We start from the raw sequence: 448,726 nt of genomic DNA on the forward strand, positions 1-448,726 counted from the left end.
ATCAAGGAGTGAAGCCCGGCGTTCGGGCCCTCGGGGTCGCCGAGTCCTACGAACGGGACCAGTCGGTCCTCGGCGGGGCCGTGGTCACCCCCTCGCGGACCGTCGACGGCTTTGCCTTCGAAACGTGTCGGGTCGGCGGACTGGACGCCACCGACGCGGTGATCGAACTGTACTCAACACTCGACCGCGAGGACGTTCAGTACCTCTTTCTCGCCGGCATCGCCCCGGCCTGGTACAACATTTTCGACCTGCGGGCGATCTATCGTGCGGTCGATCGGCCCGTCCTCTCGGTCTCCTTCGAGGCGAGTTCCGGGCTCGAACCGGCCCTCCGGGCGGCCTTCGAGGGGTCCGAACTGGCACGCCGTCTCGACCGCTACCGGGCCCAACCGGAGCGAGTGGCGGTGACGGTGAACGACGATACCCGCTATGTCCGGAGCGTCGGCCTCTCGGACGCCCCCGAGACCGTCGTGAACGCGTTCACGCCAACTGGGGGCCGACCCGAACCGCTCCGGGTGGCTCGACTCGCGGCCCGGGGCGCGGATCGATTCCTCAGCGAGGAATTGCTCGGCGGGACCGACGAATCCGGGCGTTGATTGGGCCGTCGATCGAGGACTTCGTATGAGCGAACAGGGAACGATCGATGTCACCGATTGCAAACGATGTGCGGACCTGGTCGAGTCCCGGTCCCAGATCGTCAACGGTGTCGGGCCGTCGGATGCGGATCTCCTCTTCGTCGGCGAGGCACCGGGCGAGCAGGAGGACAGCGAAGGCGAGCCATTCGTCGGCCGCAGCGGTGAGATCCTCGATTCGGTCCTGGCGGAGTACGGGCTCGACCGGGAGATAGTCCGGATCACGAACGCCGTCAAGTGCCGGCCGCCGGAGAATCGGGACCCGACAGCGACCGAACTGGCGAACTGCCGGTCCCACCTGGAGCGGGAGATCGCGGGCGTAGATCCGAGAGCGATCGTCACCCTCGGGAAAGTGCCCAGCGAACACCTCCTGGGACGCTCGGTCGCCGTGACGAACGAGGCCGGGACGGTCGAGTCGATCCCGATCGACGGAACGGCCTACCGGGTCCTTATCGGGCTCCACCCTGCGGCGACGCTGTACGATCCCAGCACACGGGAGACCTTCGAGGCGGTCATCGCCGACGCGGCCGAGCTCGCGGTCGGGTTGCGGTAATGGAAAGGGTCTAATCCGTGACCCCCGCACACACGGGTATGGATACACCCACGGGAGGCCAGACCCCGGCGGCCGACATCGTGGTGCTCGATTACGGCCTGGGGAACCTGCGCAGCGTGACCCGCGGCCTGGAGCGAGCGGGTGCGACAGTTCGGATCGTCGACGACCCCGAGGCCATCCAGTCGGCTGATGGCGTCATCCTTCCCGGCGTCGGTGCCTTCGGCGACGGGATGGAGAACGCCGGCCCGTTCCGGGAGGCACTGCTGGAGGCAGCCGAGGCTGGACAGCCAATTCTGGGTATCTGTCTGGGGATGCAGATGTTGTTGACGACGAGCGAGGAGGCCGACCGGGCGGGACAGGGAGACGTGACGGGCCTGGATCTGGTGCCCGGCCGGAACGTGAAGTTCCGGGGCGACCTGAAGATCCCGCACATGGGCTGGAACGAACTCGACGTGAAACAATCTCACCCCGTAATCGAGGGCATCGACGGCGGGTACGCCTACTTCGTGCACTCCTACTATGGGGTCCCGGAGGACACGGATTCGATTCTCGTGACAAGCGAGTACGGCGTGGAGTTCCCGGCGGTCATCGCAAACGAGGCCGGAAACGTCATCGGGACCCAGTTCCACCCGGAGAAAAGCGGCGAGATCGGATTGCGACTGTTGAAGAACTTCGTGGCCTTCGCGGCCGACGCCTAGACGAACTCCCGGACGTCGGCGTACCACATGTCGTGGTGATCGACGGCGTCGATCCGTTCGGCGATCGCCACCGCGATCGCGTGCCAGCAGAGTTCAGCGGGATCCTCCTCGTCCAGGTTGTACGTGGCGTCCTCGCAGGTACACCCGTCGTCCTCGACGATGTACTCGTCGCCGTGGCCAACGACGACCGTGAAGTCCCGGTAGGCCTTCACCCGTGACTCCGTGACCGCCTCGATGGCCCGCTTGCCGCGGTCCCCGTGGGCGTCGAGAATCGCGCTCGTGATCTCGGGGGTGAGCTCGCCGGTCTCGGCGAGGGCCGCCCGCCAGTCGGCTGGCGAATCCACACCGGCCATTCGACCCCGGGAGTGAAAGGCTGTCTGTTTGCCCCGGGCGGCTTTTCACGGTGTCGCCCGGAATCGGGGTATGAACCGAACCGAGGGCCAGGTCACCGTCGCGGTCCCCGAGCAACCCGACGCGGGCCGGTCCGACGCCGTCTTCTTCAACACCGATCAGGAGCTGAACCGGGATATCACGATTGCGGCCCTCACCGCCTACCGTGAGCGGGAGCCCCGCGTGGCCACCTACCTCGACGCGACGGCTGCCAGCGGGATCCGCGGGGTCCGGGCGGCGGCCGCCGGGTGGGACGTCTCGCTTGCGGACGTGGATCCCGACGCCGTCGATCTGGCTCGTGAGAACCTGGCCACGAACGACCTGGACGGGACTGTCTACCACCGCGACGCGAACGCGTTGCTCCACGACCAGGGAACACTCTTCGACGTGGTGGATCTGGACCCGTTTGGCTCGCCAATCCCGTTTGCTGATGCGGCCTTCGCGAACGCTCGCAACCTGGTCGCGGTCACCGCGACCGACACTGCACCGCTCTGTGGCGCGCACTTCGAGAGCGGGGTCCGTCGCTACAGTGCGGTTCCACGAAACACCGAGTATCACGCCGAAATGGGCCTACGCATCCTCCTGGGGGCGCTTGCTCGCACCGCCGCTCGCTACGACGTCGGTGTCACCCCGATCCTGAGCCACGTCTCCGATCACTACGTCCGGACCTACCTCGAACTGTCCCATCGGGCGACGGATGCGAACGCGGCGATCGACGAACTCGGCTTCGTCCATCACTGCCGGAATTGCGGCGCTCGTGAGACCGAATCGGGACTCGTCTCACACCCGCCAGAGGCCTGTGCTTACTGCGGGAGTGATTCGGTCGTGACCGCGGGGCCGCTCTGGCTCGGGCCGACCCACGAGGAGGAGTTCGTCGCGTCGACCGCCGCGGCCCTCGACGAGTCGATGGGGACGGCGACACGGGCCGAGCGGTTGCTCGACCGCCTGCAGGGCGAACTTGCCACCCCGACCCACTACGACCAGCACGGACTCTACCGCCGCTGGAACGAACCGGCGATCGGGATGGACGAGTTCCTGGAGACGCTGCGGGCGGCCGGCCACGCCGCCTCCCGGACCCACTACGGCGGGACGACGTTCAAGACCGACGCGACACTCGCCGAAATCGAGGCGGCCTTCGGGATGGCCTGATCGGTTGGGTATTTGAGACTGGCTCGCGAACGGTGGGCCATGGACCGTTCCGTGCTCTGGACCGTCCCGATAGCCGTCGTTCGGGAGGTGCAGCGGAGTCAGGCGACCTTTCTCGCTGCGGCCATTGCCTATTACGGGTTCGTCTCGATCATCCCGCTGGCGCTTCTGGGACTCGCCGTCGTCCAGACGTTCGGCGGACCGAGCCTCGAAACGGCACTTCAGGGGGCCGATCAGTTCCTCTCGCCGGCCGCCGTCGAGGTCATCGAGGGATCGCTCGCAGACAGCCACGGGAGTGGTGGGGCCAGTGCCGCCAGCCTGTTGATCCTGGCGTGGTCGGCCAGCAAGATCTTCAGGGGACTGGACGTGGCCTTCTCAGCGGTCGATGGCGTGGCCGTCGAGAAGTCACTCCCGGGACGGCTTCTCAACGCGGCGATCGTGTTTCTCTCGATTTCCGTCGCTCTCGCGGCATCGGCACTGCTGGGGGTCGTCATCCCCTACATCGAGTGGATCCCGTTTGCCGGGGTCCTGAGTCAGCTCAGTCTCCCCGGCGTGTTGACGATTGCTTTCTTCCCGATGTTCTACCGGTTCCCCGACATCGATATTCGTCCGCGGCAGGCACTGCCGGGGACGATCTTCGCGGCGATCGGCTGGGCGCTTCTGGCGACTGGCTTTTCGATTTACGCCACCTACGCCGGGAACTTCCAGCTCTACGGGGTCCTGGGGGCTGGACTCCTGCTTGTCTCCTGGCTGTATCTCGGCGGGATTATTATCATGGTGGGGGCAGTAGTGAACGTCGTGTTGGTCGGAGGACCCCCCGGTGACCGGGACGGAGCGACAGCAGAGACGGACAGCGAGCGGACCGAACCGGCCCCGGATATCGGCGAACTCGCCCGGGAGGTCGAGGGACTCCGGGCGGATCTCGACGAGAAGACGATGAGCCGGTCGGCGATCGAATCGGAGCTGAAAGCCTACGTCCGCAAGCGCCAGCGAAAGGGCAAGGCCACGGGTTGGGGGCCGTACCTCGTCTTGCTCTACGGGACGGCGATGACCCTGGGAGCGTTCTACTGGCTGCAGGGTGGCTGGGCCATTCTCGCGATGATCGTCGTGTGGCTCTCCACGCTGGGACTCTACGTGCAACTGGTGCTGTTCGGAATGGGTATCCAGGCCGCGAGCGTCCCCGGACGACTGCTCGAGGTCCTTCGGAACGCCCGCTCATGAGGGACCTCGGCGTAACCGAGGCGCTGGTCGCCCAGGTTCCGGAGCCGGTCGTCCCGCTGCTGGTGGTGCTCACCGCCTTCGGCGGCCCGAAACTGCTGGCTATCGCCTCGATCGGTGGCTCGGTGGGCGGGGTCTGGAGCGGTCGGATCGCCCCGGATACGGCCCGGCAATTTCTGGTGGCCGTGGCACTCGCCCTCTCGGCATCGATCCTGCTGAAGTACGGCTTTGGGCTGGGGCGACCGCCTGATACGCTGATGCTCGTTCCCGAGGACGGCTACGGGTTCCCGAGCGGGCACGCGACGGCGACGGCTGGGGTCGCGACCGCGCTGGTGGGCGTGGCCCGGTGGGAGGGCTACGGGCCCCACCTATTGGCCGCCCTCGCCGTGGGCATCATCGCCGCGACCCGGCTGCTGCTCGGAGTGCACTATCTCCCGGACGTACTCGCGGGGATTGCGGTGGGGGTGATCGTCGCAACGGCCGGACTTCGGGCCGCCCAGTTGCGCCCGCGGCGGACCCTCGCTGGAACTGCCGGCGTCGTCGCGGTCTCGCTTGCGGTCTGGGCGCTCTTCTAGTCGGTGAGCTGATCGACGAAGTCGACCCAGCGGCGGGTCCCGTCCACGTACTCCTCGTGGCTCTTTGCCTCCAGATCCGTCTCGGCGAGGTTCCCCAGGGCGATGATCGCCCGGTCCAGCCCGAGGATGTCCTGGACGAGGTTCGTCGCCTCCTGTTCGGTGAGCGATTCGGTTTCCAGCCGCTTTCGACGCTTTTCTCGCTCCGTCGAGAGGGTCTTTCGGACCGTCCGTACCGCTTCGCGGCGATCGGGCGGGATCGCGCCCTGTGATTTGGTCTCCAGAACGAAGTCCCGCAGGTCGAAGGGTTCGCCGTCGATACTGGTCGTCTCGGGAATGCGCTGGCCGATGGTGGCCGTCTGCCGGGAGATCCGTCCCAAAAGCTCCTGGCGACGGTCGTCGTCGATCTCCTCCGCTGAGTCACCCATTAGAAACCCGTAGGGCTCCGAGTCAGGCAGGTGTTTCGGTCCTCAGAACTTCTCGAGGTACCGGTCCAGTTCCCACTCGGAGACTGCGAGGTTGTACTCCTGGAACTCCTGGCGCTTTGCCTCGATGAACTTCTCGGTGACGTGTTCGCCCAGGGCCTCCTGGACGACCTCGTCTTCCTCCAGGGCGTCGACGGCCTGCCCGAGGTTCTCGGGGAGGGTCTCGATACCGTACTCCTCGCGTTTCTCCTCGTCGAACTTGTAGATGTTCTCCCGAACCGGGTCCGGGGCCGCTGTCTCCTTCTCCATCCCGTCGAGGCCGGCGTGGAGCATCACGGCGATGGCCAGGTAGGGGTTCGCAGCGGGGTCCGGCGACCGCAGTTCGATGCGGGAGGCCGCGGGGTGGCGGGCCGCGGGGATGCGCACCAGTGCGGTGCGGTTGACGCCACTCCAGGCGATGTAGACCGGGGCCTCGTAGCCCGGCACCAGGCGCTTGTATGAGTTCACGGTCGGGTTGGCGATGGCCGTGATCGCCGGGGCGTGTTCGAGGATGCCCCCGAGGAAGTGCTTTGCCTGCTCGGAGAGGCCGAACTCGTCGTCGCCGTCGTGGAAGATGTTCTCGCCGTCCTCGGTGAAAAGCGAGAGGTGTGTGTGCATGCCGCTGCCGTTGACCTTCGCGATGGGCTTTGGCATGAACGTCGCGTGGTAGTCGTGGAGTTCGGCGGTGGCCCGTACGACCGACCGGAAGGTCGCGATGTTGTCCGCGGTCGTCAGGGCATCGTCGTACTTGAAGTCGATCTCGTGTTGCCCGGCGGCGACCTCGTGGTGGCTCGCCTCGGTCTCGAAGCCCATCTCCTCCAGGTTGAAGATGATCTCCCGGCGCAGATCGGAGGCCAGGTCCTTCGGGCCCAGATCGAAGTACCCGCCAGCGTCGTGGGTCGTCGTGGTCGCGCGGCCGTTGCCGTTCTTCTCGAAGATGAAGAACTCGGGCTCGGGACCGACGTTGAGCGTATAGCCCATATCCTCGGCGCGGGCGATAGCGCGCTTGAGGACCGTCCGCGGGTCGCCGACGAAGGGCTCGCCGGTCGTGGCGTCGATGACGTCACAGATCAGGCGGGCCGCCTCGCCGCTCTTCTCGTCCCGCCAGGGGATGACCGCGAAGGTATCGGGGTCCGGCTCCAGGCGCATGTCCGACTCCTGGATGCGGACAAAGCCCTCGATCGAGGAGCCGTCGAAGTAGATCCCCTCGGTCAGGGCCTTCTCGGCCTGGCTTGCGGGGATCGAGACGTGTTTGACCGTCCCCATAATGTCGGTGAACTGCAGCCGCAGGAACTGAATGTTCTCCTGTTCGATCCGGTCCAGCACCGCCTGTTCGGCCTCCGTGATCCCGCCGTCGGGGTGAGATGCGCCAGTTGTCATTTGTTTCGACATCCAAGTCCAATACGTGAGGTTTTATAGCCCTATCGGTTGACTCAATTGCCTATTTTGGGATGATTTTTGGACAAACGTAAACTCATAAGGCGCTTCAGTTCCAATCAGGGTTCATGACCTACGAAAACCTCGATGCGGAACTGATCAACGAACTGCTCGCGGACGGTCGGGCCAGCCTGCGGAGCGTCGGCGAGTCCCTGGGTGTCTCGGTGACCACGGTCTCGAATCACTTACAGAGCCTGGAGGCGGCGGGGACGATCAAGGGTTTCGTTCCGGTGGTCGATTATGACACGCTCGGATACGACGTGACCGCAATCCTGCAGCTGAAAGTCGAGGGCGAGGCGATTCCGGAGATCACCGACCGGTTGAAGGCCGTCGACCGGATGATCACCGTCTATGAGGTGACCGGCGAGTTCGACATCATCGCGGTCGGCAAGTTCGAGGACACCGACTCGATGGACGAGATCATCAAGGAACTACTCGTCGAGCCGGCGATCAAGGAGAGCAATACCAGCGTGGTGCTGGCCGCACCGGTCGAGTGTGACCAGTTCGAGCTTCCGGTCGCGGAAGAGTAGGACTTCATCAGCCTAGCTGGCAGGTTTTCTCACCGACCAGATTGGGCTAGTTTATACTTGGAAACTAGCAATCAGCTATGAAACCTAACTTATTTCGAACAAATCTTTACCGTCGAAAGCAGAAAATTGCGGGTTTGGATGGAGTCCAGTCCCGAACGGTTCGACTGAATAGGGGGTGCGTTATTCTCCGCGAGCACTGAGTGCTCGCGGCCGCGCCCGCGGACTACCGCGCGGCCGCAGGCCGCGCGACAGGAGCAGGCGCGTTTTAGTGTGCTCAAAAAGCGGAGCTTTTTGGGATCCAGCAGGAGCTGCGCTCCTGCGCGACAGGTTTTGCCGAGGGGCGCCGAAGGCGCCCCGCAGAGCAAAACGTGTTCTTAGCTCACGGGCTGACGCCCGCTCGCTCGTTCGGAGAGACTCGCTTCGCTCGCCTCTCCCGACTCACGGGCAAACCGCGCCCGTTCGTCAGTTCGGAGCGGTCTTCGACCGCTCCTACATCGCGCCGCCCATGCCACCCATACCGCCCATGCCGCCCATACCGCCGCCCATGCCACCAGCGCCACCGTCGTCCTCGCCTTCGGTGGAGAGGTCGCCGGCGGAGATGATGTCGTCGATCTTCAGGACGAGGTTGGCGGCCTCGGAGGCGGAGCTCAGGGCCTGTTCCTTCGAGTGTGCGGGCTCGACGATGCCAGCCTCGAAGGTGTCCTCGATGTCGCCGGTGAAGACGTTCAGGCCGGCGCGCTGGTCGCCGCCCTCGTGGGCGGCTCGCATCTCGACCAGCGTGTCGATGGAGTCCAGGCCGGCGTTGCTCGCCAGCACGCGCGGGACGAGTTCCAGGGCGTCGGCGAAGGCCTCGACGGCCAGGGCCTCGCGACCCTCGACGCCGTCAGCGAAGTTCCGGACGCGGTCGGCCAGTTCGACCTCGATCGCGCCGCCACCGGGGAGCACGCGACCGTCGGTCAGCGCCTGGGAGGCGACGTCCAGCGCGTCGGTGACGCTGCGCTCGACCTCGTCGACGACGTGGTCGGTTGCGCCGCGGAGCAGGAGCGTGACGCCGTGGGCGCCGTCACCGCTGCCCTCGACGTAGAACATCTCGTCGGCCTCGTCCCGGGTGACCGAACCCGAGCCCAGGTCGGCCGCGGTGACCGAATCCAGATCGGTCACGATCGAGGCGCCGAGGACGTCCTGCAGGAACTCGATGTCGCTCTTGCGGGTCCGCCGGACCGCGAGGATGCCCTCCTTCGCGAGGAAGTGCTGGGCCATGTCGTCGATGCCCTTCTGACAGAAGACGACGTCGGCACCGGCCTCGGCGATCTGGTCGACTTTCTCCTGCAGCTGAGCCTCCTCCTTCTCCAGGAACTGCTGGAGCTGATCGGGGCTGTCGACCGACACGGTCGTGTCGGTCTCGGTCTCCTCGACCTCGATGGCCTCGTTAAGGAGCAGGACCGACGCGTCCTCGACCTCCGTCGGCATGTTGTCGTGGACGGGGTCCTTGTCGACGACGGCCCCGGAGAGCAGTTCGCTCTCGCCGATCTGTCGCCCGGTCTGGGTCTCGATCTCGACGTCGTTCAGGTCGACGACGGTGGAGCCGTCCTCGGCCTCGATGGCGACGGTCTGGAGCGCACGGTAGAGCAGATCCGAGAGAAGCTCCTTGTCGAGTTCGGTGCCCTTGCCGGTCATGGAGGTCTCGGCGACGCTGCGCACGAGATCCTCGTCGTCGGGGTCCACGGAGATCGCGACCTCATCGACCTCGGCGCGGGCCCGCTCGGCGGCCATATTGTAGCCCTTGATCACGGCAGTCGCGTGGATGTCCTGGTCGAGCAGCTCCTCGGCCTCCTTGAGGAGTTCGCCTGCGACGGCGACGGCGGTCGTGGTGCCGTCTCCGGCCTCGTCCTCCTGGGTCTCGGCGACCTCGACGATCATCTCGGCGGTGGGGTCGTCGATATCCATCTCCTGCAGGATGGTGACCCCGTCGTTTGTCACCGTGACGTCACCCATCGAGGAGACGAGCATCTTGTCCATCCCTTTCGGCCCGAGTGTCGTGCGTACCGAGTCCGCGACGGCGCGGGCGGCCGAGATGTTGTGCTCCTGTGCGTCCTTGTCCTTCATCCGCTGGGCGTCGTCCCCCATGATGATCATGGGCTGGCCCTGCATTCGTCGCTCTGCCATAGTCACGCGGCGATTGTTTGTCCTTCTATAAAAGGGTTCGGTATCGGGGTCGCCATACTCGATTTCGGCCCGCCCGTGACGAACGCATCGAACCGCGATTTTGGGGCCTCGAAGCCGTTACCGGTCGCTCCTGGCTCGTGGTGGGAACGTGAAAACGCCGGGACTGGGATTTGAACCCAGAACCCCAAAGGGGACACGCTTTCCAGGCGTGCGCTTTGCCATTCGGCCATCCCGGCCCGCTCTCCCCTAGTTGGGTCCCCGAATTAAACCTGTCTGTTTTGTGCCAGCCGTCCTTCCACCACGTAGCCGAGCCAGGCACTCACCGCGAAGACCGCGAGTGCGATCGGGAGCAACTTCGGCAGGCCCATTCCCAGTTCGATCGGGCCGAACAACCGCGTGGTCTGGGCGAGCACCAGGAACGTGAGCGCCCCGGCCGCCCCCCAGAGCAGACTCGCTCGGGTTCGAGGGTCCATCCGGCCGAGTTACTGGGCGGCGATGACTTCGATCTCGATTTTCGCGCCCTTGGGTACCTCGGCGACCTCGAAGGCACTGCGGGCCGGCGGGTTGTCCCGGAAGTACTCCGCGTAGGCCGAGTTCATTGCGTCGAACTCGTCGATGTCGTCCATCAGGACGGTGACTTTGAGCACGTCCTGCATCGTCAGACCCTCCTCGTCGAGGATGGCCTTGACGTTCTCCAGGGCCTGGCGGGTCTGGACCTCGATGGGCTCGTCCTCGAGCAGTTCCCCCTCGGCGGTCATGGGGAGTTGTCCGGCGGTGAAAACGAGGTCGCCGTTGGTCGTCGCCTGGCTATACGCACCGACTGCGGCCGGCGCTTCTGCTGTCTCGATGACGCGCTTCATGTTCTTCCACTCGCGGTGCGGGGCCTTAAAGCCAGGCAAAACCGGCCACCCTTCACGTTCGCACTTCGACCTGGAACCCGGCGTCCCGAAGCTTCGAGATGATCTCTTCGACGTGTTCGTGCCCACGGGTCTCCAGGTCCATCTCGATCTCCGTGGCGTCGATCGCGAAGGACTGGCGGGCCCGATCGTGGTTGATCTCGTAGATGTTGGCCTGGGCGTTCGTCACGATGTTGAGGAAGTCCCGGAGTGCCCCCGGCCGGTCTTTCATGACCGTCCGGAGCTTCACGAAGCGGCCGCGGTCGACCAGCCCGCGTTCGAGGACCGTCGTGAGCAGGTTCAGGTCGATGTTCCCGCCGCTGAGCACGGTCACGATCGTCTCGTCGTCCTCGATGTCGAACTTCTCGCCCAGCAGGGCCGCGATCGGCACCGCGCCGGCCCCCTCGACCAGGGTCTTCACCCGTTCGAGGAGCAGCACCATCGCGGAGGCGGTTTCGCTGTCGTCGACGGTCACGATCTCGTCGACCCGGTCGTCGATGATCGGGAGGGTGGTCTCGCCCACGGCCCCCGTCGCGATGCCATCCGCGATCGTGTCCACGGAGTCGAGTTCCTCGGTCGCGCCCTTGTCGAGGGAGTTCGCCACCGTCGCGGCCCCCTCGGCCTGCACGCCGATGACCCGGGTGTCTGGCTTTCGGGCCTTGATTGCGGTCGCGATGCCGCCGATCAGGCCGCCGCCCCCGATCGGAACGACGACGGTGTCGACCTCGGGGCAGTCCTCGACGATCTCCAGGCCGATCGTCCCCTGGCCGGCCTGGACGGCCTGATCGTCGTACGCGTGCACGTAGGTGCGATCGGAGTCCTCGGCCAGTTCGTGGGCCCGCTCCTGGGCGTCCGCGTAGTCCTGGCCGTAGAGTTCGATCTCCGCGCCGTAGCTCTCGGTCGCGTTGACCTTCGAGATCGGCGCGAACTCGGGCATGACGATCAACGCCTCGACCCCGCTGTGTTTCGCAGCGAGGGCCACGCCCTGGGCGTGGTTGCCCGCGCTCGCAGTGATGACCCCGCCTTCTCGCTCTTCCTCGGTGAGACTCCGGATTCGGTTTGTCGCACCGCGGATCTTGAACGAGCCGGTTCGCTGGGTGTTCTCCAACTTCAGCCGCACGTCAGCGCCCGTCATCCGGGAGAAGGTCCGCTGGGACTCGAGACTGGTCCGCAGGGCCACGTCATCGACGCGGTCCCGGGCCGCCTCGACATCGGATAGGCTGAGCATATCCCGCCTAAGCCACAGGGGTTGTTAACGGTTTGTGATGGGTCAGGATATGGGACGGACCGAGCGTTGGCACTCGGAAGATGAAAGGAAGGGGGGAACGGAGGGGAGGTGTGACCCGCATTTGGGTTATTGTCCCGGAGTGTCTTAATTCATTCCCATGCGTGGTGAAAGTGAAACGGGCCCGAATTCGGGTGTTTGAGCCGTTCTATCTCGATTGTCTGACTTCTGTCACGCGATCGCGCGGTCGCCCCGACTACCGCTCCTCGATCGGGACGAACTCGCGGCGATCGGGCCCGATGTAGCGCCCCCGGGGCCGGATGAGCTTGTTGTCCTCCTGGTACTCCAGGACGTGCCCGATCCAGCCGGTGCTCCGGCTCATCGCGAAGATGGCCGTGAACATGTCCAGTGGAATCCCGAGCTGGTAGTAGATCGCGCCCGAGTAGAAATCGACGTTCGGGGCGACCCCCTTCTCCGGGAGGCCGACCTCCTCGGTGAGATGGGTCTCTAGATCCTCCAGGTATTCGAGCCAGTGGCAGTCCTCGGTCCGGTTCGAGAGCCGCCGCAGCTCGGATTCGAGGATCTTCGCCCGCGGATCTCGTACGTTGTAGACCCGGTGACCCCAGCCCGGGATGCGCTCGCCGGAGTCCAAAAGCTCCTTGATCCACTCCGTCGCGGTCAACGGGCCCTCGTCGATCTCCAGGAGGGCCTCCATGACGTCCTGGTTGGCCCCGCCGTGGAGTGGGCCCGAGAGTGCGGCGACCGCCGCCGTGACGCTGTTGTACACGTCAGCCAGGGTCGAGCCGACGACCATCGCGGTGAAAGTCGAGGCGTTGAGCCCGTGGTCGGCGTGCAGGGTCAGCGCCTTGTCGAAGATCTCGGCGTCGACCGGGTCAGGTTCGGTGCCATGCAGCATGTAGAGGAAGTTCGCTGCCAGTCCCAGGTCCTCGCGGGGCTCGACGGGCTCTTTGCCCCGCCGGAGCCGATCGAAGGCCGCGAGCACGGTCGGGAACTTCGCGGAGATCCGCCGGCCCATGTGCCGGGCCGCCTCCAGATCAGTCGGGTCACTACCGGTGGCGGGGTCCTCGGCCGAGAGCATGGAGACCGAGGAGCGCAGCGCCGAGATGGGCCGCTCGCCGGAGTCGGCCAACAGCTGGAGCAGGTCGATGATTCCCGGTTTCACGGCTCGGGCCTCTCGCATTTCGGCTTCGAAATCCGCCAGTTCTGTGGCGGTCGGCAGGTCTTCGTTCCAGAGGAGGTAGAGTACTTCCTCGTATGTTGCCTCCTCGGCCAGCGCTTCGATCGGATAGCCCCGGTAGTAGAGTTTCCCTGCGTCGCCGTCGATGTCGCTGAGGGCGGACTCCGCGACCAGGACTCCTTCGAGGCCCTTCTTGAGCTCGGTTGTCATGGATGTCGTTACCTTCCGGGGTATGGCACAGGATGGGGTATATCTTTCGTGATCGACTCGTTTGGGGGCAGACAAACGTCCGAATTGTGGTCGTTTGGACTCAATTTTTGAACGTACGTCTAATCGAGATGGAAGTTTTGCCGCGGATCGTCCCGTATCCTTTTTGCCCGGTGGCCTGAACTGTCGGGCATGGTCGGCCGCGTCGAGTACGAACCCGCGAGCGTGAAAGACCTCCTCGTGGAGATGAAAGACACCGCCGAACTCCTCATCGATCTCTCCTATTCCGCAGTCCTGCATCACAGCGAGGCGATCGCAGAGGAAGTGCTGGCACTCGAGGAACGGATGGACGTGTTGCAGATCCGGGCCCGCATGAGTCTCATGCTCGCGGCTCGCAACCCCGAAGACGCCGAGTCCCTCGCCCCAGTTCTGGGAATCACGGGGGCCGCAGAGAAGATCAGCGACGCGGCGGGGGACATCGCGAAGGTGGTCCTCGATGATATTGGACTCCCGGAGAACATGCGGGCCTCCCTGCCCGTCGCGATCGAGACTCTGGTTCGGACCAATGTCGTCGAATCCTCGCCGTACGCGGGGCACACGCTCGCGGGCCTCAACCTGGAGACCGAAACTGGGGTCCGGGTGATTGCCATCCGCCGGGGTGGCGATTGGGTGCTCAATCCGTCCCGGGAGACCCGGCTGGAAGCCGGCGACGTACTCCTGCTCCGCGGCCCGGAGGCGGGCATCGCCGAAGTCGTCGAGACCGCTTCAGGCGAGTCCTACACGGCCCCCGATATTCCGGACGTGGCGGACGCGGACCTCGATCGGGCGGTCAACTCCCTGGTCCTGATGAAGAACATGAGCGAGTTGGCCGTCGACCTGGCCTACGGTAGTGTCCTTTACGACAGCGTGCCGCTGGCCGAGGAAGTGATCGAACTGGAGGCCGAGGTCGACGCACTGAAGTCCCGCTTCGAGGCCTGGACGCTTCGAGCGGCCGCCCAGTCCGCCGACCCGGTCTCGCTGCGGGGGCTGGTTCACATCGCCCAGAGCACGGAGATCATCAGCGACGCGGCCCTGGAGATCAGCGAGGGAGTCATTCGGGGGCTCGACTCTCACGTCGTCGTCCAGGAGGCCGTCGAGGAGTCCGACGAGGTCCTCACCCGGACCACCGTCGAGGCCGGGAGCGAACTGGACGGGACGACTCTCGGCGAGCGCGCGGTCAAGACCGAGACCGGCATGCGGGTGATCGCCGTGCGACGACCGAGTGACGGCAGCGACGACTGGGAGATCCAGCCGGGCCCGGAGACGGCCATTCGGGCGGGCGATGTCCTGTTGGCCAAAGGGACCCGGAGTGGGGCGGACAACCTCGCGGCGTTGACGGCCGCGTGACCGGACCGAACGCTACAAGGGCTCCCCGGACGCCGTTCGTACCAATGCAATCGCTGGGTACGGCACAGGCGGCCCCGGGGGAGATGGACACCGGCCGACTGGTCGTCGGCGAGGCCCGCGACGGATCGGAAGTCGGGCTCCCCGTCGCCGTCATCAACGGTGCCAGTTCGGGGAAGACGCTCTACCTGCAGGCTGTCAGCGACGGCGACGAACTCAACGGGCTCGGGGTGCTCACTCGCTTGCTCCCGCACCTCGATCCGGCCGAGATCGCGGGGACGATCACCGTCGTCGCCATCGCGAACGTCTATGGCTTCCGGGTGGCCGAACACCGCAACCCCATCGACGACACGAAGCTGAACCGGGCCTATCCCGGAGATCCGGACGGGAGTTCCTCGGAGCGTATCGCCCACGCCACCTTCCAGGCCGCGACCGACGCGGACCTGGTCGTCGATCTCCATCAGGGTTCGACGAGCCAGATGATCGACGAGACGCGGGTGCGGTGTGGTCGCCACCACCGCCAGCACGACGCCTGCCTGGAGCTCGCCCAGGTGTTCGACGCGGGCCACGTCCTCGACCAGAAAGGGCCGGAGGGCCAACTCGCCCGGGCCGCCCCGGACGCCGGCGTCCCGGCCATCGACCCCGAACTCGGCGGGACCGTCGGCTGGGACGAGTCGAGCATCGAGGTTGGGGTGCGCGGGGTCCGGCGGGTCCTCGAGCACTACGGCTTTCTCCCGGGAGATGCGGCCCCGAAAGACCAGACCCGTGCGACCGGTTTCGACCGCTACGGGTCGCCCGTCGGGGGGCTGGTCCACCTCCAGCAGGAGCTGGGGACGCCGGTTCAGCCCGGTGATCCGCTGTTCACGGTGACCGACCCCCTCGGGACGGAGAAGGCCCGGGTCCACGCCGAGAATTCGGGGATCTTCTGGCGGGCCCGTCGTCTCCCGCAGGCGGCCACTGGCGAGTACGTCTGCTCGGTGGGGACGGGGATCGAACGCTAATGGCCCCTGGACTGGTTTGCCCGGCCTGTGGCCGCCAGTACGATCCTGGTCCGGACGAGCCCTGGCGCTGTGACTGTGGCGCGCCGCTGGAAATCGATGTGACGCCGGCGTTTCCGGATGATCCGCCCGCGTTCGATCGGGACCAGGGGCTCTGGGCGTTTCACTCACTGCTCCCCGTCGAGCGGGCGGTGAGTCTCGGCGAGGGATTCACGCCCCTCGTTGAGGCCCCGGACTGGAACGTAGATTTCAAACTGGAGTATGTCTCCCCCTCGGGAAGTTTCAAGGATCGCGGCGCGACGACGACACTCTCGCGGGCGGCCGCCCTGGGCGTCGAGCGGATCGTCGAGGACTCCTCCGGGAACGCGGGAGCGGCCATCGCCCTGTACGCGGCCCGGGCCGGGATCGACGCCGAGATCTACGTCCCCGAGGGCGTGAAACCCGCGAAGCGGGCAGCCATCGCTGGCACGGGGGCGACGGTCGTGGAAATCCCCGGGGATCGAGCGGCCGTCAGCGAGGCTGCCAGATCGGCCGTCGAGTCCGGGACGGGCTGGTACGCGAGCCACGCCTGGAACCCGGCCTTTTTCGCCGGGACGGCCACGACGGCCTCCGAGATCGTCGCCCAGCGGGGCGGGTCGGCCCCGGACGCGGTCGTCGCCCCGATCGGGCACGGCACGCTCTTTCTCGGCCTGTTTCGCGGATTCGAGGCGATGCACGCGGCTGGCTGGATCGACCAGCGCCCGCGACTGCTGGGCGTGCAGGCTGCGGGGGTCGCCCCGATCGCGAAGGACGCTTCGGGGGCCAGAAACGACTTCGCAGATGGCATTCAGATCGCCGAGCCGGCCCGAAAAGCGGAGATCGAGCGGGCCATCGAGGCGACCGACGGGGACGCGATCGCCGTCGGCGAAGCCGAGACTCGGGCCGCCTGGAAGGCCCTTCACCGCGCTGGCTTTCACGTGGAACCGACGAGTGCAGTGGCCGTCGCTGGGCTCGAAACGTACCGCGAACGTGACCTCGACCCGGCCGCCGAAGTCGTGGTGCCACTGACCGGGAGCGGACTGAAAACGAACCCCGACGCGTAACTATCGCATCTCTGTGAGATCGACGAAGGCCCCCTCCTCGGCGGTGATCCACCGAGTCAGCAGGTCGTCCTCGTCACAGATCGAGGGGAAGAGTGTACACTCCGCGCCCTGCGAGTAGTCCTCGATCCGATGGGCGAGGTCCCCACTCTCCCTGTCCCCCTCGTACGCGCCGGAGTGATGGGACATACCATAGTATACGTGGGCCGGGGATATGTAAGTACACGTTACACTATCACATAAATGCGTTTCGAGGGCGGAATCCTCGCGTCGTCATGACCGCTCTCTCCGTCGCCATCGTCGGGTTGGGTCGGGAGTCGGACGATCGTCGGACGGCCTTTATATGGTGCCCTCAGCGCTCGGGATGTGTCGGCGCGTCGAACCCACCTCGCACGAGTGGTTTCGCGATGTGGCGGCGCGCACACGGGGGTACCTCGTACCAGCCCCGCGAGAGGTCCCGCTCGATCAAAGCGAGTTCCTTCGAGTCGGTACTGGTGTTGCAGTCCCGACACCGGTAGCCCTGGTCCGCGCCGGCACTCTCCATCCGTCGCCCACAGTCCGGGCAGGTCGGCGTCACCGCCCGCTGCCTGATGAGGTCCCGGACGGCGAACTTCTCGAGTTTGAGCGTTCCGTCCGTTACCTCGCCGGCGACGGTGATCCGGTCGCCGACCCGCAGCGCCCGGACGCGGTCCCGGAACCGTTTCGTGGGCTCGAAGGCCACACAGGGGAGCCGATCGGTGCCGTCCGCGATCGCGGTGAAGACGTGGCCGCCGGCCCGGGTCTCCGGGGACTCGATGACCCGGCCAGTCACTCGATAGGCCCGGCCGTCCTCGATGCCCCCGATCGCGGCGTCCCGCAGGTGGCTGTCGGTCCCCTGGTTCGTCTCGAAGAGGGCCTGCGCGTGGACCGGTTCGCTCTCGATCCCGGCGGCCAGGGCGGCGACCGCGTTGGGTTCGTCCCCGCGGATGCCGTACAGGATCGGCCCCGGCGCGTTGGGCACACAGACTGGCTCACCCTCGCCCCGGTCGACGGTGTCCCAGGCGGTCGGGTAGAACTGGTCGGCCGCGTCGAAGACCGAGTCGATCTCGATCGACCGCTCGGTTCCCCAGCGCCCGGGGTCGCGGTAGGCGATGTACTCGTAGGTCCAGCCCTCGAAGGCGGCACTGACACCGATCGCGGCCAGCGCACCGATCGTGCCCCGGGCTTGCTTCCAGCCGGCGTGGCTGTAGCCCGCGGCCTCGATACGGTCGATGGCCGTCTCGCGATCGAGCACCTCGCGGATGGCCCGACGACCGAACTGCTGTACTGCCTGATCGATTGGCTCCTCGGCGACGACGACCCCCGGGTGCGTGCGCTCGTCTTCGAGTTCCGCGAGTCCGTCGATGACCTCGCGGGCCGTCGCCAGCGCGAGGTCGGGAGCCGCGTCGGTGTGGATGGCCAGCGCGGCGTTCCCCCGGGTCTTGTGCTCGACTGCCGGGTTGAGCCGGATCAGCCGAAGCCGATCGATCCTGGCCCCGGCCCGGCGAAGCCGCTGGGCGACCCGCGTGGCGACGTAGGTCGTACACATCCCCCGTTCGCGGGAGTCGGTGTCGTCGAGTCCGAGGACCGTCACGCCCGGCGCTTGGGGGTCGATCGGCTTAAGCGGTCCGCGACTTGCTTGTTTGTGGTCCACCCCCGAAATCGCCCGCGTCCGGCGGTCCTGCGCCCGCAACGCATTTAGGGAACGAGTTCCCTACCTTTCCGTAATGACTCGATCGGCGCTCATCGACAACATCACCGCGATGCTATCCGACGCGGGGTTCACGGTGAGCGACCGGTGCTCGACGCGCCCGAAGAGCTTCGATCTGGCTGCGAGACGCGACGAGGACCTCCTCCTGGTGAAGATCCTGGGGAACATCGACGCCTTTGATGGACCGACCGGTCGGGAGATGCGCCGTCTGGGCACGTATCTCCGTGGAACCCCGATGGTCATCGGCCTGCGGACCCGCGACGAGGACCTCGATCCCGGGGTTGTCTACTTCAGACACGGCGTGCCCGTGCTCAACCCCGACACCGCGATGGACCTGTTCGTGCACGGGGTGCCGCCGCTGATCTACGCCGCCCCGGGTGGGCTCTACGTGAACATCGACGGGGACATTCTGGCCGACGAGCGCGAGGAGCGTGGCTGGAGTCTGGGACGACTGGCGACCGAACTGGGCGTCTCCCGACGGACCGTCTCCAAGTACGAGGACGGCATGAACGCGAGCGTGGAGGTCGCCGCCCAACTGGAGGACCTCTTCGAGCAGGAGCTCACCAGCCCCGTCTCCGTGCTCGACGGTGCCGAGGACATCCGCGACGCCGAACCCACCCCGGAGGACCCGGACGTCGACCCCGAGGACCGTCCCATCGTCGCGATGCTCACCCGGGTCGGGTTCGACGTTCACCCCACCGTTCGCGCCCCGTTCAAGGCCGTGAGCGAGGATCGGGATGGCACGGCCCCGGTGCTGACCGGCCACTCGAAGTTCACCGAGGCGGCGGTCAAGCGCGCCCGGATCATGGGCTCGCTGCGACAGGTCATCCACACGCGATCGGTCTACTTCGTCGACGAGGCCGACTCCGAATCGATCGAGGGCACCGCGATCATCGAGCGAGATGAAGCCGAAAAAGTCGATGACGCGACGGAGTTCCGGGACCTGATCGCGGCCCGTGGCGGTTCGCCCGAGCCGTAGCTAGCTGGTTCTTTTCGTTCGAAAATGGGGGCGGCCAGGGGTTGAGGGGAGAGGAAGGCCACGCCCCATACCCGGCACAGCGCCTGCCATACCAGGTATTCCGCCAATCTCTGTGCAGGGGGTATAATAGTTTCTACTTTCCGACACGCTATAGACGGTTCCCGAGGCACCATGAACGCGAACCCGGCCCCACGAGCGGGCCGACCCCTCAGGTGTCGGTTTCGGCGGCCTCGTCCGGGTCGAACTCCAATGCCACCGAGTTGATGCAGTAACGCTGGCCGGTCGGCTCCGGGCCGTCGTCGAAGACGTGGCCCAGATGCCCGCCACAGGTGCCACAGCGGACTTCGATCCGCTCCATGCCGTGGCTGGTGTCCACTTCCGTCTCGATTCGGCCCGCGGCGGCCACGTCGTAGAAACTCGGCCACCCGGAGTTCGAGTCGAACTTGTGCTCGCTCTCGAAGAGCACGGTGTCACACCCGGCACACCGGAAGACACCTGGCTCGTCGACATCGAGGAGGTCGCCGCTGAACTTCGGCTCGGTGCCCTGTTCCCGGAGGATCTGGTACTCGGCGTCGGTCAGGACCTCGCGCCACTCGGCTTCGGTGCGCTCTTCCGGTGGTGTCTCAGGGGTATCCATGGCTGTGATGAGGGGCTGCCCGAGGAAGTACCTGCGGCTCGGGCGGTCTCTCGCCGCTTTACGCTAACTCACGTTCAAAACCCGCCGCTGGTCTCAGACCGCCCCGAAGTCGACCAACCGCCTGGCGTGGTCGGCCTTCGCGAGCAGCACTTCCCGGAGTTCCGGCGGGTGTTCGACGTTCGCCGATTCGAGGATGGACTCGGGCACGGCGAGGGCCCCTTCCGGAATCGTGCGGTCCGGATGCACGGCGAAGTGACTGTTCTCGAGCTTCATGACCAGCGGGCGATCGAGTCGCTCGACCCCGTCACCCGTTGCGTAGAGTTCTCGATTGACGCTCTCGTGCTGGGCTTCGTGCAGGACGGCCTCCGTGCCCGGTGCCGGCTCCACGTAGAGCCGACCGAGGTAATACCCGCTCGAGAACGGTGCGAACATGCGTGTTATCATCTGGCATGCTCGGCCATAAGTCCGTCGCCGGGTGGCACAGACATGCTTTTCCCCGCCGATCCCCGAAATCGGGTATATGGACTCCGGGGCGCTCCTTGATCTGCTCGGCAACGAGAACCGCCGGCGGATCCTGCGGCTCCTCGCTCGCAAGCCCAGTTACGTCACGGAGATCAGCGAGTATCTCGACGTGAGTCCGAAAGCGGTCATCGACCACCTGCGCCGCCTGGACGAGGCGGGCCTGGTCGAGAGCCACGTGGATGAGCGCCGTCGGAAGTACTTCCACATCGCCCAGAACCTCCGCCTGGAGGTCCAGGTCTCGCCCTACGATTTCGCGGCGAAAAGCGCCTATCCGGCCAGCGCGGATCTGGATCTGGGCCGGTGTTCACACCTTCAGGTCCTGACCGAATTCGACGAGGCCACGGACGTGGGTACGCTGGCCACGAGCCTCGACGATCTCCGGGCGCTCGAACGCGAACTCTCCATGGCCCAGCGGTGGGTCCAGGGCCGACTCACGGAGGTCCAGGCCGAACTCACCCAGACGATCGACGGGGAGAACGGCGGCCATCTCAACGCGGAAGTGCTCGGTGCGCTGGCCGGCGGCAAGCGGTCCACGGTGGGGCTCGCCCGCGAGGTCGAGATCCCCGAACAGCTGGTCGAGACGGTGCTCTCGCGGCTGGCAAGCGAGGGCGTCGTCGAGCAGGTGGGTCGGAAGTGGCAGATCCGCCGCGACCGGGAGTAGGTGCTTTCAAGGGTCGAGCCCGATTACGCCCGTTCATGAACCCAGGGGACCGCGTCCGCGTCAAGCGGGCAGGACAGGACCACGAGGGTATCGTGATGCCCTCCTCGACGGCGACACATCTCGTCGTCAAACTGGAGAGCGGGTACAACGTCGGTGTGGATCGGGCGGCAGCCACGGTCGAGGTCCTCGAAGCTGACGTCTATGACGTCGCCGAGTCGGACACCGAGGAGACCTCCACCGTCGAGTTCGACGCGGACCTGCCGACGATCTCACTTTTGACCACCGGCGGGACCATCGCCTCGACGGTCGACTATCGGACCGGGGCGGTCACCGCGCAGTTCGACGCCGAGGACGTGCTCCGGGCCGTCCCCGAACTGGCGGGCATGGCGAACTACCGCGGCCGGGTCGTGCGCAACATCCTCTCGGAGAACATGACGCCGGGGGTCTGGCAGGACCTGGCGGCCGAAATCGAGGCCGAAATCGAGGCCGGGGCCGACGGCATCGTCGTGATGCACGGCACGGACACCATGCAGTATACGGCCAGCGCGATCTCCTTCATGCTCGATACCCCCGTGCCGATCGTCTTCACCGGGAGCCAGCGCTCGGCCGACCGGCCCTCCTCTGACAACGTGGTCAACGTCGTCGGGGCGGTCCAGGCGGCCAAGGCAGACGCCGCGGAGGTCATGATCGCGATGCACGCTACCGAATCGGACGACCGGGTCGCGCTCCACCGGGGGACCCGCGCCCGGAAGAATCACACCTCCCGCCGGGACGCCTTCGAGACGGTGGGTGGTGAGCCACTGGGACACGTGGACTACGAGACCGGCGAGGTAACCTTCGACGGCCCCTATCGCAAGCGGGGCGAGCAGGAGCTTTCGGTCACAAGCGCACTCGAAACCGAGGTCGAACTCGTGAAGTTCACCCCGGGGATGGATCAGACCTGCCTGTCGATGGTCCGCGAGAAGGAGGGCGTGGTGATCGAGGGCACGGGGCTGGGCCACGTCCACACCGACATGATCGAGCAGATCGACGAGCTAACCGACCGAGGGACGACCGTCGTCATGACCAGTCAGTGTCTCGAAGGCCGGGTCTGTGACCGGGTGTACGACACCGGTCGGGACCTCCTGGAGGCGGGGGTCATCGAGGGCGAGGACATGCTCCCGGGAACGGCCCTCGTGAAGCTCATGTGGGTCCTCGCGAACCGGGCCGACGTGGAAAGTGCGATGCAGACCTCGCTTGCGGGCGAACTGACCGACCGATCGGTCCCCTGGATATGAGGATTCGCCCCGCCCGCGAGACGGACCAGGACGCCATCGCGGCGTTCACCCAGGACACCTGGGAGCAGTACGAGGGCGGGGATTACATCAACCACATTTTCCCGAAGTGGGCCACTCAGACGAGGCCGGACCAGCAGACCTTCGTCGCCGAAGCGGATGGCACGCCGATCGGCCTGATTCGCGCGGTCCTGCTCTCCGATCACGAGGCCTGGTTTCAGGGGCTGCGCGTCGATCCGGCCCATCGTGGCTCCGGGGTGGGCGAGGCCCTGACCGACCGGGCCTTCGAGTGGGCGCGTGAGGCCGGCGCGACCGTCGGCCGGGCGATGGTGTTCTCCTGGAACGTGATGGGCCTGGGGCTTACCCGGGCCGCGGGCTTCGATTCGGGCGTGGAGTTCCGGTGGGGCCACCCGGAACCAGATCCCGCGGCCGAGGTCGAGGGCACGGTCCGTCGGGAGCCGAAGGCGGCCTGGACCTACTGGCAACACGCCCCGGAGCGGGACACGCTCGACGGCCTGGGGCTGGACAGCGAGGTCCCGTGGGCGCTCTCGGAAGCGACTCTCGACGATTTCCAGTCGGCTCGGGCGGCCGAATCGGTGCTTTCGATCGACCGTGAGGGGGTCGTCGCCACGACCTATCGGGCCCGTGTAATCGAGCGTGAGGCGGGCGATCAGTCACGGACCTGGGCGGAGTACGGTCTCGCGGCCTGGGAGGACCTGACTGCCGCTGCGGATCTCTTTGCTGCGATCTCGCGTGACGCAGCGATGGCCGGAGCCGACCGGGTTCGTGTGTTGCTTCCCGAGACGCCTCGCGTGGTCGGGGACGCCGCGGCTCACCGGATCGAACTGGCCGACAATCCCGATTTCGTGGTTCGGGTCGATCTGACCGGGCCAACTACCCGCCGCTGACCGGCGGGAACAGCGCGAGTTCGTCCCCCGACTCGACCTGGGTCCCGAGCCCCGACTCACGGTCGGCCACGGACTCGCCGTTCAGCAACAGGTTGACGTGATCGGCCACCTCGCCGTCGGCCAGCACGCGGTCCCGGAGCGCCGGATGGGACTCGAAGAGTGCCTCGAGGGCGTCCTCGACGGTCGGTTCGGGGGCCGGATCGACGGCGACCCGCTTCTCGCCGGCCGTCTCGGCGAGGTCGGCAAAGAGCTTCCACTCCATACCCGGCGTTCGGGCCGGCCGGCAAAGAGCCTTTCAGTCGGCCAGGGACGCCGCCGCGGACAGTGCGAGGCCGATGGCTCGCTCGACGTTGTCCTTTGCTTTTGGCGGGAGTTCTTCTTCGCCCTCGCCCTTCTGGCTCCCGGAGACGAGATTACCGTCGACGGTACAGATCGCGCCGGCGTCCATCCCTTTGCGCCGGGCGAGCGTGAAGATCGCCGCGGCCTCCATCTCGACGGCCAGCAGGCCGGCGGCCTCCCAGTCGGCGACGACGGCGTCGGTTTCGGCGTAGAACGCGTCGTCGGTCGCGATCGGGCCGACGTGGACGGCCTCGTCGTTTGCCTCGGCGGCCTCGACCAGGGCCGAGACCACGTCATAATCCGGGACGGCGGGGTTCGCGACACTCTCGTAGCGCTTCGAGGTTCCCTCGTCCTTGGTGGCCCCGGTCGCGACGACCATGTCGCCGATCTCCATGTCGGCCTGGAGGGCCCCGGTGGTGCCGACCCGGATCACCGTCTCGACGCCCACGCGTTCGAGTTCCTCGACGGCGATGGCCGCGGAGGGCGAGCCGATTCCGGTCGAGACGATGGTCAGGTCGACGCCCTCGTAGGTGGCGTTGACGACCTTGTACTCGCGATTTTGTGCCACGGTCGTCGCGTCGGTACACTGGGCGGCGATGCGATCGACGCGGCCCGGGTCACCCGGGAGCAGCGCGATCTCGTTTACGTCCCCGGCAGCGACCTGGATGTGTGGCTGGTTGCCCATACCGGTGCATACCGCGGCGGGTCGAAAAGCCCGCTGGTGTGAGTTAGTCAGCCCGCTCGGCGAGGAAGGCCGCGAGTGCAGCCCGACTGGGTGCCGACCGGGCCCCGGCCGCCTGGACCGTGAGCGCGCCGCTTCCGTTCGCGACCGCGAGCGCCCGCTCGTAATCGGGTTCGGCTCCGCTCGATGGCTGCTCGAAGGACTCCCCGCCGACGGTGGCGGCCAGGAACCCGGCCGCGAAGGCGTCCCCCGCTCCGGTGGTGTCGACGGCCTCGACGTCATACCCTGGATGATGGTGGGCCTCACGTCCCGTGTACACACTCGCGCCGTCCGCGCCGCGCTTGACGACGATGACCCGGTCGGGGCTGGCCGCCCGCTCGATCGGGGGCCCGGACGCGGCGGGAAACACGGCGGTTGCCTCCCGCTCGTTGAGGAGGAGGACGTCCACCTGGTCCAGGAGTGGCTCGAAGGCCCGCTGTTCGATCCGCCGGCCGGGATCGAAGCTCACCGTGAGGCCGGCCGCGTTCGCGACTTCGATGAGCGCCGCTGCCGTATCCGGACGCTGGCCGGTGAGATGAACGTGATCGGCCCCCTCGACCATCGCCGACTCGACGGCCTCGGGCCCGATGGCCTCGTTCACGCCGTCGTTGGCCAGCACCATGACCTCGCCGGCTTCGTCCACGACGATGTACTTGACCGTCGTCTCGCCCTCGACGGTGACCACACCGTCGGTGTCCACTCCCTGGGTTCTGAGCTCGCGGGTCGCCATCCGGCCGTGTTGGTCGGTGCCAACACTCCCGATCAGGCCGGCCGCCAGGTCGAAGCCGGCGAGCGCACTGGCGACGTTGGCCGCGCTGCCGCCCCCGGCCCGGTGCTGCTCGGTGATCTGGGCCTCCCCATCAGGGTCCGGGAGCGCCGTCACCCGCAGGGTGACATCCCAGTTGAGGTGCCCGGCGGCGATGATCCGACCCATATCTGCCCCTGGGCCCCGCTGGGTGTTAAACCCCGGCGGGCCCGGCGACGGCGAAGAGAATCAGGTTGTGTGTTGCGGGCCCCAGTCCGACGGCCGTGATCACCAGGAGTAGCCCGTTCCCCAGTGGCGGGTCATCCCGGACCAGATCGGCGATGAACCAGACGACGGCGACGCCCAGCGCGATCTTCACCAGGGCGAACACCCAGCCAGTGCCGAGGTACGGCGCGGTCGGGAGCGCGGCCCCGAGTTCGATGAGCGCCGCCGAGAGGGGGGTCTGCTCGCCGAACTGCAACACGTCGATTCCGATCGTCGTGGAGATGCCATCCAGGACGTGCGCGAAGACTGCCACCCCACCGGCCGGTCCGAGGATGGCCGTCGTTTCCGGCTGGAACTGGCCCAGCGCGTACCAGATGAGAAGCGCCACCAGGCCGGCGAGCACCGCGCCGACGAGCGACCATCCGGGCCTGAACGAGCCAGCCTCCAGCGCGACGGCGATGGCAACGCCGATGGGCAACACCGAGAGGGCCACACCGGCGCCGGCCAGCCAGCGGTCGGTGGCCTCGAACCGACTCGCGAGCGCCCAGACCACGCCGGCGAGCACCGCTGTCGAGACATAGACCGTCGGCGAACTGAAAAGCGGGGCGAGCGCGGCCGGGACGGCCCCGATCTGATAGCAGACGTAAAGCGCCGACCCCAGCACCATCCACGGCGCGAGCGCCAGCACGGTGCGGGTCTGCAGTGCCACGTTCCGGCGGTACAGCCAGGCGCTCACCACCAGCAACGCGGCCGCCAGCCCCACCAGATAGGGGAGCGGTGGCAGCGTCGACCCGGTCGGTAGCAACATACTCTCACTCGCCCGCCCGGGGCCGAAAGCGTTGTCCTTGGCCGGTCGGGGTCTCAGTTCGGCTCCGCCCAGGGCTCCTCGTCCACGTCACCGTAGAGTTCCCGCATGAGCGAGACGATGCTCTCGGGCGGGTACTGGCCCCGCTCGGTGATGATCGCGTCGACGTGCCGGGGCGGCGTGACGTCGAAGGCCGGGTTCTTTACGGTGATCTCCCCGATTTTCTCGCGGTCCGCCTGGGAGATGACCTCGCTCTCCTCGCGCATCTCGATCTCGACTGTATGGCCCGTGAGCGTGCCGGGATGGAGCTTGATTGTCTGGGCTGCGACCACGATGGGCGTGCCCCGATCGCGGGCGCTGACTGCCAGCCCGCTCGTTCCGATCTTGTTGATCACCGAACCATCCGCGGCGATGCTGTCGGCTCCGACGAGGACGTGATCGACGTCGTTGAGATAGCGATGGGCGGCGCTGTCGACGATCAACGTCACCGGGACGCCGAGTTCGCGGAGCCGCTGGGCCGTGATGTGCCCCTGGTTTCGCGGGCGTGTCTCCTTCACGATGGCTTCGATGTCTTTCCCGGCTTCGACGGCGTGTTCCACCGTCGCCAGCGCGTCGGTGGAGTGACAGTGGGTCATGATGACGTCACCGTCCCGCAGCCGGTTCGCGCCGATTCGGCCCAGCCGCTCCTGGGCGTGTTCGAGGTCCGCACGGAACTTTTGTGTCCGGGTCAGGACGGTGTCCCGAAGCTCCTCGACGGTCGATCCCTCGAGGTCCTGGAGGACGAATCGCAGCGCGTTCGGGAGGCTCACCGCCGTCGGGCGTGTCTGATAGAGGGTCCGGGCGGCCGCCCGGAGTTCGGCCTCGAAGGCCTCGGGGTCGGTGGCCTCGCTCGCCGCGGCCTGACTCCCCAGGGCCGCCGCGGCCGCCCCGGCGATGGTGGCCGCCCCACGGATCTCCATGGTCTCGATGGCCTCGGCGGTCTCCTCGACCTCCTCGATGGGCATAGGTCCCATTGACGGGCACGGGCCAAAAAATCGCCCCCGGATCGGACCGATAACTACAGCATCGCGTGTCAAGTATGTAAGGTATGGACACTCGTCGCATCATCCTCGTCGCGGTTCTGCTCCTCGCCCTGCTGGCAGCTCTCTTCGCGTTCGCGGACTTCCGGGTGCTGGAATCCGAGACGACAGCGGACTCCTCGGTCGGGACGAGCCAGCTCGGTGATGCGGCTGCGCCGGTCGAGCGCCCAGTTCAACTCGTCGTCCTGGGCGAGAACCCACACGCCTCGATGCTGCGTGGTGACCTCGCTGCCGACCTCTCGACGCGGTTCCAGTCGATCGAGCAGGCTCCAGAGCCGACCGTCGACTGGAACGGCTCGCTTCTGGTCGTCGAACTTCGCGAACGTTCGGTTCAGTACAACCCTGTTGCGCCCAGCGGTCGCGTGACCGCCAGCTTTGCCTTCGTCGGGTCGGGGAACGTGACCCTCGCGACCGGCCTGGCGACCGAGGAGTCCGCACTGGTCGTCACGAACGCCGATTCGTACGTCGTTCACGGCGAGGTGACCGTGGTCGATCGAAGCCGCGGGCTCGTCACCCGGCCAGCCTACCGTGCGCACCTGCAGGCAGCCCTGGCCGAGGAACTCGCGACGGCCCTCGGTCGGGCTCGCGGGATGCCCTGAGTGAGGGTCCTTTTTGCCTGTGCCACCCGTTCGGGCGGCCATGAAGCAGGACGAACTCGCGGGGCACATCGATCATACGGTTCTCGGCCCGGAGACGACCATGGCCGACGTGCGCCAGGTGATCGAGGAAGCCGAAGCGTGGGGCATGAACGTCTGTATTCCGCCGTGTTACGTGGCCGAAGCCCGTGATCTGGCCGAAGCGGAGACGACCATCGCCACCGTGATCGGGTTCCCACACGGCCAGCACGACCCGGCGATCAAACGCGAGGAGGCAGTCCGGGCCGTCGAGGCGGGCGCTGACGAACTCGACGTGGTCCTCAACGTCGGTCGACTGCAAGCGGGCGAAACTGATGCCGTCAGGGATGAACTCGCCGCAATCGTCGAGGCCGTCTCCGTCCCAGTCAAGGTCATCGTCGAGGCGCCGCTGCTCTCCGAGGCGGAGAAACACGCCGCCGGCGAGGCCGCCGTGGCCGCCGGCGTGGACTTCCTGAAGACCGCGACCGGCTTTGGGGGCGGTGGGGCCACAGTCGAAGACGTCGAACTGCTGGCCGAATACCGACCAGTGAAGGCCAGCGGCGGCATCGGGAGCTACGAGGCGGCGATGGCGATGCTCGAGGCCGGGGCCGAGCGCATCGGGGCGAGTTCGGGAGTCGAGATTCTCTCGGGCGCGCCCGAGTAGCCGTCCAATCGGCCCCAAGCGCGACGCTTTTCCGGGTTCGGGACAACCCTGAGTCGATGGCCCGGTACTACATCGAGACCTACGGGTGCACGGCCAACCGGGGCGAGAGCCGCCACATCGAGCGGCGGCTCCGTGACGGCGGGCACCGGCCGGTCGAGTCACCCGAGGCCGCCGATGTGGTGATCCTCAACACCTGCACCGTGATCGAGACCACGGAGAACAACATGCTCCGCCGGGCCACCGAACTCGATTCTGGAACGGATCTCATCGTCACCGGCTGTATGGCGCTGGCCCAGGAGACGGCCTTCGAGGATGCCGGCGTGGACGCCCAGGTGCTTGGCTGGGACGAGGTGCCCCAGGCGGTCGGCAACGGGGAGTGTCCGACTGTCACCCCAGATACCGAACCGATTTTAGATGGTGTAATCGGTATTCTGCCCCTCGCACGTGGCTGTATGAGCGACTGCTCGTACTGCATCACCAAGGCCGCGACCGGGCGCATCGACTCGCCGCCGGTCGAGCGAAACCTCGACCGGGCCCGCGAACTGCTCGACGCGGGGGCCCAGGAGATCCGGATCACCGGCCAGGACACGGGCGTCTACGGCCTCGATCAGGGCGAGCGATGGCTCCCGGAGTTGCTCCGTGGACTGTGTGATCTCGACGGGGACTTCCGGGTCCGGATCGGGATGGCAAACCCCTGGGGGATCTACCCGGTCCGGGAGGAGATCGCCACGCTGCTCGCGGAGTGCCCGAAACTCTACAACTTCCTCCACCTGCCGGTCCAGTCGGGCTCGGATTCCGTCCTCGACGCAATGCGTCGCCAGCACTCAGTCGCGGAGTTCCGCGAGATCGTCAACACCCTCGATCGGACCCTCGATGAGTGGACGCTGGCGACGGATTTCGTCGTCGGCTTCCCCACGGAGACCGAGGCCGACCACCAGGAGAGCGTGGATCTCCTGGAGGCTGTCGAACCCGAGACCATCAACGTCACCCGCTTCTCGAAGCGCCCGGGGACCGACGCGGCCGAGATAAAGGGACTCGGCGGCACGGTCAAGAAGGAGCGCTCGAAGGACCTCTCGGCACGCAAGGAGGCGATCGTCGGGGCGGTCCACGAGGACCTGCTGGGCACCCGACGTGAGGTCATGGCCGTCGAACCGGGCACGGGGGACTCGATTCAGGCCTACGACGACGCCTACCACCGGATCGTCGTCCCGGGCGAACTGGCCGGGGACCGCTCACTCGGCGAGCGATTCGAGGTTACGATCACGGATCACAACACCTTCTACGCCTTCGGCGAGCCGGTTTAGAACCACTCCCTGGCCTTGATCCGGGCGGTTAGCTCCAGGCTCTTCTTGACTCCCGCTCGCAGTAGCCCGGCCGAGGACGCCCGCCCCTCCCCGGATTCGTAATCGAGCCCTCTGACGACGACCACCGGGGTTCGCTCGTCGCTCTGCCCGAACAGGAGTGCCGACCCCGCGGTGAGTTCGCTCGCGACTCGATCCATCCCGCCCGGCTTCGGCTGGCCGTGGAGGTCCGCGTGGCCGTAGTTCCGGTCGATGGCCTCGATTCCCGAGACCCCGATCGCCAGGTCCATCGACCCCGGGCCGACGATCTCCGAGTCGGCCAGGATCACGGCCACTTCGGTGTCGGTCCGCTCGGCGATCGCCTCCCGAATTCGCCGGGCGCTCGCGTCCGGGTCTTTCGGGAGTCGGGCCATCGTCCCTGGCGGCGTGTTCGACCAGTCGATGCCGGCGTTCGAACAGAGCCGACCGTTTCGCTCGGTCAGGAGCGCGGCGGGCATCTTCTTCAGCGCGGCGTGACCCGATCCGTCATCGGCGGTGTGATCCATGAGGTGCTCCTCGGCGATCTCGCTCACCGGAACCGCACCCAGGACCGCACTTTCCTCGTAGATCAGGGCCACTTCGCGGGGGTCGAGGCCGGTGGCGGCCGCAACCCGGCGCGCCCGGTCGTCGACTGTGACCGAATCGGCCTCGACGAGTCGCTCGTTTGCGATCGAGACGACCTTCGAGGTACAGACGACGACGTCGCCGTCTTCAAGCGGGAACTCCGTAGCCGTGGTTTCGAGGATCCGCTCGATCAGATCGTCGCCGGGCTCGACGAGCCCAATGTCGAGTCCGTGAAACGTCAGTTCCGCCATACGCTGTAGTCACGGGCCGATCACAATAGGTGTGTCCCGCTCACTCGCGCACGGCGCTCGCGATCGCCGCCAGTTCGGCCTTCCTGAACGACCGATCGAACGACTCCGCCCCCAGTTCGAGGGCCTTGGCGATCCGATTCCGCATCTCCGCTTTCGGCGGGAGTCGGCCAGTGTCGACCGGCGCTCCGACGGCCGCACAGATGGCCGCGAGTGCCTCTTTGGTGAATCCCGTCGATTCGATCCGCTCGTGTCGGCCGACGGCGACCCGGATCTCGTTTCGCAGTTCGTGAACCGTGGGCATACGTCACCCAGACTCGCCGTGGGGAAGAGTGTTCCCGACTAGCGGCCGAAAAATAGCGGGGCGACGAACAGCACGATCGGGACGAGCACCCAGATCCGGCCGGCGAGCACGTCGTACTGTGCGAGTGTGGTTCCCACCGGCTCGCCAGCGAGAAAGCCAACGAGAAACTCGAAGCCGATCGTCAACAGGGTCCAGAGCCCGCCGATGAGCAACAACTCAGCCTGGGTGTGTGATATTTCTGTCCAGCCGAAGTACCAGGCCGCGACCAGACCAATTACGGCCACGAGCAGGAGCGTGCTGAGGACGTGGGCCGGATACGTACCCAGTCGCGGGACGAGGACGATTTCCCTGAATCCGCCGTTGAGTACCGCGAGTACGGCCATAACTGCCCAGACGGCGAGCGGCCAGTAGAGGGCCGCTGGCCGGATCGACTGGGTGCCGGTGCTGGTGAGTGCCAGTTCGCTCATCCGTCAATATTCGCCCGCAAGGGCAAAACCGTTATCGGCAGTTTTCGGGGCCGTAGAACCGCAAGATGGTCGTTCAGAGCTCGACGGCCTGGCCGGGTCCGGGGACTGTCGCGTCCGGAAGCGTCCCGAAAGCCTCGTGGACGCGTTCGTAGGTGTCATCGACGGCCTCGACGATCATCTTCGTGTCCGCGATGACCGGCATGAAGTTGGTGTCCCCACGCCATCGGGGCACGACGTGGGCGTGGACGTGGTCGTTGATCGACCCGCCAGCGGCCCCATCCCCGAGGTTGTATCCCGTGTTGAACCCGCTGGGTGAGAGGGCCCGATCCAGCGCTTCGAGTGTCTGCTGGAGGAGGCGACTGTGTCCCAGCAGAGTGTCGTCGTCCAGAGCCCGGTACTCGCCGGTGTGCTCGTAGGGAACCACCATCGCGTGACCGGGGTTGTAGGGGTAGTTGTTCAGGATGACGAAGGCCTGGTCGTTGCGGGCGAGGATGCGGCTGTCCCGGTCGGTGTCTCGCTCGGGCAACACACAGAAGGGACAGCCCTCGATCTCGTCTTCGGCCGGGTTCCGCTCGACCCAGTCGATCCGCCAGGGCGAGAAGATAGTGTCCATACCGGGGGATGGCCCGGGGCGGAGGTAACTGTTGGGTCAGTCTGTGGTGAGCTCGACGCCGTCCTCGGTGACGATCATCGTGTGCTCGGCCTGGCTGATCTTCGTGCCGTCCGGGCCCTTCAGCACCGGATAGCTCTCCAGGACGTTCTGCTGGGTCAGCCGGTTCAGCGTCATGTCGGTCCGGGCCCCCTCGAACCACCGGGCCGCGAAGGGCAACCGGTCGTAGCGCTCGACGATCTCCCCGAGCAGCTCCCGGGCCCGGCGGTTTCGCACCGACCGCTCTTGTCGCAGCGAGTAGATCTCGGTCTTCTGGCCCTCCGAGACGGTCCCGCCGCCGTCGGTGGCGAAGGGCTCGATCGCGATCACGTCCCCGACTTCGAGTTCGACGCCGGTGTCGACCCCCCGGTTGGGAATGGTCGGGTTCGTGTGGGCGTCGTACTCCGCGAGCCCGTGGCCGCTCAGGTTCACGACCGGGTTGTAGCCATACGCCTCGATGACGTCCTGGATCTCGGCCCCGATCTCGCCGGTGTGTACGCCCGGCCCGGCGACCTCGATCGCCGCGTCGAGTGCCTCCTCAGCCGCCTCGATTAGGTCCGTGTGATCGCCCAGATCCACGCTGATGGCCGCGTCGGCGATCCAGCCGTCGACGTGCACGCCCACGTCCAGACAGACCAGTTCGCCCTCGTGGAACTCGCTCTCGTCGTCCCGACCCGGGGAGGCGTGTGAGGCCTCCTCGTCGATGCTGATGTTCGCCGGGAAGGCCGGCTCGGCCCCGGCGGCCTCGATCTGTGCCTCGGCGAACTCGGCGACGTCCAGGTGGCTGGCACCGGGCTCGACTTTCTCGGCGGCAGCGTCGAGTGTCTCCCGGAGGATATCCCCGGCCTCCCGGTACTTCTCGAAGCGCTCGGCGGAGAGGTCCACGTCTTCCATGGCCCCGGATTCAGCCGACAGGGAGAAAGCGCTTGTGGGTCAGTCGGCTCGCCAGGCGGTCTGCATCGCGGCTGAATTGAACGCCCTCCCCCGGTCGCCCGAGGGGTCGAGCACGATCAGTCCGGCGGTCGAGCCCGTCAGCTCCTCGAACGCTGCGAGTGCGCGCTCGGCTGCGGTGGCCGGGTCGGCACCGGACTCGACCAGGTCGACGGCCAGCCGGGAGAGTGTGACCTGAGCGATGTCCTCGCCGGCCCCAGTGGCGCTCGCGGCGGCCCGTTCGCTCGCGTAGAAGCCGCTGCCGACCTGGGGGACATCACCAACTCGCCCCGCAAGCGCGAACCAGCGGCCGCCGGTCGAGGTCCCGACCGCGATGGCGTCGCCGTCGGTGGCAACTGCTCCAATCGTGTCGTGGCCGCCGAACTGCTCGCGAACCCAGTCCAGCTGGGCGCGCGGGCCGCCCTCGGGTGGCGAGGCGTCGGCCCAGCGTTCTCGCGAGCGCTCGGTCCAGAGGTCGGCCTCGGTCTCGATCCCGAACTCGGCGGCCAGGGCGCTGGCCCGGTCCCCGGCGACCATGACGTGTGGTGTCTCCGCGAGAACGATTCGGGCGACGCTCGCGGCGTGCTGAACGCCGGGCATGGCGGCCGCCGCGCCGATCTGCCCCTCGCCGGTCATCAGGCCGGCGTCGGTCCGGATCACTCCGTCGCTCTGGACGGCGCTTCCCACGCCGGCGTTGAAGCGGGGGTCGTCCTCCAGTCGCCGGAGCGTGGTTTCCACCGCGTCGAGCGGGCGTTCGGCCGTGACGCCAGTCTCGACGGCCGAATCGAGGGCTGCCTGGCGCGCCGCTGGTTCCGCCGGGGTGTGTCCCGCGCCCCCGTGTGCGAGGACTTTCATACCGTGTCCTCGGCCCCCGGCGGCGAAAATTGCGCGGTTCCGGGGAAGGGCAGTCCTTTTGGCCCGCCCCCCTCTCCGGTCGCCTATGAGCTACGATCACGTGGACGTGCCCGCGGACGGCGAGCGGGTGACCTACGACGCGGACGCTGACGAACTTGACGTGCCGGACAACCCCATCGTGCCGATCCTCTACGGTGACGGTATTGGAGTGGATGTGGCCCCCGCCGCAAAGCAGGTCCTTCAGGCCGCTGCGGAGGCGACGGGCCGACACGTCGAGTGGATGCGCGTCTATGCCGGCGAGACCGCTCGCGAGATGTACGACGAGAACCTCCCCGCGGAGACCGTCGAGGCGATCCGGGAGTTTAGGGTCGCGCTGAAAGGCCCGCTTACGACGCCGGTCGGCGCTGGCTTCCGCAGTCTGAACGTCGCCCTGCGCCAAAAACTGGACCTCTATGCGAACGTCCGCCCGACCTACTACCTCGAAGGGGTCCCCTCCCCGGTGAAGGCCCCCGAGCAGATGGACATGGTGACCTTCCGGGAGAACACCGAGGACGTCTATGCCGGCATCGAGTGGGAGGCCGGCACCCCCGAAGTCGAGCAGGTCCGGACCTTCCTCGAGGAGGAGATGGGTGCTGCGGGCATCCACGAGGGCCCGGTCGGGATCGGCATCAAGCCGATCACCGAGTTCAACACCAAGCGGCTGGTCCGGGAGGCCATCGATTATGCCCTGGCAAACGACCGGGATTCGGTCACGCTGGTCCACAAGGGCAACATCATGAAGTACACCGAGGGCCAGTTCCGCGACTGGGGCTATGAGGTCGCCGAGGAGGAGTACGGCGAGGAGGTCATCACCGAGGACACGCTCTGGGAGGAGCGGGACGGCGAGCAGCCCGAAGACGCCCTCGTGGTCAACGACCGTATCGCGGACAACATGCTCCAGCAACTGCTCACCCGGACCGAGGACTACGACGTGCTCGCGATGCCCAACCTGAACGGCGATTATCTCTCTGATGCCGCCGGGGCCCAGATCGGCGGCCTGGGCATCGCCCCGGGCGCGAACTTCGGTGAGGGGCGGGTCCTCGCGGAACCGGTCCACGGCTCCGCGCCCAAGTACGCCGGCCAGGACAAGGTCAACCCGGCCGCGATGATCCTCTCGGGACGGCTCCTCTTCGAGTACCTCGGCTGGGAGGACGCGGCATCCCTGATCGGCGAGGCCGTCGAGCAAACCATCGCCTCGAAGTACGTCACCTACGACCTCCACCGCCAGATCGAGGGCGGCGAGAAGGCAAGCACCAGCGAGTTCGCCCAGCGGGTCGCGGCGACGATCGACGAGTTGGCCTGATCAGGCCCAGTCGGGATCGGTCCGTGGCGGGCTGAACACGTCGATGCCCTCGACGACGGTGTCGCCTCGGTTTTCGACGCCGTGTGGTTCCACGCTCGCAAGACTGTAGGAGTCTCCCTCACTCACGACGATTTCCTCGCCCTCGATCAGGAAGGTTAGCTCCCCGGCCACGAGGTAGCCGACCTGTTCGTGGGGATGGCTGTGCTCCGGGACGGTCGCGCCCGGTTCGATCTGAAAGTGCTGGACGCTCATGCGCTCGCCAGCGGCAAGCAGTGTCAGCTGAACGCCATCGACCGGTTCGGCGGTCTCGACTGTGTTGCGGGAGACGTGATCCATACCGGCCCAACGTGGGTGGCTCCCTTAGTTACCGTCGATCAGTTCGAGGATCCGCTCGCGATAGTCGGCGAGCGCGGGGTCGGTTCGGTCCCGGGGGCGGGCCACGTCGACGGTGACGGTTTCACGAATGTGGCCCGGATCCGTCCCCATCACGACCACCCGGTCGCCCAGGTAGACCGCCTCGCCGATGTCGTGGGTGACAAAGAGGACCGTCCGCCCCGTCCGACCCCAGACTGACAACAGGTCGTCCTGGAGATCCCGGCTGGTGTGGGCGTCGACACTCCCGAACGGTTCGTCCATCAACAGTACGGGCGGTTGCACGGCGAGGGCTCGGGCCAGCCCGACTCGCTGTTTCATCCCGCCGGAGAGTTCCGTCGGGTAGGCCCCGCCGGCGTCCCCGAGACCCACCGATTTCAGCTGTTCGGCCGCCCGCTGTCGTATCTCCGCCTCGGTGTGATCTGTCTCCCGCAGGCCGAAGGCGACGTTCTCCCGGGCGGAGAGCCAGGGGAAGAGCCGGGGCTCCTGGAAGACGACGGGTCGCTCCGGGGCTGGCCCGGGGACGTCCGTGCCATCGACCTGAACGCGGCCCGCAGTCGGGGCCTCTAGCCCCGCAACCAGCCGGATCAGCGTGGTCTTGCCACAGCCGGAGGGCCCGACGACCGTCAGTAACTCTCCCGGCTCGACTGTGAGTGACACGTCAGCCACTGCAGTCGTATAGCCGCCATCTGTAGTCTGGTAGGTCTTCTCGACGCGGTCGAAGCGGATCGTTCCGGGGCTGGGGTGATTTGCGGTCATTGTCGCCACGCGAGTGCCCGCCCCTCCAGGCTTCGAACCGCCCAGTCCGAGAGGAGAAAGACCGCGCTGATGACCAGCATGTAGGCGATGCTCCGCGGCATGGCGAGGTTGTTGGCGCTCGTGATGATCTCGTAGCCGACTCCCGGCGCACCGAAGAGTTCGGCCGCGATCACCATCATCCAGCTCTGCCCCACGCTCGTCCGGAGCCCGGTGAAGAGGGCGGGGGTGGCATCGGGGAGGACGACCCGCTTGAGCAGCCGCCAGTCCGAGTCCACGCCCAGCGTCGTGGCGGCCTCCATCAGCTCCGTCGAGGCGTCTTCCACGCCGCTGTAGGCGTTGTAGAAGGCGATCCAGAACGCCCCGATGAAGACGATAAAGGCCGCCCCCAGATGGCCGAAGCCGAACCACATGATGGCAAAGACGATCCAGGCCAGCGGCGGGATGGGCCGCAACACCCGGATGACGGGGGCCGACGCGTCGTCGAAGACCTGATTCCAGCCGGCAGCCACGCCCACGCCGCTCCCGGCGAGCACGCCGAGAACGACCCCCGGGACGTAATGGAGCAGGCTCTGCCCGAGATAGACGAATGCGGCCCCACTGGCGAGTTCGGTCACGAGCGCCTGGCCGACCTCGACCGGCGTCGGGAGCAGGTAGGCCGGCTGGGGCTGGGCCACGAGCCACCAGAAGCCGAGGAAGAGGATGGTCCCACCGACGCCTCGGCGGAGCCGGGAACCGCCGAGCCACGCGTGGCTCCCTGACCACCCGGCGTCGATCCCCTCGGTCCGGTCGAGGTCGAAGTCGACTGCCATGTCAGTTCGAAACCGCGTCGTAGACCTCCAGATCGAAGGCTGTGGCAAAGCCAACGTCGGAGTCGAGCAGTCCCTCCGAACGCATGTAGTCCGCGAAGACGCCGGTCCCGGCCTCGATCTCCCGCGGGTCGGAGACGTAGGTGGAGGCCGCGGAGTCGATGGCCTGGCGGGCGGTCGCCGTCGAGAGGGAGTCCCCGATCGCCGCGCTCGCGGCGGCCGCTGCCTCGGCTGGCTGGTCGTTGATCAACTCGGTCGCCTGGACGTGTGCCCTGGTGACGTCCCGGGCCAGGGCCGGCCGTTCCGCGAGGAGTTCATCGCGGACGACCATGATACCGCCCGGCAACTCGGGGAGGAAGGACTCGGGCTCGGCGAGGTACTCGACCGCGGCGTCTTCGGTTGCGAGTCGAGTCAGCGTCGGTTCGTCGAGTGCCGTCCCGGCGGCGTTCCCCGAGAGCAGCGAGCGTCGAATGGCCTTGATACCGGCCATGGTCTGGATATCGATGACATCCCGGGAGAGCCCGAGTTCCTCGAAGAGCCAGTAGGTCGTGACGAGGTTGCCCATGCCGCCCGCGGGGCCCGTGGTGAACTGGACGGGCTCGCCCCGTTCCTCGCTACGCTGTCGGAACGCGTCTGCCCCCTCGCTTTCAAACTGGTCCGCGAAGGTGGGTTCGCCGACGAGAACGAAGCCGTTCTTGTGATTCGCGGCGACACCGGTCGCCGGGACTCCCTTCTCGATCATCTTGAGGGTCTGGGTGACCCCGAAAAAGCCGACGTCGAGGTCGCCGTCGGCAAAAGCGGACACGATCGACGCGTCCGTCCCCGCGAAGTTCGTCGGCTCGACGGCTGCATCGAGTTCCGAGAGCGTGCCCGTCTCGCTCATCACGAGGTACTGCAGGGCCGCGAACTTCGGCTTGTACCCGATGGAGAGGGTTGGCTGTGTCTCCCTGCCGCCGGAACACCCGGCCAGGCCCGCCAGCGAACTCGTTACGAGGGCCGTGCCGGCCGTACGCAGAAACGTCCGCCGGTCGAGTCGAGTCGGTTCCCGGCCCTCGACGGCTTCGGCCCGTCCCCCAGCCCCGCCTTTTCGGTCTGCTGGCTCCATCCTTGCTCGTCGCTACCGGGAGGAGGGTGTAAACAATTACGATTGAGATACACCAATTTCAGTTGTTGTACACGACTATCGCGGGGCGCGAACCGCCAGCACCGAGAGGTCGGAAAAGGGCGTGTCCTCGGGGCCGTCACCGCCGGCGTGTTCGGCCAGTTCCCCCAGCGTGAGTCTCGTCACCGACTCGCTCTCGTGGGTGAGTTCTTCCAGGACGAGCGTGTCGAGTTCGGGATCCGCGCCCGAATCGAGCAGGTCGGCGGCGATGTCCCCGGGCATCACGTCGTACGGTCTGGGCAGCACCAGCAGGTTGCGCTCGCCGACGACCGCCCGCAGGCGCTGAAGGCCTGGCTCGATGTCCCCGGACTTGTGCAGCGTGACGAATCGGGTGTCCTCCATGGGCGTCCGGGCCCGACTCGCCGCTACCTGAATCGCCGAGATGCCCGGGACGACCTGGACCGATCGGTCGACCGCGTTTTCGACTTTCCCGAGGAACTGATACCCCGAGTGGTTCGGATCGCCCATGAGTACCGCCACTCCCTGGGCCCCTTCGGCGACTCGATCGCCGAAAGCTGCGAGGGCTTCGGCCTCGTCTTTGTATCCACAGGTCAGCAACTCCGCGTCGGTGAGTTCGGCGACCATCTCGACGACCGTTCCGAAGCCGACGACCACGTCCGCCTGGGCGATCGCGTCCCGGCCACGTTTCGTGAGGAAGTCGGTGTTCCCAGGCCCGATCCCGACCGCGATCACCGGGTTCTGTGCTGCTGTGTCCTCCGGCTCGGCGGCGGCCGCGTCGGCCGGGTCGGGCCCCGAATCGAGGTCGTACTCGCTCATGCCTCGATCACCCCGTCCTCGATGTCCGTCGCGACGTGAATCAGCTCGTTCGTGAGCGCTGCAGCCAGGCCACTCCCGCCGCGTCGGCCCACGTTCGTGATCGTCGGGACCCCAGTTGCCTCGCCGACTTCCCGGAGCCGCGCCCGGCTCTCGGCGGCCTTGATGAAGCCGACCGGTGTCGCGACGACCGCTGCGGGTCGGGTTCCCGCTTCGATCCGTTCGGCGAGGGAAAGCGCCGCGGTCGGGGCGTTGCCGATCACCGCGATGGCGTCGTCATAGACCCCCTGTTCGTCGAGTGCGAGAACGCCGGCTTCGGTTCGAGTGATCCCCGTCTCCTCGGCGCGATCGTCCCCCTCGCCCAGTGCCGTGTACTTCTCGCAGTCGTGCCCCCGGTCGGTGATGCCGTGACGTGGCATGTTCACGTCGGTGACGATCGGTTCGCCCGACAGCACGGCGTCGGCCCCGCTCCGGATGGGGTCGTTGCCGAACCGCATGAGATACTGGAACTCGGGGTCGCCGGTCGCGTGGACGGCCTTGCGGCGGAACCGGTCCCGCAGCGTGTCCCCCGGAACGAGCTTCGAGACGATATCGAGGCTCGCTTCGGCGATCGCCTCCCCGTCTTCGGTCGTGGCCCCGAGGTCCGTTTCGTAGGAGTCCGTCATCGGGCCACCTCAGGGTCCGCTTCGAGTTCGCCATCGACCGACAACTGCAGGTCCCGAAGCCGGTCGATGGTCTCCTGGTCGGCCGCCCAGAGGTCCCGGTCGATGGCCTCCAGGAGCGTCTCGGTCACGTGTTCCAAGGCCCACGGGTTCTCGTCCATGAACCACTCCTGTCGATCCTCGTCGAAGGCATACGCGTCTGCCACCTGCTCCCACAGCGTGTCGCTGACTGCGTCGGTGGTCGCCGCCCAGCCCAGCGTGATCTCGACGGTGGTCGCGAGGTCGCCCGCGCCCTTGTAGTCGTGTGCTTCCATACTGTCGATCCAGTCGGGGTTGAGTACTCTGGTGCGCATCGTCTGTCTGAGTTTCTCCTCGTTGGTGTAGATCTGCGGTCGGTCCGGGTCGCTCGCGTCCCCCACGTAGGAGGCCGGTTCGCTGCCGCTCCGGTCGGCCACGGCCCGCTTGAGCCCGCCGTGGAAGGCATACCAGTCAGAACTGTCGAACTCGTCCTGTTCGGCGGTGTCTTCGAGTTTTACTGTCGCTTCGATCCGTTCGAGTCGCTCCTCCAGGGCGTCGTGAGCCGCTTTCACCTCGCCGTCACCGTCCACGGCGTAGCCGCCCCAGTTCACGAACACATCGGCGAGGTCGCTCTCGTCCGCCCACTCGCCGGTGGTGATCGCCTTGTTCGTCCCGGACCCGTAGCCGCCGGGCCGGGTCGTGAAGACCCGCTTCAGGTCCAGATGGCCAGCCCCGCCTGCCGTTTCCTCTCCCGCTTCGAGTGCGTGCTTGCGCACGAAGTTCTTCGCCGGCGGCTCATCGAGGCTGGCGACCGTCTCGACGGCCTCCTGGACGAGTCCGGCCACGCTTGGGAACGCGTCCCTGAACAGGCCCGAAATTCGGGTCGTCACGTCGATCCGGGGACGGCCCAGGTCATCGAGGGGGACTGGCTCGACCGCCTCGACCCGGCCGGCGTCGGTCCAGACTGGCTCGACGCCGAGCAGGGCCAGGATCTGGGCGATCGTCTCGCCCCGGGTCCGAACCGTCGGGGTCCCCCAGGCGACCACGCCGACCTCCTCGGGATATGCTCCCTCCTCGTCCAGATGGCGATCGAGGACGCCTTCGGCGACCGACTGGCCGACCTGCCAGGCCGCCTTCGAGGGCACGCGCCGCGGATCGAGGGTGTAGAAGTTCCGGCCCGTCGGCAGCAGGTCCGCGTTCCCCCGGGTCGGGGCCCCACTTCCACCCGGCGGGACGTACTGCCCGGCGAGCGCGGCGGCCGTGTTCGCAAGCTCGTCCTCGGCGGCCTCGATCCGGGGGACTAGCTCGTCCGCGATGTACCACAGGACAGCCTGGAGGTCAGCGACCGCCTCCGGATCACGTTTCTCGCCGAGCACCGGGAGGTCCGCCGAGAGTGCCTCGATTTCCCCCCTCGTGACTTCGAAGTCACGCTCGGCCAGCGCGCCCACGAGTTCGAGGCTCCGCGCAGAGACGGTCTCTGCGGCCTCGGCATAGAACGAGCCAAGCGCCGGATCGTAGGTCGCTGGCTCCTCGATCATTCGTTCGGCGTCGATTCCCATGGCTCCGGCCACCGATTCCCGCAAGCTCGGCGCGCCGGGGTTCGCAAAGCGTGTGAGCGCCACGAGATACGCCACGAGTCGCTCGCCCGCGGGTGGCTCCCCGAGCGTGTGCAATCCCATCCGGATCTGGCTCGTCTTCACGTCGGTCAGGTAGGCGTGCAGTTCACGGACCAGCCGGTCGGTTTCGACATTCTGCATGTCGTCGATGCCCAAATCCGGGCCTAGATCCTGTGCCTGGGCCTGCTCCCGGATGCGGGTCGCCAGACCGGTGAGGTCGGCGTCGTTCGCCCCGTCCCGGGATCGATCGCGGTACTCCCTGACCATCGTTTCGAGGTCGGCGAGGTCCTCGTGGACGCCGGCGGTGTCCATCGGTGGGGTCAGGTGGTCGACGATCGTGGCGTAGGACCGTCTGGTCGCCTGGGTGCCTTCGCCCGGGTTGTTGACGATGTACGGGTAGACGTTCGGCAGGCCGTCGAGCAGGCCGTCCGGGGCACTCGCCCCGTCGAGCCCCACGGTCTTGCCCGGGAGCCACTCCAGGCTCCCGTGGGTGCCCAGGTGCACCACCGCGTCCGCGTCGAACTGTTCTCGCAACCAGCCATAGGCGGCGACGTACTCGTGGGGCGGCTGCAGGGCGGAGTCGTGATACACCTTTTCGGGGTCGGCCTCGAAGCCTCGTGGGGGCTGGACGGTGACCACAACCGACCCCAGATCGACCCCCGGGATGTCGATCGGAGCCGTCGGTGGCGGGCCCCACTCCTCGCGAATGGCCGCTTCGAGCTCCGAATCCAGGTCGGTGAACCACTCCCGGTAGGTCGACGGCTCGACCCGAGCGAGCCCGCTCTCGGGCTGTTCGGGGTCGGTCCACCGGGCATCACGCGTGAGTTGCTCGACCAGTTGCTCGACGATCCGCTGGCCATCCGGGGGCCGATCAGTGATTCGATACCCGCGATCGGCCAACTGATCCAGGAGTCGATCCAGGCTCGCCGGCGTGTCGAGGCCGAAGGCGGTCCCGATCCCGTCGTCCGAGGGGGGATAGTTGTGGAGGACCACCGCAACTTGCTTGTCACTGGGGGGTTTGCGCCCGAGCCGAGCCCAGTTCGATACCAGCCTGGCCGCGTGCCCGACCCGGTCTTCGAGTGGTTGGTGGAGGAGGGGTGCGGTCCCGTCGGCCGCCCCGTCCCACGTGCCAGCCGCCCGCTCCTTGCCGCTGATCGGGTGGGAGACGACCACGCCGTCGAGTTCGGGCAGAGCCACGGAGAGGGCCAGTTCGAAGGGTGGGAGGCCCGCGTCGTCGGCCCGATAGGCTGCCCGGGAGCGCATCGAGACCATCGCCTGCACCACGGGCACGTCCATCGCCGCGAGGAATCCGGTCGTGGGGTCGGCCGGTTCGCTCGCCGAACGCCCCCGTTCGTCCATCGTCAGTGAGTACATGAACGTCGTGAGGACCGCATCGACGACCGCACCCGATTCGTCACTGAACCAGTGCTCGGCGACCCAGCGGGCGTCTCGCTCCCCGGTCGGGTTCGTGAACACCGGGAAGGCGTTTACCCCCTCGGACTGGAGGGCCCTGACGAGGCTGTCCACGTACCGGGTGTTCTCGAACGTCCAGTGGCTCTCGTAGAACCAGATGCCCACGGTGGGCCGATCCGGGTCGAAGGTTTCGCGGAGGTCCTCGACCGTCGCCCCCGGATGGTCCGGGTGGTACACCCCCGTCGAGGGCAGATCGACCGGTTCGTCGTGGGGCCAGTCGGCCGCGTCGAACTCGTCGGCGAGGTACCTGATCAGGTTCTCCATGTTGAGCACCCCGCCGCGGTCGAGATACGCCCGGACGGTGGACTGAACCCCCGGCTCGACGGTCGAATCCGTGTCCCCCGTAGCGGTGCCCGATCGAGCGACGACGACTGGAACGCCGCGTTCGACCAGGCGTTCGCGGACGGATTCGAAGTCCGGCAGCCGGGATTCGGAGCCGTGCAGCCAGAAAACCGCCACGTCACAACGAGCGAGCCGATCGACGAACTCCGAAACCGCCTCCGGACCGTCCAGGGCGGCCCCCGAGCGGACCAGGAGGTCGACCCCGGACAGCCGATCGGCGGCCGCCCTGATCGCGGTGACCGGCTGGTCGGTCGCCGTGTAGAGCCCGATGGAACACATCCTTATTATACTCGGGTTGGTCTACTACAAGTATGGTTGGGTTTCAGTCCGACGTCCCGTTTCCGGCGATCGTGGGGCAGGATCGCCTCAAGCGGGCGCTGCTCGCGGTCGCGGCGAACGACGCCATCGACGGCCTGTTGATTCAGGGCGAGAAAGGGACGGCGAAGTCGACGGCGGTCCGGGGGCTCGTGGACCTGCTCCCGACCCAGCGTGCGGTCGCGGACTGTCCCTACGGCTGTCCGCCCGATGATCCCGCTCGCCAGTGTGACTCGTGTCGAACGCGAAGCGATCCGCCGGTCGAGACCCGGCCCGTCCCGCTGGTCACGGTGCCACTGGGGGCCACCCGCGAGCGCGTCGTCGGTTCGCTCTCCCTCTCGGACGCGCTCGACGGTGAGTCGACCTTCGAGCCGGGCCTGCTCGCCCAGGCGAATCGGGGCTTTCTCTACGTGGACGAGGTGAACCTGCTCGACGATCATCTGGTGGACGTGCTGCTCGATGCCGCCGCCAGCGGCGTCAACCGGGTCGAGCGGGACGGCGTGAGCGAGACCCACCCGGCGGATTTCACGCTGATCGGGACCATGAATCCCGAGGAGGGGGACCTCCGGCCACAGCTCCGGGATCGCTTCGCGCTCCAGGTCGAGGTGACCGGAAGCGAGGATCTCGATGAGCGGGTGGCGATCGTCGAATCCGCGCTGGAACGCGACCCCACGAGCGATCCGGCTGAGGCACACCAGCAGGAGATAACGCGGCTCCGCGAGACGCTTCTCGACGCTCGGGCGGCACTCGAAACGGTCGCGCTCCCGACGGAACTCGCCGGAACCATCGCCGAGGTCTGTGTCGACGCCGGCGTGGACGGCCATCGTGGCGACATCGCCGCGGCCAGGGCGGCACGAACATTTGCGGCGCTGGACGGCCGCGAGACTGTTCGGGAGGCCGACGTGGAGGCCGCGCTTCGCTACGCGCTCCCCCATCGTCTCCAGAGCCGCCCGTTCGAGGAGCACACACCCCTGGAGGACGTGCTTGCGGATCACTTCGGCGACGACGATCCCGAACCGCCGGAGCCAGACCACCAGGGCGAGGAGTCGGCTGGGGATGAGGCCGAACCCGGGGGCGGGTCCGGAGACGGTGACCAGCGTCAGGGCCGAGGCGAGGGGGATGTCGATTCGACCGCCAGCGGACGTGGCGACTCGAACGCTACAGGAAGCGGCGATTCGAACCCCGAGGGAAGTGGTGATACGAACCGTTCTCGACAGCCCAATTCCCCGCCCGCCCGATCGGAAAGCGGTGGGACGGGCGGCCGCGAGACCGAAGCCGAACCCGGCGACGGGCAGGAAGCGGGCCGTGACGGCGATGACAGGGATACCGAGGAACAAGCTGGCGACGAGGGCGATTCGGACGCGGAGGCGTCGGCGGACGAACAGACGGCCCGGCCGCCACCCGGCACCGCTTCCCCGTCACCTGGGTCGGGTGCCGCCCCCGACCTCCAGATCGACCCCTCCGCCCAGTCGGGGTCCGACCCGGCCGGATCGGGACGGGCCGAAACTGATCCGGCCGTCGACGCCGACGGCCCGCGGATCCGAACCGCGCCCGCCGAATCGGCCGCGGACGTGGACGTGGCGGCGTCGGTGCGGGAGGGAGCCAAGCGTGGCAGTGAGTCCCTCGAGCGGCGGGACCTCCGTCAGTCGGTCCGTGCGGGATCGGCGACGGCCCTCGTGGTGTTCGCGGTCGACGCCAGCGCTTCGATGCGGCCCGCGATGCGGGCGGCCAAGGGGACGGTGCTCGAACTGCTCAAGGAGAGCTACGAGGAGCGGGACGAGGTCGCCTTCGTGGCCTTTGCCGGCGACGACGCGGAGGTCCTCCTGCCCCCGACCGACAGCGTCTCGCTTGCCGCGCGACATCTCAAGGACCTGCCGGCCGGCGACCGCACCCCGCTGCCGGCCGGCCTGGAGACCGCAAGCGAGCTGATCGAGCGGGCCGACCCGGCCGTGAGCGTCGCCGTCGTGGTGACCGACGGCCGCCCCAACGTCGCCGCGGGCAGTCCCACGGCGGCGACTCGCGAAGCAGCCACTGCCCTCGGCGAGACGGCCGGGGAGGTGCTGGTGGTCGACGCCAGTCAGCCGGGGGACCGGGCCGCCCTGATCGACGATCTGGTGACCGCCGCCGGGGCCCGAGCGATCCCACTCGAAGAACTCTCCGAGGCATCGGTTCAGGCTGTCAGGAAATCCGCGAACGACTAGTCAGTCCGGACTACTCGTGGCCGCAGTTGCCGTGGCCGTCACAGTCCCCGTGGTCGTGTTCATGGCCATGGTCGTGGTCGTGTCCGTGGTCATGACCCTCTCCTTCTCCCTGCCCGTGGTCATCCCCGTGGCTGTGGCCATGTCCGTGGTCATGACCCCCTCCTTCTCCGTGACTGTGGTCGTCTCCGTCACCGTGACTGTGATCGTGGCCGTCGCCATGGCCATCCCCGTGGTCGTGGCTGTGTTCGTGGTCGTCGCTCACGTGGGCCAGGGTATGCTCCAGCGAGTGGACAAAGGCCTTCTCGCCGCCGACTTCGTCCTCGTAGTCTTCGAGTGTGACCTTGTAGATGCACTGATCACAGGACATCGAGACCGTGCCCTGGCGGGCCTCCATGACCCGGTGTTCCAGCGCCCGGATGAGCCGCTCGTCGACGCCTAAGACGTCGGTGTGTGCAGTTTCGATCTCCGGGTGTGCCGTGTCGTACTCCGCGACGGTATCCGCGATCCGCTGGTTGAGAACTCCATCGCCGAGCATGTAGGGCATGACGATCACCGCGTCCGGTTCGTGGCGACTCACCTCGGTCAGGGTCTGATCGAGGCGCGGTTCGGTGATGCCGATGAAGGTCGGCTCGACTCGTGTGTAGGGCCGTCCCTCCTGGACGAGTCGGGCGAGACGGTAGGCCTCGGCGTTGGCGTCGGGATCACTCGACCCGCGGGCGACAAAGACCACGGCGACGTCGTCGGTCTCCGGGTCGGCGTCCATCGTCGCGGCGGTCTCGCTGATGCGGTCGGCGACGATCTCGATCATCTCCGGGCGTGCCCCCAGGTTCGAACCGTAGTCGAACTCGACCTCGGGGTAGGCCTGGCGGGCGTGCTGGACGAAAAGCGGGATGTCGTTTTTCACGTGCCCCGCCGCGAACAGGGAGAGCGGGACGACCGTGACCGACTCCGCCTCCGGGGCCAGCGTCTCGATCCCCTCGTCGATGAGCGGCTCTGTCAACTCGATGTAGGCGGGCATGACCCGCTCGCCCAGGCGGTCCTCCAGGGCCGCCGCGACTTCCTTGACCTGTTCGTTCGATTCCTCGCGTCGAGAGCCGTGTCCGGCGAGTAACACCGGTGTGTTCGTTGTCATGATGGATCCTCTCAGTAGTCGTACTTTCGCTCGTAGCCGCGGGGCGTGATCATGCGATCGCCCCAGATGCGTGTCTCCTCGGTGCCGACGACGATGGTCGCGGTCATATCCAGGACCGCGGCGTCGCCCATCTCGGGCAGTTCGCCGAGGGTGAGCAGGCGTGTCTGCTCGTCCGCCCGCCCGGCACCGTGGACGATGCCCACCGGCGTGTCGGGTGCCCTGTGTTCCAGCAGGATCTCACAGGCCTGCTGGAAGATCGCCGCGCGGTTCGGGCTCCAGGGGTTGTAGATGGCGATGGCAAAGTCCTCGGGGGCGACTGCCCGGAGCCGCGATTCGATCTCCTCGCGGGTGGTGAGATGGTCCGAGAGGCTGATCGTCACCGCGTCGTTCACGAGCGGGGCGCCCAGGCGGGCGGCACTCGACTGGGCCGCCGGCACTCCTGGTACGACCTCGAAGTCCACAGCTGCGGGCGCTACATCCCGCGATTCGAGGACTTCGAGGACGAGGCCGCCGAGCGCGTAGACGTTCGGGTCGCCGCTCCCGACGAGCGCGACCGACGCGCCGTCGAGCGCCCGGTCGACCGCCGATTCGGTTCGCTCGACCTCGCTGCCCATGCCGGTCGCGTAGACCGACTCGGCGGCGTCGACCAGGGATTTCGGGAGCAGGTCGATGTAGGTCTCGTAGCCAACGATGTGGTCGACGGCCTTGAGGGCTTCCTGGGCCCGAACTGTCATCCCCTCGGGATGGCCCGGGCCGATGCCGACGGCTACCAGGCGGCCGACGTCCGCTGTCGTTCGATTCGTCTCGTCTGGTCCCGTCTCGGGGTCGCTGGGTCTCTCTGTCATTGGTGAAATGGTGTCGTATCGCCCCGTGGCGTGACGAAAAACGGCCGGCCGTCGCCGGCCGGTTCGAGCACGCGAGAGGCTTCGGTCCCGATCACGACGAGCGTGCCCGGGGTCTGTACGTTGAGTTCGGACGCGGCGTCGGCCAGTCGCGAGATCGTGACGGTCTCGCCGGCCGGATTGCGGCCACGGTCCCCCCGGCCGACGTCTTCGAGAATCGCGACCGGCACCGATCCGGCGCGGTGCTCGTTGACGATCGAGAGCGCCTCGGGGAGCGAGCGCCAGCCGTTGTAGAGCACGAGCACGAAACCGGCCCTGGTCGCCGCAGCGAGCTTCTCGTCGATTTCGGCCTGCTCGCGGCGCTGACTCGAGAGTGAAATCGTACAGCAGTCATTCGAGAGCGGCGCGCCCAGCAGGGCCGCCCCGCCCAGCGCGGCGGTCACCCCGGGGACGATTTCGATCGGGATCTCGCCATCGGCCTCGGTCTCGGCCAGCGCCACGAGCAGGTCGGATTTCCCGTACACGTTCGGGTCGCCCCCTGAGACGTGGACGACTGTCTCGCCCGCCCGAACCCGGTCGAAGGTCTCTCGGGCCTGGCGCTCTTTTGCCTCCCGACGCGACTCGATCACCGCCGAATCGTCGAGTAGCCCCGCTTCGTCCAGGAACTCCTGATACAGCGAAGCCGCATAGACCGTATCAGCTGCCTGGATCGCCTCGCGGGCCGCCTGTGTCAGGTGATCGGGGCGGCCAGGACCGATTCCGACGACGAGTAGCTTGCCGTCCGCCCCGTCCTTCGGGCGGGTGACGTGGGCAGCCGTTGGCCACTCGGTCATCGGCCGATCGCCACCGTGACCCGGTCCTCGAACCGCCGCTTTTCGGCCACTAATTCGTGATCGCGACCGCCGGCGAGCGCGCTGGACTCGGCAATACCGGGCCAGCCGGTCAGTTCCCGGGCCTTCGATGGACTGGGCCCCTCGAAGCGCTCCAGGGTTTCCTGCCCGAAGGTCACCAGCCCGAGGTCCAGATCCGCGGCTGCCTCGCGCAACCCCGGCTCTTCGGCCTTCAGGTCGCCGGTCGCGACAAAGGCCACCTCCGAGAATTCGCGATCGACGGCTTCGAGCGCCCCACGCCAGGCCTGCTTGCAGGTTTCGGCGTCGGTTCCGGCGCGACAGCCGGTTCCCAGGACCAGGTCGGCGTCGCCCGACTCCCGGAGAACGGTCACGTCCTCGTCCACCAGGACCGCCCGCGGCCCTTCGAGGCGCTCGACCGGCCCCAGCGCTTCGCGGAGCACGGCGAGGTTCGTCGCGACCGTGGAGTCCGGGGTCTCGATGGTCGCATCGAGTGCCTCGGCCCGCCCTTCAACGGCCTGTTTTCCGGCGGCCTCCGTCGCCGTGGTTACGGCCGGCACGGCCTCGACGGCGGTGAGTTCCGCTGCAAGCCGATTGGCGCCGTGATGGCCGCCAACGAGGGGTAGCGCCCAGGTACAATCCGCGTCGATTGCCACGATGGCCGGGTCGGTCCACTTGTCCTCCAGGAGCGGGGCGATCTTCCGGACGACGATGCCACTGGCCATCACGGCCACGATGGCATCCCGGTCCCAGGCGGCCTCGAACACGCCTTCAGCATACTCCACGTGCTCGACGGTCCGGCCCGGCGCTTCCAGGGCTGTGGCGATTTCGGCGGCCGCCTCCGTGTCCCGCTCGAAGGCGATCACCGCGACCGAATCGACCTCGCTCTCCCCGGTCACGGACCATCACCTTCGTCGCTCGCCCAGCCGCCGTAGAGATGCGACCGGTCGTACCCGCCGCCGGTGACCGCCTCGCCGATCAGCACGAGCGCGCTCGCCTGGTAGCCGGCCGCTTCGACCTGGGCCCAGATGTCCGAGATCGTCCCCTTGATCACGTCCTCGTCGGGCCAGGAGGCGTGATAGACCACGGCGACCGGCGTCTCGGGATCCTCGCCGGCTTCGAGCAGCCGATCCATCATCCCCTCGATGGCATGTGTGCCCAGGTAGACTGCCGTCGTCACATCGCCCATCCCGACGAAGTCGGTCACGTGATCCTGCTCGGCGTTGAGGGTCTTTCCGCGCGGGCGCGTGATCGCCACGTGGTTGGCGATCCCCGAAAGGGTAAGCTGGGTGCCAAGCGTGGCGCTCGCGGCGAAGGCCGCGGTCACGCCCGGAATCACGTAGGCCGGAATCGACCGCTCGGCCAGCGTGTCGATCTGTTCGAGGGCGGCCCCGAAGATCGAGGGGTCCCCGCTGTGCAACCGGACGACCGCCTCGCCGTCCTCGTAAGCAGTGGCCATGGTCTCGACCAGCGTTTCGAGGTCTTTGCCGGCGCTGTCGACCCATCGAGCGTCCGGGGCGTAGGCTTCTAGTACGTCGCTGTTGACGAGCGACCCGGCATGCACCACCAGGTCGGCGCCTTCGAGGGCCTCGCGGCCGGCGACCGTGATGAGTTCGGGGTTGCCCGGCCCGGCCCCGACGAAGGGGATCGCTTCGCCCTGCTGCCAGGGAACGCCGGTCATGCTGATCGCCCCCGTGTGGCGAACGCGACGGTGAAGTAGTCGTCGTCGAGATTCGTGGGGTCCGTGGTCACTGTGGCGTCGTTCATGAAGAGTCGTCGACCGTAGGTCACGTCGTAGCCGGCCGCGGTCAGTTGCTGGTGTGTCGTTGTCACGTCGGTCACCTTCAGCAGGAGACACTGGTCGGGGCCGTCCGTGGGAACGCCGGCCCGGGCCTCCCGTACGTCGATCGCGCCGCCGTCGATCGTCACGTCCATCGCCGCGGTGAAGGCCGAAAGGACACTCACGCCCGGGACGGTCTCGACGTCGACCGCCGGATAGTCCGCCATCGCCTGCTCCAGATGCGAGAACGTGGAGTAGATCTTCGGGTCGCCGATGGTCACGAAGGCGACTGTCTCCGTCTCGGCGGCGGGGGCGACGGCCTCGGCGGCGTCCTCCCAGGCGGCCCGCAGTGCGCTCTTGTCACGGGTCATCGGGAAGGAAAGTTGCTCGATTCGGGCGTCCGGAACGAACTCGCCGGCGATTTGCTCGGCCAGATCACCCGGTGCGTACACCCGCTCGGCTCGCTCCATGATCTCTTTCCCGCGGACTGTCACCAACTTCGGGTCGCCGGGACCCAGCCCAACGCCGTAGAGGGTCATGCCCCACCCCCCGGGGTGCCGGCGATCATGTACACTGGTCGCTGGGGTTCGATCGCCGTCTCGCCGGCCAGGTCCTGTCCCGTTCCGATCGCGATCCGCCGGATTTCGGGCTCGAAATCCCGCGCCCGGAACTCGCCGATGGCTCGAACGGCCGTCTCCAGTCGGGCCGCGTTCAGGACGACTGTCCGCGGGCCGACTTGCTCGACCCAGTCGAGCACGCCATCGAGGTTCCGCGTGCCACCGACGAAGACGGCGTCGGCGGCGTCCGGCAGCCCCTCGGGCGCAACAGCCTGTGTCACGGACACCGTCCCTTCGACGGTCGAGGCCTCCCGGTTCGTTCGGATTGCCGCCACCCGGTCCGGATCCCGCTCGATCGCGGTGACCCGACCGGCGACCTGGGCGGCTTCGAGCGTTACAGCCCCGGTCCCGGCACCCACGTCGACGACGTGGTCGTCCGGTTCCAGGTCGAGTTTCCACAGGACCAGGGCCCTGACTGCCGGTTTGGTGGGGCCCGGCGCGGTCGATTCGGGGAGCGAGATCCGTCCCATCGTCGTGACCAAACGGACGCCCGACTAAAACAATATCGTTTGTAGTAGGACAAACTCACCTTCCTTAGAGGGCCCAGGTCCGGAGGCCGAACTGGACGGCCGTCTCCCGGTCGATGTCCTGGCCCTCGTACGTGATTTCTCCGTCCGCGAGGACGGCGATCCGGTCCGCGACGGTCGTGGCGAAGCCGACGTGGTGTGTCGAGAGGAGGACGGTGACGCCCTCGGCGACCAGGTCCTCGATCAGGGCCACGAACTGGGCGGCTCCGTCCCCGTCGAGCCCGGCCGTCGGCTCGTCCATGACGACGTAATCCGGGTCCATCGCCAGGACGCCGGCCAGGGCGATTCGCTTTTGTTCGCCGTTGCTCATCGTGTGTGGATGCCGGTCACCGGCGTCGGGTAGTCCCACCCGGGCGAGCAGGCTGTCCACGTCCACCGCGTCGGCGACCCCGATGTTTCGCGGGCCGAAGGTCACGTCCTGGCGAACTGTGGGCGCGATGAGTTGATCCGCGGGATTCTGGAAGACAAAGCCCACCCGGGATCGTACCTCCCGCAACGTCGCCTCGTCGTCTTGGATCTGGGTTCCGTCCACCAGCACCCGTCCCGCGTCGGGCCGCAGGAGCCCGTTGAAGTGCTTGAGGAGGGTGGACTTGCCGGCCCCGTTCGGGCCGAGCAAGGCGGTCACCACGCCGGTCTCGGCCGTGAAGTCGACGCCCGTCAGCACCGGCGACCCGTGGTAGGCAAAGGCGACGCCCTCGGTGCGGAGGGTCAAAGCAGGTGCACCCCCACGAGTAGCCCGAGCACGCCGAGCGCGTAGCCATAGCCCTCACTCTCCACGTGGGCCTGGGCCGGCGGTTCGCCGTCGTAGCATCGGGCCCGGAGCGATTCGTCGAGGGCCTCGACGCGACCGATCGTGCGGACGAAAAGCGCGCTTGCCAGCAGTTTCATCGTCCGGAGCGTGGCCCGCCGATTCCCGAACCCGGCCCGTGCGGTCGCGGCGGTGTGCATCCGCTGGGCCTCTGCCATAACCGTCGCGATGGCCCGGTAGACATAGAGGAACAACTCGACGAGCACGTTCGGAAGTCCTGCCTGCCGGAGGGTCAGCACGACCGTCGAGACGGGCGTCGAGGCGATCAAATAGGCCAGAATCGAGAGGGTGGCAAGTGACCGAACGGTGGTGTCAAGCGCCGTTTGCAGTCCGGTGTCGGTCACTGTGAGCGGCCCCAGTCCGTAAAGCACCGCGCCGGGGGCCGTGACCAGCACGACCGCGAGCCCGGGAGCGAGGAAGAACACGGGCACCCCGAGCCAGCGCAGGGGTCGGACACCCACCGCATCGATCGTGAGGCCGAGAAAACAGAGCCCGGCGACTGCCTGGCCCAGTCGGGTCGGGGCGGCGAGGGTCAACACGAGGGCAAAAAGGACGACATACACCTGCAGCGGCCCCCTGATCGCGGGGGTTGCCGATTGCTGGACGCCCTCGAGTGTCGTGTGCATCTCAGTTGTCCGGGCAGCCACGAAGCAGGTAGCCGATGATTCCGCCCCCGATCGCTGCCTGGAGGCTGAACAGTACGGATTCGATCTCGCCGGATGGCGGCGTCCAGATCGACTCGAACCACGGCTCGTAGGCGGGTTCCTGGTCGGCGACCAGTGCCATTCCGGCCCCGTCCGCCCCGCCCCAGGCACCGATTCCGGGTGCCAGGACCGGAATCAGGAGGAGGCCGATCACGGCGAGCCCCGCGAGCAGTGAGAGTCGGTTCACGTCGACACCCCCAGTTTCGACGTCACAGCGGGTTTGACCGCCAGAAGCTGTTTGATCATCGCGGCGGCGATCACCCCCTCCACGATCCCGATCGGTAGCTGTGTCACCGCGAAGACCGCGGCGAAGTTCCCCGCAGCCGCGAGGACCCCGGCGATTCCGCCCGCAGCCGGGAACGCCGCTCCGAGTTGCACTGACGTGACGATGTAGGTCGCCCAGTTGGCCAGCACCGTCGCCACGAAGGTCCCGGTGACGATGCCCGTCCGGTCACGGACGGCACGGTAGCCCAGCCAGCCGATCGCGGGACCGATGATCCCCATCGAGGCGACGTTCGCCCCGAGCGTGGTGATCCCGCCGTGAGCGAGCAGCAGTGCCTGATAGACCAGGACGATGGTCGAGAGCACGGCGGTCACGGCCGGGCCGAAGAGCACGATGGCGATGCCCGTCCCGGTGGGATGGGAGGTGCTCCCGGTGACCGAGGGGAACTTCATCGCCGAGAGCACGAACATGAAGGCGCCGGCGAGGGCCAGCATCGCCATTCGCTCCGGCGATTTCCGCACGTAGGTCGCGACCCGATAGGTCCCGTAGGCGACGAACGGCGCGGCGAACAGTGTCCAGGCCGCGGCCCAGATCGGTGGCAGAAACCCCTCTGCAATGTGCATGCTGTGGGAATAGCTTCTGGGGGGTCAATTAAAACAATTCGGATTGCGATAAACAAAATTAGATTTAATACGCCGGAGCCAAGAGCCTCGGGTAACATGGGGAATTCACGGGAGTCGGCGGGCAATCCTGGGCGGGCCCGGACAGAGACGAACCAATCGCCGGGCCGATCGGGTGCGGGGCCAACTGCCCCGCTCGGCAGCGTGACCGCGGAGACGCCGACGCCACCGGTTGGACGGGCGATGACGCGGTTGAACGGCGAATTCGACGACCGACAGGCGGCCGCCGAGCAGTCCGCCGTCGAGATGGCCTGTGGCACCGATTCGCCAGCCGAACTCTGGGTCAGGGAGGGCGGATCGGTCGCGCTGGTTGGCGCTGGACCGGGTGATCCCGGGCTGTTGACCGTCCGGGCCTGGCAACTCCTCCAGAGTGCGGATGTCGTCCTCTACGATTCGCTGACGAGCGCGGCGATCGTCGACTCCCTGGAGGGGACCGAGTGCATCGACGTGGGCAAGCGCACCCAGCCCCGGACGACCCAGGACCAGATCCACGATCTCATGCTGGATCGCGCTCGCCAGGGCGAGTCCGTGGTTCGGCTGAAGGGCGGGGACCCGGTCGTCTTCGGGCGTGGCGGCGAGGAGGCGGAGTTCCTCGCGGCCCGGGACGTGCCGTTCCGGGTCGTGCCCGGCGTGACGAGTGTCGTCGCAGCTCCGGAACTGGCTGGTATCCCGGTCACCCACCGGGAGATTTCCTCCAGTTTCACCGTCATCACCGGACACGAGGCCGCGGAGAAGAGCGAGGATCACGTCGACTGGGACGCGCTGGCCGAACGCGTCGAGGGCGGCGAGACCCTCATCGTCCTGATGGGTGTCAAACGCCTCCCGGATTACGTCGGCCGCCTCCGGGACCGGGGCGTTCCGGCCGATGTCCCCACCGCCATGATCGAGAAGGTGACCTGGGACGAACAGCAGACCCTCACCGCCACGCTTGGAACCGTCGTCGACCGGGCTGCGGCGGCGGACATCGAACCCCCCGCGACGACGGTCATCGGCGAGGTCGTCTCGATGCGGGATCGGGTCCCCGACATCGACTGGGCGTCCGGTCGGCCACGATGATCCCGCTCTTTCACGATTTCGCGGACCGGCGAGTCGTCATCTTCGGCGGTGGCGCGGTCGCCGCGAGGAAGGCCGCGCTGTTTGCCACGGAAGCCGAGGTCGTCGTCCCCTCGCTTGCCTTCCACGAGCGCTTCTCGGAGATCGACTGTCGGCTCCACCGGACACAGATCGACGGGGACCTGGCGGCCTGGTACGCCACCGACGCGTTTCTCGTGATCCCCGCGACCGACGACCCCGAGCTGAACGACCGGATCGCCGCCCGGGCGGCCGAACAGGGTGCGCTCGTGAACCGGGTGGACGAGACCGGCCGGACCATCACGCCGAGTGTGATTTCGGGCGATAACCTCACGGTCGGCATCGCCACCGGCGGGGGGAGTCCGGCCGTGAGCAAGTACCTCAGGCAGCAACTGGAAGCCGAGATCGAGGCCCTCGATCCGATGGTCGAACTCCAGTCAGAACTGCGCGAGCGGGCCGGGGATCTCCCGTCGGCTGCCCGTCGGGAATTCCTCTGGGATGTTCTCGAAGACGACCGGATCCACGAGACACTCGAAGCCGGGAAGTTCGAGCAGGCCAGAACGCTGGCCATGGAGCATCACCCATGAAGGGCGTCGTCCTGGGCGGCACGGCTTCCGGCGTGGGCAAGACCGTCGCCTCGCTGGTCGTCATGACGGCCCTCGAGGAGGCCGGAGTCGACGTTCAGCCCGCGAAGGCGGGCCCGGACTTCATCGACCCCAGCCATCACGCCGCGATCGCGGGCCGCCCCTCACGCACGCTCGATGTCTGGATGGCGGGACCGGATGGCGTCCGCCGGAACTACGCCCGTGGGAGTGGTGACATGGCGGTCGTCGAAGGGGTCATGGGCCTTTATGACGGTGACGCCTCCAGCACGGCGATGGTCGCCGAGGCCCTCTCGCTGCCGGTCGTACTGATCGTCGATGCCAAAGCCGGGATGGAGAGCGTGGCGGCGACCGCGCTTGGCTTCCAGCAGTACGCCGCCCAGGCCGGGACCGACATCGAGGTGGCCGGGATCATCGCTCAGCGGGCCCACGGCGGCCGCCACGAGGACGGGATCCGGGCTGCGCTCCCCGACAACCTGACCTATTTCGGTCGCATCCCGCCCCGCGAGGACCTGGACATCCCGGATCGGCACCTCGGACTCTTCATGGGCGAGGAGGCCACCCTGCCACGCGAAGGACTCGCTGCGGCCGCCGAGCACATCCGGACCGACCGATTGCTCGATGCGGCTCGTGAGCCCCCGACCGCTCCAGCGGTGCCCGATCCACCCGAGACTGATTCCTGTATCGCACTGGCGCGCGATCAGGCCTTTTCGTTTCTCTATGCCGCCACCCGCGAGCGCCTCGAAGCCGCTGGAACCGTCCGCACCTTCTCGCCCGTGGCTGGGGATCCCGTCCCCGAGTGTGAGGGCATCTACCTCCCTGGCGGCTATCCGGAGCGGTTCGCCGCCGAACTCGAAGCGAGCGACACCCTCGATGCGATCCGGGAGCGGGCTGTGGCCGGCACGCCCGTCTTCGGTGAGTGTGGCGGGCTGATGGCCCTCTCGGAGACGCTTGAAACCACCGCGGGCGACAGCTACCGGATGGCTGGAGTCCTGCCCGCCGAGATTCGGATGACCGAGCGCTACCAGGCGCTGGATCACGTCGAACTGGTGGCCGATCGGGACACCCTCACCGCAAATCGGGGTGAACACCGCCGGGGCCACGAGTTTCACTACTCCACGACGACCCTCGACTCGGATGCGACGCTTGCCTTCTCGATGTCACGCGGCGAGGGCATCAGCGATGGGCGGGACGGGTTGACCGAGTACGCCACGCTCGGCACCTACACCCATGTCCATCCGGAGAGCGGGGCCTTCGATACCTTCCTCGACCGGGTCGATGAGGTTTAACAGGGCGGACCGACCACTGTGACCTATGTACGCCGTGGTGGGTTGCTCGAACTGTCAGGCACTCTGGATCGTCGCGGACCGGCCCGAGACGACCACGTGCCCGCGCTGTGGGGCCCGCCACCAGTTCGACCGGCTCAAGAAGTTCACCACGACCGAGGACCGCGAGGCGGCCCGGGAGGTTCGCTCGGCGATGCTCGCGAGCGCCCAGGACCGGGCGGAAGCCTACGAGAAACTGGACTCCGTGAGCGAGATGGCCGCGGCGATCGAATCTGCGGGGGTCGACGACCGCGAGTACCTCGAGGGGCAGGGCCTGGACCCGGATCGGGTCGCCGCGGCCGCCACCGAAGACGACACCGGCTCGATGAGTCGTCGTGACCGCGTGCTGGCGGCCCTGGACGCCCTCGATGAACCGACCGAGGCAGCGATCGTGGAGTACGCGAGCGAGCACGGGGTGCCGCCAGATGCCGTCCGCGAGATCCTGGAGAAACTCGCCCGCCAGGGGCTGGTGGTCCGGGGTGCCGCTGGCTTTCGCCGACTCTGAGTCCGGAAACCCAACCGTTTTGCTCGCCGGCCCGTCCGTTGGGATATGGCTGCACCCGCCGACGCGATCTTCGTCGATGGCGAGGTCCACACGCTCGCACACCCGGACCGGACCGCCGAGGCGTTCGCCGTCCGTGACGGGACCGTGGTCCGTGTCGCGGACACCTACGAGGTCGAGTTCCTGGAGGGGATCGAGACCACCCGAATCGATCTCGACGGCCGGCCGGTGATCCCGGGCTTCGTGGACGCGAACGCCCACCTGCTGGGAATCGGGCTTCGCCGCCGTCGCGCCGATCTCTCCGGTGTGGATCCGGAGACGGCACGTTCCCGACTCCGAGCCGACGCGGACCGGGACCGGGAGTGGATCGTCGGTGTCGGCTCGCCGAACGCCTCGCTCGATCGGACCGATCTCGACGCCGTGAGCGAGACCCGGCCCGTCGTCGTGATCAGCAGGGACCGAAAGACGATGACGCTCAACTCGGCCGCGCTCGCAGCAATCGGCCACGAGCCAGTGGAGAGCGGTGTCGTCGAGTGGCCCGATTCGCAGCCGGTCTGGGGAGCGCTCGCTCCGGACCGTGACCGGACCCGGGACCTGATCGAGGCGGGGATCGAACACGCCCACCGACACGGCGTCACCGCGGTCCAGGATGACGTGTTGACCGCCACGACGGCCCGCGCCTATCAGGACCTCGATCGGATGGGGGCGCTGTCGCTGCGGGTGCAGGTGGACCGCCGGCCGCCAGTCGGGAACGCCGGTGACCCCATTGCGGCGGCGAGAACCCTCGGAATCCCATCCGGCGCGGGGAACGATCGCTTGCGGATGGGGGCGATCCGGGTCGACGTCGACCAGCAGCCGGCCGACGAATCGACGCTCCCGTCGCTCGCGGCGCTCAACGAGGCGGCAGCGGCCGCGGGGCTCACCGTCCGGCCCCTGGCAACCGACGAGCAGGCCCTCGATGACGTGCTCTCGGAATTCGAAGACGGCCTCGTGATCGACCGCGCCGACCGGGTGCGTGACGATCAGATACGGGCGCTCGCAGAGCGATTGGCGACAGTCGTCGCCAGCCCGGGCAGGCCCGACAGCGCCGATTCACAGCGTGGTGGTCGCTACGGTCGGCTGCATGCGGCCGGCGTGTCACTCGCGCTCGGGAGCGACGGGTTCTCGATGGCCCCGTTTCGGGCGATCGAGCGCCTGCGGTCCGCGCCCGGCCCGGAACAGCGACTTGCCGTGACGGAGGCGCTGCGGGCGGGGACGCGCGGTGGGCCCCTCGCCCGCGGCGGGTCTCCGGGGACGATCGAGGTCGGGGCCCCCGCGGACGTAATCGTGCTCTCTGATTCCCCCTGGGAACGGCCGGCTTCGGACGTGTCGGTGGACCTGACGGTCGTCGACGGCGAGCTCGTGTACGAGAGACCCTAATTCCTGAGCAGGGAGCGGCCCGTCATCCCCTCGGGGCGGTCGAGTCCGAGAATCGAGAGGATCGTCGGCGTGAGGTCCGCGAGGGTGCCACCCTCGCGAATGCGGCCGTCGCCGTCCGTGGGATCGATCGAGATGAACGGCACTGGATTGAACGTGTGGGCCGTGTGTGGCGTCTCCGGTGTGCCCATGTCCTCGGCGTTGCCGTGGTCGGCAGTCACGAGCAGGTGGCCGCCCGCGTCTCGGATGGCCGTGCCCAGTCGATCGAGTTCGGCATCAACGGTCTCGACGGCCTCGATCGTCGCCTCGTAGTCGCCCGTGTGCCCGACCATGTCGGGGTTCGCGTAGTTGAGGACGAGCACGTCCGGGTCCTGCTCGTCGATGATCCGGACCGCGGCGTCGGTGACCCCGGCCGCACTCATCTCCGGCTTTTGATCGTAGGTCGGCACGTCCGGGCTGGCGACGATCTCCCGGATTTCGCCCTCGAACTCGATCTCGCGGCCGCCGTTGAGGAAGTAGGTGACGTGGGGGTACTTCTCGGACTCGGCGATCCGGAGCTGTGTCAACCCGGCCCGTTCGAGGACCGCGCCAAGGGTGATTTCGGGCTCGTTTGGTTCGACGAGGACGGGCAGATCGAAGCGACGATCGTACTCGGTCATCGTCGCGAGCGCAATTTCTGGTGGCTCCGTGGACTGGGGCCAGGCGGGATCGATGTCCGCGAGCATCCGTGTCAGCTGGCGTGCCCGATCGGCCCGGAAGTTGCAGAAGACCACGCCGTCACCGGATTCGAGTGCCGGCCCGCCCGTGATCAGTGTCGGTTCGATGAACTCGTCGGTGTCCCCCCGGTCGTAGGACTGCTCGACGGCGGCCCGAGCCGACTTGGCCTCATGTGTCGCCTCGCGGTTCACGATCGCGTCGTAGGCCCGTTTGGTTCGCTCCCAGTTCCCGTCCCGGTCCATCGCGTAGTAGCGGCCGGAGACGGTTGCGATCGAGCCAGTTCCGACCCGCTCGATTTCGGATTCGAGTTCGGTGATGAACGCCTCGCCGGCGGTCGGGCTCGTGTCCCGACCGTCCATGAAGGCGTGGATCACCACCTCCAGGCCCTCCTCGGCGGCACACTCGATGAGCGCGTGTAAGTGGGCCTGATCGGCGTGGACGCCGCCGTCACTGACCAGTCCCATGAGGTGCAGCCGTCCGTCCTGCTGTCTGGTGTCGTCGAAGACGGTCTGGAGTGCCTCGTTCTCGCAGAAGGTGTCGGCCTCGATCTGCCGATCGATGCGGAGGGCCGGCTGGTCCAGCGGTCGCCCGGCCCCGATGGTGAGATGGCCCACCTCGCTGTTTCCCATGCGTCCCTCCGGCAGGCCCACGGTTGGCCCGTCGGTGCGGAGGGTGCCGGTGACGCCCGTCTTCCAGTAGCGATCGAACGTCGGGGTGCTGGCGGCCTCGATCGCGTTCAATCGGTCGTGGTCGCCGAGTCCCCAGCCGTCGAGGATGACGAGCGCCACCTCCATGCGGATGGCTGGGGGTGGCGGACGTATCTAGGTGTCGTTCGCGGCCCGACCCCGGGCCAGCCCCTGGCTGTGTCCAGTCCTCGAGGAGCAGGGGCAGAACGCGAAACATCCAAATCCCACCGGCTAATACCAAAAAATACCAAGAGCTGGTGGAAAAAGGGGCAGAAAACCATTTAGTGGGAACACTTATGTGCCCCCGGACGAATGATCAGGTGTCGCAATGACAGACGACGACTCCAACCCCGCCATGTTTCCCTCGGCCTTTGCGAAGGCGATGGGACAGGCGGGCTCCGACGCGACGGAAACCTCAGCACAGATGACCGAAGCCATGCTCGATGCGGCTCCCACGCCCGAGACCTTCCCGCTGGAGGCGGTCCAGGGGACGGCGACGTTCAAGACCCGGATCCAGAGCGGCGGCCGGATCAGCATTCCCGACGCCGAACGCGAGGTCCTCGACCTCGGCGAGGGTGACATCGTCCAGGCAGTGATCGTGCCGCTCAAGCGCAACCAGGACAATGACTGAGGACACCGATTCCACCGACGACTCGCCCTTCGGGGCGATGTTCGAGATGCAACGCGACGTGATCGAGCAGGGACAACAGTTCGCCGAGGAGTCGGCGAGTGCCCCGGCGGCGTTCGCCGCGGCCATGCGTTCGGCTGCAGTCGAGGGCACGGACGTCCACCGGCGGACCCTGGAGGTCGGCCAGCGAGCGATCGAGGACATCCTCGACGCCATCGAGGCAACCACGCCGACCGACGAGGCGGCCCTCGAAGACCTCCGTCAGGCCGTCGAGGGTGGCTTCGACGACCTGCTCGCGGCCCAGGACGACGTGGTCGAGTCCGCCGATGAAGCGGCCGAAGCGGGTATCGAGGAGTACGAGGCGGCGGTCGACGGGGCGCTCAGCAGTCTCGATGCCCAGCTGGACCTCATCCTCGATGCGAACGACGACTTCGAGGCCCGGACGCTGGACGCGCTGGAAGTGGTCGTCGACCAGTACGAGTCCCTCCAGGCCGAGATCGAGGGCCAGTCCGGGGAGCTCTCCGAAGACATGCACGCGCAGCTCGATACGTTCGAGGACCGGCTGGCGACCCAGATCGAACAGTACCGCTCGACGCTTGCGGACCTCGAATCGCGGTTCGACACGCTCCAGTCGGAGTGACTACCCAGCCGAACGCCGTCCCGATATGTTTTGTCTCCGGTTTTTGAGACGGCGCGGACGCTGGCGCGAGAACGCGGGTCAGTGCGGATTCGGGGAATTCTTGGATCCTGTTCGGTTTGTATAGTGGGCTAGTCGAGTTGCCTCATAGTTCGGCCATTACGCTTTGCTCATTTCCGCGGTTTCCGAATACGTGGACGTTGAGATTGTGTAGAGGCTTTGCCGCGCGTCCGGAACGTAGAGGTTTTTCTCGACGATATCCCCATCGATGAGTCGGCTGAGTGCGTCTCTGACTGTCCGCTGAGACAGCCGGGTTTCGTTCACGATTTGCTTTTGGGTTAACGCAGAGTTGTATTCGAGGACCTTTAAAACGAGTTTGGCACTCGGCGGAAAGTTCTGTATCTGGTTGTCGACATCTACCATTTGAATACAGTCACCGTGATTCAGCTGTTGCTTTTCTTTCCCTGCCTGTAACAGTTTGACTTGGCTACCAAAGGGATTTATTCGTCCGACTCCGCCGCCTGCTGGAGTTCCTCGATCATTACGGAGTGGGCGAGGAGCGTGGACGTTCCCCGGCGGAGACGCTCCGTGACAGCCTGATCCGAGATGCCAAGCCTGTTGCCCAGTTCCTTGGTGGAAATTTGGCGGGGTATGTCGAAGTACCCTTCCCTGAAAGCCAACATGAGTGCCTCCCGTTGTGGGACCGACAGTCCATACCAGGGTCCCGTGTCTGGTTTCGTCGGGTTGTAGATCCGGATCACCTCCATCTCGATATCCGCGCTCAAACAGTAGTCTTGAAAATCAGAAAGGGCATCGTGACTCGGGAACCGAAGTTCGAACCGCCAGTTGTGCCCCGTCCCTGTCGCTTCGAGCAGCTGTGCACCCCCCTCTCGAATCCCCTTGATTACAAGGTCCCGTGACGCTCGCCACTCGAGGGCATAGAGCGTTCGGTCATCGTGAACTTCCTGAACCTCGAAACTCTCGACGGATGGGTGGTTTTTGACCGCGGCCTCGAACCCGTCCCGATGGGGCTCGTAAATCCAAATATATGGAATGATGGATTCGCCCAGCGGAACCATCGATTCCACTTCCACTACGACACCATCCTCCACACGCAGAATCCGACCCAGTTCGAAAGACTCTGGAGAAAAGTCAATGTCTGCAATTACTGACATCTGTTTCAAAGTATACTCTCCATACAGGTATAGATACCTCACTATGACTGGCTACAGAAGTGGTAGAGCTTGGTATACCAGGCTTTCCAGCAGCCTTTACCCGCTGGAATTGGTAACAGAAGATACGGACAGGTAACACAACCGGATCCGTCACCCAAATCAGCACGAGATTCGGTGGCCACTGGCAAGTGACTGTGACTAGCAGACCGGTGCCCTCTCCAATACTATCATGGACGAAAATTCGACGAGTCATGACGGCATCTCCACGGCCGAGGAGCTCGAAGAATCGTTGGTTCAACTGCTTCGATCAGCCTACGAGAACGGCGTGAGCATCGAAACAAGCTATGAGATTCGGAACGGACAAGCGGTGCCAGACTGGGAAGTCCTGATCCACAAACTCGCCAAAAAGGGGCCTGACTAAATCAATTCGCTTACACTTTTTAGTAGCACAACCGCCAACAATGGTGGCTTATAGTCCCTGATTTACCAACCCGTTCTGACTTGACCATCCATGCGTAAAATCGTGTATGACTGGTTTCCCTTCCGATCAAGCAAAAGCGGATCGTAGCGACGAGTCGGTAAGGGCCATCGAATCGATTGTACAAGAATTGAATGACGTCTTCCGACAAAACACCCCTTTCGAGGAAAAAGCCAGACAGGCTCTCGAACTGGGTAGAGACTTTCTGTCAGTAGATAACGGCCATCTCACTCGGATTGACGAAGAAACCGATCACTGGGAAACGCTCGTCAGTACCGATTCACCTGAAGGATCGTTTCCTCCAGGCCTCGAACTTGATCTTGGCAGCACTTACTGCCGCCGAATAGTCGGGCCCCAATCCCAATTAAGTCTCAGTGATGCCCCAAACCAGGGCTGGGAAGATGACCCGGCATTCGAAACCCACGGCATCCATTGCTATCTCGGCACTCCAATCGTCCTCGATGGGGAGACATATGGCACCGTTTGTTTCGTTTCTGTAGAGTCCCGGAGCAAACCATTTGGGAACGGGGAGAAACTAGTCGCCGAACTCATCTCGCACATGCTCGGACGGGAACTCGAAACCGAGCAACACGAGTCCCAATTGATGAAACAGACGAATCTCAGTCTCGTCCTCAATCGAGTGCTCAGACACAATTTGCGGAACGAGTTGGCCATCATACGTGGCTACACGCAAATGATGTCGGAGTCCTTGACGGATTCCCAGTATGGACAGCGGGCACTGCAGAGTATTGACAAACTCATCCGCTTGAGCCAAAAGGCCAGGGAACTCGACGAGATCGTTGCAAGCGACGCGGAACGCGATCAGTCGGACATTCGGGGTATCATTGGCGATGTTATTGCGAGTTTTCGCACGGAATTTCCTTCGGCATCGATTTCTATCGACACCGATGAGGACGTTTTGGTGGCTGTTTTCCCGAGTTTCAAACGGGCAATGCGGGAACTGATCGAGAATGCCGTCAAACACAGCGGCGAGCACGCTACTATCGAAATATCTATCGAATCGGTTCCGAACGCCATCGAGGTTCGGATTGCCGACGATGGCCCGGGCCTCGGCAGTCAAGAAATCGAGGTACTTCGCTCCGGGTCGGAAACACCACTGATGCATGGGAGTGGTCTGGGACTGTGGCTCGCTCACTGGATCGTATCTAGCCACGATGGATCGGTCGATGCAACAGTCACTGATGCGGGAACGACGCTGACGGTGACGGTTCCTCGGATGCCGGTGGGTGAGAGCGAACAGCCAATACGGGACCTCGTTCGGGCCCGGGACCAGTATAAAGCCGCCTTCGAAGAGGCTGGAGATGCTATAACAATTGCCGACGACCAGGCCCGCATACTCGATGTAAACAAGGAAGCGGCCAGGCTCTATGGCCTGGATAGAAAGCAGTTGATGGGTCGGTCGATGAAAGATTTCCTGCCGGACGATTTCGATTTCGAAGCCGAATGGGGCGAGATCCAGGCGGCCAAAATGAAACGCGATGAGATGCAGATCGCCAGTGCGGACGGGGGAGTAAATCCAGTCGAATATACCGCAAAAACCGATTTCGTCCCCGGACAACATCTCATCGCGAGCCGGGATGTAACCGACCGGAAAGAGCACGAACGGGAGGTTTCCGCATTGAAGGAGCGGTATCAAGCGTTGCTCGAAGAGATCCCGGCCCCGGTCATCGTCACGGATATCGAGAGCGACGAAATTATCGAAACCAACTCGGCTTTCGATACGTTACTTGGTACATCCAAGGATCAACTCCTTGGTGAACGACTAGAAGTCTTGTTCCCTGAAGGCGATGGTGACCGATATCGGGCGGTGTTTGGCCCTCCCTACGGAGATGCAGAAACGATCACTCGACTCCCGAATGGCTCGCCACCGACACTAATAACGGCCGACGGGAAGGCCATCCCCGTGGAGGTACGCATCGGGACCGTTGAACTCGCAAAACGAGAAGTCATGGTGGGCTTGTTCCGAACTGTATCCGACCTGAATGCCGGGAAGGACTCACTTCAGGACCGGAACGAACAACTGGAGTTATTTGCAAGCGTGGTCTCCCACGACCTTCGTAACCCGTTGAATGTAGCGAGTGGACGCTTGGAGTTGGCTATGGATGACTGTGATAGCAAGCACCTCGAGACGATTGAAGACGCCCACAGGCGAATGGAACGGTTGATCGCTGATCTCCTCGTTCTGGCCCGCCAGGGTGAGACTGTCGCTGATCCCGAACCGGTTGCCCTTGCCGACCTGGTGAATGGTTGTTGGAGGAACGTGGATACTGAAGCGGCCACTCTTGTCGCGGACGTGGATCGCACGATTCGAGCGGATGCCAGCCGGGTGAAACAGATATTCGAGAACCTGTTCAGAAACGCTGTGGAACAGGGAAGCGGTGAGGTGACGGTGACAGCCGGCGGGTTAGGAGGGGGATTTTACGTAGAAGATGACGGTCCAGGAATCCCAAAATCCGAGCGGGAAGTTGTATTCGAGGCAGGCTATTCAACTAGGGAGGGGGGATCTGGGTTTGGCCTGAACATCGTCAAGGAGATCGTTGAGGCACACGATTGGGAGATACAGGTCACTGAAGGATCTACGGGCGGTGCGAGGTTCGAGATAACCGGCATCGAGTTCGCTGTCGAATAGACGGTCCGTGTTCAGATAGCAAACGGTGGAAAAGCGGTCGGTCGGCGCCCTTCAGCCGGGACTGAATGAGCCCGCAAACGACTCGAATCCCGACAAGACCGTTTAATCCGACTGAATTGGGCGGAAATCGGCTATGCGATCTTCCCGGTTCATACGGCTGGATACGCTACGGAATTTACGAACCTACCGTCATGATACCAGTAAAATTCGGAACAGTAGCTGCCCTCGTGGTTTCGGTCCTCGTGATTGCCTCCGGCGCGACCGCCGCCATGGCGACACAGGGCTCGGGGCCACTCGGGGCCATGGACAACGGCGAACCGGGACCCGCGGACGAGATTGAAACAGATGGTGCAATCAACATCACCGTCGACGGAACCGTCACACCCGGTGAGACAGTCACTCTCACCGCCAGCCTGGACGGCGAACCGGTCCGGTTCGCCGCCGTGAGTGTCAACGGCGAGGACACGTACGAGACCGACGAGAACGGTTCTGTCGCCGTCACGGTCCCGGACGATGATGAATTCGAGGTCGAGGTCGAAGCCGAACGGGACGGCGAACTCGAAATCCCACTCGCGGATGACGACACGGAAGCGGACGAAGACGATGAGGACATGGACGAGAGTGACGAGGACGAGTCACTCGACCTCGGCGTGGATGGGAACGTCAGCGCGGGCGAGAACGTCACCATCACCGCCACTCACGCGGAATACCCGGTCGCTGGCGCAGCCGTGTCCGTCAACGGCGAGCACGTCGGTGCGACCGATTCCACCGGGACCATCACGGTGACCGTCCCCGATGCGGACGAGTTCGAAGTCGAAGTCGAATACGAGGCGGCGGGTGAGCTCGAAATCCCACTCGAATCGGCCGAGGAAGACGATGACACGGACGCGGAGGGGCAGATCGACCTGGTCGTCGAAGGCACGCTCGAACCGGGTGCGAACCTGTCCGTCACCGCGCTGGACGCCGACGGTAACGCTATCAGCAACGCCACGGTGTCCGTCAACGACGAACCCGTCGGTGAAACCGGCGAAAACGGGACGCTGACCGTGACCGTTCCTGCCGATGACGAACTCGAAATCGAAGTCACCCACGAGGATCGGGACGGGGAGCTATCCGTCGACTTCGAGGACGCGGCGGACGAACACGATCACGACGACGAAGATGACGAGTACGAGGAGGACGGTGACGAAGAAGCGGACGATGACGACGATGCTGCGGGCTCCGAGGACTAAGGAAGTCGGTCCCACGCCGTCCCAGCCTGGTTTGAAGACCGTCTATGCTCGCTTTCCCGGTTGGTTTTGGCAATGGGGAATACTGTGGGAGGGATCTTCAACATGTCTGTAGAACCATCAATTTTGGAATTCCCGTCCGGATTCAACCGAAGCTACTTACGTGATACGCATGTATCACACTACATGAGCACCGACAGTGACGCCGCTGGCGACGGAAAGATGGAGAAGATCAACGTCAGGGTGCCACAGTCGCTGTTGACACAAATCGACGAGGTCTGGGAGGAACGCGGCTACGCGAACAAGTCCGAATTTATCCGTGAGGCCCTTCGAAGTGCCGTCAATCCCCCGACGCAACTATCGACCGAAGCGCTGGAGCACCTCGCCGAGAGCCGAAAACAACGCGAGCAGGGCGAGACCGTTTCGCAGGACGATGTGAAGGACCGTCTGGGCATCGATGACTGAGGTCGAGTGGACGCCGAAAGCCCTTGATTTACTGGCGGGGCTCGAAAAAGATGCGCAGGAGCGACTGGTCAAGAAACTCGACGAGGCGAAAGATTGGACCTCCCATCGCCTCGAGAAACTCACTGGGTATCCGTACCATAAACTCCGAGCGGGCGACTATCGGGCGATTGTCACGTGGGATCAGGCTGACGACGTCCTCGTTGTCGAGGCGGTCGGCCATCGACGGAATATCTACGACCGTCACCTCCCTCCCTGACGTTCGCGTATGGCTGACATCGCGGATGTCTCGTGGATAACTGTGGCCGTGTGAGATAGCGGGTCCAAATTTTGCAGCCACGTCTCGCCACACAGCACGCTGGCCGGTTTCCGGTTTGAGTCGTTTAGAAGTGGGCCAGTGCGGATTTGAACCGGAGGAAGACAGTCCTGCTCGCCTCACTGCGTTCGGCTGCGCGGGCTGTGCCTTCCAGGGCTCAAATCCGCGTGGCCATTCCCAACCGCGACCACACGCGGAGCGACACAGCAAGCTGGTCGCTTTCCGGTTTGAGTCGTTTAGAAGTGGGCCAGTGCGGATTTGAACCGCAAGCCTCCACCTTATCAGAGTGGCGCTCTACCTAATTGAGCTACTGGCCCTGACAACCCCGACTTGCCCGCTGGGAAGTAAAAGGGTTTCCTTTCGCCGGCCGGCGACGGGATCTCAGCGCTCCTCGGAGACGTCGTAGTCGTCCGGCCCCAGGTCGATCGTGTCACCCGACGATCCGCCGTCGTTTGGGCTTGAACCAGTCGTCCAGGGGCCGGCCCCGTCCCCATCCGACCCGTCGGAGCCGGGGAAGCCGGCCGTGTAGACCCGGCCCGTCGCGAAGCCGCCCGTTCGGCTGTCGATCATCGGCGTGATGACATAGCGCTTGAGCACGATCCGGATGGGCACTCGCGAGAGCGGGAGCGCGAGGAGAAAGCCCACCGCGTCGGTAACCAGCCCCGGCGTGAGCAGGAAGGCCCCCGCAGCGATGAGCAACCCGCCATCGACGACCTGGTTGGTCGGCAACTCGCCCTCGGCCAACGAGCGCTGCATCCGACGGAGGGTGTGACGCCCCTCGGCTCTGACGAAGAGCATCCCTAAGAGGGCCGTGAGGACGACCAGCGCGACGGTCGGGGCCCAGCCGATCGTCCCGGCGACCACCACCAGGAGGGCGATGTCCGCGAGGGGGATCAGGAGCAGGCCAGCCAGGAGCAACCGCAACATGACTCCGGATAGCGGCTTAAGAAGTATAACCCTTCGGCCCGGGCTGACTACTCGCCGTTGACTTCCGCTCGCAACTCGTCCATCGTCGCGATCCGCTCGGCGTGGGCGTTGTGCTGATGAATCGACTCCTCGTTCTCCTGTTTCATCGTGATGACCGCCTGATCGTCGATCCCGTTACACTCCTCGACGACCTGCTCGGCCATCGAGCGGACACAGTCCTCGACGAACCGGGCGTTGGCGTGGGCGGCGTAGGTCATGTGGTCCTCGTCCGGGCGCTTTGCCATGTTGTAGATGCGGGCGCTCATGGCGTCCCGGGCGATCTCGACGAGATCGCGGAAGTCCACGTCCGGCTTGCCGGGGGACTCGACGGTGAGGGTCGCATGCCCCCGCTGGGAGTGCCCGGCCTGGGGCACGCGACTGAGGAACTCCGTGACTTCTTCCTCTCCCACACCGAGGTCTTCGAGTTCGTCGCGGGCGCGCTCCTCGATCATGCCCTGTGAGCAGGGGCAGACGGTCATCCCATCGACGCGGGCCCCGATCTCCTCGCGGGTTTCGGCGTCCTCGCTCGCGGTGGCACTGGCGATGAAGTCCACGCGGCTCTGGGTGGTTCGCCCGCTGGCGGGGGTCTCGTCGCGAATCATGTACTCTGCCTCCATCTGGACCATCGCCTTGGTGGTGTACTCGTGTTTCTGGAGGAGCCGCTCGGCGACTTCGCCACACATCTCTTCGACCTGGTAGACCGGTTCGCTGACCGCATCCTCCAGGGTCTCGTCGATGACCTCGAGGTTGCGGGACATGTCCAGTCCCTTGCGCTTGCGCGGCAGGTCCACGTACACCTCGAACTCCGCCATGAGAACGAGTGGCCGACCGCTGCCACGGTTGATCTCGACGAGCTTCTCGACGCCGGTGACCCCGACCCGCTCCAGTCCGACGGTGACGTCCGGCTCGGTTGCCTGCACGTCCGGGAGATCGTGACTCATACATCCCCCGGTTGGGGAGTCCCCACGTTTACCCTTTCCATTGCGGCCGATCACTCCAGCTTTCCGAGCGCCTCGAAGAACGCACTCCCCGGGCCCGCGACTTTCGCGGGCGCTGCCGCCGAAATTGCGACTGTGGTCGGCGGGCGAATCGTCCGGTGCTCGGATCCGTCACTGGAGACGACGGACTCCTCGGCCCCCGTGATCTCGATCTCGATGTCCGCGCCCTCGGGCACTACGAGTGGTGGCATCGCACTGGCCCCGGACATAGTGGTCACGACAAAGGCGTCCATCCGGGGATGGACCAGCGGGCCCCCTTCACTCAGATTGTACGCGGTGCTTCCCGTCGGAGTGGCGACGAGAACGCCGTCACAGTGGGTCTCCTCGTAGTGAGACTCGTCGATGTGGACACTGGCCTCGATCCCGTCAGCGTGGCCCCGCCGTCGCCCTTGGACGAGGACCTCGTTGAGCGCGGGGGAAAGCGTCCAGTCCTCGCCTTCGAGCCGAACCCGGGGCACCTCCCGGTGGCGGATCGTGCCCGTCTCGCGATACTGGGCGACCTCCGTCTCGACGGCCTCGATGGCGTTTTCGGGGGCGACCGTGTTGAGAAAGCCGACTTCGCCCAGGTTGACGCCCAGGATCGGCGTTGAGCCGGCCCCACGGGCCGCATAGAGGAAGGTGCCGTCGCCCCCGATCGAGACCACGAGGTCACAGCGGTCCATGGCGTCGAGCGAGCAGGGCTCCCGGTCGAGTTTCTCGGCGGTGGCCTGGTCGGTCCGGACGGTGATCCCCTGTGTCTCCAGCCGCTCGATGACCGCCTCGGCCAGGTCGACGGCCCGTTCGTTTGCCCGTTGTGCGACGACGCCCACGATCATACGGGGGCTGGGTGCCGGGCGTACAAAAAACGCTCTCCACGGGAAAGCTACTTGGGTCGACCCGACGAACCCCAGGCAACTGGATGGCCGAGGACACCGAGGAGGACTGGTTCGAACGGGCCCTCGCCGAGGAGCCCGAACCAGATGAGTCTGCGGGGGCTGATGAGACCGAGGAGCCCGAACCAGATGAGTCTGCGGGGGCTGATGAGACCGAGGAGCCCGAACCAGATGAGTCTGATACGGTCGAGTCAGAAGAGTCCGAACCCACGGAACCGGCGGGATCCGGAGCGCCGGATACGTCCGGGACAAATGAGTCCACGGAGCCATCTGCCGAGTCAGGCTCCGAAACCAGCGATTCGGCGGACGAGACACCAACCGAGGATACCTTCGGGGACGAGGCGGACGTGATCGACATCGACGTCTCCGAGACGGAGTCCTTTGGTTTCGACCTCGAGGAGGGGGCGGAGGACGGCCTCGACGAGGAGGAATACCACACGGACATCCCCCGCATCGGCGTGGGCATCGAGGGCCTGGACGCGATGATCCAGGAGGGCGTCCCCGAGCGCTCGCTCATGGCCGTCATCGGCGGGGCCGGCACCGGGAAGACCACCTTCGCGCTCCAGTTCCTCCAGGAGGCACTTCGAAACGACGGCAAGGCCGTGTTCATCACGCTGGAGGAAAACCGGGAACGGATCCTCCGCAGCGCCAGTCAGAAGGGCTGGGACTTCGAGGCGGCCGTCGAGGACGGGTCGCTTGCTGTTCTGGATCTGGACCCAGTCGATATGGCAAACAGCCTGACGAGCATCCGTAGCGAGCTCCCCCGGCTGGTCGGGGACTTCGAGGCCGACCGCCTGGTCCTGGATTCGGTCTCGCTTCTGGAGATGATGTACGACGACCAGGCGACCCGGCGCACGGAGATCTATGACTTCGCGAACGCGCTGAAGCGGGCCGGGGTCACCACCCTCGTGACCAGCGAAGCGTCGGAGGATACGGCCTATGCCTCTCGATTCGGCATCATCGAGTATCTCACCGACGCGGTGTTCGTCCTGCAGTACGTCCGTCCGGAGGAATTCCAGGAGACTCGACTCGCCGTCGAGATCCAGAAGATCCGAGACGCGAATCACTCTCGGGAGAGCAAGCCCTACGAGCTTACGAGCGGCGGGATCGAGGTCTACCGGGACGCGACGATCTTCTGAGCTACAGAGAGCACAGGAGAGGGCCCACGACTTTAGTCGTGGGAGGGGGTCAAAGCGGGGTCTTCTCGACGACCTGCTCGTCCCAGGTGGGATACTGCTCGATGATCGTGCCGCCCTCGATATCGCCCTCCTCGACCATCTCCTCTAAGAGCCACCAGGCGATCTCCACCTGCCCGTCGAGGACTTCGTAGTACTCCGGCGGAACGCCAAGTTCGTCCAGTCGGGCCGGCTCGGCTTCGGTCACGCCGTAGACGAGCGTGCCGTCGTCGGTGATCTCCTCGAACGGGCGGCTGACGTTCGGAGCCGTTCGCCGGAGGCGATTGCGATGCTGGGCGGCGTCTTTGAACGTGCTCGTACAGAAGTACACCTTCGGGTGCGAGACGAGTTCGGCCAGGTCCTCCTCGCTTGCGCCCTCGACGGCGCTCATGTGGTCCGTGCGCCGGTCGTAGCCCTGTTCGTGCATCCGACGGTAGTTCCCCTGGCTCATCTCGAACTCGTTGACGTTCACGAAGTCGACCGCTCCCTCCTCGATGAACTCCAGGAACTCGGTCTCGGCCTCGATGCCCGGGATCTCGAAGGCCGGCGTGAGCCCCTCCTCGCGGGCGATGTAGAGGATCTCTTCCCAGAAGGTGCCATGGATGTTTCCCCAGAGGGCCACCGGCGGGTGGAACCGGATCTCGTCCAGGCCCGCCTCGGCGAGGGCCCGCATTATCTCCCGGTCGCCCGTGATGCCCGTATAGAGGTGGATGTGGTGGTCCGCCCCGAACTCGTCTTTCAGAAGCGAGATGTAGTGGGTCGTCCGCTCCATCGACTCCAGGGGTTCCCCGCCCGTGATCGAACTGCCCATGGCGTCCATCTTCCGTGCGGCTTCCAGGACGTCCTCGTCCGACTCGACGGGGCGCTCGTTCGCGAAGACCTGGTCGACGTTCTTGCGGTTCTCCCCGAGCGGGCAGTAAAAGCAGTCCCGGTGGTCACAGTAGCCGTGGACGAAAAGCACTAGCTTCCCACCGAGCGCACACTGCTCGCAACCCCGGGATATCATCGGCTGGATTTGGCCGTCGCGGTTCAAAAGCGGCCCGGTCGGGCGAGCCGGGCCGAAGACTCTTACCCCACCCCACCCGTATTTCCGCCCGATGCTGCTGGTCCTGTGTGTGGACCTGGACGACGACCTCGGTCGGAAGACCGGGATCCCGACGCCGGTCGTGGGTCGGAACGCGATCGAGCACGCCGCGGTGTCCCTGGCCGAGGCCGACCCCGAGGACAGCGACGTCAACGTGCTCTTCGAGGGGGTACACCTCCACGACAAGCTGGCCGGGGGCGACGAGCCGGTCGAAGTGGCCGCGGTGACGGGCGAGGAGCGCGGCGAAGTGGCCGCGAACCGGGCGGTGGGCCGCGAACTCGACGAGGTGCTCGCGACACTCCAGGCGGATGAGGCGGTCCGGGTGATCGTCGTGACCGACGGCGCCCAGGACGAGAGTGTGATTCCGGTCATCCGCTCGCGGGTGCAGATCGATTCCGTCCGGCGGGTCGTCGTCCGGCAGGCACAGGACCTCGAATCGATGTACTACACGATCAAACAGGTCCTCGACGACCCGGAGACCCGCGGGACGATCCTCGTCCCGCTCGGCGTTTTACTCTTGATCTATCCGCTCGCGGTCCTGGCGGATATGGTCGGGCTCCCCGGCTCGGTCCTGGGGGTTGGATCGGGCGCGCTGGGCCTGTATGCCCTCGTTCGCGGGCTCGGTCTCGAAGACGCCATCGACGACTGGGTCTCCCGCGCCCGCGAGAGCCTCTACACCGGCCGGGTGACGCTCATCACGTACATCGTGGCCGCAGCGCTGCTCGTCATCGGCGGGGTCGAGGGCATTGCCACCCTCGATTCGGTCCGGGTCGAGGCGGCCGTGGACGTGGGGACGATGCTCGCGGCGCTGTTCTACGGGGCGATCCGGTGGGTCGCGGCCGCGGCGCTCACGACCAGCTTCGGCCAGATAACTGATGAGTTCATCGCGGGGCGCTTTCGCTTTCGCTATCTCAACGCGCCGGTCTACATCCTCGCCATCGGGGCCATCCTCCACACGATGAGCGCCTTCTTCCTCGGTCGGGTCGCGCTGGCCACCCTGGCGGCAGTCCTCACGGTCGGCACGCTCCTGAGCGTGTTGAGTACCCTTGCGATGGCCGTCGTCGAATCGGTCCGGGCGCGAAACGCGGCGGAGGCCTAGCGGTCCCGATCGACCACGAACGTCGCGAGGTCTTCCAGATACTGGCGGGCCTCGCTGTCCTCGACTGCGACCCGGTCGAGTGCAGCGAGGGCGGCTTCTGACTCCATGCGGGCCCGCTCGGTCAGCGTCTCCGGGTCCTCGCCGGTCACTCTGACGATCGACGGACGGTCCATGGTGTCGTCCTGTCCGGTCGGCTTCCCCAGGTCCTCGGCGTCGGCCACCGAATCCAGCACGTCGTCCCGGATCTGGAAGGCGATCCCCACCCGCTCGGCGTACTCGCCGAGGGCGTCGATCGTGGCCGCGTCGGCGTCGGCCGCGATCGCGCCGAGTTCCGCGGCCGTCCGGAAGAGTGCGCCCGTCTTTCGCCGGGCCAGTTCCATGTACTCGGATTCCGAACTCGGTTGGTCGACCAGTTCGACGGCCTCGCCCTCGCCGAGTTCCACCAGTGCCCGGGAGACCGACTCCAGGGCCCGGGAGTCCGCCGAAAAGAGTGCGAAGGCCTCCCCGAGCAGGCCGTCGCTCGCAACGATGGCCGGGCCGTGTCCGTAGGCCGCCCAGGCACTCTCGCTCCCGCGGCGAAGGGCGGACTGGTCGATGATGTCATCGACCACCAGCGACGCGTTGTGCACGAGTTCCACGCCCACCGCGAAATCGAGGGCCGTCTGGCCGTTCGGCCCCAGGGTTTCCGAATCGCTCGACCAGACCGACCCGCCGGCGGCTTCGCAGGCGAGCAGGGTTAGCGTCGGTCGCACCCGTTTCCCGCCCGCGAGCACCACGTGTGCGAGTTCGTCCTCGAGTTCAGTCGGTTCGACCGCCGCGACGACCTCGCGAAGCCGCTCCTCGATGACGTCCCGGCGCGCCTCGACGTACTCCATCTACCGAAGGGTTGGGGCTCTGGCTTTAATACCTGCCGGGAGCCCCACGCCGTTCACCGGAGCTGTTCGGTGAGTTCCGGGATCACGTCGAAGAGATCGCCCACGATCGCCTGGTCCGCGATGTCGAAGATCGGCGCGTGGGGATCGGTGTTGACGGCGATGATCGTGTCCGCGCCCTTGATCCCCGCCACGTGCTGGACGGCCCCCGAGATCCCGACGGCGAGATACACATCGGGGGAGACGGTCTTGCCGGACTGGCCGACCTGCCGGCTGGTGTCGAACCAGCCGTTGTCCACGAGCGGTCGGGACGCGGCGATGGTGGCATCCGTTACCGCCGCGAGGTCCTCGATCACCGAGAGGTTCTCCGCCTCGCCGATACCCCGCCCCACGCCGATCAAAAAGTCCGCGGCGGTCACGTCCACGTCGCCGGTTCCGGCCTCCTCGAAGCCCTCGACCCGCGAGCCGACCGCCGACTCGTCGAGTTCGAACTCGAAGTCCTCGACCGGAACCGAACCGACTCCCGTGGCCCGCGCCCACTCGCCGGGCCGCAGGGTCACCACACACGGGCGCTCGGTGATGGTAACCGTGGCATCGATCTTGGACTCATAGAGGCTGCGGGTAGTCTGGAGCCCCTCATCACTGACTTCCATGTCGATCACGTCGGTCACGAGGGGCAAATCCAGATCGACGGCGACCGCCGGCACGTAATCGAGGGCGTTGACGGTGTGGGGCGTGAGCACCACGGCGGGTTCGAGTGCCTCGTACAGCGCCCCAACTGCCTGGACGTAGACGTCGTGATTGAACTCGGCGCCGTCAGCGATCGTGTGGATCACGTCGACGCCGTCCCGGTCGAGCCGATCCGCGATCGCCTCGGCGTTCCCGCCGATGACGGCCACGTGGAGCTCCCCGTCCAGGTCGTCGGCCAGGTCCGCGCCGGCCCCGAGGAGTTCGAGACTAACGTCCCGGATCTCCCCGCGCCGGTGTTCGACGACCGCCAGTACGTCGCTCATTCCTGGACCACCCCCGCTTCGAGGAGGCGATCTGCGATCGCCGTCGCCTGTTCGGGTGGGTCCCCCTCCACGTACTCGGTGTCCCCGCGACTCGGCGGCTCTGTGAGTTCACCTCGTTCGAGGCGGGGTTCGAGCCGGTCGGCCCAGACGCCCAGCTCAGCGGGGCTCTGTACGTCGATCTCTTGGGCCTGGGCCTCCTGGAGTCCTCTGAGGCTGGCATACCGGGGATCGTTGATCCCGGTCTGGATGGTTAGCACCGCCGGCAGCGAGAGGGTCGTGATCTCCTCGATACCACCTTCGAGCTCCCGTCTGACCCGGACCGAGTCGGCCTCACGATCGAGCGTGAAGTCGTTGACAACCGCGCCCCACTGCCACCCGAGGGTGCGGGCCAGCGAGACACCGGTCGACCCGTAACCGTCGTCAGCCGCCTGGACGCCCGAGAGAACGAGGGTCGGTGCTTCGGCCTCGACGACGGGGGCCATGAGGGCCGCGCGGGTCGAGACGTCCTCCAGGGGGTCACCCCGCAGGTCATCATCCCAGATCCGGATCGCCCGATCGGCCCCCTTCGCGAGGGCCATCCGGATGGTGTCCGCCGAGCGCTCCGGCCCGATGGTCACGGTGACGACCTCTTCGGCGATCCCCTCCTCGCGCAGTGAGACGGCCGCCTCCAGGGCGTACTCGTCCCACTCGTTGAGGTCATACTCCAGGTAGCGGTCGGCGACCGCCCCGTCCTCGATCTCGAAGTTGTCCGCGACGGCTGCCACCTCGGCGAAGGTGACCAGAATCTTCATCACCTGGGACTTCTCCGCCCCTGCCGTAAATCCTTCTGAAACTGCGCTACTCTTCGGATTCCTCGGGCAGGGAGATCAGGTTCTCCCGCCCGATTCGGAGTTTTTCGATCCGCCCCGCTTCGGCCATCGCGGAGAGCAACTGGGAGACCTTGGCGTTCGACCACCGGGTCTCCTCGACGATTCGGGCCTGTTTCATCCGGCCGTCGTTCGCTTCGAGCAGCCGCTCGATTCGTTCCTCGTCGCTCAACAGGTCGGTGTCGACGGCCGCCGTGTCGGACGCGTCGGGCTGCTCGCCCGCCCCAGCAGTTGGCGGTTCGTCGGTCGGCGGGGTCGGCTCCTCGGATTCCTCCGGCGCCGCGGTCCCGATCCCCAGCCCGTTGAGATAGCCGTTTCGCCACCCCAGGAGGAGCAGGCCGCCGCCGACCACGGCTGCCGTCAGGCCCAGGGCCACCATCGGATCGAGGCCGATGCCGGGGACCGTGACCGTCTCGAAGACGACCCCCGGCTCGCCCGTCTCGAACTGCTGGGGCCCGTTCCAGCACAGCGCGCCGTCCACGATGTCCGTGGAGGGGGTGGCCGTCTGGACCCGATAGCCGGAGGGCGGCTCGATAGTGAGGGTCTGGTCGGCCGCGAGGTCACCGAACCAGCCCCCGGCGAAGGCCGACTCGACTGACACCTGCTTTTCGGTGACCACGGCGAAGTTCGTCCAGGTGAACGCGAGGGTGAGCGTCCCGGTGACGTTCTCGGACTCGGTCACCGAACTCGACCGATCGACGGCCGTGATCTGCATGTCCCGATCCGTCTGTGCGGCCACCTGGTCGGCCGCGCTCCGGAAGGTATCCACGCTCGGGCCCGGCCCGGTGCCCGCCTCGAACTCGGACCGGAGCTGGTCGAAGGCCGCCCGGTCGGCGTCGGATTCGAGGGTGTAGCTCGTCGAGACCGTCCAGACGGCGTCACCCGTCTCCTGGATCTCGACGGCGAAGGTCGTCTCCTGGTGGGTGGGAGTCGCCGCGGCTGGGGCGGCCACACCGAGCAGGAGGGCGAGGAGGACACCGACCAGGAGGGCCCGTCGCATCGTCTGGTTCTGGCCCGGGGACGGGCAAAGAACTTTCCATTGGTACGACGGCGATCGAAGTCGATCAACTCGCCGTCTGGCGCTCCGCATTGTTTTTGACGGCCGATGCCAAAGTGGGGCGTATGAATCGCCCGCTCATCGCGATCCTCGCGGGGCTCTTGCTCGTGACGAGCGTGCTTTCGGTCCCCGGCGTGGCCGCCCAGGCCACCACGAACGAGCGATTGGCCCCGGTCGAGGGTGCGGCTTCGAACACCACTCGCATGCTGCACCTCGATACGGTCGATCAGCGCGGGTTCGGCACGGCCTCGACATCCGTGACAGCCGCGGTGGGGAGCGAGGCGGGCGCGGGGGCGGCGACCCTTACCCAGTACGCGGTGGCCCAGGAGTTCGAGGACTCGCCGTCGGCGGGTGAACGGGCCCTCGACGAGGCGATCGCGGTCTCGGCGGATCGAATCGTGGCCCTCGAAACCCGGGAGCAACGTGCTCGTGACCGCTTCCGGGCGGGCGAGATCGGTGTGGGGCAGTATCTCGCGGTACTTGGATCGGTGAACCGCGAGGCCCACGCCATCGAGTCCTCTCTCGATCACTTCGAGACGCGAACCCAGAACGAGAGCCTGCAGGACCGCGTCCGCGCCCTCCAGACCGACACTGCTCGATCCGTCGGGCCGATCTCTGATGCGGTGGGGAGTGCAGTTGCCGGCGGGCCCGAGACCGACCGGATCTACGTCGCCGCCGCGGACCACGGGGTCGTCCTCGGCGGGCTCCGGGGTGGGGAGTACGTCCGGGAGGCCACCCGGACCGATGCCCGGGACGGGACCGTCGGCACGATCGACCTGGGGGCCGCCCAGGATCGGATCGGCGAACTCTACCCCTGGGCCTGGACGAACAAAGGCGACGTCAGCATCAACACCGTCGGTGCTGATGTCTTCCGATTCCAGCTCTCACACGACCACGGGCGGCTGAACAGCCTGCTCGACACCTCCTCGGGGAACGTCTATCGCGAGGTCCAGCAGAAGTCCCTCGCAAACCTACCCGTCGCGCCCGGTCCGTCGACGACTGCCGGGAACCTGACACTCCAGGTTTCGGCTCCCGATCCCGGATCGCCGTTGCGGGTCCAGGTGACAAACGAGTCCGGGAGCCAGGTGCCGGCGTCGGTGTCGATAAACGACACCTACGTGGGCCAGACTGGCCCCGAATCGAGTGTCTGGACGCTTGCCCCGCCCGAGAACTTTACAGTGACCGCCGAGGCCGACGACCGGGAGCTCGAACTCGACGTGAACTCCCGAGCGTAGGTTTAAGTCGGGGGACCGGGCCAAGCCGGCCCATGACTCGCGCCGTCTCCCCGATCCTCGGGACGCTTCTGTTGACTGCGATTACCGTCTTGCTCGTCGCCGTCCTCGTCAGTACGCTCGGTGCGGCCTCGCTCGGTGGCGTCGTGGCTGGCCCGGATGCCGGCGACGCTACGAACTTCGTCCGGCTCTCCGCGACCGCGACCGCAGACGGTGAGATCACCCTCACGCACGAGGGCGGTGACTCGGTCGATCTGTCCCACGCCTCGGTTCACATCACTGTGGACGGAACGCCACTCGCGGAACAGCCGCCGGTCCCCTTCTTCTCGACGGCGGGCTTCGAGCCGGGGCCGACGGGGCCGTTTAACTCCGCCGCGGATTCGACCTGGTCGGTCGGCGAGCAGGCCTCGCTTACCATCTCCGGGTCGAACGAGCCGTCGCTCGCAGTTGGTGACACCGTGCGGGTCGAACTCGTTCGGGACGGGCGGCCCCTCGGAAGTGTCAGCAGTTCAGTTCTCGGGGACGACGCCGACGGAGACGATGGCGAGGTTTGACTTGTACTTCGAGCCGACGACCTCGTGGCGGGTGTCTTCGAACCCGGCGGCCTGGAACATCTCCTCGGCCTCGGCCTCGTCGTAGAAGAGCATGATCGCGTCGACGATCCGCCGTCCGATCCAGGAGTCCGGGTAGTACGGGCCGACGACCACGACTCGCCCGCCCGGCTTGACGACCCGGCGCATCTCGGCCAGCCCCTGGACGGGGTTGGGCCAGTACTCGATCGACCCGGAGGACCAGGCGTGATCGAAGGTGTTCGACCGCACGGGGAGGTTCTCGGCGTCGCCCATGGTGAACCCGAGCAGCTCGCGCTCGTCCAGCCGTTCCCGGGCCTTTGCCATCTGGTGGGGGCTCTGGTCGACGCCCAGGATGTGGTCTGTCGTCTGCTTGAGCCCCTCGGTGCCGAAACCGGTGCCACAGCCCACGTCGATGACCCGGTCTGTCGGTTCCAGGTCGAGCAGGGAAAGCGCCTCCGCACGCATCGGTTCGGTAAAGACGAACGCGTTGACCCGGTCGTACACCTTCGAGAGGTACTTGTAGAAGTACCGCGCTCGGGTCTTGTCCTCCAGGACGCCCATTGTGCCCCGATAGGATGGTGGTTCCCTTTAGCGCTTGCTTTCCGGACAGCCGGCCCCGGGCTCGTTGCTGCTGTCGTGGTTCCGCAACTCCCAAATACGCGGTCTTAGTACCACTCCCTAGATATCAGATGCCGAGGCCAGAGGTTCTCGAATCGATCAAGGCGGCTGAATCGGACGCCGAGGAACGCGTCGCCGCCGCCCGGGAGGAGGCCGAGGAGATCCTCGCCCAAGCCAGGCGCGACGCCGAGGAGATCGTCTCCGAGGCGGAATCCGAGGCCCGGGCGCACCGGGAGGAGGAACTCGAAGCGGCTCGTGAGGCAGTCGAAGCCGAGCGCGAGGAGATCCTCGAAGCCGGCGCCGAGGAGCGCGAACAACTGAAAGCGGACGCCGAGGCCCACGTCGAGGACGCCGTGGACCTCGCACTCGAACGGTTCACGGAGGCGGTGCATGCTCAGACCTGAGCGAATGAGCAAAGTCTCGGTGGCGGGCTCGACCCAGGTCATCGAGCCGGTCATCGAAGCCATCCACGACCTCGAACTCGTCCACCTCTCGGAGTACGAAGGCCAGATCGAGGGCTTCGAGACGGGAGCCCCGCTCTCGGGGGCCGAGTCCGCGGCTGATCAACTGGTCACCGTTCGGTCCCTGCAGTCCATGCTCGACATCGAGGAAGCGGCCGTGGACCAGCAGCGGATCCTCGATCGGGAGACCGTTCCCGACCGCCTGGAGTCGATCCGGGAGACGGTGACGGACCTGGACGATCGCCGCTCGGAGATCCGCTCGGAGCTTACCCGGGTCCGGGACGAGATGGACTCGATCGACCCCTTCGTCGACCTGGGGATCGACTTCGATCTCCTCCGGGGCTACGAGAACCTCTCGGTGATGGCCGGCACGGGTGACCGCGAGGCCGTCGAAGACACGCTCGCGGACGCCGAGGAGATCGAGGCCTTCGAGGTCTTTACCGGGACGGACGTGCTCGCGATCTTCGCCTATCCCAGCGAGCCGTCCCTGGAGGACGCCCTGGTCGGGGTAGAGTTCACGGAGTACGAGATCCCGCAGGGCGAGGGCGAACCAGAGGCCTACCTCGAGCAGCTCGAAGCACGCAAAGCGGACCTCGAAGCCGAACTCGAATCGGTCGAGGCGGACATCGACGCGGCCCGCGAGGAACACGCCGAGTTCCTCCTGGCCGTCGAGGAGGCCCTGAGCATCGACGTGCAGAAGCGGGAAGCCCCGCTCCGTTTCGCGACGACCGAGCACGCCTTCGTGGCCGAGGGCTGGCTCCCGGCCGAGGAGTTCGAGACCTTCGAGACGGCGGTCAGCGAGGCGGCCTCGGGACGGGTCGCGGTCGACCAGATGGAGGTCGCCGACCACGCCGAGTACGTGCCCACACACGACGACCACGGGGCTGACGGCGAGGAACCCACTGCAGAGAGCCCGGCCGAGGACGTGGCTGCGGACGGTGGCAACGTCGAACTCGAATCCGGGGACTCCCCGCCGGTGGTCCTCGACAACCCGGCCTTTGCCAAGCCCTTCGAACTGCTCGTCAAGGCGATCAACCGACCGACCTACTGGGAACTCGACCCGACGATCCCGATCCTGCTCACCTTCCCGATCATGTTCGGCTTCATGATCGGCGACCTGGGTTATGGCGCGCTCTATGCCGGTATCGGGTACCTGATCGTCTCGCGGGTCGACAGCGACGGACTCCGGAGCCTGGGCGGCATCGCCGTCTGGGCCGGGGTCTTCACGATGCTCTTTGGCGTCCTCTACGGCGAGATATTCGGGCTCCACGGGCTCGGTGACGTGGTCTGGGGCGGCCACCCGCCGCTCCACAAGGGACTCCAGCCGAACTTCCTGGCCTACGCACAGGCCTGGCTGTTCCTGAGTCTCTTCGTCGGGCTCTTCCACCTGACAGCGGGCTATGTCTTCGGGTTCGTCAACCTGCTGGGCCACGGGCTCAAGGACGCCTTCCTGGAGAAAGGCTCCTGGGTCGTCCTGATGGGTGGCATGTGGCTGTGGATCTTCAGCACCCACGCCGCCGGCGCGAAGCCCGACCTGCTCTTTACGGTCTTCAACCGGGCCGGGGCGACGATCCCGTCGGGCACCACGCTCGCCGCCGATCAGGTGGCCTTCGGCCTCGGGTTCGGCGGGTTCCCCGCGACGGTTGGGCTGGTCGGCCTGGCGCTGGCCGGCATTGGGCTGACACTCCTGATCCTCGGCGAGGGCGGCATTGGGGCCCTTGAAAGCCTCAACGTGCTGGTGAACGTCCTCTCCTACACCCGGATCGCCGCCGTCCTGCTTGCAAAGGCCGGGATGGCCTTCGTGGTGAACCTGCTCTTCTTCGGGGCCTACCAGGACCCCGAGGGCCTGTTCCACTTCCTGGTGATCGGCGGGCACGCCCACGCGCCCGAGGGGGCGACAGTCCTCTTCGAGGGCCTGGTCAATATGGGCCCGCTCGGCTGGCTGGGTGGGCTCCTCGTGCTGCTCGTCGGACACCTCCTGGTGCTCGCGCTGGGCATCACGAGCGCCGGTCTCCAGGCCGTCCGCCTGGAGTATGTTGAGTTCTTTGGGAAGTTTTATGAAGGCGGTGGGGCGAACTACAACCCGTTCGGATACACCCGCCGGTATACGACTACGGACTGAGTAACCCATGCTAGAAGCACTCACAAACGTCGCCGGTCTACTCGCACAGGAACTGATCTCCCCGACGGCTGCCGCCGCGCTGGCAGTCGGGTTCGCAACAATCGGTGCCGGGATCGCCGAGCGCAGCATCGGGGCCGCCGCGATGGGGGCCATCGCCGAGGACGAGGACCTCTTCGGGCAGGGCCTGATTCTGACGGTCATTCCCGAGACGCTGGTGATTCTGGCCCTCGTCACGATCTTCGTGGTCTAAGGCCAACCAATGAGTCTTGATACGGTCGTCGCGGACATCCGAGAGGAAGCCGAGGATCAGGCCGAACAGATCCTCGCTGATGCCGAGGCGGAGGCCGAGTCCATCCGGGCCGAGGCCGAGACCGAGGCGGCGGAGATCCACGAGACGGCCGAAGCCGAAACCGAGAACGAGATCGCTCGCCTTCGCGAGCAACGTCTCTCGAGCGCGAAACTCGAGGCCAAACAGCAGCGACTCGAAGCCAGACGGGACGTGCTGGGGACGGTTCGCGATCGGGTCGAAGCGGCGATCGAGGACCTGCCCGAGGCGGACCGTCGCGAACTCACCGAGGCGTTGTTGGCCGACGCCGTCTCGGAGTTCGACGAGGCTGCCGTCTACTGCCGGCCCGAGGACGAATCGCTCGTCGAGGACCTCCTCGAGGACTACGACGGGTTCGAACTCGCCGGCGAGACTGACTGTCTCGGCGGCGTGGTACTCGAAGGCAGCGACGGGCGGATCCGGGTCGACAACACCTTCGACTCGACCCTGGAGACCGTCTGGGACGAGCACCTGAAAGAGTTGAGTGACGTGCTCTTCGAGGAGCAATGACGAACCGCTCGGCCAACTACGAGTACGTCGTCGCCCGCGTTCGGCACCGACGTGCGTCGCTTTTTGCCGAGGAGGACTACCGGAAATTGCTCGGGATGGGACTGGGCGGCATCGCTCGTTTCATGGAGGAGTCCCCGTACAAAGCCGAGATCAACGACCTCGGGGCTCGGTACAGCGGCGTCCAGTTGATCGAGTACGCCCTGAACCGGAACCTCGCCCGGCAGTTCGACGACCTGCTCCGGTTCTCGGAGGGGGAACTGTACGAACTGGTGGCCCGGTACCTGCGGAAGTTCGACGCCTGGAACCTGAAGACGGTGCTCCGGGGACGCTTTTCGGACGCCGAGGACGAGGAGATCGAGGAGAACTTCATCGACGCCGGCGAATTCGAACCGGAGTTTCTGGACCGCCTGATCGCGGCCCCCGACATCGAGGCTATCGTCGAGATCATCGAGGAGACGACCTTCGGGGACGCGGTCGTCGAGGCCTATCCCGATTACGAGGAGACCGGGCTGCTCACTCCCCTGGAAAACGCGATCGACCGGGCGTACTACGAGGGCCTGCTGGAGGGCCCGATCCCGGATGAGGGACCGATGGCACTCTACGCCGAGTTCCTCAAGACCGAGATCGACTTCCGGAACGTGCGAAACGTCCTCCGAATCGTCCGCTCCGGCGCGGAGATCGACCCTCGCGAGTACTTCATCGAGGGCGGCCGACTCTTCGACAGCGAGGAGATCGCACAGCTGGCGACCGACCAGGACCAGTTGATCGCTCACCTCCGGGAGAGCCGATACAGCAAGCATCTCGGGCCGGCGATCGACTCCCTGGATGCCGAGGCCAATCTCACCCAGTTCGAACGGGCACTCGACGAGGCGCTGCTCTCCTTTGCGGATCGCCTCTCGCATGTCTACCCGCTTTCGGTCTGTCCGGTCCTGGCCTACATCCTCGCCAAGGAGCGTGAAGTGGACAACATCCGGGCTATCGCCCACGGCAAGGAGACCGGACTCGACCGGTCGACGATCGAGAACGAACTGGTGATGCTATGAGCCAGGAAATCGCCGTCATTGGGGCCCCCGAGTTCACGACCGGCTTCCGGCTGGCCGGGGTCCGCATCTTCGAGAACGTCAGGGACGGGGAGAAAGACGATCGCCTCGACGACGCCGTCGAAGCGGTTTACGATCGGGAGGACGTCGGCATCATCATCATGCACGCCGAGGATCTCGATCACCTCTCCGCGAACACCCGGCAGATCGTCTCCGAGAGTATCGAACCGACCTTCGTCACGCTCGGAGGCGGGGCGGCGGGCGCGACGGGCCTGCGCGAACAGATCAAACGGGCAATCGGTATCGACCTGATGGACGAGGAGGATTCCCAATGAGTGAAACAACGACAGCACACGGTCAAATCAACAGCGTGAGCGGTCCAGTCGTGACCGCCACGGGCCTCGACGCCCAGATGAACGACGTCGTGTACGTCGGCGATGAAGGGCTGATGGGTGAGGTCATCGAGATCGAAGGCGACGTGACGACGATCCAGGTTTACGAGGAGACCTCCGGGGTTCGACCGGGCGAACCGGTCGAGTCGACGGGGGAACCGCTCACGGTCGATCTGGGGCCGGGACTGCTCGACTCGATCTACGACGGCGTCCAGCGACCCCTGGAGATCCTCGAAGCGGAGATGGGCGCGTTCCTCGACCGCGGGGTCGACGCCCCGGGGATCGACCTCGAAACGGAGTGGGACTTCGAACCCACAGTCGAGGAAGGCGACGAGGTCGAGCCCGGTGACGTGGTCGGGATCGTCGAGGAGACCGTCTCCATCGACCACCGGATCATGGTACCGCCCGATTCGGAGGGCGGCGAGGTCACCGAGATCGAAGCCGGCGCCTACACCGTCGAGGAACCCGTCGTCACGCTTTCATCGGGCGAGGAGATCACGATGCATCAGGAGTGGCCGGTTCGGACCGCCCGCCCGTCAGCCGAGAAGCAGACACCGACCGAACCCCTGGTTTCACGACAGCGCATCTTTGATGGACTCTTTCCACTAGCGAAAGGCGGGACGGCCGCGATTCCGGGGCCGTTCGGGTCCGGCAAAACGGTCAGTCAGCACCAGCTCGCGAAGTGGGCCGACGCCGACATCGTCGTTTACGTCGGCTGTGGCGAGCGTGGGAACGAGATGACCGAGGTCATCGAGGACTTCCCCGAACTGGAGGACCCGATCTCGGGCAACCCGCTTATGGCCCGCACCACGCTGATCGCGAACACCTCCAACATGCCGGTCGCGGCCCGCGAATCCTCGGTCTACACGGGGATCACGATGGCCGAGTACTTCCGGGACATGGGCTACAACGTCGCGCTGATGGCCGACTCCACCTCCCGGTGGGCCGAGGCCATGCGCGAGATCTCCTCCCGGCTGGAGGAGATGCCGGGCGAGGAGGGCTATCCCGCCTACCTCGGTTCGCGGCTGGCCCAGTTCTACGAACGGGCCGGCTACTTCGAGAACATCAACGGGACCGAGGGCTCGATCTCGGTCATCGGGGCGGTCTCTCCGCCCGGCGGTGACTTCTCCGAGCCGGTCACCCAGAACACCCTCCGCATCGTGAACGTGTTCTGGGCGCTGGATGCCGACCTGGCCGAGCGCCGGCACTTCCCGGCGATCAACTGGAACGAGTCCTATTCGCTGTATCGGGATCAGCTCGACCCCTGGTACGAAGAGAACGTGGCCCGGGACTTCCCGGAGCTTCGCCAGTGGGCGATCGACACGCTGGACGAGGAGACCGAACTCCAGGAGATCGTGCAGCTCGTGGGCAAGGACGCCCTGCCGGAGGACCAGCAACTCACCCTGGAGATCGCCCGGTACATCCGGGAGGCCTGGCTCCAGCAGAACGCGTTCCACGACGTGGACACCTCCTGTACGCCGGAGAAGACCTACCGAATGCTCCAGGCGATCAACACCTTCGACGAGGCCGCCTTCGACGCTCTGGATGCAGGCGTGCCCGTCGAGGAGATCACGGACATCGAGTCGCTGCCTCGACTCAACCGGATGAACACGTCCGCGGACTGGGAGCCGTTCATCGAGGAGGTCGAGGAGGAAATCACCACTCAGCTCGAGGAGCTGTACTGATGAAGGAATATCGTACTATCACGGACGTGAGCGGCCCGCTGGTGTTCGTCGAGACCGACGAGCCGATCGGCTACGACGAGATCGTCGAGATCGAGACGCCGGACGGGGAGGTAAAGCGGGGACAGGTACTGGAGACATCCGGCGAGGTCGTCGCCATCCAGGTCATGGAGGGCACCGAGGGGATCGGCCGGGACGCGTCGGTCCGCTTCCTGGGTGAGACGCTCAAGATGCCCGTAACCGAGGGGCTTCTCGGTCGTGTGCTGGACGGTTCGGGGCGGCCGATCGACGGCGGGCCGGAGATCGTCCCGGACAAGCGCCAGGACATCGTCGGCGCGGCGATGAACCCCTACGCCCGGGAGTACCCACGCGAGTTCATCCAGACCGGGATCTCCGCGCTGGACGGCATGAACACGCTCGTTCGCGGCCAGAAGCTGCCGCTTTTCTCCGGTTCCGGGCTCCCGCACAACGATCTCGCCCTGCAGATCGCTCGCCAGGCGACGGTGCCAGAAGAGGAGGAGAGCGAGGGCGAATCGGAGTTCGCGGTCGTCTTCGGCGCGATGGGGATCACCCGCGAGGAGGCAAACGAGTTCATCAACGACTTCGAGCGCACGGGCGCCCTTGAGCGCTCGACGCTCTTTTTGAACCTCGCGGACGACCCCGCGGTCGAGCGGACGATCACGCCACGGCTGGCCCTGACCACCGCGGAGTACCTGGCCTTCGAGAAGGGCTATCACATTCTGGTCATCCTCACGGACATGACCAACTACTGTGAGGCCCTGCGGGAGATCGGCGCGGCCCGGGAGGAGGTCCCGGGTCGACGTGGCTACCCCGGGTACATGTACACCGACCTGGCCCAGCTCTACGAGCGGGCCGGCCGTATCGAGGGCCGGGAGGGGTCGATCACCCAGATCCCGATCCTCACGATGCCGGGCGACGACGACACCCATCCGATCCCGGACCTCACGGGGTACATCACCGAGGGACAGATCTACGTCGATCGCTCGCTCAACTCACAGGGGATCGAGCCACCGGTCGACGTGCTCCCGAGTCTCTCCCGGCTGATGGACGAGGGGATCGGCGAGGGACTCACCCGCAAGGACCACGGCGACCTCTCCGATCAGCTGTATGCAGCCTACGCGGAGGGCGAGGACCTTCGCGACCTGGTGAACATCGTCGGTCGCGAGGCCCTCTCCGATCGGGACAACACCTATCTGGACTTCGCGGACCGCTTCGAGGACGAGTTCGTCGATCAGGGATTCGACACCGACCGCTCCATCGAGGAGACCCTGGACATCGGCTGGGAGCTGGTGTCGATGTTCCCGAAGGCCGAACTCAACCGGATCGACGAGGAGTTCATCGAGGAGTACTACCGCGAGGACGTCGGCGAAGTCGAGGCCTAGTCCACGCGAACCTTTTTGTGCCGGTCCTCGCGTAGCCATGGGCAGATGACACGCGAGCAGTTCCGACCGCCACATCACGACCACGATCACTTTCTCCTGAAGACCGTCGTCGGCAGCTTTCCCCAGCCCGACTGGCTGGACTACGTTCGGTCCGGCGCCGGGGCCGGGGACCTGGAGCCGGCCGACCGCGAAGAGGCCGAGGACGACGCGACCCGGGCCGCGATCCTCGACCAGCAGAACGCGGGCCTGGATGCGATCACGGACGGGGAGATGCGACGGGAGGGGATGGTCGATTACTTCACGAACGTGATCACGGGCTACGACGCCCCGGACGGCGAGGGGGACGACGCCGACTGGAACGCGAGCATGCCCCGGGTCACCGAGGAGGTCTCGACGGCCGAACCCTGGCTCGTCGAGGACTTCGAGTTCGCGGACCGGGTTGCCACCCGGCCGGTGAAGGTCACGATGACCGGCCCGTTCACCCTGGCAACCTTCGCGAGCCCGGAGGTCTATGACTCGATCGAGGACCTGGCGCTTGACTTTGCGGACCTGATTGCAGTAGAGGTCAGACGGCTGGCCGAGGCCGGCGCGGACTGGATCCAGCTCGACGAACCCGGGCTGGGAATGTCCCCGCACGGCGAACTGGCCCAGGAGTGTCTCTCGCGGGTCGCCGCGGAAGTCCCCGAGGACGTCCGCTTTGGCACCCACGTCTGCTCGGGCAACTATGCGAACCTGGCCGACGAGATGGCCGAGTTTCCCGTCGACGAACTCGATCTGGAGTTTGCCAGTCCCGACGCCGACGATCCCGCCGAGGTCTTCGAGGGCCGGGACTTCGAGATGGACATCGGTTTCGGCGTGATCGACACCCAGTCCCGCGAGGCCGAATCCGTCGCGGAGATCGAGGCGCGGATCGAGGAAGGGCTCCAGTACCTTTCGCCCGAGCAATTGACCGTCTCCCCGGACTGTGGGCTAAAGCCCCTCGAACGTGAACCGGCGACGACGAAGCTCGAACACATGGTCACCGCCGCCGCGAACGTCGAGGCCGCACTCGATGCCGGTGACATCGAGGCCGCTGGGACGGACCGGTCCGAAAACGGTTAACCCTTCGCGCAAGGAGCACACGTATGGCCACAGACGTCACTCCCACACGGAAGAACTTGATGCGGATCGAGGACCGCATCGACCTCTCCGAGCGGGGCCACGACACGCTCGAACAGAAGCGTGACGGCCTCATCATGGAGTTCATGGACATCCTCGACCAGGCCCAGGACGTGCGGGCGGACATGGAGACCGAGTACCAGGACGCCCAGGGGAAAATCGACATGGCCCGGGCGATGGAGGGCGACGTCGCGGTCCGCGGGGCCGCGGCGGCGATCCGGGAACACCCCGAGATCACGGTGGAGTCGAAGAACATCATGGGCGTGGTCGTCCCACAGATCGAGTCCACGAAGGTCCGCAAGGACCTGAACGAGCGGGGCTACGGCCTGCTGGGCACGAGCGGCCGGATCGACGAGACCGCCGAGGCCTTCGAGGACCTCCTGGAGCAGGTCGTCCTGGCCGCGGAGGTCGAGACCGCGATGAAGAAGATGCTCACGGAAATCGAGACCACCAAGCGTCGGGTCAACGCCCTGGAGTTCACTCTGCTCCCGGACCTCTACGAGTCCAAAGATTACATCGAGTCGAAACTCGAGGAGCAGGAACGCGAGGAGATCTTCCGGATGAAGAAGATCAAGGCGAACAAGGAGGCCGCCGAGAAGGAAGCAGAGGAGGCGGCGGCCGAAGCCGAGTCCTGAACAACGGGGTTTTCCCGGGCGGCGGTCTCCCTTCGATATGTCCTGTCCGAACTGTGGCGGCCCGACGGTCGCGTACCCCATCCCGGATCGCGCCCGTACACACTGTCCCGACGACCGCGCCGGGGCCGAGATCTGTGCCGACTGTTTGACGGTCTCCCCACTGGCGGAGCCGCCGACCGACCCACCCGATTTCGACGCGGTCCTCACCGATTTCCCCGCCGGGGAGGCCGGCGCGATCGCGGCGTCGCTGTTGGGACTGCTCGATTCCCTCGCGCTCTACCGCGGCGAGATCGAAGCACTCGCCAGGCTGGCCGAACAGGCAGGTGTCGACGTGTTCCTGTTGCTCGATCGGCTCGACGCGAGCGGCCGGATCCAGCCCCACTTCGACATCGACCGACGACGCCACCAGCTCGATCAACTGCTATAGGTGGGGCATCCGAAGCTGTCGAAAGCGGTCCCGTGGACCGCTCCCAGTCGAATTATATAACTGGCCGCTGAACTGCTAGCATGGCCGAGCCGAGTCCGGAAATCGTCGTGCTTCACGTCGACGACGATCCGAATTTCGGCTCACTGCTTCGCGAGGCGCTGGAAGCCGCGGACGATCGGTTCAGGATCGAAACCGCTGTCGACGGGGCTGAAGCTCTCGCTATGCTCGAGGACGCGCAGTTCGATTGTGTCGTGAGCGACTACAAACTGTCAGGGATGGACGGGCTCGAACTCCTGGCGGCCGTCCGCGAGTTGGATCCGGATCTCCCATTCCTTCTCTTTACGGGGAAAGGTTCGGAAGTCGTCGCCAGCGAAGCGATCCGGGCCGGCGTCACCGACTACCTGAAAAAACGGCCCGGCGAGAAGCGGTTCTCGCTTTTGGCCAATCGCATCCGAAACGCAGTCGAGCAGGTCCGGGCCGAACGCCAGGCGGCCGCGGCCCGGCGGATCAACGTCGTCGTCCGGGAGGTAAACGAGGCACTCGTCCGCGCCGAAACCCGGTCGGAGATCGACGAACAGGTCTGTTCGATCCTCAGCGAGGCGGATCCGTACCGGTTTGCCTGGATCGGCGACCTCGATGCGACGACCGACACCATCGAGCCACGCTCGACGGCCGGGAGCCAGTCGGAGTATCTCTCGTCGATCGAGATCGCGGCCGAGGAGGGCGACCTCGTGCAGGGGCCGACGGCTCGCGCCCTGCGTGCGGGTGAACTGACCGTCGTCCAGGACATCCGCGAGGACCCGAACTACGAGCCCTGGCGGGAGGCGGCCCTCGAACAGGGTTTCCGGTCGAGCGCGGCGATCCCGCTGACCTACGAGACGAGTCAGTACGGTGTGCTGAACGTGTATGCCGACCGGCCGAACGCCTTCGACGGCCGGGAGCTCGCGCTGCTCTCCGACCTCGGGGAGTCGATTGCCCATGCGTACCACCGGGTGTCGATGCAGGAACGCAACGCCGCCCAGATCGACCAGCTTGAGCGCCTCACGGACCTGTTCGACCAGGCCCAGTCGATCGCCGATCTGGGAGCCTGGGAGACTGATGTCGTGGCCGAGACGGGCTGGTGGACCGAGCAGGTCAACCGGATTTACGGCCTGCCCCTCGATTACGAACCCGATCCCGGGGAGGGGATCGAGTACTTCCACCCTGAGGACCGGGAGACGATCAGGGAGGCCTACGAGCGGGCCATCGACCAGGGCGAACCGTACGACCTCGAACTCCGGGTCGTTGACGAACAGGGCGAACACAAGTGGGTCCGGGCGCGGGGCGAACCGCAGCTCGAAGATGGAACAGTCACCCGCGTTCGTGGAACCCTCCAGGACATCACTGACACCAAAGCCCGGGAGGAAGATCTCAAACGGACGAACGCGGTCCTCTCGAAGCTGGTCGAGACCCTCCCCCAGGGGATCCTCGTCGAGGACGAGTCCCGGTCGGTTCTGGTGACAAACCAGCGACTCTTCTCGCTGCTCGATATGCCGGGCTCACCGACCGAGGTCGAGGGAGCGGATTGCGAGGCGCTGATCGAGGAAGTCAAGGGACAGTTCGACACCCCCGAGACGTTTGCCGACCGGATCACCGAACTGGTCGGGAACCGAACGCCGGTCGATCACGAGGAACTCACGCTGGCCGACGGCCGAACGCTCGAACGGAGCTACCGCCCGCTCGAACTCCCGGAGGGTCGGGGCCATCTCTGGGTCTACCGGGAGATCACCGACCGGCGCGAGCGCCAGCGGGAACTCGAAACGGTGCTCGAGCGGATGAACGACGCGGTGTTCGTTCACGCCACGGACGGACCGTTCCTCTTTGTCAACCAGGCGGCCTGTGAACGCTATGGCTACACCGAGGCCGACCTCGCCGAGATGACGCCGGCAGATCTGGACGTGCCGGCGGAAGCCGAACACGTCGAGGAGCGAATCGAGACGGTCACGACCCAGGGGGAGTACGTCTTCGAGACCGAACACCGGACTGCCACTGGGGAGACGTTTCCGGTCGAGGTCAGTGCCAGCCGGATCACGTTCCGTGGCGAGCCGGCCGTCCTCTCGATCGTGCGGGACGTGACCGAGCGCAAAGCCCAGGCAGACCGGCTTCGCCGACAGAACGCCCGTCTGGAGGAGTTCGCCAGCGTGGTCTCGCATGACCTTCGCAACCCGCTGAACGTGGCCCAGGGCCGGATCGAACTCGCCCGGGAGACCGGCTCGACCGACCACCTCACCGCCGCGAAAGACGGCGTCGACCGCAGTCTGGAACTCATCGAGGACATGCTGGCACTCGCCCGGGCCGGTGAGGGAGCGAGCGAGGCGGAACCCGTCGCCCTCTCCGAGTTCGCTGCGACCTGCTGGACGCAGGTGGACACGGACCCCGCAGCGCTCACCGTCGAGGCGACTGGAACCATCCTGGCCGATCGGAGCCGGTTTCGGCAACTGCTCGAGAACCTCTTCCGGAACGCCGTCGAACACGGCGGCGAGGCGGTCACCGTGACCGTCGGGGATCTCGAGGACGGCTTTTACGTCGCGGACGACGGGGCTGGAATTCCCGAAGCGGAGCAAAACGCGGTGTTCGAGACCGGCCACACGGAATCGGCGAGTGGAAACGGCCTGGGGCTCTCGATCGTCACCCAGATCGCGGACGCCCACGGCTGGGAGCTTGCGGTAACCGAGAGCGAGGCTGGTGGGGCCCGGTTCGAATTTCGGGGCGTCTCCCGTCCGGACTGAAAGCGATCCCGATCAGACGCCGGTCCGGTAGCGCAGAATACCGCCGATCCCGCCGAAGGCCGTGAGCAACTGCTCGCCCTTCTCGAAGTCCGTCGAGATGAAGTGGGTCTCGGTGCCACGCTGTTCCGCGATGGCCATCAGGTGCTCGATGGCGTCCTCCCGGTCGACGGATTCGGGCGGTTCGCCACACTCCGTACAGGTGTGCTCGGGCGTTTCGTGACGCGGGTCGATCAGTTCGCGATCGGTGTGCCCGTTCGGACACGTATAGGCGACGACCTCCTTGCGTAGGTCCTCCGAGAGGAGCAACGTTTCGACCGAGCCCATCACGAGGTTCTCCCGGGTCGGGCCGAAGCCGTAGGTCGCCAGATTGCCACCGTGGAGTTCCTTGAAGAACTCCTCCATGTCGTTTTTGTCCTGGGTGAGTTCGGCGTCGGCCAGGGCCTCCTGGCCCTTGTCGACCAGGTCGTAGAGCCCGGACTCGTCGGTGTAGGCCACGTCGAACTTCCCGAGGACCTTCTCCTGGAGTTCGTGGTGGAGATAGTCGCCGTCGAGGAACTCGTCTTTGGTCGGCGAGGGGCCGCCCACGAGGATGCCGTCCAGTTCGTGGCGCTTGGGGACAAAGAGCTCGTCGGCCATCTCGGCGATCTCCTGGTAGAAGTTGTCGATGGCCTCCAGGCGCAGGCGGGCGAACCGCTGGGCGGACTGACCCCCTTTGCGCTGCTTGCCCGGGACCAGCGAGGAGGCGGACTTGACCGGCTCGACGCGCTTGCCCTTGAGCCAGCCGACGTTTGCCTCGCGGCGGTCGAGGACGATGAGTCCGTAGAGGCCCTTGTCCGCGAGCATGTGCTCTAAGGGCTCGGTGAGAAACGCCGAGTCACAGTGATAGCGGAAGGACTCGATCGGGTCCGGCGGGTTCTCCAGCACTTCGGTGACCATGTCCGTCTGGCCCCCGCCCTCGTCGACGGCCCCGGAGAACAGGACCATGCCGCGGTCGGGTGGCGTGTCGTAGTACTTCAGTCGGGCCTTGATCGAGGAGAGGGCGTCCTGGACGTTCGTTCGGGTCTGCTTCGACTTGATGTTCGAGGCCTCGCTGTACTCCTGGGTGACGTGGGCGACCACGTCGGAGATCTGCATATCCGGCGGGACGTAGATACTCACGAGTTGCGTGCCACTGCCGGTGTGGTCATCCAGGTCCTCGATGACCTTTCGGAACTCGTATTTCCGGCGGTCGGAGTGTTCCTCGCCCCCGGTGGAGTCATCGCTCATGTGATCTGTTGCTTGAATCTCCACGACGAAGACAAATAAAGGGCCGGAATGGTAGAGCGACCAGTCACCAACGGAATTCGTGTACCTTCATTACGGGGTAGCGTGAGACTGTACACAGATGCCTGGAGCGCTGCTACCGGGCGCAGTTCGTGCTCTCTCCGATTCGGTGTTGCGGTTCGTCGAGGCGAACCCACCGGTGGCTGCCGGCCTCGCGGTCCTCACGCTCGTCGTTTTCGGTGTGTTCCTGTTTTTCTTCGTCCGGCATCGCCGAGCGGCGGGGCTCAAATTGAAACGGGTGCTCTCAGGCCGCGACCGGGTCGCCGTGCTCATGCACCCGAACCCCGACCCGGATGCGATGGCCGCCGCGATGGGTGTCGAACTTCTCGCCGCGGACGTGGGAGTCGAAACCGAGCTCCGGTACCCCGGGGAGATCCGCCACCAGGAGAACCGAGCCTTTCGCACCGTCCTCGAAATGCAGGTCGATCCGATCGAGGCGGCCGCCGACCTCCCCGAGGACGTGGTCCTCGTCGATCATAACACGGCCCGGGGGTTCGACGGCGCAAGCGACATCGACCCGATCGCCGTGATCGATCACCACCCTGGAGACGGCACCGGACGCCGATTCACGGACGTCCGCCCGGACTATGGGGCCGCCGCGACGATTCTCGTCGAATACCTCCAGGCGGCGGGGTTCGAGCCGGCGACCGAGGACGCCGAGAAGCCACTTCCCACCGAGGTGGCGACGGGGCTGCTCTACGGTGTCCTCTCGGACACTGACCACCTCACACGGGGGTGTTCGGAGGCCGAATTCGACGCGAGCGCGTTTCTCTATCCCGCGATCGACGAGGATATCCTCGACCGCGTCGCCCACCCCGAGGTCGACGCCGAGGTCCTCGACGTGAAGGCTCGGGCGATCGAGGACCGCGAGGTCCGGGGCCCGTTCGCGGTGAGCGACGTCGGCGAACTCTCGAACGTGGACGCCATTCCCCAGGCCGCAGACGAACTGCTTCATCTGGAGGGCGTGACCGCCGTCGTCGTCATGGGCCAGAAGAACGGCCGGTTGCACCTCTCTGGCCGCTCGCGGGACGACCGTGTCCACATGGGACGGGCCCTCCAGGAGGCCGTCGCGGACATTCCGATGGCGGGTGCCGGGGGTCACTCCCGGATGGGTGGGGGGCAACTCTCCATCGAGCACATGAACGGGCTCGGCCCCTCGGATGGAGTCTCTCCGGAGGAGTTCGGCGACCGACTCTTTGCAGTACTCGCCGGCGAGCAGTGACTCGGCGATAGTACATACCGACAAGTCAGCGGTGCTGTGGCCTGTTCAGGGGCCGATCGGCCCCATCCTTTATACGTCGAAGACGTGGACTATTCCCCGATGACCGATGGCGACGTGTACGCCGTGGCGAGTGGCAAGGGCGGGGTCGGCAAGACCACGACCGCGATCAACCTCGGGGCGGCGTTCGTCGAGGCCGGTCGGTCGGTCGTGGTGGTCGACGTCGACCTGGGGATGGCGAATCTGGCCGACCTGCTCGATGTCGCGGCCTCGGAGCCCACGCTCCACGACGTGCTGGCCGGCGAGGCCGAAATCGAGGCCACAATCACGGACGCGGGCGAGTTCGACGTCGTCCTCGGCAGCCGTGACCTCGCGGCCTTCGGCCGGGCCGACCCCGCCGGACTCGGCGAGGCGATCGCGGCGTTACGAAGCCAGTACGACGTGGTCGTGCTCGACGGAGGTGGGGGCCTGAGCCACGACGTGACCGTCCCGCTCGGGCTGGCCGACGGCGTCGTCCTGGTGAGCACCCCCACCGAGGCGGCGATCACGAACGCGGTCAAGACCCGCGATCTGGTCGACCGGCTGGGCGAGATCGAAGGGGTCCTCGTGACCCGCACTGGTGGGGCGGGCGAACAGTCCCCGGCAGAGGTCGCGGAGCGAATCGGCGCCCCACTGCTCGGTTCGGTGCCGGAGGACGGGGCCGTCCAGATGAGCGAGCGGGAGGGCACCCCGCTCGTGACGATCGACCGGGAGAGTCCCGCAGCCCAGGCCTACCGGGAGGTCGCTTACGGACTGCTCGACGAGCCGTTGCCACGCACCTGGGGCGAGTCGTCCCCGGACCAGCCAGCCGGTTCGGAGATCGACCAGCCGGGTAAGCCGGCCGAACACCCACAGAGCGGCATCGCCGCAACGATCGAGTCAGTCGAGGCGTCAAACGGCACTGCGTCGAACGGCGGCGCGATCACATCCCAATCGGAAACTCCGGACGACGAGGACGACGATCAATCTATTCTCTCGCGGTTGACTGGCGGCTTGCTGGGCTGATTACATCGACTCCGGGGCGGCAATTCCCAGCGCAGAGAGCGCGTTCGCGAGCGTGTTGCGGGCCGCGACGACCAGGGCCAACCGGGCCGCTGACCGGTCCGGGTCGACGCCCTCTCCCAGCACCGGACACTCCCGGTAGAAGACGTTGACCGCGTCCGCCAACTCGCGGGCATACGTCGCGATCGTGTGGGGCTCTAGATCCTGGGCGCTCTCCTCGATCCGGGCCGGGAATGCGGCGATCCGTTTCAGGAGGTCTCGCTCTGCCGCCGTCTGCAGCAACGAGGCGTTCGGGGTCGGCTCCACCGTGCCGGCCGCCTCGTCGACGATTCCGCAGGTCCGGGCGTGGGCGTACTGCACGTAGGGTGCACTCTGGCCCTCGAAGTCCAGGGCGTCGTCCCACTTGAACGTGATCGGCTTGCTGGGCTGTTTCGAGACGATGTCATACCGGACCGCGCCGATGCCGACCTGCTCGGCGATTCTCGCCACGTCCGATTCGGTCAACTCGTCGTCCCGGATGCGATCGCCCAGACGCGATTCGACGGCCTCCCGGGCTCGATCGACGGCCTCGTCGAGCAGATCGTCCAGGTCCACGCCCGTTCCGGCCCGCGTGCTCATCTTCCCCGTGGGGAGGTTCACGTAGGAGTAGATCACGTCGGTGAGCTGGGTGGGGTCGTTGCCCAGCACGTCCAGGGCGGCCTGGAGCTGTCTGGCCTGGAGTTTGTGATCCTCCCCGAGGACGGTCACCGCCCGATCGTAGTTTTCGAATTTCCACTCGTGGTGGGCCAGATCCCGGGTCGTGTACAGACTCGTCCCATCGGATCGCATGAAGACCAGGTCCTTCTCGAACCCGCGATCGGACAGATCCAGGTGCCAGGCCCCCTCGTCCTCGTAGGCCAGCCCGCTCTCCTGCAGGCGGGTGGCGACGGACTCGGTGCTCCCGTCCTTGATGAATCGGGTCTCCTTGACGAACTCCTCGAAGGTCGCGGGGAGGCGTTCGAGACAGCGCTGCATCCCGGCGAGGACCGTGTCGACGACCTCGCCCACCCGCTCGTAGGCCGTCTTCTCGCCACGTTCCAGCCCCTGCATGATCGCCTGGATCTCCGCCTCGGCGGCCTCGACCTCGTCCTCGGGGCCCTCCTCCAGGAACGTGTTCCCCCGGCGGTAGTATCGCACCATCTCGTATTCGGGGCTGTCACGCTCCGGTTCGGGCAACTCGGACTCCTCGAAGGTCTCGTAGGCCCAGGTGAAGACGGCGATCTGCCGACCGGCGTCGTTCACGTAGTAGTGGGTGTCGACGTCGTAGCCCGCCAGATCCATGATCCGGGCGATGGCGTCCCCGAGAATCGGATTTCGGGCCCGACCGACGTGGACCGGCCCCGTCGGGTTTGCGCTGGTGTGCTCGACCACGACTGACTCACCTTTCTCGGGCCGGTGCCCGTAGCTCGCCGACTGGGCCGCGTCCAGGGTCTCCTCGTAGTAGGCCTCGGCGGGGTGGAAGTTCACGTACGGGCCCTGGGTGTCGACCGACCCGACGTAGGTCAGATCCGTGGCATCGATGGCTGCGGCGATGTCCTCGGCGACGGCGGGGGGCGGCTGCTCGGCGATGCCGGCGAGTCGGAAGGCGACACTCGAAGCCAGAATCGCGGAGACGTCCTCGGGCGGGGTCTCGATGCCGAGGTCCTCGCCCGGCAGGTCGAGGGAATCGAGCGCGCCGGCGAGTGCGGACTCGACCTCCTCGCGGAAGTCAATCAACATACGCGTTGGGTGTCGGGCACGGCCTATAGGGGTTCTGCATGTCGGTCGGGGGCAGTACGTTTTTGCCCGCTCACGGCCAAACAGGCTCGATGACCCAGCAGGTATCCGGGCCGAACTACCACGCGGTCGACCATACGGCGGTCCAGACCTGTGGCTGGACGAAAAACGCCCTCCGCGGCGAGGGCACCTGCTACAAACACCGCTTTTACGGCATCCGTTCACACCGGTGTGTCCAGATGACCCCCATCGTCCGGTGTAACGAACGCTGTGTGTTCTGCTGGCGGGACCACGCCGGCCATACCTACGAACTGGACGGTGTCGACTGGCAGTCCCCCGAAGACGTCGTCGAGGCATCGATCGACCTCCAGCGGGAACTCCTCTCGGGCTTTGGTGGCAACGACGACGTGCCCGATGAACGGCTCGAAGAAGCGCTCGATCCCCAGCACGTCGCCATCAGCCTTGACGGCGAACCGACCCTCTACCCCCACCTTCCGGAACTCATCGAGGCCTATCACGACCGGGGGTTCACCACCTTCCTGGTGAGCAACGGGACCCGACCGACCGTGCTCGAAGCGGCCGAACCGACCCAGCTATACGTGAGCGTCGACGCCCCGAACCGGGAGACCTACGAGTCCGTCGTTCGGCCACGCGAGGAGGCCGCCTGGGACGCCCTCGACGAATCCCTGGACGTGCTCGCGGGCCACGACTCCCGAACGACGATTCGGACCACGCTGGTCGCCGGCGAGAACATGCATGATCCGGCGGCCTACGCCGACCTGTACCGCCGGGCGGCCCCGGATTTCATCGAGATCAAGGGGTACATGCACGTCGGCACCTCCAGGGACCGGCTCGACCGCTCGGCGATGCCCGACCACGAGGAGGTTGTGGACTTCGCCCGCTCGGTCCAGGACCACCTCCCGGCCTACGACGTGCTCCGCGAAGCCCCGCCCTCGAACGTGGCCATGCTTTCGACCGACCCCGAGACGGTCGTTCCGGCACTGGCCGAGTAGCGTTCCATTTTTGGAATTCATTCCAGTTCCGGTATTCTTATGCGCCCGAGGGCCCAATTCCGGGGTATGTCAGTCGACGCCGGCACGCTTGCCGTCGGCTTTGACGAGCTAGCCGTGCTGAAACGCCTGGCCCTCGATGGGGCCCATCGCGGGGAGGTGAAAGTCTCGTGTCGGTCCCTCGGGGAGGACCTCGAGGTTTCCACACAGACTGCCTCCCGGCGGCTTCAGGCCCTCGAGGACGCCGAGTGCATCAGCCGGGAGAAGGTCGGGGACGGCCAGTTCGTCGAACTCACCGAGACGGGGATCGGGCTGCTCAAACGCGAGTACGAGGACTACCGGGCTATCTTCGAGCAGAAGGGGAGCCTGAGCCTGGCGGGGACGATCACCACCGGGATGGGCGAGGGACGGCACTACGTCACGCTCCCGGGGTACAAGGTCCAGTTCGAGGAGAAACTGGGCTACGATCCCTACCCGGGCACGCTCAACGTCACTCTCTCGGCCGCGAGCAAGCGCGAGCGCTCCGGGATGGCCTCCCTGGAGGGCGTGGATATCACCGCCTGGGAGGACGAGGAACGGACCTACGGCGGGGCCACCTGCTATCCGGCGGTCATCGAGTCCACGGACGGGCACACCTTCGAGCGCGCCCACGTCATCGAGCCTGATCGGACCCACCACGACACGGCGGAGCTAGAGATCATCGCGCCCGAGCGGGTCCGGGACGAACTGGGGCTGTTAGACGGTGACGAGGTGAGTGTCTATGTCGAGTCAGCATAAGCCAACCTCGACCGGAACGGTCGCGGCCGCCGTCGAGGCGTTTGCCGCCGGCCAGCCGGTGTTGATCCACGACTTCGACGACCGCGAGGGCGAGGTCGACATGGTCTACCCGGCGGCGGACGTTGACCCGGAGGCGGTCTCGCGGCTACGCAACGACGCGGGTGGCCTGATCTGTGTCGCGCTTGGCCCGGAGGTGGCAGACGCCTTCGAGTTGCCGTTCCTGGCCGACGAGATCGATCATCCCGTCGCGGAGAGCGATCACCTGGGCTATGACGAGCGCTCCTCGTTCTCGCTCACGGTCAACCACCGGGACACCTACACCGGGATCACGGACGCGGATCGGGCCCTGACGATTAGTCGCCTGGGCGAGGCCGCGGCCGATCCGCAGTCAGTTGACTTCCCCAGAGAGTTCCGCGCACCGGGCCACGTCCATCTGCTCCGGGCCTCACGCTATGGCCTCTCCGACCGGAAGGGACACACCGAGATGGGCGTCGCGCTGGCGCACGAGGCCGGGCGCCCGCCGGCCGCGGTCGTCTGTGAGATGCTCGACGACGAGACTGGCGAGGCCCTCCAGACCGAGGACGCCCGGGCCTACGCCGAGAAGCACGGCATTCCCTACGTGGACGGCAAAGATTTGATCGCCGCCTTCACCTGATCACTCCCAGGGTTTGACGAGTACTTTGATCGCCTCGCGGTCGTCCATGGCTCGATAGCCCTCCGGCACACCGTCCAGATCGACGGTTTTCGTGAAGATCGGCGACGGGTCGAGGGTCCCGCCCACGATGTCGGCCATGAGTTCTTCGGCGTAGTCTCGAACCGGCGCAACCCCGCCCTGGAGGGTCAGATTGCCACGGAAGAGCCCGTGAACGTTCAGGCCCGCTTCTTCGACACCGTGGGGCACACCGACGTACCCGATCGTGCCCCCGTCACGAGCCACGTCGATGGCGGTGTCCATGGCCGATCCGGCCCCCACACACTCCATGACGTGGTTAGCCCCGCCGTAGGTTAGCTCCCTGGCTCGCTCGACGGCGGCGTCCCCGCGGGCGGTGATCGTCTCGGTCGCGCCGAAGTCCTCGGCGAGGGCCAGTCGATCCTCGTGGTGGCCCATGGCGATGATGCGCTCGGCACCCAGTCGCTGGGCGGCGAGCACCCCGCTCAACCCCACTGCGCCGTCGCCGATGACCACGACCGTATCGCCCGCGTCGACGCCGGCGCTCACCGCTGCGTGGTGGCCGGTGCCCAGCACGTCGGTCAGCGGGAGGAGCGAGCGCAGGGTGTCCTCGTCGTCGGCGTGGCGGTCTGGAACACGAACCAGATGCCCGTCGGCGAACGGTGTCTTGACGTACTCACCCTGTCCGCCGCCGTTTGCCTCGCCCCAGGACTCCTCCTGCTCACAGGAGGTGTACAGCCCCTTCCGACAGAACTCACACTCGCCACAGCTGATCGCGAAGGGGGCGATGACCCGGTCGCCAGGTTCGACCGACGTGACTGCCTCGCCCACCTCCTCGACGATGCCCATCGGTTCGTGGCCCACCCGCGAGCCGACCTCACGATCGCTCAGGCCGCGGTAGAACCAGAGGTCAGAACCGCAGATCGCGGTGTGGGTGACTCGGATGACGGCGTCGGTCGGGGACTCGACCTGGGGCCGTGGGACTTCTTCGATCTCGATCTCGCCCGGCCCACGGTAGACGGCAGCGCGCATGCCTTCCCATCACGGGGCGAGGAGAAAAGTGCGGGGGAAGGCTCTTTTCGGTGGGTCGATCACGACTGGACATGGACGCCCCAGTCGATCCTGAATCGGTCGCCGAATCGGTCCTGTTGACCCGCCCCGGCACACCCGGTGATACGATCCGGAAAGTCGCCAGACTCCGTGAGGCGGACTCGATCGTGCTCCTGGAGGGGACTGTTAGTCGGGCGAGGACCATCGGCGGCGAGGAGGTCCTCATCGAGGATTACGATCAGGCCGTCGAACTCTGCCAGACCGAAGACCTGGACTCGCTCGTGACGGGCCTCGAGGATCTGGCGGACCGCCTGTAGGGGCACTCTGGGGCGTTAAAAACCCCGGTAATATCCGGCCCAGGCGGTACCCGCTGATTTCGCCTATCGTTCTGTATGGGCACCGCCAGACAGCGACCAGTCACACGGTCGTATTACGCGCCAGTCGATTCGATCGGACAGGATACATCGCCCGCGAGCCAGCCTCCCGGTCGCGGTGAGCGTTGATCCATGCGCCGGCGGACTCTCGCGATCCTGGTACTCGTGGCCGTGGTGCTGGCCCCGACCTGGTTCGCCGCCATCCAGGCCCCCGGCGAGCACGCGGGCGCAGTCGGCATCGACACGAGCCAGACCGACATGCGGCCGCTCCAGCCGATCCTGGAGACGCCCGCGGCGTTCACGCCCGCGCAAGTGGGAGTCATCATCTTCCTCGTCCTCGGGGTGTTGATGGCGATACTCGCCGCCCTCCACCGGGCCATGCACGGCACGGGGGGCACGGCGGATCCCGAGGACCCCGCACCGTGGTTCCAGACGGAGCATCGATGGCTCGCCTCGTACGGGGCCGCCCCAGAGAGCGCCGATGGTCTCGCTGTCATTCTCGGCCTCATGCTTGGGACGGTGGCACTCTCCGGGTTGACGGTCATGGAGTTTGTGACCCTGGCCCGGACGCAATACGTCGGCCTGTACGTCGGTGGCATTTTCTTGACGCTCGCTGGCGCAACGGCCGCCTACTCGGCCTGGTTCCTGCCGGAAGTGACAGTCGCGGAGGAGCGATATCATGGGTGAAAAGAGAGACGATTCGACGGACGGATGGCAACGGCGCGAAGTCGCGAAAGCTGCACTCGGGGTCGGGGGCGTTTCGGCCGCGCTGGCCCTCGCGGCCCCTGCGACCGGACTGACTAAAGTACTCTCCCGGGCGTTCACCGGTGAGGTCTACACGGAGGGCACCTACCTCGTCGACGAGAACGGGGAGCGCATCAGGCCGACGGCGCTCGAATTCGGCGAGCAGATAACCGTCTTCCCGGAGACCCACCCGGGGGTAGAGGACGCCCCGACACTCCTGGTGCGCTACGAGGAATCGGCCTACGGGTCCCCGACGGAACTCGCGTTCACCGTGAACGGCTATGCCGCCTACTCGAAGGTCTGTACCCACGCCGGGTGTATGGTCTCGGAGACGGAGGACGATGGCACCTTCGTCTGTCCCTGTCACTTCGCGAAGTTCGACCCGACGAAGGGAGCGGAAGTGACCGGTGGTCCCGCGCCACGGGCGCTGCCACAGCTCCCGATCACGCTGTCGAGTGACGGGTTCCTGATGGCGACAGAGAACTTCGAGGGACCGATCGGTCCCGGGGGTGAGTGAGCGTGGGCGCACTGTCCTGGCTCAGCGATCGGTTGCACCTCGATGAGAACCAGGGACTGCTGGGCAAGGCCTTCCCCGCCGAGGACTCGTTCCTGCTGGGCGAGGTGGCGCTTTTCTCCTTCGTCATCATCGTCCTGAGCGGGATCTTTCTGGGGGCCTTCTACGAGCCCAGCACGGTCGACGTGGCCTACAACGGCGTCGTCGACCAGTTCCAGGGCGAGGAGCTGCCGGCCGCCTTCGTGAGCGTGTTGCACATCACCTACGGGGTGCCATTCGGGATGTTCATTCGGCGGCTCCATCACTGGGCGGCCCACCTCTTCGTCGCCTCGATCGCCCTGCACATGTTCCGGGTGTACTTCAACGGGGCCTACCGCAACCCGCGGGAGATCAACTGGGTAATCGGTTCGCTGCTCGCGGTGCTCGCGATGGCTGCGAGTTACACCGGATACGCCCTGCCATTCGACGAGTTCGCCTCGACGGCCACGGGAATCGGGTATAATATCGCCGCCTCGGTCCCGATCTTCGGGGACTTTTTGGCCCAACTGGTCTTCGCCGGGGAGTTCCCCTCGGCTGGTGCGATCCCCCGACTCTACTTCCTCCATGTCCTGCTCATTCCGGCGCTCATCGTGGGGTTGCTGGTGGTCCACATGCTCGTACTCGTCAAACAGAAACACACCGAGGGCGAGCGCAGCAGTTCCGAGGCCGCCGCTGCGGACGTCGATCAGGACGACGAGTCGGTCGTGCTCGGGCTACCGGCCTACCCGAACCAGGCCGCGGTTGGGGCCGTGGTCTTCTTCCTCACTGCCGGGGTGCTCTCCCTGCTCGCGGGCTTTCTGCCCGTGCACAACATCGTCGCGTACGGGCCCAACGACCCGGCGAGTACGCCCGGGCTGGTGATGCCGGACTGGTTCCTGATGTGGCTGTACGGCTTCCTCAAGGTACTGCCCGGCTGGATGGCCTTCAGCGTCGCCGGCGTCGAGTTTTCGGCGGAGTTCCTGGGGGCGCTCGTGCTCCCGACACTCGTGATCGGTGTCGTCGTGCTCTGGCCGTTCATCGAGTCGGACCCGGGGCCGAAACACTTCACCGCCGACCCGCTTGCCGCCCCCAAGCGGACCGCGATCGGAATCGCGGGGATCGCCCTGGTCCTCGTGGCCTCGCTGGCAGGCATGAACAACCTGTTCGGCGGCGCGCTGGGCATCTCGACGGACGTGTTGAATCCCATCCTCGCCGTGGCGATCCTGGTCGTCCCGATCGCGGCGGGCGTGGTGACATATGTGATCGTGGATACGGGGACCGGAGGGAACGGATGAGTACCGTCTCAACCCGCCAGTATCGGTGGCTCGATCGCCTCACGAAACTCGGGGGTGTCGCCCTGTTGGCCGGGGCCCTCGAGACGGGAATCGCCACGGCACCCGGGTTGGCGCTGGCACTCGCCGGCGTCCTGCTTGGGGGCTGTACCGCCATCTGTACGGAGGCTACTTCATGAAAGACGAACACACCGACGACAGCACGACCGGACGACGCGACTTCCTGAAAGGTATCGGCGCGGCCGCCGCCATCGGGGCGACCGGCGTCGGCACGGCACAATCACTCTCGGAGCTAGACGGGTTACAGGTCGCCGAGGACCCGATCGGTAACTACCCCTATCGCGAGTGGGAGGACCTCTATCGCGATGAATGGGACTGGGACTCGATCGGTCGTAGCACCCACAGCATCAACTGCACCGGCAGTTGCTCCTGGGACGTCTACGTGAAGGACGGCCAGGTCTTCCGCGAGGAACAGGCCGGGGACTATCCGCGGATCAGCCAGGACGTCCCGGACTCCAACCCCCGGGGCTGTAACAAGGGGGCCTGTTACAAGAACTACGTCCACGGGGCCCAGCGGGTCAAATACCCGCTGAAGCGGACCGGCGAGCGCGGCGAGGGCAAGTGGAAGCGGATCGACTGGGATACCGCCATCGACGAGATTTCCGAGAAGGTACTCGAGGAGGTCACGACCGGGCACTACGACGGTATCAGCGGGTTCACACCGATCCCGGCGATGTCCCCGGTCTCGTTTGCTAGTGGCAGCCGACTGCTCAACCTCCTCGGTGGGGTCAGTCACTCCTTCTATGACTGGTATGCCGACCTGCCGCCGGGCGAACCAATCACCTGGGGCCACCAGACCGACAACGCCGAGAGCGCTGACTGGTACCACTCGGATTACATCATCGCCTGGGGCTCGAACATCGACATCACCCGCATCCCCGACGCGAAGTACTACCTGGAGGCCCGCTACGACGGCGCGAAGACCGTGGGAATCTTCACGGACTACTCCCAGACGGCGATCCACTCCGACGAGTGGCTCTCCCCGGATGCGGGCACTGACGCCGCGCTGGCCCTGGGGATGGCCCGGACCATCGTCGAAGAGGGACTCTACGACGCCGAGCACCTCAAAGAGCAGTCAGACATGCCCCTGCTGGTCCGGGAGGACACCGGGAAGTTCCTCCGGGCTGCGGAGGTCGACGGCGTCTCGGGCAATGAGAAGGTCATGGTCATGGTCGACGAAACCGGGTCGCTCCGGAAGGCCCCCGCGTCGCTGGGGGACCGGGCGGGGAAGTACGACGCCGACGCGTCGATCGAACTCGACTTCGATCCACAACTCTCGGTGGACCGGACAGTCAGTACGACCGACGGGACTGTCGAGGTCCGGTCCGTGTGGGAACGACTCCGGGAAAAACTCGCGGAGTATACGCCTGGGGAGGTTTACGAGACGACCGGCGTTGGCGAGGAGACGGTCCAGCGAGTCGCCAGAGAGTTCGCCGAGGCCGACCGCGGGAAGATCATCCACGGGAAGGGGGTCAACGACTGGTATCACAACGACCTGGGCAACCGGGCGATTCAGCTTCTGACCACCCTGACCGGGCACATCGGTCGTCGCGGGACCGGTTTCGACCACTACGTCGGCCAGGAGAAGATCTGGACGTTCAACGGCTGGAAGAACCTCTCGTTCCCGACCGGGAACGTTCGGGGGATGCCCACGACGCTGTGGACTTACTACCACGCCGATATCACCGAGGAACAGCCGGAGTTGGCCGAACGCATCGAGGAGTCGGTTTCGAAGGACTGGATGCCGCTGTATCCCGAAGAGCGGTCCGATGGGACCCGCCCCGACCCAAGCATCTTCTTCGTCTGGCGGGCGAATTACTACAACCAGGCCAAAGGCGGCATGGCGGTCCGGGAGAACCTCTGGCCGAAACTCGATCTGGTCGTGGACATCAACTACCGGATGGACACGACGGCGATGTTCTCGGATTACGTCTTGCCCTCTTCCTCGAACTACGAGAAGGACGACCTCTCGATGACGGACATGCACACGTACGTGCATCCGTTCACCAAGGCGATCGAACCACTCGGGGAGTCCAAATCCGACTGGGAGATCTTTCGCCTGCTCGCCGAGCGCATCCAACAGAAGGCCCGGGAACGCGATCTGGGCCCCATCGATGACCGCTCGTTCGACCGGCAGATCGACCTCCAGTCGGTTCACGAGGACTACGTTCGGGACTGGTTTACCGGCGAGGAGGGGGCCCTGGAGACTGCCCGGGACGGTGCGGAATTCGTCTTGGAGAACTCCACGGAGTCCAATCCGGACGACGGTGGGGAGATTACCTTCGAGGACACGGTCGAGCAGCCCCAGCGCTTCGAGGCGGCTGGTGACCACTGGACCTCGCCCCTCGAGGAGGATAAGACCTACACGCCCTGGATGGACTTCGTCCAGGACAAGGAGCCCTGGCCGACCTTCACGGGTCGCCAGCAGTACTACATCGACCACGACTGGTTCCTTGAACTCGGCGAGGAACTCCCGACTCACAAGGGTGCAGTCGACGAGCAGGACCCGGAGAAATACCCGCTTCGGTTCAACACTCACCACCCCCGGTGGGGCATCCACTCGACCTGGCGGGACGACAAGTACATGCTTCGGCTCAACCGGGGCGAACCGGTGCTCTACATCCACCCGGACGACGCCGAGCGACGGGGGATCGAGGACGGCGACCGGATCACGGCCCGGAACGAGGCCGACGAGATCTCGGCGATCGCGAAGATCTACCCCAGCGCGCAGGAGGGGACGGTCAAGATGACCCACGGCTGGGAGGACTACCAGTTCGCCGAGGGTGGGAACTTCAACACGGTGGTCACGATGATGCTCAAACCAACCCAACTCGTGCAGTACCCGGCCGATTCGGGCGAACACCTCCATTTCTTCCCCAACTTCTGGGGCCCGACCGGGGTGAACAGCGACGCGCGTGTCGAGGTCGAGAAACAGGGGGGTGACGGGCAATGACTGCCCAGGACCTCAGCGTCGACCTCGCGGATGGAATCAACCACCAGGTCGCGATGGTGATGGACCTCAACAAGTGCATCGGCTGTCAGACCTGCACGATCGGCTGCAAGACGACCTGGACGGAGGGTGACGGCCAGGAGTACATGTACTGGAACAACGTGGAGACCAAACCCGGTCGGGGCTATCCCAGAGACTGGGAGCAGCAGGGCGGCGGCTGGGAGTCCCCAGAACGTTCCGCCGTCGAGGACGGGGAGATGCCCAGCAAATCCGATTACGGGGAGGCCTGGGAGTTCAACTACGAGGAGGCCCTTCACTCCCCGAGCACAGAACAACTCGCCCCGAAAGGTGGTGCGCCCGACTGGGGCCCGAACTGGGACGAGGACCAGGGCTCGGGCAAGCACCCCAACTCGCAGTACTTCTACATGCCGCGGATCTGCAATCACTGTACGCACCCGACCTGCGTGGAGGCCTGCCCTCGCCAGGCGATCTACAAGCGTGCCGAGGACGGGATCGTCCTGGTGGACCAGGAGCGGTGTCGGGGTTACCGGTACTGCGTGGAGGGCTGTCCCTACAAGAAGGTCTACTACAACGCCGCGAAGAAGGCCTCCGAGAAGTGCATCTTCTGCTACCCCCGCCTGGAGGGTGAGGGTCCCGACGGGGAGGTGCACGGCCCGGTGTGTGCCGAGGAGTGCCCGACCCAGCTCCGGCTGGTCGGCTACCTCGACGACCGACAGGGCCCGATCTACAAGCTGGTCGAACAGTACGAGGTTGCGATCCCGCTCCATCCGGAGTATCAGACCTCGCCGAACGTCTTCTACATCCCACCCTTCGACGCCCCGCCACAGATTGACGAGGAAGGTGAGACGACGGACATCGACCGCATCCCGACCGAATACCTGGAGGATCTCTTCGGCGACCAGGTCCACGACGCCCTGGAGACACTCAAGCGGGAACGGGCCAAGGTGAACCGTGGCGGGAGCAGCGAGGTGATGGAGATTCTGACGAGCAACAATCCGGCGCAGAAATACCGTCTGGAGGTGTTCGACGAATGACGACTGGAATTCGTCGAGCTCGCCAGGGCGGTTACCTGGAGATTGTTCGACGAATGACGACTGGAATTCGTCGAGCTCGCCAGGGCGGTTACCTGGAGATTGTTCGACGAATGACGACTGGAATTCGTCGAGCTCGCCAGGGCGGTTACCTGGAGGTGTTCGACGAATGACGGCCGCTCGACAGTCGACTCTGGTGGTCGCAATCGCGACGCTGGTCGTCGCCTCGGCGCTCTTCGTTCCGGCCATCGCAGCCGGCGTGCCGGCCAATCAGGTCCCGGTCAGCTCACAACCCGATGCCGGTGACTCGCTGTCCCAGCCGACCGGCGACGCGTGGGCTGACGTGGAGTCGGCCCAGGTCCCCCTGACAAGTGCGCCGTCCGGCCTGCCGGACGCATCGATCGTCCAGACCGACTCGGTGACGGTCCAATCGGCCCACACCGACGACCGGATCTACGTCCGGCTCCAGTGGGACGACCAGACGGAAAACGCCTCCGAGGCGGCGCTTGATGCCTACGCCGACGGGGCCGCCGTCCAGTTACCGGCCAACGTCTCGACCACCCCGAGTGTCGAACTCGGGAGCCAGGACCAGCCGGTCAACCTCTGGTACTGGACGGCGGCTGACGGCGCCGAAGAGGCCCTGGCCGGCGGCTACAACCCCGGCAGCATCACGGCGCTGGAGGAGACGACCGTCCAGACCCACGCGACACACGACGGGGACACCTGGACGGTGGTGTTCGAGCGCTCGCTCGAAACTGACGCCCCCGCACGGGCCGACTTCGACCTGGAAACCGACGTCGACATCGCCTTTGCCGTCTGGGACGGCGCGAACGACGAGCGCTCCGGGCACCACGCCTACAGCGAGTGGTACACCCTCCCGCTCGGGCCCGGGGATACCGGCCCCGCTGCACAGTACCTGCTCTGGGCTGTCGCGGGTATCGGCATCGTGATCGCGCTGCTTATCGCCGCCCGGGCACGGGGCGGGGACTGATCAATGACTACGACCCAGCAATCGACGCCATCCGTGACCGACGCCGCCGAAGCTGCCCGAGGGACCGTCTATGGAACCCTCGCGAGGCTGTACGAGGAACCTGACGAAAAACTGTACGAGGTGCTCGCGGACGGGACCCTCTTCGAAGAGCTCGGGCGACTTATCGAGGAGTCGGCGCTTGCCGTCTCGGTGCCGACGGTCCGGACCGACGAGGACTACGAACTGCTCTGTGCCCGGTTCAACGACGTGTTTGTCGTGGGCTATCCCGATCCGCCGGTGCCACGCTACGAGTCGGAATACGTCGATCGGGGGTGGAACGACACGAACCTCGATCTCGCCCGCGCCTACGAGTACTTTGATTTGGAAGTCGACGAACGCACGCGGGACCACCACGATTATCTCCCCTACGAACTGGAGTTCGTCGGCTATCTGGCTCGACTCGCGGCCACCGGCGAGGACGGGGCCACGCGTGCCCGGGCCGATTTCCTGGACCGCCACCTCGAACCGTTCGTCGCTGGTCTGGAGGCCGCGATCGACGAGGAGGTCGGGACCGGGATCTACGACCCGATCGTCTCGTTCACCGCGGCGTTTGTTCGCGCCGATCTGGCGGCCCTCGACGACGAGGTGACCGTGGAATGACGAGCACGGCGACGGGGACGGCTTCGCGCTGGCCCTCCGGCTCAACCGACCCCGAGACGACTCGCCTGGCGGCTGGGATCCTCGCGCTCGTCCCCGCTGTTGCGCTGTTGCTCGTCACGATCGTCGACAGCGGGCCGGTCGGTACCCGGTTCCCCTCCGGAATCCACGAGCCGATCGCCCTGCTCGCGATTTTGGGCCCCGCGAGTGCGGCGCTCGTCCTGGGACTGAACACCGCTGACGTGTCTGTTCGCGTGGCGATGCTCTTCGTGGGGGTGTTCGGGCTGCTCTCGGCCGTCTCCGAGACGGCCATGGCCCCGGCCGCCATCGCCCTCGCCGGAGCGACGGTCCTCCTCGCTGCAACCGCCGTTAAAACCGCCGACAGTCCGGGCCAGGTCGTGGTCACTGTCGCGTTCACTGTCGGCGTGCTCGCCTCGATGGCCGGTGCGTTCGGCTTCGAGCCGGCTTTTACCCGGAGCCTGGGATCCGTGGCCGTCGCTGGTGCGATCGTTGGACTTCCCGCATTTGTCGGCTGGTCCCGGCGGTCGGTTTTCGTCGGCCTCCTGGCGGGTGCGGTTGTGGCCGGCGTCGGGATCGCGGTGCCCGCGCTGGTCGCTGCCGTCGGCCTGCTCGGAATGGGAATCGTGGGGCTCCCGCTCGCAGTGCTCGTGGTTGGGGCAGTTGGTGGGGGAACTGCGGTCACGCGGGCCGTCGAAACGGGACGGCTCCCGATGGCTCTCGCTGGCCTCCTCGTGCTGGTCGCCGGCGTTCCGGCGACGATCCCGCGGGCACTCGCCCTGATAGTGGGAGTGGCTCTGCTCCTGGAGGGCTCACGATGACGGAGGAGCACCGCGATGCAGTGGGCGCTGACGGGGTGCGGTCAGTTCGTGGCGTCCGGCTCGGGACGGCCGAGCCGGCCGACTATTCGGCGGCGGATACCACTCCGGTCGAGGACGCGTCCATCGAGGAACTCGCGGCGATGCTCGAAGATTCGGCGGCCCCAACCCGCCGTCGGGCGGTCCTGGCCCTTGCTCGACGGAACCCTGAGCCGGCCGTGATTCGAACGCTGGCGGAACTCGCACGGTCTGACCCGGACGACCAGGTCCGGCAGTTCGCTGTCGAGGCGACCGGGAAACTCGACGGTGACCCACAGGTAGCACTCGATCTGCTCGAAGCCGACGCGGATCCCTGGGTCCGTGCGGAGGCAGCGGTCGCACTCGACCGACTGGCTCGGGACGCTCACGAGACGACCTTCGAGACGCTACTCGAAGACGAGGCCGTCGGCGTCCGGCGAAACGCGCTGATCTCCCTCGTTCGGATCAGAGGCGATGGGGCGCGTGATCTCTTGCTTGAAGCCCTGGACGACCCGAGCGATCGAGTCAGGGAGTGGGCCGTGAAACTTCTCGGCGGGTTCGACGACGATGAGACGGTGCGCACGGCGCTGAAACGGGTCCTCGACGATGAGACCGAAATAGAGGTCGTGCGCGAGACGGCCGCCCGCTCGCTCGGGGCCCGCGGCCAGGATGTCGAAGATCTCCTTGAAGATGGGACCGGGACTGCCTCGGCCGACGATCACATGCTCAACCACGTTCCCGATCGGTAGCCCGACACCGATTTCAGACACGAATGTGCCGTTCGGCGACACATTCATTTCACCGCCAACTGTCAGTTTAAAGAGATCGACGAGGAATGCTGGAATCGCTATCCCACCTGAATACCCGCCTGAAGCTCTTCGAGAAGGTTTCTCTGTTGCTGGTGATCATGGTGCTGCTCGCGGGGAGCAACATCGCGGTCATCTACGTCTACCACCAGCAAGCCGAACAGGTGGGCAACTCGGTCAACGTCGCCGGACAGGAGCGAATGTTGACCCAGCGGATGGCCCATCTCGCAAACGAGGTGGACCGGGGGGAGGATCCGGAATACGCCCGTGAACGGCTTCGGATCGCCCGCGATCGCTTCGAGCGCAACCTCGACGTACTCATAGACGGTGGAACTGTCCCCGACCAGAATCTCAATCCGGCCGTCGGGAGTGACAGCACCCGCACGCAGGTCACACTGAGTGGCGAGTCCGTCGCCGCGGCGCCACCCGCGGTCGAACCCGAACTCGAAGAACTGGAGACGGCCTGGACGGAGTACCGGGCGCACGTCGACGTCGTTCGGACGGCCGACCCGGAGTCGCCGGCCTTCCAGGAGTCGATGACCTACATCAACCGGCACAGCGATCGGCTGCTCGCCATCAGCGACTCGGTCACCGCCGAGTTCGCGGTGGTCCTTCGCGAGAGCCGGGCGCTCCTCGGGCAGCTCCTGGTCGTTCTGCTCGCTGTCGACATCGTCGTCGCGAGCCTGGGGGGACTCGCAGCGAGACGGCTTATCGGACTTCCGATGGCCGACATGGCCCGTGCTGGCCGGCGACTGGCCCGTGGCGAGGAGGCGGCCATCTCCGAAACGGACCTGCCGATCGACCATTCCCTGCCCGAAGCGGCCAAACGCTCTGAGCTCGCCCAACTCTCCCAGTCCTTCCGGGCCGTCCAGGCCTATCACCGCACGGCCTCGAAGCAGGCTCAGGCCCTGGCCCGGCGGGACTTCGACGATCCAGTTCTGGACGAGCAGGTACCGGGGGAACTCGGTCGCTCGCTCTCCAAGGTGCGGGTGGATCTGCCGGATTACATCGAGGAGCTCCGTGCGACGACGGAGAAACTCGACGCGCTCGTCGAGGCGGCCCCGGTTGGTATCTGCATCGTGGGGCCAAACGGGACGGTAAAGCGCTGGAACCCGGCTGCCGAACAGATCTTCGGCTGGGCGGCTGAAACCGTCGAGGGCACCGTGAATCCGGCATTACCACCGGAGCGGACCGACGCCTTCAGGCAGTTGCTCTCCTCGGCCATCGTCGACGGCCCCGTGACCGGAATCGAGACGGCCTGGCGGACCAAAGGCGGGGAGCGTGTCGATGTGAGCCTCTCCCTGTCGCCGGTTCCCGGCCCAGAGGAGACCCTGGAAGGGGTCATGGTCGTCATCGAGGACATCAGCGATCGGAAGGAACGGGAGCGAACCCTGCGCCAGCACCGGGACGAACTGGAGATGCTTACCCGGGTTTCCGATCTGGTGCTCGCGATCACCCAGGAACTCCTCGAGTCCTCCAACCAGGACCGCATCGAACGCACGGTCTGTACGTCCCTGTCAGATTCACCGCTGTATGAACAGGCCTGGATCGGCACGGAACAGGCGAACGAGCCGAGACTTGCGGTTCGGGCCGCCTCGACGGAATCGATGGTGGGTGAATCGATTCCACTCGATGCCGGGACCGCCACCGCCGAGGCGGTCGGTGACGCGTTCGAGGACGGGACGATCCAGGTCCGGAAACTGGGCCCGGAGACCGTCGACGATCACCCGTCCCATGAAGTGCCAGTTCCGGGAACCATCGCGGCCGTTCCACTGGTCCACCATGGGGCTGTCTTCGGCGTGCTCGTGGTGACGACCGACCGGGAGCACGCCTTCGAGGAGCGTGAGCGGACCGGGCTGCGGACGCTGGGCCGGACCGTCGGATTCGCCATCGACGCGATCACCGACAAGAAACTCCTCTTTGCCGAGACGGTGATCGAGTTGGCCTTCGACGTCTCCGAGACGGACCTCCCGCTGGTCGCGACGACACGGTCTCTGGACTGTCAGGCCGGTCTCGTCGGGGTGGTTGCCGGGGCCCGCCACGACACGCTCGACGCCTATCTAGAGTTCGAGGGCGCGGAGTTGGACGCGATTCTCGATCAGGTGGCCGAGGAACCTGGAATCACAGCGGTCCGTGCGGTCGCGACCGACGCCGAGCCCTACCGGGTCAAGCTCACGTTCGGTGCGGACTCCCCGGTGACCGAGCTCTTCGACCGCGACGCCCGATTGCGGGCCGTGGACCTCCAGGGCGGCAGTGGAACCTATACAGTTGCCGTCCCAACAGATGCGGACATCGAGTCGACGGTCGATCTCGTCCAGTCGGTCGCGCCCGCTGCGACCTTCGTGGCGAAGACCGAACAGGAACGCCAGGCGGTCCTCGGGAGTGACACGGCGGACACTATCCGGGAAGTCCTGACCGACCGTCAGTACGAGGTCTTCACCTCGGCGTACTTCGGCGGGTACTTCGAGTGGCCCCGAAACCAGACCATCGAAGATCTCGCTGCGGATCTGGGGATCGCGGGCTCGACGTTCAACAACCACCTGCGTCACGCTCAGCGAAAGATCGCGGACGTGTTGTTCGGGCCCGGCGAGGAGGACTGAGTTTTCGAATTGGGATCGAACGCAGTTTGACGCCCCTTAACGACGGTTTTGAGCATTTCTTGGATGTGCTTCAGCCCGGGGACACTATCTATCTAGGGCCGCCTCTACCCCCCGAATAAAGATAACTTGCCAACAGGTTATCGGGGGTTCCGGTTGAACCCAGATTCATCACGGGGCAATCTGACCATCGAGCTCCCACCTATCCATGGCAATCCAACAACGTCACCCACCGATCGACGGTCCGGCACCGGACGAGAGCGTCCGACCGACGGACGCCTCCCTGTGGGTCGAACTGGAGATCGACCGACACGAGGACGCCCGGTGCCCAGTTGCGGGACACACGGCACAGCCAATCAACGGCCGGATCCAGATCGCCGGCGAGATGTGCCACGCCACGATCAGCGACGAGCGCGACGGGGACCGCGCGACCGTCTACACGACACGGATCGACGAGGCCTGCCCGTGTACGATGATCTGTCGCGCCGGCGTTTCCCCGACGGCACTTTCAGTCGAGGACGGCTCCCTAGTGGTGACTGCCTACCTCGACTCGCGGGAGCGCCTCCTGGAAGTCACGAGCACCCTCGAAACCGGGGCGGACGAGTGGGTCCTGCGTCGACTCGTTCCCGCCGAAGACGGTCCCGATCCGGAGACTGGGGGACCGGGCCATTCGATAGACGGGGTCGCCGTGACCGAGAAACAACGCGAGGCCGTTCGGACGGCCATCGACATGGGCTATTACGAGGAGCCACGCGAGGCTTCGCTCTCGGATCTGGCGGCCGAACTCGATCTCTCCACGTCGGCGCTCTCTCAACGGCTGAACGCCGTCGAGACGAAACTGATCGAAGGACTCGCCGCCGATCTGTGACGGGGAGCGACACGCCAATCAGCACCGAGATGGACCCGTTTCTCGACGCGATCGCCTCACGAGAGGTGGCGCCGGCGGGCGGTTCCGGGGCCGCGGCCGTCGGCGCGATCGGTGCGGCACTCGCGGAGATGGCTGCCGTCCACACGGCCGCGGCCGGGCAACAGGGAGATCAGGTCGAGGGAATCGGCGAACGACTGGCCGCCGATCGGCGACTTCTACTCGAACTTGCCGACGCGGACGCCAGAATCGTCGAATCCGCATTTGGCGGCACGCCGGACCTCGATCGCCGAACCCACGAACAGCTCGTCGCGGTCCCACTCGCCATCGCCGAGACGTGTCTGAACGTGCTTTCGGGGGCCAGGGAGCTCTCGGAACTTTCCATCGACAGTGTGGGACAGGACCTGCAGACGGGCCGCATGCTCGTAACGGGGGCGCTCCGGGCGGCGCTGGCCACGGCGTCGGGGAACCTCGACTTTCTGGAGGGGCCGGCCCGCGAGCGACTGGCGGACCGGGTGACGGCGGCCGAGAACGCGGCCGCATCACTTTCGGACGCCGATCGACGCGAGTGATCAGGCGGTTCGGATGGTGGCCTGTTCGTCCGCGGGGGGTTCCGCGGTGGGCCCCTTCCGGCGGGCCCAGAACAGGAGAACGACCGGCAGCACCACCACCGACGTGAGAAACGAGTAGGCGACGCTGATCGAGATGAGGAGGCCGAACTGGATCAAAATCGGCGTGATCGAGAGCACGAAGAGCGCTAGCCCGGCGCTCATGGTGGTCACGGTGGTCCCAAACAGCGCCCCACCAGTCCCCCGAAGCGTAATTCTGGCCGCCGTGAGGGGGTCTGTGTGCTCGATCTCCTCGACGAACCGGTGGACGACGTGAATCGAGTAGTCGATTCCGACCCCAACAGTCACCGAGAGGATCGTCGCCGTCAGCGTGTTAAACGGGATCCCCAGCAGTCGCATCGTCGCGACGAGATACGCCACCGTGAGGACGATGGGACTCAGGGTGACGAGGCCGAGTTCCGGGTGTCCCTTCAGCAGGAAGTATACGAGGACGAGAAAACCGGCGGCCAGGGCCAGTGCGATCGCGAGACTCGACACGGCCGAGGCAAAGACGCTGTCGGCGACCCGCTGGAAGACTACCGTGGTCCCGGTTTCGACCGCATCGAAGCGCATTCGCTCGGCGACCCGTCTCGCGTCCGCGGTCACCGTCGCGTCGCTCGCCGAACTCTCGACCGCGTAGACGACTCGGGTGCTGCGGTAGTCGGAGCTGAGATACTGCTCGGCTCGATCGCCGGCTGGGGACGCCAAAAGCGTCTCGTAGATCGTCTCGAGGTTCTGGTCGGGGATCCCGTCATCGTTCAGGTCGTTCCGGTCGACGAGCGCTCGAAACGTGTCCGATTCGGCCGCGTGCTCCTGGATCACCGTGTTGATACTGGTCGATTGGGCCTGCCGTCCATCGCGGACGAACGAATCGGGCGGATCACGGCCGGCCCGTGAGAGTGCGGTTAGTGACGTATCTGCCGTGAACTGTCCCTCGGCGTAGACCGTCACCGTGTCGTGGTCGGTGGTCTCGAACCGGTCCTCGAGGAAGTGGGTGTTCGCCGTCGTCGTGTACTCGCCAGGGGCCATCGGGCCGGGGAGCGAGTCGAGGTAGTCCGGCAAGTCCTCGGGCGGGAGCATGTCCTCGTCCTCGAAGGAACTTCCCACGTCCTGCCCGTAATACCCTGCAGCGCCCGCCGTCAGGAGCAACGTGAGCAGGAACAGGGTGGGGATCTTGCTGGTGAGTTCGAGCGGAACCGGCAACAGTCGACCGAGCGCGGAGTCCTCGGCCCCCAGCGGCGTGGGCGACCGTCGCGGGATCGAGGACTGAACGCGCAACCGCTCCAGGGCGACCTTTCCGGCGGGCAGGAAGAGCCCGAAGACGAGCGCGACGGCGCTGATCCCGAGCGCCGCGACGAGGCCGAACTCCGCGATCGGCGAGAGCCCACTGGCCATGTTCGCGGAGAACCCGATGGCGGACGTCAGGGTCACCATGACGAACGCACCCAGAAGCGGGGCGAGCGTTCGACGCATGGGCTCACCGATCCCTCCGGATTCCTCCTCGCGATACCGATTGATGATGTGGATGCCAAAATCGACGCCGATAGCGAGCAAGAGCGGCGGGATCGCGACCTGGAGTTGCGAGAACGGGATTCCCAAAAGTCCCTGCAGTCCGAAGGTCCAGACGAGGGCCATCCCGAGAGCGAGAACGCCCAGGAACACGTCGAATGGGTCTCTGAAGGCGACCGCGAGGAACAGCACGAGCAGGACGACCACGGCCGGGATCGAGGCCGACAGTGAATCCTTGAGGACTTGCTGGTTCTCGTAGTCCGTGATTCCCGAGCCGAACACGCGCATGTCCCCCGTCGCCGTCGCCGCGATCTGCCGGGTCTCCAGTTGCACCGATTGCAGCGAATCCTCGTCCACGTCGTGGGTCACGACCCCGATGGTCGCCCCGGCACTCCCCTGTTTTTGGTTTCGCTTTTCGCCGAGGAGCGACTGACCGGCCGGATCGTCCATAACTGCTCGCACCGCAGCCTGTCGCTCGCTGTCGGTGGCCCGCTCGATAGCCCTGATCTGATCCGCGTGGGTGCGTGCGGTCGGATCGAGTTCGCGAGCGACCAGCGAGGCGACACTCCGGGTCTCGGTCACGTGGAGGTCGGGGCGATCGGCGACTCGCTTCTGGATGGTCAACATCTCGATGAGCCCCGACTGAGAGAGCACGTCTTGCTGGCTGTAGAGCAACAGTGTGGCCTTGGAATCCGGCTCGAACGGTTGCTCGAAGGTCTCTTCGACCAGTTCCTGGGTCGCGTACGCATCGACGTCCTCGGAGAAGTCGTCCGTGCCCGCACTCATCGTGATGTCGTCGAGCCCAGTGGCGAACCCGGCGGTGAGGAGCAGGAACACGAAAATGACCGCGAGCGGCCGCTCGACGACCGCCGTCGTGAGTCCCGTAGCGAGTCCGGAGCCGCGGCCCATTATCGGAACTGGGCCGCGAGCCAGTTTCGTTGCCAGACCGCCCCGACCAGGATGACCCCCAGCCCAGCCAGGCCGCCCAGGAGCCAATCTGGCAGGTTTCCGTCCGGTGCCGCGGTGACGGTCACGCCCACCACGTGTGTGCGTGAGAGTTCCGTGTCGCCGTCCTGAGTCAGGTACTGGAAGTCAGTCGCGAGCCCGAAGGTCTTCGCGGGGGCCGAATCGGCGGCACTCACCGCGTAGCTGATCGTCTCGGACTCGCCCGGCTCCAGGTGCGGAATCATCGCCTCGTCGTCCGTCGAGTCGAGTGGCGGGTCGAGGTACGCTTTGGCCTCGATCTCGGAGACTGGACGGTCGCCGGCGTTGTGCACGGTCACCTCGACCGTCTCGGTGCTGCCCGCCTCGACGGTTGCGTTTTGCACCGTCACCTCGAACTGGTCGCGCTCGGCCGCGATCGTTGCCGTGGCGGGCATGGGGTCACTCCCCTGTCGATCGCCCCGGACATCGGTGTAGGCCACGTTGAGGGTGACTCCCTGGTGGCTCTCGGAAACGCTGTCGCTTACGTCCACGGCGTAGCTGACTGTCGCCGTCTCCCCTGGCTTGAGGGCCTCGACGGCTTGCTGTGGGGAATCCAGATACACGTTCGGGTTCTCGAAGTCGAGTTTCACCACCGGTTCACGAACCGTCCGTGGGCCGTCGTTTCGGATTTCGACCACGTATGATCGCTCGTCGCCGGCCTGGAGGTCCCCGGTGGCGTTCACGACCGAGAAGGACTGCTCGGGGACCGGGCTGAACCCGGCTGATAGGTCGGGATCCGCCCGGACGAGGCCGTCCGAATCGGTGTAGCGGACGGTTCCGTCGACCGCGTACTCGCGGACGGTCGTCTCCGGGTTCACGGTGAGGTCGTAGGTGACGGTTTTGGACGCCCCTGGGTCGAGTGTGCCGACGTAGGTTTCCGCGCCCGTACCGGACACGAAGGAGGCCCCTGGGCTCGTCGATTCGAGGGCGAGACGGGTGTCTGTGGCCTGCTCGGAGCCGACGTTCGTGAGTGTTCCGGTGAGGGTGCCATCGGCCCCGACCTGGGCGTCTGTCGTGACGTTCGTCAGTTCGAAGCGGGCCGTCTCCTCGACAGTCACTTCGATGGTCTCCTCGACGGTGTGGCTGTGATCCTGGGAATACTGGGTCGTGTTACTGGACCAGTACTGGGCGACGTGGGAGTAGTCGAGTTCGACCTCGAGGTCATAGGCTCCGGGTTCGGCGTCCTCGGGAACGGTCACCGCAACCTGGACTTCTCGTGGCCGTTCCTCGGAGACCGATCCCAGGGCGAAAACCTCACTCTCGATATCGAAGGGGGCATCGTCCGCGGTCGCCTCGACGGTGACGTCACGAGCGGTGAGGACGGCCGCCCGCTGATCCGGGCCACCCCACTGGAGGTCCCCGTCGTTCCGGACCTGGAGTGTCAGTTCAGTCGCCTGTCCCGGGGCGAGTGTCGGGGCCGGAGCCGAAACCGAGAGATCGGGTTCACCGCGGATGCTTCCAGTGTCGGCCCCGAGCGCGAGTCCGGGACCGACGGCGATACTGAGAACGACCGTGAGCGCGAGCAGAGCGGCCAGCCGTGACATGGGCCCGGATTGGCGGTGTCTGGGGGAACGTGTTGTCGGGAACATGTGGGCCGACCCGAACATGTCCGTGACCGTTTATACCCGTGTTCGCCGATAAGGGAGAGTCGATGCCAGTTGTCGAACTGACGATCACGATGCCGCCGGACTCGTGGGTCGCCGAAGTCACGGGAAACGCTCCCGAGACCACCCTTCGAGTGCTCACGGTGCTGATCGATGATGGCGTCGGTCACGCCGTCCTCGAAGCCGAAACGACCGATCCAGGTTCGATCCTGGCGTGTTTGCAGGCCCAGGACTCGCTCACGGCGGTCGATCTGCTCTCCGTCGACGAACGCCGTGGCGTCTTCCAGATCGAGACCGCGGAGACCGCCATCCTCGAACCGTTTCTCGCGGCGGGCGTGCCACTCGAAACCCCGATCCATATCCAGGATGGCGTCGCAACCTGGCAGTTCACGACCTCCCAGGGTCGACTCTCGGCACTCAGCACCCACCTCCAGGAGTCGGGGCTTTCCTACCGCGTCGATCGAATCGGCGACGCCGAACCGACGGATCTGGCGAGCGGGCCGGGGTTGACCGACCGACAGCGGACGGTCTTTGCGGCCGCCTATGGAGCCGGGTACTTCGAGATCCCCCGCGAGGCGACGATCGGAGCGGTGGCCGAACAGACGGACGTGAGCAAGTCCACGGCGAGTGAGATTCTCCGCCGGGCAGTCAGGAACATCGTCGAGTGGTACGCACCCGACAGTTCCGCTGACGGACGGCCCGCAAGTGGATCGAACGGAACCTTCGCCGGACTGTAACCGAACTGGACTCATATTGAATCCAACACATGGCAGAACTCATCGATAACGTCGAGCAGTCGGATCGAGTCGAGGCCCTCTACGAATTCGTGACACGCGTCCAGGAGGGGGCGGACGCGGCGTCGATCGCTACGGAGTACACGGACGCGATCGAGGCCGTCAGGCCGTATGACGTGCTGGTGATCGAACACACGCTGCTTGCGGAAGGTGCTTCGATTCCCGCGGTCAAAGAAGAGATCGAACCGATTCTGGCGGAGTTTCGGCCCGCACTCGAGGCACACGACTGGGACCAGCCGGCAGCCGGGCATCCCATCGACAACTTTCGCCGGGAGAACCGGGCGATCGAGTCACACCTCGCGGAGATCACCAGCCTCGCGGCGGAGATCGAGGGGGCGACGGAGCCGCCACTCCAGGCCGTCGGGAACCTGCAGTCCCACATCGAGGCGCTTTCGGGGATCGATCGGCACTTCGTCCGGAAGGAAAACGAACTTTTCTCCCATCTTGAAGACCACTGGAAACACGACCGGCCGCTCGGGGTCATGTGGTCGATTCACGACGATATCCGCTCGCTGCGCTCCACCCTCGAATCGATGGCCTCGAATCCGGAGACGAATCCGGCGACCCTCTCGACGCTCTGCACCCGGCTTTCGAACCTCCTGCAGGGCCTGATCTTCAAGGAGGAACAGGTCATCTTCCCCGTGGCACGCGAGACGCTGACCGACGCGGAGTGGGAGCCGATTCAACGGGAGAGCGCCGAGATCGGGTACTTCGAGATCGAACCGACGTTCACCTATCTGGATTCGGCTGATCCCGCGGCCGACACGGACGATTTCGTTGGATCGGGGGACACTGGCTCGCTTCCCGCTGGGGCCGTCGAGTTCGGGCTCGAAACCGGCTCGCTCACGCTGTCGGAGGTCCAGATGCTCTTCGACACCCTCCCGATCGACGTGACCTACGTGGACGAGGACGACCGGGTCCGTTATTTCAACAACCCCGAGGATCGGATCTTCCCCAGATCCGGCTCGATCATCGGTCGGACGGTCCAGAACTGTCACCCGCCGGAGAGCGTCGACCGGGTGGAACAGATCCTCTCGGCGTTCCGGGCCGGCGAGCAGGACCGGGCCCGGTTCTGGATTCAGAACGACGAGGCGTTCGTCGTGATCGAGTATTACGCCCTTCGAGACGAGCGTGGGAACTACCGGGGAACACTGGAGGTCACCCAGGAGGCGAGTGACGTTCGCAGCCTGGAGGGGGAAAAACGACTGGTCGACTGGGGCGAGTGAGCGGTCGCCCGGCCGGACGAACATGTTCGTCAGAATCCCTTCGCCGGCCCATGGCGAATATTCAGGTGCGAATGCATCTAGTTACGTCACGAGCGAGCCCAGTCGGGTCGTGTCGAACAATCTGTGACTCTCGACGGTGGTCGGCATGAGCATGTTCTGCTATCAGTGCCAGGAGACCGCGGCCAACGAGGCCTGTACCGACGTGGGCGTCTGTGGGAAGGACGCCGAGACGAGCAACCTCCAGGACCTCCTGGTCTGGGAACTCAAGGGCCTGTCCGCCATCGCCGAGCGGGCACGGGCGGAAGGAATCTCTGACGAAGCCCTCGACGTCTTCGTCGCCGAGAGTCTCTTCTCGACGATCACGAACGTCAACTTCGACCCCGAGTGGTTCGAGGACCGGATCGAAGAGACCCAGCGCCGACGCGCGGCGTTGCGGGAGACCTACGAGCGCGAGGTCGGCGAGCTAGACGACTCTTCGTTGCCCGAGGCAGCGACCTGGACCGGCGAGGGCCCCGCAGACTTCCACGAGAAGGCCGACCCATCCACGGTCGGCGCGTTGCGCACCGAAGACGAGGACCTGCGCTCGCTCAGGGAACTGCTCACCTACGGGCTGAAGGGAATCGCCTCGTATGCCGATCACGCCTCCGCCCTGGGCGAAACGAAAGACGAGGTCTTTGCCTTCGTCACCCGTGGGCTGGCCGCAACGGTGGACGATCGCTACGACGCGGAGGAGCTGACGAACCTCGTCCTGGAGGCGGGGGAGGTCGGCGTCGAGGTCATGGAGACCCTCGATACGGCCCACACCGAGTCGTTCGGCCACCCCGAGCCGACCGAGGTCGACATCGGCGTGGGCGACCGGCCGGGGATCCTGATCAGCGGGCACGACATGAAGGACATGGAGGAGCTCCTCGAACAGACCGAAGGCGAGGGTGTGGACGTGTACACTCACGGCGAGATGCTGCCGGCGAACGCCTACCCGGCGTTCAAGGAGTACGACCACTTCGTGGGCAACTACGGCAACGCCTGGTGGGAACAGCACCGGGAGTTCGAGGCGTTCAACGGGCCGGTCCTCCTGACGACGAACTGCCTGGTCCCGCCGTCGGACTCCTATGCCGACCGCGTGTACACCACGGGCGTCGTCGGGTTCCCCGGGGTTTCTCACATCGACGGTCGCGAGGACGGCGAACCCAAGGACTTCTCGCCACTCATCGAGGCCGCGACGGGCACGGAGTCGCCCGAACAGATCGAATCCGGCACGATTCCCAACGGCTTCGCGCACAAGTCGGTTCTCGACCGGGCCGACGAGATCATCGCGGGCATCCAGGCCGGCGACATCCGTGGCTTCGTGGTCATGGGCGGCTGTGACGGTCGGCACACCGAGCGGAACTACTACACCGAGATGGCAAAGGAACTCCCGGAGGACGTGATCATTCTCACGGCCGGGTGTGCCAAGTACCGGTACAACAAGCTGGATCTGGGGGATATCAACGGCATCCCGCGGGTGCTGGACGCCGGCCAGTGTAACGACTCCTACTCGCTCATCCGGATCGCGACGGCGCTCCAGGACGCCCTCGACGTCGAGGACATCAACGACCTCCCGATCGCCTTCGACATCGCCTGGTACGAGCAGAAGGCCGTCACCGTGCTTCTGGCCCTCCTGAGCCAGGGTGTCGAGGACATCCGGCTGGGTCCCACACTGCCCGGCTTCCTCTCTGCGGGCGTGACCGACCTGCTCGTCGAGGAGTTCGGAATCAAACCGATCGATACCGTCGAATCCGACATCCAGGAGATCCTCGCCACGATCGACGGAGAGCCGACCCAGCCCGCGATGTCAGACTAGGAGAAATCCGCGTCCGCGCTTTGCTCGGCGAGGTATTCGCCGATGATCCGGCCTTCGGCGCGTTTGAGCGTCTCGCTGCAGGTCGATTTTGCGATGTCGGCCGCCGCCGCAACGTCAGTCAGGGTCGCGTTCCGAGGCGAATCGTAGTACCCCATCTCGTGGGCGGTCTCGACGAGCGCTCGCTGTCGGTCGGTCAGAAGGGAGCCCGTTTTCAGCCGTTCGCGGACCTCCTCGACGGTGTAGGTAATCTGGAACGCCGAGAGCTCTTCGCCCAATTGGGAGAGCCGCTCCTGTGAGGTCGTGATCTCCCAGGTCGCCGCCCCGTCTTGCAACTCGAAGGGCATCTCCAGGGGGATGCCCGACCCGACGATCGGAAAGAGCAGCGTCGGCTCGGTCGTCTCGAACTGCACCAGCGCGGTGTCCCCCGCCTGGCCCAGTACCGTCAGGTCCTGGGTCTCCTCGACGGTTTCGATCTCCGCGACCATCGCATCGAGGGCCGAACAGGTGATCTCGACGAGTCCGACGCCAGTGTCCGCGCCCGCGACCGCCGAGAGGACTCTGATCTTTGCCTCCGGGTACGCCCGCGAGATCGCGCCGATCCAGAGGCGGTCCGGGATCTCGATCGAGAGGATTGCATGGACCATTCCCGTTCGGGTGGACTTGCCGTTCACGGCTCGAATATGTTCGGATTCCCGCGGGGGCAGCCCCGAACGTGTTCGCCGGAACCTTTTGAAACTCGCCCGGCGAGGACGATGTATGGCCACGGTGACCGCCACGCGAACCATCGCGGCGTCCCCGGACGCGGTCCGCTCGCTGATCCGCACTGACGTGCCCGCGTTCATCCGGGCCTCCGGCTTCGACGCCGTGACCGTCGAGGGCGAGACCTACACCGTCTCCCGGACCATCGGCGTGGCGACCTTCGAGTTGACACTCACGCGAATCGAGAGCGAACACGTCCTCGAATTCGAGCAGACCGAGGGCATCTTCGAGGACATGTGGACGCGCTATCGCGTTCAAAGCGCCCCCGAGGGTGCCGAACTCGTCGCGACGACGGAGTTCACGCTGGGCGGTGTGCTCGGACCGGTGCTTGACAACTCGTTGATCAAGACCCAGCGAACGGGGGAGTTCACCGATCAGTTCGATTACGTCGAGCGCGAACTGACCTGACGGATTCGGGGCCTCAGGGCAGTAGCCATGGCCCACCGAGTACGAACAGGGTCGAGAGCAGCGCTTCGGTCTGGCCCAGTCGTTTCATGGGCGGGGAGTCACTGGTTATCGCCAGGTGTACGGTTCTGGCTGTCGAGAGCCCGAAGAGCACTGGCCCTGCCGGGCCGATCAAGCCTATCGACCAGCCGCCGAGCACCGCCACTACCGCCCCAACGGGGACGAGCAGCCATCGACCGGTCGAAATTTCCGACTCGGCTCGCGTTCGAGTCACGACCAGTCGAACCCGATAGGTGGCGAGCAGGTGATAGCCGGCGAAGAGGGCATAAAGCACCCCCAGAAGCCCGGGATTGGTGATCCCAAGGAGGTGAGCGCCTGCGGGAGCGATCACCGAGAGCCCCAGCACGCCAGCGGCCACGCCCCGCAGCCGACCGGCACCGCCCTGACCCCGGTAGCGGAGTTCCACGAGGACGGCGGGAACGGCGAGCACCCCGAGTGCCCAGATCGGGCCCTGCAAGACCACGAGCCCGCCGATGGCCAGGCTGACGAGCAGGGCCTCGACCGCCCCGATCACAGCGTACCGCCGCTTCTCGTGCCCCGCGGCGGCCCCGTGCCGGCGAACGGCCTCCCGGAAGAGCATGGCGCCGACGGTCAAAAGCCAAAAGAGGAGCACCGACACGAGCACCGTGCTCGTCCACGATACGCCCGCTCCGAGGCCGACGCTCACGGGGGTCAGCAGGCCGACGATCAGCAGTGACCGCGCTCCGTGTTCGGGTGGCAGCGGTGGTCGCAACTTGCGAAGGCGCATTGCCGTGGCGTTCTCCGTCTGCGGTTGTACACCCTTGCCCGAACATATTCGTGCCCCTTCGCTGGCGGGTTCTGTCGATTTCGGATCGAAGAACTGGCTCCTGTGGGAGGCCACTCACTCGAGACGCGGTAGCCACCGGCGCGTATGGCATCCACCGGCGGGCCGGAAAATCACGATTTGGCGGGGACTAGGGCCGATCCGTGTCCTGCAGGCTTCCGCCGATGATCAGTGCCGCCCCGATTATCACGAAGTTCTTGACGATGTACTGTCCCTCCAGGGTGAGACCGTAGGGGAATGCCGTGAACACGGCTTCCGGCACGAGGACGACCGGCAGGAACGTCCCGGGCATCTGGAGGGCCAGGAGCACCAGCCCGATCCGGGTCCAGGGCCGGTAGAGAAATCCCAGTCCGATCAGCATCTCCCAGATTCCCAGAACCGGGACGAAGATCCCGGCCGGCAGGAACCACACGGCTTCGGCCACCAGCGGGGCCGCCGGGCTCACGCCGATGACTTTCAGAGCGCCGAACCAGACGAAGACGATCCCGAGAGCCAGCCGTGCGGCCTGGAGCCCGTTGTCCGCCATCCAGCCGGTCACTCGCTGGTCAAGGGTCCTGAGTTCCGCTGCGATCGACCCGGTCTGCTCACTCGGCTCGACGGCCGAGGAATCACTTGGTTGTGTACTCATACTATATGGTAGGGGTTTACCGAGTATGAGTTGGCGCCCCACGTGATTGGTAGCACTCCGCGAATCGTATCATAGTGCCCGTTGGACCCCAATCGGGCGCTCCACGATCAAACACGGTGTGTGCGTTGGACTCGGTTTCCTGGGTTCGAATCCTCCGTCCATTTCATCTCGCTTTGCTCGAAGAAATGGGCCCTAGCGGATTTGAACCAGCGGAAACCTCACTCCGTTCGGTTTCCTGGGTTGCAAATCCGCTGGCCCTCTCCGCGTTGTCACGTCTCGTGACACCTTCGGGTCACTCGACGGTGACGGTCCCGAGAAATGGGCCCTAGCGGATTTGAACCTCGGTCACTTCGCTTCGCTCGTTCCCTGATTCAAATCCGTCGCCCATTTCATCTCGCTCCGCTCGAAGAAATGGGCCCTAGCGGATTTGAACCTCGGTCACTTCGCTTCGCTCGTTCCCTGATTCAAATCCGCTGGCCATTTCATCTCGCTTTGTTCGAAGAAATGGGCCCTAGCGGATTTGAACCACTGACGACGCGGTTATGAGCCGCGCGCTCTAACCAGACTGAGCTAAGGGCCCTGCCCGAGCGTACCCGTGGCTCTGCCTTGAGCGTTACCTTACAGAAGCGCCGCCGCCAGGGCTCGAACCTGGGACAACTCCGTTAACAGCGGAGTGCTCTACCAGCTGAGCTACGGCGGCTTGGGTTACCGTACTTGGCTACTTTTGATAGGGCTTTCGTTTCGGCTGGGGGTCCCGCCCCGCCGCCTCGCCCACCGTGGAACGAACTGGTCCACCCCATACGCATTAGGAAAGACTAATTTAGGTTTCACAAACTTTTCTTCCGAAATTTTAACTCCCGGAAGCCCGTCGGTCCATACGACGGATGAGCCTGCTCGCCAACCTGCTCCTGGTCTTCTTCGCCGGCCTCGTGACAGCGATCGCGACCGGCGTCGGAGCCCTCCCTTTCTTCCTGGTCGATGACATTCCCAGACGGTGGAACGTGCTGCTCTGGGGGCTCGCGTCGGGAATCATGGTCGCGGCCTCGGTTTTCGGGCTCCTCAAGGAGGGGCTCGCCGCCGGGACCGTCCAGGAACTTCTCCCCGGGGTGCTTGTGGGGGTCCTGCTGGTGGTCGTGAGCCATCGCGTGATCACCCACGCGAACGTCGACCCGCGGGAGTACACCGAGGCCGACTTCAAGAAACTCGTCCTGATCCTGGGCATCCTCACCGTCCACAGCTTCCCCGAGGGCGTGGCAGTCGGGGTCTCCTTCGCGGATCTGAACCTCGGGACCGGCCCCATGTTCCTCGGGTTCACCGTCCCGGTGCTCGCGATCTTCATGACCGTCGCCATCTCGATTCACAACGTCCCGGAGGGGACTGCGATCTCGATCCCGCTGCGGGCGATGGGCGTCTCCAAGTGGCGGATGGTCTGGTGGTCGATCTTCTCCAGCTTGCCCCAGCCGATCGGCGCGGTGCTGGCCTTTGCCTTTGTCCGGTACGCCCGGGAATTCCTCCCCTTCGGCTTTGGCTTTGCCGCCGGCGCGATGGTGTACCTGGTTGTGACCGAGTTCATTCCCGAGGCCCTCGATCAGGGGGCGGACCTTGACAACCGCGGGTGGCCGGAGCTACTCGCTGGTATTCTCGTTGGCGTGGCGGTGATGGTCCCGCTCGCGATGATCTGAGCGATCGACATGCTTTCGGGGTGGCCCCGGTAATCAGAGGGCATGACGACTTCTCGTGACCCCGAGGCGGTGATCGAGACCGTTCGCGAGCGGGTCGATCCCGATCCGGGTGAACGAGCCGCCCTCGATGCCGCCGTCGACTCCCTGGTAGATCGGACCGAGGCGGCCCTGGCGGATCTCGATGTCGAGGCGAGTGTCCTCCAGGTCGGGTCGACGGCCCGGGGGACCTGGGTGAGCGGTGACCGGGACATCGACGTCTTCGTGCAGTTCGATCCCGAGCTACCGCGGACGGACTTGGAACGCCTCGGGCTGCAGGTCGGCCGGGACGTGCTCCCGGATGGGCACACCGAATTCGCCGAGCATCCCTACGTCACCGGGGAGTTCCGCGGGTTCGCGGTCGATCTGGTTCCCTGCTATGCCGTTCCGGACGCCACCCAGATCCAGTCCGCGGTCGATCGCACTCCCTTTCACAACGCCTACCTGAAAGCGCGCCTCGACGACGAACTGGCGGGGGCGGTTCGGCTCTTCAAGCAGTTCCTCAAGGGAATCGGCTCTTATGGCAGTGACCTGCGAACCGAGGGCTACTCGGGGTACATCGCCGAACTCCTCGTCCTCGAATACGGCGGCTTTCGGGAGACCCTTCAGGCGGCGAGCGAGTGGCACCCGCCGGTCCATCTCGACCCGGCCGAGCATGGCACCCGGTCCTTCGACGATCCGCTGGTCGTCGTCGACCCCACCGATCCGGAGCGAAACGTCGCCGCCGTCGTCTCACACGCACATGTCGCCCGGCTCACCCACTATGCCCGGCAGTTTCTGGCCGATCCTGGCGTCGACTTTTTCTTCCCGCCGGCGACGTCGCCGATGGACGAAGACGCGGTTCGGGCAGCGATCCAAAAGCGGGACACGACGCCGCTGGCCGTCGTTTTCGACCCCCCGGATCTCGTGGCGGATCAGCTCTACCCCCAGCTCCGTCGCTCGCTCGCGGGACTGGTGCGCGGGCTGGAAAACGCGGGTTTCGACGTGCTTCGGGGCGAGACGTGGGCGCGTGATCGGGCGGTCCTGTTCGTCGAACTCTCGGTGGCCGACCTGCCCGCGATCGAGCGTCACGAGGGGCCGCCAGTCCACGCCCAGCCCCACGCCGAGCGCTTTTACGAGACCTACGTCGACAGCGAGGCGATCGGCCCGTTCATCGACGGCGACCGGTACGTCGTCGAGCGACCCCGGGAAATTACGAGTGCCGAGCAGTTCGTCGCCGAACGGCTCACGACGGTGGCCCTCGGCGCGCAGATCGAACCCGTGCTCGAAGACGAGTTCGTGCTGGAGGTAGGGACTGACGTGGCCGTCTTAGCCGAGGCCTTTGGCTCGGAACTCGCGGCGTACTTCCACCCGTCGCCGTGAGTCAGTCACAGAGCGAGACGAACAACTCGATGTCCTCGGCCTGAATCGTCCGCCGACCCGCGTGCTCGGCGAGTTTTCTCGCGCCGCTTGCGATCCGCTTGGCCCGCGATTCGAGCAGCCCCGCGAGTGCGAGTCTGGCGTCCTCGGCCACGCGGAACTGGTCGTCGATCTCCAGGCGCGCGATTCGATCGACGGGCGCGACGGGCAAGGTCACCGCGTCTCGTCCGGGGACCGAGATGTCCCCGAAATCCGAGACCATGATCGTCTTGCGGTCAGCGGCGGCGGTTTGCTGGGCCGCCTCGGCAGCGATTGCCGCCCCGATCTGTTGGATCTCTCGGGCGAGTGCCTCGGCGGCACCGGCGCTGACACGGAGGTCTCCCGCCTGGGTCCTGATCAGCGAATCGACGGGGGAGAAGGGAAGCTCGACACTCATACCCGAAATCCCGGGCGGTCACTGGCTTAACTGTTTCCTCACTCGACGGCGTCGGGATCGAGTGTTCCGTCCGCGAGTTCCCCACGAACGGTCAGTTCCTCGCCGAGTTCGGCGTCAACCTCGGTTCGCAGCGTCACGGTGCGTTCCCCGTCGTCCAGAATGACCGGGTCCCGGGCCTGCACGACGACACCCGTGAACTCGACTTCCTCCCCATCCTGAGACTCGCTTTCGGTGGTCGACTCGGTACTCGTGGCTGGTGAGGAGCCGTCGGCAAAGGCCGAGAGGCCGGTGTCGGTTTCGCCCGTTGGCTCGCTCTCGGCGGCCCCGTCACTGGACTCGACCCCGTCTTCCAGTAACACGATGGTGGACTGCCAGTTCGCGGAGGCCTCCAGGTCGTCCTGCCAGCCGTCCTGGATCGCCACGTCCACGAACAGCACCTCGTCGCCCGGGCCGAGGTCGACGTCCGCCTTCTCGCCCCAGAGTGCGACCCGGATGTCGTCCGTCTCGTCTTGCACGCGGACGTTCCGGACCTGGCCCTCGGAGCCGTCGTCCCGGTCGAAGGTTCGTTTCGGGTCCGCGGAGCGCACGACCCCCGCGATGTCGACGGTCTCGTCGAGTTCGACGGCCTCGATATCCGTCGTGTCAGGCACGTAGGACACCTCGGCGTCGGTCCGGTTGATAGCCCCCCGGTCGCCCACGTGCAGCTCCAGCCGTCCGTCCCGCTCTCGGATGTAGCCGTCGATGACCTCGACGACCTCGTGGGGCTCGAAGGCCTCGGCCTGGTCGGCCTGGTCGTCCCAGAGCGTGACCCGTACCCGACCCGTCTCGTCGCCGACCAGCACGTTCGAGACTTTCCCCTCCGAGCCGTCGTCCCGGTCGAAGGTCCGAACGGGTTCGGTCGCCAGGACCTCGCCCAGCAGGGTGACATCCGACGCGCCGAGCGTGAGATCCGAGACGCGGTACTCCTCGGTGAGCGTGACCTCGATCTCCGTGTCGGGTGCCGGTTCGACCTGGTCGACGGTGACCTCCACGCCGTCGTAGCCATCCTTCGGCCGGCCGTTGATGTTGAGTACTTGCCCTGCTTCGAGGTCCGATTCGGCCGCACTCGCCATCTCGTCCCAGAACGAGACCCGGAGTCGGCCCGTCTCGTCGGCCACGTCGGCGTTGATCACCTGGCCCTCGGGCTGGTCGGGATCGTCCCGCTCGAAGGTCCGCAACTCGCCGACGTTGATGACCTTCGCGGTGACCGAGACCTCGTCCATCCCGGGTTCGACGTCCGCGAGCCCCGATACTTGCCCGTCTTCGAGTTCGTGGGCGATGAGCATCGCGGCCGTCTCCTCGTCCGCGAGCCCGCCCATCTGCTCGACCTTGGATTCGACGGCCGCGCGGAACTCCTCGAGGGAGACCTCCTCCGTGTCGAGATCCTCGTAGATCGTCTCGATATCGCCCATTACGTGAAACTAGGCCGCGTTCTCGCTCTTGAACCTTGCCGTTGGTGACTAGAAGAGCGAGTCCGCGGCGGCCGCCCCCACGATGGAGAACATGGAGCCGATGCTGATCGCCGTGAGCGTCCCCATGGGACTCGCCCCGAAGGTTCGTGGCGCGGCGAGCAGGAAGCTCATGACCGTGACCGCCCCGAAAGCGACGGTGAGCAGGGAGACAAACCGCAGCGGGATCCCCAGGAACTTGGCCTCGACCTCGAGGTCTCGATCCTTGTCCGCCTTGTAGAGCGCGCTGTAGCCCACGACGACGACCCCGCCGATCAGGAGGGCCGTCTGCAGGGACGACATCGACTCGGCGAGGACCCAGACCTCCTCGGTGACCACGAAGGGACCCGCCAGCAGCAGTCCGCCCACGATCTGCTGGGCGACGTCAGCGGGCCGGAAACGTGGCCGTCTCATACTCTATTTCTGCGCGGGTGTGCTCCTAATACGTTCCCCCTCAGTCCTGGGCTCGCCACAGGTACAGCGACCCGATCGATCGATACGGGGCCCACGTGGTGGCCCGCTCGGCCATCGAATCTCTCGTCTCGTCGCCGTACAGGTCGGTCATGGCCCGTCGAACGCCCAGGTCCTCGACCGGGAACACGTCCGGTCGGCCCAGTCCGAACAGGAGAAACATTTTCGCGGTCCAGGCCCCGATGCCCCGAATTTCGGTCAGCGAGTCCATCACGGCTCGATCGTCCAGCCCCTCGAACCGGGACCTGGACCAGCCCCGATCCTGGAAGGCCCGGGCCACGTTCCGGACGTACTCGCTTTTCGCTTCGGAGAGGCCGACGGCCTGGAGGGCTGCTGGCTCGGTTGCCAGCATCGCCGCCGGGGTCACCTCGAACTCCGTGGTCAGTCGCTCCCAGGTTGCCTCGGCCGCGGCCATCGAGACCTGCTGGCGGACGATGGACTTGAGCAGTCGTGTGAAGGGGTCTGCTGCGGGTTCGACGCCGAGATAGCCGTGCTGGGTGACCAGTTCGGCCATCGTTGGATCGGTCTGCAGGTGTTCGTGGGCCGCGGTCGGTTGGGCCAGTTCCTCGACGGGCATGGGTGTTGGAGTCTCTTGGGGGCCGACCCACTCCAGGGTTGTCCTCGCGGTGGCCGCCCAGGTCCGTAACGGATATACCAGCGTGGCCCAAAGCGAGAGTGAGTCCTGGTAGGGTAGTGGACCATCCTCCTGGCTTGCGGAGCCAGGGACCGGAGTTCAAATCTCCGTCAGGACGCTCACTTCACTCACTGCGTTCGTTTCGTTCGCGACCTGACTTGCCCCACGCTCGCGTCCGCTCGCGTGGGACTCCGTCAGGACGATACTGTTCTCCCGCTATGGGGGGTGTTCTTCGTCTCCGATAAGGGCGACGCTCGATGACGAAGGCCCAGAAAACAGGTGGTGGTGATTAAATAGCTGTATTGTCCGAGACTTACTGTTTATCGAGTTACCTCGTATCGATGGCGTGGTCGACCTGACTGAGAGGACAACTGTATTCAACACAACACCTACCATCCATGTCAATGGCAGCTCGACACCCAGTTTCAAGAAGACACCCGTGCTTGGGCGGGGTATGTCAGACGGTGACGGAACCTGCGAGTACGTCCTTGACCCGGAAGACCCCGAAACGTGGGGCGGGTTGCATAGGGAGGAGTGCGACGTTGGCGAGGAAATTCTGAACGAAGATGGTGTTTGGACTTGTCCACACGAAGCTGAACCGGGCAAAAACCGCTGTCTTTTTCATCAACCTCTCGTTGAGAAAGATGATGAAAATGTCGTTGATGCGTTCCTGGATGTAGTCGGCGAAGCTAACGCCAGTGACTGTGCTGAAAGGCGACAGCTGGAGTTTGTCGGTGCGAAGTTCGGTGCGTTTGACCTGAGTGAGAACCCCGTGGATCTCACAGCTGGAGACGGCTGGCTTGTGATGGACTACGCCACTGTTGCAGGTGTATTTGACTGGTCTGAGACGATACTTGAGCTGCAGAAAATAACTTTCAACGGAATAAATTTTGGTGCCGATACCCGTTTCCAAGGCACGGAGTTCGGGGGAGTGGCCAGTTTCAAGGGCGCAGAGTTCAGGGGTGTGGCCAACTTCAGCGGTGCAGAGTTCGAACGAATCGCCGAGTTCGAGGCAGTGGAGTTCAGGGAAGAGGCAGACCTCAGGACAACAGAGTTCAAGGGACAGGCCGCCTTCGGGGGTGCGGAGTTCGGGGGGCGAGCCATCTTCAAGGCAGTAACGTTCGAGGGACTGGCTGACTTCCGGAAAACAACGTTCGAGGGATTGGCCAATTTCAACGCAGTACAGGCAGGAGATTGGGCATTCATGGGGGCAGAGTTCGAAAGACAGGCCAAGTTCGGGAATGCAGAGTTTGGCGGACGGACCAACTTCATGTTAGCAGAGTTCGGAAAACGTGCCAATTTCATGTTAGCAGAGTTCGGGGAACTGGCCGACTTCGAGAGTGCAGAGTTTGGGGGAGCGGCTGACTTCAATGAGGCAGAGTTTGGAGGCGGGGCCGATTTTGAAGGAGTAGAGTTCGAGGAAGAAGTCGGATTCAAGGGGGCAGAGTTCTGGGGCGAAGCTGACTTCAGGGGCTCATCGTTCGAGGGCAATGCTCCTGTGTTTAGAGGCGTAGCGTTTGAGGAGGGCTCTATTTTCGCAGACCTAACTCTCGACGGGACTCAATTCAATGGCGGGGACCTGACGGATGCGACTTTTACTGGCACAAGTCTTCGCAATACGAATTTCGAGTCAGCCCTGCTAAGCCGAGCAACATTCTTTGATGCAGACCTCCGAGGAGCAAAACTCAGTGGGGCAGTCCTTGGTGATGTTCGCATCGACGACAGGACGCGATTCCTCGGATCTCCCTCTGAAGACGTCGACACCTCACCACATACCTTCGCGGCTATCCGCTCACGACCAGCCTGTGTCTATGACCCTTCCTACGAGGGTGATGGTGAACAGGAAGACGCGGACAAAGCAAAAAGCGTCTATCGAGCGCTGGAGGAACTCGGCGGAAAACACGCCCGCCCTCGCTTACAGAGTCGCTCGTTCGTTCGACGTCAGGACCTCCAGAAGAAGAACTACTGGGATGATGCGACAGCTAACGAGGCCTCACTCGAAGAACGACTTATAGCGGGCGCTCGGTGGAGTCGAGCGAAGGTGGCACGAGCGACTCTCCTCTACGGTGAGAGCCCGTGGCGAGTTATCGGATACAGTCTCAGTTTCATTCTCGGATTTGCGATGCTGTTCCCACTCGGTGGATGGATGAAACCCGAAGGCGGGGACCCCATTACCTACGCGCAGATCATGTCCAACCCCGCCGAAATCCTCAACTCTGTCTACTACTCCACCCTGACGTTCACGGCGCTCGGATTCGGCGATTTCAAACCCGTTGGATTCGGACGAGCCTTGACCACTATCGAGACGGGACTTGGAGCCGTGTTGCTTGCCCTTTTCGTATTCATTCTCGGTCGAAGGGCGGCTCGATAATCACTCGGGTTGACTCTACTACACTGTGCCATTGCGCTGTCTTCTACCCCGCTATACAATCTTAGGACAGTCGGCTGAGTCCCGGGTTGGTTTCGGGATACGAGTTGGCACTTGAAGAATTCTCTCGTAGTCTATCGAGCGCATATGCCTTGCCGGACAGTGCTGCTTATAGCACCAGTCCGACCGACACCACGCCGACGGCGAGCAGGTAGAGGCCCAGATCTCGACGGGTGTGATCGACCGTCGTGATCGACGTTCGGGGCCCTGGCTCGTCGAAGCCGCGTGCTGTGAGGGCCGTCGAGAGGTCATAGCCATAGCGGATGACCGCCGCCAGGAATGGGACGAGCATCGGCAGTCGGGCCCGCGTCCTGGCGATCGGGCCGCCCGAGAGGTCGAGCCCGCGGGTGCGCTGGGACTCCTCGATCGTCCGAAAGCGCTTGCGCATCTCCGGAACCAGCCCGATCGTGAGCGAGAGCAGGAACGCAAACGACCAGGGGAGCCCGAGTTCGACGAGCGCCGCCTCGAAGCGCTCGGGTGCGGTCCCCAGCGCGAACCACGCCGCCGCGCCAGCGACTAGCACCAGCCGAGCAGCGATCAGCCCGGCTGTCTGGGCTCCGCCGGGTGTCACCGCCAATTCGACCGGCCCGATCTGGACCGCGTACCAGGCCGGCCCCGAGGCGTAGAATGGGGTGTTGAGGACCAGCAAAAGGACCACCAGCACGGCGAGGGGTTTGAGCGCCCCCAGCCAGTCACGGATCGACACCTCGCCCAGGACCAGCACGACCACTCCCAGCAGGGCGAAAAACAGCAGTTGCCCACGGATCGTCCCCGTCAGGAACCCGGCCAGGACGAACGCGAGGGCGACCGCGAGTTTTGACCGCGGGTCGAACCGTTGCTCGGCCCCGGTCATGGCTCCTCGCCCTCGATCAACTCGACGGCCGCCGCGACTGTCCGCGGTGGCTCCTCGATCCCGCGTTCGCGGGCCCAGACGACCGGTTCGGGTGTGGTCAACCCCACGCCTGCCAGGTCGTAGGTGGAGTCCGCGAGGATCTCCCGGATCGGCCCCTCTCGATCCACGCCGGAGTCAGTCAGCACGACCGCTGAGTCGGCATACCGCCACGCGAAATCGGTGTCGTGGGTCACCAGCACGACGGTCCGGTCGAGGGCCGCGAGTCGTTCCCCGAGCCGTCGCCAGCCCGACTCATCCAGCCCGCTCGTCGGTTCGTCGAGGCCGATCACGTCCGGATCGCCCGAAAGCACCGAGGCGATGGTCACCAGCCGCTTTTCGCCCTCCGAGAGTGCCTGTGGGATTCGGTCGGCGAGGTGAGTTATGCCCAGGGCTTCGAGGGCCTGGTCCACTTGCTCCTGGACGGCCAACCCACGGTTCTCCGGGAAGAAGGCGACCTCCTCGCTGACCGTCGCGGCGAAGAGCCCGTCGGCGGGGATTTCGGGGGTCAGTCCAACGGTCGGGTCCTGGTCCCCATCGATCCGAATCTCGCCGTTCGTGGGTGTCAACAACCCCGCGAGTAACCGGAGAAACGTCGTCTTGCCCGTGCCGTTTGCCCCCAGCACGGCGACGGTCTCGCCCTCCGGGATCGTGAGGGAAAGGTCCTCGAAGACCCGCGGACCGTCGTCGTACTCGAAGGACAGGTCGGTGACGTCGATCACGGTCTCACCCCGATAGCGGGACCCGGTCGACGGGTATCCCACGTTCCAGGGCCACTTCGGTTCCGAAGGGGAGGGTCACCCCCGCCTCCCGAAGCGATTCGAGGACGGCTCGTGGCTCGCCACTCGCGGCAATCCGCCCCGATTCCAGGACGAGCGCGCGGTCGGCCCGCTGCAGAAACGGCCCCGCGTCGTGTTCAGTTACGAGGAGGCCAGTGTCTCCCTGGAGTTCCTCGATGGCCCCGAGCACGAGGTCGCGATTGGTCGCATCGAGGGCCGTGAGCGGTTCGTCGAGGACGATCAACTCCGGTTCGGTCACCAGCGTCCCCAGGAGCGCCACCAGGGTCGTCTCGCCGCGGGAGAGCGCGTCGATCGAGCGGTCGAGCAGGTGAGTCGCGTCGAGTCGCTCGGCCCAGGACTCGATGCGTTCGTGGATGGTCGCTGGCGGGATCCCACGATTCTCCAGCCCGAAGGCCACGTCAGAGCGCACGCCTGCTCTGACCAGCTGGGTGCTGGGGTTCTGCAGGAGCACGCCAACCGACCCGGACCTATCGACGGTCCCCGACACCGTGAGTCCGGACCGATTCTTGAGCAACCCGCCCAGGGTCATCCCGAGCAGGGACTTTCCGCTGCCGGAGGGCCCCGCCAACAGGACTGTTTCCCCGGCGTCGATCGACAGCGAGAGATCGTCGAGGAGCCGGGCCCCCTCGCGATCCTCGACACGAAGGTCCTGGGCGGTGACGACGCTCATCGCAGCTCCGGAATCCGGTCCTCCAGGACCTTCGTGAGCGGGACGGCGATGGCGAACCCGACGACGGCCTGGAGGATGTCGACCGGGAGTTCCTTTGCGAGCGCCAACGGTACTCCTTCCAGATAGGCAACGGCGAGGACGTATGCCACGATCATGAATGGCGCGCCCACGGCGACGGCGATGGCTTTGCTCTTGAGACTATCGCCCGCGAGCCGACCAACGACGTAGCCTTCGGTGCCTTTAGCGATGAGGGTTACTGGCGCAAAGAAGACATACCCCGAGACGACATCAGCAGCGGCCGCGCCGATCCCGCCCGAAAGGCCCCCGACTGTTCCGCCGAAGAGAAAGGCACCGGTGTAGATAATCACTTCTCCGAAGTTGAGATATCCAATACCGACTGGAATTCGGGTAAATAGCGTGGCGACTGCGACGGCGGCTCCGACGACCGCACTGAATGCGACGGCCGTCGCGTCGAGATCAAAGCGGCTGTCTGCTTCCATTGAGAGATTATCACGCAGTTGGGAAGTAGGCCCTTTCGATTCGGGTCAGTGTTACAGGCATCGCCGAAACCCGTGAGCCGTGCCGGTCCGCGAAGACACTTACTGGCCCACGCCAATTCACCGTCGATGGCCAATCCGCCCCCGACAGACGAAGGCTGGTTCGTGCTCCACGATTTTCGCACCGTCGACTGGGCCGCCTGGCAGGACACACCGACCCACCGCCGCGAGCGGGCGATCGAGAGCGCTGTCGACGTGTTGGCAGACGCCCCCGCGACCGGCGACGGTGACACCGCGATCTTCACGATCGCCGGGCACGAGGCCGACCTGCTCGTCCTCCACCTCCGTCCCACACTCGACGAAATCGAGCAGGCCGAGCGACAGTTCGATCGAACCGCCTTCGGCCGGTTCACCGAGCAGTCCCGATCCTTCGTCTCGGTGACCGAGATCGGTGGCTACACTTCCCGAGACTACTTCGAGGACCCCGAGAGCGTCGACCCCGGGCTCAAGCGATACATGAACTCGAAGCTCTACCCGTCGATCCCCGAGGACGCCTACGTCTCCTTCTACCCGATGGCCAAACGGCGGGATCCGGAGTACAACTGGTATGACACCCCGATGGACGAGCGGGCCGAGATGATGGCCGAACACGGCGAGACCGGGAAGGGGTATGCCGGCACCGTGACCCAGTATGTCACCGCCGCTTTCGGCTTTGATGACTGGGAGTGGGGCGTGACCCTCTTCAGCACCGAGGCGACCGCGCTCAAGGAGATCGTCTACGAGATGCGCTTCGACGAGGCCACTGCCAAGTACGGCGAGTTCGGTTCCTTTTTCGTGGGGCGGCGGTTCCCCGTCGGCGATCTGGCCGCCTATATGGCCGGCGAGGCGGTGCCCACCGACGAAGCGGCCACCGCCGAGGACGAGGGCGAGTCGATCCGCGACTCGCTGGCCGAGGCGGACGTGTACGCCGGCCAGCCCCACGGCGAGGACGTGTTTGCCGTGGCGCTTTACTCCGCGGCCGATTCGGAGGCCCTGGCCGCGGAAATCGACGGGATGCGGGAGAACTTCGAGCATTATGACACGCACGTCTCCACGGACGTCTATCGCTCACGTGGCGAGGGCCCAAACGCGATCGTCAGCATCTGGGACACCCAGTCGGCCGCCGAGACCGCGAGTGGCTTCCTGCGTGACCTGCCGGAGATCGAGGGTCAGCCAGGTGACGCCCCCGATGGCTGGGGCACGATGGGGATGTTCTACACGGTCGAGCCCGACCACCGCGAGGAGTTCCTCGATACCTTCGACGGCGTCGCGGACACGCTCGCTGACGTTTCGGGCCACCGGGAGTCGGATCTCCTGGTGAACGTCGCCGAGGAGAACGACATGTTCATCGCGAGTCAGTGGGATTCACGGGGCGACGCGATGGACTTCTTCGAATCCGAGGCCTTCCACGAGACGGTCGCGACGGGGCGGGAAATCCTGGCCGATCGACCGCGACACGTCTTTCTGGCCTGAGTCAGTCAGTTTTCGGCTCGCCGTCGAAGGTGTACTCCGCGGAGTTGTCCTGGGGGTCATACTCCAGGATCTCTCGGGCGCGCTCGATGGAGTAGTACTTGCGATCGTTGTCCGAGATGCCATAGACGATCTCGTAGTCGTACTCGGCCTCGATGGCCCGATCGAAGAGGTGGGCACAGTCCCGGTGGGAGAGCCACATCGCCTGCCCGCGCTCGTAGTTGCGCGGGGGGTGTTCCTTCGTGAGGTTGCCGATCCGGACGTTCAACACCGAGATGCCGTACTCGTCGTGGTAGTACCGACCCAAAATCTCGCCGGTGGCCTTGCTCACGCCGTAGAGGTTGCTCGGTCGGGGAAGTTCGGTTCCATCCAGGCGGAACTCCTCCTCGGTGCGATAGATGTCGGGTTTCCGGTCGGTTTCGTAGTGACCGACCGCGTGGTTCGAGGAGGCAAAGACCACCTTTTGCACGTCCTGTTCGACGGCCACCTCGAAGACGGTCTGGGTGCCGTCGATGTTGTTCCGGAGGACACTCTCCCAGGGAGCGTCAGTCCGGGGGTCGCCGGCCAGGTGGATGACGACGGCCACGTCTTCCATGGCGTCTTCGAGGAGTTCCCGGTCGGTGATGTCCCCGACGTAGAGTTCGTGGTCGACGGGGCCGGTGGGCGGTTCGCGATCGAGCAGGCGGAACTCGTGAGCCTCGCCGATGCCCTCCCGGATCGCGGTGCCCACCCGCCCGGCAGCTCCCGTCAACAGGACCGGTTCGTCCATTCAGGTGGGTAGTAGGGAGACCCGAATAAGTAGGATGTGGTTCGAATCCAAAACGCTTTGCGCGCCTCGGACCTCCCAGCAGCCATGCCAAGCGACGGGGAGCATGCGAGTTTCGAACTCGGCATCAAGTTCGGGGCGCTCTTTCACCAGTTCGTCGGCACGCCGGTCAGCGAGGAAAGCGCGGCGAGTCTGGCGACGGCGATCGAGGAATCGATCGAGAACCAGCCATACACGGAGTCGGTCACGGTTACGGTCGATCGGGAGGCTCTCGCGGCGGACATCGGCCCTTACGGTTACACCGGCCTGGCGGGTCGTCACCTCGACGTCGAGATCGTCGTCGAGGAGGCCGGCACGCGGGCCACTGGAACGATGGAGATGGTCGACGGGTACCCGCTAATGTGTCTCGAAACCGTGGAATAGGTCACATCCGCCGCGTGACGTGGGTCGACACTGCGGCCAGTTCGGCCTCGCCGAGCGCGTAGAACCCCTCCCAGCGACGGGGGCTGATCTCGTAGGCCAAAAGCCCCAGCGCGGAGTCGGGGTTGCCGGTGGGTTCGAAGAGCACGAACCACGCCTTCTGGAAGTTCTCCCCGTTCCCACCGTGAGTCACCACGTCGTATTCGTGGGACGGGATCCAGTCGGGCTCGCCGTAGACGTGGGTGTCCACGTCGCTCTCGCCGAGTTGCTCGTAGACGGTCTTGGTGCCCTGCTCGTCTTTGATCCTGGAAAGTCGCTGGAAGGAGGCCCGAAGGGTCCCCTCGTCAGCCCGAACCGCTCGTCGCTCGATCAGCCGGGAGATCAGGATCAACAGGAGTTTCTCGGTGTCCGATTCGGGATAGCCGGTGAGTGTGAACGGCACCCCGTCGAGCCCCTCGATTACGTCGGGCACCGCCAGGTCCTCGAGGCCGCGGGTACCCGTAACGAAGAGATCGGAGTTGACCAGAAGCACCGCGTTCTGGACGGCGGCGAGCGGGGAGGTCGCGACGACCGAGCCGTTCTTGACGAGCAGGATGGTGTCCGTCTCGTAGGTCTCGTCCTCGATCTCCTCGACGGCGACTGGCTGGTCCTCGAAGAGATCCACGAGCATCTCCCGGACCGGCGCGGGGGCCGTGCTGTTTACCAGCACGAGCGAGTGAGCGGTGTCTTCCCGGTCGGGAACGAACTGTCGCAGACTCATCGGCTGGTCACTTGTGCGGCGGGTTCGTAAGTGGTCGGGTGCGCACGGCCGCGAGCAACTCGGCCAGGCGGTCGGTGGCCGAATCGAGGAGGTGTTCGCCCTCCGCCGCGGTGGCTTTGGTCGGGTCTCCGACCGTGCCGTTCTCCGTGAACTCGGCGGTGTCGTGGGCCAGGTTCTGGCCGCAGGTCCAGTCGCCCCAGCGTTCGGCGCCCGCCGTCGCCCCGGCTTCCAGGCGGTCCTCGCGGACGAGTTCGGGATAGGCATGCAACAGGAAGGAGGTCTCCAGTGGCCCGGCATGGCCCATGTCGAAGGTCGAGTCGGCCGCGTCGAACCACGTGAACGGGACGACGATCGCCTCCTCGGCGCGGGAGAGTCTGGCGGCGACCTCTCCGAGTGCCGCGACGTTCCCCCCGTGGCCGTTGACGAGGACGATCCGGTTCCAGCCGTGATGGATCAGCGACTCGGCGATCTCCCGCACGTAGGACCGAAACGTGTCCGGCGAGACCCAGAGCGAGCCGGTGAACTGCCGGTGTTCCTCGGAGATCCCGACCGGCACGGGCGGGGCGACCAGCACGTCCGGCTCCACTTTTTCGGCGGTCTCGCTGGCGACGGTCTCGGCCGCGAGGAAATCCGTGCCCATCGGATCGTGGGGCCCGTGCTGTTCGGTACTCCCCACTGGCAGCAGCGCGAGATCGGTCTCGGCTTCCTCGGCCTCGGTCCAGGTGTGCTCGTGGAGATCCATATCTGTGATCCGGCGGTCGAGCCCCAAAACACTCCCGTTCGGTCAGTCTTCGGCGGGCACGTCAGCGAGTCGCTCCCGGGCCCGCTCGACGAAGGCCTCGGGCAGGTCCTCGATCTCCCCGGCCTGGACGCCCCAGAGGTTGGCGTAGAGTCCGCCCTCGGCAAGCAGGTCCTCGTGGGTCCCCTGCTCGACGACCCGTCCCTCGTCGAGCACCACGATCGTCTCGGCGTCCTTGACCGTCGAGAGCCGGTGGGCGATCGCGAAGGTGGTCCGATCCGCGGTGAGCGCCTGGAGGCTCCGCTGGATGAGCATCTCCGTTTCGGTGTCCACATCGGAGGTCGCCTCATCGAGGATCAGGATCTCGGGGTCGGCCAGGATCGCGCGGGCGATGGCGATCCGCTGGCGCTGCCCGCCGGAGAGTTTGACCCCGCGCTCCCCCACCTTGGTGTCATAGCCCTCGGGCAGTTCCGTGATGAACTCGTGGGCGTGGGCCGCCTTCGCGGCCTCGATGACGGCGTCCTCTGTCGGGTCGGGGTCCCCATAGCCGATGTTCTCCGCGACCGTCCCGAAGAAGAGGAAGGTGTCCTGACTGACATAGCCGATCTGCTCGCGCAGGCTGGCGATGGTGACGTCCCGGATGTCCTGGCCGTCGATGCGGATCGCTCCCTCGTCCACGTCGTACATCCGGAGCAGGAGTTTGAGCGCCGTGGACTTCCCCGCGCCCGTGGGCCCGACCAGGGCCAGCGTGTCGCCGCTCTCGGCCCGGAAGGTGAGGTCCTCGACGATCGGCTCCTCGTCGTAGCCGAAGGTGACCGAGTCGAAGACGACCTCGCCCTCGGTCACCGCCAACTCCCGGGCGTCCGGGTCGTCGGCGATGCGGTTTGGCTCGTCCATGAGCCCGAAGATCCGCTCGGCCGAGGCCCGGGCGCGCTGGTACATGTTGATGATCTGGCCGAACTGGGCCATCGGCCAGATGAACTGCTGGGTCAGCAGGATGAAGGTGACGAACGCGCCGGTCTCCAGCGTGCCAGTGAACGGCCCCGGGGCCGTCCCCCGGAAGACCCACAGGCCGCCGACCGTGAAGGTCGTCACGAACCCGATGCCGGCGAGCACGCGGAGCGCGGGGAAGAAGGTGATCCGGGTGCGGATGGCATCCCAGTTGGCGTCGAAATAGGAAAAGGAGACGTCCTCGACCCGTTCGGACTCGTAGGGTTCGGTGTTCGCGCTCTTGATCACCGAGATTCCGCCGAGGTTGTTCTCCAGCCTGGAGTTGAGCGTCCCGACCGAGGACCGGACGGCAGCGTACTTGGGCTGGATGATGCCCACGAAGAGGTAGGTGAACCCGGCGATCAGGGGGACCGGCAGCAGCGCGACCAGCGCCAACTGCCAGTTCAGCGAGAACAGCACCCCGCCGATCGCCAGCACCATCACGCCCATCCGGAGGGCGCTGTTCATCCCCTCGTTGAGGAAGCGTTCGAGCTGATTCACGTCATTCGAGAGGATCGACATGAGCTCCCCGGTCTGCTTGTCGGCGAAAAAGCCCATGTCCAGGCGCTGCATCTCGTCGTAGGTGTCCGTGCGGACGTCGTGCTGGATCTTCTGGGCGAAGGCGTTCCAGCCCCAGTTGCGGGTCCAGTGAAAGCCGGCCGCGCCGAGGAAACTGAGTCCGATCACGCCCGCGGTGAGCCAGAACTTGCCAGTCTGGGTCGCCGGGACCCAGGCCTCGGGGAGCCAACTGAAGGGAATGCGGGCGTCGAAGGGCACGTCCTCCCGGAAGACGGAGTCGATCGCGATCCCCAGGAGGACCGGCGGCAACAGGTCAAGCACCCGGGCCACCATGCTCGTCAGCACGCCGATCAGGAAGTAGGGGACGTAGGCCCGCCCGTAGCCGACGAAGAGCCGCCGCATGGGGTTCGTCGCCTGGTCGCGGACGTCCTCGAACGGGTCGTCCTCCGCGGCGGGTGCCATATCTGTCCTGGAGTCGTCTCCGGCCAAAAGGGTTGCCGAATCGGTAGCTGACTACCGCGGGAGTCCCGTTATCGAGTCGCCAACCTCGATTTCGTGGGCGTCTGTGTACCCGCGATTGACCTCGATCACCCAGCGGGCCTCCCCGGAGAACTCCCGGTCGTCCTCGGCCGCGGCGTGGTGAATCGCCGTGATCTCCCCGTCAGCGCCGACGAAGACGATGTCGAGCGAAAAGGACATGTTTCGCATCACGAAGGTTCGCTCGCCCGCCTCCGGGTAGACAAAGACCATCCCCGCATCGGGGCCGAGCCGGTCGGTCTCGCTCAGGCCAGTATAGCGCTCGAAGAAGCCCTCGGCGATCGTGGCGTCGACGGTGCCCAGTTCGGCCCCCGTCTCGTCGAGGAAGGTAAGGGTCGCCCGATCCGGCGGCTCCGAGTCGGTCCCGACCTGTGGCCCGCCGCCGACGGCCGCCAGCAGGAGCAGGAGGACCGCCAGCCCCACCAGTCCGTGCCGCCACCCGAGGTTCATCGGTCCGTCATTCGGCCTGCGAAACCAAAACTGCTGTCGGTCAGCGAAGCAGGGCGACTGAAGCACCGGAGACCAGCGCCACGGCGAGGACGTGACCGAGCACCGTCACCTGGAGGAGCGGATGACCCGACAGGACGGGGACGATCGGCAGTTGCAGGGACGCGAAGGCGATCGTCGTCAGGTCCAGGCGGGCAAATCGCGTCCGGGTCGCCGAGTCAAGTTCGTCCCGGTAGGTTATCGAGCGCCAGAAGCCCGTGACACAGGCCCACCATCCGACTCCGATGCGGTAGGCCACGTCCCAGCCGATCAGGAGGAGGACGAAGCTGTAGGCAAGCGGTGGGCGCTCGCCCAGCAGGCTGGTCACGAGCGCGGGGCCGGCCTGCTGTGGGTCGTAGACGAACACGTAGACCAGAAGCAGGTTAAAGGAGACCAGGCCCAGCACGAGTTCGATCCGGGAGCCAAAGAGCAGGTCGAGGTAGCGACGCGGCTCGCGGTCGGCCCTGAACCCGCGGGAGAGATGGAGCATGAACGCACTGCCGGCGACGGCCACGAGCACCCCGACTGTCCCGGCGATCGCCGCCTGGACGAGCCCGTGATACCACCCCAGGAGCAGCACCGCCGCCTCGAAGCCGACGAACTGGACGGCGAGGGCGACGCCCCGGGAAGCATTCACGCCGGGCACGCTTCGGATGATGCTCTCGTAGACCCACGCGTCCCCGGCTGGACGATGCCCGCTCATTCGGTTTCGATGGCGCGACGGAGGGCCTCGTCGAAGGGGGTCAACTCCATCGGGATGAGCTCTTCGGCCCGGTCGTCGGTCACCACGACCGGATTCTTGAGCCCCTCGATCAGCGGGTGGGAGATGTGTTTCGGCGTGTCGGTCACCAGGTCGATCCAGTAGACCGATAGCTTCGGCGTGAGGACCGGCACCGGGATGACATAGAGGCGACGACCGAGTGCCGCAGCCGTCCGCTCCATCATCTCCTGGTAGCTGAGCACCTCCGGCCCACCGATCTCCAGGGTTTCACCGGCGGTCTCGGGGATCTCGATCGCCCGCCGCAGGTACTCGATCACGTCCGCAATCGCGATGGGCTGGGAGGGGGTTCGAACCCATTTGGGCGTGATCATCACCGGGAGCCGGGAGACCATCTGGCGGACCATCTCGAAACTCGCGCTGCCGGCACCCACGATGATCGCCGCCCGGAAGCTCGTCAGGTCGTACTCGCCCTCCCGCAACAGCGTCTCGACCTCCCGCCGGGACCGGAGATGCGGGGACAGATCCGGGCCGGTTTCGCCGAGCCCGCCGAGGTAGATCACCCGGTCGACGCCAGCCTCGCTGGCTGCCGTGGCGAAGTTCGCCGCCGCCTGGTTGTCCCGTTCCTCGAACTCGCCGCCGATCCCCAGGGAGTGAACCAGGTAGTAGGCCACGTCGATGTCCTCGAAGACCCCATCGAGAGTTTCGGGGTCGAGCACGTCGCCTTCGACGACTTCGACGCGGTCGTCCAGCCGTTTCTCCCCTTTCGATCGGTCACGGGTGAGCGCTCGGACCTCGTATCCGTGTTCCAGGAGGTCGGGAACGAGGTTGCTCCCGACGAAGCCAGTCGCGCCGGTGACGAGAACTTTCATAGGATAGCTTGGACTGCTGACCTGATAACAGTACGCATACTTCCAGTCGGCGAGACCGGAAGTGGTTATTGGCTGGTGGGCTTTTGCGTGGGCAAGGGAATGAAGGCCACCGCCGTCGCGCACCCGATCCAGGGCCTGTTGAAGTATCACGGGTTTCGCGATCGGGAGCGAAACGTCCCGGCTCATGACTCGATTTCGGTCTGTACGGCCCCCTCCCGGACCACGACGACCGTGGCGTTCGGCCACGAGACCGATCAGGTCACGGTCGATGGGGAGCCGATCGACGAGGAGGGGGCCGACCGGGCGCGTGAGGTGCTGGATCTGGTACGCGAGCGGGCGGGGATCGAATCCGGGGCCAGGGTGGTCTCGGAGAACACGTTCGAGTCGAACGTCGGCCTGGGGGCCTCGGCGTCGGCCTACGCGGCCCTGGCGAAAGCCGCCGTGGACGCCGCCGGGCTGGATCTCTCCCGGGACGAACTCTCCGGGCTCGCCCGCCGGGGTGCGGCCTCGGCCGCCCGGAGTGTCGTCGGTGGCTTCGCACACTTGCACACGGCGACCGCTCCGGCTGATGCCGTCGCCTCGCCGATTCCGTCGGGGTTCGACCAGGACCTGCGGATCGTGATCGCCTCGCTGCCCGAGCGGAAGTACACCTCTCGCGCGCACACCACCACCCCCGAATCGCCGTACTTCGAGGGGCGGCTGGCCGGTGTGCCCGAGACGACTGCGGACCTGCGGACGGCGATCCGAACCGGGGACTTTCACACTACCTTCGGGATCGCCGAGCGGGAGTCGATCGAACTCCTCGGGGTGACGATGACGGGCCCGGACGGCTGGCTGTACTGGCGGCCCGAGACGCTCACCGTGCTCGACATCGCTCGCTCACTGCGAAATGAGGGCGTCCCGGTGTACTTCTCGGCTGACACCGGCGCGACGGCCTATCTGAACACGACGGCCGAACACGTCGAGACCGTTCGGGAAGCGATCGAAGCTGAATCCATCCCGACCCGGACCTGGCGGGTCGGCGGTGGGGTGCGGGCCGCGACGACCCACCTCTTCTAGTCGAAAAACGGCGCGAGTCCCGCGACGGCTCCGAGATCGAGATGCCGCTCCAGCAGCGTGGCGGCCCGCTCGTAGGGGGAGGCGCCTTGCTCTCCACCGGCGGGGCGATCCAGTCCGGCCCGCTCGAAGAGTACCTCGACGAACGCCTCACGCACCGATTCGTTCTCGAAGAGCCCGTGGAGGTAGGTGCCGAGCACGTCGCCCTGTTGGGCGCTGTAGGGTTCGAGTGGGTGGGAAAGCGGTTCGCGGAACGCCGTCGCCCCCATGTGGATCTCGTAGCCCGAAGCCGTGCCAGTCGCGCCGGCGATCGGGCCCCGCCCCTCGACCTGGCAGGTCGTGCGGGTGACTTCCTTCTCGGCGGAGAAGGTCGTCACCACTGGGAGCACGCCCAGCGCGTCGATGGTGCCCTCGACGGCCGTGCTCTCGATGCCGGCTTCCTCGATCCGGTCGCCGAGCATCTGATAGCCGCCACAGATGCCCACGATCGGCCCGGAAAACGCCCGGAGTGACTCGCCAAAACTGGCCTCCTGGAGTGCGAGCAAATCATCGACGGTGTTCTTCGAGCCGGGGAGGACGACCGCGTCGAACTCGGCCAGATTCACGTCCAGCGGGACGTACTCTACTCGAACGCCGGGCTCCATCGCGAGCGGTTCGAGGTCGGTGAAATTCGAGATGAAGGGGAAGCGTGGCACCGCGACGGTCACCGTTGCTGCCTCCGGTACGCCGTCTTCGGCGCCGAAGACGGTGTGCTCGCCCACATTCGGCAGCGAGACGCTGTCCTCCGCTGGAAGCCCCGGATCGTCGGCGGGCAGCACTCCCAGCACCGGCACGCCGGTCAGTTCCTCGAACTGTTCGATCCCGGGTTCGAGGACCGACAGCGTGCCCCGGAACTTGTTGATGACCATCCCTTCGACCTGCTCGCGGACGTCTTCGGGCATCAGTTCCAGGGTGCCATAGAGGCTGGCGAAGACCCCGCCACGCTCGATGTCCCCGACCAGGATCACGTCGGCGTCGGCAAACCTGGCGGTCTCGACGTTGGCGAGGTCCCGATCCTGGAGGTTGATCTCGGCGACGCTGCCCGCGCCTTCGGCGACGAGCACGTCGTACTCGGACGCGAGTCGCCGGTGTGAGGCGATCGCGGCCTCCCGGGCGGTCTCCCAGTGGTCGTCGTAGTAGGAGCCGGGGTCCAGGTGGTCGTGGGCTTGCCCGTGGATTACGAGTTGGCTCTCCCCGTCGCCACGTGGCTTCAGGAGGACCGGATTCATGTCCGTCGTCGGGGTCACGTTTGCCGCCCGGGCCTGGACGTACTGGGAGACCCCGATCTCGCCGTACTCCGCGCCCGTGCCGTCTGCCTCCGGTGACACGACGACCCGGGCGTTGTTGCTCATGTTCTGTGCCTTGTATGGGGCGACGGTGACCCCGCGATTCGCGAGCAGGCGGGCCAGGCCCGCGGTCACGACGGACTTGCCGACGTGGCTCGCGGTGCCCGCCACGAGGATGGTCGCCGCGTCGTCCGGGTGTGTGTGGTCTGTCATGGGTCGAATGGCGCCGCGTCCTGGCTGGTGACGATCCCTGCATCGGCCGCCTCGACGGTCTCCGGAGGTGGGGACTCGGCCATCCGCGAGGCGAGACTGTCCGTGATCGCCCGGCGAACCGCCGAGCGGGCCGCATCACCGACGGCGGTCGCGCTGCCGGCGAACGCGCTTGGGTCCCCCGCGGGGTCGGTGGCGACAGCCACCGCGTCCGACGTCGTCCCGGTGAAGCCCGTGTGGGCCTGGACCGTCGCGGTCTTGGCCTCGACCACCGCGGCCAGCAAGGTCGCCAGTGTGCCGTCCTCGAGCGCTCGATCGGTGCCGACCAGGAGGTTGATCGTCCCCGGTTCCGGAGCGGTGTCTATCAGCCCGGCTGGCTCGCTGCCGTCCGGGTGCAGCGGGAGCGACGCGGGATTCGAGAGTCCGACCGTTGCGACCGCCCGCACGCCGTTCCGTGCGGCCCCGGCAGCGTGTTGCAACTCGACGCCAGTCAGCAGCCCCGGGCCGGCCGTCTCGAAGCCGGCGGCCTGGCGACGCTCTTCGACGTAGGTATCTAGGTCCGTCCGCTCCCAGCCCTCCGGAACGGAGACGTTGTAGACGGCGTCGCTGTTGGTGTACCCCCCGCTCCAGCCCGTGAGCAGCCAGCGAGCACCAGGCGATTTCGCCTGGAGGACGCCATCTCGGATCGTCGTCTCAAACATTCAGGAGCACCTCCTCCAGCCGCCGGTTCTCGCTGGGAAGTCGGATCGCCGCTCTAACGTGTGAATCCAGGCCGCGGAAGGTTCGGGCGTCCCGGAGAATGATCCCGCGCTCGCGGGCTTTCGCGAGGAGGTCGGACACCGAGCCATCGACCGCAAGCAGGAGGAACGGGGCGTCGGAGGGCGCGATCTCGTAGCGGTCGTCCAGGGTGGCGACGAGCTGCGATCGCTCCTGTCGCACTCGCTTGCGGGTCCGTTCGATGAACTCGGTGGCCCGCATGGCCTGGGTCCCGACCTGCATCGCCGGGACGCCGAGGTTCCAGGTCAGTCGCGCCCGTTCGAGTCGGTCCCGAAGCGAACCCGTCGCCACGGCGAAGCCAGCCCTGAGTCCCGGCAGCCCGAAGAGCTTGGTCAACGAGCGGGCGACGATCACACCGGGAGTCCCCGAGAGCGTGGGCTGGTCGGTGAAGCCCAGGAACGCCTCGTCCACGAGCACGGGCGTGTCCGTGGCCCGGCTTTCGGCCACGAACTCCCGGAGTCGATCTGGGTCGGCGGCCTCGCCGGTCGGGTTGTTCGGGTTGCAGACGATCGCCAGGGCGTGCCCGCTCGGATCGGCATCGAGCAACGTATCGTGGGGAACGAATTCCGGTGTGGCTCCCTGGAGTCGCACCTCGCGGGCGTACTCGCCGAAACTGGGGTACGGGACGAGCACCGAGTCCCCGGGCGAGACCGTGACCGAGAGCGCGAGCCGAATCGCGGCCAGGCCGCCCGGTGTCGGGATCACCTGGCCCGGATCCACGTCGACGTAGTCAGCGGCGGCCCGCCGGTAGGCTGGGGCGGTATCGTCCGGATAGGCCTTCGAATCCGCGAAACTGCCCTGAAACGCGGCCTCGATTCCGGGCGGCGTCTCCGGGTTCACGTTGGCGCTGAAATCGATGCCCGCTGCCTCAGGTTCGCTGCCGTGGGGCACACGCTCCACGCTCGGGACACTATCGCGGTCCATCGTCCCTCCGGTCGTCGAGGACCGTCGCGACCCAGGCGTCTCGCAGTCGGTTCACGTTCACGGCGAATCGGGTGTCTGTCGTCATGAGTGTCTGTTCGGGTTCCGGTGGGCCAACCACGTTGACCCCGGTCGGGGCCACTTTTTGGCCCGCGGCCTCGATCGTGGCGTCGATCGACACGCCGAGGGAGCGTTTCAACTCGACCGGGACCGCGACCATGGCCGAGCCGGCGTCGTACCCGTCGAGGACCCAGTCGATCGCGTCGCCGGCGAGCAGCGGGAGGTCCGCGCCCACGGTCAGCACTGGCGTGTCGACCCGGTCGAGGGCCCGTTCCAGGTCGGCGACGTAGCCCTCGCCAGGCCCCTCGATCACGGGGACGTCGACGTGGGCGGCCGTCCGGGGCGTGTCCGGCGAGACCACGGCGAACACCTGCTCGATTCGGCTGGCTGCAAGCGCCTCGATGACCCGATCGATCATGGGCACGCCCCCGATCTCGAAACACGCCTTCTCCCCGTCGAAGTCGAGCCGTGTTCCCAGGCCGCCACACATCACCAGAGCGTCCACACGATCACCCCCGCGAGCAGCGCGGCCAGCCGTCCGACTTCGTTCGTCGCGCCGAGCACGTCGCCGTTGATTCCACCTAGCCGGGACCGAGCCCACCGCTCGCCCAGGATGCCGGTCGTGCCCCCGACAATTACTGCGACTGCAGCGGCGGGGTGGCCCACTGTCAACAGGATCGCGGGCAGCGCCCCGGCCATGGCGAGGGGACCGGTCCATCGGTCGACGTTCCCAGCGAGTGCCGAGCCGAGGCCTTCGTGTGAGGGGGTGCCACGAATCAGGACTTCGACCATGCCGAGTTTCGCGCCGACCTCGGCCGCGATCACCAGGCCAACGAGGCCGGTGCCAGCGAGGGTCTGGCCGACGGCGAACAGGCCCAGGAGTAGCAAGCCCAGCGCCAGGACGGCCCCGACGCCGATCGCGCTGTCCTTCATCGCGGCCCTGGCCTCGGCCGGGTCGCCGTGGGTTGCCACGCCATCGGCCACGTCGAGCAGGCCGTCGGCGTGGTTGATGCCGCCGAAGACCCCGTAGCCAAGGACAAAGGCAAAGCCCACGATCGTCTCGGGCAGCGGGAGGAACAGTAGCAGCGCCACGAGCGCGCCCAGAATATAGCCCACGCCGATCATCGCGGCTGGGCGGTCGGCGAAGGCCTCCCAGTTAGCGGCGGTCTGGCCGACCGGGAGGGTCGTCAGGAAGCCGACTGCGCCCCGGAGTGCGCTCAGAACCATGCGATCACCCCCGCCAGCGCGAAGGCGAGCAGGCCGGCCCGCCGGACGATTCGAACGCTTTGTCTGGCCCGACCGAGCGACGGCAGCTCGGCCGCGGGGTTGAGATCGTAGGTCTCGGGCTTACAGAGCCGGACGTCGAGGACGGCCGCCAGGGTCGCCATCGGCCAGCCCGAGTTCGGGGAGGGAGGATCACGCGCCCAGGCCCTGGCTGTTTGGAGCGCTCCCGGCTGCCCGGCCGCGAGCGCGATGAGCACGGCGCTCAGTCGGGCCGGTACCCACTCGACGAGGTCGTCCAGGCGAGCGCTCGCGGTACCGACCCGTCGATCACGGTAGCCCACCATCGAGTCGAGGGTGTTCACCGCCTTGACCCAGGCGGCCGCGCCCACGGCCACCGGCAGCGAGACGAGACTCCCCAGCGCGAAGGCCAGGAGTGGGGCAAGTAGCCCGTCAGCGAGGTTCTCCGCGAGGCTCTCGACCGCGCCGCTGCGCAACGCCTTTGGGCCGAGCGTCTCGGTGTCCCGGCCCACGAGCCCGATGATACTCTCCCGGGCGTGGTCGAGGTCGGTCTCGGTCGCTTCGATCACGGTCGTCGTGAGGTCACAGAGCATATCGAGGCTGACGGTGGTAAACAGAAGGACGCCCGCGAGAATCCCCGCGAGCCAGTGGCCGTCGAGCAGCCAAATCGGGAGGGCTGTGGCGAGTGCCGCGACGAGCGGGAGCCAGAGCGCGAACAGCAATCCGACGAGGCGTGGGTGCTCGGTCGGTCGGTCGAGCCAGCCGATCGCCCGGCCCAGCCACGCGACTGGGTGCATCGACTCGGGTGGCTCGCCCACGACGGCGTCGAGGAGAAGTGCCACGCCGACCGCCAGGGTCGCTATCGGGGGCATCGACGGTGGCTTGCCCCGCAGGGGATATCAGTCGGGCGATCCGTCAGTCGCGTTCGGGCCACGTCACTCCCGGCGCAGGAACGCGGCCCCGCCGAGTGCGAGCAGCGCGACGATCGGGCCGAACCCGGGCGCTTCGGTCTCGGTGGTCACGGCCGTGGTATCCTCGTTCTGTGTGTCTTCAGTCGTGGTCGCCTGGGCGGACTCGTAGGCTTCGGGGTGGAGTTCACTCGCGATGTGTTCGACCACGTCGACGGTCCGCGGCGCGGCCTGACTGATGGAGTGGGCGTTCACGGTGACGATCTGGTCGTTCTGCACGGCCGGGGTCTCGTTGTAGGCTTCCTTGTCCGGGATGCCCGGGGCCTCGTCGTTGACGACGATCCACTCGGGGCTCTGGTTGGCGACGACCTCGTCGCTCACCATCTGGAAGCCCGAAATCCCGGCCTCGCTGGCCACGTTCGTGGCCCCGGCGGTGGTGAGGATCTCGTCGATGAACGTGCCCTCGCCGGAGGTGTAGCCGGCGAACGCGTAGAGCACGCGGGGCGAGTCCTCGCCGTCGACGGCCTCGGCGACGGTATCGAGGGTCTGTTCCATCTCCGTGGCCTTCGCGTCCGCACCCTCACACTCGCCGGTCAACTGACCGATCAGGCGGGTCTTCTCGACCACGTCGTCCATGGTCTCGGAAGCGCCGAAGTGATAGACCGTGAGGTCCTCATCCTGCCGCAGTTGTTCGACTTTCTCCTCGCTGATGATGTCCGGTGCAAGTACGATGTCGGGGTCCTGGGCGATGACCCGCTCGGTGTTCACGAAGCCCTCCTCACCGGAGACGATCTCCTTTTCCTCGTCCCAGTCGAGGTAGGTGGCCCGGTCGGAGATGCCGATGACCTTCTCCTGAGCGCCGATCTCGTACATCGTCTGGGCGGCGCTCGGCGCGAGGGTCACGACCGTCTCGGGTTCCTCCTCGATCGTGATCTCGGTGTCGGTCGAGTCGGTCACGGTGAGCGGGTACGAACAGTCACTGCCACTCTGGGCGGCCACACCCCCCAGTCCGCCGGCGACGCCGGCGGTCAGGAGCAGGGCCGTCAGTCCGACGGCGAACAATCCACGTGGAACGTGCATAGTAGTGAATGGTGACTGTGAATGTTAAATTTGTCTACCTCAAATTCGGTTGTGTAACTGGGAATCTCATCAGGGTTGAGTACACATAACGAATTTGTTAATATTGGGGATTTAATATTGGTGCACCGGAAGGTACGGACGGATATGGTCGTACAAAACGAATTGCGAACGGCGATGGAAGCCAGCCGGGAGGACCTCATCGAGGTTCTCGCGCAGTACCAGGCCGTCCCCGTGGTCGACGACGGACAGGAGGTTTCGAGTCTGCTCGGTGGTCGGACGAACACCGAGTTCAAACTGGAAGAACCGGGGGGTGTGGAGACGACCGACCGGCAGACCCGACAGGAAGTCCTCGAACACCTCGGGGTCGAAGACGAACAAGACCTCGAACCGGTCCAGGAGGAGATCAAGAACCACCAGGCGTGGGGCGAGAAGGTCTGAGTGGCCGGGCACCCACCGAGGACGTGTCCCGGCTAGCTGTCACCGCCCACCCACGGTCGTTCTTCGATCGACTCTCGCCCCAGTGTCAACTATCTGTCAGGGCAATCACACAGAAAATACCGACTACGCCACCGGTTTTCTCCACCCCTGGGGTTTGGTCCCACGTCACTGGTCATATATCAGAAAGGAGGTGAAAATTAATATCGATGAGCCGGTAGGTTAGGATGGACTATGGTCGTTCAAAGCGAACTCCGTGAAGCGATGGAGTCGGGCCGCGATGAGACGATCGAACTGCTGGCCCGCAACGAGACCGTGCCGGTCATCGACGAGGAGGCCGAGGTTTCGGACCTGCTGGGTGGCCGCAAACAACCATCCTTCAAGCTGGAGGAGGAAGACGGCGTCGAGACCGTCGACCGCCAGACCCGACAGGACGTGCTGAACTTCCTCGACATCGAGGACGAGGCGGACCTCGAACCGGTTCAGGAGGAGATCAGAAACCACGAGGACTGGGGAGCTGACGTCTGAGCGGCCCAGTCGGGATCCGACTTCCGGTCACTCGACGGCGTCGGGAGTGCTGGCGAGGGTGACCCGTTCTGCGAGCCAGTCCAGGGCCGTCTGGACCTCGTGTTCGCTCTCGCCGGTCACGCGCACCCGGTTTCGGTCGGCTAACTCGCCGGGGTAGCTCCCGGCCCGGACGGCAAATTGGGCTTCGAGCTCCTGAAGATGCTCCGCGAGGACCCCCTCGGGAGCGTCCGTATAGCGGGTTTCCATCACCACGTCGCCGCCGAAGTCCGCGGCGATCTGCTCGAAGGTGGCTTTGAGCTCGCTCGGTACGCCGGGCAGGACATAGACGTTTTCCACTGTACACCCCCTGGCGAGCCCTTTGGGGTTCTCGATCGGTTGGCCACCCGCGACGGTCTCGGCCACCCGGTCGACGTCCAGTCCCAGGTCGTACTTCGCTGCGAGGTCGGGGTGGGCCGCGACGAAGGCTTCGGAGGACTCCCTGGCTGCCGCCCGTGCCTCGGGATCGACCACCAGGTCCCGATCCAGCGCATCCGCAACCGCCGCCATGGTCAGATCGTCCGGGGTCCCGCCCAGGCCGCCGGTGACGATGACCCGGTCGTGGCGGGCGGCCCGGGTGGCGACCCGCTCGGCGATGAGTTCGCGGTCGTCACCGATCGTGAGGATCTCGACGACGCGGCCGCCCCGCTCGGTGAGCTTCCGGGCGAGCCAACTCGCGTTCGTGTTCTCGGTCTCGCCGGCCAGGAGTTCGTCCCCGACCGTGATGATCGCCACGTCCATAGTCGGGATACGTGCGGCCGTCAGGAAAGTGTCCGGTTCCTGGTTCGGTACCTTGAAGCGAGCCGTTCTCGAACGCCCGACCATGGATTACAGCGAGGCGGCGAACTACCTCCTCGGTCTTCGCCGGTTTCGGACCCAACTCGGTACCGAAGACATCGCCCGGTTTCTGGAGACGGCCGGTAACCCACAGGCTGGCACGGACTTCGTCCAGATCGCCGGCTCGAACGGCAAGGGCAGCACGGCCCGGATGCTCGCCTCGGTTCTCCGAGAGGCGGGCCTTGACGTGGGACTCTACACCTCGCCGGACCTGGGGGACGTTCGCGAGCGGGTGCAGGTCAACGGCCGGAAGATCCCCAAGTCGGCGATCACCGAATTCGTCTCGACGTTCCGCGAGCGCCTGGACAGCGGGGCCGCCCGCTCGGAACCGCTGACTCACTTCGAGGCCCTCACTGCCCTGGCGATCTGGTACTTCGGGGAGCGTGACGTGGACGTCGCCATCCTCGAGGTCGGGATCGGCGGGCAGTACGACGCGACGAGCGTCGTCTCGCCGATCGCGAGTGCGGTGACCAACGTCTCGCTCGAACACACCGACGTGCTCGGTTCGACTCGCGAGGAAATCGCCCGGGACAAAGTTCACGTCGCCCCCGAGGACGGCCCGCTGGTCACGGCCGCGGATTCGGTCTTCGACACCCTCCGGGAGCATACCGATCTCACCACGGTCGGCTGGGCGGACACGGACGTCGTCGTGGAGTCCCTCGGTCGGGACGGCTACGAGGCCCAGGAGATCACCGTCCGCGGCGAGGGCCTCGATCTCACGGCTCGAATTCCACACCTCGGTCGCCACCAGGCCGAGAACGCTGGCGTGGCGGTCGCGCTGGCGAGACAGGTCACCGACGTCGATCCCGACACGATCGCCAGAGGGCTCAGAAAGGCGGCGTGGCCGGGCCGATTCGAGGTGATGGAGCAGGACCCGCTCGTCCTCCTGGACGGCGCGCACAACCCTGGCGCGAGCGAGCAACTCGGGTCGGTGCTCACGGACCTGGCCTACGAGGACCTCTATCTGGTCTTCGGGGCGATGCACGACAAGGACCTCGGGGCCATGATCGAGGCCCTGCCCCGCCCCACACAGGTCTTTACCTGTCGCCCGGATAAGAAGCGAGCCGAGGACGAGCGCGTGCTGGCGAAGGCCTGGGAGGCAGCCGGCGTTGATGCCGTCGAGGCGGTCGGCTCCGTTCTGGGGGGTGTCAATCGGGCCATCAACCAGGCCGGTCCCGAGGACGCCGTGGTGATCGCGGGCTCGCTCTACACCGTCGCCGAGGCCCGGCAGCGCTGGGCCCGGACCGTGATCCCGGTCGACGCCAAATTCGCGAGTGAGGCCGACGGGACCGAACCGCTCGCGGCACTCGACCGCGCGGAACGACCGATCGAGGCGGCCGATCGCCGCTTCGGGACGGTTCGAACACGGCTCCCACGGGATGGGGCCCGAACGGTCCAGGCAGAGATGTTGCGGGCGGGCGGGGAGTGTGAGATCTCGGCGCTCATCGAGGAGGCCCGCTTCGTCGATGTCATCCTCTCGGGCACTCGAACCCAGTTCCGGACGCTCTTCGATGCCCTCGAAGACCGGGACTGTTGTCCCACCCTCCCTGCGGACATCGAAGCCGCACTCGGTCCCACGCCGACCGATTTCCCGGGGCTCGACCCAGCCCACCAGCCCGCCCTGATGGGCATCCTGAACATCACGCCGGACTCCTTCCACGACGGCGGGGAGTACAACGCCGTCCCGCAGGCCATCGAGCGGGCCGAGAAGCTAATCGAGGACGGTGCCGACATCATCGACGTCGGCGGGGAGAGTACCCGGCCCGGCGCGGATCCCGTCGAGATTCAGGCGGAGATCGATCGGATCGTCCCGGTCATCGAAGCCTTGCAGGACCTGGACGCGATGATTTCGGTGGACACACGGAAGGCCGAGGTCGCGACGGCGGCCATCGAGGCCGGTGCGGACATCATCAACGACCAGGACGGCCTGGAAGACCCGGCGCTGCGGGCCGTCGTCGCCGAACACGACGTGCCGGTGATCCTGATGCACAGCATCAACACGCCGGTCCAGCCCGACGCCGACGTGCCCTACGACGACGTGGTCACGGACGTCATCGCCGAACTCAAAGAGCGGGTGCTCCTGGCTCGCCGGGCGGGTATCGATCGGGATCAGATCGTCCTCGACCCCGGCATCGGCTTCGGCAAGACCGCAGCCGAGAACTTCGAACTGCTGGATCGGCTCCACGAGCTGACGGGGTTGGGACTGCCCGTGCTCTTTGCCCACTCACACAAGTCCCTCTTCGCGGACATCGGCTATGCGGACGGGGATCGACTCCTGCCGACGGTCGTCGCCTCGGCGATGGCGGCCGAACGGGGGGCTGCCGCCTTGCGGGTTCACGACGTCGCCGAGAACCTGGCGGCGGTCAAGACGGCCGGCGCGACCGACCGGACGGAGTAGTCACTGGTCGGCTTTTTCGACGCGAAAAAGAAAACCGCCAGCCGCGGGGTTAGTCGTCGTCCGTGCCGATGCCGTCACTCGGGTCGATCTGGGACCCGCGCTGGTCGATTTCCTTTTGCGTGAGGAAGACCGGCTTGACGTGACGGAAGGTCCGGATCGTCGCCCAGACCGCAAGCAGGAGGACGATCGCGAACGGCCCGCCGGTGAGCACGGAGGCGGTCTGCAACGCGTTCCCCCCACCGAAGACCAGGAGCAGCGCGGCGAGCAGTCCCATCGTCACACCCCAGATGGTGCGGTTGATGGTCGACGGCTTCTCCTTCCCGCCCGTGGTGAGCATGCCCAGCGCGAGCGTGGAGGAGTCAGCCGAGGTGACGAAGAACGTCGTCACGAGCAGCAGGAACGCGAGCATGAGGAACACGCCCAGCGCCCCTGGAAGCATCGCTTCGAACAGCGGGTATCCCAGTCCGTCGTACCCGATGTTGTTGTAGGTCTCGACGATCGGGGCCACGCCGTTGTTCTCCATCCAGATGGAGGAGCCGCCGAGCGCGGCGAACCACGGGATCGTCACGCCCGTGGAGGCGATCACGCCAGTACCGACCATCTGTCGGACCGTCCGACCACGCGAAATGCGGGCGATGAACAGGCCGACGAACGGGGCCCACGCGAACCACCAGGCCCAGTAGAACACGGTCCAGGCAGCCGGGAACCCGGCCGGACTGAGGCCCGCGGAGTTCGTGAACGTACTAACTGCGATGAAGTTGTTGACGTACTGACCGACTGCGTCGGCACCCAGATCGAGGATGTACGCGGTCGGGCCGAAGATGAAGGCCACCGCCATCAGGAAGAAGAACACCACCATGTTGAAGTTCGAGACCCGCTTGATGCCCTTTTCGACCCCTAACGCAGCGGAGAGGGTGAAGGCCACGGTCAGGCCCGTAACCATCAGTATGGTGAGCATGTCCGTCGTCTGGATGCCGAAGATGTAGTTCAGGCCACCCAGGAACTGGCCACCGACGAACCCGAGCGAGGTCGCGATGCCACCGATGGTGGCGAACACGCCCGTGATGTCGATGACTTTCGGCAGCCAGCCGTCGAGGTTGTCAGTGCCGAGGAACGGCGCGAGCACCGTCGAAACGCGGAGCGGTGCGCCGTATCGGTAGGCGAAGAAGGCGATCGGCAGCGCCAGCAGCACGTAGAAGGACCACGCGGAGATCCCCCAGTGGAAGAACGTGTACGACACCGCGTCTACGGCGGCTGCAGGCGTGCCGGCTTCTGCAGTACCAGCGAGCGGGCTGTTCGCCGGCGGCGCGTAGAGCGTGTAGTGGGAGACGGCCTCCGCGGGCCCCCAGAACACGATCCCCGCCGCGATGCCCGCCGAGTAGAGCATCGCGAAGTAGGACTTGAAGGAGTGTTCCGGGTCCTCGTCGGGCTTGCCGATCCGAATATTGCCCCACGGGCCCAAGAGCAAGAAGAGCCCGAAGACCACCAGGAAGAAGCCAACCAGCAGGTAGGCCCATCCTAGGGACGAGGTCATCCAGCTAAACGCGTTGTTGATGAAGTTTCTCGAAGCATCCGGCGAAAGCACTAACGCGACAATCGCCAGGAGGGATACTCCGAGGCCGATGCTGTACACCACCGGGTCGAGTTCGTCGAAGAACGTACCGATTGCACCCTTGTTTCCTGTACTCATGTGTGTGTGTTATCGTTACCCATCCGTTGGTTGTGGGTCCGATACGCACTAACGATACGGACGAGGGGTTATGAAATTATTTATTCCTTTTTCGTCATTATCGAACGCAGAAAGCTACCCCTACCCGTATTCGGGAAGTTTTGCCACTGACACGATATTAAAAGCTGCCGGTAAAACCAAGAACTGCGCTATTCCGCGAGCAGCGCAATCGCTTCCTGAACGGCCGCGTCGGCGTTGTCCGCATAGCCGTCAGCGCCGATCTCGTCCCGCCACTCCTCGGAGGTCGGCGCCCCGCCGACCATTACCTTCACGTCGTCGCGAAGGCCCTCCTCTTCGAGCAGTTCGACGACCTCTTCCTGGTGGTCCATGGTCATCGTCATCAGCGCGGACATGCCCAGAATGTCCGGGTCCTCCTCCCGGACGGCCTCGACGAAGTCCTCGTTCGGGATCTCGACGCCCAGGTCGATGACGTCGAACCCGTTTGCCTTCAGCATCGTGATCAGAATGTTCTTCCCGATGTTGTGGATGTCCTCGTCGACGGTTCCGATGACGACCTTGCCGGCCGTGTCCTCGTCGCCAAGGTCCATCTCGTCCAGCAGCGGCTCGACGAGTTCGACGCCGGCTTTCATGCAGTCCGCGGACATGGCGAGTTCGGGCAGGAAGACTTCCCCGCGGCCGAACTTGTCACCGACGGTCCGAACGCCCTCGGTCAGGCCCTCCTGGAGGATGACGAGTGGATTGAGGTCCTTGTCGATGGCCTCCTGAGTGAGTTCTGCCGTCTTGTCCTCCTCGAGGTCGATGATCGCCTGCTGGATGTCCTCGATGATGGGGTCGAGATCGTCGGCTGAGTCCTCGTCTGTCATGTGAATCCCTAACTGAATAGCTCGCTGTTGTGAGAATAAAGGTTATGGAAATCTCCCCCAACCATTCCGAAACTGATGCTTCGAAAACCGCCAGTACCTCTATTTTCAGGCCATTTCCGTGCCGAATCCGAGAAACCAAATCAAGAATTAACTAGTTCAATTCAGGTTGTAAAATGAACTTTCATTAGAAAAAACGGGTTTTCAATTAGGCCCGGTTCACGGACGGGAGCAGTGCTCCGAGGTCGAGTGCGTCAAGCGTCTCCCGGGTTGGGACGCCGCGTTCGTCCCAGCCCCGCTGCTCGTAGTAGGCACTTCGCATCGCTTCGAACTCCGGCTGGGAGATCTGCTCTCCGGCCCCCGGGCCGTCGGTGATCGGCTCTTCGAGTACCGGCGGGAGCGTGTCGTCGTCCCGGTCGAAGCCCTCCCGGACGTTGAACAGGCGAGTCAACGTCCAGATGCGGGTCCCGGCCCGTCTGAGCGCTGTGGGAGTGAGCTCCAGGCCGACCGCCGCGAGCCACTCCGCCCCGAAATCCGTGGTGTACAGCGTCTCGGTGAAGTCATCGGCGATCAGGCTCCAGAGCAGTGAGCGGTAGTCCTGTTCGGCGATGACTTCCCGGGCCCGCCGAGTCGGCTCGTCGAGGTCCGGCTCGAAGACGGCCGTCTCGATGGGTCGGGCCCGGCGGTGGCAGGCTCCCCGGTCACTGGTTGCGTAGGCCAGCGCCATGCTCGGTGCCCGTCGGGGGTCATAGGACGGCAGTTCCATCCCCTTGACCGTCGGGATCAGATCCTCGCCGCCGTAGGCCGCGGCGGCGGCGTCGATGCCGTCTGCCAGGGTGGCACCAAGCTCCGTCTCCCGGGCCGCGATCGCCTCGGCGAGTTCGATGGCGGATTCGATATCTCCGAACTCGCCCGCATAGTCGATCACGCCTTCCTCGCCGGCCCGGATGGCCCAGGCGATGGCGTTTCCCACGCCGATGATGTCCACCCCGAGGCGGTCACACGTCAGTCCGAGGGTCGCCACGTCTTCGAAGTCATCAATTCCGAGTCCCGCGCCCAATGTCATCTGCGTGCCCCCGCGTGGGGTACTTTCGCCCTCTTCGAACGAGACCGTGAACCCGCCGGGAATCGCTTCCCCCTCGTGTTCGCGCTCGTAGTCCGTCGCCTCCACGGCCTCGATGCCGATTTCGTCTGTGCCCTCGAAGGTGCTCTCCTGCCAGCCGCGGGTCGAGAGGGCCCCGATCTCGTCGGCGAAGTCCACGGACTCCACCGTCTCGCTGGCCCGGTGCCAGTCGTCGGTCGGCCCGTCGCCGAACCGTTCCTCGTACTCGGTCCGGAGGTCGTCCAGTCCGGAGACTGGCTCGTCGGCCGCGATCACGGCCTTGAGCCGTTTCGATCCCATGACGGCCCCTGCACCGCCCCGGCCGGCGTGGTGATCGCCGCCGTCGGAGGCGATTGTCGCGTAGACCACCTCGTTCTCCCCGGCTGGGCCCGTGCAGGCGACCGCCGCGTCGGAGTGGGTGGCACAGGCGGCTTCCACGCCCTCGCCCCATGCCGTGGCCGGTTCGATGGACACGTTCCCGTCGGAGACGACCAGGGAAACCGGCTCTGGCGCCTGGCCAGTCACGATGATCCCCATCGTCTCGCCGAGGCTGCCGGCCAATCTGGCGGCAAAATCACCGCCGCTGTAGGAGTCCAGAAAGGTCCCGGTCAGCGGCGACTTGGTGATCGCCGCGTAGCGTGGCTCCCCCGGGATCAGTCCCGAGAGGGGGCCGACCATGAACAGCAGCGCGTTCCCCGGGGCGAGCGGGTCGACGCCGGGGTCGGTTACTTCGTGGAGGTATCTCGCGCCCAGGCCTTTCCCGCCGATGTACTGCCGGCGCCACTGCTCGGGGATCGGCTCCCGGCGCACGTTCCCGTCGGTCAGGTCAACTCGAAGGATGGCCGTTCGACGGGGCGGGGCTCTCTCCGTCGTCACGCCTGTCGATAACAGAGTCGGGTTCAGAAGTCCACCGGTTTCGGCCAGTCCCGCGGCATCGCCGGTCGCTGGAACCGATAGTTTTTTGCTGATGGCCTTTTCTCGTCTTTTGATATGTTGGGCCGATTTCCCGTTCCCATCTCGGTTGGCGGACGGCGGCCGAATCGGCTCGTCGGCACGACTACCGCGGACCTGTAGTACTGGTGACCTATTCGCCCCTCCGCAGTCATGCGGTTTTCCATAGCGTGAAACGCCGACCGCCATTTGATGGCATCGATATTTTATACATGGTTTTTCATCGACTTCGTTAGTTATATGTGCTAAGTCTGCTAGAAGAACTGTTGTGGGGCCGGTTCACACCCTCGCGAAGCGCGGATCGAACGTGGACACCCCGAGGTACAATAAATGAGTTCGAACAACCTACCCGACAGCGCCGGTACGGTAATTATCGGCGCCGGTATTGTGGGGAACAGTCTCGCATACCATCTCGCAGACCAGGGCGTTGAAGATATCCTCCTCGTCGACAAGGGACCCCTCCCGGACCCCGGCGGATCGACGGGTCACGCGTCGAACTTCCTGATGCCGGTCGAGCACTCCAAGGAGATGACCGAACTCTCCTATGACTCGATCGAGCAGTACAAGGAAGCCGGCGTGTTCACCCGCTCCGGTGGGCTCGAAGTCGCTCGCTCCGAGGAGCAGATGGAGGAGAACAAGCGACGAGTGCAGTCCGCGAAGGCCTACGGCGCCAGTGCCGAGGTCATCGACGCCGAGGAAGTCAAGGAGATGGTGCCCTACATCAACGAGGACATTATCAAGGGCGCCATGTACTGTGAGGACGCCGGTGTGTGTGACTCCCTCCAGTTCGGCGAGATCTGCCGCGAGCGCGCCAAGGACATGGGTGCGCTGACGGTCTCCCCGAACACGGAGGTCACGGACATCTTCACAGAGGGCGACACCGTCACCGGGATCGAGACCGACCGCGGTGACGTCGAAGTCGAGGATACCCTCATCATCGCCGCCGGTCTCTGGAGCCCGAAGCTGGCCGAGATGGCCGGCACGCGCATCCCGCTGAAGCCGGCCGTCCACCAGATGATCTCCGTCGGCCCCATCAAGCAGTTCGAAGAGCGGGGCGTCGAGGGCATCGAGGACCCGATCGTTCGGGACATGGACCACCGCGAATACGAGCGCCAGCACGGCAGCGAGATCGAGGTCGGTTCCTACTCCCACCGCCCGATGCTGTGGGACATCGAAGACGTGCCCTCCATCGACGAGGCACCGCTCTCCCCGACCCAGCCGCCGCTGACTGACGAAGCCTTCGAGGCGTCCATGGAGCACGCCCTCGAGCTTATGCCCGAGATCCTGGACGACCCCGACGCGGGGATCCGTCACTCGATCGACGGCCTGCTCTCGATGACCGCCGACGGTGGCCCCGTCGTCGGTCCGGTCAAGGACCTCGACAACCTGTGGTCCGTGGCCGCCATCTGGATCAAGGAGGCCCCCGCCATCGCGAAGGAAGTCGCCCGCTGGATGACCGAAGGCTACGGTGCCATCGACACGGACCTCGAAGGCATCAACATCGCCCGCTACGACGAGTACGGGCGGGCCGAGCGCTACGTCGAAGAGCGCTCCAAGGAAGGCTTCCGCAAGATCTACGGCACGGTTCACCCCAAAGAGCAGTGGATGTCCTCCCGTCCGCTCCGGACGACGGGCTTCCACGACCGCCTGGAGGAGCACGAGGCCGAGTTCTGGGAATCCGCCGGCTGGGAACGGCCGCGCTGGTTCCGTGAGAACGCGGACCTCCTGCAGGAGTACCAGGAAACCATCAGCGAGTTCCAGCGTCCCAACGAGTGGGACCGGCGCTGGTGGTCCCCGATCATCCTGGCCGAGCACCTGCACATGCGTGACAACGTCGGCCTGATCGGCGACATGGGCTTCGGTATCTACGAGTTGCAGGGCCCCGATGCCCTGGAGATGGCCGAGAAGCTCACCGTCGGCCGCATGGATGTCGACGTGGGCAGCCTGGTCTACACCCCGGTGCTCGACGAGGACGCCGGCTTCCGTGCTGACCTGACTGTCGTGCGTCTCGGCGAGAACAAGTTCCGCTTTGTCACTGGTGGCGGCGACGCCGGCCACGACAAGCAGTGGATCCGCCAGCACATGGAGGACGACATGGATGTCGAGCTCGTCAGCAAGAGCTCCGCTCTGGGCACGATGGGTGTCTGGGGTCCGAACGCCCGGAAGGTCATGCAGGAGGTCACCGAGGAGGACATGTCCGACGAGGCCTTCCCGGCCTACACGGCCCAGGAAGTCCACATCGGTGACGTCGAGGCCTTCGCGATGCGTATCTCCTATGTCGGCGAACTCGGCTGGGAGATCTACGCCCCGATGGAGCAGACCGGTCGCCTCTGGGACACCATCTACGAGGCCGGTCAGGAGTACGACCTCCGTCCGGTCGGGACGGGTGTCTACGGCTCCACCGGTCGCATGGAGAAGGGCTACCGCCTGATCGGTGCCGAACTCGAGCACGACTACAACCCGGTCGAGGCTGGCCTGGACTTCCACGGTGTCAAGGACGCCGACTTCATCGGCAAGGACGCCTACGTGGAAGCAGTCGAGAGCGAGCCCGCCGCGAAGCTCTGCACCCTGGCCGTGACCGACCACGCCCCGAACGGTGGCGAGGAGCGCTACCCGCTCGGCGGCGAGCCGGTCAAGGACCTCGACGGCAACGTGCTTATCGACGACGAGGGCCGCCGCTCGTACACCACGAGCGCCGCGACGGGCCCCTCGGTCGGCAAGCACATCATGCTGGCATACATCCCGACGGATATCGCAGAGGAAGGCAAGGAGCTGCAGGTCGAGTACTTCGGCGAGGACTACCCGGTCGAGATCGTTCGCGTCGGCAGCAAGCCGCTCTTTGACCCGAGCAACGAACGGATCCTGAGCTAAACGGACTGGGACCGGTCAGTCCGCTCGGGGTCTGGGACTTCGCCGGTCAAATTAGACACTTATCATAATCATGGAAACATTAGCCTGTATCAAACGCGTCGCTGACACCGGGGCGGAGATCGTACTGACGGATGACAAGCAGTCGGTGGACGCCTCCGCCGTGGGGTACACGATGGGTCCCCACGAGGAGTGTGCCATCGAAGCGGCTGTCCAGGTCGTCGAGGAGGAGGGTGGCGAATCCACCGTCCTGAGTCTCGGCCCCGAGGACACGGAAGACCAGCTTTACGAAGGAATCGGTCGCGGTGCCGACAACGGCGTCCTCCTGGAGACGGCGGGCGGCGACTGGGGGCCGGAGTCCACGGCGACGGCCATCGCCGACGCCATCGAGGGTGACCTCGCGGACTTCGACCTCCTCTTCTTCGGCAACGAATCGGGCGACAACGCGAACTACCAGGTCGGTATTCGCGTGGCCCACGAACTCGATCTGCCGGTCGTCACCGGTGCGAAGGACCTCGAGATCGACGGTGACACGGCGATCGTCAAGCGTGACGTCCCCGGCGGCTCGGAGGTCTTCGAGGTCGAGACTCCGGCCGTCGTGACCGTCAAGGAGGGCCTGAACACGCCGCGCTACCCGTCGATGCGGAGCCGGATGCAGGCCAAAAAGCAGGAGATCCAGACGATCGACCCCACGGAGACCGACGACCGGCTCCAGATGGTCGAACTGGAGACTCCGGAAGCCGAGGACAGCGAGGCAGAAGTCCTCGGCGAGGGCCCGGAAGCGGTCGACGAAGCGGTCGAAGTCATGGAAGAACTGGAGGTGCTCTAAATGGTACTGACACTCATCGAACACGCCGACGGCGAGATCGACGAGACGTCCCTGGAGATGCTTACCCTCGCCCGGGACCTGGCCGAGCAGGTCGGCGAGGACGTGACTGCGGCGATGTTCGGCGGCGAGGATCTGGCTGCCGATCTCGGCGAGTACGGCGTCGACACCGCCTACGTCTGTACGGGCGATCTCGCGGAGACCTACGCCCCCGAGGCCCGCGCCGAAGCCCTCGGTGCGCTCTGTGACGATCTCGAACCCGCCGCCGTCTTCGGCGGCGGCACGGACACCGCAAACGAGGTCCTGGCCCACCTCGGGGCCAAGCGGGACCTCCCGATGTCCGCCAACACGACGGAGATCGAGACGGACGGCGAGACCTGCGAGATCGAGCGCCACCGCTGGGGTGGCAGCCTCATCGAGCACGCCACGATGGAAGGCGAGACGAAGCTGTTCACCACGCCCGACCACGAACTCCCGATCGAGGCCGTCGGCGACGGCGAGGCCGCCGTCGAGACCCTCGAGCCCGAACTCAGCGAGGGTGCCTGGGAGGTCCAGGTCGACCGCTTCGAGGAGTCGGACCTGGAGGGTGTTCCGCTCCCCGAGGCCCGCATCGTCGTCGGTGGCGGTCGCGGTGTCGGTGGCGAGGAGGACTTCGAACAGCTCGAAGAACTGGCTGACCTGTTCGACAACGCCACGGTCGGCGCGACCCGGATCGCCGTCGACGAAGGGTGGCGGCCGCACAACGACCAGATCGGCCAGACCGGGCAGAAGATCGCGCCCGAACTGTACATCGCCGCCGGCATCAGTGGGGCCGTCCAGCACTGGGTCGGCGCCAAAGGGTCGGAGAACGTCCTCGCGATCAACACCGATCCCGAGGCCGCGATCATGTACAAGGGCGATTACGCGATCGTCGGCGACCTCCACGAGGTCGTCCCCGAGCTGATCGACGCCGTCGAAGCCGCGAAGTAACGTCGCCGCTCGATTTTCTTTTTTTTGTTCGATAGCGACCGCTGTCGCTCGTTCGGGGCAAAAAATACGGAAAAACTGAACCCGGTCTACGGCAGTTCGACTTCGACGTCGTTCTGGAGGCCCGCGGCCTTGACCGTGTTGTAGAGCAACATCGTGATCGTCATCGGGCCCACACCGCCCGGCACGGGGCTGATGGCGTCGACGACGTCTTTGGCGGACTCGAACTCGACGTCACCGACCAGTTCACCGTCCACGCGGTTGGTCCCGACGTCGATGACCGTCTGGCCCTCCGAGAGCATCGAGCCGTCGATCATCTCCGGGACGCCGGCGGCCGCGATGACGATGTCGGCGTTCTTGGTCTTCTCCTCGAGGTTCTGGGTCCGGGAGTGACAGACCGTGACGGTGGCGTTGCCGTTCTCGGTCTTCTGCATGAGCAGGTTCGCGACCGGCTTGCCGACGATGTTCGAGCGGCCGACGACGGTGACGTCCTTGCCCTCGGTGTCCACGCCGGCGTCCTCGATCATCTTGATGACGCCGTGGGGCGTACAGGGCTTGAAGCGGGCGTTGCCCGTGACCATCCGACCGACGTTCTCCGGGTGGAACCCGTCGACGTCCTTCATCGGGTCGATCTCGTTGAGGACCCGCTCCTCGTCGACGTGATCGGGTACCGGTAGCTGGACGAGGATGCCGTGCACTTCGGGGTCCTCGTTCAGGTCCTCGATCGTGTCGTAGAGCTCCTCGGCCGGCGCTTCGGGATCGATCTCGACGTGGAAACTCTCCATCCCGATCTCTTCACAGGCCTTCTGTTTCATCGAGACGTAGGTCTCACTTGCGGGGTCGTCGCTCATCAGGACCGTCGCGAGGCCGGGTGTGATGTCCTCGTCCGTGAGTGTTTCGACGCTGTCTTCGAGATCAGCGCGAATCGAGTCCGCGAGTTCGTTACCGTCAATAATGTATGTCATGGTTCGACCGTGCGTTCGATAGGTTCCCTCGAAAGCACCTTGAGGTTTTCTAGAACGACTCGCCAGCCGCACATGAATACCCCCTAAACTTCGGCAGTGCAAAGAGTGAAAGCCGTGTGCCGGCTATCATGGGTACACATGACACAGGATCCAGTTCGCGATCTCCTGGCCGATCCGCACTTCGAGTTGCTACCCTTCGCCGGGCTCTTCGACCAGGCGGCGGCGCTTCCCGAGGGCTCGACCGTTGCGCTCACTGCCTCGCCGGACAAGGGTGTCGACGAGACGGTGGAACTCTCGACCGAACTGGCGGATCGCGGCTTCGAGGTCTCGGCCCACATCGCGGCCCGGGCGGTCCGGAGTGACGAGCATCTGGAGACGATCGCCGAGACGCTTCTGGACGCTGGGGTCGAGGACATCTTCGTTCCCGGCGGTGACAACGAGACGCCTGAGGGCCCTTACGACTCCGCCTATGCCCTGCTCTCGGACCTCGAGGAGATGGAGTACGAGTTCGAGCGGGTGGGCATCACCGGCTATCCGGAGGGCCACCAGTTCATCGACGACGACACGCTCCGGGAACACCTCCTGAAAAAGGAGCCGTACGCGGACTACATCGTCACCCAGATGACTTTCGACCCGGACGCAGTGGCCGAGTGGGCGCTGGAGATCCGTGAGGACGACGTCGAACTCCCGATCATCGTCGGGGTTCCGGGCGTGATGAAATACCAGCGCCTCCTGAGCATCTCCCGGGAGATCGGGGTCGGCGATTCACTCTCCTATCTCCGCAAGACCACCGGCGTGTTTGACTTCATCAAGCAGTTCCTGGGATCCCGCGGGCAGTACGCGCCCGATGACTTCATCCAGGGGATCGGGGAGTACTACGCGGATGACAGCTACGGCATCGAGGACGTCCACCTGTACACGTTCAACCAGGTCGGGGACACCGAAGCCTGGCGTCAACAGTACCTCTAAGCCTCGCGACTCAGCGCCGCCAACCGGTAAGATTTGCAGATAGAGCGCCTGAAACCCGGACGGACATGGGAAGAATTAACTTTCCCGCTCATCCAAATTTAGTTGATGTTCACCTTCGAGGCCGAGCAAGAGGTCTATGACGTCAACGGGACGAAGATGGGCGGACAACCCGGCGAGACGCCCACGCTGATGGTCGGCAGCATCTTCTACAAGGGAGACAAGGTCCAGGAGAACCCCGAGACCGGCGAGTTCGACGAGGAGGCAGCCCGAGAGGCGGTCAAAAACGTCGAGGAACTCTCCGAGAAGACGGGCAACCCGGCCGCCTTCGACACGATCGGTGACTCCCCCGAGGCCCTGAAAAAGCACATCGAGTTCATGGCCGACGTCACCGACGCGCCGATCTTCATGGACGGTCCGACCCCGTCGATCCGCGCCGAGGCCGCGAAGTTCGCCGGCGAGATCGGCATCGAGGACCAGATCATCTACAACTCCATCGAGTCCTCCACCAAGCAGGTCGACGAGGAGATCGAGGCCATCCAGGAGTCCGGCATCAACAGCGCGGTCCTGCTCTCGATCGACACGACGGACATGTCCATCGACGGTCGCCGGAACGCGCTGGACGAGAACCTGGAGGTCGCCGAGGAGGCCGGCATCGACCAGCCGATCGTCGACCCCGGCATCATCGACATTCCGGACTCGGGCTACGTCGCGAAGATCATCCACGAGCTCAAAAACGAGTACGGCATCCCGATGGGCTGTGCGCCCCACAACGAGGTCATCCAGTGGGAGATGAACGACCCGCTCGTGGAGAACTCCCGACAGCTCCGGCAGGCTGTGGCCAACTCGGTCATCGTCCACCTCGGTGCTGACTTCAACATCTACGGTCCGGTCCACGGGGCCGCCGAGATGTACGAAGTCATGTCCACCGCCGACGCCTACGTCGCCTACGGCGCGCAGATGGGTGAGGGTCGCCGCGCGGACACCGACCACCCGCTGTTCAAGATCTTCCGGTAAGTTCTCCCGTTCGTTCTTTTTCGCGTCGAAAAGAACCGCTCTCAGTCCTCGGACTCCGCCGCTTCGAGCCTGGCGGCTTCGAGTTCGCGCCGCCGCATGACCTTCTCCTTGACGTGTGGGTACAGATCGAAGTCCTGGTGAGGGAGATACATCGACTCCATGAAGTTCTCCTGGAAGACATCTGTCCCGGCGATCTCGAAGTACTCGACCTCGTCGACGATGCGCTCGGCCTCGGCCCGTCGCTCCTTGTCGAGGAGTGCCAGCTTCGCCCCCACGCCGGCGGCGTTGCCAAGTGAGACCACGTCGTCCGGGTCGATGTCGGGATACATCCCGATGGTCATCGCGGAGTGTTTGTCGATGTAGTTCCCGAAGGCCCCGGCCATCAGCACTCTGTCGGGGTTCTCGATGTCCAGTTCGTCCATCAGGACCCGCGTTCCGGCCTGGATCGCGGCCTTTGCCATCTGGATCGAGCGGATGTCGTTCTGGGTCAGCACGATGTCCTCGGCCAGGGCGGCCTCCTTCTCGTAGGCCACGACGTACTCGAGTTCCCCGTCGTCGTTCTCTCTCACTCGCTGGTGATCGAGTACCTCGTCCCGGAACTTCCCGCGCTGATCCACGAGGCCGACCTCGAAGAGCTGAGCGAGCGCGTCGATCACGCCCGAACCGGTGATACCGTTTGGCGGCTCGTCGTCGATGGTCTCATAGGTCGGATCGAGCGTTTCGGGGTCGATCCGCAGGGTCTCGATCGCGCCGGACTGGGCGCGAACCCCATAGCGCAGTTCCGCCCCTTCGAGGGCGGGCCCGGCCGGGGCGGAGGTCACGAGCATCTCCTCGTCGTTGCCGACCGAGATCTCCCCGTTGGTCCCGATGTCGATACAGACGGTGGTCGGGGACTCCTTGTAGTGCCCCGAAACGAGGAGGACCGAGACCTTGTCCGGGCCGACCCAGCCGCCACTCACGGGCAGCCAGTAGACATAACCCGCGTCGTTGATGTCGATGCCCAGTTCCCGGGCCTTCACGGCGATCGGGGCCTCGCGGGCGGCGACGTAGGGCGACCCGGCCACGTAGGTCGGGTCGATGCCCAAAAAGAGGTGATGCATCGCCGTGTTGCCCACGAAGACACTCTCGTAGATGTCCTCGCGATCGATGCCGGCCTCCTGGATGACCTCCTCGATGGTCTCGTTGATCCCCGTGCGGATCTCCTCCTTGAGTGTCTCCCGCCCGTCGTCGTTCCGGCGGGTGTACCGCATCCGGGTCATGATGTCCCCGCCCTGCTTGGTCTGGGGGTTGAGCTGTGAGCTGATCGCCTCGGTCTCCCCGTTTTTCAGGTTCACCAGGTAGGTCGCGACCGTGGTGGTCCCGATGTCGATCGCCAGCCCGTAGGCGGTCTCGGAAAGCCCCGGCTCGACGTCGATGATCTCCTGATCGTCATAGACCGTCGCGGTGACCTCCAGCCGGTCTTCGGTCTCTTCGGCCCGCATCTGGTTCGGCAACTCCCGCTGGATCTCGTAGTCGACGTCCTCGATGTCGATCTCGTAGGTGTCCGCCAGGGCTTCCCCGATCCGCTCGAAGTCCGCGACGTTGTCAGAGAGTGAGGGGACCGGCAGGTCGACGTGGTACTTCTTGACCAGCGGGTCGATGGCATATTCCAGTTCTTGGCCCTCCGTGAGGACGATCCCGGCGGTCTTCTGAGAGTCCGGTGGCACCGTCACGGAGACCTCGCCCGGGTCGCTGACCTTGGCCCGACAGGTGAGTCGATAGCCGTTCCCCAGTTGCTCCGAGGAGAGGGTCTGTTCCTCGGCGGTGGTGATCGGCGTGAGGTGTTCTTCGCCCTCGCCGATAATCGCCTTGCAAGTCCCACACCGGCCGTTGCCGGCACAGAGTCCTTCGATGCTCACGCCGGCGTCTTCGGCCGCATTGAGCAAGGTGGTGTCCGGTTCCACGTCGATCGTCTTCTTCCAGGGATAGAACGTGACCCGCGCCTCCTCGGACATGTCTTGTCTATGGTACACGATGCCTATACAAAAGGGAATTGAAGGAAGTCCTTTTGGCCCGTAGTCGTGGGTAGATCGTGGTGTTGGACCGATTCGAAATGTGAACCCTCAAGGCCGCTCCGGGCGGACCCCCCACGATGACCGATCGGGACGTGACTCACACGGTCGAGACGGTGCCACTGGCCCGCCTTCCGTCCGGACGGACGGTCGAGACGGTGCTTCACCGATACCGGGGGGACCCCGACGGGCCGACGGTCTACCTCCAGGCCCTCCAGCACGGCGGGGAAGTCAACGGCGCGGCCGTGCTTCGCCGCCTGCATGATCGATTGACCAAAAGCGCCCTCGCGGGGGAGGTGCTCGCGGTTCCGGTCGCGAACCCCTTTGCCTTCGACCACCGGGTCTACATGGCTCCAACCCGGCTGGACGCGATCAACTCGAACATGAACCGGCTCTGGCCCGGGAACCCCGACGGGACGCTGATGGAACGGCTCGTGGACAGCCTGTGGCAGCGGGCCGCCGGGGCCGACGCCATCGTGGATCTGCACACGGGTGGGCCCTACATGCGGTCGCATACGCGTTTCACCCCGGGCGATTCCCGTTCGCGGGACCTCGCCCGGGCCTTTGGCCTCGATCTGATCGTCGCGGACGGCTCGCCCATCGCGGACCCCGATACTGGTGGCCAGGGCAAACTCCGGGAGATGGCCGCTGCGGCCGGGATCCCGGCCATCACGCCGGAACTCGCTCACAGCCGCGAGATCGTCGACGCCTCCGTCGATCGTGGCGTCGCGGGGGTCGAGAACGTGCTGGTCGAACTCGGGGCCATCGACGGCCTGCTCCAGACGGCCGAACCGACGGTGGGCACCGAGAAGACGCCGCTTTTCACCGAGGAGTCGGGCCTTTTCCGGTCGAATGACCTCTCGGTCGGGGACCGAATCGAGGCCGGAACCGAGATCGGCGAGGTCTTCGATCCGACCAGCTACGAGTCCCTGCAAACCATCGTCGCCGACCGGGCCGGGATGTTGCTCTCGCTCAATCGTGGCTCCACCGTGATGGAGGGGGAGTCGATCGGGAGCCTGATTACCGTCGAGTAACCGGCGGGACGGCCGGGTGACGGTTGGCTTTTTACCACGGGCCCGATAGGGCGGGCATGAACTTCGTGACGGACCTCGGCCTGGACGACGGCCTCACGGCCGTGGTCGGGGCCGGCGGGAAGAAGAGCACGATCTACACCGTTGCCGGCGAACTCGACCGGGCGGTCGTCACGACCACTGTCAGAATTCCGCCCTTCGACGAGCACGTCGCCACGTTACTGGAGACGGCTCGGCCCCGGGACGCCCTGGAATCGGTCACGGACTGGCCGGTCGGGCTGGTGCCGGGCCAGGAGGAGAACCGCTATCTGGGCTATGACCCCGACGTTATCGACACCCTCAACGGAAGCCAGAGGCCCGAGGCCATTCTCGTGAAGGCCGACGGCGCGCGAAACCGGGACTTCAAAGCCCCCGGCGAGAACGAGCCACGGATTCCGGAGACCGCCGATCGCGTGCTCGGCATCGCGAGCGTGGCGGCAGTCGGGAAGCCCCTCGACGAGGAGTGGGTGCACCGGCCGGAGCGAGTGGCTGGGCTGACGGGGCTCGAACCGGGCGATCCGATCGGCGTCGAGGACATGGCCACGGTCCTGTCGAGCCCCCAGGGGACCGAGAAAGGGGTTCCCGAATCGGCCACCTTCCTGCCGGTCCTCAACAAGGTCGATGACGACGCGGATCTGGAAACCGCCCGCGAGATCGCCGATCGCGTGCTCGAATCGGGGCGGGCCACCCAGGTGGCGCTCACACACCTGTTGGGACCCGGCGAGCCGCTACTCGAACTCCGGAGGTGAACTACCCCTGCCTACTCACTCGCGGCTGAGCCGCTCGTTCCTTGAGGCAGGGGCTTCCTGCTTCCAAGACGCGCTTTGCAGGAACCAGGGTGGTTCCCGCAGGGAGCGCAGTCTCCACAGGCGTTGATTCGGAGTGACCCACTCCTAGGTCGCTGAGTCCGCGAGAAAGAATGTTCCACGCTGCGTTTGCGTCTCTGTCCGCCTCGAAGCCACAGGCAGGACAGGAGTGCTCACGCACCCACAGCGGTTTGTCGGTTTCGACGCCACACTGCGCGCACTCTTTGGTGGTGCCGTCAGGGTCAACTTCCACGAAGTGCGTGCCTTCGCGCTCACACTTCGTTTCGAGCAGATCGGTGAAGGTGTTCCACGCCGCTGAAGCTGTGTTGCGGCTGTTACGCGGCGATTCGAGCATGTCTTTTACGTCGAGGGCTTCGACGGCCACCAGCTCGTACTCCCGAGCGTAGTAGTTCGAGAGTTTGTGCAGGAAATCACGCCGCTTGCGCTTGATGTCGAGATGGCACTCAGCGACACGCCGACGTTGCTTCTCCCAGTTGTTCGACTCGTACTCTTTGCGCGAGAGCTTCCGTTGCTCACGTTCGAGCCTGTCGCGTTCTTCCGAGAGGTCGAGTGATCCGATTGCCGTCCCGTCAGTATCGTGGGCATACTTCAGAATCCCCACGTCAATCCCGACCACCTCCTCGGCGTCGATCTCCTCCAGCGGTGGCTTGGCTGGCGGTTCTGTGTCCATCTCGATGCCGAAGATGGCGAACCACTCGCCAGTTTTCTCTTTTTTGAGCGTGACTTCTTTGACGGTGGAGTCCTCGGGCAGCGGTCGGTGCAATTCGATGGGAATGTCTGCGAGTTTCGACAGCGACAACACGGTCTGGCCACCCTTCTTGTCGAGTTCGAAGCCAGACTGGTTGTAGGTGAAACTGCGAAACTCGCGTGGTGATTTCCATCGGAGTTCACCAACCTTGTAGCCCTGTTCTTTGAGTTTCCCGAGTGCGTTGATGTTTTTCGCAATCCGCATGACGGTGGGCTGGAGCACCTTCGAGTAGATATCGGTGAGTGCGTCCCACCAGTCTTTGAGGTCGGGAAGCTCGTCACGAATCTTGCGGACACGCTGTTTGACAGTGCCCTCGTCCTCGGGAATCTGGTTGAAGCGGTACAGGGCATGGTTGTAGAGTTGGCGACAGGTATCGCGGTGGTAGTCCAGCGTCTCACGCTGGCTGTCGGTCGGCCTGAGGCGATACCTGTAGTTGTAGTTCATGTTCGCTGGTTTTCGACGTACTCTTTCAACACATCCAGTGAGACTTGTCCAGTCGAGATGAGACAGTACGAGTCGTTCCAGAATGAATCGCCCCACAGGTCGGTTTTGAGTTCATCTTCGTACTCGTTGCGGATGCGTCGAGCAGTCGCACCTTTGACGGTGTTGATGAACTTCACGAGGTCTGTGGTTGGTTCAGCCCGGAACAGGATGTGAACGTGGTCGTCTTCACCGTCGAGATTGGTCAGTGTGACACCATACTTGTCCGCGAACCCCTCGATGACCCCGCGAATAAATTGGGTTCGCTCCTCGGTGAGCACACCACGCCGATACTTGGTGGTGAGTATCAGGTGGTAGTGGAGTGAATACACCGAGTGTGCTCCCGTGTCGAGGTCGTACTCCATTGGGTTCGGTCAATAATTATGTACCCTAGTAGAAAGAAATTACGACTGCGTGGGCCTGTGGGTTGGGAATAGAACAGTATATGGAAGACGATGACGGCGTTGACGAATCGCGGAGCGATTCGTTCGCACACCAGAAATCTTCGATTTCTGGGGACGCTGTATCCCCTCCCTACTGCGCTCCTTGTCCGCTGGCGCGGACTGCGGTGCTCCTTGAGGGAGGGGGCTTAGCGCCTGTATTCAGCTAACTACTCGTTTTCGGGCGGATCGAGGTCCACTCCCGAGAGGTTGACCGCCCGTCTGTAGGCATAGAAGAAGTAGCCGAGGAACCCGGCTGCACCCACGAGTATCAGGACCAGATAGCGGGTCCAGCCCCATTCGAGGCCCGCCTCGCGTAGCAGGACCATGTCCCTGGTCGCATAATAGGCCGCCACCACGCCGATCAGGCGGAAGACGATGAAGGGCGAGCCCCCGAAGATGATGAGGGCGTCGACGATCGCATACAGGATGGCGACGACCATCCCGCGCCGGAAGAAGGTGTTGTCTATTTCCTCGGCCGAATCCAGATACTCGCTCATGGTCCCCGATTGGGGAACCCCGGTAGTAAACCTGTGGGGGCTCAGTCGGCGCCGGACTCGGCGACGTCGACGGAGACCGTGGCCGCGGCGACCTTGAACTCGGGGATCTTCGCCACCGGGTCCACGGCGTCGTTGGTGACCCGATTCGTCTGGGAGTCGGCGAAGTGCGGCGTGGTCCAGACGACACCCTGTTTGGTCTTCTCGGTGACGACGGCCGTTACGTCGATCTCGCCACGGCGGGTGCGAAGTTCGACCACATCGCCGTCTTCGATCCCGCGGGCGTCCGCGTCGACGGGGTGGACGTGGATGAAGTTGTGGTCGGTCTTCCGCATGAGGTTCTCCGAGCGACGACTCATCTCGCCCGTGTTGTAGTGCTCCTCGATGCGGCCGGTGGTCAACACCAGCGGGTACTCCTCGTCCTCGACTTCGGCCGGCGGCTGGTGGCTCACGCCGCGGATCTTCCCCAGGCCGTCCTCGGTCGGGAACTCCTCCTTGTGGAGGTACTGGGTTCCGTCGTCATCGGTCGTCTCACAGGGCCACTGGATGCCCTCGTCGCCGATCCGGTCGTAGGTGATACCGCCGTAGATCGAGGCGACCTCCCGGAGCTCCTCGAAGACCGCTTCGGGCCCGTCATAGTCAAAGCCCTCGCCGAACATCCGGGTCCCGATCTCACTGACGATGTCGAAGTCGTGGCGGGTGTTCCCCGGCACGTCCACCGCGGGCCGCATGCGCTGGACACGACGGTCGGTGTTCGTGACCGTCCCGCCGCGCTCGACCCAGGAGGTGGCCGGCAGGACCACGTCCGCGAGTTTGGCGGTCTCGGTCATGAAGATGTCCTGGGCGACCATGAACTGCAGTTCCTTCAGGTTGGCCTCGACCTCGTTGGAGTTGGGTTCGCTCAACACCGGGTTCTCGCCCATGACATAGAGGGCCTGGACCTCCTCACCGGCCGCGTCGGTGACTTCCAGGCTCGTCAGGCCGTTCTCCGGGGGCACCTCGAAGCCCCAGATGTCCTCGACGTGGGCGCGGTCCTCGGGATCCTCGACCTCCAGATACCCCGGGAGGACGTTCGGGAGCGCCCCGACGTCACTGGTCCCCTGAACGTTGTTCTGGCCCCGAAGCGGATTGACCCCCGTCCCGGGCTTGCCGAGGTTCCCGGTCACCAGCGCGAGGTTGATGAGGTTCTGGACGTTGTCGGTGCCACAGGTCTTCTGGCTCATCCCCATGCCAGTGAAGATGGCGCCGTTCTCGGCCTCCGCGAACGCTCGGGCGGCCTCGCGGATCTCTTCCAGGTCCACGCCTGCGGTTTCGGCGGCCTGCTCGGCGTCGAAGTCAGCCAGTTCGGCCTCGAGGGATTCAAAGCCCTTCGTGCGCTCGGCGATGAACTCCTCGTCGTAGAGTTCCTCCTCGAGGATCGTCTCCAGGACGACGTTCAGAATCGGGATGTCCGTCCCCGGTTTCACCTGCAGGTGGATGTCCGCGACCTCCGAGGTCTTGTTCTCGTGTGGGTCGACCTGGACGACGGTCGTGCCGTCGTTTGCGGCCTGTTTGAAGTACTTCGAGTGGCCGATGACGTGCTGTTCGGCCGGGTTCGCGCCCTGGATCCAGTAGGCGTCCGCCGAATCCCGCAGGTCGGCCATGCTGTTTGTCATCGCGCCAGCGCCCAGGCTGTCTCGGAGTGCGGCGACGGTCGAGGCGTGACAGAGCCGTGTGCAGTTGTCGACGTTGTTGGTCCCATAGCGACGGGCCAACTTCTGCATCAGGTAGTTCTCCTCGTTCATCACCTGCGAGGAGGCGAAAAAGCCGGTGGCGTCCGGGCCGTACTCCTCCCGTACCTCCATGAGGCCCTCGACCACGCGGTCGAGGGCTTCCTCCCAGGTCGCCTCGCGGAACTCCCCGTCCTCTTTGATCAGCGGTTCGGTGAGTCGGTCCTCGTGGTCGACGTGCTGGACCGCCGAACTCCCCTTGATGCACAGCGCCCCCTCGTTCACCGGCGCATCGAACCACGGCTTGAAGTTGACCGAGCCGGGTTCCTCGCCCGGTTCGAGTTTGAGGCCACACCCCACGCCACAGTACGGACAGATCGTCTTGACTAGTTCGTCCTCGGAGCTCATGATGATCGTGTTCCCGGGTGTCCGGGTTCGGTGTACGTACTCACGGAACGATTAATAAGCTTCGCCAGCGGGGGCTCCTCGCCGGCTCTCCGTAGACGGACCTGTTCGTCTCGGAACCAAAGAAAAAATTCGACTCAGGCGATGGCGCGACGGCCTAGAACAGGCCGGAGATCGTACCGTCCGCGTCGATGTCCATGTCGGCGGCCGCCGGACGGGCGGGCAGACCGGGCATGGTCATGACGTCGCCAGTGAGCGCGACCACGAAGCCAGCCCCAGCGGAGGGGTACAGCTCGCGGACGTCGAGGGTCCAGCCCTCGGGGGCGCCCTTCTTGGACGGGTCGTCACTGAGCGAGTGGAAGGTCTTCGAGAGCACGACCGGGACATCGTCCATGCCCATCTCCTCGAGCTGGGCGATGTCGTCCTCGGCGGAGCCGACGTAGTTCACGCCGTCCGCGCCGTAGATCTGGGTCGCGACGGTCTCGATCTTCTCCTTGAGGGAGGCGTCGAGATCGTAGAGCGGCTCGAAGCCGCCGTCGTAGTTCTCGACGGCGTCGGTGACCTTCTCGGCGAGTTCGACACCGCCCTCGCCACCTTCGCCGAAGACCGTGGACTCGGCGACCTGCACGCCGTCCATCTCCTCGTAGTGGTCACGGACGGCCTGGATCTCCGCGTCCGTGTCCGAGGGGAACCGGTTGATGGAGATCGTGACCGGCAGGCCGAACTGCCGGAGGTTCGAGACGTGCTTGTCGAGGTTCTCGAAGCCGGCCTCGACGGCGTCGACGTCCTCCTCCTGCAGGACTTCCTCGCCCTCGAAGGGCCACATGTCCAGCCCGTGGTACTTCAGGGCGCGGACGGAGGCGACCAGGACGATCGCGCTCGGCTCGATGTCGCCAAGCTGGCTGACGACGTCCATGAACTTCTCGCCGCCGAGGGCCGAGCCGAAGCCGGCCTCGGTGACGAGGTAGTCGCCCATCTTCTTGCCGACGTAGTCGGCGAGCAGGGAGTTCGTCCCGTGTGCGATGTTCGCGAAGGGACCGCCGTGAACCAGGGCGGGGGTCCCCTCGATGGTCTGCACGATGTTCGGCCGGAGGGCGTCCCGCAGCAGGATGGCCGTGGCGCCGGCAGCCTCGATGTCACCGGCCGTCACGGGTTCGCCGTCCTCGTCGTAGGCGACGATGATGCGGCTGATGCGCTCCTTGAGGTCCTCGATATCCTCGGCGAGACAGAGGATGGCCATCAGCTCGGAGGCGGCCGTGAGCACGTGTTCGTCCATCCGGGTGACGCCAGCGGAGTCGCCGGCGCCCACGATGGTCTGACGCAGGGCGCGGTCGTTGTGGTCGACCGCTCGCGGCCACGCGACGCTCCGGGAGTCGATGTTGAGCTCGTTGCCCTTCGAGATGTGGGCGTCGAGCATCGCGGAGATCAGGTTGTGTGCGGCCGTGAGTGCGTGAATGTCGCCCGTGAAGTGGAGGTTGATGTCCTCCATCGGCAGGACCTGGGACCAGCCGCCGCCGGCGGCACCGCCCTTGATCCCGAAGACCGGGCCGAGCGACGGTTCGCGGACCGCGATCATCGCGTCCTCGCCGATCTGGTTCAGCGCCTGACCCAGACCGACGGTGGTCACCGTCTTGCCCTCGCCCATCGGGGTGGGGGTCATGCCGGTGACGAGGATGACGTCGCCGTCCTCCTTGTCGCCCTCCAGGAGTTCGTCGATGGCGTCCTGGCTGATCTTGGCCTTGTAGTCACCGTACAGCTCGAGGTCGTCCTTGTCGAGCCCGAAGGGCTCTGTGACTTCCCAGATCGGCTGTTCCTCTACTGATTTTGCAATCTCGTAGTCTGTCTCTGGTTCCGAGGACATATCACTACGTTTGTTCGGCACATCCCCTCATTAATCTACTCATCTTGCCTGATAGGACCGCCGGACTGCCCGAACGGCGAACTCGTGCTGGAAAGTCGAACCCGGCGATCACTTGGCACGGGAACGCCTCACGAAATTCACTGCGATCGCTCATCTCCCGGCGTCTCGAAGGCGTTTTGCCAGCAGGTGGTCCCCACTCAAAACATGTTACAGACACACTTGGCATTTGGTACCATGGCCGATCGAACCCGTGTCTAATCACTGATAGCTATGGCTCAGCGGGTCGATCGATCTGGGTCATTTTCCAGGTGCAAAAAGAACTGCGCCGACCGAAACTGTTGCAGCGACCGATCGCCGTTAGGCGTTCTCCCAGACCTCTTCTTTGGCCGATTCGTAGAGTTCGTCGAGTTCCGCCTGGGTCTCCTCGTCGAGTTCCGGCTTGGAGTAGGAGTCAAGCAGCTCCTGGACGCGGTCGTGGCCCATCTCGAAGGCGGACTTCTCGCCGTCGCCCTTCCAGTCACCGTGCGAGCGCTTGTCGACGACTTCCGGGATGAGGAACTCCTTCCCGGCGTACTTGAGCGTGTGGGACTCGCCGAGGAAGTGATCGTCCGGATCGATCGACTCGACGATGTCCAGGGCCAGCATCTCCTCGTTGATCTCGTAGCCGTCCTGGAACCGGTCGAGGAAACGCAGTGCCTCGGCGTCGAGGACGAACTTCTCGGGGGAGATGGTGGAGTAGGACTCGATGATACCCGCGGAGTGCAGGATGAAGTCCACGCCGGAGAGTTCCGCCACGCCGTTGACCAGCATCGACTCGAAGCCAGCCTGGTAGTCCACGGACTTCGAGTCGGTCAGCCCGCCGCCACCGCGGGACGGGACGCCGTAGAACCGGCCCATCGTCCCGGCGACGTTGGCGAACAGCGCGGACTCGGCGCTGCCAATGGAGAGCGAGCCATAGCGCATGTCCAGATTCGAGGCCGGCACCCCGTAGACCACGGGGTTGCCGGGGTTGATGAGCTGGGTCAGCGTGATGCCCATCAGGTTCTCGGCGTTCGCGAGGGCGACTGCCCCGGCCATGGTGCCCGGGCCGGAGGCGCCGGCCTGAATGAACGACGAGACGACCGGCGCCTGGCCTTCCTTGGCCAGCCCGACCAGTCCGCCGGTCATGGCACTATCGAGGGTTCGCGGCGGCACGGTGTTGACCAGGCCGGCCGCGTAGGTCTTCGAGAGGTCGCGATCGCCGACGGCGATGCCGACCATCTCGAGTGTGGGGTCCGTGCGGTCCTGGCCGTAGGTCGAGACCATCACGGGCAGGTCCGTGTACTCCAGGGACCGCTTGACCATCTCGAGGTGCTTGACCTCCTGGTCGACGTTGGTGGGCTCGGCCACGTTGTAGCCCGTGGAGTTGATCACGTCCTCCTCCTGGGCCAGCTTCATGAACATCTCGTAGTCTTCGATGGTCGAACTGCGTCGACCGTCCTCGAAGGTCCGGATGTTCGGCGCGCCATAGCCCGGGGCTCGGAAGGTGTCACCGCCGCCGATCTCCAGGTTGTTCTCGGGGTTGCGCGCGTGGAGGGTGAAGGACTCCGGCGCCTCCTCGACTTTCTCCTCGATCAGCGAGCGGTCGGCCTTGACCAGATAGTCGTCCTCGATGGTCGCTCCGGCCTCCTCGAAGTACTCGATGGCCTCGTCGTGCTTGACCTGAATCCCCAGCTCCTCGATGATGTACATCGACGCCTCGTGGATGGCTTCTTTGCCTTCCTCGTCGAGGCGATCGATGAACGGCGTGTCCTGTGTTTCGAGATCGAAGTCCATACTCATAGTCCAACACGATATTCAACGTATCGTCAGTTAAGTATACCTGAAACCGTCTCGGTTTCGCCGGTACCGACAGTCGGCGGCTACGCCTCGTCGTAGCCGCCCTCGGCGACCTCGTACTCCCCGAAGTCCTGGACGGTGCCGATCGGCGGGGCCCCGAACATGATCCAGACTGTCGGCTCCTCACCAGTATTCAACACCTGCCGGGGGACATCACAACCGATCCGCACGATTCCACCCTCCGGCACCTCGTAGTGCTCGCCGTCGATGTAGACCTCGCCCGGCCCCCTGTGACAGACGTAGATCTCCTCCTGGCGGGTGTGGCTGTGATAACCGACGACCTCACCTGGGTCGACCGTGACCTGATTGATCCGCATCTCCTGGGCCCGCAACTCGCCGCTGAGTTTGGTGTGAGTCACGCCCGACTCCGGGAACGGCGTCTCCGGGACCGAATCCGGATCGACGATCTTGAAGTTCTCCGCCATCACCGGCCGTTCGTCCGCCTCGTATAAAAAGATCGACCGCCGTGGCTGCCTACTCGGTCTTCGAGACCGAGACGGCGCTGTGCTTGTACTCGGGGATCTTCGCGACCGGATCGAGGTAATCGCCGGTCAGCCGATTGACGAGCGGGTCGGCGTAGTGGAAGGTCATGAAGACCGTCCCCTCGGCGATGGCGGGGGTGACGGCGACCTCGACCTCGACCTCGCCGCGCTCGTTCTCGACTCGCACCCAGTCACCGTCCTCGATGCCACGTTCCTCGGCATCCGTGGGGTGCATCTCCAGGACGTCCTCGCCGCGCATGCGCATCAGGGTCTCGGTGCGACGGGAGAGCGCCCCGCTGTTGAAGTGCTGCATGACCCGGCCGGTGGTCAGTACGAGTTCACCCTCCTCGACGTCGTCGCCCGGTGAAATGTGCTCGACGAGCGCGAACGGGGCGGTCTTCTCGCCGCCGTAGAACTCGTCTTCGTGCAGGATGTCCACGCCGGACTCGGCACCCTCGAAGAACGGCCAGCGCTGGTAGCTCTCGCCGATGCCGTCGTAGGTGATGCCCGCGTAGATCGGACTCACGCTCGCGAGTTCCTCGAAGACCGCCTCGGGACCGTCATAATCGATCTCCAGGTCGGTCATCCGGCGACCGAACTCGGAGATGATCTCCAGGTCTGACCTGGCATCCTCGGGCGGGGAGCGCATCTGTCGGACCCGCTGCAGGCGGCGGTCCGTGTTGGTGTAGGTCCCGCTCTTCTCTGCCCAGGCGCTTCCGGGCAGGATGACGTCTGCGTACTCGGCGGTCTCGGTCATGAAGAGGTCCTGGACGACCAGGAAGACCTCCTGGAGGTCCTCGTGAATCCGGTCGGAGTGGGGCTCGGTGACCGCGGGGTTCTCGGCGAACACGTACAGGCCCTGGATCTCGTCGCCCGCCGCGTGACTGGCCTCGACCTCGGTCAGCCCGGGTTCGGCCGGCGGCTCGAAGCCCCAGGCCTCCTCGAAGTCGGCCCGGACCTCGGGGTCCTCGACGGACTGATAGCCCGGCAGGGAGCTCGGGCTCGCGCCCACGTCGGCCGCGCCCTGCACGTTGTTCTGGCCGCGAAGCGGGTTCACACCCGTCCCGGGCTTGCCGATGTTGCCCGTGAGCAGGACGAGGTTGATGAGCGCGTGGACGTTGTCCGTCCCGTACTTGTGCTGGCTCATGCCCATGCCGGTGAAGGAGGCCACGCGGTCGGCCTCGGCGACCTTGTGTGCGGCCTCCCGGATGTTCTCCTCGGGCACGCCCGCGAGTTCGGCGTTCTCGGCGACGTCGACGTCGGCGAGATGCTCCTCGAAGGCCTCGAAGCCCTCGGTGCGCTCCGCGACGAACTCCTCGTCGTGGAGTTCCTCCTCGATGATGACCTTCGCCATCGCGTTCAGCACCGGGATGTCATAGCCCGGGGTGACCCCCACGTGCAGGTCGGCCTGCTGGGTGGTCTGGTTCTCCCGCGGGTCGATGTGGACCATCTCGGTGCCATCCCGCAGGGCGGCCCCGAGATAGGAGTTGAAGATGACCGGGTGCTGCTCGGCGGGGTTGGCCCCGCAGACCAGGAACAGGTCGGCCTCGCCCAGGTCGTCGGTGGTGTTGGTCATCGCGCCGACGTTGAGCTGTTTGCCCATCGCGGCGACCGTCGAGGCGTGACACATTCGGGCGCAGTTGTCGATGGTGTTCGAGCCGATCTTGCGGGCGATCTTCTGGAAGAGGTAGTTCTCCTCGTTGGTGCAGTTCGAGGAGGCGAAAAAGCCCAGCGCCTCGGGGCCGTGTTCCTCGACGATCTCCCCGAAGTTCTCGGCTACGCGGTCCATGGCCTCCTCCCAGGAGGCGGTGACCAGATGGCCGTTCTCCCGGACCATCGGCTGGGTGATGCGGTCGTCCGCATCGAGCATCTCGAAGGCGGCCGCCCCCTTGGGGCAGAGTTCGCCGCGGGTGTTGACCGGCGCTTCCCAGCCGGTTCCTTTTCCGTTGTCTTCGTTGTAGGTCAGCCCACATCCGACCCCACAGAAGGGACAGATGGACTTCTTCGGCTCCAGTTCACCGTCGCTGGATGTTGCCATTCTACTTTCGTGGTTCGGCGTTCTCCAATATAAGAGAGGCGAAATTCGTCCGGGTTCTCGCCGCGAGCAAGAAGCTTTAAAAGCCAGGACGGGCTTTCTCCGGTACTGGGTTCGTGGTCTAGTGGTTATGACGCGTCCCTTACAAGGACGAGATCGGCGGTTCGAATCCGCCCGAACCCATTTGCAGCGACTCTCACCTCGCAGCGACCAGCGTGCTGTGTCGCTGCGATGAGATCGCGGTCGTAAATTGCACCTTTTGCAGCGCTTCGCTCGCTGGCGCTCGCTTCGCTTGCAAAACCTGCACCAAAAGGCTTCCTCACCCCCTTCGGGGGTTCGTCGCCCCGAGCGCTTCGCGCTCGGTGGTCTCGCGAACGAAGTGAGCGAGACGCCATCAGAGCTTGCTCTGATGGAAAACCGGCGACCTACCGGGTCCTTCGGACCACTCGGTCGCCGGATGTTCTCATGCTCTTACTTTAAGCAGAATTTTTGGTGGTCAGGGGGCACCGTGTGAGAATTGGTGAGTGGATTTGAGCCTTGGATAACGACCGAGGAGTCGAAGAAAAGCCACCGCAAGCAAGTGCAGTCTTGCTCTTCATTCTATACGACTCACTCGGGTATGGGAGTGATTGGTCATCTGTCAATTGACTGCTGATGTGTCGAAGTAAAACCTCTGTGATTAGTGGATGCGTCTCTCCTAATTCTGGATAAGCACCACGACCACCGGAGAGGAGCGGAAGTCTATTTGACAGCAAGAGGTATTGGATGTGTATTTGGATTACTAGGTGATAGATAAGCCTCTCTATCAAAGAAGAAGCCCGCAACTGGGCTGATTGGATTACAAGGTATCAAGTCAAATATAATTTTTGCCCTTCTTGTATGAAAGTTTCTACGAACCAGGATTCAAGTCGTATTTTTCCTCCCTCAACTTAAATGCCTCATCTCCACCTTCCAGAATCCCTTTCGCCTTGTCTCTAACTTCGGCATTCTCCAATGCGCCTCCTTCAAATGAAATTAGACCTTCATTAAATTCTGCAATAATAACTTGTTCGGAGTCAGTATTCACCACTAAATTCGCATCATGTGTGGCTAAGAAAATCTGCCGGTCCTTCTTCGCATCACGGACAGCACCAATCAATTCTTCGAAAACAAATTGATTATCGAGGTTTTCCTCTGGTGAGTCTATAATCAATGGATGCTCTCCTTTGGCTAAATATATGCGCAGCAGAACCGTCCCTTTTTGGCCGCGGGAAAGCTGTGCCATAGGAATTTCTTGATAGTAAATTTCCTCAGACAACCGGAGACAATCACCATACAACAGTGAGTCAAAATCTATTGGATCACGGGAGTCAAGCAAGTTCTCTCTATGATTCTCCAGGTCGAACAAGTATTCACCAATCTGCTCACGTAGATCATCCGGCCTAGAATTCGATACAATACGATCCAATTCTTTTACAAGCGGTTTTATATCAGAGCGGTTCACTGATCGATTGTCGAGCATATCTACAAAATCATGAGTCCGATTCTCCTCCAATTCAATCTGAGGTTCAAACTCGATATCTTCAAGAACAGCCGTTTCTCCCTCGGAGAAATCTGACGCAATGTTGCCGTATATCTCTTTAAGATCAAAAAACGCATCTACATAAGAGATAAACACGTTTTCGCGCTTTTCTTTTAATTTCTCTGTCTTGTCGAGCATGTCCGATAGAGATGATAAATTATCTTTCGAATTCTCGAGTCTCTCCTCTATTTGCCGCTTTTCCTCCAATAAGTTCGAAAGTTCCTCGTCAACCTCATCAAGTTTCTCAAGTTCGCCGCGAATTTCTTCAATATCGTTTGATAAATCTTCCTGTGTGGTTTTTGCCTCTTCTCTAAGGATGTTCAAACTTTCTCGTTGGTCATCTAACTCTATGCGATCAACCGTTCGATCGGTATCGATCAACTCTTTTCTGTCGTTAATACTTTTTAGCAATTCATTCAGCTGCTCCACCTCTTCTAACGACGAATGGGCTGAATTGATGTCCTCAATGAACTCGCCGACAGCCTCAAACATATCATCAAGATCATCCAACTCAGATTGGAGTTCCTCCGCTTCCGTTTCCTGCAGTTCCTCTTCATTTGCTTCTTTAAACTGTTCGATTTCTTCTTTCTTATTGTCTAAGAGTGTCTCAATCTGGATCCGATTCGTCCTCTCCTCAGCAATATCAGCCTCAACCTGTTGGGGATTTATCTCGTGCAATTCAGCGTTAATACTTCTGAGATTTTGGGCAAGGTCGCTAATCTCCGATTTCTTTTGTTCAAGATTACTAACTAACAGTGTTGTATCTTGACGTACAGATTCCGTGACTAGCGTTCTAATCCGATCGTGCAATTCATTACCTTTCTCACAGTATTCGACGATTTTGCCCTGAGGTATGTGAGAAATATCAGGGCCCTCGACGGTTTCAGGCTCCAGTATTTTCTTGGAAAATGGTTGTATATCGCCTCCCTTGAATGTTAATTCCGTTTCAATAGTTGGGGACGAGTCTTCAATGCGACTAATAAACGAGTTTTCGTCTTCAGCATGCTCTCGTGTTCTCCGATTGAAGCAATTCGCCACAAAATCTAGAAGTGCGGTTTTTCCAGCACCCTGATTTCCAATTACAGTAACTAAATTTGAATTGAAGGGGATATTCTCATCAGCAATCTCTAAGTCTGTGTTGACATTTCCGTCTCGGATTTTCAGTGAATCAAGCGTGTGAATCTGAGTAAATCCTTCTGGGGAAGTGGGCCCAATATGTAACCTATCAATGGGTTCAAAAACCACTTGTTTTAGGCCTTCAAAGGAATTATTGGCCTTTACCCAACAGTACCGATCTTTATCGGGTTGACATAACCTTTTAAAATTGTGTGCATCAGATCCATGCAGCACGGGTTTTAAGGAGCCAAATTCATCTTTGAACTCCTTTGCTGATAAATCAGCTTGTCCGGTTGCCCAAGCGCGATCGTTTGGATTCCCGGAAAACAGTGCATGGGATTCAACGAGTAATTGCCTACGAATTTCTGCATCTTGACTAAACCAACTAATCTCACTCCACTCAGCACCGGAAAGAACAATGAGGTGGTTTCCTTCAAAAATCGAGGGTCTATCGTCAATTTCGTCAACAATTTCTCCGAAATCTACCCATGCGTATTTACAACCTGCTTCAAAGTCGCTCAAAGTGTTACTATCTTCATGAAACCGTTTAGCTTGTTCACCAAGAGCCTTCAAAGACGCAGGTCTTAGCGAGCGTTCTTCATCTCCATCCAATTTGATTGTCAAATTTGTCAAAAATTCTTGACGAATATTATCCACTGTTACGTCCTCCGAAAAGACAACATGTAGATTCACACGATTGTGTTCTCCGGTAAAAGTCCCCAACCGAAATTCAATGTTTGGTAGAATAACGTCAAAATTATCTAAATAGCCGTGGGCCCGTAGATGCTGGATTATTTCATAACCCTCAAGAGAAAAGTAGTCTGTAATCGCGATATTATCCACATTATCTACATCTTCAAGTTCGTCAATGAATTTCGTCCAAATCAGAGGATCTAATCGCTCAGGTGTATCTAAATCGCTCAATTCAGGTATAGGATCTAGGTCTTCTCGTTCCGATTCAGATATTTCATAGTGGGATTCGAATGAAAGTGGAGTATGCACATGGAGGTCCCACTTTCTCCATTCTGAGCCTCGGTTAACTGTCATAGGGTGGGTGTGAATTGATAGACTATTAAAGTTTTTGACAATCTGGATTTAGGGTCTAGTCCCAATGGGGAATTACTGGCGAAGAAAACGCAGAATTCCATCTCTACTAGAGAAAACTATTTAGAAATCTAAAGGAAATCTATGATGCCTACAGAGTCGTGACTGTGCTCAATTTTTCCTCATGAGACACTCGATGACGCATTCCGCCGTATCTTCAAGAGCTTTCCCCGAGTCAGCAAATTAACTACCAACGAGCTTGTCGAGGTAGAACTTTTAATTCCCGACAGTCGCTTTCGCGGCTTCCTTTTTTTTAGTGGTCGACGAACAGTCCGCAAGTTGTGGGCATCCGTAAGGGCTTCTGAAAAATCAAAATGAGGGGAAAAAGACGCACCAAATGAAAACACCCTCAAACCCTCCCCTTTTGCTGCGCTCGGTCGCGAACCAACCTCACTGGCAAAAACTGTCGCACAGGAGCGATGCTCCTGCTGGGCGTCGTTAGAAGTGTTGCTTCTGACTGCAACCTAGACCGCAGAGCAGTGTGGCACTGCCACTAAGCGAAGTTTCGTGAGGACACCAAAATCCGTCGTCACCCCCTCCGGGGGTTCCTCGGCCCGAGCGCTTCGCGTTCGGTGCTAAAACTGGTCCAAACGCACCAGCGAGGGAAGCCAGGAATGAAACTTTTCCAGTCCGAAAGACGATATGAGTTCCGTCCTTCTGATTTGGGCAAATATGTCAACCTGGGGAACTGTCCTGGTTCTCATTCTGTATTTCCAACCCGGTTTCGTGCAAGACCAATCTCGGTAGTCCCTGACTGACGTGGAGCAGTAAGCAAAATTTGAAGGGGCCGACCACCAGTGCTTGGTGTATGAGTATTAATGGCGACAACGGGAAATTCGAGAAAAGCCTCTGGCAATCTGCCCAGGGGCTTCGTGGGCCCGTTGAATCTGCTGAGTACAAGCATATCGTTCTTGGGCTCCTTTTTCAAAAGTTTATGTCGGACGCATTCCAGAAGCGCCGCGAGGAATTGCGGGAGCTGACTTACGACGAAGACTCAATGTACTTCTGTGGCGATGACGAAGATGAGCGCCAGTTCATTCTAGAGGACAAGGACGCCTACCATGGTGAGAACGTCTTCTACGTCCCAGAGGAAGCTCGGTGGGAGTACCTGCTCGAAAACGCAACCGATCCTGACATCGGCGCAAAGGTCGACGACGCAATGCGGGCCATCGAGGATGAGAACCCAGATCGTCTCAATGGAATGCTGCCGAAACGATATTCCCGGATTCCACAGGACACCCTAGAAGGTTTACTCAACGAGTTCGCAGAGATTGATCTCGGCAACGGAAAAGACACGCAGGACGAGGACATTTTCGGCCGCGTCTACGAATACTTCATCAAAGAATTTGCCCGACAAGAAGGGCACCGTGGCGGCGAGTTCTACACTCCAAAATATGTCGTCGAACTATTAGTTGAGATTTTGGAGCCCTTCGAGGGCCGAATTTTTGACCCTTTTAGTGGCTCTGGTGGGATGTTCGTTCAAAGCCACAAGTTCTTAAAACGAAAAGGCGGAGACGACAGTCAGCTATCGATCTACGGGCAAGAAGTCAACGACGCCACTTGGCGCATTTGCAAAATGAATCTTTATCTTCGGGGTATTGATGGGAACATCCAGCTTGGCGACAGCATCCGAAACGATCAGTTCCCCAATCTCCGGGCAGATAAGATCATCACAAATCCTCCGTTCAACATGAGCGAATGGGGGAAAGACACTGTTTCAGATGATGATTCCCGGTTCGAGTATGGTATGCCACCCTCGAACAACGCGAACTTCGCCTTCATACAACACATGATCTCCCATCTCGACGACGACGGGATGGCGGGGACAGTCATGGCGAATGGATCGATGTCTGTTCAGGGCCAAGAAGGTGAGATCCGAAAGGAAATCATTGAAGCCGATCTATTAGATGCCGTAATCACTCTCCCGGGTGAACTATTCTATACTACCTCGATTCCGGTTTGCCTCTGGATCATCAGCAAAGGGAAAGATTCGGACAGATACCGGAATCGAACGGACGAAACACTGTTCATCAACGCAAAGGATCTCTACGAGTCGATCGACCGCACCCAGAATCGTTTAACGGAGGATCATATTCAGACTATCGCGGATACAGTGCGGGCGTATCGCGGTGAGGAGGGTGTAGACGATTATGAGGACGAGACTGGGTTCTGTAAGGTGGCAACGACGGATGAGATAGCCGACAACGATTATATGGTAACTCCCGGACGGTATGTGGGCATCAATCGAGATACCGAAAACGAGGTTCCGTACGAAGTGAAGATGGAAGAGTTGTCTGCCGAACTCCGTGAGCAATTTCAGCGCTCGAACGACCTTCAGAAGGAAATCGAAGCAAACTTGGAAGAGTTGGGATTCTGATGACACAAGAAGAAATTGAAGCCTTCGTTGAGGAAGCGAAAACGGCGGAGGTGAGCGATGAATACGGCCCGGGAAACGAACGCTGGGAGATGCGTCCTCTCTCAGAACTTATGGAGCCTGTCCTTGGCAAGACCCCGAAGCGAAGCGAGGACGAATACTGGGGTGGCGACATTCGATGGGCCAGCGCAAAGGATATTTCGCAGTCAGAAACGCGACACGTCTACGACACCGCCGAAAACATGACTGAAGCGGGGAAAGAGGCTAGCAACGCCAAAATCCTCCCAGAAGGTACTGTGGTCGTTATCGCTCGCGGTGCGACTATGGGACGTGTGGCACAGCTTGGCAAGCCGATGGCGTTCAATCAGACTTGCTACGGACTAGACACTGGTGAGGAATTGCTGGATGACTATCTCTACTATGCATGGCAGTATGTGTTCGGTCAAGTTCAGGCGGTTTCGTATGGAACGGTATTCGATACAATTACGATGAAGTCATTTGAGGATATTGAAATTCCGGTTCCACCGATGCCGACTCAAAAAAAGATCGCTCACGCCTTAACGGCTGTAGACGATAAAATCGAATCCAACATTCAAATTTCTGATAAACTAGATCAAGTTCAGGAAACAATATTCCGGAAACAGTTTGTTGAATTTTCAAATCATAATGACTTCAAAATGACTGATATTGGAGAGGTTCCAAATGAGTATGAAGTTAAATGTCTGAATGAAATTGCGGATATTGAATTAGGGAATTCACCAAAGTCAGAGTATTACAACGAGGAAGGAGATGGACTTCCATTCTTTCAGGGGAGTAAAAACTTCGGAATGCACTACCCTGACGTTGAAAAGTGGTGCACGTCGCCAAATAAGACTGCTGAGGAGGGTGATATACTCATCAGCATACGTGCCCCAGTAGGCGATCTGAACAAGGCACAATTCAAATGCATTATCGGCCGCGGTATAACGGCACTATCTATGAAAAATCACCGAAATGAATTCCTCTACTACTTATTGAAAACGAACGGTCATAGATGGGAGCAATACGCCTCAGGTACAACATTCAATTCCATTAATAAAGGGAATATTGAGTCCTTTAAAGTGGTCTATCCTGGATCGCAAGAAATTGATTGGTTTAATAAGCAAGTTGCCGCCCTATCAGAGAAAATTTATTCATTACACTGGGAGAACGAGTATCTAGAGGAGCTCAGGGATGAATTGATGCTGCCTCTCATTAGTGGCCGTGTTACTCTTGACACGTAAAGACCCAAGTTGCTATACTACAATGAGTGATTCAAATGGGTCTCGATGAACTAAATCTGGCCGAGAAACCGGCCATTGAGATCTTTCGAGATCTTGGCTATGGCTACTTGCCCTCCTCTGATTTAAGAACTTCAAGACTATCAGTTAGTGATGTTATACTTAAGGATCGTCTTCGAGACCAAGTCAGGACCATCAACCCAGATCTGCCGGAAGATGCCCGGGAAGAAGCAATCCGTCATCTAACGAGTACGCAATCTCCAAACCTGCTGGAAGACAACCAACGGCTTCATCAACAGTTAGTTGATGGGGTTCAGGTCGAATATGAGCAAGACGGTGAGCAAGTTGGCCGCTTCGTGCAGCCAATCGACTTCGAAAACCCGGAAAACAATGATTGGCTCATCACCACGCAATTCACGGTTCAGGTTGGAGACAATCCCCGACGAAAACCGGATATGGTCGTCTTCATCAATGGACTTCCAATTGGTGTTCTCGAATTCAAGAATCCAACTGACCCGAAAGCGACGCTAGAGAATGCGTATGACCAAGTCAATAGCCGCTACCGGGACGACATCGCCCCGCTCCTCCGCTATAACGAAGTAATCGGGCTAGCAGACATGAATGAGGCCCGTATCGGATGCCTGGATGCCGGGTGGCAGTGGTACCGCCCGTGGCGTTACATCGAAAAGGAAGGTGATGAACGGGACCTGCCAGAAGAAGAGGTCCTTCTTCGGGGGGTGTTCAAAAAGGAACACCTCTTGGACCTCATTGAGAACTTCATAGTTTTCAGCGAGAAGGATGGGCAGCCAGTAAAGATGCTGGCAGGGTACCATCAGTTCTACGGCGTCCGAGAAGCCGTAAAAAGTGCGAAGGAAACCCAAGGAGACGAATTAGGCCGAATCGGTGTCTATTGGCATACTCAGGGCTCTGGAAAATCGCTCTCGATGGTGTATTTCGTTCGGAAGATTCGTCGAAGCAGTGACTTTGGCAACCCGACGTTTGTCGTTGTGACCGATCGGAACGAGTTGGATGAGCAGATTACGCACACGTTTAGCGATGCTGGATATAACGTGAGTTGGGCTGATAGCATCCCGGACCTGCGCAACAAACTGGACCGCCAGGCTGGCGGGTTGATTTTCACCACGATACAAAAATTCCAGACTCACGACGACGAACGCCAACATCCAGTCGTTAACGAGCGTGAGGATGTGATTGTGATGGCAGACGAGGCCCATCGATCGCAGACGAAAGAGTTGGGGCAGAATCTTCGAGACGCACTCCCCAATGCCTCCTTCATTGGCTTCACTGCCACCCCGATTCACGATGGCGACAACGCAACTCGGGTGACCTTCGGTGATTACGTCAGCCAGTACACCATCGATCGTTCTGAAGAAGACGGCTCAACCGTCCCGATTTATTACGAATCGCGCTTCGCAAAACTCCAATTTAATAAAGAGGCTATCAGCGAGTCTGTACGGGAATTACTTGACTCGGGCGACGAGGAACTTGAGAACGAACTGATTGGGAAGTGGACCAACCTTCGTCGCATCATCGAGAACGCGGACAACCGTCTGAAAAAGATCGCGGGTGACATGGTTGGTCACTACAATGATCGTGAAATCGAGGGGAAGGCAATGGTCGTTTCCATTAGCCGGAAGGCAGCAGTAAAATACAAACGCTATATCGAACAGCAACCTAATGCCCCAGAAGTTGGCGTGGTCATCTCAGAGCCAGAAGAGTACATTGACCAGCCTACGAGTGAGGACAAGCTCAAACGGCGATTCAAGGATCCGGACGATCCTCTCAAGATCATAGTTGTCTGCGATAAATGGACCACTGGATTCGACTGTCCTCCATTGCATACCCTCTACATCGACCGACCGATGAAGAATCACAATCTGCTTCAGACGATAGGAAGAGTAAATCGAGTTTATAAGGACAAACCGGGAGGCCTTGTCGTGGACTATATCGGCATCGCAGAGGACTTGCGCAAGGCCCTGGACAAATATACATCTGATATCCAGGAGATGGCGATGGTTGATGTCGGAACTGCCGTCGAAGTGATGAAGCAGAAACACCATAAAGTCACCCGATACCTCACTCGTGTCGATTACGAGGGCTGGCAGGAACTCAGCAATTTAGAACTTTCCCGACTAATCCATCGTGCTGAAAGTGAGGTTATTGCGACTGAAGAGAAGCAAGAAGAATTTCTGCAAGCGGTGTCGGAGCTCAAACGCGCCTTCGCCTTAGTGACACCTCATAACGCAGCCAGCGAGATTCGCTCTGACCTCCTATTCTTCGAGGCAGTCAGAGATGGCATTCTATCCTTAGATCCAAAAGGGAAGACGGGACCAACTGAAGTCGAGTCAGCGATGAAAGACCTGATTTCAGAAGGTGTTACAGCAGACGATGTGGTAGCAATCGCCGGATTTGACAAATGGAAATCCGAGGAACCGATCGTCAGCGACGAGTTCCTCTCCGACGTCGAGAGTGTTGAGCAACCGGAGCTACAGGTAAAAATGCTTGAAAAGTTGCTTCGAAACGAGATCTCGACGCGGAAACAGCAGAACCTGGCAAAGTACGAATCCTTCCAGGAGGAGTTAGAGGAGACGCTCAACGAGTACAACAATCAATTTCTGACCACCGAGGAAGTGATTCAAGAACTGCGTAATTACGCAGAAAAGCTCAAACAGGAAGATCGGCGAAAAGAACGATTAGGACTCTCAGCCGAAGAGTTGGCGTTTTACGATGCAATAGCAACAAATACTGAAACAGAAATTGACAGTGAATTACTTCAGGAAATCGCCCAAGAGGTGTGTGAAATGCTGAAAGAGAATGTAAATATCGATTGGACGAACCGCAAGGCGATGCGGTCGAAGTTGAAAACTAGAGTAAAAGGTTTACTCCGAGAAAATGGCCTCTCCCATAGTGATTATCAGCCTCTCGTCGACCCGATTGTGCATCAAGCTGAGGCCTTATATGGTGATGTCTCCGCTAGCGCCCATTAGTTGTCACAATGACTGATAGGTAGTGGGAATGATTTGACTGAGCCCCGCAATTTTCCAATTGCATATTTTTGCCTATGACCGCCGCCACTATTCAGCTCCGCAAAGACCGCCCGTTTCGGCGGAGGGGCCAAGATTTGGACGGGAATCCGAAAGGGGCCGACCGCTCGGGGAAGGCGCGGGACGGAAGCACCGCAACGAGCAGCGCGAGTGAGGAGCGCCACGACCGCACCGACCCGAGCGGGAGGGGGCTTTCGAAGGCGGTGGCGTTACTGCAATCGCTCCCCACCCAAACCCATCCAACCACAAAATTTAGCCAGAGCGGACTTTCAAAAATTCCGCCCCACTCTCCCACCCCACTCGCAAAACAACCAAATCCCAAGCCTAGCCCCCACCTTTAACCAACAGACCAACCCAGTCCACCACGTGCCCATCCAACGCCGTCGCCCGCTCCAAGCCATCTACGACGACGTTCGAGACCACGACCTCGTCATCGTCCCCAACAACCCGCTCGCGGACGCCCTCAATCGACGCCTCGACGAACCACACTTCGGCACCTTCGCCACCGCGCCCCGCCGACTCGCCACCGGCCGCCGCGAATCGGCCGAGGATCGCACCGCGTTCCTCGAACTCGTCGACCGAACCGACCACCCCTGGAAAGCAATCGCCTACGCGGTGGGGAACGTCCTCCAGTGCTGGGAACACCAGGGGACCCCCACTGCGATCGAGGACTACCCGGCCTTCGTCGACGAGACGACCGCGGCGGTGCTTGAGGTCCTGGGCGACCTCCAGACCACCTCCGGCCAACTGCAGGCCTACGAAACCCCCACAGACCAGTCGGTCGCCGTCGTCGGCTTCGACCAGCTCACCACCCTCGAACGGTCGATCCTCTCGCCGGACGTCGACCACGTCGACCTGTTCACCGAGGAAGCGTTCTCGCTGCCGGAGTTCCACGTCTTCGACGGGTCCAGTGACATCGTCGATGCCCTCCTGGATACCGTGACCCCGGAGAACGCCGCGGACGTGGGAGTCGTCCTCGACGGATCGAGTCGCTACTCCGCGCTCGTGGAATCGGCCCTCGAAGCCGCCGATATCCCCTTCTACGGCGGGCCGGGGTTTGCCGACGACCCGTTCCACCGCACCTTCCTCCGACTCCTCCGCGTGGCCCACCGGGGCTCGGACACCACGGTCGAGGACGTCACACCGATCTGCACCCAACTGGGGATCGACGTCCCGATCGAGCACGCCGAAAAGCGGCTCAGCGAAGTCGACCATCCCGGGCTCGACTGGTGTGCCACCGTCACCGACGGCCCGGCCGCGGAGAGCTTCGACGCGGCGCTCCAGGCTTTCGAACGACAGGCCGACCGGGAGCTCGATGCACTGCGAGCAGAGCTCGAAATCCTCGGGCTCCTCGAGGCACAACCCACCGAAGAGCGCGTGCAGGATCTCGCGTACTATCTCCAGACCTACGACGTCCCGATCGATCGGGAGAACGAGGGTGTGCTCCTCGCGGATGCGACGTCGGCGGGATACGTCGATCGACCCGTCGTGTTCTTCCTCGGAATGGACGAGGGCTGGACCCACTCGGCACCGAACCGGCCGTGGGTCGACGCCGAGGCCCAGTACGAGCGGTACATCCGTCAGTTCCAACTACTCGTCCAGAGCGGCAGCGAACAGTACTATCTCGTGCAGGATACCGCCGGCGGACAGCCGGTGACCCCACCCCTCTATCTCGACGAACTCCTCGCCGAGGAGTTCGAGCGTTTCAGCGACCTCGACTCGGTGACCCACTCCAGAATGGAGCCGACAACTGGGACGGGGTTCGACCGGTCGCCAGTCGATGTCGACCCGACGACCATCCAGACGATCAGCCAGTCGAGTTTGAACCGCTACGTGAACAGCCCTCGTGATTATCTCTTCAGCCGCGTGCTCGACACCCCCGACAAGGACTATTTCCGGGAGGGGAATCTGTTCCACGACTTCGCCGAGTTCTACGTGAATCACCCCGAACGCATCGGAACCGCCGAGATCGAGGAAATCGTCGACGTGATGATCGACACCGTTCGGCCCTTCTTCAGCGACAGCGAGGAACCGCTGCGGCGCCGGAAGTACCGGATCGGACTCGAAACGATCGTCGAGTACCTCGAGGAATACGGCCCCGAGGATCACGACTTTCTCACCCCGGCAACTGGGTGGGGCTCGAATTTCTTCGCGGCGTACTTCGACGCGCCCGTCGACTCGCCGCTGACCGAACGCTGGTTCGAGTCGACCGATATCGGCGTGAAGGGGAAAATCGACCTGGTCCGCTCTCCGACCCACCTCCTGGATTACAAGAGCGGGTCGAAGAAGTCGGCCACCCAGGTCCGCAAGGGGGCCGCGATCGATCCGCCGGCCGATATCCCCAACTTCCAGGCCGCGCTGTATCTCGCGTATTTCCGGTCACAACAGCCAGACGAACGAATCCAGTTCACCTTCTTCCACTTCCTCGAGACGCTGGATGAGGCCGTCACGGGAACGCCGAATGTGGACGAGACGATGACGACTGTGACCTACTACCCACACACCTTCGACGCGTTCGTGGCGTCCCGGGAGGCCTATGACACCCTGCTCGATGGCTACAACGATTGCGTGGAGACCTTCTCGGACCTGGGGTTCGAGGAGTATCGCGAGATCGTATCGAATCGCTCGTTTCCCGAAACGACGGAGAAAGACGAACTGCGGTCCTCGGCATTCGCCGACGCGTTCACCACAGCGGTCCAGGCGGGTACGAGTGACGACGTCGACGCCGAGAAGGGGGCAGACCAGGCTATCCGAGCGCTAAACGCCATTCGGCGGCGGGCGTTTTTCGAGGGGGACCTGGATGCAATCGAGGCGTTTGTCCAGGACCGAATCGAGGAGATCAACTCCTATCGAGCCGGATCGGGGCGATTCCCGATCGACGGTCCCGGCGGGGAGCCCAACTACCGGCGGATCGATTACCGGGACCTGCTGCTGGAGGGTGAACGATGACCGCCATCAAACCCAACGCGCAGCAACGCCGGCTCATCGACGAGACTGAAGGGACCTACCTCGTCGATGCGGGGGCGGGAACCGGAAAAACCCTCGCCGTCACTCGGCGGTACGCGAACATCATCGATCAGCCCGGTGTCGAACCGGACGATGTCCTTCTCGCGACGTTCACCACCAGTGCGGCCACCGAAATGCGTGAGCGAATCGTCGAGCACTCCGGGTATGGCCTCCAGCAACTCGCTGACGCACCGATCCGGACCTTCCACTCCCACGCCCATCACGTCCTCGACGAACACGGGTATGCCGCCCCACGCCATCTCGGCATCGACGACCGCATCACCGGATCGACCCGGCTCATCGAAGACGAACTCGTCGAGACCGAACTGTTCCGGGAGTTCATCGGGCAGTTCCGGGACCGCCATCCGGAGTACGCAAACCAGTTTCGCGCGATCGACGACCAACTCGATCTCCTCGATCTCATCACCCAACTCGCTGCGAAAGGTGTTATCCCGACCCAAACGGGCTGGTATCGCGATTCCGAAGCCCACCTAACGGGTGCATTCGACGAGTTCAAACACCAGTTCGACGCCGTGAACCAGCCCCGAAACGGTGGGCGCAAGCAATCGACACTCCGCGAAAAACTGGGCCGCTACGGCACAAACAAGACGTATCTTCCGGACGCTCCCGACAAAGGAGAACTCCGGGGCGGGCGGGGGACGAAGCAAATCGACCCCGCCATCGCGAAGCGAGTGTTTGCCGGGGATCGATCGTCGCTCAAAGCCTTCGTTCACGACGTCTACTTCGAATACCTGGAGTTCGCGCTCGGCCGGAATTACCTGAATTTCGGCTTCCTGCAGGTGTTGGCGTACGTGTTGCTGCTGGAGGATCACGACCTTCGAGCGCGACTCGAGTTCGAGTACGTGATGGTCGATGAGTTCCAGGACACCAGCGAAATCCAGTTCAAACTCGCGCTGTTGCTCGCCGGCACCGAAAATTTCGCCGTCGTCGGGGACTGGAAGCAGAGCATCTATGCCTTCCAGTACGCCGATGTCGACAACATCCGTCAGTTCGAGAAGCGTTTACAGCGGTTCAGTGTGGCGTTGAACGACGACAGAACGCGAGTGAAATTCGAGACCCCCGAGGTCACCGCTATCAGGTTGTCCGAGAACTACCGCTCCACCCAGTCCATTCTCGACTTCTCGAAACACGCGCTTACGGTTCCTGCAACCGACAACGAAGCCGTCGAAAACGTGGCGCTCGGTGATGCGGACGCCCTGTCGAGTAACGCGCCGTTCGACCAGAGCCACATCGAAGCGATTCACCACGAAGACGAGCCCGAGGCGGTCCTCGCGAAGATTCAGCACATGGTCGGCAACGACGCGTATCCGGTCCCTGACGAGGACGGAAACCCCCGGGCACCCGAGTACGGGGACATCGCGGTCCTGACCCGAACCCGGGATTACGGCCGGGAATTGCTCCAGGCCGCCGAGGAGTACGACTTCCCGATGGCCTACGACGGGGGCGTGGAACTGTTTCGCACCGACCCGGCCAAGGTGCTGCTCGCCTGGCTCCGAATCCTCGAATCCAACGCCGACAGAGGCTGGGCGGTCGTCCTCGAAGCAGCCGGGTACACCCTGGACGAAATCGATCACGTGCTCTCGACGGGGGACTACCCGGCTGCCATGACGGGGTTCCGGTCGAAGCTGGCGGAGATGGACACGGTGGCGTCGGTCGCTCGCCGTGTCTTCGATCGCTACGGGTTCCACGGGGAGTACGCGGACGTGATTCTGGACACGATCGAATCCGTCCACCAGGCGACGACGTTGACCCGCGGGGACCTGATTCGCTTCATCACCCGGGCAATCGACAACGGGGCGACCCACGAGGTGCACACCAGTGCCGGCGATGACTCCGTCACCGTCCAGACCATCCACGCGGCGAAGGGGCTCGAATATCCCATCGTCGTCATGGCCAACATGAACGACGGCCGATTCCCGCCCTCGACCCGGGACTCGAATGCCATCAGGTTCGAGGAGTCCGTGGGGCTCAGGCAGCGAAAAATCTACGCCGAGGTCGGTGAGTACCCCCACGTCTATGACAACTGGCGGGACGACGTGCTCCGGCACTGTCTGCCGGATGGGTACGACGAGGAGCGACGGCTCCTCTATGTCGCCATCACCCGGGCGAAACAGCATCTCGTCTTCGCCGGCGGCGAGGACCCGAATCCCTTCCTCGAATCCCTTCCCGTGGAGCTGGACGAGGGGCGCACCGACGTCGCCGAGGTGACCGAGGAAACCACGACACAGGCCCAACTCCCCTTCACCGTCTCGTCGCCGGACGGCCCCGTCGGTCTGAATGCCCACGACCTGATGGACGAATCGGTGTTCGAAGAATCGGGCGCTGGCGAGACGGCCAGTGGTGGAGGTGGGCTCGATTTCGGCTCCCGTGTCCACGAGTTCGCCGAGCAATACGCCCTCGACGGATCCGGTGAACCCGAAACGGAAGACGAGCAGCGAATAACCGACCTCATCGACTCCCTGGACGGGGAACTATACGTCGAAGCGCCCGTGACGTTACCCCTCACGATCGACGACCAGCGGGTAACGATTTCTGGCATCGTCGACCTCGTTCACGTGACTCCGAATCGCGTGGCGATCATCGATCACAAGACCGATCGAAGCCGGCGTGGAGTCCCCGAATACGCGATCCAGCTGAGCGTCTACTATCACGTGCTCGCGTCTGCGTACCCGGACCGGGAAGTCGATGCGAGTCTGTATTTCACCGCTGACGGAGAGCGGGTCCCAGTCGAGCCGACAGCCATCTCGCAGCTTCGAAGGCGCGCCCGGGACCTCATTTCGAACTCCTGAACGCCCGTCGTAGTCGTTCAGGACAGCCGGCCGTCAATTTCCGTGGTCGTCCCCGAGCGGTCGTAGGCAACGGCCTGCTCGGGGCGGTCGCCCTCGTAATCGGGTGGGACATACGGGCAGAGCGGGTCGCTCTCGAAGGGATCGCCCGTGTAGGCGTACGCCCGGGACCGGCTCCCGCCACAGACGTTCCGATACGAACAGGCCCCACACTTCCCGCGAAACCGGTCCTCGTCGCGAAGTGCCTGGAAGAGCTCGCTATTTCGGTAGACATCGACAAGCGACGACTCCCGCACGGACCCGGCAGCCAGCGGGAGGAACCCGGAGGGATACACCGCGCCGGTGTGGCTGACGAAGGCGAACCCATCACCGGCTCTGATGCCGCCGGAACGACCGATCGCATCGTCCGGCCCAGGTGACCCGGCTGCGGACCGCTCCGATTCGATTGCGACCCGGCGGTAGTGTGGTGCTTCCGTCGTCTTCACTCCAAAGGATCGCTCGCCCGCCTGATCGAGCAGCCACTCCATGACGGACTCCGCCCGTTCAGGTGGAATCGGTTCGAGGAGCCGTCCGCGACCGATCGGCACGAGGAAGAAGACCGACCACAGGACCGCGCCCAGATCCTCGACCAGGTCGGCGATGGCCGGGAGGTCATCGACGGTGGACTGCGAGACCGTCGTGTTCACCTGGAGCGGAATCCCCTGTTCGGCGGCGCATTTCGCGGCGGTGACGGTTTGCTCGAAGGTGCCCGGCTCGCCTCTGAAGGTGTCGTGATTCGCCGGCGAGGAGCCGTCGAGACTCACGGCGAGTCGTTTCAGGCCGGCTGCGTCCAGGTCGTCGATGACGGCTGGATCGAGTGAGGACGTGCCGCTGGGGGTCAAGGTCATCCGCAGTCCCAGCTCCGTGCCGTACTCGATTAGCTCCGGGACATCCGGCCGTGCCAGCGGATCGCCGCCGGAGAGGACGACCAGCTGGTTCTCGTCGAATCGGGCTGCCTCCCTGAGCAGCGCCTTTCCCTCAGCCGTGGTGAGCTCCTGGGGGTGACGCTCCGGCTGGGCGTCGGCCCGGCAGTGCTCGCATTCGAGATCACAGGCCTGGGTGACCTCCCAGATGAGGACGAAGGGCCGTTCGTTCGTGTCGACGGTGTTCGGTGGACCCATTGGCTCCGCTTTGGGGCTCTCGCGGAAGTGCCCACACCCGAACATATTCAGACTCCTACCGCACGGGGGCAGACCCGTATTCACCGCAATTTGGGGGGCCGTCGCTCAGCCAAGCGTTCGGGCGAACCAATCTGCAGCCACGTCGGCCACCTCCTCGAGCTCGTATTCTGCCTCGAAGAGGTGATTGGCTCCCTCGACGACGTGCAGCGATTTCTCGCAGGTGAGTTCCGCCAGTGCCTGGCGGTTGTATTCGAGCACCTGCGTGTCGGCCCCGCCCACGATGAATAGCGTGGGAGCGGTGACCTCCCCGAGCACGTCACTCGCCATATCCACCCGGCCACCACGGGAGACGACCGCGTCGATGTCGTCCCGTCTGGCCGCCCCACGCAGCGCCGCGGCTGCGCCGGTGCTGGAACCGAAGTACCCCACGTGGAGATCCTGGGTGGTTGGCTGCTCTCGCAGCCACTGGGTCACCGCGACCAGCCGATCGGTCAAAAGTGGGATGTCAAAGCGGTTCTCCCGGATCCGATCCTCCTCCTCGGTGAGAAGATCGAATAGAAGGGTCCCCAACCCCGCCTCGCGAATGACCTCCGCGACGAAGTTGTTCCGTGGGCTGAGCCGACTCGATCCACTCCCGTGGGCGAATACCACCAGCCCGGGCGCGTCCGCCGGAATCGATAGCGCTCCCGGTAGTTCGACCGTCCCGGCCGGGATCTGGACCGAATCGCCCGTCGGTTGAGTCATAGTGGACTTGACACTTTCTAACTGGTTCAGTCCACCTGCTCGTTCCCGAACTGTGGGAAGTGTCCCCAACCTACAGGGCCGCCGCGGACGAATCTGCCGCCCGATGCCAACGTCTCGATTCAGGGACCGGGCTGACGCGGGCGAACAGCTGGGCGAGGCCCTCCGAGAGCGGGGGATCGAGGCGGATCTGGTGCTCGCGATACCACGTGGGGGGTTGCCCCTCGGCCGGGCCGTCGCCGACGCGCTCGACGCGCCACTCGACATCGCCGTGGCGTCGAAGATCGGCGCGCCGGGAAACCCCGAGTACGCGATTGGAGCCGTCGCGAGTGATGGGACCGTCTGGCGAAACGAGGGCGCGATCCGCGGGACCCGTGCCGACGAGGAATACTTCGAGCGCGAACGACAGGCGGAGATGGCAGTCGCTCGCGAGAAGGCCGAGACCTATCGCGCCGGTCGGGCTGAGCCCGAGCTATCGGGCAAGACTGTCGTTCTGGTCGACGACGGCGTGGCGACCGGCTCGACAGTGCGAGCGTGTCTGGCGATGCTCGACGCGGCAGACACAGAGCGGATCATCCTGGCGGTCCCAGTCGGGCCGCCGGACACGATCCGCGAACTGCGTTCGGTGGCCGACGAGGTGGTCTGCCTCCAGGAGCCCTCGAGTTTCATGGGCGTCGGGCAGTTCTACGAGCGGTTCGATCAGGTCACGGACGAGGAGGCGATGGCGTATCTGTCCTGATCAGGTGTACCGCTCCGGTTCGGGTGACAGTTCGGGCTGTTCGAGCATGTTCGTCCGGATCTCGTCTGCCCGGTCGAGCATCTCCTGGTAGTCCTCCCCGAAGAGGTGGAACCGAGCCAACCAGAACCCGCTCGATCGGGTCTGTTCGATCTCGTCCTCGGGGTCGACGAAGATCTCCACGTCGGTGTCCGGGACGGATCGAGCGTACTCGAAGTCCAGGAACTCATCGGCCTGGCCCTCGCCGAAGGTGATCACGTGGAACTGGGTCCCCATCGTCTCGTAGTCGGAACCTGGCTCCCAGTCCGGCGCAACCGCCTGGGTCTGTTCGGGATTGTCGGCGTGGAGATGCATGATCCCCTCGTACACCGAGGTACCGAAGGCCCCCTCGTAGAGCGGTTCCCACACCGACGCCGTCCGGCCGTTGACCTCGGTGATGACGTGTCGATCGGCGAGTCTGAAGATCTCCACGTTCCAGAAGCTCTCCTCGAAGCCGTGCTGGACGATGGCCTCCCTCGCGATGTCGATCAACTCCTCCTGGGCCTCGGTCGGCAACGTCGAGGGTGTGGAGTAGTTGTCGATGGCGAGTGAGCCGTCGTCGTAGTAGTTGTGATCGGAGATGGCCCAGACGTGCAGCTCGCCATCGGAATCGACCCATCCCTCGACACAGTGCTGCGTCCAGTCCTCCAGGGGCTCCTCGACCAGCATCATGTCCGTGGTCGCGAGGGGATAGCGCTCCGTGTCCACGAAGGTGTCGAAGAAGTCCATGAACGGCTCGGTGTACTTCGGAAGCTCTTCGCGAACCGTCTCCATGGCTCGGTCGTATTCCCCGCGGTCCTCGACCCGGTACTGCAGCAGGGTCATCGTGAGGAAGGGCGGTTTGATGTAGGCCGGGAACCGGGGCTCGTTCCCCCACTCCCCGGTCTCCAGGTCGATGTAATCGAACCAGGGAACGTTCGGCTGGTGCATCCGGGAGTAGTACTTGTGATCCGCGAGAAAGACGGGTTCGAGCTCGGGACCCGGGAGGTCATGACGGTCGACCAGGACGCCGGCAACCAGGTTCGCCACGTCGTGAGAGAAGAGTACCCCGTCGATGTCCTCCCGTTCGACGTAGTCGGAGGCCCGCTCGGTGTACTCGACCATGTCGAAGTCCGACCCCGGCTGTGGGTAGTCGAAGTCCTCGTCCTCGAACCAGTGGAGGTCGTAGGGTGCATCGACCTTGCCCATGTTCTCGTGGTCGCGCTCGGTCGGGAGCAGTACCAGCAGGTCGACACCGTCGCCGTTGTCAGGCATACCCATGCTATAGCATAGCATCGACCTTGAATAAAGGAGTTATGGTTGCCGGTTTTCACGCGAGGTGTCCGGGTTCGACGGAAATCGATCGACCCTTCCGAAATGTTCATCCGGCGTTCTCCCCTCAATCTATTAAATGGGAAAATCTCGGGTTTACGACGCGGTCGAGTCGGAGTACGACCGTCTATTGGCGCTCGCACGGGACATCTGGGAGCAGCCCGAACTCGGACTCGAGGAGGAACACGCGGCCTACCGCCTCCGCACGACACTCGCGGAGGCCGGTTTCGAGGTCGAGCGAGGGGTCGGCGGGATGCCGACGGCGTTCGTCGGGTCCTACGGGACGGGCGATCCCACGATCGGCATTCTGGGGGAGTACGACGCGCTGCCGGAGCTCTCACAGACGGTTTCGACCTGTCGTGAACCCGTCGAGGTCGGTGCACCTGGCCACGGCTGCGGACACAACCTGTTTGGGGTGGCCGGCGTGGGCGCAGCGCTCGCGCTCAAAGACGCGCTCGATCGGGGCGAAATCGAGGGGACGATCCGATTCTACGGGACGCCCGCGGAGGAGACCATCGTCGGGAAGGTCTACATGGCCCGGGCTGGCGTGTTCGACGACCTCGACGCGGCGCTCACCTGGCATCCCTGTGACGTGACCGGTCCCCAGCGGACCAGTTCGCTCGCCGTCGATTCAGTGAAGTACTCGTTCGAAGGGACCCCGGCCCACGCCGCACAGTCACCGACGGCCGGCCGGAGCGCCCTCGACGCTGTCCAACTGATGAATACCGGTGTCGAGTACCTCCGCGAACATATCCCCGACAAGGCCCGGATCCATTACACGATCTCCGAGGGGGGTGGTGCACCGAACGTGGTACCGGCGGAGGCCACCGCGTGGTACTTCGTGCGCGCGCCGACCCGCCCACAGGTCGATCGGCTCTCGCAACGCGTCCAGCAGATCGCCGAGGGAGCGGCGCTGATGACGGACACGACAGTGACGCGCAACTACATCACGGGCGCCTACGAGTTGCTCACGAACGACACGCTCGCTGATCTCCTGTGGGAGACCTTCGAGGAACTCGGTCCGATCGACTATTCGGCGGCCGATCGGGAGTTCGCTGCCGAACTGCACGACACGATCGACGAGGCGACCCTCGATGCCCGGCTCAAGGACCTCCCCGTGGACGCGGCCCGGGCGGTCGAGGGGGAGTCGCTGTATTCGACGCCGCTGGAACGAACTGATGACGCGCCGCTCATGCTCGGCTCGACGGATGTGAGCGACGTCAGCTGGATCACGCCGACGGCCCAGTTTCGCGCCGCGTCATGGCCGGTCGGGACCCGGCCCCACACCTGGCAGGCCGTCGCCGCGAGTGGTGGATTTGGCCGGAAAAGTGCCCCGTACGCCGCCAAGGTCCTCGCCGGGACGGCGTACGATCTGTTTACCGATCCCGAGCGGCTGGAGGCGGCCTGGACGGAGTTCGAGAACGCGACGGGGGATCGGTCCTACGAGTCGCCGCTTCCGGATGACGCCGAACCGCCCTTCGGTGTGGGTTTCAGTCCGTAGTTTCAGTCACCCCCAGCCGACGAATTTCTCGTATGCAGCGACGACGACGATGGCGATGATCGCCATCGCAGCGACCCGCTGTGTCGTCCCGAGATTCGCGATGGAGACGAGATAGATGCTGAGGAGCCCTAGGAGTGAGACGATGAGAAACAGCCCCCAGCCCCCGTCGAACGTGTCACGAGCAGTCATACGATAGGCTACCAGGGGAACGGTAATAGGTTCTTGCGTGGCGGGCTGGACTGACCTGATAGCGGGTGAGCAACGGCGGTGTCTCCGAGAATATGTATACTAAGAATTTTGGCACGTAGTATATATGATTGTTTATAATGTTGGACGGACGGTTTGGGGCTCGGATCTGGCCCAATTTTCTGTGACTGCTGATATTTGGCGAAAGAACGGCTTTACTGCCGGTTGAAGGCTCGATAGACGTTCGATTTGTGGATTGTGGCGAAAACTTACTTTTGGCTGTGTCTTTTCTCGTGGAAAGCCATAAAATGGCGTATAAGTGGCCTTTCAGTAGCAATTAGCCTCGTTTCCGCTCCAATTTTTCCGCCGCCTGTGGCGTGGTATCGTGAATCTTTATTTAGTATTAGTAAACGATACAAAAACAATTGGAAATTTGGTAGTTTATGAATTGGGATCGTCGCATCTCCCCCGATTGATGGGTGTGGCTGGCCTGGCGCCTGAATGGGGTGTCTCCGTTATCCTACCAACTGTACGGCTGTTAGGAAATACTCAGTCGCAGTTACAGCCGCCCCGGTCGAGCAGTTCTTCGATATCGAACTGTCGGCCACAGTCCTCACAGTAGACCTGGACCTGGACGAGCACTCGCGAGTCGTCCATCGTGATCTCGTTACTTTCGGCGAGGGAATCGAGTTGGCTACTGGCCACGGCCCGCAATCGCCCGCGGAGGCCCTGGATTCGGTCTCGGGCGCTCCGGACGGGATCAGCCTCGTCAGGCTTGTATTCGGCCCCACGAACCTTCTGCAGGTAGGTCCGAACCGCCTGGTAGGAGACCAGGTCCTTGTCGAGCTGGTCGACGTTCACGCCGAGTTCTTCGAGGCGCGTTCTGACGTCGCGTTCGGTCGCACTGTCGGTTTCCCCCGCGAGTGCCTCGGACACCGTTTGGATTTCACCGTCCAGGGGCCGGTCGCCCCCTCGTGTCAGCGCCGCTTCGACGATTCGGCGGTTGACGTGATCGGCTAGCTCCCGAAGGCTCCGGCGCTCGCTTTCCGGGGCCGTCCAGGCAGCTTCCAGCTCCGCACCCAGCCCCGAGAGCTCGTACTCCTCGATTACCCGCGCGACCTTGCTCGACCGCCCGCGTGAGGGTTCGTCCTCGCTCATCGATCAGATCTCCGTGATCCGTGGGTACTGCTCGTCGACCGCCTGTGCGTCCTCGGGCAGCAGCGCGATCACGAGATACGGGGCGTGTGTCTCGAAGTACGAGACCAGTCGAGCGATTCGTTCGCTGTCGAGTGCCTCGACGGAATCCAGTAGCATGAACGGGACCGTCTCACCAACGTCGTGAACGAGGTACCCGGCCAGGGCAAAGACCAGTCCAGTCACCTCCCGTTCGCTCTCGCTCAGGTGGCCCACCGTGTCCTCGTAGGCCCGGCCCTGCTGATCGCTCCGAACGACGTGGAGGTCGAACTCGGCCGTGTCACCGCTTTGGGGTTCCCGACGTTCGATCCAGATCCTGGCGATGTTCGAATAGTCCATGAGCTCCAGGATCTCGTCCATCCGCTCGTTGAACTCCTCGACGGCCTCGGTTTCGATCCGTTCGACACGGGTGCGTAACTCGGTGAGTTCCTCGGCGATGGTCTCTCGCTCGGCCTCGAGCTCTTCTTGCCGTTCCAGTTCCGTTTCGATCTCTGCCAGTTCCGTCTCGATATCGTCCCGTTTCCCGTGTAGCTGTTCGATCTCCAGCTCGAGTCGGTTCGCGCGCTGGTGCAGATCCAGCAGCTCCTCGTGGTTCTGTGCGAACTCCAATTCCTCGATCTCGGCTTCGGTGGCCTCGATCTCGGCTTCGAGCTCGTCCCGCCGTGTTTCCAGGTCCTCGATCGAACGGGTCCTCGTCTCGATCTCCGAGGTGAGCGAGTCGAGTTCTCGCTCGAGGTTCTGCCGCCGGTCGGCTCGCGATTCGAGTTCCGCGATCTCGGCTGAGAGGGTGTCGATCTCGTCCTCGAGGTCGGTGACCTGATCGAGCTTTTCGGCCCGGAGCTCCCGGAGCCGCTCGATGGTTCCCGTGATCTGGGCCCGTTCGACCTGTGAGCCACAGGTCCAGCAGGTAACCGTCCCGTCCTCGACGAGCCGGTCCGTGACGTTGCCCGACTCGGCCTGGAACTCGCCCAGCGTGCCCTCCTCTTCGAGCCGGTCCTCGTTGAACTGAATCAAGTTCTGGAGTTCGCTCACCTCCGTTTCCAGCGTCGATTTCTGGGCCCGGAGCGAGGAGCGTCGGGACTCGAGCTCCTCGCGCTCGGCGCGGACCGATTCGGGCACCGACTCCAGTTCGGCCTCGATCTCGGCCTGCTCCTCGCGGGCGGCCGAGCGACTCTCCCGCTCCGCGGCGAGTCGGTCGGTGACCGTGCTGAGTTCCGACCGAAGCGACTGTACCTCCTCGAAGGCCGATTCCAGGGCCGCTTTCGTCTCCTTTGTCTCCGAGAGGTCGGCTTCGGTCCCGGCGATCTCGTCTCTGACCCCGGCGAGTTTGTTCCGTTTCTCCTCGATGTCGGCCTCCAGTTGGGTGACCTGCTCGGTGAGTTCGGGCCGACGGTTTCGGAGCCGGTCAAGTTCCGCGAGTTGCTCGTCGATTTGTGAGCGGCGGGCCGTCTTCCGTGTGATCTCGGCCTGGATGGCGGTCGTGTCGATGGGCTCCATGATGACCGGCCGCAGGTCCTCGCCGCTGGCGACGGCCCGCCGGGCCGGATTTGTCTCCAGGAGGAAGGCAAAGTGTTCTGCAACGGTCGGATCGTCCAGATACGGGTCCCCGCTCCGGTGAATCCCACGCTTCGTTCGCTCGAACCGGCGGGTGTAGGTCTCCCCGTCGACCGAAAGCTCGACGAAGCCCTCGTCCGCGTCGGCCTTGAGCGCGTTACGGTCACTCCCCAGTGCGGCCATGATCGACCGCAGGAACGAGGTTCGATTCGTCGCGTTCTCACCTTCCAGAACCGTGACGCCCGGGTTGAGGGAAACGTCCGTCTCGGTGATTCCGCCGACGTTCTCCACGTGCACTTCCACGTGCTCGGTGCTTGATCGAGAGTGACTCATTACCTGGATGTCCGCGCAGAAGCCTAAGTATCTACTGGTCGAAAACACCGTGTCCGGGGCGCGTTTCTATAACAACAGTACAGTTGTGAAGGTAATCGACCGTCTACTGATTCGGGCCGGCCGTCCGGACCTGGTTTTCGGTAACCGGTCGGGTCCCCTCGTAACTCAGATCGATGTTGAGTTTCCCGATCTTGTACCGGAGGGTCTCGGTCACGTCGTCGAGGCGCTCGTCGGTGAACCTGAGGGAGGGGCCGGCGACGACGATCGTCCCGTAGAACCGGTCCTCGTTGTCGATTACCGGGGCCGAGATCGTCGTGACGTTCTTGATGATGGTCTCGTTCCCGTGGGCGAATCCCTGCTCCCTGATCGCCTCGAGTTCGGCGGTGAAGGCGGCCCGACCGACCGAGTTGTCGATGGGAAACTCGATCTGGTCGATGATCGCCGCCCGCCGGGGTTCGGGGAGGTGCGCGAGGGTCAACTTGCCTTCCGGGGTGGTGTGCAGGTCCGTCGTGAACCCGATATCGACCTCGGTTCGGATGCCGTCTTTGCCCGAGACTGAACCCACAAACACGAGTTTCCCCTGTGACTCGACGACGTAATTCACGCTTTCGCCGGTCTCTTCGGCGAGTTCAGCGAGTAATGGTTCGACGTGTCCGTAGATCGTTCGCCCCTGGCGAACGGCCCCGCCGAGGGTCAGAAACTGGAGACTGAGGTGATAGTCGTTGGTCTCGTCCTGTTCCAGATAGCCACGGTCCCTGAGGGTGGCGAGATGGCCATGAATGGTGCTTTTCGGCATGTCGAGTGCGGAGGCCAGCTCCGAGACACCGGCGCCGTTCCGGACTTGGATGGCTTCGACGATGTCGAACAAGCGGTCGACCGCCCGGATCGGTGCGTGCGCCATAGTGGAAGTGGGGTTCCAGCAGTTGAAAAGGGTTATCGTCCGGGTTCTGTCCCTCGATATTGGCGAATACGGGTTCGAGAAGCCGGGAGCACGGCGATGCTCTGTTCGAACCTAGCGAACGTGTGCTCAGGGATGCTGTGGCCCCGTCCGGAAGCCGGATTCCGGGGGAACCGGCGTTCCCGGCTCGACGGTGAGGACCTCCGGAACCGACGTTGGCGCCGTGAGAATCGCTTCGAGTGGTTTCGTCGTTCCCGTCTCGACGGTCAGGGAAACCTCACGGGGTTCGTCTGCGGGGATATCATTCGCGAGGAAGTCACGGAAGTCTTCGGCGTACTCGTGGTGGAACGGGGAGAGCAGTCCCGTATCGACTAACACGACGTGGCGGTAGGTCCCGATCACCTGCCGGAGGAGCTTTGCCGGGTCGGTGCCCATGTGTTCGCTCCGTGCGGCGGCCTGCTGGATCTTCTCGCTTTTCGGCCAGGAGACTCGCATGTCCGGATCCGCCCGTTCGGCCTCCTCGAACCGTTCGACGAGATCGTTCAGTTTGCCCGCGTACGCGTTGAAGACTTTGTAGGAGTCGACGGCCACGTCGATCCAGCCCCGCGTGAGGTAGTAGGTCCCTCCGTTCTTGCGTTCGCCGCCGGGGCCATTGGGCTGCTGGTCGAGATGTAACTCGATGCAGTCCCGACCTCGATAGACGTGCAGTGGCACTGACTTGGTCTGTAACCCCTCCAGGGCTCCGGGATCGTGGTAGACGACGGTAACCGAGTCGACGCCCTGGGATTCGAGTTCGTCGATCCGCTCCTGAAGCAGCTCGTGGGCCGTCTCCGATTCGGGAGCGTGGATCGGGAACTCGTGGTACCACTGGGGGACGTAGGCGACCGCCGCGTCCGGCACGAGCCGGGGAATTTCGGGGTACAGCGTTTCGCAGGCGACGATTCCGTTCATAGTCCACGTACGACGCTTCGGTGTTTAAACTCTTGTCCTCGGGAGGCTGCCGACCGAAAGCGAGCCGTTTCTTGGGAATAGGTAACAATCAGTAATTATAAGTCCAGGTGAGCAGAACCCGAATTCGGAATGTCAGTGACTAGCTTCACGGACAGAGGTATAGGACTAGACAAACGTCGATTGTATCCCGGGTCGGCGCTGATCATCGGTCTTCTCGCCTTCTTCTACACGTGGACGATCTTCTTCCCGTACGTACAGAATCAGTTCGGACTCGAATCGACAGCCGGAATCGCGCTGGGGAGTTCCCTCGCTGGGCTCGGCGCGATGGTGGTCATTCCACCGATTATCGGGACAATCCTCGACCGAACTAATTCGTCCGTCATTCCCTCGTTCGTTGCCGCCACGTTGATCGCACTCGGCGGGATCTCCTTCGCGCTCATGACTGCGAGTGAGTCCTGGGCCATGGGGAAGTGGTACTGGTACGCGTCGAGTTTCCTGCTCGGTGGCGGGGCGACGGCGCTCGCGACGGGGCTGCTGCCGCCGCTCGTCTCTCAGTGGTTCGCCGACGACGAGCAGGGGAGCGCACAGGGATTGATGATGGGGTCCAGATACCTCGCGCTCGCGGCAGCGTCACCGATCCTTGGTGGCCTGCTGAACTTGCTCGGATTTTCCTTCGGATTCGCCATGGCCATCACGCTCTTCGCCGTGGCCATTACGATCATCCTGGGTGGGTTCTTCTGGCGGTTCCCGACGGCCGAGGAACAGCGTGAGATTTTCGACCAAGAGACCACCGAGGAGAGTGAGGGTGGCAATGGCGAGGCGATGTCCTTTGGTATGGCGATCAAAGACGCTCGGTTCTGGATCCTGCTCGTCGCCATGACCGCGGCGTCCTTTTCCTTTACCGGCTTCCAGCAGAACTTCTCGTTGATTCTGGTTCAGGGACTGGTCGAGAACGCCGGCTACTCGGAGGGTTTCATCACGGGCACTGTGGTCCCGACCTTCCTCTCGATCAATTACGTGTTCATGGCGGCCGGCGCGATCTTCTGGGGCCGGATCATGGATTACCTCGGTGGCCCCTTCCGGACGCTGATCCTCGTCTATGGGATCCCGGCCACCCTCTATGCGGTCTTCTTCCTGAGCTACACCATGTTGATCCCCGTGTTGATCGTCGGGGCCCTGATCTTCTTCGGCCTGGGCGGTGAGCCCCCGGTTCACTACGCAGCGGTTCCGACCTTATTCGGTCGGGAGAACGTCGGCAAGCTCCTCACGTACATGAACGCCGTGTCGGTCGGGATGGGGATGTTCTTCGGTCCGATCGTCTTTGCCTTCATTAACGACGTGACGGGTGTGTATCTGGCGTCCTTCGGGGTCGCGATCGTCATCCGCTTTGTCGGTGCGGGTGCCGCCGCAGTTGGCACGAGAGTCGCTTCCCAGTAGGGGACACCGGCCCGTTCTCTCCTCTGGATTTCGCTCGTGCCGTAACCGACTGATTTCTTCGATCACTTATTGAAAAAAGCTAAGAGGGTTCCATCGCTCCGAATATGTGGTATGGTCAGCCTTGACTCCTGGGCGAACGGAGAGCACGTCGAGTTCGAAAGTCCCGAAGCGGCGGAAAAGTACAAACGAAAAGCAAAGCGGCTCAAAGACGCCGTCGTCGGTAATACTCCCGATCGAGTGCCGGTGCGGGTGCGGAGTGGGTATCTCGCCGGCCACCAGGCCGACGTGACCTTCGAGGAGATGATGTACGACGCCGAGAAGGCCGCGGCCGCCTACCGGGAGTTCCTCGAGGAGTTCGACCCGGACAACAACCACGTCACGATCGAGCCCCCGGGAAAACCGGCGGACATCCTCGACTACAACCTTTACAACTGGCCCGGAAACGGCGTCGACGAAAATTCCGGCTTCCAGGCACTCGAAGGCGAGTACATGACGGCGGAGGACTACGACGAGTTCATCGCCAATCCGGAGTCGTGGTTCCTGAAACAGTACATGACCCGGGTCTTCGGAGAACTCGATGGCCTCGGCAAACTGCCGAATTTCTCCCTGAGCCAGGAACTCCCGATGATCAAGCCACTGACCCTCCCCTTCGGAGATTCGGAGGTCCAACACGCACTCGAGTCGCTGATGGACGCGGGTGATGCGATGGCCGACTGGCAAGAGAAAGTCGGCGTCGTTGCCTCCGAGGCCGAGGCGAAGGGGTACCCCTCGTTCTCGGGCGGGTACTCCAAAGCGCCATTCGATACGATCGCCGACATGCTCCGTGGCACCCGCAACGCGATGATCGACATGCGAAAGCGCCCCGAGAAGATCAAGGCGGCCACCAGGGCAGTCACGCCGATGATGAAAGACCTCGGAACGTCCGGGCCGGAAGCGACCGGTTCCCCCTTCGTCCTCTTTGTCCTCCACAAGGGAGCGGATAACTTCATGTCCCAGGACGACTTCGAGGAGTTCTACTGGCCGACGCTGAAGGAGACGATGGAGGCCGTGATCGACGAGGGTTACGTGCCGCTCATGTTCGCCGAAGGGACGTACGACGCCCGACTCGAGTTCCTCGCGGAGAACCTCCCCGAGGGGCCCACGGTGTGGATTTTCGACCGCACCGACGTCCGTGAGGCCCACGAGATCCTGGGGGACACGGCTACGGTCGCGGGTGGCGTTTCGACCTCGCTCATGAAGACCGCCGAACCCGAGGCCATCCAGACCCACTGTGAGGAACTCGTCGAGGACATCGGTCGGGAGCGGTTCATCCTGACGACGAGCGCTCGAATCTACCGAACGCCGAAGGAGAACATCCACGCGATGATCGATTCGGTCAAAGAGAACTAGGGCGTTCCACAGTCCACGACGCGTTTGTTTCGACTGAAGAACGCTTCTCCCGTGGGGCGAAACCCAGGAGTCCGCTTCTGTCCGCTTGGGACGGGGTCCCGCTGATTGGTGATCGGTTCACTGACCCTCGGGATCTGATCTAGTCTCGGTTGACTGGGGCAATTTGCTACTCGACTGCCGATCTCGGTACTGACGTGAGGGCTCACGCTTTTAGTCAGTTAAATCGCGTCGATCAACCAGGCGCTTTCAGGTCATTCGACCGTCGCGACCGGAGAAAATCCAACCGGCCCCGATCAGAATCGTTCGCAGCTGGAAGGCCTGCTCACTTACGCCTCGCCCAGCCACTCCTTGGCCAGGCGAACTCCGCTGGGAGCGTCAGTTTCGTAGCCATCCGCACGTACGTAGTTTCGCACGTCGTCGGTGATCTGCCCGCCACCGATCATGATCTTGGTACCGTCACGAAGCCCGTCCTCGTCAAACTCCTCGACCAGGCCGGCCGCTTCGAGCGCTTCGACGGTCTCCTTCATGGAGTCGAAGGCGGCGGTGAGAAAGCCACTGAGTGCGATGATATCGGGGTCGTTCTCCTCGACGGCCTCGACGAACGTCTCGATCGGCACGTCGACGCCGAGATCAACCACGTCAAAGCCGTTGAGGTCGAACATGAAGAAGACCAGGTCCTTGCCGATGTCGTGGATGTCGTCCTTGACGGTGCCGAGGACGATCGTCCCGAGTGTCTCACTCTCGTCCGCGTCCATCTCGTCGACGAGCAGATCGGAGATTTGATCGATGATGTCCCCGGCGTACATCAGGTCCGGGATGAAATACTCCTCCTCGTCGTATCGGTCCCCGACGATGGCCATCCCCTTCTTCAGATCATCGAGAACGTCCATTGGATCCTCGCCAGCGTCCAACCGCTCGTTGGCCATCTCGATTGCTCGTTCCTCCTCTAGATCCGCCAGTGCTTGTACGAATTCCTCGGACATCGGTAACCCGCTTGAAAAGTGGTCGGGTCGTTCCTTAAAGATTGCGGGGTAGCGCCCCTGTGATCGGGGAATTGTACATTTTCAGTTGTTCTATCCCAAATCAATTTTGTTCCGGTGAGTGCCAGTCGGCTTCGCGTCGCCTAACACAATCCTTTTAGAGACTGGCTGAGTGGTTTCAGCCGGACAGCATGTCACTACAAACGACAGTCGAGGGAGCAGATTCGTCGCTCACGATCGACCGGACCGACCAGGTCCGGATCATCGGCGAGCGGATCAACCCGCGCCCGGAATCCGACCTGGCGGCAGCACTCGCGAACGAGGACATGGAACCGGTCCGGGAACTCGCGATCGAACAGGTCGAGAACGGGGCCGACCTGATCGACGTGAACGTCGACGTCGATGGCGTCGACAAGGAGACCGTCCTGCCGATGGCCGTCGAGGCCGTGGCCGATGCGGTGGACGTACCGATCGTCATCGACACGAACTACGACGACGCCGAGGCCCTCGAGGCGGCCCTCCAGGTCGCCCCCGGCAAACCCGTCATCAACTCGGTGAGCATGGAGGAAGCCTCCCGTGAGGCTATTCTCCCGCTCGTCGCCGAGTACGAAACCGCCGTCGTCGGCCTCACGATGGACGAGTCCGGCCCGCCGGACGACGCCGAGACCCGGTTCGAACTGGCCGAAGCGCTCCTCGAGGAAGTCGAAGCGTATGACATCCCCCGTGAGGACGTCATCATCGATCCGATCGCGCTGCCCCTCTCCTCGAACTCGGACATCGGGTTCGAGATCCTCACGGCGATGGAACAGATCCGGGACGAACTCGGGAACAACATCACGCTGGGGCTGAGCAACATCTCCTTCGAGATGCCCGAGCGGGAGAAGATCAACGACCTCTATCTCGCGATGGCGATCCAGTCCGGCCTGAGCGTCCCGATCGTCAACGCCGGCGAGACTCGCGAGGCGATCCTGCTCGCCGACCTGATGATGGGACGGGACAACTTCGCGAAGCGCTTTTTGGGCTACTACCGCTCGAAGTAACGCCCCGCAGCGAATTTTCTCGCGGCGACTCACGTGGCCACGTCCGGCATCGAGAGGAACACGCCGAGTCCCTGGAACGCGAAGATGAACATGGCGACGCCGAATCCGACGGTGTAGCCGTAGGCCCCGATCGTCGGGCCGACGATGAGCGGGAGACCAACAAAGCCGCCGATGTTCATCATCGCCGTCATGAGTCCCGAGGCACCACCGACGTGCTGGGCCTGGACGGGATCGTTCGCTACTCGGGGAAGCCAGGCCGGCACCTCCATGATGATCGGCAGGGCCCCGCCGGCCAGGTAGCCCGCGACGGCCGTCCCGACGAACAGCACGCTCGTGTTGCCGGTCAACCAGACGGGGAACTCGACGACCCCGAACCCGACCGCGGCGATGACCAGCGCCGCCTTCCGTCGATCGAGTCGATTCGCGATGGTCGGAATCGAGAGCGAACCGAAGACCCCGGCGTAGGTAATCATCGAGGCGATCTGGCCGCCGGTTGCCTGCTCGATGCCGTACACCTCGTTGAGCGCCACCGGAAACTCCCCCTGGATCGCGACCATCCCGCTGAAACCCGCGAAGACCGCGACGGCAGCGATCCAGGCGTTTTTACTTCTGACTGCCCGCTGAATGCCCTCGAAGAGTTTCGCGGGCGGGAGCGATTTCCCGGGCGGGGCGTCCTCGACGATCAGGTAGAAGGCAAGCGCCAGGGCCAGGACGACCCCGGCGAAGACCAGGTTGCCGGTCCGCCAGGACGGGAGAGCGGGCGCGATGACGAGTCCGGTCGAGAGCCCGGCCATCATCCCGGTGTTGTAGATGCCGGTCGCGAGCCCGGTCTCGTCGGGCGGGAACCAGACGTTGACCAGTTTCGGCAGGTTCGGCATCACCATCCCGAGGCCGATTCCGATGGTGATCATCGCGGCGAGCAGGAGCCCGAACCCGCCGCCCAGCGATCGGAGCAAAAATCCCACGGCCGCAATCGCGATCCCCATCGAGGCCGCCCGCTTGATCCCCAGTCGGTCCGCGAGCATCCCGCCGGGAATCGACAGGAGCCCGGCCACGAGAAACGGAACGGTGAGTGCGGTCCGGAACTGCTGTGGACTCAGTCCGTAGCTCTCCAGGAGCTGGGGCTGGAGGGTTGGCATCGTATACCAGCTCATCGCGATACTGAAGAAGGCGGCCCAGGCGATAGCCAGGACTGCCCACCGTCTCCGGGATGGGGCGTCTGTCATTGTCGTGGAAATGGGACGGCCCTCTTAAGGAGTTTTGCACTCCACCCGGCGGTGGCTCCGGCCCGAAATCAAACTCGACCATGTGGGAATCGGTAACAACAATTAAGATGGGGCGTTCCAAACTGGGACTCAGGAGGTTTGCCAATCACGTCATGGTCAACACCAAAAGCACGAACGGGTCACTGGCGTTCGTTTTCGTCCTGGTGATCATTGTCACGATACTCCACTATGACTTCTGGAACTGGGGGGCCGAACAGTTCACGTATCTGGCCTGGACACAGGAGTTCCTCTACCGGTTCGCGTTCGTCACCTTCCTGTTCCCGGTCCTCAACTATCTGATCGGTCGATTCGCCTGGCCGATGCCGAAGTCGGGGGGTGAGGACTGAGGAATGGTCGAATCCGACACCATCCTGATCCTCGCCATCATCGCGGCCTACCTGGCCGGGACGCTACTCATCGGCTATCTCGCCTGGCGGGTCCTCGAATCGGACGTCGGTGACCTGTTCACCGCCTCGCGAAGTCTGGGGCTCGTGGCCACGGCGATGGGGATTTTCGGGACTCAGGTAACTGCCTTCGGGATGATGGGGGCCCCGGGAGCCGCCTACGGACTCGGGTACTCCGCGTACGGGTATATCGTCGGAATGGCCCAGTTCATGGCCGCTGCGGCCTTCTTCGTGATCGGTTACCGCGTGTGGCTGCTCGCCGAAGCGTTCGATCACGTCACGCCGGTGCACTTCTTCGGGGACCGATTCGAGTCCTACATGCCGCGTTTTGTCATCTCGATCGCCCAGATCATCTACGAGATCCAGTACATCGTGATCGGCGGCATCGGGGCCGGGATCATCTTCGAAGTCGTGACCGACGGGTTCATTCCCTACTGGCTCGGCGCGTTGATCATCCTGTTCATCACGACCTGGGTGGCTTACGCCGGCGGGCAGCGGGGGAGCGCCTGGACGAACATCTTCCAGGGGGCGCTCATGCTCGCCGTGCTGGTCCCGATGATGTACATCGTCTACAACGCACTCGGTGGTGGGCAGGCCATCCTCGACCAGCTCTCCCCACAGATGATCTCGCTCGGCGGTGCGGCGGTCCAGGACCCCAAGGTCTGGATCCCGTTCAGCCTGATCGCGACGGGGATGTCAAACGGCGTCATCGCCCACGTGCTGGTCAAGAACATGTCCGCGGACAGCCCGCAGACGATCAAGCGCAACACCTACATCTACCCCGTGCTGGTCGGCGTCCTCTTCTTCATGACCATCTCGCTTGGGGTCTGGGGCAGTATCGCACTCCCCGGGCTGGAGGGCAATGCGGTCGACCGGATCCTGCCGGCGCTGGCGGAGATGTACGCCCCGACCTGGATGGTCGGCCTGATCGCCGCGGGGATCTTCGCCGCGATCATGACCTCCTGGGACGGCATGCTGCTGGCGACCTCCTCGATGTTCTCCGATGACATCATCAAGCCGATCGCCAAGATGCAGGGCTATGAGCTCTCCACGCAGTGGGAGAACCGCTTCAGCAAGTTCTTCATCCTGGTGGTGGCCGTGGTCACCTACCTGCTCGTGCTCGCCCGTCCGGACACGATCCTGGCGGTCGGCGTGTTCGCGTTCACCGGCTTTGCGACGCTGGTGCCATCCTACTTCGCCGCCCTCTACTGGAAGCGGACGACGAGCACGGGTGTGGTGGCTTCCGTCGTGATCACGACCCCGGTCGTCGCGCTCTGGGCCTTCGAGGTCCTCCCGGCCTGGACGACCTTCGGCTTCCACTACTCCGCGCCGTCGCTGCTGCTCGCGAGTGTGCTCGTGGTCGTCGTCTCACTGCTGAGTAGTCCGCCTTCGAAGGAGATCGTCGAGCAGAACTTCGAGGTCTTCGATCGGGTCTTCTACGACTAAAATTCGCTTCTTCTACTCTCAGGCCATCGTTTTCGCCCCGGCGTAGGGGCACTCGGCCAGAATCTCACAGTCCGCACAGGAGAGCAGAAACTCCGCCTGCTCGATGTCGGGGCCGACGCCGATGGTGAACGTCAGGGTCTTTCGCGGTTCGGTGTAGGTCCCCTGGAGCGTACAGTCGATCTCTTCGGTCGGGAGGGCCTCGAAGACGTACTCGCGGCGCTCCAGCGGCCAGCCGTCGTCTTTCGTGCCCGGGGCGTACACCCGAGTCGTGTTCCAGCCCCGCTCGTCGGTCTCGGCCCGGATCGCTTCGAGCATCGCCTCCCTGGCGTCCTGGAGTGCGGCGTTTTCCAGTGCGTCCCAGAGGAGCGCGTCGAACCGGGAGAGCTCGTTCGTCGCCGCGGGATCCTCCCCGAGGGTCAACACGCCGGTTGCGAGGTGACTGGCGGAAACGAGTTCCGCCGGCGGGTCGTATCGCTCGATCACCGATTCCTGGGTCGGCTCGATCAGGTACAGCCCTCGCGGGTCGATCGAGGCGACGACCTCCTCGCTCAACGTCTCGATTCGCGTTCGAGTGGCGGCGCCCGATTTCGCGGCGAGCCACTGGGCGAAGGGCGGCTGGGTTTCGAGCTGTTCGAGGTCGAGTTCGACGGAGATGTCCCGCACCACGACGGGCTCGCCGATTGACATACGCCACATACGGGACCGAACTGATAAAAAGGGTTCTCCCGGTTCGAAACGGCGCTATCGGTTCTTCGGCGCGTCCATCATCGCCTTGACGTTCTCGGGCTTTGCCTCGTCGAGGCCCACGCCCGGGGAGAGGACGAACCGGTTTCGGCCCATCCGCTCGATCAGGTCCTGGCTGTACTCGGTGACCGCTTCGGGCTCCCTGGTGTTCAGGAGTCCCGTCGAGACGTCGCCCGCGATGGTGACGTACTCGGGGAGGGTCTCCCGCACCAGTTCGAGGTCCGTGTCCTGGAAGTGCCAGATCATCTCGCCCTCGGGGAGGTCACTGATCGTCTCCAGCCGGGACGTGTAGCGGCCTTCGGCGAACAGCCAGGGCACGAGATCCGCCTCGGTCAGCGCCTCGATCACCTGGCGGAGCTGTGGCCAGTAGAACGTCTCGAACTCCTCGCCGGACATGAACCCGTCCGCGCCCTTGTGCAGCGGGATGAAGACGAAGGGGTTGTTGTTCACGTGCGCGGAGGTGATCCCCATCTCGATGGCGATGGGCACAAGCCGGTCGACAGCCTCCAGAAGCGTCTCCGGTCGGCGTTTGAGGTCCATCATGATCGCGTGGGTTCCCCGTACCATGTCACCGAGCATGTCGTAGGGCGCGAGGGTGATCCCGCCGACGGACTGGGGGTAGCCCGCGCCGACGATCTCCTCGACGGTCCCGCCGATGAGCTGTTGCCACCGCATCGCTTCCTCGCCAGCGTCGAGGAGGTTCTGCAGCGTTTCTCGCATGGGCGGCATGCCGAAGGGCAGCAGGTAGGGATGAACCCCGGCGATCCCGGCGGTCAGATTCGAGAACTGCGGGAAGTGAGCCATGCCGTCCAACTCGCCGAAGACCTCGGGCAGGTACTGTCGGATGAAGAAGTCACTCGGATCCGTGAAGAAGTCCTCGTAGTCCTCGACGCCCATGTACTCCCGCTCGCGCGCCTGGTAGACTGTCTCCGGCGAGGAGCCGTCCCCCGGCCAGTCAAAGCCCTGGTAATCGACGATCTCCAGGGCCGTCGCTGATGGGATCAGCGAGGCGGCCCAGGGAAACAGGTCCGGCTCCAGGTCGTCGACGAACGTCAGGAGCGAGTCCTGCAATTTCTCGCCCTCGTACATCGCCTCCTCGGGCGTGTACCCGGCGTGGAAGACCGGGTAGAACGTCGAGAGCAGGTTGACCGGGACCCGGTCCGGATCCGCGCCGCGGAGCGCATCGACCATGCGCTTCGCTCGCCGCTGATAGTCCGCCTTCGCGTCCTCGTCGGCAAAGTCGATTCCATCGCCACGCTGCCACGTCTCCAGGGTCGGCCCTGCCGGCTCGTCGCTCATTGTGCGGCCTCCACCGTCTTGAGCCACTCCTTGGCCAGGCGAACTCCGCTGGGAGCGTCAGTTTCGTAGCCATCCGCACGAACGTAGTTTCGCACGTCGTCTGTGATCTGCCCGCCACCGATCATGATCTTGGTGCCGTCACGAAGTCCGTCCTCGTTGAACGCTTCGACCAGGCCAGCCGCTTCGAGGGCCTCGACGGTCTCTTTCATGGAGTCGAAAGCGGCGGTGAGAAAGCCACTGAGCGCGATGATATCGGGGTCGTTCTCCTCGACGGCCTCGACGAACGTCTCGATCGGCACGTCGACGCCGAGATCGATGACCTCGAAGCCGTTGAGGTCGAACATGAAGAAGACCAGGTCCTTGCCGATGTCGTGGATGTCGTCCTTGACGGTGCCAAGCACGATGGTCCCGAGCTTTTCACCGTCTTCCATCTCCATCTCGTCGACGAGCAGATCGGAGATCTGATCGATGATGTCCCCGGCGTACATCAGGTCCGGGATGAAATACTCCTCCTCGTCGTATCGGTCCCCGACGATGGCCATCCCCTTCTTCAGATCATCGAGAACGGCCATCGGAGCCTCGCCAGCATCTAACCGCTCCTTGGCCATTTCGATCGCTCGTTCCTCCTCGAGGTCCGCCAGTGCCTGTACGAATTCGTCTGACATCAGTAATCCAGGTGAAACATTCACCTGCATTAGATTTATAGTTTTGGGGAGTTGAGCGGCTCAGGCTCCCGAGAACGGCAGTTACACTTGGACAAACACAATTGCACCGAACTGGCACAGCGGCCGACACCCGTCACCGGCACATCCCGAAAGCTCGACCGCAAAAAGGAACGTCGGTTCTTACCGGTTTTTCGGCGCGTCGATCATCGCCTTGACGTTCGCCGGTTCGGCCTCGTCGAGAGCGACCCCCGGGGCGAGGATGAACCCGTCCGGGCCCACGTCATCGATGAGTTCCTCACAGTACTCCGTGACCTCCTCCGGCGTCTGTGTGTTCAGCAGGGAGCTGTGGACGTTGCCGGCGATGGCCACTTGATCGCCGAGTGTCTCTTTGGCCTGGACCATGTCGGTCTGGTCGAACTGCCAGACGATATTGCCCTCTGGCTGGTCGGCGATCACGTCGAGCCGGGAGTTGTAGCCGCCCTCGGCGAACAGCCACGGGACCAGCCCCGCGTCGAGGAGTCCCTCCATGACTTCCCGGAGCGGGCCCCAGTAGAACTCCTCGAACTCCTCGGCGGACATGAACCCGTCGGCACCTTTGTGCAGGGGCATGAAGACAAGCGGGTTGCCCGCGCCCTGGGCCGACCGAATGCCCATGTCGATCATCTTCGGGATGAGCGATTCGGTCGCTTCGAGCAGTTCGTCCGGGTTTCGCTTGAGGTCCATGGACGCGCCGTGGGTGCCACGGAGGGTGTCCGCGATCACGTCGTAGGGAGCTTTCGAGAAGCCACCGAACGACCGGGGGTAGCCCTGCTCGATCAGTCCCACCGCCGAGCCTTCGACGGCCTCGTGCCACCGGAGCGCCTCTTCGCCGGCCTCCATCAGGGTCTCCAGTGACTCCTGGACCTCCGGAAGTCCGAAGGACAGCGCCATCAGGTGGATGTTCGGAATCTCCACGAGGTCGGTGAACTTCGGTAGCTGGCGGAACCCCTCCAGCTCGCCGACGATCTCCGGGATGTACTCCCGGAGCCAGAAGTCAGTCGGGTCCTGGACGAAGTGCTCGTACTGGTCCGGCCCCATGTAGTCGTCTTCCAGCGCCTGGTACCCCGTCGTGGGCGAGGCGCCGTCGCCCGGCCAGGCGTAGAGCTTGTAATCGAGCATGTCGAGCATCTTCGCCGAGGGCAGCAGGGTCGCGGTGGTCTGCTGGCCGTCCGGTTCGAGGTCCGTGATCGTCTGCTCGAAGGCGTCACCCAGCGCTTCCGCGTCGTTCATCGCGGTCTCGGGGGTGATACCGGCGTGGAAGACGGGGTAGAAAGTCGCGCTCAGCACGGTCGGGATCTGATCGGGCGTCCCGCCGCGAATCGCGGTTGCGATTCGGCCGGCCCGCTCCTGATAGGCCTCGCGTGCTTTTTCGTCCACGAAGTCGATGCCAACGCCCTGTTCCCAGTTCTCGAGGGATACGTCCATTTCGTCTGTCATGTGTTAGTTGTGTTGGGTGTTCCGTCGTTCGGTCGGTGGCCAATCGCCGGGGGTGACCGGGCGATTGGATCCGTTCTCCCAATCAGATGTTCGATTGAAACGTACTTATAATTTTGTAGTGATCTCACAACGCATCCTCGGCCCCACGGGTGGCCTCGACGCGGTCTTTGACCCAGGGATACCGATCGTAGTCCCGGTGTGGGAGATACATCGACTGGGCGAAGGCGTCGTGGAAGCCGTCCCAGGCTGCCAGTTCGACGTAGGAGACTTCCTCGACGATCCGCTCGGCTTCGGTCTTTGCATCGTCGTTGAGCAGTGCGTACATCGCGCCGTATCCCGCCGCGTTGCCCAGGAACTCCACGTCCCCGGCCCCGACCTCGGGGTACAGGCCCAGCAGCTTCGCGGACTCCGGATCGATGTAGTTCCCGAACCCGCCGGCCATGATCAGCTTGTCGACTGTCTCGATCTCGGCCGCCTCGAGCAGGACCGAGATGCCGGTCTGGATCGCGGCCTTCGCGTTCTGGATGTCCCGAATGTCCCCCTGGGTGACCACGATGGCCTCCTCGATGTCCGCCTCGTCGGTGCCGAAGAGGACGAACTCTCGACTCCCGTCCTCGGTGTCCCGGACCCGGCCGTGTCCCTCCTCGGGGTCGACCAGTCGTCCGCGGCGATTGATCGCCCCGACGAGGAATAGCTGGGCGACGATGTCGATGATCCCCGAGCCACAGATCCCGATCGGGGTCCCGTCATCGATGATATCGAGTTCGGGCTCCCAGGTATCGGGATCCAGCGTGACCGCCTGGATGGCCCCCGGTTTCGCTCGCACGCCGTGGGCGATCTCGGCCCCTTCGAGTGCCGGGCCCGCCGGTGCGGACGCCACGTAGGTCTCCTCCGGCCCCGAGACGGCGATCTCGCCGTTGGTCCCGATGTCGATCACGATGGCAGTCTCGTCGCTGTCGAGCACGTCGGAGACCAAAAGGTCCGCGACGAAGTCCGGCCCGACCCAGCCACCGATGATGGGCAGCCAGGACACCATTGCCCCGGGGTTCGTTTCGAGGTCGAGTTCCCGGGCTTTCGTCTGGAGGATGGCCTGGTTGGCCGGGACGTACGGATTGGCCGCGACCGGGCCCGCGTCGATGCCCAGGAAGAGGTGATGCATCGCCGTGTTGCCCACGAAGACCGCCTCGTAGATCTCGTCCTGTTCGATCCCCGCCTCGGCGACGACCTCCTCGATGCTGTCGTTGATCCCGCCGATGATCTCGTCCTGGAGTTCGGTTTTTCCTTCCGGCGATCGCGTGCTGTGTTGCACCCGGCTGATGATATCGCCGCCGTGGCTGCTCTGGGGGTTGAGCTTGGAGCTAACGGCGACCACCTCCCCGGTCCGCAGGTCCAGGAGGTAGATCGCCAGCGTGGTCGTCCCGATATCGATCGCGAGGCCGTACGCGGGCCCGACTCGCCCGGGGTCGATCCCCAGCACCTCGGACTCCTGGAAGACCGTCGCGGTCGCCCGCAGGTCGCCGTCGTCGGTCTCCCCCTCGCGGATCGCCGTCGGGAGTGTCGTCAGCGCGAGCCGGTCGATCACTTCGGCTTCGACCCCGTATTCCGATTCGAGGGCCCCAAGCACTCGCTCGCGGTCCGGGAGCGTATCCTCCAGGGTCGGGGCCGGGAATTCGAGCTGATAGCGGCGGATCGCCGGCGCGTGCTCGAAGTCGATCTCCCGCCCTTCGGTCATCACGATCTCCCCCTCGCTGCGCGAGGATGCGGGCACGAACACCGAGACGTCCTCGGTCACCTCGGCCCGACACCCCAGCCGATAGCCGGCCTCGAGCTGGTCGGCGTCGAGGAGGTTTCGCTCGTCGTCATCGACTGGCGAGACGGCATCCGGGTCTTCGACCTGGACCATGCAGGTGCCACAGAGCCCGTTGCCGCCACAGAGTGCCTCGATACCGACGTTCCCTCGTTCCGCCGCGTCCAGAATCGTCTCGCCGGCCGCGGCCTCAACATCGACGTCCCAGGGGCCAAACGAGACCGTTAGATCACGCTCCATCAGCATCCGTTTGGGCGAAACCGCTAATAGGTTTTGTGATGGTTTTACTAGACGGACAATACTGTCGACCACCGGCATGGCTGCCAACCGTTATCTTCCCGGGGCTCGAGCATCCGGTATGCAACCGGTCACGTACCAGCCGATCGGCGTCGTCGAGTCGCCGTTCGAGGCCCCCGAAGACGTGCCCCGTCCCGGGGCCGAACAGGTCGAGGCCTCCGGACGCATCCTTCTGGATGAGTCGTACGAACCCGGACTTCAGGGCCTCGCTGCGTTCTCTCACATCGTGGTGCTCGCCCACCTCCACGAGGTGACTGACACGCGACTCACGGTCCGCCCGATGGGTGGTGATCCGGTGGGTATCTTCGCGACGTCGGGCCCGCCGCGACCGAATCCCATCGGCCAGTCGGTCCTCCGGCTGGACGGGATCGAGGGGACCCGGCTCTCTGTCTCGAACCTCGATCTGATCGACGGGACGCCGGTGCTCGACATCAAGCCTTACGCCCCGAAAGGCCCCGGAATCGACGAGATCGAGATCGGCTGGATGGCCGATCTCTGATTGAGCGTCGAACTTTGCGTGACCTGCCCAACACTGTAATAACGTCCGTCCCGAACCAGCATCTATTCACCCGATGCGCGGCTATCGGGGGCTATGGCCGAAGAACCAACGGAAGCGGCGGTCGAGGCGGCGGTCGATGAGGTTACGCACCCGGAGATCGACGCGACACTGACCCAGCTCGGGATGATCAACGGGATCGAGATGGAGGGGGAGACGGCGACGGTGACTCTCGCGCTCCCGATGCTCAACATCCCCGACCAGGTCAAGAACATTCTGGTGGGACGGCTTCGCGAGGCCGTCGAGGGGGTCGGTGCGGAGTTCGAGTCCGAAATCGCCGTAATGACCGACGCGCAGCGCGAGCAGTTCTTCCAGCTGGAGCAGCAGAACTGGTCCGGCGGCATCGACGGCGTCGACGGGCCCGAGGGCGAAGCCGACGCCGATGACGATACCGCCGACCCGCCGTTTTGAACGGCCGGCCGACCATCAAGGTAATAGGCACTAATCACGTTTCTCAGGATGAACATGAACGCGGATCCACACGGTGGCGACGGGGCGGACGAGGCCCGACTCCGCGCCGACGGCGGCTCGAAGATGCCGGGTGTCCCGAGCGGCGAGGCGGAGAGCCAGTCCGAACCAGACTCGAAATCGGCGTCGAGTTCGGGCGCCCAGATGCCGGGGGTTCCAGACAGCAAGGGCCCGGAACCGGCCGCCAAGGCAAACGAGGGCAACACCTGTGGGGCGCCAACCGAGGACGCCGAGGACGACGTGACCCACGGTCTCACGACGGCCTTTACGCTCAACGCGCTCGCCAGCACCGCCGATCCAGCAGCGGTCGTCGACGACGCCCGGAACTGGTCGGACTGGGTTGGGGTCGTCGGGACGGTCGACTCGCCGACGATGAACACTTTCCTCCGGCGCAACGGCGTCGACATCGACTTCTTCAACGGGGCCAACGGACCGGCCGAGCGTCTGGCACGGGTCGCCCAGTCCGGCTCGACCTTCCACTCCGATCGACTGGTGCTCGTTGGGGTGCCCGGCGAGGAGGGCTTTGCCCCCGAGGATGGCTGGGAGTTCGAACCGCTGGAACCGACCGCCGAAGAGGCCGGCTGGGAGCTGCAGTAGCTCGCACACGTCTCGACAGGGCGTACTGCAGCCCTGAAGACGAGTTCCAGATTCGCGACCGGCGGCCAGGTTCTGTTTGGGTAACCCAAAATCGGGTTCATTCGGGCCTCGTGGTCGCACTGGTTTGTGGGCAACCTGGTGACCGACGGTGCCCAGTAACTGACGCATTTTCAACTGGTTTTGCAGATTAAAACGATCGCCTTACTAACTGTTCCTGCTGCCCCTACGTCAGTGGGTTTGGTCGCGCCGTCGGGGCGGGCCGAGAGACAATTTCTTTACGTGCGGACTTCCATGGTTTTAGTATGTCCAAACCCATCCCGCCCCGGTCGGCCGATCCGGAATCGGGCTATCGGGTCCCCGATCGGACCCCGCCCGAAGAGCCGACGAACCCGGTGCAGTCCGCCAGTCGGACGATGGAGCTGATCGAGGTACTCAAGGAGTCCGGTGGAGCCACGATCGGCGAGATCGCGACGGAACTGGATGTTTCGAAGGGGACCGCCTCGAACTACGTGAGCACGCTTCGGGAGGAGGGGTTCGTGACGAAACTGGAGACCGGCGAGTTCGATATCGGGCTCCGGGTGCTTGACGTCTGTAACAAGTCCATCCGCGAGCGAGAGCTGTTTACCGAAGGGAAACCCAAGATCGACGCCCTCGCCGAGGAGTTCGAGGGCGTCTTCACCGTAATGGTCCCCGAACACGGCTATGGCTACTGTCTGTACTCCCGGACGACCTCGGATCTCATCTCGAAGAACCGGCTCGCCCAGGGGACCCGGCGATACCTCCACTGTAACGGCCCCGGACTCTCGATTCTCTCGGGTATGGAAACCGAAACCGTCGAGGACATCGTCGACCGGTACGGGCTGCTCTCCTGTGATACCGGCTGTGAGTTCGATTGCCCGCTCGCGAAGTACGCCCGCGAGCTCCCGGTCGAACGGGAGAGCCTCTACGATCGACTGGCGGCCATCGACGAGCAGGGATTTGCCGTAACCGACCACGGACAGATCGCCTGTCTCGGGGTGCCGATCTTCGGTAGCGGCGATACCGTTGTGGGATCGGTCGGCGTGCTGGCCCCGCGACGGACGATTTACACGGAGCAGGCGGCCGATCCCGAACTCATCTCGGCCATGAAGGACGCGGCGACGGCCATCGGGATCAATATAGTGTAACCGTCACACAAGCGAACCGCCCGCTTCCCACCGTTTCGGATAACCAAACGTGGAAAACAGCCGTTTCAGGGCTGGAGAGTTGTGGTAACGAGTACCAACCGTTGGCGCGGTGTTGGGTGGATACTGAAAATGCTTACAAGATTCTTGGAACTCGTCGTGGATCTATGTGCCCGTAGTGGTATGGCCCTAGTGTAGACTCACAATGCCGGAAGACGACCCAGGAGATCCCGATGGGGCTCCGCTCTCGGAGATCGCCGACTCGGAGCAGGAGTTCGATCAGGAACTCGGGAAAGCAATGGGTGAAGCCGCGAAGAAACTGCGCACCGGTGAGATGACTGAAGCGGAGTTCTACGAGCAATTTCACGACCAGGTCGTCGAGGAGTTCGGATTCGACGATCGGCCGGTCGAGCCGGACGAAGACTAATCATGTCGAAATCAACATCCGAAACCGAAAACACGCAGGGCGGGCTGACCCGACGGACCTTGCTCAAGACGTCGGCGGCAGGCGCCCTCGCAGCTGGTATCGGTGGGACAGCCGTACAAACGAGTGGCGCAGCGACCGACGAGCAGTCCGAGAACACGGCCTACGGGAACTGCTGGCAGTGTCACAAGCTGTGTGGCATGGAGGTCACCCTCGAGGAGAACGGCGAGGGCTCGGAAGTCGCGACTGAAGTACACGGTATCGATGGCCACCCGCGCGGGAGCGCGGGCGAGGGCACCAAGGGAACACTCTGTCCCAAGGGACTCTCCCAGGTCGAGAAGGCCTACTCGCCCAAACGCATCAAGGAGCCGTACGTCCGCAAGGACGGCGAACTCACGGCCGTGAGCTGGGACGAGGCCTTCGAGTACGCCGCGGACAAACTCGAGACGTTCAAGGAAGAACACGGGGCCGAGAGCCTGGTCGAGTTCCACGGCTGGGGCACGGCTGGGACCTTCAGCACGCTCTTCGGGAACCTCTATGGCTGTCCGAACACAGTGCCACACCCCACCCCGACCTGTTTCGGGTCGATGGCGGTCACGGGCACGCTGATGGGCCTGGGCGGTGGCAACATCCGCTGGATCGACTACGAGAACACCGAGTACGTTCTGGTCTGGGGGCGAGACGTCCTGGAGACCTTCGCCGGCCAGTGGGAGGCCAAGCAGCTGCTGCGGGCCAGAGAGCGTGGCGCGACGATCGTCACGATCGACCCCGTGTACACCGAGACCGCGAAGAAGTCCGACAAGTGGCTCCCGATCAAGCCTCGGACCGACGGCGCGCTGGCCCTGGCGATGGCCAACGTCATCATCGAGGAGGAACTCTACGACGCCGAGTTCGTCGAGAACTACACCCACGGCTTCGACGCGTACAAGGAGGCCGTCGAGGGCAAGACCCCCGAATGGGCCGCAGAGAAGACTGGCCTCGACGCCGAGGTCATCCGCGAGGTCGCCCTGGGCTTCGGCCGCGCCGCGCCGAATGCGGGAATCACCTCCTGGACGGGGCTCGGACAGAGCGCCGATCACCAGAAGGGCGCACAGAACCTCGTTGCGCTCACCGGGCTGGTGGGCAACATCGACCGGCCCGGCGGCCAGCGCTGGTTCGGCAGCGCGGGGCTCTCGGACCCGTTCGAGGTCGGCTGTGAGGCCGAACTGCCGAACAACGCCGAGGGCAACCAGTGTTACCTGACCGATCCGGAGGCTGGCTACGCTTCCCTGACGAAAAAGCCGGTCCAGAACAACGTCCCCGAGATGGTCGACAACGGGGACGTCAACGGGATGGTCTACTACTACCGGAACCCCGTCACGGACGGCGCGACCCAGGAGTGGCTCGGCACCGACGAGACGGAGGGAGCCCTCGACAAGATGGACCTCGTCATCGGCATCGACGCCTTCTGGAGTGAAACCACCAAGAAGGCCGACGTCGTCTTCCCCGAGTCCTCACAGCTGGAGAAGCCGATGCTCGGCTCCGGCGGGTACGGTGCCTACAACACCGAAGCGTGGGTCACCGGCTCGAAGGCGGCGATCGAGCCCCAGTGGAACACCAAGCCTGGCTTCGACATCATCCAGGGGCTCGGTCGCGCGATGGGGTATGACGATTACTTCGTCTGGGACTCCAAAGAAGCGTACATCAACGATCAGCTCTCCGGGCTCGATCTCACCCTCGATGATCTCGAGGACGAGGACACCTACGTCCTCACCGGCGAATTCGGCTACGAGAAGTGGAAACAGGGCGGATTCGCCAACGGGAAAGACCAGTTCATGTTCGATCTCGACCAGCTGATCGCCAAACCCTACGAGAAACTCAGCGAGCAGGTCGGGACCGAGATCGAGACCGGCCCGCAGTGGGTGCCGCCGGGAACGATCGGCGACGAACTCAGCGAGGAGTACCCCCTGGAGATGCTCGACGCCCGCACGGTCGAGTTCTCCCACGGCGGGGACCAGGCCCTCACCAAGCCGCTCGAACAGCTGGCCGAGTCCTACGACCACGAACACGCCGACTACCGCGGGAACTACCTCGTGATGCACACCGAGGACGCCGCCGCGCGAGACATCGAGGACGGTGACATGGTCACGATCAGCTCCGATCACGGCGAGGCGGAACTGATGGCCTTCGTCACCGAGGGTATTCGGCCGGGAGCCGTCAGCGTCGAGCCCTACGGGTTCGGCCGCGGCTCGATCCAGCCGGACGAGGACGGAGCGAACAACATGATACTGAACAGTCCAGACCAGATCGATCCGATCTCCGGCGAAATCGACAGGCACATCGCTATCTCGGTCACCAAATCCGGAGGTGAGAACTGATGGGTGAGCAGTGGGGCTTTTACTTCGATCCCAACTCCTGTATGGGCTGTAACGCCTGTGCGATCGCCTGCAAGAACCGGCACGGCACCGAGGCCGGCCACGTCGACTGGCGACGGGTCGAGACCGTCTCGACCGGCGAGTTCCCCGACTACCAGGAGACCAACGTTTCGCTCTCCTGCATGCACTGTGAGGACCCGCCGTGTGTTGATGTCTGTCCGACCAACGCCATCGAGAAGCGCGAGAGTGACGGCATCGTCACCATCGATCGGGACGAGTGTATCGGCTGTCGGTACTGTGGCTGGGCCTGTCCGTACGGCGCGCCCCAGTACGGCGAGGAGGGCCTGATGCAGAAGTGCAACCTCTGTCTCGACAAAGGTCCGGGTGCCGGTGCGGACGCCGAGTCCAAGAACACACAGGAGGACCCGCTCGAACCCGCCTGTGTCGATGAGTGTGTGGGCGAGGCGCTTCACGCCGGCCCGATCGGCGAACTGATGGACCTCGCTTCCGAGGCGGCCGCCCGGAAGTTCGAACAGAACCCGACATCGGTCATCGTCGAACCGCAGACTGGCGAGGAGGGCCAGGCCGCGGCGAACGTCGAGACACCGATTCCGTACCAGGGGTAAAACGATGCTCGCAGCTGAAAGTGGCGTCATCTGGGTGCCCCGCGTTCACTGGGGGTTGTTCATCGCCACCTACCTCTTCCTCGGGGGTGTGAGCGGTGGCTCCTACGTGACCTCGGTCTCGGCACAGTTGATCCGGGGCCGGGCGAGTAGTGACGTCGAATGGCAGTCTCGTGACGAGACCTCTCGCTGGGGGAGCCTGCTGTCCGTCGTGGCTATCGGTGTGGGGACCGGCGCGCTGCTCTATCACCTCGGTGCGCCGTTGCGGGCGTTGACCTTCGCCTGGAACTTCACGAACTACGGTTCCTGGCTCGTGATCGGGACCTGGCTCATCGTCATCTTCTCGACGCTGGCCACCCTGGACCTCGTCTGGAACTTCTTCGGGAGCGAGAAGCAGGGCCGGACCTCGGGAAGCTTCTTCGTCCGACGGATCCTCGGCTGGATCGCCATCGGCGGCGAACCGGTGGTTCTGAACCTCTTGGATCGGTTCTCGGACATCACGAAGCCGCCCCAGAAACTTCACACCGCGATCCGGGTGTTCGGGGCGTTCCTCGGTATGGGGGTCATCGTCTACACGTCGATGCTGCTCTCCGATCTCTGGACCTGCCCGCTCTGGAACCGGACCTACCTGCCGCCACTCTTCCTGATGAGTGGGATCTCGACCGGGCTCGCGGCCACGGTGGCCATGCCCGCGATCTTCGACGGCCTGACCGAGACCGTTCACCAGTACAGTCTGGCGGACGACGCACTGATCGTCGTCGAACTGGGGATCCTGCTGGCCTTCTACAACTTCCTGCAGGGCCGGACGGGCTGTATGGCGAGCCAGGCGACGGTGGACTCGTTGAACTCGGTGTTCTCCATGCCCTTCTGGGTCGGTGTCGTGGGCCTGGGACTGCTCACGCCCCTGGCGATGTCACTGGTGATGACGGGCGCCTCGGCGCTCTTCGATCTCGACGAGCGGAGCCACACCTGGCATCAGATCTTCCGGGCGGGGTATGTCCTCAAGTATAGCCTGGTGCTCGTCGGCGGCTTTTTCCTCCGCTATGTCATCATCTTCGCGGCGGTGAAACTCCCGCTGACGGTCGCCTAAAATCGACTACTCGCGTTTCCTCGATTCTCTTTTACTCCGAAAGGAAAGTTCCGGCCCGATCCCACTCGGTCTCCTCACAGTCGGTCTCCAGGTCGGTGCCGGTCACCGCCTCGATGTTCTTGCGACACTTCTCGACTTTGAAGTCCACGTAATCGAACATGTGCTCGGCGATCACGGCCGGATCTTCGGCGGTGTACCCGGATTTGAGGTACTCGCCGTCGTACAGGCCCGTCTCGTGGACGAGGTTGTGGGTCTCCAGCGTATCAATGTACCGATAGGCCGTCGAGAGCGAGCAGTCCATCCGCTCGGCGATCGTCTCGACGGAGAGTGGCTCCTCGGCGGTCAGGAGAGTCTCGTAGGTCTTGCGCTCCCGATGATTGAGGCCGTAGAAGGATTCGAAGACCTCCTCGGGGGAAACACTCGAGTAGACCATCTCCTTGATCGTTTGTGCCATGGATGTGTCGGGGGGGGGGGAAGTGGCGGCCTGTGTGCCGAACAGGGACCACTACATTCGAATGGAGGTTGGAACTGAGCCCGCAAAAGGGTTCCTGACTCTCGCTATTTGGCCGGTTTTCCCCGGCCGACCGTCGATCGAGCCCGCGGTTGGGGCCGTGTCCCCGCCCCACTTGGTGGGCCCCACTTGGGGGGTCCAAAACGGTTAAGCCGACTCGTCCACTACGAACAGGTATGTCCCGGAAACAGAAGCATGGTGGCTCGACGACCGAACGGCCCGCTGACACGGGCGGTCGGGGGCGCGGCCGCGGTGGCGAACGACGCGGACGGGGAGACCGTTCGCGGCGACGGAACGACCGTGGCCAGTACGTCGAACAGATGACCGAGTCAGAAATTCTCGCCCTGCTCGATCGGATCCCGGGGCCGGTGATCGCGACGACGGACGTCGCCGAGCACTTCGACAGCACCACCGAGGGGGCCCGGCGCAAACTCAACGACCTGTGTGATGCGGGTGTCCTCGACCGTCGCAAAGTCGGCGGCACCCGGGTGTACTGGCGCGCCGGGCCGGAGGATGAGCCCTAAACCGATGTCCCGAACTGACCAGCCGGACCCAGTTGCGGACCTGCCCAACCGGAACGCCGGGCGATACCTCCGGAGCATCCTGGCCGCCGTTTCGGGCCCGGACGAGGAGGTCCGCCCCTCCCACATCGCCGATCGACTCGGTGTGACGCCGGCGAGCGTAACCGAGATGACCCGTCGACTGGCCGCAGACGGCTACGTCGACCACGAACCCTACGGCGGGATCTCGCTCACACGAAAAGGGGCGTTGATGGCCCGACACCTCCAGTGGCGACAGTGTGTGTTCACCCAGTTCTTCGAGGAGTCCCTCGACGTTTCGATCCCCGAGACGGCCAGTTACGAGGCGAGTTTCGCCCTCCCGGCCGCAGTGATCGACGAGGCCCGGGCCTACGTGGGCATCGACTGTGAGGACCGCTGTGACGAACGCATCTGGGAGACGCCCTGTGAGAACGTTCCCGGGCAGGCCATCGAAGGCTCCGGCCCGGCCGAGACGGCCGGCCAGTCCTGATCGCGTCGCCGGTCTCTCCGATCTGTTTCGGCATTTGTCGAACTCTTTCCGTGGTCGTGAAACTGTCGTTCGTCTTCGAACACGCCGGCCCGACTTACCAGACGAGTTACTGCTCTGTATCGCGCTCGCTCGCTCGGCGTTTCGACCGCTCGCACGCTCGGTCTGTCGGGCCCACCGCACCAGGTTTCGGTGCCTGGGCTGAGTCACGCCGTCCACAGGTTCCGGTGTGTCCTGGCGCGGTTTTCTCGGGCCGGGAGCCAGTCCGGGCCAGGGCCTGATTCATGTCGTTCTCGACCCGACGGGCCGTCTTCTTTCGAATGTCCACCCCGAGTTTCGGCCGGTGTGTTCGCACACACTGCTCGGTCGTGTCATAATGTAACTATGTGGCCTGGGGGGAAGTCGTGATAGCGCTCCCGAGACAGTCCTGACTTTTTTCGGATCACGTCTCAATACTTCGAGCATTCGAATTCGAACGTGAGTATTTCTCTTTCACGAGTTATCCTGTTTTTCTCTAATCCCCCATTTGTATTCTGGTAGGTTGGGCGGGTCAGTCCGGATTCGGTCGGGGTTGCCCCGTGATGCGGTGTCCCTGGCTCCTGGCAGCAGCCGCCTCCAGGCGTCTCGACGGCTTTAACGGCATTGCTGGGAAAATAGACTCTCTCGAAACGGCCTCGACGATCGTCGAATCATAGGCGTCTCATAGATCGTGCCGCCGTTCGACCCGGTTCCCGACTTTCACCTGGTGAGGCTGTGCCTGCGAGCAATTCGGTACCGTTCAGAGTGACTTGATCGTCGGAATCAGGTCGTCGCGGGAGGATTCGGCGACCTCACGGACGTGATCGAGTTCGTCCGCCGTGAACGGCACGTCTACGAACTCGGTTTCGAGGGGCACGCTCTCGGAGCGCTCCCCGCGAAGCCGCAGGGTGCCCTCGTCCATGTCCGTGAGCAAGACGGTGTCCGCGGCGTCCTCGACGCGACCGATCTGGTCCTCGTAGGCCGAGGAACTGACGGTGAACAGGGTGGTCACGTCCTCGCGGCCGGCGGTCTCGACGAACGCGTCGAGGATCGACTCGCGGTAGGTATCCGAGAAGAGCAGGAGGTTGAGCGCCGTCCCGAAGAGGAGCGTTCCGGGGCCCGAATCCGCGGTCTGCTCGAGGGCTCGCTCGATCGTCGCCTTCCACACGTCGGCTGCGAGCAGGTTCCCCCGGATCACGCCCGCTGCGGTGGTCTCGATCGCCTCGACGTCCGGCTCCATTTCGGGGTCGAAGGAGACGAACGTGACCCCCTCGTCGATGGTCTCCCGGTCGGTGTCATAGAGCAGGTCCATCGTCTCGTAGACGAACTCGGCATCGGAGTTCGTCAGGAGGAAGACGACTTCGCCGCCGGCCGCGAGCCAGGCGTCGACGATCGCGAAGCCGATCAGCGGTTTGCCAGAGCCCCCGGGCCCCGAGATGACCGTCGAGGTCTGGGTCGGGATCCCTTCGGGAGCCACCGCGCTGAACCACTCGGCGTCGGGCGCGAACGTGTCGGTCGGCATCGTCTCTAATACAGCGATCTCCGGCTTTCAGTGTTTCTGCAGGCCGTTCGCGTTCCCACGGCTCTCACCAGTCCGTAATTATTCGAGTTGCAGTCCCGGCAGGTCAGTGGCCCGGGGATCGAGGACGGCCCACTTGTGCAGCCCGACGTCGTGCAGCTGGGCTTCCGAGTGCCCGGCCTCGATTTCGGTGTGGAGCCGGTCGATGTCGGCCACGCTGGCCCCGCCGACCAGATCGACTCCGGCCTCGAAGAGCGGGGCCGGCGTGAACGACGCGCTCGCGCCCACGATCACGACGGTCTGGTCGGGTCGCGCGGCGTCCAGATAGTTCCCGAGTCCGCCGTAGACCAGCGTCGAGCCAGTGACGAAGAGCACCGCCGATTCGGGGACGATCTCGCTCGCGCTCTCGGGCGCGTGCATTTCGACCTCGATGTCCGCTGGGAGATCCTCGGGCAGGTCCATCGCGTCGGGATCGCGCTCGAAGACGTCCACGTGGCCCGCATCGAGGTGGTAGAGCACGGGGGCGAACAGCCCGACCATCGCCACCCGTTCAGTCGCGGGGTCGAGGCTGCGGAAGGGGTCCAGCCCCGGGCGAACGTCCGCCGGGGCGTCGAGGGCGTTGAGCGCGGCGACCCCGAGCGCGCGCTCGCGTGGATCCGAACTCTCGATGCCCTGTTTTGCGACGGCGCGTGCCGACTCGCCGGCGACCTCGGGGATGGTGCCTTCGGGGAGCATCGCGACGCCGGCCCGGTCGTCGTCGAGGACGACCATGGTGAGTTCGTCGCCAGTCGCGACGCCCGTGATAGGTGGGGCGTCCTGGATGGTGTCGAGGCGCGCGCGGAGGATGGATCGAGCGCGGGCGGAAGGCATGGGCCGACATATCGGGTGGAAAGTGAAGTATGGCTCGCTTGGCGGGGTGGAAGTGGGTGGTTTGTGGGTTCGATTGGGTGTCGGACGTGTTGGCGGGGCTACTTGTGTGGGGTTGGTTGCCGATGGCATTGACGAGGGCGACAGTAGGGGACGGGGCCCAGGCACGACGCTCTGGATCATCCTCGGGGGCGGAATCCTGGTGGTGCTCCTCGCCTACTGGTGGATGCGACAATAACTCACGACTGACCGGCGAAACCGGTCCGATCGAGCGGTCTATTTTTTCGCGCCACGCGACCGGGTTGCCTCCGACAGAAACATTATGGTGCTCGCTGCCCAACAATTTCCTGGTGAGTTACTAATGGCACGAATCATCACGATGCGGTATTCCGACGAAGGTCGACTCCCCGACGCAACCCAGGAACAACTCGAAGAGCTCCAGGCCAACGTCGTCGAGACGGTATCGAACTACGACGACGTCGAGTTCAAGGGCACCTTCGCCAACGGCGAGGGCATGGGCATCTGCGAGTGGGAGGCCCCCGACGTCGCGACCGTCGAGCAGATCTACGAGGAGTCCGGCGCGGCCGAGATGGCCCCGAGCGACGAGATCATCGAAGTGCAGCAGGTTCTCCCGCTCGAATAAGCCCGAGACGACCGGTCGGTTCCCAGTTTTCCCCGTTTTTTCACCCCCGTTCGAGCCGCCCGACCGTATCCGGGCAATTACCTCCAGGCATTTTCTTCACCTACTTCATTCGTAGAGTTTATGCCAGGGGCACCGTTTCCTCCCAGTGATGACCGACGACGAGACGGGCCTGTACACCCGCGCGATCCACGCCGGGCAGGCCCCCGACGAGGCGACCCACTCGCGAGCGCCACCGATCTATCAGACGACCTCCTACACCTTCGAGGACAGTGCGGATGCCGCCGCCCAATTCGCGCTGGAGAAGCCCGGCTATGTCTACTCCCGGCTGGGCAACCCCACCGTCGAGAGCCTCCAGGAGCGACTGGCCAGCCTGGAAGGCGGCGTGGGTGCGGTCGCGACCGGCTCCGGCATGGCCGCGCTGGATCTGGTCACCTTCCTGCTGGCTCAGGCCGGTGACAACATCGTCGCCGCCTCCGCGCTCTACGGCGGGACCCACACCTATCTGAACCACACCGCGAGCCGACGGGGGATCGAGACCCGGTTTGTCGACACCCTCTCGCCGGCCGAGTACCGCGAGGCCATCGACGAGCACACCGCCTACGTCCTCATCGAGACCATCGGCAACCCGGCGCTGGTGACCCCGGACATCGAGCAGATCGCGGACATCGCCCACGAGAACGACACGCCGCTGCTCGTGGACAACACCTTCGCGACCCCGTACCTCGCGAACCCCATCGAGTACGGCGCGGACCTGGTCTGGAACTCGACCACCAAGTGGCTCCACGGGGCCGGTTCGACCGTCGGCGGCGTGATCGTCGACGGTGGCTCGTTCCCCTGGGCCGAGCACGCCGAGAAGTACCCCGAAATCGGCGGGGAGAACCCCGCCTACCACGGTGTGAACTTCGCCGAACGCTTCGGCGACGCGGCCTTCACCAACGCCGCCATCGCCCGCGGGCTGCGGGACCTGGGGAACCAGCAGGCGCCCTTCGACGCCTGGGTCACCCTCCAGAAGTTGGAGACCTTCCCGCTGCGGATGGCCCGGCACTGCGAGAATGCGGCCATCGTCGCGGAGTACCTCGATGATCACCCGGCCGTCCAGTGGATCAACTACCCGGGGCTGGAGACCCACGAGACGGCCGAAAACGCGGATCGCTACCTCGATGGCGGGTACGGCGGGATGATCACCTTCGGCGTCGACGGGGGCTATGACGCCGCCCAGCGGGCGACCGAATCGACCGAACTCGCGAGCCTCCTCGCGAACGTCGGGGACGCCAAGACGCTGATCATCCACCCGGCCTCGACCACCCACCAGCAGCTTTCGGAGTCGGAACTGGCCGCCGCGGGGGTGAAACCAGATATGATCCGGCTCTCGGTTGGGCTGGAGGACCCCGCAGACATCATCGCGGATCTAGATCAGGCGATCGAGGCGGCCACCCGGTAGTCGGCAATTCGATCCTACTGGGGATCGACCTGCACCGTCCAGGACGTCCCGGCGCCGTCGGCCGCGATCTCCCACTGGTCCTCCTCGACGACGCCGCTCGCGGCGGCCTCGTGCAGCACTGCCGTGAGTGCCGCCTCGAGTGTCTCCTCGTCCGTCGGCTTGACGACCCGGGCGTGCTGATCGGGCTCGGTGACGAACGTCTCGATAACACCCTCGAACTGCTCCGCGCCGGTCGTGTACTCCTCGGCGAAAAGGCGAAGGCGCTGGCCCGTGCTCGGGGCGGAGTCGAGTTCGATTTCGACCTGTTCGACGTCCGGGTCCTGCAGTCGGCTTACCTCCTCGCGTTCGGCCCGCTCGATTGCGTCCCGAAGGTCGGCCGGCGCGTTCCCGGACTGGGTCTGGGCGGTGGTGACCCAGTCCGTTTCGAGGACGTCGAGGTTCTCGTCGAGATACCGTCTGGCGACGACAGTGGGTTCGGCTCGGTGCATTGGTTTGGTCTACATGACCGCGGTGTCGGCCTTCAAACCGATAGTTAACATGGAAACCAAACTACCACCCACCAAATTTTGCACGTTAACTGTGGAGGGTTGCGTCGTCGTCGAACAGTGCCTGCAGGAGCTTGCGCTGGGCCGCTTGCAGGTGTTTGTAGACGGCCGGACGCGAGATGTCGAAACTGGTCCCGAGTTCCTCGCCCGTGATCTGCTTTGGCGTCTCGTAGTACCCGCCGTAGTAGGCCGCGCGGAGGATCTCGCGCTGTCGGTCGGTCAGCAGCTCACTCGTGCTGGTCAAAAGCCCCGCGTCCTGGGGCGTTCGGGTTCGCCGGGCCGTCAGTTCGACGTCCGTGTACTGGGTGCCCACCCAGGCGATGACCGGGCGAACCGGCTGCTCCGCGGTTTGAACGAGCGTGACCGTCGCCCCTGTTGGGGTCCCAATGGCTTCGGCGAGCCGGCCGCCGTGGTCCCTGATCCCGTCCGCGAGCATCGGTTTGGCCATTTCGACGGTCAGCTGCCCGTGTTCCGGGGCGCCAAACCAGTCGGCCGAGACGATCTTCGTGTTCTCCTGAACTGCCTCGAAGACCGCCTCCGGGTCCCCGTCCAGGACCGTCCAGAGCTCCGTGACCGTTCCGTCGGTCGTCGCCAGGATCGTCTCGAACCGGATCTCGCCGTCGGTTCGCTCGGCCACCCGGTAGAGTGGATACTGTGGGTCCTGGATCGAAAATTCCACCTCGACGGTATCGGACGCCGCGCCGGCGTTCCGGATGGTCACGGTGCGAATCGAGGTCGCCAGAAGCGACCCGACGTCCGCGAGCAACTCCTCGTACAGCGCATCGAAGGCCTCGGCCTGCCGGCTGAAGACGGTCAACACGCCATAGAGGACATCGTCCTGTTCGAGCGGGATGGCAAGCACCGACCGGAACCGACCGGTCAGCGCCTGGGTCGCCCAGGGCTGCTCGGGCACGTTCCGCGGGATCTGTGAGACGTTTCGCAGCCGGTGGTCGTCGGCGGCCTGCTGGGCGGGACAGAGCGTCTCCCCGACGGTCGTGGTGTCGATCGCGTCCAGGTAGCCACGATCCTCACCGGCCCAGGCCGCGGGCGTGAGTTCGGCGTCGTTTGCCTCCGGCCGGCCGATCCACGCGAAGTCCACCGGGTCGGTCCTGACCACCTCCTCACAGACACTCGCCTCGAGTTCCTCGCGGGTGTCACTCTCGGCGAAGCGCCGCTGGATCGCCCCGACGGCGCTCAGCAGGTCGGTCAGTTCGGCCGTCCGGGTCTGCTGGGTCTGGAGCTGTTCGTCGGCCTGGCGACGCTTGTGTTCCTGCTCGATGCGTTCGAGGATGGCCGCCGCGTTCGTCGCGATGAGTTCCAGCCACTGTCGATCGTCCGCAGACACGGTCCCGTCCGGCTCGATCCCGACCAAAAGGAGCCCGAAGGCCCCGATCGGGACGACGAGCAGGGCCTCGATGTCGGGTCCCTCGGCCGGGGCCCAGGGCGTCTCCGCCATCGTGAGGCGGTCGGTTTCCTGTGCCCGGTAGCTCTCCCAGATCGGGTTCGGCCCGGGTTCGATCGGGGGGACGGCGTCGACGGGTATCTCCAGTGCCGGCGAGACGGCCTGGGCCCGCAACACGCCAGCAGTCTCGTCGTAGCCAAGCACGGCAAAGCGGGCGACAGAGAGGGTTTCCCGGACCGCGTCGATGATCCCTTCGAAGAGGGCCGGTTTCGACTTCGCGGTCAACAGTTCGCGGGTCGCCCCCACCAACTCGTGCAGGCGCTGGCTGCGCCGTTCGAGCTCCTGCTCGCGTCGCTTCCGGTCGGTGATGTCGGTGACAAAGCCCTCCAGTTTCGGCTCCTGGGCCCCGATCTGGGTGACCGGCTGGCCTTGCTCCCAGAGCCACTTCTCCTCGCCGGAACGGGTTCGAATTCGATAGGTCACTGTGAAGGGCCGCCCGGCGTCGACCGCGGCGCTCGTCTGCTCTCTAACCCGCTCTCGATCTTCGGGGTGGACGAGCGCTTCCTCCCAGTTGACCGCCCCCGAGACGAGTTCCTTCGCCGTGTAGCCGGTCAGCTCTTTGGCCCGCCCCCGAACCAGCTCCATCGGCCAGCCCTGTTCGTTTTTACAGCGGTAGACGATCCCCGGCAGGTTGCTGATGAGGGTGTCCAGTTGGCGCTGTTGTTCCTTCTGGGCCGAGACGTCACGACTCGTGACCACCAGCCCCTCGAAGTCGTGATCCTCGAGGAGGGCCTGCCCGCGGCTCTCCACCCAGGTCCAGGATCCGTCCGCGGTTCGAATCCGGTACTCCAGGGGTTCGACCGACTGGTCGCCGTGCATGCGCCGGGTGAACTCCTCCCTGACGAGTTCGCGGTCGGCCGGGTGGATGAACTCGAAGGCGTCCTCGCCGACCCGGCCGGAGGGATACTGACCAGTGATCTCCTCCATGCCGGGACTCTCGTACTGGAGGCGTCCCTCGGCGTCGATCACAGTCACGGCGTCCTGGATGCTCTCCAGGAAGAGCTCGTAGCGTTCGAGTTCGAGTTCCCGTTCCTTGCGGTCGGTGATGTCCTGAACGACACCGATCGCCTCGACGGGTTTTGCGTGGCCGGGCTCGCTGAACGACTCGACTTTCTCGCGCATCCAGCGGATCTCCGCGCCCAACTTCACCCGGTATTCGATGTCGTAGCTGCCACCGGATTCGAGGACCCGCTCCCATTGGCCCTCGACGCGGTCGCGGTCGGCGGGGTGGACCTGGCCCATGAACTTCTCGCCGGTGAACCGCTCGCTGCCGGAGACGTCCCGCAGGTCGTAGTACCAGCTGGTGATGTTCGCGATCCGCTGGGCCTCCCGCAGGTGGGTCTCGATCTGTCGCTCCCGGTTCTTGCGGTCGGTGATCTCCCGGGTCGAGCCCACGATGTACTGCACCTCGTCCTCGACGACGACCGGGGCCAGTCGGGTCCACCAGTGGGTCTGGCGGCCGTCCATTTCCAATTCCTGCTCCACGTCCAGGGACTCGCGGTTCTCGGCACAGCGCTGATATCGATCGGCGATCTCCCCGCCCCGCTTCGGGCCGAAGACCTCCTGGGGGGTCTGCCCCTCGAGCTCGGCGGCCGAAAGGGGGCTCGCCTCCTCGTAGGCCGGATTGACCCGATCGATGGTGAACTCCTCGCCGACGTCGACGATGAACGTTGCCTCGCGATGGTCCTCGAACAGGGTCTCGGCCAGTTTTCGGTTCCGGAGACGGTTCTTCCGGGCCTGGAGGTTCCGCGCCACGCTCACGATGACTCGTTGATCCGTACAGGAAAGCAGCGACGAGGTGATCTCGACGGGGACTTCTTCCCCACTCGCCGTGACGTAGGTCGCCTCGAACTGCACGGATTCCTCGCGTTCGAGTTCGGCCAGCCGGGGCCCGAGGTGGGCGTCGGACACCGCCGGATCGAACAGCGACGGATCGGCCCCCACCAGTTCGTCCTCCTCGTAGCCCAGCAGGTCGATCGCGGCCTGATTGACCGCCCGGAAACGGCCAGCCTCGTCGTGGACGAACGCCGCGTCGCTGATCTGGTCGATCACGTCCTTCAGGACGTGCCACCGAACGGACTCCGACTCCCCGTCGTCGGGTTCCCCACCGGGGTGGACCTGCCCGGTCAGCACGATGTATTCATTGCCGTCGTGTGCGACTGGTCGGCGGGTGAGTGTCACCGCTGGGGACTGTGCGTCCTCCGGATGCAGGCCCGTGGTCGTGAACTCGTGGTTGGCATCGGGTGCTGGCACCCGTGCGAGCATCGCTTCGAGGTCGGTGAACCCCGTCGCCGTGCCGACCGTCGACCCCAGGAGGTCCGCCCGTGGCTGCCCGAAGATCTCGCTGGCCCGCTCGTTCGCCTCGATGATCTCGCCAGTGGCGGCATCGATCCCGAGTAACAGCGCCCCGCTTGCCTCGAACAGCGCCGAGCGGAGCGTGGTCCCGTCATCCATGCCCGGATCCCATACCCGCTGCAAAGACGGCCGCAGTCAAAAGTCTGGCCGGAAGTGGCTCAACGCTTTTGGCGATCGGTCGTCTCGAAAGCCCATGGATCTGGACATCGAGGGCAACGCGGCACTGGTGACAGCCTCTTCGAGCGGGCTGGGAAAGGCCTCGGCGATCGCGCTCGCTCGCGAGGGCGTGGACGTCGCGATCAACGGCCGGGACCCCGACCGGCTGGCCGCGGCCAGGACCGACGTCGAGGCCGCCGGCCCCGGGGCGGTGCACACGATTCAGGCCGATCTGACCGACCCTGACGCCGGACCCACGCTCGTCGAAGAAACCGTCGCGGCGTTCGGTGGCCTGGATCACCTGGTCACGAGCGCTGGTGGGCCACCAGCAGGATCCTTCCTGGAGACCGAGGATACAGACTGGGAGGCCGCCTTCGAACTCCTCCTGCTGAGCGTCGTCAGAGTCGTTCGCCGAGCCGAACCGCACCTCCGGCAGGGTGATGGCACCATCGTAACCATCACCTCCCGGAGCGTGAAGGAGGCCATTGACTCCCTCGTGCTCTCGAACTCGGTTCGCATGGGCGTTATCGGCCTGGAGAAGACACTCTCGAAGGAACTGGCTCCCGAAATCCGGTCGAACGCCGTCCTGCCCGGGCCACACGAGACGGCCCGCATTCGCGAACTGGTCGAGGGGGCCGTCGAGCGTGGCGACGTGGAAGATTACGAGGCCGGACTCGCAGAGTGGGCCGACAACCCCCTCGAACGGATCGGCGATCCCATCGAACTGGGGGCCCTCGTGGCCTTCCTCAGTTCGCCCCGGTCGGGATTCATCAATGGGACCGCGATTCCGATCGACGGCGGGGCGAGCCACTCGAACCTCTAAGGTTCTCGCCGGGAGCGCGGAGTCCTTAACCCGGGCACGAGTAGCCGGGTTATGCAGCTTGGACTCATCGTCGAGACGAACGATCCCGGCGCGATCTGGAACGGCTTCCGACTCGGGAACACGGCCCTCGAGGCGGGTCACGACGTGACGGCGTATCTCCTCGGTGACGGCGTGGAGGCTCCCGATCAGCCGGCGGGGGACGACGTCAACCCACACGGTGTCATGCGAAAGTTTCTGCTGGAGGGTGGGGAACTGCTCGCCTGTGACCGCTGTCTCGACCACCGGGACCTGGACGGCGACGAACTCCGGCCCCGGGCGGGGATGGACGAGTTGCTGTCGCTCATCGAGGACGCGGACGAAACGGTGACGATCGGCTGATCAGTACATCCGGTCCGAACCGGGATCGTCGTCCGCGATGGCTGGGTCCTGTTGGTCCTCCACCGCGCCAGTGAAGACCGATTCCTCGTCCAGGTCCTGCTCGTCGGACTGGTAGGCAGACAGCCCGAGGGTCAAAAGCTCCTCGACGGCCTGGTCCCAGTTCAGGAACTCCCCCGACTCGACGAACCGATCGATGTCGCTCGTGACACGGTCCGGCAGCGTCACTTCCGATTCCGGCATACGCGGTCATGGGAGACACGATGGGATGAATCCACCGGTGCCGGGCGACCGCCGGAACCGGCGGGTACAAACCGCCGCCGCCCCATCAGACTGGTATGCAGGCGACCGAATCCGTCAAGGTACCCGACGGGAAACTGGTCCGGGTCGCGGTGACTTTCGAGGAGTCGATCGAGGACGTACAGATCACGGGCGATTTCTTCCTGCAACCGCCGGAGGCCCGCAGCGACCTCGAAGCGGCCATCGAGGGACAACCGGTCGACGTGTCCGTCGAGGAGCTTTCGACTGCGATCGCCGCCGTCGACGCGGAGTGTATCGGTTTTGAGGCGTCCGATCTGGCCCAGGCCACCGTGGAGGCGATCCGATGACGATGCGCGTGATCGACGAGGGCGTGTATTCCGAGCCGATGCATCACGCCCTCGATCAGGTGCTTCTGGACCGGCTTGATCGGGGCGAGATCGAGCCGACCGTCCGCTTCTGGTACCGGAAGAACCGGGCCGTGCCGCTGGGCCGTTTCCAGGCCCACGACGACGAGGTCGCGGCCGACTACGTGGCCGACCAGGGGATCGACGTGGTTCGCCGGATCACTGGCGGCGGGGCCATGTACGTCGAACCGGGCAACGTCATCACCTACTCGCTTTACCTCCCCGAGGATGCGGTTCCCGAGAACGTCGAGGAGAGCTACGCGGTCCTCGACGAGTGGGTGCTCGAGGGACTGCGTGACCTGGGGCTGGAAGCCCATCACGAGCCGCTCAACGACATCAGCCATCCCGAGGGGAAGATCGGCGGGTCGGCCCAGTTGCGCTCCGGTTCGGCGGTGCTCCATCACACGACGATGAGCTACGCCCTCGACATCGAGTCGATGCTCAAGGTCCTCCGGATCGGCAAGGAGAAGGTCTCCGACAAGGCCGTCAAGTCCGCCGAGAAGCGGGTCGCCCGCATCGCGGACCACGTCGACGAACCGCGGGAGACGGTCATCGAATCGTTGAAGACGGCCATCGACACCCACTTCGGAGCGACACCGGGTTCGCTCGACGCGGAGACGATCGAGGCTGCCCGGGAACTGGCCGAGACGAAGTTCCAGACCGACGCCTGGAATCGCCGGCTCTGAAGGCCAGACCTTTCTTTCCCCAGCGGATACTCCCGAGTGATTCGATGGTCGATTCGAGGACTGCATATCCGTCTCCGACCGCCCCCGGACCAACCGACCGACGGCGAGGGTCCACATGACGGGTGAGACCGACGCCGGCGAGTACCACGACCTCGCAGGCATCCGGGTGACACTCGATCCGACGGGCAACCTCGTGGGCCCGCCGACCGGCGAGGCCTATCACGGATTGCCGATCCGGGAGCCTGGGCCGGCCCAGGTGCCGGACGTTCGGACCGCCTATCACCCCGCTTCGATGACCGCGGGGCGGGATTCGGAGCAGATCATCGCCCGGGCGCTGGGCGAGATGGACAAACCCGTTCTGCTGGAGGGCGAGGCCGGGACCGGCAAAAACACGGCCGTCCTGACCCTGGCAGGGCAGACAAACCGCCCGGTCACCCGGATGAACTTCGGCGCGGACACGACGATTTTCGACCTCGTCGGCGAGAAGGACCTCGTGGGCGGGGAGACGGTCTACGTGCTGGGCGAACTCGCGAAAGCCGCGCTCTTTGGCTGGGTCTTCGTGGGCGACGAGATCAACATGGCCGAGGGGGACATTACCTCCCATCTGCACGCCATCTGTGAGGAGGTCGGCCGTCGCCGACTCACGCTCCGGGGGACGGGTCGGACGCTCACAGATCCGCCGCCGGGGGTCGAGTGGGATCCCGAAAAACACCTCGGCCGGTACATCCACCCGGCGTTTCGCTTCGTCGGCACGGCAAATCCACTCTCGTATGCCGGGACCAGCGAGATGAACGACGCCTTCCGCTCCCGATTCGTGGTCTTGCCGATCGAGTATCTCCCGCCGGGGGAGGAAGCCGAGTTGCTCGTCGAGGAGACCGGCGTCGACCCCGAGCGGGCCAGTGATCTCACGGCCATGGCCGAACGGCTTCGTGAGGCCCATCGCCGGGACGAACTCGAGACGCCGATCAGTCACCGTGAACTGCTCAAGGTCGTCGAACTCGCCGGCCCCGAGGAACAGTTCATGTCCATCGGGGAGGCGGCCCGGCTGGTGCTGGTCGGGCACGCCACGCTGAAACTCGACAAGGCGACGATCCGGGACACCATCACGGCCGAACTCTGAGATGCGTCTCACGCCCGACTCGGACCCGGAGGCGGTGGCCGCCCGACTCGCAGGGAGCGAGCCACGTCGGCTGGGAGCGGCCCGGGCCGACCGGCTCCAGCGGGACGCTCGCATTCGAACCGGCCAGTGGGATCTCTCGGTCCGGATCGAGCCCGACCACCGGCCAGCGACGGTCGAGTCGATTGAGCCGCCCACGATCGTCGTTTCCGGTGATCGGGTTCCCCAGCCAGTCACGAACTACCGGGCCGAGGAGTGGGACCTGCTCGTTCAGCGGGTCTGGGTCGCCCACGCGATGGCCCACCTGGAGTACAGCGACGTGGCCGATTTGGGGGAGCGCCTCCAGAAGATCGAGTCGGGAGACAGACCGGTCGCCGGCGCGATCTGGAACGCCCTGGAGGACGCCGCGATCGAGGCCGCGATCAGAACGCAGTTCCCGAACTACGGGCCCTGGTTCGAGCAGGTCCGGACGAATCTCCTCGCGGGTGTCGGCCCGGGGATCCACGATCCTGCGGGTGGCCAGGTCTATCCGCTTGTGCACGCGGCCGTCCTCGCCATCCTGGATGGGACAGCCGTCGATTCGGGGGCGATCACTCGCCTGCTCGACCCCGCGGATTCCTCCCATCACTTCTACACTGCGGCCGACCGGCGGCGCTTCGTGACCGACGTGCTGCCGGTCGTGACTGAAACGGCCGAGTCGATCACCACGATTTCGGACCCGGTCGAGCGAAACCGCCAGGCGATCGCGTGTTTCGAGGCGATTCGCCCGGCAATCGCCGCGGCCAGGGCCGACGGCCGCGCGCAGGTCGCTGCCCGTGAGGATGCCTGGGGGATGCCGGACGACGCCGCTCGAAGCCAGCAGATCGGGTCGCCAGCGCCACTGCCGGCGGTAGACCGGAGCGAGCACGACCAGGCCGGGGATGCCGTGCGCGAAGAATCGCCGGTCTCGTCGGCGGGTGAGGTGTCGCCGGTTTCCGATGCCGACGTGGACAACCGGGCGGTCGAAATCGACCCCGAGGCCGACCCGACGGACGTGGAGACAGTGACCGACGAGCAACTCGCCGACGACCTCGCGGCGGAAGTCGCCGCCGGGCGAGATCGGGACGGACCGGCGGACCGCGCCGCGAACATCGAGCACCTCCAGGAAGCCGTCTCGGCCGCCGAATCCGAACTGGAGAGTACCGGGGTGGTCGTCCCGACCGACGACCCGACGCCCCACGAGCCGACCGCCAGAGCCGCCCGTGAGGACGGGACCCGCCTCGCTCGGGTGCTCCGCAACCGCTTCCAGAAGGATCGCAAGCGATCGACGCGTCGGAATCAGCGCCGGGGGCGGCTCGACCCGGCCGCGCTGCATCGAACTGCAACCGGCGATCGGCGGGTGAAACAGCGTCGCGAGCGACCCGACGAGTCGGACCATCACTGCCTGTTTGTCCTGGACCGCTCCGGGAGCATGCGCCAGCACGTCCGGGTGGCCGAGCGGGCGATGGGCATGCTCGCGGTCGCACTGGAGGCCGTGGACGTCGAGGTGTCGGTCCTCGAACTGCTCGACAAGGAGGTCCGACTGGCCAAACCCGCGGATCGAACCGTCGAGCAGTCGACGGGCCGGCTGTATCACGGGGATGCTGGCGGTGGCACGCCGCTGACCGATACGCTACACATCGCCCGGGAACTCCTCAAGGCGGAGTCGGGGACCCGCTTCGTGATCGTGGTCACAGACGGACGACCGTCTGACCCGAACCGGTATCGGGAGGCCCTGAGTCGCTTCACCGTCCCGGTGCTGGGGGTCAATCTCACCACGGAAGCCGCCGCGGGCGAGAGCGAGTTCCACCGACAGGTGACCGTGGCCCCCGAAACGCGGGACCTGCGGCGCGCACTGCGGCAACTGGTCCAGGAGGTGCTCTTCGAGTGAGCCCTCCCGTTTATGAGTGTCCGGTCTGTGGGACCCGCCAGCCGGTGACCGACGTCGATCCGGACGAACCGCCGGCACGCCTTGGGAACACCCAGTGCCAGGGGGCCTATGGGGGCTGTCATCGAACGACGACACTCGAACTCGTCCCCGAGGCCGACTGGGAGCCTGGCACCTGGGAACTCGGGTGCCCGCGCTGTGGCTACGAGACCGTCGCCTGGGGCGAGATGGGCTTTGGCCCCACGAACCGCTGGGCGTGTCCCGACTGTGGGAGCCGGATGCTGGTCGAGTCCCTCGAACGCCGCTGATCCCAGGTTACATACTCGCTCACTGCGAGTCCGAAACGTGACCGAACGCCTCTCGCCGTCGGCCCGAGAATCGATTCACGAGGCGGTCCTCGACGTGCTCGCCACCGCCGGAATGCGGGTCGAACACGCGGCGGCCCGTGAGACACTGATCGCGGCCGGGGGGACCGCAGACGGTGACGTGGTCACCCTCCCGCCGGCAGTCGTCCGCGAGTCGCTCGAATCCGCGCCCAGCAGCTTCGACTGGCGTGCCCGGGATCCGGACAAGAGCGTGACGGTGGGCGAGGGCGACCCGGTGATCACGCCCACCCGCGGCCCGCGATACGTCAAACGCCCCGGTGAACCCCGCCATCGGGCTACGATGGACGATTTCGAGCGCCTGGCGGAACTCGTCCATATGGAACCGACCATCGACGTGGCGGGCTATGACCTCTGTAGCCCCGAGGGCTACTCGCTACCCGGCAATCCGGGCGGGTTCGATCAGGCCGAGGTGGGCTATGAACTACTCGAAACGCTCTTTCTCTCGACCGACAAGCCGATCGTCGCGACCGCCCGGAGCGGGCCCGAGGCGGCGGCGTCCCTCGAAACGGCCCGCACGGCATTCGGGGAGGCAGAACTCTCCGAACACGTCGTCCTGGGGATCCTCCACGCCCGGTCACCCCGGGTCTTCAACGAGCCGATGGTCGAGGGGCTGATTCGCTTCGCCCGGGCTGGGCAACCGCTGGTCGTCGCTTCGGGAGCGATTCCGGGGGCCTCAGCACCGCACTCGCTCTCCGAAGCGGCGGTGCAGGTGATCGCCGAGACGGTCTTCGGCGCGGTCCTGGTTCAGCAACTCAACCCCGGCACGCCGGTGGTGCTGGGCCGCTCCGGAACGATCTACGACCCACAGGCCGACGCGGTGGCTGCCGGGAGCCCTCGCGGCGCGATCCTGCAGGATGTCGTGGTCGAAATGGCCGACTTCTATGCCTTCCCCAGTCGGGGCAGCGGCGCGGGGACCGACGCCAAAGCGATCGACTATCGGAGTGGGGCCGAGTCGACCGCACACCTCACCCAGGCACTCGATTCGGGCGCGGACCTCCTGTTGAACGCCACCGGCGGCCTCGACACCTACGCCACCGTCTCCCCCGAGAAGACGGTCCTCGACGCCGAGCGGATCAGGGCCCTCCGTCAGGGGGCCACGGACGGGAACGCACTCCTGGCGGCCGTCGAGTCGGGCCCCTCGATCGAGACGATCCGGAACTCGGAGCCGGGCACTCCGTTTTTCGACGACCGGGATCCAGCAACGCTGGCCGACGCCACGACCTTCGAGGCGACGATCGGTGATCGGGGCGACTTCGAGTCCTGGGCGGCGGCCGGATCGCCGACGCTCACGGAGCGAGCGACCGAGCGGGTCGAGACCCTCCTTGGGACCTACGAGCGGCCACCGATCGACCCCGAAATCGAGGCGGCCCTGGAGGGCTAACTCGATTCGATTACGGACTCCACCGCTTCGAGGACGTTTCGGGACTCGACGACGGTCCCGCGTTCCCGCAGCGAATCGTAGCGTGCTTCCCCCCGGACGCCGGCGTAGTTGCGCTCCTCGAACGGGCGATCCTCGACGAGAATCAGGTCGTTGGCGTGGGCCGCGGCCCGGAGGTTCGGGAGGTTGCCGTGCCCGATCGCGAGGTCGGGGATGACGGTGACCGCTGCCGACTCGACCTGGTCCGTGACTTGCTCGGCCGAGGCCTCGTCGATCGGGGCATAGGGTTCGAGGGTCACGGCGTCGATCCCGAGCATGCGGGCGGTTTCGGTGTCGGCATCGCCCTCGTTGAGTGCGCCGGTGGTCACCTGGTAGCCGCTGGCCGCGAGCAGGTACAGCAGGCGTGCGGCGGAGCCGCCACCCCCGATGACGTGGACGTGGGGGCCGTCCCGGTCCCGGGCGCCATCCGGGAGGGCCATCACGTAGACCGAGCCGGTGACCGGGTTGTTCGTCACGACGGCGTCGGTGCCAAACGCCGTTTCCAGGTTGGACTCGGTCAACACCTCGTTTGGCGAGCCAAGCGCCGTGCGCTTCCCGTCCGCGAGCAGGAGCAAACGATCACAGTAGTGGGCCGCGAGGTTCAGGTCGTGGATCGGGGCCATGATCGTCTTGCCCTCCTCGACGAGTGACTTCACCAGTTCGAGTGTCCGGATCTGGTGGTTGATGTCGAGGCTCGCGGTCGGTTCGTCGAGCAGCAGGACCGGTGTGTCCTGGGCCAGCGCGCGGGCGAGGAGAACTCGCTGGCGCTCGCCCCCGGAGACCTCCCCGACGTCCCGGTCGGCGAACGCGGCGGTCTGGGTCCGTTCGAGGGCCCGGGTCACCATCTCCTCGTCGGCGCTTGACTCCAGGGTCATCCGATTGCGATACGGCGTGCGCCCCATCTCGACGACCTCTCGGACCGTGAAATCGAAGGCGAGGCTCGTCTCCTGGGGCACGACGGCCACCAGCCGGCTGCTCGCCTTCGAGGGGAGCGCAGTAATGTCCTGGCCGTCGACTGTGACCGTTCCGCCGGAGGGCGACAGCACGCCGCTGATCGTGCGCAAGAGGGTGGTCTTGCCCGCCCCGTTCGGGCCGATGACGCCAAGGAATTCACCCTGTTCGACCTCCAATGAGACCGAATCCAGGGCCTGGACCGAGCCCAGGGTGACCGACACGTCGGTCACGTCCACGATGGGTTCGTCCGGCGCCACCGAATCGAGTTCTCGCTCCGCGGTCCCCCGGATCGAATCCACCAGGCTCGGAAGCAGGCTGCTCACAGGGAATGCACCTCCCGGCGACGGAGCAGGAAGAGGAAAAACGGCGCTCCCAGCGCGCTCGTGACGATGCCGACCGGGATCTCGCCGGCCCCCGTTCGGGCGATGGTGTCGGTGGCCACGAGGAAGGCCGCGCCAGCGAGCGCACTCGTCGGGAGCAAGATTCGGTGATCGGGCCCGACGATCAGCCGCATCATGTGCGGGACGATCAGGCCCACGAAACCGATCACGCCCGAGACCGCGACCGCCGCGGCGGTGATCAGACTCGACACACCCAGCAGGATTCGCTTGGTCTGCTCGACCTCGATCCCAAGGGTCGCCGCGTCCTCCTCACCTAACAGTAGCACGTTGAGATCACGGCTGTACCAGGCTAGAATGACGAAGAGGATCGGAATCACGAGCGCGGCGAACCCGACCTCCTCCCAGGTCGCGTTGTGGAGATGGCCCATCATCCAGAACACCGCCTGTTCGAGGCTGTGCCCGCCCATCGTGAGCATGAAGGAGATGATCGCGGAGAGGAAGGTCTGGACGGCCACGCCGGCGAGCAACAGCGTCGCGACCGGGGTTCGGCCGTCCTCGGTCGCGATGAGATAGACGCCGAAGGCCGAGATGATCCCGGTGGTGAACGCGGCCCAGCGCAGGCCGATCGGAATGGGGAGGATGATCGCCGCCACCGCCCCGACGGCCGCGCCGGAGGAGACGCCGATGATGGAGGGATCGGCCATCGGGTTCCGGAAGAAGCCCTGCATGACCGACCCGGCCACGGAGAGGGCAAAGCCCACGAGCGCCCCGAGGAGGATGCGGGGCATCCGGACGGTCCAGACAATCGTCCGGTAGGTCTCTGAGACCTCGAAGGCGAAGACGTCGGTGTATCCGAACGCGGGCCACGGGAGCGAGAGTCCGCCAAGCGAGACCGCGGCGGGTTCCAGGGAAAGCGAGGTGGGGACGGCGAGCTGGTTCAAAAGCACCTTGAGGACCGCAAGCGGCGCGATCGAGACCGGGCCGATCCCGGCGCTCGCGGTCACGGTGGCAAAGAGGAGGACCGAGAGCACCCCGATCCAGGTGATCGTCCGCGTCCGGAGATCCATGAGCGCAACTCAGATTGCATAAGATAAGTATGTGTTGGACCTACCGGCGATGGGATTCGAGCCACTCGACCGCGAAATCGACCAGCGCCTGCTGATCGACGAGTTTGGTCTCGGCTGCGCCGACGGTGCCGGTTTCACACCCGACCGCGGCCTCGAAGGCCGCCCCGAGTTCAGTAAAATCCGACACGTCGAGTTCGATGTCTCGGTACTCGACTTCGACCCGTGTTCCCTCCTGCAGGATCGGTGCATGGCGGGTGCGCTCCTGGGCGTCGATGGCTGCCAGGTACTCGGCCAGGTGGAGCGAGGTGTTCGTCCCGTGGCCGGTGCCCAGACACAGGACGCTGCCACCCCGCTCGTAGATCCCACCCAGCGGCGAGTCCGGGCCCAGGCCGTAGTCCAGTGTGTGGTCTTCGAGAACCCGATCCGACTCGCTTCCCCAGGCCGAAAAGGAGTAGATCGGGTGCCCGCTGCGGGAGACGTCCGGATACGAGCGAAAGGTTTCGGCGATTGTCCCCACGCCCCGGCTGGGGGTCGCCTCGGGGCGGAACGGGGGCCGGGTTTCTCTGATCGTCTCGACCCAGTCCCCGGGAACCGGTGGGTTCTCCCAGTCGGCGGGATCAGTGAACTGGCCCGTGTGGGCGGGCATGAGGAGCGTGCCGGACTCGGTGACGGTGGCCTGTAAGGCCTCGACGACGGCCTGTGGACCGCCGCTCACCCAGCCCAGACTACTGAGCGAGGCGTGAACCAGCACCGTGTCGCCGGCTTCGACCCCCAGTTCGGAAAGCTCCGAGCGAATCTGTGCCGCGGTCACTGGCTTTTCGACCCGCTCGATCGCGTCCGCTTCGCTCATACCGTCCGGGGGTGTGGAGCCACCCTAACCGTTTCCCCTACTCCGTGAGGAGCTGGCGAAGGACGTAGTGCAGAATCCCACCGTGCTCGACGTAGTCCACGCCGGCGGGGGTCCCGACCTGAGCGGTGACTGGGAATTCGACGGTTGAACCGTCCGCCCGCTCGGCCTGCACCTGCAGTTCGGCGTTCACGTCCAGGCCATCCTCCAGGCCGGTGATCGTGAAGACCTCGCTGCCGTCCAGTCCCAGGGACTCCCAGGAGTCCCCGTCCTGGAACTGCAGGGGCAACACGCCCATGCCGATGAGGTTGTCCCGATAGATCCGCTCGTAGCTCTCCGCGATCGTCGCGCGGATGCCGAGCAGGTCGGTCCCCTTGGCCGCCCAGTCGCGACTGGAGCCGGTGCCGAACTCGGTCCCGGCCATCACCACGAGTGAGGTGTCGGCCTCACGATACCGCTCGCTGGCCTCGAAGACGGTGGTCTCCTCGCCCGTCGGGTGATGGATGGTGTACCCGCCCTCTTTGCCGTCGAGCATCTGGTTCTCGATGCGGACGTTCGCGAAGGTCCCCCGCATCATGACCTCGTGGTTCCCCCGTCGAGCGCCGTAGGTGTTGAAGTCCGCGGGATCCACGCCCTGGTCAGCCAGCCACTCCCCGGCTGGCACGTTCGTGCTGAACGGCCCGGCAGGGCTGATGTGGTCGGTGGTGACGGTGTCTCCGAGGGTCATGAGACAGCGGGCGTCCTCGACGTTCTCGACGCCTGGCTTCTCCAGCGGGAAGTCCGTGAAGAAGGGCGGCTCGCGGATGTAGGTGGACTCCTCGTCCCAGTCGTACACGTCCCCGGTCGGAGCGTCCAGGGCCTCCCAGTTCTCATCTCCTTCGTGGACGTCGTCGTACTTCTCCTCGAACATCTCGCGGTGCACGCTGTCGGTCATGACCTCGTGGATCTCGTCCTGGTCGGGCCAGATGTCTTCGAGGTATACCGGCTCCCCGTTGGGGTCATGCCCCAGCGGATCGTTCTCCAGGTCGATGTCCATCCGGCCGGCTAGGCCGTAGGCCACCACCAGCGGCGGGCTGCCGAGGTAGTTGGCCCGGATCTTCGGGTGGATGCGGGCCTCGAAGTTCCGGTTGCCCGAGAGCACGCTACTCGCCCAGAGGTCGTGTTCGTCGATCGCCTCCTCGACGGGATCGGGCAGCGGGCCCGCGTTCCCGATACAGGTCGTACAGCCGTAGCCGACGACGTGATAGCCAAGTGCCTCCAGGTCTTCGAGCAGGCCGGACTCCTCCAGGTACTCGGTGACGACCTGGCTGCCCGGCGCGAGACTCGTCTTGACGTGTGGCGGGACGTCGATGCCCGCCTCGACGGCGTTCCGGGCGAGTAGTCCGGCAGCGAGCATCACCGAGGGGTTCGAGGTGTTCGTACAGGAGGTGATGGCGCTGACCACGACGCTGCCGTGGCCGATCTCGGTTGTCCGGCCGTTTGGCATCTCGATCTCGTAGCGTTCGTTGAGATCGCCCAGGGGCAGGTCGTCGGCTGCCCGTGGCGGGGCGGCACCGCCGTTCTCCAGCCAGCGTGAGAGGGCGGCTTCGTCGACCTCGCCGTACTCGGTTTCGTCCTCGATCAGGCCCCGGAAGTGGGTCTTCATGTCGCCCATCGGGATGCGCTGATCCGGTTCGCTGGGGCCAGCCAAACTCGGTTCGACGGCTCCCAGGTCGATCTCGACGGTCTCGGTGTATTCGGGGTTCTGCTCGCCGAACAGGCCCTGTTCTTTGAGGTACCGCTCGATGAGATCGATGTGCTCGGGGTCCCGGCCCGTCAGTTCGAGGTACTCCAGGGTGGCCTCGTCGACGGGGAACATGCTGATGGTCGAGCCCTGTTCGGGGGCCATATTCGAGATGGTCGCCCGGTCGGCGACGGTCAACTCCGAGACGCCGGAGCCGAAGAACTCGACGAACCGATCGACCACGCCGACCTCGCGTAGCTTCTCCGTGACCTGGAGCACCAGGTCGGTCGCGGTGGCTCCCTCCGGCATCTCACCCGTGAGTTCGACGCCGACGACCTCGGGCAGGGTCATCGTGATCGGCTGGCCCAGCAAGGCGGCCTCGGCCTCGATGCCACCGACGCCCCAGCCGACGACCCCGATGCCGCCGATCATGGGGGTGTGGCTGTCGGTACCCACGAGGGTGTCGGGGAACAGCCAGTCCGCGCCGTCTTCCTCGCGGTCGTGGACGACCTGGCCGAGATACTCCAGGTTGACCTGGTGGACGATGCCAGTTCCCGGCGGAACCACGCTGAAGTCCTCGAAGGCCTGGTTGGCCCACTTGATCGCGCGGTAGCGCTCTGCGTTGCGCTCGTACTCGATCTCGACGTTCTTCGCGAAGGCGTTCTGCGAGCCGTAATAGTCGACCTGGACGCTGTGGTCGATGACCAGATCCGCGGGGATCTCCGGCTCGACGATGTTTGGATTCCGTCCCTTCCGATCCGCGGCCGACCGGAGCGCGGCCAGGTCGACGACCGCCGGAACGCCCGTGAGGTCCTGGAGGACGACCCGCGAGGGCGTGAAGGGTACCTCTACGTCCGGGACGTCCGGTTCCCAGGACGCCGCGTTCTCGACGTCCGCCTCGGTGATCGACTCGCCGTCCGCGTTCCGCACGACTGACTCCAGGAGAATCCGGATACTGACCGGCAACTCGTCCAGTTCGCACAGCCCTGCCTCCTCCAGGGCCCCGAGATCCGCCATTTTGTACGTCTCACCGTCGTGTTCCAGTTCGCGTATCGCCCCGAAGGGGCCGGTATCCTGCATGGGGCGGCGTATGGGACGGGCCGACTTGAATGGTTAGACTGCGTCACTACTACCGGTGGGGCGACTGGGGATTGGCAACACGTGAAAAACACGCCAATTATTACCGACCTCCGCCAAATGGCTACGCATGCGAAACGTCCTCGTGACTGGCGCGCGTGGTCAGATCGGTTCCGAACTCATTCCCGCACTCCGGGCCCGGGACGACGTGGAAACCGTCGTCGCGACGGATATCGAAGAACCCGATGACGACGGCGGCCCGACGGAGGAGATCGACGTCCGGGACGCCGAGGCCTTCGCGGCGGCGCTCTCGGAGTACGACGTGGACACGGTCTTTCACCTCGCGGCGATCCTCTCCGCGCGCGGCGAGGATCACCCACAACTGGCCTTCGAGGTGAACATCGAGGGATTCCACAACGTGCTCGAAGCCGGCCGGGAGCACGACCTCGATCGGCTCGTCGTCCCGAGTTCCATCGCGGTCTTCGGCCCCGAAACGCCCACGAACCCCGGCGAGATGACTACGCTCGCGCCCCGGACGATCTACGGCATCTCGAAGGTCTTCGGCGAGCACATGGGGAATTACTACAGCTGGAACTACGATCTGGACGTGCGTGGCGTCCGACTCCCGGGTATCATCAGCCACAAGACCCTCCCCGGTGGTGGCACCACCGACTACGCCGTCGAGGTCTTCTACGATGCCATCGAGGAGGGCGAGTACACCTACTTCGTGCGCGAGGACACCGAACTCCCGATGATGTACATGCAAGACGCCATCCGGGCGCTCATCGGGATCGCGACGGCCGACCGGGAGTCCCTGGAGTACCCCTGTTCGTACAACGTCAGCGCACTGAGTTTCACCGCCGGCGAACTGACCGCGGCCATCCAGGAGCACCTGCCCGATTTCGAGGCCCAGTATGAACCCGACGACCGCCAGGACATCGCCGACTCCTGGCCCGATTCAGTTGATGACTCCGCGGCCCGCGAGGACTGGGGCTGGGAGCACACCTACGACCTGGAGACGATGACCGCGGACATGCTCGAGCACCTCGAAAAGAAGTTAGGGTAATGGTGATCGAGGGATTCGAGCGGACGGAATAGACGAGTTGACATATTCCAGCTACCGTGTTGCATACAGACGTTGTGTTCAGCACAGCATGCAAAATCATCGGTTAATCGGACAGATCCGTTACGGTAGTCAACGGAACCCAAATGCTTTTCTCTATACAGAAGTATATTATCTGTATATCATGTCCGGTGCTGGAACAGCTCCAAACGACGACGAGCCGGAGATGACTCAGGTCAATCTCCGAATCAGCAAAGCCTTCCTCGAGGACATCGACGGGACGTGGAAAGAGGAGGGATTCAACTCACGGAGCGAGTTTCTGCGATACGCCATCCGTGATGCAGTCAAACATCCTGCCTTCACTCGCGAGGGGTGGAAGCAGATTGCCGCAAGCGAACATGGCTTGCGCCTCGGCGATGAGGAACTGGTAAACCGCGACGAGGTCGTTGGAGCGATGGACGACGATGTCGACCAGTAAGGACTGGACTTGGAAGTTCGCTCCCGCTGCGCTCGATCAATTCGAAGATCTCGATTCACACGTCCAGGATCGTATCGTGTCGAAGCTGGACGACATTGTCGACTCCGAGTGGCGTGAACCTGATGACTACCTCGAACCGCTGGCAGGTGGCCCGTTCTCGAAGCTTCGTATCGGGCAATATCGACTCGGCTGTGTCCTGAATTGGAACGACCACGTACTGGAAGTGCACCGCATCGAACACCGTGGAGCCGCGTATACTGCCGACGATTGAACACGACCACCTGCTGAAATCGCGACTTGTATTCAACAGCGAAGAGCTGCGATCATTCACATCCCGTCCCGCAGCAATCCGTCGTCCCGTCCGAAGCGAGAATCGACCGCCGACTCAGAACAAGCTCAGATCAGATCGAGGTCCCGACCGACCTCCTCGTAGACACGCAGGGCCTCGTCCAGATCTTCCTTGGAGTGACCGGCACTGAGCTGATTGCGGATCCGGGCCTCGCCCCGGGGCACCATCGGGAAGACGATGGGGAGTGCGAAGACTCCGTTCTCGAAGAGTCGGTTGCCGAGTTCCTGGGCCTTGTTGCTGTCCCCGACCATCGCCGGGACGATCGGCGTCTCGCTGCGCCCCGTATCCCAGCCCATCGACTCCAGTTCGCTGGCGAAGTACTCGCGATTCTCCCAGAGTTTCTCCACCCGGTCGGGCTCGTCCTCGATGATCTCCAGGGCCTTCATGTTGGCCGCGGCGATCGCCGGCGGGTAGCCCGCGCTCAGGAGCCAGGTCCGGGCGGTGTTGTAGGCGTACTCGACGACGTGCTCGTCGCCGGCGAACATCCCACCGAAACCGCCGACGGCCTTCGAGAAGGTCCCCATCTGGAAGTCGATCTCGTCCTCGATGTCGAACTCGCTCGCGATTCCGTGCCCACCGCCCAGGACACCTTCACCGTGAGCGTCATCGACGTAGGTCATCGCGCCGTACTCGTTTGCCAGGGACTGGATCTCGTCCATCGGCGCGATGTCCCCGTCCATCGAGAACACGCCGTCGGTCACGACGATTATCCGGTTGTACTCCTCGTGGACGTCTCGCAGGGTGTCCTCCAGGTCGCCCATGTCCGTGTGCTCGTAGATCTTCACGTCCGCCGGCGAGAGGCGCACACCGTCGATGATGCTGCCGTGATTCAGTTCGTCGGAGAGGAAGACGTCGCCGTCCTCCAGCAACTGGGGGAGCACGCCGGCGTTGACGGCGAAGCCGGTCTGGAAGGAGACCCCGGCCTCGGTGTTCTTGTAGTCCGCGATGGCCTGGTTCAGGTCCTCCTGGATCTCCATGTAGCCCGCGATCGACCAGTCCGAGCCGGCGCCCATCCCGTACTCGCTGATCGCGTCCTGGGCGGCCTCCCGTACTCGCGGGTCGTTCGCCAGGTCGAGATAGTTGTTCGCCGCAAGGAGGATCGCCTCCTTGCCTTCGACGGTGACGTTCGGCTTCGAGGGGCCCTGGAGCTGTCTGAGCTCCCAGGTTTCGCCCCGCTCTCGCATCGCTTCGAGTTTCTCGGCCAGGTACTGTGTGTCGCTCATGGCTGGTGCCACGTTCCTCTTGGGGCCACCGTGGCAAAAGCGTACCCGCAAATTTCGCCCGAATCAGTGCAACGTTCCGTCCCGGTTTGCCACGTCCGCGGCGAACAGCGCGTAGCCGACCTCGGCTGCGGTATCGCCTCGCTCGTCGGCCAGTTCTCGAATCGGCCCGATCATCTCGACGTAGTCGGCGGCGTCGAAGGACTCCTTGCGACCGTCGAGGTAATCGAGACGCTCCAGGCTGGCCCAGACACGGGTGTCGACCACCGCGTGTCGCTCGGGAGCCAGTGCCGCGAGTACGGCCGAAGCCGTCGGGGCCTTGAAACCCCGGAGCCCGGACAGGAGATGGATCTTCGAGAAGTCGCCGTCGACGGCGAGCACGTTTTCGGTCACCTCGACACAGCGCTCGGCCGGGTTCTCCCGAACGTGATAGGCGCTGCGGGTCGAGGTCTCGTAGGCCAGCTCGTACAGTTGCTCCCGGGTCAGATGCCCCTGGGCTCGATACTGTTCGCCGATGGCGTCGAGTCGCTCCGGCAACACACCCTGGGTGTCCGCGTAGCGAGCCAGTTCCCGTTCCACGTCGAATTCCATTGGGCTCCGGTTGGGCGGCCAGCCTGAAAGCGGCCGGTGTTCCGGCACGCCAGTTGTCTGGCGGGCACAGAATCGGACTGGGGAGAATTGGGCGGGTAGAACAATCCTTTTGGCGCTCAACGGCCAAGTCCCGGTAGATGGCACTCAGCGAGGACATTCGGGACGCTCTCTCGGAGGTGTACGATCCGGAGATTCCCGTCAACATCGTGGACCTCGGATTGGTTTACACCATCGAGGTCGAGGAGGACACCGGTTCGGCACACATCGAGATGACGCTGACGAGCATGGGCTGTCCGATCGCGGACAGCATCAAGCGGAACGTCACGGTGGCCGCCGAGTCGGTCGAGGGGGTCTCGGACGTGGCGGTCGAACTCGTCTGGGAGCCGCCGTGGGGCCCGGAGAAGGCGACCGAATCCGGCAAGGCCAAGCTCGAATCGATGGGGATCCGGGTCCCGAACTACGACGACGAGGGCGAAGCGGACCCGGCCGGCCCCGAGACGCCGTTCTGATTGTCGCCGCTATTTTCGCCTGGTTCCTGATCGATCAGTTCTCGTCGGAGTCGGTGCCCTGCCCGTGGCCGTGGTGGAGGCCGTGATTGTGCTCGTGGTCGTCGTCTGATTCGTGTTCGTGGCTATGGTCGTGGCCATGCCCGTGTTCGTGCTCGTGGTCGCCATGGCCGTGCCCGTGTCCGTGCTCGTGGTCGCCATGCTCATGATCGTGATCGCCGTGATCGTGACCGTGGACGTCCCCGGGGTCGACAGCCTCTAGCTCACCTGCCTCCCACTGGGCGAGGGCCTCCTCTACCGTTCCCTCGGCCCCGCGGAAGACTTCGATGCCGGCGTCCTGCAACCGTGAAACCGCCCCGCGACCGATATCCCCGGCGACGACGACATCAACGTCGGCGTTCGCGATCGTCACTGGGGGTGGACTGGAATTCGGGCCGTGACCACCCTCGTGCTCCAGGAACTCGATTTCCTCGGTCTCGGTGTCGACGACCGTGAAGACGGCCGTGCGGCCGAAGTGAGTGGCGACGGGGGCGCTCCGTTCGTCTCGGTTCGTCGACGGAAGTGCGACGCGCATGCCGGGGCTAGGGTGCCAGCTGTTGTGAACGTTTTTCTCCCGGCCCGATCCAAGGACTCCTATAGCATCGCGCTCCTACACTCGCCCAATGGGTGCGGGAGTACTCGTCTGTGGCGGGGGATCGACCCGGTTCGGGGACCGCGATAAGGTCTGTGCGGACCTCGCGGGTCGCCCGCTCGTGCGCCACGTGGCCGATCGGATCGAACCGGTCGTCGACGAACTCATCGTCAACTGCCGGGCGGACCAGGCCGACTGTCTCGACGCCGTCTTCTCGGGGTACTCCAGCCCGGTCCGGTTCGCCCTGGACGAGATCGAGGACGCCGGTCCGATGCATGGCATGGAACAGGGACTCGCCGCGACCGAGTCCGAGTACGCCGTCGTCGTCGCCTGTGATATGCCCTTCGTCGATCCCGATTTCGTGGCCGCACTCTTCGAGATCGCGGCGGACCACGAGGCGGTGCTGCCCCGGCACGGGGAGGGCAACTGGTATCAGCCACTGCAGGCGGTCTATCACGCTGACGCGATGGTCGCGTCGATCCGTGCAGCCGTCGCGGACGGCGTGGAGCGGCCGATCAGTCCGGCCCTCGACCTTGATGTCGTCACGATCGAGGGCGACCGGCTCCGGGGGCTGACCGACGAGCGAACCTTCTTCAACGTGAACACGCAGGCGGACCTCGAACGGGCCGAACAGCTACTCGAAACGGTCGAACACTGACTCGCCTGGGACACGATAACAAATCGCCCGATAGCGGGCGTGCACCACGTGTAGCCAACCTTTTGAAGGAGAACAGCGTACGTGACTCCTGAATGGCCGTGTCGCTGGGGCAATCTGAACCGGATCGGACGGTGAGAGTCAGATGACCCGTTTCACACAAGTGCCCGAACCGGAGGAGCGCGAGCTCCGGGTCGTCATCCAGGTTCAGCCGAAGACGGGCTGTCCACTCGTCGAGTTCGAGGGCCGCTCGGAAACGCTCAAATCACAGCTTTCGGGGGACATCTGTCACTGCGAGGCGATCGTCGAGGACGCGGATACCCGGGTCGAACACACCACCAAGGACGTCTCCGATCCCTGTGTCTGTTCGGTGTTCCACGAGAACGCCTGTGTCGCGGACATCACCGACGCCGGGGAACGGGGGCTCACGATCACGACTTACGTCCGGGATCGGACGGTCCTGGAAGAACTCATCGAGGACCTCAACAACGTGGGCGACTCGGTCCGTCTCGTCGAGATCACCTCGAACTACGACGGCAATATCGACAAGCGGGTCGAACAGGTGGATCTCTCCTCGCTGACGGAGAAACAGCGATCGGCGGCGAAGCTCGCGATCGAGATGGGCTACTACCAGCGGCCACGCGAGACCTCCCTGGAGGAGATGGCCGCCGAACTCGACATCTCCCAGCAGGCCCTCTCCCAGCGTCTCGGGGCCGTCGAGGAGAAACTCATCACACAACTGTTTACGGACGCCTGATCGTTCGATTTCCGGTTTCGCAGTGACACCACTACCATGGGGTGCGTTCACACGACATTCGATTGTCACTTCCTCACACTGGTATAAAAAGAGCTTGTCCCTGAAAGAATAGGTCTCTCCCCTGTCTGGCGGTTACGAATAGCTGGCTACTGGTGACTGTCCAGATGACAAATACAGATGGTGCGGGTGGGCGACGCCGCCCGCTCTCAGGGGACGAGATGGGGACTCTCGACGGCCAGGACTACGACGAGGACCTGGGCCGGCGGATGGCTCGCGACGCCAGGCGGGTGTCAGATGGGACGCTGTCCGAGGCCGAGTTTCACGAGAAGTACCACGAGGAAGTACTCGAGGAGTTCGGACGAGACGACCGACCGATCGAAACGGGGAGTGATACATAGATGTCAGAAACAGACGCGAACGACGGTGGCGTCCGGCGGCGCACCCTGCTGAAGGCCGGCGGGGCTGCGGCGGCGGTGGGATTGACCGGTGTCGGCATCAACGCGGTGGGTGAGGAAGCCGAGGCCGCAAGCGACGAATCGGGACGCGAAACGGTCCACGGGAACTGTTGGATCTGTCGAGCCTCCTGTGGGCAGGAGGTCACGGTCGCGGACGGCAAGGCGATCGATCTGACCGGCGTGGACGGCCATCCAAAGGCCAGCGCCGGTGAGGGTCGTGAGGGAACCCTCTGTTCGAAGGGGATGGGACAGCTGAACAAGACCTACAACCCTAACCGGATTCGCGAGCCACACATCCGGGAGGACGGGGAGTTGCGTGCTGCCTCCTGGGACGAGGCGATCGAATTCGCCGCCCAGCGACTCGAGGAGTTCGCCGAGGAACACGGGCCGGAGAAATTCCTCCGGTATCAGGGGTACCCGCTCGGGAAACACCCCTGGCACGATCTGGTCTTCAAGAACCTCTACGGCGCGCCGATCAAAGTCGGTCGGAAGACGACCTGTCACGGCCCGTTCTCCGATTCCTGGGCGTGGATGTCCGGCTACGGCCGGGAGTGGCCCGACTGGCAGAACTCCGAGTACATCATCGCCTGGGGCCGCAACGTGATGGAGTGTTTCCGCGGCCAGTGGGAACCGAAAGGGGTCCTCGACGCGAAAGAGCGCAACGACGCGACGGTCGTCTGTATCGACCCACGGTACACCAAGACGGCCGAAGTCGCAGACCAGTGGATCCCGATCAAGCCCCGGACCGACGGCGCACTGGCCCTGGCGATGGCCAACGTCATTATCGAGGAGGGGCTCTACGACGAGGAGTTCATTGGCAACTACACCCACGGCTTCGAGTCCTACAAGGAGGCAGTCGCGGACAAGACTCCCGAATGGGCCGCGGAGATTACGGACGTCGACGCGGACGTGATCCGCGACATCGCCATCGGCTTCGCCGAGGCCGCGCCCAGTTCGGTGGCGTTCCCATGGACCGGGATCGCCTACCAGTCAAACGGGTTCAAGAACGCACAGAACATCCAGGCGCTGAACGGCTTGGTCGGAAACATCGACAGTAAGGGTGGCACTCGGCAGTGGACCGCCGGGTTCGGCCTCGATGACCCCCACGAGAAACAGGGCATCGACGTGCCGGCGAACTACGAGGACCAGCCGACCCCGGATTACGACGATTACCCGTTCCAGCGACACGTCCGGGACCTCTCGCACAACCTCGTTCCCAAAGCCGTCGAGCGTGGTGACATCAAGGGCTTTGTCAACAACTGGTCACAGCCACCCAAGAGTGGGAACACGCGGGCCTGGTTCGAGGCCCTGGAGGAGATGGACCTGGTCATCACCGTCGACGCGTTCTGGACCGGGGTCAGCAAACGGGCCGACGTGGTGTTCCCGGGAGCTTCACAGCTCGAACAACCGTTCCTCCAGACCGGCGGTGACGGTTCGTACAGCACGAACGGCTGGGTGACGGGCTCGAAGCCCGCGATCGAACCGGTCGGCAACTGCCGCCGGGACTATCAGGTCTACAAGGCTCTGGCCGAGGAGATGGGCTGGGGCGAGTACTTCCCCTGGGAGACCGGCGAGGAGTACTACGACAGCCAGCTCGAGGCGATCGGGCTGTCCTTCGACGAACTCGACGAGAAGAGCTACGAGATCGTGGCCGACTTCGAGTACCGCCAATACGAGGACGGCGGGTTCGACACGGAAAACGGGCTGTTCAACTTCGATCTGGACGCCAAACCGGAGTACAAGGCTCTGGCCGACGATATCGGCGTGAGCACGGCTCCGGCGTGGCATCCACCTGACGACGATCTGTTCGGGGAGACCACGAACGAGGAGTACCCGCTCCTGTTCACCGACCTCATGGTCGAACAGTTCTCTCGCGGCCACTGTCAGGCGCTCTCACAGTCCCTGGAGGCCTACGCCCAGCGGTTCGGGCACGAGGACGAGGACTACCGCGGCAACTACCTGCACATCAACCCGAAGGACGCCAAAGCACGCGGAATCGAGGACGGCGACTGGGTCAAGGTGCAATCCGCGGACGACGAGATCGAACTCATGGCCAACCTGTGGGAGGGCATTCGGCCCGGCTGGGTCGGGACCGAGAACGGGTTCGGCGTCGGTTCGGCCCAGCCCGACGAGGAAGGTGCAAACAGTATGCTACTCAACAAGGAACGGCACGTCGAGCCGACGACCGGGATGACCGCACGGAACCACCCTGTCGAGATCGAGCGTCTCGGAGGTGAGCCCCGATGACTGAGCAGTGGGGCTTTTACTTCGACGCGGAGAAGTGCATCGGCTGTCACGCCTGTACGGTCGCCTGCCGGGTCCGAAACGACGTCGAGGCGGACGGCCCCAAGTGGCGGCGGATCGTCCACGCGGAGAACGGGACCTTCCCGGATTACGAGCAGGTCTCGGTCTCGATTGCCTGCATGCACTGTGAGGACCCGCCGTGTCGGACGGTCTGTCCCACGGGCGCGATCGAGAAGCGCAACGAGGACGGCATCGTCGTGGTCAACCAGGACAAGTGTATCGGGTGTCACTACTGTGCCTGGAGCTGTCCGTACGGTGCGCCGAAGTTCGACGACAACAACAAGATGCAGAAGTGCCACCTCTGTTTGGGCGAAGGTGGCGGCGATGGGTACGGCTCCCCGCCGAAGGCAAAAGAGGAAGACGGCGGGACGAAACCTGCCTGTGTCGATAACTGCGTCGGCGGCGCGCTCAAGGCCGGTCCGATGGACGAACTGACGAAAGAAGTCACCGACAGCGCCGTCAACCAAGCCACCCAGCGGAAGGGGAACATCATCATCGAGGCCGGTGGACCCACAGTGACCTTCGAGAGCGAGTCAGACTAAGACGAATACCATGGCAGAAACTACACAGACAACTCAACGGAGCCTGTTCAAGCCCGAATACCGGGCAGCGATCGCCACGGTGGTCGCCATCGTGGTGACCTTCGGGATCTTCATCGGGGTCACGGGGTACCATCCCCCGGTGACTCAGTGGGTTCCAAGCGCGGTCGGGCTCGTCGGGCTCGAGGTCGCGTACTCGACGTACAACGACCTCTGGCTTGTGATCCGTATGCTGCTCGGGGCCTACATCACGTTCGTACTGCTCGTGGTGGCCCTCCAGCTGGTCGGGACCTGGCGTCGACTCATCGTGGACGCCGGAGGTGAGTCCTGATGTCGACGATGACTGGCGAGAGCACGCTGACCCGGTTCACCGACGTGCAGGTCTACGCCCACGGGCTACTGGCGCTCTCGATTCTCCTCCTGTGGGTCACCGGCCTGCCGATCACGTTCCACGATCCATTCGCGTGGCTCATGGCCATCGTTGGCTATGACAACGTCGTGCTGGTTCACGTCGCCGCGGGGGCATTGTTGATCCTCACGTCGGTGTTCTACCTCGTCTACGGGCTGCTGGGGATGGTCGGTGGCGTAACGACACTCTCGAACATCCTGCCCGGCCTGGGGGACATCCGCGAAGCGGTCGAGCACATGAAGTACCTCGCTGGGCGTCGCGGGCAGCCCGCCTCGGGGAAGTACACCTTCCTCCAGAAGGCGGAAGTCTGGATCATCGTCGCCGAGACGACGGTCATGATCGCGACGGGCGTGATCCTGTACGCGGGCACGTTGAACGGTGCGTCGCCGGCGCCGGCCTTCCTCATCACCCGGGACATCCACGCCATCGTCGCCGTGACGATGCTGGTGGGGGTGACCTTCCACCTCTTCATGACCCACGCCAAGGAGTTCCCGCTCGATCGCTCGATGTTCACCGGGAACGTCACGCTGGGTCGGGCCTGTGAGGAGTGGGAGGGCTGGGTCGAGACCTCGGTCGGGTACTTCGACGTGTCCTGCCCGGAGGAGACCCATGCGACCGCACTCACCACGAGTGTCATCGTCGGGATGATCCTCTTCGGTGTCGTCTGGACGGGGATCATTCTGGAATACGTTCTCTCGCCGGTTCCGACCGGCGGGCTGAGCGTCGCGCAGGACGTGGCACCGAACGCGATGCCCGGTGGGTTGCTGGGAACTATCTACTCGATCGGGCTCAACATCGCGATGCTGGTCGTCTTTGCGGCGATCGTGGCCCTGGCCTACGGGTTCTACGATCGATGGACTGTTGCCGAATGAGCCGAATTCCCAGTTAATCATGTCCCACTCGTTTCGTTTCCGTCACGATCCGACCCAGGTACAGCCCACGCGAGCGGACGTGCAGATGACCCGATCGACGAGTGGGAGGAACGCATGACAGAACCGCTCGAGGACGTCGATATCGGCCGGATTTACGGCCTGCTCTCGGAGTGTTTCAAGCACCCGGACGAGCAGTTCACCGAGGACGTCGGCGCGGGCGCGCTGGAGGCCGAACTGGAGCCGGTGGCCGAGACCCTCGATATCGAGTACGAGACGGGGGTCGATCCGGACCTCGTGCCCGAGTCGGCCGCGGCCTTCGATAACGAGTACATCTCGCTGTTCGAGGCCTTCGAGACGCCCTATGCCCCGGCGGTCGAATCACCGTACAAGGAGTGGCACGAGGGGGTCGCCGGTGACGGGTTGCTGGATGGCCCACCTGCTGATGACATGCGCGAGCGCTATGCCACACTCGACATCGAGATTCCCGACGCGTACATGCCCGACCATCTGGCGCTCCTGCTAGAGTACGCTTCGCTCCTCGTCGAGGCTGGAACCGAGGAGCAACACCGGGTGTTCGTCGCGGACCACCTCGATTGGCTCCCGGCCTTCCGAAAGCTGGTCGCGGACGCCGCCGCGGACGCGCCGTTCCACCGCCGGTATGTCACAGTCACCGACGCCGTCGTCCGGGCGGTTCGCCAGGATCTCGGTATCGAGGAACCGGATGCAGAAACCGTCCAGACGATGCTCAGCCGTGTCGAGGACGGGATGGAGGGCGTCCCCGAGGAGAAGACCTTCCGGCCGTAACGGGCCGTTCCGATCTCGTTTTCGAATCGACGGATAGAGTGTGGACTCTTCGATTGTTGCGCAAGCAGGAAATGGGGGTGGATGGGTGCTCCCCGGGCGCTCGGTACGTTCCCTCGACGAGGGCATTTGATACTCGGAGGTAGGGGTATGAGTGTTTTGTGCTCGCCCCTCGATTCGACGGACCTAAACCGCTGGACGGCAGCGGAACAACGAAGGTTCTCGGCCCCGTAGCTCAGGTCGATCATGGCCCCGGATTCCACCACGGGACGGTACCACGACTGGCGGTCGTTTCTGCGTTGTCCGGACTGTGGACGGGACACGGTCACCCTGGAGCACTACGACGACGGGACGATGTTTCGGTGCGACCACTGCGGGGCCGAGGCGTGGGCCGCCAACGTGGTGTTCGAGACACAGTAGTCGGCCGGGACCGTCACCGTTAGATGGGTCCCGCTCACAGCCGACGGTATGACACGATTTCAGGACCGACTGACGGTCGTCGGTTTGTTGGTGGGTGTGTTCGTCCTCGTCGTGGGGCTGGGGACGCTTTTGGGCCAGCCCTGGCAGTACGCGGCTGGCGGCGCGCCGGTCATGGTACTCCAACTACTCGGCGCGCTCGGAGCCCTCGTGATCGGCGGCTTTCTTTTGTCCCTCAGCCGGGTGGGGGCCTGACCGGGGGACCGACATAGCCTAAACCCGGGGCCACGAAGCATTTGGTAACTGATGGACCGTACCAGTTCGGACTCCCAACTCCTCGATCGCATCTTCGAGACGAGCCCGACCGGACTGGTCGTGTTGGCGCCCGAGGGGGAGATCACCCGGTGTAACGACCGGGCCGAGCAACTGCTCGGGCTCGAGGAGTCCGAGATCGAGGGCAAGCGCTACGTCGAACCCGAATGGACGTTCACCGACGAGGACGGGAATCCGGTCCCCGAATCCGCCCATCCCTTCGTTCGGGTCCGGGACTCCGGCGGGCCGATCTTCGGCCAGGTGTACCGGATGGAGCGCCCCCATGCCGATCCGATCGTGGTCTCGATCTCGGGCGCGCCCATCACTGCGGACGGAACGGTGACCCGGATCGTCTTCGCCTTCGAGGACATCACCGAACGCCGGGAGCGCGAGCGGGAACTCGAAGTCATGACTCGGCAGCTTGAGGTGCTCAATCGGGTCGTTCGCCACGACATCCGCAACGAGATGGCGGTGGTGCTCGGCTCGATCGAGACCGCTGCGGATCGGGTGTCCGACCCGGACACCATAACGAACCTCGAACGCGCCCAGCAGGCCGGGGACCACGTGGTCTCGATCACGAAGACCGCCCGGGACCTCATGGAGGTCGTCACCGCGACCGAGCCGCCCGAACTCGACCCCATCCAGGTCGCGCCGATTCTGGAAGAGGAGGTGGCGATGGTCCGGGAGGGCAACCCCGACGCGACGGTTCGAATCGAGGGCTCGATCCCCTCCGTCTCGGTCCGCGGGACCGAACTCCTCGACTCGGTCTTCCGGAACCTCCTCTCCAACGCGGTCGATCACTCCGACCAAGAGGCGCCGACGGTGACGGTTTCGGCCAGCGTTCAGGACGACCGCCTCCGGGTTTCGGTTGCTGACGACGGCCCCGGCATCCCCGAGGCGCAGAAGTGGTCGATCTTCGGGAAAGGCGATCGTGGGCTGGAGAGCGACGGGACCGGTATCGGGCTCTATCTCGTCGAGAACCTGGTGACGCAGTTCGGCGGGGACGTCTGGGTCGAGGACAACGAGCCCCGGGGCGCGGTGTTCGTAGTCGAGTTGGATATCGTCGAGTGATTTTGGTGGGTTGGGAAGCTTCGGGAGGAATTTGAACCACGTCCGAGAACCTGCCGGTGGCAGAACCTCGGCCTCGTTCAAATCCTCTTGGCCGCTTTGCTCCTCACCTTCGTTCGTCGCAAAAGCGGGCCGGGAGGGATTTGAACCGAAGCCAGACGTGCTCACTCCGTTGCGCGCGACTGGCAGGATTCAAATCCTCGCCGTTCACACGCCTCACTGGCGTTCGGCGGTTCACGGGCCGGGAGGGATTTGAACCCCCGTCCGTCTGGTTAAAAGCCAGACGCTCTGCCTACCTGAGCTACCGGCCCACACCTACACCGTCGTGACTGTCCGGTTAAACCCTTTCCCTCCGCGACGACCATCAGAACGCGACCGAGTCGCCGTTTCTCGGAGCCGTCGCCTCGAACCCCGCTCCCCGCAATTCCGCCGCAAAGCGCTCACACCGATCGCCGTGGTTCACCAGAACCGGCGTGTCCCGATAGGAATCGAGGAAGGCCAGCAACCCATCGCGATCCGCGTGGGCTGAAAAGTCGTACTGCTCGACCTGGGCGCTGACCCGCATCCGCCGGTTGTCGATCTCGGCGCTTCCGGTCTCCAGCAGGTCCCGGCCGGGCGTGTCCGCGACCTGATACCCGGTAAGAGCGATCTTGTTCGTCGGATCGCCCTTGATCGCCGGGATGTAGGTCATTGCCGGCCCGCCCGTGAGCATCCCGCTTGTCGTGACGATCGCGGTCGACTTCTCGGCGATCCGCCGGCGTTGCCCGTCCCGGCCGGTGACGAACCGGGCGTGTGATCGCGCCCGACGGAGTGCCTCCGGATCCCGAACGAACGCCGGATACTGCAGGAGCATGTCCGTCACCCCTTTTCCCATCCCATCGACGTAACACGGGATGTCGTGGGCCGCACAGAGCAGGAGCATCTCCTGGGTCCGACCGATCGCGAACGCGGGGATCACGACGGTCCCGCCCTCCCAGAGGGTCTGCTCGACACTCCGCACGAACCGCTCCTCGACGGTGGCCCGGGCTTCGTGCTCGACGTCAGAATACGTGCTCTCGACGACGAGTAGATCCGCCTCCGGACGGGCCGTCGTGCCGGCCACCAGGCGCTGGTCGTCCGTGTGGAAGTCCCCGGTGTAGAGCAGTCGCGTGTCGCCGTCGTCGACGAGCACGTGGGCGCTACCCGGGATGTGACCGGCGTCGAAGAAGGTGATCTCGTGGCCCGCTGCCGTGAATGGCTCTCCGTAGCCGTGGCTCCGTGACTGCTGGGTCGTCCGCTTGACGTGGGTCTCGGTGAACGGACAGTTGTAGGTGCCGCCGAGTTCGCGGGGCTGGAATCGGCCCGTCGCCGCGCCGCTCTCGGGCACGCCGTGGAGTTTGAGCGTGTCGCGGGCGAGCGTGCGGGCCAATTCCCCGGTCGGTGGCGTCCAGTGGATCTCGGGCCAGTCCTCGCCCCGCATGAGGGTCGGAACGTTCCCGACGTGGTCCAGGTGGCCGTGACTGGCGACGATGGCCTCGACGGTCGGGGTCTCCAGTGGAAATTGCAGTGGCTCCCCCGCCAGAATGCCGAAGTCGAGAAGGAGCCGGTCGTTGACGAGGAGGGCACTCCGGCCGACCTCGCGGGCCCCACCGAGGAAGCGTAGCTCCATCGTCCCGGCGTATTCGGGCCGCGGGTTTGCACTCGTCGGTTCGACCGGCTTGGCTGCCCCTGCCGGTGGCCTTTTGGCTCGATCGCCCGAAGTATGTGTATGACAACCGATCCCGAGCTGGCCACGTTCGCCGGCGGCTGCTTCTGGTGTACCGAAGCGGCCTTCGAGGAAGTACCCGGTGTGCAGTCGGTGACCGCCGGCTACGCCGGTGGGGACGTGCCCGACCCCTCCTACGAGGAAGTTTCGACCGGCGAAACCGGCCACGCCGAGTGCGTCCAGATCGAGTACGACCCCGATACCGTCTCCTATGTCGATCTCCTCGGGGTTTTCTTTCGCGTCCACGATCCGACCCAGCTGAACCGACAGGGGCCCGACGTCGGGACCCAGTACCGATCCGCGATCTTCGCCCACGATATGACACAGCGTGAGACTGCCGCGGAATTCATCGAGATCCTGCTCGCCGAGGACGCCTACGATGAGGAGATCGTCACCGAAATCGAGGACCTGGATACCTTCTATCCGGCTGAACCGTATCATCAGGACTACTACGAGGAGAACCCCGAGGATCGGTACTGCACGCTTTACGTCGAGCCGAAGGTCAAGAAGGTGCAGGCGGCCTTTTCCGAGGAGTAGTCCGACCGGCAGACGGGTTCGATGCCCTTTTGACGCCCGGAGCAGTCCACACGACTATGGCTACGTTCAGCGTCGTCGTCTCCGACCCGGAGACGGGGCGATCGTTCACGCGCGAAGTCGAGGGGCAGGACGCAAACCGATTCATGGGTCGCGAAATCGGCGACACCGTCGATGGCACCGCCGTCGGCCTCGACGGGTTCTCCGTCGAGATCACTGGTGGCTCCGACGACGCCGGCCGCCCGATGCGCGGCGACGTCAAAGGCTCGAATCTCTCCGAAATCCTGATGGAGGGTGGTGTCGGGTTCAACCCCGACCGCGACGGCGAGCGCCGTCGTGTAACCGTTCGGGGGCGGGAGGTCTCCGAGGCCGTCGCCCAGCTGAACGTGCAGGTCACGGAAGGCGAGGGTTCCGTCGCCGTCGCGCTGGGCGAGGAAGAGCCCGAAGACGAGGAGGCCGAGGCGGAAGAAGCGGACGAAGCGGACGAGGACGACGAGGAGTAAATCCAGTTCCCGGGTCGGTCTGACTCCGCCGTCCTTTTCCCCGTTCTCGCCAAGTAGCGGGCATGACCACGGACATCGAAGCGTTTCTTTCGGGTGACCGGCCGGACCACGTCGCCGCCTACCTCTCGAAGGACGCGACCGACGTCGACTCGCTCGCCGAGCAGCCCTACGCGTCGGCCACCGAAGACGGGGTCTTGCTGGTGGTCCCCGGGGATGCAGGTCGGGCCGCCTTCGAATCCGCGACCGGGACCGATCCGATGGCGTTCGCGAGCGAGGCGATGGCCACGGAGGGGCACGTCGACCGCTCGCTTACGGACGCGGACTGCCCGGATGCGGGCGAGGATGGGACACACGAACTGCGACTTCTCTTTGCCTTCGCCGAGGAGCAAAACGAGGATGTCGATGGGCTCTACGCGGAGGGTGACGTGATCCACGCCTACGCCCAGTGCTCGTGTGGGACGGCGTTCTCGGAGAAGTGGATCGCGGAGTCGAACTAACTACTCTTCTGCCGGCTCGTCGGGAAGGTTCCAGAAGCCCTTCATGATGAGCTGTTTGGCGGGCTCGCCACGAGTCGTCCAGTGGTTGGCATAATCCAGCATGTCCTCGTAGATGCGCGGCTTGCAGCCCGCTGCTCGGGGATGGCCGCCACCGCCGACCTGCCGGGCGACCTCGTGGGCGCGCTCGAAGTCCTCGCTCCCGCGGATCGAGGCGCTCCCGGCAGGCTTGACGATGACCGCCGCGTCCGCGCCCTGCTCGCGAAGTGTCTCAGCAACCTCGTTTTGGGAACACCGACCGTAGGTCACACCGACCGTCCAGTCCCGGATCTCGTGCATTTCGGCCCGCGCGACGGCCCGTTCGATCCGGTCTTCCTTTTCGACCCGTCGCTCGGCGAGGAATTCCTGAACCTCCTCGGGGAAGTCGACGCCGTGTTCCTCGATGACCTCCAGGTACTCCTCGGGTTCGCTCCAGTGGGAGAAATCGGCCAGGTCGTCCGAGCGGTCGTCCTCCTTGATCCAGAGGTCGTGATCGCGGGTGACTGCCGCGAGTTCTTCGAGGTGCGGGGAGATGTCCCCGTCGAGCGAGCGGGCAGCGACGTCGGCGGTGCACTCGGTCTCCGAGTCCCCCACGACCAGTTCCACACCCGCCTCCCGGACCGCTTCTTTGGCCGCGTCGGTCCACTGGTGGTGATCGTACCAGGTAACTGCGCCGGCGTGCTCGGTGAGGCCCGCGAGCGCCTCGTTTATCTCCTCGGGATCGTCCGGGGCCAGGTCACAGATGAAGACCTCGCCACCCGCCTCGCCGAACTCGGCGGCCTGTTCGATCCCGTCGGCGAGTTCGTGGGGGCTCGCGGGGATGAACGCCGCTTCGCCGAGGACATCCCGCAGGATCGCCACACAGCCCAGGCCGTCGGCGTCGGGATCGACGACAGCCAGCACCGACGCGCCGCTGACTCGGGACTCGATCTCCCGTTCTTTGACTTCGTCTTCGACCGTATCGGGGATGAAAAACCCCTTGCCAGGTAACAGGGACTTCCGCTCGGGCGAGAGGTTCTGGTCGTCGATGACCCAATCTTGCATACTCGTGGGACGGCACCACGCGGTAAGAATGACCCGGTCCACTAGGCGGGATCGCCCAGTCGGATGCTCATCTCCCGCTCGAAGTCCTCCGCGCCGGTGCCCTCGAACCCGACCTTCCGGTAGAGCCGGATCGCCGGCTTGTTCCAGCGCTCGACGGTCAGCCAGACGTACTCGACCCCGTCGGCCGCGGCGTGACCCAGGAGGGCTTCGAGCAACGTGGTCCCGATGCCAGCGCCCTGATAGTCCTGGTGAACGAAGATCGCCAACTCGTAGGCCCCGTTACCGTCCCCCACCAGGGTCGCGTGACCGACGATCCGGTCCTCGTGTCTGGCGATCACGTTGTAGCAGTTCTCACAGAGGAGGTGATCAAGCCAGTCCCGGATCGCGCTTTCGCCGACCGGGGGGATGCCCTGGGCGCGCTCGGCGGGATCGAAGTCGGCGTACATCTCCAGGAGCGCCGCCCGGTCCCCCTGACAGACTTCGATCTCGATCGGCCGACCGTCCTCGTCCGTCCAGGTCTGGGGCGGAGTCGGGAACGGCCCGGCCGGCGCGTCTGGATAACGGCGGTCGGTCATCTGAGCAAGGTCACGCTCACGTGGGAGTTGAGGAGGACGAACTCGGCGATGGACCCGATCCGGATCTTGCCCATCGGGCTCTGCTCGCCACCCCCCAGGACGATGCGATCGAAGTTCTCCGATTCGGCGAGTTCTACCAGTCGACTCCCCGGATGCCCCTCGACCCGGCGCAGGTCGATCGCCGGCAACTCCTCGGTGATCGCCTCGCGAACGGACTGTTCGAACTCGTCGATCGGGCCCTCGTCGTCGGGATGTTCGAGGACGGCAACGGTCAGTTCGTCGCCGACGTCGCGGGCTCGCTCGACGGTTCGATGGAGCGCTTCGAGGGAGTCCGACCCGGTGCTGATCCCGAAGAGGACTTTCATAGCCGTTCATCGCCGCTCCGTCTAAAATATATGTCGCTCCCCGTCACCCTTTTGCGGACCCACTCATAACGGGCGGTATGGACGAGGATCCGGTGGCGTCTGCGCCGCCGAATCGCCGGGTCGCCGCCGGGCCGGACGCGATTCGATCGCTGCTCTCGGTCGATCCGGCGGAGACAGCAGCCGTTCCGGACGACGTCGCGAAGTACGAGCGCTTCAAGAAAGTCGACGGGGCGACCTACGAGCGGGTCAACGAGTTTCTGCGGGATCGTACCTACATCACGGCCCGCGAGTGGGCGATCGCCCGACTCTGTGCGGACTTCCGGACCGAGACCGGCGTCGAGATGACCAAGATCGGCGAGAACCTGCCCGAGCTGGTGCCGTTTATGACCGACACCTACTCGCCCCAGGCGGTCAACCAGGCTCGATCGGCCTTCGAGGAGAAGGTCCGGATGGCCGGGGCAACCTTCCTCTACGGGGCGATGAGCGGTTTTTTCACCGCCGACGAACTCGACGAGGTGATGTACGAGGCCACCGAAGTCGCGAAGTTCCTCCTCGAAGTCGAGGGCGTTGATCTGGCCGTCGAGGAGGAGTTAGCCGGCGAGGAACGCATCTCGTCGGTGATGAGAGAGGTCCGGGAGGCGAGTGAGCAACTCCGCGAAGAGGAACACACTTGCCCGAATTGTGGCCACTCCTTCGGCGGCGACGGCTAGTCGGTCCGGACGTTCGCACCGACGGGCGCACCGAACTCTCCCGCTGGCCCTGCTGAATCCTCGGTCTCCCAGACGACCTGGCCCCGAACCATCGTGAGCTCCGGGAACACGGCGGATTTCCCCTCGAAGGGCGTCCAGTCGGTCTTTCCGTGGAGGTCCTTGCCCCGGATCTTCCGGGTCGCGTCGAAATCAACCAGCACGAGGTCGGCGTCGGCCCCCGCCTCGATTCGTCCTTTCGCGGACAGGTCGAAGATCCGGGCCGGGTTGCGAGCGGTGAGGTCCCGGACCCGCTTGGGATCCAGGCGATCGGCGGCGACTTCTCCCAGCAGGAGCGGCAGGGCCGTCTCGACGCCCGGGACGCCACTCGGGGCCGACCAGATGTCCGTGTCCTTCTGGGCGCGAGTGTGGGGGGCGTGATCGGTCGCGATCACGTCGACGGTTCCGTCCGTGACCCGCTCGAACACGTCTCGGCGAGTGGATTCCGCCCGGAGCGGCGGGTTCATCCGCCCGAACGTGCCTAATTCGGGGAGGTCGTCCCGCGAGAGGAACAGGTGATGGGGTGTGACTTCCGTGGTCAGGCCGGCCTCGGCGGCCCGATCGATCCCCGCGGCCGTGCTGGTGTGGGCGATGTGCACCGGCCCGCCGATCTCGTCGGCCAGTTCTGCGGCCACGTCGATCGCCGCGATTTCGGCTTCCGGGGGGCGATAGTCGCTCCAGGCTGCCGCGTCTGTTCGCTCACGAACGCTCTCGTCGAACTTCGTGGCGTCCTCGGCGTGGACGGTGACGGTTGTCTCGGCCTCCCGGGCCCGCTTTAGTGCGTCCTCGAAGCGCGATCGATCGATCCCCATGTCCCCGGTCGAGTCGGCCAGAAAGACCTCGCCGAGGGCAAAGAGCGGGCGATCGAACAGCGTCTCGGGGTCCCAGGACGGCGTCACCCCGCCGTTGATCCCCCAGTCGATCAGCGAGGCCGCGGCCAGCTCCGCTTTCCGGTCGAAACTCGGGCCGTCGACGGTCGGCGGGTCCGTGTTCGGCTGGTCGACGGCGGTCGTCACGCCCCCGACTGCGGCCGCTTTACTGCCGGTCGTCCAGGTCTCCTTCTCGGGGAAGCCCGGCTCCCGGAAGTGCACGTGAACGTCGATCATGCCCGGGAACAGCCACTTCTCGCTCGCGTCGATTACCGTCTCGCCGTCCAAGTCGGTGCCCACCGCTTCGATCGTCTCCCCGTCGATGGCGACGTCCCGCTCCCGTCCGTCGGGCAAGGTCGCGTTGCGGAATACCTGCATACCAGTGGCTCTCTCGGAACGGGCCTAAAGCTGCCGGGATCCCAGGTGGCCGCGACCGAAGGGGTGAATTTTGCGGCCCACAAAGTCGAGCCATGGTCACGCTGGGGGCCGCCGCCCTGGAGCCGTTTCCGCGCGTCGCTCGCTACAACTCCCCGTACCGGGCCCATCGCGGGGGCCGGGCCATCGACCTCTATCCGGGGACAGCGGTGGCCCCGAGCCCGGTCGCCGGGACGGTCACGATGAACAGGCAGGCCGGGGCGCCCAGCCGGCCCTACGCCGCCGAACACGACTACCTGCTCGTGATCGACACCGGCTCGGAACTCGCCCGGATCCTCCACGTCGATCCCGACGTCGAGGCAGGCGAGACTGTCGAGATCGGGGATCCCCTGGGAAATCTCGTCCGATCCGGGTACTTCGCCCCCTGGGTCGACAACCACGTCCACCTCGGTTTCCGCGAGTACGGCACTGATCCCGTCCGCGCAAGCGGGTCGCTCCCGGTCGAACTCGGGGTCCCGGTCGATGGCGTGGGCTGGGACGGCACCGGAACGATCGGGGAGGCCGGGGAGACCTACGCCGTCCTCGATTCGCCAGCCCATCCCGCTCCGGGCGAAGGGTTCGTGGGGCTCGCAGATGACACCGGCCAGTACGTCCTCGACGGCGGCCTGCCCCACTACGAGACCGGCGGCGTCCACCCTATCCCTGGCCGCCAAGGAGACGGTCCAGCCTCCCTGCTCGGGACCGAACTCACTCCAGGGACTGGCACCGTCGAGTGGCCCGACCTGACGGTCCGGGTGAACGGCCAGCCGATCACCGGCCTCTCCTTGCTCCTCGGTCGTGACCGGTTCGGTGCCAAACTCATCTGCCCGGACCTGGCCTGTTCGGTCGGCGAGTCGGTCACCGTCACCGTCGACTGAACCGCCGCGGGCGGCAGCATTTTACCCCTGGCTCACCGACCGGCAGCCATGCGTCGTCGACTCGGGGCGCTCGCGCTGGCCGTGCTGCTCGTCACGGCTGGCTGTGTCGGGGCCCCGACACCGCAGGGATTCGAACCCGGTGGCGAGGACCCGACCGCCACCGGACTCGATCCGACCCCGACCTCGAATCCGCCGCCGGATCCGGAGACCGACCGGCTTGGGTGGGAGGACGGCTACTGGCACAACGAGACCCTGGATGTCGATCCGAGCGACGGGCTCAACCGCTCGGAACTCGACGCCGTGGTCGCCCGGGGCATGGCCCGTGTCGAGGCGATCCGTGGCCTGGAGTTCGAAAAGCCGGTGCCGGTCGAGATCATCGACCGGGCGACCTTCCGCAATCGGAGTCTCTCCGATCGAAACCACTCCACGGCCCAGCGGCTCCACCAGAACGTCAAGTTCGAGGCCACCTTCTTCCTGGGGGAGGACGAGAGCGCGATCCAGCAGCGCTCCGCGAACACCGCCTCGGCCGTGCTGGGCTACTACGCCCCGGGAAATCACAGTATCACCATCGTCTCGGACGGCGGGCCGCCGCTCCAGATGAACGAGGTCACGCTGGCCCAGGAACTCTTCCACGCGGTCCAGGAGTCGACCTTCGAGGTCTCAAAGCTCTCCGGTGACACTGAGGAGCGCCACAACGCGAAGTTGGGGATCATCGAAGGGGACGGCAACTACGTCGATTACCTTTATGAAAAACGCTACAGCGAGGACCTGATCATGCCCGACGGGAGCGGCGGCGGAGGCGGTGGTTCGAGCACGCACATGGGCATGCTCGCCCTGCGACTTCAGCCCTACAGCGACGGGCCAGTCTTCGTCGAGTCGATTCGCCAGCAATCCGGCTGGGCCGGCGTGAACGCGGTCTACGACCGCCCGCCGGAGAGCACCGAGCAGACGATCCACCCTGAACGGTATCCGGATAACAAACCCCAGCATGTTACCGTGCAGGATCGATCCGGACCGGACTGGTCCGTACCCGACCAGGGCGAGGGCGCGATCGACTACGCCCAGTTCGGCGAGGGAGGCCTCTATGTCATGCTCTGGTATCCAAGCCACGTCGAGACCACCGAACGGAACGAGGTGACCGACGTGGTGATCCCCTATCGCCATTTCTTCCGCACCGAGGACTCACTCGACATGTACAACTACTCCCACCCGGCGACGACTGGCTGGGCGGGCGAGCGGCTGGTCCCCTACGTGCAAAACGATTCGGCGGTCACCAACGAGACGGGCTACGTCTGGAAGATCGCCTGGGAATCGAGAACCGACGCCCGCGAGTTCCAGGCCGCTTACGAGGAGTTACTTGACTATCACGGTGCGGGGGCCGTCGAGGGTCGATCCGACACGTACCGGATCGACGAGGGGAAATTTGCCGATGCCTTCCGGGTCACTCGATCAGGAACCACCGTGACTATCGTGAACGCACCCACGGTCGAAGAACTGGACGCGGTGCACGCGAGTGGTTAGCCGGAGAAGTCCTGACACTCCATATCAGGGGCGGTAATGGGCTCGACGTCCCCCCAGGAGTGAAAGTCCAGGCGGCCCCAGTCGGACTCGACCCGGCGCAGGTAGCCAGTCGCCTGGCTCACGTAGATCGTCAGGGTGCCCTCCACGTCCTCGCCGGTCACTTCGAAGACGTAGACGGTCTCGCCGTCGATAGTCGTGGTGCCCTTCGCGGTGAGATCGGCGTCGGGCTTCTCGGCGTAGGTGTCCGCCTCTGTGTCGACATCCGATTCCTCGGGTTCCACGCTCGCGCCGGGATTCTTGATGCAGGTCTCCCCGTTGATCACGACGTAGTCGGTCCCGTCGACGTGATAGACCTCGTAAACGTCACCAGTCGACGTGTCTTCGATTCGCTGGTAGTAGTCATCCCCTTCGAACCTGGCTGTTGCCGAGCCGGTGAGTCCACGCTCCGGGTCGTCGTACTGGATGTCGACCGCGTAGTCCGCTTCGAGTTTATAGACGTTCCCGAACTGGACGGCGTCGGTTTCGTCCCCGTCTGATTCGTCCAACTCGTCGGTGGTCGTCGTTTCGGGGGTGGTGGTCGTCCCGTCGCTGGGCTCCTGGTTGTCGCTACAGCCAGCGAGTAGGCTGAGGCCCACTGCCACACTGGAGGCGATGAAACGGCGTCGTTGCATACATTATGTTAGGTTCTTCATTATAATAGTTCTATATGATCGCCAAAGTACATGTACGCCAGCTCAGGAGCGGGGCATCAAAACTGTGAGCGCCACGACCAGCACCATCAGGCCGGCAAGCAGGAGATAGCCCTCGTCGAAGTAGCCCCGATCGGCGACGACGCCGAAGAGTACTGGGCCGGCCGACCCTAGCGTGGCGGCCGTGGTTCGCACCACGCCCAGGCCGGTGCCGCGGATGCGCTCGGGAATCGTATCCGCGAGATACGACTGGGTAATCGCGCCTGATCCGAGCATGGTGCTGATGACTGCCGTCAGGCCGACGAGCGTCCAGAGCCCCTCGACAGCCGGGAGCACCGCGAGGCCGAAGACCGGACCGATCAGGACCGCCAGAAGCGACGCGCGCATCCCGTATCGGTCGTAAGCGGCCCCTGCGACCGGTTTGACCAAAACCCCGACGCCGAAGAACAGGGCGAACACGGTCCCGGCCACCCCCGGCGAGAGGTCTTTCACGTTGACCAGGTAGGTCGGATAGAAGGCGGTGAAGGACTGCCAGACCAGCAGGTAGACGAAGAGCACGACGGTGGTGAGAAACATCGTCCGGGTTCGCAACTCTTCGATCACCGCCCGGGCACGCTCCAGTGAGATGGCACGCTCGCCGGCTTCCGTCCCGGCCGAGGGATCGCTGTCCGGAACGACCGCCCACACCAGCCCCGCGAGCAGGAGGAAGAGTGGCACGAGTATACCGAACCCCATCTGCCAGGCGATGGCCCCGGCGATGAAGCCGGCTGCGGGCGGGAGGACCGTCTGGCCGATGTCCCCCGTCGCCATCGTCACCCCGAGGGCACTCCCGATATTGTCGGGGTAGATGTCAGAGAGGACAGTGATGCGCGCGATCGGGTACAGCGACAGTCCGACGCCGACCAGGCCGGTTCCCACGAAGACCGCGATGGGACTGCCGACCAGGGCCACGATCGAGAGGGCCCCCGCCACGACCGCCAGCCCCGCGGTCATGACATAGCGCTCGTTGAACCGGTCGGCCAGGATCCCGCCGGGGAGCTGGCCGAGCGCGGAGCCCAGCCAGATGATCGTGACGAGTAGCCCGGCGACAGAAAGCGAGAGGTCGAAGCTCTGGCGGATGTAGGGAAGCAGGACGGGATAGCTCATCCGCGTCCCGACGAGGAGGCCCCAGCCCGTCGCCACGGTGGCGAGGATCCGGCCCCGGCCCTCGCCTCGCAGGGCGGCGATCGAACGAGCGATAGACTGGAGTGGGTTCATCGACGGTGGACAGTTCACACTGGGTTAGAGAAGACCGTTTCGTCCTCGGGGCGACCGGAGAGCGGTAGGGTTTTTCGCCCGGGCCGTGGTAGACCGATTATGCACACAGTTCGGAGGGTCACACGGTGACCGCCTTCGACATCATCCCGCCGGAAACGATCGCGTCGGGGAAGGCGACGGACGCCTACTTCGACCGCACGGTCGAGACACTCGAAGCGACCGACACGAATCCCCACGTCGTCGCGGAGGTGACGGCCGATCAGTTCTCCGACGGGGAGTTCGAACTCCTCGCCGGCGTCAAAGACGCCGTCGAACTCCTCTCGGGGCTGCCGATCGACGTGTGGACACTCCCCGAAGGGACGCTGTTCGACGGCGGACCGGTCATGCGAATCGAGGGGAACTACCTCGATTTCGCCCGCTACGAGACCTCGCTTTTGGGCTTTCTCTCACACGCCAGCGGAATCGCGACGAACGCGATGCGGGCGAGACAAGCGGCCCCGGAGACCACGGTCCTGAGCTTCGGGGCTCGACACGTCCACCCCTCGATCGCCGCCGTCGTCGAGCGCTCGGCGCTCATCGGTGGCCTGGACGGCTTCTCCCACGTGGCTGCAGGCGAGGTGCTCGGCCGCGAGGCCGGCGGAACGATGCCACACGCGCTGCTGATCTGTTTCGGTCGGGGCAACCAGGAGGCGGCCTGGCGAGCCTACGACGAGACGATGCCTGCGGCGGCCCCGCGGGTCGCGCTCTGTGACACCTATTCGGACGAGGTTGATGAGGTCCTCCGGGCCGCCGCGGAACTGGGCGAGGACCTCGACAGCGTGCGACTCGATACGACCTCCTCGCGACGGGGCGACTTCGAGCAGATCGTCCGCGAGGTCCGCTGGGAACTAACAGCCCGAGACCTGGACGACATCGACATCTTCGTCAGCGGCGGGTTGGGGCCGGCAGATCTTGAGCGGCTCCGCGAGCACGTCGACGGCTTCGGCGTGGGCGGGTTCGTGAGCAACGCCGACCCCGTTGACTTCGCACTCGACATCGTCGAGGTCGAGGGCGAACCGGCGGCCAAGCGCGGGAAACTCTCCGGCACCAAGCAGGTCTATCGGACCCCCGACGGGGGCCATCACGTCGCGCTCGTCGACCGGGTGGGTCCCTCCGGCGGGACGCCACTCCTGGAACCGGTGATCGAGGACGGAACGGTCACCCGCGAGTTCGATCTGGACGCCACGATCGACCGGGCCGCCCGGGACATCGAGCGGGTCGATCCGGTCAGCGATCCTGACGCGTGAGGTGCACAGCGGCGGGCGCAATCGTCGCCCGGCAGGTGTCGCCCACCCGAAGCTGGCCCGCGATCTGCCTGCTCACGGTGGCTGTGAGATAGTCCGGGCCGGGCCAGTCCAAAAGCACCGTCGCGTCGGTGTGCTGGGTGAGGACCCGCGAGACGGTGCAGTCCAGACTGTTCGAGTCGCCGTCGGTCCGTGATTGGCCGTTCAGGCTGATCGATTCCGGGTGCATCGCGACCGCCAGGTCACCGTCCGGTGGCTCGCCCGCAGCCAGGAGTTCGGCCCCGTCGACCGTCACGACAGTCCCATTCGTGGATTCGGTACGCACCGTCGCCGGGTAGACGTTCTCGATTCCCAGGAACTCCGCGACGAAGGCACTCTCCGGTCGCTCGAAGACTGATTCGACAGGCCCCTCACGGACCAGCCGACCGTCCTCGAGGACTGCCAGCCGGTCGCCGACGACCGCGGCCTCCTCCTGGTCATGAGTCACGTACACCACCGGAATGTCCAGGTCGGCGAGGACGTCGCGCAACTCCACCCGGAGCCGGCGACGAATCGGGGCGTCGAGGCTACTGAGCGGTTCGTCGAGCAACAGTACCGAGGGGTCGGAGACGAGCGCCCTGGCCAGCGCGACCCGCTGGGCCTCCCCGCCCGAGAGGGTCTTCGGGTCCCGGTCGAGCAGCGCTTCGATCTCCAACAGCTGGGCCGTCGACTCGATGGACTCCGCTCCGACCGCCCCGAACTCCAGGTTCTCCCGAACCGAGAGGTGCGGGAAGAGCGCGTAGTTCTGAAAGACCATCCCGACCGACCGGTCCTCCGGGGGGCGCTGGTCGATCCGAGTGCCGTCCACGGTGATCGTACCGCCATCAGGCGGCTCGAACCCGGCGACCAGCGAGAGCAGCGTGGACTTGCCGCTTCCCGACGGGCCGAGAACCGCAGTCACGCCCGGTTCGACCGTGAGATCGACCGGCCCGAAGGTGAAATCGTCGTACCGCCGTTCCAGGCGGGAACACTCCAGGGTCATCCGGCGAGGGTGATCCGTTTGCCCGCCAGTTGCAGTGCCAGGACGACCAGAAAGCCCAGGGTCAGCAGGACGATCACCAGCGGGGTCGTCGCCGCGATGCCCTCCGAGATGAACGTGACCCAGATCTGGGTGGGCATCGTGCTCGGGTGGTAGGCCGTCATCATCGTGGCGCCGAACTCGCCCATCGCTCTGGCGAAGGTCAGGACCACACCCGCGAGGATGCTCCCACGTGCGAGGGGCAGGGAGACGAGGCGGAAGGTCTCGATGGGGCCCTTGCCGAGGCTTCGCGCGGCCTGCTCGATTTCGCGGTCGACCGACGCGAACCCGGACCGAGCCGTGATGACCACGAAGGGCGAGGAGACGAAGGTCTGGGCGAGGACGATCCCGAGGTAGCTATCGGTGAGCGGGAGACCGAGCGAGGCGGCGGCCGCCCCGATCGGGGTGAAACTGCCGAAGCCCGAGAGGAGCATCACGCCGCCGACGACCGGCGGCATCACGAGCGGGAGCACCACGAGGGCGTCGACGACGACCTTCCCGGGGAACGTGGTCCGGGCCAGCACGTACGCCAGGGGAACCCCAAAGACCGTCGCCAGTGCGGTCGAAACCGGCGCCGAGAGCAGCGAGAACTTCACCGCCGAGACGACCTTGGGGTCGAAGAAGGCCCCCGTTCCCAGTCCCTGGCCCCACACGAAAAAGGACAGGAAGGGATAGAGGAGGTACACGAAAAGCACCGCGCCCAGCAGCGCGAAGACGCCGTTCTCGTGGAGGATTCGGGTGCCAAAGCCGTAGTGGCCCCGGGAGATCTGTCGGACCGACTCGGCGTAGCTCATGGCAAGACCTCCTCGGGAACCGGCCCGTGTGGTCGCGGGAAGGCGTCGGTGACGACCAGGCCGTTCTCGGTGAGCATCTCCGGGTTCGAGAGCAGGAACCTGAGGAAGGCCCGCCCGGCTTCGGGATTGGGGGCCGTACTCGGGACGGTGGCGTTGTAGAGCACCGGTGCGCCCTCGACGGTGGTTCCGTCCTCGGTCGTGTAGGTCGCCTGCGCGTAGTATTCGGCGTGTTCGGGGTTCGAGAAGTCCAGTTTCGAAGGCAGTTCGACGTAGGGCAGGTCGTGGTCCACGGCCATGTTCTTGTAGACGATCGCCGCGGCCCGCTCCTGGGCCTCGATGCGGGCCAGAATGTGGGCCTCCTGTGGGTCGATCACCAGGTTCTCGGTGAGGGCTGCGGCCAGCCCGTCCCGGTCGTAGTACTGTTCTGCCAGATCGAACAGCTGGAGTGCCCGGTAACCCAGCGGATCCAGGTCGGGGTCCGAGCGGGCGATCTCCGCGTCGGCCTCGCTGAGGACCTCGTGCCAGGGTTCGTCGGCCTCCAGTCGTTCCCCGACGGTCGTCTCGGGCCCATAGGCGATCACGAGTGCGTTCGACCCGAAGACGACGTCCCAGGGGGCGACGTCGTCGGGCAAGCGCGTGCGGAGCAACTCGGCGTCCGCGCTGACAATCACGTCGGGCCGTTTCTGTTCGTCGAGGACCATCCGCATCACCGCGTTCGAACCGTGGAACTCGCCCCGGTACCCGTACTCGTGGGCGTCACCGAACGCCGGCCCGATGGTATCCTCGAAGAGCGTCGCGAGACTCCCCGCTGAAAGCACCGAAACGTCGGAATGGCCGCCGAGACAGCCAGCGAGGGTGCCCAGACCGGCCGCACCGGCGGCCTGGAGAAACCCTCGCCTCGAAAGCGTTCCGCCGTCGTGGCCGGTTCCAGCCCACCTGCTCCGGACCGTATCCGATACCGGACTCGTCATGGCTGACGTAACGTTCTTCGGTTTCTTATACCTTTTTAGAAACCGTCGAAGGTAACATTTTGTCCCACGATCGGCCCAATACAACCAAAATCACTACCGCCCGGGGTGACCGAACCCCTTAGGTGGCCCCGTCGGCTACGCTCACTGGGTAGCGGACGCCCGACCCCCGTGCCCCAAGTGGGCATGAGGAAAGTCCCCCCACCGCCGGACAGGCGATCGGGCACACGCCCGGGACGGGAGACCGTCGGGCCATGGAACAGAAACGACACGGCTTCGCTCGACCGATGAGGTGTGCGGATCCGGGGCGAAAAAGGATTCCCGAAAAAGCCCCGGAGCGACCCCACCGAGGGACGACGGCGAAGCACCGATGGAACGGCCATCCCTCGCTGGTGCAAGTCCGCGTGAATGGTAGTCCGGCAGTCTGCGCGGACGCGTAGCCGAATGTCGGGTCGAAACAGAAGGGGGCTTACGAACCGCAACCCAGCTTTTGAACTCGAAGCGGCGGCACTCTTCGCGGACGCGCCTTTAAGACGACCCCGACAAAAGCCACCGACAATGCGAGAGGTCACTGTCGGCGGGCTGATGGTCCTGGTCGCAGCGACGGGACTCGGCACGCTCGCCATTTTCGGGAAATTCGCCGAAGCCACGGGGTTGAGTCGACCGACGCTACTCTTCTTCCGGTTCAGCATCGGTGCGGCCATCGTCTGGGGCGTACTCCTCGTCCGAAACGACCTAACCGTACTCTCGGGGCGACCGCTCTACGCGACGGTGGTGCTGGGGCTGCTCTATGCCGCGCTCACGCTGGCCTATTTTCGCGGGCTCGCCTTCATGACCGCGAGTCTCACGGCGATCGTCTTCTACACCTACCCGATCTTCGTCTTCGGGCTCTCGGTGCCGCTGCTCGAAGAACAGGTGACCCGAACCGCGCTGGGGGCGCTGGGCCTTGCACTCGGCGGGGTAGTCATGGTCGTCGGACTCGATGCCAGCCAGATCTCGCTTTTGGGGATCCTGCTGGTGACGAGTGCCGCGGCTGGCTACGGCATCTACAACGTCGCGGGCCGGCTCCTGGTGGCCGATACCGATCCCACCCACCTGACCGCCCACGTGCTGGTGGTGACCGCCGCGACGATCGGACTGGTCTGGGCCCGGGCCGGTTTCCACCCGCCACAGGGACCGACCCACTGGGGGATCGTCCTGGGAATCGGCGTGCTCGGCACCGGCATGCCGTTGCTCTTGCTCTACGAGGGACTGACGCGGATCGAAGCGACTCACGCCAGCATCCTCGGGACGGCCGAGCCAGTGGCGACGGTGCTCCTGGGTGTGACGATCCTGGGCGAATCACTTACCTTGCGAACGGTACTCGGGGCCGTCCTGATTCTCGGCGGGGTCACACTCGTCCAGACGACGCGGCGACATCGTCGCTGGCTCCTCGCGAAAATCGGCCTGCACTGACTACGGGACGACGACGATCGTTCCGAACGTGGCTTCGAGCACGGCGACCTCCTCGCCGGCCTCGGTGCGGAACTCGGTCGGTACGGAGACCATCTCGGGGTCGATCTCGGTCGGTTCGCCGTCGACTGTAACTTCGACCGGCCCGCCGGAGTCGAGTTGGGCCTTGACCGTGTCCGGATCCATGTCCTCCAGGGCAGCCATCACGGCCCCGGCCTGATCTCGGAAGGTCGGCCCGATCTGGGCCTCGTCGGGATCGACGCCCGTGGCGACTTCCGCCAGGTCCGGGCGGCCGACGGCCGTCCGGATCGGGGCGGCGACGGTCTCGCTCAGGTCGTAGGTGTCGACGCCGTGTTCGGGCTGCTCGTCGAAGTACAGTTCAACCCGTTCGAGGTCCTCGTTCAGGGCGATGCCCTGTTCGGACTTCCAGGCCCGGACCGTCCGGGCGGCCTCGGCGATGACCTCGCCGACAGCCCCTTCGCCGTCGGGCATATCGGTCGCTGGCCACGACGCCTGGTGGACGCTCCCCTCGGTTCCGGGCAGGTGCTGCCAGACCTCCTCCGCCATGAACGGGCTGAACGGGGCAAGCAGGCGCACGACCGCCGAGAGCACGTCGTACAGCGTCGAGCGGGCGGCGTCCCGCTCGCCGGGTCGGCCGTTGTACAGGCGGCCTTTGACCAGTTCGAGGTAGTCATCGGCGAGGTCCTCCCAGACGAACTCCCGAAGGGCCCGCACGGCGCTGTCGAAGCGCTCCTCGTCCATCGCCGTCTCCATCTCCTCGGTGACCGCCGCAAGCCGACCCAGGATCCACTTGTCGGTGTCCCGGTAGGCCGGGGCCGTGACCTCTGGGGTGTCCGCTTCGAGATGGCTCTCGCCAAAGCGGAAGACGTTCCAGAGCTTGGTCAAAAACCGGGAGGCTGCCGTGACCTCCTTCCACTGGAACTGCACGTCGGCCCCCGGTCGCCCACCGACGGCCATCGCCTGTCGGAAGGCGTCGGCGCTCTCCTCCTCGATCACCTCGTCCGGCGCGACGACGTTGCCCCGTGATTTGGACATCTTGTTGCCGTCCGGGCCGAAGACCATGCCGTTGATCAGCGCCGTGTCCCACGGTCGCTCGTCCTCTAGTGCGGCCGTCCGGAGCAGGGTGTAGAAGGCCCAGGTCCGGATGATGTCGTGGCCCTGCTCGCGCAGCGCGACCGGCTCGAACTCCGCCTCGGGCCAGCCGGCGACGTGCATCGCGGAGATCGAGGAGTCCATCCAGGTGTCCATCACGTCTGTCTCGCCGGTCCACTCGGTGCCGCCACACTCCGGACAGGCCTCGATTTCGGGGCCAGTTTCGGTCGGCTCGACCGGGAGTTCCGCCTCGTCCGCGATCTCCCAGTGGCCACAGGATTCACACTGCCAGGCCGGGATCGGGGTCGCAAAGACCCGCTGGCGGGAGATGACCCAGTCCCAGTCCATCCCCTCGGTCCACTCCTCCAGGCGGGCGTACATGTGCTCGGGGATCCACTCGACCTCCTGGGCCTTCTCCAGGATCTCGTCCTGGCGGACCTCCACGAACCACTGGTCCTTCGAGAGGATCTCGATCGGGGTGTCACACCGCCAGCAGACCCCGACGGACTGCTCGACGGGTTCGGTGTCGTTCAGGAGGCCGTCTTCGTCCAGGTCGGCCGGAATCTGGTCTTTGGCCTCCTCGACGGTGAGTCCCGCGTACTCCCCGGCGAGTTCGGTCAGCCGGCCGTCCTCGGTGAGCACGGGTCGCAGTTCCAGGTCATATTGGGCCCACCAGTCGACGTCCTGTTTGTCGCCGAACGTCGAGATCATCACCGCGCCGGTCCCGAAGTCGGGGTCGACCTCCTCGTCGGCGAGCAACTCGACTTCCTGCCCGACTGGCGGTACCTCGAAGGTGTCCCCGACTCGGTCGGCGTACCGGTCGTCCTCGGGATGGACTGCGACCGCGCCCGTGGCCGCAAGCAGTTCGGGCCGGGTCGTCGCGATCTCGATGTCGTCGTTGTCGATCCCGGGGAAGGTGATGTAATAGAGTGTGCCCTCCCGATCCTCGGTCTCGACCTCGGCGTCGGCGATGGCCGTCTGACACCGGGGACACCAGTTGACCGGGTGCTCGTCCCGGTAGACATACTCCTTCTCGGCCATCTCGACGAAGGAACGCTGGGTCTTCCCCCAGTAGCTCGGGTCCATCGTCCGGAACTCGTGGTCCCAGTCCTGGGAGAAGCCCAGTTGGCGCATCTGGCTGCGCATCGCGTCGATCTGGTCCTCGGTGTGATCGATGCACATCTCCCGGAACTCGTCACGGGGGACCTCCGTGCGGTGGATGCCCTCGTTCTCCTCGACTTTGACCTCCGTCGGGAGGCCGTGGCAGTCCCAGCCCTGCGGGAAGAGGACGTCCTCGCCCTGCATCCGGTGATACCGGGCCAAAAAGTCCATGTAACACCAGCCCAGGGCGTTCCCGATGTGGAGATTCCCCGTCGGATAGGGCGGCGGGGTGTCGATCACGTAGTCGGTGGCGTTCGTGTCTTCGTACTCGTAGACCGACTCCTCGAGCCAGTAGTCCGCCCACCTGGACTCGATTCGCTCGGGGTCGTAGTTCTCGGGAATGTCTGCTGTCATGGATCAGTATGGAGTCGTCGCTGTCGGTCCGAATCACGAGAAGGACACGAGTCGGGCCTGCTCGCGTGTCTACTCACGTACTACGGCGACGACGCGCATATGTGAGCCAGGCGTGTCTCGGTTGAAAAAGGTTGCTCTCCGCCCGGTCTCCGATCGAAATCGCTAACGGAGTGGCCCCCACACGGAGAGCCATGGAACTTGGGGTAATCGGACTCGGACGCATGGGGCAGATCGTCGTGGACCGGGTCCTCGACGCCGGGCACGACGTGGTGGCCTTCGACATCGACGAGGCGGCCCGGGCGAGCGCTGATGAGATGGGGGCCGAGACCGTCGACTCGATCCCGGCCGTGGCCGAGTCGCTGTCCCCGACGCGATACGTCTGGCTGATGGTGCCGGCCGGTGATCCCGTCGACGCCGCGCTGGACGAACTCGCGCCGCATCTCGACGCCGATGACGTGGTAATCGACGGCGGCAACTCCCACTTCGAGGACTCGATCGACCGGGCCGAGCGCATCGAGCCGACGTATCTCGATTGTGGAACCAGCGGCGGGCCGGCCGGGGCCGAACTCGGCTTCTCGCTCATGGTCGGCGGCGAAAAAGGGGCCTACGACGACCTCGAACCGGTCTTCGACGCGGTCGCGACGGGTCCGGAGGGCCACGAACTGATGGGCCCCTCGGGGGCCGGTCACTACGTGAAGATGGTCCACAACGGCATCGAGTACGCGCTCATGCAGGCTTACGGCGAGGGGTTCGAACTTCTGGCCGAGGGCCGCTACGATCTCGATCTTGAAGACATCGCCCGCACCTGGACCAACGGGGCGGTCGTGCGCTCCTGGCTGCTCGAGTTGGCCGAGGAGTCCTTCCGCGAGGAGGGCTCGGATCTGGGGGACGTGGCCGACCACGTCGCCGGTGGCTCGACCGGCACCTGGACGGTCCAGGAGTCCCTCGAACAGGAAGTCCCACTGCCCCTGATCTATCAGGCCCTCGCGGAGCGCTTTAACTCCCGCTCCGGGCCGCGACTCTCCCGCCGGCTGGCCAATCGACTGCGCTACGGCTTCGGTCGCCACGAGATCAAACGGCAGTGAGTGGTGGGATCGGAACCCCCAAAGTGATCGCTGGTCTTCTGTGGGATAATGTCACAATCCGATTCGGATGGTGAGGCCCTGACCGCCAAGCCCATCGAGCCGAGTGCCCCCGAGGAGTTCGGGCTGGTGCAGGTCTGGTGGGGCGACGGCAAGGGCAAGACGACGGCGGCGATGGGGATGGGGATGCGGGCGGCCGGCCACGGCTATCGCGTCCACCTGCTGCAGTTCATGAAGGGCGGCACTCAGAGCGTCGAGGACATCCGCGGTGAGTACAACGCTATTGCGGCCCTGCCCGGGTATACCTACGAGAACCTGGGTCACTACGGTTGGCATCACGGCCAGTTGAACGACGATGAACACGCCGCGAAGGCCCAGGCCGGCCTCAAGCGAGCGAACGAGATCATCGATGGGGCCGCCGACGCGGATCTCTCGACGCCCTTCGATCCCGAGAGCGATCCCGAATCGGGAGTTCACATGCTCATTCTGGACGAACTCATTTACGCGGCGAACCGGGAGTTACTCTCTGGAGAGGCCGTGATCGAACTCATCGAGAACAAACCGGACTCCCTCGAACTGGTGCTCACCGGCGGTCACGAGTCCCCTGAGTATCTCAGCGAGCACGCCGACCTGATCAGCAACGTTTCGCTGGTGAAACACCCCTTCGACGAGGGGACGACCGGGCGAAAAGGCACCGAGTTCTGATCAGGCGAGCAGGCCGCCGATCGCGCCGCCGATCGCGCTGTCGATGGCGAGCAACAGTGCGATGCTGAGGGCCAGGATGAACACGCCCCCACCGGCCAGCGGCCCCAGGATCCCGAAGCCAAGCGAGCCCACGACGGTCACCAGGGCCGCGGCGATTATGGCCAGGATGACCCCGCCGATCGCGCCGGCCAGCAGGCCGTGCCAGGCCCCACTCCAGGTGCCCGAGGCGGCGATGTACCCCGCCACGAAGCCACCGATCAGCCCCGCGCCGATGTGACCGATGCCCGGGAGGAGAAACCCGAAGATACCCAGCAGGAACTCGACGCCGAATCCGATGCCGACCGCACGCCAATTCGTCATAGTCGTCGTTGGGTTCCGAACGGGGAAAAGTTCGCGGGTGGCCGATCAGGCGGCCGTGTAGGTCACGGTCACCTGCGCGGAGACACTGACCGGGCCGGCGTCGATTTCCGTTCCGCTGTCCTCAGCAGCGGCCGTCTGGAGGGTGTAGGGAACCACCGGTCCCGGGTTCGCCTCGGTGGTGATCTTCTGGGTGCCCGTAACCGTCAGGTTGGCACTCCCGGCGAGGGTCTCGGCTTGCACGCGAGCGTCGCTCATCGCTGCTTCGAGGGCGGTGTTCCGGAGCTCTGCCTGGGTCTCGTCGCTGAGCGTGAACCGGACGTCCTGGATGTCTGTGGCCCCGGCCGCGACGGCCGCGTCGATGGTTTCGCCCACGGCGTCGGTGTCACTCAGGTGGACTTCGATAGTCTGCCTGGCGACGTAGGTCGGTGTCTCGCTTTCGCCACTGTCAGTGGGGGGTCGCATGCGTTCGCCGATCCGGTAATCGGTGGTGCGGACCTGGTCGTCGGGAATACCCAACTCAGCAAGCCGGTCGGTGACAGCCGAGACGTTGTTTGCGACGGCGGCCCGGGCGGTGTTGGAGTCAGCGGCGGTTTTCTCGACGGCGAGTCGGAGGACTGCCGTGTCGGGAGCGGCCGACTCGCTGGCGCTGCCCGTGACGGTGATCGTTCGGTTCTGGTCGGTGGTGGTCTGTTCGGGTTGGTCCGAGACGGCCATGGCCAGCCCGGCGGTCCCGGCACCGGCGATCACGGCCACGGCGATGGCGATTGCGAGGATTGATCCACGATCCATATTGGGCTTGTGGAGGGGGATCGAGGTATAGTCGCCGAAGCCTCAAACCGCCCTTTGGTGGACCCGAGACAGAACGGTTAAACGGATCCGCGTGTGATTTTGTTTCGAGGGCCCGTAGCTCAGTTTGGATAGAGTACTTGGTTCCGGACCAAGATGTCAGGGGTTCAAATCCCCTCGGGTCCGCTCAGGTTCCGACGGACACTTCGCGGCCCCGATGTAGTCCCGGTCTTCCTCCCGGGACTCCCCTCGGGTCCGCTTCTGCGATCTGCAGAACTAATGAGACGTCGATTTGAAAATATCTCGATTGGGAAAAATTGCAGGGCCAAATGTTTATGCAGTCCTTCCCGTAATTACATGTGAGATGGCTCGTTCGAGTCGGAATGCCGACTCCCACAATGGCGAGATTCGCCTGTGGCGTGAAGAGGGGTGGTGGATTGCGAAAGATGTCGATACTGGAGTCACTACTCAGGGGGAAACCCGGGAAGTAGCCCTCGCCAATCTCGATGATGCCGTGCAACTTTTCGAAGACGAAACTGGACATGCTCCAACAGAAACCGAATTGGAAGCGATGGGGATCGATCCAGCGGCGAACACGACCGGGGACCAGGAACCGCCGGACATCTTGAAGTAGAATGAGTCGACGGACGTTCTCGGGGCAAGCGGTCCTGAAGGTGTTAGTGAATGTTGGCGATTTCGAATGGCGTCGAACGACAGGAGACCACGCCCAACTCTACTATGAGCATCCCACGAACGAGAACGATCGGAGGCACGTCACTGTCCCTCTTCACGACGAATTACGGGTCGGAACTCTCCGCGAGATAGCGGATCAGGCGGGTGCCAATAATTTCGATACCTTTTGTGAATGGATTGATGAGAATCGGTAAATGAACGAACCGACGCGTCTCTCCCGTTCTTAGAACCGATCCAGATACTGCCGCCGCTGCTCCATCTTGTCCTTTTCCGTCCGTGCGTCGTAATGAATTTCTCATATCTCTCCACTCACCGCTGCCCGGTCGGTGACCATGTCCTGTGGGACATCACTGGAGAGGTAGTGCGTGATTCCGCCTCGGCGGAAGGCATGCGAGGCCTCACTTGAGGGGCATGTCGACGACCTTTCGAAGCACTTCGCGGCCCCGATGTCGTCTCGGTCTTCCACCTGGGTCTCCTCTCGTCTCTTTCTGCGAGACAGCCCAACCCCGATCTACCGGTTCCCAGCACCTGATAACCGAGTTGGTTACTAAGGCCCCCTGTGTTTTTAGGATATCCTAGAATGAGCGATTCAGATCACGCCGCTCACATTGCCGAGTCGTCGACAGACCTCGTCGGGAATACGCCGCTGTTGCGTTTGGACGCCTTCGCGCCCAACCTCCTCGCCAAGGTCGAGTCGTTCAACCCGCTCTCCTCGGTGAAAGACCGCGTCGCGGTCGCCATGCTGGAGGCCGCCGAGGAAGCGGGCGAACTCGAGGACGGCACGACGATCATCGAACCGACCAGCGGGAACACGGGCATCGGGCTGGCCTACGCCGCCGCGGCGAAGGGATATGACCTGGTGTTGACGATGCCCGAATCGATGAGCGAGGAGCGCCGCACGCTGCTGCGGGCCCTGGGCGCGGACCTCGAATTGACTCCCGCGGACGGGGGCATGACGGGGGCGATCGACCGGGCCGCGGAACTCGCTGCGGAGAACGAGCCCGCGTTCGTCCCCCAGCAGTTCGAGAACCCGGCGAATCCGGGGGTGCACCGTGAGACGACCGGCCCGGAGATCGAGGCCGCCACCGACGGCGAGGTCGACGTCCTCGTCGCGGGGGTCGGAACTGGTGGGACTATCACCGGCATCTCTCAGTACTTCAAGACGGACCTGGGCCGGACGGACTTCGAGGCCGTTGCCGTCGAACCCGAGTCCTCGCCGGTGCTCTCCGGTGGCGAATCCGGAGGACATGGCATCCAGGGCATCGGCGCGGGATTCGTCCCGGACATCCTGGCGGTGGACCTGCTGGACGAGGTCCTCACCGTCACGACCGAGGAAGCCAAAACCGCGACCCGCGAACTGAGCCAGGAGACCGGGCTGCTGACCGGGATCTCCGCCGGCGCGGCACTCCACGCGGCGATCGAGGTCGCGAACCGTCCGGAGTACGCGGATAAGACGGTGGTGACCGTCCTGCCGGATACCGGCGAGCGGTACCTCTCGACTGATCTGTTCGAGTGATTCGAGGGCGGGTTTCGCTCTCGTGAAGTCGGCTCCACCACTGTTGGGAGAACAACCCTGCCGGCCACTCCGTTCTAAATTGATTTGAAACCACCACGATTAAGCCGCCAGCCGTTCAAGGATAATTTGGAATGGTCCCTCGTGGGCCACCCGAAGCCAGCCATGCACGTCGAAATCATCGGCCCGGGCTGTCCCCGGTGCAAGAAAGTCGAGCGGAACGTGAACCGTGCGGCCGACCAACTCGCGGAGGGTCCCGAGTCGATCTCGAAGGTCGAAGACGACATGGAGATCATCGAGCGCGGGGTCATGCACACCCCAGCGGTCGCCATCGACGGCGAAATCGTGATCGAGGGGGAGGTCCCCGACGTCGAGGAGTTGACCGAACTGCTGGCCGCCACCTGAGAAACACACTCTTTACTCTCTAACTCCTCTCCCCAATCGAATGGCCCAGGACGCCGACGCCTACCGGGTGGATTCGGACACGATGGCTCGCCTGAAGTCGATCGCGGCCGAGGAGGTCACCGAGTCGGTGACGATCTACAAGGCCCTCGCGGACGAGCGTCGCCTCCGGATCCTCCGGCTGCTCGTCGAGACCGAACTGTGTGTCTGTGATCTGGTCGAGATCTTCGATCTGGAGTACTCGAAGCTCTCCTATCACCTCAAACAGCTCCGCGAAGCGGGGCTGGTTTCGACCGATCGCGAGGGGAATTACGTGACCTACGAGCTCACGCCCACGGGACAGATCGCGGCCGAGGGGCTCGCGGGCTTTGAAAGCGAGTCCGGGTGACCCGGCCGAAAATCAGGCGACGTTGAATCCCCGGTCGAGCAGGAAGTCCTCGACGCGGTCGCGGTGATTGCCCTGGAGTTCGATCTCCCCGTCGTCGACGGTGCCCCCGCAGGCCATCTTCGATTTCAGGTCCGAGGATAGCGAGTCGAGGTCGACGTCGGTGGGGTCGAATCCTTCGATGACGGTGACTTCCTTTCCGTAACGGCGCTCGTCGATGCGGATCGAGATCTCCTGGGACTCCTTGGCGACGTCCTCACAGACACAGAGTTCCTCGGGCAATCCGCACGTCGAGCAGACTTCCGACATTACGGCCACAGATACACAAGCGATATATTAAACCCTGTCGACGGGGAAATCGCCATCCCTGGTCGAGCCGGCTGCCGGGATCGAGGCCCGGCAAGACGGGTGAGACTTAAGCACCGGCCCGATCAACGGACCGTATGGTCTGGCTCCTCGAGGATCTGCGTGCGGCCCTGGAGACCTTCGGGAGTGTCGCCGCGACCGATCCCATCTCCGCCCTCCTGTTACTCGCCGCCGCGCTCGTGTTCGCCGTGATCGCCGGCGTCGGCGGTGTCCTCGGGTTCGGGGCGCTCTCGAACACGCTCTTTGGCTGGCCCTGATTTCCCGTACTCCCACGCTTCGAGGGCCTGCCTGACGTAATCCGTCTCCCGGTCACGGAACAGTTTCTCGGTCGTTCCGTGCTCGCCGAACTCGAAGTCCCGAACCACCACGACGGGTGTCCCGCCAGCACCTTCGCCGCTCACCAGGTTCGCTGCCGCGGCGAGTTCGTCCGCCACGTTCTCGACCGTCACGGCGAGTTCGGTGCCGTCCCGGTCCTGCTCGCCCCGCCAGTCCCGGCCCACGGGCACCCCGTCCCAGCCGATCGCCACGCCACGCTGGCCCGTACGGAAGGGCCGACCCGAGGTATCCGTGACGATCACCCCGGGTGATTCTGCGAGTCCCGCTCGGATCCGGGCGGCGGATTCGCTGGGAGCTTCCGGCAGGAGTAACACGCCCGGGCCACCCGTGTTCGACCGATCGATGCCGGCGTTGACGCCCACGTGGCCGAATCGGGTGACCGCGAGCAGGAACGGTGCGTCGAGCACCAGTGACGTTGACTCCTCCAGGACGGCCTGGACAAAGCGGGGGTCCGTTTCCGAACCGGTGATCGACGCCAGTCGCTGGGCGATCGATCGGGCCCGCTCGGTCGGCTCGAAGCGAGCGAGGGACTGTCTCCGATCCTCCACCTTGGAGACGACCGTGCTCGCCACACAGACCACGTCATCGGGGCGCAGGTCGATTTGGGCCTCGATCGCCGCCGCGAGGTCGTCGCCGGGTTCGAACTCCGGCAATCCCGGGACGGCAAAGACCTCCATGGCAGGGCCCACTCCCGGCCCGGCTGAAAGCCTGCCGGTCCGAAACGAGTACCTCCTGGGGCCCGTAGCCCCGCCCATGGAGACGCGATCGGTCGTCACCGTGTTCCTGACGAACGGCGGGGAGGTGTTGCTCCTCCGGCGCAGCGAGGCGGTGGGCTCCTATCCGGGCCGCTGGGGTGGGGTCGCCGGCCACGTCGAACCCGGAGACGCCCCGCTTTCGGCCGCGAAGCGAGAAATCCGCGAGGAGACGGGCCTCGACGCCCAGGCCGTCACGCTCGTCTCCTCGGGCGAGCCCTTCTCGGTCACCGATCCCGACCTCGACGTCGAGTGGACGGTCCACCCGTTCCGATTCGAGACGGACACCCGGGACGTACAATCGAACTGGGAGACCACGGAGACCGCCTGGGTCCCGCCGCCGGCAATCTGTGACCGGGAGACGGTGCCCGACCTTTGGCGGTCCTGGGACCGGATTCGTCCCACAGTCGAGCAGGTTCGTGCGGACTCCGAAGCCGGATCGGCGACGCTCTCGAAACGAGCGCTCGAAGTCCTCCGGGACGAAGCGACCCTGATCGCGGCCGACGGCGGTGACTGGGACGACATCGCCCAGGTCGCCCTCGACCTCCGGACGGCTCGCGAGGCGATGGTTGTCCTGCAGGTACGGGTCGATCGGGTCATGGCCGAGGCCAGCGAGGATCGAACTCCGGATGCAGTCCGCAGGGCCGCGATCGAGGCACTCTCCCGGGCCGAATCTGCGGACCGGGCCGCCGCCGAACTGGCCGCGGAGCGAGTCGAGGGGCAGACCGTCCTCACGCTCTCCCGGTCCGGGACGGTCGAGCAGGCGCTCGAACGCGGCTCGCCCGAGACCGTCTGGGTACCCGTCTCTCGGCCGGGTCGAGAGGGCCGGGAACTGGCGAGTGACTTGGCCGAGGCGGGCCTGGACGTTCGGCTCACGAGCGACGCAAACATCCCTGGAGCCGTCAGCGAGGTCGACGTGGTGCTGCTCGGCGCGGACACCCTGCTCGCGAACGGCGACGTCATCAACAAGGTCGGGACGACGGCGGCCGCACTCGCCGGAACTCACTTCGATGTCCCCGTCTCCGTCGTCGCCGCGACCGCGAAGATCAGCCCGTCAGAACAGCCGCCCGATCTGACGGACGGCGGGGCCGACCACGAACAGTTGTCGGCCCCCGAGTCGGTCACCGTCGTCGATCCGATCTTCGAGCGCACGTCTGCAGCCCTGTTCGACGGGTATCTTACGGAGGACGGTGTTCTCGATGCGGATGCCATCTCGGAGTACGCAGCGAATCACGCGCAGGCCGCCGCCTGGAAGCAATCGTTAACCGGCCCGAGTGCTAACGACGGCCCGGGGCGACAGTGACGAGGAGTTACCCCCTCCGAGCCCCTTGTGACGAGGCTTTTCACCCGAGTCGCCCCTCGATTCAGGAGAAGAACTGTTTGAGCTCTTCCTGCTTTGCCGCCTCGAACTGTGCGTTCACGGCGTCCTGGAGGGCCTGAATCCGGCCCTGTTTTGCCGAGATCGGGGCGATGATGTCCTGCCACTGGGTCCAGGGGGGCATCATCCCAAGCCGGTCGGCGATCTCGTCCAGCCGCTGGTCCCGATCCTCGACCTTGTCGATCTTGTTCACCGCCACGACCGGCTGGATGCCGAGTTCCTCGAGCAGGGAGAAAAACTCTACGTCGTGTGGGAGTTCCTCTCGTTCCAGGTGGCGGTCGATGATGTCCACGGCGGCCTTCCCGTCGAGGACGAGTACGCCCACGAGGATCTTCTCGGCGTGGGCCTCCAGGTACCGGACCACGTCGGTTTTGATCTGCTCGCGGGTCTCCTCGGGCACGCCCGACATGAAGCCAAAACCCGGCAGGTCGGTGATGACGAAGTCCTCGCTCGCCCAGTCGTAGTGGTTGGGGCGGCGGGTGACCCCCGGGTTGCGGCCGGTGTCGAAGGTGTGGCCGGTCAGCTGCCGCATGAGTGTCGATTTCCCCACGTTGGACCGGCCCACGAGTACCACCTCCATCGAGCGGTCCGGTCGCGTCTCGAACATACCCCCGCTATCCGCTCGGGGGGTTTACGGGTTGTGGCCCGCATGTTGGCTGAAGGCTTAAGCCCCCGACCGCCGATTTTGGGGGCGTGCGCCTGGTCCAGATTGCGGTGCCGACGGGGAAACGAGGGGCGGTCCTCGAGACCCTCGACTCCCTCGACATCGAATACGTCGTCTCCGAGGAGACCGGCTCGCGGGACAAATCCGCCGTCGTCCACTTCCCGCTTCCGGCGTCGGCCGTCGAGGACGTGCTCGACGAACTGCGCGAGATAGGGATCGATGACGAGGCGATCACCGTCGTGGTCGAGGCCCAGACTATCGTCTCGCGGAAGTTCGACGCGTTGAAGGAGCGATACGAGGAGGAGAACGAAGAGGATTCGGCCAAGATCGCTCGCGGGGAAATCGTGGCCACGGTCGACGGGTTGGCCCCCAACATCTCGACGTACGTGATTCTGTCGGTCATCAGCGCCATCGTCGCCACCGCGGGGATCCTGCTCGACTCGCCGGCGGTGGTCGTCGGCTCGATGGTGATCGCCCCACTCATCGGTCCGGCGATGGCCACGAGCGTGGGTTCCGTGGTCGCCGACCGGGAGATATTCGTCCGCGGGGTGACCCGCCAGGCGATCGGGTTCGGCGTCGCCATCCCCGCGGCCGCGCTGTTTGCGCTCTTCGCGAAGTCGGTCAACCTCGTCCCGCCAGGGATCGATCTGCTGGCGATCGAGCAGGTCAGCGGCCGACTCTCGCCGGACTTCCTCTCACTCGCGGTCGCCCTGGGAGCAGGGGTGGCCGGGGCGTTGAGCCTCTCGACCGGCGTGTCGACGGCCCTGGTCGGTGTCATGATCGCCGCGGCCCTGATCCCCCCGACCGCGGTCATCGGGATCGGTATCGCCTGGGCGATGCCCCAGGCCGTCCTCGGGGCGTCGGTCCTGGTTCTGGTGAACGTCCTCTCGATCAACCTGGCTGCCCTTCTCGTGTTGTGGTACGAGGGGTACCAGCCGGAGGACTGGTTCCAGCTATCCGAAGCGCGGACGGCCACGCTCAAGCGGATCGCCGTCCTGGCCGTCGCGATCGCCGCCCTCTCGGTGTTCCTGGGCGCGACGACGCTCGCGACCTACCAGAACGCGACCTTCGAGGATCAGGTACAGACGGAAGTCGAGGGCACGCTCGCCGGAATCGAAGACGCGGAACTGCTCGAAGTCGAGTTCAAGCACCGACAGACGCTGCTCTACCGTGACGTCGACGGTGTCGTCGTCTCGGTCGGGGTCAGGGCAGGGGACTCCCCACCGGAAGGCCTTGCAGCGGACCTCGCTACCCGGATCGAAACGGAGACGGGCCAGTCGGTACCCATCGAAGTGCGATACCTGGCGATCGAACGGGCCGGGTGATCAGCGCTCGAAGGGCAACTCGATATCGACGTCGAGTCGTTCGATCGCGGCCTCGAGGACTTCCGTGGGTGTCTCGCCCACGATCTCCCCCGCGGTCTCACTCGGGATCGTCAGGTAGTGATCGGCCTCGATTTCTTCTGAGAGGTCGGCCTTGCTACAGACCACGATCATCGGCGCGTCGACGGTCGCCTCGATTTCGGCCTGCAATGCCTGCTGATCTTCGAGGGGATACCCACAGGTCTCGCTCGGATCGTAGAAGTAAAGCACCAGATCGGCGACGTGGGCGAGCGCGCTCGTGGCCTGGGACTCGATCTCGTTTCGCTCGCTTGCCGGCCGGTCCAGGAGTCCCGGCGTATCGACGATCTGGTAGGTCAGGTGGTCCCGCTCGACGTGGCCGACGTTGATCCCCGTGGTGGTAAAGGGGTAGGCGGCCGTCTCGTTGTGAGCGCGGGTCACGCTGTTGACGAAGGCCGTCTTCCCGACGTTGGGATAGCCCGCGACCGCGATGGTCGGGATCTCGGGGTCGATGTCGGGGAGTTTCGAAAGTGTGTTCCGGGCCTCGCCGATGGCTTCCAGGTCCGCCGCAACCTCGTTCATGACCGAGCCCATTCGGGCAAAGGCCTGCTGACGGATCTTCTTCGCGGCGTCGGCGTCGCCTTTGGGGAGTCGACCGATGTATTCCCGGCCGAGTTCGTGTGTCTTGTGCCCGGCCCAGGAGACCTCGGAGAGATGCTGGCGGAGATCATCGACACCCACGAGCGCGTCGGCGAGCTCGTAGTAGAAGGGATCGAGGGTCTCGAAGTCCGGCCAGTCCCGGACGACGTACTCGAGGTTGTCGCTGAGGACGTTCGAAGCCGTCTGCAACATCGACTGCTGGGCCTCGACGCCGTGTTTGGCCCGGCCGGCCCGGGCCGCCCGCGAGAACGCCGTGTCGAGGAGCTCCGAGGCGGTGGGCGTGGTCTGGAGGTCCTCGAAAATCATGTTCCGGGATAGCCGCCGGGCACGTATAAGCCCGTTTATTGCCCGTTATTCTCGGCGGGTTTCGAGTTCCGCGAGCAGGTCTTCGGGTTCCATGTCCTGCATGGCGAGCAACACGAGCAAATGATAGACCAGATCGGCGGATTCGTGGGCGATCTCCGCTTTGTCCTCGTCTTTGGCCGCCAGGATGAGTTCGGTGGTCTCCTCGCCGAGTTTCTCCAGCACCGCGTTCTCGCCTTTCTTGTGGGTGAAAAGCGACGCCGTGTAGGAGTCCTCGGGCAGACGCGCTTTCCGGTCCTCGATCGTCTCGAAGAGGGCCTCGAGGATCGCTTCGCTCATATGTCCGTGACCTCCCGGATGTCCTCCAGATCGTCGAACTCCTCGGGGGCCCGCCCGCCGGTCTCGAAGACCGACTCCGCGATGCCGATGGGCGCGTCGGTTCGGGCCGCAAGGGCCAGCGAGTCGCTCGGCCGGGCGTCGATGACGGCGTCCGCACGCGGCGTGTTCAGGTGCAAATCGGCGATGTAGGTCCCCTCCTCCAGACCGGTGACGACCACCCTCTCGACCCGGCCGCCGAGTTCCTCGATGATGTCGAGCGTGAGGTCGTGGGTCAGCGGGCGGCCGATGTCCCGGGCGTCCAGGCCGCGGGCGATGCTGACCGCCTCGTCAAAGCCGATGAAGATGGGGAGAACGTCAGTCCGGTCTTCGACCCCCAGCAGTACCACCGGAACCGGCCCCTCCGCCGTTCCGGCGACCCGCACCCCGTCGATATACGCATCCATGACAGCCCCTGGGAGTCCCAGGTAGAAATGATGCCCGTTCTCTCAGAACGAGACGATAGTCAGGATCCGGACGAGAATACCAAAGAGGGCGCCGAAGGCGACGATGGTCTTCGGGTCCATCGTGATCGCATTCGAACCCTCCGAGTCGAAGTACCGGACCAGGCCGGCACTGGACATCAGGCCGCCGGAGTTCTGTCCGCTGCTCATAGACAGAGAAAAGCGGGAGACGGGCCTAAAGCTTTCGGGCTGGGGACGGGACGGTAACCCTTATGCGAGCGGCGGAGGTACCACGGATCGATGGCCGAGGTAACCCTGATCGACTTTCACGCCGACTGGTGTGGGCCCTGCAAGACCCAGGACCCGATCATCGAGGAGCTCGAAGCGGACTACGCCGATTCGGTGACCTTCGAGTTCGTCGACGTCGATGCGAACCCCGACATGGCAAACGAGTATCAGGTCCGCTCGATCCCCACGGTGGTCGTCACGGCCGGCGACGAGGTAATCGAGCGCTTCGTCGGCGTGACCCAGCGCGAACCGATCGAGGAGGCCCTGCAGTCCGCCGGCGCGTAGTTACTGAATTTTCAGCCCGAGTCCGTGGGCGTCGTTTTCCGCACCCAGCGTGAGCAACAGCGGCGTGAGTGACTCTACCGCCGCGGCGTTCCCGAGCCCACCCGCTGTGAGAGTTCCCAGTCCGTCGATCGATTCGGCTACCTCCCTGACCTGTGCGACGGCGTCCGCACGATCCCCGAAGACGAGCGTGTCGAAATCCAGAGTGGCGTCCAGGTCGGCGAGTCGACCCGCCGGAAGCGTGTGAAAGGCCCCGACGACTGGGTTCGGGTCGGGCGTCCGCTCTCGAACGAGTGCGGCGACACTTCCCTGAGGTGGCGGTGCGTAGCTCATGCCGTCCTCGCCGCGTTCCATTCCGACCGCTGGGGTCACCACGATGGCCGTCTCTGCCAGCCGGTCTTCGACCATCGAAAGGAGGTCGCCGAGGTGATAGGGTGAGACGGCCAGGACGACGATGTCGGCCCGGGCGGCGGCCGCCCCGTTCTCGAAGCCCGAAATCGAGGTGGTCCCATCGAGTCGGGCCGCATACTCGCTGGCGGCCTCGCGAGCCTGGTCCGGGTCCCGGGACCCCACGAGCAGGTCGTGGTCCGTATCCCGGCCCCACCGGAGGGTCAGTCCCGCACCGAGGTCACCAGTCCCACCGAGCAGCGCGATTTGCATGCTCCGACTCACTGGCCCATCGGCGAAAAGCGTGGCGGCGACTCAGACCGATTCCAGGATCGCCGGCAACTCGTTGACCGTCTCCACCACCGCCGCGGCCCCGACCGACTCGAAGGCTGCTCGCCCACTCGCACCTGCGAGCCCGCCCGTGAGCACGCCGATTCCGTAGTACTCGCGTCGCCGATCGCGCTCGGTCGCGTTCACGGCCGTTCGCACGTCGTCCCGGGTGTCCCCGGCGAAGGCGAGTGTTTCGGCACCCGTCCGTTCGGCGACCTGGATCAGGGCCGTGGGGTCGGGTTTGCCCGACCAGTCCTCCATCGCGTAGAGCCGATCGGCGGGCACCGAGAGCCCGACTCGGTCGAGGGCCAGGTGGGCCTCGGCCCGGGGGCGTCCCGTCACGACTCCGATCTCGAAGTCCGCTGTCAGGGACTCGATCGTCGCCGGTTCGATCAGAATCGGCTCGTCCGCCATGAAACCTGCTGGGGGCAGGTCCAGGTCGCCCGTCGATCCAGTATACAGGTCCGGCTCGCCCCCTTCCAGGTCACGGTACCCCGACGGCCCGAGATACAGCTGCTGGAACACGTCCCGGAGCCGATCCGGGTCCCACGCCCCGAACACCGCGGTCGCTTCGCCGCCGAGCGCGTCACGAACGACGGCCTTCGCGCCGTCCAGGCCGCCGCCCTGCTCGGCGACGTGCTCGGTGAATTGCGTCACGTTCTGGTCGAGGCCCCGATCCCGGGCCAGCACGAACAGCGCGACGGCGTCCGAGAGGACCCAGTCGTTGTTGAACCCGCCGGCGTCTTTGAACGATTGGACTGCGGTCCGGGGAATCGTCTCGCCCACCAGGAGTTCGACACTCCGGACGATGGCCCGTCGATACGAGTTCGAGACGTCCACGAGGACCCCGTCGATGTCGAGGACGACCGCGTCGACCTGCATACCCGAGCCTGGCGGGGATGGCCGAAATCAGTTGTGGGTCCGGTCGCGTCGGTCCGAAGCGTTGTGGACGTACACCGGTCCCGTTTCGGTGTCCTGCATGCGAGTCGGGATGAGAACGGGATCGCCCCCGAGCGTGGTGAAATAGAGCGGGATCGACGCGGTGTCGGCGAGATCGGCTGCCGGTCGCTGGAGTTCGGGGGGCAGTCGCAGGGCGTAGATCGCGTCCACGTCGCCATAACCCGTCCAGGTCGGGTCGGTCACGTCGTCCAGGACGAAGTCCACGCCCGCCGGCACGTCCCGTCGAACTCGGTCGACGGCGGTCACGGCGACCCCGCGATCGACGAGTTCCGCCGCGACCGTGGTTCGGAAACCGATCCCCACCTCGACCAGCCGGTCATGACCGTCGAGCAATTTCAGCAGACCGGTCGGCAATCGACTCACGGCGGGATGTTTATGGCCGATGGGGCGAAAACCCTTCCCATGCGCGTCGATCTGGTCCCGATCGGGGAGGTCCCCGCGCCGGTCAAGCGAGAGGCCTCCGCGGTTCTTCGCTCAGTCTACGATGCCTCCGTGTCTATCGCGACCGACCAGGACCTCCCCCGGGATGCTTACGACAGCGGGCGCGACCAGTACCGCGCCGAGGCGTTCATCGACCTGGCGGCCGAGGCCGCCCCCGGGGACCGGGCAGTCGGGCTGACGACCCAGGACCTCTACTACCGTCGGCGGAACTACGTCTTCGGCCTGGCCTATCTGGACGGCCGAAGCTGTGTGGTCTCGACGAACCGGCTCGGAACGTCCTCGGACGGCGGCTTCTCCCAGCGGTCGCCGGAGGCCGTGTTCGGTGACCGGGTCCGGAAGGAGGTCGTCCACGAGGTCGGACACATGCTCGGGCTCGATCACTGTGACAACAACCGCTGTGCGATGAGTTTCTCGCCGACGGTCCAGGAGGTCGACCGGAAGGAAGAGACCCTCTGTGGTACCTGTCAGCGCGAACTCTTCTGAGCCGGTGCGAAAACTTGCCGCGATCCATGGAACAAGACCTAAGGGTCCCTCTCGAATGAGTGAGAACGATCAGCATGCCCGAAGACGAAACCGACGGCGCAATCGAAGCCCGTCTCGCCGAACAGGAGTACTTCCGGCCGCCGACCCGCTTTGTCGGCCAGGCAAACGAGACCGACCCCGCGGTCTATGACCGCTTCGAGGAGAATTACCCCGAGGCCTACGCCGAGTGGGCCGACCTGCTGGAGTGGAACTCGCGCTGGGACACGGTCCTCGATGACTCGAATCCCCCCTTCTACGAGTGGTTCAAAGGCGGGACGCTCAACGCCTCGGTCAACGCGGTCGACCGACACCTCCCCGAGCGAAAGGACCAGACGGCCCTGCTCTGGGAGGGTGAGCCCGGCGACACCGAACGCATCGCCTATCAGGACCTCTATCGCCGCGTCAACGAGATGGCGGCGGTCTATCAGGAGGTCGGCGTCCGCGAGGACGACATCGTCACGCTGCACCTGCCGATGGTCCCGGCCCTGCCGATCTCGATGCTCTCGGCGGCCCGCATCGGGGCCCCACACTCCGCGGTCTTCGGCGGGTTCTCCGCGCAGGCCCTGGCGGACCGGATCGACGACGCCGACTCGGACGTGGTCGTCACGATCGACGGCTACTACCGCCGCGGGGAGTTCCTCGATCACAAGGCCAAAGCCGACGAGGCCCTCGAACTCGCGGAGACCGACGTCGAGACGGTCCTGCTCTTCAAGCGCGAGGACGAACTCCACCCCGACGTCGAGATCACGAGCGAGGATCCCTACGTCCTGGTCGATGAAGTGCTGGAGCAAAAACAGGGCGCACGCGTGGATCCGGTCGAGCGGGACGCCGAGGACCCCCTGTTCCTGATGTACACCTCGGGGACGACCGGCCAGCCCAAGGGGACACAGCACCGGACCGGCGGCTATCTGGCTCATGCCACCGCGACCTCGAAGTACGTCCTCGACATCGAACCCGAGGACACCTACTGGTGTTCGGCCGACATCGGGTGGATCACCGGGCACTCCTATATCGTCTACGGGCCGCTCTCGCTGGGAACGACCAGCGTGATGTACGAGGGCGCACCGGACGCCCCGGACAAGGGCCGGATCTGGGAGATAGCCGAGAAGTACGACGTGGACATCTTCCACACCTCGCCCACCGCCGTGCGGATGTTCATGGAGTGGGGCGAGGAGATCCCCGCGCAGTATGACTTTGACTTCCGGCATATGACCACGGTCGGGGAACCGATCCAGCCCGAGGCCTGGCTCTGGTACTACGAGCACATCGGCGGCGGGGACGCGGTCATCGTGGACACCTGGTGGCAGACCGAGACCGGCGGCCACCTCATCACGAACCTGCCCGCGCTCAAGGACATGAAACCCGGCTCGGCCGGCCATCCGGTACCGGGTGTCAAGCCCGCGGTCTACGACGACCAGGGCCACCCGATCGAGAAGGGCTCGGCGCGGGCCGGCAACCTCGTCATCGAGCGGCCCTGGCCGGGCATGCTCCAGACGGTCTATGGCAACGACGAGCGGTTCATCGACGAGTACTGGCGGGAGTTCTCCGAGACGGACAGTGATGACCCCGCGGACTGGGTCTACAAGGCCGGGGACGGGGCCGTGCAGGCCGACGACGGGTACTTCCGTATCCTCGGGCGGCTGGACGACGTGATGAACGTCGCCGGCCACCGGCTCGGGACGATGGAGCTAGAGAGTGCAGTCGCGGAGGTCGAGGCCGTGGCCAACGCCGCGGTCGCGGGCCGTGAGGACCCACAGAAGGGCACGGTTCCGGACGTGTATGTCACCCTGCGGGACGGCTACGAGGAGAGCGAGGAGGTGCGTGCGGAGATCGTCGCTTCGATCGAGGACCAGATCGGGAAGTTCGCCCGCCCGGCCAACGTCTGGCTGGTCGAGGAACTCCCACAGACCCGCTCCGGAAAGATCATGCGACGGCTCCTGGAGGACATCTCGAACGACGAGGAACTGGGCAACACGACGACGCTGCGGGACCCGAGTGTCCCCGAACGGATTCGGGAACACATCGACCACTGACTCACCCGGTGTAGTAGTACTCGCCGTCCCGGCGCTGCTGCCGGTCGAGTTGACTGCCCGGCTTGTTGATCCGCGGCCGGCCCATCCGCTCGTCGCGACGGAAGGTGACCGAGAGGTTTTCGAGGAACGTGTTCATCCCCTCGCGCATGTTCATCGCCGGGCTGGCGTGCCCCCGTTCGGCGGGCTCGCCGTCGAAGACGAGCAGCCGATCCGCGAGCAGGTCGATCACGTAGATGTCGTGGTCGATGACCATGACCGTCGTCTCGTGGTTCTCCGCGTAGCGGCGGATCGCCCTGGTCGCGAGCACTCGCTGTTCGACGTCGAGGTGCGCGGAGGGCTCGTCGAGCAGGTAGAGGTCGGCGTCCCGGGAGAGCGTGGCCGCGATGGCGACCCGCTGGCGCTCCCCGCCGGAGAGATCGACGAGTAGTTGATCCATGATATCCCCGAGACTGAGCGGGTCGCCGATCTCGGTCTGCCAGTAGGAGCTGCCCACGTCCGAGGAGATGTCCCGGAGGAACGTCTCGACGGGAATGTGCTGGTTGGCCTCGACGTACTGGGGCTTGTACGCGATGTCCAGATCCAGATCCACGCTCCCGGAGTCGGGTTCGAGTCGGCCCGCGAGTAGCTTCGCGAAGGTCGACTTCCCGATGCCGTTCGGGCCGACGATGCCAAGCACCTCGTTCTGGTGGACGACCCCGCCATCGACCGAGAGGGAGAACTCCCCGTCGCCGTAGGACTTCTCCAGGTCCGGGTACTCCACGAGCACGTCGGCGTTCGAGACCGGTCGCGGGGCGTGGGACTCGAACTCGATGGCCTCCGGCCGGACCCGCATGTTCTCGTTCTCCAGATAGCCGTCGAGGTACTCGTTGATGCCGTTGCGAACCGGTTTGGGGGGCGTGATGACCCCGAAGACCGACGGTTCACCGTAGGCCACGTGGAGGTTGTCTGCTAAGAGATCCAGGACGGCCAGGTCGTGTTCGACCACCAGGACCGCCCGATCTTCCTCCTCGGCGAGTTCCCGGACCAGCCGGGCCACGGCGATCCGCTGGGTGATGTCGAGGTACGGGGTGATCTCGTCGAGGAAGTAGAAATCGGCATCGCGCAACAGCGCGGCTGCGATGGCCACGCGCTGGAGTTCGCCGCCGGAGAGACTTTCGATCTCCTGGTCGAGGACCGGGGTGACCGAGAGCCGGTCGGCGATCGATTCCAGTTCGCCCCGTTCGTCGGTCGCTGCGAGCAGCTCCCGGGCGGTCCCCGAGAACTGATCGGGGATGCGGTCGATGTACTGGGGCTTGCGCGAGACCGTCACGTCGCCATCCCGGACGGCGACGAGGTAATCCTGGAGGGCCGTCCCCCGGTACTCGTCGATCACGGCCTCCCAGTCCGGCGGGTCGCCGATCCGGCCCAGGTTGGGCGTGATCTCGCCGGCCAGGGCCTTGACCGCGGTGGACTTCCCGATCCCGTTCGGGCCCAGCAGCCCGGTTACCGTGCCGCTCTCGGGCATCGGCAGCCCGTACAGGGCAAAGGCGTTGTCCCCGTAACGGTGGGTCGGCTCCTCGTCGAGTTCCTGTGGCAGGTTGAGGATCTCGATCGCGTCGAAGGGGCACTTCCCTACGCAGATCCCACAGGTCTCGCCCAGACAGATCTCCTCGGAGATCCAGACCTGGTCGGGTTCGCCCTCGAAGGGCTCGTCCTCGTCGTAGTGCTCCGAACGGGCCAGGATACAGTCCTTGCCGGTGCGATTTGGGGGGCAGTAATCGATACACTCGTAGTTACACCGGTCGGGTTGACACCGCTCGAGGTCGACGGTGGCGATACTGTCACTCGCCATACTAGAGTGTGACGCCGGTCGTCAGGAAGACGCCCCAGGTCACGAACCACAGCGAGAAGGTCATGAAGGCGTTGAACAGGTGGTCTTTCGCGCCGAACTCGCTCACGTCGATGCCGAGCAGTCGCAGCACGCCGATGTTAGCGATCAGCGCCCCCACCATGATCGCCAGGCCGAGCTGATCGGTCGCACTCGTCGCGAGGGCCGCGGACGCCACGCCGGCGAGGACCCCGCCGAGTGCGGTCTCGGTCGTGATGACGACCGACCGGAGGTGGCCGGTCATCCCCGCTTTCTCGGTACTCATGTCTGTGTACTCGGTGTGCCGGCCCAAAAGCCGTTCGTTCCCGCTTTCCACCACATCAATTGGGCCCGTTCCTTATTCGGTTCTCGTGACTCTGTCCATCTATGACAGACCAACCCTGCCTCGACGAACTGCCCCCCAGTGCCAAGCTGGTCTATAAGGTCCTCGAGTACGACGGCCCGCTGACCCAGAAGCGCATCGTCGAGGAGTCGATGCTCTCAGCTCGCACGGTCCGTTACGCGCTGGACCGCCTCGATGACTGCCAGCAGATCGAGGAGCAGGTGTACTTTCAGGACGCCAGACAGAGCCTCTATCAGTTGCGATCCCCCGCCGAGCGGACCGAAGAGTCCAGTGCCGAGGCCGAACTGGCCTGATCACTGCACGGTGATCATCTCTTCGCGGTCGATCGCCCGTTCGAGTTCCTCGGCGATGGCGCTGCCCCGGGAGACCTGAATCTCGCCGCCGCGCCCGACTGTGGCCGTGAAGAGATATTCGCCGTTGGCCTGGACCTCGACGGTCTCCCCGGCCCCGCGCTCCTCGACCGGCACGATGATGTGCTGGGTGGTGATCTCCGGGGTGACGATCTCGCCCTGGGTTTTCGATTCGGATTCGGTCGTCGGCTGATCCTCGAAGGTTCGCACGTCGATGTCGATCCCCAGCCGGTTCTCGATCTCCCGAATGCGCTTCCCGTCCCGGCCGATGACGTGTGAGATGTCGTCCGTATCGACGTAGACGATCGCCGAGTTCGGGCTCTGCACGTCGACCTCGACCGGGCCCTCGGCGGCCGCGCGGATCTCCCGTTCGATCTCGCCCTCGGCCAGCTGATCCACGCCCGATTTCGACGCCTCGGCCCCGTCCAGGGGAACGGTGACGACCTGCCGGTTGAAGGTGTAGATCTCGTAGGCCGGCGTCCCGGTCTCGAAGTCCCGGATGACGATGACTGGGCGGGCGAGGTCCTCCTCCATCAGCCCCGCCGGGACCTTGACCTCGGTCGTCACGTCGTACACTGTTTCGACTGCCCCGGCCTCGATGAAGACGACGGTGTCGACGACCTGGGGGATCATCCCGAGTTCGACCCGGCCGACCAGCCGCTGGAGAGCGTCGATGGCCCGCGTGGCGTGGACGACGCCGATCATGCCCACGCCCGCCAGTCGCATGTCGGCAAAGACCTCGAAGTCCTCGGTCTTGCGCACCTCGTCGTAGATGGTGTAATCCGGCCGCACCATCAAAAGCGAGTCGGCCGTCGCGGCCATATCACCATCCAGAGCCGTGTACTGGGTGATCTCGGGCCCGACCTGGAGGTCGCGGGGTCGCTCCATGGTCTTGACGGCGTTGTCGTTCTCGACGAGGAACTCCGCGACCGCCTGGGCGAAGGTTGACTTCCCGGCCCCGGGCGAGCCGGCGACGAGCACGCCACGCTGGCGTTCCAGCAGTCGAGATCGTAGCTCTTCGGCGTGATCGTAGTCGGCGAGATCGGTCTTCGCGATCGGTCGGACCGCGGTGATCTCCCAGCCATCCGCAAAGGGCGGGCGGGCGAGCGCGATCCGGTAGTCCCGGAACTGGACGATCTTCATCCCGATCTCGTCGATCTCGATGAAGCCCTCGGGGCTCGCGCGGGCGGTCTCCTCGATGTCGTGGCTCCACTCCTTGAGATCGTCCTCGGTCGAGACGGTCTCGTCGATGATCTCGTAGTGCATCTCGCCGATGGCCCCGCGTTTGGCCATCGGTCGCGTGCCGGCCTTGAGGTGGACCGACATCGTCTCCTCGTCGAAGAAGGACTCGATCTGCAGGGACTCGGTGTCCCGGCCCTTCGGTTCGACGTACTCCGCGTCGATGCCTTTGGCCTCGGCGACCTCGGCCTGGACGATGTCGGAGGTGAACAGGGTCGCGCCCCGCTCCTGGGCGACGTCACGAATCAGGGCGTCCATCGCGCCCGCGGCGGCCCGCTCGATCTCGCTCTCCTCGGCCCGCTCGCCGACGTACTCGACCTCGATCTCGCCGTCCGCTTCGAGTTCGATCAGGGTCTGGAGCTCTTCGAGGCCGTCCCAGCCGGTGTCCCGGCCGGCGTTTGCCTGATATTCGAGTTCGCCGACGACCGCCTCGGGGACGACGATCGTCGCCCCGGCGTACGTGCCGGCTCGCACCCGCTCCGAAACCCGGCCGTCGATGATGACACTCGTGTCCGGGACGATTTCCATACCGGGAGATAGCGTCGGCGCGTTGAAAAGGATGTTCAACCGAAAAACCGGGATCGAGACGGCAAGCAATCCAACTGGCCGATACAGTTAAGTGGGTGGTATGCCATAACACACCTTGTATGTCGAGTGCAGAGGCTCCCGACGACGGTCTCATCGACCAGTTCCTCGAATCCAGAGGTCACGACACGGCATCGTGGGACCAGAACTATAACAAAAAGCAGTGCCCGAAATGTGGGGGCCTCCACGACGTAGCGGCGACACAGTGTTCGGTCTGTGGCTGGGCACCGTAGCAAACTGAAACGACTGCGGTTTTTTCCGGCGAGGAGCGGGTAATCAGTGTATCGGCCCCGGGCAGAAAAATTCGTGTAGTCGGCACATCTAAGTTAGATGACTCACAACATTCCAGTGAACGATGCCGGAGTGCCAAAACTGTGGATCCTTCGTAACCGAGGCGTACGTCCGGGTGTTCACCCCCGACGGAGTGGCTCAACCGCGTGTCTGTCCCAACTGCGAGGACAAGATACGGGACGGCGCGGAGGTGCGTGAGGCCCGTTCGACCCGCAGATCGTGATCGGCACCGAGACACGGCACTTATAGGCCCCTGGGCCCTGTTACTGTGTGATGACCGACACGGAGCCGGTGGTCACCCGTCTCTTCGGGGGCCCCGGGAGCGGCAAGACGACGGCACTCCTCGATCGCGTCGAGGACTTACTCGACCGGGACGGCGTGACGATGCGGGACGTTCTGGTCGTCTCGTACACGCGAGCGGCCGCCGCGGAGGTTCGCGAGCGGTTGGCCGAACGCCTCGATGAGAATCCCCGGGCGCTGAAGGGCAACGTCTCCACGATGCACGCGAAAGCCTATGACCTCCTCAACCTCTCGCGAGGGGACGTCGTGGGCGAATCCGAGAAGGAGGAGTTCTGTGAGGACTATGGCATTCCCTACGAGGACGAGTACGCCTCGGGCTCCCGGCGAACGGCCCGCTCGACCACGCTTGGCAACAAGATCATCGCGACCAGCCAGTGGCTCCAGCGAACCCAGCGGGAGGTTGCGGACTGGTATGACATTCCCTTCCAGTGGAACGACGAGGAGGTTCGTCTCCCGCCCGACATCGACCCCAACGCGCAGGTCGGCAACAAGTACACTCCGACCTGGCCCAGTTCCGATGACCGCGTGGACGTCCCGGAAGCGATCCGTGCCTGGCGGGCCTACAAGGGCGAACACGGCCTGGTCGGCTTCGCCGACATGCTCGAACGGGTCGCCGAGCGCTCGCTTCTGCCCAACGTCGACCACCTGGTGATCGACGAATTTCAGGACATCACCCAGCTCCAGTACGCGGTCTACGACGAGTGGAAACCCCACATGGACACCGTCTTCATCGCCGGGGACGACGACCAGGTCGTCTACGCCTGGCAGGGGGCGGACCCGAAACTCCTCCTCGAAGAGGAGGGCGAAGACGTCATCCTGGAGAACTCCTACCGGCTTCCCTCGAACGTGCTGGAAGTCGTTCAACAGGAGATCGAACACATCGACGAGCGCCAGGAGAAGGACCTGAAACCCCGGACCGAGGGTGGCTCGGTCGAGGCCGTGGAGAGTCCCTCCGTGCTCGATCTGGTTCGAAACGTTCGCCGCACGGTCGAGACGGGCGAGGACGAGACGGTGATGGTCCTCTTCCGGGCCCGCTATCAGCTCTTTGACTTCGTCGAGGAGTTCATCGACGAGGGCATCCCCTTCCGGGCGCTCACCGACCAGCGGCTCTGGACCGACCGACTCACCGACTACGTCCGGGCCATCGAGGCTTTGGACCGCGACGAACCTGTCGACGGCCTCCAGGCTCGCCGGCTGGTCGACATGCTGCAGGCCTCGGCGTTTGGCACCGGCGACCGCAACGACATGCGTGACGAACTCGACGAGCGCGAGGAGGCCGCCGATGTCGAGGACATCCGGAAATTAGAGATCGAACCGGACGTGGTGCGAGACTACGCGCCCTTCGTTCCGGCACCGGCCGCCGCGGCGGACATGCTGCGGAAAGTCACCCGCTACCAGCGCCAGTCCATCGACGCGTACTTCCGCGGGGACTACACCGGCGCGGATCCCAACCAGGTTCGGGTCGGCACGATCCACAGCGCCAAGGGCCGCGAGGCCGATCACGTCTTCGTGGCGACCGACCTCACCGAGAAAGTCGTCGAGCAGATGGCCGCGTCCGTCGGCGACGACCTTCCGGAGGGCCTGGAGTTCCCCAAACGGGGCGGCACCGTCCCGTATCTCACGGACAACGAGCGCCGGGTGTTCTACGTCGGGATGAGTCGGGCCCGGAACCGACTGGTTCTCCTTCAGAACCTGATCGACGGGGCCCCGACCCTCCCGATCGACGTCCTGCTCCACGGCGAGCCAACGGGCGAAACCCTGGCGGATTCCGTCCAGGCCAAGAGTCAGGTCTCGCTGATCCAGTAGGTCGGAAGGGACAGGGCTTTGGCCCCGACAGCCCGAGCACGTGTCATGTTTACCGGGATCGTCACGGGGACCGGCACGGTCACCGACGTGACCACTGACGCGGACGGCCGGCGACTCACCATCGAAGCCGAGGGCTTTGGCCCCTTCGAGCACGGCGAGAGCATCGCGGTCAATGGCGTCTGTCTCACCGTCGAGGAGTACGGTTCGGACTGGTTTTCGGTCTTCACGGCGAGTGAAACCCTGGACAAGACGACCTTCGAGCAGGTCAGCACGGGCTGGACGGTCAACCTCGAACGGCCGCTCGCCGCGGACGGCCGGTTCGACGGCCACGTCGTGCAGGGCCACGTGGACACGACCACGACCGTCGAGGCCATCGAGCAGGTCGGGGAGGACTGGACGTTCACGTTCGCCCAGCCGACGGGCTACGAGGGGTACATCGCCTCGAAGGGCTCGGTCACCATCGACGGCGTGAGCCTCACGGTCGCCGACATCGACGACACGGCGGGGACCTTCGACATCGCGATCATTCCGACGACGTACGCGGAGACCCGCTTTGGCGAGTATGCCGTCGGGGATCGGGTCAACCTGGAGGTCGACGTGATCGCGAAGTACGTCGAACGACTCGCGAGTCAGGGCGATCTGTCGTAGAAGGCCCCCGCGCCGACCGACTCGAAGGTCCGCCGGTAGCGGCTCAGTTTCGCGTAGAGGATCGCGAAGAAGAGTCCGTCGTAGGCGATGACGAAGGCCACGAAGCCGAGCGTGGGCGGGAGGCCGCCCAGGATCGGGACGAGGTTCAGAACTCCTTCCAGGTTCGACACCAGGATGTTGTACGTCGCGTGGATGCCCGTCGCGACGAGCAACCCCTTGATCACGAGCGGGCCGCGGTGGGCAGGGTTGAACTTCGCCAGGCCGAGGTAGTACCCCGCGAAAGCCGAGTAGATCACGTGGCCTGGCCCGGCGAAACTCCGCACCGCGGCGGTCTGGGCAGTCGGCGCGAACAGCCCGCCGGCCCCGGTTGTCGCCACCTGCATGTAGCCCTGGGTGATGTAGAGGACGTTCTCGATGGCCGCGAACCCGAGGCCAGCGACCGCGCCGTAGATCGCCCCGTCGATGACCGCGTCGAAGTTCCCGCTCCGGTAGGCGTGGAGTCGGACCGCGAGTAGCTTGACGGTCTCCTCGATCGGCCCGACCACGAGCAGGAAGTAGAGGACCATCCCGAGGGCCCCAAAGCCGACGAACAGCCCCCGGAAACTGGAGTTGAAGACGGCCGCGAACCCGGCGAACAGAAAGCCCAGGAGGAAGGTCACCGAGAGGGTCTCGATCGGTTCGAAGGCCACCACGTCGGAGCGCCAGATGAGGACGACCAGTCCCAGTGCCGGCACGATCGAGAGCGCGAAGTAGACCGCGAGGATCGGATCTTCGAGGGTCACCGCGACCGTGATGGCGAACTGCCCGGCGACGATCGCGAGTGCCAGGCCGATGATGGCCGCTCGACCGCCGGACAGGAGCAACCGGTGAAGTACCGTCGCGACGGCGTCGAGTGCCGTCCGTGGCTCCCAGGTCGAGATTTCCTGGAGGTCCCGGTCCTCGTCGGCCGCCCACTGGATTGGGTCCTCGGCGTCCTTCCGGCCCATGGGGGCCCTTCTCGGGGCGGCCCCATGACGGTTCCGGCGGATCCGGGGAGTGAAATCCCTCGACGCCCAACGAAGCCTATGACAGACGGCGAGGACACCCCGGCCGTTCGCGTGCGGGGGATCTACGCGACGGCCCTGACCGAACTTCTCCGCGAGTCGGGGGCCGCCCAGGTGGTCGACCCCTCCCCGGCGATCGCGGCGCGGTTCGACGGCGAGTTCCCGGCGGCAGATCCCGTGGCGACCGTCGACATGACCGAGGACCGGCTCGGGGTCTCGATTTCGGGCGACCCGACCGCCACCGAAACGGTTGCCGACCAGCTCGCTGCGGTCGCGATCGACAGCTTCGACTGGACAGACCCCGCCCCGGCAGGCGCGATTTTCGAGGGTGAGATCGTGGAGACGGTCGGTCGGGGTCTGGTCGTCGATCTCGATGGAACGGAGGGCTACCTTCCCAATCGAGCGACGGATAGAGATCTCGACGTGGGCGAGTCGGTCCGCGTCCAGGTGCAGGAGCCGGCCCCACCGTGGCGGGACTCGCGGCCCCGGCTTGGAACGACGCTGCGCGCGCCGGGCGGACTCGCGACGCTGGTCCGGGGCGTTGACGCGCTGGTGGCCGATACCCCCGATGGCAGCGCGGATCACGAACTCGCCCGGACGACCGAGCTGCTACCGGTCTCGATCCCCGAGAACTGGGGCGTCGACTGGGCCTACGGAGCGGTCGAGGCCGAGATGACGACGCTCGAAGCCGCTCTCCAGCGGGCAGTCGAGCGCGCCCGCGAGATCGAATCTGCGCTGGATGGTGCCACCGGTCCCCTCGCCCGGCCCCAGGCCACGACCTGGATGCGTTTCGGTCGGGAAACGCGGTTCGCACTTGACGAGTACCGCTCGGCGGTGACCGAGACGATTCCGGGCCACCACCGCATCAAAGCCGGCGGGGAGGACGCCGGAACGGCAGTCGATTTCGTCGAGTCACTGGGCCAGGCAATCGAGACCTTCCCCTTCGGGCCCGTGACCGAGGCTCTCGGACCGGCAGTCGACGAGATTGTTCGAATCGTTCACAGCAAGCCCGACGGGCAGGAGTTCGCGCTCGGCCGGGGGACCGTGACCGACCGCTCGATCGAGAAAGAGCGGGTCACCGTCGAACGGGAGTTGACGAGTGCCGGCACGTACGATGCGCTTGGAACCGCCCGCGAACCGGGAGACACGGCGACCACCCGGTTTGCCGAGGGTCGGTGGTGGTATCCAACCGTCTACCGGGGGGCTGACGGGACGTCGAAAGGCACCTACGTGAACGTTGCGACGCCGGTCGAGGTGTTCCCCGACGCCGTCCGGTACGTGGACCTGTACATCGACGTGATCAAGAAGCCGGACGGCACTGTCGAGATCGTGGACGCCGCGGAACTCGACGCGGCGGTCCAGGACGGCCACGTCCCGGAAGCGGTTGCCGAACGGGCGACGGACGTCGCCGAGCGCGTGAAACAGGGCCTCTCCGGATAGTCAGAAGAAGTCACTCGCGGGCCGGCTCTTCCCCTGCCCGCCTCTGCCGCCCTGGGTTCGGTCGATGCCCATGTAGTTCTCCGGCTGGTCGACTGCCCAGTCGTCCTCGCCGCCGTATTCGACGGTGACCGTACTGATCGCCTCGAAGTGACTCGTGAGCTCTTCTTGCAGGGTCTCCTCGGTGGTGTGACTGATGCCACAGCCGGCACAGGCACCGCCGAGTTCGACCACGATCGTTCCCGTCTCGGCGTCGACCGAGCGGATCGCGCTGGTGCCGCCGTGGGACTGGATCATCGGCATGTTCACGGACAGCCAGGAATCGATCCGGTCCGCGAGGGCCGTCTCCTCGGTCATTGCCCTCCCTTGGGGAGCGGGGTATGGAAAGGTTGTGCTCACGGCGGTGGTCTCGCCGAGACGGCTCTCAGGCGACAATGGAAACTCGTTTTGCCCACCCGTGGTGAGAACCAGGTGATGCAATCGGCGACTCGTGGGGTGGTTCTGGCGTTGATTTCCGCGCTCGGATTCGGCACGCTGGCCATTTTCGGCCGGCTCTCGGAGCTGGTCGGGCTCTCCCTTTCCTCGCTACTTGCCTTTCGCTTCGCGCTTGCGACTCCGCTCGTTTGGCTCCCGCTGCTCTATCAGGGGCGATTCGAACGGCTGCGAGGACGGGACCTGGGGATCGCCCTCCTCCTCGGGGCCGGTGGCTACGCGGCGATGAGTTTCCTCTTTCTCACCGGCGTGAACATAATCGGGGCTGGACTCGGGGCCATCGTCCTCTACGTCTATCCGGCGCTCGTGGTGGTCCTGGCTGCGCTTTTCCTCGAGGAGCGAGTGACGAAGCTCATCGTGGTCGCGGTCGCCATCGCCGTCGCCGGTGTCGGTCTCGTCGTGACCGGGCAGCCCGCCAATGTCGATTTCCTCGGGATCGGGACGGTGCTCCTGGCGGCGGCGGTCTATGCCGCTTACATCACCCTCAGCGGGACCATCCTCGATCGGGTGTCGGCGACGGTCCTGACGGCTCATGTCATCCCGGCGGCCAGCGTGACGTTCATCGTTCACGGCCTGCTCACCGGGTCGACTCAAGTGCCGGCCACGCTCGACCAGTGGGGCGTGGTGCTCGGAATCGCGCTTTTCGCCACGGCGATCCCGATTCTCACCTTCTTCGCCGCGGTCACGGACATCGGTGCCAGCCGGACCAGCATCGTGAGCACGCTCGAACCCGTGTTTACGGTCTTCCTGGGTGCACTCCTCCTCGATGAATCCCTCTCTCCGGTCTCGATTATCGGCGGCCTGGCGGTCCTCTCGGGGGTGTTCCTCGTTCAGTACGAACGGGCCCGGGTGACCGAACCGGACGAATCGACCCGGTGACCGCCCCTACCGGTCCGAAAAATTCACTCGTTCTGGGCGTCGGATTTCGCGTTCAGCTTCGCCTGTTCCCGGGCGCTCGGGTTGACGGAGGGCTGGAAGGGGACCTCGGAGACCGTCGCGTAGACGGGCTCGCCCGGCTCCTCGGCGTATTCGTCGGGGAGGTGGACGGCGAACTCGATGTCCGTGTCTTCCTCGTAGACCCGGTCGTCGAGTGGCACGTCTAGCGCTTCGAGTTTCGCTGCCGGCACGTGGGCCAGTGCGATGTTCGTCTCCAGTTCGGAGTTCCACCAGGGGGAGGTGACGTAGCCGACTTCCTCGCCCGTCTCGGGGTCGGAGACCAGCCAGAAGTCCGGAGCGTAATCCGTGATGGGCTCGCCGGCCATCTTCAGCCCGACCATCTTGTGCGTGAACGGGTACTCGCCGTTCTCGATCAACTCCTTCTGGCGTTCGAGTTCTTCTTTTCCGACGTAGTCACCGTCCTTGTCATCGGGGACGTGATAGCCCAGATTGACCTGGAACGGAGAGGTTTCGTGGTCCATGTCCTGGCCCCACGAGAGGATCCCCGCGGCGATCCGGCGCTGGTGACCCACCGCGATCTGTCGGCCTCCGTGCTCTTTGACGGTCGCCAGTGCGGGGTCCCAGACTCGCTCCGCGTTTTTCGAGGCGTCTTTCACGTAGATCTCGAAGCCCTTCTCGCCGGAGAACCCGGTCTGGCTCACCACCACGTCGCTGCCGTTGATGGAGGTCTCAAGCAACCCGTAGTACGGCATCTCTTTGACTTCTTCCCCCACGAGATCGACCAGGACATCTTCGGACCGGGGCCCCTGGATCTGCATCGGGGCGACGTCGATCTCGTCGATCTCGACGTCGAAGTCCATGCCGACGTTGACCCCCTGGATCCACTGCATCAGGTCCGAGTCCGGGATGGAGAACCAGAACTCGTCGTCGTCGAGTCTGAGTAGTACGGGATCGTTGAGGATTCCGCCATCCTCGTTGCAGACGATGACGTATTTTCCCTTCATCGGCTCGATTTCGGTGGCGTCACGCGTGACGACGTAATCCACGAGATCCTCCGCTTCCGGGCCCTTCACACGGATCTGGCGCTGGACCGCGACGTCCCAGAGCGTGACCGCATTGACAAGCGCCTCGTGCTCGGCCGAAATTCCTCCGTCCTCGGGGTCCATGAACGCCCGCGGGTGGTACATCCGGTTGTACGTGGTCGCCTGCCAGGCGCCTTCCTCGTTGAACGACTTGTCGAAAAACGGTGACTTGCGGATGCGCGTCGAGACGAGCATCTCGATATCCGGCGCGCCGGTTTGCCGGAGGTTTCGGGGCAAGACTCGGTCGGACTGGTCGACCTGTGGATGATTTGGGTGGGTCGCGTCGTCCGATCCGTGGTGGCTATCGTTATAAGACACAGGCATACTAACCCGGGGGGCACATATATAGGGGCGGGAAGGGGTAACCCAGGACCATCCAGTTTTCCCCGAGTGGGTCCATCTCCGCGACCGACAGACCTACCCCCCACCATCCGCTATCCGGTTTCGATGAGTGAGGAGACAATCGAGGTCCGCGGGGCCGAGGAGCACAACCTGAAGGACCTCGACGTTTCCATTCCGCGGGAGACGTTGACCGTCGTGACGGGACTGTCGGGTTCCGGGAAGTCTTCGCTGGCCTTCGATACGGTCTACGCCGAGGGTCAGCGCCGGTACATCGAGTCCCTCTCCGCGTACGCCCGAAACTTCCTCGGGCAGATGGACAAGCCACAGGTCGAATCGGTCGATGGGCTCTCGCCGGCTATCTCGATCGACCAGAAGAACGCCGCGAACAACCCACGATCGACGGTCGGGACCGTGACCGAACTCCACGACTACCTCCGCCTGCTGTACGCCCGGGTCGGCGTCCCACACTGTCCGGAGTGTGGTCGCGAGGTCGGCGAGCAGAGCCCCCAGCAGATGGTCCGTCGCATCCTCGAATTTCCCGAAGGCACCCGGGCGAAGATCGCCGCGCCGATCGTCCGGGACCAGAAGGGGGCCTTCGAGGACCTGTTCGACGACCTCCTGGGCGAGGGCTACGCCCGCGTCGAAGTCGACGGCGAACCCTACGATCTCGCCACCGAGATGCCTGAACTCGACGAGAACTACGATCACACGATCGACGTGATCGTCGACCGGGTGAAAGTGAGCGAGGACGCCCGCTCGCGCATCACCGACTCGGTCGAGACCGCACTGGAAGAGGCCGATGGGGTGCTCAAGGTCATCCTCCCCGACCCGCCCGCGGACGTGGACGTGGGATCGACGGCCCGATCCACGGGCGACCTGGCGGCCGAGGACGACGAGGAATCGGTCGCGGTGGAGTTCTCCGAGGAGTTGGCCTGTGTCCACTGTGGCATCGACCTCCCCGAGATCGAGACTCGATCCTTCTCCTTCAACAGCCCACACGGGGCCTGTCCGGCCTGTGAAGGGCTCGGCGAGACCAAGGAGGTGAGCGAAGCCCTCGTGGTGACTGACCCGGAAAAGCCCCTGCGCTCCGTGTTCGAGCCCTGGAGTTACGACCGCTCGTACTACCGCAACCTGCTTGACAACGTGGCCGAGCACTTCGACGTGAGCGTCGAGACCCCCTTCGAAGAACTCTCCTCGGCCGTTCAGGAGGCTTTCCTCTGGGGGACCCAGGAGGACGTGCACTTCGAGCGCCGGACCAAAAACGGCGTCCGGCACAAGGACGAGCCCTTCGAGGGCGTCATTCCGAACCTGGAGCGCCGCTACGAGGAGACGGATTCGGACCGCGTGCGCGATCACATCGAGGACTACATGTCGGTCACTACCTGCCCGGTCTGTGAGGGCTCCCGCCTGAAGGCCGAGAGCCGGGCGGTCCTCGTCGACGGCACCTCGATCACCGAGGTCAACCGGATGAGCGTCGCGGAGGCCCACGAGCACTTCGAGGGCATGGAGTCGACACTCTCCGAGCGGGACCGAACGATCGCCGAGGAGATCCTCAAGGAGATCCGGGCCCGCCTGGGCTTCATGCAGGAGGTCGGCCTGGATTATCTCACCCTCGATCGGGAGGCCAGCACGCTCTCGGGTGGGGAGAGCCAGCGCATTCGGCTGGCGACCCAGATCGGGTCCGGGCTGGTCGGCGTCCTCTATGTCCTCGACGAGCCTTCCATCGGGCTCCACCAGCGGGACAACGACCGCCTCCTGAACACCCTGGCGGAGCTTCGGGACCTGGGCAACACGCTGGTCGTCGTCGAACACGACGAGGAGACGATGTGGCGGGCCGACGAGATAATTGATTTGGGCCCCGGCCCCGGTCGACACGGCGGCCAGGTCGTCGCACAGGGCGACCCCGAGGACCTGATGGCCGCGTCAGACTCGCTCACGGGGGACTACCTGGCTGGGCGAAAGCAGATTCCGGTCCCGGAGACTCGCCGGGAGCCCGAGGGCCACCTCTCGGTTCGAGGGGCTCGCCAGCACAACCTCGCTGACCTGGACGTGGAACTCCCGCTCTCGGTGTTCACGGCGATCACCGGCGTCTCTGGGTCGGGGAAGTCCACGCTCATGCACGACGTGCTCTACAAGGGTCTGGCCCGCGAGATGAACGACAACACCTCGGTCGTGCCGGGTGAGCACGACGACATCGAGGGGCTCGATGCGATCGAATCGGTGCGGCTGATCGATCAGTCCCCGATCGGGCGCACCCCCCGGTCGAACCCGGCGACCTACACCGGCGTCTTCGATTACGTCCGGGAGCGATTCGCGGAGACCAAACTCGCCAAACAGCGCGGCTACGACAAGGGTCGGTTCTCCTTCAACGTCAAGGGCGGCCGGTGTGAGGCCTGCGGTGGCCAGGGAACGGTCACCATCGAGATGAACTTCCTCTCGGACGTCGAGGTCCCCTGTGAGGAGTGTGGCGGGGCCCGGTACAACGACGAGACGCTTGACGTGACACTTCGCGAGAAGACCATCGCCGACATCCTGGACATGACCGTCGAGGAGGCCCTGGAGTTCTTCGAGGCGGACTCCCGGATCAGCCGGCGGCTCCAGTTGCTCGCGGACGTCGGCCTGGACTACATGCGCCTGGGCCAGCCCTCGACGACTCTCTCCGGCGGGGAGGCCCAGCGGATCAAACTCGCGGAGGAACTGGGGAAACAGGACTCGGGGGAAACCCTCTATCTCCTCGACGAACCCACGACGGGCCTGCACAAGGCCGACGAGCGCAAACTCATCGACGTCCTGCACCGGCTGGTCGAGAAGGGCAACAGCGTCGTCGTCATCGAGCACGAACTCGACCTGGTGAAAAACGCCGACCACGTGATCGACCTCGGGCCGGAAGGTGGGGAACGCGGTGGCGAGGTCGTCGCGGCCGGCACGCCGGAGACGATCGCGACGAACGACGAATCCTACACGGGCCGCTACCTCAGGGACAAACTCCCGACGGTGGAACTGGACGGTCCCCGGGCCGGCGACCGACCAACGGGTCGGGCCAGCGGGGACTGATCACTCTTCACGTTCGTTCGAGCGCTGTGCGGCGGCCAGATACTCTTCGAGCAGGTGGGGAAACTCCCGGCCGCGCATGTACCGCAGACCGAACTCCTCGGCCCAGTTGATGATCCCCGCGTCCTCGGTCACCACGCCGGCGTTCATCTCGCGGGCCAGCACGAGCAGATCAAAATCCTCACGCGAATCCAGAATGCCCTGTCTGAGCGCCCGACGATACTTGTCCCGCAGATCGGAGATGACCTCGTCGGTCGGGGTCTTGTACTCGTGCTCGTCCAGGTCCGCGGCCTCTGCCTCCTGGGCGTCCCGGACGGCTCGTTCGGAGACTCGTAGCCCCCGGTCCACGCGGTCGGACATCTCCTGGACGAACTCGTAGACGACCTCCGCCGGAATCATCACCTCGTAGTGGGCCGGGTTCTTCCGGATGATCCAGGTGTTCAACCGTGAGCGCAGTTCCTCGCTCACGTTCCGACTCTCCAGCATCCGCATGAGTTCCTCCTGGATCGAGGGCGGCATGTAACAGGAGATCCCCAGCTCGAGCTTCGCGTCGGCGATCAGGTCCACGAACCGTTCGAGGGCCGCCTCCAGGTCCTCGTCCTCGCGGCGGATCTCCTCGGTGAGAAAGGCGGAGGTATCGACGACGAACCGCTGTTTGAGAGGTTCCTCGGCCATGGGTTGTGGTTTGTTCCCAGGGGGTAAAGTTCAACCGGCGGACCGCTTTTTGGGCCCGGTCGAGTATGACCGGTATGGACGAGGCCACCCTGTTCGGGGTCGATCCCGAGGAACTCTCGGCGGTCCGATCGGCGTTTACCGAGGCCACGTACCGGGGGCTGGAGTACGCGTATCTGAGCAGCCCGACCCGTGGCATCGAGCGCGGGACGGTCCGTATCGCCGACACGCTGGTCCGGGGCTATCCCAGCACGCCACGCGTGCTGATGCTCGATCCGGGCGTCCCGACGTTCTTCGATGGCCCACTCGCCATCGAGGAGAAACTCAACGGGTACAACGTCCGGATCGCCCACGTCGGCGAGCCCCTGGCCTTCACCCGGAGCGGGCGCATCTGCCCGTACACGACACGAATCGCCCGCGAGCAGTTGGCCCTGCAGGCCTTCTTCGCCGCCCATCCCGAGCGCATGCTGTGTGCGGAGTTCGTCGGGCCGGAGAACCCCTACACGCCCCACGAGTACGACGTCGACTCGCTGGAGCCGCGTGTCTTCGACGTGCGACACCGGGAGACTGGCCGGCCGATGCCGGTGGAACAACGCCGGGCCATCGCCGAGCGCTTTGGCTTTCCCCAGCCGGAATGGTTCGGGGTGGTTGACCCCGAAGACACCGACTCGATCCGGGACGTGATCACGGCACTCGATGCCCGTGGTCGGGAGGGGATCGTCATGCAGTCGACCGACGGCCGGGACCTCCTCAAGTACACGACCGCGGCCACCCACCGCCAGGATCTGGAATCGGCGTTTGCCCTGCCCTTCGACTACGGCCAGCAGTTTCTCTTCTCGCGGCTGATCCGTGAGGGATTCCAGGCCGTCGAATTCGACGAGGACGAGACGGCGATCCGGGAGCGGGCCCACGGCCTCGGTGAGGCGATCCTGGAACCGATGGTCGAGACGATCCGGGCCGTCGAGGCGGGCGAGACCGTCGGGGAGCGCCACACTGTTCGGGGCAGTGAAAGTGCGGTCGGCGAGTTGCTCATCCATCTGGAGGAGCAGGGACTCAGCATCGAGATCGAAGCCGACCGCCGGCAGGGCGGGGAGCGAAACGTCGAGTTCGTCAAGCTCTCGAATACCACCCGGGACAAGATCGAACACTTCCTCGCGGGCGGGACCATCGACCAGTAGCCGACACACACTTGAGGAGTCGACTGCAGGTCGAAACGATGGGAGCCGAGGCCGAGGACCGGGTCTATTATGTCATCAGTGACCTCCACATCGGCGGCGACGAGCAACTCGAAGCCGTCGAGTTCCTCCCGGAGTTGCTGGACTTCCTCGACCGGCTGGCCCAAACAGCGGAAAACGCCGAACTGATCATCAACGGCGACGCCTTCGGGCTCTGGGAGTTCACGGGCATCGAGGGAATCGAGAAGTTCGAGGCCCTCGAAGAGCGGTACCCGACCCTTTTCGAACAGCTACGCGAGACCGGGGCAAACATCCCGATCACGCTGGTGCCGGGCAATCACGACCACGAACTCGCGGCCCACGAGGCGTACGTCGAGCGTTTTGCGGCCTACAACGTCGATCTGGTGGTCGACCAGTCCATCGAGCGCGTGGTGGGCGAGACCCGCATTCACTTCGAACACGGCCACCAGCAGGACCCGAACAACCGGATCGAGGACTGGGGCAATCCCCACGCGAGCCCGCTTGGCTACTACTTCAACACCCTCGTCACCAGCCGCGCGGGCCGGCTCTCCGACCGGGGACGGTTCAACTGGCTCAAGGACGTCCAGGCGGTCACGCCCACCGAGCGGATCCCGGCCTGGCTGATCTCGAAATATTTCTATCGTGAGATGAACCCGCTCATCCGCTACGCGCTGGTCCCGTTTCTCCTGCTTTTCAACATCAGTGCCGTTCTCGCGGTGCTGGCTGGCCTGGATCTCGTCGGGGTCTGGTCCTGGCCCGTGGAGTGGACCACGACCGCGCTGGGGCAGCTCGGGACCGCCGGGACCGCGATCTGGTTTCTCCTCGCGGTCAACGTGGCCGTCGCGGGCCTGCTCTTGCTCGTCGGCATCCCGCTTTACTTCCTCCGACGGGACGTCCGGCAAACCGTCAACCGCTTTGGCGTCTTCGAGACCGACCTGACCGTCAACACGGTCGAGCCCTACGAGGAAGCCGCGAGGGCCGTCTTCGAGGCCAAGCCCGACACGCGGATCTTCTGCTATGGCCACACTCACCGCCCGTCGATTCGGTCGGTTGATGACGGCCTGCTGGTCAACACCGGCACGTGGCTCAAACGACTCCACCGTCGCGAGGGCGTCATGGGAATCCTCCCGCCGGTCTTTTACCCGACCTACCAGCTCAGCGCCGTCCGCATCGCCGCCGAGCCCGAGGGCGTGACCGTCGAGTTCGAACCCATTCAGAAGCCAAATCCCACGCCCGAAGAACTCACGCGGACCGAGCGCTTTGTCACGCTGGGCCGCGAGCCGGATCCGGACCTTCCCGATCGGGCGGTCCTCCGGACCGACCAGTCACGGCGAGAGTGATCGTGGGCACAAGGGATTTTGCCCGTGACCGGGTAGGCCGGGTATGATCGACGTTGCCGTCGTCGGGCTGGGGCCTGCGGGGGCCCACTACGCCCGCCGTGCGGCCCAGCAGGGCCAGTCAGTGCTCGCCTTCGAGCGTGGCTCGGTCGGCGAGCCACTCGCCTGCTCCGGGCACGTGAGCCGCGACCTCTGGGAGTTCCTGCCCGATGCGGCCCCGGATCGACTCCGGCAGCACGAGATCCGCGGGGCTCGCTTTCACGTCACTTCCGAGGACGACGGCTATCGGTTCTACCGGGACGAGCCCATCTCGAATGCGATCGACCGGGTCGACCTGGACCGACTGCTCGTGGAGCTGGCCGCCGAGGCCGGGGCCGAAATTCGAACGAACCACCTCGTGACGGCCGTCGAAGAAGGGCCCGAGAGCGTCTCGCTCACCGTGCAGGGCCCTGACGGTGTCGAACGGGTGGAGGCCGCGATGGTCGTCGGGGCCGACGGCCCACAGTCGACGGTCAGGCGTGAACTCGGGCTCCCTGACCCTGAGACGTTCCTCGTGGGCACACTGCGTCACGTGCCCGAACCGGACCACGGCGACCACGTTGATGTCTACCTGACGGTCCCCACCTTTTTCACCTGGCGCATCCCCCGCGGGGACGCCGGCGTCGAGTATGGGCTTGCAGCCCCGCCCGGCTACGACGTGGTCGACCACCTCGACACCCGGCTGGCCGGGCATGGTGTGCCAGACGGCGAGCGCTTCGGGGGGCAAATCCCGATCGGGCCGCCCGAGCGGGTGCACACGGACCGGGCGATCTTGGTGGGAGACGCGGCGGGCCAGACCAAACCGTTCACCGGCGGCGGGATCCTCTACGGGCTCCGGGCCGCCGAGATCGCCGCCCAGCGGCTCGACCCGAACGATCTGGACACGGCGGCGTACGAACAAGCCTGGCGGGCCGAACTCGGGACCGAGATCAGGCTGGGGCGGTGGCTCAGACGGGCCTACTCGCTTCCCGACCCGCTGGCTCGACTGGGACTGTCGGCACTCGCCGGCGAGATCGACGTGCACATGGACGAACCCTCGTCGCTTTTCTCGAAAGACGCACTTGGGACGCTTTTTCGGGGCTAGAACCCGATCAGCTCCCGGAGCCACTCGAAAAATCCGGGCTCGGGCTCGCTCCGTTCGGCTTCGATCGCCGACTCGGCCACCACGAAGACCGCTCGTTCCGCGTCGTGGTCGATCGAGACGAGCCCCGCTGACTGCAATCCCGAGAGGGCGGCCTCCAGGTCGTCGATGTCGGCCCCCACGATCGATCGCAGTTCGAAGACGGTCATCCCTTCCTCGTGGCGATCGGCGAGAGCCTGGAGGACGGCTACTTCGGTCTCCTCGCGATCTCGATGCTCCTGGCGGAGCTTCATGCACCCTCCTACGCTAGCCCCTGCCTTAGGTAGTCGGGCCGCGGTGGCTGAGCGGTACCCTTTTGCGGGTGGACCGGAAATCACGCGCCAATGGGTCTCAGGTGTTCACTGCTGGGTCACGCCTTCGGGGAACCGGTGACCGAGCGCGACCGCGAGCAACGGGGGGACGAGGCGGTGGTCACGATCCGGAAGATCAAGACGTGTGACCGCTGTGGTGCCGAACAGGTCATCTCGGAGAACACGGAGGTCAGACACCTCGGTTCGACCGGGACGGAGACCGATCCAGAACCGGAACCGACCGCCGAGCCCGAGTCGACCGAAGCCGAGGCGGACACCGCAGTCGACGTCTCCGAGATCGTCGAGGACGCCGAGGCCGAACCGTCGGTCGAGGCGGCCGACGAGCCGATCGCCGACACCGAGCCGTCTGTCGAGACAGACACGGACGAATCGACCGCGGAGGGCGAGGACGCGGTTATCCTGGACGACACAGCCAGCCCCGAAGAACCGCCGACCGAACCGGCGGATTCCGAGCCTGCGTCCCCGGAATCGGCCGAGGAAGTGGACACGGCGGAGCCCGAGGACACCGGCGTCGTCCTCGAGGACGAACCCGCAGATGCGACCGCGGACACGGCCGAACCGGCCTCGATGTTCGGGACGGAAACGGAGGAATCGACGGCCGAGCCGGCGGATCCGGCCGAGGCGTCCGAGCCCGCCGATTCCGAGGCGGCGGTCGAATCCGCAGCCGAGGCCACATCCACCACCGACCCGACAGCCACGGACGACTCGCCGATCGAATCCGACGGCGAGGCCGAGACGGGCAACGAGGCCGAAACAGGTGCGGACACGGCCGAGGGCGACGCGTCATCGATCGAAGGGACGGGGGATTGGCCGGCGGCCGGCCAGGAGCCAGCCGAGGAAGCGGCCGCCGAGACGGATGGCTGGTCGGCCAGCCCACCCGGAGCCGAATCGACGTCCGAGGAGACACCCGCCGGCTCCGACGACCCCGCCTTCCAGTTCGACACGCAGAGCGAGTCGACGGCCGCCGAACCGTCGGGCGGGAACCGCGGCCCGAGCGGGATCACGAGTGAAGGCCCACTCGATGTCGACGAAGACCCGGATTCGCCGGCCCAATCTCTGGAATGCCCCGAATGTGGCTTCACGGAGGGTCCGGGCTCCTCGCTGCGGGCGGGTGACATCTGCCCGGAGTGTCATCGGGGTTACCTCGCCGGACGCCGGTGACGAAGGCGTTTTACCCGTCAAAGCCGATCTCCTCAGCATGAAGGAGTACAAGATGCGTCGGGGGGAGTACCTCGAGGAGCGAGTGCCGGACCTGCAGGCGAAAATCGAGGAGTACTTCGGCCCGGTCGCGGGCACCGAGGAGTTCGAAGGCGTCGAAATGTACGTCGTCGAGGACCCGTCGAACCCGGTCTTCGACCGCATTTTGGCCGGCCGATCCGATTACGGTTCCAAGAAGGACCGGCTTGCGGTCCACTTCGATGAGCGACCGGCCGAGGAGGTCATCGCGGCGGGCCAGGCCGACGCGGCCGCCGAGGCTGTCGACCTGAAAAACGAGTTCCTGCTCGAAGTCACCGGCCGGGACGCCAAGTCCCGCCGCGAATCGATGAAGCGAACCGTCGAGGACTCCGACGACGTCCCCGAAGAAGTCTGATTATCGGTTGAGTTTTTCTCGGCTGATGCCCACGCCCGTCGGCGTGATGATGATCTGGTCGTCGCCTTTCTTGACGATGTCGCCGCCGACCTCCTTTGCGGTCTCCCGGAGTTCGTCGATCGCGTGATCGATGGTCGGGTCCTCGGTGCGCAGCCGCGTGATCTCCGCGACGACGAGGTCCCCGTCGTAGACGGCGTCCTTGATCGCGATCACGTCCTCCTGACCGTCGATCTCGGCGATGTGAAGTTGCATCTTCGTCTCCGCGTCGGCGGCCACGTCCTCCAGGTCCAGTTCCACGTAGTCCCCGGTACTCCGGCTTTCGCCCCCGAGGATGCGATCCATGAATCCCATGTCAACAGGATGCCCCGGGGCGGGCAATAGTGTTTCCCCTCGTCACACTTCGAACTCGAAGAGTTCGTCGCCGACGTGGTGTAATGACTCGACGACCTTGCCCGCCTCGCCGACCATGTCCTCGCCGTCGGTCAGCGCGCGCCCGATCGCCAGGGCCTTGCCGTGGGACTCCTCGACGATGATGACGAGATCCCCCGCCTCGATGTCGGGGTCGGCCTCGGTGATGCCCGGGCGCATCACGTCCGCGCCGTCGCTCACGAAGGAGATCGCGCCGGTGTCGACGGTCACGACGTGATTTGTCGGTTCGTAGACGTTCGCGCCCTTGACCGTGAGAAACGGCTCGTCGTCGGGATACCACACGAGGGCATCGCCGTCGATAAGGCCGACGTCGAAGTCCGCATCTGTCAGTTCGGCCAGTTCGAAGGCTTCAGCGGTGACCTCGATCCCGAGGGTGTTCGCCAGCGTGTCCTCGATGGCCGCCACTTCGTCGCTCCGGAGGTGATGGCGGGACGAAACTTCCATATCCGGGACTCGGCCCGGTCCGTACTTAATTGATCCGCTCGGCTGGTGGGCCGCGGCCAATAGGACTAACTGCTGGCTTCGTGTACCCGAACCCATGACGGACCAGCAGGCCGAGGCGGGCACTGCCGAGGGGCAGGGACCGGTCGAGATCAGCCCGGATCTCGCGGATCGACTCGCCGCGAAACGCGAGGACCTCTTCGAGAAGTTCGAGATCCCCGAAGGGTTCCCGGCGGCCGTCCGCGAGGAGGCCGACGAGATCACCGACGACGTCCAGCCCGAGGTCGAATCCGAACTCGAAACGCGAACCGACCTGCGGGACATGACGACCTGGACGACCGACCCCATCGACGCCCAGGACTTCGACGACGCGCTCTCGATCGAGGAACGGGACGACGAGTTCGTCCTCTGGGTGCACATCGCCGACGTGACCCACTACGTCCGCCCGGGGACGGCCATGTGGGAGGAGGCGCTGCGACGGGGGAACACGGTCTATCTCCCGGGGCATACCGTCCACATGCTCCCGCCGATCCTCGCCGAGACGGTCTGCTCACTCGTCGCCGAGGAGGATCGCCTCGCCCACACCGTCGAGATGCACCTCGACAAGGAGACCCTCTCCTTCGAGGACATCGAGATCTACAAGTCGGTCATCCAGAGTGACGCCCGGCTCACCTACACGGAGGCCGTCGATCGGCTGGAGGACCCGGATGCAGAACTTCACGACGAGATCGAACTGGTCTGGGAGGTCACCGACCAGCTACACGAACAGCGGAAGGCAGATGGCTCGCTCGTGTTGAATCCCCGCCGGGACAAGGCCCACACGATCATCGAGGAGGCGATGCTCAAGGCCAACAAGGCCGTGACCCACGAGTTGATGTGGAATCGCGGGGTCGAGGCCGTCTATCGCGTGCACCCCCAGCCCTCCCCCGACGAGTGGGACGAGGCGCTGCGGGAGATCCAGGAACTGGAGGGGGTCTCCATTCCCGGGGACTCCTGGGACGACCCGCGGAAGGCCGTCAACGCGACTCTGGAGCAGGCCCCCGAGCGCCAACTCGGCAAGATCCAGTGGGCGGTCATGAAGGTCATGCCCCGGGCGAAGTACATGAACGACCCCTTCGGCGGCCACCACGCGCTGAACTTCGAGATCTACGGGCACTTCACCAGCCCGATCCGGCGGATGAGCGACCTGGTCAACCACTGGATCGTCTACCAGAACGACGTGCCGGAGAACCTCATCGAACTCTGTGATCGAGCTTCGGAGCGACAGAAAGCCGCCGAACAGTGCGAACGGGAGTACGAGAACTTCCTCGAAGAGGTGGGGCTGAATCCCGACGCGGTCACGAATCGCGGGCTCGAAATCCTCGCGGACGACTAGACGAAACTGGGCACGATCAGTCCCAGCGCGAGGACCGCATTCGTCGCCAGGATCCAGAGGACGTTGTCACGCTGGGCCCCGACTGGGAGGTCGGTGTCCGGTTCGGTGATGGCCCAGCGGGCCGGTCGGGCGAGTAACAGCGACGGAAGGATTCCGAGCAGTCCCCAGGCCGGGAAGACCCCACCCGCCCAGCCGGCGACGATCGCGAGTGGCACACCAAGCCCGGCGGCGACGTAGATCCAGCCCGCTGCCGACCGTCCGAGCCGGTGAATCAGGTTTTGCCGATCGCCCCGCCGGTCGGCCGCCACGTCCGGAAATTCGTTGAGGAGGAGCAGGTTGAAGGTCAACAGCGTCGCCGGGACGCTGGCCACGAGCATTTCGGGCGTGATCGACCCGACCTGGACCAGTCCAGTGCCGAGCACCGGCAGCCCACCTAGCCCGAGCCCGGCGAAGAGCTCGCCCAGGCCATAGCGGGTCAGGTGGCTCGTGTAGAAGAGCACGCTGATAGCGCCCACGATGGTGATCGGGACGAGCAACAGCCCTACCTCGACGATGAAGTAGCCCCCGATCACCGCTCCGATACCGGCAGTGACCGTCGCCAGGCGTTTGGCTGCGACCGGTTCGAGTTCGCCCTCGGGGAGGGTCTTGCTGCCGCCGCTGAACGGGGTCGGGTCGGTCTCGTGGTCAACCCCGGACTGGTAGTCACGGTACTCGTTGCGGGCGTTGATCGAGACGTGCAGGGAGAGCAGCCCCACGAACGCCAGGATTGCCGCCACCGGGTCGAACCCGCCGGCGACGACGGCCGCTGCCGAACCCAGGAGGATCAGGGTCACCGGAAGCGCCAGAAACGGGGCCCGGGCCACCTGGAGATAGCCCTGGACGCGATCCGTCGCGGATAACGTTTCCATGCTCGATTTTGGGGGCTGTGGCGATTAACGGTTTCCCATCCGGCAGGGGGCAGCCCCGGAACGACATGATTAATACTGAAGGACTCGACGGGTCGGGTATGGAAGCTGATCGCTACGAGTGCTACCAGTGTGGCCGAACGGTCACCGATCCCGGAGCCCGGGTCTGTCCGGCGTGTTCGGGACGACTCCGGAACTGCGCCCGACCCGTCGAGTAGCTTACTCTCCCAGATACCCGTCCTGGGCCGCGAGCAACAGCCCTTCAAGCGTGGCGTCGTTCGCGGGTGGCTCCCGGGCGACCGCGATAGCTTCCGTCCTCGGAACCCGACGTACCGAGAGAAACTCGTTTTCGTCCAGACTCCGGGTCCCCGCCGTGAGATCAGTCGCGACCACGATACCTCGTTCGTGGCGCAACACGCCGGTGGCCACGTCCATGATCTGGAGCAGTTCGACGCGTTCGGGTACCAGTCCGGTCTCCTCTTCCAGCTCGCGCCGGGCCGCGTCCAGGTAGTCCTCGCCGTCTTCGACGATGCCGGCCGGCAGCTCCAGGCCCTCGACCCGTGTCGTCGGGCGATACTGCTCGACGAACACCACCTGCTCGTCGTCGATGGCGACGACGATGACGGCTGGGGCGAGTTCGGCCCAGTAGTAGCGTTTGGTCGTGCCGTCCGGCTGTTCGACCAGGTCGTAGCCGCCGTCGTACCACCCGGTCTCGTACTCGCGGACCGACTCCTGGACTGGCCACTCGGGGTCGGTCATTCGGCCACCAAGTTCCGGTAAAATCGACCAAACGCCTGCCGGCGGAGCGAGGCAACCGCGGCGTCGGGCTTGTTCTGGAAGGAGACCGCCACGACCGCAGCCCGGGGCCAGACCGGGTGCCAGGCCCGTCGGGGGACGGTCTCGGTCCCGGCGAAGACGACTTCAAGGTCCTCGCGGGCCGCGAGCCAGTCCTCGTACTCCTCGGTGGAACCGACCTGCACCGCGAGTAACGAGGCGAAAAGCGCCTGCTGGGCGGTCTCGTAGACGTCCTCGGTCGTCAGTTCGCGGTAGGTTTCCCGGTCTGTCGTTCCCGCCTCGGCGATCTCCTTGGTCACCGTCTTCGCGGGCATGGTGAGGGCCGCATACTGCTCCCGGGCCGCTCGCTCGGTCTCGGGAGCGAACTGTCCGCGTGTCTCCATGGTGGTGCCAGGGAGCGAACGGACAACACGTTTGTGGCTCTACCCGAGTTCTCGGGTCAGCAACAGGGCGTCCTCTCCATTCGGGTAGTACTGCTCCTTGCGGCCGGCGACGGCAAACCCCATGGAGTGATACAGCGATCGGGCCACTTCGTTGCTCGGTCTGACCTCCAGGCGAGCGGCCGTCGCGCCCTGGCTGTCGAGGGTTCGCAGCGCGCCCTGGAGCAGCCGTCGGCCGAACCCCGCGCCCTGGCGGGCGGGCTTGACGGCCAGGTCCTTGACGTGGCCCACTCGTGCCCCACCAACGCGCATGAGCGAGGCCACGACGTAGCCCGCGATCGACTCGCCCATGGCGTCGCTCTCGGGATCTTCGAGCACGAGGAACCCGGGGGCATCGAGGTAGTGCTCGAAGGTCGACAGCCGCCAGGGCTCCTCGAAGGTCCGGGCTTCGATCCGGACCACGGCGTAGAGGTCGGCCCGCTCGACGGGGCGCAATCTGGCGCTGGTGGCGTCTGGGACCGTCACGAACGAGTCAACGCCTCGCGGTCAAAAGAGGGTCACGGTGACCGAAAGCACAAAGGCCATACGCCGGCCCGACCCGGATTCGAGCATGTTCAGAAGCGGCGCGTTCGTCGCCGACCAGCTCGACGGGATCGACGCCGAACAGGTCCAGCCCAACGGCGTCGATCTCCGCCTCGAAGCGGTCCTCGAACCGGTGGGTACCGGGCGAATCACCCGCGAAGGGAAGGCGATTGCCGACCGAGAACCGATCGAGACGGTCGCGATCGGCCCCGCGGACCGTGAGGGGTATCGACTCGCGCCCGGGGGCTACATCCTCCAGTACGCCGAGACGGTTTCGATCCCGGCGGAACACGTCGGGTTCGTCCTGCCCCGGTCCTCGCTCATGCGCAACGGCGCGATGCTCAACACCGCTGTCTGGGACGCCGGCTACTCCGGTCGGGGCGAGGGGCTCCTCCAGGTCCACAACGAAATCGAACTGGAGCGTGGGGCCCGGGTCGCCCAACTCGTCCTGGCGGCGGCCGACCACGAGGGGACCTACGACGGGAGCTATCAGGGCGAGCGACTGGACCGGGCCTGAGATTATTTATGCATACCCGCGTCAATGGGTAGGTATGTCCGTCTCCGTGCGACGAACCGTCGCTGTCTTTCTCCTCCTCGGGGCGCTTGTGTTGCTGGCCGTCTCGGCACCGGCGGCTGCCCAGTCCGGCCCGACGACCGTCGAGCACAACGTCACGGAGACGACCACCTGGGACGGCGAGTACCGGATCGTCTCGAACGTCACGGTCGCGGAGAACGCGACCCTCGAAATCGAGCCGGGGACCACGGTCGAACTCGCGGAGGGCATTTCACTGTCCGTGGCCGGGAACCTCTCTGCGACCGGAAGTAGCGAAGCGCCCATCAGGTTCCGGGCCTCGAAACCCGCGGCCACGGGCGGAGCCTGGGATGCCATCCGAACCACGGGAGCGGGGTCGGCGACACTCGCCCTCGCTCACACCGAACTGCAACACGCGACTGACGCCATCCGAATCGAGGCCCCGGGTTCGACCGTCAGGCTCACTGACTCCACGATCCGCGGGACCGCCGGTGACGGGATCGCCGTACCGGTGGCCGGCCAGGAGACGGCCCTGCAGGTCCGGTCGAGTCGTTTCGCGTCGATCGCCGGCGACGGGATTTCGGTGACCCGAACGACGATCTTGCCGGTCGAGACCGTCTCCGGGTGGGAGATTTCGGACACCGCGTTCACCGACATCGAAGGGGTCGGCCTCGACCTTCACGCGACGACGGTCAGGGACCTCCAGGTCGAGCGGAGTGACTTCCACGCCGTCGAGACAGGAATTCGGATCGCGGCCGACCAGGTCCGAACCACGGCCATCCGCTCGACCGCGATCGAACCGACCGGAACTGGGATCGGCGTCGAGACACTCGACGTGCAGGGCCTCTCGATCAGCGAGAACGAGATCACGGGGGCGGGGACGGGCGTGGACCTCCGGCTTGAGCGGAACGTCCGCTCGCTCGTCCTCGCGAGCAACGACATCGTTTCGGGCGACCAGGGGGTGGCCATCGAGCACGACCCGCGAATGGACCGGTTCTACGGCTTTGCGTTCACCTTCGACGGGAACACGGTCACCGACCACACTGACAACGGCCTGAGCCTCCACTCGAAACTCTTTGCCGACTCGTCGATCGCCGTCCGGAACAATACCGCCAGTGACAACGGCGGGCACGGGATCGGCCTCTTCGTCGGCGCGTTCCAGGACGCGTCCGTCTCCGGGAACGAACTTCGCAAAAACGGGGCCAGCGGCCTCTCGATGACGGCTCGACACGTCCGGAATACCCAGGTCGAAGACAATCTCGCTCGGGCGAACGGCGAGTCGGGGCTGTCGATCACGGCCCGCCAGGCGATGACGGGGCTCCGGGTGGCCGAGAACGAACTGCTGGACAACGCTCGGGAGGGGTTGGCGATCACGAACGGCGTTCGGACGGACGGCAACTACACGATCGAGGAAAACCTCCTCGCGGCCAACGCCTACGGAATCGCGGCTTCGGGCCCGCAGCGGGCGACGATCGAAACCAACGAGATCGTCTTCAATACGGTGGCGTTCGGTGACCTCCAGCCCCGGACAGACGCCGACCCTGGTGTGGGCGTCCTGTTGACCGAGGGGGCCGCCGGGGTCGACCTGCGGGCGAACGACATCTACGGCCATCGCGTCGCCCTCCTGACTGACGTGTCGGGAACGGTCCGGGCGGAAGCCAACTACTGGGGCGCGGCAAACGGCCCGTACCACCGCTCGATCAATCCCGAGGGCGAGGGGAACGCCGTGGAGACCCGGAACGGGTGGGTGGACCTCCACGAGGTGAGCCCGGACCGACACGGCCCGGCTTACGCCCGCCCATCCGCCGAAATCGAGTTCGCGCCATCGGCCCCCGCCGTGGACGAATCGATCGAACTCTCGGCCGCGGGTTCGAGTGATTCTGACGGGGCGGTCCGGACCTACCGATACTCGGTGAACGAATCAGTGACGGTCACGACCGAGGCCAGCCTCGACACCGCCTTTGACGCGGCTGGCTCCTACCCGATCACGCTCTGGGTCGAAGACGACATGGGCATCGAGAGTGCGACCCCGGCGACGGCGACGGTCACGGTCGAAGCCGCACCGACGCCGACCACGACCGGTCAGACCCAGCCACCCACGACTCACCCCGATCCGGGTTCGAGTGCCCCGCTGGGGCTCATCGGTGGGCTGCTCGGGGCTGGCCTGTACGGTATGGCCGTCCTGCTCGGGGCCCGTGGGCTGTATCAGACCCTCACCGAATCGTTGTTGACGGTCAGGGGGCGCCGGCTTCACGTTCTGGCCGGGGCCGGCATCCTGACCTGGGGGCTCGCGTCCATTCCGGGACCGTCGATTCTCCGCCCGGTCGCCGTGGCCGCCTTCCTGGTCTGGGTGGGTCTGACCGGGGTAGCGTACCTCGTGGTTCGGCTCCGCTGAGTCCGACTGAACCCCTCATTTTGAGAATCCTACCTTTGTTCGCAGAGTCTTGGATGGCGTCTGGGAACGGGCTGTCGGGAATGTTTCGCGGGCCTCCCAATACTTCACTATGTAAATAGCCCTCCGTATATTGGGACGTGTACTACCCCCATGGGAACCCACTATCTGTATGTTAATGTCCAGCATAAGTTTCGAGCGACGGGACTTCCTCAAGGCCGCGGGCGGGACCGCCCTCGCCACGGCCGCCGGGAGTTCTCGAGTCCTCGCACAATCGACCGAGGAAGACGGGGCCGCCGGTGATAGCTCCACCGAGACGGTAAAGACCATCTGCACTCACTGTGCCGTGGGCTGTGGGCTGGAGATGGAGGTCGAGAACGACGCCGTGGTGGGCTTACAGCGGTGGGAGGAGAACCCGATCAACCAGGGTGGGCTCTGTTCGAAGGGGGCCAGCCTGACTGACACGGTCAACTCCGAGACCCGTCTGAAGGAGCCGATGAAGAAAGTCGACGGCGAGTGGCAGGCGATCTCCTGGGACGAGGCGATGAGCGAGATCGCCGACGAACTCGACCGGATCCGGACGGAGTACAGTCCGGACTCGGTCATGTGGATGGGGTCGGCGAAGGTCAACAACGAGGAGGCCTACATGTTCCGGAAGCTCGCGGCCTTCTATGGGACCAACAACGTCGATCACCAGGCCCGGATCTGTCACTCGACGACGGTCTCCGGCCTGGCGAACACGTGGGGCTTTGGGGCCCAGACAAACCCCATCAACGACTATCGCAACCAGGACGCGAACCTCATCATCGGGCACAACCCCTCAGAGTCCCACCCCGTGATGATGCAGTACCCCCAGAAGATGCAGGACAACGGGGGCACCATCATCGTCGCGGAGCCGCGATTCTCCAAGACCGCCGCAATGGCCGACAAGGTCGTCCGGTTCCGACCGGGCACGGACACGGCCTTCATCAACGGCCTGCTCTATCACATCGTCTTCAACCTCGAGGCCCACGACGAACAGTTCATTCGCGATCGGGTCTACGGCTGGGACGAGGTCCGGGAGAACCTGCGGGACTACGACCTGGAGACCGTCTCGGACATCACCTGGGTCGACGTCGAGGAACTCAAGGAAGTCGCCGAGATTCTCGCCGACGCCGAGGTCTCGACTGTCGACTGGGCGATGGGCGCGACCCAGCACAACAACGGCACCCAGAACATCCGCTCTTTTGCGACCCTGAACCTCGCGCTGGGACATGCCGCCCAGCCTGGCGGCGGCCTGAACGTCGTTCGTGGCCACGACAACGTCCAGGGGGCGACCGACCTGGGTGTGCTCTCGAACACCCTGCCCGGCTACTACGGCCTGGGTGAAGGGGCCTGGCGACACTGGGCCCAGGTCTGGGACCAGACCCCCTCGACCAGCGGGTCGACGTCCTACGACGAACTGTTCGATCGGTTCCACTCCAAGGAGATCATGGAGAAAAACGGCCTCACCGTCTCCCGCTGGTACGAGGCCGCCCATCCCGAGAACACCGTCGGCGAGGACTTCCACCAGCCCCATCCCCTCAAGGCCGTGATGATCTGGGGCCACTCGCTGAACTCCGTCTCCGAGATGAAGCGGATGCAGGCGGCCATGGAGGAACTGGATCTCATCGTCGGGATCGACCCCTACCCGGCCCTGACCTCCTCGCTCCCGGACCGGGATGACGGCATCATCCTGCTCCCGGCCGCGACCCAGCTAGAGACCAAAGGCAGCGTCACCAACACCCACCGTTCGATCCAGTGGCGCAGCCAGGTCGTCGAACCCAGGCACAACTCCCGCCCGGACTTCGACATCATGCAGGATCTGGCCGAGCGACTCGGCTTCGGCGATCACTTCGACTACGAGACGGTGGAGGACGTGACCCGGGAGTGGAACCTCGGCATGCGCACGATCGGCATGATCGGGCAGACCCCCGAGCGGCTGAAGGCCCACCAGGAGAACGCCGGGATGTTCAGCCCGGTCGATCTCAAGGCCGAGGTCACTGACGACCACGACCTCGCCGGGGACTACTACGGGATGCCCTGGCCGTCCTGGCACGACGAACACCCGGGCACTCCCATCCTCTACGACGCCGGCAAACACCCGGCTGCAGGCGGAGCCGACTTCCGGACCCGCTGGGACACCGAGGGCCCGGACGGCGAGACGCTCCTCCGGAACGACTACGAACCCGACTGGTGGGACGGCACGCTCGAGGGTGTCCCGCAGTACCCGATGTGGCACACCGCCCTGCCGGACCCCGAGGAACCCGCCGCGAAGACCATCCCGATCGAGTACGCCGAACGGGAGGATACGTCGGTCTACGACGCCGCCCAGGCGCTTTCGGAGGCGGGCTATGACGTCGATCCGAGCGAGTACAGCGACTTCGATCACGCACAGCCGGACCCACCGACGGGTCGGGGACGAGCGCGCGCGTCGGCCTGGAACCTCTACGATGCGGTGCCGACCCACCGCGAGCCGATCGAGACGCCCCGACCGGACATCGCCGAGGAGTTCCCGACCTACGAGGACATGGAGGACGTCTTCCGGGTCAACCTTCGTGACCGCTCGAAACAGGAGAGTCGGGCGGACCTCAAGGACTCCCACCCGATGATCATGACCACCGGTCGGCAGGTCGAGCACACCGGTGGTGGGGCCGAGACCCGGAACAACCCCTACACGGCCGAGCGAGCGCCGTTCATGTACGCCGAACTCAACCGAAAAGTCGCCAACGAGATCGGTGTCGACACCGGCGAGTGGGTCAAGGTCGGGACCAAGCGAGGCACTATGCTGGTCCAGGCCCGGGTGACCGAACGGGTCAACCAGGAGGAGATCTTCCTCCCCTTCCACTGGGGCGGGATCTTCGAGGGCGAATCGCTCGTCGATCGGTACCCCGACGGACTCGAACCGCTCACGATCGGGGATTCGGCGAACATCGGCACTTCGGACGGGTACGATCCGCACACGATGATGCAAGAGACGAAAGCCAACCTCGCGCTCGTCGAGAAGGCCGCTCCGGAGGAGATCCCGGACCTGCCGGAGAAGCAACTGGCCTACCAGGAGGAGAAAGGGATCATTCGCCGCCCGCTCGGGGGTGATGAAGAATGACCCAACGCGTCGTGCCCGACACCGACCGCTGTATCGACTGTGGCGGCTGTGAGGTCGCCTGCAAGGTCGAGTGGGACATCGGCCACACCGAGGAGCGTATCGAGGTCGTGACACACAACGAGGGTCGGGAAGGCACCCGGTACTCCGGCGGGGAGTCACACACGCCCATGCAGTGTTACAACTGCGCGGAGGCCCCCTGTATCGACGTCTGTCCCACGGACGCGTTACACCGGGACGAACACGACCTGGTGCAGGTGGACAAGGACCTCTGTATCGGCTGTTCGTACTGCTCCTGGGCGTGTCCCTTCGGGGCGCCACAGTACCCCAGCGAGGAGGAGACGGCCGGCGGTTCGGGGATCATGGACAAGTGTACCACCTGTGTCGACCGCCTGGAGGAGGGCAAGGATCCGGCCTGCGTGGAGACTTGCCCGACCGACGCGCTTGTCTTTGGGACTCCGAGTGAGATCTCCGACGAGATGCGTCGCCGCGGGAGCGACACGATGTTCACCGAGAGCGAGGCAGCCATCGTGTTCGGAACGGGAAGTGACTAACCCGTAATCGATCGATGAACGCAGATTACGTCCGTCACGCTGTCGCCGCAGTCGCCGCGGTCCTGATCGCCGCCGGGGTACTGGCCTGGCTGAACGGCCTGTCGCCGGGGCTCACGACCGGCGTCTGGATGCGCGACACGCTGGCGCTCGTTGGTGAAGGGGTCTCCCAGTACGAGTCCATGTCGGGCAACTGGGTGTTGCTCCGTGGCCTGCTCGGCGTGTACCTCACCGGGCTCGTCGCGACCGTCTCGGTCCTGCTGCTGCTCTCGCTGCGCACCCACCCAGGAGGTGTCGATCGATGAGTGGTTCCGAGGAGATCTCCCGGTTCTCGGCCGTCCAGGTGTACGTCCACTTCCTGATGGCCGCGGCCATCCTGGTCCTCTTCCTGACCGGGGTCGCGATCACCTTCGGCGGCCAGGTCGGATGGATCGTGTCCCTGCTGGGCAACGAGTCCATCATCCTGATCCACATCATCGCCGGTGTGGCCCTGTTCGTCACGCTGCTCTACTATCTCATCTTTGCGCTCACCGGCCTCGCGACGGGGGATTTCCCGACCAAGTGGCTTCCCGGCCCGAGTACGATCCGGGAGCTGATCACGTATGTAAACTACCACATCCTTGGTCGCGGCCCAGAGCCACGCCCCGGGAAGTACACCTGGATCCAGAAGTCCGAGGTCCTGATCATCGCCGTGGAACTCACCGTCCTCACGGCGACGGGACTCGTACTCATGTTCCCGGGGCTGTTGCTCCGCTATCGCCCCGCCTTCCTGGTCGCGAGTGACCTCCACGTGGTCTTTGCCTTCACGCTCCTGATGGGCGTGACCTTCCACCTCTATGACACTCATCTCCTCCAGTTCCCGCTCGACACCTCGATCTTCACCGGTCGAGTTTCCCTCGACCGGGCCCGAGAGGAGTGGGCCGGCTGGGTGGATGCCGGCCAGACCCGCTCGGACGGCGGCAGCGGCGACCGGTTCATCCAGGTCCTCGGTGTGTTCGCGGTGCTGTTCGTGTTCGCCGTCGTCTACTCGGGGGTCCTGATCGACCGGATCCTGGCTCCCATTCCGGGGACCCAGGAGACTCTCTATCTCCTGGAGCGTCCCGAGACGATCCTCGAGGGGCCGGCCGGGATATTCTGGACCGTCGGGTTCAACCTGGTGGTCATCGTGATTCTGGTCGGACTGGTGGCCCTGCTCTACGGCATCACGCTCCGATTCGGGGACTGATAGGCGAACTTTTCACTTTCAAATGCGAACTTCAAGACAATGAGTACGGAGGACACCGACGACGCAACGATGGCACAGCTCTATGACCTGCTTGCGGGTGTGTTCGCGGATCCACCGGACGAGGCGACTGTCGCCGCCCTCGCCTCGGGGCCGCTGCCCGATCCCGGGGTCGCTCCGAACGATCGGCTGGCAGCCGGCCTCGAGGGCCTCGATGCCTGGGGCGAGACCGTCGAGGATCCGGCCGCGGAGGCCGACCGGCTCGCGTCGGAGTTCACCCGACTCTTCATCGGCCCACGCCCCAAGCTACAGATCCACGAGTCCTACTACGCCGGGGACTACCTCGGCGAACCGCTCGCGGCCGTCAAAGAGACCTACCGAAGCCTCGGGATCGCTTCCGCTCCGGATCGCAAGGAGGAGGCCGACCACGCGGCCGTGGAACTCGCGGTGCTGCGGGAGCTAACCGCGACCGACGGGGAGCGGACGGCCCCCTTTCTCCGCGAGCACGGGGACTGGTTCGATGACCTCGCCGGGGACATCCACGAGCAGACGGATGAACCGTTCTACGAGGCGATCGCGGACCTCGTCGCGGGGGTCGTTGCCTTCGACGCCAGCCGGCAGGGGGTCCGTCAATGACTGTCGCCGTCATCAGTGATTGTCGCGGGACGGCCGACATCGACCGAAACGCCGTCGCCCAGGCCATCGACGTGGAGGAAGCGATCCTCACGAGCGCGGTCGCGGACCATCGCGAGGCCATCGCCGAGCGGATCGAGGAGGCCGACACGGACGCGGTCCTCTTCGTCGCCGGCGACGGGCCGGTCGTCACCGAACTCCTGGAGGCCCTCGAGGAAGCCGGCTACCGAACCGACCGCGTGAGCCCCTTCATCGGTGCGTCCGTCGACTCGGCGGTTGGGACGGCCGTGGTGGCTGGCGCCGCGAACGCGGCCGTCCGACAGCTCGCGATCCGGCCGGAGATCGATCTCGATCCCGCCCCGTCGGGCGAGCACGTGGTCGTCGTCGGAGACCCGCTGGTCGCCCGGGACCTGGCCGGAAACGTCGACGTGACGCTGATCGCCGATCACCAGGACCTGGCGGGCACGTCACTTCCCGATTCGGTGACTGTGCGGCGCGGGACTGCAACCGCCCTGGAGCGTGTGGGTGGCGGCTACGAAGTGCAACTCGAAACCTGGGTGACCGAGGACTGTACGGGGTGTGGCCGCTGTCTTCGGCGCTATCCCGAGGCGACGACTGACGTGCCGGTCCAGGTCACCGACGACACCGTGGAGCCGGCGGTCTGTCCGGCCGACGCGATCCGGCCGGCCGATGAGCCACTCGTCGAGCAGTTGGGGGCAAGCCAGGTCGTCTGGCCGAATCACCAGGGGCCCCTGGCCGCGGACCGCTGGGTGCACACGATTCGAACTGGCGTCGCCGGCGCCGTGAACCGGGCGGCCTGGATGCGAGCCAGGCCGGAGGTAACAGTCGATCACAGCACCTGTGCAGTTGGTACGGCCGGGAATGAGGGCTGCTCGGACTGCGAGGAGGCGTGCCCGAACGACGCCATCTCGATCTCGCTCGCCCACGACGGGGGCGTCAGCGTCGAACCCGACCGGTGTGTCGCGTGTGGGACCTGCGTCTCGGTCTGTCCGACCGCGTCCATCGAGCCCACCCGGGCTCACGACGTGGCGACGACGGCGGCATTCGTCGAGGCGGCGATCGGTCCGGTGGCCGACGCGACCGCCGGGTCCAGTCTGCCGTGGGGTGGTGGTGCCACACCGTTCGGCGTGGTCTTCGTGAGCGAGGCGATCGAACCGGCCGTGCGGACCACTCTCAGTTCTCGGTCGGTGCCGCCGGTTATCCCCATCGTGCTCCCGAACGTGCTCTCGGTCTCGGACGCGGCGGCGATCTATGCGGTGGCGCTGGGGGCCGACGGCGTCTTGCTGGCGAGTGACCCCGACCGGGCGACCGAACCCGTCGAGGATGCGGTCCGGCAGGCGAACCTGGCGCTCGGCGATCTGGGCCTCGGGGAGCGGGTGGCGGTGGCAAACACTGCTGACCCCGACGCGCTCGCACGGGCGATGGACGGTCTCGTTGCCGACCCACTCGATGCCGTCGAGACTAGTTCCGTGCGGACCGATTCCCGTCACACCCTCGGTCTCGACGCGAGTGTGGCCCTCGCGGCTGGACACGGCAGCAATGCGAGCATGGTCGCGGCGCCAGGCTCGGGGACTGTCACGGTCGAGGAGTCGGGCTGTACGCTCTGTACTACCTGTCACGACGTGTGCCCGACCGGGGCGCTCGAACAGACCGAGGGACAACTGCACTTCGATCCCGAGGCCTGTGTCGGCTGTGGCCATTGCGAGACGGCCTGTCCGGAGGACGTGATCGAGGTCACATCCCGCGTGCCGGTGGAGAACGGCGCGGTTCGGGCGCGGGAAACCGTCGTCGAAAAGGAGATGGTCGAGTGCCGGGTGTGTGGCGAGCCGTTTGCCTCCCGGTCGGGAATCGAAGAGATGGAGGCCCAACTCGACGAGGCGGCTCTCGAGGCCCTCGATCTGGAGGTCTGTCCGGACTGTCGCTCCCAGCGGGCGGCGGAGACGGAGTTCCTGTAGCTACCGCATCTCTTCGAGGGCAACGAAATCCTCGCCCGTTGCCGAAACCCACTCCGAGAGAAGCCGCTGGGCGCTCTCGGGAACCGGCGATATCGTGCAGATCCACTCTCCATTGGCGTCCCTGGTGACGTTCGCCATAAATGGTTCTCCACGTTCGCTCGTGAGTGGCCCCGGCGGGTTCCTGTCCCGTGGTGCGGTGTCCATAGTGATTCCTTGCTCGGTAGTTCATGCTACGGGACCCTCTCACATAGCTATTGGTTACGATTCCAAGATATTGGGGCCGGCGGAGCCGGTCAGTCCTCGGCCTCGAGCATCCACCCGAAACGCTTCTCCCAGAACTCCTCGGAGCGTGGTTTCTTGGACTTCCCGTAGGTCTTCTTGTCCCGGATCTGGCGTTCGAGGACGTCACGGGCCTCGTTGATGGCGTGACTGGCGCCGTAGCCTTCGCCGGAGGCGATGTACAGGCCCTGGTCGGTGTACAGACGGATCCGGGCGAGCAGCAGCGGGGTGCCCCGCAACTTCTCGTCGTGTTTGTGGAGGTGCACCTTCGCGTCGAGGACCGACATCCCGTGATCGCGGTCGTCGAACTTGTCGATCATGGCGACGATGTCCTCGTAGGTGATGTCATCGACCAGATCGCTCCCGTAGACCTGAACGGCCCGGTTCCCCCCGGCTTCCCAGGTCAGGGAGTCGAGGATGTCAGTCTTCGTGAGGATGCCGTGTGGGTGGCCTCCCTCCTCCGCGACCACCAGGGAGGATCCCGTGTCCTCGAACAGTTTTTCGACGGCGACGTCGAGGGTTTCGGCCGGGTCGATCGTTCTAACCGGGCTGTTCATGATGTTCCGCACCGGCAGGTCGAGCATTCGAGCGAGCTCGCCCTCTCGGGCGCCGAACCCGCCCCGTCCAGACCGGCCCGTGCTGGCCGAGACGTCACCGCCGTGGGGATCAGTACCGGAGGCGTCGCCGCCCTGGCTGCGGTCCACGGAGCGAACAGTCATGTTGGTGACGTCATAGAGGCTCACCACCCCGACAGCGGAGTCGCCTTCCACAACTGGCAGGTGGGTAATGCGGTTCTCGCGGAAGACGTGTAACGCGTCGCCGAAGGTCGATTCGGGATCGAGGGTCACCAGATCCGTCGTCGCGGCTTCCTGGACCGTCGCCGCGTCGAGGTACGGCTGGACCTTCCGCAGGATGTCCTTTGCGGTCACGACTCCGATGAGGGACTCGCCCTCGAAGACGGGGAGCAACTGCGAGTCGGCGTCGATCATGAGCTGGGCGACCTTCCGGATGTCCTCGTCCGGGGTGAGCTGCGGGACGTGCCAGACGAGCGAGTTGAGTTTCTCGTTTGGCTGGTGCTGGGAGCTCGCGAGCTGGCGTCGGGTGACGATCCCCTCGAAGGTATCGCCCGCGACGATGACTCCCGGGACCGATGGGTCTTCAAAGGTTCCGACCAGTTCCGAGACGGTGGTGTCCGGTGAGCGAGTGACGTAATCTTCCGAGACGATGTCTGCGATGTCCATGGTTGGTATTGGTTCGCACGTAACCTAATGGTTCCCCCGGGCGGCTCGATACTGTCAACATGTACCAGTTGGCGTGGACGAACCAAGTTCCCGGTGGCCTTTCTCAGGAATTGGTAACCAGTCCAACTAATAGTTCCTCGCCATGAGGGCCCTTGCGTGCTATTGACAAGGCGCATACGAAGGGGTCCGGAACCAGGCATATTCTGAACGGCGGATACCTCTCCGAGATCCTAAATATCCATAGATCTAAATATTTGAGTATCCTAATATTAACTGGAGGAGAAAACCGATGCCACCACCGAACCAACCCCAATCGGCCGGACGAGCGGTACAGTTCCGCGGGCAGACCCGGAGCCGAGACGACGTTTCGACGGTGGATACAGAAGTCGTTCTCACCGGGGAGACCGTCTCCGTGAGCCCCCTGTCGGGCGTCGAGAGCGACTCGGCACTCGACTTCTCGGTTCCGCTCGCGGATATCACGGCGCTGCGGTGTGAGGGGATGCTCTGTCGGGCCATCACCCTCGAAACGGACACGGCGGAGTACCGGATTCCGACCGCGGACCTGGACGAGACCGCGTTCCGCAACGCGATCCTCCAGGCGACGGATCTGGAGAACTCGTGTACGCGGCTGAGTCTGGGCCAGTACGGGATCTGTCTCTGTGGACCGGGGACGTACGCCGGCTGTCTGCTGACCGTCGCCGGGCTGGGGATGATCCTTTCGGTAGTCGGGGCCGCGCTCGGCGTGCTCGTGGCTGGTGCCGGTGTGTTGTTGCTGGCTGCCGTTTTCCTGGCCCGGACCGTCTCGAAGTGGCGTGGGGCAAACGTCTGGGAGCGCCCCCGGACGGGAGCTACAGCGTGATCGTCCGACCCCGTCACTCGTTCATTTGATCCCTGATTACGCCCTGGATGACTTCGATGCCGTCGACGATCCGCTCATCAGCGATCGAGTAGAAGTTTCGCACCCCTTCCCGTTCACGGGTGAGCATCCCCTGATCGCGCATCACTTTGAGATGCTGGGAGAGTGTCGACTGGGGGATGTCGGTTTTCTCTTCGATCGTCGAGACTGAGTAAGCCTCGCCGGATTTGAGCAGATCCAGGACCTTGAGTCGGTTCGCGTTCGCACAGATGCCACAGTACTCGGCGTGGGCCTCGTAGAACTCGTCGCTTTCGAGTTCAGTCATAATTGTGCTAGGGCCGTTCGCTGTAAAGAAGATTCGCCGTTGGCATCGACTGCATCTCTGTCAGCACTGTCTCATCGCGAACGTGCCAGTGCCCATCCAAACATTCCCAGGGCGACGAAGTACAGCACGATTGCCGTCGTCACGGACGCGGTGACCAACGTCCCTGTCAGGAACCCGGTGCCAAGCAAGGTATGGAACCCCCCTAGTCCGATCCAGAAGTTCCGTCGAGAAATTCCGAGTCGCGCCTGGAGGACGGACATCTGCCTGTACTCTTCTACTGACGGGTTAACTTGTTTCGATTAGGTCACCAGGTCCGACTGGGCGGTGCAAATCCGGTCCTCGGAAAAGTGCGTAGATTTGTTTTGGTTTGATCCATATGCTCGCTTCGCTGCCTTGGATGGGCGCTTTACACTTCATTGATGCTGTTAGCATACCACGACGAGCGAAGCGAGTCGTGGTTTCACCGGGCGCGACCGCAGGGAGCGCCCGGCTCTTTTTGGTGTCCTCACCGAGCAAAGCTCGGTGGGATCTAGCAGGAGCTTTGCTCCTGTGCGACAGATTTTTCGAGTCGCGAGGGATCAAAGATCCCTCGGACCGCACGAACGGCGGCTGCGCCGCCGTGAGTGGAGAGTGGTGCGCGAAGCGCACCCGACGACGAAAAAGGTGCATGGACTCGCCGGGACTCCCGTGAGCGAAGCGAACGGGAGGTCGTCAGAGAAGTGAGCGCCATCGGCGCGAGCAAAGCTGACGGGATTTGAACCCGGAGGAAGACGGTCGCCTCACTTCGTTCGGCGCTGCGCCTTCCAGGGCTTCAAATCCACGCGTTCGCTCCGCGAACGCTCGGCTCGTCCATTCGCTCACTCGCAAAACTCGTTCGCTCCGATGGACTCGCCGGGATTTGAACCCGGGGCCTCTTCCTTGCGAAGGAAGCGATCTGCCACTGATCTACGAGCCCGCGCAATCGTTCATATCCACTGGGTTGCCTTGAGGATTCTGCTTTAACGCCGAAACAGAATCGCGGCCAGCACGAGAGCGCGAATACCGGTTAGTCCTCGAGGACGATCTCGATGGAGACGTCGTTGGGGACCTGGATCCGCATGAGCTGGCGCAGTGCGCGTTCGTCGGCGTCGATGTCGATCAGCCGCTTGTGGACCCGCATCTCCCAGTGTTCCCAGGTGGCGGTCCCCTCGCCGTCGGGGGACTTCCGGGCCGGGACTTCCAGGGTCTTGGTGGGCAGCGGGACCGGACCGCTCATGCTGACGCCGGTCTTCTCGGCGATCTCCCGGACGTCGGTCGAGATGTCGTCGAGCGCATCCGGACTCACGCCGGCGAGACGCACGCGTGCTTGCTGCATTATTCGGACTCGGTGACGGAGAGGACCTTCCCGGCGGCGATGGTCTGACCCATGTCACGAACCGCGAAGGAGCCCAGTTCGGGGATTTCGCTGGACGGTTCGATGCTGAACGGCTTCTGCGGGCGGACGGTGACGACCGCGGCGTCGCCGGACTGGATGAAGTCGGGGTTCTCCTCCTCGACCTCTCCCGAGGACGGGTTGATCTTCTTGTTGATCTCCTCGATGGTACAGGCGACCTGGGCCGTGTGGGCGTGGAAGACCGGCGTGTAGCCGGCGGTGATGACACTCGGGTGCTGCATCACGACGATCTGGGCCGTGAAGGTTTCGGCGACCGTGGGCGGGTCGTCGGCGGGACCGAGGACGTCACCGCGGCGGATGTCGTCCTTGCCGATGCCACGGACGTTGAACCCGACGTTGTCACCGGGGCCGGCCATGTCGACTTCCTCGTGGTGCATCTCGATGGTCTTGACCTCCCCACCGACGTCGGAGGGCTGGAAGGAGACCATGTCACCGGGGTGCATGGTACCGGTCTCGACGCGGCCGACCGGGACCGTTCCGATGCCGGAGATGGTGTAGACGTCCTGGATCGGCAGGCGGAGCGGCGCGTCCGTCGGCGGCGCGGGCTCGGGCAGGCTGTTGAGTGCCTCGAGGATGGTCTCGCCGTCGTACCACGGCGTGTTCTCCGAGTGCTCGGCGATGTTGTCGCCCTCGAAGGCCGAGATCGGGATGAAACTCGCGTTGTCCGAGTCGAACTGGACCTGCTTGAGCAGTCCCTTGACTTCCTCGACGGTCTCGTCGTAGGTGTTCTGCTCGTAGTCGACGAGGTCCATCTTGTTGACGCCGATGATGAGTTCCTCGATACCGAGGGTGCGAGCCAGGAAGACGTGCTCCTGGGTTTGTGGCTGGACGCCGTCGTCCGCGGCGACGACGAGAACGGCGTTGTCAGCCTGGGAGGCCCCCGTGATCATGTTCTTCACGAAGTCACGGTGACCCGGCGTGTCGACGATGGTGTAGTTGTATGTGTCCGTCTCGAACTCCTGGTGGGCGATGTCGATGGTGACCCCGCGCTCACGCTCCTCGGCGAGGTTGTCCATGACGTAGGCGAACTCGAATCCGCCCTTGCCCTTCTCTTCGGCTTCTTCGCGGTGCTGTTCGATGACGTGCTCGGGAACGCTCCCCGTTTCGAAGAGGAGTCGGCCCACGAGCGTACTCTTCCCGTGGTCCACGTGGCCGATGATGGCCAAGTTCTGGTGTGGTTTGTCGCTCATGATCGTATTCGCGCTTTATACGCGCTCTGTGGAATCCCTTCGACAGTTCGGATTAAAACCATTTCGAAAGCGTCTGACACCCATCCCGGCGCCGTCGGGTGGTTTGTCTTTTGGGCACGTTCGCGGCGGCCCGGATGAGCCCCTATCTGGAGCCGGTTCGAACGCTCGAAGTCGTATCACAGCTCAATCGATCGACGTCCGCGAGGACCGCGGAGGCGGTTTCCGGGCCGCCCGCGCCGCGACCGCTGATGTTCAACTGGCCCGCGTGCTGGGTGTCGAACTGCAGGATGTTCATGGTGCCCGTCACCGCGAGCGTGGAGTTCTCCGGCACCAGCCGCGGTCCGACCCGGATGCGATCGGCGGTGGCCTCCGCGATCAGGCGGACGGTCATCCCATCGTCGGCGGCGACGTCCAGGGCGTTTGCCGGCAGGTCTTTGATGCCCTCGATGCGGGCGTCGGCGAGCGTGTGACCGCCGCCGTCGAGGACGTTCGCCAGGATAACTCCCTTGAGTGCGGCGTCGGTCCCCTCCACATCGAAACTGGGATCGGTTTCGGCGACGCCCAGGTCCTGGGCCTCCGCCAGGACGTGTTCGTAGGCCAGTCCCTCGGCCTGCATGCGAGAGAGGATGAAATTCGCCGTTCCGTTCAACACCCCGCGTGCGGCCGTGACGTGCTCGGGGCCGAGGCCCTCGGCGGTCGCGATCGCGGGGATCGCCCCGCCCACGGTGGCCTCAAACCGAACCGCTCCCTCGCTGTCGGCGGCAACTGCGGCGAGGTCGTCGTACCGCTGGGCGACCGGGCCCTTGTTCGCGAGGACGACATCCCGGTCCTGCTCCAGGGCTGCGGTCACGTGACCGAATCCGGGTTCGGCGTCGCCCAGCGTGGTCGGGGTCGCTTCGATCAGCACGTCGTATTCGGCTCCGAGAACGCCCTCGGGATCGTTCGAGCCGACCGCACCCGACTCGCGTTTGCGTGTGAGTGCCTCCGTGACATCGACGCCGTTCGCGTCCCAGACGGCACTGCTCGAATCGGCGATGGCCGTGACAGTGTGTCCGTACTCCCCGGCGAGGCGGGCGACGGACTGCCCCACGTCCCCAGCGCCCATGACGGCGAGTTTCATCGTGATCCCTCCACGAGCGGGGCGACGAACCGCAGGTCCATATCCGTGGCCACTTGCCGGACAGCGTCGAGTGCCGCATCGGCCGCGCCGGCTTCGAGTGCTAGCCGGAACCGCCCGCTCGAAACGGCTTCCGTGTCGGTCGCTCCCGAGAGCGAGAGGTCGATAACCGAAGCGGGGGTCTCGGATTCGATTCGCTCGATGGTCGCCGAGAGGTCCTCCTCCAGGCGGGCGCCGATCAGGAGCACCAGCACCTCCTCACCGTACTTCTCGGTTCCGGCCTGGATGACGTTGATCCCGCGATCCCTGAGCGCCGCGGTGATCTGTTCGAGCTGTTCGGGCGCACACTCCAGATCAATCTCGACGGGGATCCGTCCCCGGGGGGTGACCGAGCCCCGCTCGTGAAAGATACTGAGCAGGTTGCCGCCGTTCTCGGCGATCGGTTCCAGCGCCCGCAGAAGTTCGCCCGGCTCGTCGACCAGTTCGAGCCGAACCGTGTGGGCGCGGGTACTCCCGTGTTCGTCGCTCATACGTGCTGTCGACGGCCCGGTCGGTATAAGCCTTCGGCGATTGTCGACCCCGAGTGGATTCTCAACCCGCCGATACGTACCCGGTGGCTTTTTTATACCCCTCCACCAAAGGCAGATATCGAGATGGCACTGACCCGCAGGCCGGTTTCGGAGACGTCGGGTATCGCAGTTTCGGCTGGTCGCACTGCGAACGGGCCAGGAAGACACGTGGAACGTGGCCGCGGGGACAAACACACATGAGTGAAGCTACGCCGACCGTCATGATCGTCGACGACGAGGTGAACATCACCGAACTCTTCGGCGTCTGGCTAGAGGCAGATTACGACGTGCGGATGGCGAACAGCGGCGAGGAGGCGCTTGCGGAACTCGACGAGTCCGTCGACGTGGTGCTCCTCGACCGTCGCATGCCGGGGCTGTCCGGTGATGAGGTCCTCGAGGAGATCCGGGACCGGGGCTATGATTGCCGGGTCGCGATGGTTACGGCCGTCGACCCGGACTTCGACGTTATCGAGATGGGCTTTGACGACTATCTCACAAAGCCCATCGACCGGGAGGGCCTGGAGTCGGCTATCGAGTCCCTGCTCGACCGGAAGGAGTACGACGACGCGATGCAGGAGTACTACGCGCTGACCTCGAAGAAGGCCGCGCTGGAGTCCTCGAAACCGGCCTCGGAACTGGAGGCCAGCGAGGAGTACGCCGAGTTGAAGGCCGAGATCGAGACGCTCGAAGGGGACCTGGAAGGGGCCCTCGAGACCGAATCGGACTTCGAGTCCGCGTTCCGTGATCTTGACTGACCACTGCCGGCTTAATAGCCTCCATTATTAATCCGAACCCGAAAGCCGGGGGCTCGCGTTCCGTTGCACATGGCGGAGCAACAGCGTTCCGACGCCGACAGACAACCGACCCCGGACGGTGAACACCTCAATCGAAGAAACCTCTTGGCCGCGCTCGGCAGCGCCGGCCTGCTCTCGACGGCTGGCTGTCTTGGTATCCTGGGGGACGACGAGACCGGGCCACGCGCGGACGATCCCACCCCCGTACCAACCACCGAGGGTGGCGAGGGAACGACCACTGGGAGCGTCGAGACCTTCGACATCGAGTGGACTGTCCAGGGGGCGACGACCGCGGTCGCCAGCAACGAGGTCCTGCTCGACGTGGCCCTCGACGACGGGCTCGACGTCCCATACCAGTGCGAGCAAGGGATCTGTGGGGTCTGTACCTCAAAGGTACCCGGCGACGGGACTGACTACGTCGAGCACTCCGGCGCCGACTATCTGAGCGACGAGCAGATCACCGGCGGGTTCGTGCTTCCCTGTGTCGCCTCTCCGAAACAGGATTTTTCCATCGAGACCGGCCAGCAGGACGCGGCGGACGCCTACTCGCCCGACGGCGAGGATATCGAGGAGACGACTACCGCGGCCGACGTGGAGTCCTTCTCGATCGACTGGACCGTTCAGGGTGCCACGACCGATGTGGCGGCCACCCAGACCCTGCTCGACTCGGCCCTGGATAACGACCTGGACGTGCCATACGAGTGTGAGCATGGCGTCTGTGGGGAGTGTACCTCGGAGGTTCCGGGTGCCGGCACCGAGTACGTCGAACACGACGGCAACCAGTATCTCAGCGACGAACAGGTCGAAGCGGGCTATGTCCTCACCTGTGTGGGTTCGCCCAAACAGGACTTCGAGATTACGACTGGCGTGAAAGACGACGCGGACGCAGTCTAGGGTTCGAATCCGGGCTCGGCCGCCAGATTGCCGTGTTACCGTGTCTCGCCCGTATAAAAAACTCTGCAAAATTAACGACCACCCCTATGCCCGAACGCAAACTACCAGTGGATATGGATTCGACCGTCTCGTTCCCACACACGAGGACCGCACATCCCGGTTGTCCCCGGGCGTACGCGGAGGGATATCCATGGTAAATCCGCTCCTGCCCGCCGAGTTCTGGGGGCTCTCGATCGGGATCTACCTGTTCCTGGGCGGCCTGGCCGGCGGGGCGTACGTCGCCGGGGCCGTCGCCGACCTCCTCAGCACCAGACAGCCAGAGCGACAGGACTCCTACTTCGCCACGGCCCGCTGGAGTATGGTGATCGCGGTCGGTGCGATCGCCGTCGGTGGGCTCCTGCTGGTCTCACACCTCGGCGAACCGCTGAACGTGCTGCAGTTCTGGTTGTTCACGAACTCCCAGTCCTGGATGACGATCGGGATCTGGGTCATCGTCCTGTTCACGCTCCTCGCGATGGTGCAGGCCCTCTGGCTGGGCTTCGGTCGCGAGAACGGGTTTGCCGTGAGCATCGGCCCGATCGACACCCTCGCCAGAATAACTCGTCCCTCCGAGCGTGTTCGGCGGGGAATCACCGCCTTCGGAATCGCCGTCGGCGTGCTGCTGGCGGTCTACACGGCGCTTCTGATCAGCGCAACCGGGGACGTCGTCCCGCTGTGGGACCCGACCTGGCTCCCACTGCTGTTCCTGACCAGTAGCCTCTCGATCGGCATCGCGGCCGTCTTCGGGCTGACAACCCTGACACAGGGGGTCATCGAAACCGGCGTGGAGAAGTTCAGCCTCGCCGACGACGTGATCATCCTCGCCGAGATGGGCGTGCTCGCGATCCTTCTGGTGACACTGCAGAACGGCAACTCGACCGCCGTCGAAACCGTCCAGTACATCATGCAGGACGGCTGGCTCCTGTTCTGGGGCGGCGTGGTCGGTGTCGGACTGGTGGCGCCACTGGTCCTCTCGGCGGCCCTGATCCTCGTCGAACGGCGGGTCGACCTCCACGGGAACGCGAAGACGCTGCGCCGGGTCCGTGGGGCCTACGTCCTCAAGTTCGGCCTCGTGGTCGTCGGTGGCCTCCTGCTTCGGCTCACGATCATCTTCGGCGCGCTGAACGTGCCGATCATCGGTGCGTGATAACTCATGACTGATACGATAGACACAGACGACATCGACGACGTGGTCGGGGACATCCTCGCGGATGTCGACGCAGACGAGACACTCGGGAAACAGATGGCCACGGACGCCCGCCGGGTCTCGAAGGGTGAACTCTCCCGGGCCGAATTCGAGGACCGATACGCCGAGGACGTGGCCGAGGAGTTCGGCACGGACCTCACCGGCGGCACGGCCGGCGCTTCGATGCCGGGTACCCCCTCGGTCATGGACCAGGCCTCGCGGCGATCCGTGCTGAAAGCCGCCGGTGTGGCCGCTGTTGGAGCCGCGGCCGTGGGCGCGGGTGTGTCCTCGAACAACGCCGCCGCTCAGTCCGAGGCGGACAGTTCCGTCCAGCGTGGGATGGTGCTGGACACGGAAACCTGCATCAAGTGTCTCTCCTGTGTGGAGGCCTGCAAGGAGGAGAACCACACGCCGGAGGGCCACTTCTGGATGGAGGTCCACCGCTACCAGCGCGCCGACGAGGAGTACGACGGGCCCACGGACTGTGACTCCCTGCAGCGGCCCTGTCAGCACTGTGAGGACGCCCCGTGTATCGAGGTCTGTCCGAACAACTCCCGGTTCAAGACCGAGAACGGCCGGACGGTCTGTGATTACGATACCTGTCTGGGCTGCAAGTACTGTGAGGTCGCCTGCCCGTATCACGTGAACTCGTTTGTCGGGACCGGCGTCCCCGAGTACCTGGATGGCCCGTTCGAGGGCCAGCGCCGGGACGACGAGGGCCGTTGGCTTGCCGGTACGCCGCCGGAGGGTTCCTGCAGCAAGTGTACCTTCTGCATCCACCGTGAGTGGGACGACGAACTCCGCGGTACGACCGCCTGTGAGGAGGCCTGTCCGGTCGATGCGATCCACTTCGGGGACCTCAACGATCCCGAGAGCGCGCCGAACCAGTACCTCGAAGATTATGACGACTCAGAGACGTTCAAGGCCCGTTCGGAGGTCTCGGATCCGAACGTGATTTACGTCGGCGACGAGCCCAAAGACGTCGAAGTCGAACCGGTTCCGGGCCCCACGAGCCACGAGGACCTCGGCCTGGAGGCGTCCGAACCGACGGGGCACTGACCGCGGCTGCACTCTTTTCTGGCACGCAAGCAGGTGAGTCCCGGGGTGGCCGGACCAATCCGAGAGTGTGACATGTAACTCGCCGCTCGAAATCGCTCGTTCGGTATTTCACGCCTTCTATTGCCGAAATTTCTGACCCCTACTTAATGGCCTAAATTGTGCTCATGAACCCCTTTTGAAGTAGGGTTGGTAGGAGAAGTTGCAATGGAACCTGATAGAAACGCGCGCATCGGATCTAACCTCTCGCGTCGGAAGTTCGTCGCTGGAACGGCCGCCGGTTTCGCGACGGTCAGTCTCGCCGGCTGTACGGACGGCAACGGCGAACCGACCACCACTGCGGAACCCGAGCCGGAAGACTACGTCGTCACCGACGACGTCATCGTGAGTTCCTCGTACGTCCCGGCAAACGCCGGCTTCGCGCAGGCGTGTTCGCCGTCGCGGATGTTCGCCCCGGAAATGCACCCGGTCTTCAAGATCGGTGTTTACGACCCCGAGACGGGCGAGCAGCTGGGTAACGATACGCTCGACTCCGTATCGGTCAACATCGACGGCTACGAGACTGTCGACCTCGCCTGGGGCGGTGACGCCGAAGAGAACCCCTCCGAGGAGTGGAGTGGGAGCTGGGCCATCCCCGAAGACGCCGAACCCGGTGCGATTTCTTACACCGTCGAGATCACCAACGACGACGCCAACTTCCACAACGTGGGGATCCTGGAGAGTTCGATTACCATCATCGAGTTCTCACAGGACTACCTCATCACCGACGACCTGTACGCAGGGTCCGCCGGAATGAGCGACTACGAGGACAACGAGTTCATTTCCGGCTGTGCGCCCTCGCGCCAGTTCGCACCCGGTATGATGGTCGGCTTCGACATCGGCGTCTACGAGAGCTCCACCGGCAATCCGGTCGGTCCCGCCGACGGCGACCAGGAAAACGTCGTCGCGGGCATCGAATCCGCCACGCTCACGATCGAAGACTTCGACGAGACCGTCGAACTGGGCTGGTCCGGTATGTCCGAGGGTGAGGCCACCGAGGACCTCAACTGGAACGCTACCTGGACCATCCCGAGCGACGCCGAAGCAGGCAGCTACAACTTCACCGTGGAGGTCGTGGCGGCTGATGACAACATTGGCTCCAAAAACGTCGGGGCCACGGCCCACGTCACGAACTCCTTCTCGATCGTCTAAGGCGAACTGAGCGGATTCAGTTCGGCTCGACTCGGTCTTTGACGTTCGCGAAGTACCGATCGACGTCTCCCTCGATGAACTTCTTCAGGAGCCGGGCACCGAGACTGGCAACACCGCCGGTGTAGAACAGTTCGGCCGAGTAGGAGAGATCGACCTCGCCGGTTTCGGTTTCCTGCATCTCCATCGCCGCGAGCACGTCGAAGGTACTGCCGGTCGTGGAGTCAAAGGCCTCTCCCTCCGCGATGATCCAGTCCGGTTCGTCCATCTCGACGAGTTCGAACTCCCCGTCCAGCGAGACCGAGACGTGCCCGATCCCCCGTTCGATTTCGACGGAGTAGCGCCGTTCGGTATGTCTGGTGACTTCCTGGGCTCCCGGAACCACGTCCGCGAGGTTCTGGGCATCGGAGATGAACTCCCAGAGGGTCTGTTTGTCCGTGTCGGCTCGAACGGTGTCCGTGAATTCGAGACTCGATCGATCGTCGTCTGTGTCAGGTGTCATGGGTGTGTTGGACCGTGTTGTTATCGCTGCTGCCAGGGGGTGAGCCAGTCGCCGATCTCCTCCGGGCCGTGGACGAAGACCAGGCCGAGCACGTTGATCGAGAACAGGGCCACGTACAGCTCCAGGATCTTGAACTGCTGCCAGGAAGTCCAGATCACATAGCCCAGGCCGCTGTCCGCCGCGACCATCTCGATGATGACCAGGAGGACCACGGCGATGCCCAGCCCGAGGCTCAGTCCGCTCGCGACCTGTGGGAGGATGCTCGGCAGGACGACCTCCCGGTAGATGGCCAGGCGACCGGCCCCGTTGTCCCTCGCCGCGGCGATGTACTGGCCTTCGATCTGTGTCACGGCGTCCATGGTGTTGATCGTCACCAGGAGGAACACCGCGAGTGCCATCGTGAGGATCCGGGCCGTCTCGCTGACGCCGAAGATCGAGAACATCACCGGCAGGATGGCGATCTTCGGAAGCGGGTAGAGCACACTCAGATGCGGGTCGAGAATCGCCCGCACGCCGCCGTTCCGACCGGCGAGCAGTCCCATCGTCACTCCACTCGCCGTTCCCAGCAGTCCGCCGAGGAGGACCCGCCGGAGGCTCGCGAGGAGATGGGTCAGAAAGTCCCCGTGAACGTAGAGTTCGACGGCCAGCCCGAGAACGGCCGTGGGCGGTGGGAAGAAACGGGCGTCGATGAGCCCGCCACGCGCGGCGGCCTCCCAGCCGATCGCCAGCACCACAAACGGCCCCAGTAACAACAGGAGCCGGCTGCTAGAGCGTCGAGCGGCCGTCATTCCTGGCCTGCCGTGTCGTTGACGACCGTATCGAGGATCGACCAGACCCGGTTCTGAAGCTCCTCGAACCGGGCGAAATCGAGGTTCTCCCTGGTCCGTGGCCGATCGAGGTCGATGTCGATCACCTCGGCGATCTGCCCCGGCCGGTCGGTCATGACCCCGAGCCGATCGCCCAGACGGACGGCCTCCTCGATGTCGTGGGTGACATACACCACTGTCTTCGGCCGTTCGCGCCACAGCCGGATCAGCTCCGCCTGGAGCCCTCGTTTGGTCTGGGCGTCCAGATCGCCGAAGGGCTCGTCCATCAGCAGGACCTCCGGATCGTTGGCGAAGGCCCGGGCGATGTCCACCCGCTGTTTCATGCCGCCCGATAGCTGATGGGGGTAGGCGTCCTCGAACCCGTCGAGGTTCACCTTTCGAATGTACTCCCGGGCGATCTCCCGGCGTTTCTGAGTCGGCACGTCCCGCATCTTGAGCCCGAAAGCCACGTTCTCGAGGACCGTCTTCCAGGGGAAGATCCCCTTCTCCTGAAAGACGAGTCGGGACTTGGGGCGATCGGCTGCGGACTCCTCGATCTCGATCGTGCCGGCGTCGGGTTCGAGCAGTCCGCTGAGTCCCCTGAGAAACGTGGACTTCCCACAGCCCGAGGGCCCGAGCAGACAGAAGAACTCCCGGTCCCGGACCGAGAGGTCCATCCCGTCGAGGGCCTGGACGGTCGTGCCGTTGGACTGGTAGGCCATCGTCAGGCCCTCGACGCGAATCCGAACCTGTCCGGCCGGCTCCGGTTGCTCCGTGGCCGGGGTCGGTCCGTCGCTGTGGGCGCGCTCGGGTGGGATCATCGGGCAGGTCAACAACTCGAATCGGTGGGGAATTCAGTCGGGGTTCGGCGCTCGCCCACGGGCGGATAGGGGGTCAGCGCGTTCTCGCCCCACTGTTCGATCGTTTCCACGTCCGGTCTGGCGGCCTCATCATCGAGTCGGCCGACCGTATCGAGGGCCGATTCCAGGAACGTCTCGTCGATCACGTCCCCGATGGGCACCGTCTCGTCGACGTTGCCCCGACAGGCGTAGAACGCCTGCTGGTTCTCGACGCTGTCGGCGTTGAGGTGACCGTTCTTGTGTGGGAGCGAGGGGATCGAGGCCTGGATCGCCGCTTTGGGCAGATCGAAGGTGTCACTGACGATCGTCGCGACCTCCTCGCTGGGGAACCCGCCGAGTTCGTAGTACTCCCGAACGCCTTCGAGATACGCCTCGACCCAGCGAGTCGCCACCTCCGGGCGCTCCTCGGCAAACGGCCCGCCGAACAGGTAAGCCCCGATCTGCATCCGTGGGGCGACCATGGAGGCATAGCCCAGTTGGGTCGCATCCGCCTGGTCGGCGACCTGCAGCCCGAGGGGGTCCGGAATCGAACAGGCGTCGATCTGTCCCTCGGCCATCGTCACGGGCATGTTGTTGTAGAGGACCTCGGTGGTCGAAACGTCCTCCCAGGTCATGTCGTTCAGTTCGAGAATGCGGCCCCAGACATACGAGTCGACGTTGCCCGAGCCGTGCAGGCCGATCGTGAGGCCTTCTGGCAGGTCGTAGATCGAGTCGGTGTCCGGAACGGCCGCCGAGCGGGCCCAGATCCGGTTCGCCGAGGGCTGGCCCGGCCAGTACTGGGTCTGGTCCGCGACGACCCGGATGTCGATGTCCTGGGCCACGGAGTTGAAGAGACTGGCCCCGATCGAGCCGGTGGCGACGTCCAGGTCGCCGCTTGCGAGTTGTGGGGTCGCCTTCGGGGCACTCTGGATTCGCTTCACTTCGAGTTCGATATTCCGGTCCTCGAAGTAGCCGCGATCGCGGGCGATCAGGATCTCCGCGACTGCGGGGATCGTTAGCGTGCCGAAGGTGACTGTATCGGGGCCGCCATCGACCGCTCCGAGACAGCCGCCGAGGGCTGTCGCGGTGGCCACACCGGCACTGGCGAGGTACGCCCGTCGCGAGAGCCCCCGGCTCCGCCGCGTGTCATCGACTGATTCCGATACGGGTCCGTCCATGACATCGGGTAGTTTCCCTGTGACCGAAACAATCCACCTGCATTTTCCAGCCTTTTTTCCACTCCCCTACTTCAAGGACAGCCATTTGCTCGCCTCGCTTTAAGTACTCGGCCCGTGCCTGCCCCGGTCACGGTCCCAGCACGGGCTGGTCATCGAGGGTCTCCCACGGGATCAGCGACTGGCGAAGGCGAGCGAGGCCGTCGGTGACCGAGATGCCAACCAGGCCGATGACGACGAGGGTGGCATAGAGGTCCGGCAGCACCGAGGCCTGCCAGGAGATCCAGAGCACGTATCCCAGGCCGTCGTTTCCGGCGACGAACTCCACGGCCGTGACGATCAACAGGGACATGCTCAGGCCGAGTCTGAGCCCGACGAACACGAGCGGGAGGGCCCCGGGAAGCCACACTTCCCGGAGCTGGGCCAGTCGGGATCTGGCGCCGTTGTCCCTGGCTACTTCGACGTAGACCGGGTCGATGGCCTTCGCGCCGTTGCGTGCGTTCCAGACGATCAGGATAAAGGAGCCGACCGCGCCCGTAAACACCAGCGCGGCCTCCGTACTCCCCACGACGAGGATGAGAAGCGGGAAGAGCGCGATGACCGGGAGTGCGAAGATCGCGGAGATAACCGGCGAGAGGACGGCCCGAATCCGCTTGTTGGCGGCCATCGCGAACCCGATCGGGATGCCAAAGAGCGCGGAACTTCCGGCCGCCAGGCCCGTCCGCCTGAGGGTCGCAACGACGTGCCCCTGGAAGTTCGCCTCGGTGAGGAGGTGGAGTGTTCGCTGGCCGATTTCTACCGGTGGCGGGACGAAGGTCGGATCGAGGAGGCCGGCACTGACTGCCCCCTGCCAGAGAAGCACGGGGACCGCAAGCGAGAGCGCGCGAGTCAGTTTCGGCCCGACCATCGGTTATTCGGTGATCTCGATTGTCATGTGCAGGCCCGGGAGCGGCCGGATGGGGTGGTTGTCGAGATAGGAGAGGTGTGGTGTCAACTCGAAGTTGGGTTCCTCGTCTTTCACGTCGAAGAAGCTGGGATAGACGTCGATGAAGTGATAGCCCGGCTGGCCGCTGGCGGTGATCTCGGTCTTTGCGGTCCGGGCCTCGAGCCCACAGACATAGCCGATGGGCTTGTTGTCATAGACGAAGTAGTAGGCGTTCTCGTAGGTCGGCCACCCGATACCGCTCAGTTCGATCTCGACGGTCTCGCCCTGCTCGGCGGTCTGTGGGCTCACCTCGAGGATGTCCGCCTGCATCATGAAGCCGGTCGTGGCGACGGACTCGCCATCGATTTTGGCGGCGATCGGTCGGGTCGAGCCCTTGTCCTGTGGAATGGTGATCTCCTCCTGGAAGCGGCCGTCCTCGTCGGTGGTGACCGTGGGCAGGACCTCGGGGAGTGGGTCGGGCCGGATCGGGATGTCCTTGACCCGGTGCCCGGAGTGTGAGTGCCAGACGAGATCGACCTCGGTGTTCGCGGGGAAGTCCGTGCCCGTGATGACCGCGTCGGTCCCCGGCTGGCCGGACTGGGGCGTGATGTCGATCGTGGCGTCGTGTTCGACTTCGGGGTCGGGGACGTGGACCTGGAGTGGGGACTCGTCGAACAGTTCCTCGACCCAGTAGCCCCCGAGTTCGGAGTCCGGTTCGGTGACCTCGACGTCGAACTGGTACTGTCGCCCGGCGGCGACCTCGCCGAACGGCGACTGGGTGTTGTTCTGCATGAACGGCACGCCGCGATAGTTGCGCCAGACCTGGATCTGGTGGCTCCCCACGGGGCCGGCCGCACGGATGCGAGCCGTGGCCGTGCCGTGATTTTTCACGCCGGTGATGAACCCGACCATGCCGTTGTCCCAGGTGAGCTGGTAGTTGCTCTCGACGACGTTCGGGCCGATGCCGTAGCCCGTGACGGTGAAAAAGCCGCCGAGGGGGACTTCAGTCTCCTGGACCTCGAAGTACGGGCGGATGCGAACGGCGGCCTTCGCGATCGTCTCGTCGTCGCCGTTCCGGACCTCGATCTTGTGTTCCCCGCCGTAGTCCTTGGGGATCGTCCACTCCTCGGAGAACTTCCCCTGGTCGTCAGTCTGGGCCGTGAGCGCGTGGATGGTCCGGGGACGATACTGGGCCCCGGTGACCTCGTTGCCCTGCAACACGCCCCATTTCCCCTTGATGGTCCGCCAGAACACGTCGAGTTCCTCGTTTTCGGGCAGGTTGAGCCCACGAATCGTGAGCGTGTCGTGGACGTAGGCCTCCTCGTCGCTGAGGATGAGGGTGCCACTCGCGCCCTGGCTCTGTTGACGGCGCTCCGAAAGCCGGTCTGTAACCTCATTGGATAGTCCGTCGTCTCCCATAGCTCGAAAGCCGGTTCCGCCGGCGAAAGGGATTCGTCTGAAATATGCAGGGTTTTAGGCAGTCCCGGGCCGCTAATAGCGGGATACAGGCGCAAAACCCACGACTTCAGTCGTGGGATACGCGCCGTAAGCTTGAGTGAGCAACCGGATGTAGCAGATTCCGTGCGTGGAAAACTGGCAGTTGACTCGGTGTCTGCCACGGCGAGAGCCGCCACCAAACATGTGAGCCGAACACGCCGACCGACACAAAACAAGATACCTCGAAGCCCCACACGGGGTACGAGTACCGGCTTCGTGGCGGAGCCAGTGCCGTCGGTCACAAAGCTTAGATTCCCACCCTTCAGGATTGACCTGCCCGGCCAACACCGGGTGGGAAGCCCTCGACGTTAGTCGTGGGCGCACGTCACCTCCCTTTGTTGCTCGCGCCCAGTATCGCGGGGATGATCTTGGACTCAGCAGCCCGGAGCCGCTGGGAGACTGCCGACTTCGAGATTCCCAGTTCCTCGGCGATCTCCTCGAGGTGGCCACCGCGGGGTGACGTGTAGTGGCCCTTCTCGTGGGCGACCCGCAGGGCCTCCCACTGCTTTTTCGTCAGGTTGCCGACCTCGATCGAGAGGGGTTCGGAGTACTCGTTCTCGGGGTCGACGATCGTGATCGTTTCGACGTCCGGTCCCATTGATCCATACTGCTGGATGATTTTTCGCAGGGCCGCCCGATCCGCGATCCGGAAGGTCACGTAGAGGGGCGGATCGCTATCCGACATGCAGACCACCGCGTCCGACGGTCGTCGGGTGGGCACGTCCGTTCCTGGTCGGTCCCCCACCCGCCCGACGCGTCCGGGCCGTCCACAGCTTCGGGCACATACTCGATCGGACGGCCCACTGGCCCCTGTAGTTTAACCTGTACTTTCCTCCGCTTCAAAAAGTGACTACCCCGATAGCTGGCCGACGAGTTTGCGGGCCAGCCGGGATTCGACGGCCTTGAGTCGCTGGGAGATCGCCGACTTCGAGACGTCCAGGCGGTCGGCCAGCACCTCCAGGTCGGCCTGGCGTGGGGAGTCATAGTAGCCAGTCTCCACGGCGACCTCCAGGGCTTCGAGTTGCTTCTCGGTGATCTCGGAGGTGTCGATCTGGATCGAGCCCCCCGAGTCGGGGGCGGACTGGGTGATGCTGTTGACACTCACCGCGGAACCGGTGGTCCGCAGCCGACTGATGAGATCCCGAAGCGTCTCGCGGTCCGGAATCTGGACGGTGACGATGACCTTCTGCCGGTTGGTCCGCTCGAAGGTCGGGATGCAGTCGACCTGGTGGAACTGGAGACAGAAACAGCCGGGGGTGATCGCCGCGCGCTTGAACTGGCTCTCACCCTCGCTCCCGTCCGCGGCCATCGCGGTGTTGCAGGTCCCGTGGTCGTGGGTGCCCTGGCAGGTGTTCTCCGAGCAGTCCGATTCGAAGGTGAGGTTCTGTTCGAGGGAGTCGACCTCCTCGGTCCCCTCGAATAGCGGGCACTCCATCTCCTGTTCGGGTTCGATGGCCAGGGTCGCGACGAGTGGCGGACCGGTCGACGATTCGCCGGGAACCGCGGTGTGGGTGTGTTGGGAGGACATATTTGCAGAGGGTTGTGAATACCGTGGGACCTGTCAGACGAGTCTACACTATCCAGTTATTTAAGTGGGTTTCCGATTTCTACGACCATGGAATTGGGGGTTATCGAGTCGCGGAAGCGCGGGAAAAGGCCCCGGTCACAAGCTTGGATTCGGCGGCTTTCAGCCGCTGGCTGAGTGCCGACTTCGAGATGTCCAGGCGGTCGGCCAGTTCGCCCAGCGAAACCTCGCGGGGGGTCTCGTAGTAGCCGGCCGCGACCGCCGCGGTGATCGCCTGGCGCTGTTTCTGGGTGAGTTCGTAGAGATCGAGGGTGACGAACTTCTGTCGGTCCCGCTCGTCCTGGGTGTCCACGCGCTTGAGCCGTCGGACCGAGACGCTCTCGACGGCCGCCCGGAGGTCCGCGATCAGGCCGCTCAGTCGCTCGCGATCGGTCAGATAGGTCTTCATGAGGACCGTCGAGCCGTCGCTCTCGGTGACCTGGGGGACACAGCCGTACTTGACGAAAACCGGGCAGGCACAGTCGGGTTCGATCTGCGTTTCGATGTGTTCGACCGTGGTGCACTCGTGGGGACACGAACAGTAGGAGTCGGTCATCTTCGCGTCCAGGTGACAGCGCTTTTGCCCGACCTGGTGGCGGATGTCGACGATGGACTCCTCGAACCGGCAGAGCGGACAGGGGTGTGTGTCGGCGAGTTCGACGTCGAGTTCGACGAAGAGCCGCTGGGTGCTGCGATCACCCTGGGCCCGGGTCGCTCCCGCGACGTCGTTTGCCATCACCCAATCTTCATTTCCGTTTCCTTAATGTTCGATGGGTTTTCCCACAAACCTGGAACGACTGCAAGAGCGCGGTGTGGTGGGACCTGGGATGACACCGCGATTGTGCGCACCGACACCGCACTCAGCCCTCACCGTAGCGCATTTCGAGTCGCGTGCTCAATCGGCCGTCAACGATCTCCCAGACGAGGCCGATCGGGTTCGTGTATTCGGGTTCGAAGGGGTAGTAAACGTAGTCCTCGTCAGGTGAGTCCCGCTCCTGGTAGTGGTCCAGGCCGTCGACGTGGTCGTTTTCGTGACGATGCCACCCACAATCGAATCCCGAGCTATCGTGGTAGTGAATTCGATACCAGTATGCATCACTGTCGGGCTGGGGCCACCAGTTCAGCGTCACGGTGGCAGCAGCGACATCGAGGATTCCGTCCCCGTAGATGTTCGGATCCAGTTCACCCACGAGTTCTTCGTCGACACCGGTTGTGCTTGACTCGAATCGAACGTTCGTGGTCCCTGGGATCTTTCGCAGGTTGGTCGCCATCGCGGTCAGTGCCCGCTCGCGGGTCCCCCCGATTGGGTGGTCGAAGGGATTCCGGCCGGGTGTCGGTGGGGCCGGCATTACGCTATCGCCCGTTCTCGGCTGAACTCGTCGTAGCGCTCCAGGGCCTCTTCGAGGACGTCGAGTCGGTGGACCAGGGTCTCCCACTCGGCGGCCGCTTGCTTGTACTCGCGGACCGTCTCACCGCTGGTGTCTGCCTCGGTTGCCCGCAGCCGCAGTTCGGCCGGCGTTTCGACCCCATAGCGGGTTTTGGTCGTCGCGATCTGGTCCTGGGTCGTCGCGATCCGATCCATGAGCGTGTCCCGATCGAACTGTTCGACGTACTGGGCGACCGCCGTGAACCGTCGGTATGCGCGATCGAGTTGGTACTTCGTGACGCCGCGGGCTTCAGTCGTCGCGACAACTCCCAGGGTGGTCAGGCTGGCGAGGTGGTCACGAGCGGTCTGTTCCGCGACGGCCGCTTCCTCGGCCACCCACGCCGCAGTTCGGGGCTGATCGAGCGTGAGTGCGATTTCGATCACACGATCGATCGCCTTGGTCTGGGCCGTCCACTCCTCGCTGCCTGGCGGGGAACCAGATGTCTCGCGCGCGCCCGTGACTTCTTTCATGCTCACCATGTCGGATCCGATTTGATATTGGTCGCCCGAGACTAATTATCTTTGGATGGGAATGAAATAGTTGAGTTCCACGAGTCGGGGTTTCGAGTTGGGGTAACGAACTCGTTTTCCATCACTCTCACCCGCCTGGCTCCAGACGCCCGCGACAGGCCCGCAGCGGTCCGTGTGAACCGTTGCCAGACCGAGACGGCCACACAAAGCATTTATAGCAGTCTTTCCTTTGTTCGACTACCCCTACCCACTCCCATAGCTGGCAGGGAGCCGTTCGCATGGAAACATGCAGACGGGAAATCAGTCAGCACGAACGATAATCATGACAAGCAATAACGGAAAACTCCGCGCCCTCTTCCTTGCGGCGCTGATGGTGCTCTCCATTACGGTGGGCAGTATCGCGTTTGCAGGTGGAGCGGCTGCGGCAGCCCAGAGCGTTTCGGAGACCTCAACAGGTCCCTATGCGCCTGGCGATTCTGTCGATTTCGATGTAGAGGCCGGTTCAAACACTAATACGATTACTGTGTGGGTTGACGATGATGGAAACGGCCAGTATGATGACGAGCCCACGGTTGAGGTAACCCCATCTGAGGCCGGCGAAACTGTATCGGGTACCGTAGCAGTTGCATCAGATGCTAGCACTGCCCCGGACACGGCAACTCTTGCTGCTGTTGAGAGCGCAAGTGCCGATTTGACCTCTGGCACAACGTCGCCTGATGTAACAAGTGGAACGTTTGAGATTGACGCTACTGCTCCTTCGACATCCGATTCGGCAGTGGTTGACGCGAGTACTGTTACTGTCTCATTTGACGAGGAAGTCAACTCCTTGACGAATGGTGACGGCTTCAGTCTTGCCGACGATGACACCGATGCGGAAATTTCTGTCTCGTCCGTCAGTGGGAACGGGACCGACACACTGACGCTATCGCTGGCAGAACCTCTCGCCGCTGACGATTCGCACACACCAACCATCGCGGGGGGCACTGTTGAAGACGTTCTCGGCAATACGGCCGATGGTAAGCTGACGGCGACGAGTGTCACCTACACGACGGGTGGCTTCGACCCGGCAGCAAACTACTGGCAGGGTGAGGAGTTCGACTACACCGGACTGGAAGCAGACGCTCCCTACACCATTGAGCGTGTAATCGAAACTGCCCCTGATGGTTCGCCGACGGACACAGAATTTGTCCGCGAGCGCTACGCAGACAGTAGCGGAAAAATCACGATTGACACGGAAGGCCTTCAGGGCAAGTTCGTCCTCCGTGGTGACGGTATCGAAACCACCGCACCGGGAGACGTCTGGCAGGTTGCTCCGCAGGACCTCTCCATCGAAGCTGACGACGGAGAAGTTCAGCTGGACAACTCCGAAGAATTGACGATTGAGTCCGAGCGTGGCTCGTGGAGTATGGATGTTACCGCGAGCGGCCTCGACGACTCCGAACTTGAAAGCCTGTTTGAGGGTACGGACGGCTTTACCGTGGCCGACGCCTCGGTCACTGATGATGAAGACGGCATCACGCTGACTGACGTCCGCCCCACGACCTACGACCTGACGCCGGACACGGACAACATTGACACTGGCGAGTACAATCTGGAATTCGAAGTTCCGGACTCTGGTGTCGAAGAATCCCTTAACATCTCTGTCACTGAGGGTGGCGAGGGCTCTGTGAGCCTGGCTACCTCCTCGGTTGAGGTTGCACAGGGCGACGTTGCCGCGATCACGGTTGAGCTCTCCGAGACCGACGAGGGCACGCTCCTGATCGGCAACCACGACGACGACGGCTACCAACTGAACATGACCGTAACCGATGACGGTGACGATCAGGTTACGGTCTACTTCGACACGGACGCTGCTGGCCAGTCGAACGATGTGTGGGTGGACACTGCTGACGAGGATGACGAGTACACAGTGGAGTCCAGCACCAACGACTGGGACGAACTGACGTCTGTCCTGGACACTGGAAACTACGAGCTCGCGACGGTTGACGGCAACTACCAGGACGCCATGGATGAGCCGGACGATGTCGGTACGCTCTACGTTTCCGAGCGCTCGACTGACTCACTGGCAACCTGGACAGCCTCGTCCAGTAATGCAGGCGACCTTGAATCGGTTAGTGACGTTTCCTCCGCGGTTGAGGACGGCACGCTGACCGAATCGAGTGAGTTCGCCATTGGCAGTACGAGTGACAAGATGGTCACTCAGATCTCCGCCACTGGCCTCGAAGGCCTCGTGATGGAGGACGAAGACTCCGTTGATGAAGACGGCGTCGTGACGAAGTCCGACTTCACTGCGGCCCTCGAAAGCTACTACGAAGGCGACACGTACGATAGCGCAAGCGGCTTCAGCCTCGCGCTGGAACAGCTGAACCCTGGCTCCAACCAGGACGCTAATACGTTCGACTTCGACAGCAACACAAACGCCATCGACAAAGTCTTCTACGACGGTGAAGGCAACTGGTACGTTGTTGTTGACATCGACACCGTTTCCTCCAACCTCGGTGGCAGCGGTGACGGTGAAATGGTCGACGGCGACGAGTACGAACTGAGCTTCGATCTGCAGGACTCCCACCTGCTCGATGCTTCGGGCGACTGGGATGACGACGGCACTGATGTCTACGAGTCCCTGACAACCGAGTTCAGCGTCGCTGACGCTGATGCTGAATTCGATGTCTCGGAAGTCGACGGTGACGATTACGTCGTTGCCGAAGCTGCCGAAAACCAGACGGTCTCTGGCACAACCAACATCGCGCCGGGTACGGAAGTTCGCGTCCGCCTAACCGGTACTGGTGACGCGACCTTCGTGGAGTCGAACACTGAAGTCGTCGTCCAGGAGGACGGCACCTTCAGCACGACCTTCGACCTCAGCGAGCGTGCAGCCGGTGAGGAATTCGAGGCAACCGTTCGCGGTGGCCCGCTTCCGACCGGTGACAACCTGGTGACTGCGGACGGTCTGATCCAGGAGGCTCAGCCGACGCAGACGACGACTGAGCAGACTACGGAACAGACCACGACGGAAACGACGGAGACCACGACTGAGGAACCCGCCGACACGACCACGGAGGCTCCGGCCGACACGACGACCGAAGCCCCCACGGAAACCCCGACTGAGACGCCCGGCTTCACCATGGGCCTGGCCCTCGTCGCACTGCTCGGCGCTGCGCTCCTCGCACTCCGCCGTAGCAACTAACTAGCTAACTACGACTGACCGGCGTTACCGGTCACTTCGACCTCCAACCCTGGGGGTCGATTTACCCCTACCCAACTTTTCATTTTTCACGCCCGAAAGCGACAGCTGTGGCACCCGATGATTCGACTGCGTTCCTCGCTATCAACTCGGGCTGCTGGGCCAGCGCTACCCCGCGAGCGTCTGAGCTACTGATCACGAATACGAAGCAGTCGGTCAATTCCGAATGGGTAGCGCGATGAAACACAACCGGATCGCTCCGTGACGAATCGGTGGTGGGCTTTGCCTGCCGTCTCCATTGATCGCGAACCCCCATGAACAACCGGCTACCCCCCAGCACATTTCTTCTCGCCGTCCGGAGGCCTCGAAACCAAGCGATCGAATCACGAGACGTGCACCGTCGTCGTGAGTTTGGTGGGAGCTCTCTCTCGTGAAGCCAATCGAACTCCGAAGCCCCCAACAAAGACGGGCTACTTGAACCCACTTCTCCGGAGAGTTCGACCAGTGACCGACCACATTGGAGAGCGCTCGATCGAACCCACAGCAACGAGGCCGCGGCTTGTAGACACGAACCCAACTCGTAATGGGACGGACTCGGCCATGCGATGCACGGATCTCGTGTCAATCCCGTCCGTCACGAAAACCCACCAGCCGCGAACGCCCCAGGGAGCTAGACCGCGTAGCCGTCCCAGCGGGCGTAGGCCTGCACGGCCGGCGGCAGGACGATCACCGAGGCCGCAAAGGAGTAGAACACGCTCAGGGCCATCAGGAAGCCGAAGTCACCCAGCACGGGCGAGATCGCGAACGCGAGTGCGCCCGTCCCGAGCGAGGTCGTCGCCATGCTCCCCGCGAGTGCGCCGCCGGTCCCGGTGAGCGTGGTCAGCAGTGCCTCCTGCGTGTCGGTTCCGTCGCCGACCTCGTCCACGTAGCGATGGATCACGTGCACCGAATAGGCGATTCCGACCCCCATCGCGATCGAGAGGATCGTCGCGGTGACGGCGTTCAGCGCCATGTCCAGGGCCCGCATCGTGGCCAGCAACACCACGACGGCCACGACGATCGGGAAGACGTTGATGACCCCGAGCATCGGCCGCCCTTCGAGCAGCCAGTACACGACGATCAGGAAGGCCCCGGAGAGGACGATCGCCAGGATGAGACTCTGGATGGAGGACTCGAAGACGATGTCCGCGATCGCCCCGAAGACGATCGTGTCGCCGGTGGCCGTCGCCGAGAACCGGAAGTCATCGGCGAGTTTCGTCCCGTCCGTTTCGATCTCGTTCTGTGTCGCGTCGGCATCGACCGCATACGAGACGGTGGCTCCCCGCCGGTCCTCGGTCAGGTACTCCGACGCCCGATCGCTGTACGGCGAGTCCTCGAGTTCGTCGTAGATCCGTTCGAGGTTCCGATCCGGCACGCCGTTCCCGTCGATGTCGTTGCGGGCCACGAGTCTGGCAAACTCCGGATTTGCCTGGGCGTAGGACTGGATGACGGTCACGATGCTCCGGGTGTCTGCCTCCCCGTTGGGGCCGACCGCGAAGGCGTCGGGTGGGTCCGCGTTGGGTTCGACCAGCGCTTCGAGGGCGTGGTCCGCGTCGAACGGCCCTTCGACGTACACCATCACCGATTCGCTCTCCGCGGTCGCGAAGCGGTCCTCGATGAGGTTCGTGGTTTCGGTCATCGTGTACTCGCTGGGGGCGAGTCCGGCTGGAAGGTTCTCGACGTAGTCCGGCTGTTCTTCCGGCGGGAGGAAGTCCTCGGTCTCGAAGGTGTTGTCGACGCCAGCCCCGTACGCGGTGGCCCCGGCGGTCAAAAGCAGGATCACGAGGACCACCGCCACCGGGGCCCGGTTGCTGATCCGTGCCGGGACGGCGAGAATACGCCCCAGCGCCGACTCGTCACTGCTGATGGGGGTGTTGTCGAACTCCGGGAAATCGAATCGCTCCCGGAGCCGATCCGACTCGATCTTGGCGGCCGGGAGGAACACCCCGAAGATGAAGAAGGTGAACAGGATCCCGACGCCGGCCGCAAATCCCATCCGCTGGATCGGGACCAGGTCCGAGGACATGTTGGCCCCGAATCCGAAGAGGGTCGTCACGGCGACGATGACAAAGGCGACGAGGAGCTGTCCCAGTGCGACCCGCATCGATGGAAGATGGTCCCGCCCGATCGCGGTTTCCTCGCGATAGCGGTTGATGATGTGGATGCCGAAATCCACTCCCACGGCGAGTAGCAGCACCGGGACCGTGATCATCGTCAGGTCGAATGGCACGTCTGCGAACCCGAGGAAGCCAAACGTCCAGACGATGGTCATCCCGAGGGCGATCAACCCGAGTACCATGTCGATCGGGTCGCGGTAGGCGACCGCGAGAAAGCCGAGGATGAGCAACACGACGATCGGCATCACGATCGCAAGCGAGTCGTTGATGACGTTGTTCATCTCGTACTCGATCAGCCCGTCACCGATGACGAAGATCGTCGCGCTGCTGTCCTGGGCCATCGACTGGATCGACGTCTGAATGGACTGGATCTCGTCGGCCCGTTCGGGTGGCGTGTGAGTGACGACGGTTATCGCCGCGGAAGCGGTCCCCTCACGGGGGTTGAGATCCGTGCTCAGTGTTCGCTCGATGGTGGGCTGTTCGACGACCGCCTTGACGGCCTGTTCGTACTGTGTCTCGCTGGCTCGCTCGATGGCTCGTCGCTGCTCGGCGGGTGTCTCCGCGCTCGGATTGATCGCCTGGGCGATGGCGGTGGCGGGGCCCTGTGCAGCGTCCATGTACAGGTCCTCCCGTTGGTCGATCGTTTCCAGCAGGAGCAACATTTCCTGGGTGGAAGACCGCGAAAGGACGTTGTCCCCTTTCTGTACCAACTGGGTGGACTCCGAATCGGTCTCGAATGGCCCCTGGAACTCGGCCTCGATGCTATCGAGGGCCTCCTGTTCGGGTACCCCTTCGGTGAACGAGTCGAGTTGATCGGACCCGCCCATCGTCACCTGTCCCATCCCGAGACTGAAGACGGCGGTCACCAGCAGAAACCCGGCAATAACGGCTCCCGGTCGGTCGACGACGGTGTCGACGACCGTTTGCACCGCCGAGTCGATCCGCTCGCTGGCCGCCATCGGTCACCCCCTCCAGTACCAGAGGCCCCCGATCACGAGCACGAGGAGCAGGCCGACGAGAGCGATCTGCATCCACCCGATCCCCGTGTCCTCGGCCGTCGTGACAGTGATCGGGACGGTCACGGTATTGGAGATCTTCGAGGTGCCGTCCGCATCCTCGTACTTGACGTGGAAGTCAGCCGGATGGACCTTCGGGACCGCCTCGCCCGTGGCACTCAATTCGAGGGTGACAGTGCGGGACGCTCCGGGCGAGAGCGAGCCGATGTATCCCTCGTCGTCTGCGCTATCGAGTGGATCGTCCACGAAGAGTTTCACGTCGACGTTGCTGACTTCCTCGTCGAGTTGGTTGGTGATCGTCGCCTCGATGGTGCGATCTTCGCCGGCCTGGATGGTTTCGTCTTCGACCACCACCTCGAACTGGTCGCGGCGCTCATCGACCGCAGCCGCTGCGTTCACGTCCTTGTAAGCCCGTTTTTCGTTGTCCGCGTTGCGATACGTGACCGCGAGGTCCAGGGAGTGGGTGACCGCTTTCCCGCTCGTGGTGACCTCAAGGGGCAGGGCAAAGTCAGTAGAGGCCCCCGGTTCGAGATCGCCAACCGCAATTTTGGTCTCGACGGGGACGATCGAGGCCGTCGACTCGTCGGCGTACTGGACGACGACATCCTGGACCGGTTCCGGACCCGTGTTGGTCACGGTTCCTCGAAGTTCGCCCTCCTCACCGATCCGAAGTGTCGACTCGGTGGTTTCGACATCGAAGGTCTGTTCGGGGAGCGGTCTCACACCAACTGATAACCCCTCCTGGGCCCCGGGCAATCCGTCCGGGTCCGTGTACTGGACCGTTCCCGCGAGCGAGAACTCCCGGAGGCTCGCCCCCGGCGGCACGGTCACGTCGTACCCAAGAGTGGCGTTCTCGCCCGGTTCGAGTGTTTCAACTCGGCTCGTGTCGGCCTGGGCCTGTCCGAACAGGAACTTCCCACTTGCGGATTCCAGTGCCAGTCGGATGTCTTCGGCCGTCTGTGATCCCGTGTTTGCAAGCGTCACGGCCATCGACCCCTGGTCGCCGATCCGAACGTCGGTGGTGGCGTTTTCGATCGAGAAGCGCGGCGCGTCGTCGACCTCGACTTCGACAGTTCGGGTGACCTGCTCGGTGTCTTCGTCGACCCGTGTACTGCCGATCCAGAGAATATCAGTGTAGGAGTATTCGAGATCGACATCGATCTCGTAGGTTCCCGGCTCCGTTCCTTCGGGTACCTTGAGTGTCAGTGGCACGTCACGTGGTTCGTTCGTCGTTATCGTTCCAACGGCCATTTCACCGCCCTGCACCTCGAGCGGTCCCTCGGCCTCCGTCTCGACTCGAACGTTCCGGGCAGATGTGACTATCTCGTGGTACTCCGCGGTTCCCCATTCCATCTCTCCATCGTTGGATATCTGGAGGTCGATCTGGGACCGCTCGCCGGGCATGACAGTGTCCTGGGGCAGGTGGACGTCGAGATCGGGTTCCCCTTGTGCGGTCCCGGCGGCCGTTGCTGTCTGAGCGGCGCCGATTCCGGCCACCGCGACTGTTCCCGAGGCGATCAGCAGGACCGTCAGTAGCAACGCGAGTCCCGACTGGCGGGAGATCATCGGCCTGGTGTCACCTCGATGGAGACGCCTGATCTGTCTCGATCCAACCGTCGCTGCGCTGTGGGGCGAGTGCGACTAGTCGTTTGCCGGTTCATGACTCGAAATAGGAATCCAAAAATACAAAATGCTTTTGTTCATAAGTTCGTAGCGAGCCCAGCATGACCGAAACACACGCGGAAATCACTCCGGTTGGACAGCGATGAAGGGGTTCTCCGACGATGAGCGGGCGCAAATTCGCGCCGAACTCATCGAGGCGGGGAAAGAGTTGTTCACGGCGATTGGCCTCGAGCGAACCCGCGTCCGGGACTTGACCGACGAAGTCGGCATCGGGACCAGTACGTTCTATCAGTTCTTCGATTCGAAGGGGACCCTGTATCTCACCGTTCTGGACCACGAAGTCGAGCGGATCGCCCAGTCCTACGAGGGAAAACTCGACTCCGCCCCGGATATTCGGTCCGAGGTCCGGCTGGGCCTCGAGGCCCTGTTCGAGGAACTGGAGACCAATCCACTGTTCTATCGCGCGGTCGTCGAGAACGAGCGCCAACAGCTACTCCGGAACCTCCCGCCGGAGCAACAGCGGGGCAACTTCAAGGAGGGACGGGATACGCTCGTTACCCTGGCCGAACGCTGGACGAGCAATCCGCAATTCCAGCTCGACGATCCGGTGGCCGTCGTCGATCTCTTGCGACTGCTCTCCCAGACGGTTCGTCTCCGCGAGCAGTTCGAGACGTTGAGTACCATCGAGGAGTACGAATCGGCTCGAAACGTGTTGATCGACTCGTTAGTCCACGGCCTGACTGACCAGGAGCACACGGAAGATTAGCGCGTGACTCACCCCCGAGACACTCGCTTTGCTCATCTGCAGAAAACGCCCGGAGCGGGATCTGAACCTAACGCAAACGCTCACTACCGTTCGCGTTTGCTTGATTCAAATCCCGCCGGTCGTTCACCACCGCGAATTCACGTCTCGCAACACAGCAAAGCTGGTTGCTCGACGGTGAATGTCGAAGAGAAGCGCCCGGAGCGGGATTTGAACCCGCGTCACGACCGTGACAGGGTCGTATGATGGGCCACTACACCATCCGGGCTTCACTCCTCGATAACTGGGTGATGTGTATAAGGCTTTCCAAAGGAAGGCTCTGTGGTTACAAGTACCAACTCGTGGTCCGAAATAGCAAGGCCGGTTGAGTTGACAAGACTTATCCGTTCGCTTCCTTTAATAATCTGTAGTATCTCGTGAGCAGTTCTCCCCACAGCCAGGTGCATCCATGGTAGATGTAAGCCAACACGAACTCGTACCGGAGCATACCGTCCTCGACGATGCGGCCCTCGAGGGCGTTCTCGAAGAGTACGGGATCAAGCGGACCGACCTCCCCAAGATCAAAGCCAGCGATCCGGCCCTGCCGGAGACCGCCGAAGAGGGGGACGTCATTCAGATCACCCGCCAATCCCGAACGACTGACACGGCCACCGTGTATCGACTGGTAATCGAATAATGCAAACGGAACAACGACGCAAACTGTCCCGGTCGTACTTCTCGAAGGAACGACTCGCCGACCACCACTTCCGCTCCTTTAACGCGTTCCTCGAACGCGGCATGCAGGAGGTCGTCACCGAGAAAGAACGCATCGAGACCGAAATCGGTGACAAGGAAGACGAAGAACCGGTCTGGGTCGAACTCGGCGACGTGCGCGTGGTCACGCCCCGCGTCCGCGAGGCCGACGGCTCCGAAGAACTCCTCTACCCCCAGGAGGCCCGCCTGCGCAACATCACCTACGCCGCGCCGGTCTTCATGGAGATGACGATCAAGCGCGGCGGCGAGGAGGAACCCATCGAAGTGCTCGACACCACCGAAACCAAGGTCGGCCGCATGCCGATCATGGTCGGCTCCCAGAAGTGCAACATCGCCGGCTTCGACGACGAGGAACTCATCGAGATCGGCGAGGACCCCGCCGACCCCGGTGGGTACTTCATCATCAACGGCTCGGAGCGAGTCCTGATGACAAGCGAGGACCTCGCCCCGAACAAGATCCTCGCGGAGTACGACACCAAGTACGGCGACGAGATCCAGGTCGCAAAGACCTTCTCCCAGCGCCGCGGGTATCGGGCGCTGGTGCTCGTCGAGCGCAACCGCGAGGGCCTGCTCGAGGTCTCCTTCCCGAGCATCTCGGGCTCGATCGACTTCGTCACGCTGGTCCGGGCCCTCGGCCTGGAGTCCGACGAGGAGATCGTCCACCGCGTCTCCGACGACCCGGAGATCGTGAAGTTCATGCTGGAGAATTTGGAGGAAGCCAGCGTCCAGACTCAGGAGGAAGCCATCGAGGAACTGGGCAAGCGTGTGGCCTCCGGTCAGGGGAAGAACTACCAGCTCAAACGCGCGAACTACGTTATCGACCGCTACCTGCTCCCGCACCTCCACGAGGACGAGGTCGAGGAGGAGGACGTGCGGATCAACAAGGCCTACTATCTCTGCCGGATGGCCGAGGCGGCCTTCGAGCTGGCCTTGCACCGCCGGCAGTCCGACGACAAGGACCACTACGCCAACAAGCGCCTGAAGGTCTCGGGCGATCTGATGACCGACCTCTTCCGGACGGCGCTCAACAAGCTCGCTCGCGACGTGAAATACCAGCTCGAGCGGGCCAACATGCGCAATCGACAGCTCACGGTCACCACCGTGGTCCGATCCGACGTGCTCACCGAACGCCTCGAGCACCCGATCGCGACGGGGAACTGGGTCGGCGGCCGATCCGGCGTCTCACAGCTTGTCGACCGCACCGACTACATGGGAGTTCTCTCACACCTCCGCCGGCTCCGGAGCCCGCTCTCCCGGAGCCAGCCCCACTTCGAGGCCCGAGACCTGCACGCCACCCAGTGGGGGCGGATCTGCCCCTCCGAGACCCCGGAGGGTCCGAACTGTGGACTCGTGAAGAACTTCGCCCAGGCGATGGAACTCTCCCAGCACGTCGAGGACGAACGGGAACTCAAGGCCGAACTCGCCTCGATGGGCGTCGAGGGCATCCCGGAGATCACTACCGAACACACACCGGCAGACGATTAATATGAGTCAGGGACGAGACGCGAAAGTCTATGTCAACGGGAGCCTCGTGGGGACCCATCCGGACCCCGAAGGGCTCGCAGCACAGATTCGAGAGGCACGACGCCGCGGGGACGTAAGCGAGATGGTCAACGTCTCGGTTAGCGAACGGACCGACGAGGTCATCGTCAACGCCGACGCCGGGCGGGCCCGCCGCCCGCTTCTGGTCGTCGAGGGCGGCGACTCGCTGGTCACCGAAGCCGACGTCGAGGCCGTGCAGAACGGGGACCTGGAGTTCGAGGACCTCGTCGAGGCCGGCAAGATCGAGTACATCGACGCCGAAGAGGAGGAGGACATCCTGGTGGCGGTCTCGGAGGACGAACTCACCGAGGATCACACCCACCTGGAACTGGACCCACAGCTCATCTTCGGCATCGGGGCCGGGATGGTTCCGTACCCCGAGCACAACGCCTCGCCGCGCATTACGATGGGTGCGGGGATGATGAAACAGTCCCTGGGGCTGCCGGCGGCGAACTACCGGATCCGCCCGGACACCCGCCAGCACCTCATGCACTACCCCCAGAAGGCGATGGTCAATACCCAGACCACCGAGCAGATCGGGTACGACGAACGGCCGGCCGGTCAGAACTTCGTCGTCGCGGTCATGTCCTACGAGGGCTTCAACATCGAGGACGCCCTGGTCATGAACAAGGGCTCCGTCGAGCGCGGCCTCGCCCGCTCTCATTTCTTCCGCACCTACGAGGGCGAGGAACGACGCTACCCAGGTGGTCAGGAGGACCGCTTCGAGATCCCGGACACGGACGTCCGTGGCTCTCGCGGCGAGGACGCCTACACGCATCTGGACGAGGACGGCCTCGTGAATCCAGAGACCGTCGTCGACGAGAGCTCCGTGCTGCTCGGAAAGACCTCGCCACCACGGTTCCTCGAAGAGCCGGACGACATGGGCGGGCTCAGCCCGCAGAAGCGCCGGGAGACCTCGGTCACCATGCGCTCCGGCGAGGACGGGGTCGTGGACACGGTCACGCTGATGGAGGGCGAGGACGGCTCGAAACTCGCGAAAGTCTCCGTGCGCGACGAGCGGATCCCCGAACTCGGGGACAAGTTCGCGTCGCGACACGGCCAGAAGGGCGTGGTGGGCCACCTCGCCCCCCAGGAGGACATGCCCTTCACCGAACAGGGCGTCGTTCCCGACCTGGTCCTGAACCCACACGCGCTGCCCTCCCGCATGACGGTCGGTCACGTGCTGGAGATGCTCGGCGGGAAAGCCGGGTCCCTCGAGGGCCGAAGTGTCGACGGAACGCCCTTTACGGGTGAGGACGAGGAGGAACTTCGCGACAGCCTGGTGGAACACGGATTCAAGTCCTCCGGCAAGGAGGTCATGTACTCCGGGGTCACCGGCGAGAAGATCGAGGCCGAGATCTTCGTCGGCACCATTTTCTATCACAAACTCTACCACATGGTGTCGAACAAGATCCACGCCCGGTCGAAGGGACCGGTGCAGGTCTTGACTCGCCAGCCCACGGAGGGGCGTGCCCGCGAGGGTGGCCTCCGACTGGGCGAGATGGAGCGTGACACCGTCATCGGTCACGGCGCGGCCATGGTGCTCAAAGAGCGCCTGGTGGACTCCTCGGACAAGGAGTACATCCACGTCTGTGGCAACTGTGGTATGACCGCAGTGGAGAACGCGAACGAACGACGGGTGTACTGCCCGAACTGTGGGGAGGAGACCGACGTCCACGAGATCGAGATGAGCTACGCCTTCAAGCTCCTGCTCGACGAGATGAAGGCCCTTGGAATCGCTCCCCGACTCGAACTGGAGGACGCCGTATAAATGTCATCTGGACAGAGCCCCAAGTCGATCGGGAAGATCAGCTTCGGGCTGATGAACCCCGAGGAGTATCGCGACATGAGCGCCACGAAGGTCATCACGGCCGACACCTACGACGACGACGGGTTCCCCATCGACATGGGACTGATGGACCCGCGACTGGGCGTGATCGACCCCGGGCTGGAGTGTAAGACCTGCGGGCAGCGCTCGGGCTCCTGCAACGGCCACTTCGGTCACATCGAGCTTGCGGCCCCCGTGATCCACGTCGGGTTCGCAAAGCTCATTCGGCGGCTGCTGCGGGGGACCTGCCGGGAGTGTTCCCGCCTGCTCCTCGATGAGGAGTCCCGGGCCGAGTTCCAGGACGACCTCGACCGCGTGCGGAGCCTCGACCAGGACGTCTCCGACGTGCTAAAATCGGCGATCCGGGAGGCCCGGAAGACCGACGTCTGTCCCCACTGCGGGGAGAAACAGTACGACATCAAACACGAGAAGCCCACGACCTATTATGAGGTTCAGGACGTCCTCGCGGAGGACTACTCCGAGCGGATGGCCCAGGCGATGCAGCCCGACCCCGAGGACGAGGACGCTGAACCGGTCGCCCCGCAGGACCTGGCCGACCAGACCGACATCGCCCTCGACCGGATCAACGAGATCCTCTCCGGGGAGTTCCGGCCGCGCAAGGAGGACCGAGAGGCCCTGGAACGTGCGCTCTCGACGGATCTGACGACCGAGGACATGAACAAACTCATGCCCTCGGACATCCGGGACTGGTTCGAGGACATCCCCGACGAGGACCTGGAAGTGCTGGGGATCGACCCCGAGCACTCCCGGCCCGAGTGGATGATCCTCACCGTCCTGCCGGTGCCGCCGGTAACGGCCAGGCCGTCGATCACCCTCGACAACGGCCAGCGCTCCGAGGACGATTTGACCCACAAGCTCGTGGACATCATCCGGATCAACCAGCGGTTCATGGAGAACCGCGAGGCCGGCGCGCCACAGCTGATCATCGAGGACCTCTGGGAACTGCTGCAGTACCACGTCACCACGTTCATGGACAACGAGATCAGCGGGACGCCGCCGGCCCGACACCGCTCGGGTCGTCCGCTGAAGACCCTCTCCCAGCGACTCAAGGGCAAGGAGGGACGGTTCCGTGGTTCCCTCTCCGGGAAGCGCGTGAACTTCTCCTCGCGGACGGTCATCAGTCCGGACCCGACCCTCTCGCTGAACGAGGTCGGGGTGCCCGACCGGGTCGCAAAGGAGATGACCCAGACGATGGTCGTCAACGAGAACAACCTCGAACGCGCCCGGAAGTACGTCTCCAACGGGCCCGACAGACATCCCGGCGCGAACTACGTCACTCGGCCGGACGGGCGACGGGTTCGGGTCACCGAGAAGGTTTCCGAGGAACTCGCCGAGCGAGTCGAGCCCGGCTGGGAGGTCCAGCGACACCTCGTCGACGGCGACATCGTGATCTTCAACCGGCAGCCCTCGCTGCACCGGATGTCGATCATGGCCCACGAGGTCGTGGTGATGCCCTACAAGACCTTCCGGCTGAACACCACGGTCTGTCCGCCGTACAACGCTGACTTCGACGGCGACGAGATGAACATGCACGCCCTGCAGAACGAGGAGGCCCGGGCCGAGGCCCGGGTCCTCATGCGCGTGCAAGAGCAGATGCTCAGCCCGCGGTTCGGGGAGAACATCGTCGGTTCCATCCAGGACCACATCACGGGCACCTACCTGTTGACGAACTCCAACCCGACGTTCAACGAGACCCAGGCACTGGACCTGCTCCGCCAGACCAGCATCGACCAGTTGCCCGAGCCGGCAACCGAAGACGAGAGCGGCCAGCCCATGTGGACCGGCCGCCAGCTGTTCTCCGAACTGCTGCCCGAGGGGCTGAATCTGGAGTTCACGAGTTCCGCCGGGGACACCGTTATCGTCGACGACGGCCAGCTCGTCGACGGAACGATCGACGAGGACGCAGTCGGTGCGTTCGGCGGCGAGGTCGTCGACACCGTCGCCAAGCAGTACGGGAAGACCCGCGCACGCGAGCTGATCAACGAGATCTCCGCGCTCGCGGTCCGGTCGATCATGCACTTCGGGTTCTCCATCGGTATCGACGACGAGACGATTCCGCCGGCCGCCCAGGAGCAGATCGACGAGGCGATCGAGAACGCCTACGACCGCGTCCAGGAACTCATCGAGACCTACGAGCGTGGGGAACTCGAGAGCCTTCCGGGCCGGACCATCGACGAGACCCTGGAGATGAAAATCATGCAGACACTCGGCAAGGCCCGGGACTCCGCGGGTGACATCGCCGAGGAGCACTTCTCCGATGTCAACCCGGCAGTCGTGATGGCCCGGTCCGGGGCCCGTGGGTCGATGCTCAACCTGACCCAGATGGCCGGCGCGGTCGGCCAGCAGGCGGTTCGGGGCGAGCGCATCAACCGCGGGTACGAGGACCGGACCCTCTCGCACTTCAAGCCGAATGACCTTTCCGCGGAAGCCCACGGGTTCGTGGAGAACTCCTACACGGGCGGGTTGACCCCCAAGGAGTTCTTCTTCCACGCCATGGGTGGCCGCGAGGGACTGGTGGACACGGCGGTCCGGACCTCGAAGTCCGGGTACCTCCAGCGGCGACTCATCAACGCCCTCTCCGAACTGGAGACCCAGTACGACGGGACCGTGCGGGACACGAGTGACACGATCGTGCAGTTCGAGTTCGGCGAGGACGGCACCAGTCCGGTCGAGGTCTCCTCGTCGGTCGATCACGAGATCGACGTGGACGACATCGCCGATCAGGTGCTGGAAGCCGAGTTCGCCGACGAGGCCGAACGGGCGGCCTTCCTCGGCGAGCGCGACGAGACGACCAATCTCTCCGAACACGCCGAGAGCTGGGAGGTGACACAATGACGACCATCACAGACGACATCGAGGCCCTCGTCGAGGACTCGGATCTCACGCGACGCCTCAAAGACGAGGTCTACGAGACGATCGAGGACCGCTCCGTCTCCACGGAGGAGGCCGCACAGATCGTTGATGCGGTCGAGGCCCAGTACATCGACACCCGGGTCGACCCGCTCGATCCGGTGGGCACCGTCTCCGCCCAGTCGATCGGGGAACCCGGAACCCAGATGAGTGTGCCCGCGGACGAGCGAGTCATCGTCCGCCGTAATGGGGAAACCGACCTGACTGAAATCGGTTCGCTCGTCGACGGGCTCATGACGGTTCGAGAATCTGGTCGCGTCGACGGCCACGAGGTAGCATCGGCACCGAGAGGGATGGAGGTCCTATCCCTTCGAGCCGATGAGCAAGTCGAGTGGAAACCCCTCGAACAGGTCAGCCGACACGAAGCGCCCGAGGAGTTGCTTCGGTTCGAACTCGAATCCGGACGAACGATTCGAGCCACGAAGGACCACTCGTTTGTTACCCGGTCGGAGAACGAAGTGGTGCCTGTAGCTGGCGACGATCTCGAAGCTGGAGACTGGTTGCCTGTCGTCCGTTCGTTCGACGGTGGAAAGAAGGCGACTGTGGATCTTCGCGAACATCTTCCGGCTGGCGACTACTGGTATACGTCGGCCCTCACGGATGGTGGGACAACGACGCTCCCAGGCGGTGAAGACCAGATCCGGAACAAACGCCAAGCCCTCGAAGCGGGCGATCTCGACGAGCACGCAGTCTACCCGGTACAGGGAACTGTGGGGCTTCCAGAGCAATTCCCACTCGACGAGGAAACCGGGTTCTTCCTGGGTGCGTTCCTCGCTGAGGGGAACCTGACGGATCACTACGTCTCCATTTCGAACGTCGATACGACGTTCCAGAATCGGGTCCGATCCTTCGCAGAGCGATTCGACCTCTCTGTCAACGAGTACGAAAACAACAGCGGGTTTGCCACTGGGTATGACATCCGAGTGAACGGGACAATCCTCGCTGATTTCCTCGGGGAAGTTGCCATCGAGAATGGGGAGAAGGCGGTTCCGGACTTCGCCTACGGTGCAAAGACGGCCTTCGTCCGTGGGTTACTCTCGGGATACTTCAGTGGCGACGGCAGTGTGGGGAAAAACTCCGTCCGGGCAAGTTCAACATCCGCCAACCTGATCGATGGAATCGGGCTCCTGCTGTCGAGATTTGACATTTATGCGACGTTCGGGTCGGTTGACGATTCGAAGACGCTCCGGGTGCCAAAGAAGTTTGTTCCAGGATTTGCCGACCGGATCGGGATGGTCGGGAGTCGTGGCGAGGAATTGGAGGCTCTTGCATGCGATGTCGACGCCGACGGCCCGGATACGACGGATCAGATTCCAAACTTCGGCGAGTCGCTGAAGAACCTGGCAACGGCCGCTGGCATCCCATCACGCCAGATCAACAGCGCCCACAAGCGCCAACGAATCGGTCGAAACCGGCTGGCTACACTCCTCGACACCATCGAGGCTGGTCTGGATGACCGTCCTGCTGAGCTAGACTCGCTCGATCGAGCTGTGGACGGGGATGTTGTCTGGGAACGGATCGAATCCATCGAGACTTTCGAACCGGACCACGACTACGTCTATGACTTCTCAGTGTCGGGTCTGGAGACGTTTACGACCGCCCAAGGTGTCATCACACACAACACGATGAACACCTTCCACTACGCGGGCGTGGCTGAGATCGACGTCACGCAGGGCCTGCCACGACTCATCGAACTCGTGGACGCCCGGAAGACCCCGGACACGCCGATGATGACCGTCCATCTGGACGAGGAGTACGCGACCGAGCGGGACCGGGCCCACGAGGTCGTCTGGCAGATCGAGGCGACGAAGATCCTCGCGCTGGGGGACATCTCGACGAACGTCGCGGACATGATCGTCCGCATCGACCTGAACGAGGACACACTCGAAGAGCGCTGGCCCACGGTGCCGGACTCCGCCGAGGTCGCCGCCGAGATCGCAGACGTCATTCGGGGCGAACTGGGCGTCGAGGTCCGTCGCGACGGCATGATCCTGGAGTTCGGCCCCGAGCGACCGAGCTACCGCGAGCTCCTCCAGCTCGTCGAGCAGCTGCGGGACGTGGTGTTCAAGGGGATCGAGGAGGTCTCCCGGGTCGTCATCCGGAAGGAGGAGACAGAGAACAGCGAGGAGTTCGTCCTCTACACCGAGGGCTCGGCGTTCAAGGACGTCCTCGACATCGAGGGCGTCGATGCCTCCCGGACGACGTGTAACAACATCCACGAGATCTACGAGGTCCTCGGGGTGGAGGCCGCCCGCGAGGCCATCATCGAGGAGACCCGGGACACCCTCGAGGAACAGGGCCTTGGCGACGTGAACATCCGCCACCTCATGCTGGTCGCGGACATCATGACCAACGAGGGGACGATCGAGTCGATCGGCCGCCACGGTATCTCCGGCAACAAGAAGAGCGTGCTCGCCCGGGCCGCCTTCGAGGTGACGGTGAACCACCTCCTCGATGCGGCCATCCACGGCGAGGTCGACGATCTGGACGGCGTGATCGAGAACGTCATCGTCGGCAAACCGGTGAAACTCGGGACCGGCGACGTCGACCTGCGGATGCGGGCGAGTCGCTCGGACTGAGATGCGTGTCAGCCTCTCCGATACGGCACGGCAGTACCTCGTCCTCTTCGAGGACGTGACCGGGGCGACGGCCGTCGATTGTGTGCTCGACGAGGCCCACGAGCAGGTGCTCTTCGTCGTGGCCGCCGGCGAGATGGGCCAGGCGATCGGGCCGGACGGGAAACGGGTCAAACGGCTGGAGGCCCGTCTCGGGGAGGACGTGGAACTCATCGAGGACGCCCCGACGCCCGAGGGGTTCGTCGCGAACGCGCTCGCGCCCGCGGCGGTGTACAACGTGACGATCTCGGAGAACGACGACCGGGTCGCGTACGCCGAGGTCGACCACGAGGACCACGGCATCGCGATCGGTGAGAAGGGGCGCAATATCGAGGCCGCAAAGCGATTGGCAAAGCGCCACTTCGACGTGGACGACATTCAGTTGACCTGATTTTTGGTCCAGCTTTTTGGCGGGCCTTAGGGCCCGCGAAAAAGGCGGGTGTGGCGGCTGCTCTCAATAAATCTCCTTCAGTTAGCGGTCTTTTTGGTCCAGCTTTTGGCGGGCCGTCAGGCCCGCAAAAAAGGTGGGTGTGAAAGGCCGAGTTTAAGTACATGGGTGGGTTAACCGAGCGTATGTCGAACGGCAAGTACGCCGCCCGCAAACTCAAGAAGGACCGCCAGAACCACCGGTGGTCCGACTCCGATTACGCGCGGCGGGAGCGAGGCCTTCGCACCAAGTCCGACCCGCTGGAAGGTGCACCGCAGGCCCGTGGCATCGTCCTCGAAAAAGTCGGCATCGAAGCCAAGCAGCCCAACTCCGCGATCCGGAAGTGCGTGCGAGTCCAGCTGATCAAAAACGGCAAGCAGGTTACCGCCTTCGCCCCCGGCGACGGCGCGATCTCCTTCATCGACGAGCACGACGAGGTCACCATCGCCGGTATCGGCGGGGCCAAGGGTGGCTCGATGGGCGACCTCTCCGGTGTCAACTACAAGGTCGAGAAAGTCAACGGCGTCTCGCTCATCGAACTGGTGCGCGGGAACGCGGAGAAGCCGGTGCGATAACATGTCCGAGGAAGCAGATCCCGAGGCCGAGACCGAGGCCGAAACGGAAGAAGAACTCGCGGAGGAAGAAGAAGAGACCGTCTCCGCCGAGCTCTTCGGCAAGTGGGACGTGACCGGTATCCAGTACACGGACCCGAGCACTCGCCGCTACATCAGCGTGACTCCCGTGGCCCACACCATGGGCCGACACGCGGCCAAGCAGTTCAAGAAGTCGGAGATCTCCGTGGTCGAGCGACTGGCCAACCGACTGATGCAGACCGAGGAGAACACCGGCAAGAAACAGAAGACCCTCAAGATCGTCGAGGAGGCCTTCGAGCTGATCGACGAGCGCACCGAGGAGAGCCCGGTGCAGGTTCTGGTCCGCGCCATCGAGAATGCGGCCCCGCGTGAGGAGACCGTCCGCCTGAAGTACGGTGGCATTTCGGTCCCCAAGGCCGTGGACACGGGTCCTCAGCGACGGGTCGACCAGGCACTGAAGTTCCTCGCCGAGGGCACCTACGGCGCGTCCTTCAAGACCCCGACCGACGTCGAGGAGGCACTCGCCCAGCAGCTCATCGGCGCGGCCGAGGGCGACGTGCAGACCTACGCGGTCAACCAGAAAGAAGAGAAAGAGCGCGTCGCGGCGGCGGCCCGCTAGACTCTCTGTATTTTCTCTCTCCCGGCTGCAGAGCGGCAGCGCTGTGTTCTGTTCTGCTTTGTGAGTGGCTCACAATGCCATCTGTGCGGGAATCGCCACGCAATCGGAAACACTACCCTTTTGAACCTGCTCTTGATACTACGGATTAATAATGGGCCGACGCAAGAAAATCGTCGAACAGTGTGAGCGGCTCATGGACCAGCCGGAGCAGATCCGGAACATCGCCATTGCCGCTCACATCGACCACGGAAAGACCACGCTGACTGACAACCTCCTCGCCGGGGCCGGGATGATCTCCGAGGACCTGGCCGGCGAACAACTCGCCATGGACACCGAGGAGGACGAGCAGGAGCGTGGCATCACCATCGACGCGGCGAACGTGTCGATGACACACAACTACCAGGACAAGGACTACCTGATCAACCTCATCGACACGCCGGGCCACGTCGACTTCGGGGGCGACGTCACCCGTGCCATGCGCGCGGTCGACGGGGCGCTCGTGGTCGTCGACGCGGTCGAGGGCACCATGCCCCAGACCGAGACGGTCGTCCGCCAGGCCCTGCGGGAGAACGTCAAGCCGGCACTCTTCATCAACAAGGTCGACCGCCTGATCAACGAGCTCCAGGAGGGGCCCGAGGAGATGCAGGAGCGCCTGCAGGAGGTCATCCGGGACGTCAACGAGCTCATTCGCGGGATGGCCGAGGAACGCTACGAGGAGGACAACTGGAAGGTCAGCGTCCAGGACGGCACCGTGGCCTTCGGCTCGGCGCTTTACAACTGGGCGATCAGCGCGCCGTCGATGGCCGAGACGGGCATCGACTTCGGGGACGTCATCGAGATGGAACGCAACGACAAGCGCACGGAGCTCCACAAACAGTCCCCGCTTTCCGACGTCGTGCTCGACATGGTCGCCGAGCACTTCCCCAATCCGGTCGACGCTCAGCCCGACCGGATTCCAACTGTCTGGCGTGGAGACGACACCACCCAGCTGGCCAAGGACATGCAGATGGTCAACAAGGACGGCGAGGTCGTCTTCATGGTCACGGACATCTCGATGGACCCCCACGCGGGCGAGATCGCCACGGGGCGGGTCTTCTCCGGGACGCTCCGTGAGGGTCAGGAACTGTACGTCTCCGGGACGGCCGGCAAGAACCGGCTCCAGTCCGTCGGGGTCTTCATGGGCGGCGAACGCGAGGAAGTCGAGGCAGTCCCGGCCGGGAACGTCGCTTCGGTCACCGGCCTGAAGGACGCTATCGCCGGGTCGACGGTCTCCTCGGTGGAGATGACGCCGTTCGAGTCCATCGAGCACATCTCCGAGCCGGTCATCACGAAGTCCATCGAGGCCCAGAAGATGGACGACCTCCCGAAGCTGATCAAGGTCCTGCAGCAGGTCTCCAAGGAGGACCCGACCATCGGGGTCGAGATCAACGAGGACACCGGCGAGCACCTGATCTCCGGGCAGGGTGAACTCCACCTGGAGGTCATCACCCAGCGCATCGAGCGCAACCAGGGGATTCCGGTTCGCACGGGCGAACCGATCGTCGTCTACCGCGAGGCCCCGACCCAGGAGTCCGAAGAGGTCCAGGGCATCTCGCCGAACCGTCACAACCGGTTTTACGTCACGGTCGAGCCCCTCAGCGACGAGCTGATCGACACGATCAAGCTCGGCGAGGCCTCGATGGACATGCCCGAACAGGAGCGCCGTGAGGCCCTGCAGGAGGCGGGCATGGAGAAGGACACCTCCCAGAACGTCGAGGACATCGTCGGCACCAACGTCTTCATCGACGACACGAAGGGGATCCAGCATCTCAACGAGACGATGGAGCTCATCATCGAGGGCCTGGAGGAGGCCCTCGAAGACGGCCCGCTCGCGGCCGAACCCGTCGAGGGCGCGCTGATCCGACTCCACGACGCGCGGCTCCACGAGGACGCCATTCACCGTGGTCCCGCCCAGGTCATTCCGGCCATGCGCGAGGCCGTCCACCGGGCGCTCATCGACGCCGAGATCCGCCTGCTCGAACCGATCCAGGACGTCCGGATCGACGTCCCCTCCGAGCACATGGGCGCGGCCTCCGGCGAGATTCAGGGTCGTCGGGGACGCGTTGATGACATGTACCAGGAAGGCGACCTGATGGTCGTCGAGGGCATCGCCCCGGTCGAGGAGATGATCGGCTTCTCCTCGGACATTCGCTCGGCCACCGAGGGCCGTGCCTCCTGGAACACCGAGAACGCCGGCTTCCGGGTACTGGTCGATAACCTCCAGCCCGAGAAGATCACCGAGATCCGCGAGCGCAAGGGCATGAAGACCGAACTGCCCGAGAGCATCAACTACTTCTAGGCTCCGGGTCCGGCAGGCCTTTACCCGCTCCGCGGTAACACCCGGGCGAACGAACATGCAGGGTCAACAGCAGCAGGCCTACGACCGTGGGATCACCATCTTCTCCCCGGACGGACGGCTCTACCAGGTCGAGTACGCACGTGAAGCGGTCAAACGAGGCACTCCCTCTGTCGGCGTTCGAACCGAGGAGGGCGTCGTCCTCGCGGTGGACAAACGCTCGCGTTCGGAGCTCATGGAGCCCGATTCCATCGAGAAGCTTCACAAGGTCGCCGATCACGTCGGCATCGCCAGCGCCGGTCACGTGGCCGACGCACGCCGACTGATCGACTTCGCCCGTCGCCGTGCGCAGGTCGAGGAACTGCGCTACGAGGAGCCAGTCGGCGTCGAGGTCCTCACCAAAGCCGTGACCGACAACATCCAGCAGTACACCCAGATGGGCGGCGTGCGCCCGTTCGGGGCCGCTCTGCTGATCGGTGGGGTCTCCGACGGGGAACCCCACCTCTTCGAGACCGATCCCAGTGGCACGCCGAACGAGTGGAAAGCCGTCGCCATCGGCGCGGATCGCTCGGACATCCAGGACTATCTGGAAGAGCACTGGACGGCCGAGCTCACCCTGGATGAGGGGATCGAACTGGCCCTGGGCGCACTCTCCCACATCCGGGACGAACCGCTTTCGGCCGGTGAACTGGCCCTGGCCGCTATCGAGACGGAGACGGAGGCCTACCGTCGCCTCGCGGAGGCGGAGATCGCCGATCACCTGGAGGCCGTGGCGGAGGAAGAATGAACGTCGAGGACCCCTACGAGCCCGAACTGGGGTCGCTGCCCGAGTGGGAGTCGGCCGGTGCGGACACCAAACACACCGAGACCGGGACCACCTCGATCGGCGTCACTACCGCTGATTCGGTCGTGATCGCGACCGATCGGCGGGCAAGTCTCGGCGGCCGGGTCGTCTCGAACAAGAACGTGACCAAAGTCGAGCAGGTACACGACACTGCGGCGCTGACCATGGTCGGCTCCGTTGGGGGCGCCCAGTCGTTCATCCGCTCGATCCGCGCCGAGGCGAACCTCTATGAGGCACGCCGGGACAAGCCGATGAAGATCGACGCCCTGGCAACCCTCGCCTCGAATTTCCTCCGTGGTGGGCCCTTCTTCATGATCAACCCCATCCTCGGTGGCGTGGATGACACCGGGCCACACGTCTACAGTATCGACCCGGCTGGGGGGCTCAGCGAGGACGAGTACGTCGTGACCGGCAGCGGCATGCAGTTCGCGATGGGTGTGCTCGAACAGGAGTACCGCGAAGATCTCTCCCACGAGGAAGGAATCGAGATCGCGGCCCGTGCCGTCCAGAGCGCGAGCGAGCGGGATACGGCCAGCGGCAACGGTATCACCATCGCCGAGGTCACGACCGAGGGCGTGGAGATCCACGAACACGAGGATATCGACGACGTCCTCGGTGGGGCCTAACGGACCGGTTCGTCCCGCAAGAGGACTGCAAACACTTTCTTCTGGGCCGTTCGCAGATGCTGGAGGAAGGTTGATTGGGAGATCGCCATCGTCTCGGCGATCTCCTCGCCGGAGTTCTCCCGGGGCCAGTCGAAGAACCCAGCGATGAAAGCCGTATGCAACGCCTCCCGCTGTCGATCGGTCAGTGACTCTTCGATGGTCGTCCGGACTTCCTCGGCGGTTGGCGTCGGACGCTCGGTCTCGCGTCGGGCCCGGAGTTCGATCGACGGATGATCGGTCTGGAGCCCCTCGATCACGGCCCGGACGTTCGCGTTCGGCGAGAGGTGGACTGTCAACCGGGCGCGACCGTCGGCGGCCTCGATGTGTCGGAGGTCGCCCCCCGCCTCACCGATCGGTCGTGCGAGGGTGGACTCCTGTACCTCGAAGCGAACCTGTAGCTCGGCATCGTCCTCGGTGAGGATGTCGACGGTTTCCAGGCTGGGGGTCCCGGCTACGTATTCCCGTATCGATTCGGGTTGGAGTCCCGTGACCGTGAAGTACTGGACGAGCGTGTCGCCCGTTCCGGGGGTCATCCAGGTGAGTTCCATCGATCCCCCGTCCGCTGTCAGGGCTACCGGGAAGTACGATGGGTCGGTCACCTGGAACTCGATCTCGGTTACACTGTCCGTCAGGAGTGCCTCCTTGCTCTCGACGGCGTTGATCGCGTACCCGATCGTCTCGCCCAGTTCGGCGAAGACGGCCGTTTCGATGTCCTCGAAAGCGTCACCCGCCTCGGTCCCGATACAGAGCACGCCGTACTGGCGGTCGCCGTAGGTGAGCGGGATGGCGACGGTCGCCCGGTATCCCCGATCGAGCCACGGGTCACACCAGTCGGCCTCGGGGTCCGCACAGGTGCTGATCTGGACGGTTCCGGTCCGGGCCGCCGTCCGAAGCGGGTCCGAGCCCTCGAGGTCGTTGATGGCCGCGATGAGGTCCTCCATGTCAGTGTCGTCGATTCCGGCTTTTGTCCGGGGACGGAGGATCTCGGCGTCGACGGCCTGATCGGAGAGACAGGCGAAGGCGTACTGGTCCGAGTTGGCGAACTGCTCGACGACGGCGGTCTCGATGTCCGCCCGGCTATCGGCCTCTACCAGTTCGCGATTGATGTCCCTGAGGACCTCGTTCGTCCGGTTCAGCGTCGCCAGGCGCTCTTTCTGCTCGGTAATCTGCTCCTTGCGTTCCCGCCGGTCGGTGATGTCGGTGTCGACGGCCACGTATTTCTCCACGGCCCCCGAGTCACCGACGATGGGTGCGATCGTCATATCGACCCAGACCTCCTCGCCGGATTTTCGCTCGTTGACGATCTGCCCCTCCCAGATCGAACCCGCCTCGATCGTCTCCCACATCCCCCGGTAGAAGGCTGGATCGTGGTATCCCGACTTCCACATCGAGGGGTCACGCCCGATGACCTCACCCCGCGTGTATCCGGTGACCGACTCGACGGCGCGGTTCGCGTAAGTGATCGTGCCGTCGGGTTCAGTGATGAAAATCGCGTGGCCCGCGTGTTCGATGGCCTTCTCGAAGGTCCGGAGGCGGTCGTTGGTCGCCTGGATCGTCTCCCTGATCGCTTGCTCCTGTTCGACGTACTCCGAGAGGTAGTAGACAGTCAGCACGGCGAGCACGCTGACGACCAGCCCGGGCAGTTCGTCGATGCCGGAGGTTCCGGTCTGGTAGCTCAAGATCTGTCTTGATGCCATCAGGCCCAACATTAACGTGAAGAACCCGAACCGTCGGTCCTCGACCTGATACAACAGGTAGACCGAGTACCCCAGTCCGATAAGCCGGAGTCCGATCGAGGTCAGGATGACGAGGCCGTCAAGCGGGAACACGTGTACTGCACGCGACTTGAGCCGCCGAGAGTATAGGCGCGTCGACTCCGGTCCAATATCTATTGGCCCGTTCTTTTTAAGGCAGCGAAACCCCTCACGCTGAACCTATCTATATTGGTCGACCGCTCAGGGGCCTGGATCCCGATGATTACTCTGTATGCACTCACTGACTGACCCACGTCGAACCGACACGCGACCGCCGGGAGGGTCGCGATGAGCGTCGACGGCGCTCCGGGGGTACCCGACCTGGATCGGGCCCGGATGGACGAGATGGTAGAGGCCGAGCGGGCGGATCCCGAGGAGACGCTGGCCGAGGTCGAGTACTCGACGGAGCTTGGCCTGGCCATGGCCGAGGACGCCAAGCGAGTCTCCAGGGGGTCACTTTCGAGCGAGTCCTTCTGGGCGGCGTACGACGAGCAGGCCAGAGCCGTGTTCGGGGCGGAGTATACTGAGACCCCGAACCCGGCCGTGGACAAGGGTGGGAGTTGCCAGACCATCGACGAGCCGGCGGCTGCCCAGCTCTCCTGTTCGGTGGACTCGATGGACGCCGTCGCTGAACAGATCGAGACTCCGGAAAACGGGGACGTTCGGTGGGGCATGGTGATCGACCTGCAGAAGTGTGTCGGCTGTGACTCGTGTACGGTCGCCTGCAAGGCGGAGAACCGCACACCGCCCGGGGTCACCTACAACGTCGTCATGGAGGAGGAGCACGGGGAGTTCCCCAACACGACCCGGACGAACATCCCCCGCCCCTGCATGCAGTGTGAGAAGCCCTCCTGTGTCCAGGTCTGCCCGGTCAGCGCGACATACAAGATGGAGAACGGGATCGTCAACATCGATTACGATCGCTGTATCGGCTGTCGGTACTGTATGATCGCGTGCCCGTATGGGGCCCGATACCTCGACTTCGGCGGGAGTTACGACGACGAAGTCATGGGGGCCGGTGAAGTGACCAGTCCGGAGTACGGCGTCGATCGAGGGCCCCGCGAGGAGGGCGAATCGCCGATGGCCAACGCCCGGAAGTGTAGCTTCTGCTATCACCGGCTGGGGCGGGGCGAGGAACCCGCCTGCGTGGAGACATGCATCGGCGACGCCCGGAACTTCGGGGACCTGAACGATCCGGACAGCGAGGTCTCCCGGATGGCTGATTCCACCCGGGCAACACAGCTGAAAGAGCACACGGGCAACGACCCGAACGTGTACTACCTCAAGTGACAATGGCGACTGCAAGCTCTCTTCCGAACTTCAATCCGGGTTTCGAAGACAACCGCATCCGGATCGCGTGGTACGGCCTGCTGGTCCTCACGCTCCTGGTCGGTGCATACGCGACCTACCAGCGCATCGTCGGGGGCATGGCGACCACGAATCTCACCTCGATCACCCCGTGGGGGGCCTGGGTGGCATTCTACATCTACTTCATCGGGCTCTCGGCGGGCGCCTTCCTCGTGAGCACCCTCGCGAACGTCTTCGAGATGGAGGGGATGGAGAAGATCGATCGCGACGCGCTGTTCGCGGCGATCATCGCCATGGTCGTCGCGATGTTGTTCGTCTGGATCGACCTCGGCCGGATGGAGCGGATGTACTTCCCCTTCATCTGGCGACAGCTCACCTCGGCACTGTCCTGGGAAGTGCACGCCTACGTGGCCTACATCGGCGTGTTGACTGCCGAACTGTACTTCTCGATGCGGGCTGATCTGGTCCGGGTCTCGAATCACGCGTCCGGACTGCGGGGACGAATCGCCGGACTGCTCACGCTGGGCCGCACCAGCCTGAGTGAGAGTGCCATCCAGACCGACCGCTCGTGGCTCAAACGCATCGGCATCCTCGGGATTCCCCTGGCCATCTTCTTCGTCCACGGCGGGACGGGGATCCTCTTCGCCGGCGTGAAAGCCCGGGCCTACTGGAACAGTGGCCTCTTCCCGGTCATCTTCGTCGTTTCGGCCCTGCTCTCCGGGACCGCACTGGTCATGGCCGTCTATGTGTTGCGCCGGAAGCTCTTCGAGGGAAAACCGGTCGATTTGGACCTCCTCGACCGGCTTGGTCAGTTGTTGCTCGGCTTCGTGCTGATCGATGCGGCCTTCACCGCAATCGAGGCCCTGATCGGCGTGATGTCGCTTGAAGGCGCGCACTTGAGCGCGTGGCTCACGATCGCCCTGGGCAAGATGGCCTGGTCGTTCTGGATCGTGATGGTCGGACTGGGGTGGGTGGTACCCCTCATCCTGACGAGCCGTCGGTCCTGGCGGCGCCGGCCGATGTTGATGGTGATCGCCGGACTCTCGGTCGTCATCGGGATCGTCGGTGTCCGGTTCAACATCGTCGTCCCACCGCTGGTGAACCCGGTCATGGAGGGACTCCCAGCCGGTGATTATCTGCCGTCGCTCACCGAGTGGGCCACGAGCTTCGGAATCGTCGCCGTCGGGCTCCTGATCTATACGCTCGGCGCTGAAGTACTGCCGTTGACCCCGCTAACTGAGGAGGATAACTCATGAGCACAGACGACCGACCCGATGACGAACCGAACGTGTCACGGCGCGAATTCGTGAAGGCGGCTGGCGGCTTCACCGCGCTGTCCGCCGGTGGCGCGGCCGGCGAACTGGACTTCTCGTCGCTGTTCGAGGACGAGACCCAGCACTACGTGGGTACCGACTACGACGAGTACGACGCGAGTGACGTCATCCACACGACCTGTGGGCAGTGCAATACGTTCTGCCCGATCAAGGTCCGACTGGACGACGGCGGAGCCACGAACTCCACCTACACCTCGCTGGTCCGAAAGCTCGCTGGCAACCCCTACTCGTTTTTGAACACCCAGCCCTTCGCGCAGGTGCCCTACGACAGCGACTTCACCTCCGTCGCCACCGGCGACCTGGCGGGGACCGGCGACGTCTCGACGGACCGCTGGTCGCTCAACGCGGGTCGGATGTGCCTGAAGGGACAGGCTGGCATCCAGACGGCCTTCGATTCCTATCGGGTCCGGAAGCCGATGAAACGCGTCGGCGAACGGGGTAGTGACACCTGGAAGACCATCTCGTGGGACCAGGCGATCCAGGAGATCGTCCACGGCGACGAGGACCTCGGCCATCGCGGCCTCGCTGAGATGTGGGACTACGTCCCCGAGGAGCAGGTCATGGCCGACAGGGAACAGCTCAGCGACGCCGAATTCGAGGCCAAGTACGAGGACAAACTGATCGATACGGACATCCCGGAACTCGGACCTACGGCCAACCAGATCGTCGACGTCGGTGGGTTCCGACGGTTCTTGATCCGGGCGCGGATGTTCCAGGGCTCGTTGGGGACGATCAACAGCCACCATCACGCCGGCGTCTGTGGCTTCTCCTCTGTCCTCGGGAACGTCAGGTCACACGCGAACACGAAAAAGCGCCAGTACCCGGACATCGAGAACACGGAGTACCTGCTGGTCTGGGGCACCAACCCGATGGTCTCGAACAAGGGCCCGACCTGGCTGGCCCCGAAACTCACGAACGCGATCGAATCCGGCATGCGCATGGACGTGGTCGATCCCCGGATGTCCAAGACCGCAGAGAAGGCAGACACCTGGGTCCCGGTCAAGCCGGGGGCTGACGGCGCGCTGGCGATGGGGATGGTCCGGTGGATCCTCGAACACGAGCGGTACGACGAGGACTATCTGACCAATCCCGCCGACGGCCCCGCGGGAGCGGACGGCGAGACCACCTTCAGCGACGCCACCCACCTCGTGATCACCGACGGCGATCCGACCACCACTCCGAAGGCAAAGACCAAAGCGGCCGAGGCGCTGGGCGTCGAGGGCGATCGAGCCGTCCTGGACGCGAAGACCGGCGAGGCTGTCCCGGCTGGCGAGGCCGAGACGGGCACACTGGCGGTCGATACGACCATCGAGGGAACGTCGGTCAAGAGTGTCTTCACGCTCTACCGGGAGCGGGTCTTCGAACACAGCCTCGAGGAGTACGCCGAGATGGCCGGGGTCCCGGCATCCCAGATCGAGACCATCGCCGACGAGTTCACGAGCCACGGCAAGCGGGCCGCGATCATGCAGTATCGCGGGCCGTCGATGCACACGAACGGCTTCTACAACACCCGGGCCATCGCGACGCTGCAGCACCTCATCGGCAACTTTGACTGGAAAGGCGGCCAGATCACGCCGTACGCGAGCTATGGCACCATGGGCGGCCGCTATCAGCTGGGGAACGTCCCGGATGGCCGCACGCCCTGGGGGCTGCCGATCACCCGGGCGCTCCACAACGCCGAGGACTTCGAGGGCACCCGACTGTTCCCGGACGAGGACGGTGATCCCTACCCCGCGGAACGTCCCTGGTTCCGCCTCGCCCCCCAGCATCAGGTTCAGGAGATCTACCACAGCGCCCAGGACGAGTATCCCTACTCCATCAACGCGCTGTTCCTGCGGACCTACTCCGAGAACCACGTCATGGCGGCGGCTGGTGGGGACAACATTACCGACGCGTTGCGGGACGAGGACGCCATCGAACTCCTGGTGGCCTTCGACACCGTCATCGGCGAGATGAGCGAGAACGCCGATTACATCCTCCCCGAGCCGACCTACCTGGAGCGGTGGGAGAACTTCGGCACCTACCCGAACAAGCGCCTGGCGGACGACAAGATCAGCCACCCGGCCGTGAGGGTGTTGCCCGACACGAAGCTCTCCGAGCAGGTCCTCATCGACCTGCTGAAGGAGTTGGAGACGACGACTGGCGAATCCATGCCAGGTGTCGGCGAGGACGCGATCATCGACCAGAACGGGGACACCTGGCCACTTCACGATCCGGAGGACTTCTACCTCAAGATGACCGCGAACCTGGCCTTCCAGACCAAGACACTCGATCCGGATCGCGCCGCCCTCGAGCAGAGCAACTCACTCCCGCCGGGACTGGACCGCGAGAGTTTCCCCTACGAGGAAAGTCCCGTGCCGGACGCCGCCGACGACGAACTACAGGCCTTCCGGGAGGCCCACGAGACGGGCCTCGGCGAGTTCTTCGATTACGAGGAGTGGAAGGGGAAGGTCAAACCCGAGGAGTGGCGGAAGGTCGTCACCGTTCTCAACCGTGGTGGCCGCTTCGAGGAGCCGATCCCGAACTACGCCGAGGCCTTCGAGAAGCACGGCTTCGATTACGATTATGCCGAGCGGTACGACCCCTCGAACGCCTACGTGGGGGACAAGATGCGGTACCGCCTCGACGGCGAGGTGACCTTCTTCAACGAGATCATGCCCGTGGGGAAAGACGCCTACGACGGGACCCACTTCGACCCGCTCCCGAAGGTTACCGACGTGACACACTTCAACGGCGACGTCCTCACGCCAGTCACGAGTGACACCGAGCCAGAGCGTCCGCTTCATCTCATCAACTGGAAACCACGAACCCAGGGGATGACACGGACCCAGAACGCCCCCTGGCTCCGGGAGACACGCCCCGAAAATCCGGTCTGGATAAACCCCGACGACGCCGACCCCCGGGGCATCGAGAACGGCGATGCAATCGAAATCGACGCCGGACGGAAGACAGTCGAGGGAATCGCGATGGTCACGGAGGGCATCCGGCCAGGCGTCGTCGGCACCATGTGGGGCTGGGGTCGACACGGCGACGGCGCAATGGAACGAACCGTCGACGACGAAGCGATTGCCCCGGCCAACGACCGCTATGGCCACTCCCCTTACGAGTTCGACACGCCGATGAAGGAGGAGGCCGGGTACGCGAAGGGACGGGACGCCGGCTTCGCTGTCAACCACCTCGCGCCGGTCGACACGACAACCGGCGACGTTGGACCGTCTGACCCGATCGGTGGCGCACAGTCACAATATGACACCCACGTGGAGATCACCCGGCGTGAGCAATGAGCGAGGCGACTGTCGCCACCGAGTTCGCTCGGGCCCGCGCGGATCTCTACGATCTGCTCTCACGGGCCTTCGACGGGGACACCGAGGCGCTTGCGGAGGCCCTGGAGACCGGGGTCTTCGGGGATTTCGCCGCGGTCCTGCCGGGGGCCCCTGACACGGCGGCGCTGACGCGGACAGACCTCGACCAGGACGCCCTCCAGGTCGGCTACGATAACCTCTTTGTCGTGCCGGGTCCCTACTATGTGCCGCCCTTCGCCTCGGGCCACGCGACGGAGCCGAGTGAGGCCTACGACTCGGACGCGGCGTACCACGAGGTCGGGACCGCCGGGGAACTCTTCGGCGATCCGGCCGAGTCAGTCGCCACGCTCTACGACCGCGCGAACTTCACCCCAGAACGCGGTGAGGGGATCCCGGATCACGTCGCCGCGGAGTTCGAGTTCATGGCCCGCCTCGCTGCGCGGCAGGCTACCGGCGACCCCCAGGCGAGCGAGGAACTGCTCGCGGTTCAGGGGGAGATGATCGAACACCTCGCGTGGCTCGCGGACTTCTCCGAGGCGGTTGGCTCGGTCGACGACGCTGAAGGGGTGTACGCGGCAGTCTGCTCGTTCGCGAACGCCTTCGTCGCCTGGGATCGTGAACAGTTCGACGCGACAGAATACTGAGGCGCTCGGGGCTAGACAGCGCGCGTCGCCGCGCTACTTTCTGTCCCGTGGATAGGGACGGAGCAGCGTGAGTTCCACGGTCGAGTCCGTGACGTCGATGGAGCCGCCCCACTGTTCGAGCAACGCGTGGACCGGGCCGAGTTCGAGGTCCGGCCGCTCAGCCTCGGTCGCCCGCCCGGTCAACTGCTCGCTGACCGCTGCCGGGAGCGCCGGCCCGTTGTCGCTAATCTCGACGATCGCCCGTGGCCCCTCGGTCGCAACCTGAATCCGAATCTCGGGGTCGCTCGAATCGTTGTACAGGACGAGTTGTTTCAGAATCGTCTCGATGATGTCCACGAGGGTCGTCGCCTCCGCAAACACGGTCAGTTCGGGGACCGCCTCCCGGTCGACTTTCATCGCCGGATAGGTCACTTGCAGATTCCGCGCGGCCGTCTCGATGACTCTGGAGAGCGTCGCTGTCGTGCCTAGTGGCAGGCTAACAAAAGCCCAGGATGCGAGGCGACCGACTACCGGCAGGTGGAACGTCGCCGGCCGCAGCAGGGCGCCGTGTGTCGTGTCGGTATCTCGGTCCGTCGCGCCCGGAATCGGGCCCGCGCCCAGTTCACGGGTCACGACGGCCTGTCGCTCTCGCTTGCGTCGTTCGACCTGGAGCCGCCGCCCCAGGACCCCCACCGCGAGCACCGCGAGCAGGTTCACACTCGTCTCGAAGACCTCGCCCAGGACGTTCCCGAGCGGGTCCGCCCCGGTGAGCAGCAGCCAGACCTCCGTCGCCTGGTGGGCGCCCATGAGCCCAAACAAAAGCGAGGCGATCAGGAACCGCCGTTCCCGGACGATCGCGCCCCAGATTGTCAGGACGAACCCGCCCGCGAGCACCGTGAGGGGCAGGACGGTGAACGCGACCACGGCAAGTGGATCGGCGGCCATTACTGGCGGGTTGGCCGGCCGGCCTCAAAGGTGCGTGGATGTGTCAGACCCGCTCGATGGTCACGTGGTCCCGGGTGATCGCCGCAACTTCCCCGTCGATCGAGGCGTGCTGTGGGTTGCTGATGCCCTCCGGGGCCGGCTCGGCGATCAGGTCCCCCTGCTCGACCCGCTCGCCAGGGACCACGACAGGCCGACTCCGCGTGACCAGGCCCTCGAGGCGTTCGTTCGTGAGCAGGGGAATCCGGACGGTGTCGGGCTCGATCCGCTCCGGCTCGGTCTCGAAGGTACGACTCTTCCAGGCCTGGGGGCCGAGAATGTTGATCCGGCCGCCGCCCAGCGTGTTCTCCGCGGCCAGGCTCTCGTCGACGATTAGCAGGCAGTTCGTCCGCTTGCGGACGCCGAAATCCGCCGGGCGGTCCTCGATCTCGAAGCTCCAGCCCGGCCCCCCGTCCGCGAGGATTTCGCTCTCGCCGGGGCCGCCTGGCCGGCCCGCCTGGGCCAGCAGTTCGGTCGCCGGCGTCCCGATCGGCACGTCGAGAAACCGGTGCCGCGGGGTGTCACCATCCACGTGGACCAGTTTGCGCGTCACGGGTCGTTGTGCTGCGAGGGCCCGGTACACGTTGTACATCGACTCGGTGTTCTGGACGAGCCAGCCGTGATCCAGGGGCAGGTCCGAGCCGATGGTGACCCCCGCGACTTCCCGCAGGAGGACACTCTCCATCCCGTACTCGTACCGATCCGGCGTGCAGGCGATGACGACAGACGGGGCCGTATCGACGTCGATGGGAAGTTCGTCCGGTGTCAGCACGGCGGCGTCGAGTTGTTCTTCGAGAGCCCCCAGCCAGACCCCCCGGTAGGCTTCTTTGGTCCCGATGACGACTGTCGAGATCCCCGTTTCGAGCAGCCAGCCGATCAACGCGGCGAGTTCGTCGGCGTGCTCCCGGCCGAGATGCCTGTCTTTGAGGAAGTTCGGCTCGCTCTCCTGGTGGTTGATCATGACCGCGTCCACGTCGTCGAATCGTTCCCACTTCGCGTAGGCGGGAAAGCCGGCCCCACCGGCGCCGGCCACCCCTGCCGATCGAATGCGGGACACGAGATCGTCCGGGGTGACGTCCGCGAGTGGTTCGTCTGCATCTGTCATATGTTAATATACGAACTAGTCTGTGATAAACGTCCACGTAGGGGCACGTTTCGAGCCGCCGCTGTTCGACGCTGTGAACCGAGAAAACGGAACCCGAAGTTAGTCCCGGGAGCCCACGCTCGGGCGGGTGTGCTCGGAGCCCGTCCCGCGCTTGAGCATGCCGCGGCCCCGGTCACCGGCCGTGGTCAGCCCGCGCATGGCGCGGTTTTTGTGGGCGTCGTCACAGATCCAGTTCAGGTCGTCGTCGTTCTCGATTGCGGGGTGGTTCGGATCCAGGAGGATCACTTCGAACCACTTCTGGCTGCCGTCCTCGCCGACCCAGTAGGAGTTGAGGACTCGCAGGTTGATGAACTTCCGCGTCGCCCGCTCCTCGGCGATGCGCTTGAGGTTCTTCTTGCGACCCAGTCGGTTGACGCCGGTGCGCTTCGAGCGCCGGCCGGCCGTGAACCGGGACTTGCGAGCGCCGCCCTTGCGCACGCTGACGCGTGCCAGGACGACCCCCTGCTTTGCCTTGTAGCCCAGGTCCCGGGCCTTGTCGAGGCGGGTCGGGCGCTCGATGCGCTCGATGGCGCCCTGCGATCGCCAGTCCTGTTTGCGCTGCCACTGTAGCTCGGCGAGTTTCCCGTCGTCGGGGTCCCGCCAGGCCTCCTTGATGTACGAGTAGGCGCTTCGTGTCATGGTTACCCGCGGGCGTTGGTGGTTCAACCCTCTCGGGTCACATCCCGTCCCGATGTCTCGGGAGCCCACTGGTGCCCGCCGTCCAGCGAGTTATCGACACTCCGCCGTGTACCCCCAAAAGGACTTCGAAACCCCGGCTACCCGCGACTGACCTGAAACTCGATCGAGCGATCCCGCTCGAAGGTGATCGGCGTCGCGTCTGGGCCGGGCCGGGAGAGCAGTGTCGCCGACTCGGTCCCCGCTGGAACGGCAAAGACGACGTACCCCCGGGCTGTCTCACCGGAATCGAGGACGACCGGTGGCTGCCCGACCGCCCCCTGGAGATACTGCGGACCGGACCGCTTGTCGCCGGTTGCAACTGCGAAGTCCCGCTCCCGGAGGACCTGTGTCGTTTCGGTCGGATTCGTCGCGTTGAACTGGACGACGAGAAACGCCGTATCGTTGTCCGGCTCGAATCGGGTCCCGTTCGGGCCCACGACCGCCTCCTGGGTTCTGGCGTCCCACTCAACCCCGACCGAGGCGTTCTCGGCCTGGGTAAACGAGACGGCGGTCACGCTGAACCCGCCCCCACCGAGTCCGAGATCCGGTCCCGGAAGCCCCCCGAGGACACCCGTCAGGAGCCCACCTACCAGCAGGACGACCAGGAAGAGCGCCCCGACGCCGAGGAGTCGTTTCCCGCCGACACTCGGGGTCGGCAGATCGACCGTGGGAAGCGACGGGCGGCCGACGGCCGGGAGCAGTCCGAGGAGCCGGCTCGACAGACTCTGTGAGGTGTACTCCGCGAGCAGGTCCTCGAAGCCCTCGGCCGAGGCGGTCTCCTCGACGACGCTCGGATCGACCAGGTGCAGGCCGTTGTCCCTGGCGACCTGGTGGGCCGCGTCGGTGAACGTGCCCTGGGTCGCCGCGACCGGTACGTCGAGAGATTTCTGCTCCCGGAGGGTTTCCAGGGCCCGGACTGCCTCGGCGTCGACTGGCTCTTGACCGGGGAACACCAGAATGAGACCGCGAGTCCCATCCGGCTGATCGCCCGCGACCAGGAACTGCTCGCCGCGCTCGGTGATCTCGGTTTGCCAGTCCCGGCGTTCCCAGATGGTCGCGAGGAACTGTGCGAACTCGTGGCCCGAAAGCTCCTGGACCATCTCAGGTCACCGCCTCCCGGGGACAGGCTGCCATCCCCTGGGACTGCACCCGCGCGGGTAATAAAACATGTCTCACCGATCGGCCCGCTTGTCGGCCACGTTACTGGTCGTAGAGCCCTTTGACCCGGTCGAGCGTGTCCACATCGCTCACGCCGAGGTCGTCCCGGAACCCGACGAACCGCGGGAAGCGAAGCGCATACCCCGAGTCGTACTCGGGGGAGGCCTGGATCTCCTCGAATTCGACCTCCAGGACGAGTTCCGGGTCGAGGACCACGTCCCGGCCCTCGGTCTCGACGATCAGTGGCTCCAGTCGCTCGGTGACGGTGGCGAGTTCCTCGTCGGTAAAACCCGTCGAGAGCCGGCCGACCTCCTTGAATTCGCCGCTCGCGTCTCGACAGCCCAGGTAGAGCCGCCCGAGCTGGTTCGACCGCCGCCCCTCGCTGTAGGTCGCCCGGGTGACCACCAGATCGAGGGTCTCCAGTGTGGGCTTTACCTTCATCATATAGCCCACCCGGTTCCCGGGCTGGTAGGTCGCCGCCGGGTTCTTCACCATGATGCCCTCCTGGCCCGCCGCTAACGCGTCCTCGTAGAGGGCTTCGATGGCCGCCGGGTCCTCGCTCATGCAGTTTCGGGCCCGTTCGATCTCCTGGGTGGACTCCGCGAGAACCGATTCGAGCCGGTCGAGCCGTTGCGTGAGCGGGGCCTCAAGTAGCGACTCCTCGACGTACATCGCGTCGAAGAGCAGCAGGGTTACTGGGATCTCCGTTTTCGTGGCCTGCAGGTCGTACTTGCGCTTGATGCGCTTCGAGAGGGTCTGGAACGGAAGGGTCCCGCCCGTTTCGGGATCGTACCCCACGATCTCGCCCTCCAGAATTGCCTGTTCGGCGTCGACGTGCTCCTGGACGGCCGCGACCACGTCCGGGAACTGTGCCGTGACGTCGGCCAGCCGGCGGGTAAAGACCGTGACGTCCGCTCCGTCGACGTGGACCTGGGCTCGCATCCCGTCGTACTTGTACTCCGCGAGGACGGGCCCATCGGGGGCGACACGGTCCATTCCCGTGCGCACCGATTCGGCCTTCTCAGCGAGCATCACGGCGATCGGGCGGCCGACCTGGATTTCGAGTTCCCTCAGTCCTTCCACACCCGAATCGCGGGCGACCGCTGCCACCCGCCGAAAGTCGTTCGTGACCTGGTAGGCCCGCTCGACGGCCGCCACGTCGGCCTCGCTCCCCCCGAGGAAGGCCTGGGCGATCGCGTCCCTGATCGTCCCCGCCCCGACGCCGATACGGAGGTTTTCGAGGACGGTCCGGACGAGGTACTGGGCCGTCTCGGGCTCGGCGTCGGAGAGCAGGACGGCGATCGCATCGATTTTTCGCTCCTGGCTTCCCGCCCCATCGTAGGCCGCGATGTCTTCGAGGGTCTCCTGAACCCCCTCGACGGTCAGGGACTGGCCGAAGAGGGTCTGTTGCCGGTCGTTTTCGATCGCTCTCGCGGCCGCGCTCCCCAGGTCGCCGGTCTCGCGCCACCACTCCTCGATCTGTGCCTCGCTGTGGCCGGTCGCCTTCGCGATGGCCGTTCTGGTCAGACTCGAGGAGACGCCCAGATCCCGATCGTCCCAGGCCACGAAGGGCCGGCCCTGGAGGAGGGTGACGAGCAACTCGACGGTCTCGGGTCGCGCTGTCAGCGTGTGTGCGATCAGCGCAGTCTGTTCCGTGTTCGCTTCGGTCGCTGAAAGCTCCGCGTACAACTCCACCAGGCGGCCGTACTCCATTGGCCGGCCGTTGGGGGCCGTGGGGGATAAGCCTTCGAAAAGCCCGGCAGACACTTTCTTTGTCGGGCCCGCCGAAGGCAAGCCAATGGCTATCACCGACCTGCTTCTCGGGGCCGTGTTGCTCGGCTTGCTCTTCGTGATCGGACTCCTCTTTCAGGTCCGGCGGACCGTCGCCGAATCAGAATCAGGCGTCGAGACCGACCAGCTGACCGCCGCGCTCTCACAGAGTCTCTCCTCGATGGAATTCGGCGAAACTGTCTCGCGGATCGAGGACCGGGCGGGAAAGATCGAGTCCCTCCATGATGACTTCGACCGGCTGTTGCGGGCCCCTCGCGAACGCGGGGAGTTCGGCGAGGTCCAACTGGAGGTCATGCTCTCCGATCACCTCCACCCGGGGATGTACGGGATCAGAGAGCAGGTCGTCGGCTCGAAGACCCCAGACGCACACGTCGAAACGCCCGACGGAATCGTGGCGATCGATTCGAAGTTCCCGCTGGATCGTTACGAGCAGTTCCTCCAGGCAGAGGATCCCGAGCAAAAACGGGCGCACAAGCGGGCCTTCCGTGATGCCGTGGAATCTCAACTGGCGAAGATCGAACGCGATTACGTCGATCCCAGTGCGGGCACCACTGACTTTGCCTTTGCCTACATTCCCTCGGAGAGTGTTTACTACCACCTGATCACCGAGGAGTACGACCTGCTGCGGGAGTACACCAAACGTGGCGTGCAGGTGGTCTCGCCGCTAACCCTGGGGCACAAACTCGAACTGCTCAAGACCGGGGCGCAGGCCCAGAAGCTCTCCGAGGAGGCCGAGGCGGTGCTCGATCACCTGGCTCAGCTGGGCGATCGTTTCGAGTCCGTCGAGGACGAGTGGAGCACTCATAAACGACACGTGGACAATGCGGCCAAGCGTGCGGACGACGTGGACCGGGCGCTGAGCCGGGTGCGTGATGCCTTCGACCGGATCGATCGGCCGGATGGGACCCTCTCCGTGACCGAGGACTAGCCCGTGAACTCTCGCCAGTGGGTGATCGTCCAGTAGGCCAGGCCGCTCCCGATCAGCCCCGCCGCGAGGAGATACAGGATGAAATCCGGTTGGAAGACCGCTCCCGGGTTGGAGACGGCATACGCTAGGCCCTCGCCGGTCAGCGTGACCACGACGAACACGGTTACGGTCACCCCGATCGTCGCCATGAGCACCTGGCTCCCCTCGATCCGGGGCCGTTCCAGGACGAACAGGGCACTCACGAAGCCGATGGCCATCAGGACCACGTAGTACGGAAATCGGGCGCTAAATCCCTCGACGCCGCCCATCGTGAGCGAGAGCGCACCCAGAAACGAAGCGGTGAGGACGAGTGTCGAGCCGAGGATCGGCCCGAGCACCCGCAGGAGGGGCTGTCGGGAGAGCCAGTCTGGACCCCGTTGCATGCTCGAAGTCTCTTTGCGCCCCGGGAAAAGTGTACTGACACCGATCGCCGCCCCGCGGCAACTATTTACCCACGGGAATCGAACGCCCGAGCGAATGGCTCGCGAGACGGAGCGGATCGTTGTCTCCGATGATGGGTTGTCCCTGCCGGTCATCGAGGTGCTGACGGGACGGGGCGCCATCTTCGGGAAGAGTGGCTCCGGGAAGAGTAACACCGCGAGTGTCGTCGTCGAGGAACTCCTCGAACGCGGGTTTCCCGTCCTCATCATCGACATCGAGGGGGAGTACGCGACCCTCAAGGATCGCTACGATGTCGTGCACGTCGGCGACGGCGACCAGTACGATTATGGCCTGTTCGAGACCGACCCCGGGAAGATCGTCGACTTCTGTCTCGATCAGCACCGACCGGTCGTCATCGACATCTCCGAAATTCTGGAGATCGAACGGGCCGAGGTGACGATCCGGGACACCCTCCAGTTGCTCTTCTCCCGCGAGAAACACGAGAACAAGCCCTTCCTCGTCCTGGTGGAGGAGGTCCACGAGTTCCTCCCCCAGCAGGGTGGGCTCGATGACCTGGGGGAGATGCTCATCCGGATCGCAAAGCGGGGTCGAAAGCGTGGGCTCGGCCTCCTGGGGATGTCCCAGCGACCCGCTTCGGTCGACAAGAACTTCATCACCCAGTGTGACTGGCTGGTCTTCCATCGCCTGACCTGGGAGAACGACACCCGGGTGGTGAAATCGATCCTCGGGAGTGATTATGCCGAGGACGTCAAGGAACTGCGCACGGGGTCGGCCTTCCTCATGGCCGACTGGGAGGACGCCGTCAGGCAGGTCACGTTCCGGCGCAAGCGAACGGACGATGCGGGAGATACGCCCTCGCTGTCGCCATCCCAACGCCGTGACCTGACTTCCCCCACGGACGAATCACCAACATCGGACCCCGAATCGGCGGCCGATGCGGCTCCCGAGTCCGAATCGGATGCTGAGACGGCCGCCACTGAGCCGGATGAAGCGTCCGCGGCGGAGTCGACCACCGATTCGGAGGCGGCCGTTACGCCCCTCGAAGCCGACCCGCCGACGGTCCTCGTGGACCGCACCGAGGAGGCAGAGCCAGAGCCAGTCGAGCGATCGCCGGAACCTGTCGACCGCTCTGACCCGGAGCCCCGGTCGTCGAGTCCGCCGGACTCGACGGCCGTCCCGGAACCGCTGGCCGAACCGGCCCGTCGGGGGGAGTCGCAGGTCAATTCGAGGGACGCGGACCCCGGGGTCGCCGAGACTCTCTGGGAACTCGGCCATCTGGTCACCTACGTGCTGCTTCGAGCGCTCAGCGGACTCCGCTACGGGGTTCGACTCGCGTATGCGCGAGTGACTGGTCAGTCGAAGCCGGTCGATCGACTCGCCCCGCTCTCGATCGGGGGCAATCCGGACCGGTCGGCGTCGACACGGTTCGCGATTCGCGTGCTGATCGTTCTGCTCGCCGTGATCGGGGGGCTGGTCGTCTTTGCCGTCGCTGGCCTCTGATCGGGATCAACCTTACCTTCTCGCGGTCGAATAGCCGGTATCCGTGCCAGGTCGCCCACAGCAGGTCTTCGTCTCGCAGGCCGAGGGGACTGACCTGCGGGTCTATCACACCTCCACGGCGTGTCCGGTATTGCCCGGTGCCTATCAGGTGTTAGTTCGTTCGCTGGCCGAGGAGCGTGGGCTCCGGGAGTGTCACCGCTGTCGGGAGCGTCGCTACGACGTTCTGGAGCTGTAGGGTTCGTCCCGTCCGTCACAAGGGTGGTTCCGTTTCGACCCCCATTTGATATCGTCAATAAGGGTTTATCAGCGTCGCTGCGGCCGCCGATTGACCTAGTCGAGCCTGTCGAAAGCGCCGTCTTCGATGGCTATCGCGACGGAATCGGTGTCGACCTCCCCGATTTGTCCGGGATACTTGCGCTCGAAGTAACTGGTGATGTTCTCGATGTCTCGGCGGAGGAACTCCCTGGCGTTGTCGTGATCGACGGGCACGGCCTGTGGCCAGTCGAACAGCGTGATGCCCTCCGAAGCGACGAAGACGTTGTATTCGCTGATGTCCGCGTGCACGAACCCGGCCTGATAGGCTGTCTGAAGCTCCCGCAGGATCAGCTCCAGGACGCCACGAACCTGCCCGTCGGGAAGTCTTGATTTGGCCAGCTCCACCCCGGGGACTTTCTCCATGACGATGGCGTGGCGGTTCTGGTCGATCGGCTGGGGGACCGACACCGCTGGATACAGCGTCTCCAGGGCTTCGTACTCCCGTTCGGCGGCTTTGCGGGCGGTATAGAGCCAGGAGACGTGCTCCCGATCCGCGGTGTAGTCCCGCTCTCGCCGCACGGCCCGGAAGTTCGCGAACCCCTCGCGGTGGAACTTCAGCGCGAGGGGTTTGTAGGACTCGACCTCGTAGACGTCCGATTCCTTGCCGACGCCGAGTGGCGCTCCGAACCCCTCGATCGTTCCCCGTTCGGCGAAGGTGTGCAGCGCGAGTGCGTCATACCCCTGTTGAGTCAGCTTGATACCCTCATACTGGATGGTCTTGCGCTCGATGAGCTCCAGATCGAGCATTCGATTCAGGTGGAAATCGACGTTTTCGGCGGTTAGCCCCGAAAAATCGGGTAGTTTCTCGCGATTGACCCACTCGGAGAACCGCATCCCCTGCTCGACGCCCGAGAGGAGATGGAAATCCTCGGGTTCGAGGTCGGCCATCGCGTCGGCGACAGTTCCGGCCATGGCCGGTCTAGCCTGGCGGTACCTATAAGAGTCCGGTCCGCTTCCGAGTCGCGGATAAATCGGATACCGCTATACAAAATTTTAAACTCTTTTTGACCGATGTGATTCGACAAAAAGACGGGGCAGAACCGTCCCGTTTCGGGAAAGGGACTTACTATCGGCCCCTCAACGCCGTGTATGCGAATCGGAGCACACGTCTCTATCGCCGGTGGGGTCGACAACGCCGTCGAGCGGCAGCTCGCGGTCGGCGGGAACTGCGGTCAGATCTTCACGCACTCTCCCCAGGTCTGGCAGCACCCGGACATCGATCCCGAGGAGGCCACGGACTTTGTCGAGGGCACAGCAGCCAACCTCGATGGGCCGTGGGTCATTCACGCCTCGTATCTCGTCAATCTCGCGACCCCAAAGGACGACCTGCGGCGAAAATCGATCGACTCGATGCAGGCGGAGGTCGATGCCGCCGCCACACTCGACATTCCCTACGTCAACGTCCATCTCGGCGCGCATACGGGGGCGGGGGTCGAGGGCGGCATCGAGAACGCGGCCGCCGCCCTGGACGAACTCGACATCCCGGAGGGCGTGACTGTCCTGGTCGAATCCGATGCGGGCAGCGGGACGAAACTCGGTGGCGACTTCGAACACCTGGCTGGGGTCCTGGAGCAATCCTCCCAGGACCTGGCGGTCTGTCTCGACACGGCCCATGCCTTTGCGGCCGGGTATGACCTCTCTTCGCCCGCGGCAGTCCAGGAGACCGTCGCGGCGTTCGATGACGTGATCGGGCTGGACTCCCTCGCCTGCATTCACCTGAACGATTCGAAACACGCGGTGGGGACGAACAAGGACGAACACGCCCATCTCGGCGAGGGTGAGATCGGCGAGGAGGGCATTCGCTCGATCCTGAACCACGAGGCCCTTCGGGACCTCCCCTTCGTCCTCGAGACGCCCACGGAGGACGGTCGGAGCTTCGAGTGGAACATCGACCGGGCCAGGGAGCTCCGAGAGGCTTAACCAACTTCCTCACCCACTCTCGCTGTGCGCCGTTTCACGGAAGCTTATCTACGCGATACCCGCCACGGGCTCTGGGAGGACCGGGAGGCGCTGGTCCCCCTGTTCCGTGGCACTCCTGAACTGATCCTCGACGTGGGGGCCGGGACGGGCGAGTTCACGCGAGTCTTGCGCGAGAAAGGGGGTGCGTCGGTCGTCTCCCTCGACGCCGACGCCTCCTTGCTCCGTGCCGGGGCAGTCGAGACACCGATCCAGGGGGATGCAACGCGACTTCCGATCCCCGACCGCACCTTTGACCTGGCGGCCTGCCAGGCGCTGCTCGTTAATCTTCCAGATCCCGATCGCGCGATTCGGGAACTGATGCGGGTCTCTGCGGACCGCGTCGCCGCCGTCGAACCCGACAACAGCGCGGTGACCGTCGAATCGACCGTCGAAAGCGAGGCTACCCTGTCCCGCCGGGCCCGATCTCACTACCTCGACGGTCTGGAGACGGACGCCAGTCTGGGGGCCGATCTGGGGGCGCGATTCGAACAGGCCGGACTCCGAGACATCGAGGTAACCAAGCACGTCCACGAGCGACGGATCGAACCGCCCTACTCGGAGACGGCCATGGAGTCGGCTCGGCGGAAGGTGACTGCCACCCGGCTCGACGATCACCGCGAGACGATGCTCGACGGCGATCTGGGCCCGGCCGGCTTTGACCGCTTGCGGGACGACTGGCAGGCGATGGGCCGGGCGGTCGCCGAACAAGTACAGGCGGGGACCTACCGTCGGGTCGAGCACATTCCGTTTTACGTCGCGGTCGGGCAGATCGAACCCTGAGACACTGAGCGTTTATGGCGCCCTGGTGCCTACCGCCGGGCATGGATCCCCGCATTCGGGAGCACGCACGCATCATCGTCGACCACTCCACGGAGATCGAACCCGGTGACAACGTTCTCGTCACGGCCCCACCCGTCGCCGAGGACCTGGCGGTCGCCGTCTACGAGGAACTCGGGAAGCGGGGAGCCCACCCGATGCGAACGGGCGGCGGTTCGAGAGCCAGCCGCGCCTACCTTCGCGCAGCGGACCCCGAGGACTTCGAGTTGCCCGAACACCTGCTCGCCGCGGTTGAGGAAGCCGACGCCGCGATCCGCGTTCGGGCCGACCGGAACACGAACGAGCAGGGGGACGTGGCTCCCGAGACGAACACCGCCTACCAGAAGGTCCGCCAGCCGATCTCGGACGCGCTGATGGACACGCGCTGGGTGCTGACACAGCACCCGGCCCCCGGAAACGCACAGGACGCCGAGATGAGCACGGAGGCCTACGCGGACTTCGTGTACGAGGCGGTCAACAAGGACTGGGAGGCCCAGCGCGAGCATCAGGCCCAGATGGTCGAGATCCTGGAGGCCGGGACCGAGGTCCACCTCAAGAGCGGGACCGAGACCGACCTCACGATGCGAATCGACGGCATGCTGACCCGGAACGACGACGCCGAACACAACCTGCCCGGCGGCGAGGTTTTCACCGCGCCGGTGCCAGATTCGGTGGAGGGCACGGTGCTCTTTGACATGCCGCTCATGGCCCAGGGTCGGGAGATTACCGACGTGTACCTGGAGTTCGAAGGGGGCCGTGTCGTCGAGCACTCGGCGGCGAAAAACGAGGACGTGCTCTCGGCGGTCCTGGAAACCGACGACGGGGCCCGCCGGATCGGCGAACTCGGGATCGGCATGAACCGCTCGATCGATCAGTTCACCTACAACATGCTCTTCGACGAGAAGATGGGCGACACCGTCCATTTGGCGCTGGGTCGGGCCTACGAGGACACCGTCGGCGAGGACCGGGAGCGCAACGACTCGGCCATCCACATGGACATGATCGTCGACATGAGCGAGGACTCGTTGATCGAGGTCGACGGCGAACTCGTCCAGCGAAACGGGACCTTCGTCTTCGAGGACGGCTTCGAAGCGAACTGAACTGGGGTCGAAACGGTGAAACCGGCGAGTCGGCAACCCTCACCCGATGGAATGTGATCGGTGTGGTCGGGCGGCCGTTATTCACGTTGCGTACTCCGGGGCCCACCTCTGTGGGACGCATCTCCGCCAGTCGGTCGACCGGCGCGTGCGCCGGCGAATTCGGTCCGATGGACTGCTGCCTGACAGTGCAACCCCCGAGGATCCCGTCACCTGGCTGATCGGCCTCTCGGGCGGCAAGGACAGTGCCGTTCTCACCGATATTCTGGCCGAGACCTTCGGAGACGACCCCCGGGTCGAACTGATCGCCCTCTCGATTCACGAGGGCATCGCGGGCTACCGCGACGAGAGCCTCTCGGCCGCCGAATCGCTCGTCGAAGACCGCCCGGTGACCTACGTGAGTACCTCCTACGAGCGGGAGTTCGACCTCCGGATGGACGCGGTCGCCGACGCCGATCCCTGGGACATGGCCCCGTGTGCGTACTGTGGGGTCTTTCGCCGCGACATCCTCTCGGCGGTCGCAACCGAGTACGAGGCCGACCTGCTCCTGACGGGGCATAACCTGGACGACGAGGCCGAGACGGCCCTGATGAACATCTTCGAGGGCGACGTCGCCCAGATGGCCCAGCACTACGACGCGAGCCTGGCGCCCCTCGACGCCCGCGAGGCCGACAGTCCCTTCGTCCCCCGGGCGAAACCCCTTCGGGACGTTCCGGAGTCCGAGATCGCGCTGTACGCCCGCCTGAGCGATATCCCGGCCCACATCGCCGAGTGCCCACACAGCAGTGAATCCTTCCGCGGGACCGTCCAGGATCTCCTGCTCGAACTCGAAGCCGACCACCCGGGGACCCGGCATTCGATCATGTCGGGATACGAGGAGCTGGCCAAGCTCGCGGCCACACAGAAGCGTCGCGGGGAGCATGGGCCCGCCGGTGTCTGTGAGGAATGTGGCGCGCCGACTGATGGCGACCGCTGTCGAGCGTGTGAGTTACAGGCCGCATTAGAATAGTCGGCCGAGACCGGCCGCACCGGCCACGACTACCTGATGACGTCCAGGCCGTTCTCCTGTTCGAGTTCGTCCTGGCCGCCGTCGGAGTGCGCCCCGAAGGATGGGGAACTCTCCGTCGAACCGGGATTCTCGATCTCTGCGCGGGAGCGGTCGGCCTGCTCCTGGGTGGACGGGCCGAGGACCTGGGCGCTCTGCACGCCGGTCATGATGGCCATCACCCGCACCTTCCCCTTGTAGTTCTCCTGGATCCGCGCGCCCCAGATGACGTTCGCGGAGGCATCGAGTCGCTCGGTGATGTTGTCCGCGATGCCCTCGGCCTCCTTGAGCGTGAGGTCGGGGCCACCCGTGATGTGGACGAGGCCGCCGGAGGCCCCACGGTAGTCCACGTCCAAAAGCGGGTGGTTCATCGCGTCTTTCACCACTTCCTGGGTCTTGTTCTTGTCCTGGGTCTCCCCGACGAGCATCACGGCCACGCCGCCCTGGTTCATGATGGCGGTCATGTCCGCGTAGTCGAGGTTGATCAGGGACGGCTGGGTGATCGTCTCGGAGATTCCCTTGACCGTCTCGGCGATGATCTGGTCCATGACCGAGAAGGCCTTGCCGATCGGCAGGTTGGGAACGTAGTCCAGCAGTCGGTTGTTGTCGAGGACGATGATCGAGTCGGCCTCGCTGCGGAGCTTTTCGAGGCCCTCCTCGGCCTTGACGGTCCGTGCGCGCTCGACGTTGAACGGCGTCGAGACCATCCCGACGACGATCGCGCCCTGTTCTTTGGCGATCTGAGAGACGACCGGTGCGGCCCCGGTCCCGGTGCCGCCACCCATCCCGGCGGTGACGAAGACCAGGTCGGCGTCTCCGAGCACTTCCTTGATGGTCCCCTGGGCCATCTCGGTCGCGCGCTCGCCCATGCTGGGGTCGCCACCGGCACCGAGACCGTTAGTCAGGGACTTCCCGACCAGGATCTTCGTGTCGGCCTCGACCATCTTGAGGTGCTGCTTGTCGGTGTTGATCGCGACCGTGTCGGCGCCCTCCACGCCGATGTTGTAGAGTCGGTTGACCGTGTTGTTCCCCGCGCCGCCACAGCCGACGATGACGATCCGCGGATCCCCGAATTCCGACGCGTCGTCGGCATCCGGCGTCTCCCTCGCCTCCTCTTCGGCGTTGTCAAGGGCGTCTTGAACGATATCTTGCATTGTTACACCTTCACGTAGGTCCGCGGACTGTTCGTTTGCTCCCCTCGATCCTCCTCGAGCATATCGCGAACCGCCGCTCGGATGGCCTCGCTACGATTGGGGTACTTCCCCGTCTCGACCATCCGTTCGACGGCCTCGATCTGCTGTTCCGGAATCCGGAGTGTCACACGCTCCATGGTTTGTATATCCCCGTTCCCGTAAGACCGGCCGACCCATCGAGTGGGTGCGCAGGTCTCACGTGGTGACAGTCGCCACCTGTAAGACCCGTGTCTTACGTAGCTTAGCCGACACTCCCATGGCATATATAATTAACGGCGATTGTAAACGGTTTGTTTACGTCCGAGCGTATTACACCCCGGGTGTGGTGTGTGAATCCAACACTTGGTTAGGGCCTGCGTAAATGCTACTTAGAGCGCTTCTAAAGGCTATTGAGGCCAAATATTAACAAAACTTTGATAGGATTACAGGCTCGGAATGGACCCTCGGATGGGAATGGTAGGTGCCAATAGCGTCCTTTCGAAAAGGATAGAATTCGGCCGTTCGTATCACGTTTGCACAACGGAACTGCGGACCTGGTGGCTCAAATCGGGGACCGATGCATCGGGGCTGCTGGTTCGGGTGAATGACAATCCTTAAATTCGGACGGGGCGCTACGTGAGAGTGCACCCGCCCTTAGCTCAGACTGGTAGAGCAGCCGACTGTAGATCGGCTTGTCCCCCGTTCAAATCGGGGAGGGCGGATTTTTCCTGCGAACGAAGTGAGCAGTGAAAAATCCACACCGACACGATTTGAGCCTGGAAGGCGCAGCGCGAACGAAGTGAGCGACCGTCTTCCTTTGTTCAAATCGGGAAGCGGACTGCGAGACCGACCGGAGGGAGGTCTCGATTTTGGCGAGCGGTGAACGAATGGAACGAGTGAGCCGCGAGCTGCGTTCCTGCGAACGAAGTGAACACTCAAAATGTCTCCTGAGGCGATTTGAGCCTGGAAGGCAAAGCCCGAAAGTGCTGGGGAGCGCACCCCGGAGTTTTTTCCCACTGTTCAAATCGGGGAGGGCGGATTTTCTTCCCTGGCACTTTGTTGTTGCCGGAAACGGCGTTGTTAATTCTCTCTAGTCCGGTTTGAGTTGAACAAGTTATATTATTCCTTGATACTGTTGTTTATGGATTGAGATATAGGTGGACGGTTAGAGGGAAAGGATTAGGCTTGAGGTATTTAAGGAGTTTTTGGACGGATTATCAACCAGTATTCATTGCACGCAGGGGTGGATCAATGTGGGGGAAATGAATATGTATTTGGCATATATCTCTCTGTTACATGGAAATCAACATTTCACTAAGACACGGGCCGCTTGATATAGAGGTCCAAGCTGAGTCTGATGAGAGCTATCGTCAAGAAATTCTTGACATCGCGTCTTTCATTGAGGAAAACGAAACAGTGTTAGAAGCACTGGAAGGATACCCGAATCCCAGTACGGTACATACAGACGAGCAAGATTCCAGTACTGAGCAAATCATTTTGGAAGGAACAAAGAATGATACAGACACTAAACAAACCTCTTCAGACGAGTCCAAAACCTCCGGAAGGTTCGCCTCAATAAGCCGAAGAACTGGTGTAGATGAAGGGACGCTTGAGAGCTTCTTTGATATGCCTGATGACGATGACGAAGTTCCTGCAATAATTATTGAGGAATTTAACGAAGGCGTTGAGGCACTTGGAGACAGCAGAATGGAACGGCAAGCGAGAGCCTCTTTGATGCTTCTCTACATTTGGGAGGATATTCGTGATGTTGAGAAGGTCTACTCAACAGACCTTGGTGACTCTCTCCATATGTCTGGGATTGACCCCGAGAAGATGGCGAATATGTATCAAGCGTTCGACGGGGACGCAGATGCGTACTTTGAGCGACACGGGAGTGGCGGTCCGTATTCTGGAGTAAGTCTCACTCGTCGAGGGGAACGTGCAGCTATTGATGAAATACAAGAGATTGCTGGCGAGTAAAAATGGAAGATGAATTTAGCCGATTCATTCAACAGTCAGAATACGATTCACAGAAAGAATTAGTGGGCCTTGTGATATACTATCTCGACAAAGAGCTGGATAACCCTACTATCACAACTGCAGATGTCTCCTCGCTGCTCGAAAGTTCACGGATACACATTAATTCAGATGTGGTCTCAGCCCGCGTTTCAGATTTGCAAAATGAAGGGTTATTGACAATTACCCAAGACGACTCCCCATATAAATATCGGCTTACATTCGATGGAATTGAACATTTTGAGAGCTTAGCAGCAGAATTAGAGGATCCCGATAAGATACGTGATGACAAATTTATCGAGACGAGCAATGTATCTGTGGATTATTATAGCAAATTAGTCGAAGACATTAACAAAAGCTATCAGTACGGTGTCCACGATGGATGTTTAGTTCTAACCCGTAAACTCTTCGAAAATTTTGTGATTGACATTTTACGTGCAGAGTATGGTGGCGAAGGTATCAACCTCTACTATAATACTGAAAATGGACGGTTTCACGGACTTGGGACCCTATGTGGAAAATTGAGGGAGAAATCGTCTGAGCTCGAGCATTATTCAAGACAATTGAACAATGGTCTTGTTGACCGCGTAGAGCAATTCAAGGACCATGGCAACTCGCAGGCGCATTCGGTTCGTGTTGATATTGATACTGATGAGATTGATGGTATGAGCGAAGAAGCAACAAAATTGACAAATACTCTCTATGATATCCGTGAAGAAGTTAGAATCGCTAACGGAAGTTCAGACAAATCGGAGTGATATTAGTTGAATACAAATTGTCTTGCCCCGTTCAAACCGGGGAGGGCGTATTCTTTTTGAGCGAGCGTAGTAGCCTCGGTTTTGTTCGAAGGGTGAACGAAGCGTCCCGAGAAATCAGCTTCGAACGAATCCGTCCTAACCAGCCCTACGACCAACCCGCTACTCGAGGGTCGTTGACAGTGTAATATCCACGCCCGCAAGAGCCTTCGAAACCGGGCAGTTTGCCTTCGCCTCGGCAGCGTACTCCTCGAACGTCTCGATCTCGATGTCCGGAACCCGCGCGTCGAGCGTGAGTTCGATGTGATCGATCTCCAGGGAGTCCGCGTTCAGAGAGACCGCCGCCTCGGTGTGGACACGCTGGGGGTCATACCCGTCTTCGGCGAGGGCGTTTGCAAGCGCCATCGAGAAACAGCCCGCGTGGGCCGCGCCGATGAGTTCTTCCGGGTTGGTGCCGCTCCCGTCCGCGAAGCGTGAATTGAAGGAGTATGCCCCCTCGAACGCGCCGCTTCCGAGCGCCATCGAACCGGCCCCCTCCTTGAGTGTGCCTTCCCACGTCGCCGTGGCGTTTCTGACTGGCATAGCGGGAGTAGGTGCCAGCCCTTGATAGGTGTTGGCTAGCGGGCAGCGAATGGGAAATCCGGGGCGCGCAGTCCCAAAAAAGAGGAGTCGCTCAGATCGGAATCTCGTCCTCGGGGTGTTTCTCGCCTTTGTCCTTGCCCTGCTTGCCGATGATCCACATGATCGCGAGCAGCGGCCAGACCGGCAGCAGGACCAGTGCGATCCCGGCGGCGATGATCCAGCCGAGGACCGACATCTCCGGCGCGGTGTGTGTGGGTGTCGGTGGGGTGACGGTGTCCATACGCCGCGGTTTGCGGGCCTAGGCAAAAGCCGTGACGGTTCCGCCCAGCGCAGGCCTACTGGTACATGCCCGGCATGCGACTCTCCTTGTACTGCCCCTGGCCCTCGACCATCTGCTCGTACTGCTCGGCGATCTGCTGCATACGCTCCTGGATCTCCTCTGCCTGCTGTTCGAGCTCGGTGGTGTCGATGTCGAAGTCCACGAGCGGTTCGAGCGCGGTCTCGATCACGTGCTGGGCCGCCCCAGGATCGGGCAGATAGGGGTGGGCCTTGACGATCAGTACCGCTGCGGGGATCGACTCGTGGTGGCAGGCCTGGGCGAGCGCGCCAGTCACGCCCCCGATCACGCCGGGATCGGCGGCCAGGTCGATGTCCTTGGCCTGGAGTTTCGCTTTCATGTCGGGGGTCGTGGCGACGGCCGTGACCGCGCCGCGTTCTTCTTCAAATTGAGCGGGCGCGCCCGCGAGGAAAAAGGCCTCCTCGATCTCCCCGAGCGCCGAGAACGTCGCCGTGGAGAGCGGTCGGAAGGCTTGCCAGGGCAATGCCAGGTCACTCTGGAGCGTGAGGATGGCCGGGTCAGTGCCGGCATAGACCCGCACTGGATCTCGGGCCATGCCCTCCTGGAAGGTGACGACCTGGGGGAACGTCTCGTCGTACAGCGTCCCATAGAGGTCGAGACCGAGCTGTTCGGTGATCTGGTCGACCGCGATCGAGGCCACCAGCCCGTGTCCGGGGAGTCCCTCGATGAGGGTCGTCCCCTCGACCTCGATGGTGTCGTGCTGTTCGAAGGTCGCCGCGTCGTCGATCTCCCGCTGGGTCGGGGCCATGGGGACATGTTTGTGCGCCTATGTGAAAACAACTCCCATGGGTTCGATCGCCACCTCGAAACTTAGTTGAGGGGGAGGGCCCTGGCTCGTGGCGTGCACGGACAGCGTTCGCCCCGACGGAGACGGCACGGTGAGACACGGAGGGAGCGATGGTAGAGGTCCTCGCGGTCGCCTCTGGGAAGGGCGGCACTGGAAAGACGACGGCGACGCTGGCCCTCGGGATGGGGTTGGCCGAGGAGTACGACGTCACCGTCGTCGACACTGACACGGGCATGGCGAATCTCCTCTTTCACGCTGGCCTGGCTGACGTCCCGGTGACCCTGCAGGACCTGCTCATCGGCGAGGGCGACCACCCGGTCTCCGAGGCGGTCTATCACCGCTTTGGGATGGATATCGTGCCCTGCGGGACGAGCCTGGAGGCCTTCCGGGACGCCGATCCGTCCCGTCTCCAGGAAGTGATCGCGACCCTGGCCGAGCAGACCGACGTGCTGCTACTCGATTCGCCTGCGACCCTGGGAAGCCGGGATGCAGTCCTCCCGATCGTCATCGCGGATCGGATCGTCCTGGTGGTCCAGCCGACGATCCCGGCCATCACGGACGGCCTGAAGGTCCAGGAGTACGCGACCGCGTATGGGACCGACGTGGCCGGCCTGGTCTTCAACAAGGTCCACGATCCCGAGGAGGTCACTCATATCACGGATCGGGCGGGCGAGTACGTCTCGGGACCCGTTCTGGGCGCGGTCCCCATGGACGAGGCGGCCCGGGAGGCACGGAAGGCGGGCACCCCGCTTCTGGCCCACGCCCCCGACAGCCCGGCCGGGTCGGCCTTCGCCTCGATCGCGTCGGCACTCGACGTCGAGGCCGCCGATCCGGACCGCGTGGCCGATCGGTTCCGGAACGCCGTGATCCCGGACGGCCCATGAGCCGGCCGGAGGGACAGGCGCGTTTCGACCGCGTCGTGATGGACGTCGGCGAACCGCTCTGGGAAGCGCTCGAAACCGAACTCGTCGGGTACGGCGAGATCCAGCCCCAGGCCGGCCTCTTCGGGGACGGGGCCGGTCGGTGTGTCCTGTGGTTCGACGAGGGCGTTCCGGTGAGCGTGCGCCACACGGGGACGGGTCGGAGTGGCTCCGAGGCCCTCGCCGACATCGCCGAAACCGGGCCCTACCGGGTTCGACTCGTCGAAACTGCCGACGTCGAGACGGTTCAGCACGGTGAGATCCCGCCGGCGGCCCCCGCCGAGCGGGTCGTCGGGGACGCCGACCTCGCCGACCGCACCCGCGAGGCGGCCGACGACCCTGAACCGGCGGAGCCGGACGCCGAACTCGACGCCGTCGAAGCCTTCCTCGCCGACGACGAGAAGATCGAGGCGATCCAGAAGCGGGCGGCGATGGAGGCCCGCAAACGGGCCGAGGAGTGGGGTTTCGACGTCGACGAGGAGTGATCAGACCAGACCAGCCAGTCGGAAGCCCACCCAGGTGATCCCCACCAGCACGCCCGAGTGCAGCAGGGCCTCGTAGACCCCGCGGCCGGTGAGCCCGGCGAACCAGCCACTGGCGAGCATCGTCGCCTGTGTGAGGACATAGAAGAGCGGCCGTTTCTGGCCGGGCGCTTCCATAGCCGTCACCGTCACGCCGGCGACCGGGCCGGTGGGACTGGCCGTGTCGAGGACCATGAGATTCACCGCGACGACGATCGCCACGATCAGCAGGGCAACCGTCCAGCCCACCAGGATCACCACGGGAAACCGGGAGCGGCGGGCCCGATCGGCGTGAACGAGTCGCCCCGTCTCGGTCTGGAGGTGGGCCACGGCCGTCCGGGCGTCGGCACCGGCCTCGATCGCGCCGATGGCCAGCCCCACCGTTCGGCCGGCGAAGGGTGTCCCGATTCGGCCGACGAACCGTTCGAGGGCTTCCGTCCGGCCGCCGGTCGGCCCATGGACGAGTTTGAGGTCCACGGCGAGCTTTCTGATCGGCTCCTGCAGCGGTCCGTAGGACTCCTCGGTTGCGATCTCCGCGACGGCCTGACGGAGGGGGCGACCGCTCTCGAGTCGCTCGGACAGGCTGTGGACGAACCCGGGGAGCGCCCGATCGATGCGGGCACGACGGCGGGCCCGCCGCACGTCCACGAGCCCGGTTGGGACTGCGACGGCCACGTAGGCCCCGAGGAGCAAAGTGGAAACCGCACCACCGGAGAGAAGTCCCAAGCCGAGCGCGCCGAGGGCAACCGGGAGCAGGACGAGCAGGGCGTTTGTCGGGTTGCTGGGACTCGATTGCAGGACCGCGATCGGGCTCTGGGCTGGGGCCGGTGCGGCCCAACGATGGCCACTCGGTCGGAGGAGGAAGGCAAATAGCGCTGCCACGGCCCCGAGCAGGACGATGCCGACGCTGCCGACTCCGGCCAGGAGCCCGTCGAACTGTGGGCGGCCGAATTCGAGCGCCGTTGGAACCGTATCCGGGAAGACGATCGAGACGCCGGCCAGACCGAGGAGGAGGAACAGCGGCCCGACCAGCAGCAGCACGAACAGTCCAACCACTGTCCGGAGGTAGGACGCCTCCCGTCTGTGTCGCTGTTCGTCCTCGACGGCGAGCAGCCGACTCTCGTCGGCCAGAAACTCTCTGAGTGCTGTGTCTCCCTCGCGACGCCGTTCGATGAACGTCAGGAGAAACGGCGCGAGTGATTCGGTCGCAGGCGTGTCACGGGCCTCCCGCCTGATCGCCGATTCCACGCTCCCCGTGAATTGCTGCCGACGGCGGATCCGTCTCGCGCTGTTGGCCATCGCGCCGTGCACGCGCTCGTTGTCGGCGATCCGCTCGAAGAGCCGGGCGGGATCGACCGTTCCAGCCGCCGTCACGTGGAGATATCTGACCGCCCCCGGGAGCGTGTGCTCGATCTGTGTCCGTCGCCGACGGACGAGATACTCCAGCGCGAGACTCGCCCCGCGCCGGAGCAGGTATTTGGCGAGTCCACCGACGAACAGCCCGACCGCCAGGCTCCCTGCCAGGACGGCCCCGGATCCGTCGATAGCGGGGGCCGAGAACTGAACCGACCGGAGGAAATTCCGAGCTGCGAGCGCTCCTGTGGCACCCGCAGCGAGGGCGACGAGCCAGGAGAGTGCGTACTGACCGAGCAGATGGGTCTCGAAGGAGTGGGACAGCCCGAGGGCCCGAAAGCGGGTGCGGTCCCGCTCGTGACGGGCCGAATCGACGTGTCGACCGAAGAGCCGAAAGGCGAACTGGCCGAGCCGGTCAGGAACTCGCCGGCTCATTGCTCCCAGTTTCGGATCCGTTCGATGGTCGCGGCTTCGTCCGTCCGCAGGTCGGCGAGAAAGCCCATGAGACGCTCCCGGTCGGTCGAGTCCCCGGTCAGGAGGTACTCGACGTACTGCCGGCGCCGCTCGAAGGCGACTGCCGCTGGACCCACCCCGGTTTCAGGGCTCGCGGCAAGTGTCCGGGCGAACCGGCTGGAGAGTGCCCCGTCTTCCTCGGTGTCGAAGAGCCGCTCGAACTCCGGGCCGGGTTTTCGTTCGGCTCGCTCGCCGTCGGGCGATACTGGGACCCACCCCGTCGCGGTTTCGTCCGCCTTCGGCGGTGGCAGTTCGACCACGAGATCCACACCGGCCGTGAACTCCTGAACGATCCCGGCCTGGGACACCAGGTGAGCAAACAGGGACCGATCGGCAGCTCTCGCCGCCGCGAAGGCGGGTCGGCCGCTCGCGACGACACTCCCGAGTTGTTCGAGGGCCTCGGGGGTGTTCAGGCCGCTCAAAACGGCGACGTCGGGGTGCAACGCGTCCCGTTCGGTCCGCCGGTCCCACCCCCGGTCACCGTCCCGACGGGGGACCGAGATGGCCGTCTCGTGTGGCAAGTCGACCTGCGAGTCGCCGGCCCCAATCTCGACCGGGCGGTCGGCGGCGGGGATGAATGGCGTGTGCGCGCCCAGTGCGGCGGTCGGTTCGGCATCCACCGGGCCCACGAACACGACCGTGCCCCGATTCGCGGCCGCGGTCCAGATTCCCGCGACGAGCTCGGGATCGAGTTGGTTCCGTTCGACGAGCGCCATTGGGGTCGGGGGCGTCTCGCGCTCGGCCGTGATCGAGACGTGCCCGCGCTCCGCTCTGTCGGGCAGGGACACCGAGCAGTGCATCTCCCGACGACCCGACTTCGTGTCCCGTTCGAGTGTCACGGTGGTCGCCGGCCGATGGACGCTCAACTCGACGCCGCCCTCCGCTGCGAGCGAGCGGGTCAGCGCGACGAATTCGGCCGTGTCGTCGATCGAGAGGGTCGTCGGCATCCGGGTGTCCCCAACCGTGGTTCCCCGATGAGAGACGACCGTGATACGGTCGCCGACACGGTTGACCTCGACCGACCGGACTGCGGGATCGCGAAGTGGAATCGTCAGTTTCCCGTCCCCGAGCAGGTCTCGAAGCACGTAGTAGGTCAGGGCGTCGAGGCGCTCGCTCCGGGACGCTGGGGTGAGCGATCCGGAACGGGACCGACGGGGGAGCGGAAGCCGATCGGCCAGCCGGGCAAGGGGCCGGGTGCCGATTCGACGGTTGAGCAACGTTCGAGCACGTTCGGCCACGCTGTGGATCTCGTCGTCCAGGATCCCGGCGGGCGGGGATTCGAGGAGGCGGTCGAGGACGGTCTCGATCAGCGCTCGATCCCCGGGGAGCAGGTCCGGCTCCTCGACGACGTAGCTCACCTCGAAGGTGTCCGCGCCCAGGAGGTGTCCGCGGACCACCGTGACCGGGATCTCGAACCCGGCGAAGGGGACTGTCTCTCGACGCAGGCGCTCACCGAGAAACCGGTCGAGGAAGGGCGTGTCGTCCGGCAGGTCGGTGATCGCGGGCGCGAAATCCCGGGTGTGTACCGCGAGCCGATCCGCGTTCGTGTCGGCGATTCGGACCCGGTCGTCAAGCGCCAACGGCGTCAGGTCCCCGAGTGCCCGCAACGACGCGAGCAGGTGGTACTGGAGCCGTCGCCGGCTGGCCGGTCGCCGATCGTCGAGTTCTGGCAGCCGGTCCCGGAGGCGACTGGGCAGGCCGTCGGTTACGCGCTCGACGGCCCCCGCCCGGGTTCGTGGTCGGCTGATCGTGGCGTCCTCGAATCGCCGTTCGATCCGTTCCTGGGTCGCTTTCTCCCGTTCGCTCAGCGACGGTGTCCGGGTGTGATACCGATATCCCTCGCCCTGTTCGCTGACGGTCGCGACGATCCCGTTCGAGACGGCGTACTGCGAGCGGACCGCTGGGGCGTACCAGGCCGTCCGATCGTCGGGTGGGACCGGCCCCGGCACGGACGCCGGCAACTCCTCGCTCATGGGGGCTCTTTGCCCCGCCCCGGTTTGTAAACGCTCCCACATCGAGGCAAACGTATGCGAAAATTGAACTGCCTGCTATCGAAGCTCGATCGCCGATTGCAGCGGTATCGAGAAACCGAGTCTCGAAACCTCTCTGGAATCCAATCCGGACAGCAAGGCCTGAAGCCGCCGGGCTGATCTCGGTTCGGAACCGAAACGGACAAAGGGGCCTGCAGGTAACGATTAGCTGCGCCGAGGTAGCCTAGCCCGGCCAAGGCGGTTGCTTCGAGAGCAACTGTCCGTCAGGACTCGTGCGTTCAAATCGCACCCTCGGCGCTTTTCCTTACCGCAATCCAGGTAGCCGATCGAGGAGCCGAAGCATCCACACCATTCCCGATTCGTACCAATCATTCGGGAGCCAGCGCGGTGGGTGAATCGACGGCCCACGTTGTTCGGAGACCGTTCGGGATTCGGTGTATTTCAGCACGCCTTCCGGCCCGTGGCGCCGCCCAATTCCCGAGTCCCGCATGCCGCCCATGGGTGCGTCGATCGACCCCCAGGCGGGAGCGTAGGCCCCGTTGACGTTGACGGTCCCACACTCGATCCGGCTGGCGAGTTCTCGTCCACGTTCGGGCGTGCCCGTAAAGATGCTCGCGTTGAGCCCGTAGTCGGTGTCGTTGGCCATTTCGACGGCTTCGCTCGTGGCGTCAAACGGTTCGACGGTCACCACGGGTCCGAACGTTTCCTCCCGTGTGATGGTCATCGAGGGGTCCACGTTCGTCAGAACGGTCGGTTCGTACACGTACGGACCGACAACCGGACGATGTCGACCGCCGACCTCGACTGTCGCCCCGGATTCGGTCGCGTCTTCGACGTGTGCTTTCACCGTGGCCAGTTGCGCTGGGCCGATCAGCGAGCCGACGTCCGGCCCGTAGTCGTAACTGAGCCCCAGTTCGAGTGCTTCGATCCGTTCGACCAGCAGATCCACGAACGGTTCGAACACCTCTCGGCTCACATAGAGCCGTTCGAGGGCGAGACAGAGCTGGCCGGCGTTCCCGAACGAGCCGTGGATCACCGCCTCGACTGCCCGGTCCAGATCCGCGTCGGCCAGGACGATCATGGGGTTCTTGCCACCGAGTTCGAGTGTCGCGTCGATCAGGTTCTCCCCGGCCAGACTGGCGACCGTTCGCCCGGTTTCTGTACTCCCGGTGAAGACAACGAAATCGACCCGATCGACGAGCGCCGGGCCCACTGTCCCACCCGGCCCCGTCACCACCTGGAAGACGTCCTCCGGGAGGCCAGCCCGTCTGAGGAGGGTCCGGACCAGCAGGGCGGTAAACGGTGTCGCACTCGCCGGCGTCAGTACGACGGCGTTGCCCGCGAGCAGCGCCGGGATCGCATCAGCGATCGACAGGGTCAATGGATAGTTCCACGGCGAAATCACCCCGACGACCCCCACCGGCGGGTGCTCGACGGTCGTCCGGGTCAGGAACGGGATCGCACCCCGACGGCGTTCGGGTTCGAGCAGGGCCGTTCGGTGCCCGTAGTATCGGGCGGTGTTCGCGACGTCCAACACCTCGTTGAGAGCGTCGAGGCGGGACTTCCCGGTCTCCAGTTGAATCAGGTCGAGTACGGTGGCTCGTTCGTCGAGGATCGTGTCATGAAACCGGCGGAGGATCCGGGCGCGGGATTCGACCGGGAGAGTCGCCCAGGACTGCTGGGCAGTGCGGGCCCGGGCCACTGCTTCGGCCACGTCGGTTTCGGTTCCGGACGGAACCGACCCGATTTCGGCATCCGTCCCGGGGGCCCGGACCGAAATGGACTCCCGCTCGCCAGCCGTCCGAACCGTGTCCGCGAGTCGGGATAGCTCGCTCTCGGAGACGCGTGGCGGGAACTGGGCGACTGTCATTCTATCACGATAGGCCCCCGCGTACCAATAGTGTCGGGGGCCACCCGAACGTGTCAGTCGTCGGCCGGGAGCGCCGGGTCGTCCTCGGTGGCCAGCAGGCGATCGAGCCCGTCAACGATCGCATGGACGCTGCCCAGCGTGATGTCCGCCTCGCTGCCCGTCGCGGCGACCGAGCGGTCGCCCCGCGAGAGGGTGACCTCGACGGTGACGACGGCGTCGGTGCCGCCGGTGATCGCATCGACGTGATACTCCTGGAGGTGGAAGGTCAGATTCCCCAGGGCCTTCTTCACCGCCTTCATCGCGGCGTCGACCGGCCCGCTTCCGGTGCCGCTCGCGACCCGCTCGACGTCGCCCACGCGCAACCGGACGCCCGCGGTCGGAGTGCTCGACCCGCTTGTCGCGGTGAGATCGAGCAGTTCGACCTGGCGCTCGCGGTCCACGTCGGTCACGTCCTCGGCGATGGCGAGCAGGTCCGTGTCCGTCACACGCTTGCCGCGCTCGCCGAGGGCCTTCACCCGCGAGACGATCGCTTCGAGCTGGTCTTCGGTCACCGAGACGTCTTGCTCGTCGAGCGCGGCGCGCACCCCGGCCCGGCCGGCGTGTTTGCCCAGGACGAGCCGTCGCTCCCGCCCGACCGCCTCCGGCGGGTAGGGCTCGTACATGCGCTCGTCCTTGAGCGTGCCGTCGGTGTGGATCCCGCTCTCGTGGGCGAAGGCGTTCTGTCCGCTCACGGCCTTGTTCGGCGGGAGTTCCATCCCCATCGCGTCCGCGACCAGGCTGGAGAGCCCGTAGAGGGACTCGGTCTCGACCGTCTCGATATCGTAGCCGTGCCACAGGGACACGACGACTTCCTCGAGGGCCACGTTCCCCGCGCGCTCGCCGATGCCGTTGACGGTCGCGTGGACGAGGTCCGCGCCCTCGCCCACGCCCGCGAGCGCGTTCATGAGTGCGAGGCCCAGGTCGTCGTGAGTGTGGACACTTACCGGGCCCAGGTCGGCCAGGCCGGCCACTGCCTCGGCGACCTGGTCCGGGCTCGCGTGGCCGACCGTGTCGGCGTAGGCGAACCGGTCGGCCCCCGCGTCGTGGGAGACCGCCGCGAGTTCCTGGAGAAAGTCGGGGTCCGCCCGGCTCCCGTCCTCGCCGATCACCTCGACCCAGAGACCGTGGTCGGTGGCGTACTCGACGAGTTCGGCCGTGGTCTCCTGGACCCCGGTCTTCGTGGTTCCCACCTTCGTCTCGACGTGGCGGTCGCTGGCCGGCACGACCAGGTTGATGCCGTCCACGTCGGCATCGAGCGCGAGGTCGACGTCGTGTTGGACCCCGCGCGCGAAGCTGGTCACCGTCGCGTCGAGGTGCTGGCTGGTGACCTGCTCGATGGCCCGCTGCTCGCCCGGGCCGGTACAGGCACTGCCCGCCTCGATGACCGAGACGCCCGCGTCGTCCAGTGCGCGGGCGATCTCGACTTTCTCGGCTGCGGTGAGGGACACACCTGGGGCTTGCTCGCCGTCCCTGAGCGTGGTATCGAGGAGCTGTACGTCGCTGTCGGGGGGTGCGTTAGACTGCACCCGCAATAAATCGATCCGTGGTCATCGCTGCCACACGTCGTCGAATGCGACCTGGCTACTTAAATTACACCAGTCGAACCCGGGATGCAATATTTGCCGTCACTCCCGCAGTTCCACGCGATCACCGGGTGAAACGGCGTCGGCCGCGCCCGCGGGCAGTTCGACGATTCGGTCCGCACGATGGCGCTCGAACCCGGTCCAGGGCTGGAGCCGTGTGACGGCCGTCACCGTCTCGTCGACGAGCCAGAGCACGTCGATCGGCACGCGGACGAAGAGCATGTGGACGCCGCGTTTCTTGGCTGCCTCGAAGGGAAAGACCAGTCCGTAGGACGCTGGGAGCGACGAGCGGAACATCACGCCCTGGAGTTTCTGCCTGAACGACGCCGCGATCGAGACGTCCGTCGCGAGCGTGCGTGTCTCGCCGTCCGCGACGTGAACGAGGTGCACGATTGCTGCTCTGACCGGCGGGGCGAAAAGAATTCCTCTCTGCCACTCGATTTTCGACCGTGAAGCGGACGCCAACCGGAACCAGTGTCGGGGTCGATGATCCCTACGCCCACGCGGGCCCCTGCGATCACGTCACCAGCGAGGGGCGGTGTCGATTCCCGCTGGACCGCCCCGGAGCGGATCCGCCGTTCGCCGATCGACGGCGAGCGGCCGACTTCGACTGTCTGGTCGGTGCGGCCGAGCGGGACTGGCAGGACTGTCCGCACTACCGGGACACGAGCACCGCCGAGACGTGTGCCCGCTGTGGGCTCGAAGAGCGTCGCCAGGCCCACGACGACTCCCGGCCCCTGCTCGAAGCCCACCACCTCGTGTACCCCGACGAAAAAGCTGTCTCCCACGAGATCACGGTCACGCTCTGTCGCTGGTGTCACGCCGCCGTCCACGACTCCTGGGGGCGGATCGACGACGACGCGAACCCGGTCCCCGAGGCCCTGGCCGCCGCGGAGGCCCGCCGGAGCGAGGAACTCTCGGAGCTGTCCTTCGAGTCGGCCGCCGACCGGTTCGATCGGGAGCCCTGAGAACGAATGGGTTTTTGAGTCCGTCCCGGGTAAGTCCGTCAATGATCGATATTCACGTCATCGACAATCACGGCCAGTTCACCCATCTGGAGCATCGGATGCTCCGGGATCTCGATGGGGTCTCGACGGAACTGATCGACAACGAGACACCCCCCGAGGAGATCGAGGCCGACGGCCTGGTCCTCTCCGGTGGGCCCTCCATCGAAGAGACGGGGAACTCGGCGGCGTACCTCGATCTGGACATCCCCGTGCTCGGCATCTGTCTGGGCCATCAGCTCATCGCCCAGGAACTCGGCGGCGAGGTCGGCGAGGGCGATTACGGCGGGTACGCGGACGTCGAGGTCCGTATTTTGGACGAGACCGATCCGCTCGTGGGATCGCTCGCGCCCTCGATCCGAACCTGGGCGAGCCACGCCGACGAGGTACTGACGGTGCCGCCGGGCTTCGAGCGCACCGCCGAGAGCGACGTCTGCGGGGTCGAGGCGATGTCGGATACGGACCGGGACCTCTACGGCGTGCAGTGGCACCCCGAGGTCGCCCACACCGAACGGGGCGAAGAGCTGTTCGCGAACTTCCGCGACATCTGTCAGTAACATGACCACGAACCAGGGCGAACTGGCCGGCCTCTCCCGGTACATCTTCCGGACGCCGCGCTGGTACTCCACGATGGCCGTCGGCCTGCTGGTCGCCGCCCTGGTCGGCGTCGCGGCCTTCGATTCCCGGTATATCTTCGAGGACGCCTGGCTGGGGATCTTCTATCTGGGCGTGCCGACGGTCGTCGCAAGCGTGCTCACGGCTCCGATCGATCGGGGCCTGGGCGGCCAGTTCACCTTCAACCGTTCGACCTTGCTCGCGACAGTGAGTCTGCTGATCGCCGTGCTGGTGCTCACGGCCGCGGGCCTGCTCGCGGCGTTTACGAGCCTCGGCCAGAACTTCGTCTACGACGCGCTCATCGGGGCGCTGGCGCTCATCTTCGCGTTCCGGTTCCTGGTGGTCCATGCGGTCTCCCGGACCCATCCACTCTCCGCGATCGTCCCCGCGAGCGTCCAGACTGGCTTTGCCGCGCTCTTCCTGTTCGTGTACAGCGGCACGATGAACTACCTGACGCTGGGTGGCGGCCCGTACTTCCAGGCCCTCCTGTCTCGGCCCAGTCACGCACCGCCGGAGATCACCTACGCGTTCGTTCCGGGCGATTTCACGCTCCTGATCGGGATGTCGGCGCTGTACACGGGAGTCGCATACGCGTTCCTGCGCATCCTCGATCGGCCGTGGCGACGCAGCCTCGACGTGAGTGCCCTTGACTTCCTCCGTGGGTTCATCGGCCACATCGCGGAGGGCTCTCGTGAACTCGAGGACTTCTTCGAGGAGATCGGCGAGGAGGCGGTCGTTCCCGTGACGGTCCTCTCCTTCCGGCGGCCGGGCGGCGAGGAGAAGGCCCGCTTTGTCCTCCCGATGATCCACCCCGGCCCGATGGGGGATATCGGGGGCGGGAACCTGCCCCAACGGGTGGCTGAATCGACCGCCGGGTTGGCTTTCCCGCCCCACGCCACCGCCGGGCACGACTTCAACCTCGTGACCGAACGCGAGGTCGAGACCCTGATCGACGCCGCGGATCGGGCGGCCGAGCAGATCGAGTACGGCGACCGCGGGACTCGTCCGGTCCGGGTGGACGTCGGCGAAGCCTCGGTCCTCGGCCAGCGGTTCGGGGACGACGCGCTCTTCGTGAGCACCTTCGCGCCCGGGTTCGCCGACGACATCGCCTACGCCGTGGGTCTCGCGGCGGGGGCCGAGGCCCGGGTCGAGGGGATGGACGACGTGCTCGTCGCGGACGCACACAACAGCAACAACGGCCTGCAAGGCGAGGATCTCGGCCACGTCGTGCCGGGGAGTCGCCGCTCCTTCGAGTTGATCCAGGCAGTCAGCGACGCGGCCGCCTCGCTCCAATCGGAATCGGCGGGCCCGATGGAGCTAGGGACGGCCTGGGACCCCACGAACTGGCGGCCGGAGGAGGGGATCGGCCCGCTGGGGATCCGGGTGGCCGTCCTGTCGGTCGACGGCGATCAGGTCGCCTACGTGCTGGTCGATGGGAACAACATGGAACCAGGACTTCGGGACCGCATCATCGCGGCGATCGACGGCGTCGACGCCGTGGAGGTCATGACGACGGACACGCACATCGTGAACACGGTCCGGTCCTCGAATCAGGTCGGCGGCGCGCTGGATCAGGGCCAGCTGATCGATCGCGTGGTCGAACTGGTCGAACGCGCCCGCGAGGACCGCGAACCCGTCGAGGCCGGGATGGCCACGGAGATGGCGAGTGTCACGGTCTTCGGCAACGACCGGACCGAGAGCCTGGCCAGTCAGGCAAACGCCGTCATCTCGATGGGTGGGGGCCTGGCGGCTGCGGTCATCGTCGCGACGGCAGCCGTGACACTGCTCATCTTCTTCCTCACCTGAAAACCGCGGGGGCCTACTGCTCGAAGAGATCGTCGACCGCGTTCCCGGCCGCCCGCGCCGCGTCGTCCGCAATCTGTTCCAGGTCGGCCTCGACCTCGGGTGCGAGTATCGAGACGTCGACTTCCAGGACCTGATCTTCGAACGAGACGGTTACGTCGATGTCATCGACGTCGGACTTCTTGAGTCGGGAGAACACGTACCCGTGGGCGGCCTCGCTGGCCGTCTCCACGACCGTGTCCGAATCGACCATTCAGACGCCGTCGGGGGACGGCGGACCGCCACCCATGCCGCCGGCACCGCCGGAGAGAAGCTCCTGCAGCTCCTGCTGGAGTTCTTCGAACTGCTCACGCACGCGGTTCTCCTGTTTCTCCAGGGTCTGCACGCGAACTTCGAGCGTGTCGGCCTTGTCTTCGAGTTCGGTCTGGGCCTCGTCGTACTCGGTCTCGACGAGCAGTTCGCCGACTTCCCGGTACATCGTCGTCCCGGGCTCGATGTTCTCGAGTTCTTCGAGGGCCGTCTCGGTCTCGGTGAGCTGTGTTTCGGCCTGCTGTTTCTGCATCGAGACCTTCTGGGCGGTCTCCTGAAGGTCTTCGAGTTCTTCGACTTTCTCCTGTGCTTCCGGCGGAAGGTTGCCCTGCATGCTCGGTCGGAAGAGGGGCCGACTGAAAAGTCCCCTGTTGTGTACTTCCCCGTGAGAATCGCTCCCGTCGGTCGGCACACTTGTAGGGACGGCCCGAGTACACCCGGCGATGCGACCCCTCCTCTCTGCGTTTGTGATCGCGGTGTTTCTCGGGGCCCTCCTGGGTGCCGGAGCCGGTGTCGTGGTGTTCGGTGCCGACGCCGGCCCCTCGATCGATCCGCCGGCACCCGCCGAGACGGGGGCCACTGACGGGAACCTGACCGAACTCTACGAACAGACCGCCGATTCGGTGGCGAAACTCCGCGTCGAGACCGACGCCGGCGACTCGCAGGGATCGGGATTCCTCTACGACCGCCGCCACGTGGTTACGAACGCCCACGTCGTCCAGGATGCCACCGACCTCACCGTCCAGTTCTCGGACGGTGCCTGGCGCACCGGAACGGTCGTCGGCACCGATCCCTACACGGACCTGGCGGTCGTCCGTGTCGATTCGGTGCCGCAGGGGGTCGAACCGCTCCCGCTCGCGGAGTCGGTCCCCCGACCCGGCCAGCCAGTCGCCGCCTTTGGCAGTCCCTTCGGCTTGCAGGGGACGATCACCCACGGCATCGTGAGCGGTGTCAACCGCTCGATGCGAGTAAACGGCGGTTTCTCGGTCCCTGATACCGTCCAGACCGACGCTCCAGTCAACCCCGGAAACAGCGGCGGCCCGTTGGTGTCGATGGACGGGACTGTCGTCGGCGTGAACCGAGCCAAAGAGGGTGACAACATCGGGTTTGCCATCTCCGCGCGGCTCGTGGAGCGGGTCGTGCCCGAGCTTATCGCGGATGGCTCGATCACCCACCCATACGTCGGAATCCGGACGGTTCCCGTGACGCCGACCGTTGCGGCCGAAAACGACCTGGAACAGGCAGCCGGCATCGCGGTCGTCGAGACCACGGCCGACGGGCCCGCCGATGGCGTGCTCCAGGCCGGCAACTGGACTGGGACCTCGGCCGGTGGCGTGCCAAGCGACGCGGACGTGATCGTGGCGATCGACGGCCAGCCAGTTCACAGCCAGGAGGATCTCAGCCGCTATCTCATGTTACACACTCGCCCCGGCGAGACGATTTCGCTCACGATCTATCGCGAGGGACAGCGTCTCACCGTCGACGTGACACTCGGGGAGCGACCGTCGCCTACCTGATCGTCCCGACGTCCTCGGCGACCTCAAGCAGGCCGAGCCAGGTATTCTGGCCGGCGCGAAGCGCGACTGGATCGCTGGCCCGCACTGTCAGTTGTAGCTCCGTGCCGTTTCGGTCGAGGCTGACGGCGGTTCGGTCACCGGCGATCGCCCCGACTTCCGGGCGGAGGGCCGCCTCGATCGTGGCCGCACGATCACTCGATCGATAGGAGAGTTCGACAGTCGTCTCGTGCACTACTCGACCTGGACTTCCTTGATGTCCCGGCTGCGCTCCTTGAGCAGCACGCGATGACCGCAGTAGGGACAGCGAACGCCGCCGTACTCGTCGAGTTCCACGTCGCGCTTGCAGCGGGAGCACTTGTAGGACATCTATTCCTCCGTCGCTTCCTCGGTCGTCTCGTCTTCGGACAGGGCGGTGCGGATCGAACGGGTAACAGCCCGTCCACCGGGAGTCTCGGGGCGGTACGCGCCGCCGGTGAAGGTGTACCCACAGGAGCCACATTCCCAGATGCCACTTCCCTGGCGGTCGACTGACGGGGAGCCACACTCGGGGCAGACGTGGTCCGCGTGCATGTCCGCCTCGATCTCGGCGACGCGTCGCCGGGCCAGCCGCCCGTAGCGGGCACCGAAACGGCCCGCACTGCCGGTCCGTCGACGTCGATCGGATTCGCTCATGAACTCGGTTAGTCAAAGCGCGGTTAAAAACGTGTTGTGTCCGACTCAGGATTCCTGCAGGTCCGCCTCGATGAGGGCCTCGTTCAGATCCTCGCGGACTCGCTCGCCGGTCTCCCGATCCCGGGCCGTGGTCACGACCCGGTTCTCCTGGACGCTCGAGCCGTCCCGGAGCACGAGTCTGAGGTTGCCGTTCTCGTCCGACCGGCTCACCTTTGCCCGGGTCCCCGTCCGGGAACCGCTCCCACCGGCGTCGATCGGGCCCGGGACGACCTTCTTCACGTTGGGGTGGCCAGCGATCGTCTCGATCGCCCGTTGGCCGTCCCGGCCCCCAATGACGGTCGAGTGTGACCCGCCGATCTTCTCCCGCGGCGGGGCGTCGATCACGTCCAGTTCGGCCTCGCCACGCCGCTTTAGGACCGTCTCGACGGGTTCCGATTCGGGAACCCGGTAGACGGGATAGTGGATCTGTTTCCGCAGCGCCTGGATGACCGTCCGGTCGCCGGTCACGTACACCGAATCGGGTCGTTTGCGCCGGATCTCATCGGCGATCCGACCCGCGAAGTTCCGGACCTGCACGGTCGAGAGCGTGGATTCGGTCTCCGGCGTGGTCGGGATCTCGGTTACCCCCAGCACACGCTCCTCGTAGAGCATCGTCAGGGTGGCCCGGTCGGGTTCGACGGCGAGGACGACGGCGTCGGCGTTTGCGGTGTCACAGGAGAGACAGTAGTCTCCGGGCCGATCGAGCGGTCGTCCACACCGGCGACACGCCATGGGGCCTGTTCCTGCCGGCCGAGTAAAGGACTGCTGATCCGGGTCGCTGCCGTCCGTTTCAAGGGGGTGTCGCCCGTCGGTCGACACGATGGAGGGTGTCGAGATCACGCTGCGGATCCTGGCCGGGGTCGCGCTCATCCTCGCGAACGGCTTTTTCGTCGCGATCGAGTTCGCGCTGACCCGTGCGAGACAGTTCTCGAAGGCGGAGTTCCTGGGAACAGGGAGTCGTGGGCTCGAACGGGCCTGGGAGATGACCCAGGACCTCGAACTCTACCTCACGACCTGTCAGGTCGGGATTACCGCGTCGAGTATCGCGGTGGGGATCGTGGCCGAACCGGCGCTGGCAGCCCTCTTCGAGCCGTTCTTCCGAAACACGCTGTTGGCGTCGGTCGGTTCCGGCGGCATTCTGGCCTTTCTCATCATCAACCTGGTTCACCTGACCCACGGCGAGCAGACTCCCACCTACCTGGGGGTCGAGCGCTCGCGCTTTGTCGCCCGGTACGGGGCGATTCCGCTCTACTGGTTTCACTGGCTCATGTCGCCGGTCATCACGCTGGGCGACGGCATCGCCAAACTGACCTTGCGGCTCTTCGGCATCGAGATGACCGGGGCCTGGCTCGAGGGCCGGGAGATCGAGAGTCGGGCCGATCTTCGTTCGGAGATGGACTCGATACTTGCCCAGAGTGATATCGCCGCGGACCGTCGCGAGGAGGTGCTGAACGCACTGGATGTCGGCGAACAGCCGGTTCGTGAGGTGATGGTCCCACGCGATCGGATCGTCGCGCTCCGGACCACGGACACCGCCGACCGAAACCTCGACCGCATCGCCGCCACTCCCCACACTCGATATCCACTCGTGGGCGACTCGCTCACCGACTTCCGGGGGATCGTCTACGTCCCGGCGCTGTTCGAGGACGGGAGCGTCACAGCCGACGATATCGACTTCGAGGCGATCGCAGCCCCGCCGATGACACTCTCGCCGGACGTCGACGTGAGCGACGCGATCGATCAGTTCCAGGCCGAACACCAGGAACTCGCGCTGGTGTTCGAGGACGGTGCGGTCGTCGGGATGGTGACCGTGACCGATCTGCTCGAATCCATCATGGGCGATATCGAAGACCCGATCGACGTCCAGGGTCGGTAGCTCAGAGCGCCCGCGGCGAGACCTTGAGGTACTCACGGAGGAGTATCGTCGCGTAACTCCCCTTGGGCAGCCCGAACTCGAAGGTGAGCGGATCGTGCTGGATCGTCGGGTCCACGCGAAGCAACACTGCCCGTCTGGTCCCGGTGGAGTGATAGGGCTCGGGAAGGTCGAAATCCGCCGGGTCGAGCCCCAGATCCGCGAGCGCCGTCCGCTCGATTTCGCCCGGCTCGCCCGCGGCGAACCCGGTCTCGGTCCCCACGAGGGGTGCAGTGACGAACGCCCTGTCGCGCTTGCAGTGACGGGCCATCACCTCGGTTCGACGCTCGGAGACCCGCTGCAAGCGGTCCATATCCGGAATCGGGAAGTCCGCCGGTGCGTCGGTGTCAGCGAAGGCGACCACGTCGCCCGCGACTGGCTCATGGAACGGGAGCCCGGCGTCGAGTCGCCGGCTCAGGATCCGGTTGAAGACGGCCGACTGGGCGGCGTTGACGAAGAGCCGCTGCAGGTTCTCGGGGAAGGTTCCGAGCGCCCCCCGGAAATCCGCCGGCGAGTCGACCAGCGCGTGGAGCATCGACCGCTCGTAGCGCAGGCGGTTCGGAAACCGATCGAGGGCCGTTTCCCAGTCCCGCGTTTCGGCGACGAACTCCCGGGCCTCCCGGGTGCTTGTTGGCTCGTGTGGGCTCGGATTCCCCAGGTAGGCCATCACCGCGCCCTCCCAGTCCCCCCGGAGGATGGCGAGCCCGACCTCGTGAGTGATCGAGCGATAGCTGCCGAACCGCTGGTGGCCGAAGTAGTTCGGCACCCCCGCTCGGCCGCCGAACCGCGATTCGAGTTCGGTCGTGATCGTCTCGGCCCGCTCCGGGGCGTCCGGGTTCCGGACGACGACCGTGAACTCGTTGCCGAGCAGGTCACCGAAGGCCAGCCCGCGACCGGCCCGCCCGAGGATCTCGATCTCCGCGCCGTGGATGTCGGGGACGGCATCCGGATCGACGCCCTTGAGGGTAAACAGCTGGGTCGAGATCGCCCGCTTGTCCTTGGTGCCGGCCCAGCTCACTCGCTCGCGGCTCATCGAGAGTCGGTTCGAGAGCTCCCTGGCGAAGTCGTTCGTGTCCGTGTTCTCCAGGGTCACTCGGCAGACGAGCCAGGGGTAATCGCCGGTGTCGGATTCGACGGGGTGAAAATCGAAGCGCTCCCGCTCGCGAACCCGGAAGTCCGCGGGTCGATCCCGGAGCCGGCCGCCGACGCCGTCGCTGTCGCTCGCGTACCACTCGATCCCGTAGGGGCGTTCTTCCTCGTGGGCCGGTCGCATCATCCGGAATAGACCCCCCGCGGTCAAAAGGCTCGGTTTTCAGAACAGCGAGAGCGCGCCGGTGATCCGGTCGACCGCGTCGTTGCCAGCGGGGCCGACGGACACGGTGGTCGGGGTGTCCGGGTCGAGTTGGGTTCGCCCGGCGTCCCGGATCAGGGCCGTGGGGAGGCCGGCGGCTTTGGCGTTCTCGTGGATCTCGAAGAGCGCCCGCTCGCCGGTGATCTCCAGGACGACCTTGCGCTGGCCCTGACTTTTCCACTCTTTTTGCGCGTCGGCGGGGGCGTCCTCGTACCCCGAGAGCGCCGCGTGGGCGACCTGGGCCGCGAGTTTCCCGGTGCCCATATCGAGATCCGACCGGACGACGATGGCCTGTTTCATGTCCCGACTGACTGGGCGGACCCTCTTAGGCGTGACTCTCCGCAGTCGACGTCGGACCGCTTAAGGCACTTTGGCTCCCGAATTCCTGCATGATCCTCTCGGACGGCGACATCCTCGATCGACTCGAATCGGGGACCCTGGTCATCGAGCCACTCGATGACCCGGCGCTGCAGATTCAGCCCGCGAGCGTGGACGTGCGACTGGGCGAGGAGTTCCTGGAGTTCCAGCGGACGAACATCCCGAGCATCCACCCCCAGCGGGAGAACCAGGTGAGTGACTACGTCTCGGAAACCAACGTCGCCGAGGGCGAGGAGTTCATTCTGCACCCCGGGGACTTCGTGCTCGCGACCACCAAAGAGCGAGTCGAGATTCCATCCGATCTCGTCGCGCAGGTCGAGGGCCGGTCCTCGCTGGGACGCCTTGCCGTGATAACACATGCCACTGCAGGCTTCGTCGATCCGGGGTTTCGCGGCCGGATCACGCTCGAACTGTCGAATCTCGGGACCGCGCCGGTCGCGCTCTCCCCCGGGATGCGGATCGCACAGCTGGTGTTTACCGAACTCACCAGCCCGGCCCGTGAGCCCTACGGCTCGGAGCGTGGCTCGAAGTATCAGGACCAGTCCGGGCCGGCCGCCTCGCGGATCGGCTCGGACGCCGAATTCGAGGGGACCCAGGAGTGAAGTTCCGCGCGGAGATCGTCGTCGAGGAGGTGCTGCCGACGATCCGGGTCCTGCTCGCCACGGAGCTGCGCGAGCGGGGACTCACCCAGCAGGCCGTCGCGGCCAAACTGGGCCTGAGCCAGAGCGCCGTCTCGAAGTACGCCCAGGGACAGGTCGAGACCCGGGACGTCGTCGCCCAGGACGAGCGCGTCCAGGCACTCGTCTCCGAGTTGGCTGCCGGTCTCGCGACCGGCGACGTGCGGCCGGTCCACGCGCTCGTCGAGATCGAGGACCTGCTCCGTCGGCTCTCCGGCCCGGGCGATATCGTCGCCGATCTGCACGAGGCGGCGGTCCCGGAACTGCAAGACCTGTCCTATGACTTCAGCGAACCGGGGCCCGATCAGGCAGCCATCGAGCGCGAGCGCGCCCGCTCCTCGGTTCGTCGGGGGTTGCGCGTCCTCTCACAGAGTCCGGGGGTCGCGACTCTCGTGCCACACGTCGGCTCGAACCTGGTCGAGTGTCTGCCGGAAGCCGGGAGTCGCGAGGACGTGATCGGCATTCCGGGCCGGATTCGGGACGTCGGCGGGCGGGTGGACGTCCCCGCCGACCCCGACTTTGGCGTCAGCGAGTACGTCGGCGGGGTCCTGATTCGCGCGCGAGAGGCGGGGAGTTCGGCCAGGGCCGGCCTGAACCTGGCCTATAGCGACGCCACGCTTGCGGCGCTCGAAGATGCGGGCGAGCGGAGCGTCGAACTCGACATCGGGGCGGCCGATCTCGAATCGGCCGTGACTGCAGCCATCGAGGCCCACCCGGAGGCCACGGTCCTCTACCATCGGGGCGCGGTTGGCATCGAGCCGATCGTCTATCTGCTCGGCCCGTCTGCAGATGGCGTTGCGCGCACGGCCCGGCGCGTCGCGACAGAACTGACCGAATCCTGATCAGTTATAGGCCGTCGCGAATCCGCGCTTCTGCGGCCGCAAGTGCGTCCTTGGCGTCGAAGTCCGTTCGAGCCTGTTCGATCGCCTCCGGGCCCGCTTCTGCCAGGTCCCTCGCGTGGTCGGTGATCCGCGGGACCGCTCTGAGAATGTTGTCGATGATCGGGATGGCCGCGACCTGGGCCGAGCGGGAGAGCGGATTCAGGTCGATCACGATCTCGGTTTTGCCCATCTCGGACAGCGCCTGGGCGCGATCGCCGTCCTCCAGCGGAACGAGCACCACGTCAGCCGCCTTGATACCGTCGGCGTCGACTTTCGCCCGTTCGTGGGAGAGCCCCGGGATGCGGGCGTCGGCTTTTCGGCCCTTGACCGCCGTCGCTCCGTGAGCTTTCAAGTGGGACTCGATCGCCGCCATTCGCTTTTCCGTTCGGTTGAAGAGGTTGATCGCCAGATCCGCCTCGACTGTCTCGGCCAGTTGCACCATCGCCTCGGGAACGAGCGCGGCGACGTTGCCGTTGACGCTCAACACCGGGTGTTCGGCGGCCAGCAGGGTGGCTGCCGCCGCGCGAGCGGCCCGGTCGGCACTCGGGATCGTCTCCTCGCCGAGCAGGTAATCGAAGGCTTCGCCGCGTCCCTGGGCGATGAGCCCCTGTCGACTGGTGATGCCGGCGTCCACGCCCGCCTCGATCCGGTGGCGGGTCACAAGGGAGTCATGCCGGGGGTGATCGGCGGGGATCTCATCGCAGTCGGTCATCGAGTGGCCTAGTTCACGCGCCGCCAAAAACCCCGCTACTCGATCCGCGCTCCGGCCGGATCGACGCGTGTCACCTGGGGCTCGTAGCCGGCGTCGCTGAGTGCCGTGCCAAACGCGAAGACGGTCTCGCCGAGCATCGCCATCGAGCCCACGCCGCCGGTCTCCTCGACGGCCGCGAGGATCGACTCGACGCGTGACGTTGCGAGCCCCACGTCGGCGGTGAACTGGCGGGCGGACCGCATGAACTGCGATCGAGTGGGCCGCTCCTGGAGGCGCTCCAGGGCTGCGGTTCCGGCCCGGGTAATCACGTCCGGGTGCTCGGTGAGGACGTCCGGTGTGGAGAGTTCACCGAGCGCGAGATACTCCACGCGGCCGCCGCCGGGAATTCCGTCCAGGGCCCCGTAGGGCGGGGCGCCAGGGGCCTCGCGGATCACGATGCCACCCCGGGACTGCGCGACGACGTCGCCTAGCCCGGTGCCCGCTTCGACGTCGGCCACGTGCGCCACGGTGACCAGTTCGTTCGTCGTGTGGGCCATTTCGGCCGCCTCGTTCGTCGCGAGCGCCGTTCCCAGGGCCATCCCGCCGGAGAGTCCAAAGCCTCGTCCGATCGGAAGGTCCGTACTGACATCGACGGTTGCCTCGACCCCCAGCGCGTCGAGCACTCGGGAGACGGACTCGACGCTGGTGGGCGCTCCGTCGAGCGTGATGGTCGTCCGGTCGGCCGGCTTGCAGGTCACCTCGACGCCGGCTTCGAGGGCCAGGCCCACGCCGCGCGAGCCGGTTTCAGCCGGGGTTTCGCGGCGGTCGACCGTGAACAGGCCGGTGACGTGGCCGGGGACGAACGCGGTGGCAGCAGCCCGGTCGGGCATCCACTACGGCGAGAGCCGCGTGCGGTCCCGCGGGAAGATGACGGCCTCGCGGATGTTGTCGAGGTCGAGCATCGTCACGAGGAGCCGCTCGGCACCCATCCCCCAGCCCGCGTGGGGCGGCATGCCGTACTTGAACATCTTGGTGTAGTACTCGAAGGCCGCCGGGTCCAGGCCCTGGGCCTCGAAGCCCTCGACGAGTTCCTCGTAGCGGTGTTCGCGCTGCCCGCCCGAGACCAGTTCCATCCGGGGGTGATTCAGGTCGAAGCCGGTCGAGACCTCCGGATCGTCGTCCTCGTCTTTGATGTAGAAGGGTTTGACCGAGGCGGGCCAGTTCGTGATGAAGTAGTGCTGGTCCATCTCCTCACCGAGGGCCTTCTCGGCCTCGGTCGGGAGGTCATCTCCCCAGGTGAGCTGTTCGTCCACGACACCGGCGGCGTTGGCTCGCTGAATCGCCTCCTCGTAGGTGATCCGAGGGAAGTCGGCCTCGGGCACCTCGAAGGAGTCGGCCAGGCCCAGGGTTTCGAGTTCGTCCTGGCAGTTCTCTTGGACGGCCTCGTAGACCGAGCGAACGAAGGTCTCGGCCACGTCCATGGCCTCCTCAGCGTCGATGAAGGCGCTCTCGAAGTCGATACTCGTCGCCTCGTTCAGGTGCCGGGGCGTGTTGTGTTCCTCCGCCCGGAAGATCGGGCCGATCTCGAAGACCCGCTCCAGTCCGGAGGCCGCCAGGAGCTGTTTGAAGAGCTGTGGGGACTGGTTCATGAAGGCCTCCTGGCCGAAGTACGTGATCGGGAAGAGCTCGGTCCCGCCCTCGGTCCCGGTCGCGACGATCTTCGGGGTGGTGATCTCCGTGGAGCCGAGTTCGCGGAAGGTCTCCCGTGCGGCCCGGAGCACTTCGCTTCGGATCTCGAAGATCGCCCGTGGCTCGTCGCGGCGCAGGTCGAGCGTGCGGTTGTCGAGTCGCGTCGAGAGGTCGGCGCCGACCTTGCCCGAGGGGTCAAGGGGCAGTTCGGGGTCGGCCGCGGCGATGACCTCGATCTCCGAGGGGACGACCTCGACGCCGGTCGGGGCCCGATCCTCCTCGAAGACCTCGCCCGTGACCGAGAGGACACTCTCGCGGTGGACCGAGAGCGCCCGCTCGACGAGTTCGTCGGGCAACTCGTCTTTCTCGAACTTGACCTGGATCTTGCCCGTTCGATCGCGGAGGATGAGAAAGGCGATCCCCCCGAGGTCGCGAATCTCGTGTACCCACCCGGCGACGGTGACCGACATGCCAGGCTCGGCGTCTGCAGCGTGTGTCCGGTCTTCCATGGGCGTGACTAGATCCCGGGCCGCTTTTAACTCTTTCAGGCTAAGTCCCGCCCTCAAGGAGCGACCACCGAGAGCGAGTAGGGCGGGGATACAGCCGTCACAGTGGAAGTTCCCACCTTTCAAGTAGTAATATGCACTAGATGAAGGCGTGGTCGAGGAGACGTTCAAGTACGCTGCAACTCCCGCTAGCAGTAAGGTAGCGACAGCTGCGTGGGAGGCAATTCAGACCTGTCGGGAAGTGTATAATCACGCACTCACACAGGAATACCGGCCACGCCCCAAAGGGTCGAAGCCGTCATACACGTCGATGCAGAACAAGCTCCCTGCCTGGAAAGAGAAGTGGCCGGAATGGTCGGATGTCTACTCAAAAACGTTGCAGATGGCTGTGCGGCGTATCAAGCAAAGCGAGAGCGTGCTTGAGTCTCTCAAAGAGAAGGGCTACGAGGTCGGTCAACTGCAGTGGAAGTCACCGGAGGAATACAGGAGCATCGTCTACAACCAGTCCGGTTTCGACGTGGATCGTAACACGGATCGGACTGAACACGCGACGGTCGATTTCTCCAAAATCGGGATTTTCCACCTCAAATATCACCGACCACTTCCGGAAGATGGCGAGATCTCTCAGATCATTCTGAAGAAGACAAAAACCGGCGACTGGACAGTAAATATTGTCGTTGATTACGAGCCAGAATATCCCGAGCCACCTGCTATTGAAGAAATCGACGCCGAAAACACAGTTGGAATTGACCTCGGGATCACGTCATTCATCCACGATTCGACGGGTCGTTCATTCAAGTCGCTTGACGAACAAACTGATCGAGAGCGGATTGAGCGCCGGCATCGCAATCTCTCACGGAAGGAGTACGGATCGAACAACTGGGAGAAAGCCCGGCAGAAGCTAGCTCAAGCGTATAAGCGGCTTCGCAATCGCCGAAAAGATTATCGCGAGAAACTCGCTCACGAGTATACAACACATTACGATGCCGTCTTTCTCGAAGACTTGAACGTGAAGTCAATGATTGAAGGGGACCGAAACAGCCGCAATATCGCTGCGATGTCGTGGCGGAAAACCATCTATGCATTCAAACGCCATGGTGAGAAAAACGGGTGTCATGTGATCGAGGTGCCGCCAGCAGGAACGACGAAGCGTTGCTCGCAATGTGGCACGGAAACAGCGAAACCACTGTGGGTTCGTAAACACTCCTGTCCAGCCTGTGGGTTTGTAGCGAATCGCGACTACAATTCGGCGTTAGAGATCAAACGCCTCGGCTTGGAAAAAATCGGAATCAGGGATTCGTCAGTAGACATAGGTCAGGGCATGGCCGAATCAACGTCCCCAGAACTCGGAGAGTTCTGGTGTGCGAACGAATCGCCTCGCGATTCGTTAACGCCTGCGGAGACTGCACTCCCTGGGGAGGCTCCTTCTATCTCTCCAAAGCGCGTCGTTGAAACAGGAAGCCCTACCCTCAAGGAGCAAACGGCCGCAGCCGTGAGCGAGTAGGGTGGGGTAGTTCACACGCCAGTATTTCTCTCGACCGGTCAGGCCTCTTTCGCGCCGCGGACGGTCTCCTCGACGGCTTCGACCCCCTCCTCGTGGACGAGGTCGCCGACGACCACGACGTCGGCCACCGCTCCCATCTCTTTGGCCGACTCGTAATCCCGAATGCCGCCGCCGTAGAAGAGCGTCGAGTCATCGAGTGCCTCGGTCGCGGCCGCGACGGTCTCCGTGTCCCCGAGCATTCCCGAATATTCCAGGTAGACGATCTCCTGGCCGAAGAGTCGCTCGGCGACCGCCGCGTAGGCCGCGACCTCCTCGGTGTCGAGATCGCAGTTCGCCTCGGTGTAGGTGGCAACCGAGGCGTCCGGGTTGAGCACGATGTAGGCCTCGGTGTGGGTGCGATCCCACTCGACTTCGTCGATGCGTGCCCACTCCTTGTGGGCGCCCGTGATCCAGAAGGGATCACCGGCGTTGAACACCGTCGGGATGAGATAGCCGTCCAGGCCCGGGTCCTCGATGACGACACCGGGGTTGGACGGTTCCTGGAAGAGCGGCACGTCGTACTCGCGACAGGCGCTCACCACCGTCTCCATTTTCTCCTCGGTCATACCCGTCGTCCCGCCGATTTCGATGGCGTCGGTGCCGCTCGTGCAAACGTCGGCGAACGTGTCATCGCCGGCGAGTTCCTTGTCGGGATCGACTTTGAGCACGTGATCCCACTGTGTCCACGGCCCGCTCATGGCTTGATCGACACCTGGCGCGGCTAAAACGGCTTCGACTCTAGTTGTGGATGCCCATCGCTTCGATCTGCTCCTGGTACCGGTTCCGGATCGTGACCTCGGTCACCTGGGCGACGTCGGCGACCTCCCGCTGGGTCTTCTTCTCGTTGCACAGAAGCGAGGCGGCATAGATGGCTGCGGCGGCATAGCCGGTCGGCGACTTCCCGGAGAGCAGTCCTTTCTCGGCGGTCGTTTCGATGATCTCGTTTGCCTTGGACTGGACTTCCTCTGTCAGTTCCAGTTCCGAGCAAAAGCGGGGGACGTACTTCTTGGGATCGACGGGTTTCATCTCCAGTCCGAGTTCCTGGGAAATGTAGCGATAGGTCCGACCGATCTCCTTGCGTTCGACCCGCGATACCTCCGAAATCTCCTCGAGACTCCGGGGGATGCCTTCCTTGCGACAGGAGGCATACAGGGCCGAGGTGGCGACGCCCTCGATCGATCGGCCGCGAATGAGGTCCTCCTTGAGCGCCCGGCGATAGATGACGGAGGCGACCTCGCGTACCGATCGCGGGACCCCGAGCGCACTCGCCATCCGGTCGATCTCCGAGAGGGCAAATTGGAGGTTGCGTTCGCCGGCGTCCTTGGTCCGGATCCGTTCCTGCCACTTCCGAAGCCGGTGCATCTGGCTTCGCTTCTTCGAGGAGATCGACCGACCGTAGGCGTCCTTGTCCTTCCAGTCGATCGTGGTCGTCAGCCCCTTGTCGTGCATCGTCTGGGTGGTCGGGGCCCCTACGCGGGATTTCTGCTGGCGCTCCTGATGGTTGAAGGCGCGCCACTCCGGGCCGGGGTCTATCTTCTCCTCTTCCAGGACGAGTCCACACTCGTTACAGACGAGTTCGCCCCGGTCGGAGCTTTTGACCAGATCCTCGGAGCCACATTCCGGGCACTCCCTGACGCCCTCTTTTGACTCCTCGGTCTCGGCCGCTTGTCGCTCCCGCTGGCGGGTAGACCGTGTCATCGCACTTTTATAGTAGCATTCTACACACACTTAAACCCATTGCCCGTGTCGGGTCCTTTCCCAGGGGACAGAACGGAGTAAACGCGCTGTAATACGCGTCTACACGCTCGTCGGCAACTTCACTTGAAGTATGACGGATTCGCATTATACTTGTGCGACGGGAACCGACAGGCTGGCATGCCGGTCCTGGAGTGTGACCCGACCGAGGCTCGCGAGCGTCTGCGGGAGGCAGGCGCGACGATCTCGCCCGGAAAGACCGACCACGAGGTCTTCCACGCCGATCTGGGCGAGGCTCATGCCGTCGCCTACGAGGACAGCGTCGTGGTCCAGGGCAAACGCCCGGTCGACATCACCGCCGTGCTCGAGGGAGACGGGGGTGGGCGCGTGCACGTGTACTTCGATGGCGCCTGCCGGGGTAATCCCGGCCCGTCGGCCGTGGGCTACGTCCTCGTCGACGAGCACGGGATCGTCGAGGAGGGCGGCGAGACGATCGGTCGCGCCACGAACAACCAGGCCGAGTACGAGGCGCTCATCCGCGCGCTCGAAGTCGCGGCCCAGTACGGCTACAGGGAGATCGAGATCCGCGGGGACTCCGAATTGATCGTCAAGCAGGTTCGGGGCGCCTGGCAGACCAACGATCCCACCCTCCGGGAGTACCGGGTGCGGGTGCACGAACTCCTGGAGGAGTTCGAGGAGTACTCGATCACTCACGTCCCCCGGGAGACGAACGAGCGGGCGGACGACCTCGCAAACGAGGCCCTCGACAATGCCTGAGCTTCCGGACTCGGTCGTGGAGACGGCGCGGGCGATCACCCGGGCGATCCGTCGTGGCACCCATCAGGACCCGGAAGCACTACGAGAACGACGCGACACCCTTCTCGCCCGGTTCGAGTACACGGCTCGCGTTCGCGAGGACGATTCTGGCCCGGTCCTCGTCTGTCACCCCGCCGCGTGGCTCGACGACGATGGGGTGTTCCAGCCCGAAGCAATGGAGTCGACGGCAGCGGCGGTCGAACGCGACCTTTTCGAGCCGGCCGTCGAGGGAGGCTGGGCCGCGATCGAGGCCCACAACCGCGAACTCGCTGGGGAGGTACAGGACCGATACGGCGATCCCCACGGCGCGACGGCGACGGCGTTTGCCGAGTACATGGCGAATCACCACGAGGCGACCATCGAGGCTGCCTCGGAATCGGCGGTCGAAACCTTTCTCACCGAGTACCTCCCGCGAAACGCCTGGCCGACCCAGGCACAGAAAGCAAATGCAGAAACCTCGATTCGGCGGCTCTTCGACGTCGCGGGTGAACCCGTGCCGCTCGACCGTGACCGAAAAAGGTGACCGTTAACTCCCGTTAGGCGGTGCTTACGCTTCCTCGACGATGGCGTCGACGAGTTCTGCGCGTTCGCTGTCCGTCACGAAGTGTTCCAGACTCCAGGTGAGGTCGTCCTTGACGGCCTCCATGCCCGCGTCCGTGAGCGCGTACTCGTTGGTCCGCTTATCGAGCGCACTCTTCTCCACGAAGCCCTCCGAAACCAGGTCGTCCAGGTTGGGGTACAGGCGCCCGTGGTTGACTTCGTCGTCGTAGTAGGACTCCAGTTCTCGCTTGATCGCGAGCCCGTATCGGGGTCGCTCGGCGAGGACCGTGAGGATGTTCTTCTGAAATGCCGTCAGCTCCCGTGCAACCGCCACCTCGGCGCTCCGTGCTTCTGCCATAGCCGTTAGGAAGCCATTGAAACATTTAACACTTCTCAAACGAAGCACGTTTTCCTTGACACGTCTCCGGGTGAACCCGTAAAGTTGATGCGCCAAACGGGGACAGCACTCAGTATGACGAATCTCTTCGAAGACCTCGAAACCGGGCCGAACCCACCGGAGACCATCTATGCGGTCATCGAGTGTCTCAAGGGCGAACGCAACAAGTACGAGTACGACAAGGACATCCCCGGCGTGGTGCTCGACCGGGTTCTGCACAGCAACGTCCACTACCCGGGCGATTACGGCTTTATCCCCCAGTCCTTCTACGACGACGGCGACCCCTTCGACGTGCTGGTGCTGGTCGAGGACCAGACCTTCCCCGGCTGTGTCATCGAGGCCCGTCCGATCGGGCTCATGCGGATGGACGACGACGGCGAGCAGGACGACAAGGTCCTGGCGGTCCCCGCCGAGGACCCCCGCTATGACCACATGCAGGACCTGGCGGACGTGCCCCAGCAGACCCTCGATGAGATCTCGGAGTTCTTCGAGACCTACAAGAACCTGGAGGCGGGCAAGGAAGTCACCACCCAGGGCTGGGAGGACCGCGAGGCGGCCTTCGAGGCCATCGAACACGCCCAGGAGCTCTACGTCGAAGAGTTCGAGTAATCCCGGGAGCTCCCGGTTTTCGTGCTGATGCCTCTCACACATCAGCACCGGTTCGACCCATGTATTATGCGCATGGGTAATTTCTTGAGGGTGGGTCACATAGTATAGTTCGTGATGGCCGCAACGGACTCCCGCGTGGGAATCAGACACCTGACGGTCGTGCCGACGAACTTCGACCCCGATTTGGAGCCCCACTCGGAAACGGAGACAGACCCGGACCAGAACGAGTAGCTGGGGCTGGGACACGCGGATACGAACCTTCTTGGGCGTGCCCACGATAGTGCCAGGCTGATATGGGTCTGTTCGACCGGTTGCGCGGGGACGACGGTCCGCGTGTGGCGTTTGTGGGCATCGACGGGGTTCCGTGGTCGCTCATCGAGGACAACCCCGAGACGTTCCCGAACCTCACGGCGATGGCCGAGGACGGGGCCGGGGGGCCGATGCAGAGTATCGTACCGCCGGAGTCGAGTGCCTGCTGGCCGGCGCTCACGACCGGGACCAATCCCGGGAAGACCGGCGTGTACGGCTTCCAGGACCGCGAGGTCGGCTCCTATGACACCTACGTCCCGATGGGGAACGACGTGCAGTCGACCCGCCTCTGGAACCGGGTTATCGAGGCCGACCGGGACGCGACGGTCATGAACGTGCCCGTCACCTTCCCGCCGGACCGGGAACCGACACGGATGGTCTCGGGGTTCCTCTCGCCCTCCGTCGAGAAGGCGGCCGTCCCCGCGAGCTTTGCCGCTGAACTCGAATCGATGGGCTACCGGATCGACGTGAACGCGAAACTGGGCCACGACGCGGACAAAACTGAGTTCATTCAGGACGCTTTCGAAACCCTCGAAGCCCGGTATACGGCCTTCGAGAGGTACGTCGAGGAGGGAGACTGGGACCTCTTTTTCGGCGTGTTCATGACGACCGACCGGGTCAATCACTTCCTCTTCGAAGACTACGAACGGGACGGCGAGTACCACGACGAGTTCCTCGAGTTCTACGCGGCCGTCGACGAGTACCTGGGAGCGCTCCGCGAGAAGCTTCCGGCGGACACGACGATGGTCGTCGCGAGCGACCACGGCTTCACCACACTGGA

General features: G+C 64.6%; 437 protein-coding genes, 12 tRNA genes and 1 other RNA gene (2 of these 450 cut by a window edge). 228 read left to right on the forward strand and 222 right to left on the reverse strand.

The features are described 5' to 3' along the window. The 4 genes in view from RH831_RS03885 to hisH are tightly spaced (at most 38 nt apart) and all read left to right on the forward strand, a layout consistent with a single transcriptional unit that may run on beyond the window. On the forward strand, positions 1-12 hold the 3' portion of the coding sequence (locus RH831_RS03885) for a DUF5786 family protein (protein ID WP_310552952.1). The gene continues 165 nt to the left of window position 1, outside the view; only the last 12 of its 177 coding nucleotides appear in the window; its start codon lies off the left edge, out of view; it ends in the stop codon at positions 10-12. Further along, the gene (locus tag RH831_RS03890) at positions 9-593 is read left to right on the forward strand and encodes a DUF99 family protein (protein WP_310552953.1); all 585 of its coding nucleotides are present in this window, start codon (positions 9-11) and stop codon (positions 591-593) included. Before RH831_RS03885 ends, RH831_RS03890 begins: the two co-directional genes overlap by 4 nt. Positions 594-618: 25 nt before the next feature. Beyond that, positions 619-1,182 carry a uracil-DNA glycosylase family protein gene (locus RH831_RS03895; RefSeq protein WP_070365710.1) on the forward strand — a complete coding sequence of 188 codons (564 nt, stop codon included), beginning with the start codon at positions 619-621 and terminating at the stop codon, positions 1,180-1,182. 38 nt (positions 1,183-1,220) lie between these two features. Beyond that, complete coding sequence (gene hisH, locus RH831_RS03900) at positions 1,221-1,880, forward strand: imidazole glycerol phosphate synthase subunit HisH (RefSeq protein ID WP_310552954.1); 660 nt, start codon at positions 1,221-1,223, stop codon at positions 1,878-1,880. On the opposite strand, the gene RH831_RS03905 is transcribed toward hisH, so the two are convergent. Beyond that, a complete protein-coding gene (locus RH831_RS03905) occupies positions 1,877-2,233 on the reverse strand; it encodes a hypothetical protein (RefSeq protein ID WP_310552955.1) in 357 nt (118 codons plus the stop codon). The two genes, hisH and RH831_RS03905, sit on opposite strands and share 4 nt — an antisense overlap. 70 nt (positions 2,234-2,303) lie before the next feature. On the opposite strand from RH831_RS03905, the gene RH831_RS03910 reads away from it, so the two are divergent. From RH831_RS03910 to RH831_RS03920, 3 genes are read left to right on the forward strand one after another with little or no spacing between them, the layout of a single operon-like run. Beyond that, positions 2,304-3,419 carry a tRNA (guanine(26)-N(2))-dimethyltransferase gene (locus tag RH831_RS03910; RefSeq protein WP_310552956.1) on the forward strand — a complete coding sequence of 372 codons (1,116 nt, stop codon included), beginning with the start codon at positions 2,304-2,306 and terminating at the stop codon, positions 3,417-3,419. A gap of 39 nt (positions 3,420-3,458) precedes the next feature. Further along, positions 3,459-4,637, forward strand: a complete 1,179-nt coding sequence (locus RH831_RS03915) for a YihY/virulence factor BrkB family protein (RefSeq protein ID WP_310552957.1) — start codon at positions 3,459-3,461, stop codon at positions 4,635-4,637. Beyond that, on the forward strand, positions 4,634-5,209 hold the full coding sequence (locus tag RH831_RS03920; protein ID WP_310552958.1) for a phosphatase PAP2 family protein: 576 nt from the start codon (positions 4,634-4,636) through the stop codon (positions 5,207-5,209). Before RH831_RS03915 ends, RH831_RS03920 begins: the two co-directional genes overlap by 4 nt. Here the strand turns inward: RH831_RS03920 and RH831_RS03925 are convergent. Both RH831_RS03925 and glnA read right to left on the reverse strand, forming a co-directional pair. After that, complete coding sequence (locus tag RH831_RS03925; RefSeq protein WP_310552959.1) at positions 5,206-5,634, reverse strand: DUF5788 family protein; 429 nt, start codon at positions 5,632-5,634, stop codon at positions 5,206-5,208. The two genes, RH831_RS03920 and RH831_RS03925, sit on opposite strands and share 4 nt — an antisense overlap. A 42-nt stretch (positions 5,635-5,676) precedes the next feature. Then, positions 5,677-7,050 carry a type I glutamate--ammonia ligase gene (gene glnA, locus RH831_RS03930; protein ID WP_310552960.1) on the reverse strand — a complete coding sequence of 458 codons (1,374 nt, stop codon included), beginning with the start codon at positions 7,048-7,050 and terminating at the stop codon, positions 5,677-5,679. A 125-nt stretch (positions 7,051-7,175) separates the two neighbouring features. Between glnA and lrp the strand changes: the two genes are divergently transcribed. Beyond that, positions 7,176-7,637 (forward strand): HTH-type transcriptional regulator Lrp, encoded by a 462-nt coding sequence (gene lrp, locus RH831_RS03935; RefSeq protein WP_310552961.1) that lies wholly within the window; start codon positions 7,176-7,178, stop codon positions 7,635-7,637. A gap of 489 nt (positions 7,638-8,126) precedes the next feature. Here lrp and thsB read toward each other — a convergent pair whose 3' ends face one another. The 6 genes from thsB to citZ form a co-directional block, all read right to left on the reverse strand. Further along, a complete protein-coding gene (gene thsB, locus RH831_RS03940; RefSeq protein ID WP_310552962.1) occupies positions 8,127-9,803 on the reverse strand; it encodes a thermosome subunit beta in 1,677 nt (558 codons plus the stop codon). A 155-nt stretch (positions 9,804-9,958) separates the two neighbouring features. Next, a tRNA-Ser gene (locus tag RH831_RS03945) sits at positions 9,959-10,039 on the reverse strand. Between the two features lie 27 nt (positions 10,040-10,066). Continuing rightward, on the reverse strand, positions 10,067-10,276 hold the full coding sequence (locus RH831_RS03950; RefSeq protein WP_310552963.1) for a hypothetical protein: 210 nt from the start codon (positions 10,274-10,276) through the stop codon (positions 10,067-10,069). Positions 10,277-10,285: 9 nt separating this feature from the next. Further along, positions 10,286-10,663 carry a Rid family detoxifying hydrolase gene (locus tag RH831_RS03955; protein WP_310552964.1) on the reverse strand — a complete coding sequence of 126 codons (378 nt, stop codon included), beginning with the start codon at positions 10,661-10,663 and terminating at the stop codon, positions 10,286-10,288. 52 nt (positions 10,664-10,715) lie between these two features. After that, positions 10,716-11,927, reverse strand: coding sequence for a threonine ammonia-lyase (ilvA, locus tag RH831_RS03960; protein WP_310552965.1), 1,212 nt, complete (start codon positions 11,925-11,927; stop codon positions 10,716-10,718). A 253-nt stretch (positions 11,928-12,180) separates the two neighbouring features. Then, positions 12,181-13,332: a citrate synthase gene (citZ, locus tag RH831_RS03965; RefSeq protein WP_310552966.1), complete on the reverse strand. Its 1,152-nt coding sequence runs from the start codon at positions 13,330-13,332 to the stop codon at positions 12,181-12,183. Between the two features lie 189 nt (positions 13,333-13,521). Between citZ and RH831_RS03970 the strand changes: the two genes are divergently transcribed. From RH831_RS03970 to RH831_RS03980, 3 genes are read left to right on the forward strand one after another with little or no spacing between them, the layout of a single operon-like run. Further along, a complete protein-coding gene (locus RH831_RS03970) occupies positions 13,522-14,715 on the forward strand; it encodes a TrkA C-terminal domain-containing protein (RefSeq protein ID WP_310552967.1) in 1,194 nt (397 codons plus the stop codon). Positions 14,716-14,759: 44 nt separating this feature from the next. Then, positions 14,760-15,713: a succinylglutamate desuccinylase/aspartoacylase family protein gene (locus RH831_RS03975; protein ID WP_310552968.1), complete on the forward strand. Its 954-nt coding sequence runs from the start codon at positions 14,760-14,762 to the stop codon at positions 15,711-15,713. Then, positions 15,713-16,792, forward strand: coding sequence for a pyridoxal-phosphate dependent enzyme (locus RH831_RS03980; RefSeq protein WP_310552969.1), 1,080 nt, complete (start codon positions 15,713-15,715; stop codon positions 16,790-16,792). The genes RH831_RS03975 and RH831_RS03980 overlap by 1 nt, the downstream gene beginning before the upstream one ends. Here RH831_RS03980 and RH831_RS03985 read toward each other — a convergent pair whose 3' ends face one another. Both RH831_RS03985 and RH831_RS03990 read right to left on the reverse strand, forming a co-directional pair. Then, positions 16,793-16,978: a hypothetical protein gene (locus RH831_RS03985; RefSeq protein ID WP_310552970.1), complete on the reverse strand. Its 186-nt coding sequence runs from the start codon at positions 16,976-16,978 to the stop codon at positions 16,793-16,795. A gap of 163 nt (positions 16,979-17,141) precedes the next feature. Then, positions 17,142-18,401, reverse strand: a complete 1,260-nt coding sequence (locus RH831_RS03990) for a tRNA(Ile)(2)-agmatinylcytidine synthase (RefSeq protein WP_310552971.1) — start codon at positions 18,399-18,401, stop codon at positions 17,142-17,144. A gap of 133 nt (positions 18,402-18,534) precedes the next feature. Between RH831_RS03990 and RH831_RS03995 the strand changes: the two genes are divergently transcribed. Next, a complete protein-coding gene (locus RH831_RS03995; protein ID WP_310552972.1) occupies positions 18,535-19,497 on the forward strand; it encodes a transcriptional regulator in 963 nt (320 codons plus the stop codon). Positions 19,498-19,705: 208 nt separating this feature from the next. On the opposite strand, the gene msrB is transcribed toward RH831_RS03995, so the two are convergent. Then, positions 19,706-20,134: a peptide-methionine (R)-S-oxide reductase MsrB gene (msrB, locus tag RH831_RS04000; protein WP_310552973.1), complete on the reverse strand. Its 429-nt coding sequence runs from the start codon at positions 20,132-20,134 to the stop codon at positions 19,706-19,708. Positions 20,135-20,227: 93 nt separating this feature from the next. Further along, positions 20,228-20,566 (reverse strand): DUF5802 family protein, encoded by a 339-nt coding sequence (locus RH831_RS04005; protein WP_310552974.1) that lies wholly within the window; start codon positions 20,564-20,566, stop codon positions 20,228-20,230. Between the two features lie 88 nt (positions 20,567-20,654). Between RH831_RS04005 and RH831_RS04010 the strand changes: the two genes are divergently transcribed. Genes RH831_RS04010 through RH831_RS04020 form a run of 3 tightly spaced genes read left to right on the forward strand, consistent with a single transcriptional unit; the run spans position 20,655 to position 23,499 of the window. Continuing rightward, entirely contained in the window at positions 20,655-21,317 is a 663-nt protein-coding gene (locus RH831_RS04010; RefSeq protein WP_310552975.1) for an ArsR family transcriptional regulator, read from the forward strand. 35 nt (positions 21,318-21,352) lie between these two features. After that, on the forward strand, positions 21,353-22,594 hold the full coding sequence (gene gatD, locus RH831_RS04015; protein ID WP_310552976.1) for a Glu-tRNA(Gln) amidotransferase subunit GatD: 1,242 nt from the start codon (positions 21,353-21,355) through the stop codon (positions 22,592-22,594). Then, the gene (locus tag RH831_RS04020) at positions 22,591-23,499 is read left to right on the forward strand and encodes a GNAT family N-acetyltransferase (protein WP_310552977.1); all 909 of its coding nucleotides are present in this window, start codon (positions 22,591-22,593) and stop codon (positions 23,497-23,499) included. Before gatD ends, RH831_RS04020 begins: the two co-directional genes overlap by 4 nt. On the opposite strand, the gene RH831_RS04025 is transcribed toward RH831_RS04020, so the two are convergent. The 5 genes from RH831_RS04025 to RH831_RS04045 are packed head-to-tail and all read right to left on the reverse strand — an operon-like array spanning position 23,486 to position 27,347. After that, complete coding sequence (locus RH831_RS04025; RefSeq protein ID WP_310552978.1) at positions 23,486-23,761, reverse strand: ubiquitin-like small modifier protein 1; 276 nt, start codon at positions 23,759-23,761, stop codon at positions 23,486-23,488. The two genes, RH831_RS04020 and RH831_RS04025, sit on opposite strands and share 14 nt — an antisense overlap. 33 nt (positions 23,762-23,794) lie before the next feature. Continuing rightward, a complete protein-coding gene (locus tag RH831_RS04030; RefSeq protein ID WP_310552979.1) occupies positions 23,795-24,523 on the reverse strand; it encodes a nucleoside phosphorylase in 729 nt (242 codons plus the stop codon). Between the two features lie 43 nt (positions 24,524-24,566). Continuing rightward, positions 24,567-25,493, reverse strand: a complete 927-nt coding sequence (locus tag RH831_RS04035) for a PfkB family carbohydrate kinase (protein ID WP_310552980.1) — start codon at positions 25,491-25,493, stop codon at positions 24,567-24,569. A 25-nt stretch (positions 25,494-25,518) separates the two neighbouring features. Further along, a complete protein-coding gene (locus RH831_RS04040) occupies positions 25,519-26,337 on the reverse strand; it encodes a DUF63 family protein (protein ID WP_310552981.1) in 819 nt (272 codons plus the stop codon). A 53-nt stretch (positions 26,338-26,390) separates the two neighbouring features. Continuing rightward, the gene (locus RH831_RS04045) at positions 26,391-27,347 is read right to left on the reverse strand and encodes a ribose 1,5-bisphosphate isomerase (protein ID WP_396275421.1); all 957 of its coding nucleotides are present in this window, start codon (positions 27,345-27,347) and stop codon (positions 26,391-26,393) included. Between the two features lie 74 nt (positions 27,348-27,421). Between RH831_RS04045 and RH831_RS04050 the strand changes: the two genes are divergently transcribed. The 3 genes from RH831_RS04050 to RH831_RS04060 are packed head-to-tail and all read left to right on the forward strand — an operon-like array spanning position 27,422 to position 29,995. Then, the gene (locus RH831_RS04050; protein ID WP_310552983.1) at positions 27,422-28,012 is read left to right on the forward strand and encodes a hypothetical protein; all 591 of its coding nucleotides are present in this window, start codon (positions 27,422-27,424) and stop codon (positions 28,010-28,012) included. A 40-nt stretch (positions 28,013-28,052) separates the two neighbouring features. Beyond that, positions 28,053-28,691 (forward strand): deoxyribose-phosphate aldolase, encoded by a 639-nt coding sequence (deoC, locus tag RH831_RS04055; RefSeq protein ID WP_310552984.1) that lies wholly within the window; start codon positions 28,053-28,055, stop codon positions 28,689-28,691. Positions 28,692-28,747: 56 nt separating this feature from the next. Next, positions 28,748-29,995 (forward strand): tRNA (N(6)-L-threonylcarbamoyladenosine(37)-C(2))-methylthiotransferase, encoded by a 1,248-nt coding sequence (locus RH831_RS04060; RefSeq protein ID WP_310552985.1) that lies wholly within the window; start codon positions 28,748-28,750, stop codon positions 29,993-29,995. Here RH831_RS04060 and RH831_RS04065 read toward each other — a convergent pair. The 6 genes from RH831_RS04065 to RH831_RS04090 form a co-directional block, all read right to left on the reverse strand. Next, a complete protein-coding gene (locus tag RH831_RS04065; protein WP_310552986.1) occupies positions 29,992-30,846 on the reverse strand; it encodes a coenzyme F420-0:L-glutamate ligase in 855 nt (284 codons plus the stop codon). The two genes, RH831_RS04060 and RH831_RS04065, sit on opposite strands and share 4 nt — an antisense overlap. A 40-nt stretch (positions 30,847-30,886) precedes the next feature. Further along, positions 30,887-31,147 (reverse strand): hypothetical protein, encoded by a 261-nt coding sequence (locus tag RH831_RS04070; protein WP_310552987.1) that lies wholly within the window; start codon positions 31,145-31,147, stop codon positions 30,887-30,889. 38 nt (positions 31,148-31,185) lie between these two features. After that, on the reverse strand, positions 31,186-31,614 hold the full coding sequence (locus tag RH831_RS04075) for a hypothetical protein (RefSeq protein WP_310552988.1): 429 nt from the start codon (positions 31,612-31,614) through the stop codon (positions 31,186-31,188). Between the two features lie 73 nt (positions 31,615-31,687). Beyond that, positions 31,688-32,227: an HIT domain-containing protein gene (locus RH831_RS04080; RefSeq protein WP_310552989.1), complete on the reverse strand. Its 540-nt coding sequence runs from the start codon at positions 32,225-32,227 to the stop codon at positions 31,688-31,690. A 36-nt stretch (positions 32,228-32,263) separates the two neighbouring features. Next, a complete protein-coding gene (gene map, locus RH831_RS04085; protein WP_310552990.1) occupies positions 32,264-33,157 on the reverse strand; it encodes a type II methionyl aminopeptidase in 894 nt (297 codons plus the stop codon). 39 nt (positions 33,158-33,196) lie between these two features. After that, positions 33,197-34,048: an isoaspartyl peptidase/L-asparaginase gene (locus RH831_RS04090; protein ID WP_310552991.1), complete on the reverse strand. Its 852-nt coding sequence runs from the start codon at positions 34,046-34,048 to the stop codon at positions 33,197-33,199. 85 nt (positions 34,049-34,133) lie between these two features. Between RH831_RS04090 and icd the strand changes: the two genes are divergently transcribed. Continuing rightward, complete coding sequence (icd, locus tag RH831_RS04095) at positions 34,134-35,390, forward strand: isocitrate dehydrogenase (NADP(+)) (protein ID WP_310552992.1); 1,257 nt, start codon at positions 34,134-34,136, stop codon at positions 35,388-35,390. Here the strand turns inward: icd and RH831_RS04100 are convergent, their stop codons facing one another. The 7 genes from RH831_RS04100 to cobN form a co-directional block, all read right to left on the reverse strand. Continuing rightward, the gene (locus RH831_RS04100; RefSeq protein WP_070365673.1) at positions 35,391-35,726 is read right to left on the reverse strand and encodes a cupin domain-containing protein; all 336 of its coding nucleotides are present in this window, start codon (positions 35,724-35,726) and stop codon (positions 35,391-35,393) included. Between the two features lie 24 nt (positions 35,727-35,750). Next, entirely contained in the window at positions 35,751-36,521 is a 771-nt protein-coding gene (locus RH831_RS04105; RefSeq protein ID WP_310552993.1) for an ABC transporter ATP-binding protein, read from the reverse strand. Beyond that, entirely contained in the window at positions 36,518-37,330 is an 813-nt protein-coding gene (locus RH831_RS04110) for an ABC transporter permease (protein ID WP_310552994.1), read from the reverse strand. Before RH831_RS04110 ends, RH831_RS04105 begins: the two co-directional genes overlap by 4 nt. A 1-nt stretch (position 37,331) precedes the next feature. Further along, entirely contained in the window at positions 37,332-38,432 is a 1,101-nt protein-coding gene (locus RH831_RS04115) for an ABC transporter substrate-binding protein (RefSeq protein ID WP_310552995.1), read from the reverse strand. Positions 38,433-38,507: 75 nt separating this feature from the next. Next, the gene (locus tag RH831_RS04120; RefSeq protein ID WP_310552996.1) at positions 38,508-39,266 is read right to left on the reverse strand and encodes a cobalt-precorrin-7 (C(5))-methyltransferase; all 759 of its coding nucleotides are present in this window, start codon (positions 39,264-39,266) and stop codon (positions 38,508-38,510) included. Continuing rightward, complete coding sequence (locus RH831_RS04125) at positions 39,263-39,928, reverse strand: precorrin-8X methylmutase (protein ID WP_310552997.1); 666 nt, start codon at positions 39,926-39,928, stop codon at positions 39,263-39,265. The genes RH831_RS04120 and RH831_RS04125 overlap by 4 nt, the downstream gene beginning before the upstream one ends. After that, positions 39,925-43,653: a cobaltochelatase subunit CobN gene (gene cobN / locus RH831_RS04130; protein ID WP_310552998.1), complete on the reverse strand. Its 3,729-nt coding sequence runs from the start codon at positions 43,651-43,653 to the stop codon at positions 39,925-39,927. Before cobN ends, RH831_RS04125 begins: the two co-directional genes overlap by 4 nt. A gap of 32 nt (positions 43,654-43,685) precedes the next feature. Here cobN and RH831_RS04135 point away from each other — a divergent pair, with 32 nt between their 5' ends. Next, on the forward strand, positions 43,686-45,890 hold the full coding sequence (locus RH831_RS04135; RefSeq protein WP_310552999.1) for a VWA domain-containing protein: 2,205 nt from the start codon (positions 43,686-43,688) through the stop codon (positions 45,888-45,890). 10 nt (positions 45,891-45,900) lie between these two features. Here RH831_RS04135 and RH831_RS04140 read toward each other — a convergent pair whose 3' ends face one another. The 11 genes from RH831_RS04140 to RH831_RS04190 all read right to left on the reverse strand — a co-directional run bounded on the left by RH831_RS04140 (position 45,901) and on the right by RH831_RS04190 (position 53,994). Continuing rightward, positions 45,901-47,022: a sirohydrochlorin chelatase gene (locus tag RH831_RS04140; protein WP_310553000.1), complete on the reverse strand. Its 1,122-nt coding sequence runs from the start codon at positions 47,020-47,022 to the stop codon at positions 45,901-45,903. Between the two features lie 11 nt (positions 47,023-47,033). Further along, positions 47,034-47,867: a precorrin-3B C(17)-methyltransferase gene (gene cobJ, locus RH831_RS04145; RefSeq protein WP_310553001.1), complete on the reverse strand. Its 834-nt coding sequence runs from the start codon at positions 47,865-47,867 to the stop codon at positions 47,034-47,036. After that, positions 47,864-48,697 carry an SAM-dependent methyltransferase gene (locus tag RH831_RS04150; RefSeq protein WP_310553002.1) on the reverse strand — a complete coding sequence of 278 codons (834 nt, stop codon included), beginning with the start codon at positions 48,695-48,697 and terminating at the stop codon, positions 47,864-47,866. Before RH831_RS04150 ends, cobJ begins: the two co-directional genes overlap by 4 nt. Further along, the gene (gene cbiG / locus RH831_RS04155) at positions 48,694-49,611 is read right to left on the reverse strand and encodes a cobalt-precorrin 5A hydrolase (protein WP_310553003.1); all 918 of its coding nucleotides are present in this window, start codon (positions 49,609-49,611) and stop codon (positions 48,694-48,696) included. The genes RH831_RS04150 and cbiG overlap by 4 nt, the downstream gene beginning before the upstream one ends. Further along, positions 49,608-50,393, reverse strand: coding sequence for an SAM-dependent methyltransferase (locus RH831_RS04160; RefSeq protein WP_310553004.1), 786 nt, complete (start codon positions 50,391-50,393; stop codon positions 49,608-49,610). Before RH831_RS04160 ends, cbiG begins: the two co-directional genes overlap by 4 nt. Then, on the reverse strand, positions 50,390-51,031 hold the full coding sequence (locus RH831_RS04165; RefSeq protein ID WP_310553005.1) for a cobalt-factor II C(20)-methyltransferase: 642 nt from the start codon (positions 51,029-51,031) through the stop codon (positions 50,390-50,392). Before RH831_RS04165 ends, RH831_RS04160 begins: the two co-directional genes overlap by 4 nt. After that, positions 51,028-51,579: a precorrin-6Y C5,15-methyltransferase (decarboxylating) subunit CbiT gene (gene cbiT / locus RH831_RS04170; protein WP_310553006.1), complete on the reverse strand. Its 552-nt coding sequence runs from the start codon at positions 51,577-51,579 to the stop codon at positions 51,028-51,030. Before cbiT ends, RH831_RS04165 begins: the two co-directional genes overlap by 4 nt. A gap of 64 nt (positions 51,580-51,643) precedes the next feature. Beyond that, a complete protein-coding gene (locus tag RH831_RS04175) occupies positions 51,644-52,348 on the reverse strand; it encodes an ABC transporter ATP-binding protein (protein ID WP_310553007.1) in 705 nt (234 codons plus the stop codon). After that, positions 52,345-53,070 carry an energy-coupling factor transporter transmembrane component T gene (locus RH831_RS04180; RefSeq protein ID WP_310553008.1) on the reverse strand — a complete coding sequence of 242 codons (726 nt, stop codon included), beginning with the start codon at positions 53,068-53,070 and terminating at the stop codon, positions 52,345-52,347. The genes RH831_RS04175 and RH831_RS04180 overlap by 4 nt, the downstream gene beginning before the upstream one ends. A 1-nt stretch (position 53,071) precedes the next feature. Next, complete coding sequence (locus tag RH831_RS04185; protein ID WP_310553009.1) at positions 53,072-53,335, reverse strand: energy-coupling factor ABC transporter substrate-binding protein; 264 nt, start codon at positions 53,333-53,335, stop codon at positions 53,072-53,074. Beyond that, on the reverse strand, positions 53,332-53,994 hold the full coding sequence (locus RH831_RS04190; RefSeq protein WP_310553010.1) for an energy-coupling factor ABC transporter permease: 663 nt from the start codon (positions 53,992-53,994) through the stop codon (positions 53,332-53,334). Before RH831_RS04190 ends, RH831_RS04185 begins: the two co-directional genes overlap by 4 nt. A 96-nt stretch (positions 53,995-54,090) precedes the next feature. Between RH831_RS04190 and cobA the strand changes: the two genes are divergently transcribed. Genes cobA through RH831_RS04215 form a run of 5 tightly spaced genes read left to right on the forward strand, consistent with a single transcriptional unit; the run spans position 54,091 to position 58,970 of the window. After that, a complete protein-coding gene (gene cobA / locus RH831_RS04195) occupies positions 54,091-55,107 on the forward strand; it encodes a uroporphyrinogen-III C-methyltransferase (protein ID WP_310553011.1) in 1,017 nt (338 codons plus the stop codon). Beyond that, complete coding sequence (locus RH831_RS04200) at positions 55,104-55,709, forward strand: bifunctional precorrin-2 dehydrogenase/sirohydrochlorin ferrochelatase (RefSeq protein WP_310553012.1); 606 nt, start codon at positions 55,104-55,106, stop codon at positions 55,707-55,709. The genes cobA and RH831_RS04200 overlap by 4 nt, the downstream gene beginning before the upstream one ends. Continuing rightward, complete coding sequence (locus RH831_RS04205; RefSeq protein ID WP_310553013.1) at positions 55,706-57,013, forward strand: cobyrinic acid a,c-diamide synthase; 1,308 nt, start codon at positions 55,706-55,708, stop codon at positions 57,011-57,013. The genes RH831_RS04200 and RH831_RS04205 overlap by 4 nt, the downstream gene beginning before the upstream one ends. Positions 57,014-57,038: 25 nt before the next feature. Beyond that, positions 57,039-57,554 (forward strand): DUF5817 domain-containing protein, encoded by a 516-nt coding sequence (locus RH831_RS04210; protein WP_310553014.1) that lies wholly within the window; start codon positions 57,039-57,041, stop codon positions 57,552-57,554. A 45-nt stretch (positions 57,555-57,599) separates the two neighbouring features. Further along, entirely contained in the window at positions 57,600-58,970 is a 1,371-nt protein-coding gene (locus RH831_RS04215) for an amidohydrolase family protein (protein ID WP_310553015.1), read from the forward strand. Here the strand turns inward: RH831_RS04215 and gpmI are convergent. Next, positions 58,967-60,478 (reverse strand): 2,3-bisphosphoglycerate-independent phosphoglycerate mutase, encoded by a 1,512-nt coding sequence (gene gpmI, locus RH831_RS04220; RefSeq protein WP_310553016.1) that lies wholly within the window; start codon positions 60,476-60,478, stop codon positions 58,967-58,969. The two genes, RH831_RS04215 and gpmI, sit on opposite strands and share 4 nt — an antisense overlap. A 220-nt stretch (positions 60,479-60,698) precedes the next feature. On the opposite strand from gpmI, the gene RH831_RS04225 reads away from it, so the two are divergent. Both RH831_RS04225 and RH831_RS04230 read left to right on the forward strand, forming a co-directional pair. Next, a complete protein-coding gene (locus RH831_RS04225; protein WP_310553017.1) occupies positions 60,699-61,001 on the forward strand; it encodes an AbrB/MazE/SpoVT family DNA-binding domain-containing protein in 303 nt (100 codons plus the stop codon). Further along, on the forward strand, positions 60,994-61,638 hold the full coding sequence (locus tag RH831_RS04230; protein WP_310553018.1) for a hypothetical protein: 645 nt from the start codon (positions 60,994-60,996) through the stop codon (positions 61,636-61,638). Before RH831_RS04225 ends, RH831_RS04230 begins: the two co-directional genes overlap by 8 nt. 156 nt (positions 61,639-61,794) lie before the next feature. Here the strand turns inward: RH831_RS04230 and RH831_RS04235 are convergent, their stop codons facing one another. Beyond that, a complete protein-coding gene (locus tag RH831_RS04235) occupies positions 61,795-62,058 on the reverse strand; it encodes a helix-turn-helix domain-containing protein (protein WP_310553019.1) in 264 nt (87 codons plus the stop codon). 77 nt (positions 62,059-62,135) lie between these two features. Then, a complete protein-coding gene (locus RH831_RS04240) occupies positions 62,136-62,810 on the reverse strand; it encodes a helix-turn-helix domain-containing protein (protein WP_396275457.1) in 675 nt (224 codons plus the stop codon). A gap of 229 nt (positions 62,811-63,039) precedes the next feature. On the opposite strand from RH831_RS04240, the gene RH831_RS04245 reads away from it, so the two are divergent. The 5 genes from RH831_RS04245 to RH831_RS04265 all read left to right on the forward strand — a co-directional run bounded on the left by RH831_RS04245 (position 63,040) and on the right by RH831_RS04265 (position 67,888). Further along, entirely contained in the window at positions 63,040-63,231 is a 192-nt protein-coding gene (locus RH831_RS04245; RefSeq protein WP_310553021.1) for a hypothetical protein, read from the forward strand. A 106-nt stretch (positions 63,232-63,337) separates the two neighbouring features. Further along, positions 63,338-65,938, forward strand: a complete 2,601-nt coding sequence (locus RH831_RS04250; protein WP_310553022.1) for an ATP-binding protein — start codon at positions 63,338-63,340, stop codon at positions 65,936-65,938. 191 nt (positions 65,939-66,129) lie between these two features. Continuing rightward, positions 66,130-67,170: a hypothetical protein gene (locus RH831_RS04255; protein WP_310553023.1), complete on the forward strand. Its 1,041-nt coding sequence runs from the start codon at positions 66,130-66,132 to the stop codon at positions 67,168-67,170. Between the two features lie 183 nt (positions 67,171-67,353). After that, positions 67,354-67,632: a ribbon-helix-helix protein, CopG family gene (locus tag RH831_RS04260; protein ID WP_310553024.1), complete on the forward strand. Its 279-nt coding sequence runs from the start codon at positions 67,354-67,356 to the stop codon at positions 67,630-67,632. Next, on the forward strand, positions 67,625-67,888 hold the full coding sequence (locus RH831_RS04265; protein WP_070365647.1) for a type II toxin-antitoxin system RelE/ParE family toxin: 264 nt from the start codon (positions 67,625-67,627) through the stop codon (positions 67,886-67,888). Before RH831_RS04260 ends, RH831_RS04265 begins: the two co-directional genes overlap by 8 nt. Positions 67,889-68,188: 300 nt before the next feature. On the opposite strand, the gene RH831_RS04270 is transcribed toward RH831_RS04265, so the two are convergent. The 4 genes from RH831_RS04270 to RH831_RS04285 form a co-directional block, all read right to left on the reverse strand. Next, positions 68,189-68,262 (reverse strand) — tRNA-Ile (locus RH831_RS04270). 64 nt (positions 68,263-68,326) lie between these two features. Beyond that, the gene (locus RH831_RS04275; RefSeq protein ID WP_310553025.1) at positions 68,327-68,872 is read right to left on the reverse strand and encodes an FxsA family protein; all 546 of its coding nucleotides are present in this window, start codon (positions 68,870-68,872) and stop codon (positions 68,327-68,329) included. Positions 68,873-68,919: 47 nt separating this feature from the next. Continuing rightward, a complete protein-coding gene (gene mptA, locus RH831_RS04280; RefSeq protein ID WP_310553026.1) occupies positions 68,920-69,852 on the reverse strand; it encodes a GTP cyclohydrolase MptA in 933 nt (310 codons plus the stop codon). A gap of 50 nt (positions 69,853-69,902) precedes the next feature. Then, positions 69,903-70,724 carry an NAD(+)/NADH kinase gene (locus tag RH831_RS04285; RefSeq protein WP_310553027.1) on the reverse strand — a complete coding sequence of 274 codons (822 nt, stop codon included), beginning with the start codon at positions 70,722-70,724 and terminating at the stop codon, positions 69,903-69,905. A gap of 83 nt (positions 70,725-70,807) precedes the next feature. Between RH831_RS04285 and RH831_RS04290 the strand changes: the two genes are divergently transcribed. Further along, positions 70,808-71,920: a KaiC domain-containing protein gene (locus RH831_RS04290; RefSeq protein ID WP_310553028.1), complete on the forward strand. Its 1,113-nt coding sequence runs from the start codon at positions 70,808-70,810 to the stop codon at positions 71,918-71,920. Between the two features lie 49 nt (positions 71,921-71,969). Here the strand turns inward: RH831_RS04290 and RH831_RS04295 are convergent, their stop codons facing one another. Continuing rightward, complete coding sequence (locus RH831_RS04295) at positions 71,970-72,962, reverse strand: radical SAM protein (RefSeq protein ID WP_310553029.1); 993 nt, start codon at positions 72,960-72,962, stop codon at positions 71,970-71,972. A 91-nt stretch (positions 72,963-73,053) separates the two neighbouring features. Here RH831_RS04295 and RH831_RS04300 point away from each other — a divergent pair, with 91 nt between their 5' ends. Beyond that, positions 73,054-74,139 (forward strand): DUF373 family protein, encoded by a 1,086-nt coding sequence (locus RH831_RS04300; protein ID WP_310553030.1) that lies wholly within the window; start codon positions 73,054-73,056, stop codon positions 74,137-74,139. Here the strand turns inward: RH831_RS04300 and RH831_RS04305 are convergent. From RH831_RS04305 to RH831_RS04320, 4 genes are read right to left on the reverse strand one after another with little or no spacing between them, the layout of a single operon-like run. Beyond that, positions 74,136-75,014, reverse strand: a complete 879-nt coding sequence (locus RH831_RS04305) for a polyprenyl synthetase family protein (protein ID WP_310553031.1) — start codon at positions 75,012-75,014, stop codon at positions 74,136-74,138. The genes RH831_RS04300 and RH831_RS04305 overlap by 4 nt on opposite strands. Before the next feature lie 53 nt (positions 75,015-75,067). Next, a complete protein-coding gene (locus RH831_RS04310) occupies positions 75,068-76,024 on the reverse strand; it encodes an electron transfer flavoprotein subunit alpha/FixB family protein (protein ID WP_310553032.1) in 957 nt (318 codons plus the stop codon). Next, the gene (locus RH831_RS04315) at positions 76,021-76,815 is read right to left on the reverse strand and encodes an electron transfer flavoprotein subunit beta/FixA family protein (protein ID WP_310553033.1); all 795 of its coding nucleotides are present in this window, start codon (positions 76,813-76,815) and stop codon (positions 76,021-76,023) included. Before RH831_RS04315 ends, RH831_RS04310 begins: the two co-directional genes overlap by 4 nt. A gap of 46 nt (positions 76,816-76,861) precedes the next feature. Beyond that, positions 76,862-77,890, reverse strand: a complete 1,029-nt coding sequence (locus RH831_RS04320) for a hypothetical protein (RefSeq protein ID WP_310553034.1) — start codon at positions 77,888-77,890, stop codon at positions 76,862-76,864. Positions 77,891-78,012: 122 nt separating this feature from the next. On the opposite strand from RH831_RS04320, the gene RH831_RS04325 reads away from it, so the two are divergent. After that, entirely contained in the window at positions 78,013-79,182 is a 1,170-nt protein-coding gene (locus tag RH831_RS04325; RefSeq protein ID WP_310553035.1) for a hypothetical protein, read from the forward strand. A 32-nt stretch (positions 79,183-79,214) separates the two neighbouring features. Further along, positions 79,215-79,733 (forward strand): type IV pilin N-terminal domain-containing protein, encoded by a 519-nt coding sequence (locus RH831_RS04330; protein ID WP_310553036.1) that lies wholly within the window; start codon positions 79,215-79,217, stop codon positions 79,731-79,733. On the opposite strand, the gene RH831_RS04335 is transcribed toward RH831_RS04330, so the two are convergent. Beyond that, positions 79,689-80,312: a methyltransferase domain-containing protein gene (locus RH831_RS04335; RefSeq protein ID WP_310553037.1), complete on the reverse strand. Its 624-nt coding sequence runs from the start codon at positions 80,310-80,312 to the stop codon at positions 79,689-79,691. The two genes, RH831_RS04330 and RH831_RS04335, sit on opposite strands and share 45 nt — an antisense overlap. A 128-nt stretch (positions 80,313-80,440) precedes the next feature. On the opposite strand from RH831_RS04335, the gene ahaH reads away from it, so the two are divergent. The 12 genes from ahaH (at position 80,441) to RH831_RS04395 (ending at position 93,292) form a co-directional block, all read left to right on the forward strand. Continuing rightward, positions 80,441-80,773, forward strand: a complete 333-nt coding sequence (ahaH, locus tag RH831_RS04340; protein WP_310553038.1) for an ATP synthase archaeal subunit H — start codon at positions 80,441-80,443, stop codon at positions 80,771-80,773. Continuing rightward, positions 80,760-82,952, forward strand: coding sequence for a V-type ATP synthase subunit I (locus RH831_RS04345; protein WP_310553039.1), 2,193 nt, complete (start codon positions 80,760-80,762; stop codon positions 82,950-82,952). Before ahaH ends, RH831_RS04345 begins: the two co-directional genes overlap by 14 nt. A 7-nt stretch (positions 82,953-82,959) precedes the next feature. After that, a complete protein-coding gene (locus RH831_RS04350; RefSeq protein ID WP_310553040.1) occupies positions 82,960-83,202 on the forward strand; it encodes a F0F1 ATP synthase subunit C in 243 nt (80 codons plus the stop codon). Positions 83,203-83,211: 9 nt separating this feature from the next. Continuing rightward, on the forward strand, positions 83,212-83,787 hold the full coding sequence (locus RH831_RS04355) for a V-type ATP synthase subunit E (RefSeq protein ID WP_310553041.1): 576 nt from the start codon (positions 83,212-83,214) through the stop codon (positions 83,785-83,787). After that, positions 83,784-84,830, forward strand: a complete 1,047-nt coding sequence (gene ahaC / locus RH831_RS04360) for an ATP synthase A1 subunit C (protein ID WP_310553042.1) — start codon at positions 83,784-83,786, stop codon at positions 84,828-84,830. The genes RH831_RS04355 and ahaC overlap by 4 nt, the downstream gene beginning before the upstream one ends. Beyond that, the gene (locus RH831_RS04365) at positions 84,827-85,162 is read left to right on the forward strand and encodes a V-type ATP synthase subunit F (RefSeq protein WP_070365628.1); all 336 of its coding nucleotides are present in this window, start codon (positions 84,827-84,829) and stop codon (positions 85,160-85,162) included. Before ahaC ends, RH831_RS04365 begins: the two co-directional genes overlap by 4 nt. After that, positions 85,159-86,904, forward strand: a complete 1,746-nt coding sequence (locus tag RH831_RS04370) for an ATP synthase subunit A (RefSeq protein WP_310553043.1) — start codon at positions 85,159-85,161, stop codon at positions 86,902-86,904. The genes RH831_RS04365 and RH831_RS04370 overlap by 4 nt, the downstream gene beginning before the upstream one ends. Beyond that, complete coding sequence (locus RH831_RS04375) at positions 86,904-88,304, forward strand: V-type ATP synthase subunit B (RefSeq protein ID WP_071933455.1); 1,401 nt, start codon at positions 86,904-86,906, stop codon at positions 88,302-88,304. The genes RH831_RS04370 and RH831_RS04375 overlap by 1 nt, the downstream gene beginning before the upstream one ends. Positions 88,305-88,349: 45 nt before the next feature. After that, positions 88,350-89,405 (forward strand): methionine synthase, encoded by a 1,056-nt coding sequence (locus RH831_RS04380; RefSeq protein ID WP_310553044.1) that lies wholly within the window; start codon positions 88,350-88,352, stop codon positions 89,403-89,405. A 23-nt stretch (positions 89,406-89,428) separates the two neighbouring features. Next, complete coding sequence (locus RH831_RS04385) at positions 89,429-90,097, forward strand: V-type ATP synthase subunit D (protein ID WP_310553045.1); 669 nt, start codon at positions 89,429-89,431, stop codon at positions 90,095-90,097. A 37-nt stretch (positions 90,098-90,134) separates the two neighbouring features. After that, positions 90,135-90,524, forward strand: coding sequence for a DUF6276 family protein (locus RH831_RS04390; protein WP_310553046.1), 390 nt, complete (start codon positions 90,135-90,137; stop codon positions 90,522-90,524). Positions 90,525-90,604: 80 nt separating this feature from the next. Beyond that, positions 90,605-93,292 carry a PAS domain S-box protein gene (locus RH831_RS04395; RefSeq protein WP_310553047.1) on the forward strand — a complete coding sequence of 896 codons (2,688 nt, stop codon included), beginning with the start codon at positions 90,605-90,607 and terminating at the stop codon, positions 93,290-93,292. A 12-nt stretch (positions 93,293-93,304) separates the two neighbouring features. Here the strand turns inward: RH831_RS04395 and prf1 are convergent, their stop codons facing one another. Further along, positions 93,305-94,558, reverse strand: coding sequence for a peptide chain release factor aRF-1 (gene prf1 / locus RH831_RS04400; protein WP_310553048.1), 1,254 nt, complete (start codon positions 94,556-94,558; stop codon positions 93,305-93,307). A 118-nt stretch (positions 94,559-94,676) separates the two neighbouring features. Here prf1 and RH831_RS04405 point away from each other — a divergent pair, with 118 nt between their 5' ends. Both RH831_RS04405 and RH831_RS04410 read left to right on the forward strand, forming a co-directional pair. After that, on the forward strand, positions 94,677-95,837 hold the full coding sequence (locus RH831_RS04405) for a DHH family phosphoesterase (protein WP_310553049.1): 1,161 nt from the start codon (positions 94,677-94,679) through the stop codon (positions 95,835-95,837). A 99-nt stretch (positions 95,838-95,936) separates the two neighbouring features. Further along, on the forward strand, positions 95,937-96,878 hold the full coding sequence (locus RH831_RS04410) for a MinD/ParA family protein (protein WP_310553051.1): 942 nt from the start codon (positions 95,937-95,939) through the stop codon (positions 96,876-96,878). On the opposite strand, the gene argS is transcribed toward RH831_RS04410, so the two are convergent. Further along, on the reverse strand, positions 96,879-98,633 hold the full coding sequence (gene argS, locus RH831_RS04415) for an arginine--tRNA ligase (RefSeq protein WP_310553052.1): 1,755 nt from the start codon (positions 98,631-98,633) through the stop codon (positions 96,879-96,881). 89 nt (positions 98,634-98,722) lie between these two features. On the opposite strand from argS, the gene twy1 reads away from it, so the two are divergent. From twy1 to ribB, 3 genes are all read left to right on the forward strand, one after another. Then, a complete protein-coding gene (twy1, locus tag RH831_RS04420) occupies positions 98,723-99,643 on the forward strand; it encodes a 4-demethylwyosine synthase TYW1 (protein WP_310553053.1) in 921 nt (306 codons plus the stop codon). A gap of 66 nt (positions 99,644-99,709) precedes the next feature. After that, complete coding sequence (locus RH831_RS04425) at positions 99,710-100,417, forward strand: DUF120 domain-containing protein (RefSeq protein WP_310553054.1); 708 nt, start codon at positions 99,710-99,712, stop codon at positions 100,415-100,417. Then, positions 100,401-101,072, forward strand: coding sequence for a 3,4-dihydroxy-2-butanone-4-phosphate synthase (ribB, locus tag RH831_RS04430; RefSeq protein ID WP_310553055.1), 672 nt, complete (start codon positions 100,401-100,403; stop codon positions 101,070-101,072). The genes RH831_RS04425 and ribB overlap by 17 nt, the downstream gene beginning before the upstream one ends. Here the strand turns inward: ribB and RH831_RS04435 are convergent, their stop codons facing one another. Next, complete coding sequence (locus tag RH831_RS04435; protein ID WP_310553056.1) at positions 101,073-102,119, reverse strand: zinc-dependent alcohol dehydrogenase family protein; 1,047 nt, start codon at positions 102,117-102,119, stop codon at positions 101,073-101,075. A 71-nt stretch (positions 102,120-102,190) separates the two neighbouring features. Between RH831_RS04435 and RH831_RS04440 the strand changes: the two genes are divergently transcribed. The 14 genes from RH831_RS04440 to RH831_RS04505 all read left to right on the forward strand — a co-directional run bounded on the left by RH831_RS04440 (position 102,191) and on the right by RH831_RS04505 (position 116,462). Beyond that, entirely contained in the window at positions 102,191-102,454 is a 264-nt protein-coding gene (locus RH831_RS04440) for a hypothetical protein (RefSeq protein ID WP_310553057.1), read from the forward strand. 189 nt (positions 102,455-102,643) lie between these two features. Then, entirely contained in the window at positions 102,644-103,198 is a 555-nt protein-coding gene (locus RH831_RS04445) for a hypothetical protein (RefSeq protein ID WP_310553058.1), read from the forward strand. Further along, positions 103,191-103,772, forward strand: a complete 582-nt coding sequence (locus RH831_RS04450; protein ID WP_310553059.1) for a Rieske (2Fe-2S) protein — start codon at positions 103,191-103,193, stop codon at positions 103,770-103,772. The genes RH831_RS04445 and RH831_RS04450 overlap by 8 nt, the downstream gene beginning before the upstream one ends. Next, entirely contained in the window at positions 103,769-105,082 is a 1,314-nt protein-coding gene (locus tag RH831_RS04455) for a cytochrome b N-terminal domain-containing protein (RefSeq protein WP_310553060.1), read from the forward strand. Before RH831_RS04450 ends, RH831_RS04455 begins: the two co-directional genes overlap by 4 nt. Beyond that, positions 105,079-105,258: a hypothetical protein gene (locus RH831_RS04460; RefSeq protein ID WP_310553061.1), complete on the forward strand. Its 180-nt coding sequence runs from the start codon at positions 105,079-105,081 to the stop codon at positions 105,256-105,258. Before RH831_RS04455 ends, RH831_RS04460 begins: the two co-directional genes overlap by 4 nt. Next, entirely contained in the window at positions 105,255-108,092 is a 2,838-nt protein-coding gene (locus RH831_RS04465; protein WP_310553062.1) for a molybdopterin-dependent oxidoreductase, read from the forward strand. Before RH831_RS04460 ends, RH831_RS04465 begins: the two co-directional genes overlap by 4 nt. Next, the gene (locus tag RH831_RS04470) at positions 108,089-109,144 is read left to right on the forward strand and encodes a 4Fe-4S dicluster domain-containing protein (RefSeq protein WP_310553063.1); all 1,056 of its coding nucleotides are present in this window, start codon (positions 108,089-108,091) and stop codon (positions 109,142-109,144) included. Before RH831_RS04465 ends, RH831_RS04470 begins: the two co-directional genes overlap by 4 nt. A 166-nt stretch (positions 109,145-109,310) precedes the next feature. Beyond that, the gene (locus RH831_RS04475) at positions 109,311-110,132 is read left to right on the forward strand and encodes an ethylbenzene dehydrogenase-related protein (protein WP_310553064.1); all 822 of its coding nucleotides are present in this window, start codon (positions 109,311-109,313) and stop codon (positions 110,130-110,132) included. 3 nt (positions 110,133-110,135) lie between these two features. Continuing rightward, a complete protein-coding gene (locus RH831_RS04480) occupies positions 110,136-110,771 on the forward strand; it encodes a molecular chaperone TorD family protein (protein WP_310553065.1) in 636 nt (211 codons plus the stop codon). Continuing rightward, positions 110,768-111,607 (forward strand): hypothetical protein, encoded by an 840-nt coding sequence (locus tag RH831_RS04485; protein WP_310553066.1) that lies wholly within the window; start codon positions 110,768-110,770, stop codon positions 111,605-111,607. Before RH831_RS04480 ends, RH831_RS04485 begins: the two co-directional genes overlap by 4 nt. After that, positions 111,604-112,371, forward strand: a complete 768-nt coding sequence (locus tag RH831_RS04490; protein WP_310553067.1) for a HEAT repeat domain-containing protein — start codon at positions 111,604-111,606, stop codon at positions 112,369-112,371. The genes RH831_RS04485 and RH831_RS04490 overlap by 4 nt, the downstream gene beginning before the upstream one ends. Positions 112,372-112,457: 86 nt before the next feature. Beyond that, entirely contained in the window at positions 112,458-115,028 is a 2,571-nt protein-coding gene (locus tag RH831_RS04495) for a bacterio-opsin activator domain-containing protein (protein ID WP_310553068.1), read from the forward strand. 205 nt (positions 115,029-115,233) lie between these two features. After that, positions 115,234-115,893 (forward strand): helix-turn-helix domain-containing protein, encoded by a 660-nt coding sequence (locus RH831_RS04500; protein WP_310553069.1) that lies wholly within the window; start codon positions 115,234-115,236, stop codon positions 115,891-115,893. Continuing rightward, entirely contained in the window at positions 115,890-116,462 is a 573-nt protein-coding gene (locus RH831_RS04505) for a cyclodeaminase/cyclohydrolase family protein (protein WP_310553070.1), read from the forward strand. The genes RH831_RS04500 and RH831_RS04505 overlap by 4 nt, the downstream gene beginning before the upstream one ends. Here RH831_RS04505 and RH831_RS04510 read toward each other — a convergent pair whose 3' ends face one another. Both RH831_RS04510 and RH831_RS04515 read right to left on the reverse strand, forming a co-directional pair. Then, positions 116,463-118,916 carry an MMPL family transporter gene (locus tag RH831_RS04510; protein ID WP_310553071.1) on the reverse strand — a complete coding sequence of 818 codons (2,454 nt, stop codon included), beginning with the start codon at positions 118,914-118,916 and terminating at the stop codon, positions 116,463-116,465. Next, positions 118,916-120,535 (reverse strand): COG1361 S-layer family protein, encoded by a 1,620-nt coding sequence (locus RH831_RS04515; RefSeq protein WP_310553072.1) that lies wholly within the window; start codon positions 120,533-120,535, stop codon positions 118,916-118,918. The genes RH831_RS04510 and RH831_RS04515 overlap by 1 nt, the downstream gene beginning before the upstream one ends. 107 nt (positions 120,536-120,642) lie before the next feature. On the opposite strand from RH831_RS04515, the gene RH831_RS04520 reads away from it, so the two are divergent. From RH831_RS04520 to hcp, 3 genes are all read left to right on the forward strand, one after another. After that, positions 120,643-121,332, forward strand: coding sequence for a helix-turn-helix domain-containing protein (locus RH831_RS04520; RefSeq protein ID WP_310553073.1), 690 nt, complete (start codon positions 120,643-120,645; stop codon positions 121,330-121,332). 29 nt (positions 121,333-121,361) lie between these two features. Then, the gene (locus tag RH831_RS04525) at positions 121,362-122,615 is read left to right on the forward strand and encodes a PAS domain-containing protein (protein WP_310553074.1); all 1,254 of its coding nucleotides are present in this window, start codon (positions 121,362-121,364) and stop codon (positions 122,613-122,615) included. A gap of 145 nt (positions 122,616-122,760) precedes the next feature. Further along, positions 122,761-124,455: a hydroxylamine reductase gene (gene hcp, locus RH831_RS04530; protein ID WP_310553075.1), complete on the forward strand. Its 1,695-nt coding sequence runs from the start codon at positions 122,761-122,763 to the stop codon at positions 124,453-124,455. Here hcp and RH831_RS04535 read toward each other — a convergent pair. After that, positions 124,452-125,099, reverse strand: a complete 648-nt coding sequence (locus RH831_RS04535; RefSeq protein WP_310554136.1) for a helix-turn-helix domain-containing protein — start codon at positions 125,097-125,099, stop codon at positions 124,452-124,454. The two genes, hcp and RH831_RS04535, sit on opposite strands and share 4 nt — an antisense overlap. A gap of 112 nt (positions 125,100-125,211) precedes the next feature. On the opposite strand from RH831_RS04535, the gene RH831_RS04540 reads away from it, so the two are divergent. Further along, complete coding sequence (locus RH831_RS04540; protein ID WP_310553076.1) at positions 125,212-125,622, forward strand: SRPBCC family protein; 411 nt, start codon at positions 125,212-125,214, stop codon at positions 125,620-125,622. 13 nt (positions 125,623-125,635) lie between these two features. Here the strand turns inward: RH831_RS04540 and RH831_RS04545 are convergent, their stop codons facing one another. The 4 genes from RH831_RS04545 to RH831_RS04560 all read right to left on the reverse strand — a co-directional run bounded on the left by RH831_RS04545 (position 125,636) and on the right by RH831_RS04560 (position 127,812). After that, positions 125,636-126,427 (reverse strand): hypothetical protein, encoded by a 792-nt coding sequence (locus RH831_RS04545; protein WP_310553077.1) that lies wholly within the window; start codon positions 126,425-126,427, stop codon positions 125,636-125,638. A gap of 187 nt (positions 126,428-126,614) precedes the next feature. Then, the gene (locus RH831_RS04550; RefSeq protein WP_310553078.1) at positions 126,615-127,112 is read right to left on the reverse strand and encodes a DoxX family protein; all 498 of its coding nucleotides are present in this window, start codon (positions 127,110-127,112) and stop codon (positions 126,615-126,617) included. Between the two features lie 505 nt (positions 127,113-127,617). After that, positions 127,618-127,692 (reverse strand) — tRNA-Ile (locus tag RH831_RS04555). 47 nt (positions 127,693-127,739) lie between these two features. Beyond that, positions 127,740-127,812: transfer RNA gene (locus tag RH831_RS04560), tRNA-Asn, on the reverse strand. 184 nt (positions 127,813-127,996) lie between these two features. On the opposite strand from RH831_RS04560, the gene RH831_RS04565 reads away from it, so the two are divergent. Further along, positions 127,997-128,794, forward strand: coding sequence for a ZIP family metal transporter (locus tag RH831_RS04565; RefSeq protein ID WP_310553079.1), 798 nt, complete (start codon positions 127,997-127,999; stop codon positions 128,792-128,794). 42 nt (positions 128,795-128,836) lie between these two features. Next, on the forward strand, positions 128,837-130,192 hold the full coding sequence (gene cca, locus RH831_RS04570) for a CCA tRNA nucleotidyltransferase (RefSeq protein WP_310553080.1): 1,356 nt from the start codon (positions 128,837-128,839) through the stop codon (positions 130,190-130,192). 1 nt (position 130,193) lies between these two features. Here cca and RH831_RS04575 read toward each other — a convergent pair whose 3' ends face one another. The 4 genes from RH831_RS04575 to RH831_RS04590 are packed head-to-tail and all read right to left on the reverse strand — an operon-like array spanning position 130,194 to position 133,160. Then, positions 130,194-130,625 carry a histone gene (locus RH831_RS04575; RefSeq protein WP_310553081.1) on the reverse strand — a complete coding sequence of 144 codons (432 nt, stop codon included), beginning with the start codon at positions 130,623-130,625 and terminating at the stop codon, positions 130,194-130,196. Between the two features lie 38 nt (positions 130,626-130,663). Beyond that, positions 130,664-132,076 (reverse strand): single-stranded DNA binding protein, encoded by a 1,413-nt coding sequence (locus RH831_RS04580; RefSeq protein WP_310553082.1) that lies wholly within the window; start codon positions 132,074-132,076, stop codon positions 130,664-130,666. Between the two features lie 48 nt (positions 132,077-132,124). After that, positions 132,125-132,526, reverse strand: a complete 402-nt coding sequence (locus tag RH831_RS04585) for a DUF2391 family protein (protein ID WP_310553083.1) — start codon at positions 132,524-132,526, stop codon at positions 132,125-132,127. Between the two features lie 40 nt (positions 132,527-132,566). Further along, complete coding sequence (locus tag RH831_RS04590) at positions 132,567-133,160, reverse strand: DNA-3-methyladenine glycosylase 2 family protein (RefSeq protein ID WP_310553084.1); 594 nt, start codon at positions 133,158-133,160, stop codon at positions 132,567-132,569. A 102-nt stretch (positions 133,161-133,262) separates the two neighbouring features. Here RH831_RS04590 and RH831_RS04595 point away from each other — a divergent pair. Further along, a tRNA-Arg gene (locus RH831_RS04595) sits at positions 133,263-133,335 on the forward strand. Between the two features lie 336 nt (positions 133,336-133,671). Next, positions 133,672-135,588 (forward strand): pentapeptide repeat-containing protein, encoded by a 1,917-nt coding sequence (locus RH831_RS04600; protein ID WP_071933440.1) that lies wholly within the window; start codon positions 133,672-133,674, stop codon positions 135,586-135,588. Between the two features lie 166 nt (positions 135,589-135,754). On the opposite strand, the gene RH831_RS04605 is transcribed toward RH831_RS04600, so the two are convergent. The 4 genes from RH831_RS04605 to RH831_RS04620 are packed head-to-tail and all read right to left on the reverse strand — an operon-like array spanning position 135,755 to position 138,504. Then, the gene (locus RH831_RS04605; protein ID WP_071933439.1) at positions 135,755-136,498 is read right to left on the reverse strand and encodes an energy-coupling factor transporter transmembrane component T; all 744 of its coding nucleotides are present in this window, start codon (positions 136,496-136,498) and stop codon (positions 135,755-135,757) included. After that, positions 136,495-137,256, reverse strand: a complete 762-nt coding sequence (locus tag RH831_RS04610) for an ABC transporter ATP-binding protein (protein WP_310553085.1) — start codon at positions 137,254-137,256, stop codon at positions 136,495-136,497. Before RH831_RS04610 ends, RH831_RS04605 begins: the two co-directional genes overlap by 4 nt. Positions 137,257-137,260: 4 nt before the next feature. Beyond that, the gene (locus tag RH831_RS04615; RefSeq protein ID WP_310553086.1) at positions 137,261-138,004 is read right to left on the reverse strand and encodes an energy-coupling factor ABC transporter ATP-binding protein; all 744 of its coding nucleotides are present in this window, start codon (positions 138,002-138,004) and stop codon (positions 137,261-137,263) included. Further along, positions 138,001-138,504, reverse strand: a complete 504-nt coding sequence (locus RH831_RS04620) for an ECF transporter S component (RefSeq protein ID WP_071933436.1) — start codon at positions 138,502-138,504, stop codon at positions 138,001-138,003. The genes RH831_RS04615 and RH831_RS04620 overlap by 4 nt, the downstream gene beginning before the upstream one ends. 126 nt (positions 138,505-138,630) lie before the next feature. Here RH831_RS04620 and RH831_RS04625 point away from each other — a divergent pair, with 126 nt between their 5' ends. After that, positions 138,631-140,013, forward strand: a complete 1,383-nt coding sequence (locus RH831_RS04625; protein ID WP_310553087.1) for a heme-binding protein — start codon at positions 138,631-138,633, stop codon at positions 140,011-140,013. A 1-nt stretch (position 140,014) separates the two neighbouring features. Here RH831_RS04625 and azf read toward each other — a convergent pair whose 3' ends face one another. Further along, the gene (azf, locus tag RH831_RS04630; protein ID WP_310553088.1) at positions 140,015-140,779 is read right to left on the reverse strand and encodes an NAD-dependent glucose-6-phosphate dehydrogenase Azf; all 765 of its coding nucleotides are present in this window, start codon (positions 140,777-140,779) and stop codon (positions 140,015-140,017) included. An 84-nt stretch (positions 140,780-140,863) separates the two neighbouring features. Here azf and RH831_RS04635 point away from each other — a divergent pair, with 84 nt between their 5' ends. Further along, entirely contained in the window at positions 140,864-141,199 is a 336-nt protein-coding gene (locus tag RH831_RS04635) for a dihydroneopterin aldolase family protein (protein ID WP_310553089.1), read from the forward strand. Between the two features lies 1 nt (position 141,200). Here RH831_RS04635 and RH831_RS04640 read toward each other — a convergent pair whose 3' ends face one another. The 6 genes from RH831_RS04640 to RH831_RS04665 are packed head-to-tail and all read right to left on the reverse strand — an operon-like array spanning position 141,201 to position 146,817. Further along, the gene (locus tag RH831_RS04640; protein ID WP_310553090.1) at positions 141,201-141,956 is read right to left on the reverse strand and encodes a hypothetical protein; all 756 of its coding nucleotides are present in this window, start codon (positions 141,954-141,956) and stop codon (positions 141,201-141,203) included. A gap of 7 nt (positions 141,957-141,963) precedes the next feature. Beyond that, the gene (locus RH831_RS04645; protein ID WP_310553091.1) at positions 141,964-142,698 is read right to left on the reverse strand and encodes a creatininase family protein; all 735 of its coding nucleotides are present in this window, start codon (positions 142,696-142,698) and stop codon (positions 141,964-141,966) included. 42 nt (positions 142,699-142,740) lie between these two features. Continuing rightward, positions 142,741-144,666, reverse strand: a complete 1,926-nt coding sequence (locus RH831_RS04650; protein ID WP_310553092.1) for an ABC transporter ATP-binding protein — start codon at positions 144,664-144,666, stop codon at positions 142,741-142,743. A gap of 51 nt (positions 144,667-144,717) precedes the next feature. Next, positions 144,718-145,191 carry a DUF192 domain-containing protein gene (locus tag RH831_RS04655; RefSeq protein WP_310553093.1) on the reverse strand — a complete coding sequence of 158 codons (474 nt, stop codon included), beginning with the start codon at positions 145,189-145,191 and terminating at the stop codon, positions 144,718-144,720. A 40-nt stretch (positions 145,192-145,231) separates the two neighbouring features. After that, entirely contained in the window at positions 145,232-145,930 is a 699-nt protein-coding gene (locus RH831_RS04660; RefSeq protein WP_310553094.1) for a hypothetical protein, read from the reverse strand. Further along, positions 145,927-146,817: an NAD(P)H-binding protein gene (locus RH831_RS04665; RefSeq protein WP_310553095.1), complete on the reverse strand. Its 891-nt coding sequence runs from the start codon at positions 146,815-146,817 to the stop codon at positions 145,927-145,929. The genes RH831_RS04660 and RH831_RS04665 overlap by 4 nt, the downstream gene beginning before the upstream one ends. A gap of 99 nt (positions 146,818-146,916) precedes the next feature. Here RH831_RS04665 and RH831_RS04670 point away from each other — a divergent pair, with 99 nt between their 5' ends. Then, a complete protein-coding gene (locus RH831_RS04670; RefSeq protein WP_310553096.1) occupies positions 146,917-147,876 on the forward strand; it encodes a diphosphomevalonate decarboxylase in 960 nt (319 codons plus the stop codon). Here the strand turns inward: RH831_RS04670 and RH831_RS04675 are convergent. The 7 genes from RH831_RS04675 to RH831_RS04705 form a co-directional block, all read right to left on the reverse strand. Continuing rightward, positions 147,873-149,411, reverse strand: coding sequence for a cobyric acid synthase (locus RH831_RS04675; protein ID WP_310553097.1), 1,539 nt, complete (start codon positions 149,409-149,411; stop codon positions 147,873-147,875). The two genes, RH831_RS04670 and RH831_RS04675, sit on opposite strands and share 4 nt — an antisense overlap. Further along, entirely contained in the window at positions 149,408-150,109 is a 702-nt protein-coding gene (locus RH831_RS04680; RefSeq protein WP_310553098.1) for an adenosylcobinamide amidohydrolase, read from the reverse strand. Before RH831_RS04680 ends, RH831_RS04675 begins: the two co-directional genes overlap by 4 nt. Beyond that, the gene (locus tag RH831_RS04685; RefSeq protein ID WP_310553099.1) at positions 150,102-151,109 is read right to left on the reverse strand and encodes a pyridoxal phosphate-dependent class II aminotransferase; all 1,008 of its coding nucleotides are present in this window, start codon (positions 151,107-151,109) and stop codon (positions 150,102-150,104) included. The genes RH831_RS04680 and RH831_RS04685 overlap by 8 nt, the downstream gene beginning before the upstream one ends. Next, positions 151,096-151,656 (reverse strand): NTP transferase domain-containing protein, encoded by a 561-nt coding sequence (locus tag RH831_RS04690; RefSeq protein ID WP_310554137.1) that lies wholly within the window; start codon positions 151,654-151,656, stop codon positions 151,096-151,098. The genes RH831_RS04685 and RH831_RS04690 overlap by 14 nt, the downstream gene beginning before the upstream one ends. Further along, the gene (gene cobS / locus RH831_RS04695; RefSeq protein ID WP_310553100.1) at positions 151,656-152,393 is read right to left on the reverse strand and encodes an adenosylcobinamide-GDP ribazoletransferase; all 738 of its coding nucleotides are present in this window, start codon (positions 152,391-152,393) and stop codon (positions 151,656-151,658) included. The genes RH831_RS04690 and cobS overlap by 1 nt, the downstream gene beginning before the upstream one ends. Beyond that, positions 152,384-153,280 carry an adenosylcobinamide-phosphate synthase CbiB gene (gene cbiB, locus RH831_RS04700; RefSeq protein WP_310553101.1) on the reverse strand — a complete coding sequence of 299 codons (897 nt, stop codon included), beginning with the start codon at positions 153,278-153,280 and terminating at the stop codon, positions 152,384-152,386. The genes cobS and cbiB overlap by 10 nt, the downstream gene beginning before the upstream one ends. Positions 153,281-153,343: 63 nt before the next feature. Continuing rightward, on the reverse strand, positions 153,344-154,396 hold the full coding sequence (locus tag RH831_RS04705) for a PGF-CTERM-anchored ABC transporter substrate-binding protein (protein WP_310553102.1): 1,053 nt from the start codon (positions 154,394-154,396) through the stop codon (positions 153,344-153,346). Between the two features lie 144 nt (positions 154,397-154,540). Between RH831_RS04705 and RH831_RS04710 the strand changes: the two genes are divergently transcribed. Both RH831_RS04710 and RH831_RS04715 read left to right on the forward strand, forming a co-directional pair. After that, the gene (locus RH831_RS04710; protein WP_310553103.1) at positions 154,541-154,834 is read left to right on the forward strand and encodes a hypothetical protein; all 294 of its coding nucleotides are present in this window, start codon (positions 154,541-154,543) and stop codon (positions 154,832-154,834) included. 231 nt (positions 154,835-155,065) lie between these two features. Beyond that, positions 155,066-155,359 carry a hypothetical protein gene (locus RH831_RS04715; protein ID WP_310553104.1) on the forward strand — a complete coding sequence of 98 codons (294 nt, stop codon included), beginning with the start codon at positions 155,066-155,068 and terminating at the stop codon, positions 155,357-155,359. A gap of 27 nt (positions 155,360-155,386) precedes the next feature. Here RH831_RS04715 and RH831_RS04720 read toward each other — a convergent pair whose 3' ends face one another. After that, the gene (locus tag RH831_RS04720; protein WP_310553105.1) at positions 155,387-156,136 is read right to left on the reverse strand and encodes a molybdopterin-binding protein; all 750 of its coding nucleotides are present in this window, start codon (positions 156,134-156,136) and stop codon (positions 155,387-155,389) included. An 82-nt stretch (positions 156,137-156,218) separates the two neighbouring features. Between RH831_RS04720 and folP the strand changes: the two genes are divergently transcribed. Continuing rightward, the gene (gene folP, locus RH831_RS04725; protein ID WP_310553106.1) at positions 156,219-158,630 is read left to right on the forward strand and encodes a dihydropteroate synthase; all 2,412 of its coding nucleotides are present in this window, start codon (positions 156,219-156,221) and stop codon (positions 158,628-158,630) included. Between the two features lie 49 nt (positions 158,631-158,679). Here folP and RH831_RS04730 read toward each other — a convergent pair whose 3' ends face one another. The 3 genes from RH831_RS04730 to RH831_RS04740 form a co-directional block, all read right to left on the reverse strand. Further along, positions 158,680-160,320: a BCCT family transporter gene (locus tag RH831_RS04730; protein WP_310553107.1), complete on the reverse strand. Its 1,641-nt coding sequence runs from the start codon at positions 160,318-160,320 to the stop codon at positions 158,680-158,682. Between the two features lie 188 nt (positions 160,321-160,508). Next, on the reverse strand, positions 160,509-161,183 hold the full coding sequence (locus tag RH831_RS04735) for a corrinoid protein (protein ID WP_310553108.1): 675 nt from the start codon (positions 161,181-161,183) through the stop codon (positions 160,509-160,511). A gap of 205 nt (positions 161,184-161,388) precedes the next feature. After that, positions 161,389-163,158, reverse strand: coding sequence for an aldehyde ferredoxin oxidoreductase C-terminal domain-containing protein (locus tag RH831_RS04740; protein ID WP_310553109.1), 1,770 nt, complete (start codon positions 163,156-163,158; stop codon positions 161,389-161,391). Positions 163,159-163,563: 405 nt separating this feature from the next. On the opposite strand from RH831_RS04740, the gene RH831_RS04745 reads away from it, so the two are divergent. From RH831_RS04745 to RH831_RS04755, 3 genes are all read left to right on the forward strand, one after another. Next, positions 163,564-166,104 (forward strand): FAD-dependent oxidoreductase, encoded by a 2,541-nt coding sequence (locus RH831_RS04745; protein ID WP_310553110.1) that lies wholly within the window; start codon positions 163,564-163,566, stop codon positions 166,102-166,104. A gap of 70 nt (positions 166,105-166,174) precedes the next feature. Continuing rightward, entirely contained in the window at positions 166,175-166,930 is a 756-nt protein-coding gene (locus RH831_RS04750) for an electron transfer flavoprotein subunit beta/FixA family protein (protein ID WP_070365574.1), read from the forward strand. Then, positions 166,931-167,896 (forward strand): electron transfer flavoprotein subunit alpha/FixB family protein, encoded by a 966-nt coding sequence (locus RH831_RS04755; protein ID WP_071933420.1) that lies wholly within the window; start codon positions 166,931-166,933, stop codon positions 167,894-167,896. Between the two features lie 86 nt (positions 167,897-167,982). Here the strand turns inward: RH831_RS04755 and RH831_RS04760 are convergent, their stop codons facing one another. Next, a complete protein-coding gene (locus tag RH831_RS04760; RefSeq protein WP_310553111.1) occupies positions 167,983-168,858 on the reverse strand; it encodes a tetrahydrofolate dehydrogenase/cyclohydrolase catalytic domain-containing protein in 876 nt (291 codons plus the stop codon). Positions 168,859-168,996: 138 nt separating this feature from the next. On the opposite strand from RH831_RS04760, the gene RH831_RS04765 reads away from it, so the two are divergent. Together RH831_RS04765 and RH831_RS04770 are read left to right on the forward strand one after the other, a co-directional pair. After that, positions 168,997-169,827 (forward strand): methylenetetrahydrofolate reductase, encoded by an 831-nt coding sequence (locus tag RH831_RS04765; RefSeq protein WP_310553112.1) that lies wholly within the window; start codon positions 168,997-168,999, stop codon positions 169,825-169,827. Positions 169,828-169,932: 105 nt separating this feature from the next. Then, positions 169,933-170,841: a hypothetical protein gene (locus RH831_RS04770; protein ID WP_310553113.1), complete on the forward strand. Its 909-nt coding sequence runs from the start codon at positions 169,933-169,935 to the stop codon at positions 170,839-170,841. Between the two features lie 41 nt (positions 170,842-170,882). Here RH831_RS04770 and RH831_RS04775 read toward each other — a convergent pair whose 3' ends face one another. Then, entirely contained in the window at positions 170,883-172,835 is a 1,953-nt protein-coding gene (locus RH831_RS04775) for an ASKHA domain-containing protein (protein WP_310553114.1), read from the reverse strand. Between the two features lie 137 nt (positions 172,836-172,972). Between RH831_RS04775 and RH831_RS04780 the strand changes: the two genes are divergently transcribed. Together RH831_RS04780 and yqeC are read left to right on the forward strand one after the other, a co-directional pair. Continuing rightward, a complete protein-coding gene (locus tag RH831_RS04780) occupies positions 172,973-173,926 on the forward strand; it encodes a succinylglutamate desuccinylase/aspartoacylase family protein (protein ID WP_310553115.1) in 954 nt (317 codons plus the stop codon). Between the two features lie 56 nt (positions 173,927-173,982). Next, positions 173,983-174,711, forward strand: a complete 729-nt coding sequence (gene yqeC, locus RH831_RS04785; protein ID WP_310553116.1) for a selenium cofactor biosynthesis protein YqeC — start codon at positions 173,983-173,985, stop codon at positions 174,709-174,711. A 1-nt stretch (position 174,712) separates the two neighbouring features. On the opposite strand, the gene RH831_RS04790 is transcribed toward yqeC, so the two are convergent. The 8 genes from RH831_RS04790 to fdhF (RH831_RS04825) form a co-directional block, all read right to left on the reverse strand. Next, entirely contained in the window at positions 174,713-175,981 is a 1,269-nt protein-coding gene (locus tag RH831_RS04790) for a transposase (RefSeq protein ID WP_310553117.1), read from the reverse strand. After that, the gene (gene tnpA, locus RH831_RS04795) at positions 175,978-176,382 is read right to left on the reverse strand and encodes an IS200/IS605 family transposase (RefSeq protein WP_310553118.1); all 405 of its coding nucleotides are present in this window, start codon (positions 176,380-176,382) and stop codon (positions 175,978-175,980) included. The genes RH831_RS04790 and tnpA overlap by 4 nt, the downstream gene beginning before the upstream one ends. Before the next feature lie 245 nt (positions 176,383-176,627). Continuing rightward, positions 176,628-176,957, reverse strand: a complete 330-nt coding sequence (locus RH831_RS04800; protein ID WP_310553119.1) for a hypothetical protein — start codon at positions 176,955-176,957, stop codon at positions 176,628-176,630. Between the two features lie 41 nt (positions 176,958-176,998). Further along, on the reverse strand, positions 176,999-179,071 hold the full coding sequence (gene fdhF, locus RH831_RS04805) for a formate dehydrogenase subunit alpha (protein ID WP_310553120.1): 2,073 nt from the start codon (positions 179,069-179,071) through the stop codon (positions 176,999-177,001). 154 nt (positions 179,072-179,225) lie between these two features. Next, positions 179,226-180,929, reverse strand: coding sequence for a formate--tetrahydrofolate ligase (locus RH831_RS04810; protein ID WP_310553121.1), 1,704 nt, complete (start codon positions 180,927-180,929; stop codon positions 179,226-179,228). 357 nt (positions 180,930-181,286) lie between these two features. Next, positions 181,287-182,750, reverse strand: coding sequence for a trimethylamine methyltransferase family protein (locus RH831_RS04815; RefSeq protein ID WP_310553122.1), 1,464 nt, complete (start codon positions 182,748-182,750; stop codon positions 181,287-181,289). An 80-nt stretch (positions 182,751-182,830) separates the two neighbouring features. After that, entirely contained in the window at positions 182,831-183,232 is a 402-nt protein-coding gene (locus RH831_RS04820; protein WP_071933415.1) for a cupin domain-containing protein, read from the reverse strand. 49 nt (positions 183,233-183,281) lie between these two features. Further along, positions 183,282-185,327 carry a formate dehydrogenase subunit alpha gene (fdhF, locus tag RH831_RS04825; protein WP_310553123.1) on the reverse strand — a complete coding sequence of 682 codons (2,046 nt, stop codon included), beginning with the start codon at positions 185,325-185,327 and terminating at the stop codon, positions 183,282-183,284. A 107-nt stretch (positions 185,328-185,434) separates the two neighbouring features. Between fdhF (RH831_RS04825) and RH831_RS04830 the strand changes: the two genes are divergently transcribed. Then, positions 185,435-185,507 (forward strand) — tRNA-Val (locus RH831_RS04830). A 706-nt stretch (positions 185,508-186,213) separates the two neighbouring features. Here RH831_RS04830 and RH831_RS04835 read toward each other — a convergent pair. Beyond that, positions 186,214-189,048 carry a TrlF family AAA-like ATPase gene (locus tag RH831_RS04835; protein WP_310553124.1) on the reverse strand — a complete coding sequence of 945 codons (2,835 nt, stop codon included), beginning with the start codon at positions 189,046-189,048 and terminating at the stop codon, positions 186,214-186,216. 865 nt (positions 189,049-189,913) lie between these two features. Between RH831_RS04835 and RH831_RS04840 the strand changes: the two genes are divergently transcribed. The 5 genes from RH831_RS04840 to RH831_RS04860 all read left to right on the forward strand — a co-directional run bounded on the left by RH831_RS04840 (position 189,914) and on the right by RH831_RS04860 (position 201,619). Continuing rightward, positions 189,914-191,482 (forward strand): N-6 DNA methylase, encoded by a 1,569-nt coding sequence (locus RH831_RS04840; RefSeq protein WP_310553125.1) that lies wholly within the window; start codon positions 189,914-189,916, stop codon positions 191,480-191,482. Next, positions 191,482-192,741, forward strand: coding sequence for a restriction endonuclease subunit S (locus RH831_RS04845; RefSeq protein WP_310553126.1), 1,260 nt, complete (start codon positions 191,482-191,484; stop codon positions 192,739-192,741). Before RH831_RS04840 ends, RH831_RS04845 begins: the two co-directional genes overlap by 1 nt. A 35-nt stretch (positions 192,742-192,776) precedes the next feature. Continuing rightward, on the forward strand, positions 192,777-195,746 hold the full coding sequence (locus tag RH831_RS04850; RefSeq protein WP_310553127.1) for a type I restriction endonuclease subunit R: 2,970 nt from the start codon (positions 192,777-192,779) through the stop codon (positions 195,744-195,746). Positions 195,747-196,169: 423 nt separating this feature from the next. After that, positions 196,170-198,752: a PD-(D/E)XK nuclease family protein gene (locus RH831_RS04855; RefSeq protein ID WP_310553128.1), complete on the forward strand. Its 2,583-nt coding sequence runs from the start codon at positions 196,170-196,172 to the stop codon at positions 198,750-198,752. Further along, a complete protein-coding gene (locus RH831_RS04860; RefSeq protein ID WP_310553129.1) occupies positions 198,749-201,619 on the forward strand; it encodes an ATP-dependent DNA helicase in 2,871 nt (956 codons plus the stop codon). Before RH831_RS04855 ends, RH831_RS04860 begins: the two co-directional genes overlap by 4 nt. A 17-nt stretch (positions 201,620-201,636) precedes the next feature. On the opposite strand, the gene RH831_RS04865 is transcribed toward RH831_RS04860, so the two are convergent. Next, the gene (locus RH831_RS04865; RefSeq protein ID WP_396275424.1) at positions 201,637-202,821 is read right to left on the reverse strand and encodes a TIGR04053 family radical SAM/SPASM domain-containing protein; all 1,185 of its coding nucleotides are present in this window, start codon (positions 202,819-202,821) and stop codon (positions 201,637-201,639) included. Positions 202,822-202,881: 60 nt separating this feature from the next. Next, positions 202,882-203,520, reverse strand: coding sequence for a dienelactone hydrolase family protein (locus tag RH831_RS04870; protein WP_310553131.1), 639 nt, complete (start codon positions 203,518-203,520; stop codon positions 202,882-202,884). 103 nt (positions 203,521-203,623) lie between these two features. Between RH831_RS04870 and RH831_RS04875 the strand changes: the two genes are divergently transcribed. Beyond that, entirely contained in the window at positions 203,624-204,256 is a 633-nt protein-coding gene (locus RH831_RS04875; protein WP_310553132.1) for a phosphoribosyltransferase family protein, read from the forward strand. On the opposite strand, the gene RH831_RS04880 is transcribed toward RH831_RS04875, so the two are convergent. After that, entirely contained in the window at positions 204,257-205,552 is a 1,296-nt protein-coding gene (locus RH831_RS04880) for an ATP-grasp domain-containing protein (RefSeq protein ID WP_310553133.1), read from the reverse strand. 130 nt (positions 205,553-205,682) lie between these two features. On the opposite strand from RH831_RS04880, the gene RH831_RS04885 reads away from it, so the two are divergent. Next, positions 205,683-207,104: an amidohydrolase gene (locus RH831_RS04885; RefSeq protein ID WP_310553134.1), complete on the forward strand. Its 1,422-nt coding sequence runs from the start codon at positions 205,683-205,685 to the stop codon at positions 207,102-207,104. A gap of 6 nt (positions 207,105-207,110) precedes the next feature. On the opposite strand, the gene RH831_RS04890 is transcribed toward RH831_RS04885, so the two are convergent. The 5 genes from RH831_RS04890 to RH831_RS04910 form a co-directional block, all read right to left on the reverse strand. Further along, positions 207,111-207,293, reverse strand: a complete 183-nt coding sequence (locus RH831_RS04890) for a hypothetical protein (protein ID WP_310553135.1) — start codon at positions 207,291-207,293, stop codon at positions 207,111-207,113. A gap of 546 nt (positions 207,294-207,839) precedes the next feature. Then, entirely contained in the window at positions 207,840-208,448 is a 609-nt protein-coding gene (gene rdfA / locus RH831_RS04895) for a rod-determining factor RdfA (RefSeq protein WP_310553136.1), read from the reverse strand. 3 nt (positions 208,449-208,451) lie between these two features. Then, the gene (locus RH831_RS04900; protein ID WP_310553137.1) at positions 208,452-210,371 is read right to left on the reverse strand and encodes an archaea-specific SMC-related protein; all 1,920 of its coding nucleotides are present in this window, start codon (positions 210,369-210,371) and stop codon (positions 208,452-208,454) included. A gap of 103 nt (positions 210,372-210,474) precedes the next feature. Continuing rightward, positions 210,475-211,272: an IclR family transcriptional regulator gene (locus RH831_RS04905; RefSeq protein WP_310553138.1), complete on the reverse strand. Its 798-nt coding sequence runs from the start codon at positions 211,270-211,272 to the stop codon at positions 210,475-210,477. Positions 211,273-211,398: 126 nt separating this feature from the next. Continuing rightward, positions 211,399-212,220: a DUF1638 domain-containing protein gene (locus RH831_RS04910; protein WP_310553139.1), complete on the reverse strand. Its 822-nt coding sequence runs from the start codon at positions 212,218-212,220 to the stop codon at positions 211,399-211,401. A gap of 180 nt (positions 212,221-212,400) precedes the next feature. On the opposite strand from RH831_RS04910, the gene RH831_RS04915 reads away from it, so the two are divergent. Together RH831_RS04915 and RH831_RS04920 are read left to right on the forward strand one after the other, a co-directional pair. Next, positions 212,401-213,657, forward strand: coding sequence for an MFS transporter (locus tag RH831_RS04915; protein ID WP_310553140.1), 1,257 nt, complete (start codon positions 212,401-212,403; stop codon positions 213,655-213,657). A 111-nt stretch (positions 213,658-213,768) separates the two neighbouring features. Continuing rightward, the gene (locus RH831_RS04920; RefSeq protein ID WP_310553141.1) at positions 213,769-215,046 is read left to right on the forward strand and encodes a uroporphyrinogen decarboxylase family protein; all 1,278 of its coding nucleotides are present in this window, start codon (positions 213,769-213,771) and stop codon (positions 215,044-215,046) included. 326 nt (positions 215,047-215,372) lie between these two features. On the opposite strand, the gene RH831_RS04925 is transcribed toward RH831_RS04920, so the two are convergent. Further along, complete coding sequence (locus tag RH831_RS04925) at positions 215,373-216,029, reverse strand: cobalamin-dependent protein (RefSeq protein WP_310553142.1); 657 nt, start codon at positions 216,027-216,029, stop codon at positions 215,373-215,375. A 188-nt stretch (positions 216,030-216,217) separates the two neighbouring features. Here RH831_RS04925 and RH831_RS04930 point away from each other — a divergent pair, with 188 nt between their 5' ends. After that, on the forward strand, positions 216,218-217,066 hold the full coding sequence (locus RH831_RS04930) for a dihydropteroate synthase (RefSeq protein ID WP_310553143.1): 849 nt from the start codon (positions 216,218-216,220) through the stop codon (positions 217,064-217,066). A 29-nt stretch (positions 217,067-217,095) separates the two neighbouring features. Here RH831_RS04930 and RH831_RS04935 read toward each other — a convergent pair whose 3' ends face one another. Further along, positions 217,096-218,292, reverse strand: a complete 1,197-nt coding sequence (locus RH831_RS04935) for an MFS transporter (protein ID WP_310553144.1) — start codon at positions 218,290-218,292, stop codon at positions 217,096-217,098. A gap of 152 nt (positions 218,293-218,444) precedes the next feature. Between RH831_RS04935 and RH831_RS04940 the strand changes: the two genes are divergently transcribed. Further along, positions 218,445-218,678: a hypothetical protein gene (locus RH831_RS04940; RefSeq protein WP_070365539.1), complete on the forward strand. Its 234-nt coding sequence runs from the start codon at positions 218,445-218,447 to the stop codon at positions 218,676-218,678. A gap of 3 nt (positions 218,679-218,681) precedes the next feature. Beyond that, entirely contained in the window at positions 218,682-220,181 is a 1,500-nt protein-coding gene (locus RH831_RS04945; protein ID WP_310553145.1) for a sodium:solute symporter family protein, read from the forward strand. Positions 220,182-220,199: 18 nt separating this feature from the next. Here RH831_RS04945 and RH831_RS04950 read toward each other — a convergent pair whose 3' ends face one another. From RH831_RS04950 to RH831_RS04970, 5 genes are all read right to left on the reverse strand, one after another. After that, a complete protein-coding gene (locus RH831_RS04950; protein ID WP_310553146.1) occupies positions 220,200-220,868 on the reverse strand; it encodes a hypothetical protein in 669 nt (222 codons plus the stop codon). 54 nt (positions 220,869-220,922) lie between these two features. Next, entirely contained in the window at positions 220,923-222,224 is a 1,302-nt protein-coding gene (locus tag RH831_RS04955) for a uroporphyrinogen decarboxylase family protein (protein ID WP_310553147.1), read from the reverse strand. Next, complete coding sequence (locus tag RH831_RS04960) at positions 222,221-222,889, reverse strand: cobalamin-dependent protein (protein ID WP_310553148.1); 669 nt, start codon at positions 222,887-222,889, stop codon at positions 222,221-222,223. Before RH831_RS04960 ends, RH831_RS04955 begins: the two co-directional genes overlap by 4 nt. A 180-nt stretch (positions 222,890-223,069) precedes the next feature. Then, positions 223,070-224,353 (reverse strand): uroporphyrinogen decarboxylase family protein, encoded by a 1,284-nt coding sequence (locus RH831_RS04965; RefSeq protein ID WP_310553149.1) that lies wholly within the window; start codon positions 224,351-224,353, stop codon positions 223,070-223,072. 136 nt (positions 224,354-224,489) lie between these two features. Continuing rightward, positions 224,490-226,412, reverse strand: coding sequence for an ASKHA domain-containing protein (locus RH831_RS04970; protein WP_310553150.1), 1,923 nt, complete (start codon positions 226,410-226,412; stop codon positions 224,490-224,492). A 118-nt stretch (positions 226,413-226,530) separates the two neighbouring features. Here RH831_RS04970 and tsaA point away from each other — a divergent pair, with 118 nt between their 5' ends. The 8 genes from tsaA (at position 226,531) to nrfD (RH831_RS05010) (ending at position 233,744) form a co-directional block, all read left to right on the forward strand. Next, entirely contained in the window at positions 226,531-226,968 is a 438-nt protein-coding gene (gene tsaA, locus RH831_RS04975; RefSeq protein WP_310553151.1) for a tRNA (N6-threonylcarbamoyladenosine(37)-N6)-methyltransferase TrmO, read from the forward strand. Positions 226,969-227,061: 93 nt separating this feature from the next. Then, positions 227,062-227,436 carry an iron-sulfur cluster assembly protein gene (locus RH831_RS04980; RefSeq protein WP_310553152.1) on the forward strand — a complete coding sequence of 125 codons (375 nt, stop codon included), beginning with the start codon at positions 227,062-227,064 and terminating at the stop codon, positions 227,434-227,436. A 54-nt stretch (positions 227,437-227,490) separates the two neighbouring features. Then, a complete protein-coding gene (locus RH831_RS04985) occupies positions 227,491-228,090 on the forward strand; it encodes a hypothetical protein (protein WP_310553153.1) in 600 nt (199 codons plus the stop codon). A 302-nt stretch (positions 228,091-228,392) separates the two neighbouring features. Beyond that, on the forward strand, positions 228,393-229,256 hold the full coding sequence (locus tag RH831_RS04990; protein ID WP_310553154.1) for a helix-turn-helix domain-containing protein: 864 nt from the start codon (positions 228,393-228,395) through the stop codon (positions 229,254-229,256). 202 nt (positions 229,257-229,458) lie between these two features. Then, positions 229,459-229,680, forward strand: coding sequence for a 4Fe-4S ferredoxin N-terminal domain-containing protein (locus RH831_RS04995; RefSeq protein ID WP_310553155.1), 222 nt, complete (start codon positions 229,459-229,461; stop codon positions 229,678-229,680). A 2-nt stretch (positions 229,681-229,682) separates the two neighbouring features. Next, a complete protein-coding gene (locus RH831_RS05000; RefSeq protein ID WP_310553156.1) occupies positions 229,683-232,034 on the forward strand; it encodes a molybdopterin-dependent oxidoreductase in 2,352 nt (783 codons plus the stop codon). Continuing rightward, on the forward strand, positions 232,034-232,657 hold the full coding sequence (locus tag RH831_RS05005) for a 4Fe-4S dicluster domain-containing protein (RefSeq protein WP_310553157.1): 624 nt from the start codon (positions 232,034-232,036) through the stop codon (positions 232,655-232,657). The genes RH831_RS05000 and RH831_RS05005 overlap by 1 nt, the downstream gene beginning before the upstream one ends. 4 nt (positions 232,658-232,661) lie before the next feature. Beyond that, positions 232,662-233,744, forward strand: coding sequence for an NrfD/PsrC family molybdoenzyme membrane anchor subunit (gene nrfD / locus RH831_RS05010; RefSeq protein ID WP_071933391.1), 1,083 nt, complete (start codon positions 232,662-232,664; stop codon positions 233,742-233,744). Between the two features lie 31 nt (positions 233,745-233,775). Here the strand turns inward: nrfD (RH831_RS05010) and RH831_RS05015 are convergent, their stop codons facing one another. Further along, positions 233,776-234,198 carry an HTH domain-containing protein gene (locus RH831_RS05015; protein ID WP_070365528.1) on the reverse strand — a complete coding sequence of 141 codons (423 nt, stop codon included), beginning with the start codon at positions 234,196-234,198 and terminating at the stop codon, positions 233,776-233,778. Between the two features lie 233 nt (positions 234,199-234,431). Here RH831_RS05015 and RH831_RS05020 point away from each other — a divergent pair, with 233 nt between their 5' ends. Together RH831_RS05020 and RH831_RS05025 are read left to right on the forward strand one after the other, a co-directional pair. Next, positions 234,432-234,779, forward strand: a complete 348-nt coding sequence (locus tag RH831_RS05020; RefSeq protein ID WP_310553158.1) for a hypothetical protein — start codon at positions 234,432-234,434, stop codon at positions 234,777-234,779. Between the two features lie 4 nt (positions 234,780-234,783). Continuing rightward, entirely contained in the window at positions 234,784-235,284 is a 501-nt protein-coding gene (locus RH831_RS05025) for a metal-dependent transcriptional regulator (protein WP_310553159.1), read from the forward strand. Between the two features lie 775 nt (positions 235,285-236,059). On the opposite strand, the gene RH831_RS05030 is transcribed toward RH831_RS05025, so the two are convergent. After that, a complete protein-coding gene (locus RH831_RS05030) occupies positions 236,060-236,821 on the reverse strand; it encodes a hypothetical protein (protein WP_310553160.1) in 762 nt (253 codons plus the stop codon). Positions 236,822-236,899: 78 nt separating this feature from the next. Then, entirely contained in the window at positions 236,900-237,688 is a 789-nt protein-coding gene (locus tag RH831_RS05035; protein WP_310553161.1) for a Rossmann-like domain-containing protein, read from the reverse strand. 358 nt (positions 237,689-238,046) lie between these two features. Here RH831_RS05035 and RH831_RS05040 point away from each other — a divergent pair, with 358 nt between their 5' ends. Beyond that, complete coding sequence (locus RH831_RS05040; RefSeq protein ID WP_310553162.1) at positions 238,047-238,328, forward strand: hypothetical protein; 282 nt, start codon at positions 238,047-238,049, stop codon at positions 238,326-238,328. A gap of 148 nt (positions 238,329-238,476) precedes the next feature. After that, complete coding sequence (locus RH831_RS05045; protein WP_310553163.1) at positions 238,477-239,769, forward strand: O-acetylhomoserine aminocarboxypropyltransferase/cysteine synthase family protein; 1,293 nt, start codon at positions 238,477-238,479, stop codon at positions 239,767-239,769. Positions 239,770-239,783: 14 nt separating this feature from the next. On the opposite strand, the gene RH831_RS05050 is transcribed toward RH831_RS05045, so the two are convergent. Then, positions 239,784-240,257 carry a hypothetical protein gene (locus RH831_RS05050; RefSeq protein ID WP_310553164.1) on the reverse strand — a complete coding sequence of 158 codons (474 nt, stop codon included), beginning with the start codon at positions 240,255-240,257 and terminating at the stop codon, positions 239,784-239,786. 85 nt (positions 240,258-240,342) lie between these two features. Beyond that, positions 240,343-244,230, reverse strand: coding sequence for a PAS domain S-box protein (locus tag RH831_RS05055; protein ID WP_310553165.1), 3,888 nt, complete (start codon positions 244,228-244,230; stop codon positions 240,343-240,345). Positions 244,231-244,324: 94 nt separating this feature from the next. On the opposite strand from RH831_RS05055, the gene RH831_RS05060 reads away from it, so the two are divergent. Together RH831_RS05060 and RH831_RS05065 are read left to right on the forward strand one after the other, a co-directional pair. Then, positions 244,325-245,110 (forward strand): SDR family oxidoreductase, encoded by a 786-nt coding sequence (locus RH831_RS05060; RefSeq protein ID WP_310553166.1) that lies wholly within the window; start codon positions 244,325-244,327, stop codon positions 245,108-245,110. Between the two features lie 51 nt (positions 245,111-245,161). Then, positions 245,162-245,488 (forward strand): DsrE family protein, encoded by a 327-nt coding sequence (locus RH831_RS05065; RefSeq protein ID WP_310553167.1) that lies wholly within the window; start codon positions 245,162-245,164, stop codon positions 245,486-245,488. On the opposite strand, the gene RH831_RS05070 is transcribed toward RH831_RS05065, so the two are convergent. Beyond that, complete coding sequence (locus RH831_RS05070; RefSeq protein WP_310553168.1) at positions 245,489-245,728, reverse strand: CopG family transcriptional regulator; 240 nt, start codon at positions 245,726-245,728, stop codon at positions 245,489-245,491. A gap of 95 nt (positions 245,729-245,823) precedes the next feature. Between RH831_RS05070 and RH831_RS05075 the strand changes: the two genes are divergently transcribed. From RH831_RS05075 to RH831_RS05100, 6 genes are all read left to right on the forward strand, one after another. Beyond that, positions 245,824-246,093: a hypothetical protein gene (locus RH831_RS05075; RefSeq protein WP_310553169.1), complete on the forward strand. Its 270-nt coding sequence runs from the start codon at positions 245,824-245,826 to the stop codon at positions 246,091-246,093. Then, the gene (locus RH831_RS05080; protein WP_310553170.1) at positions 246,090-246,836 is read left to right on the forward strand and encodes a biotin/lipoate A/B protein ligase family protein; all 747 of its coding nucleotides are present in this window, start codon (positions 246,090-246,092) and stop codon (positions 246,834-246,836) included. Before RH831_RS05075 ends, RH831_RS05080 begins: the two co-directional genes overlap by 4 nt. Before the next feature lie 115 nt (positions 246,837-246,951). Then, complete coding sequence (locus RH831_RS05085) at positions 246,952-247,956, forward strand: AAA family ATPase (protein ID WP_310553171.1); 1,005 nt, start codon at positions 246,952-246,954, stop codon at positions 247,954-247,956. A gap of 1 nt (position 247,957) precedes the next feature. Beyond that, positions 247,958-249,862, forward strand: a complete 1,905-nt coding sequence (locus tag RH831_RS05090) for a VWA domain-containing protein (RefSeq protein WP_310553172.1) — start codon at positions 247,958-247,960, stop codon at positions 249,860-249,862. Then, positions 249,859-250,167 (forward strand): hypothetical protein, encoded by a 309-nt coding sequence (locus RH831_RS05095; RefSeq protein ID WP_310553173.1) that lies wholly within the window; start codon positions 249,859-249,861, stop codon positions 250,165-250,167. The genes RH831_RS05090 and RH831_RS05095 overlap by 4 nt, the downstream gene beginning before the upstream one ends. Before the next feature lie 37 nt (positions 250,168-250,204). Next, a complete protein-coding gene (locus tag RH831_RS05100) occupies positions 250,205-251,626 on the forward strand; it encodes a trimethylamine methyltransferase family protein (protein ID WP_310553174.1) in 1,422 nt (473 codons plus the stop codon). On the opposite strand, the gene RH831_RS05105 is transcribed toward RH831_RS05100, so the two are convergent. The 4 genes from RH831_RS05105 to acnA are packed head-to-tail and all read right to left on the reverse strand — an operon-like array spanning position 251,623 to position 257,674. After that, the gene (locus tag RH831_RS05105; protein WP_396275458.1) at positions 251,623-252,906 is read right to left on the reverse strand and encodes a heme ABC transporter ATP-binding protein; all 1,284 of its coding nucleotides are present in this window, start codon (positions 252,904-252,906) and stop codon (positions 251,623-251,625) included. The two genes, RH831_RS05100 and RH831_RS05105, sit on opposite strands and share 4 nt — an antisense overlap. Positions 252,907-252,935: 29 nt before the next feature. Next, positions 252,936-254,024 (reverse strand): vitamin B12 ABC transporter permease BtuC, encoded by a 1,089-nt coding sequence (btuC, locus tag RH831_RS05110; RefSeq protein ID WP_310553176.1) that lies wholly within the window; start codon positions 254,022-254,024, stop codon positions 252,936-252,938. 40 nt (positions 254,025-254,064) lie between these two features. After that, on the reverse strand, positions 254,065-254,874 hold the full coding sequence (locus tag RH831_RS05115; RefSeq protein WP_310553177.1) for an AAC(3) family N-acetyltransferase: 810 nt from the start codon (positions 254,872-254,874) through the stop codon (positions 254,065-254,067). Between the two features lie 37 nt (positions 254,875-254,911). Then, the gene (gene acnA, locus RH831_RS05120) at positions 254,912-257,674 is read right to left on the reverse strand and encodes an aconitate hydratase AcnA (RefSeq protein ID WP_310553178.1); all 2,763 of its coding nucleotides are present in this window, start codon (positions 257,672-257,674) and stop codon (positions 254,912-254,914) included. 127 nt (positions 257,675-257,801) lie between these two features. Between acnA and RH831_RS05125 the strand changes: the two genes are divergently transcribed. From RH831_RS05125 to RH831_RS05135, 3 genes are all read left to right on the forward strand, one after another. After that, on the forward strand, positions 257,802-258,737 hold the full coding sequence (locus tag RH831_RS05125) for an NAD-dependent epimerase/dehydratase family protein (RefSeq protein WP_310553179.1): 936 nt from the start codon (positions 257,802-257,804) through the stop codon (positions 258,735-258,737). 181 nt (positions 258,738-258,918) lie between these two features. Further along, positions 258,919-259,212 (forward strand): ribbon-helix-helix domain-containing protein, encoded by a 294-nt coding sequence (locus RH831_RS05130; RefSeq protein WP_070365504.1) that lies wholly within the window; start codon positions 258,919-258,921, stop codon positions 259,210-259,212. Then, the gene (locus RH831_RS05135) at positions 259,199-259,483 is read left to right on the forward strand and encodes a type II toxin-antitoxin system RelE/ParE family toxin (RefSeq protein WP_310553180.1); all 285 of its coding nucleotides are present in this window, start codon (positions 259,199-259,201) and stop codon (positions 259,481-259,483) included. Before RH831_RS05130 ends, RH831_RS05135 begins: the two co-directional genes overlap by 14 nt. A 125-nt stretch (positions 259,484-259,608) precedes the next feature. Here RH831_RS05135 and RH831_RS05140 read toward each other — a convergent pair whose 3' ends face one another. After that, entirely contained in the window at positions 259,609-260,784 is a 1,176-nt protein-coding gene (locus tag RH831_RS05140; RefSeq protein ID WP_310553181.1) for an aminotransferase class I/II-fold pyridoxal phosphate-dependent enzyme, read from the reverse strand. Between the two features lie 63 nt (positions 260,785-260,847). After that, positions 260,848-261,372 (reverse strand): hypothetical protein, encoded by a 525-nt coding sequence (locus tag RH831_RS05145; protein WP_310553182.1) that lies wholly within the window; start codon positions 261,370-261,372, stop codon positions 260,848-260,850. A gap of 137 nt (positions 261,373-261,509) precedes the next feature. On the opposite strand from RH831_RS05145, the gene RH831_RS05150 reads away from it, so the two are divergent. Beyond that, complete coding sequence (locus tag RH831_RS05150) at positions 261,510-261,881, forward strand: metal-sulfur cluster assembly factor (RefSeq protein WP_310553183.1); 372 nt, start codon at positions 261,510-261,512, stop codon at positions 261,879-261,881. Positions 261,882-261,915: 34 nt separating this feature from the next. On the opposite strand, the gene RH831_RS05155 is transcribed toward RH831_RS05150, so the two are convergent. Further along, entirely contained in the window at positions 261,916-262,452 is a 537-nt protein-coding gene (locus RH831_RS05155) for a NifB/NifX family molybdenum-iron cluster-binding protein (protein WP_310553184.1), read from the reverse strand. A gap of 88 nt (positions 262,453-262,540) precedes the next feature. On the opposite strand from RH831_RS05155, the gene RH831_RS05160 reads away from it, so the two are divergent. The 11 genes from RH831_RS05160 (at position 262,541) to RH831_RS05210 (ending at position 271,101) form a co-directional block, all read left to right on the forward strand. Beyond that, the gene (locus tag RH831_RS05160; RefSeq protein WP_310553185.1) at positions 262,541-263,167 is read left to right on the forward strand and encodes a molybdenum cofactor guanylyltransferase; all 627 of its coding nucleotides are present in this window, start codon (positions 262,541-262,543) and stop codon (positions 263,165-263,167) included. Between the two features lie 142 nt (positions 263,168-263,309). Continuing rightward, positions 263,310-263,921: a helix-turn-helix domain-containing protein gene (locus RH831_RS05165; protein ID WP_310553186.1), complete on the forward strand. Its 612-nt coding sequence runs from the start codon at positions 263,310-263,312 to the stop codon at positions 263,919-263,921. A gap of 218 nt (positions 263,922-264,139) precedes the next feature. Further along, a complete protein-coding gene (locus RH831_RS05170; protein ID WP_310554138.1) occupies positions 264,140-264,319 on the forward strand; it encodes a 4Fe-4S ferredoxin N-terminal domain-containing protein in 180 nt (59 codons plus the stop codon). Next, positions 264,320-266,623 carry a molybdopterin-dependent oxidoreductase gene (locus tag RH831_RS05175; protein ID WP_310553187.1) on the forward strand — a complete coding sequence of 768 codons (2,304 nt, stop codon included), beginning with the start codon at positions 264,320-264,322 and terminating at the stop codon, positions 266,621-266,623. Next, entirely contained in the window at positions 266,620-267,222 is a 603-nt protein-coding gene (locus RH831_RS05180; protein ID WP_310553188.1) for a 4Fe-4S dicluster domain-containing protein, read from the forward strand. The genes RH831_RS05175 and RH831_RS05180 overlap by 4 nt, the downstream gene beginning before the upstream one ends. A gap of 10 nt (positions 267,223-267,232) precedes the next feature. Beyond that, the gene (locus RH831_RS05185) at positions 267,233-267,550 is read left to right on the forward strand and encodes a hypothetical protein (RefSeq protein WP_310553189.1); all 318 of its coding nucleotides are present in this window, start codon (positions 267,233-267,235) and stop codon (positions 267,548-267,550) included. Next, the gene (locus tag RH831_RS05190) at positions 267,550-268,500 is read left to right on the forward strand and encodes a cytochrome b/b6 domain-containing protein (RefSeq protein WP_310553190.1); all 951 of its coding nucleotides are present in this window, start codon (positions 267,550-267,552) and stop codon (positions 268,498-268,500) included. Before RH831_RS05185 ends, RH831_RS05190 begins: the two co-directional genes overlap by 1 nt. A gap of 114 nt (positions 268,501-268,614) precedes the next feature. Then, positions 268,615-269,304, forward strand: a complete 690-nt coding sequence (locus tag RH831_RS05195) for a molecular chaperone TorD family protein (RefSeq protein WP_310553191.1) — start codon at positions 268,615-268,617, stop codon at positions 269,302-269,304. 243 nt (positions 269,305-269,547) lie between these two features. Then, on the forward strand, positions 269,548-269,721 hold the full coding sequence (locus RH831_RS05200; RefSeq protein ID WP_310553192.1) for a hypothetical protein: 174 nt from the start codon (positions 269,548-269,550) through the stop codon (positions 269,719-269,721). A 48-nt stretch (positions 269,722-269,769) separates the two neighbouring features. Beyond that, complete coding sequence (locus RH831_RS05205; RefSeq protein WP_310553193.1) at positions 269,770-269,973, forward strand: hypothetical protein; 204 nt, start codon at positions 269,770-269,772, stop codon at positions 269,971-269,973. 51 nt (positions 269,974-270,024) lie between these two features. After that, positions 270,025-271,101: a PAS domain-containing sensor histidine kinase gene (locus RH831_RS05210; protein WP_310553194.1), complete on the forward strand. Its 1,077-nt coding sequence runs from the start codon at positions 270,025-270,027 to the stop codon at positions 271,099-271,101. A 234-nt stretch (positions 271,102-271,335) separates the two neighbouring features. Here RH831_RS05210 and RH831_RS05215 read toward each other — a convergent pair. Both RH831_RS05215 and RH831_RS05220 read right to left on the reverse strand, forming a co-directional pair. Beyond that, positions 271,336-271,409, reverse strand: a tRNA-Lys gene (locus tag RH831_RS05215). Positions 271,410-271,462: 53 nt separating this feature from the next. After that, positions 271,463-272,746, reverse strand: coding sequence for an MBL fold metallo-hydrolase (locus tag RH831_RS05220; protein WP_310553195.1), 1,284 nt, complete (start codon positions 272,744-272,746; stop codon positions 271,463-271,465). 99 nt (positions 272,747-272,845) lie between these two features. Between RH831_RS05220 and msrA the strand changes: the two genes are divergently transcribed. The 3 genes from msrA (at position 272,846) to RH831_RS05235 (ending at position 274,376) form a co-directional block, all read left to right on the forward strand. Continuing rightward, complete coding sequence (gene msrA, locus RH831_RS05225; protein ID WP_310553196.1) at positions 272,846-273,379, forward strand: peptide-methionine (S)-S-oxide reductase MsrA; 534 nt, start codon at positions 272,846-272,848, stop codon at positions 273,377-273,379. Between the two features lie 56 nt (positions 273,380-273,435). After that, positions 273,436-273,879, forward strand: a complete 444-nt coding sequence (locus RH831_RS05230) for a 30S ribosomal protein S6e (protein ID WP_310553197.1) — start codon at positions 273,436-273,438, stop codon at positions 273,877-273,879. Between the two features lie 62 nt (positions 273,880-273,941). Beyond that, complete coding sequence (locus tag RH831_RS05235) at positions 273,942-274,376, forward strand: DUF5807 family protein (protein WP_310553198.1); 435 nt, start codon at positions 273,942-273,944, stop codon at positions 274,374-274,376. On the opposite strand, the gene RH831_RS05240 is transcribed toward RH831_RS05235, so the two are convergent. From RH831_RS05240 to RH831_RS05250, 3 genes are read right to left on the reverse strand one after another with little or no spacing between them, the layout of a single operon-like run. After that, positions 274,377-275,456 carry a recombinase RecJ gene (locus RH831_RS05240; protein WP_310553199.1) on the reverse strand — a complete coding sequence of 360 codons (1,080 nt, stop codon included), beginning with the start codon at positions 275,454-275,456 and terminating at the stop codon, positions 274,377-274,379. A gap of 41 nt (positions 275,457-275,497) precedes the next feature. Then, entirely contained in the window at positions 275,498-276,031 is a 534-nt protein-coding gene (locus RH831_RS05245) for a GNAT family N-acetyltransferase (protein ID WP_310553200.1), read from the reverse strand. Further along, positions 276,028-276,396 carry a universal stress protein gene (locus RH831_RS05250; protein WP_310553201.1) on the reverse strand — a complete coding sequence of 123 codons (369 nt, stop codon included), beginning with the start codon at positions 276,394-276,396 and terminating at the stop codon, positions 276,028-276,030. The genes RH831_RS05245 and RH831_RS05250 overlap by 4 nt, the downstream gene beginning before the upstream one ends. 77 nt (positions 276,397-276,473) lie before the next feature. Here RH831_RS05250 and RH831_RS05255 point away from each other — a divergent pair, with 77 nt between their 5' ends. Next, positions 276,474-277,106, forward strand: coding sequence for a DUF5806 family protein (locus RH831_RS05255; RefSeq protein ID WP_310553202.1), 633 nt, complete (start codon positions 276,474-276,476; stop codon positions 277,104-277,106). Here RH831_RS05255 and RH831_RS05260 read toward each other — a convergent pair. Next, complete coding sequence (locus tag RH831_RS05260; RefSeq protein WP_310553203.1) at positions 277,103-278,389, reverse strand: dihydroorotase; 1,287 nt, start codon at positions 278,387-278,389, stop codon at positions 277,103-277,105. The two genes, RH831_RS05255 and RH831_RS05260, sit on opposite strands and share 4 nt — an antisense overlap. A gap of 92 nt (positions 278,390-278,481) precedes the next feature. Between RH831_RS05260 and RH831_RS05265 the strand changes: the two genes are divergently transcribed. Together RH831_RS05265 and RH831_RS05270 are read left to right on the forward strand one after the other, a co-directional pair. Beyond that, complete coding sequence (locus RH831_RS05265; RefSeq protein WP_310553204.1) at positions 278,482-279,303, forward strand: hypothetical protein; 822 nt, start codon at positions 278,482-278,484, stop codon at positions 279,301-279,303. Positions 279,304-279,351: 48 nt separating this feature from the next. Next, positions 279,352-280,824: an Hvo_1808 family surface protein gene (locus RH831_RS05270; protein WP_310553205.1), complete on the forward strand. Its 1,473-nt coding sequence runs from the start codon at positions 279,352-279,354 to the stop codon at positions 280,822-280,824. Here RH831_RS05270 and RH831_RS05275 read toward each other — a convergent pair. Further along, positions 280,821-281,495 (reverse strand): hypothetical protein, encoded by a 675-nt coding sequence (locus tag RH831_RS05275; RefSeq protein WP_310553206.1) that lies wholly within the window; start codon positions 281,493-281,495, stop codon positions 280,821-280,823. The two genes, RH831_RS05270 and RH831_RS05275, sit on opposite strands and share 4 nt — an antisense overlap. A 63-nt stretch (positions 281,496-281,558) precedes the next feature. Then, positions 281,559-282,770 carry an MFS transporter gene (locus RH831_RS05280; RefSeq protein ID WP_310553207.1) on the reverse strand — a complete coding sequence of 404 codons (1,212 nt, stop codon included), beginning with the start codon at positions 282,768-282,770 and terminating at the stop codon, positions 281,559-281,561. A 125-nt stretch (positions 282,771-282,895) separates the two neighbouring features. Here RH831_RS05280 and RH831_RS05285 point away from each other — a divergent pair, with 125 nt between their 5' ends. After that, positions 282,896-284,056, forward strand: a complete 1,161-nt coding sequence (locus RH831_RS05285; protein WP_310553208.1) for a nicotinate phosphoribosyltransferase — start codon at positions 282,896-282,898, stop codon at positions 284,054-284,056. Here RH831_RS05285 and RH831_RS05290 read toward each other — a convergent pair. The 3 genes from RH831_RS05290 to RH831_RS05300 are packed head-to-tail and all read right to left on the reverse strand — an operon-like array spanning position 284,037 to position 286,875. After that, positions 284,037-285,074, reverse strand: coding sequence for an ABC transporter ATP-binding protein (locus RH831_RS05290; protein WP_310553209.1), 1,038 nt, complete (start codon positions 285,072-285,074; stop codon positions 284,037-284,039). The genes RH831_RS05285 and RH831_RS05290 overlap by 20 nt on opposite strands. Then, positions 285,071-285,904 carry an ABC transporter permease gene (locus RH831_RS05295; RefSeq protein ID WP_310553210.1) on the reverse strand — a complete coding sequence of 278 codons (834 nt, stop codon included), beginning with the start codon at positions 285,902-285,904 and terminating at the stop codon, positions 285,071-285,073. The genes RH831_RS05290 and RH831_RS05295 overlap by 4 nt, the downstream gene beginning before the upstream one ends. Next, positions 285,901-286,875, reverse strand: a complete 975-nt coding sequence (locus tag RH831_RS05300; RefSeq protein WP_310553211.1) for an extracellular solute-binding protein — start codon at positions 286,873-286,875, stop codon at positions 285,901-285,903. The genes RH831_RS05295 and RH831_RS05300 overlap by 4 nt, the downstream gene beginning before the upstream one ends. Positions 286,876-287,022: 147 nt before the next feature. Between RH831_RS05300 and rnpB the strand changes: the two genes are divergently transcribed. After that, an RNA gene (rnpB, locus tag RH831_RS05305) (RNase P RNA component) lies at positions 287,023-287,356 on the forward strand. A gap of 74 nt (positions 287,357-287,430) precedes the next feature. Further along, positions 287,431-288,327, forward strand: coding sequence for a DMT family transporter (locus RH831_RS05310; RefSeq protein WP_310553212.1), 897 nt, complete (start codon positions 287,431-287,433; stop codon positions 288,325-288,327). On the opposite strand, the gene RH831_RS05315 is transcribed toward RH831_RS05310, so the two are convergent. Further along, on the reverse strand, positions 288,328-290,952 hold the full coding sequence (locus RH831_RS05315; protein ID WP_310553213.1) for a valine--tRNA ligase: 2,625 nt from the start codon (positions 290,950-290,952) through the stop codon (positions 288,328-288,330). It lies immediately after the preceding gene. Between the two features lie 191 nt (positions 290,953-291,143). Here RH831_RS05315 and gnd point away from each other — a divergent pair, with 191 nt between their 5' ends. Both gnd and RH831_RS05325 read left to right on the forward strand, forming a co-directional pair. Beyond that, positions 291,144-292,037: a phosphogluconate dehydrogenase (NAD(+)-dependent, decarboxylating) gene (gnd, locus tag RH831_RS05320; protein ID WP_310553214.1), complete on the forward strand. Its 894-nt coding sequence runs from the start codon at positions 291,144-291,146 to the stop codon at positions 292,035-292,037. A 48-nt stretch (positions 292,038-292,085) separates the two neighbouring features. After that, on the forward strand, positions 292,086-292,739 hold the full coding sequence (locus tag RH831_RS05325; protein WP_310553215.1) for a cob(I)yrinic acid a,c-diamide adenosyltransferase: 654 nt from the start codon (positions 292,086-292,088) through the stop codon (positions 292,737-292,739). Here the strand turns inward: RH831_RS05325 and RH831_RS05330 are convergent, their stop codons facing one another. Continuing rightward, a complete protein-coding gene (locus RH831_RS05330) occupies positions 292,740-293,099 on the reverse strand; it encodes a DUF5518 domain-containing protein (protein WP_310553216.1) in 360 nt (119 codons plus the stop codon). Between the two features lie 45 nt (positions 293,100-293,144). Next, positions 293,145-293,888, reverse strand: a complete 744-nt coding sequence (locus RH831_RS05335) for an SIMPL domain-containing protein (RefSeq protein ID WP_310553217.1) — start codon at positions 293,886-293,888, stop codon at positions 293,145-293,147. 108 nt (positions 293,889-293,996) lie between these two features. Here RH831_RS05335 and RH831_RS05340 point away from each other — a divergent pair. From RH831_RS05340 to RH831_RS05365, 6 genes are all read left to right on the forward strand, one after another. Continuing rightward, positions 293,997-294,071 (forward strand) — tRNA-Arg (locus RH831_RS05340). 178 nt (positions 294,072-294,249) lie between these two features. Continuing rightward, entirely contained in the window at positions 294,250-294,519 is a 270-nt protein-coding gene (locus tag RH831_RS05345; protein WP_310553218.1) for a type II toxin-antitoxin system HicB family antitoxin, read from the forward strand. A 1-nt stretch (position 294,520) separates the two neighbouring features. Next, the gene (locus RH831_RS05350) at positions 294,521-294,772 is read left to right on the forward strand and encodes a type II toxin-antitoxin system HicA family toxin (protein WP_310553219.1); all 252 of its coding nucleotides are present in this window, start codon (positions 294,521-294,523) and stop codon (positions 294,770-294,772) included. 386 nt (positions 294,773-295,158) lie between these two features. Beyond that, a complete protein-coding gene (gene cysK / locus RH831_RS05355) occupies positions 295,159-296,094 on the forward strand; it encodes a cysteine synthase A (protein WP_310553220.1) in 936 nt (311 codons plus the stop codon). Between the two features lie 162 nt (positions 296,095-296,256). Further along, positions 296,257-296,496 (forward strand): thioredoxin family protein, encoded by a 240-nt coding sequence (locus tag RH831_RS05360; RefSeq protein WP_310553221.1) that lies wholly within the window; start codon positions 296,257-296,259, stop codon positions 296,494-296,496. Positions 296,497-296,536: 40 nt separating this feature from the next. Continuing rightward, positions 296,537-296,881, forward strand: a complete 345-nt coding sequence (locus RH831_RS05365) for a metalloregulator ArsR/SmtB family transcription factor (RefSeq protein ID WP_310553222.1) — start codon at positions 296,537-296,539, stop codon at positions 296,879-296,881. 12 nt (positions 296,882-296,893) lie between these two features. Here RH831_RS05365 and yciH read toward each other — a convergent pair whose 3' ends face one another. After that, positions 296,894-297,187 (reverse strand): stress response translation initiation inhibitor YciH, encoded by a 294-nt coding sequence (gene yciH / locus RH831_RS05370; RefSeq protein ID WP_070365461.1) that lies wholly within the window; start codon positions 297,185-297,187, stop codon positions 296,894-296,896. Positions 297,188-297,405: 218 nt separating this feature from the next. Then, positions 297,406-298,257 (reverse strand): coenzyme F420-0:L-glutamate ligase, encoded by an 852-nt coding sequence (locus tag RH831_RS05375; protein WP_310553223.1) that lies wholly within the window; start codon positions 298,255-298,257, stop codon positions 297,406-297,408. On the opposite strand from RH831_RS05375, the gene RH831_RS05380 reads away from it, so the two are divergent. Further along, entirely contained in the window at positions 298,256-299,635 is a 1,380-nt protein-coding gene (locus RH831_RS05380) for an NUDIX domain-containing protein (protein ID WP_310553224.1), read from the forward strand. The genes RH831_RS05375 and RH831_RS05380 overlap by 2 nt on opposite strands. 61 nt (positions 299,636-299,696) lie before the next feature. Here the strand turns inward: RH831_RS05380 and engB are convergent, their stop codons facing one another. Next, positions 299,697-300,317: a GTP-binding protein EngB gene (gene engB, locus RH831_RS05385; RefSeq protein ID WP_310553225.1), complete on the reverse strand. Its 621-nt coding sequence runs from the start codon at positions 300,315-300,317 to the stop codon at positions 299,697-299,699. Positions 300,318-300,403: 86 nt separating this feature from the next. Here engB and RH831_RS05390 point away from each other — a divergent pair, with 86 nt between their 5' ends. After that, on the forward strand, positions 300,404-301,699 hold the full coding sequence (locus tag RH831_RS05390) for a TIGR00341 family protein (RefSeq protein ID WP_310553226.1): 1,296 nt from the start codon (positions 300,404-300,406) through the stop codon (positions 301,697-301,699). Here RH831_RS05390 and RH831_RS05395 read toward each other — a convergent pair whose 3' ends face one another. From RH831_RS05395 to RH831_RS05410, 4 genes are read right to left on the reverse strand one after another with little or no spacing between them, the layout of a single operon-like run. Continuing rightward, positions 301,700-302,680, reverse strand: coding sequence for an NOG1 family protein (locus RH831_RS05395; protein ID WP_310553227.1), 981 nt, complete (start codon positions 302,678-302,680; stop codon positions 301,700-301,702). Between the two features lie 45 nt (positions 302,681-302,725). Continuing rightward, positions 302,726-303,016: a phosphoribosyl-ATP diphosphatase gene (gene hisE, locus RH831_RS05400; RefSeq protein WP_310553228.1), complete on the reverse strand. Its 291-nt coding sequence runs from the start codon at positions 303,014-303,016 to the stop codon at positions 302,726-302,728. Beyond that, positions 303,013-303,459: a bifunctional nuclease family protein gene (locus tag RH831_RS05405; RefSeq protein WP_310553229.1), complete on the reverse strand. Its 447-nt coding sequence runs from the start codon at positions 303,457-303,459 to the stop codon at positions 303,013-303,015. The genes hisE and RH831_RS05405 overlap by 4 nt, the downstream gene beginning before the upstream one ends. A gap of 42 nt (positions 303,460-303,501) precedes the next feature. Further along, complete coding sequence (locus RH831_RS05410; protein ID WP_310553230.1) at positions 303,502-303,666, reverse strand: preprotein translocase subunit Sec61beta; 165 nt, start codon at positions 303,664-303,666, stop codon at positions 303,502-303,504. A 90-nt stretch (positions 303,667-303,756) separates the two neighbouring features. Here RH831_RS05410 and RH831_RS05415 point away from each other — a divergent pair, with 90 nt between their 5' ends. Further along, positions 303,757-304,029 carry a co-chaperone YbbN gene (locus RH831_RS05415; protein WP_070365452.1) on the forward strand — a complete coding sequence of 91 codons (273 nt, stop codon included), beginning with the start codon at positions 303,757-303,759 and terminating at the stop codon, positions 304,027-304,029. Here the strand turns inward: RH831_RS05415 and npdG are convergent, their stop codons facing one another. From npdG to RH831_RS05430, 3 genes are read right to left on the reverse strand one after another with little or no spacing between them, the layout of a single operon-like run. After that, a complete protein-coding gene (npdG, locus tag RH831_RS05420; protein ID WP_310553231.1) occupies positions 304,030-304,686 on the reverse strand; it encodes an NADPH-dependent F420 reductase in 657 nt (218 codons plus the stop codon). 42 nt (positions 304,687-304,728) lie between these two features. Next, on the reverse strand, positions 304,729-305,625 hold the full coding sequence (locus RH831_RS05425) for a TIGR01548 family HAD-type hydrolase (protein WP_310553232.1): 897 nt from the start codon (positions 305,623-305,625) through the stop codon (positions 304,729-304,731). 27 nt (positions 305,626-305,652) lie between these two features. After that, the gene (locus RH831_RS05430) at positions 305,653-306,066 is read right to left on the reverse strand and encodes a UPF0146 family protein (protein WP_310553233.1); all 414 of its coding nucleotides are present in this window, start codon (positions 306,064-306,066) and stop codon (positions 305,653-305,655) included. Positions 306,067-306,105: 39 nt separating this feature from the next. Here RH831_RS05430 and RH831_RS05435 point away from each other — a divergent pair, with 39 nt between their 5' ends. Continuing rightward, on the forward strand, positions 306,106-306,627 hold the full coding sequence (locus tag RH831_RS05435; protein ID WP_310553234.1) for an archaemetzincin family Zn-dependent metalloprotease: 522 nt from the start codon (positions 306,106-306,108) through the stop codon (positions 306,625-306,627). A gap of 74 nt (positions 306,628-306,701) precedes the next feature. Beyond that, entirely contained in the window at positions 306,702-308,699 is a 1,998-nt protein-coding gene (acs, locus tag RH831_RS05440; RefSeq protein WP_310553235.1) for an acetate--CoA ligase, read from the forward strand. Position 308,700: 1 nt separating this feature from the next. Here the strand turns inward: acs and RH831_RS05445 are convergent, their stop codons facing one another. After that, positions 308,701-310,530 carry a ribosome biogenesis/translation initiation ATPase RLI gene (locus RH831_RS05445; RefSeq protein ID WP_310553236.1) on the reverse strand — a complete coding sequence of 610 codons (1,830 nt, stop codon included), beginning with the start codon at positions 310,528-310,530 and terminating at the stop codon, positions 308,701-308,703. A 1-nt stretch (position 310,531) separates the two neighbouring features. Continuing rightward, entirely contained in the window at positions 310,532-310,831 is a 300-nt protein-coding gene (locus tag RH831_RS05450; protein WP_310553237.1) for a hypothetical protein, read from the reverse strand. Positions 310,832-310,932: 101 nt separating this feature from the next. Between RH831_RS05450 and RH831_RS05455 the strand changes: the two genes are divergently transcribed. Beyond that, positions 310,933-311,202, forward strand: a complete 270-nt coding sequence (locus RH831_RS05455; RefSeq protein ID WP_070365444.1) for an ArsR family transcriptional regulator — start codon at positions 310,933-310,935, stop codon at positions 311,200-311,202. Here RH831_RS05455 and RH831_RS05460 read toward each other — a convergent pair whose 3' ends face one another. Continuing rightward, positions 311,203-313,026, reverse strand: coding sequence for a PINc/VapC family ATPase (locus tag RH831_RS05460; RefSeq protein WP_310553238.1), 1,824 nt, complete (start codon positions 313,024-313,026; stop codon positions 311,203-311,205). It abuts the gene before it with no gap. A gap of 119 nt (positions 313,027-313,145) precedes the next feature. On the opposite strand from RH831_RS05460, the gene RH831_RS05465 reads away from it, so the two are divergent. From RH831_RS05465 to RH831_RS05475, 3 genes are all read left to right on the forward strand, one after another. Next, positions 313,146-313,316, forward strand: a complete 171-nt coding sequence (locus tag RH831_RS05465) for an HVO_0416 family zinc finger protein (RefSeq protein ID WP_310553239.1) — start codon at positions 313,146-313,148, stop codon at positions 313,314-313,316. Between the two features lie 331 nt (positions 313,317-313,647). Next, the gene (locus tag RH831_RS05470; RefSeq protein WP_310553240.1) at positions 313,648-315,480 is read left to right on the forward strand and encodes an ATP-dependent helicase; all 1,833 of its coding nucleotides are present in this window, start codon (positions 313,648-313,650) and stop codon (positions 315,478-315,480) included. A gap of 45 nt (positions 315,481-315,525) precedes the next feature. After that, positions 315,526-316,128, forward strand: coding sequence for a riboflavin synthase (locus tag RH831_RS05475; protein ID WP_310553241.1), 603 nt, complete (start codon positions 315,526-315,528; stop codon positions 316,126-316,128). Here RH831_RS05475 and RH831_RS05480 read toward each other — a convergent pair. Continuing rightward, positions 316,110-317,114, reverse strand: coding sequence for a PrsW family intramembrane metalloprotease (locus RH831_RS05480; protein ID WP_310553242.1), 1,005 nt, complete (start codon positions 317,112-317,114; stop codon positions 316,110-316,112). The genes RH831_RS05475 and RH831_RS05480 overlap by 19 nt on opposite strands. 78 nt (positions 317,115-317,192) lie before the next feature. Between RH831_RS05480 and RH831_RS05485 the strand changes: the two genes are divergently transcribed. Continuing rightward, complete coding sequence (locus RH831_RS05485) at positions 317,193-318,611, forward strand: DUF402 domain-containing protein (RefSeq protein ID WP_310553243.1); 1,419 nt, start codon at positions 317,193-317,195, stop codon at positions 318,609-318,611. Here the strand turns inward: RH831_RS05485 and RH831_RS05490 are convergent, their stop codons facing one another. Then, the gene (locus tag RH831_RS05490; protein WP_310553244.1) at positions 318,612-318,965 is read right to left on the reverse strand and encodes a NifU family protein; all 354 of its coding nucleotides are present in this window, start codon (positions 318,963-318,965) and stop codon (positions 318,612-318,614) included. 117 nt (positions 318,966-319,082) lie between these two features. On the opposite strand from RH831_RS05490, the gene RH831_RS05495 reads away from it, so the two are divergent. Continuing rightward, complete coding sequence (locus tag RH831_RS05495; protein ID WP_310553245.1) at positions 319,083-319,979, forward strand: DMT family transporter; 897 nt, start codon at positions 319,083-319,085, stop codon at positions 319,977-319,979. Positions 319,980-320,002: 23 nt separating this feature from the next. Here RH831_RS05495 and RH831_RS05500 read toward each other — a convergent pair whose 3' ends face one another. Continuing rightward, on the reverse strand, positions 320,003-321,397 hold the full coding sequence (locus RH831_RS05500) for an aminomethyl transferase family protein (protein ID WP_310553246.1): 1,395 nt from the start codon (positions 321,395-321,397) through the stop codon (positions 320,003-320,005). A gap of 129 nt (positions 321,398-321,526) precedes the next feature. Between RH831_RS05500 and uvrA the strand changes: the two genes are divergently transcribed. Further along, positions 321,527-324,475 (forward strand): excinuclease ABC subunit UvrA, encoded by a 2,949-nt coding sequence (uvrA, locus tag RH831_RS05505; protein WP_310553247.1) that lies wholly within the window; start codon positions 321,527-321,529, stop codon positions 324,473-324,475. Here uvrA and RH831_RS05510 read toward each other — a convergent pair whose 3' ends face one another. After that, entirely contained in the window at positions 324,476-325,147 is a 672-nt protein-coding gene (locus tag RH831_RS05510) for an RNA ligase partner protein (RefSeq protein ID WP_310553248.1), read from the reverse strand. 74 nt (positions 325,148-325,221) lie between these two features. On the opposite strand from RH831_RS05510, the gene RH831_RS05515 reads away from it, so the two are divergent. From RH831_RS05515 to RH831_RS05525, 3 genes are read left to right on the forward strand one after another with little or no spacing between them, the layout of a single operon-like run. Then, entirely contained in the window at positions 325,222-326,322 is a 1,101-nt protein-coding gene (locus tag RH831_RS05515; protein ID WP_310553249.1) for an RNA ligase, read from the forward strand. Between the two features lie 38 nt (positions 326,323-326,360). Beyond that, a complete protein-coding gene (locus RH831_RS05520) occupies positions 326,361-327,680 on the forward strand; it encodes a metallophosphoesterase (RefSeq protein WP_310553250.1) in 1,320 nt (439 codons plus the stop codon). A 43-nt stretch (positions 327,681-327,723) separates the two neighbouring features. Next, positions 327,724-328,800 carry a geranylgeranyl reductase family protein gene (locus tag RH831_RS05525; protein WP_310553251.1) on the forward strand — a complete coding sequence of 359 codons (1,077 nt, stop codon included), beginning with the start codon at positions 327,724-327,726 and terminating at the stop codon, positions 328,798-328,800. Here the strand turns inward: RH831_RS05525 and RH831_RS05530 are convergent. Further along, positions 328,797-329,090: a DUF6432 family protein gene (locus RH831_RS05530; RefSeq protein WP_310553252.1), complete on the reverse strand. Its 294-nt coding sequence runs from the start codon at positions 329,088-329,090 to the stop codon at positions 328,797-328,799. The genes RH831_RS05525 and RH831_RS05530 overlap by 4 nt on opposite strands. A gap of 90 nt (positions 329,091-329,180) precedes the next feature. Here RH831_RS05530 and RH831_RS05535 point away from each other — a divergent pair, with 90 nt between their 5' ends. Next, positions 329,181-330,329, forward strand: a complete 1,149-nt coding sequence (locus RH831_RS05535; RefSeq protein ID WP_310553253.1) for a hypothetical protein — start codon at positions 329,181-329,183, stop codon at positions 330,327-330,329. A 37-nt stretch (positions 330,330-330,366) separates the two neighbouring features. Beyond that, on the forward strand, positions 330,367-330,759 hold the full coding sequence (locus RH831_RS05540) for a DUF5611 family protein (RefSeq protein WP_070365429.1): 393 nt from the start codon (positions 330,367-330,369) through the stop codon (positions 330,757-330,759). On the opposite strand, the gene sepF is transcribed toward RH831_RS05540, so the two are convergent. Continuing rightward, positions 330,760-331,110 (reverse strand): cell division protein SepF, encoded by a 351-nt coding sequence (gene sepF / locus RH831_RS05545; protein ID WP_070365428.1) that lies wholly within the window; start codon positions 331,108-331,110, stop codon positions 330,760-330,762. Between the two features lie 42 nt (positions 331,111-331,152). After that, entirely contained in the window at positions 331,153-331,632 is a 480-nt protein-coding gene (locus RH831_RS05550) for an RNA-binding protein (protein ID WP_310553254.1), read from the reverse strand. A gap of 94 nt (positions 331,633-331,726) precedes the next feature. Here RH831_RS05550 and RH831_RS05555 point away from each other — a divergent pair, with 94 nt between their 5' ends. After that, entirely contained in the window at positions 331,727-333,004 is a 1,278-nt protein-coding gene (locus tag RH831_RS05555) for a ribonuclease R (protein ID WP_310553255.1), read from the forward strand. Here the strand turns inward: RH831_RS05555 and RH831_RS05560 are convergent. Next, a complete protein-coding gene (locus RH831_RS05560; RefSeq protein ID WP_310553256.1) occupies positions 333,001-333,912 on the reverse strand; it encodes a prenyltransferase in 912 nt (303 codons plus the stop codon). The two genes, RH831_RS05555 and RH831_RS05560, sit on opposite strands and share 4 nt — an antisense overlap. Positions 333,913-334,010: 98 nt before the next feature. Between RH831_RS05560 and RH831_RS05565 the strand changes: the two genes are divergently transcribed. Next, positions 334,011-334,127 carry a rubrerythrin-like domain-containing protein gene (locus RH831_RS05565; protein WP_148661821.1) on the forward strand — a complete coding sequence of 39 codons (117 nt, stop codon included), beginning with the start codon at positions 334,011-334,013 and terminating at the stop codon, positions 334,125-334,127. A 1-nt stretch (position 334,128) separates the two neighbouring features. Here RH831_RS05565 and RH831_RS05570 read toward each other — a convergent pair whose 3' ends face one another. From RH831_RS05570 to RH831_RS05580, 3 genes are read right to left on the reverse strand one after another with little or no spacing between them, the layout of a single operon-like run. Then, positions 334,129-334,668, reverse strand: a complete 540-nt coding sequence (locus RH831_RS05570) for an NUDIX hydrolase (RefSeq protein ID WP_310553257.1) — start codon at positions 334,666-334,668, stop codon at positions 334,129-334,131. Further along, a complete protein-coding gene (locus RH831_RS05575) occupies positions 334,665-335,087 on the reverse strand; it encodes a DUF5809 family protein (RefSeq protein ID WP_310553258.1) in 423 nt (140 codons plus the stop codon). The genes RH831_RS05570 and RH831_RS05575 overlap by 4 nt, the downstream gene beginning before the upstream one ends. Before the next feature lie 39 nt (positions 335,088-335,126). After that, on the reverse strand, positions 335,127-335,609 hold the full coding sequence (locus RH831_RS05580) for a GNAT family N-acetyltransferase (protein ID WP_310553259.1): 483 nt from the start codon (positions 335,607-335,609) through the stop codon (positions 335,127-335,129). A gap of 85 nt (positions 335,610-335,694) precedes the next feature. On the opposite strand from RH831_RS05580, the gene RH831_RS05585 reads away from it, so the two are divergent. From RH831_RS05585 to RH831_RS05620, 8 genes are all read left to right on the forward strand, one after another. Beyond that, a complete protein-coding gene (locus RH831_RS05585) occupies positions 335,695-336,183 on the forward strand; it encodes a deoxyuridine 5'-triphosphate nucleotidohydrolase (protein ID WP_310553260.1) in 489 nt (162 codons plus the stop codon). 34 nt (positions 336,184-336,217) lie between these two features. Next, a complete protein-coding gene (locus RH831_RS05590) occupies positions 336,218-338,593 on the forward strand; it encodes a right-handed parallel beta-helix repeat-containing protein (RefSeq protein WP_310553261.1) in 2,376 nt (791 codons plus the stop codon). 175 nt (positions 338,594-338,768) lie between these two features. Beyond that, entirely contained in the window at positions 338,769-341,714 is a 2,946-nt protein-coding gene (locus tag RH831_RS05595) for a molybdopterin-dependent oxidoreductase (protein ID WP_310553262.1), read from the forward strand. Further along, entirely contained in the window at positions 341,711-342,265 is a 555-nt protein-coding gene (locus RH831_RS05600; RefSeq protein WP_070365418.1) for a 4Fe-4S dicluster domain-containing protein, read from the forward strand. Before RH831_RS05595 ends, RH831_RS05600 begins: the two co-directional genes overlap by 4 nt. A gap of 14 nt (positions 342,266-342,279) precedes the next feature. After that, positions 342,280-342,567, forward strand: coding sequence for a hypothetical protein (locus tag RH831_RS05605; protein WP_070365417.1), 288 nt, complete (start codon positions 342,280-342,282; stop codon positions 342,565-342,567). After that, positions 342,564-343,487 (forward strand): cytochrome b/b6 domain-containing protein, encoded by a 924-nt coding sequence (locus RH831_RS05610; RefSeq protein ID WP_310553263.1) that lies wholly within the window; start codon positions 342,564-342,566, stop codon positions 343,485-343,487. The genes RH831_RS05605 and RH831_RS05610 overlap by 4 nt, the downstream gene beginning before the upstream one ends. Before the next feature lie 39 nt (positions 343,488-343,526). After that, a complete protein-coding gene (locus RH831_RS05615) occupies positions 343,527-344,120 on the forward strand; it encodes a molecular chaperone TorD family protein (RefSeq protein WP_310553264.1) in 594 nt (197 codons plus the stop codon). Next, on the forward strand, positions 344,117-346,093 hold the full coding sequence (locus tag RH831_RS05620; protein WP_310553265.1) for a 4Fe-4S binding protein: 1,977 nt from the start codon (positions 344,117-344,119) through the stop codon (positions 346,091-346,093). The genes RH831_RS05615 and RH831_RS05620 overlap by 4 nt, the downstream gene beginning before the upstream one ends. Here the strand turns inward: RH831_RS05620 and RH831_RS05625 are convergent, their stop codons facing one another. Continuing rightward, on the reverse strand, positions 346,094-346,231 hold the full coding sequence (locus RH831_RS05625; RefSeq protein ID WP_310553266.1) for a hypothetical protein: 138 nt from the start codon (positions 346,229-346,231) through the stop codon (positions 346,094-346,096). A gap of 155 nt (positions 346,232-346,386) precedes the next feature. Continuing rightward, the gene (locus RH831_RS05630; protein ID WP_310553267.1) at positions 346,387-347,613 is read right to left on the reverse strand and encodes a CBS domain-containing protein; all 1,227 of its coding nucleotides are present in this window, start codon (positions 347,611-347,613) and stop codon (positions 346,387-346,389) included. A 289-nt stretch (positions 347,614-347,902) separates the two neighbouring features. Here RH831_RS05630 and RH831_RS05635 point away from each other — a divergent pair, with 289 nt between their 5' ends. After that, positions 347,903-348,472 carry a hypothetical protein gene (locus RH831_RS05635; RefSeq protein WP_310553268.1) on the forward strand — a complete coding sequence of 190 codons (570 nt, stop codon included), beginning with the start codon at positions 347,903-347,905 and terminating at the stop codon, positions 348,470-348,472. 13 nt (positions 348,473-348,485) lie between these two features. Here the strand turns inward: RH831_RS05635 and RH831_RS05640 are convergent, their stop codons facing one another. The 6 genes from RH831_RS05640 to RH831_RS05665 form a co-directional block, all read right to left on the reverse strand. Beyond that, the gene (locus RH831_RS05640; protein WP_070365411.1) at positions 348,486-348,794 is read right to left on the reverse strand and encodes a helix-turn-helix transcriptional regulator; all 309 of its coding nucleotides are present in this window, start codon (positions 348,792-348,794) and stop codon (positions 348,486-348,488) included. A gap of 883 nt (positions 348,795-349,677) precedes the next feature. Continuing rightward, positions 349,678-349,749: transfer RNA gene (locus tag RH831_RS05645), tRNA-Ala, on the reverse strand. A 90-nt stretch (positions 349,750-349,839) separates the two neighbouring features. Next, positions 349,840-350,151, reverse strand: coding sequence for a 30S ribosomal protein S10 (gene rpsJ, locus RH831_RS05650; RefSeq protein WP_198400454.1), 312 nt, complete (start codon positions 350,149-350,151; stop codon positions 349,840-349,842). Beyond that, positions 350,148-351,416, reverse strand: a complete 1,269-nt coding sequence (gene tuf / locus RH831_RS05655; RefSeq protein ID WP_310553269.1) for a translation elongation factor EF-1 subunit alpha — start codon at positions 351,414-351,416, stop codon at positions 350,148-350,150. Before tuf ends, rpsJ begins: the two co-directional genes overlap by 4 nt. Positions 351,417-351,558: 142 nt before the next feature. Further along, complete coding sequence (locus RH831_RS05660) at positions 351,559-352,536, reverse strand: homoserine dehydrogenase (RefSeq protein WP_310553270.1); 978 nt, start codon at positions 352,534-352,536, stop codon at positions 351,559-351,561. Further along, positions 352,533-353,063: an amino acid-binding protein gene (locus tag RH831_RS05665; protein ID WP_310553271.1), complete on the reverse strand. Its 531-nt coding sequence runs from the start codon at positions 353,061-353,063 to the stop codon at positions 352,533-352,535. The genes RH831_RS05660 and RH831_RS05665 overlap by 4 nt, the downstream gene beginning before the upstream one ends. Before the next feature lie 236 nt (positions 353,064-353,299). Between RH831_RS05665 and RH831_RS05670 the strand changes: the two genes are divergently transcribed. The 5 genes from RH831_RS05670 to RH831_RS05690 all read left to right on the forward strand — a co-directional run bounded on the left by RH831_RS05670 (position 353,300) and on the right by RH831_RS05690 (position 358,262). Further along, positions 353,300-353,857 carry a response regulator gene (locus tag RH831_RS05670; protein ID WP_310553272.1) on the forward strand — a complete coding sequence of 186 codons (558 nt, stop codon included), beginning with the start codon at positions 353,300-353,302 and terminating at the stop codon, positions 353,855-353,857. A gap of 69 nt (positions 353,858-353,926) precedes the next feature. Next, the gene (locus RH831_RS05675; RefSeq protein WP_310553273.1) at positions 353,927-354,790 is read left to right on the forward strand and encodes a 2Fe-2S iron-sulfur cluster-binding protein; all 864 of its coding nucleotides are present in this window, start codon (positions 353,927-353,929) and stop codon (positions 354,788-354,790) included. Between the two features lie 190 nt (positions 354,791-354,980). Beyond that, complete coding sequence (gene nrfD, locus RH831_RS05680) at positions 354,981-355,976, forward strand: NrfD/PsrC family molybdoenzyme membrane anchor subunit (RefSeq protein ID WP_310553274.1); 996 nt, start codon at positions 354,981-354,983, stop codon at positions 355,974-355,976. Positions 355,977-355,982: 6 nt separating this feature from the next. Then, a complete protein-coding gene (locus RH831_RS05685; RefSeq protein ID WP_310553275.1) occupies positions 355,983-357,074 on the forward strand; it encodes a 4Fe-4S ferredoxin N-terminal domain-containing protein in 1,092 nt (363 codons plus the stop codon). Between the two features lie 204 nt (positions 357,075-357,278). Further along, positions 357,279-358,262, forward strand: coding sequence for a hypothetical protein (locus RH831_RS05690; RefSeq protein WP_310553276.1), 984 nt, complete (start codon positions 357,279-357,281; stop codon positions 358,260-358,262). A 16-nt stretch (positions 358,263-358,278) separates the two neighbouring features. On the opposite strand, the gene RH831_RS05695 is transcribed toward RH831_RS05690, so the two are convergent. From RH831_RS05695 to RH831_RS05745, 11 genes are all read right to left on the reverse strand, one after another. Then, a complete protein-coding gene (locus tag RH831_RS05695; RefSeq protein ID WP_310553277.1) occupies positions 358,279-358,761 on the reverse strand; it encodes an SRPBCC domain-containing protein in 483 nt (160 codons plus the stop codon). Between the two features lie 20 nt (positions 358,762-358,781). Continuing rightward, the gene (locus RH831_RS05700) at positions 358,782-359,549 is read right to left on the reverse strand and encodes an ABC transporter permease (RefSeq protein WP_310553278.1); all 768 of its coding nucleotides are present in this window, start codon (positions 359,547-359,549) and stop codon (positions 358,782-358,784) included. Further along, positions 359,546-360,388 carry an ABC transporter ATP-binding protein gene (locus RH831_RS05705; protein ID WP_310553279.1) on the reverse strand — a complete coding sequence of 281 codons (843 nt, stop codon included), beginning with the start codon at positions 360,386-360,388 and terminating at the stop codon, positions 359,546-359,548. The genes RH831_RS05700 and RH831_RS05705 overlap by 4 nt, the downstream gene beginning before the upstream one ends. A gap of 8 nt (positions 360,389-360,396) precedes the next feature. Beyond that, positions 360,397-361,584, reverse strand: coding sequence for an ABC transporter substrate-binding protein (locus RH831_RS05710; RefSeq protein WP_310553280.1), 1,188 nt, complete (start codon positions 361,582-361,584; stop codon positions 360,397-360,399). A gap of 127 nt (positions 361,585-361,711) precedes the next feature. Next, on the reverse strand, positions 361,712-362,488 hold the full coding sequence (locus tag RH831_RS05715) for an ABC transporter permease (protein WP_310553281.1): 777 nt from the start codon (positions 362,486-362,488) through the stop codon (positions 361,712-361,714). Between the two features lie 3 nt (positions 362,489-362,491). Further along, complete coding sequence (locus RH831_RS05720) at positions 362,492-363,925, reverse strand: hypothetical protein (RefSeq protein WP_310553282.1); 1,434 nt, start codon at positions 363,923-363,925, stop codon at positions 362,492-362,494. 403 nt (positions 363,926-364,328) lie between these two features. Beyond that, complete coding sequence (locus RH831_RS05725; protein WP_310553283.1) at positions 364,329-364,688, reverse strand: helix-turn-helix domain-containing protein; 360 nt, start codon at positions 364,686-364,688, stop codon at positions 364,329-364,331. 165 nt (positions 364,689-364,853) lie between these two features. Next, positions 364,854-365,531: a helix-turn-helix domain-containing protein gene (locus tag RH831_RS05730; RefSeq protein WP_310553284.1), complete on the reverse strand. Its 678-nt coding sequence runs from the start codon at positions 365,529-365,531 to the stop codon at positions 364,854-364,856. A 100-nt stretch (positions 365,532-365,631) separates the two neighbouring features. Further along, a complete protein-coding gene (locus RH831_RS05735; RefSeq protein ID WP_310553285.1) occupies positions 365,632-366,303 on the reverse strand; it encodes a helix-turn-helix domain-containing protein in 672 nt (223 codons plus the stop codon). Between the two features lie 124 nt (positions 366,304-366,427). Then, a complete protein-coding gene (locus tag RH831_RS05740) occupies positions 366,428-366,916 on the reverse strand; it encodes a hypothetical protein (RefSeq protein ID WP_071933300.1) in 489 nt (162 codons plus the stop codon). Then, positions 366,916-367,464 carry a hypothetical protein gene (locus RH831_RS05745; protein WP_071933299.1) on the reverse strand — a complete coding sequence of 183 codons (549 nt, stop codon included), beginning with the start codon at positions 367,462-367,464 and terminating at the stop codon, positions 366,916-366,918. Before RH831_RS05745 ends, RH831_RS05740 begins: the two co-directional genes overlap by 1 nt. A 322-nt stretch (positions 367,465-367,786) precedes the next feature. Here RH831_RS05745 and RH831_RS05750 point away from each other — a divergent pair, with 322 nt between their 5' ends. Next, complete coding sequence (locus RH831_RS05750; protein ID WP_310553286.1) at positions 367,787-370,651, forward strand: BGTF surface domain-containing protein; 2,865 nt, start codon at positions 367,787-367,789, stop codon at positions 370,649-370,651. A 667-nt stretch (positions 370,652-371,318) separates the two neighbouring features. On the opposite strand, the gene RH831_RS05755 is transcribed toward RH831_RS05750, so the two are convergent. Together RH831_RS05755 and RH831_RS05760 are read right to left on the reverse strand one after the other, a co-directional pair. After that, positions 371,319-373,763, reverse strand: a complete 2,445-nt coding sequence (locus tag RH831_RS05755) for an MMPL family transporter (protein ID WP_310553287.1) — start codon at positions 373,761-373,763, stop codon at positions 371,319-371,321. Positions 373,764-373,766: 3 nt separating this feature from the next. Continuing rightward, a complete protein-coding gene (locus RH831_RS05760) occupies positions 373,767-375,386 on the reverse strand; it encodes an NEW3 domain-containing protein (RefSeq protein WP_310553288.1) in 1,620 nt (539 codons plus the stop codon). 199 nt (positions 375,387-375,585) lie between these two features. Between RH831_RS05760 and RH831_RS05765 the strand changes: the two genes are divergently transcribed. Next, the gene (locus RH831_RS05765; RefSeq protein WP_310553289.1) at positions 375,586-376,209 is read left to right on the forward strand and encodes a TetR/AcrR family transcriptional regulator; all 624 of its coding nucleotides are present in this window, start codon (positions 375,586-375,588) and stop codon (positions 376,207-376,209) included. 192 nt (positions 376,210-376,401) lie between these two features. On the opposite strand, the gene RH831_RS05770 is transcribed toward RH831_RS05765, so the two are convergent. Further along, a tRNA-Asp gene (locus tag RH831_RS05770) sits at positions 376,402-376,474 on the reverse strand. Positions 376,475-376,654: 180 nt separating this feature from the next. Here RH831_RS05770 and RH831_RS05775 point away from each other — a divergent pair. The 11 genes from RH831_RS05775 (at position 376,655) to psmB (ending at position 391,319) form a co-directional block, all read left to right on the forward strand. Next, complete coding sequence (locus tag RH831_RS05775; protein WP_310553290.1) at positions 376,655-376,882, forward strand: DNA-directed RNA polymerase subunit H; 228 nt, start codon at positions 376,655-376,657, stop codon at positions 376,880-376,882. Next, entirely contained in the window at positions 376,882-378,444 is a 1,563-nt protein-coding gene (locus RH831_RS05780) for a DNA-directed RNA polymerase subunit B'' (RefSeq protein ID WP_070365384.1), read from the forward strand. The genes RH831_RS05775 and RH831_RS05780 overlap by 1 nt, the downstream gene beginning before the upstream one ends. Position 378,445: 1 nt before the next feature. Continuing rightward, on the forward strand, positions 378,446-380,272 hold the full coding sequence (rpoB, locus tag RH831_RS05785) for a DNA-directed RNA polymerase subunit B (protein WP_310553291.1): 1,827 nt from the start codon (positions 378,446-378,448) through the stop codon (positions 380,270-380,272). Beyond that, on the forward strand, positions 380,273-383,185 hold the full coding sequence (locus RH831_RS05790) for a DNA-directed RNA polymerase subunit A' (RefSeq protein WP_310553292.1): 2,913 nt from the start codon (positions 380,273-380,275) through the stop codon (positions 383,183-383,185). After that, positions 383,182-385,839: a DNA-directed RNA polymerase subunit A'' gene (locus tag RH831_RS05795; RefSeq protein WP_310553293.1), complete on the forward strand. Its 2,658-nt coding sequence runs from the start codon at positions 383,182-383,184 to the stop codon at positions 385,837-385,839. The genes RH831_RS05790 and RH831_RS05795 overlap by 4 nt, the downstream gene beginning before the upstream one ends. 1 nt (position 385,840) lies before the next feature. Next, positions 385,841-386,266, forward strand: coding sequence for a NusA-like transcription termination signal-binding factor (locus RH831_RS05800; RefSeq protein ID WP_310553294.1), 426 nt, complete (start codon positions 385,841-385,843; stop codon positions 386,264-386,266). Between the two features lie 182 nt (positions 386,267-386,448). Next, entirely contained in the window at positions 386,449-386,877 is a 429-nt protein-coding gene (locus tag RH831_RS05805) for a 30S ribosomal protein S12 (protein ID WP_070365379.1), read from the forward strand. Between the two features lies 1 nt (position 386,878). Next, a complete protein-coding gene (locus RH831_RS05810; RefSeq protein ID WP_310553295.1) occupies positions 386,879-387,514 on the forward strand; it encodes a 30S ribosomal protein S7 in 636 nt (211 codons plus the stop codon). Positions 387,515-387,665: 151 nt separating this feature from the next. Beyond that, complete coding sequence (locus tag RH831_RS05815) at positions 387,666-389,852, forward strand: elongation factor EF-2 (protein ID WP_310553296.1); 2,187 nt, start codon at positions 387,666-387,668, stop codon at positions 389,850-389,852. A gap of 55 nt (positions 389,853-389,907) precedes the next feature. After that, positions 389,908-390,636 carry an archaeal proteasome endopeptidase complex subunit alpha gene (gene psmA, locus RH831_RS05820; protein ID WP_310553297.1) on the forward strand — a complete coding sequence of 243 codons (729 nt, stop codon included), beginning with the start codon at positions 389,908-389,910 and terminating at the stop codon, positions 390,634-390,636. Continuing rightward, positions 390,633-391,319 carry an archaeal proteasome endopeptidase complex subunit beta gene (gene psmB / locus RH831_RS05825; protein ID WP_310553298.1) on the forward strand — a complete coding sequence of 229 codons (687 nt, stop codon included), beginning with the start codon at positions 390,633-390,635 and terminating at the stop codon, positions 391,317-391,319. Before psmA ends, psmB begins: the two co-directional genes overlap by 4 nt. Here the strand turns inward: psmB and RH831_RS05830 are convergent. After that, positions 391,316-393,187, reverse strand: coding sequence for a bacterio-opsin activator domain-containing protein (locus RH831_RS05830; RefSeq protein WP_310553299.1), 1,872 nt, complete (start codon positions 393,185-393,187; stop codon positions 391,316-391,318). The two genes, psmB and RH831_RS05830, sit on opposite strands and share 4 nt — an antisense overlap. A 213-nt stretch (positions 393,188-393,400) precedes the next feature. Here RH831_RS05830 and RH831_RS05835 point away from each other — a divergent pair, with 213 nt between their 5' ends. The 4 genes from RH831_RS05835 to RH831_RS05850 are packed head-to-tail and all read left to right on the forward strand — an operon-like array spanning position 393,401 to position 399,700. Next, entirely contained in the window at positions 393,401-394,402 is a 1,002-nt protein-coding gene (locus RH831_RS05835; protein WP_310553300.1) for a 4Fe-4S dicluster domain-containing protein, read from the forward strand. A gap of 2 nt (positions 394,403-394,404) precedes the next feature. After that, positions 394,405-395,676, forward strand: coding sequence for an NrfD/PsrC family molybdoenzyme membrane anchor subunit (nrfD, locus tag RH831_RS05840; protein ID WP_310553301.1), 1,272 nt, complete (start codon positions 394,405-394,407; stop codon positions 395,674-395,676). Next, a complete protein-coding gene (locus RH831_RS05845; RefSeq protein WP_310553302.1) occupies positions 395,673-399,038 on the forward strand; it encodes a molybdopterin-dependent oxidoreductase in 3,366 nt (1,121 codons plus the stop codon). The genes nrfD (RH831_RS05840) and RH831_RS05845 overlap by 4 nt, the downstream gene beginning before the upstream one ends. Further along, positions 399,035-399,700 (forward strand): molecular chaperone TorD family protein, encoded by a 666-nt coding sequence (locus RH831_RS05850; protein WP_310553303.1) that lies wholly within the window; start codon positions 399,035-399,037, stop codon positions 399,698-399,700. The genes RH831_RS05845 and RH831_RS05850 overlap by 4 nt, the downstream gene beginning before the upstream one ends. A gap of 33 nt (positions 399,701-399,733) precedes the next feature. On the opposite strand, the gene RH831_RS05855 is transcribed toward RH831_RS05850, so the two are convergent. From RH831_RS05855 to RH831_RS05875, 5 genes are all read right to left on the reverse strand, one after another. After that, positions 399,734-400,624 (reverse strand): hypothetical protein, encoded by an 891-nt coding sequence (locus RH831_RS05855; RefSeq protein ID WP_310553304.1) that lies wholly within the window; start codon positions 400,622-400,624, stop codon positions 399,734-399,736. A gap of 43 nt (positions 400,625-400,667) precedes the next feature. Then, positions 400,668-401,765 carry a hypothetical protein gene (locus RH831_RS05860; RefSeq protein WP_310553305.1) on the reverse strand — a complete coding sequence of 366 codons (1,098 nt, stop codon included), beginning with the start codon at positions 401,763-401,765 and terminating at the stop codon, positions 400,668-400,670. Between the two features lie 99 nt (positions 401,766-401,864). After that, positions 401,865-402,443: a 50S ribosomal protein L15e gene (locus tag RH831_RS05865; protein ID WP_310553306.1), complete on the reverse strand. Its 579-nt coding sequence runs from the start codon at positions 402,441-402,443 to the stop codon at positions 401,865-401,867. A 137-nt stretch (positions 402,444-402,580) separates the two neighbouring features. Beyond that, entirely contained in the window at positions 402,581-403,582 is a 1,002-nt protein-coding gene (locus RH831_RS05870; protein WP_310553307.1) for a restriction endonuclease, read from the reverse strand. 100 nt (positions 403,583-403,682) lie between these two features. Continuing rightward, on the reverse strand, positions 403,683-405,353 hold the full coding sequence (locus RH831_RS05875) for an ATP-dependent DNA ligase (protein ID WP_310553308.1): 1,671 nt from the start codon (positions 405,351-405,353) through the stop codon (positions 403,683-403,685). Positions 405,354-405,438: 85 nt separating this feature from the next. Between RH831_RS05875 and rmuC the strand changes: the two genes are divergently transcribed. Further along, positions 405,439-406,359 carry a DNA recombination protein RmuC gene (rmuC, locus tag RH831_RS05880; RefSeq protein ID WP_310553309.1) on the forward strand — a complete coding sequence of 307 codons (921 nt, stop codon included), beginning with the start codon at positions 405,439-405,441 and terminating at the stop codon, positions 406,357-406,359. Here the strand turns inward: rmuC and RH831_RS05885 are convergent. After that, entirely contained in the window at positions 406,356-406,781 is a 426-nt protein-coding gene (locus RH831_RS05885; RefSeq protein WP_070365364.1) for a hypothetical protein, read from the reverse strand. The two genes, rmuC and RH831_RS05885, sit on opposite strands and share 4 nt — an antisense overlap. 94 nt (positions 406,782-406,875) lie before the next feature. On the opposite strand from RH831_RS05885, the gene RH831_RS05890 reads away from it, so the two are divergent. Next, positions 406,876-408,300 carry a helicase HerA domain-containing protein gene (locus RH831_RS05890; protein ID WP_310553310.1) on the forward strand — a complete coding sequence of 475 codons (1,425 nt, stop codon included), beginning with the start codon at positions 406,876-406,878 and terminating at the stop codon, positions 408,298-408,300. Positions 408,301-408,343: 43 nt separating this feature from the next. Then, the gene (locus tag RH831_RS05895; protein ID WP_310553311.1) at positions 408,344-408,535 is read left to right on the forward strand and encodes a hypothetical protein; all 192 of its coding nucleotides are present in this window, start codon (positions 408,344-408,346) and stop codon (positions 408,533-408,535) included. Positions 408,536-408,630: 95 nt separating this feature from the next. Here RH831_RS05895 and RH831_RS05900 read toward each other — a convergent pair whose 3' ends face one another. Further along, on the reverse strand, positions 408,631-409,527 hold the full coding sequence (locus RH831_RS05900; RefSeq protein ID WP_310553312.1) for a serine/threonine-protein kinase RIO2: 897 nt from the start codon (positions 409,525-409,527) through the stop codon (positions 408,631-408,633). Between the two features lie 177 nt (positions 409,528-409,704). Between RH831_RS05900 and RH831_RS05905 the strand changes: the two genes are divergently transcribed. From RH831_RS05905 to RH831_RS05920, 4 genes are read left to right on the forward strand one after another with little or no spacing between them, the layout of a single operon-like run. Further along, entirely contained in the window at positions 409,705-410,535 is an 831-nt protein-coding gene (locus RH831_RS05905) for a deoxyribonuclease IV (RefSeq protein ID WP_310553313.1), read from the forward strand. 24 nt (positions 410,536-410,559) lie between these two features. Further along, the gene (locus RH831_RS05910; RefSeq protein WP_310553314.1) at positions 410,560-411,354 is read left to right on the forward strand and encodes a methyltransferase domain-containing protein; all 795 of its coding nucleotides are present in this window, start codon (positions 410,560-410,562) and stop codon (positions 411,352-411,354) included. Between the two features lie 41 nt (positions 411,355-411,395). Next, positions 411,396-412,490, forward strand: coding sequence for an aminopeptidase (locus RH831_RS05915; RefSeq protein ID WP_310553315.1), 1,095 nt, complete (start codon positions 411,396-411,398; stop codon positions 412,488-412,490). 46 nt (positions 412,491-412,536) lie between these two features. Further along, positions 412,537-413,496, forward strand: a complete 960-nt coding sequence (locus RH831_RS05920; protein WP_310553316.1) for a tRNA 2-thiolation protein NcsA — start codon at positions 412,537-412,539, stop codon at positions 413,494-413,496. 29 nt (positions 413,497-413,525) lie between these two features. On the opposite strand, the gene ftsZ is transcribed toward RH831_RS05920, so the two are convergent. Both ftsZ and RH831_RS05930 read right to left on the reverse strand, forming a co-directional pair. Further along, on the reverse strand, positions 413,526-414,686 hold the full coding sequence (gene ftsZ, locus RH831_RS05925; protein WP_070365357.1) for a cell division protein FtsZ: 1,161 nt from the start codon (positions 414,684-414,686) through the stop codon (positions 413,526-413,528). Positions 414,687-414,688: 2 nt separating this feature from the next. Continuing rightward, entirely contained in the window at positions 414,689-414,862 is a 174-nt protein-coding gene (locus tag RH831_RS05930; protein ID WP_070365356.1) for a ribbon-helix-helix domain-containing protein, read from the reverse strand. Between the two features lie 490 nt (positions 414,863-415,352). On the opposite strand from RH831_RS05930, the gene RH831_RS05935 reads away from it, so the two are divergent. The 3 genes from RH831_RS05935 (at position 415,353) to RH831_RS05945 (ending at position 417,478) form a co-directional block, all read left to right on the forward strand. Next, a tRNA-Tyr gene (locus RH831_RS05935) sits at positions 415,353-415,426 on the forward strand. Positions 415,427-416,000: 574 nt separating this feature from the next. Beyond that, entirely contained in the window at positions 416,001-416,684 is a 684-nt protein-coding gene (locus RH831_RS05940) for a hypothetical protein (RefSeq protein WP_310553317.1), read from the forward strand. 2 nt (positions 416,685-416,686) lie between these two features. Next, on the forward strand, positions 416,687-417,478 hold the full coding sequence (locus RH831_RS05945; RefSeq protein WP_310553318.1) for a hypothetical protein: 792 nt from the start codon (positions 416,687-416,689) through the stop codon (positions 417,476-417,478). 159 nt (positions 417,479-417,637) lie between these two features. Here the strand turns inward: RH831_RS05945 and RH831_RS05950 are convergent, their stop codons facing one another. The 3 genes from RH831_RS05950 to RH831_RS05960 form a co-directional block, all read right to left on the reverse strand. Continuing rightward, entirely contained in the window at positions 417,638-418,057 is a 420-nt protein-coding gene (locus RH831_RS05950; RefSeq protein WP_310553319.1) for an OsmC family protein, read from the reverse strand. Between the two features lie 91 nt (positions 418,058-418,148). Beyond that, positions 418,149-418,337 (reverse strand): hypothetical protein, encoded by a 189-nt coding sequence (locus tag RH831_RS05955; protein WP_070365354.1) that lies wholly within the window; start codon positions 418,335-418,337, stop codon positions 418,149-418,151. A gap of 55 nt (positions 418,338-418,392) precedes the next feature. After that, entirely contained in the window at positions 418,393-419,163 is a 771-nt protein-coding gene (locus tag RH831_RS05960) for a PAC2 family protein (RefSeq protein WP_310553320.1), read from the reverse strand. A gap of 149 nt (positions 419,164-419,312) precedes the next feature. Between RH831_RS05960 and RH831_RS05965 the strand changes: the two genes are divergently transcribed. Both RH831_RS05965 and RH831_RS05970 read left to right on the forward strand, forming a co-directional pair. Then, a complete protein-coding gene (locus RH831_RS05965; RefSeq protein ID WP_310553321.1) occupies positions 419,313-420,086 on the forward strand; it encodes a P-loop NTPase in 774 nt (257 codons plus the stop codon). After that, positions 420,083-420,607, forward strand: coding sequence for a hypothetical protein (locus RH831_RS05970; protein WP_310553322.1), 525 nt, complete (start codon positions 420,083-420,085; stop codon positions 420,605-420,607). The genes RH831_RS05965 and RH831_RS05970 overlap by 4 nt, the downstream gene beginning before the upstream one ends. Here the strand turns inward: RH831_RS05970 and RH831_RS05975 are convergent, their stop codons facing one another. After that, on the reverse strand, positions 420,608-422,431 hold the full coding sequence (locus RH831_RS05975) for a type II secretion system F family protein (RefSeq protein ID WP_310553323.1): 1,824 nt from the start codon (positions 422,429-422,431) through the stop codon (positions 420,608-420,610). After that, the gene (locus RH831_RS05980; RefSeq protein ID WP_310553324.1) at positions 422,428-424,482 is read right to left on the reverse strand and encodes a secretion system protein; all 2,055 of its coding nucleotides are present in this window, start codon (positions 424,480-424,482) and stop codon (positions 422,428-422,430) included. Before RH831_RS05980 ends, RH831_RS05975 begins: the two co-directional genes overlap by 4 nt. Positions 424,483-424,712: 230 nt before the next feature. On the opposite strand from RH831_RS05980, the gene RH831_RS05985 reads away from it, so the two are divergent. Further along, positions 424,713-424,797 (forward strand) — tRNA-Ser (locus RH831_RS05985). A 7-nt stretch (positions 424,798-424,804) separates the two neighbouring features. On the opposite strand, the gene RH831_RS05990 is transcribed toward RH831_RS05985, so the two are convergent. From RH831_RS05990 to RH831_RS06000, 3 genes are all read right to left on the reverse strand, one after another. Next, positions 424,805-426,370, reverse strand: a complete 1,566-nt coding sequence (locus RH831_RS05990; protein WP_310553325.1) for a succinic semialdehyde dehydrogenase — start codon at positions 426,368-426,370, stop codon at positions 424,805-424,807. A gap of 53 nt (positions 426,371-426,423) precedes the next feature. After that, the gene (locus tag RH831_RS05995; RefSeq protein ID WP_396275459.1) at positions 426,424-427,950 is read right to left on the reverse strand and encodes a 2-isopropylmalate synthase; all 1,527 of its coding nucleotides are present in this window, start codon (positions 427,948-427,950) and stop codon (positions 426,424-426,426) included. A gap of 84 nt (positions 427,951-428,034) precedes the next feature. After that, positions 428,035-428,382 (reverse strand): DUF192 domain-containing protein, encoded by a 348-nt coding sequence (locus RH831_RS06000; RefSeq protein ID WP_310553327.1) that lies wholly within the window; start codon positions 428,380-428,382, stop codon positions 428,035-428,037. Between the two features lie 59 nt (positions 428,383-428,441). Between RH831_RS06000 and RH831_RS06005 the strand changes: the two genes are divergently transcribed. The 3 genes from RH831_RS06005 to RH831_RS06015 are packed head-to-tail and all read left to right on the forward strand — an operon-like array spanning position 428,442 to position 431,417. Continuing rightward, positions 428,442-428,960, forward strand: coding sequence for a hypothetical protein (locus tag RH831_RS06005; RefSeq protein ID WP_310553328.1), 519 nt, complete (start codon positions 428,442-428,444; stop codon positions 428,958-428,960). A 41-nt stretch (positions 428,961-429,001) separates the two neighbouring features. Beyond that, complete coding sequence (locus RH831_RS06010) at positions 429,002-429,553, forward strand: GMP synthase subunit A (RefSeq protein WP_310553329.1); 552 nt, start codon at positions 429,002-429,004, stop codon at positions 429,551-429,553. A gap of 1 nt (position 429,554) precedes the next feature. Continuing rightward, a complete protein-coding gene (locus tag RH831_RS06015) occupies positions 429,555-431,417 on the forward strand; it encodes a DUF2070 family protein (protein ID WP_310553330.1) in 1,863 nt (620 codons plus the stop codon). Positions 431,418-431,430: 13 nt separating this feature from the next. Here RH831_RS06015 and RH831_RS06020 read toward each other — a convergent pair whose 3' ends face one another. Together RH831_RS06020 and RH831_RS06025 are read right to left on the reverse strand one after the other, a co-directional pair. Continuing rightward, a complete protein-coding gene (locus tag RH831_RS06020; protein WP_310553331.1) occupies positions 431,431-431,667 on the reverse strand; it encodes a DUF3194 domain-containing protein in 237 nt (78 codons plus the stop codon). Next, positions 431,668-432,057, reverse strand: coding sequence for a prefoldin subunit beta (locus RH831_RS06025; protein ID WP_070365341.1), 390 nt, complete (start codon positions 432,055-432,057; stop codon positions 431,668-431,670). A 109-nt stretch (positions 432,058-432,166) separates the two neighbouring features. Between RH831_RS06025 and RH831_RS06030 the strand changes: the two genes are divergently transcribed. Next, positions 432,167-433,240: a trypsin-like peptidase domain-containing protein gene (locus RH831_RS06030; RefSeq protein WP_310553332.1), complete on the forward strand. Its 1,074-nt coding sequence runs from the start codon at positions 432,167-432,169 to the stop codon at positions 433,238-433,240. Here RH831_RS06030 and RH831_RS06035 read toward each other — a convergent pair. The 4 genes from RH831_RS06035 to RH831_RS06050 are packed head-to-tail and all read right to left on the reverse strand — an operon-like array spanning position 433,233 to position 434,683. Further along, complete coding sequence (locus RH831_RS06035) at positions 433,233-433,472, reverse strand: KEOPS complex subunit Pcc1 (protein ID WP_310553333.1); 240 nt, start codon at positions 433,470-433,472, stop codon at positions 433,233-433,235. The genes RH831_RS06030 and RH831_RS06035 overlap by 8 nt on opposite strands. Continuing rightward, positions 433,472-433,606 carry a DNA-directed RNA polymerase subunit P gene (locus RH831_RS06040; RefSeq protein WP_070365339.1) on the reverse strand — a complete coding sequence of 45 codons (135 nt, stop codon included), beginning with the start codon at positions 433,604-433,606 and terminating at the stop codon, positions 433,472-433,474. Before RH831_RS06040 ends, RH831_RS06035 begins: the two co-directional genes overlap by 1 nt. Then, complete coding sequence (locus tag RH831_RS06045; RefSeq protein WP_310553334.1) at positions 433,607-433,912, reverse strand: 50S ribosomal protein L37ae; 306 nt, start codon at positions 433,910-433,912, stop codon at positions 433,607-433,609. A gap of 45 nt (positions 433,913-433,957) precedes the next feature. After that, positions 433,958-434,683, reverse strand: coding sequence for a DUF2103 domain-containing protein (locus tag RH831_RS06050; protein ID WP_310553335.1), 726 nt, complete (start codon positions 434,681-434,683; stop codon positions 433,958-433,960). Positions 434,684-434,771: 88 nt separating this feature from the next. Here RH831_RS06050 and RH831_RS06055 point away from each other — a divergent pair, with 88 nt between their 5' ends. After that, on the forward strand, positions 434,772-435,827 hold the full coding sequence (locus tag RH831_RS06055; protein ID WP_310553336.1) for a hemolysin family protein: 1,056 nt from the start codon (positions 434,772-434,774) through the stop codon (positions 435,825-435,827). Between the two features lies 1 nt (position 435,828). Here RH831_RS06055 and truD read toward each other — a convergent pair whose 3' ends face one another. Both truD and pth2 read right to left on the reverse strand, forming a co-directional pair. Then, a complete protein-coding gene (gene truD, locus RH831_RS06060) occupies positions 435,829-437,136 on the reverse strand; it encodes a tRNA pseudouridine(13) synthase TruD (protein WP_310553337.1) in 1,308 nt (435 codons plus the stop codon). A gap of 39 nt (positions 437,137-437,175) precedes the next feature. Beyond that, positions 437,176-437,514 carry a peptidyl-tRNA hydrolase Pth2 gene (gene pth2 / locus RH831_RS06065; protein ID WP_310553338.1) on the reverse strand — a complete coding sequence of 113 codons (339 nt, stop codon included), beginning with the start codon at positions 437,512-437,514 and terminating at the stop codon, positions 437,176-437,178. A gap of 89 nt (positions 437,515-437,603) precedes the next feature. Between pth2 and dcd the strand changes: the two genes are divergently transcribed. Further along, positions 437,604-438,194, forward strand: coding sequence for a dCTP deaminase (dcd, locus tag RH831_RS06070; protein WP_070365333.1), 591 nt, complete (start codon positions 437,604-437,606; stop codon positions 438,192-438,194). Then, a complete protein-coding gene (locus tag RH831_RS06075) occupies positions 438,191-439,111 on the forward strand; it encodes a thiamine-phosphate synthase family protein (protein ID WP_310553339.1) in 921 nt (306 codons plus the stop codon). The genes dcd and RH831_RS06075 overlap by 4 nt, the downstream gene beginning before the upstream one ends. A gap of 4 nt (positions 439,112-439,115) precedes the next feature. Here the strand turns inward: RH831_RS06075 and RH831_RS06080 are convergent, their stop codons facing one another. The 3 genes from RH831_RS06080 to aspS are packed head-to-tail and all read right to left on the reverse strand — an operon-like array spanning position 439,116 to position 442,039. Continuing rightward, on the reverse strand, positions 439,116-439,862 hold the full coding sequence (locus RH831_RS06080) for a 4-phosphopantoate--beta-alanine ligase (protein ID WP_310553340.1): 747 nt from the start codon (positions 439,860-439,862) through the stop codon (positions 439,116-439,118). 35 nt (positions 439,863-439,897) lie between these two features. Further along, entirely contained in the window at positions 439,898-440,731 is an 834-nt protein-coding gene (locus RH831_RS06085; protein ID WP_310553341.1) for a pantoate kinase, read from the reverse strand. Positions 440,732-440,734: 3 nt separating this feature from the next. Continuing rightward, a complete protein-coding gene (gene aspS, locus RH831_RS06090; RefSeq protein WP_310553342.1) occupies positions 440,735-442,039 on the reverse strand; it encodes an aspartate--tRNA(Asn) ligase in 1,305 nt (434 codons plus the stop codon). Between the two features lie 148 nt (positions 442,040-442,187). On the opposite strand from aspS, the gene RH831_RS06095 reads away from it, so the two are divergent. Further along, positions 442,188-443,540, forward strand: coding sequence for a transposase (locus RH831_RS06095; RefSeq protein WP_310553343.1), 1,353 nt, complete (start codon positions 442,188-442,190; stop codon positions 443,538-443,540). Positions 443,541-443,578: 38 nt separating this feature from the next. Here RH831_RS06095 and RH831_RS06100 read toward each other — a convergent pair whose 3' ends face one another. Together RH831_RS06100 and RH831_RS06105 are read right to left on the reverse strand one after the other, a co-directional pair. Further along, positions 443,579-444,277 (reverse strand): phosphoglycerol geranylgeranyltransferase, encoded by a 699-nt coding sequence (locus tag RH831_RS06100; protein ID WP_310553344.1) that lies wholly within the window; start codon positions 444,275-444,277, stop codon positions 443,579-443,581. A 40-nt stretch (positions 444,278-444,317) separates the two neighbouring features. After that, complete coding sequence (locus RH831_RS06105) at positions 444,318-445,277, reverse strand: transcription initiation factor IIB (RefSeq protein ID WP_310553345.1); 960 nt, start codon at positions 445,275-445,277, stop codon at positions 444,318-444,320. 177 nt (positions 445,278-445,454) lie between these two features. Here RH831_RS06105 and rnhA point away from each other — a divergent pair, with 177 nt between their 5' ends. Both rnhA and RH831_RS06115 read left to right on the forward strand, forming a co-directional pair. After that, a complete protein-coding gene (gene rnhA / locus RH831_RS06110) occupies positions 445,455-446,051 on the forward strand; it encodes a ribonuclease HI (RefSeq protein WP_310553346.1) in 597 nt (198 codons plus the stop codon). Then, positions 446,044-446,613, forward strand: coding sequence for a rnhA operon protein (locus RH831_RS06115; protein WP_310553347.1), 570 nt, complete (start codon positions 446,044-446,046; stop codon positions 446,611-446,613). Before rnhA ends, RH831_RS06115 begins: the two co-directional genes overlap by 8 nt. Before the next feature lie 24 nt (positions 446,614-446,637). Here the strand turns inward: RH831_RS06115 and RH831_RS06120 are convergent, their stop codons facing one another. Beyond that, positions 446,638-446,988, reverse strand: a complete 351-nt coding sequence (locus tag RH831_RS06120; protein ID WP_310553348.1) for a helix-turn-helix transcriptional regulator — start codon at positions 446,986-446,988, stop codon at positions 446,638-446,640. Positions 446,989-447,102: 114 nt separating this feature from the next. Here RH831_RS06120 and RH831_RS06125 point away from each other — a divergent pair, with 114 nt between their 5' ends. Both RH831_RS06125 and RH831_RS06130 read left to right on the forward strand, forming a co-directional pair. Further along, the gene (locus tag RH831_RS06125) at positions 447,103-447,636 is read left to right on the forward strand and encodes an inorganic diphosphatase (RefSeq protein ID WP_310553349.1); all 534 of its coding nucleotides are present in this window, start codon (positions 447,103-447,105) and stop codon (positions 447,634-447,636) included. Positions 447,637-447,929: 293 nt separating this feature from the next. Then, positions 447,930-448,726 carry the 5' portion of an alkaline phosphatase family protein gene (locus tag RH831_RS06130; protein ID WP_310553350.1) on the forward strand. Its footprint extends 550 nt past the window's final position, so 797 of the gene's 1,347 nt are visible here — the first part of the coding sequence; its start codon is at positions 447,930-447,932; its stop codon lies beyond the right edge, outside the window.

The organism is Halodesulfurarchaeum sp. HSR-GB (assembly GCF_031432215.1).
Taxonomy (GTDB): domain Archaea; phylum Halobacteriota; class Halobacteria; order Halobacteriales; family Halobacteriaceae; genus Halodesulfurarchaeum.

Bases quoted from the DNA above. Each gene is read 5' to 3' on its own strand.
- RH831_RS03895 (WP_070365710.1), top strand. From the start codon at position 619: ATGAGCGAACAGGGAACGATCGATGTCACCGATTGCAAACGATGTGCG.
- hisH (WP_310552954.1), top strand. From the start codon at position 1,221: ATGGATACACCCACGGGAGGCCAGACCCCGGCGGCCGACATCGTGGTG.
- RH831_RS03905 (WP_310552955.1), bottom strand. From the start codon at position 2,233: ATGGCCGGTGTGGATTCGCCAGCCGACTGGCGGGCGGCCCTCGCCGAG.
- RH831_RS03910 (WP_310552956.1), top strand. From the start codon at position 2,304: ATGAACCGAACCGAGGGCCAGGTCACCGTCGCGGTCCCCGAGCAACCC.
- RH831_RS03915 (WP_310552957.1), top strand. From the start codon at position 3,459: ATGGACCGTTCCGTGCTCTGGACCGTCCCGATAGCCGTCGTTCGGGAG.
- RH831_RS03920 (WP_310552958.1), top strand. From the start codon at position 4,634: ATGAGGGACCTCGGCGTAACCGAGGCGCTGGTCGCCCAGGTTCCGGAG.
- RH831_RS03925 (WP_310552959.1), bottom strand. From the start codon at position 5,634: ATGGGTGACTCAGCGGAGGAGATCGACGACGACCGTCGCCAGGAGCTT.
- glnA (WP_310552960.1), bottom strand. From the start codon at position 7,050: ATGACAACTGGCGCATCTCACCCCGACGGCGGGATCACGGAGGCCGAA.
- lrp (WP_310552961.1), top strand. From the start codon at position 7,176: ATGACCTACGAAAACCTCGATGCGGAACTGATCAACGAACTGCTCGCG.
- thsB (WP_310552962.1), bottom strand. From the start codon at position 9,803: ATGGCAGAGCGACGAATGCAGGGCCAGCCCATGATCATCATGGGGGAC.
- RH831_RS03950 (WP_310552963.1), bottom strand. From the start codon at position 10,276: ATGGACCCTCGAACCCGAGCGAGTCTGCTCTGGGGGGCGGCCGGGGCG.
- RH831_RS03955 (WP_310552964.1), bottom strand. From the start codon at position 10,663: ATGAAGCGCGTCATCGAGACAGCAGAAGCGCCGGCCGCAGTCGGTGCG.
- ilvA (WP_310552965.1), bottom strand. From the start codon at position 11,927: ATGCTCAGCCTATCCGATGTCGAGGCGGCCCGGGACCGCGTCGATGAC.
- citZ (WP_310552966.1), bottom strand. From the start codon at position 13,332: ATGACAACCGAGCTCAAGAAGGGCCTCGAAGGAGTCCTGGTCGCGGAG.
- RH831_RS03970 (WP_310552967.1), top strand. From the start codon at position 13,522: ATGGTCGGCCGCGTCGAGTACGAACCCGCGAGCGTGAAAGACCTCCTC.
- RH831_RS03975 (WP_310552968.1), top strand. From the start codon at position 14,760: ATGCAATCGCTGGGTACGGCACAGGCGGCCCCGGGGGAGATGGACACC.
- RH831_RS03980 (WP_310552969.1), top strand. From the start codon at position 15,713: ATGGCCCCTGGACTGGTTTGCCCGGCCTGTGGCCGCCAGTACGATCCT.
- RH831_RS03985 (WP_310552970.1), bottom strand. From the start codon at position 16,978: ATGTCCCATCACTCCGGCGCGTACGAGGGGGACAGGGAGAGTGGGGAC.
- RH831_RS03995 (WP_310552972.1), top strand. From the start codon at position 18,535: ATGACTCGATCGGCGCTCATCGACAACATCACCGCGATGCTATCCGAC.
- msrB (WP_310552973.1), bottom strand. From the start codon at position 20,134: ATGGATACCCCTGAGACACCACCGGAAGAGCGCACCGAAGCCGAGTGG.
- RH831_RS04005 (WP_310552974.1), bottom strand. From the start codon at position 20,566: ATGTTCGCACCGTTCTCGAGCGGGTATTACCTCGGTCGGCTCTACGTG.
- RH831_RS04010 (WP_310552975.1), top strand. From the start codon at position 20,655: ATGGACTCCGGGGCGCTCCTTGATCTGCTCGGCAACGAGAACCGCCGG.
- gatD (WP_310552976.1), top strand. From the start codon at position 21,353: ATGAACCCAGGGGACCGCGTCCGCGTCAAGCGGGCAGGACAGGACCAC.
- RH831_RS04020 (WP_310552977.1), top strand. From the start codon at position 22,591: ATGAGGATTCGCCCCGCCCGCGAGACGGACCAGGACGCCATCGCGGCG.
- RH831_RS04025 (WP_310552978.1), bottom strand. From the start codon at position 23,761: ATGGAGTGGAAGCTCTTTGCCGACCTCGCCGAGACGGCCGGCGAGAAG.
- RH831_RS04030 (WP_310552979.1), bottom strand. From the start codon at position 24,523: ATGGGCAACCAGCCACACATCCAGGTCGCTGCCGGGGACGTAAACGAG.
- RH831_RS04035 (WP_310552980.1), bottom strand. From the start codon at position 25,493: ATGGGTCGGATCATCGCCGCCGGGCACCTCAACTGGGATGTCACCCTG.
- RH831_RS04040 (WP_310552981.1), bottom strand. From the start codon at position 26,337: ATGTTGCTACCGACCGGGTCGACGCTGCCACCGCTCCCCTATCTGGTG.
- RH831_RS04045 (WP_396275421.1), bottom strand. From the start codon at position 27,347: ATGGGACCTATGCCCATCGAGGAGGTCGAGGAGACCGCCGAGGCCATC.
- RH831_RS04050 (WP_310552983.1), top strand. From the start codon at position 27,422: ATGGACACTCGTCGCATCATCCTCGTCGCGGTTCTGCTCCTCGCCCTG.
- deoC (WP_310552984.1), top strand. From the start codon at position 28,053: ATGAAGCAGGACGAACTCGCGGGGCACATCGATCATACGGTTCTCGGC.
- RH831_RS04060 (WP_310552985.1), top strand. From the start codon at position 28,748: ATGGCCCGGTACTACATCGAGACCTACGGGTGCACGGCCAACCGGGGC.
- RH831_RS04065 (WP_310552986.1), bottom strand. From the start codon at position 30,846: ATGGCGGAACTGACGTTTCACGGACTCGACATTGGGCTCGTCGAGCCC.
- RH831_RS04070 (WP_310552987.1), bottom strand. From the start codon at position 31,147: ATGCCCACGGTTCACGAACTGCGAAACGAGATCCGGGTCGCCGTCGGC.
- RH831_RS04075 (WP_310552988.1), bottom strand. From the start codon at position 31,614: ATGAGCGAACTGGCACTCACCAGCACCGGCACCCAGTCGATCCGGCCA.
- RH831_RS04080 (WP_310552989.1), bottom strand. From the start codon at position 32,227: ATGGACACTATCTTCTCGCCCTGGCGGATCGACTGGGTCGAGCGGAAC.
- map (WP_310552990.1), bottom strand. From the start codon at position 33,157: ATGGAAGACGTGGACCTCTCCGCCGAGCGCTTCGAGAAGTACCGGGAG.
- RH831_RS04090 (WP_310552991.1), bottom strand. From the start codon at position 34,048: ATGAAAGTCCTCGCACACGGGGGCGCGGGACACACCCCGGCGGAACCA.
- icd (WP_310552992.1), top strand. From the start codon at position 34,134: ATGAGCTACGATCACGTGGACGTGCCCGCGGACGGCGAGCGGGTGACC.
- RH831_RS04100 (WP_070365673.1), bottom strand. From the start codon at position 35,726: ATGGATCACGTCTCCCGCAACACAGTCGAGACCGCCGAACCGGTCGAT.
- RH831_RS04105 (WP_310552993.1), bottom strand. From the start codon at position 36,521: ATGACCGCAAATCACCCCAGCCCCGGAACGATCCGCTTCGACCGCGTC.
- RH831_RS04110 (WP_310552994.1), bottom strand. From the start codon at position 37,330: ATGGCAGTCGACTTCGACCTCGACCGGACCGAGGGGATCGACGCCGGG.
- RH831_RS04115 (WP_310552995.1), bottom strand. From the start codon at position 38,432: ATGGAGCCAGCAGACCGAAAAGGCGGGGCTGGGGGACGGGCCGAAGCC.
- RH831_RS04120 (WP_310552996.1), bottom strand. From the start codon at position 39,266: ATGAGCGAGTACGACCTCGATTCGGGGCCCGACCCGGCCGACGCGGCC.
- RH831_RS04125 (WP_310552997.1), bottom strand. From the start codon at position 39,928: ATGACGGACTCCTACGAAACGGACCTCGGGGCCACGACCGAAGACGGG.
- cobN (WP_310552998.1), bottom strand. From the start codon at position 43,653: ATGTGTTCCATCGGGCTCTACACGGCGACCGACCAGCCGGTCACCGCG.
- RH831_RS04135 (WP_310552999.1), top strand. From the start codon at position 43,686: ATGGTTGGGTTTCAGTCCGACGTCCCGTTTCCGGCGATCGTGGGGCAG.
- RH831_RS04140 (WP_310553000.1), bottom strand. From the start codon at position 47,022: ATGACAACGAACACACCGGTGTTACTCGCCGGACACGGCTCTCGACGC.
- cobJ (WP_310553001.1), bottom strand. From the start codon at position 47,867: ATGACAGAGAGACCCAGCGACCCCGAGACGGGACCAGACGAGACGAAT.
- RH831_RS04150 (WP_310553002.1), bottom strand. From the start codon at position 48,697: ATGACCGAGTGGCCAACGGCTGCCCACGTCACCCGCCCGAAGGACGGG.
- RH831_RS04160 (WP_310553004.1), bottom strand. From the start codon at position 50,393: ATGACCGGCGTTCCCTGGCAGCAGGGCGAAGCGATCCCCTTCGTCGGG.
- RH831_RS04165 (WP_310553005.1), bottom strand. From the start codon at position 51,031: ATGACCCTCTACGGCGTTGGGCTGGGTCCCGGCGACCCGAAGTTGGTG.
- cbiT (WP_310553006.1), bottom strand. From the start codon at position 51,579: ATGGGACGGATCTCGCTCCCCGAATCGACCGCGCCGGGCCCCACCAAA.
- RH831_RS04180 (WP_310553008.1), bottom strand. From the start codon at position 53,070: ATGCACACGACACTCGAGGGCGTCCAGCAATCGGCAACCCCCGCGATC.
- RH831_RS04190 (WP_310553010.1), bottom strand. From the start codon at position 53,994: ATGCACATTGCAGAGGGGTTTCTGCCACCGATCTGGGCCGCGGCCTGG.
- cobA (WP_310553011.1), top strand. From the start codon at position 54,091: ATGGGGAATTCACGGGAGTCGGCGGGCAATCCTGGGCGGGCCCGGACA.
- RH831_RS04200 (WP_310553012.1), top strand. From the start codon at position 55,104: ATGATCCCGCTCTTTCACGATTTCGCGGACCGGCGAGTCGTCATCTTC.
- RH831_RS04205 (WP_310553013.1), top strand. From the start codon at position 55,706: ATGAAGGGCGTCGTCCTGGGCGGCACGGCTTCCGGCGTGGGCAAGACC.
- RH831_RS04210 (WP_310553014.1), top strand. From the start codon at position 57,039: ATGTACGCCGTGGTGGGTTGCTCGAACTGTCAGGCACTCTGGATCGTC.
- RH831_RS04215 (WP_310553015.1), top strand. From the start codon at position 57,600: ATGGCTGCACCCGCCGACGCGATCTTCGTCGATGGCGAGGTCCACACG.
- gpmI (WP_310553016.1), bottom strand. From the start codon at position 60,478: ATGGAGGTGGCGCTCGTCATCCTCGACGGCTGGGGACTCGGCGACCAC.
- RH831_RS04225 (WP_310553017.1), top strand. From the start codon at position 60,699: ATGACAGACGACGACTCCAACCCCGCCATGTTTCCCTCGGCCTTTGCG.
- RH831_RS04230 (WP_310553018.1), top strand. From the start codon at position 60,994: ATGACTGAGGACACCGATTCCACCGACGACTCGCCCTTCGGGGCGATG.
- RH831_RS04235 (WP_310553019.1), bottom strand. From the start codon at position 62,058: ATGGTAGATGTCGACAACCAGATACAGAACTTTCCGCCGAGTGCCAAA.
- RH831_RS04240 (WP_396275457.1), bottom strand. From the start codon at position 62,810: ATGTCAGTAATTGCAGACATTGACTTTTCTCCAGAGTCTTTCGAACTG.
- RH831_RS04245 (WP_310553021.1), top strand. From the start codon at position 63,040: ATGGACGAAAATTCGACGAGTCATGACGGCATCTCCACGGCCGAGGAG.
- RH831_RS04250 (WP_310553022.1), top strand. From the start codon at position 63,338: ATGACTGGTTTCCCTTCCGATCAAGCAAAAGCGGATCGTAGCGACGAG.
- RH831_RS04255 (WP_310553023.1), top strand. From the start codon at position 66,130: ATGATACCAGTAAAATTCGGAACAGTAGCTGCCCTCGTGGTTTCGGTC.
- RH831_RS04260 (WP_310553024.1), top strand. From the start codon at position 67,354: ATGAGCACCGACAGTGACGCCGCTGGCGACGGAAAGATGGAGAAGATC.
- RH831_RS04265 (WP_070365647.1), top strand. From the start codon at position 67,625: ATGACTGAGGTCGAGTGGACGCCGAAAGCCCTTGATTTACTGGCGGGG.
- RH831_RS04275 (WP_310553025.1), bottom strand. From the start codon at position 68,872: ATGTTGCGGTTGCTCCTGGCTGGCCTGCTCCTGATCCCCCTCGCGGAC.
- mptA (WP_310553026.1), bottom strand. From the start codon at position 69,852: ATGAGTCACGATCTCCCGGACGTGCAGGCAACCGAGCCGGACGTCACC.
- RH831_RS04285 (WP_310553027.1), bottom strand. From the start codon at position 70,724: ATGATCGTGGGCGTCGTCGCACAACGGGCAAACGAACGGGCCGTCGAC.
- RH831_RS04290 (WP_310553028.1), top strand. From the start codon at position 70,808: ATGGCCGAGGACACCGAGGAGGACTGGTTCGAACGGGCCCTCGCCGAG.
- RH831_RS04295 (WP_310553029.1), bottom strand. From the start codon at position 72,962: ATGATATCCCGGGGTTGCGAGCAGTGTGCGCTCGGTGGGAAGCTAGTG.
- RH831_RS04300 (WP_310553030.1), top strand. From the start codon at position 73,054: ATGCTGCTGGTCCTGTGTGTGGACCTGGACGACGACCTCGGTCGGAAG.
- RH831_RS04305 (WP_310553031.1), bottom strand. From the start codon at position 75,014: ATGGAGTACGTCGAGGCGCGCCGGGACGTCATCGAGGAGCGGCTTCGC.
- RH831_RS04310 (WP_310553032.1), bottom strand. From the start codon at position 76,024: ATGAGCGACGTACTGGCGGTCGTCGAACACCGGCGCGGGGAGATCCGG.
- RH831_RS04315 (WP_310553033.1), bottom strand. From the start codon at position 76,815: ATGAAGATTCTGGTCACCTTCGCCGAGGTGGCAGCCGTCGCGGACAAC.
- RH831_RS04320 (WP_310553034.1), bottom strand. From the start codon at position 77,890: ATGCGACGGGCCCTCCTGGTCGGTGTCCTCCTCGCCCTCCTGCTCGGT.
- RH831_RS04325 (WP_310553035.1), top strand. From the start codon at position 78,013: ATGAATCGCCCGCTCATCGCGATCCTCGCGGGGCTCTTGCTCGTGACG.
- RH831_RS04330 (WP_310553036.1), top strand. From the start codon at position 79,215: ATGACTCGCGCCGTCTCCCCGATCCTCGGGACGCTTCTGTTGACTGCG.
- RH831_RS04335 (WP_310553037.1), bottom strand. From the start codon at position 80,312: ATGGGCGTCCTGGAGGACAAGACCCGAGCGCGGTACTTCTACAAGTAC.
- ahaH (WP_310553038.1), top strand. From the start codon at position 80,441: ATGCCGAGGCCAGAGGTTCTCGAATCGATCAAGGCGGCTGAATCGGAC.
- RH831_RS04345 (WP_310553039.1), top strand. From the start codon at position 80,760: ATGCTCAGACCTGAGCGAATGAGCAAAGTCTCGGTGGCGGGCTCGACC.
- RH831_RS04350 (WP_310553040.1), top strand. From the start codon at position 82,960: ATGCTAGAAGCACTCACAAACGTCGCCGGTCTACTCGCACAGGAACTG.
- RH831_RS04355 (WP_310553041.1), top strand. From the start codon at position 83,212: ATGAGTCTTGATACGGTCGTCGCGGACATCCGAGAGGAAGCCGAGGAT.
- ahaC (WP_310553042.1), top strand. From the start codon at position 83,784: ATGACGAACCGCTCGGCCAACTACGAGTACGTCGTCGCCCGCGTTCGG.
- RH831_RS04365 (WP_070365628.1), top strand. From the start codon at position 84,827: ATGAGCCAGGAAATCGCCGTCATTGGGGCCCCCGAGTTCACGACCGGC.
- RH831_RS04370 (WP_310553043.1), top strand. From the start codon at position 85,159: ATGAGTGAAACAACGACAGCACACGGTCAAATCAACAGCGTGAGCGGT.
- RH831_RS04375 (WP_071933455.1), top strand. From the start codon at position 86,904: ATGAAGGAATATCGTACTATCACGGACGTGAGCGGCCCGCTGGTGTTC.
- RH831_RS04380 (WP_310553044.1), top strand. From the start codon at position 88,350: ATGACACGCGAGCAGTTCCGACCGCCACATCACGACCACGATCACTTT.
- RH831_RS04385 (WP_310553045.1), top strand. From the start codon at position 89,429: ATGGCCACAGACGTCACTCCCACACGGAAGAACTTGATGCGGATCGAG.
- RH831_RS04390 (WP_310553046.1), top strand. From the start codon at position 90,135: ATGTCCTGTCCGAACTGTGGCGGCCCGACGGTCGCGTACCCCATCCCG.
- RH831_RS04395 (WP_310553047.1), top strand. From the start codon at position 90,605: ATGGCCGAGCCGAGTCCGGAAATCGTCGTGCTTCACGTCGACGACGAT.
- prf1 (WP_310553048.1), bottom strand. From the start codon at position 94,558: ATGAGCGATGACTCCACCGGGGGCGAGGAACACTCCGACCGCCGGAAA.
- RH831_RS04405 (WP_310553049.1), top strand. From the start codon at position 94,677: ATGCCTGGAGCGCTGCTACCGGGCGCAGTTCGTGCTCTCTCCGATTCG.
- RH831_RS04410 (WP_310553051.1), top strand. From the start codon at position 95,937: ATGACCGATGGCGACGTGTACGCCGTGGCGAGTGGCAAGGGCGGGGTC.
- argS (WP_310553052.1), bottom strand. From the start codon at position 98,633: ATGTTGATTGACTTCCGCGAGGAGGTCGAGTCCGCACTCGCCGGCGCG.
- twy1 (WP_310553053.1), top strand. From the start codon at position 98,723: ATGACCCAGCAGGTATCCGGGCCGAACTACCACGCGGTCGACCATACG.
- RH831_RS04425 (WP_310553054.1), top strand. From the start codon at position 99,710: ATGTCAGTCGACGCCGGCACGCTTGCCGTCGGCTTTGACGAGCTAGCC.
- ribB (WP_310553055.1), top strand. From the start codon at position 100,401: ATGTCGAGTCAGCATAAGCCAACCTCGACCGGAACGGTCGCGGCCGCC.
- RH831_RS04435 (WP_310553056.1), bottom strand. From the start codon at position 102,119: ATGCGCGCTGCCGTCTACCGTGGGCCGGGCGAGATCGAGATCGAAGAA.
- RH831_RS04440 (WP_310553057.1), top strand. From the start codon at position 102,191: ATGGACGCCCCAGTCGATCCTGAATCGGTCGCCGAATCGGTCCTGTTG.
- RH831_RS04445 (WP_310553058.1), top strand. From the start codon at position 102,644: ATGCGCCGGCGGACTCTCGCGATCCTGGTACTCGTGGCCGTGGTGCTG.
- RH831_RS04450 (WP_310553059.1), top strand. From the start codon at position 103,191: ATGGGTGAAAAGAGAGACGATTCGACGGACGGATGGCAACGGCGCGAA.
- RH831_RS04460 (WP_310553061.1), top strand. From the start codon at position 105,079: ATGAGTACCGTCTCAACCCGCCAGTATCGGTGGCTCGATCGCCTCACG.
- RH831_RS04465 (WP_310553062.1), top strand. From the start codon at position 105,255: ATGAAAGACGAACACACCGACGACAGCACGACCGGACGACGCGACTTC.
- RH831_RS04470 (WP_310553063.1), top strand. From the start codon at position 108,089: ATGACTGCCCAGGACCTCAGCGTCGACCTCGCGGATGGAATCAACCAC.
- RH831_RS04475 (WP_310553064.1), top strand. From the start codon at position 109,311: ATGACGGCCGCTCGACAGTCGACTCTGGTGGTCGCAATCGCGACGCTG.
- RH831_RS04480 (WP_310553065.1), top strand. From the start codon at position 110,136: ATGACTACGACCCAGCAATCGACGCCATCCGTGACCGACGCCGCCGAA.
- RH831_RS04485 (WP_310553066.1), top strand. From the start codon at position 110,768: ATGACGAGCACGGCGACGGGGACGGCTTCGCGCTGGCCCTCCGGCTCA.
- RH831_RS04490 (WP_310553067.1), top strand. From the start codon at position 111,604: ATGACGGAGGAGCACCGCGATGCAGTGGGCGCTGACGGGGTGCGGTCA.
- RH831_RS04495 (WP_310553068.1), top strand. From the start codon at position 112,458: ATGCTGGAATCGCTATCCCACCTGAATACCCGCCTGAAGCTCTTCGAG.
- RH831_RS04500 (WP_310553069.1), top strand. From the start codon at position 115,234: ATGGCAATCCAACAACGTCACCCACCGATCGACGGTCCGGCACCGGAC.
- RH831_RS04510 (WP_310553071.1), bottom strand. From the start codon at position 118,916: ATGGGCCGCGGCTCCGGACTCGCTACGGGACTCACGACGGCGGTCGTC.
- RH831_RS04515 (WP_310553072.1), bottom strand. From the start codon at position 120,535: ATGTCACGGCTGGCCGCTCTGCTCGCGCTCACGGTCGTTCTCAGTATC.
- RH831_RS04520 (WP_310553073.1), top strand. From the start codon at position 120,643: ATGCCAGTTGTCGAACTGACGATCACGATGCCGCCGGACTCGTGGGTC.
- RH831_RS04525 (WP_310553074.1), top strand. From the start codon at position 121,362: ATGGCAGAACTCATCGATAACGTCGAGCAGTCGGATCGAGTCGAGGCC.
- hcp (WP_310553075.1), top strand. From the start codon at position 122,761: ATGAGCATGTTCTGCTATCAGTGCCAGGAGACCGCGGCCAACGAGGCC.
- RH831_RS04535 (WP_310554136.1), bottom strand. From the start codon at position 125,099: ATGGTCCATGCAATCCTCTCGATCGAGATCCCGGACCGCCTCTGGATC.
- RH831_RS04540 (WP_310553076.1), top strand. From the start codon at position 125,212: ATGGCCACGGTGACCGCCACGCGAACCATCGCGGCGTCCCCGGACGCG.
- RH831_RS04545 (WP_310553077.1), bottom strand. From the start codon at position 126,427: ATGCGCCTTCGCAAGTTGCGACCACCGCTGCCACCCGAACACGGAGCG.
- RH831_RS04550 (WP_310553078.1), bottom strand. From the start codon at position 127,112: ATGAGTACACAACCAAGTGATTCCTCGGCCGTCGAGCCGAGTGAGCAG.
- RH831_RS04565 (WP_310553079.1), top strand. From the start codon at position 127,997: ATGAGCCTGCTCGCCAACCTGCTCCTGGTCTTCTTCGCCGGCCTCGTG.
- cca (WP_310553080.1), top strand. From the start codon at position 128,837: ATGACGACTTCTCGTGACCCCGAGGCGGTGATCGAGACCGTTCGCGAG.
- RH831_RS04575 (WP_310553081.1), bottom strand. From the start codon at position 130,625: ATGAGTGTCGAGCTTCCCTTCTCCCCCGTCGATTCGCTGATCAGGACC.
- RH831_RS04580 (WP_310553082.1), bottom strand. From the start codon at position 132,076: ATGGGCGATATCGAGACGATCTACGAGGATCTCGACACGGAGGAGGTC.
- RH831_RS04585 (WP_310553083.1), bottom strand. From the start codon at position 132,526: ATGAGACGGCCACGTTTCCGGCCCGCTGACGTCGCCCAGCAGATCGTG.
- RH831_RS04590 (WP_310553084.1), bottom strand. From the start codon at position 133,160: ATGCCCGTCGAGGAACTGGCCCAACCGACCGCGGCCCACGAACACCTG.
- RH831_RS04600 (WP_071933440.1), top strand. From the start codon at position 133,672: ATGTCAGACGGTGACGGAACCTGCGAGTACGTCCTTGACCCGGAAGAC.
- RH831_RS04605 (WP_071933439.1), bottom strand. From the start codon at position 136,498: ATGACCGGGGCCGAGCAACGGTTCGACCCGCGGTCAAAACTCGCGGTC.
- RH831_RS04615 (WP_310553086.1), bottom strand. From the start codon at position 138,004: ATGAGCGTCGTCACCGCCCAGGACCTTCGTGTCGAGGATCGCGAGGGG.
- RH831_RS04620 (WP_071933436.1), bottom strand. From the start codon at position 138,504: ATGGAAGCAGACAGCCGCTTTGATCTCGACGCGACGGCCGTCGCATTC.
- RH831_RS04625 (WP_310553087.1), top strand. From the start codon at position 138,631: ATGGCCAATCCGCCCCCGACAGACGAAGGCTGGTTCGTGCTCCACGAT.
- azf (WP_310553088.1), bottom strand. From the start codon at position 140,779: ATGGACGAACCGGTCCTGTTGACGGGAGCTGCCGGGCGGGTGGGCACC.
- RH831_RS04635 (WP_310553089.1), top strand. From the start codon at position 140,864: ATGCCAAGCGACGGGGAGCATGCGAGTTTCGAACTCGGCATCAAGTTC.
- RH831_RS04640 (WP_310553090.1), bottom strand. From the start codon at position 141,956: ATGAGTCTGCGACAGTTCGTTCCCGACCGGGAAGACACCGCTCACTCG.
- RH831_RS04645 (WP_310553091.1), bottom strand. From the start codon at position 142,698: ATGGATCTCCACGAGCACACCTGGACCGAGGCCGAGGAAGCCGAGACC.
- RH831_RS04650 (WP_310553092.1), bottom strand. From the start codon at position 144,666: ATGGCACCCGCCGCGGAGGACGACCCGTTCGAGGACGTCCGCGACCAG.
- RH831_RS04655 (WP_310553093.1), bottom strand. From the start codon at position 145,191: ATGAACCTCGGGTGGCGGCACGGACTGGTGGGGCTGGCGGTCCTCCTG.
- RH831_RS04660 (WP_310553094.1), bottom strand. From the start codon at position 145,930: ATGAGCGGGCATCGTCCAGCCGGGGACGCGTGGGTCTACGAGAGCATC.
- RH831_RS04665 (WP_310553095.1), bottom strand. From the start codon at position 146,817: ATGAAAGTTCTCGTCACCGGCGCGACTGGCTTCGTCGGGAGCAACCTC.
- RH831_RS04670 (WP_310553096.1), top strand. From the start codon at position 146,917: ATGAAGGCCACCGCCGTCGCGCACCCGATCCAGGGCCTGTTGAAGTAT.
- RH831_RS04675 (WP_310553097.1), bottom strand. From the start codon at position 149,411: ATGACAGACCACACACACCCGGACGACGCGGCGACCATCCTCGTGGCG.
- RH831_RS04680 (WP_310553098.1), bottom strand. From the start codon at position 150,109: ATGTTTGAGACGACGATCCGAGATGGCGTCCTCCAGGCGAAATCGCCT.
- RH831_RS04685 (WP_310553099.1), bottom strand. From the start codon at position 151,109: ATGGACCGCGATAGTGTCCCGAGCGTGGAGCGTGTGCCCCACGGCAGC.
- RH831_RS04690 (WP_310554137.1), bottom strand. From the start codon at position 151,656: ATGTGTGGCGGCCTGGGAACACGGCTCGACTTCGACGGGGAGAAGGCG.
- cobS (WP_310553100.1), bottom strand. From the start codon at position 152,393: ATGGTTCTGAGCGCACTCCGGGGCGCAGTCGGCTTCCTGACGACCCTC.
- cbiB (WP_310553101.1), bottom strand. From the start codon at position 153,280: ATGCCCCCGATAGCGACCCTGGCGGTCGGCGTGGCACTTCTCCTCGAC.
- RH831_RS04705 (WP_310553102.1), bottom strand. From the start codon at position 154,396: ATGCACGTTCCACGTGGATTGTTCGCCGTCGGACTGACGGCCCTGCTC.
- RH831_RS04710 (WP_310553103.1), top strand. From the start codon at position 154,541: ATGGTCGTACAAAACGAATTGCGAACGGCGATGGAAGCCAGCCGGGAG.
- RH831_RS04715 (WP_310553104.1), top strand. From the start codon at position 155,066: ATGGTCGTTCAAAGCGAACTCCGTGAAGCGATGGAGTCGGGCCGCGAT.
- RH831_RS04720 (WP_310553105.1), bottom strand. From the start codon at position 156,136: ATGGACGTGGCGATCATCACGGTCGGGGACGAACTCCTGGCCGGCGAG.
- folP (WP_310553106.1), top strand. From the start codon at position 156,219: ATGGATTACAGCGAGGCGGCGAACTACCTCCTCGGTCTTCGCCGGTTT.
- RH831_RS04730 (WP_310553107.1), bottom strand. From the start codon at position 160,320: ATGAGTACAGGAAACAAGGGTGCAATCGGTACGTTCTTCGACGAACTC.
- RH831_RS04735 (WP_310553108.1), bottom strand. From the start codon at position 161,183: ATGACAGACGAGGACTCAGCCGACGATCTCGACCCCATCATCGAGGAC.
- RH831_RS04745 (WP_310553110.1), top strand. From the start codon at position 163,564: ATGAGTTCGAACAACCTACCCGACAGCGCCGGTACGGTAATTATCGGC.
- RH831_RS04750 (WP_070365574.1), top strand. From the start codon at position 166,175: ATGGAAACATTAGCCTGTATCAAACGCGTCGCTGACACCGGGGCGGAG.
- RH831_RS04755 (WP_071933420.1), top strand. From the start codon at position 166,931: ATGGTACTGACACTCATCGAACACGCCGACGGCGAGATCGACGAGACG.
- RH831_RS04760 (WP_310553111.1), bottom strand. From the start codon at position 168,858: ATGACATACATTATTGACGGTAACGAACTCGCGGACTCGATTCGCGCT.
- RH831_RS04765 (WP_310553112.1), top strand. From the start codon at position 168,997: ATGACACAGGATCCAGTTCGCGATCTCCTGGCCGATCCGCACTTCGAG.
- RH831_RS04770 (WP_310553113.1), top strand. From the start codon at position 169,933: ATGTTCACCTTCGAGGCCGAGCAAGAGGTCTATGACGTCAACGGGACG.
- RH831_RS04775 (WP_310553114.1), bottom strand. From the start codon at position 172,835: ATGTCCGAGGAGGCGCGGGTCACGTTCTATCCCTGGAAGAAGACGATC.
- RH831_RS04780 (WP_310553115.1), top strand. From the start codon at position 172,973: ATGACCGATCGGGACGTGACTCACACGGTCGAGACGGTGCCACTGGCC.
- yqeC (WP_310553116.1), top strand. From the start codon at position 173,983: ATGAACTTCGTGACGGACCTCGGCCTGGACGACGGCCTCACGGCCGTG.
- RH831_RS04790 (WP_310553117.1), bottom strand. From the start codon at position 175,981: ATGAACTACAACTACAGGTATCGCCTCAGGCCGACCGACAGCCAGCGT.
- tnpA (WP_310553118.1), bottom strand. From the start codon at position 176,382: ATGGAGTACGACCTCGACACGGGAGCACACTCGGTGTATTCACTCCAC.
- RH831_RS04800 (WP_310553119.1), bottom strand. From the start codon at position 176,957: ATGAGCGAGTATCTGGATTCGGCCGAGGAAATAGACAACACCTTCTTC.
- fdhF (WP_310553120.1), bottom strand. From the start codon at position 179,071: ATGAGCTCCGAGGACGAACTAGTCAAGACGATCTGTCCGTACTGTGGC.
- RH831_RS04810 (WP_310553121.1), bottom strand. From the start codon at position 180,929: ATGTCCTCGGAACCAGAGACAGACTACGAGATTGCAAAATCAGTAGAG.
- RH831_RS04815 (WP_310553122.1), bottom strand. From the start codon at position 182,750: ATGAGTATGGACTTCGATCTCGAAACACAGGACACGCCGTTCATCGAT.
- RH831_RS04820 (WP_071933415.1), bottom strand. From the start codon at position 183,232: ATGGCGGAGAACTTCAAGATCGTCGATCCGGATTCGGTCCCGGAGACG.
- fdhF (WP_310553123.1), bottom strand. From the start codon at position 185,327: ATGGCAACATCCAGCGACGGTGAACTGGAGCCGAAGAAGTCCATCTGT.
- RH831_RS04835 (WP_310553124.1), bottom strand. From the start codon at position 189,048: ATGACAGTTAACCGAGGCTCAGAATGGAGAAAGTGGGACCTCCATGTG.
- RH831_RS04840 (WP_310553125.1), top strand. From the start codon at position 189,914: ATGAGTATTAATGGCGACAACGGGAAATTCGAGAAAAGCCTCTGGCAA.
- RH831_RS04845 (WP_310553126.1), top strand. From the start codon at position 191,482: ATGACACAAGAAGAAATTGAAGCCTTCGTTGAGGAAGCGAAAACGGCG.
- RH831_RS04850 (WP_310553127.1), top strand. From the start codon at position 192,777: ATGGGTCTCGATGAACTAAATCTGGCCGAGAAACCGGCCATTGAGATC.
- RH831_RS04860 (WP_310553129.1), top strand. From the start codon at position 198,749: ATGACCGCCATCAAACCCAACGCGCAGCAACGCCGGCTCATCGACGAG.
- RH831_RS04865 (WP_396275424.1), bottom strand. From the start codon at position 202,821: ATGTTCGGGTGTGGGCACTTCCGCGAGAGCCCCAAAGCGGAGCCAATG.
- RH831_RS04870 (WP_310553131.1), bottom strand. From the start codon at position 203,520: ATGACTCAACCGACGGGCGATTCGGTCCAGATCCCGGCCGGGACGGTC.
- RH831_RS04875 (WP_310553132.1), top strand. From the start codon at position 203,624: ATGCCAACGTCTCGATTCAGGGACCGGGCTGACGCGGGCGAACAGCTG.
- RH831_RS04880 (WP_310553133.1), bottom strand. From the start codon at position 205,552: ATGGGTATGCCTGACAACGGCGACGGTGTCGACCTGCTGGTACTGCTC.
- RH831_RS04885 (WP_310553134.1), top strand. From the start codon at position 205,683: ATGGGAAAATCTCGGGTTTACGACGCGGTCGAGTCGGAGTACGACCGT.
- RH831_RS04890 (WP_310553135.1), bottom strand. From the start codon at position 207,293: ATGACTGCTCGTGACACGTTCGACGGGGGCTGGGGGCTGTTTCTCATC.
- rdfA (WP_310553136.1), bottom strand. From the start codon at position 208,448: ATGAGCGAGGACGAACCCTCACGCGGGCGGTCGAGCAAGGTCGCGCGG.
- RH831_RS04900 (WP_310553137.1), bottom strand. From the start codon at position 210,371: ATGAGTCACTCTCGATCAAGCACCGAGCACGTGGAAGTGCACGTGGAG.
- RH831_RS04905 (WP_310553138.1), bottom strand. From the start codon at position 211,272: ATGGCGCACGCACCGATCCGGGCGGTCGACCGCTTGTTCGACATCGTC.
- RH831_RS04910 (WP_310553139.1), bottom strand. From the start codon at position 212,220: ATGAACGGAATCGTCGCCTGCGAAACGCTGTACCCCGAAATTCCCCGG.
- RH831_RS04920 (WP_310553141.1), top strand. From the start codon at position 213,769: ATGGTCAGCCTTGACTCCTGGGCGAACGGAGAGCACGTCGAGTTCGAA.
- RH831_RS04925 (WP_310553142.1), bottom strand. From the start codon at position 216,029: ATGTCCGAGGAATTCGTACAAGCACTGGCGGATCTAGAGGAGGAACGA.
- RH831_RS04930 (WP_310553143.1), top strand. From the start codon at position 216,218: ATGTCACTACAAACGACAGTCGAGGGAGCAGATTCGTCGCTCACGATC.
- RH831_RS04935 (WP_310553144.1), bottom strand. From the start codon at position 218,292: ATGACAGACGCCCCATCCCGGAGACGGTGGGCAGTCCTGGCTATCGCC.
- RH831_RS04940 (WP_070365539.1), top strand. From the start codon at position 218,445: ATGGTCAACACCAAAAGCACGAACGGGTCACTGGCGTTCGTTTTCGTC.
- RH831_RS04945 (WP_310553145.1), top strand. From the start codon at position 218,682: ATGGTCGAATCCGACACCATCCTGATCCTCGCCATCATCGCGGCCTAC.
- RH831_RS04950 (WP_310553146.1), bottom strand. From the start codon at position 220,868: ATGTCAATCGGCGAGCCCGTCGTGGTGCGGGACATCTCCGTCGAACTC.
- RH831_RS04955 (WP_310553147.1), bottom strand. From the start codon at position 222,224: ATGAGCGACGAGCCGGCAGGGCCGACCCTGGAGACGTGGCAGCGTGGC.
- RH831_RS04960 (WP_310553148.1), bottom strand. From the start codon at position 222,889: ATGTCAGACGAATTCGTACAGGCACTGGCGGACCTCGAGGAGGAACGA.
- RH831_RS04965 (WP_310553149.1), bottom strand. From the start codon at position 224,353: ATGGACGTATCCCTCGAGAACTGGGAACAGGGCGTTGGCATCGACTTC.
- RH831_RS04970 (WP_310553150.1), bottom strand. From the start codon at position 226,412: ATGGAGCGTGATCTAACGGTCTCGTTTGGCCCCTGGGACGTCGATGTT.
- tsaA (WP_310553151.1), top strand. From the start codon at position 226,531: ATGCAACCGGTCACGTACCAGCCGATCGGCGTCGTCGAGTCGCCGTTC.
- RH831_RS04980 (WP_310553152.1), top strand. From the start codon at position 227,062: ATGGCCGAAGAACCAACGGAAGCGGCGGTCGAGGCGGCGGTCGATGAG.
- RH831_RS04985 (WP_310553153.1), top strand. From the start codon at position 227,491: ATGAACGCGGATCCACACGGTGGCGACGGGGCGGACGAGGCCCGACTC.
- RH831_RS04990 (WP_310553154.1), top strand. From the start codon at position 228,393: ATGTCCAAACCCATCCCGCCCCGGTCGGCCGATCCGGAATCGGGCTAT.
- RH831_RS04995 (WP_310553155.1), top strand. From the start codon at position 229,459: ATGCCGGAAGACGACCCAGGAGATCCCGATGGGGCTCCGCTCTCGGAG.
- RH831_RS05000 (WP_310553156.1), top strand. From the start codon at position 229,683: ATGTCGAAATCAACATCCGAAACCGAAAACACGCAGGGCGGGCTGACC.
- RH831_RS05005 (WP_310553157.1), top strand. From the start codon at position 232,034: ATGGGTGAGCAGTGGGGCTTTTACTTCGATCCCAACTCCTGTATGGGC.
- nrfD (WP_071933391.1), top strand. From the start codon at position 232,662: ATGCTCGCAGCTGAAAGTGGCGTCATCTGGGTGCCCCGCGTTCACTGG.
- RH831_RS05015 (WP_070365528.1), bottom strand. From the start codon at position 234,198: ATGGCACAAACGATCAAGGAGATGGTCTACTCGAGTGTTTCCCCCGAG.
- RH831_RS05020 (WP_310553158.1), top strand. From the start codon at position 234,432: ATGTCCCGGAAACAGAAGCATGGTGGCTCGACGACCGAACGGCCCGCT.
- RH831_RS05025 (WP_310553159.1), top strand. From the start codon at position 234,784: ATGTCCCGAACTGACCAGCCGGACCCAGTTGCGGACCTGCCCAACCGG.
- RH831_RS05030 (WP_310553160.1), bottom strand. From the start codon at position 236,821: ATGCCGACCGACACGTTCGCGCCCGACGCCGAGTGGTTCAGCGCGGTG.
- RH831_RS05035 (WP_310553161.1), bottom strand. From the start codon at position 237,688: ATGCCTTCCGCCCGCGCTCGATCCATCCTCCGCGCGCGCCTCGACACC.
- RH831_RS05040 (WP_310553162.1), top strand. From the start codon at position 238,047: ATGGCACGAATCATCACGATGCGGTATTCCGACGAAGGTCGACTCCCC.
- RH831_RS05045 (WP_310553163.1), top strand. From the start codon at position 238,477: ATGACCGACGACGAGACGGGCCTGTACACCCGCGCGATCCACGCCGGG.
- RH831_RS05050 (WP_310553164.1), bottom strand. From the start codon at position 240,257: ATGCACCGAGCCGAACCCACTGTCGTCGCCAGACGGTATCTCGACGAG.
- RH831_RS05055 (WP_310553165.1), bottom strand. From the start codon at position 244,230: ATGGATGACGGGACCACGCTCCGCTCGGCGCTGTTCGAGGCAAGCGGG.
- RH831_RS05060 (WP_310553166.1), top strand. From the start codon at position 244,325: ATGGATCTGGACATCGAGGGCAACGCGGCACTGGTGACAGCCTCTTCG.
- RH831_RS05065 (WP_310553167.1), top strand. From the start codon at position 245,162: ATGCAGCTTGGACTCATCGTCGAGACGAACGATCCCGGCGCGATCTGG.
- RH831_RS05070 (WP_310553168.1), bottom strand. From the start codon at position 245,728: ATGCCGGAATCGGAAGTGACGCTGCCGGACCGTGTCACGAGCGACATC.
- RH831_RS05075 (WP_310553169.1), top strand. From the start codon at position 245,824: ATGCAGGCGACCGAATCCGTCAAGGTACCCGACGGGAAACTGGTCCGG.
- RH831_RS05080 (WP_310553170.1), top strand. From the start codon at position 246,090: ATGACGATGCGCGTGATCGACGAGGGCGTGTATTCCGAGCCGATGCAT.
- RH831_RS05085 (WP_310553171.1), top strand. From the start codon at position 246,952: ATGACGGGTGAGACCGACGCCGGCGAGTACCACGACCTCGCAGGCATC.
- RH831_RS05090 (WP_310553172.1), top strand. From the start codon at position 247,958: ATGCGTCTCACGCCCGACTCGGACCCGGAGGCGGTGGCCGCCCGACTC.
- btuC (WP_310553176.1), bottom strand. From the start codon at position 254,024: ATGGATCTCCGGACGCGGACGATCACCTGGATCGGGGTGCTCTCGGTC.
- RH831_RS05115 (WP_310553177.1), bottom strand. From the start codon at position 254,874: ATGAGCGAAGCGGACGCGATCGAGCGGGTCGAAAAGCCAGTGACCGCG.
- acnA (WP_310553178.1), bottom strand. From the start codon at position 257,674: ATGCAGGATACCGGCCCCTTCGGGGCGATACGCGAACTGGAACACGAC.
- RH831_RS05125 (WP_310553179.1), top strand. From the start codon at position 257,802: ATGCGAAACGTCCTCGTGACTGGCGCGCGTGGTCAGATCGGTTCCGAA.
- RH831_RS05130 (WP_070365504.1), top strand. From the start codon at position 258,919: ATGTCCGGTGCTGGAACAGCTCCAAACGACGACGAGCCGGAGATGACT.
- RH831_RS05135 (WP_310553180.1), top strand. From the start codon at position 259,199: ATGTCGACCAGTAAGGACTGGACTTGGAAGTTCGCTCCCGCTGCGCTC.
- RH831_RS05140 (WP_310553181.1), bottom strand. From the start codon at position 260,784: ATGAGCGACACACAGTACCTGGCCGAGAAACTCGAAGCGATGCGAGAG.
- RH831_RS05145 (WP_310553182.1), bottom strand. From the start codon at position 261,372: ATGGAATTCGACGTGGAACGGGAACTGGCTCGCTACGCGGACACCCAG.
- RH831_RS05150 (WP_310553183.1), top strand. From the start codon at position 261,510: ATGGCACTCAGCGAGGACATTCGGGACGCTCTCTCGGAGGTGTACGAT.
- RH831_RS05155 (WP_310553184.1), bottom strand. From the start codon at position 262,452: ATGCGCGTCGCACTTCCGTCGACGAACCGAGACGAACGGAGCGCCCCC.
- RH831_RS05160 (WP_310553185.1), top strand. From the start codon at position 262,541: ATGGGTGCGGGAGTACTCGTCTGTGGCGGGGGATCGACCCGGTTCGGG.
- RH831_RS05165 (WP_310553186.1), top strand. From the start codon at position 263,310: ATGACCCGTTTCACACAAGTGCCCGAACCGGAGGAGCGCGAGCTCCGG.
- RH831_RS05170 (WP_310554138.1), top strand. From the start codon at position 264,140: ATGGGGACTCTCGACGGCCAGGACTACGACGAGGACCTGGGCCGGCGG.
- RH831_RS05175 (WP_310553187.1), top strand. From the start codon at position 264,320: ATGTCAGAAACAGACGCGAACGACGGTGGCGTCCGGCGGCGCACCCTG.
- RH831_RS05180 (WP_310553188.1), top strand. From the start codon at position 266,620: ATGACTGAGCAGTGGGGCTTTTACTTCGACGCGGAGAAGTGCATCGGC.
- RH831_RS05185 (WP_310553189.1), top strand. From the start codon at position 267,233: ATGGCAGAAACTACACAGACAACTCAACGGAGCCTGTTCAAGCCCGAA.
- RH831_RS05190 (WP_310553190.1), top strand. From the start codon at position 267,550: ATGTCGACGATGACTGGCGAGAGCACGCTGACCCGGTTCACCGACGTG.
- RH831_RS05195 (WP_310553191.1), top strand. From the start codon at position 268,615: ATGACAGAACCGCTCGAGGACGTCGATATCGGCCGGATTTACGGCCTG.
- RH831_RS05200 (WP_310553192.1), top strand. From the start codon at position 269,548: ATGGCCCCGGATTCCACCACGGGACGGTACCACGACTGGCGGTCGTTT.
- RH831_RS05205 (WP_310553193.1), top strand. From the start codon at position 269,770: ATGACACGATTTCAGGACCGACTGACGGTCGTCGGTTTGTTGGTGGGT.
- RH831_RS05210 (WP_310553194.1), top strand. From the start codon at position 270,025: ATGGACCGTACCAGTTCGGACTCCCAACTCCTCGATCGCATCTTCGAG.
- RH831_RS05220 (WP_310553195.1), bottom strand. From the start codon at position 272,746: ATGGAGCTACGCTTCCTCGGTGGGGCCCGCGAGGTCGGCCGGAGTGCC.
- msrA (WP_310553196.1), top strand. From the start codon at position 272,846: ATGACAACCGATCCCGAGCTGGCCACGTTCGCCGGCGGCTGCTTCTGG.
- RH831_RS05230 (WP_310553197.1), top strand. From the start codon at position 273,436: ATGGCTACGTTCAGCGTCGTCGTCTCCGACCCGGAGACGGGGCGATCG.
- RH831_RS05235 (WP_310553198.1), top strand. From the start codon at position 273,942: ATGACCACGGACATCGAAGCGTTTCTTTCGGGTGACCGGCCGGACCAC.
- RH831_RS05240 (WP_310553199.1), bottom strand. From the start codon at position 275,456: ATGCAAGATTGGGTCATCGACGACCAGAACCTCTCGCCCGAGCGGAAG.
- RH831_RS05245 (WP_310553200.1), bottom strand. From the start codon at position 276,031: ATGACCGACCGCCGTTATCCAGACGCGCCGGCCGGGCCGTTCCCGACT.
- RH831_RS05250 (WP_310553201.1), bottom strand. From the start codon at position 276,396: ATGAAAGTCCTCTTCGGGATCAGCACCGGGTCGGACTCCCTCGAAGCG.
- RH831_RS05255 (WP_310553202.1), top strand. From the start codon at position 276,474: ATGGACGAGGATCCGGTGGCGTCTGCGCCGCCGAATCGCCGGGTCGCC.
- RH831_RS05260 (WP_310553203.1), bottom strand. From the start codon at position 278,389: ATGCAGGTATTCCGCAACGCGACCTTGCCCGACGGACGGGAGCGGGAC.
- RH831_RS05265 (WP_310553204.1), top strand. From the start codon at position 278,482: ATGGTCACGCTGGGGGCCGCCGCCCTGGAGCCGTTTCCGCGCGTCGCT.
- RH831_RS05270 (WP_310553205.1), top strand. From the start codon at position 279,352: ATGCGTCGTCGACTCGGGGCGCTCGCGCTGGCCGTGCTGCTCGTCACG.
- RH831_RS05275 (WP_310553206.1), bottom strand. From the start codon at position 281,495: ATGCAACGACGCCGTTTCATCGCCTCCAGTGTGGCAGTGGGCCTCAGC.
- RH831_RS05280 (WP_310553207.1), bottom strand. From the start codon at position 282,770: ATGAACCCACTCCAGTCTATCGCTCGTTCGATCGCCGCCCTGCGAGGC.
- RH831_RS05290 (WP_310553209.1), bottom strand. From the start codon at position 285,074: ATGACCCTGGAGTGTTCCCGCCTGGAACGGCGGTACGACGATTTCACC.
- RH831_RS05295 (WP_310553210.1), bottom strand. From the start codon at position 285,904: ATGAGCTACGCCGAGTCGGTCCGACAGATCTCCCGGGGCCACTACGGC.
- RH831_RS05300 (WP_310553211.1), bottom strand. From the start codon at position 286,875: ATGACGAGTCCGGTATCGGATACGGTCCGGAGCAGGTGGGCTGGAACC.
- RH831_RS05310 (WP_310553212.1), top strand. From the start codon at position 287,431: ATGCGAGAGGTCACTGTCGGCGGGCTGATGGTCCTGGTCGCAGCGACG.
- RH831_RS05315 (WP_310553213.1), bottom strand. From the start codon at position 290,952: ATGACAGCAGACATTCCCGAGAACTACGACCCCGAGCGAATCGAGTCC.
- gnd (WP_310553214.1), top strand. From the start codon at position 291,144: ATGGAACTTGGGGTAATCGGACTCGGACGCATGGGGCAGATCGTCGTG.
- RH831_RS05325 (WP_310553215.1), top strand. From the start codon at position 292,086: ATGTCACAATCCGATTCGGATGGTGAGGCCCTGACCGCCAAGCCCATC.
- RH831_RS05330 (WP_310553216.1), bottom strand. From the start codon at position 293,099: ATGACGAATTGGCGTGCGGTCGGCATCGGATTCGGCGTCGAGTTCCTG.
- RH831_RS05335 (WP_310553217.1), bottom strand. From the start codon at position 293,888: ATGGATCGTGGATCAATCCTCGCAATCGCCATCGCCGTGGCCGTGATC.
- RH831_RS05345 (WP_310553218.1), top strand. From the start codon at position 294,250: ATGGCTCGTTCGAGTCGGAATGCCGACTCCCACAATGGCGAGATTCGC.
- RH831_RS05350 (WP_310553219.1), top strand. From the start codon at position 294,521: ATGAGTCGACGGACGTTCTCGGGGCAAGCGGTCCTGAAGGTGTTAGTG.
- cysK (WP_310553220.1), top strand. From the start codon at position 295,159: ATGAGCGATTCAGATCACGCCGCTCACATTGCCGAGTCGTCGACAGAC.
- RH831_RS05360 (WP_310553221.1), top strand. From the start codon at position 296,257: ATGCACGTCGAAATCATCGGCCCGGGCTGTCCCCGGTGCAAGAAAGTC.
- RH831_RS05365 (WP_310553222.1), top strand. From the start codon at position 296,537: ATGGCCCAGGACGCCGACGCCTACCGGGTGGATTCGGACACGATGGCT.
- yciH (WP_070365461.1), bottom strand. From the start codon at position 297,187: ATGTCGGAAGTCTGCTCGACGTGCGGATTGCCCGAGGAACTCTGTGTC.
- RH831_RS05380 (WP_310553224.1), top strand. From the start codon at position 298,256: ATGGCAGGGCCCACTCCCGGCCCGGCTGAAAGCCTGCCGGTCCGAAAC.
- RH831_RS05375 (WP_310553223.1), bottom strand. From the start codon at position 298,257: ATGGAGGTCTTTGCCGTCCCGGGATTGCCGGAGTTCGAACCCGGCGAC.
- engB (WP_310553225.1), bottom strand. From the start codon at position 300,317: ATGTTCGAGACGCGACCGGACCGCTCGATGGAGGTGGTACTCGTGGGC.
- RH831_RS05395 (WP_310553227.1), bottom strand. From the start codon at position 302,680: ATGATTTTCGAGGACCTCCAGACCACGCCCACCGCCTCGGAGCTCCTC.
- hisE (WP_310553228.1), bottom strand. From the start codon at position 303,016: ATGAGCGAAGCGATCCTCGAGGCCCTCTTCGAGACGATCGAGGACCGG.
- RH831_RS05405 (WP_310553229.1), bottom strand. From the start codon at position 303,459: ATGGATGCGTATATCGACGGGGTGCGGGTCGCCGGAACGGCGGAGGGG.
- RH831_RS05410 (WP_310553230.1), bottom strand. From the start codon at position 303,666: ATGAGCAGCGGACAGAACTCCGGCGGCCTGATGTCCAGTGCCGGCCTG.
- RH831_RS05415 (WP_070365452.1), top strand. From the start codon at position 303,757: ATGGCCGAGGTAACCCTGATCGACTTTCACGCCGACTGGTGTGGGCCC.
- npdG (WP_310553231.1), bottom strand. From the start codon at position 304,686: ATGCAAATCGCGCTGCTCGGTGGGACTGGTGACCTCGGTGCGGGACTG.
- RH831_RS05425 (WP_310553232.1), bottom strand. From the start codon at position 305,625: ATGCAGGTCGACGCGGTCGTCCTCGACATCGACGGGGTCCTCGTGGAC.
- RH831_RS05435 (WP_310553234.1), top strand. From the start codon at position 306,106: ATGCGCGTCGATCTGGTCCCGATCGGGGAGGTCCCCGCGCCGGTCAAG.
- acs (WP_310553235.1), top strand. From the start codon at position 306,702: ATGCCCGAAGACGAAACCGACGGCGCAATCGAAGCCCGTCTCGCCGAA.
- RH831_RS05445 (WP_310553236.1), bottom strand. From the start codon at position 310,530: ATGGCGAGTGACAGTATCGCCACCGTCGACCTCGAGCGGTGTCAACCC.
- RH831_RS05450 (WP_310553237.1), bottom strand. From the start codon at position 310,831: ATGAGTACCGAGAAAGCGGGGATGACCGGCCACCTCCGGTCGGTCGTC.
- RH831_RS05455 (WP_070365444.1), top strand. From the start codon at position 310,933: ATGACAGACCAACCCTGCCTCGACGAACTGCCCCCCAGTGCCAAGCTG.
- RH831_RS05460 (WP_310553238.1), bottom strand. From the start codon at position 313,026: ATGGAAATCGTCCCGGACACGAGTGTCATCATCGACGGCCGGGTTTCG.
- RH831_RS05465 (WP_310553239.1), top strand. From the start codon at position 313,146: ATGTCGAGTGCAGAGGCTCCCGACGACGGTCTCATCGACCAGTTCCTC.
- RH831_RS05470 (WP_310553240.1), top strand. From the start codon at position 313,648: ATGACCGACACGGAGCCGGTGGTCACCCGTCTCTTCGGGGGCCCCGGG.
- RH831_RS05475 (WP_310553241.1), top strand. From the start codon at position 315,526: ATGTTTACCGGGATCGTCACGGGGACCGGCACGGTCACCGACGTGACC.
- RH831_RS05480 (WP_310553242.1), bottom strand. From the start codon at position 317,114: ATGGGCCGGAAGGACGCCGAGGACCCAATCCAGTGGGCGGCCGACGAG.
- RH831_RS05485 (WP_310553243.1), top strand. From the start codon at position 317,193: ATGACAGACGGCGAGGACACCCCGGCCGTTCGCGTGCGGGGGATCTAC.
- RH831_RS05490 (WP_310553244.1), bottom strand. From the start codon at position 318,965: ATGACCGAGGAGACGGCCCTCGCGGACCGGATCGATTCCTGGCTGTCC.
- RH831_RS05495 (WP_310553245.1), top strand. From the start codon at position 319,083: ATGCAATCGGCGACTCGTGGGGTGGTTCTGGCGTTGATTTCCGCGCTC.
- uvrA (WP_310553247.1), top strand. From the start codon at position 321,527: ATGAGTGAGGAGACAATCGAGGTCCGCGGGGCCGAGGAGCACAACCTG.
- RH831_RS05510 (WP_310553248.1), bottom strand. From the start codon at position 325,147: ATGGCCGAGGAACCTCTCAAACAGCGGTTCGTCGTCGATACCTCCGCC.
- RH831_RS05515 (WP_310553249.1), top strand. From the start codon at position 325,222: ATGGACGAGGCCACCCTGTTCGGGGTCGATCCCGAGGAACTCTCGGCG.
- RH831_RS05520 (WP_310553250.1), top strand. From the start codon at position 326,361: ATGGGAGCCGAGGCCGAGGACCGGGTCTATTATGTCATCAGTGACCTC.
- RH831_RS05525 (WP_310553251.1), top strand. From the start codon at position 327,724: ATGATCGACGTTGCCGTCGTCGGGCTGGGGCCTGCGGGGGCCCACTAC.
- RH831_RS05530 (WP_310553252.1), bottom strand. From the start codon at position 329,090: ATGAAGCTCCGCCAGGAGCATCGAGATCGCGAGGAGACCGAAGTAGCC.
- RH831_RS05535 (WP_310553253.1), top strand. From the start codon at position 329,181: ATGGGTCTCAGGTGTTCACTGCTGGGTCACGCCTTCGGGGAACCGGTG.
- RH831_RS05540 (WP_070365429.1), top strand. From the start codon at position 330,367: ATGAAGGAGTACAAGATGCGTCGGGGGGAGTACCTCGAGGAGCGAGTG.
- sepF (WP_070365428.1), bottom strand. From the start codon at position 331,110: ATGGGATTCATGGATCGCATCCTCGGGGGCGAAAGCCGGAGTACCGGG.
- RH831_RS05550 (WP_310553254.1), bottom strand. From the start codon at position 331,632: ATGGAAGTTTCGTCCCGCCATCACCTCCGGAGCGACGAAGTGGCGGCC.
- RH831_RS05555 (WP_310553255.1), top strand. From the start codon at position 331,727: ATGACGGACCAGCAGGCCGAGGCGGGCACTGCCGAGGGGCAGGGACCG.
- RH831_RS05560 (WP_310553256.1), bottom strand. From the start codon at position 333,912: ATGGAAACGTTATCCGCGACGGATCGCGTCCAGGGCTATCTCCAGGTG.
- RH831_RS05565 (WP_148661821.1), top strand. From the start codon at position 334,011: ATGGAAGCTGATCGCTACGAGTGCTACCAGTGTGGCCGAACGGTCACC.
- RH831_RS05570 (WP_310553257.1), bottom strand. From the start codon at position 334,668: ATGACCGACCCCGAGTGGCCAGTCCAGGAGTCGGTCCGCGAGTACGAG.
- RH831_RS05575 (WP_310553258.1), bottom strand. From the start codon at position 335,087: ATGGAGACACGCGGACAGTTCGCTCCCGAGACCGAGCGAGCGGCCCGG.
- RH831_RS05585 (WP_310553260.1), top strand. From the start codon at position 335,695: ATGTTCAGAAGCGGCGCGTTCGTCGCCGACCAGCTCGACGGGATCGAC.
- RH831_RS05590 (WP_310553261.1), top strand. From the start codon at position 336,218: ATGTCCGTCTCCGTGCGACGAACCGTCGCTGTCTTTCTCCTCCTCGGG.
- RH831_RS05595 (WP_310553262.1), top strand. From the start codon at position 338,769: ATGTCCAGCATAAGTTTCGAGCGACGGGACTTCCTCAAGGCCGCGGGC.
- RH831_RS05600 (WP_070365418.1), top strand. From the start codon at position 341,711: ATGACCCAACGCGTCGTGCCCGACACCGACCGCTGTATCGACTGTGGC.
- RH831_RS05605 (WP_070365417.1), top strand. From the start codon at position 342,280: ATGAACGCAGATTACGTCCGTCACGCTGTCGCCGCAGTCGCCGCGGTC.
- RH831_RS05610 (WP_310553263.1), top strand. From the start codon at position 342,564: ATGAGTGGTTCCGAGGAGATCTCCCGGTTCTCGGCCGTCCAGGTGTAC.
- RH831_RS05615 (WP_310553264.1), top strand. From the start codon at position 343,527: ATGAGTACGGAGGACACCGACGACGCAACGATGGCACAGCTCTATGAC.
- RH831_RS05620 (WP_310553265.1), top strand. From the start codon at position 344,117: ATGACTGTCGCCGTCATCAGTGATTGTCGCGGGACGGCCGACATCGAC.
- RH831_RS05625 (WP_310553266.1), bottom strand. From the start codon at position 346,231: ATGGCGAACGTCACCAGGGACGCCAATGGAGAGTGGATCTGCACGATA.
- RH831_RS05630 (WP_310553267.1), bottom strand. From the start codon at position 347,613: ATGGACATCGCAGACATCGTCTCGGAAGATTACGTCACTCGCTCACCG.
- RH831_RS05635 (WP_310553268.1), top strand. From the start codon at position 347,903: ATGCCACCACCGAACCAACCCCAATCGGCCGGACGAGCGGTACAGTTC.
- RH831_RS05640 (WP_070365411.1), bottom strand. From the start codon at position 348,794: ATGACTGAACTCGAAAGCGACGAGTTCTACGAGGCCCACGCCGAGTAC.
- tuf (WP_310553269.1), bottom strand. From the start codon at position 351,416: ATGAGCGACAAACCACACCAGAACTTGGCCATCATCGGCCACGTGGAC.
- RH831_RS05660 (WP_310553270.1), bottom strand. From the start codon at position 352,536: ATGAAACTCGCCGTCATGGGCGCTGGGGACGTGGGGCAGTCCGTCGCC.
- RH831_RS05665 (WP_310553271.1), bottom strand. From the start codon at position 353,063: ATGAGCGACGAACACGGGAGTACCCGCGCCCACACGGTTCGGCTCGAA.
- RH831_RS05670 (WP_310553272.1), top strand. From the start codon at position 353,300: ATGAGTGAAGCTACGCCGACCGTCATGATCGTCGACGACGAGGTGAAC.
- RH831_RS05675 (WP_310553273.1), top strand. From the start codon at position 353,927: ATGGCGGAGCAACAGCGTTCCGACGCCGACAGACAACCGACCCCGGAC.
- nrfD (WP_310553274.1), top strand. From the start codon at position 354,981: ATGGTAAATCCGCTCCTGCCCGCCGAGTTCTGGGGGCTCTCGATCGGG.
- RH831_RS05685 (WP_310553275.1), top strand. From the start codon at position 355,983: ATGACTGATACGATAGACACAGACGACATCGACGACGTGGTCGGGGAC.
- RH831_RS05690 (WP_310553276.1), top strand. From the start codon at position 357,279: ATGGAACCTGATAGAAACGCGCGCATCGGATCTAACCTCTCGCGTCGG.
- RH831_RS05695 (WP_310553277.1), bottom strand. From the start codon at position 358,761: ATGACACCTGACACAGACGACGATCGATCGAGTCTCGAATTCACGGAC.
- RH831_RS05700 (WP_310553278.1), bottom strand. From the start codon at position 359,549: ATGACGGCCGCTCGACGCTCTAGCAGCCGGCTCCTGTTGTTACTGGGG.
- RH831_RS05705 (WP_310553279.1), bottom strand. From the start codon at position 360,388: ATGATCCCACCCGAGCGCGCCCACAGCGACGGACCGACCCCGGCCACG.
- RH831_RS05710 (WP_310553280.1), bottom strand. From the start codon at position 361,584: ATGGACGGACCCGTATCGGAATCAGTCGATGACACGCGGCGGAGCCGG.
- RH831_RS05715 (WP_310553281.1), bottom strand. From the start codon at position 362,488: ATGGTCGGGCCGAAACTGACTCGCGCGCTCTCGCTTGCGGTCCCCGTG.
- RH831_RS05720 (WP_310553282.1), bottom strand. From the start codon at position 363,925: ATGGGAGACGACGGACTATCCAATGAGGTTACAGACCGGCTTTCGGAG.
- RH831_RS05725 (WP_310553283.1), bottom strand. From the start codon at position 364,688: ATGTCGGATAGCGATCCGCCCCTCTACGTGACCTTCCGGATCGCGGAT.
- RH831_RS05730 (WP_310553284.1), bottom strand. From the start codon at position 365,531: ATGTCCTCCCAACACACCCACACCGCGGTTCCCGGCGAATCGTCGACC.
- RH831_RS05735 (WP_310553285.1), bottom strand. From the start codon at position 366,303: ATGGCAAACGACGTCGCGGGAGCGACCCGGGCCCAGGGTGATCGCAGC.
- RH831_RS05740 (WP_071933300.1), bottom strand. From the start codon at position 366,916: ATGCCGGCCCCACCGACACCCGGCCGGAATCCCTTCGACCACCCAATC.
- RH831_RS05745 (WP_071933299.1), bottom strand. From the start codon at position 367,464: ATGAAAGAAGTCACGGGCGCGCGCGAGACATCTGGTTCCCCGCCAGGC.
- RH831_RS05750 (WP_310553286.1), top strand. From the start codon at position 367,787: ATGACAAGCAATAACGGAAAACTCCGCGCCCTCTTCCTTGCGGCGCTG.
- RH831_RS05755 (WP_310553287.1), bottom strand. From the start codon at position 373,763: ATGGCGGCCAGCGAGCGGATCGACTCGGCGGTGCAAACGGTCGTCGAC.
- RH831_RS05760 (WP_310553288.1), bottom strand. From the start codon at position 375,386: ATGATCTCCCGCCAGTCGGGACTCGCGTTGCTACTGACGGTCCTGCTG.
- RH831_RS05765 (WP_310553289.1), top strand. From the start codon at position 375,586: ATGAAGGGGTTCTCCGACGATGAGCGGGCGCAAATTCGCGCCGAACTC.
- RH831_RS05775 (WP_310553290.1), top strand. From the start codon at position 376,655: ATGGTAGATGTAAGCCAACACGAACTCGTACCGGAGCATACCGTCCTC.
- RH831_RS05780 (WP_070365384.1), top strand. From the start codon at position 376,882: ATGCAAACGGAACAACGACGCAAACTGTCCCGGTCGTACTTCTCGAAG.
- rpoB (WP_310553291.1), top strand. From the start codon at position 378,446: ATGAGTCAGGGACGAGACGCGAAAGTCTATGTCAACGGGAGCCTCGTG.
- RH831_RS05790 (WP_310553292.1), top strand. From the start codon at position 380,273: ATGTCATCTGGACAGAGCCCCAAGTCGATCGGGAAGATCAGCTTCGGG.
- RH831_RS05795 (WP_310553293.1), top strand. From the start codon at position 383,182: ATGACGACCATCACAGACGACATCGAGGCCCTCGTCGAGGACTCGGAT.
- RH831_RS05800 (WP_310553294.1), top strand. From the start codon at position 385,841: ATGCGTGTCAGCCTCTCCGATACGGCACGGCAGTACCTCGTCCTCTTC.
- RH831_RS05805 (WP_070365379.1), top strand. From the start codon at position 386,449: ATGTCGAACGGCAAGTACGCCGCCCGCAAACTCAAGAAGGACCGCCAG.
- RH831_RS05810 (WP_310553295.1), top strand. From the start codon at position 386,879: ATGTCCGAGGAAGCAGATCCCGAGGCCGAGACCGAGGCCGAAACGGAA.
- RH831_RS05815 (WP_310553296.1), top strand. From the start codon at position 387,666: ATGGGCCGACGCAAGAAAATCGTCGAACAGTGTGAGCGGCTCATGGAC.
- psmA (WP_310553297.1), top strand. From the start codon at position 389,908: ATGCAGGGTCAACAGCAGCAGGCCTACGACCGTGGGATCACCATCTTC.
- psmB (WP_310553298.1), top strand. From the start codon at position 390,633: ATGAACGTCGAGGACCCCTACGAGCCCGAACTGGGGTCGCTGCCCGAG.
- RH831_RS05835 (WP_310553300.1), top strand. From the start codon at position 393,401: ATGAGCGTCGACGGCGCTCCGGGGGTACCCGACCTGGATCGGGCCCGG.
- nrfD (WP_310553301.1), top strand. From the start codon at position 394,405: ATGGCGACTGCAAGCTCTCTTCCGAACTTCAATCCGGGTTTCGAAGAC.
- RH831_RS05845 (WP_310553302.1), top strand. From the start codon at position 395,673: ATGAGCACAGACGACCGACCCGATGACGAACCGAACGTGTCACGGCGC.
- RH831_RS05850 (WP_310553303.1), top strand. From the start codon at position 399,035: ATGAGCGAGGCGACTGTCGCCACCGAGTTCGCTCGGGCCCGCGCGGAT.
- RH831_RS05855 (WP_310553304.1), bottom strand. From the start codon at position 400,624: ATGGCCGCCGATCCACTTGCCGTGGTCGCGTTCACCGTCCTGCCCCTC.
- RH831_RS05860 (WP_310553305.1), bottom strand. From the start codon at position 401,765: ATGACAGATGCAGACGAACCACTCGCGGACGTCACCCCGGACGATCTC.
- RH831_RS05865 (WP_310553306.1), bottom strand. From the start codon at position 402,443: ATGACACGAAGCGCCTACTCGTACATCAAGGAGGCCTGGCGGGACCCC.
- RH831_RS05870 (WP_310553307.1), bottom strand. From the start codon at position 403,582: ATGGTCCAGGAGCTTTCGGGCCACGAGTTCGCACAGTTCCTCGCGACC.
- RH831_RS05875 (WP_310553308.1), bottom strand. From the start codon at position 405,353: ATGGAGTACGGCCGCCTGGTGGAGTTGTACGCGGAGCTTTCAGCGACC.
- rmuC (WP_310553309.1), top strand. From the start codon at position 405,439: ATGGCTATCACCGACCTGCTTCTCGGGGCCGTGTTGCTCGGCTTGCTC.
- RH831_RS05885 (WP_070365364.1), bottom strand. From the start codon at position 406,781: ATGCAACGGGGTCCAGACTGGCTCTCCCGACAGCCCCTCCTGCGGGTG.
- RH831_RS05890 (WP_310553310.1), top strand. From the start codon at position 406,876: ATGGCTCGCGAGACGGAGCGGATCGTTGTCTCCGATGATGGGTTGTCC.
- RH831_RS05900 (WP_310553312.1), bottom strand. From the start codon at position 409,527: ATGGCCGGAACTGTCGCCGACGCGATGGCCGACCTCGAACCCGAGGAT.
- RH831_RS05905 (WP_310553313.1), top strand. From the start codon at position 409,705: ATGCGAATCGGAGCACACGTCTCTATCGCCGGTGGGGTCGACAACGCC.
- RH831_RS05915 (WP_310553315.1), top strand. From the start codon at position 411,396: ATGGATCCCCGCATTCGGGAGCACGCACGCATCATCGTCGACCACTCC.
- RH831_RS05920 (WP_310553316.1), top strand. From the start codon at position 412,537: ATGGAATGTGATCGGTGTGGTCGGGCGGCCGTTATTCACGTTGCGTAC.
- ftsZ (WP_070365357.1), bottom strand. From the start codon at position 414,686: ATGCAAGATATCGTTCAAGACGCCCTTGACAACGCCGAAGAGGAGGCG.
- RH831_RS05930 (WP_070365356.1), bottom strand. From the start codon at position 414,862: ATGGAGCGTGTGACACTCCGGATTCCGGAACAGCAGATCGAGGCCGTC.
- RH831_RS05940 (WP_310553317.1), top strand. From the start codon at position 416,001: ATGGAAATCAACATTTCACTAAGACACGGGCCGCTTGATATAGAGGTC.
- RH831_RS05945 (WP_310553318.1), top strand. From the start codon at position 416,687: ATGGAAGATGAATTTAGCCGATTCATTCAACAGTCAGAATACGATTCA.
- RH831_RS05950 (WP_310553319.1), bottom strand. From the start codon at position 418,057: ATGCCAGTCAGAAACGCCACGGCGACGTGGGAAGGCACACTCAAGGAG.
- RH831_RS05955 (WP_070365354.1), bottom strand. From the start codon at position 418,337: ATGGACACCGTCACCCCACCGACACCCACACACACCGCGCCGGAGATG.
- RH831_RS05960 (WP_310553320.1), bottom strand. From the start codon at position 419,163: ATGGCCCCGACCCAGCGGGAGATCGACGACGCGGCGACCTTCGAACAG.
- RH831_RS05965 (WP_310553321.1), top strand. From the start codon at position 419,313: ATGGTAGAGGTCCTCGCGGTCGCCTCTGGGAAGGGCGGCACTGGAAAG.
- RH831_RS05970 (WP_310553322.1), top strand. From the start codon at position 420,083: ATGAGCCGGCCGGAGGGACAGGCGCGTTTCGACCGCGTCGTGATGGAC.
- RH831_RS05975 (WP_310553323.1), bottom strand. From the start codon at position 422,431: ATGAGCCGGCGAGTTCCTGACCGGCTCGGCCAGTTCGCCTTTCGGCTC.
- RH831_RS05980 (WP_310553324.1), bottom strand. From the start codon at position 424,482: ATGAGCGAGGAGTTGCCGGCGTCCGTGCCGGGGCCGGTCCCACCCGAC.
- RH831_RS05990 (WP_310553325.1), bottom strand. From the start codon at position 426,370: ATGACAGTCGCCCAGTTCCCGCCACGCGTCTCCGAGAGCGAGCTATCC.
- RH831_RS06010 (WP_310553329.1), top strand. From the start codon at position 429,002: ATGATCGATATTCACGTCATCGACAATCACGGCCAGTTCACCCATCTG.
- RH831_RS06015 (WP_310553330.1), top strand. From the start codon at position 429,555: ATGACCACGAACCAGGGCGAACTGGCCGGCCTCTCCCGGTACATCTTC.
- RH831_RS06020 (WP_310553331.1), bottom strand. From the start codon at position 431,667: ATGGTCGATTCGGACACGGTCGTGGAGACGGCCAGCGAGGCCGCCCAC.
- RH831_RS06025 (WP_070365341.1), bottom strand. From the start codon at position 432,057: ATGCAGGGCAACCTTCCGCCGGAAGCACAGGAGAAAGTCGAAGAACTC.
- RH831_RS06030 (WP_310553332.1), top strand. From the start codon at position 432,167: ATGCGACCCCTCCTCTCTGCGTTTGTGATCGCGGTGTTTCTCGGGGCC.
- RH831_RS06040 (WP_070365339.1), bottom strand. From the start codon at position 433,606: ATGTCCTACAAGTGCTCCCGCTGCAAGCGCGACGTGGAACTCGACGAG.
- RH831_RS06045 (WP_310553334.1), bottom strand. From the start codon at position 433,912: ATGAGCGAATCCGATCGACGTCGACGGACCGGCAGTGCGGGCCGTTTC.
- RH831_RS06050 (WP_310553335.1), bottom strand. From the start codon at position 434,683: ATGGCGTGTCGCCGGTGTGGACGACCGCTCGATCGGCCCGGAGACTAC.
- RH831_RS06055 (WP_310553336.1), top strand. From the start codon at position 434,772: ATGGAGGGTGTCGAGATCACGCTGCGGATCCTGGCCGGGGTCGCGCTC.
- truD (WP_310553337.1), bottom strand. From the start codon at position 437,136: ATGCGACCGGCCCACGAGGAAGAACGCCCCTACGGGATCGAGTGGTAC.
- pth2 (WP_310553338.1), bottom strand. From the start codon at position 437,514: ATGAAACAGGCCATCGTCGTCCGGTCGGATCTCGATATGGGCACCGGG.
- dcd (WP_070365333.1), top strand. From the start codon at position 437,604: ATGATCCTCTCGGACGGCGACATCCTCGATCGACTCGAATCGGGGACC.
- RH831_RS06080 (WP_310553340.1), bottom strand. From the start codon at position 439,862: ATGACCGACTGCGATGAGATCCCCGCCGATCACCCCCGGCATGACTCC.
- RH831_RS06085 (WP_310553341.1), bottom strand. From the start codon at position 440,731: ATGCCCGACCGGGCTGCTGCCACCGCGTTCGTCCCCGGCCACGTCACC.
- aspS (WP_310553342.1), bottom strand. From the start codon at position 442,039: ATGGAAGACCGGACACACGCTGCAGACGCCGAGCCTGGCATGTCGGTC.
- RH831_RS06100 (WP_310553344.1), bottom strand. From the start codon at position 444,277: ATGAGCGGGCCGTGGACACAGTGGGATCACGTGCTCAAAGTCGATCCC.
- RH831_RS06105 (WP_310553345.1), bottom strand. From the start codon at position 445,277: ATGACACGGTCTACCCGCCAGCGGGAGCGACAAGCGGCCGAGACCGAG.
- rnhA (WP_310553346.1), top strand. From the start codon at position 445,455: ATGCCGGTCCTGGAGTGTGACCCGACCGAGGCTCGCGAGCGTCTGCGG.
- RH831_RS06115 (WP_310553347.1), top strand. From the start codon at position 446,044: ATGCCTGAGCTTCCGGACTCGGTCGTGGAGACGGCGCGGGCGATCACC.
- RH831_RS06120 (WP_310553348.1), bottom strand. From the start codon at position 446,988: ATGGCAGAAGCACGGAGCGCCGAGGTGGCGGTTGCACGGGAGCTGACG.
- RH831_RS06125 (WP_310553349.1), top strand. From the start codon at position 447,103: ATGACGAATCTCTTCGAAGACCTCGAAACCGGGCCGAACCCACCGGAG.